Origin of the sequence: Allobosea sp. TAF32, from assembly GCF_052113585.1 — a bacterium.
Lineage (GTDB): Bacteria > Pseudomonadota > Alphaproteobacteria > Rhizobiales > Beijerinckiaceae > Allobosea.
This window is the reverse complement of record NZ_JBFRDM010000008.1, coordinates 1-445,860: the sequence shown is the minus strand read 5'-3', so window position 1 is coordinate 445,860 and position 445,860 is coordinate 1. Positions and strand designations below refer to the sequence as shown.

Sequence of the window (445,860 nt, the reverse complement as noted above, 5' to 3'; positions counted from 1 at the left end):
GGCCCGTAGACATCGGCCAGGAACATGTTGAGCGCGGTGACGCGCTGGCGCAGGCCCGCTTCCAGCTTGGTCCATTCCGGCTTGGTCAGGACGCGCGGGATGATATCGAAGGGGATCAGCCGTTCGGTGGATTCTGCGTCGCCGTAGACGGCGAAGGTAATGCCGATACGCCGGAAGAACAGCTCGGCCTGGCTGCGCCGCAGAGCCAGCGTTTCCGGCGGAGCCTCCTTCAGCCAACGGTCGAGAGCTCCGTAGGCAGGCCGCAGCTCCGTGCCCAAGCCGGTCATTTCATCGAATGCGACCATGCAGCCTCTTCCCCTTTTCGGTCAGCCTATGCGCATTCGCTGGCGTTCGGGAAGAGGGGGAAGAGGCGGCCAATTGATCGGCCTGCCTAATTCATGGGCAATAGTGAGGAGCGAAGTCCTCACGCAGCTGAGCGGCAACACCCGGCGGTCCAGCTGAGGCGGCAGCGACCGCTTCTATTCAAGGCTCCGTAACGGAAGCGCTTCTAGCCGGTTTTCGTCGAGCTGCGCCGTTGCTGCAGCCAGATCCTCAGGGCCTCGGCGTTGTTGTGATGCTCGTCTTTGGCGGCGTAGAGCAAGGCCACAGGACCTTCCTTGAGCTTCTCGTCCAGCGTGCAAAGTGCAGCCTGCGCCGGGGCGGTGCCGAGTTCTGCCGCATAGGCTGCGCAAAACTCATCCCAGCGATCGGGATGGCCGTGGAATTCATGCCGCAAGGCATCGCTGGGCGCGATGTCCTTGAGCCAGAGATCGATTCTGTCCTTCGAGACGCCGCGCGGCCACAGCCGGTCGACCAGAATCCGCATGCCGTCGCCGGGCGCCGGCGGATCATAGACCCGTTTCACTGTCAGCTGCGACATGCGCTCTGCCTCCCGTAGCGCGGGCTTGCGGCTCAGATCAGGCCGAGGCTGCGGAAGCTCGCATGGCCGTCTCGGCCGACGATGATGTGGTCGTGAATGGCGATGCCGAGCGGCTTGGCGATGTCGACGAGCTCGCGGGTCATCCGCATGTCGGCCCCGGAGGGCGTCGGGTCGCCCGAGGGGTGGTTGTGGACGAGGATGATCGCCGAAGCCGAAAGTTCCAGCGCCCTGCGCATGACCTCGCGCGGATAGACCGGCGTGTGATCGACCGTGCCGGTCTGCTGCACTTCATCGGCGATGAGCGCGTTCTTCTTGTCGAGGAAGAGGATGCGGAACTGCTCGCGCTCGGCGAAGGCCATCGCCATCCGGCAATAGTCGAGTACCGAGGACCAGGAGGAGACTACGGTGCGCTTGGCGACGGCGCCCTTGGCCATGCGCTTCAGCGCGGCTTCGACGATCTTGAGATCGAGCGCCACGCCCTCGCCGACGCCCTTGGCCTCGGTCAACCGCGAGGCGGGAGCCGCCAGGACCTCGGCGAAGGAGCCGAAGCGCTGGATCAGCTCCTTGGCGAGCGGCTTGACGTCGCGCTGTGGGATCGAGCGGAAGAGCAGCAGCTCCAGCAGTTCGTAGTCGGGCAGCGCATCGGCGCCTGCCTCCTGAAAGCGGGCGCGCAGGCGATCGCGATGGCCGTGGTAGTGCGGCCGCCGGGGCCTGGGCCGTGGAGACCGCCGGGACAGCGGATTCTGCGAACAGTCCCGCGGGCGAGGGCGCTTTGCGCGATCCCTTGCCCTGGCGCTCGCTCATTTCGCCGCGAGCGGATTGTCGAGGCCGCCTGGCGAGAGCGTGAAGATCTCGCAGCCTGTCTCGGTGACGCCGATCTGATGTTCGAACTGGGCCGAGAGCGAACGGTCGCGCGTCACCGCGGTCCAACCGTCGGAGAGCACCTTCACCCCCGACTTGCCGAGATTGATCATCGGCTCGATGGTGAAGACCATGCCGGGCTTCAGCTCGATGCCCTCGCCGGGGCTGCCATAGTGCAGGATGTTCGGCGCGTCGTGGAAGAGCTGACCGATGCCGTGGCCGCAGAAGTCGCGCACCACCGAGCAGCGCTCGGCCTCGGCATAGCGCTGAATCGCGAAGCCGATATCTCCGGTCGTGGCGCCGGCGCGCACCGCCTTGATGCCACGCAGCAGGCTCTCATAGGTGATCTCGACCAGGCGCTCGGCTTTCCGCGAGATGTCGCCGACGCCGTACATGCGGCTGGAATCGCCGTGCCAGCCATCGACGATCAGCGTGTAGTCGATGTTGAGGACATCACCCTCGCGCAGCGGCTTGTCGTCGGGAATGCCGTGGCAGACGACATGGTTGATCGAGGTGCAGATCGACTTGGTGTAGCCGCGATAGAACAAGGTCGCCGGGTAGGCGCCGTTGTCCATGGCGAACTGGAAGGCGAGATCATCGAGACGCTGGGTGGTGACGCCCGGCTTGACATAGGAGCCGAGCATGTCCAGCCCCGCCGCCGTCAGCCGGCCGGCCTTATGCATGGCCGCGAAGGCCTCGGGGCCATGAATCTTGATGGCAGGCTCGCGCGGACGCGAGCGGCCGATGGTGTCTTCGAATGTCATCGCGCGCGGAAAACTCCTCCCCCCTTATCTATTGCGTTTGGTGGGGCGCGCAAGCCGGTTGAGCGCGGGAGGCATGCGCAAGCCACGCGGCGGCGGCGGCAATGCCGTAAGGTTCGTTGCGAGCGAATGATTATTGCCCGGAAATTCGTGGAATTGTAACTTTTTTGAGGCAATTCGTTGCCTCGCCGTCGATCCGACCGGCTCGCTTACCTTTGGACATATGCAAGCGACTGTCTCCAGCCTGGCCGCCGATACTCCCGATCCGACGCTGAGCGCGCTCGATGCGCTGGTGCTCGATCTTGCGATGGCCCGCGGGCTCGACGAGGTCATGGCGGTGGTGCGCCGGAATGCGCGGGGACTGACCGGCGCAGACGGCATCAGCTTCGTCCTGCGCGAGAATGGCCGTTGCTACTATGCCGACGAGGACGCCATCACCCCGCTCTGGAAAGGCCAGCGCTTCCCGATGGAAGCCTGCATTTCAGGCTGGGCCATGCAGCATGGCGAGGTCGTGGTCATCGAGGACATCTACGCAGACGATCGCATTCCCCATGCGGCCTATCGGCCGACCTTCGTGCGCAGCCTCGTGATGGTGCCGGTGAGGCAGGATGATCCGGTCGCCGCGATCGGTGCCTATTGGGCGCGCCGTCATCGTCCCCAGCCGGACGTGATCCGGGCCCTGCGGCGGATCGCCAACAGCGCGTCCGTCGCCATGACGAACATCGCGCTGGTGAACTCGCTTTCGGCCGCATTGGAGGAAGCCGAGCGGGCGAAGGATGCCATCATTCTGGCCATGGCGTCGCTGGCGGAGACGCGCGACAACGAGACGGCCAACCATGTCCGCCGCACGCAGTATTATTTGCGGGCACTCGCGGAGGGCGCCCGGGAGCGTGGGCTCTTCTCCGAGGAGCTGAACGACGCGACCCTGGAGCTGCTGTTCAAGTCCGCCCCGCTGCACGACATCGGCAAGGTCGGCATTCCCGACAGCATTCTGCTGAAACCCGGCAAGCTCGACGAGGAAGAGCGCGCGGTGATGCAGACGCATGCCGAGCTCGGACGCCTCGCCATCGCCAATGCCGAGCGCCATCTGGGCGCATCGAGCTCGTTTCTCCGGCTCGCCAAGGAAATCGCCTACACGCATCATGAGCGCTGGGACGGGGCCGGCTACCCGCAAGGTCTCGCCGGGCTGGCCATTCCGCTGGCGGGGCGGCTGATGGCGATTGCCGACGTCTATGACGCACTCGTCACGGAGCGAGTCTACAAGCCGGCGATGACGCATGATGAAGCGGTCGCAGTGGTCCTGAGTGAGCGCGGTCGGCAGTTCGATCCGCGGCTCGTCGACGTCTTCATCGCGATCGCGCCCCTGTTCGGCGAGATTCATTCGCGTTTCGCCGACGCGCGGTGACGCCTGGCGATTGTGTGTCCTGACGACTGGCGTCCCGGCGCCGCGAGGTGTATCAGGCTGGCCCGATGGCCATCATGATCGATCAATCCGCTGGCGAAGAGCGGCCTTACGGCGCCTTTGCCCCGAAAGCCTTTATCGGGCGTATCATCGCCTGGACGCGTGCTACCTCCGACAGCTTCCTGGGGCGCAAGCTCGCCCTTGCGCTGCGCAGCATCGCCCTGCGCGCGCTCGACGGCACTCCTGTCGACATCGAGGCGCTGGGCGCCAGGATGCGGCTCCATCCGAACGGCAATATCTGCGAGAAGCGCGTTCTGTTCACGCCGCAGAGCTTCGACGTGTCGGAGCGCGAGATGCTGGCGGCCCGGCTGCGCGAAGGCTTCACCTTCATCGATGTCGGCGCGAATGTCGGCGCCTATTCCTTGTTCGTGGCCTCGCAGGCGGGGCGCGGCGCGCGCATCCTCGCGGTCGAGCCGCAGCCGGATATCTTCGCACGGCTCGCTTTCAACATCGCGCAGAACCCGTTCGGCACGATCAAGGCGGTGGCCTGCGCCCTGGCCGACAAGCCGGGCGAACTCACCCTGTTCATCGACCAGGCCAATCGCGGCGAGTCGAGCGTCCGCATCATCAATTCGAGCGCGGGAACCGCGCTGAAGGTGCCGGCCATGACGCTACTCGCCCTGGTCCAGGGCGAGGGCTATGAGCGGATCGATGCGATCAAGCTCGATGTCGAGGGCGCGGAGGACATCATTCTCGAGCCCTTCCTGCGCGATGCGCCGGAGACGCTCTGGCCGGGCTTCATCATCATCGAGGATTCGCGCCAGCGCTGGCAGAGCGATCTCGTCGGCCTGCTGACGCGCAGCGGTTACGAACTCGTTTCGCAGACGCGGCTCAATCTCGCCTTCGAGCGCAAGCGCGCCTGAACCGAGGCCTTCGCGGTGCCGCCACAGCGCCGCGTCAATGTGCCTTCGATCGCCGCCCGCCCCACTGGGCCCTGGGGCGGCGATCTATCTCATTTTCTGAGCATTGGATGCGTCCGAAAGTGGGTACCGCTTTTCGGTCCTATGCCCTAGCTCTTGTGCTGAAAGCTAGGAGCGCCGCCATGACCGCCAGTGAAGCCAGTTCCTCCGCCGTCATGGTCACGGCCGCGATTCTCGTGATCGGCGACGAGATCCTCTCGGGGCGCACGAAGGACAAGAACATCGGCTATATCGCCGAGTACCTCACCAATATCGGCATCGAGCTGCGCGAGGTCCGGGTGGTGCCGGATGTGAAGGAGGAGATCGTCGCGGCGCTCAACGCCCTGCGGGGGCGCTACAGCTATGTCTTCACCACCGGCGGCATCGGGCCGACCCATGACGACATCACGGCGGATTCCGTCGCGGCCGCTTTCGGCGTCGCCATCGACTACGATCCGCGCGCGGTCGCCATGCTGTCGGAGCGCTTCTCGCCGGCCGAACTCAACGAGGCGCGCATGCGGATGGCCCGGATCCCGGCCGGCGCCGAGCTGATCGCCAACGCGATCTCGAAGGCGCCGGGCTTCAATATCGGGAATGTCTATGTGATGGCCGGCGTTCCGGCGATCATGCAGGCGATGCTGGACGTTGTGGCGCCGACTTTGCGGACAGGGACGAAGATCCTCTCCGATACGGTCCGCGCCGGCTTGCGCGAGGGCGATATCGGCGGCCCGCTGGCGGAGATCGCCAAGGCTCATCCGGCGGTCTCTATCGGTTCCTATCCGTTCTGGTCGGAGATCGGGCCCGACACGAACATCGTCGTGCGGTCGCGCGAAGCAGGCAAACTCGAGGCCGCTATGGCCGACGTGAAGGCTATGATTGATGTTGAAAAATTAAAATATAAAGAAGCATAAATAGCTGATGCGACCTTTGCGGTTATAATACAATTCATCTCTTTTTTCTTGCCGGAGAACGGTGCGGAAGCGCCTTGTGTCGTCCTGCTTATTGCTTTGATGTAATATCTTTTCGGGCGAATATTTCTTTGTTTCGTGATTTGTGAGGTGATGAGCCGGGTATGCATCATTCATAAACCGGTAGCTGTCATGATTCTGCAGTAGTCGAAAAGAATTCGGCTCATGTCGCTGCGTTTTCGCGTGGCGGGCGTTCGATAGCGGCTTTCATGACGGCGCTGGCCCGAGACGAAGCCTGATGCGCTGGGCCGCGCCAAAAGGGGGATATCGATGTCGCTCTTTTCCGGCCTATTCTCGAACAAGCACACGGCGGCCCAGCTCGCGGCGATCAACCGATCGCAAGCCGTCATCGAATTCGACATCGACGGGAAGATACTCGGCGCGAATGAGAATTTCCTGACCACGATGGGCTATGCGCTGGCGGAGATCGAAGGTCAGCATCACAGCATGTTCGTGACGCCGGAAGAAAAGACCAGCGCGAGATACAGGCAGTTCTGGGCCGATCTCGGACGAGGTGAGTTTTCGCGTGGCCAATACCTTCGTGTCGGCAAGGGCGGCAAAGAAATCTGGATTCAGGCGAGCTACAACCCGATCATGGGCGCGGGCGGCAAGCTGGTCGGGGTGATCAAATACGCTTTCGATATCACCGAACAGAAGAACCGCCTGGCCGATCTCGAAGGGCAGCGTGCCGCGATCGACAAGGCGCAGGCCGTCATCGAGTTCGACCTCACCGGCAAGATCCTGCATGCGAACGAGAATTTCCTGAATGTTCTCGGCTATGAGCTCGCGCAGATCGTCGGACAGCACCACCGCATGTTCGTCGATCCCGCCGAGCGGGAGTCGCCAGCCTATCGCAACTTCTGGGAGCGCCTGAGCAGGGGCGAGTACGATGCCGGGCAGTATCGGCGCATCGGCAAGGGTGGCAGAGAGGTCTGGATCCAGGCGAGCTACAACCCGATCCTCGATGCGCAGGGGCGGCCCTACAAGGTCGTGAAGTTCGCCACTGACATCACGGCCACCTTCAAGGGCAAGCAGCTCGAGGCCGCCGTGAAGGAGACGAGTGAGGTCATCGCGCGCGCCAAGAACAAGGACCTGACCGGCCGCGTGCCGCTGGAAGGCAAGAACGGGGAGGTCGCGACGCTCTGCAACGGCGTCAACGATCTGCTCGACACGCTGGCTGAGGTGGTCGGCTCGGTGCGCGAGATTTCGGCGCGTATCGATGGGGCCTCGCTGAAGATCACGTCCGACAGCCAGCAATTGGCGGAGCGCACGGAGGCCAATGCTTCGAGCCTGCAGCAGACGGCGGCGACGACTGAGGAGCTCGCGGCTTCGGTCAAGCACAGTGCAGGCAATTCGAAGATGGCGGTGCAGCTTGGCAATGAGGCGAGCGAGGTCGCCGCGCGGGGCGGAGCCATCGTCACCGAGGCGGTGGAGGCGATGGGCAGGATCGAGCAGGCGTCGTCCGGCATCTCCGAGATCATCTCGATGATCGACGAAATCGCCTTCCAGACGAACCTGCTGGCGCTCAATGCGGCCGTAGAAGCGGCCCGCGCCGGCGATGCCGGACGCGGCTTCGCGGTGGTCGCGACCGAGGTGCGCGCGCTCGCCGCCCGCTGCAGCGAGTCGGCCAATGGCGTCAAGGCGTTGATCGCGAACTCCGCGCAACAGATTCAAGCCGGCGTCGGTCTCGTCAAGGATGCCGGCTCGACGCTGCGCGAGATCGTCGATGCGGCCTCGAAGGTCGCCTCCACCGTCAGCGAGATCTCGCAGGCGACGACCGAGCAGGCGAACGGCATCGACGAGATGGCGCGCACCGTCGCGCATATGGACGAGATCACGCAGCAGAATTCGCTGCTCGCAGAGCAGAGCGCCCGTGTTGCCCGCGATCTCCAGCAGGAGACCGAGCAACTGAGCACGATGGCTTCGTCCTTCCGGCTCGGAAGCGAGCACGCGCGCCCGGCGCTGCAACCCGTCCGCGCTGCGGCGCCGGCGCTGCGCGCCGTGCCGTCGGTGGCGCCGATCCCGCGCGGCCGAAAGGTGGCATCCGGCGGCGGAGCGGATGGCTGGGCCGAGTTTTGAGGCGGATTCGCCGGCCCCGGCTGGGGATGTTCGGTACGTCCCTCTTGTCAGGCGCGCGCTGATAGGGTTTTCCGACAGGAAACGGCGCCGCGGGCGCCGCCACCTGTCCGGAGTGCAGCGCCATGGCCGAACCGTCCTCGAACAAGGCTTTCCCGGTTTCCTGGGATCAGTTCCACCGCGATGCCCGCGCGCTCGCCTGGCGCCTCGCGGAGAAGGGGCCCTTCGAGGCCATGGTCTGCATCACCCGCGGCGGGCTGGTGCCGGCGGCAATCATCTGCCGCGAGCTCGGCCTTCGCATGATCGAGACGGTGTGCGTCGCCAGCTATCACGACTACAGGAACCAGTCCGAGCTCAGGGTGCTCAAGGACATCGCGCCGAACATCAAGGCGATCGGCGACGGCAAGGGCAAGGGCGTGCTGGTGGTCGACGATCTGACCGACACGGGCAAGACGGCGCGCGTCGTGCGCGAGATGCTCCCGAACGCGCATTTCGCCACGGTCTATGCCAAGCCGGCCGGCGTTCCGACGGTCGACACCTTCGTCACCGAGGTCAGCCAGGATACCTGGATCTACTTCCCCTGGGATATGGCTCTCACCTATGTCGAGCCGATCGCCAAGGGGCATCAGGGCTGAGATGCCGTCCCGTCGCTCAGCCGACTGACGGCGAGCGGAAGGCGACCAGCATCCCCGTCACAACCACGGCCATGCCGACGAGCTCTGTCGGCGTGGGCGTTTCCGCCAGCAGCAGGGCGCTGGAACTCGCGGTCACGACCGGCACCAGCGGCAGGAACAGCGTCGCTCTCGCCGCCCCGAGCATCGCCACCGTGCGGGCGTAGAGATAGAGTGCGACCACGCCGACGAGCACGCCCTGATATAGCGCTTGCAACAGCAGCTCGGCGAGGGGTGCCCGCGCCATGTGGATGGGCAGCGCCAGCGCGACGACCACGAGCAGTGGCACCGAGAGCAGGCACGAGGCTGCGGTGACCTCGATCGAGCTTGCGCCCCAGCGCCTGGCCAGCAGCCCGAAGATCGACCACAGGCAGGCGATCAGCACGAAGAGCAGATCGCCGATCCAGGCGTCTGGCCGCGACGGCGTCGCGGCCAGCGCGTCGCGCGAGAAGATGCCGATACCGAGCACGATGATGCCGAGCCCGGCGAGACGCATCCGCCCGGCGCTCTCGCCGGTGACGAGGAAGACGAGCAGGGCGGTGAAGACCGGGATCAGGCCGGGCGAGATAATCGAGGAGTGCAGGGCCGGCGCGAAATGGGCGCCGCCGACCAGAAGCAGGCTATAGAGCGGGCCGATCAGCAACGCCATGATCCAGGCGCGCGGCCAGCCCAGCGAGCCGACGGGGAAGGGGCGCATATGCTTCAGCGCCCAGGGCAGCAATACGGCTCCGGCCGAGACGAAGCGAAGGATCGTCACGTCGGCCGGCGTCAGGTCGATCAGCATGGCGTGCCGGGAGACGACTGATTGCACACCCCATATCAGTGAGGTCAGCAGCCCGCAGATGATGCCGAGCCATTGCGCGCGGGTGGTCATGTCGGGGCGGCCTTGCGAATTCGGGGGCGGGGCGCGGTGCGCGCAGTGCCGCCGCTATGCCGTTGGGCAGAGGGCCCCGCAATGGCGCCAGGCGCAGCCCGCCCCGGCGTCCCGCCTATGCCGCGCGCATGTCGCCGGCCAACGGCGGCATCTGGACCAGTGGCAACAGGCGGGAATCCTCGATGGCGGCGAGACGGTGCCCATAGCCGGAGAGGTAGCCTTCATGGCTGGCGAAGGCGAGAAAGTTCTGCACGGAGGACTGCCGGACCAGCATGGCGCGATCCCAGCGCTCGCCTTCCGGGCCGATGAAGAACGGACCGCCTTCGCCGATGAAGAGCAGCTTACCGCCGCTGGCCTCCAGATAGGGCTGGGAATGCGCGATGTAACGCTCGAAGGCCTGCGCGCCGCTGATCGGTTCGTCCGGCGCGAGCTGCGGCGTGGCGGCATAGTCCGCGATCTCCCGAAGGCGCAGGAGATTGAGCATCACGACCTCGCCGGCAATGCTGCGCCGGAAGAGGTCGCGGCCGGATTCCCAGCTCGGGGCGAGATAGGCGGTCATCGCTGCGCCTCCGGATCGGCCGGGCCTGCCCGCAGCTTCTCCGCATAGGCGCGGATATCGGCGGGCCATGTCCGGCTGTGCGTGGCGAAGCCTTCGTCATTGCCGGCGAAGAGGGCGCGCGTGGCTTCCTCGAAGCCCTCGCGGTTGCCCGCCATGGCAGAGATGAAGGCGTAGGCCGCGGCCTGCGCCGCGCGGGCCTGGCCGCGCCCGCCATCGTTCTTGCGGGCTTCGTCGACAAGGCGCCGCAGGACCTGGGAAGCGCCACCGGGTTGGAGGGCCAGCCAGTCCCAATGCCGTGGCAGCAACGTGACCTCGCGCGCGACTACGCCGAGCTTGGGCCTGCCCCGGCCGCGCGGCGCCTCGGTGCCCTCTGCTTCCGGCGCAGTCTGTGAGGCCGTGCCGGGCTCGGGCGCAAGCCGTCCGACGATCTCGGCATCGCTGCCGCGCAGATCGAGATCGACGACCTTTCCGGTCGCGTCGTCGAAGACGAGGATCGCGGCCTCCGGGTGGGATGCCAGTGCCGCCTTCACGGCCAGCGCGACGGCAGGCAGCCGGCCACTGGCGATGCAGGTGGTGTCCTGGAAGGCGGTGCAGGGGGGCGAACTGGCGGACATCGGGGCTCCTCGATCGAAAAGTCTATTACCCGGGTAATTTTACTGAAGCAATATAATCCGGGTAAAATTTATCTGACGCGGCCATTCGCTTCCGGCTTGCGGCTGCGATCGTCCGATGCTGCAATGCAGCACGACCCGGCTATGCTCATGAAGCCGGGCGGGACGTGGGAGGGGCGGTCATGGCCATGACGATCGCGAAGGAAAGCCATTCAGCTCCCGCTATCGAGGCGCTCTCGCAGGAGTTGCTGGGCCGGATCGAGGAGGCACGGCGCGATTCCCGCGACGACCCCTTCGGCAACCCGGTGCTGCGGGTCACGCTCTGGCTGACCCGGCTGATGGACCGCAACGAACTGACCGTGGAAGGCGCAGGCGAACTGGTTCGCCAGCTCGGGCGGCAGGCTCTGCGGCAGCGGGCCGTGCGCGTCGCCCGCTATGTCGGGCTCGACAAGGATGAAGCGGCTGTGTTCTCCGGGCTTGCGGAGGGAGCGGCCGGTGCGGCGGCGTCCTTTGACGATTTCCGGCAGGCCGTGGAGCGGGCGCGCTTTGCCGCCGTCTTCACCGCGCATCCGACCTTCGGCATGGCGCGCCGGCTCTGCCATGCGCTCGCCGATCTCGCCTCCGGCGGTACTGCGGGGGAGGCGGTTGTCGGAGAGGCCGATCTGAGCTTCCGCCCCGATGGCCGAATCACGCTGCAGGACGAGTTCGAGCAGGCGCGCTATGCCGTGCGCCATGCGCGCGATGCCCTCGACCGGCTAAACGCGGCGTACTTTGCCGTCGCCCGCGAGCGCTGGCCGGAACGCTGGACCGAACTCGCGCCGAAGCCGATCACGCTCGCGTCCTGGGTCGGTTGCGACACGGACGGGCGCACCGATATCGGCTGGTGGGACACGCTGCGATACCGGCTCGAATCGAAGAGCGGGCAGTTCGCGCGCATCCTCGAAAAGCTGCCGCGCGTGCCGGCCGCAGAAGTCGTCCGTGCCCTGGTGAGCGCGGCGCTGGCGGCAGTGGAGCGCCAGCTCGCGCTGGCGCCGCCGATCGGCACGCAGCCTTCGCTGCAGGCCCTGCAGGCCTTTGCGCTGTCGCTGGTGCATGAACGCGAGACCGCACTGCCGGAAGCCTCCCGGTTGATCGAGGCGCTCGACGGAGCCCTTACCGACGCTGCGGACGACGAGACAAGGCTCGCACTTGCGCAGATCCGGGCCGGCTGCCTCGCCCATGGCGTCTCGATCGCGCTGCCGCATTTCCGGCTCAACGCCTCGCAGCTTCACAATGCGTTGCGCTCGGTCATTTCGCTGGAGGAGGAGCCGGGCGAGCCGGCGCAGCGGCGCGCCTTCCTCGCAGCCGCCAACACCGAACTCGGCAAGGTCGAGCCGGTTGCCGTCGATTTCGGGGCGCTGGCGGCCGAGCGCGCCTCTGCCGCGCGGATGATGATGACGATCGCGCAGATCGTGAAGCATGTCGACGGCACCAGGCCGGTGCGCTTCCTGATCGCGGAAACCGAGACCGGTTATACGCTGCTCTGCGCGCTCTGGCTCGCCAGCCGTTTCGGCATCGCCGACAGGGTCGAGATTTCGCCGCTGTTCGAGACCTCCGACGCACTGGAGCAGGGGCCGCGCATCATCGACGAGGCGTTGCGCAGCCCGCATTTCCGCGACTATCTCAAGCGCCACGGGCGGCTGTGCATCCAGTTCGGCTATTCCGATTCCGGCCGCTATATCGGGCAGGTCGCCTCGACCTTCTGGGTGGAGCGTTTGCGCATCCGCATCGCCGAGCTACTCGCGCGCTACGGGCTCGCGGATGTCGAGCTCGTCATCTTCGACACCCATGGCGAATCGGTCGGCCGCGGCGCCCATCCGGACAGCCTGTCGGATCGGCTGGCCTATCTCGATCCCGCCTATGCGCGGCGGGCCTTCGCGCAAGCCGGCATCAGGACGGTGCGCGAGACCAGCTTCCAGGGCAGCGATGGGTATCTGTTGTTCGGCACAGCGCAACTCGCAGGGGCAACCGTCGGCCGGATCGCCGAGGCGGTCTTCGCGCCGGCCCAGGCGGTGGACGATCCGATCTACGACGAACCGGATTTCGCCAGCGAGTTCTTCCAAACCGTGCGCGAGGAGATGAACGCGCTGGTCGACGACCCCGGCTATGCGGCGCTGATCGGCACATTCGGCCCCTCGCTGCTCGACAAGACCGGCTCGCGCCCGGCCGCGCGGCAATCGGAAGGGGCGGGGCCGACGCACATCCGCCATCCGCGCGAACTGCGCGCCATCCCCAACAACGCCATCCTCCAACAGCTCGGCTGGATGGCGAACAGCATGCATGGCGTCGGCCACGCCGCCTCGCGCTCGCCGGATCTTTTCCGCGCCATGCGCGAGCGCTCGGAGCGTTTCGACCGCGCCTATCGCCTCGCCGCCTATGCGATCGGCCATAGCGACCTTGACGTGCTCAGAGCCTATCTCGACTCGCTCGATCCCGGCAGCTGGTTCGACCGGGCGCGCCGGACGGTGCGGGAAGGGCGGCGCGAAGAATTGCTGGCGGTGGCGGAGGCAATGTCGCGGCTGGAGCTCGCACCGGCGCTGCGCCGCCTGTTCTGGCGGCTGTCGGCGGATGCGCTGAAACTCAAGGTGGCGGCGGAAGACGCCCCGCAGATGCCGGCTCGGCTCGCGGCGCTGCACGCTCTCAGGCTCGCGGCGATGCATCGGATCTGGCTCGCCTGCGCCCATATCCCGGATTTCCGGCCGCATGCGGGGCTGACGCGCGAGGCGCTGATCGAGCGGCTGCTGCGCCTCGACGTGCCGGCTTGTCTGGCCTTGCTGGCCGAAATCTTCCCGCGCGATCCCGACCCGACCATCGGCCTCGATTTCGGCGAGCCGCCGGGCCCGCGCGAGGGCGGCACCTATGAAGCCCTGCATCGCGACGTGTTCGCGCCGATGCTGGCACTGTTCGAGCTGATCCGCGAGATATCCGGCGCGATCCAGCACGAGATCGGGGCGTTCGGGTAGGGCTGCGGCCCCGTCATTCCCGGGCGGGGCGGAGCGCGACCCGAGAATCTCATGGACACTAGTTTATGTCATGCTCGGGGCAAGCCCGAGCATGACGTCTGTTCCGGACGTTGAAACCGGCGCCGATGTCACTAGGTTGGCAGCCAGAGGAAACGCCGACCGGGAGACGCGCCAGACATGGCCGCCGCCAACTTCGACGCCGCGGCTGCGCGGATCACGATCTTTCGCGCTCTGCTGCAGACCATCGCCAGGCATGGCAAGGGCCGTATCGCGCTGGAGGACCCCGAGCGCCAGCCGATTACCTATGGGCGGCTCGTGCTCGGCGCGCTGGTATTGGGCCGCAAGCTTGCGGCGCTCACCTCCGAGCGCGAGCATGTCGGCGTTCTCCTGCCGAACATGCAGGGCATGGCGGTGACGCTGTTCGCTCTCTTCGCCTATGGCCGCGTGCCGGCGCTGCTCAATTTCACCGCCGGCGTCCGCAATCTGCGGGCAGCGGCGGAGGTCGCACAGCTCAAGACCATCGTCACCTCCCGGCGTTTCGTCGATCAGGGCAAGCTTGACGAGGAAGTTGCGGCCTTGAGCGAAGGGCGGCGCATCGTCTACCTCGAAGACGTCCGTAAGGAGATCACCAGCTTCGACAAGGCGCTTGGCGCATTGCAGAGCCTGCTGCCGGGCTTCGTCCATCGCGCCTATGAGGCCAAGCCGGACGAGACTGCTGTCATCCTCTTCACGTCGGGGACGGAGGGCAAGCCGAAGGGCGTAGCGCTGAGCCATGCCAATATCGTCTCGAACGCACGGCAGGTCTTCGCTCATGCCGCCGGCGCGATCTCCGAGCGGGACGTCTTCATGAACCCGCTGCCGGCCTTCCACTCCTTCGGGCTGACTGCCGGGGTGATGGTGCCGCTGCTGCACGGCATGAAGGTCGTGCTCTATCCGAGCCCGCTGCACTACAAGCAGGTGCCGAAGTTGATCGGCGACATGAAGGCGACCTTCCTGCTCGCCACAGACACCTTCCTTCAAGGATACGCCCGCGCTGCGGAAGCGAACGACCTTGGCAGCGTGCGCTACGTCGTCGCGGGGGCGGAGCGGGTCAAGGCCGAGACGAAGCGGATGTGGGAGCCCTACGGCACCACCATCCTCGAAGGCTATGGCTGCACCGAATGCTCGCCGGTGCTCGCCGTCAACACGCCGGCGGCCATGCGCGAAGGTACGGTCGGCCAGCTCCTGCCCGGCATCGAGGCGAAGCTGGAGCCTGTTGAGGGCATCCATGAGGGCGGGCGGCTCACCGTGCGCGGGCCGAACGTCATGGCCGGATATCTCGACCCGGCGCAGCCGGGCCGGGTCGTCCCGCCGGAAGGCGGCTGGCACGATACCGGCGACATCGTCGTGATCGAGGATGGCTTCGTCGCGATTCGAGGCCGGGCCAAGCGCTTCGCCAAGCTCGGCGGCGAAATGGTTTCGCTCGCGGCGGTCGAAACCATGATCGCCAAGCTTTGGCCGGACCAGAACCATGTCGTCGTCGGACTGCCCGATCCCCGCAAGGGCGAGCAGCTCATCCTCGTCACCGAAAAGCCCGACGCAGACCGTGCGACACTGCAGGAAGCGGCCAAGGCACAGGGCTTCCCGGAGTTGTGGGTGCCGCGCGCCATCCTGGTGACGCCGTTGATCCCGGTGCTCGGCAACGGGAAGATCGACTATGGCGCGACCCGAGAGCTGGCCGCCTCGCGGCGCGCGCTGCTGTAAAGCCATAATTGCAATGTTGTTTCACCGCATGATGATTCCGGCCTCGATCCTCGCCACGCTGCGCGTCGCCGCGCTTGCGCCTGCCCTCACGCTCGCGAGCCCGGCCGAGCTGTCGGCGCAGAGCCCCGGAAATACCTATGTTCGGCGCGACGAATGCATCGCCGGCGGGCTGCTCAGCGCTGAGCAATGCGAGTTCGCCTATCGCAACGCCCGCGCCGAATTCGAGCAGCGGGCGCCGCGCTACGTCACGCGCTCTGCCTGCGAGCGCGCCCACAAGCGCTGCGGCGCGCAGGTCGTCTCAGCCGGCGGTTGGGAATCCTTCGGCAAGGGCGGCGCGACCTATGTGCCGCGTTTCGTCGGCGTCCGGGTGACAGGCGAGGGCGCGGCGAGGCGGGCGCTGCCCGTGGTCGAAGGCAGCGCCAAGGTCGCCTTCGTCGCGCGCTCGGTGACGGAGCTGCAGGACAAGGTCGCAGGCCGGCAGGGGGTGATCGGGCTGGCCAGCAGCGTCGGCCGCGGCGCCCATGGCCATGCCGCGCAACCCGCCGGGACCTCTGTCAAACGCGGCGACCGCGACGACACGATGCGCGTTCCGATGGAGGAGAAGAGCATCGGCTCGAACGTTCCGCCCGGTCTCTATGTCGATCCCGACGGGGTCGAGTGGTACAAGCCGGCACGCCCGCACTGAGGACCGGCTGCAAGCGCCCTGTGCGGAAACGGGCCGGAGGCTTGCGCGCACGGTGCCCGCCCGCGACATCGCCGTGCGTCCTTTCGGACGCAAAGCGGCGATGTAGCTCTTTGTTTAAGCACCGGATTTCTCCAAGAAGCGGGTTCCACTTTTCGGTCCGATGCTCTATCGCTGTGACGCCCGCGGACGTGGCGAAACTGGTAGACGCACGAGACTTAAAATCTTGCGCCTTCAAAGGCTTGCGGGTTCGAGTCCCGCCGTCCGCACCAAGCCGGCTCCGAGACGCTGCACTGGCGGCCCGGCTTAGGCGTTGGGCGGCGGCACCAGCCACTCGCGATATTTGGTGGCGAAATTCAGCGCGAGGCGATCGATCGGATCGGCCATGAAGGCCGCATCGAGCATCGTTCCGCCGATTCCCTGGCCGGCCAGCGCCATCGAGTGGAATTCGGGATAGCTCACGAGAACAGCGCCGGTTTTGGCGTCGGTCACCGTGACATCGGCGACCAACTCATGGCCGCCGCCCACAACCACGCGCTGGATGGCCGAGGCAACGTAGAGCCGGCGCAGGTTGACGTCGATTTTCACGGGGCGCGGGCCGGTCAGGACCGGCTTCAACTGCTGCTCGAGCGCGGCGCTGATCTTCGCGGAAGCCAGCTTGGCGATGAAGGCGCGGGCTTCGGGCGTCTTGGAGAGTTCTTCGGATTCAGCGTCCGACCGCCCTTTGTATCTCGCATAGGCGCGGTCCCCGTCGCCCCACCACAGGGTCGCGGCGGAATCGGTCGCCACATGGATGCTGGCAAGTCTGAAGGTTTCGACGTCCCGCTGCGAGAGCGGATTTTGCATGGTGACGCAGCCGGCAAGAGCAAACGCCAAAAGGCCTAGGCATAGGATACGCTTAATCATGATCGCCCCCTTGGATCAGGAGCGGGCGTAGTGCGGCGATCGGGCGATTCGCCAGCCCGACCAATGGAGGAGGCGGACGTTTCGCGATGTCGGCTTTGGCCGCCGCTCGCGGCGTTTTCGGCGGCGGCCTCTTTCAGCCAGCTCGAAAGATCACGCTCAGATTGTTGGCCGGCATTTCAACGATTTGCGGCGCGTTGAAGCCGTTGGCAGCCGCGAGCCCCTCCACCGCATCGAGATCGCGCAAGCCCCATTCCGGATCGCGGCTGCGCAGGCTTTCGTCGAAGGCTGCGTTGCTCGGTTCGAGCGGCAGGCCGGGACGGCGATAAGGGCCGTAGAGATAGAGCGGATGGCCGCTCCGCAGCAGACGGCCCGCCTGGCGAAACAGGCCCTCGGTCGCTCTCCAGGGCGAGATATGGATCATGTTGATGCAGAGGATCGCATCGGCTGCCTCGATCGGCCATTCCGACGCGCCGGCGTCGAGCATCAGCGGCGGCAGGATGTTGGAGAGGCCGGACTCCTGCGTCCAGGCCGCGATGCTCGCCAGCGCATCGGGAGTGGGATCGCTCGGCTGGAACGTCAGGGCGGGCAAGGCCTTCGCGAAGTGGACGGCGTGTTCTCCCGAGCCGCTCGCGACCTCCAGCACGAGCCCGGAAGGGGGCAGCACCTGCCGCAGAATGTCGAGAATCGCGTCGCGGTTGCGCTGGGCCGACGGCGCCTGCAAGCGGCGGTCGGTGCCGGCCTGTTCGCCTTGTGTCGGCTGCCAGAAGCTTGGTCTCGTCATCATTCGCTCACGATTCTTTCGTCGGGCTTATCGCGTTCATGCAATGATCCGCTATAAGGGGCATAGAAGCGGGCTGCCAAATGTCGCAGCGCCGCAGCAAACGGATTGGTTTTGTTAACCGAAATCCTGATCGTCCTGGCGCTGACGATCGTGAATGGACTTCTCGCCATGTCCGAGCTCGCCGTCGTCTCGTCGCGGCCGGCTCGCCTCAAGGTCCTCAGCGACCAGGGCAACAAGGGCGCCGCGACCGCGATACGCCTGGCCGAAGACCCCGGCCGATTCCTCTCCACTGTCCAGATCGGCATCACGCTCGTCGGCGTGCTCTCTGGCGCCTTCTCCGGCGCCACGCTGGGCGCGCGCCTGTCGGAATGGCTGGGCACCCAGGGTTTTTCGCAATCGGTGTCGGATACGCTCGGCGTCGGCATCGTGGTCGTCGCGATCACCTATTTGTCGCTGATCCTCGGCGAATTGGTGCCGAAGCAGGTCGCGCTGCGGGACCCCGAGCGCATAGCGGCGCGCGTCGCTCCTGCGATGGCGTTGATGTCGAAGGTCGGCGCCCCGCTCGTCTTCCTGCTCGATGTTTCCGGCAAGTCGGTGCTCGCGCTGCTCGGCCAGAAGGGTGAGTCGGAAGAGAAGGTCACCGAAGAGGAGGTGCGCACCATCATTGCCGAGGCGGAGACCGCCGGCGTGCTGGAGCGCGACGAGCGCGAGATGATCGCGGGCGTCATGCGTCTTGCCGACCGCTCGGCGCGCGCGCTGATGACGCCGCGCCGCGAGGTTGAGGTCATCGACCTGTCGGATAGCGCCGAGGAACTCCGCCTGCAGCTGAAGGACACCCGCCGCTCGCGCCTGCCGGTTCAGGATGGCGAGTCGGATTCGATCATCGGCGTCGTGCTGATGAAGGATCTGATCGATTTCCTCGCTACCGGGGACATCGAGGAACTGCGTAGGCATGTCCAAGACGCGCCGGTGGTGATGGACACCGCCGATTCCCTGCATGTGCTGCGCGAGATCCGCTCCAGCCGCGTGCATATGGCCGTGGTCTTCGACGAGTACGGCCATTTCGAGGGCATCATCACGCCTGGCGACGTGCTCGAGGCGATCATCGGCGCCTTCCAGGAAGAGGAAGAGGACGAGCCGGCCATCGTGACGCGCGCGGACGGCTCCTATCTCGTGGCCGGCTGGATGCAGGTCGACGAATTCTCGCATGAGCTCGGCATCCCGATCCCGCGCGACGCCGACTTCCAGACGGTCGCCGGCTTCATCCTGGCCGAAATGAACCACCTGCCCAATGTCGGCGAAAGCTTCGACAAGGGTCATTGGCGCTTCGAGGTCGTCGACCTCGACGGCCGCCGCATCGACAAGATCCTGGTCAGCCGGATCGAGTGAGCCGCAACGGCTTTCGCTCGACAGAGAAGACGCCTTCGCCGGTCAGCTTGCGCAGCAAACTGACCGGCAGGCGCTAGCGGCGCGGCTCGTCCGGCTCGATGATGCGATATTCCGCATCGATCACCTCGATCCGCTCGGCTCTCTGGGGCCCGCCCGCGAAGGGATCGGCACGGTCGAAACCGGCAGCCTTCATCTTGGCCTTGAGCCGCCAGACCGCGATCGCGCCGGCTACGGCGACGATCGGAATCAAGATCAGGGCGAGGCTCGCTGCGACCAGAAACAGGGCTATGCCGACGACGAAGCTCGCCGCCATGGCAAGCCATGCGGCCCAGCGCGGCATGGCGCGGGCGCGACCATTGAGTTGCTCGTAAAGATTGACGCGGATCATCTCTCTTTCATCCCTCTCCGAACCAACAGATAGGGATGGAATGCGGCGATGGCGAGGTCAGTCAAATCGCCGCGCGTCCGATCGGATGCGGCAGCAATGATCTATCTATTTGTTATCGCATCCGATTTTCCCGAAAAGCGGATTCCGCTTTTTCGGTCCGATGCTATATGTCGCGCCAGTCGTAGAGCCAGCCATAGCGGTTGCGCAGCCCATCCGGGCCCAGCCGTTTCAGCGCGAAATCCCGGGCGATGCTGAGCGGCCAGCCGAGATGATAGTTGCGGCCATTGCTGCGGCTTTCCTCCTGCACGCGGGCGGCGCGCCGGGCGCGGGCCTTTGCGTAAGCGGCGAAGGCGACCGGCACCCCGGCCGCGCCATCGCGCCCGAGCGTCTCGGCGAGGAGGCGCGCCAGCACAGCGGCGTCTTCGATGGCGAGCGAAGCGCCTTGTGCGAGGAAGGGCAGGACGGGGTGCGCGGCGTCGCCCATCAAGGCTATCCGGCCCCTGGCCATGGCCGCGGGCTTGCGGTCGAACAGCGACCAGACCTGCCAGCCCTGCGCCTCGCCGGTGAGCTCGCGTAGCGCCGACGCGGCGCCGGAGAGGTGCTCGGTGACGATGCTGGCGTCGCCGTCGCGCGACCAGCCCTCACGGGCTTCCTTGGCTTGGCGGACGACGACGAGGTTGATCTCCTTGCCGCCGGCGACGGGGTAATGCACGGCATGCCGGCCGGGGCCGAGATGGAGCGTCACGCGCGGCTTGTCGACGGCGCGGGTCGGCACGACAGCGCGCCAGGCTTCATAGCCGGTGAAGACCGGCGGCGAGGCATCGCCGGTGAGGTCCCGCACGCGTGACCACAGCCCGTCGGCGCCGATCAGCCCGAGCGCGGAAATCGTCTCGCTGCTGCCGTTCTGCCCGCCGAGCCTGATCGCGACGCCGTTCTCGTCCTGGCTGACCTCTTGCACCCCGCGCCCGACCATCAGGCGGATGTTGGGCATGGCGCGCGCGGCGTCGAGCAGGATGGTGTGCAGGTCGTTGCGCCTGAGCATGCGGAACGGTGTCGGCATGCGCTCCGGGCTGGAGGGCATCTCCAGCAGTTGCGAGCCGTCGCGCCAGCGCCGGATGGTCAGCCCGTGTGAGGAGACGCTGACGCGCTTCAGCGGCAGGGCGAGGTCGAGCGCATCGAGCACGCGGCCGGAATTGGAGGTGATCTGGAGGCCGGCGCCCAGCTCGCCGAAACCGGTGCGCTTCTCGACGACGGTGGCGGCGATGCCGCGGCGGGCGAGCGACAGCGCCATGGTCAGCCCGCCGATGCCGGCGCCGGCGATGACGAAGTGAGGAGCAGACACAGGCGATGCCCTTGATCGATGGCGCCGGGGAGGGCGCGGGTGCCCCTCAGAACCCGCGCTTCAGCAGAACGGGCTTCAGGCCGCCTTGGCGGTGTCGTGCCAGGCGCATTCCGGCGGGGTGCATTCGGCGTTCTTCAGGGACGGCTCGTATTTGAACAGCGTCGAGCAGTACGGGCAGATGATCTCGTTGTCCGAGCCCATGTCGAGGAAGACGTGCGGATGGTCGAAGGGCGGCTTGGCGCCGATGCACATGAACTCGTGCGCGCCGACATGGACGACGGCGACGCCGGGGTCGTTGTGGAAATGCGGAATGCCGGTCGCGGCCATGGTCGTCGCTCTTCAGAAGCTGGATTTCGGGCGCAACCTATCCCGTCAGCCGGCGGGACGCCAGTGCGCGATTTGCATCAGCGCTCGCGCAGGCAGGCCTGGGCGAACTCACCAAGGCGTGCGCCTTCCTCCGGCGTGAGCAGATCGTCGAGCGCCTTCTGCCAGAGCTGTTCGCGCTTGAGCTTGTCGATGGTGCAGGCGCAGACCGCACGGCAGAGCTGTTCCGGCACGTCGGGCCCGCAGCTGCGCTGACATTCGGCCCGGAAAGCGCGCTCGGCCGGTGGAGGGGGCGGAGCAACGAAGGTCACCAGCGTCAGGACGGCGATGAAGACCGGCTGATGGACGAGATAGACCAGCAGGCTGTGGCGGCCGCCCCAGGCGACGATGCGCGCCGGGAGCAAGCGAGGTTGCCAAGCGGCGAGTCGCGTACCGGACAGGCGTGGCAGCAGCAGGCGCGCCAGCACGATGCCGGTGAGCACGCAGCCGAACCAGGGGAAGACCGGCACGAAATCAGCCGTCTGGAGCTGCGCGCGCGAGAAGCCGAGCCAGGACAGCCAGGGCGCGTCGAGCAGCGGATGGGCGACGAAGCGCGGCAGCGCGAAGGCGAGCACCGCCGATAGCGCGACGGCGGCGACCGGCAGCCGCAGGAAGGGCAGGGCCAGCACGCTCGCGAGCGCAATGTGGTGGAGGATGCCGAAGAAGATGAAGTTGCCGGGGATCGCGAACCAGGTGCCGAGCGAAACCAGCTCGGCGGCCCCGGCGACCATGGCGAGGCGCTTCAGATAGGCAGGGCGGTTCAGGCCCTTGCGCGTCGCCAGAACCAGGCTGAAGCCGACGACGATCAGGAAGGAGCCGGCGATGCAGCGCGCGAAGATCCGCCAGCCTGGCTCGTCGACGACGTCGGTCTCGATCAACCCGAAGAAGGAGAGATCATAGGCGAAGTGGTAGACGAACATCGCCAGTAGCGCGACGCCGCGAGCGATGTCGACGAAAGCGAAACGCGGCGATTCCGTTGCCGCGGAGGCGGTTGGCGCGCTGGTGGCGGTCTGGCTCATGGCGATAGTTCATAAGCAAACCGCGCCGCGGCGGCTACCCAAAGCCGGGCCTGCATGGCAGGGATGGCAACAACCTGTTTCGTCATACCGCCTCGTTCCGAGATCCGCATGCAGAGCTTTTCCTCCGACGGCGTGAAGATCGCTTTCATCGATCTGGCTCCCACCGGCGACACGCCGCAGCACCGGACCGTGGTGCTCGTCCACGGTTTCGCATCGTCCTACATGACCAACTGGGTCAACACGCAGTGGACGAAGACGCTGACCCATGCCGGCTACCGCGTCGTCGCGCTGGACGATCGCGGTCACGGCCAGAGCGAGAAGCTCTATGATCCCGCTGCCTATTCCTCCGATATCATGGCGGAGGATGTGCGCCGCCTGATGGACCATCTCGACATCCCGCGGGCGGCGGTGATGGGCTATTCGATGGGGGCGCGCATCTCGGCGCATCTGGCGCTGGCGCATCCGCGCCGGCTCGATGCGCTGCTGCTTGGCGGGCTCGGCATCCATCTCGTCGAGGGGGTGGGGCTGCCGCTCGGCATCGCCGATGCGATGGAAGCGCCCTCGCTTGAGGTGCTGACCGATCCGATGCAGCGCATGTTCCGCGCCTTCGCCGAGCAGACCAAGAGCGACCTCAGGGCGCTCGCCGCCTGCATCCGCGGCTCGCGCCAGACCTTGACCGCCGAGCAGGTCGGGCAGATCGCGATGCCGACTTTGATCAGCGTCGGCACGAAGGACGACGTCTCCGGCTCCGGGCCGGAACTCGCGAAGCTCATCCCAGATGCGGAATCGTTCGACATCGTCGGGCGAGACCACAATCTCGCGGTCGGCGACAAGAGCCACAAGCAGGCCGTTCTCGACTTTCTCGCGCGTTTGTGAGAACGTCCCGGGCGAATAGAGGCAATCTGGAAAAGCGGGCGACGTCAATGTGTTGTCGACGTTCCCTGAAAAACTGAATCCGCTGCCTCGCTTTTTGATTCAATCTTGGTCGGCTTGAGCCTTTGGTGCGGACGCCAGCTTGTGGCTAGGCTGTCCTCCTGCTGACGACCCTTTCCGGAGAATGATCATGCCGTCGGGGCGCTCCGCCGTGGAAGCACGCGATCTCACAACCGGCCTCAACCGGCTCGACCCTGTCTGGTCCCGCCTGCGTGGCGAGGCCGAGGCAGCCGTTGCCGCCGAGCCGGCGCTGGGCACGCTCGTCGTCGCCTCGATTCTCAACCAGCCCTCGTTCGAATGCGCGGTCGCCCATCGCGTTGCGGCCCGGCTCGGCCATCCGGCCGTGACGGCCGATTTGATCGAGCAGGGCTTCGCCGAGGCGATGGCGGATGACGAGACGATCGGCGCCGGCATGCGCGCCGATGTGATGGCGGTGCTCGACCGAGACCCGGCCTGCTACCGGGTGCTGGAACCGGTGCTGTTCTTCAAGGGCTTCCATGCGCTGCAGTGCCACCGCCTGGCGCATTGGCTCTGGCAGCGCGAGCGGCGCGACTTCGCGCTCTATCTGCAGGCGCGCTCTTCGGAAGTCTTCCAGACCGACATCAACCCGGCCGCCAAGATGGGCAAGGGCGTGTTCCTCGACCATGCCACCGGCCTCGTCGTCGGCGAGACGGCGGTCATCGAGGACGATGTCTCGCTGCTGCACGGCGTCACGCTGGGCGGCACCGGCAAGCAGGGTGGTGACCGTCATCCCAAGATCCGCAAGGGCGTGCTGATCGGCGCGGGCGCCAAGATCCTCGGCAATATCGAGGTCGGCCGGTGCAGCCGCGTCGCGGCGGGCTCTGTCGTGCTGGCGGCCGTGCCGCGAAACAAGACCGTGGCGGGCGTGCCGGCCAAGGTTGTCGGCGAAGCCGGCTGCGCCGAGCCTTCGCGCTCGATGGACCAGACCCTTGAAGGCGATTGCGGGTCCTATATCTGATCTGGTTTCTGCGCCGAGCCCGCGAGCCAATCCATGATCTCGAGCCGGCGCGCATGGGCACCGGGACCGATGGCCGGTGTCAGCGTAAGCCTGTCCATGGCCGGCATCGCCCGCGGGAAGGGCGCCGCGAGGCGTCCGCTCGCCAGATGGGGGGCGACGAGGCTCACCCGGCCCATAAGCACGCCCGAACCCGACAGACAGGCATCCAGCGCCAGGCTGTAGAGCGAGAAGGCCGGGCCGCGCCCCGGATCGATCAGGGCCTCCGGAAGGGCGAAGGCGAGCCAGCGCGCCCAGTCGCCGCGCCACACGGTGTCGTGCAGCAATGTCTGCCGGGCCAGATCGGCCGCGGATTTGATCCGGGCGGCCAGCGCCGGGGCGCAGACGGGCAGGATTGCGTCATCGCCCAACTGGAGCGCGCCCGGCTCCGTCGACTCACAGTAGAACAATGCGAGGTCGTAAGGCTCGCGCCGCGGATCGGGCGGCTCCTCCATCGCCGACAGCGAGATCTGCAGATCGGGGAAGGCCTGCTGCAGCGCCGGCAGCCGCGGCGAGAGCCAGAGCTGGGCGAGACAGGGCAGGGCTGCGATAGCCAGCGGGCGGTGCGGCTCGGCTTCGCGCAGCGTTTGCACGGCCTGGCCGAGCATGTCGAAGCCGCGCGTCAGCCGCGGCAGCGCCTCGCGCGCCGCGTCCGTGAGGGCGACGCCCTGTGCCAGCCGGCGGAAGACCGGGAAACCGAGCGTCGCTTCGAGCTGCCGGATCTGCTGGGTCACGGCACCGGCGGTGACGGCGAGTTCGTCCGCCGCCCTGGTGAAGCTCTCGAGCCGAGCCGCCGCCTCGAAGGCGCGCAAGGCGTTGAGCGAGGGCAGGCGCGGGCGAGGCGGCTTGACGGGCACGGCGGATATCCGGTTCGAGGTTGAGATTTTCTCATCCTGCCAGCGAGAAATACTCGTTTGCGCGCGGCGCGGCAAACCGCTGTTGTGCCGGGAACCAGCGAGGACGGAGGGACCGGCATGACGGCACTGGGCAGACGCGATTGGGTGCCCCAAGTGAGCGAGGATTATGTGCTGAGGATCGCAGGCGAGACGGCAAGCCAGCCGCTCGATGCGATCGCGGCGCGGATCGATGCGCTCGCGACGGAGAACCGCGCGATCCATGAGCGCGACTGCGTCAACCTGAACCCCGCCACCAACGTCATGAATCCGAAGGCCGAGGCGCTGCTGTCGGCCGGGATCGGCGCGCGGCCCTCGCTCGGCTATCCCGGCGACAAATACGAGATGGGGCTGGAGGCGATCGAGCAGATCGAGATCATAGCGGCCGAGCTCGCAGCCGAGGTCTTCGGCGCCAAATATGCGGAAATCCGGGTGCCTTCGGGTGCCATCGCCAATCTCTACGCCTTCATGGTCGCGGCAAAGGCGGGCGACTGCATCATCGCGCCGCCCGGCGAGATCGGCGGCCATGTCACGCATCACGGTGCGGGCGCGGCCGGGCTCTACGGCATCGTCACGCATCCGGCGCCGATCGACCCGGTCAACTACACCGTCGATGTCGAGAAGCTGCGGGCCGACGCACTCAGGCTCCGTCCGAAGCTGATCTCGATCGGCGGCAGCCTCAACCTCTTCCCGCATCCGATCCGCGAGATCCGCGCCATCGCCGACGAGGTCGGCGCGCTCGTCCTGTTCGATGCGGCCCATATGTCCGGCATGATCGCCGGCCATGGCTGGCAGCAGCCTCTGGAGGAAGGTGCCCATCTGATGACGATGAGCACTTATAAGAGCCTCGGCGGACCGCCTTCCGGGCTGATCCTCACCAATGATGCGGAGATCGCCAAACGGCTCGACGCCATTGCCTATCCCGGCCTCTCCGCCAATTTCGATGCGGCGAAATCGGCATCGCTCGCGGTTTCCCTGCTCGACTGGAAGGCGCATGGCCGCGCCTATGCGCAGGAAATGGCCAAGACGGCCAAAGCGCTGGCCGAGGCGCTCTCGGAGCGCCAGGTGCCGGTCTTCGCGCGCGACAGGGGCATGACGACCTCGCATCAGTTCGCGATCGAGGCGGCGCCTTATGGCGGCGGCCAGGCGGCGGCGAAGCAGCTGCGCGCGGTCAACATCCTGTCCTGCGGCATCGGCCTGCCGCTGCCGGCGGTGGAGGGGGACGTCAACGGACTCAGGCTCGGCACGCCGGAGATCGTGCGCTTCGGCATGACCGCGGCGGATATGCCGGAGCTGGCGGGCTATATCGCCGAAGGGCTCAACGGTTCGCGTTCGGCAGCTGCGGTGGCCAGGGACGTGACCGCGTTCCGCGGGCGATTCCGGGAACTGCATTTCATGCGCTAGATCGCCGTGCGTCCTTTCGGACGCAAAGTGGCGACTATCTCTTTGCCGTAGCATCGGATCGGACCGAAAAGTGGAATCCACTTTTGGGGCCAATGCTCTAAGATGGGCTCCGGAGGCGGGAGCTCATGCGCATCGACATCAGGCTCGAGCGGCCGGGCGACGAGGCCGAGATCGCGGAGGTCACCACGGCAGCCTTTGCCACGGCGCCGCACAGCAGCGGCACGGAGGCGGCAATCGTCTCCGGCCTGCGCGGGGCCGGGGCGCTGAGCCTGTCGCTCGTCGCTATCGAGGGCGGCGGCGTCATCGGCCATGTCGCGTTCTCGCCGATCGAGATCGCGGAAGCCATGGGCGCCTGGCACGGGCTCGGGCCGGTTTCGGTCTCGCCCCTCCGGCAGCGTCACGGGATCGGCGGAGCGCTGATCGAGGAAGGGCTTGCCCAGTTGCGCGCGAGCGGCGCGGCCGGCGTCGTGGTGCTCGGCGATCCGGCGTTCTACTCCCGTTTCGGTTTTGCGAGCGATGGCGGGCTGCGGTTCGGCGATGTCCCGCCATCCCAGCTGCAATGGCTGTCCTTCAAGGCGGTGACGCCACGCGGCGAGGTGCGATACCACCCAGCCTTCGGCTGAGGGCTGGATCGCCTCGCTCACCATTTATCGCATCGGATTTCTCCGAACGGGGTGCCGCCTTTCGGTCCGATGCCGTGACCGTCAGGAATCGCCGGCCGGCGCGAAGAAGCAGAGCAACTCGCCCGCATCGTTGATGCAGAGATGCCAATGCCCGTCCGGCGAGGGCGTCGCCTTGTCATAGGGGATTTCGAGCCTCAGGGTGGTGCGGCGCTCCTTCGGCCACATCGGATGCTCCCCCGGCCGCACAATCACGACGAAGCCGCCATGGACTTCTCGCACGGCTTCAGGCTCGAGCGGCGCGCAGTCGGCGCCGGAGCAGCAGTAGAACGGGTAGTCCCAGCGGCTTGGCGCCTGATGAGAGTGAGCGCACGTCGCTCCCACGGCAAGCAAAGCCGCCACGGCGAATGAAGCGATCACACGCATCGGCCGGCCCTCGCAATTAAAATGCGGCGCAAAGGCGGCGAATGCGTGGCGGGTGGCGCGGCGAAGTGCTTTATCGCCGAGGCGTGGCTGCCCCCGTCCGCGGGACGCACGCCGGGAGGGGTGGGGGCGCTGTCAGGCGCCGCCGGCTGCTCCATAGCGCGCCAGCATCTCGTCGCGCATCTCCTCCTCGCGGACGAGGCGGCCGCCGCCGAGGCGCACGGATACCACCGCGCCCGTTTCATTACGCTGCAGTTCCGCCGTTTCGCCGGGGCTGCTGAAGCCGGAGGCGTGGGTGATGCGCCCAAGGTCGGGCCCTTCCAGCGTGATCTCGGCGGCGTCGAGGAAGGGCGTGAGAAGGGCCGGTGCGGCCACCAGCACCTGCTTGGCGACCGGAACAAGGTCATTCGCGCCCCAGATCGTCCACCAGCGGCCGGTCCAATCCCGCATTTCCGGCGATGGTGCGCCGCTCTCGGCGAAGGTCCTGAGGATATGGACGACGCCATCGAGCCAGGGATGCGCCAGCCCGTCGATGGCATTGGTCAGGACTGCGACGGTGAGGTCCTGCTCCGGGAAGACGCAGGTGCGCGTGATGAAGCCCTGGAATCCGCCGGAATGGCCGAACCAGCGCCAGCTACCTTCGCCGCCGGAGATGGTGCCGAGGCCGTAATGGCGGCCCAGGCTGGCTTCGTCATCCTGCCAGAGCCGCCGCGTCATCTCGCGGCGGCTGAGGGCCGAGAGTATGCTGGTCTCGGCCTTCGGCGAAAGCTGCGCGAAATAGCGCGCGACATCCGCGGCCGTGGCGACGAAACCCGCGGCCGAGGTCATGGCGTGGCCGGGATTGTCCGCGGGGATGACGACCCGCTGGTCGAGTGGCTGCTTGCCGCTATGGCCCCTTGCCATCGGGCGGTGCCCCCAGAGATCGATATCGGCCTTGGTTTCGAGCAGCCCGGCCTTGGCGACGACCTCGTCGGTGATCCATTCGCTGTAGCTGAGGCCGGTCACAGCCTCGATGACGAGGCCGAGCAGTGCGAAGCCGTGATTGGAGTATTTGAAGCGCTGTGAGCCGGGATAGACCGGAGCCACGGCAAGGTCCGCGAGCAGTTCCGCCTTGCTGCAATAGGGCTTGCGATCGAGGAACTGGCCGTTGTCCGGCCCGTCGCGGGTCAGGCCGGCGCTGTTGGAGAGCACCTGTTCGACGGTGACGTCGGCGATCGCGGGATGGAGGCCGTCGACGAAGCGGCCGACCTTGTCGTCGAGCCGTAGCCGGCCTTCCTCGACCAGGCGCAGGATGCCGGCCGAGGTGAAGCTCTTGGAGTGGGAGGCGATGCGGAAGCCGTGCCGCGACGTCAGCACCTCGCCGGTTGCGAGGTCCGCGCTGCCGAAGGCGGCTTCGAGCACGATATCGGTGCCATTCGCGATCGCGAAGGCGCAGCCGGGCTGGTCATGGTAGCGGCGCTGGAATTCGAGCCAGCTCGCGACATAGGCGAGGGCGGGGGCAAGCCATGGCTTCATCGATTGGCATCCGTCACCAGTGCAACAGATCGCCAGCATCGCACGATTCCGCTGGCGGCCGGCAAGCCGTGGAGATGTGGGACGGCCATGTGCGCGGCGGCTGCTTTCGCTTGCCCTTCACGGCCTGTCGTGGCATCGCTCCCGGCCAATCGAAAGGACCCGATCGTGGACAAGACAGAACTCGCCAAACTCGAGGCTTATCTGCGCCGCACCTTCAACAACCACGCGATCAGCGTGCGCGCCCGCATGAAGAAGACCGACTCGGCCGAGGTCTATCTGGGCGAGGAGTTCATCGGCATCATCCATGTCGATGACGAGGACGGCGACCGCTCCTTCAACTTCACCATGGCGATCCTCGACGTCGACCTGGAAGACTGAGAGCGCGTCGCGCTATCTGATCAGGCCGTCGAGCGTCCGCCGCACACCGCCGAGCATCACCGCCCAGTCGGCGATGATGCTGCGCGGGAAGCGGATGTTCACATCCATGCCGCGATGCTGGAAGGTGATGCGGCAGGGTTCGTCGAGATGGGCGGCGGTCTCGATCGGACAGCGGGCGGCGAAGCCTTTCCCGTCGGGAACCGAGACATAGAACTCGTCGCCCTCATAGGGCGAGCCCTTGCGGAAGCTGCGCACCACGAGCCCGCCGGGATTCGACCAGACGGTCGGCGTCAGGAAGCGGGCATAGGTCGCGAGCTGGCGCGCCGGCTCATTGACCTTGTCGGGCGGGCTCAGCGTGACCAGCAAGCGTCTTCTGTTCTGCGGCTGCGCCGGGCCGAGATTCGGCCAGTCGAGCCGCAGCCGGACCATGCCGACGAGACGGCTGGTGTCGTCGTCCTCGTCGAGACCGGTCAGATCCTTCGGAATCAGCAGGGCCACATTGCCGACGCGGGCCGGTTGGAGCGCGGCGGGCTCCTCGGGGCGGCGATGGGTCAGATAGAGCCCCAGCCCCGTCGCCATCGCGCCCGCGAGCATGATCAGCAGCGCGGCCTTGAGCAGGGCACTGTCCGCTCGCGGCAAGAGCACGGGCGGCCGCTGCAGGCGGGTGCGCACCATCGAGGTCAGATTGGCGGTCTGCTGGCCGGGCCGATGATGGGACAGGGACGCGGTCATTCCGGATACTCTTCGCCCGATCTCCTGGATCGGCTCGGCATCACTGAATCACCGCCGGCTTAACGGCGCGTAAACCATAACCGGGGCGCTATCGTTAACCATTGGTAAAGACTTGTCTTCACAGTCCGTAAACCATGCGGCAGGCTCTCGCGCGTCGTTCCGGGGAAGAGCCGCGCTCGTGACCATCCAGCCTTCCGCGCTCGAAGCGCTCCAGTCGCTTTTGATCGGCTTCGCGTTCGCGGGGCTGCTGGCCAGTGCGTTCGAGCTGTTCACCGCGCAGCGTGCCGATTTCAAACTGCTCGAGATGGGAGGGCTCGCCGCCGTCGCCAGCGTGCCGGTCGTGGTCTTCAGCGCGCCCTTCCTGATCCTGCGCAATACCGTGCGCGGCCGGCAGATCGAGGGGCGGCCCTTCATGTTCGTGATGCTGGCCAGCATGACGGCGGCCGTCTGGGGCATGGCGTCCGGCCGCGTGGTGCTCGATCTCCTGCACATGCTCGGCGCTTGACGGCGAGGGGGCGCCTGCAAAACGCGGGTGGCCGGTCGCATCGGACCCAAGGGCGGAATGCGCTTTTCGAAAAATCCGATGTAATAACCATTGCACAGATCGTCGTTGCCGCGTCCGCCAGGCCGCGCCGCGATCCGAGAGGATATCGCTCATGCCGCTCTACGCGCTTGATGGAACAAGACCCGACGTGCCGGGCGAGGGTGCCTGGTGGCTGGCGCCCGATGCTCACGTGATCGGACGCGTAAGGCTGGCCGGCGACGTCGGGATTTGGTTCGGCGCCGTGCTGCGCGGCGACAATGAATGGATCACGATCGGCCAGGGCAGCAACATCCAGGAAGGCTGCGTACTGCACACCGATATGGGCTTTCCGCTGACCGTGGGAGCCAATTGCACGATCGGCCATCGCGCCATCCTGCATGGCTGCACGATCGGCGAGAACAGCCTCGTGGGCATGGGCGCGACCGTGCTGAACGGGGCGAAGATCGGCCGCAATTGCCTGGTCGGCGCCAATGCGCTGGTGACCGAGGGTAAGGAATTTCCCGATAATTCGCTGATCGTCGGCGCGCCGGCGCGGGCGGTGCGGACGCTGGACGACAAGGCGGCGGCCGGGATCACCGCTTCGGCGCAGGCTTACGTGCGGCGCTGGCAGCAATTCGCAGCAGGGCTCGAAAGGCTGGATTGACGCACGCCGGGCGCTCGTCACGACGTCACGGCTCGTCCTCGAAAAGAAGCGGGCCGGCCTTCCGGGGAGGAAAGCCGGCCCTGGCGAAACCCGATCCTTGGGGACGGGTGGGTGGGGACGTGACCGAGCCTCGCCGTCCTCTTACCGCGACATCATCCTGGTCGCGGGAATCTTCATCAACGCTGCACCGAAGCGACCGTCGGAGTCTGAGCGCCGCCGAGCGAGGTCCAGCCCGTGCGGTACTGCGACTCGCGCTTGACGTAGACGTAGCCGGTCTGGCTCCAGGGCAGGATCGCGTTGCGCTTGTTGTCGAGCACGAAGTCGCCGCGGTCGGTGCGGATCATCAGCACGGCGTGGCCGGCATTCTCCTCGTCGATCACGACGGTCATGAGCATGGCGCGGCGCGGCAGCCCGGCCTCGGCAAGGCGCTTGCGCTTCAGCAGCGCGTAGTCCTCGCAATCGCCCTTGCCATCGGTGGGGATATCCCAGCGGTCGACGACGCCCCAATGTTCGTCGTCGGTGACGGCCTCGATCTCTCGATTGACGCTGTTGTTGGTGGCGACGATCGTCTTCCACAGCTTGGCGTTCAGCTCGATGCGCTCCGGCTCGCGGGTGTCGGTGCGGCATTCGGACGGGGTGCGCTTGCAGAAATCCGTCCAGGCATAGGGCGCGCGGGCATCGCCGGAGGCTTCGGCCGGAAGGCTCGCGACCGGGATGCCGACCGAGCCCTGAGCATTCGCTGCGGTTGCTCCACCGAGCGTGACCAGAGCGGCCAGTGCGGTACCAATCAGATTGTGATGAATTGAGAGCATGTCGTCCCCTTTCTGTCCCGGGGCTGACGATGCGTGCTGGCAAATGGATCCTGGCTGAAATGGAAACGTACAAATTTATGTATTCGGCCGAGCGGCGAGCGAAGAATAGATCAGCATCAATCTTGGTCGAACGAGGAAGTAACGATTCGTATCAATCGCACAACGAGATTTTAACCATTAATTCTTCGTTGTTCGGTAGTGCGCCGTTAACTTACGCATCCCTTAATCGCGGCAAGCGCCGTCGGACCGGCGCTCCGGTGCGCGAGTGGCGTGCGTTTGGCCGCGAGGTTGCTGCGGCATTGGCGATTCACTTGAGGTCGGAGCGCGGCGCGACGCAGCCGTGCGGGGATGCCGATTCAGGGGCTCAGGCAGTTTGCCCGACGTGGCCGGCCGGGCCGGCTTTCAGAGCTCGAGGTTTTCGTCGAGCAGATCGGCGGAGAGCGGGAAGCGGAATTCCGCCGCGTAGCCGCCGTCGAATCGGCGCACGATCCGCGCCGGGGTCGAGCCGATCCGCACCGGCGTATTGATCGGCAGATCGAGATCGCTCGAAAAGGCGGCGCCGGAGAGCGAGATGTCGACGATGCGGACGACGAATTCCAGACCGTCCTCCATCATCAGAATGGAGCGCGGGTTGCGCGGCACGACACGCTCATGCCGGCGATCTTCCGGAAGGCCGAGTTCCTCGCGGTTGGCGAGCCAGGTGAGCTGGGCCGTGAACTTCTCGCGCTTGCGGCTTGTCGCGGTGACGGTCATCGCGAAGCCTTCCATCGTCGTCCGGACGCAGGTGCCCTCGATCCGTCCGAGATGTTCGAGATAGGCGATCACGCGGTCGCCGGGCTTGGCCTTGGCGGGAGCGGCGAGGTGGACGCCGCCCGGCGAGATATCGATCGTCTGGCAGGGATATTCCATGCGGTTGGGCAGCATGTAGCGGCCCAGCAGCACGACCTTCATACGGTGATGCCGCCTGCGTTCAGCAGGAATGGCAGCCGTTCGGGGCGTGTGGAGCGCGCTCAGCATCAATGACCGACCTGGATTCGGGCGGATCGTAGGCGCGGTCTGGTTAACGGATCGTTCCGATCACGCCCGCCCGCCGGGCAGGACGACCAGACGCGGCGGTTCCGCCCGGCGCGGCGTTGCGGCCGGACGCGAGGTGGCGGCGGGCCAGAGCATCCGCAGCGAGATCATGCGCATCGACTCGACGGTATCGAGGCCGAGCCAGTCCGGCGAGACCGCCGGCGAAAGGGCTCCGAGGATGCGGGCATGGGTGCGGCCGCGATAGCGCAGCGGCAGCAGCAGCAACTCCAGATAGATCGGCGCGCCGGACCTGGTCTCCCCGGACAGGCCGGCGACGGCGCCGGCGCTTTCGTCCATCACCGTCTGGACGAGGCGGCGCATGTCGCCTTGCGATTCGACATCCGGCCAGAGTGCCGTGAAAGCCCGTCCGCGCAGCTCGTGGCCGATCAACGCGCACAGGCGCGTTCCCGCCAGCCGGAAGACAGGGCCGATGGGCTCGTTCTCCAGCACGAAGGTATCGGCCAGCGCATGACGCAACGCTCCGGGCTCGATCTCGCCGCGCTCCGGCGCGGCCCGTTCGCCACGCAGCGCGTCCCAATACTCGAAAACCAGACGTGTGCTTGTGTTTTTCATCCTGCGCCCATGCTGCCGGCTGCGTCCCCCCGGGACGGTGCGGCGACCGAGATTGGCGCAGAACCGTTCGAAAGAGGGACGAATCGCTTCCCCTGAGAACCGAGGACGCATTCGTCATGCCGTCTTGCCACTGTCGTTTGAGTCGGGGGAGGCGGGCGGGGACGTTAGGGTTAACCAAATCTTGCCTTTGTGGAAGATCGCTAGAATGCGTATAAAATGCCACGGAATTCGCGGGCATTCAGTGTGTCCGCAACGCGAGGTGGAGGGGGCGTGACCTTGCCGGCCGGTGCAACCGGGCGGCGTCACAGCCGGCGGAAAAGGGGAGGGCGCGAGCCGCTCCCCTTTTTCGTTGCATCATGCGCAGCCGGTGCTTGCGCGACATGGACGCTTCGGCAAGTGTGACGCCGCATGGCTTTTCAAGATCCTCCCCGGCCGGCGCGTGAGCCGGCGTTCAACCTGCCCCCGGCCGTCGTCTGGCTGCTCGCCGCTCTGACGCTGATCCAGGCGGGGCGTTCGCTGCTGTCCGACTATGACGATTACATCCTGATGTCGTGGCTGGCCTTCGTGCCGGCGCGGCTGACGTTGTGGCTGTCGCCGGGGCGGCTGGAGGACGTGGTCGGCGCGATGGCGCAATCCACCGCGGGGCAGGATGTGGTCGAGCGGCTGCAGCTGGTGCGGCTGCTGCTCGCCGATGGCGGCGTCAGGCTCTGGACTTTGCTGACCTACGGGTTTCTGCATGGTTCCTGGCTGCACCTGATATCGAATGCGGTCTGGCTTGCGGCGTTCGGCAGCCCGGTGGCGCGGCGGCTCGGCACGAACCGCTTTCTCAATCTGATGGCGCTTTCGACGATCGGTGGGGCGCTGTTTCACTGGTGGTCGCGCGATCTCGACGTCCTGCCGCTGGTCGGCGCGTCGGCCGGCGTTTCCGGAGCCACCGCCGCAGCAATCCGCTTCGTCTTCGCTCCGGGCCTGCGCTTCGGCGAATTGGGCAATGACGAGGTGGTGCGTGCGATCCCTGCCGAACCGCTCGGCGAGCTCTGGCGCAATTCCCGTGCGCTGCTGTTCATCGCCATCTGGTTCGCGACGAATATCCTGTTCGGGGCCGGGCTGGTGCCGATCCTCGGCGAGGAGACGAGCATCGCCTGGGAGGCCCATATCGGCGGTTTCGTCGTCGGGCTGCTGCTGTTTCCACTGCTCGACCGCGGCACGCTGAGGCGCTGAGCGGCGGCTTTCGATCGGGGAGGGAAGGCGGTCGGCGAAGGCCTGGCGAGCCTTGCTTGCGCCGGGCTCTTCCCGCACACTCGTATCATTGCGAAGCACTCTTCGAGCCGATCCGGCATCGCGAGGTTGGCGGCGGCTCGAGGGGTTCCAGCGGAACTGCGCGCCGGCGATGGCGCGCCTGCGAGGAGGGACTTCCATGAATGTCGAGAAGCTGCTGAGCGACAAGGGGCGCGAGGTCATTTCGGTGCAGCCGCACCGCACGCTGGCCGAGGCGATCCGCACGCTGAGCGAAAAGCGCATCGGTGCCGTGGTCGTCATGGGGTCGGACGGAGCGCTTGTCGGAATCCTGTCCGAGCGCGACATCATCCGCGCATTGGGCGAGCATGGTGCCACGGCATTGGAGAGCGCGGTCTCGCGGTCGATGACCTCAAAGGTCGTGACCTGCCGGCCGCAGACCAGCGTCGACGAACTGATGGAGATCATGACGATGGGCCGCTTCCGCCATGTTCCGGTCGTCGAGAACGGGCGAGTGACCGGCATCGTTTCGATCGGCGACGTGGTGAAGCATCGCGTCGCAGCGATCGAGGCCGAAAGCCAGGCGATGCGCGACTATATTGCGATGGCCTGACGGGTATCGCATCGAACCGAAAAGCGGATGCCGCCTTTCGGGAAAACCCGATGCCAAACCGGGAGGATAGATCGCCACTTTGCGCCCGGTTGGACACGTGGCGACCCAGCGCGCCCGGCTCGGTTTTAGGGCGCGATATGGTTGGCGGCCACGAGGGCGGCGATATCGTCGAGCACGCGCTGCGCCGCCTGCCGCCCCAACTCGATCGTTTCTTCGGCCCGGTGGAAATCGAACAGGCCGATGCGGCCGAGCTTGGGGCCGATCATGACGTCCGGCGGATCGCCGGCGAGACGCGAGCGCGAGATGCGATCCTGCGTGATGTTGAAGGCATCGATCATCACGCCGGCCAGGCCGGGACGGTTCTCGGCCGGGCGGCCGACGATGTTGCGGACGCGCTTGGCCGCGCCGCTGATGCCGTCAAACCAGCGTGGCTCGGGGCGGATCTCCAACTCCGGGACGAGCGGATCGGGGTCCGAGCCGTGGTTCTGGATGATCGTGCCGCGGCCTGAAAGGTCGTTGTTGAGGTTGACGCAGATCACGATGTCGGCGCCGAGCGCCCGGGCCGCCGTGACCGGCACCGGATTGACCAGCGCGCCGTCCATCAACCAGCGGCCGCCGAGCTTCACCGGGTCGAACACGCCAGGCAGGGCATAGGAGGCGCTCAGCGCCTCGACCAGTGGACCGTGCCTCAGCCAGATCTCGTGGCCGGATCCGAGTTCGGTCGCGATAGCGACGAAGCGATTCGACAATTCCTCGATGCGGATGCCGTCGAGATGCTGGTCGAGCAGGCGTTTCAGCCGTCCGCCAGCGATCAGGCCGGCGCCGCCGATATGGAAATCCATCAGGCCGACGATACGGCGCTTGGTCAGGCTGGTGACGAATTCCGTCAGCTCCGGCAGTTTTCCGGCGGCGAAACAGCCGCCTACCACCGCTCCAATCGAGGTGCCGGCGATCACATCGGGGGCGAAGCCCGCTTCGATCAGGACTTCGAGGGCTCCGATATGGGCCCAGCCCCGCGCCGCGCCGCCGCCGAGCGCCAGCCCGATCTTCGGCCTGAGGGCCGAGGGCTGGTCTTCGATCGAACGCATTTCGTTCATTGCGGCACCACCTCCGCCGAGACCAAAGGCCCGCCGCGCGGCATCGTCCCAGAACATGGACCCATCCCTCCATATGGACTTAGGGTCTCAGAAGCCGATGAGCGAATGGTGAACGGCATGACAGCCGCCATTATCGTCTGCATTTGACGAAACCGTGAAGGTGCCCCGGCGGCATTGCCGATGCGCATGAGCGTCAAGTTCGCCTCAATCGCAGATGAGGAGCGGTTTCTGGGCTCCCTCGCGCAGCGGCTGGAGCCGGTAGAAGCAGGAACAGCGGCCGGTGTGGCAGCAGCCGCCATCGCCGCCGACCTTGACCTTGAGCCAGATCGCATCCTGGTCGCAGTCGACCCGCATCTCGACGATGGTCTGGATCTGGCCGGAGGTGGCGCCCTTGTGCCAGAGCTCCTGGCGCGAGCGGGACCAATACCAGGCCTCGCCGGTCTCGATCGAGCGCTTGAGCGCCTCGGCATTCATATGCGCGACCATCAGCACCGCGCCACTGTCGGCTTCGGTGGCAACGACCGTCACGAGGCCGTTGCCGTCGAAGCGGGGGCTCAGCACCGTGCCCTCCTCGAGGGCATGCCTGTCGGCCGCGGCGGGGAAGAGGCTCATCTCGGCTCCATCGTGGAAAAGGCGCGTCATCCGACGCGCCTTGTAGGAAACTGGCCGCGTGGCGCCAACCGCCGGGCTACAGCCCAGGCGACTTCACCATCGTGAAGAAGCGGACCTGCTCGGCCGGATCATCGCGGAAGACGCCGCGATACTGCGTCGTCATGGTCGAGGAGCCCTGCTTCTGCACGCCGCGCATCGACATGCACATATGCTCGGCCTCGACGAGGACGGCGATGCCGCGCGGCTCCAGCGCCTCTTCGATCACATCCGCGATCTGGGCGGTCATCGTCTCCTGCGTCTGCAGGCGCCGGGCATAGACGTCGACGATGCGGGCAAGCTTGGAGAGCCCGACCACGCCCTTCGACGGGTAGTAGCCGATATGCGCCTTGCCGACGAAGGGCACCATGTGATGTTCGCAATGCGAATAGAACGGGATGTCGCGCACCAGAATCATATCCTGGTAGCCGTCGACCTCCTCGAAGACGCGGTCGAGGATGTCATGAGGATCCTCTGCGTAGCCGCTGTAGAGTTCTCTATAAGCCTTGGCGACGCGCTGCGGCGTCTCGACGAGGCCCTCCCGCGACGGATCGTCGCCGGCCCAGAGAATGAGGGTGCGGACCGCGGCTTCGGCCTCTTCCCGCGTTGGCTTGCGAACCAGAAACTTGTCAGCGGAGGGGCCGACGGCCCCCTCGACGGACAAGGACTTAACCACAGGGATCATGTGGTGCCTCCCGTTGGGACGATGGAGGCCACGCGCCCGGCGGCCAAGCGACCGCGACCGCGAGGCCGTTGCGACAAGTTTCACGCCCACTGGCGGAAGAGGTGTCCATGCCCTCCCGTTTTACGGCGATCAACCCTATATTGGATCTCCAGGCCGGTCATTCCAGATCGGCGAGAGATCAAGCCATGCTGGACGACGTCTACAACAAGCGCATCCTCTCGCTAGCCGCCAACATCCCCCTGCTGCAACGCTTGCCGTCTCCGGACGCCACGGCGCGGGCTCATTCGAAGCTATGCGGCTCGACCGTGACAGTCGATGTCACCATGGAGGGCGATGTCGTCACCGGCTTCGGCCATGACGTAAAGGCCTGCGCGCTCGGACAGGCCTCCTCCTCGATCATGGCACGGCATGTCGTCGGTTCGACGGCGGAGGAGCTGCGCCGGGTGCGCGAGCAGGCCCGCGCCATCCTGAAGGAGAATGCGGAGCCGCCGGAGGGCAAATGGGCCGATCTTGCCGTGCTCGTGCCGGTGCGTGACTTCAAGGCGCGCCATGCCTCGACGATGTTGACCTTCGATGCGGTGGTCGATGCGATCGACCAGATCGAGGCGCGCCGGCGCGAGGCCGCCGCCTGATCACTTCACGCCGAAGGCGACCTTGATCTCCGGAATCGTCTCGTCGAAGCGGGCTTTGAAGGCGCGTTCAGCCAAGAGGGCCTTGGCGACGGCGCGCCCGACCTTGTCGCCCGCGACGAGATCGCTTGGGAAATGGAAGCCGCAGATCAGGCGGCTCTCGTCATAGCTCTTCACGCGCTCCTCGAGCTTGTCGGCCATCGAGGGGACCGCCGCCTTGAGCAGTTCCGCATAGAGCGCAGCCGTCGCCGCGTGGGCGGAAGGGAAGGAGGTACCCTCCGGGCGCGCGCCGGGGCAGGGCTTGACGCGCACCTTGGACCAGAGCTGGAAGGGGCGCGTGCGGCTCGTCAGGCGGTGGACGCTCTTCAGCAGGATGCCGAGCTCGACCTGTGCCTCGCGGAACAGCAGGCGCACCTCGCGGTGGGTGTTGTCGACATAGTTCGTTTCCATGCCGTTCAGGAAGTTGACCAGCCCCTGGCGCTGGTCGGCGATCGCCTGCTTCTCGCGCTCGGGCGTGCGATTGAGCGTCAACTGCTGCACCTGCTCGAACTCGGTCTTGGCTTCCGGGCTGTTCTGCGCCGGCGGCAGGCCGATGATATGCGCGATGTCGAGCTTGGAGCCATCGAGCCAGAGCAGGTATGGCCGCTGCTGGGCCGAGGCAGGCGCGGCGAGGCCGAGGCTCAACGCCAGTGCGACACCCGCAAGAGCCTTGCGCAGGTGGACCGGGCGAAGGAGGGCATGGCGAAATCGAGCGGCGCGCATCATGTTTCCGGTGTCGGGCAATCGAAAAAACGGGAATGGAAAGCGGGTTCTGGTGGCGGCTGAACAAAACGAAGCAGACGATCTATTCCAGCGTCTCTTTGTTAAGCAAAGATTTTCGCGCTTGCGAAGGCTTACGCTTTTGCCGCGCCGTTCTGCACATTTCGCAATACGCGGCTATCAGCTCAGTCTTTCCATGCTGGTCGGGCGCCATTGCCGGCATTGGCCGAGCTGCTCCGCCTATACCGACGAGGCGATCCAGCGCTTCGGCTTGTGGCGCGGCGGCTGGGTAGGCGTTGCGCGGATTTGTCGCTGCAACCCGTGGGGAACGAGCGGCGTCGATATCGTCTGCGAGCAGCTACCCGCGGATGCAAACTGGTATCGACCGTGGCGGTACGGGCGCTGGCGCGGCACCTATGTGCCTGAAACGGAGAGGCTCGCCTCGCCGGGCCCTACGACTTCCCCTGGCGCTGGGCCTGGCCAGCCTTGAGCGCGTCCTTGCAGCCATCCGAGAAAGAAGCCTCCTTCCCGCGCATGCAGGCGAGCAGGCGGCCGCCGCCGGGCCTGATGCCGGGGCAGTTCTTTTCGAAATCCGCCTGGCAGGCAGCGCGCACCGCAGCCTGACCCTGAGCGAGGGCCGGGACCGAAACGGCAAGCAGGAGAGCGGCGAGCGCGATGCGGATCATGGGCGGTTCTTTCCGGATGGGGTTCAGGAGCCTCGAGCCTGATTGCAGCATGTTTGCGGGCGGCTGACCATCGCATGACAAATCGGCGAGCTCGCGGTCTCCGTGATTGCGCGCTGTCGCCCCGTCGTATAGGCGAGGGCCTCTCGCGCGCGCCGAACCGGCTGCGGGCTCGCGCGCTATTCCGACAGGCAGCCGGCCTTGACTTACGGGGTTCGTATCCCCGAGTGAGCAGGAGCGCGATCGATGACGATCTCCCTGACATTTCCCGACGGCGCCAAGCGCGAGTTTCCCTCCGGCATCACCGGGGTTGATATCGCCAAGGGCATTTCCCCCTCTCTCCTGAAGCGCACCGTCGCGATGACGCTCGACGGCACGGTCGTCGATCTCGCCGACCCGATCGAGCGCGACGCGAAGATCGAGTTCCTGAACCGGGAAGACCCGCGTTCGCTCGAGCTGATCCGGCACGACACCGCGCACGTGCTCGCCGAAGCCGTGCAGGAGCTTTTCCCCGGCACGCAGGTGACGATCGGCCCCGTCATCGAGAACGGCTTCTTCTACGATTTCGCCCGCAACGAGCCCTTCACCCCGGAGGACTTCCCGGCGATCGAGAAGAAGATGCGCGAGATCATCGCGCGCGACAAACCCTTCACCAAGGAAGTCTGGAGCCGCGACAAGGCCAAGGATTTCTTCGCCCAGAAGGGGGAGGCCTACAAGGTCGAACTGGTCGATGCCATTCCGGCGGACCAGACCCTGAAGATGTATGCGCAGGGCGACTGGATCGACCTGTGCCGCGGCCCGCACATGACCTCGGTCGGCAAGGTCGGCAACGCGTTCAAGCTGATGAAGACGGCCGGAGCCTATTGGCGCGGCGACAGCAACAACGCGATGCTGACCCGTATCTACGGCACCGCCTTCGCCAAGCAGGAAGAACTCGACGCCTATCTCAAGCAGCTTGAGGAGGCCGAGAAGCGCGACCACCGCAAGCTCGGCCGGGAGATGGACCTGTTCCACTTCCAGGAGGAGGGGCCGGGCGTCGTGTTCTGGCACTCCAAGGGCTGGCGGCTCTTCCAGGAGATCATCGCCTATATGCGCCGGCGTCTCGCCGCCGACTATGAGGAGGTGAACGCGCCGCAGATCCTCGACAAGTCGCTCTGGGAGACCTCCGGCCACTGGGGCTGGTACCAGGACAACATGTTCGCGGTGAAATCGGCTGCGGCCTTCGAGAACCCGGCCGATGCCGAGCGCGACCACCGCGTCTTCGCACTGAAGCCGATGAACTGCCCCGGCCACGTCCAGATCTTCAAACACGGGCTGAAGAGCTACCGCGACCTGCCGATCCGGCTTGCCGAATTCGGCAATGTCCATCGCTACGAGCCATCAGGCGCGCTGCATGGGCTGATGCGCGTGCGCGGCTTCACGCAGGACGACGCGCATATCTTCTGCACCGAGGAGCAGCTTGCGGCCGAGTGCATGAAGATCAACGACCTGATCCTCTCGGTCTACGAAGATTTCGGCTTCACTGACGACCTCGTCATCAAGCTCTCGACCCGGCCGGAGAAGCGCGTCGGCTCCGACGCGGTTTGGGACCATGCCGAGGAGGTGATGGGCAGGGTGCTGGAGCAGATCGCAAAGCAATCCGGCAACCGGATCAAGACCGAGATCAGTCCGGGCGAGGGCGCCTTCTACGGGCCGAAGTTCGAATATGTGCTGCGCGATGCCATCGGCCGCGACTGGCAGTGCGGCACGACGCAGGTCGACTTCAACCTGCCAGAGCGTTTCGGCGCCTTCTATATCGGTGCCGACGGCGAGAAGAAGCAGCCGGTCATGGTCCATCGCGCGATCTGCGGCTCGCTGGAACGCTTCACCGGCATCCTGATCGAGCACCATGCCGGGCATTTCCCGCTGTGGCTGGCGCCGGAGCAGGTCATCGTCGCGCCGATCACATCGGATGCCGACGGCTATGCCGAGGAGGTTACGATGGCTCTGATGGGCGCGGGGCTGCGCGCCCGCGCCGATCTGCGCAACGAGAAGATCTCGTACAAGGTGCGCGAGCATTCGCTGGCGAAGGTCCCGGTCATCATCGCCGTCGGCAGGCGCGAGGCCGAGGAGAAGACCGTGACGGTCCGCCGCCTCGGCAGCCAGGCGCAGACGGTGATGCCGCTGTCGGAAGCGCTCGCCGCGCTGGTGCAGGAGGCGTCGGCGCCGGACCTCGCGCGGAGGAAGTCAGCTAAGGCGGCGTGACCTGTCCCCCCGTCATGCCCGGGCTTGACCTCGGGCATCTCGGGCAAGAGAGGCTCGCACCCTCTGAGCGATTCTCGGGCCGAAGCCTTGCTTCGCCCGAGAATGACGGTCGTTGGAGCGCACCCCTAGCAAAAGCCGCTGCGTCCATGCCAGATTGCCGGCGATGCTGACGGGTTCCTATCGCAAGCGGCTCGAGGCCGATCTCATCCGCTGGGTCGATGGCGGGCTGCTCAGTGCGGAGAGCGCCGGTGCGATCCGTCGCTCCGTTGCCCGAGAGCATGGCGGCTTCGGCCTGCCGGCACTGCTCGGCTTGCTTGGCGGGTTGCTGATCGCGTCGAGCGTCGCCGCCTTCATCGCGGCAAACTGGGAGGCGATTCCGCGCCTCACCAAGCTCGGCATGATCCTCGCGAGCATCGCGGTCTGCTTCGCGCTGGCCTTCCGGCTGGAGCGCGGCGGCTCGGCCCGCGGGAGCGATGCGGCCGTGACCTGCGGCGTGCTGATCTTCGGCGCCGGGGTCGCGCTCGTCGGGCAGATGTACCATCTGCCTGCGGATTGGGCCGGTGGGGCCGTTCTGGTCGCGCTCGGGGCGCTGGCGGCCGCCTTCCTGATGCGGTCGAGCGGAGCTCTCGCCATCGCTTTCGTCGCCATCTGTGCCTGGAGCTTCGGGCGCTGGGAGGAGGCGCGCGGCGGCGCCCATTTCGAATTCTTCATCCTCTATCTGCCGGCGCTCTGGCTGGCGCTGTCGCGCAACAATCGGCTGATCCAGCATCTTGCCGTGCTCGCCGGTGCGTTCTGGATCGGCATGGCGCCCGGCTACTGGCTGTTCTTGCGGTTCGATTATGGATTGCTGGCCTATGGCCTGGCCGTCTCGGCCGCTTACGTCGCGCTGGGCGCGATTGCGCTCGACCGGGGCGGTCCAGGCCTGCTGACGGCCTGCCTGCCATGGGGCCTGTTCGGACTCGTGGTCGTTCTCAACGCCGAGCTGATCCGCATCCTCGACAATGACGAGGCCCGCGCCGGCCATGCCTTCCTCTTCGTGTTCTATGCCTATGCCGTTGCCGTCCCGCTCGCGCTCCTGGCCGGTGTGACGGCCCGCGACCGGCGCTTCACCTGGCCACTGGCGGCTGCGCTGGCGCTGGCGCTGCTGGTCCCGGCGGTGTTCTGGAGCGGCATTGCGACCGGCATGCCCGGCAAGATCGTGGTGGCGAGCCTCATCCTTCTGGCGGCGACGGCCCTCATGGTCGCCGGAGCCGCGGGCGGCATTCGTCGGCTCGTGATGGCGGGCTCCATCCTGTTCGGCATCACGATCCTGATCCTGCTCTGGCAGACGATCGGCACGCTGCTGGACCAGTCGCTGTTCTTTCTCGTCGCGGGGGCGGCGCTGCTGGCGGTTGCTTCCGGTGCCCGCCGCCTGTTCGCGCGGCTGAACCCGCCTGCCGAGGCGGAGGCCGCATGATGCGCCCGTTCTCGGCCGATGCGATCGCCGCGAAAGTGCCGCTGCTCTGGCGGGCCGTCGCCGCCGCGCTGCTGCTCGGGCTCGCCCTGCTGGCGCTGGTGGAACAGCGGGCGCGCATCCTCCGCAACGGGGCGGAGATCCGGCTGAAAACGGTGCCTGTCGATCCGCGCGATCTCTTCCGCGGCGATTATGTCGTGCTCGCCTATCCGATCAGCATGGTCGAGACGGGGCCGGAGGGCGCGCGGCCCTATCAGCGCGGGGAAAGCGTGTTCGTCACGCTCGGCCGCGACGAGCAAGGCTTCGCGCGTGCGCTCGGCGTTTCGCGCGAATGGCCGAAAGGCAGCGGCGAAGCGGTGGTGATCGCCGGGCGCGTGACGTCGATCGGAGGCTGCGCGATCAATGCCAATGGCGAGACCGATTGCAGCCGAAACGGCAGCCGCCTGCGCATCGCCTATGGGCTAGAGAGCTACTTCGTGCCGCAGGGCGAGGGCAAGGCGATCGAGACCACCGAAAAGGCTCGCATCGAGGTCGTCGCGGCCGTGTCGCCGTCGGGCGAGGCGGCGATCAAGCGCCTGCTGATCGACGGCAAGCAGGTCTATCAGGAGCCGCCCTACTGACGGGCGTGCGGACCGCCAATCAGCGGTTGTGGCCGATTCAAGTGACGGTCTGAAAGAGCCGGCGAACGAGCGGATCACGTTGCCGTGTCGTCGGACGCTTGTATGCCACGCGTCTCACCTCCGCCGCAAAGCGGCAGAATGGTCGCCACACGCGCTTGTGACAACGCGCCGCGTGACGCGACTCCTCTTCAGTTATATGAACGCCAGATGAACAGACTCGACAGGGAATGTTCATGTGAAGGCCCGCCCGCGGGGAACCGCGACCAGTTACCCGCGTTCCGCCCGAGCCTCTCCTCGCTGCTGAAGGACAGCCCCGTGTCGTCCATCCCCTCCTTCAGTCGCTTCCTGCTTCTCGGCCAGCCGGCTGACGGCATGGCGCGCCCTGCCGGCGGGAGGGATGCGCGGATCGACGTGGTGCGCGGACTGGCGCTGCTGATCATCTTCATCAACCACATGCCGGGAAACGTGGTGTCGGCCTATATGCCGCACAGCTACGGCTTCTCCGACGCCGCCGACATCTTCGTCCTGCTGGCCGGCGTCTCGGCGGCCCTGGCCTATGGCGGGGTGATCGAGAAGCGCGGCCTCTCCCTCGCAGCGCTCAAGCTCGGCGGGCGAATCTGGACGCTCTACATCGCGCATATCGCGGTGTTCGTGCTCGTCTGCGGGGTCGTCGCCACCGCGGTCACGCAGACGCAGAACCCGCTCTATATCGAGACGATCAATATCCAGCCCTTCTTCCGCGATACGGGCGAGGCGCTGATCGGCGCGCTGACCTTGACCTATCAGCCTTCCTATCTCGACATCCTGCCGCTCTACATCGTGCTGCTCGCCCTGTTCCCGGCGATCTACTATGCGGTGCGGATCAGCCCGCTGCTGACGCTCGCCATCTCGCTGGCGATCTGGCAGGCCGCGGTCGCCTTAGAACTCAACCTGCCGAACGGCGGTGCCGGCGTCTGGTTCTTCAACCCCTTCGCCTGGCAGGTCGTCTTCACGGTGGGGATCATCATCGGCCGGGCGGCGCAGCTCGGCGTCGCCGCGCCGCGGTTGCTGTGGCTCGACGTGGCCGCCGTCGCGTTTCTCGTCTTCGCCTGGGCGGTGAAGATATCGACCGGCAACCCGACGGGCATCGGCGCGTTGAATGACTGGTTCGATTCCGTCCAGCTTGGCTCCGACAAGACCAATCTGGCCTGGACGCGGCTGATGCATATCGGGGCGCTCGCCTGGCTGGCGATCCGCTGGCTGCCTTCCGGTGCGGCGATGGCGAAGCCTGCGCTCGGCCGCGCGCTGGCTTCGGCGGGGCAGAATTCGCTGCATGTGTTCTGCGTCGGGATCGTGCTCTCGATCATCGGCCAGATCGTTCTGGCGGAAACATCCTTCGCACTCAGCGTTCAGTTGCTGATTTGCACTGCGGGCATTAGTATTTTGACAGGGTTAGGGATTTTCCTGTCGTGGTACCACTCGGTCACGAAACGCGGCGCAAGCGCCGAACCTGTCCCGGCCCGTGGCGCGCAGGCGCCGCGGCCCTCCTTGTCTTCGCCCTGAATTCGTCCTCCTTTGCGGCGCCGATGCCGGTGCCAGCCGACACGCGTTGCCGTGCGGATGCGACCAAGGCTGCCTTCCAGCCGACTCTGCCAGCCGCGCGCAAGGCCCTGCAGGAAACCGGCAAGCTGACGATCGTGGCGCTCGGTTCGTCCGCTACGGCCGGTTCCGGAGCCAGCGCCGAGGACAAGAGCTATCCGTCGGTGCTCCAGACCGAGCTCAGACGCCGCCTGCCCGGTGCCGAGGTCAACGTCGTCAATAAGGGCGTCGGCGGCCAGTCGGCCTATGACATGCTGCTGCGCATGCAGGCGGATGTCATCGACGAGAAGCCTGCGATCGTGATCTGGCAGACCGTCATCAACGATGCGATACGCGATATCGGCGAGGAGAAGCTCGCCAAGATCCTGAACAAGGGCATCGGCAAGGCGCGCGCCGCCGGGATCGACATGGTGCTGATGGATCTGCCCTGGCTGCCGCGCGAGGGGCGCTATCCGCATTACGACGATTATCGCGCCGTCCTGATGAGGACGGCCCAGGAGCAGGGCATCTCGCTCTTCCCGCGCTACGCGTTGATGAAGGGCTGGTCGAATTCGCGCCAATTCACGCCGGAGGAGCTGGTCGGCATGGACGGGTTGCATCTGGTCGATGCCGGCTATCGCTGCCTGGGCCTGCGCCTCGCCGACGGGATCGTCTCCGGCATCGGCAATGTCCGGATCGAGACGGCAGGCCGCGAGACGAAGCCGGTGAACTGAGCGCCGTTGGGGGGCGACTATTTCGCGAGAACCTCGATATCGCGGTCGGAGCCCGACTCGACCTTGAAGTCGCGCGAGTAGACCTGCCCCTCCTGCCGGGCGATCAGGACATAGTCGCCCTCGGCCAGGATAACCTGCGGGAAGGCGCCGATCGCCTCGCGGATGACGTCGCCGCCCGGCGTCAGCACGCTGAAGGCGGTGCCGGCGAAGGCCTCGCCTCCGGCACTGGCGACGAGCTTCAGGGTGACCTTGGCGGCACGGTGATGCAGCGTCGCTTCGGTGACCTTGCCGGTCTCGACCTTCACGTCGGCGCGCTGGATGGCGTTGGAATCGCCGTAGGTGGAGACGACGTGATAGGTGCCCTCGGGCAGGCGGATGATCTCGCCGGCCTTGGCGCCGCTGGTGATGAGCCGCCCTTCCGAGTTTCCCTGCAAGGGTACGAACACCGAGAAGGTGAGCTGCCCGGCCGGGATCGGCGCATCGCCGATCGAGCCCGCCAGCGAGAGCGCGCCGGCGCTGATCTGCACCTGATCGCGCAGCCCCTGCGCACCCAGGCTGACGCGCTTTGTGCCGCTGGCGAAGCCATAGGCGGCGTGGATGATGTAGTTGCCCGGCGGCAGCGAGAAGCTGGGCTCGGACTCGGAGGAGCGCGCGATGATTTTCGGGGCCGACCCGTCCACGGTTTCGCCGAGGATGCGCCAGTTCAACCCGGACTTGATCGGCCTGCGATCGTTCGCGAACTGCGCGGAGACGCTGAGCCTGGCCTGCGCGCTGAGAGCGCCGGGGGCCGCGGGAGCCTGGGCGTCCGCACCAGGGCCGGTGTCGGGCGTCGTGGCCTGGGCCGAGGCCGAAGCCGGCGAGAGGAGGACGGCCACGGCGAAGACGACGCCGGCGAGGCGGCGGCCAGCTTCAAAACCATCCAATTCAAACATGATTTCCGTCCTTGGCGCCCCTGCGGCCATGTATGAGCAGGCGCGCTTGTCCTCATCATGGCGAAGGAATAGGTCAATTCCATCGCCACCATCCGGATGTTTCATGACCGATACGCTCTCTCTGCTCAAGCTGCGTCGCTCTGTGCCGCCGCAGTTCCTCTCCGCTCCGGGGCCGCAGGGCGCCGAGCTCGACGAATTGCTCGCGATCGCTGCGCGCGTGCCGGACCACGGCAAGCTGACGCCCTGGCGCTTCATCATCTTCGCCGGCGCGGCGCGCGAGGAGGCGGCCGAGCAGGTCGCGCGGATCTATCGCGAGAAGAATCCGCAGGCGAGCGACGATCAAGTCGCGTTCGAGCGCAAGCGGCTGCTGCATGCACCCGTCATCGTGGCGGTGGTCTCGCGGGCGCGGGCGCACGTCAAGATCCCGCTCTGGGAGCAGGAGCTTTCGGCAGGCGCCGTCTGCATGAACATGCTCGTGGCCGCCTACGCCATGGGCTATGGCGGCTCCTGGCTGACGAACTGGTTCTCCTTCGACCGCGAGGTGATGACCGCGTTCGGGCTCGCCGAAGACGAGCGGATGGCCGGCTTCATCCATCTCGGCACGCCGACCGCACCGATCACCGATCGAGACCGCCCGGTGATGGCTGACATCGTCAGCTATTACGGAGCCTGACGTGACTTATTATTCCGCGACGAAGGACGATCTCGGCCTCGCTTACGACCCGTTCAAGGCGATCGTGGCGCCGAGGCCGATCGGCTGGATCACGGCGCTGAGCGCGAAGGGCGAGGTCAATCTCTCGCCCTACAGTTTCTTCAACGCCATCTCGTCGCGGCCCAACATCGTGATGTTCTCTTCGGAGGCCAAAAAGGATGCGGTCTCCTTCATCGAGGAGACCGGTGAGTTCACCTGCTCACTGGTGACGAAGGCCTTGGCCCACCCGATGAACCTGACCTCGGCGCCGCTGCCGCGCGGCGAAAGCGAGTATGTTCATGCCGGGCTCGAGATGGCGCCGTCGCGCTTCGTCAAGCCGCCGCGCGTGGCAGGCACGCCGGCTGCGCTCGAATGCAAGCTGCTGTCGATCCAGCAGCTTCATGATCTCGACGGCAACGCCGTGCCGCGCTGGATGGTGCTGGGGCAGGTCGTCGGCACCTTCATCGACGATGCCTTCGTCAAGAACGGGCGCTTCGACACGGCCGGCGCCAATCCGATCGCGCGCTGCGGTTATGCCGATTATGCCGAGGTGACGAGCCTGTTCTCGATCCAGCGGCCGGCGGGCGGATGAGCGAAGCCTCAGCCCTCGGCCAGCGGCCCCTGGGCGCGATAGTCGCCGAGTTGGGCGAGGGCGCGATTGATCGCCTCGGCGTCGAGGGTGACGCCATCCGGCAAGGTCAGTTGAGGCGGGTCGAGCGTCACTTTCGCGCCTGGAGCGAGAGCCGTGGCCGCCTGCTGGACGCGCGAGGCGCAGCCGCCGCAATGCATGCCCGAAATCGCAAAAACCTGAGTCATCCGAATCACCTCCGGTCGATCATTCAGCCAGTTTCTGAGCGCGTGCGAGAAGCCGTTGCGCCCTGACCAGATGGGGACGATCGAGCATTTCGCCATCGAGGCCGATGACGCCGGCACCGGGATTGGCCGCGAATAGCGCGACGATCTGCTCCGCTTTGGCGAGAGCGGCCGGCGAGGGTGAAAAGATCTCGTTGATCGGCGCGACCTGCGCGGGATGGATCGCCATCTTGCCGGTGAAGCCGTCGCGCCGCGCCGCGAGGCATTCGGCGCGGAAGGCGACTTCGTCGCGGAAATTGGTAAAGACGGTGTCGATCGCCTCGACCTGCGCAGCCGTCGCCCCGAACAGGGTGAGCGAGCGGGCAAGGCGATACGGATCGGTGTAAGAGCCATCCTCCAGCCGATTGGTCTCCGCGCCGAGATCGGCCGACAGGTCCTCGGCTCCCCAGGTCAGCGCCATCAGCCGGTGCGAGGAGCGGCTATAGCTGCCGAGCCCGAAGATGCCCTTGGCGTTCTCGGTGGCGATGGGCACAATCCGCGTGGTGCCGTCGGGCAGGTCCGACTCCGCCTCGCGCACGGCGATCTTGGCGGCGAGGTGGCCGACATCGGCGCCGCCTTCGGATTTCGGCAGCATGATCGCGTCCGGCGCACCGGGCATGACGGTGTCGAGATCGGCATCGCTCATGCCCGTCGTAAGACCGTTGATGCGCACGATTAGCAGCGGGCGCGCCGGCAACGGGCGGGTGGCATCCAGGAAGGCGCGGGTGATCTCGCGCGCCTGCGGCTTGGCATCGAGTGCGACGGAGTCTTCCAGGTCGAGGATCAGCGCGTCGGCGCCGCTATCCAGGCCCTTCTGCTGCTTCTTCGGGCTGTCGCCCGGCACGAACAGGAGCGAGCGCATGCCGTCAGACCGCGATCGTGGCCGGGGCGGGGCGCTTGCGCATGAAGGCCTGGCGCCGGCACTGGGCGACGAGCGTGCCGTCCTGCTTGTACGCCTTGTGCAGGAAGTCGACGATTCCGGCATCGGGCCGCGAGCGCGACTCGCGCTTGGCGACGATTTCGGTGGTGCAGTTCACGGTGTCGCCCTCGAAGAGCGGGGCGGGGAAGACGACGTCGGTCATGCCGAGATTGCCGATGGTGGTGCCGACGGTGGTGTCGTTGACGGAAATGCCGATCATTAGCCCGAGCGTGAAGAGCGAGTTCATCAGCGGCTTGCCCCATTCCGTCTCGGTCGCGCAGAAATGTGCATCGATATGAAGCGGTTGCGGGTTGAGCGTCATGTTGGAGAACAACATGTTGTCCATCTGCGTGACGGTTCGGGTCAAGCCGTGCTCGATCACTGCACCGACCTGAAAATCCTCGAAATAGATACCGCCGCGCTTGTGACGCACCACATCCGTCATCGACGCCTCCGCCTTCGCATCGCCCGCCGGCCAGATTGCCAGGCGTCCTATCGGGCGCGGGGGCAATCTATCTCCTTGTTTGGCATCGGATCGAAAACTGGAGCCCAGTTTTCGATCCGGTGCCATAGCCGGCACGAGAAGTCGTAGAATGCCATCCGCCGGGAGGGAAGCGGAAAGCGCGGCGTTAAGCTTCGGGGAGGGGCCTTAACGGTTCGCTTACCATAATGGAGCATTGTTTTGATTGCGCTTTCCGCAGTGCGTGGAAGCCGCATGCCGAAGGCTCGAGATGTTCCTGTTCACCACGCCGCAGACCCGCGACGCGCAGCCAGCCAATCCGGTCGTCAGCGCCATCCGTCAAGGCGCGGAGCGGACAGGTGCGGGCTTCGACTACCTGCTCAAGACGGCGCAGCGCGAATCTTCGCTGGAGCCGGACGCCAAGGCCAAGACGTCGAGCGCGACCGGGCTTTTCCAGTTCATCGAGCAGACCTGGCTGTCCATGGTGAAGCAGGAGGGGCCGAAGCAGGGCCTCTCGCAATATGCCGATGCGATCTCCGAGAGCGGCGGGCGCCTGACGGTCGCCGACCCTTCCGCGCGCGAGAAGATCCTGCAATTGCGCAATGATCCGCAGGTTGCCGCGCTGATGGCCGGCGCGCTGACGCAGAAGAATCGCGACCAGCTTGCCGGCGCCCTCGGGAGGCAGCCGCAGGCCGGCGAGCTCTATATGGCGCATGTGCTCGGTGCGCGCGGCGCTTCCGACCTGATCAAGGCGGCGGCCAGCGATCCCAACCGTGTCGCGGCGCGCGACTTTCCGGAGGCCGCAGCGGCCAACCGGTCGATCTTCTACGACAAGGCGGGCCAGGCCCGCAGCGTCCAGGAGGTCTATGGCGTGCTGGCGGCGAGCCATGCCAGCACCCAGGTCGCGGCCAATGTCACGCAGAACGCGCAGGCAGGGCAGGGCGATATTCCGCAGGCCGAGATCGCCGTCGGCTTGCGCGAGGGCCGCGCGAAGGGGCTCGTCGGCCTGTTCTCCACCAATGGTTCGCGCGATCCTGTCTCGAAGGCCGTCGCAAATCTCTGGACGACGCCGAGCCGAGGCGGCACGCGCTTGGCTTCGCTCGATGGCGGGGAGCGCTATTTCCCACGCCCCGGTGCGACGTCGGCGTCGGATGCGAGCGCCTCGACCGGTAGCGCTGCGGCTGTCGATCCCGGCAAGATGGTCAACGCGCCGTTGCCGCCGTCGCGGCCGAGCGACCTGTCCCCGACCACGGCTGCAGTGTCGCAGACGGTGGGGAAAGCGCGTCGTGGCCCGCTCGACCTGTCGTCCTTCATGATCCAGCGGGGGGGAGCATGATTGTTCGCCGTTTCCTGCTCTGGGCCCGGACCGCACCGGCCGAAGCGCGTGCCTCGGGCGCCGCCGCGCTTGCGGGCGCCTATCTCCGTTCCGGCATGTCGGATGAGGACCGCCGCGAGGCTGAAACGGCGTTGATCGCGCTGATCGACGACCCGTCGCCGCTGGTTCGACGGGCGATCGCCGAGGAAATGGCGCCCTCGATGCGTACGCCGCGCAACCTCGCGCTCGGCCTGATCGCGGATCAGAGCGATGTGGCGGCGCTGGTCCTGGCGCATTCGCCGGTGCTGACTGAGGCCGATCTGGTCGATGCGGCAGCGGTCGGCGACACGCTGGCACAGCGCGCCATTGCGGGGCGTCGCTGCCTGCCGGTCAGCGTCTGCGCGGCATTGGCGGAGGTCGGTTGCGAAGAGGCGCTGATCACGCTTGCGGGCAATCGCACCGCGGAAATTCCCGACTTCTCGTTCGAACGCATGGTCCAGCGCTGCGGCGACAGCGGTGCGCTGCGCGAGGCGCTCCTGGAGCGGGGGGACCTGCCCGCTGGACTACGTCAGGTCATCGCTGCACGGGTGTCGGATACGCTTGCAAGCTTCGTCACCGGTTGCGGTTGGCTGACGGCCGAGCGCAGCGCCCGCCTCGCCCGCGAGGCCACCGAGCGCGTCGCCGTGGCGCTGGCGGCGGGAGGCGAGGCGACGGATGCACCGGCAATCGTCGAGGTCTTGCGCGCGACCGGGCGGCTGACGCCGGGCCTGATGCTGCGTTCCCTTCTGAGCGGCGAGCCGGCGTTGGCGGAGGCCGCCTTCGTGTCGCTTTCCGATTTGCCGGCTGCGCGGGTCGCGGCCTTGCTGCGGGACAGGCGTGGTGCCGGGCTCAAGGCGCTGTGCCGCAAGGCCGGACTGCCGGCCGCGCTGGAACCGGCCTTCACGGCCGCAATCCTGGCGCTCAATGCCCGCGGCTTCGACGTTGGCGGTGCGCGGCACGGCATCGACCGCGACCTGTTGCGCGACGTCCTGATCGTCTGCGAGGCGATGGAAGGTTCGGAAGCCGACGCGCTCATGGCGCTGCTGCGACGCATGGATGCCGAAGCCGCCCGCGACGAGGCGAAGGCTCTGGCGGATTCGTTCGCGGACGATGCGGCGCTTGCCCTGCTGATCGAAGCCGATCCGGCCTTCCTGGTCGAGCTCGAAGCGGCCGATCTCCGCGACGCGGCCTGAGGCCGGGCGCGGGCTAGTACCCGAACTGCTCGCGCAGGATGCGTTCGTCCAGGCTGTGGCCGGGATCATGCATCATGACGAGATCGACCGTGCGGTCGATCTCGATCGAAACGGAGCTGACCTCGTCGATCTGGGTGTGATCGGCGACGGCGCTGACCGGGCGCTTATCCGCTTCCAGAACTTCTATGAAAACTTTGGCATGGTCCGGCAGCAGCGCGCCGCGCCAGCGACGGGGACGAAAGGCCGAGATCGGCGTCAGCGCCAGGAGCGGCGCATCGAGCGGCAGGATCGGCCCGTTGGCCGAGAGATTATATGCCGTGGAGCCGGCAGGCGTCGCGAGCAGCAGCCCGTCGGCGATCAACTCCGACAGCCGCACCTGCCCATCGACCGAAATCCTAAGCTTCGCGGCCTGGTAGGAGCGGCGCAGCAGCGAAACCTCGTTGATGGCCTTGGCCTGCACCGTCGCTCCGTTGCGGTCGATGGCCTGCATCGAGAGCGGGTGCACGATGCTGCGCTGGGCGGCCTCCAGCCGCTTTCGCAGGCCGCGTTCCTTGAACTCGTTCATCAGAAAGCCGACCGAGCCGCGATTCATCCCGTAGATCGGTTTGCCGGTCCCGAGAAAGCGGTGGAGCGTCTGCAGCATCAGCCCGTCGCCGCCGAGCGCGACCACGACATCCGCTTCCGCCGGATTGGCGTCGCCATAGCGCTCGACCAGCTTCTCCAGCGCCGCCTGCGCTTCAGGCGTATCATTGGCGACGAAGGAGATCGCCCCGAATCGGTCGTTCATTGCGTGTCCTGAAGGGGCAGGCCCTGCGGCATCGGCGCAGGCTTAACACGACCGGGGGGCAAGTCGCGAGGCGGGCGCGACAACAAAGTCGCCGTCATGAAAAGGCCGGGCTGCGCGCCCGGCCTCGAAGAGAAGCGGCGAAACGGGGCTCAGATCGCCGGGGTCCACTGGACCGGGACCATCTCGAAGCCATTGCCGTCCTTCGCGATGTGTCCGACGGCCGGAAACGGTGCGTGATAGAAGGCGACCTGCATCCGATCGGCCGAGACCATGTCGAGCAGCTTGCGTCGCGTAGCGGCAGCCTGTGGGCCATCCATGTCGAAGACGGCCGACCAATCGGGGTTGCGCACGAAGAGCGCCGGATGATTGGTCGTGTCCGACATGATCATCAGCTTGCCGTTGCCCGAAGTGAGGGCGAAGACGGTGTGGCCGGGGGTGTGGCCGGGGGCAGCGATCGGGGTCAGCCCCGGCAGGATCTCCTTGCCCGGCTCGAACTGCTTCACGTCCTTGGCTACCGGGCCGAAGACGCGTCGGACGCCGGCAAAGGCGCCCTTCATGGCCTCGGGTGCCGCGCTCATCTTGGCGTCGTCCATCCAAAAGGCCCATTCGGCGGCTGGCACCATGACTTCCGCATTCGGGAAGACGGCCGTGCCGTCCTTGAGCCGGAAACCGTTGATGTGATCGCCATGGAAATGGCTGAACACCACGGTCGAGACGTCCTTCGCATCGAAGCCCGCTGCCTTGAAATTCTTCATCCAGGTCCCGGAAGTCGGGGCGCCGGAATTGCCGTTGCCGGTGTCGATCAGCGTGAGCTTGCCGCCACTCTGGATGGCGAGCGTGGTGAAGGTGATGTTCAGCGCGTCCTGCGGCAGGAAGGCCTGCTCCATCGCTTTCTTGACGTCGCCGAGCTCCGCATTGCGAACGAACCCTTCCAGCGGGCGCTGGGCGAAGCCGTCGTTGATCGCGGTCAGCGTGATGTCGCCGACCTTGTAGCGATAGAAACCGGGGGCTTGATTCACGGGAGCTCCTTGCGCTTGGGCCAGACCGAGCCCTGGAAGGTCCAGGGTTGCAGCTGCGACGAGAGCACCTGCACCCGCCATCGCGGTCCGGCGCGAAAATCTTATATCCTGCATGCTGTTCTCCCCTCAGATCGCAGGCAGACTAGCGAGGGGAGGTTACCGTTCAACCGCGACGATGTGCCGATAGGTCAAGTTTCCGTGAGGCGGTTGGTGGGCGCGGTTGCGCAGGCGGCAGCTTCCGCGGCCCCGGTATCCTCTCCGTCCGCAGAATCGCGTCGCGCGAGGGCGCGCAGCATCGCGGCGCAAAGAGCAAGCGACCCCATCATGCCCTGGCCCGAGCAGTCGGCGACGAGGGCCTGGAACGCCGTGGCTTCGTCGCCGACCAGGCATTGCAGGCTCCAGCTCCACCCGGGCGCCTTCTGCCGCAGGAGCGAGACGGCGACGTCGATGTCGGCGCTGACCGCCCCGAGCGTCTTCCAGAAGGAGCCGTGCTGATAGATCCCGCCGGCCGGCGTGCGGCGCGTGGCGAGCCGCGTCGGCTTGCGCCGAACGGTGTATCCGAGCGCCTCATAGATATCGGCATCGAGTTCCCGGTCGGGCTTGCCGGAGGCCTCGCAGCGTGCTGCCAGTGTCAGAAGATGAGTCCGGTCGTCCATTCCGGGTTCGCACAAGCGTCGTTGGTGGGAGACGCCGCCTGAAGGCGGCGGCGCGACCGAACATCTATCCCATGAAGGCGCGTGTCGGCCAACCATCTGTGCATGGGCCGGTCGATCCGAGCTGCCATCGCCGCGCGGTCAGTAGCCGACGACGGTGCCACGGGCGTGACCGCCGGGCACGCGGCATGAACAGCCTGTGCCCAGCGGGGCGGGTGCATAGAGCGTGCAGATCCTCACCGGCGTACTGCATTGGCCGCCGTCCGCGGCAGGTACGATCTCATAGGCCGGGTAGGCGGGGTAGGCAGGGTAACCGTAGGGCGGGTAGGCATAGGCCGGATAGGCCGCCACGGCGCCGAGGGTCGCGGCTGCGGCAAGGCCGGAAGCAACGCCCCAATAGGGATAGCCGCCCCAGCCCCCATAGCGCCGATAGGGATAGTAGCCGCCCCGGAAATAGCGCGGGTAGAAGCCGCCGCCATGCCAGCCCCAGCCGCCACGCCAGGCGCCGCCATAAGGCCTCATGCCGATACCGTAGCCGTGAAACCCGCCCGCGCGGAAGCCGCCGCCTCCGAAACGATATTGAGCGGTCGCTGCGAAACCGGAGGCCAGCAGCAACGGCACAACAGGTACGGCGAGAAGCAGAGAGCGACGCATGCGAACCTCCCCAGAGAACAGCACTCACCCCGAACTCTGAACGTTGCCCCGCGGCGCAGGTTCCATCGAGATCACCGCGTATGCCAGGGGCGGGCCGCGATCAGTCGAACCAGCGCGACTGCGATTTGCAGCGGTAGCCGACAAAGCAGGCTTCCTGGTCACGACTGGGCACCCAGGCCGGATCGAGCGATTCGTCGAACTGGCAGAAGCTGCGGTCCCGGACGAAGCGGTCATAGGTGAAGCCGCCTGTGCCCAGCACGATCGCGCCATGCACCTGGACATCCCTCTGGCTGGCCGCACAAGGGCGCGTCACGGTGGAGGGGCGCGCCTGAGCCAGCGCAGCGCCTGCATTCAGCACGAGAACGAGCGTGAGAGCGACGGCCTTCATCGGAGCCTCCCGATCTGTCGAGCCGGACTGACCCGCTTCGTCAGCACGTTCCCGGAGCGGGGCGGATGTCAATCCCGAAGCGGACTTCCTGCGAGCCGGCCGAGGCTGCGATGCCATCGCGACGGCTTGCCTGGATGTATCGCGATCGTATCCGTCTGGCTTGCGGCTGTACCGGCACAAGGAAGCGCCGGGGCGCTTACGAGGCTGCAGCGAGCACCAGCAGGGTACCCATGATGTTGATCGCCGTCAGCAACCAGTGAGGCACGACCGCGGCGACGATTACCGGAACTTCGCCGTTCTCGAACATCGCCCCCTCGCGCCACGTTCCAACCCGCCGATTTTAAGAGATTTGTGGAAGGTTCGCAGCTCCCAAACGGGGGCATCTCGACGCGGTTCCGAGCGCGCCCCGGGGGACGTCAGAGCGAGGCGCCGGATCGTATCCGGCGCCTCGCATCAACATCTTGAAATTATTCCGGAATTCATTGGTGCCGGTGGAGAGGATCGAACTCCCGACCTTCGGTTTACAAAACCGCTGCACTACCGCTGTGCTACACCGGCGCTCCTGACTGCGCGGCCAGGATAGCCGCCGACGGGATTTTCGCGTCGGCGGTGCCGTAGCGGTTACCAGCCGATGGCAGCAAGAGCAAGCATCTCCGATGCTACTGTTGCCGATCCGCCGCGCGGCATGCATTCGCAATGACGTGCGGGCCCCTTTCACGAGCGCTTTCCTGGCCTCATCGTCTGGCCGACAGGCCCGCGCATCGGACCAGGAAGCCCAATCCGCCTTTCGGAGAAAACCGATGCGCCAACAAGGCGTTAGAGCGCTGCGTAGCGCCGGAAAGGACGCATGAGGATCTAGCTTACCGAGCGGATGATTTCGCGATAGGCGGCCTCGGGAAAGGCCTTGAGGGTCTGGGTGCGGACATTGCCGAGCATGCCCAGTTGCAAGCAGAAGCGGGCCTGGACCGCATCGTCCGGCGCCTCGCAGACGATCACCATGTCGTATTTTCCCATGGTCATGAAAAAGGCCTTGAACTCGCCGCCCATCTCCTTGAGCGCCTTTTTAGCGGCGTCGAGACGACTCGGCGAGGCGTTGACGTGGCGCGCGCCCTGATCGGTCCAATTGGCCAGCATGATGTAGGTCGTCATCGCGCTACTCCCTGAAACGGCCCGGCCTGTTCATCGGAAGTATCGGGCGGCGACCCGATCGTCGCCGCTGGTTGGGATGGCTCATGCCATCTGCCGGACCCTGACGTTAGGATAGCACGGAGAGCGGCGGAACAGCACGGCAAAGCCGCTTTGGGGCAGCGAGAGGAGTCCCGGGCGCGAGCACAAAGAAAAGGCCCCGCCCTTGCGGGCGGAGCCGAGAAGATCGCTTGAAGTGGCGGTTACTTCAGGATGTCGCGGTCCTTGGTTTCCGGCAGGAAGAGCAAGCCGATCACGAAGGTGCCGAGCGCCACGATGATCGGATACCAGAGGCCGGAGAAGATGTTGCCGCTGGCGGCCACGATCGCGAAGGCGGTCGGAGGCAGGAAGCCGCCGAACCAGCCGTTGCCGATGTGATAGGGCAGCGACATGCCGGAGTAGCGGATGCGGGTCGGGAAGAGTTCGACCAGCAGCGCCGCGATCGGGCCGTAGACCATCGTCACGAAGAGGACGAGCACGAACAGGATGCCGACAGCCTTCATAGCGCGGCCGTCGGTCAGCACCTGGCCGATCGAGGGCGTCTTCAGGATGGTCGCGTCACCCACCTTCGGATAGCCGGCGGCCTGGGCGGCGGTGATGAGATCCGCAGCTCCGCTCGGCGCATCCTTGCCGTTGATCGTTGCCTTGAGCGGCGAGCCAGCCGGGCCGGGCACGAGATCGTAGTGGATCGAGTTGGTGGCCAGCGTGCGGCGGACGACGTCGCAGGGCTTGGTGAAGGTGCGCACGCCAACCGGGTCGAACAGTGTACCGCACTCGGCCGGATCGGCAGTGAGGACGAGCTTAACGTTGTCGGTGGCCGCGATCAGCTTCGGATTGGCCGTGCTGGCGAGCATCGTGAACAGCGGGAAGTAGGTCAGCGCCGCGATCAGGCAGCCGGCGAGCAGGATGGGCTTGCGGCCGATCTTGTCAGAGAGCCAGCCGAACAGGATGAAGAACGGCGTGCCGGCGAGCAGCGAGAGCGCGATCAGCAGGTTGGCGGTGGTGCCGTCGATCTTCAACGTCTGCGTCAGGAAGAAGAGCGCGTAGAACTGGCCGGTGTACCAGACCACCGCCTGGCCGGCGGTGCCGCCGAGCAGCGCGATGATGCCGATCTTGGCATTCGCCCAGGTGCCGAAGGCTTCGGAGAGCGGGGCCTTCGAATGGGTGCCTTCTTCCTTCATCTTCACGAAGGCAGGCGATTCGGAGAGCTGGAGGCGGATCCAGATCGAGAAGCCGAGCAGGATGATCGAGAGCAGGAACGGAACGCGCCAGCCCCAGGCGGCGAAGGCTTCCGGCGTCATGCTGAGGCGCAGCCCGAGAATCACGATCAGCGACAGGAACAGGCCGACAGTCGCGGTGGTCTGGATCCACGAGGTATAGAAGCCGCGCCGGCCCATCGGGGCATGCTCGGCGACATAGGTCGCGGCGCCGCCATACTCGCCGCCGAGCGCGAGGCCCTGCAGCAGGCGGCAGGCGATGAAGATCGCGGGGGCGGCGTAACCGATGGTCTGGAAGCCGGGCAACAGGCCGACGAGGAAGGTCGAAATGCCCATCACGGTCATCGTGACGAGGAAGGTGTATTTGCGGCCGATCATGTCGCCGAGGCGGCCGAAGAACAGCGCTCCGAAGGGACGGACCGCGAAGCCGGCCGCGAAACCGAACAGCACGAAGATGAACTTCGCCGTGTCGTTGTCGCCGGGCACGAAGGTCTGGGCGATGTTGGCGGCGAGCGAGCCCGCCAGATAGAAGTCATACCACTCGAAGACCGTGCCGGCCGACGAGGCAATGATGACTTTCCGCTCTTCCTTGGTCATCGGCCGAGGGGCTGCCCTCGAATCCGATGTTTGCGATGCCATGCTCATGGCGGTTGTCTCCCCTGGTAAAGCCCGGAAGCCGGGATGTCCCGGCCGGTTCCTTCCGCGCGGCTCGCGCTTCTGATGTGGCGATGACCGCGATGCCGGGTGGCGGACAAATCCCGCCACGCCAGGCTGGATCAGAGATTTGCGCGCGTATTGTCGCAGGGGCAATCGAGCACTTGGTCTTGCACCATTCGTCTTAAGACTATCGACGAGGCGGGCGGGCGACCAACGGCTGTGGAAAAGCTGTGGCTTTCCAGCAGACAAGGCGGCATTATAATCCTCTTGGGGAGGCCTGACGAGATGCGGTGGAGGAAGCGCGCGATGTCGCGGCTTGCGATCGCCTTGTCATGTGGTTTCTGCGTCGCTGCGTCGCTGTCGACGGGCACCTGGGCTGCCGGGCGCGGCGGCGGACACGGGATACCTGTCTCGATAGGCCACGGGCGGGCCATTGTCGGGCATCCCATCCAAGCCGCTCGGGCTTGGCGCGGCGCCGGCCGTGGTGCGCGGGGCTGGGATCATCGCCGCTTTGGCGGGAATTCGCTGGGTTATGACTGGCCCTGGTACGATGTCGGCGGGCTGACAGGCGGTGTCAGCGTCATCGAACAGCAAGCCGAGGCGCCGCAGACGATCGATCCCGACGCTTTCGAGAACCTGCCGGTGCGGGCCGGGATCCAGCGCTCGCCCACGCCAGAGCCGACCATCTACCGGCTGGAGGGGCCACGCTCGCGTCCGGTCGCTCGCATCATCCGGATTGGCGGTGCCGACGATGCCCGCGGCGGCGCCCGCAGCCGGTACGCCCATGCCGAGACGGGCGCGTTGCTGCTGACGGTGCCGCGCCGCTGATCGGAATTCTCCCCCCGGCAAGCCTCGGCTGAGCCGGGGCTTCGGTTTCGTCTCTAGCGGCGGCTCGCGACGTAGAGCGCTATCGCGGTGGCGTTGGAGACGTTGAGGCTGGTGATCGCGCCGGGGACTTCGAGCCGTGCGACGTGATCGCAGAGTTCGCGGGTGCGCTGGCGCAGGCCCTTGCCTTCCGCTCCCATCACCATGATGAGCGGCCGCTTCAGCGCCACGTCGTCGAGCGCGACGTCGCCATCCGAATCGAAGCCGATGCGCTGGAAGCCGCGCTTGCCGAGCGTCTCCAACGCATCGCCGAGATTGCGGACGGAGATCAAAGGCACGTGCTCCAGCGCGCCGGAGGCTGATTTTGCCAGCACGCCGGTGGCCGCCGGTGAATGGCGGATGGTGACGATGACCGCCGCCGCGCCGAAGGCGGCCGCAGAGCGCAGGATGGCGCCGACATTGTGAGGGTCGGTGATCTGGTCGAGCGCCAGCACGACAGCGTCGTCCGGCAGACTGTCGAGTTCGGGCGAGGGCAGGGGATCGCAGACCAGATAAAGGCCTTGATGCACCGAATCAGGCGTGAGGAGCCGATCGATCTCGGAGGGGCGCACGATCTCGGGTTCCAGCGGCAACGTGCCCACCACCTCCTGCAATCGCCTCAGCCCGTTCTCGGTGGCGAGCAGGCGCCGGTGGCGGCGCTGCGGGTTGCGCAGGGCTTCGACCACGGGATGCACGCCGTAGAGCACGGCCTCGTCGATATCGCCGGGCCGATGCGGCGGCGGACCACCGGCGCCGCGGGCGCTGCCGGGTCTGCCGCCTGCGGACCTGGCTTGTTTCGGACGGAATGGCGGGGCCATCGCATTCTCCAGATTGACCGGAATGCCGTGCCATGGCGCGAGGCGCTTGGCCAGAGCCAAGCGCGCGGCGTGGACGGATCGCTGAGGAAAGGAGCGACCATGACAGAAGGCAGAGACCGGCTGATCGTCCTCACCGGAGGGCCCGGCTCAGGCAAGACGACCCTGATCGAGGCGCTGGCGAAGCGCGGCCATGCCGTGCAGCCCGAGGCCGGCAGGGCTGTTATCCGCGACCAGCAGGCGAAGGGTGGCGAGGGATTGCCGTGGAAGAATCGAGCGCTCTTCGCAGAGCTGATGCTCGCGGCCGATCTGCGCGGCTACGATGAGGCGCGCGGACAAGGCAAGCTTGTCTTCTTCGACCGCGGCCTGCCCGACATCGCCGGCTATCTCACGCTCTGTGGATTGCAGGTGCCACCGCATGTCGAGGCGGCGGTGGAACGATTCCGCTATCGCGGGACCGTATTCATTGCGCCGCCATGGCCTGCGATCTTCGGGCAGGATGCCGAACGCAAGCAGGACTTCGCAGAGGCCGTGCGGACCTATGAGGCGATGGCCCGGACCTATCCGCACTACGGCTACGATCTCGTCGAATTGCCGCGGGAAAGCGTCGAAATCCGTGTCGGTTTTATCCTGGAGCGTCTCGGCGCTGCGAGCTGAGCGATTTAGGGCCGGGTTGGCTTCACAGGGAATTCGCATCTCCGGTCTTTTTGCCGTTGACAGGGCGCGGCCCGGTCACCATAAGTCCGGCCGCGCCTGCCGGTCGTCGCGAAAGTGACATATCGGTGGCCCTCGGCCCCACAGGCCGATCATGGGCGCAGGCGGGGGAATGTCCCGAGCGGCAAAGGGGGCGGACTGTAAATCCGCTGGCTATGCCTTCGCAGGTTCGAGTCCTGCTTCCCCCACCACCCATCTCCTTCAAATTCGAAATGGCTCGGCTTCTGCCGCTGATGCCATGTCGAGAGCGGGCCTGAACCCGCTCCCGACGAAAGCAGCCGCTATGGTCTACCGCAGCGGCGGAGCGTAGAGCACACCGCCCATGCTCCAGAGTTGGTTGAGGCCGCGCGGAATACCGAGCTTCGAGCCGGTCCCGAGATTGCGCTCGTAGATCTCGGCGTAGTTCCCGGTCGCCTTGACCGCCCGGATCGCCCAGTCCGCATCGAGTCCCATGGCCTTGCCGAAGCCGCCTTCCGCGCCGGTGAAGCGGCGTGCGTCCGGCTTCTGCGATTTCAGGGCCTCGTCGACATTGGCGGTGGAAATGCCGAGCTCCTCGGCGTTGACCAGCGCGAAGTTCACCCACTTCACCACGTTGAACCAGGGGAAGTCGTCGCTGCGCACCACCGGCCCGAGCGGCTCCTTCGAGATCACGTCCGGCAGCACGATCGCATCCGCGGGCTTCGCCAGCCTGAGTCGCTCGCCGTGCAGCGCCGACTGGTCGCGGCTCAGCACATCGCATTGTCCGCCCTCGAAGGCGGCGAAGGCTTCCGCCGCGCTCGGATAGACCTTCTCCTCATAGGTCATGGAATTGGCCTTGAAGAAGTCGGCGAGGTTGAGCTGCGTGGTGGTGCCGCCCTCGACGCAGATCTTCGCCTTGTCGAGGGAGAGCGCGCTGTCGACCTTGAGCGAACGCTTCGCCAGGAAGCCCTGCCCGTCGTGATAGGTTATGCCGGCGAAGGCGAGGCCCAGTTCCGCTTCGCGGCCGAGAGTCCAGGTCGAGTTGCGTGCCAGCAGATCGACCTTGCCGCCCTTCAGCGCGTCGAAGCGCTCGCTCGCGGAGAGCGGGGTGAAGGCGACCTTGTTCGCGTCGCCGAGGATGGCGGCCGCGACGGCGCGGCAGAAATCGACGTCGAAGCCGTTCCATTTGCCTTCGGCGTCCTTGGCCGAGAAGCCGAGGACGCCTTCGCTGACGCCGCATTGGAGCGTGCCGCGCTGCTTTACCGTCTCAAGCGTGCCTGCCCCTGCCGGGGCCGCCAGTGTGGCGGCGAGCGCGGCGCCGGCGGCGAGGCCGGGCAGGCGAAACCATGAGGCCTTTGACATGGCTCTCTTCTCCCTTCGGATTCGGTTGCGCACCGCGCCGGTCAGAGCGTGGCGTTGTGGCGGATGATGACCTTGGTCCCGACCGGGACGCGCTCGTAGAGGTCGATGATGTCGCCATTGGCGAGCCGGAAACAGCCGGAGGAGATCGCCTGGCCGATCGTCTCCGGCTGGTTGGTGCCATGGACGCGGAACACGGTCGAGCCGAGATAGAGGGCACGCGCGCCCATCGGGTTGCCGGGGCCGCCGGCCATGAAACGCGGCAGATAGGGCTGGCGCTGCAGCATCTCCGGCGGCGGGCGCCAATCCGGCCATTCGGACTTGCGGCTGACCTGGACCTGGCCGGACCAGGTGAAGCCCTCGCGGCCCACACCGATGCCGTAGCGCAGCGCGCGGCCATTGCCCTGCACCACGTAGAGGAAGCGCTCGCCGGAATGGATCACGACCGTGCCGGGCGCCTCGTTGGAGCGGAACAGCACCATCTGGCGGGCATAGGGGCCGTCGGTGATGGTCACTTCCTCGGTCGAGATGCGGCCGGGCTCGTCGCCGATATCCATCGTCTCCTTCATCGCCGCCGGCGCGCGCGGCTGCGCCAGGGAGGCGCCGGAGAGGGCGAGCAGCGGCAGGCAGGCGAAGCCGGCAGCGAGGCCGATGCCGGCGAGGGTCTTTGAGAGGTTCATGTCCCGTCAGCTCCAGATCAGCAGCGGCTGTAGACGAAGGTGCCGTAGCGCCGGTTTGCGTCCGGATCGACGAAGCGCATCACCAGCTCCTTCTGCGAAACCGAGAGCAGCTCGCGATCTTGCGGATCGCCGGCCGGCGCCTCGAAGCCGACATAGCTCTTGCCGCCCGGGCCGGCCTTCAACCGGAGCTCATAGGGCTTGGGGTCGTCGGCGACATGCATCATCACGCCGTCGCCGGGGCCCTTCGTGATCGTATACGGTTGCTTGCATTGTGCCCGCGCTTCGGCCTCGGTGCGCTTGCGGTCCTTTTCGGTGTGGAAGGAGGCGATGCCCCAGCGGCCCACTAGCGCATCACGCGTGACATTGGTCGGGGCCGGGGCGGTGTCCGCGACGCTCGCCACCGGCGACAGCGTCTCGCCGCCGCCACAGCCTGAGAGCAACAGCGCCAGAAGCAGGCTTCCACTCAACGTACCGATTCCGGCACCGGAACCTCCGGCCCTAAACCCTAGCTGTCTCATCGGTCCTCCATCGCGATTGGTCAGAGTCGAAGCGATGCATCATGGTGAAAGGCAAAGGGGTGGCCGATGCTAGGACAGCATGGCCCTTGTCAGTGATCCTGGAGCTGGTGATCGCGTGGCGTCCATCGGCTTCCCGGAGGGCCCCCTGGCCAGAGATGCAGCAGCACAGCCGCAAACGCGATCGGGATCAAGCCCCTTTGCCGTTCTTTCATCGCCGGAGCTATCCGCCCCGGTTGTCGTATGGGTCGTTGGCAGGGCGATCGGCGCCTGCCGGAGCCCGCGCCCGCGCGGCCAGATCCCGCTTCAGGGCCGCGAGTTCCTCCGCCGACCAGCGGCCGGTGCCGAGGACGGCCGTCCATGCCTCGACATAGTGTTCGGGCGCGTAGACATGGCCGTAGCCGATGGGGGTGCTGGTTGCCACGGCCATGTCGAGCGCCAGCTGCAGCATCGTGACGATCGGATACCAGCGCAGCTCGGACGACACGTCCGGCCCGCGCGGAGACTGCATCCAGGCCGGCTGCCGGTAAGCGTCGCGATAGTCGAAGAAGACGATGGGGTCGCTCGCATATTGCAGATAGACCAGCCGCATCGGCCCCCAGGGCCGGTCGGGCGGGACCGTAGGGCCGTTCTGGTTCATGAAGCGCACGATGCGCCCATCCCCGAATTCGGGGAGCCATTGCGGCGTTCCCGGATTGCGGGCCTCGGTGATCGAGCGCCAGCCGCGGGTTTCGAAGGGCGGGCCGCTCCAGAGCGCGCCGTCGATCGGATCGCCGATCATTTCGAACAGCTCTGCGGATTTCTCCGAGTTCATGGCCCCAAGGCTGAGGCCGTGCAGATAGAGCTTCGGGCGCGTGTCGTGGGGCAGGGCGGTCCAGTATCGATAGATTTCGCGGAAGAGCGCGCGGGCCGTCTCGGCTCCGTATTCCGGCTGGGTCAGAAGAGAGAGGGGGCTGCTCAGATAGGAGTATTGCACCGCGACGCTGGCGACGTCGCCATCGCGAAGATGCTCGAGCGCATCCATCGCGGAGGGATCGACCCAGCCTGTGCCCGTCGGCGTGACGACGATGAGCGTCGAGCGGGAGAAGCCGCCGACGCGCTTGAGTTCCTCCAGGGCGAGCCTGGCCCTTGCTTCCGGCGTTTCGGCGCCGCGCAGGCCGACATAGACCCGGATTGGCTCCTGGGCAGGGCGTCCGGTCTGTTTGCCGATGCTCTCGGCAGTCGGGCCGGCGGCGATGAATTCGCGGCCGGCGCGGCCGAGCTCCCGCCAGTTGACGAGCGAGGCCGGGCTGCCGGTCTTGTTCGGAGCGGTCGGCTGGGCGCGCTCCGGCTCGAGCAGGGCATCGAGCTCGCGATAGGATGAATCCAGCACGCGGAAGGCCGCGCTCGCCAGAACGTTGCTCGCCAGCGACCAGAACAAGAGCGCGGCGAGGCCGATCCCGATGATGTTGGCGAGCCGAGGGGGGATGTATCGCCGGATAATTCCGACCAGCCAGGCGGCCAGCCGCTTGAACAGGCGCGCGATGACCAGGACCAGCACGAAGGTCGCGAGCGCGACGAGGCAGAGCTTGGCCGGGTGTGAGCTCGGTAGCAGTGGCAGGCTGAAGACGGCACGGACCGAGTTCTGCCAATCCGCCGCCTTCCAGAGAAACCACAGCGCGATCAGCACCGACAGGGCAAGGATCACGGCATTCGCCGGGCGCCGCAACCGCGCCGAAGGCTCCGACAGTTCGAGATAGCGCCAGAGCTGCCGGGACGAAACGCCGAGGCCATAGCCGATCGCAAAGCAAATGCCGGCCAGAGCTCCTTGCGTCAGATAGCTGCGGGGCACGAGGGTGGGCGTCAGGGCGGCTGCGAACAGCAGGGTTCCCAGCGCCAATCCCACACCTGACAGCGACGCCAACTGCCCGCGAATCCAACGCCCCAGCACGCTACTCCCCCCGCACGGCACGCTCGGGCTGATCCCCGACTGCGCTCCCGCCGGGCGAAGGTAGCCGCGGCCGATCGCGCCTGGCAATGCGCGCCATGCAGGGGGGACGTACCGCGCGACCATGGCCCCCGCGCTTGGCATGGCTGTATCAGGATATTATATAGATGCTTATGACAAGCATGCCTACAAAGCCGCCGCCGACCGTGGGTTTCCTTCTGCACGATGTCGCGCGCTTGCTGCGCAAACGCTTCGAGCAGAACGCCCGCGACACCGGGCTGACGCGCTCGCAATGGCAGGTGCTCGCCTATCTCGACCGGAATGCCGGAATTCAGCAGGGGATGCTCGCCGAGTTGATCGACGTCGAGCCGATCACCGTCGGCCGGATCGTCGACAAGCTGGAGAGCTGCGGGCTCGTCGAGCGCAGGCCGCATCCGACGGACCGGCGCAGCTGGCAGCTCTACCTGACGGAGAAGGCCGGGCCGACGCTCGATACAATGCGCGGGCTCGGCGAAGTCACGCGGGCCGAGGCGTTCGGTGCGATTCCGGAAACGGAGCGCGCGCGGCTGCTCGGCCTGCTCGAAACCATGAAAGAGAATCTCGTGGCTGCCTGCCAATCGCCGGCCGCCGAAGGACAGGCCCGCCATGGATGACGTTGCCAGAAGAGCCGATGCCGGCACGACAAGCGCTTCCGACCCGGAGATGCGCGGCAACGTGACCGAGATCAAGCGCGCCGGAGAGGCGAAGGCGCCCGCTGCGCCCGCCGACAAGGCGCCCGAGGCAGCGCCCATCGCGACTTCCGGGGTTCCGGCAGCGCGTCCTGCCCGCAATCGCAAGCGCCAGCTGCTCTTCGCGCTGCTGCCGATCGCCCTGGCCGCGGGCGGCTACTACTACGTCACCGGTGGTCAGGTGATGTCGACCGACAATGCCTATGTGCAGGCCGATATCGTCGGCATCTCGACGGATGTCGCCGGCATCGTCAGCGAGGTCGATGTCCGCGACAACCAGCCGGTGAAGGCTGGCGAAGTGCTCTTCCGGCTCGACGACAAGCCGTTCCGTTTCGCGCTGGAGCGGGCCGACGCGCAGATCGGCGTGGTCAGCAACGATCTCGAGGCGCTGAAGGCGACCTACAAGGGCATGCAAAGCCAGATCGCCCAGGCCGAGAGCGATATCGCGTTCTTCCAGACCACGTTCAAGCGCCAGCAGGATCTCGCCACCAAATCCGTCGCGTCGCAGGTGACCTACGACCAGGCCAAGCACGATCTCGACGGCGCGCAGCAGAAACTGGTGCAGTTGCAGACCCAGCTCGCCGGCATCGCCGCCGGCCTGAACGGCAACCCGGATGCTCCTGTCGAGGAGCATCCGCGCTATCGCGATGCCGTCGCCGCTCGCGCCGAGGCTGCCCGACAGCTCGACCATACTGTGGTGCGTGCGCCCATGGACGGCGTCGTCACCAACGTGCCTTCGCTGCAGAAGGGGCAGTATCTGGCGGAGGCAACCAACGCCTTCAGCCTGGTATCTACAGGTCATGTCTGGATCCAGGCTAACCCCAAGGAGACCGAGTTGACCTGGGTTCGGCCCGGACAGAAGGCCGAGGTCTATGTCGACACCTATCCGGGGGAGAGCTGGAGCGGAACGGTCGACAGCATCAGCCCGGCCTCGGCGGCGAGCTTCTCGCTGCTGCCGGCGCAGAACACCAGCGGCAACTGGGTCAAGGTCGTCCAGCGCATTGCCATGCGGGTGAAGATCGAGACGCCGCCCGAACGGCCGCAGTTGCGCGCTGGCATGAGCGTGACGCTCGACGTCGATACCGGCCATGCGCGCGGCCTGCCGGACTTCGTCGGCTCGGCCATGGGCATGAGCAAGACCCCGGGCATGAGCAAGAACCCGGGCATGAGCAAGAACCCGGGCACGAGCAAGAAGACAGAGAACAACCATGGCTAGCGCCATCGCCGCGGCAGCGACCCCGGTCGCCAACCGCGGCGCCATCACTGCCTGCGTCATCCTCGCGGTGATCATGCAGGCGCTGGACACCACGATCGCCAATGTCGCGTTGCCCTATATTCAGGGCAGCGTCTCGGCTAGCGCCGACCAGATCAACTGGGTCCTGACCTCCTACATCGTCGCTGCCGCGATCATGACGCCGCCCTCCGGTTTCCTGGCCGCGCGCTTCGGGCGCAAGCGGGTGCTGTCGGTGGCGATCATCGGCTTTGTCGTCGCCTCGATCCTGTGCGGCGCGGCGCAGTCGCTGCCCCAGATCGTCGGCTTTCGTTTGATGCAGGGTTTCTTCGGCGCGGCGCTGGTGCCGCTGTCGCAGAGCATCCTGCTCGATATCTACACCCCCGAGGAGCGGGGATCGGCGATGGCGCTGTTCGGCGTCTCGGTGATGGTCGGGCCGGTGCTGGGGCCGGTGATCGGCGGCTGGCTGACCGAGAACATCTCCTGGCGCTGGGTCTTCTACATCAACCTGCCGCTCGGCATCCTGGCTTTGGTCGGCGTCTCGATCTTCGTCAGCGAGACCAGGTCCAGCGTTGCCGCCAAGCTGGACTGGATCGGCTTCGGCGCCCTCAGCATCGCGATCGGGGCGCTGCAGCTCTTCCTCGATCGCGGCGCGCAGCTCGACTGGTTCGACTCCTTCGAGATCATCGTCGAGGCGACCGTCTGCGTCGCGGCGCTCTACATCCTCGTGGTGCACACTTTCACGGCCGAGAATTCCTTCATCAAGCCGCGGCTCTTCCTCGACCGCAATTTCTGCGTCGGGCTGATCTTCATCTTCATCGTGGGCATCTGCTATCTGGCGTCGCTGGCGCTGATGACGCCCTATCTGCAGACGCTGATGGGCTATCCGGTGGTGACTGCCGGCGTCGTCATGGGACCGCGCGGCCTCGGCACCATGGTCTGCATGTTCGTGGTCGGGAAGCTGATCGGCAAGGTCGACACGCGCATCCTGCTCGGCTCGGGCCTCTTGGTCAGCGCCTGGGCGATGTACGACATGGCCGGCTGGACGCCCGACGTGTCGCAACAGACCATCATGCTGACCGGCTTCCTGCAGGGGGCTGGGCTCGGGCTTTTGTTCGTCCCTCTGACGACGATCACCTTCGCGACCTTGCCGGCGGAGTATCGCGGAGACGGCACCGGCCTCTACAACCTCTCGCGTAATATCGGCTCGAGCGTCGGCATCTCGCTGGTCGCCTATCTGCTCACCCGCAACGTGCAGGTGAACCATGCCGAGATCGCGAATTACGTCACACCGTTCAACCGCATCTTCGATACGCCGGCGATCAAGGAGGCCTGGGATCCGCTGAAGCTCGCAGGGCGCGCCGCGCTCGACGAGGTCGTGACGCGTCAAGCCACGATCATTTCCTATGTCGACGACTTCAAGCTGCTGATGATCCTCTGCCTTGCCGCGCTGCCTTTCCTGGCGCTGCTGCGCACGCCTCGAAAGGAGGGCGCCGCCCCGGCCGACGACCATGCGATGGTGATGGAATAGCATCTCGCGTGAGCTGGCGGCCGGGTGGAGCTGACCTTAGGTTAACCTTGTTCGGCCAAACTCGGCGGAATGTTCACCTTGGGCTTTTGCGCAGATCGATTTCAGTCGATTATCATCGCGTCGGATTAACGCAATTTTAACGCTATGAGCCCGTGCCATGCGACCAGAGCGCGTGCATCGAATTCCCACTCCGTTCCGCATCTCCAGCCCGGCTCGCGTGCCGCGGGCGGCGAACGACAATGTTCCCGAAAACCGGGCGAGCTTGGCGAGCTTTTTTGCCGGGCGGTCCGTGATCTTCGGGACGCTGGTGTTGGCGCTGGCGATCATGTTCGGCTGCGCCGTCTGGCTCGGGCGGGGCATCTGGCACCTGTTCTCATAAGAGGTGCGAGCCGGCCATCCTTGCCGGCCGCTCTTGCCGGCGCGAAGCCGCGCAATGCGCGGACAATGGCGCGCCGACCCGGCCTGGTCGCAACAAGGCCTGACAATGCTTCATATAATCAATAGGTTATAGGCGGTTCCCGAAAGGTTGATTCAAGTCACCTGGCCCGCGTCTAACGCGCGTTGGTGAAAGCCTTGCGGCTGAAGACGGTTCTGAGCAGGATCGCGACATCAAGCCAGAACGACCAGTTGTCGATGTACCAGTGATCATAGGCGACGCGCTTGGCCATCTTCTCGTCGGAATCGGTCTCGCCCCGAAAGCCGTTCACCTGAGCCCAGCCGGTGATGCCCGGCATGACGTTGTGACGGCGCGCATAGTTGGCGATCCTGCGCTGGAACTCGACATCATGGGCAAGCGCATGCGGCCGCGGTCCTACCAGGGACATGTCACCGGCAATGACGTTCAGAAGCTGGGGCAGTTCGTCGAGATTGTAGCGGCGGAGAAACCGCCCGACTCTGGTGATACGGGGATCGTTGCGCTTGGCCTGGATGACGACCTGCCCGTCATCGGTCGTGGTCATGGTCCGGAACTTGAAGATGCGGAACGCCTGCTGGTTGAAGCCATAGCGACGCTGCCGGAACAGGATCGGGCCGGGCGAGTCGAGCCTGATCAGGGCGGCGATCATGATGAGGAGCGGCAGGGTCAGCACCAAACCCGCGACTGCCGCGACCATGTCGAAAGCGCGCTTGGCTGCGATCTCTGCCCCAGATAGCGGCTGCCGGGTCAGGCGCAGGCTGGAAAACGAGCCGGAGCGTACGAAATGCGGCGTCTCAAAACGCTCCATGATTGGCTCGGGCGCGAGATGGATCGCGACCGGAAGATTGGTGAAGGCGCTGACGCAGGCCTCGATCGTCTGCTGTTCCGACCAGGGCAGGGCGATGAGGACGGCATCGGGCCGCCCGGCCCGGCAGTTTGCCACGGCGGCGGCCAGATTGGCAGCGAGTTCCGACCGATTGCCATTCCGGCCGGGTTTAAGGAACGCAACGTCGGTGATCGCGAAACCGACATGCCAGGGTTTGTGCCGGGCGACGAAGGACATCACGTTGTCTTCCTGCCCGATCAGGAAGACGCGCTCGGCCGTGATCCGGCCTGCCTTGCTGCCGGCTGCAACCCACCGGGCAAGAAGAGAGCGCGAGAGCGCGATCACCGGTATTCCGGCGAAATAGGTCGTGAAAATGACAATTCGCGAGTAGTGCCCGGTGATCTTGGCGACGAAGATCAACGCCAGGAACGCGACCATCGTGATGTTCCAGACCGAGAAAGCCGATGCGATCTGTCCCTGGGGCGAGAGGTAGTTTTTGAGCTGATAGCGCCCTTGCATCAGATTGATGAAGACGAAGATCGTCATCAACATCGCTGCCAGCTCGGGGGCGGCGCGATCCATGCCGATTTCATGCTGGGTTACCAGATAATAGGCGGCCGACGCCCCCGCAACGAGAGAGCCGACGATGAACGCGTCGCTCGCTGCGGTCAGCGGCCCGAGCCAGTGCCGCCAGAGGCGCCGCCGGCTCGCGGACGTCGTCAGCAGCGTGCTGTCCAGATCGTTGACGCTCATGTCACCCCGCCCCAGATCCGAGCTGCAGCGACGCCCTGTCCCAATGCGGGACGCGGGCGCGCAGCGGATCGTCTTGAAGGCTGAGGTGGCAATGCCTGTGCCGCGGGCCGCTGGACCAGATCGGAACACCGGATCGAGCAGGCCCGACGTTCAGAAGGCGTTGCGGAAGCGCCGGAGCATGTACTCGAAGGAGCTTGCCATGGCGGAGCCGATAACCGCACCCATGATCTTGACCAGCGCGTCATGAGGCAGCCCGTGACGGGTCATCTCCAGCGTCTGCAGCCATTCCAAACCGGCGGCCAGAGCGACCAGGCCAGGCAGCACGAGCCAGCGTTGGCGCGGGTAAGCGAAGGTCAGCAACGCGCCAGCGGCGAGATAGGCAAGGAAGCGTTCGACGTCCGGCCCCAGATTCAGAAGGTGTGGCCGGGCATCGATCGGCGACAACGTCGACACGATGATCACGAGGAGGGCGGTCCAGCCGATCAGCACGGCGGCGCGGCGCAACTTGTCGAGGGAGGCGTTCAAACCGGGACTCCGAATGCTGGCGGGACGCGCAGCAAGATTTAGGCCAGCACTGTCAGAATCGTTTCGCACCGATGCGCAGCTATGCCTTTATGGCAAGGTAAAAACGGCGAAGCAATGGCATAGGTCAAAACTGTGTCATGTCTTCGCGCCGGCTATGCTGTCGCAAGGGCGCGGGGACAGCGTGTCGGCGATGAATGGGAGAGATTTCATGCTGAAGAGTTCTGCCGCATCGTCCGGGGCGCGGATCGCGCGCGGCGCAAAGGCGATCTATGCATCTCCTCGCTGATCAACTGGTCCATGCCGGCCTGGGGCCGTGCCGCATCGGCTGAGCCGGCCGACTTATCCCCGGCGCCGGCAACCGCTCGATAATCCCCCTCGCGACAGCCCGGCGCTGCATCCCCTTCGCGAGGCCTCATGACCGATACCCCCCGACTTTCCCTGCCCCTGCTCGCAGCCGGGCAGGCGCAGAAGCATGTGACCCATAACGACGCCCTGATGCGGCTCGACGCCCTGATCCATCTGGTCGTCGACAGCCGCACGCAGGCCGCGCCGTCGGCTTCGCCGACTGAGCTTTCCGCCTATATCGTGCCGCCGGGCGGCGCGGGCGTCTTCGCCGGCCGAACCAATCAACTGGCGCTGTTCGAGGATGGCGGATGGACGTTCCTGACGCCGCGCGTGGGCTGGCAGGCCTGGATCGCGGATGAGGCGGAGCATAATCTCTGGACCGGAACGGAATGGCGGCGCGCCAGCCCTCTCAGCAGCCTCGGGGCCGAACGCTGGGGGATTAACGCGACGGCCGACGCAACCAATCGTCTCGCCGTGTCGTCCGAGGCCAGCCTGTTCAACCATGCCGGCGGCGACCATCGCCTCAAGATCAACAAGGGCGCCGCCGGCAACACTGCGAGCGTCCTGTTTCAGAGCAACTGGTCGGGGCGCGCCGAATTCGGACTGTCCGGAGACGACGATTTTCGGGTCAAGGTCAGCGCGGATGGCTCGTCCTGGCACGATGCAATCGCGATCGATCGCGGGACGGGCGGCGTGGAGCTCCCCGGCTCGGTCTGGGCGGCCGGGGAGAACCTGCTGATCAATGGCGACATGCAGATCAACCAACGGGGCTTTGGGGGCGGTGCGCTCGCGGCGGGAAGCTACGGCGTCGACCGCTGGAAGGCGGCGAGCGGGGGCGCTAATCTTTCGCGCAGCGGCTTCGCGATCACGCTGAATTCCGGCGGAATCGTGCAGGTCGTCGAGCCGGCGCTGTGGGGCGTTGCCTCTTTTGCCGGTCTGTCGCTGACGCTTTCCGTCGAAGGGCTGAGCGGCGGCAATCTCTCGGTCGCCATCGGCAGCCAGTCCGGCACGATCACGGCAGGCGCAGGCCACCGCTCGGTGACGCTGACGCCGGCTGTGGGGGACACGGGCGCCTTGACGGTGCGGTTGTCCCCGAGCGCCGGGACGGTCAACTTCGCCCGCATCAAGCTGGAGCAGGGGAGTATCGCTACCGCTTGGCGCGCGCGCCCGCTCGCGATCGAGCAGATGCTGTGCCGACGCTACCATTGGCGACCGGACGGGCAGATCCTGCTCGACGCCTACCAGGCCGCGGCGGCGGGGGCACGCCAGAGCATCGGGATGCCCGTGCCGATGCGGGCGACGCCGGCCGTCAGCTTCTCGGTCTCGCAGGAAATCAACGTGCAGGGCAGCGACCGCGGTGTCGTCGCCCAGTCGCCCGAACGCGCCTATGCCCATGTCACCGCGCAAGCGCTGGGGCGGGTGCGGGCGGCGTTCGACGGCGTCGCCTTCGATGCGGAGCTGTAAAGCAGCGCGTCATGCTCGGACTTGATCCGAGCATCGCGGGAAGATCGGTTCTGGAGCCTCGTTCGGCAGGCGATTCTCAGGCCCGCGCAGGGGGGCGGCCTGAGACCGGCGCTACCCGCTTGCCTCAATGGATTTCCGGCTCCGCCACCTTGGCGGTGCCTTCGAGATAGTCAAAGTCGCAGCCCTTGTCGGCCTGCCGGATATGGGCCGCGGACATCTTGCCCCAGCCGCGCGGATAGTCGCGGTCCGGCGGCGTCCAGACTGCGAGGCGGGCTGTGATCTCGGCTTCGGTGAGGTTCACGGATATGCTGCGGGCCTCGACGTCGACGCTGATGATGTCGCCGGTCTGCAACGCGGCGAACGGGCCCTTGATGTAGGCTTCCGGCGCGACATGCAGGATGCAGGCGCCGTAGCTGGTGCCGGACATGCGGGCATCCGAGATGCGCAGCATGTCGCGCACGCCCTGCTTCAGGAGCTTTTTCGGGATCGGCAGCATGCCCCATTCCGGCATGCCGGGGCCGCCGACCGGGCCGCAATTCTTCAGCACCATGATGTGATCGGCGGTGACGTCGAGGTTTTCGTCGTTCACCGCACGCATCATCGCGTCGTAGTCCTCGAAGACGAGGGCCGGGCCGGAGTGCTTCAGCAGGCGCGGCTCGGCGGCCGAGGGCTTGATGACGCAACCATCCGGCGCGAGGTTGCCCTTGAGCACGGCGAGCCCATTGGCGGTCGAGACCGGGCGGTCGAGCGGGCGGATGACGTTGTCGTCATAGACATTGGCGAGTGCGATGGTTTCCGAGATCGGCTTGCCCGTCACGGTCATCGCATCGGTGTGGAGCTTGCTCTCGAGCTGCTTCAGTAGGGCCGGCAGGCCGCCGGCATAGAAGAAATCCTCCATCAGGAAATCGCCGGAGGGGCGCAAATTCGCGATGACCGGGACCGTGCGCGAGAAGGCGTCGAAATCATCAGGCGTCAGCGGCACGCCGGCGCGACCGGCCATGGCGACGAGATGGATGATCGCATTGGTCGAGCCGGCGACGGCCATATGCACCGTCAGCGCATTCTCGAAGCTCTTGCGGGTCAGGATCTGGTCCGGAGTCAGGTCTTCCCAGACCATCTCGACGATGCGTTTTCCCGCGGCGGCGGCCATGCGCGGATGGGCGGCATCGGCGGCGGGGATAGCGGAGGCCCCGGGCAAGGTGAGGCCGAGTACCTCGGCATGGCTCATCATCGTCGCGGCCGTGCCCATCACCATGCAGGTGCCGTAGGAACGGGCGATGCCGCTCTCCATGTCCTTCCACTCACCGTCGGTGATGTTGCCGGCTTCCTTCTCGGCCCAGTATTTCCAGACATCTGCGCCCGAGCCCAGCACCTTGCCGGCCCAGTTGCCGCGCAGCATCGGCCCGGCCGGGACGAAGATGAAGGGAAGCCCCGCGCTGCAGGCGCCCATGATCAGCGCCGGCGTGGACTTGTCGCAGCCGCCGAGCAGCACGGCGCCGTCGAGTGGATGGGAGCGGATCGATTCCTCCGTCTCCATCGCCAGGAAGTTGCGATAGAGCATCGTCGTCGGCTTCTGGTACTGCTCCGAGACCGACATCACCGGGATCTCGATCGGGAAACCGCCGGCCGCCCAGACCGCGCGCTTCACCGCTTCGGCGCGGTCGCGCAGATGGGTGTGGCAAGGGTTGATCTCGGACCAGGTATTGATGATGCCGATCACCGGCTTTCCCATGAACTCCTCATGAGCAAAGCCCATCTGCAAAGCCCGCGAGCGATGACCGAAGGAGCGCAGGTCGCTCGCCCCGAACCAGCGCCAGCTGCGCAGGGTCTCGGGCGTCTTGCGGGGGCGGGCGGACATGGGCGGTTCCTCGAATATTCTTTGTTGGTTCAACGACCTGTCATTCCGGGGCGGCCCGCAGGGGCGAACCCGGAACCCACGACTGGGTGAGAGATTCGCCGGGTGCCTGCCGGCGGCTCCACCCAGTCGTGGGTTCCGGGTTCATCGCTGCGCGATGCCCCGGAATGACAGAGGTTATTCTGCCACGGCCTTCGCTGCACCCCAGCTCGACACGATGCCGCGCAGCTCCGCCCGCTCGGCCTCGTTCAATTCCGGCAGGCCGGGCAGGCGGACCGGGCCGACATCGGTGCCGAGCAACCCGAGCGCCTCCTTCACCACTGTGACATTGGCGCCGTTGCCGTATTTCGTACGCAGCTTCTCGAAGCCCGCGATAGCGTCGACCTCGCGGCGCGCCGTGGCGTAGTCGCCGGCTTCCAGCGCACGCCAGACGGCGAGCGAGCGTTCCGGCGCGACGTTGATCAGTCCCGAAGTGAAGCCGCGGGCGCCGAGCACATAGAAGGCCGCGGCCCAGCCCTCGGCGAGGCCGCAGATCCAGTTAGCGGAGGAGCCCTCCGTCTCACGCACGCAATCGGCGAGCAGCATCATGTTGCTGGAGGCGAATTTCACGCCGACGACGTTCGGATGGGTCGCGACGCGGATCAGGTCCTTCACGCCGATCGCGTCCGAGCGAATATAGGCGACGAGCGGGATCGGCAGCGCCTCGGCGATGGCGAGGATGTAGTCGGCCTGGGATTGCGGCGCGGCGAAAGGGTCGAGCGGGTGATGCACCATCGCGGCCTCGCAGCCGGCCTTCGCCGCCAGCTTTCCTGTCGCGATGGCTTCGCGCAGGGACCTACCGATGCCGGCGGTGACAAGAGCCTTGCCGGCGGCCGCCTCCGCCGCGACGGCGTGCGAGCGCTCCACCTCGGCTGTTGTCATCGGGTAGAATTCGCCGGTGTTGCCGGCCGAGACGATGTTGTGGATGCCGGCCTCGGCGATGCGCCGGACGATTTTGACCGTCAGGGCCCAGTCGGCTTCGCCATCCGCCTTCCAGGCGGTGACGTGGACGCCGGAAATTCCGCGCAGCGCACTGCGCACCTTGTCATTCGTCATAGTCCAGTCCTTCCGCATCCGCGCCGAAGACCAGCTGCACATGGGCCTTCGCCGAGCGGACGATGTGGCGGCGCATCCTGAGTTCGGCGAGTGCGGGATCGCGCGCCAGGAGCGCCTCGTAGATGCCGCGGTGCTCCTCGAAGCCGCGGCGGCGTTCGGCCAGCTCCGAATGCAGCGAAATGCGCTGGGCGTGATCGTACATGCGCTGGCCGTCGAGCCGGCGCTCCAGATAGGTGCAGCCCGAAACGCGATGGATCGCGCGGTGATAGGTCTCGTTGAGCGCGACCAGATCCTCGAGGTCGCCATGCTCGGTCGCCTGCTCCATCTCGGCGATCAGCCGGGCGAGCTCTCTTTCGTCGCTCCCGGTCAGGTGGTTCGCCGCGATATGGGCCATGACGCTTTCGAGCGCGGCCCGGCCGAGCGCCATTTCCAGCGCCTGCCTGGGCGAGAACTCGACGAAGACGCCGCGGCGCGCCTCGGTGCGGACCAGGCCCTCGCTTTCGAGCTTGCGGATCGCGTCCTTCACCGGCGTCGTGCTGACGCCGAGCATCTCGGCGAGCTGGCGTTCGTTCAGCCGCTCGCCGTTGCGGAAGCGCCCGGCGACGATGGCGCGGCGCAGGCGCTCATGGACATGCTCGCGCAGCGAGCGCAGCAGATCGGGCGCAACGGGTTCTACGGCAGGCTGCAACATGGTTCTTCCGAGGTGCCGTGTCGGGCCGCTGCATCGCGGCTGCGAGACCGGGCGCCATGGCCCATCAAACAGCACAAAGCGTTACGCGCGGCAATCTGAAATTTCAGATTTCAAATCTGCGATCCTGTGTTATCGATCGAGCAAGCGCCCGTCATGAGGCGCAGGCGGAATTGTCCGCCACGGGGAGACGAACCGATGAGCATGACGCGCAGAACCATCATCGCCGCCGCCTGCCTTTCTGGGGCGTGTCTTGCCGCAGCGGGCCCCGCCTTCGCGCAAGGCGACTATCCCGGCGGCAAGGTGGTCACCATCGTCGTGCCCTTCGCGGCGGGCGGCACGACCGATCTGCTCGGCCGTATCCTGGCCGACCGTCTCGGCGCACGTCTCGGCGGCAAGTTCATCGTCGAGAACCGGGCGGGCGCCGGCGGCAACACTGGTGTTGCTGCCGTCGCGCGTGCGCCGGCCGACGGCTACACGCTGACCATGGGCACGGTCTCGACCCATGCGATCAACCCGGCCGTCTACGCCAAGCTGCCCTTCGACCACGTCAAGGATTTCGCGCCGATCTCGCAGGTGGCGAGCGTGCCGAACATCCTGATGGTCAATATCGACCTACCGGCCAAGACGGTTCCCGAGCTGATCGAACTGCTCAAGAAGAACCCGGGTAAATATTCCTTTGGCTCGTCGGGGGCGGGCACCTCGACCCATATGGCGGCAGAGCTGTTCAAGGTCTCGACCGGCACCGATATGGCGCATGTGCCCTATCGTTCGAGCGGGCAGGTGACGCAGGATCTGCTCTCCGGCCAGATCCAGATCACCTTCGACAACATCACCATCGCCTGGCCGCATGTGCAGGACGGCAAGATACGCGCTCTGGCGACGGCAACGCCGCAGCGGCTGGAGGTCGCCAAGGACATGCCGGCGCTGGCCGAGTTCATTCCCGGCTATGACGCCAGCTCCTGGCATGGCTTCTTCGCGCCGTCCGGCGTGCCGAAGGAGATCGTCGCCAGGCTCTCGACCGAGACGCAGGCGATCATGCGCGAGCAGGCGGTGATCGATCAACTCAAGAAGCTCGGCGTCGATCCGGTCGGCTCTTCGCAGGAGCAGTTCACAGCCCATATCGCCTCGGAGACGAAGCGCTGGGCCGAGGTGGCGCAGAAGGCGAATGTGAAGATCGAGTGATCGCATCTGGCGCTTTCCGGCGCGCCGAAGCAGTCTCCGGCGGACGGCCCACGACCTCGTCGATGCGTCGCGCCGAACCGGAGACTGCCGAGCCATGACCACCCCCGTCCTGACCGAAGAGATTGCGCTTCGCTTCGCCCGGATCGCGCTCGGCCATGTCCGCCGGGAATATCCGAACAAGCCGGATCATACGCTCGCCGGGCCGCAGGATGCGCGCACGCCCAGCGATCTGCATCCGGTGTTCTATGGCAGTTATGACTGGCATTCCTGCGTGCATAGCTACTGGATGCTCGCACGCCTGCTCCGGCGCTACCCCGGGATGGAAGCCGCCGCCGATATCGTCGCGCTGTTCGACGCGCAGCTCGTCCCGGAGAAGATTGCGGTCGAGTGTGGCTATCTCGCCAGGCCGGCGGCGCGCGGCTTCAAGCGACCCTATGGCTGGGGCTGGCTCCTGAAGCTCGCGGCCGAGCTGAAGGGGCTCGATGACGGGCGCTGGGGCAGGGCGCTGGCACCGCTGGCAGAGGCCTTCGCGCAGCGCTTCCGCGATTTCCTGCCGATCGCGACCTATCCGGTCCGTGTGGGCACGCATTTCAACACCGCCTTCGGCCTTCGGATGGCGGCCGACTATGCGGCTGCGACCGAGGACGGGGCATTCCTGACGCTGCTGCGCGAGACGGCGTTGCGCTGGTACGGCGCCGATGTCGATTGCCCGGCCTGGGGCGAGCCGAGCGGAGACGATTTCCAATCCCCGACACTGATCGAGGCGGAATGCATGCGCCGCCTGCTGCCGGCGGAACGCTTCCTGCCCTGGTTCGAGCGCTTCCTGCCGCATGTCGCGCAGAGCGAGCCGGCTATTCTGTTCAAGCCGGCCATTGTGAGCGACCGGACCGACGGCAAGATCGCCCATCTCGACGGGTTGAATCTCAGCCGGGCCTGGTGCTGGAGCGCGCTCGCCGCGGGGTTGCCGGCGGGCGATGCACGGCGGCCGATCATCGCGGATGCCGGGCGGCGGCATCTCGAAGCCGGGCTGCCGCATATCGCCGGCGACTATATGGGCGAGCATTGGCTCGCGACCTTTGCGGTGCTCGCCATCGAAGAGCGCTAGCCGCCGAAGCAATGAAGGTTGCTTCGACCGGGCGTGGCCCGAGAGGCCGGGGTTGCGAAGCTGCAACCCCGGGACCGGAGATACCCGGACAGACCTGCACAAGAACGCCCCGTTTGACGCCGAGCGCATCGTCATGACCGCAGCTCGGGCCCTCGCCGTTGCCCCCGCGCAATTGCAGCCGTCCCGCACAGCCCGAGCGGAAAGCTCTCCAGGACAAAGGGAGCGGACGTCTTGGAGACCACAGCTACGTAGCCTCGCCAGCACTAAGGCCGCGCTTCATGACGGGTTTGACGTCGGGGCAGGAGAAGGCGCGCGATGACCACGCGGGCCAATTCGGCCCATGTCGGACCGCCGGATCCATGCGTGGCCAGCTCAGGCGCAGATTACGGTAGGGGTTGGAGCGGGCAACGGGAATCGAACCCGGGTATTCAGCTTGGAAGGCGGTAATGCGGCCTGCCCATGTTCAAGTGCCTATCTCAACGCCAATAGATGGCAAGGTCATCATCGCCACTGAAGGCGATATCCTCGTGGCACCGGCTAACGCTCCCCACCGTTTCGAGAACATGGGGCCTGGGCACTTAGAGATGATTGACATTCACGCCAATCCGACCTTCGTCGCGGTATGGCTTTAGGCCGTGTACCCATAAACTTGGTTGCATGACGCGACGATTGCCATGCCTGCTTTGCTCACAAAGCGAATGAGGTCGTGCGGCACTGCAATATGCCGCGAAAGGCCAATAGCGGAAGTGGCGAGTTATTCGATTAGCTCGTCGGTTTAGCCATAAGCAACTCCCGGATTGCTTTGCCCAACTTCTATAATATAGCCATCAGGATCGCGAATGTAGCAGCGCGTCTCGCCGTACTTTGGCTTTGGCTCCGTGATGAAATCGGCTCCTCGACTTCGCCAAAGGTCGTAACACGCTTGAATATCTGCAACGCGGATATTCATAAAGCTGCTGACCAAATCGGGATTGGCGGGGACACTGAGCGTTACCGATGGTTTGTCGGGTGTCGGACCGCCCCCGGGGTTAACGAGGAGCCACGTGTTCGCGATCTGGATGTACCCCGGCGCGCCGCTGCTGTCGCCTCTGCTCAGAATGCGACCTCCGAAGACCGTTTCGTAAAATCGTAGCGATCGCTCGACGTCGGCGACGGTAAGAAAGTGCGCGACGGTAAACCCATCCTGCGGCGGCATCTGATAGGTTTTCTTCTCGACTTGTACCTGGCTCATAGACGACCTCCAATTCGGATTTGGTATTTCTCCGTTCGCCAGAGGCAGTGTGCAGGACCTGGTCCCGCGCTCGCTCTTGAGATACGCCCGTATAAATGGGCTGCATTTGCCCCGCCGCAAGCCAGGCAAGCCACGCGTCGATGACCGGCGGGTGATCAGCGGCATCCTTCACATCCTGACGACGGGTGGACGCTGGCGCGACGTGCCGCCCGCGTCAGTATGGCCAGGTCCCACCCTTCTGCGACCTTCGGAACGTCTGCTCAGGGGCGAGATCCCGCCTACCTTCCAGGAGCCGGTCGATGTGGGGCGAGGCGGGCACGCGTCACCGAACTTCTCGGGCGCACTGAGGAGGCGAAAACCCTTCCAAGTCAGATGCTTAAAGAGGCCTCGGCGGTCTTTGCTACCAAATGCCGGTGTGAAGCCCGCCAATAGTTGGGCTCATCCAGGGACACGACCGAGAATCACTCGAACGCTCGCGGCGTGCCATGTTGCCGCGATTCATAAATAGTTGGTCGAATCCTCAAGCTGCCGAACCATCGGAGGGGCAGTCTGAAGCCAAGCTTGATCCGGTGGTTGGCACGAAGTCGGGCCGGCTACGGCGCTATTGATGGCGCGCAGGCCCGCCATCGCACGAGCCACCTTACCGTCCAGACAAGTGATGAGATTGCCAGAGAGTGATGGAGCGGGCGGAGGGAATCGAACCCTCATAGCTAGCTTGGAAGGCTAGTGCTTTACCACTAAGCTACGCCCGCGCGTCTCAGACGCCTTATCAAACCCCCGACAGCGCTGCTAGCCCAAATCTGGCCACCTCGTCAGCCTGAACGTTTTTGGAGGTGGCGCATCAAGGCTGCTGCTCTACCATTGAGCTACACCCGCATCGGCCGCCAAATTCCCCATCGCACCGGCAGGTGTCAAGGGCCGCTGCGCCGTTTCAGAGCTGGAACATCCGTCTGTCAGAGTTTCGGCCAGGTATCGGACAGGCGATAGCCGGCGGGCCAGGGGTCGCCGGGGTCGAGCATGAGCTGGGAGGTGCCGGTCACCCATGCGCTGCCGGTGATTCGCGGGATGATCGCCGGTGTATCGCCGATGCGCGTCAGGCTCTCGATTGCGCAGTCGAAGCGGGAGCCGATGATCGACAAACCGGCGAAGGGCTCGCCGACGCCCAATTGTCCGCGCGCATGGAGCACGGCCATCCGCGCCGAGCAGCCTGTGCCAGTCGGCGAGCGGTCGATCTTGCCGGGGCGGATCGCCACCGCATTGCGGCCGGTCAGGAGGCCATCGATGCGTTCGACCGGGGCGGCGAACTGGCAGAAGGAAATGTGAGCCCACGCCGTATCGCCCGGATGGGTAAAGCCGAGCTGCTCGTTGGCTGCGCGGGTGATCTTCATGCCGGTCTCGGCGATCTCGCGGGCTTCGTCGGGAGCGAGCGCGAAGCCGAGGCGCGCTGCGTCGACGATGACGAAGCTGTCCCCGCCATAGGCGATGTCCACGGTGAGCGTGCCGAGGCCGGCGACCTCGATCGTCGCGTCGAGTCGGGCCGCGAAGGAGGGGACGTTGCGCAGGCTGATCGCCTCGGCCTTGCCATTGCGGCAGGTGGCGCGGATCTCGATCAGCCCGGCCGGCGCCTCCAGCACGATGTCGGTGTGCGGCTCCCGCATCGGCAGGATGCCGGTGTCGAGCAGCACGGTCGCGACGCAGATCGCGTTGGAGCCCGACATCGGCGGCGTGTCGGCCGGCTCCATGATGATCCAGCCCATCTGGGCGCGCGGGTCTTTGGGCGGAACGAGCAGATTCACATGACGGAAGACGCCGCCGCGCGGCTCGTTGAGCATGAAGTTCCGCAAGGTTTCGTCGGACGCGATGAAGCGCGACTGTTCCCAGATCGTGTCGCCCGGCGGAGGCCGCACGCCGCCGACGATGACATCGCCGACCTCGCCCGCGGCGTGGCAACCGACGACATGGATGATCTTCTGGCAGCGCATCGACGGACCCGGCAGGGATGGCGTGTGCCGACAGCCTAGTCAGTCCGGTCGCTTTGCAGAAGCCGAAGTTGAAGCCGCCCTTGCGATGCCGCCCCATGGCCGGCCAAACTCAAATCGGCATGGTCTGCCTTGGCTTGCGCCGATGTTCTGAGGCTTCGATTCAGTTTCGTGCCAGTCCTCGGGGTCGAATTGGCTTCTTGGCTGCCGTGCCGCGCCGCAGGCCCGCCGCCGATGGCTTGGCCGCTCCTTCAAATGGATGAGGCATCCGAAAGGCGGCTGGGCTGGAATGGGCGGAATGCAGCCGGGCGAGCGGCCATGACGAGCGCTTCAGCGATCAACCCCTATGATGCGGTGGCCTATCCCGGCCATTCATTCTCGCAGACCCATCCGGCCAGGCTGGCGACCATCGCGCATTTCCACGGCATGAGTCCGGGATTGCCATCGGAGATGCGCGTGCTGGAACTGGGCTGCGGGCGGGGCGGCAACCTGATCCCGATGGCGGCGCAATATCCGCGCAGCCGATTCCTCGGCATCGACCTCAGCGGGGATTCGATCCGGCAGGCGAACGCCAATGCAGACGAGCTCGGCCTGTCGAATGTCACATTCCGGCAGGAGGACATCCTCGAACTGACAGCCGACCTAGGGCGCTTCGATTACATCATCGTCCATGGCGTCTATTCCTGGGTGCCCGACCCGGTGCGGGAGCGGATCGTCGCGCTGTTCGGCGAGCTGCTGTCGCCGCAGGGCGTCGCCTATGTCAGCTACAACGCGCTGCCGGGCTGCCGCCTGCGCGATCTGGCGCGGGACGTCATGTTCTATGCGGTCCGCAATATCGACGAACCGCGCGAGCGGGTGCGGGTGGCGCGCGCGGCGCTCAAGGACGTCGCCGAAGCCAGCGATCCCGACAGCTATCACGGCGCGGCGCTGCGCCAGCGCCTGAAGCAGATCGACGAGCTGCCGGACAATGTCTTCTATCATGACGACCTGAACGCCGGGGCGCGGGCTTTTGCGCTGCACGAGGTCCTTTCCGCCGCCGGGCGGCATGGGCTGCAATTTCTGGCGGAAGCGTCGTTCCCGAACCTCTATGGAGCGGCCAAGGGGCCTGCCCAGCAGCTCCTGGCGCAAATCCCGATCGAGGAGGCCGCGCGGCGCGAGCAGATGCTCGACCTGCTGATCGGCCGCGCCTTCCGCGAGACGCTGCTCTGCCGCACCGAGCTGCCCTTGCGGCGTGGCATCCGCGCCGATGCGCTGCGGTCTTACTACCTCGCGGCCAATGCGCGGGTGGCCCAGCAGGCGACGGAGGAGGCAAGGCCGGGCGTCGAGCGTTTCGAGTTCGACGAGGGCGTGCGGCTTTCGGTCGATCTGCCGCTTTGCAAGGCGGCGCTCGGCGTCATGAGCGCGATCTGGCCGGCCAGCATCGCCTGGGAGGAGCTGGTCGCGCGCTCCTGCCGCGAGGCGGCCGGCGAACTCGGTCCCGATCTCGATCACGAGGTGGAGCGGCTGGACGAGGCGCTGATCGCGATCTTCAAGGCGGGGCTGCTCGACATCCGGCTGGAACCGCCGGCGCTGACGACGGAGATCAGCGAGAAGCCCGCCGCCAGCGCCATCGCGCGCTGGCAGGCGTCGAGCGCCCTGGAGGTCACGGATCTGCGCCACCGCACCGTGCAGCTCGACAGCCTCGTCGTCAGAAAGTTCGTCAGTCTGCTCGACGGCTCGCGTGACCAGCGCATGCTGCTCGACGACATCAACGCCTTCCTGGCCGAGACCAGGGCTGCCGGCATCGCGGTCACCAACCTGCCGGAGCGGGCGACGGCGGCGGAGGTGGCAATGCATTTGAAGGATGTCGCCCGCCTCGCATTGCTGCGCGCTTGAGGATTGTTGCCCCGTGATACGGGGCGTAACCTTGCGTCACGGACGATGAGGCGCGGACCATCGGGATGAGCGAGCGCTTCCGGCAATTCCAGGCGCTGTTTCCGGAGGAGGCCTGCCTCGCCGAGCTGATGCGCCTGCGCCATGGCGGGACGATCATGGCCTGCCCGGCCTGTGGGCGCGGTGCCTCGTTCGAGATGCGACTGAGGCTGCGGGGCTTCGCCTGCAACCACTGCCATTACATGATCCACCCCGCCGCCGGCACGCCGATGGAGAGGCGGCGCACGCCGCTTCAGCTCTGGTTCTTCGCCTTGAAGACCGTGGCCGAGCAGCCCGGGACCGGCGCGGTTGCGGCGATCGCGCGGGAGGCCACCGTCCCACAAATGACGGCGCAGCGGCTCGTCGAGGAGCTTTCGGCGCTCGGCGAACGCAGCAATGCGGCCTGGTTCGCAGATCTGCGCCGCTCGGTCAGCAACGGCACGGGCTCGCCAATGGGTGAGCTGGTTCGCGCCCAGCCAGCAGCACCGCCGGTCATCGCACCGCTTGGGAAGGCGGGCTCTGCCAAGCCCGCCGGACCGGCCGCAAAGGCGCAGTCATCGGTTTCAGCGCCTGCTTCGGCTGTCGGTTCGCCAGCGGTGAAGAAGCCCGCTTCGCCTGAAGGAGGATCCGTCCAGGCTCCAGTGCAGAGGAAGGGTCTTTCTCGAGGCCCGGCGATCGCTGCCGTGGGAGGCGGCATCGCCTGTATCGCGGCAGTGGTGCTCGGCCTCGCATATGCACGTCTGCAGCAGCCGGAGCGGCCGGAGGCCGCGACGGAGGATGTCGCGGCGACGGATGCTCCCGCCCTTAAGGATGGCCCGGCCCGGCCTTCGCTCATCCTGTCCTCGGTCGAGCAGGATTTGGAGGGCGCCCGGCAGGCGGCTCAGTTTGCGCTCGACAACGATCCGTCGCTGGCCGCGATCAAGCCGCAGGACGATCAGCCGACGCAGCAGGTGCCGGTCAATCAGCTGCAGCTGCCGTCGAACATTCTGCTGGTGCCGCCGAAGATGCAGGGCGCGCCGACGGGGCCGGTCACGCCCGGCGGCGCCCCGCAACCGCCACCACAGATCTCCAGCGGCGATCCCGACCAGATCCTGACCTTCGGGCCGATCAGGATCCGCCGGCATCTGGTCGACACGATCGTGCGCGCGAGCAAGATCGTCGGTGCCGATCCGACATTGCTGATGGCGGTGGCCGACAAGGAATCCTCCTTCTCGACGGCCGTGAAGGCTCAGACCTCCTCGGCGACCGGGCTCTATCAGTTCATCGAGCAGACCTGGCTCGGCGTGATCTCCGAATTCGGGGCCAAGCACGGGCTCGTTTCGGAGGCGAAGCTGATCGGGCGCTCCGGGCGGCAGTTCTTCGTCTCCGACGGGGCGCAGCGCCAACGCATCCTCGATATGCGGCGCGAGCCCTATATCTCGGCGCTGCTGGCCGCGGAAATGCTCAAGCGTGACACGTTGCGGCTCGAGCGGGCCATGGGACGTCATCTCACCGGCGGCGAGATCTACCTCATTCACTTCCTCGGCCCGGACGCGGCGCAGACCTTCATCGAGACGATGGAGGAGACGCCGGGCGTCAAGGCGGCGGAACTGCTGCCCAAACCCGCCCAAGCCAATCGGCCGATCTTCTATGCCGATGCCGGCGGCGAGACCAAGACGCTCTCGGTCTCCGAGGTCCACAAGAAGTTCAACGATATGATCAAGGTCAGGCTCGATCGTTACAGCGCGGTCAGGCCGAGCATGGGGCCGGGGCTGGCGCGCCCGCAGCCGAAGAAATGACGTGTTTCGCCGCGCGCGATCCCGCCTGCGGCCATTCCCTCCCGCCTCGGGAGGCCTCGAAAGGAGAAAGCTCATGCCGGCGAACCGTTTCGAGCAGGTCGACGCGCCGCAGGCCGATGCCATCACGCTCAGCCTGAGCGAGCGCGGCGGCGAGGCCTTCGGCCGCGTGCTCTGCCCGGCCGAGTTGGCCGCCGGGCATCTGGTCAATGATTTCGTCAGTGACGAATTGTCGGCGAAAGACGCCTTCCGCACGGCGATCCGCCTCGCCAACGAACTGCGGGCGCCGATCGTCGTCGCGGATGCCGACGGCGTCTGGCAGGACGAGTGGGGCGTGCTCTGTCGGGAGGAGTGACGGAGAGGTCCGCCGGACAGGCTCCGCCATGCTCGGGCTCGACCCGAGCATCTCCTGCAAGAGATTCTCGGGTCTGCGCTTCGCTCCGCCCGAGAATGACGCTCCGCCCGGAACCTACTCGATTCGGAAATACTTGATGGCGAGGCCGAGCTTGCCGGTCTGCCGGGCGAGATCGAGCTTGAGATTGGCGAAGAATTCGTTGGCCGGCGCCGGGTTGGGGCCGGAAAGCGCCGGCAGGGGCTCCTGGCTGACGAGCGCGAGCACGGTCTGCGGACGCGCCGCCCCGCCGGTCGATTCGAGCTTGAGGTTGAAGGTGACCTTGCCGCCTTCGCGCTTCATGAAGCTCTCCAGATTATAGACCAGCCCGTCATCGCCGATCAGCACGACATCGAGGTTCTGGCCGCCACCGGCATCGACCGAGCCGTTGAGGACATCGCCGCTCTTCATGTTGAAGGCGCCGATCTGTAGGCGGGGGCTGCGATCGATCCCGATGCCGGGCTGGCGCAGGAAATCGACCATCGGGCATTGAGCGCTGGTGACCGGGCGCAGGTTGATCTGGGCCTCGAAGCCCTGTGCGGCCTTGAAGGCGTTGTCGAAAGCGATGAAGGGTGCCGCGGCGCTGCCGAAGCCTTCCAGCGTCGCCCTGCGGTCGTCGATCTCCTGCGGCCAGAGGAAGAAGCAGGGGCCGCCGTCATAATCGCGAACGTAGCGCTCGACGCGTTCGGCGGGCGTGCGCGGCTCGGGCTCCCGGGCCATAGCTGGCTGGGCTTGCGAAGCCGGCGGATTCGCGGGCGGGACGGAAGGCGGGGGCGGCATGACCGTGGCCTGGGGCTTCTCGGCGGGCTTCGCCTCGGGCAACGGCGGCTTGACGGCAGGCTCGGCAGCGGGCGGGCGCGAAGGCTGCGCCGGTTCGACGTTGGTTGCGGTCTGTGGCTTTCCAGTATTCTGCGGGGCCGCTGCGGCAGGCGGTGGCGTCGCAGGCGGCGCAAGGGCCGGTGCGGCAGGGGGCTGGGCAGTGGTGCTCGGGGCGGTTGCGGATTGCGGCGGCGGCACCGCCGGAGCTTCCGCCAGAGGTGGCACGCCATTGCTGGCGGCGGTGCCGTCGGCGGTCGAAGACGGCCGCTCGGAGAGGGAAGGCGGGGCGGCCTGCTGCAGCCGCGCCGTCTGGGCCGCCTGGTCGGCCTGCAGCGTGCTCCAGGCATAGAAGCCGCCGCCAGCCAGCAATGCCAGCACCCCGACGCCCGCGACGAGCGCCAACGGCGAGCGCTCCTTCCCGGTTGTGCCCGATGAGGCTGCTGCCCTTTTTCCTGCTGCAGGAGATTGCCAGGCCGCGACCTCTGCCATGTCGGCCGGGCGGTCCTTCGGATCGGGCGCCAGCATGCGCGCGAGCAGCGGACGCAGGCGTGCATCGGCGCCTGAGAGATCGGGCAGGCGGCGGCGTTTGTCGAGGATGTCGACCTGCGAGCCGCCCATGTCGATGGCGCTGCCGGTCACGGCCTGCGCCAGCACCAGCGCGAAGGAATACATGTCCGAACGACCGGTGATCTCGCCGCCGTAAAGGCCGAGCTGTTCGGGCGAGACATAGTTGTATTTGCCGGCGAAGCCGGAGCCGATGACCGTGCCTTCGCCGAGGATGCTCGAACGGGCGATGCCGAAATCGATGATCTTGGCGCGGGAGGGGTCGCCACCGGGCAGGATGATGTTGTCCGGTGAGATATCGCGGTGGATGATGCCGAGCCGATGGGCGGCATGCAGGCCGGGCGCGACGCGCTGGCGCAGGATGTCGGCTTCCTCGATCGAGAGCGGCCGCTCCTTGATGCGCTCGGAGAGTGGCTGGCCGTCGACGAACTCCATCGCCAGATAGGGCGTCTCCGTCACCGGATCGATGGCGAAGACGTAATAGCGGACGATGGCTTCGTTATAGAGGTTGTGCAGGGCTGCGGCCTCGCGCCGGAACAGCGCGATCACGGCCTCGTCGCGGGCCATGTCGGGGCGGATCATCTTGATCGCGACCGCGTCGCCGGTCTGGATGGCGCGGCCGCGGTAGACCTCGCCCATGCCGCCGACCGCGATCAGGCTCTCGATCTCGTAGATGCCATTGAGCCGCGTGCCGATGCGGGCATTCGCGCGCGGCGCGAAGACGGTGCGCTCGGAGTCGTCGCTCATGGCGTGGTGCTCCCTGGCGTGCTGGCGCCCTGCACGCGCCGGTTTGGCATCCAGAGGGTCTTCTCTGGCGTGCCCTGCCGATAGCGGACGATGACGATCGTGACGTTGTCGTGCGCGCCACGTTCGAGCGTCAGCGCGAGCAGGGCGTCGCAGGCGGCCTGCGCCCCGCCGGCCTTTACGGCCTGCAGGATCTCGCCGTCGGCGACATGCTCGGTCAGCCCGTCCGAGCAGAGGACGAAGGCGTCGCCATCGGCGATCTCGCCGTTTTCCAGATCGAGCTCCGGGCGCTCATGGACGCCGATCGCATGGGTGATGACATGGCGGCGCGGCGAGCGCCTGGCTTCGTCGGGTGTCAGCAGGCCACGGTCGACCATGTCCTGCACCTCGGTGTGATCCCGCGAGACCTGCGCGATATGTCCGCCGCGGACGAGGTAGATCCGGCTGTCGCCCGACCAGAGGCAGGCGAAGTGGCTGTGGTGGATGAGCAGCGCGACAAGGGTCGCGCCCATTGTCGCTCCGCGCCGATGGGTCTGTTCGCGCAGGGTCTGGTTGGCCTTGAGCACGCTGCCTTCCAGCATGGCGAGCAGATCGGGCGCCGAGCTGGCCGTTCCGACCGCTTCCAGCGCCCCGACCACGGTCGCGCTGGCGAGCGCGCCGTTTTCGTGGCCGCCCATGCCGTCAGCCACGGCCCAGAGGCCGATTTCGGGGCGGAGGATGAAGTTGTCTTCGTTGGCCTTGCGCACCTTGCCGGTGTGGCTGATGCAGCCGGTCTCGAAATCGGAGGCCTCGCGCGGGGTGTCGATCATGGCGCAACCCTCATGAGCCGATGCGCTCGGGTTGGAGATGGGCATCGAAGCGGCCGGTCAGCAAGCCTGAAAACAGATAGGGGTCGGGCAGGGACTGTCCCGTCAGCGCCAGCGGCTCGAAATTCGGCCCGCCCACCGTCCAGAGATAGCAGGCATGGGCATAGGCCCGGGCATGATCTTCGACGCGCAGAGCCGCCAGCCGTTCCGGAAAGCCGGAGGTGATCGCGGCGCTGACGATGGTGCCGTCCGAGAGGCGCACCATATCCTGCGGCGGGGCGGCGAGGAGGTGGTCATGTGGGACGGGCAGGGCGGTCAGCCGCTGCGCCACGGCTTCGTAGCTGGCACCTGGATCGAGCGCCTGCAACAGGAAATCCTCGATGGCCTCGAACCATTGGTCCTGCGGGTCGAGCTCCGGGGGCGGGATGGCGGCGCCGGGGCCGGCGGCGGCGAGGACGGTCAGCGGGAAGTAGCGGCCGACGCCGTCGACCGAGGGCATGAAGGCGCCCGCGACCGTCTGCCCGCCGGCTTGGGCGCCGCCGAGCCAGAAGCGCCAGATCGGCGCGTTGAGATAGGCGTCCTGCCAGCGATTGCCGAGTTCGAGCCGGCTCGCCGTCAGCCCGCCTTGCAGCCATTTCTCGTAAAGCGCGAGGAAGCCGGGGGGAGCATTCAGCGCGATGAAGTCGCGCTTGGCGGGAAGCTTGCCGAAAAGGCCGCAGGCCACCCTGTCAGATCCCCGAAGGGCAGCGGATTTCCCGCAGCGCCGGCAGGATCAGGGGGTTCTTGAGCGAGCCGACGCCGAAGGAGTAGCCGACCTGCCGGCCGCCGGCAGCGAGCGTGAAGCCGACATTATCGCCCTGCTTCAGCACCGAGCCGGCATCGAGCAGGCGGAAGAAGGACCAAGTGCCGTCCTTCTCGAAGAGCTTGGCCTCGCCCTGAGGTCCCTGCGAGCCCGAGGAGAAGAAGCCGCCGCCGAACATGCCGCCGGAATTGTTGCTGCCGCCGCCGAGCGTCAGCGTCACGGCCGTCTTGCCGACGCCGCCGCCCGGCCACATCACCGGCGCCGGGGTGTTGACGCCCTGCTGGCTGGTCACTGTGAAGCCGTTGATTTCGAGCTTGGCGGCAGAGGCGTCGGCCGAGAGCGCTGTCGGCGTCACCACCATCTGGAAGGAGGGCAGGTTGCCGCCGGTCGGGAAGAAGGCCTCCTTGATCTCGCTGGCGCGCTGGAACTCGCGCAGCGTCGTGGGAGACAGGGCGCGGGCGACGCGGCTGTCGACCCGCCAGCTCCATTGCGGCTTGGAGGTGTCAACGAAGGGCTCCAGCCGCTCCTTATAGAACTTGTCCATGATCTGGCCGGGCGCAAAGAGCCGGGCGAAATCGGCGAGCGGCACGTCGCGGGTGCTCGCCTTGGTGAAGGGATAGCGGTTGGTGACGATCTCGTTGCAGACGCCGGTGACCTGCTCGGCCAAAGCCTGCCTGAGCAGCGCGACGGTGGCGCCGGTGGCATCGCCCTCGAAATCGTTGACCGCCTGGATGATCATGCCGTCGAAGGGGGCGGGGTAGCGCGAGGAATTGGCGCGCAGGGTCGCGATCAGCGGGACGAGCGACGCATTGGCCGCCGCCGACTGCGCCGGGTTGGTCGCGGCGATGGCGAGGTTTTGGCTGATCTCCGAGAAGGTTTGGAGGAGCTGGTCCACCGGCCGGCGCCCGAGATCGCCGTCGACCACGACGTGATAGGGCTTGAACTGGCTCTCGATATCGGCGCCGAGCGAGACGTCATTGCCACCGGCGAGCACGCGATCGACGCCGGCCGAGGCCATCGGCAGGTTGGTGCCGAGCCGACCCAGCGCCTGGCTGGCGCGCTCGTCGAGGGACTGCGCCACGTTTTTCGCGGCCGTCTGCGCCACGGCCTTCTTCGCGTTCGGGCGCTCCTTGGTGAGCTGGGTCTCGTCGCGCAGCGATTCGAGGAGCTGCTTGAAGGGCGAGGTCGCGGCCGAGATGGCGCTGAGCGCGACATAGCGCGGCTTGTCGGCGTTGAGCGGTCGCAGCTTCAACCGCCGCAGCGTCTTCTGCCAGGTCGCGACATAGTCGCGGCTGTAGAGCTTCATCAGGTCCTGGAACAGCGTGGCATATTGGGCGGTGATCGCCTGCTGGTCGACATTCTCGCCCAGCACCCAGCGCTCCTTCTCGATGCGGTAGCCGATATCGCCGAGCCGGCCGATGAAGGCGTTCTGGAAGCCCTCATAGGTATAGAAATAGGGCACGCGGATCTGGTCGAGATCCTCGCCGCTGACGCCTTCGAAGACCAAGCGGACGTCGGAGCCGCCGCGCTGCGAGACGACCCAGTCTTTCGCGCTGTCGCTGCGGGCCTGCGTGCGCAGCAGTTCATAGGCGCGTTCGGCTATGCTGAGGCGGCGCAGCGTGCGCTGGCTTTGCTCGATCAGCGACTGGTTGAGCTTGACCATCGGCTCGGTATCGCCCTCGTCGAGGTCGAGCATGGCAGTCAGGTGCTCCTCCAGAGCCTCACGGCCCTTGGCGTTTGCGGGACCGGGGAAGAGGTTCTCGGCCCAGTCGAGCCGCATCCAGGAGATGACGAGATCGCGGTCCAGCTTCGCCTGGCCGCCGATCATCATGTAGACCTTGAGCGCCTCGTAGACGAAGCCGGGATTGTTGGCCTGCTGCTCGAGCTGCTCCTCCAGGCGGAAGATGATGCGCGGTCGCAGCATCCGCTCCAGCGCCTGCTGATAGGTGATCTCGGCCGCGTTCTGCAGGCGCTCGCGCTGGCTGAGCCCGAAGGTGGCGAGCGTCGGCGTCGGCTCGTCCTGCGTCGCATAGCCGGCCGGCATGTTCCTCAGCTTGTGCAGCAGCGGCAGGACGCGGCTGAAATTGCGGTCGGAGATCGTGGTTTCCTGCAGCACAGGCGCGGCGGCGCTGCGATAATCCGAGAGGCCGTAATTGGTCGCGGTGATCAAGTCGCTGTTGCGGGAGAAGCTGGCCCACCAGAGGCCGAGCGCGGCGAGCGAGAGAAGCGCGACCGTCGCGAAGCCGGCGATGCGCAGCGCGGTCGAGCGGCGGGCGGCGCCGAGATCGGTCGAGACCCAGCCGGATTCGCCGATCACCACCTTCTGGATCAGCTCGGTCAGGAAATAGCTCTTGCCCTTGCCCGAGAAGGCGGCCGAGCCTGCATGGTCCGAGCCGAAATTGCGCGAGAGCGCGCCGATCAACTGGTCGATCGGCGTTCCCTCCTGCGTGCCCGAGGTGAAGTAGAAGCCGCGCAAGGTCGCGTTGGCGTGGTAGCGCGTCGGCTCGAAGACGCGGGTAAGGAAGTCGACGATCGAGCGTTTCAGCGTCGCCATCTGGCTCGGGAAGCCGAAGATCTGGGCGCGCGAGGTCGGGTTGTGCTCGTCCTGCAAACGGTCGGGCAGGCGCTCGTTCAATCGCTCGATCAGCGCGTCGTATTCCGGCGGCACATCACCGATCATGTTGCGGGTCTTGTCGGCGGTCTGGAAGGTGTGGCCCCAGACCATGCGCCGCTGTGGCTCGGTCAACTGGCCGAAGAACTCGTTGAAGCCGGCGATCAGGTCGGCCTTGGTGAAGACGGCATAGACCGGGAAATCGACCTTCAGCCGCTCGTGCAGTTCGAGCAGGCGAGAACGGATCGCGTCGGCATGGGCGCCGATCTCTTCCGGCGATGAGGTCAGCAGGTCCTCGACGCTGATCGCCACAAGCACGCCGTTGATTGGCTGGCGCGGGCGGTTGGTCTTGAGCAGGTCGAGGAAGGCGAACCAGCTCGTCTTCTCGGCCTTGGTGTCGGTGTCCTGCGTGGTGTAGCGGCCCGCGGTGTCGATCAGCACCGCGTCCTCGGCGAACCACCAGTCGCAATAGCGCGTGCCGCCTGAGCCGGCGACGGCCGACGGCGTCGCGCCCCGCGCCAGCGGGAATTTCAGACCGGAATTGACCAGCGCGGTCGTCTTGCCGGCGCCGGGCGGCCCGATGATGACGTACCATGGCAGGTCGTAGAGGTAGTCGCCGCCCTTGCCGCGCGCGCTCTTCAGCGTCGCGAGCGCATCCTTCATGGCGTTTGAGAGAGCGGCGCCGTCCCCAGTGGGCTCCGCCTTCTCCAGCGCCTCGGTCAGCGCGGCGGTGGCTCTCAGGCGGCGGATGACGATAACGGCGATCCAAGCGAGCGCGCCGACGAGCAGCAGCACGGCGATTGGCATCCGCACCCAGAAGGATTCGAAGGGCCTGACGTCGCCGAAGGCGAGGAAGGGGCCGCCGAACCAGATCAAAGCCGCGAGCGCGAGCGCGCCGATCGGGATAGCGAGGATGCGGAGCCAGGTGGCGAGATTCATGCGCGCCTCCTCAGCCCTGGCGCTGGATCAGGATTTCGACGCGCCGGTTCTGGGCGCGACCGGCGGGAGTGGCATTGGGGGCGATCGGCGCGTCCGCACCCTTACCCTCGAAGCCGATGCGGTCGGGCTTGCTGAGCTTGGTTTTCAGCGTGTCGCCGACCGCCTTGGCGCGCGCCTGCGAGAGCTCGACATTGGAGGGGAAGCGGGCGGTGCGGATCGGCACGTTGTCGGTGTGGCCGACGACCTTCACCGCGCCGCCCTCCTGCTCCAGCACGGCGGCGATGCGCTCGATCAGGGGCTGGAACTCGGCGCGCACGGCCGCTTGCCCGGGTTCGAACAGGGTGATGCCGGTCAGGCGGACGATGACGACGTTCGGGGTCACCAGGCAGACGATCGGCGGCTGCACCGCGGCGCAGACTTTGGGTGGCTGCGGCGGGGGAGGCGGTGGTGGCGGCGGGGCCGAGAAGACCTTGCGCATGATGCCGACCTCGCCCTGGGGATGGACCGAGAGCAGGGCGGTCGATGCCGCTTCGGCATTGCCTGAGAGCAGCGCGCGGAAGACGAAATAGACGCCGAGCAGGGCGACGGCCGCGATCGCCGCCACCGACCAGACCGGGATCTTGAAGCCTGCCACGGTCGCCGCGATCGCCTGCCCGCGCCAGCGCGGCGACAGTTCGGGATCGGGCTGCTTCACCCGGCGCAGTGTCTCAAACAGGTTGCGCTGGATGATCTGCAGGTTGTTGGCGCCCCCGGACGAGGTTCGGTGGATGCCCTGGAAACCCAGCGCCAGGCAGGCATGCATCAGTTCCAGCAGATCGTAATTGACCGACGGATCGGCCTTGGCCTTGTCGAGCATCTCGAAGAAGCGCACGCCGCCGATACGCTCGCCGAAGAAACGCGAGAGCATGCTGTACTGCGTCCAGACATGGCGATCGTCGCCGGGGATGTTCTGGACGATGTCGTCGGCGGTTGCAGCCAGCACATATTTTGCGGTCTGCGCCGTCTCGGCCGATACGCCGGCGGCCCGAACCTCATGCTCGAAGGCTTCGATGGACTCACCGACCTGGCCGAGTAGCTGAGCGAAGGGGGCGTTGGAGAGGTTCGCGCGCATCCGGCCGAGCAGAAGCAGGAGCGGGCCTGCGGCGCGCAGCAGGGGATTGGCGTTCGGCGTCAGTAACTGCTCCCGGCGCGGCAGGGACTGTCCGCCGCCGGGAGGCTGCGGCGCCTGCGGACGCTGCGGGATCGGCGCCGGCTGCGACATCCACTCGTCCCCGCCGCCGGGCACGGCGGGCGAGGGGACCTGCGGCGGCTGGTAGGGCTGGGGTGCCGGCGGCGGGCCCGGCGTGGGCGCGGCGGGAGCGGGCGGCAGGGGCGTGCGGCGCCCGCCGGGGTTCGGCCGGATGATGGTTCGCTCGGAACGGCCGAACGGGTCGGACGAACCGTCGTCGCTCATCGCCTGCCCTCCAGAACGGCCCAGAGCTCGAGCTCGAGATCGGGCCAGTCACCGGAAAAATGCATGCCGATCGAACTCGCCGTACTGAACTCCGGCCAGAGCGGCGAGGTGCGGTCGAGGTAGAAGTATACATGATCCGTGAGCGCGCGGATCTGTGGCGGCGGCGTCGGCAGATGGACGAGATTGATGCCCGGCAGATGGGCATGGACGATCTCGTTCATCTTGGTGTTGGGGCCGACCTTGAAGAGCTGCGGGAACTGCGCCTGGATCTCGGTTAGCGGCCGGCGCGCCGCCACTTCCAGCACGAGCGTCGCGTTGCGCACGAGGCTGCGGTCACGGATCGTCGACATGAAGGCGTTCTGCGCGCGTTCGACGATCTCCAGCCGGATGGCGCGGCGGCCGAGATTGGCGGAGAGGAAGTCCTGGATGTCGCGCACCACCGGGGCAAAGCAGTTCTCCAGATCGTCATGGTCATAGGCCGGGTAGTCGCGGGCGCGGCGCTCGGCCGTGGTGAAGGTCGCGAGCTCGCCGGCAAGCGCGAGGAAGGTCGTGAACAGCCGCTCGGGATGGATGAAGCGCGAGCGGCGCATATGCCTGAGCACCGGGATATTGCGATTGAGAAGCTGGAGCACGAAGTAGTCGGCGCTCTGCAGGCCGCCGCCGGCGGTCGGGTCGGCGGCGTAGCGGGCGAGTTCCTCCAGCTTGTTGTCGATCCAGCCGATGACACGGTCGAGCCAGCCCTCGATCACCGGATAGGCCGAGCAGATCAGCACCGGCGGGGCGAATTTCTCATCGAAGAGCACGGCGCGGTCGCGCACTTCCAAGATGCGGCCGAGCGCCAGGCCGACATAACCGGCCTTGGACGTCTTGCGCAGCTCCAGCGTCAGGCGCGGATGGGCGACGTCGATCTCCTCCTCGGTCCGCAGCGAGGCGGTGGAATCGATCAGCATCTCGTTCGCCGGGACATAGCGGCTGGCCGAGCTGTTCAAGGCATCCTCGACCTCGCGTGTATTGGCGGCGGCGAGCGGCAGCGAGAGCCAGACGAGCTGGCCGGCGGCGTTCTCCGGCACCTCGATCGCGGCCGGAAGCGGGCTGTTGTCAGGCAACGCGAAGGGCGTGCCGTCCGGCATTACGCCGACGGCGCGGCGCAGGCCGATGCGGCTCTGCTGGGCGAGGTCGCGGTCGATCTCGAGCGCCGAGAACCCCCATGGATAGGGCGTGAGGGTCCTGACGCGGCTTTCCAGCAAATTCTCGAGGTAACGATCGCTCTGCTGGAAGTGATGCGGCCTGAGGAACAGCCCCTCCGACCAGACGACCTTGCTGTACCACGACATTCCGGTCTCGCTCACTCGAAGGCAGGCATGGCGAGTTTATCCGGGCGATAACCCAGCGTCACCAAGGGAATGCTAGCGCGCCCGCGCGCCGGCCGCCGTCATTGACTTGAAGGATGCGGCGTCGGGAAATTCGGCGCAGTGCTGTCGCTGCCGAACCCGTTCCGGCCAGGGAGCGATCACCGAGGGAGCGATCATGCCGAAAGGGCCTGCGGCTCGCACCACCGACTCCGTGATCCACCCCCTGCCGGGTATTCTCCAGCCCGGCCCAGGCAGCCCGAACGTGCTGATCGGCAGTCTGCCGGCCTGGCGCGGCGCCCCGGCCGCTGCGGCCGCGGCGATCCAGTCGGCGAAGGCATCCGCCGACGCGACCGTCCAGGCGGCCGAAGCCGCGACGCTCGCCGCTGCCGGCACGCCCGGCGCGCCGGCTGCCCTGGCGGCCGAGATCGCGACGAAGAACGCGGTCTCCGCCAGCATGGGCGCGCTGATCACCGGCGCCTCCGGCGGCGCCGACATTCATAACTGCCTGACGCCCGTGCCACCTCCCGTGCCGCACGGTCTCGGCGTCGTCGTCGATGGATCGCGGACCGTGCTGATCAACAATCTGCCGGCCTGCCGGATGGGCGATACGATCGTCGAGGCGCTGGGGCCGCCGAACAAGATCATCATGGGCTTGCCGACGGTCGTCATCGGCGGATGATCCCGGATCGATTCAGGATATTGGCGCAAGCCGTTGATCGCGAAGCGCTTCCTTTGCTGGTGACGCGATGGGCAAGATCAAGCGGACGGTTCCGGACAGGGACGAGGCGAAGAGCGAGCGCTTCCGCCACAAGATCGTCCAGCGGCTTTCTTCCGACCAGCGCCGTGCGCTGAACCACGGCATGGCCCGCAATGGCCGCGTGGCTGAGGCGCTCTGCTTCATGGCGCTGATCCGGGATCCGGCCCGGCGCAAGCGGCCCCTGCCGCCGGTGCCCAATGTGAGCTGCACGGCGGCGATCCGCCAGTTCTTCCGGGCCGACGACGGAGAGCAGGCGGCGCATCTCCTGCCCGGCCAAATTTCGATCGACGGAGCCTTTCCCTGGCTGTTTTTGTCGGGGCCGGCGGCGCGGCAGCTCGAAAACCTCTTCGCCTATGTCGAGCCGCTCGGCGCCGACTACAACAAGGCCGATTCAGCCGCCGAGGCGAATGGTCTGACCGACGCCTTCGCCGACGCCTGTCGGCAGATCCTGGCGGCCAGAGGCGATCCGGTCGGCGACATCACGGCGGCCTACAATCAGATCTGGCAGCCGGAGGCGCTCGCCGCCTTCGCGGCGGCTGAGGCGCAAAAGCGCAGCAGGCCGGCGCCGCCGCCGATCGTCCATGGCGAGCCCGGCGGCCTCGAATACGGCATGATCATGAACTTGGACGAGCGCGCCGCGGCTTTCGCCGACGAGTCGATCTGGGCGACCTATGAGCAGCTCAGCATCCTCGGCTACTACAAGGCGGCGATGGACGAGCTTCCGCGGCAGCTCCAACCGCGCGCGATCCGCGATATCCTGGCGCTGCCGTCGGCTTGACCTGCTGTGGCGGGCGGGCGAAGCCGGCGGCTTCATCCAACCCGCCGACAGGATCGCCATCATGACCATCGAACGCATCGGGCTGACCGCACGCTGGTGCGACGCCGCCATCTTCAACGGCATCGTCTTCCTCGCCGGGCATGTGCCGGAACAGACCGAAGGGCGCTCCCTGACCGAGCAAACCGAGGAGGTGCTGGCGCTGCTGGAGGACACGCTGGCGCAGGCGGGCAGCAGCAAGGAGCGCATCCTCAGCGTTCAGATCTTCCTGACCGACATCGCCAAGATCGGCGAGATGAATGCGGTCTGGGACAAATGGGTGGCGCCTGGCCATGCTCCGGCCCGCGCAACCGTCGAGGCGAAACTGGCCTCGCCGGGCTATGGCATCGAGATCACGGCCGTGGCGGCGAAGCGCTGAGCAGCACGTCATTCTCGGGCGGGGCGAAGCTCCGACCAGGGAATCTCCTGCCGAAGACGGTTCTGGTTTCCGAGATGCTCGGGTCAAGCCCGAGCATGACGGCGTCGCTATTTCCCGCCGCGGTCGTAGCATTCGGCGAAATAGATCATGAAAGCGTCGACGAGGCCGTTCTCGTAAGGCGCGGTCTTGGCCTCCCAGCGCGCGACATAGGCGTCCCACATCTTCGCCTTGCGCGAGCCGAGCAGGCCGCCGATGCCGCCATCCTGCGCCGTGCCCTCCGCGATGGCCTGCGGATCGAGGTCCTCGACCAGCATCTTCAGCGCGTGCTGCATGGCCGAATAGGTCTTGATCTGGTGGGCCTTCAGGTCGCGGAAGCTCTCGTCGAAGGCGCGCTTGGCATCGAGATAGCCGCTGCGCGGCTCGCCGAAGATCAGTTGCAGGGCATCGTCCACCGTCGGCGAGAATTTCAGCGGGTTGTTGTCCTGCGCCTGGATCATCGTCTGGCTGGTGCTGCGGGCGATGCGCTTGCTCTCGGCGCGGGCGGCGAGCAGGGCCTTCAGCTCCTCCGCGATCAGCCGCATCAGCCCGCCGAGCTGCTCGGCGAAGGCGCCGGGGTCCTGCGTCGCCAGGGATTGCGGCGAGACGCCCGCGCCTCTGGCGAAGCGCTGCATGAACTCGCCCATCGAGATCGGCGAGGGGCCATTCGGAATCGAAGGGGCGGGCGGGAAGGCCGGGGCAGGCCCGACGATCGGCGCCGTGGGCCCGGCTGACGCTTCCGTCGTTGCAGGACTGGGGGTGGGCTCGTCCCAAGGATGCGCCGAAGCAGGGCTTGCCGGAGGGCGGCGCGGCGTCGGGATGGGTGCGACCGGTTCGGCCGGCGGCGCGGGCGCCGGCTGGAGGGGCGCCCAGGCGAAATCGTCGCTCTGCGATGCGGGCGATGGCCAGCCGGGAGCAGGTTGTGGGGCCGGGGTGGCATCGGGAGCGGGAATGTCGGCAGCCCAGTCGATGAAGCTCGCATGCACGGGCCTGGCGTGGCTCGGCGGCATCAGGTCGCGGCGGGCAATGGGCGGGGCCGCCTCCTCGCTTCCCTCCCATAATGCTTCGGGCCGAACCGCATTAGGCGGCGGCGAAGAGGATTCCGGCTGGGCCTGCCCGGCTTCGTCTTGGATGGTCACGGCGATGATGTAGTGGCCGATCTCCAGCCGGTCGCCGTTCTGGAGCCGGTAGGGCGACTGGACGCGATGCTCGCCGCCGTTGACATAGGTGCCGTTGGTCGAGATGTCGCGCAGCCACCAGGCGCCGTCGCGGAAGCGGATCTCGCAATGCCGGCCGGAAACCGCGCGGCTCGGGTCCGGAAGCGCCCAATCGAGATGCTGGTCACGGCCGATATCGAGGCCGCGCCCGCCGCTGGCAGTCACGCTCAGCGGCCCGCCATCCGGCAGGGACGTCTGGTTCTCGATCGTCAGTGTTAGCGCCATCGCGGACGTCCCGTTGCGATCTGCGGGTCAGCGCTTGCCGGCATCGTCTTCCGCCAAACGAATGCACGCCTCGATGCAGCGATGCAAGGCGCCCTCGCGGTCGCGTGAGGGCAGGCGGTTGAGGGCGTTGAGCACGGCGATGCGCATCATCTTGGCGGTGAGATCGGGCGGGCAGGGCACGCCGTGGCTCTCGACCATGCTGCCGCCGGAGTAGCCGGCCGCCCAGGCGACCCAGGTGCCGGGCCGGGCGCGGTCCCCGGCCTGGGCGAACTTGAGCGCCTCGAAGCGCGTGCGATCTCCGGGCTCGCGTACCCAGGCTTCGGCGGCGGCAAGGCAGGAGTCCTGCGTGCCGGGCGGCTGCATCGCGCGCACGGCCTGCAGCCCCCACCAGACGGCTTCGCGCCGCGGCAACAGGAAGGCGCAGAAGCCGATCGCCTCCGTCGGCGCGGGACCCTTGGCAAGCCGGGCCAGGAAAGCAAGCGGCGGCTCGACCGTCGGCGGCATGGTGACGGCCTCATGTGCCGAGGGAAAGGTCTCGAACACCTCGCGGGCGGTGCTGAAGCGCAGGCGTGACATGGCGATTCCGGCCGTTTTCAGTTGATCGTCACCATAGGAGCCTTGATCACGACGGTGCCGTCGCTGCCGACCTCCGTGATGCCGACGCTCTTGATCTTGATGCTGGGCGAAGTGATTTCGATGCTGCCCGGCGTCATCTTGATCTTGCTCTCGCCGACCTTGAGGTTGATCTCGGTCAGCGCCTCGACATCGAGCTTGCCGTTCTGGACGTCGAGCTTGTCGTCGCCCTGCAGGAGCGTCGTCTTGCGCGAATAGCCGCCGCTCTGGAAGTTCTCGCCGATCTCGCGCGTCTCGATGTTGTTGACCACGACCTTATGGTCCTTCTCGGCGTGCATCTCGAAGACTTCCTGGCCCTTGCGGTCCTCAAACTTGATCTCGTTGTAGCAATCGGGAAAGCCGACGCCGTCGGTCGATTCCGATTTGAGGCCGGACTGGGTCTTGTTCGCCGGCAAATCATAGGGCGGCTTGTGCTGGTCGTTGACGACGGCGCCGACGATGATCGGCAGGTCGGGATTGCCCTCGATATACTCGACGATCACCTCCTGGCCGATGCGCGGGATGATCTGGCCGCCCCAGTTCTTGCCGGCCCACATCTGCGCGACGCGCGTGCGGCAGGAGGTGGAGTCGTCCTCGCGGTCCCAATGGAAGCGCAGCCAGACCCGGCCGTACTCGTCGACGTCGATATCGCCTTCCTCGCCCTGGTTGCGCTCGCCCACGACCTTGGCCGTATGCGGTCCGTAGACGGTGGGGCGTGGCGTCACGAGCGGGGCGCGGAAACGGCGGTCGCTTTTCTGCAACTCGTAGGAGCCGTGATAGAGCGCCTCATCCTGCCGGCCGGAGGAGCGATAGCTCTGGATGCCGTAGGCATGGCTGGCGCGGACGACGAGGTATTCGGCATTCTCGGCACCGGCCTGATGGTCGGAGAGCTTCATCAGCGCGCCCGGATAAAGGCTGGCTGCGTCCCCGCCGGCATAGCGCCGGTCGTCCTTGGCCTGTTCGGCCTGCGCCATCACGCGGGCAAAATGCTCGCCGCGGTCGCGCTTGGTGTAGGCGGCGGGATAGTCATAGGCCTCGTAGGATCTCGCCTTCGGGAAGCCTTCCTCGGCCCTGGCCGTCAGGTCGGATTCCGACTTCTCGAAATCATAGTCCTTGAGCCCGAACTTGCCGGTTCGCAGGCGGCGCATCGTCGACCAATGGGTGAGATGCTCGACCTGCGAGCGGGGGAAGCGCTTGCCCTGCGGCACGAAGGCATAGGCCGAAGCCGCGCCGTCGAAACTCGGCTCCGCCGCCGCCGTGACCTCGTCATGGCCGGAGCGGGAGTCGCAGAGCACCAGCTTGTGGTCGCCGTCGCTGTGCTTGAAGTAGTAGTAGACCCCGTACTGCTCCATCAGCCGCAGCACGAAATCGAGATCGGTCTCGCGATACTGCACGCAGTAGTCGATCGGCTGGAGAGTCTCGCTCGTTCTGTCCTCGAAGCTCGCGGAGCCTTCCTTGCCGAAGATCTCCTTGACGATGTCCAGCGCCGTCTTGTTCTTGAAAATCCGGCAGTCCGCCCGCTGCGAGAGCAGCCAGAGCCAGGGCCTCAGCGTGAAGCGGTAGATGTGAAGATCATCCTGCTGGCCGAGCCATTGCGCGTCGACCAGGGTGCCGTTCAGAACCCGCTCGCTCTTGTTCTTCAGCGTGAACTTGATCGAGCATTTTTCGCTCATGATGCTTTGCAGGTCGGCGTTCTCCGTTTTGCTTGCCGCCTCGATGTTGTATGTAAACAATTCGCTCAAAGCTTCGTCGGCTTCGAATTTTATAAGTGTAAACTCATCTTGGCCAGACGGCGTCGTGAATGACGCGGTTCTTTGACCTTGCCCTAGATTGGCAGACATCAACGAAATCCCTCGCCGATTGAACCTAAATTCGCCTTGACGCAACAAACAGCGGGAGTCATCGTCGGCTCCTCAAGTCTTCGTTCGCCGAATGGCGCAACTTATCGGGAGGGTTCCCATGCGCGAGCAGTCCGGCTTCATGGCCTTTGTCGCACTGACTGGCGCTGCGGTTCTCACTGTGGCCGCACCGGCGGTGGCGCAGACCTACAAGGCCGATGATATAGTCAAGCATTTCGGGCCGACGGTGGCGCCCAAGCCGGCCGTCACGCGCGGCCTGTGCGTCGGCACCGAGGCCGAGTGTGCCAAGGCCGGCCATGTGGTCGAGGTGGCGAAGCCGCCGAGCGCCTTCGATCTCATGGTGAAATTCAAATACAATTCGGACGTGCTGGAGCCGGAGGCGAAGGTCAATCTCGACGAGTTCGCCAAGGCGCTGAAGACGCCGCAGCTCGCCACGCAGACCTTCATGGTCGAGGGGCATACCGACGCCGCCGGCACGCCCGGCTATAATCTCAACCTGTCGCAGCGGCGGGCGCAGGCGGTGGTCCGCTATCTCGGCCAGCAGGGCGTGAGTCCGGCCAAGCTCGTCGCCAAGGGTTACGGCCAGGAGCGGCTGCTCGTCGCTGATCCGCTCTCCGGCGATAATCGCCGGGTGGAGACACGCCTGCGCACCGAATGAGGCGCCGGATCCGAAAACCCGGGCGGTGCGGGCTCCGCCCTCGTTGCCCAGCCTGCGAGCGGGGAGAGCGATGGCGGGTTTGAATTTCGCCGAGTTGACGAAGTCCGTTTCGGCCGAAGAGCCCTGCGGACCGGACCTTGAGGACGACAACGACTTCATGAACGTCACGGCGCGGATCGAGGTCGCGCTGCCGGCCTCGTATTTCCGCCGCGACGACGAGGGCCGCCAGGTCGCCTTCGACCGCACCAGCATCGAGTTTCCGGCCGCGTTCTCCGATCTCGGCAAGTTGCTTGAACGCACGCGCGATCTGCGTCTGCTCGTGCTCGCGGCCAAGCTGGCGATCCTCAACCGGGACGTTGCCGGTTTTGCGGGCAGCCTCTCAACCATGGCCGAACTCCTCGGCGGCCATTGGCAGGAGGTTCACCCGCGGGCCACGGACGGTGACTTCGTCATGCGCGAAGTCGCGCTGCAGGGGCTCGACGAATTGCCGACGGTGGTGCTGCCGCTGCAGCATGCGCCGCTCTTCGTCAGCCGTCGCCTCGGCCCTTTCATCTTCCGCAGCCAGCTCGTCGCCAGCGGTGAGACGCGCCTGGTCGAGGGCGAGCAGCATCCCGATGCGGGGGCGATCAACGCCGCGCTGGCGGAGGTCGACGCAGAGGAACTCACCGCCAGCCTCGGCCATATCAGTGCGGCGCGCGACGCGCTCGTTCGCCTGCGGACGATCTGGCTCGAGAAGGTCGGTGTCGATCATCCGCTCGGCTTTCCGCGCCTGGCGGCGCTTCTCGACCAGATCGCAGCCTTTCTCGACGCAGCGGTCGCGCGGCGCGTTCCGGGCCATCAACCGGCCGGGGCGGCGCCAGGGGCGAACGACGCGCCAGTGCCAGCGGCGAGCTCTGCAAGCTTCGGTCCCGGCAGCCTTTCGAACATCCTTCAAGTGAAGGATACGCTGGCCGCATGCCTCGGCTACTTTCGCAAAACCGAGCCTTCCAGCCCGGCCGTCCTGCTGATCGGACAAGCGCAGCAGCTGATCGGAAAGTCACTGATCGAGGTCATCCAGATCATGTTTCCCGAGCATGTCGACAAGGCGGTGATCGAGATCGGCGAGCTGCGCCGATTCCGGCTGCCGCTCGAGCGGCTGCCGGCGCCGGATGGCTACGGGGCAGAGAACGAGGCTGAGGCTGGCTATGCCGAGGCTTCCGAGGAACCCGATGAGAGCGGTCATGCGGAGGAAGATGCGGTCGCCGACGAGCCGGTCGGGGAGGATGCCGGCGATATCGCCGAGGCGACGGCAGTCACGGCTGCTGGGCCTGCAAATCATGCGTCGCCGGCGATCCTGATCGGCAGTCGCGCGGATGCGGTCAGCGCGATGAGAGCGATTTCCGCCTTCTATCGCCAGGTCGAGCCATCGCATCCGACGCCGCTGCTGATGGACAAGGCCTGCGGGCTGGCACAGCAGGACTTCATGTCGCTTCTCGGCAATATCCTGCCGGATGTCGCACAGATTCCGGAGAGCGACAGCTAGGTCAGTCTTTTGTCTTTGCTTTGAACCTTCCGTCTCGGTGGCGCGACTATATCGATGACGGGTGAAACCGGATAGGATGTCACGTTACGTCGGCGTGGCACGGATGCAGAGGGCGCGTAACATGGCCGGAGATTCAGGACAGAAGTTCATCCGCCGTAACAGACCACCTCGGGTCCATATCACCTATGAGGACCCGTATAACGCCGAGCAGAAGATCGAGTTGCCCTTTGTCATGGGCGTTCTCGCCGACCTTTCCGGCAATGCGTCGGCGATCGAGAAACCCGAGATCTCGCAGCGCAAGTTCCTCGACTTCGACATGGACAATTTCGATCAGCGCATGGCCGCGATCGAGCCCGCGGTGTCGTTCAACGTGGCCAACAAGCTGGGCGAGGACAGCGACGAGAAGCTCTCGGTCGCGCTGACGTTCAAAAAGTTCGAGGACTTCAATCCGGCGGCGATCGCCCGCCAGATTCCGGCGACGGCGAAGCTTCTGGAAGCGCGCGAGCAACTCGCCAACCTGCTGCGCTACATGGACGGCAAGATGGCAGCGAGCGACCAGATCAAGGCGCTGCTCGCCGATCCGCATTTGATGGCGGCGCTCAAGGACAGGCTCGGCAAGAGCGAGCCCTCAGCAGACAAGACAGCGAACTGAAGACAGGGGCACGGACCCGCCGTGTGAGCATCGCGCGAAAACGCGGGAACCGGTTTTCGCAGAAGCGATGCTCTCGGGTGATCGAGGGTCCGTCAGGCGGTTAAGCGAGCGAGGCGGCAATGGCAGCGGAAGCACAAACCCAGCAGCCCGGTGGCGCGGCTGTAGAGACCCGCGAGATCGATGATTTCTCGGCGATCCTCAAGCAGAGTTTCAAACCCAAGACCGAACGGGCGGCGACCGAGGTCGAGAATGCGGTCGCGACCCTGGTCAACCAGGCTCTGGCGGATTCGACCCTGATCAAGGGCGATGTCATCGACACGGTCGAGGAGATGATCGCGAGGCTCGACGCCAAGCTGACCGAGCAGATGAACGAGGTGCTGCACGCACCCGAATACCAGAAGATCGAGAGCGCCTGGCGCGGACTCAACTACCTCGTCTTCAACTCCGAGACCGATGCTCAGTTGAAGATCAAGGTGATGAACGTCTCGAAGAACGAGCTCGCCCGCAATCTTAAGACCTATCCCGGTGCGCGCTGGGACCAGAGCCCGCTGTTCAAGCAGGTCTATGAGCAGGAGTTCGGCCAGCTCGGCGGCCAGCCCTTCGGCTGCCTGGTCGGCGATTATCACTTCAGCCATGTCCCGACCGATGTGCAGCTCCTGCGCGATCTGTCGAAGGTCGCGGCGGCGGCGCATGCGCCCTTCTTCGCGGGCGCCGAACCGACCCTGATGGGCATGGATAGCTGGACGGAGCTGTCGAACCCGCGCGATCTCGGCAAGGTCTTCGATACGCCGGACTACGCCGCCTGGAAGGGGCTGCGGGATGCGGCCGACTCGCGCTATGTCGGCCTGTGCCTGCCGCGGGTGCTTTCCCGCGTGCCCTACGGCGCCAAGTCCGAGCCGGTCGAGGAGTTCGCCTTCGAGGAGGACACCGACGGCCATCGTGGCGAGAAATACGCCTGGATGAACGCGGCCTATGCGATGGCGGTGAACGTCAACCGCGCCTTCAAGGAATATGGCTGGTGCACCCGCATCCGCGGCGTCCAGTCGGGCGGGGAGGTGCTGAACCTGCCGACGCATACCTTCCCGACGGATGATGGCGGCATCGACCTGAAATGCCCGACCGAGATCGCGATCAGCGACCGGCGTGAGGCGGAGCTGGCCAAGTCCGGCCTGATCCCGCTGATCCATCGCAAGAACACCGACAAGGCCGCTTTCATCGGCGCCCAGTCGCTCTACAAGCCCAAGGCCTTCTCGGGGCCGGACGGCGTGGCGGCGACCGCCTCCGACAACCTGTCCGCGCGGCTGCCCTACATGTTCGCGGTCTCGCGCTTCGCGCACTACCTGAAATGCATGGTTCGCGACAAGGTCGGCTCCTACAAGGAGAAAGAGCCTCTGCGCCGCTGGCTGCAGGAGTGGATCACCGAATATGTCGACGGCGATCCGGTCAATTCCAGCGAAGAGACGAAGGCGCGGCGCCCGCTCTCCGACGCGCGCATCGACGTCTTCGAGGACGAGGAGAACCCTGGCTACTACTCGGCCAAGTTCTATCTGCGGCCGCACTTCCAGCTCGAAGGCATGGATATCGGCCTGAGCCTGGTCTCGCGACTGCCAGCTCCCAAGCAGTGACCGCCACCTGATCGTCAGGTGACGGCGGCAACGAGAATCTTCGGCGCGTCGGCCCGCCCGGGCGGCGCGACAGGAGAGGTGCGTCCACCGGTCCGCTCACGGAAGTGAGCATCCCACCATTCACACTCTGGAGGTAAACATGGCTACCGACTTCCTGCTCGAGATCGACGGCATCAAGGGCGAAAGCAAGGACAAGACCCACAAGGACACGATCGAGGTGGATTCCTTCTCCTGGGGCGTCTCGAACGCCGGTTCGCATGCCGCGAATGCCGGCGGCGGCGCCGGCAAGGCGAGCTTCCAGGACGTCCATTTCACCTCGCAGGTCGGCAAGGCCTCGACCAATCTTGCGCAGGCCTGCGCCAGCGGCAAGCATATCAAGAAGGCGGTGCTCTATGTCCGCAAGCAGGGCGAGCAGCAGAAGGACTATTATGTCGTGACGCTGGAGGACCTGCTGGTGTCGAGCTATCAGTCCGGCGATGCAGTCGGCGGCAACAGCATCCCGACCGACCAGTTCTCGCTGAACTACGCCAAGATCAAATTCGAGTACAAGCCGCAGAAGGCCGATGGCGATCTCGATGCGGCGATGACGATGACCTGGGACATCAAGGCCAACGCGAAGTAGTGCAGGCGCCGGTTCCGCCGGCATCGGACCGAAAAGTGGAACGCGCCTTTCGGACCCATCCGATGCCTCGGCAAAGGGCTGGATCGCCATTCCGCGTCCGTGAGGACGCCGGGCGATCCGGCCGGAACCGGCACCTTGCCAGCCGGGCGGAGTAAGATGACTGATCCGATCGCGAAGAAGCGACTGCGGCCGCCTCTGATGTTCGCCTTTCGGGAAGCGCATCTGGAAAAGGATGCGAAGACTGCGCTCGACCTGAGGGACGAGGGCGGCGAGCGCGTGATTGCGAACCGGCGTGCGGCGCCGCGCGCCGCCATCACCGAACAGAAGCTCAGGCGCGAGATCGCGCTCGACCTCGAGGCTTTGGTGAACACTATCAACCTCGCCTCCGCGCTCGATCTCGGGGGGCTGGAGCATGTGCGCCGCTCCATCCTCAACCACGGCTTTCCGGATCTGACGCGGCTGTCGATCGACGAGCATCGTGTCGATACGATCCGAGAGGATCTGGCTGGTGTCCTGATGGGCTACGAGCCGCGGCTGATCCGCAAGTCGATTGCCGTCGAGCGGGACCACGCGCTGGATCCGGCCGAACTCAAGGTGCGTTTCCTCGTGCGCGCCGATCTCAACTGCGAGCCGCTCAACGTGCCCGTGGAGTTCGTCGCGGATCTCGAACTCGATACCGGCAAGATCGCGATCAAGGGGCGCTGACGCGATGAACCAGGAGTTTCTCGACCTCTACAATCAGGAACTCCGGCTCTTCATGGAGCACAGCAAGGAGTTCGCCGAGGAATACCCCGGCATCGCCGAGCGGCTGGGAGGGCTTGTCGGCGAGCGCATGGACCCGATGGTCGGTGGGCTGCTGGAAGGCGCCGCCTTCCTTGCTGCGCGCGTGCAGCTGAAGCTGAAGCATGAATTCCCCGAGTTCACCAACAACCTCCTCGAACAGCTTCTGCCGAACTACCTCGCGCCGACACCCTCGGCGCTGCTCGCCGGCATCACCCCGCCTTATTCAGATCCAGGCCTGCGCGAGGGCGTCCGGATTCCGCGTGGTTCTTACGTCGACGCGACCTATCTCGAACGCGAGCGGCGCGTCGCCTGCCGTTACCGCCTCGGCGCGGACGTCATGCTCTGGCCCTTCGAGATCACGGCGGCGGAATATGTCCCCGCGCCGGGGCCGCTGCAGGCGCTCGGCCTCAAGGCCGGGCCGCGCGCGCTGGCGGGGCTGCGCCTGACGCTTACGCATCGCGTCATGGCCGATCCAGTGCAGGAGCCTTCGGCGGCCGACGCGCTCAAGAACCCGGCGAGTTGGTTCGCCGGATGCCGCGCCCGGGAGCTGAATTTCCATCTGCTCGGCGGCGAGGGCGATGCGGTCGCGCTCTACGAGCAGCTTTTCGCGAACTGCATCAGCATCCATTTCCGCCATCTCGACCCGTTCGGCGATCCGGTGGTGACGCCGGGCGAGGGCTGCCGGCTGGAGCAGATCGGCTTTGACGAGGACGAGGGGCTGCTGCCGGCCGATGCCCGCATCTTCCGCGGCTTCGAATTGCTGCGCGAATTGTTCTGGTTCCCGCGCAAGTTTCTCGGCTTTCGGCTGGATGGGCTGGACGCGATCATGCCGAAGCTCACCGCCAAGACGGTCGAGATCATCTTCGTCTTCGACGAGGTCAATACGCGGCTGCCGGGCGCCGTGCGCAAGGAGATGTTCGCGCTCTACGCGGCGCCTGCGGTCAACCTCTTCGAGAAGACGGCCGACCGCATCCCGGTGAAGAGCAATCAGCACGAATTCCATGTCGTGCCGGACCGGAGCCGCGCGCTCGACTACGAGCCGCACAGCATCCTGTCAGTCCACGCGCATTATGCCGGCGGGCGCGAGAAGCAGCCGGTGCACCCGCTCTATTCCTCGCCCGAGGGCGCGTCACCGCTGCAGGGGCTGCACTACACGCAAAGGCGCCTGCCGCGGCGACGCTCCTCGGCCGAGCGGCGGCAGGGGCGCGCCTCCGACTATACGGGCACGGAGATGTTCATCTCGCTGGTCGAGCCGGCGAAGATCGCCGACAGCACTTCGGTGGCCGAGCTCAGCGTGCGGGCGCTCTGCTCCAACCGGCACCTGACCGAGCATCTGCCGACGGGCGTCGGCGGCGCCGATTTCCGGCTGATCGACAATGTCTCGCTCGATGTCGTGTGCCTCGCCGGACCAACGCCGCCGTGCGAGCCCATCGTCTCGCAGCTGCGCTTGCGGGCGGAGACCGCGAGCACCGGCGTCGTGACCTGGCGATTGATCAACCTGCTCAGCCTCAACCAGCTCGGCCTCGTCCAGCGCGGAGCAGGGCAGAACGGCGAGGCGCTGCGCGAACTGCTCTCGCTGTTCGCTGACCTTGCCGACAGTGCGACGGAGCGGCGCATCCGCGGCATCAAGGATGTCGACAGCCGCCCCGTCGTGCGCCGCTTCCCGCAGCGGGCCGGAACGGGGGCAGGGCGCGGTCTCGAGATCACCGTTCTGCTCGATGAGAAGGCCTTCGAGGGCTCGGGCGTCTTTCTGCTCGGGGCGGTGCTCGACCGCTTCTTCGCCGAATACGCGGCGATGAACCATTTCACCCAGACAGTGATCCGCACGGTCGAGCGCGGCGAAGTCATGCGCTTTCCGCCGCGTGCCGGCTCGAGGCGCATCCTGTGACGGAAAAGGCCGCCACCCCGCTGGAAAGGGCGCCGGATTATCAGGCGCAGCTCGAAGCCGAGCCCTGGCGTTTCGACTTCTATGCGGTGATGCGCCGGCTGGAGCGCAGCTTCCCCGAGAAGCCGCGCATCGGCGATGTCGCCTCGCGGCGCGAGGAATATGTCGCGCTGGGAGAGCAGGCCTTCCTTGATTTTCCGGCCTCGACCATCGCGGAGGCGGATCGCGATGCGCAGGGCAGGCTCCGGCTCTTCGTCAAGTTCCTCGGCTTGCTCGGTCCGCAAGGCGCGCTGCCGCTGGCGACGACCGAGGAGAGCTATCACTGGCAGATCGCGCGGGACGATGCCTTCCCGCGCTTCCTCGACATCCTCAACCATCGCTTCCTGCAGCTGTTCTACAGGGCCTGGGCGGATTCGCGGCCGATCGCGCAGCATGACCGGCCCGATCTCGACCGCTTCGCCGCCTATATCGGCAGCATGATCGGCGTGGGCTCGAAGCCCTATCGGGATCGCGACAGCGTGCCCGATGCCGAGAAGCTCACCCATGCCGGGTTGATCGGCGCGCAGGCGAAATCCGCCTCGCGGCTGCAGCGCTTCCTTGCCGGACTGTTCAAGGCGGATGTCGAGATCGAGCAGTTCGTCGGCATGCGCCTCGTCTTCGATCCCGCCGACCGGACGCGCCTTGGGCAGGCGCATTGCGCGCTGGGCGGCGACGCGCTGCTCGGCGCCAGCGTCTACAGCGTCGAGGACAAGTTCCGCGTGAAGATCGTGGCTGGTGATCTCGGGGAGTTCGAGCGCTTCCTGCCGAATGGCGACCGCTGCGCGCCGCTGGCGGATGCGGTCTTCCTGCATCTCGGCGAGCAGTTCGAGTGGGAGGTCGAGCTTGCGCTGCCGGTGGGCGAGGCGAAACCCGTCAGGCTCGGCCAGTCCGGCCATCTCGGCTGGACGAGCTGGATGGCGCCGAACTGGGCCGTCGAGGAAGGCGCGCTGCGCCGCGACGCCCGTTTCCATCCTGCCGAGCGAATGCGCCTGAAACGCAGCGGCGCCGCCTAACCGATACTCCAAGGGGACGACCATGGCCGATATCAGCCTCGAAGCCGTCACGGGCAAACTCAACCGTATCGGCTACGATACCTTCCTTCAGGCGCTGCGGCAGGCGAAGGGCGCCGGCAACCGCAATGTCGAGCTGGCGCATTGGCTCCTGCAGATCCTGCAGGGCAGCGCCAACGACCTGACCCTCACCGCGGATCATTACAAGCTCGACCGGGCCAAGCTGCTGATGGACCTCGGCGGTGTCGTCGAGGGCTTCCGCCGCAACGAGACGGAGATGCCCGGCATCGCCAACCACATCGTCGATATCCTCGACCGTGGCTGGCACTATGCCACGCTGTTCTTCGGCGAGACGCAGATCAGGACCGGCCATCTGCTGGTCGCGGCGCTGAAGTCGAACGATCTGCGCCGGGCGCTGTCCGGACTGTCCAAGGAGTTCGCCAAGGTTCCCATTGACGAGTTGGCGGCGGGCTACGGCAAGATCTGGGCAGGCTCGCAGGAAGAGAACCTGCGGCCGATGGACGGCTCCGGCCTGCGCGCTGCCGGGACGCCGGGCGCCGAGGCCGCCGAAGGACCGAAGGGCACGACCGCGCTCGACCGCTTCTCGCAGGATCTGACCGCCAAGGCGCGTTCCGGCGGCATGGACCCGATCCTCGGGCGCGACGACGAGATCAGGCAGGTCATCGACGTGCTGATGCGCCGGCGCCAGAACAACCCGATCCTCACCGGCGAGGCCGGCGTCGGCAAGACCGCGATCGCGGAAGGCTTCGCCCAGCGTGTGGCCTCGGGCGATGTGCCGCCACCACTCAGGGGCGTGAAGGTCTGCGCGCTCGATATCGGCTTGATGCAGGCCGGCGCCTCTATGAAGGGCGAGTTCGAGCAGCGTTTGCGCTCGGTGATCGACGAAGTCCAGTCTTCGCCGACGCCGGTGATCCTGTTCATCGACGAGGCGCATACGTTGATCGGCGCGGGCGGGCAGGCCGGCACGGGCGATGCCGCCAATTTGCTCAAGCCCGCGCTGGCGCGCGGCACGCTGCGGACGATCGCGGCGACGACATGGGCGGAATACCGGCAGTATTTCGAGAAGGACCCGGCGCTGACGCGGCGCTTCCAGCCGGTGCAGGTCGATGAACCCGATGTCCTGCGCTGCTGCACCATGCTGCGCGGATTGATCGGGCCGATGGAGAAGCACCACAAGGTCCGCATTTCCGATGCCGCTATCGTCGCAGCGGTGACGCTCTCCTCGCGCTACATTCCGGCCCGCCAGCTTCCCGACAAGGCGGTAAGCTTGCTCGACACCGCCTGTGCCCGCGTCGCCATCAGCCAGAGTGCGACCCCGGCCGCGATCGAGGATGCGCGCGTCGCGATCTCCTCGCTGGAGCAGGAGAAGGCGGCGCTGACGTCGGACGCCGATCTCGGCACCGACAGCGCCAAGCGGCTGGGCGAGATCGAAGCGGAGATCGCGGCGAAGCAGGAGAAGCTCGCCGCGCTCGAAGCCGCCTGGGCGAGCGAGCTTGCCATCGTCGAGGAGATCAAGGCGCTGCGGGCCAAGCTTGGCGAGAAGGCGCCCGGTGCTGGTCCGAAGGCGGCCGTTGCGCAGCGGGAGGCCGGTGCCGATGCCGGGACACCGGCACCGGAGGCGGACGGTCCCGCTGTCGAGCCTGCCGCTGCCGATCCGGAGGAGGCCCGTGCGGCGCTCAACGCGAAATTCGCGGCGCTGGGCGAGATCGATCCGGCCAACCGTATGATCTACGCCCATGTCGACGAGCAATCCGTCGCCTCGGTCGTCTCGGACTGGACCGGCATCCCGGTCGGCCGGATGGTCAAGGATGAGATCGAAACGGTGCTCAACCTCGCCGAGACGCTGAACAAGCGTGTCGTCGGGCAGGGGCATGGCATCGGCATGATCGCCAAGCGCATCGAGACCAACCGAGCCAAGCTCGACAACCCGAACAAGCCGATCGGCGTCTTCATGCTCTGCGGCCCCTCCGGCGTCGGCAAGACCGAGACGGCGCTGGCGCTGGCGGAGGCGCTCTATGGCGGAGAGCAGAACGTCGTCACGATCAATATGAGCGAGTTCCAGGAGGCACACACCGTTTCGACGCTGAAGGGCGCGCCTCCCGGCTATGTCGGCTATGGCGAGGGCGGGCGGTTGACGGAGGCGGTCCGGCGCAAGCCCTATTCGGTGGTGCTGCTCGACGAGGTCGAGAAGGCCCATCCCGACGTGCACGAGCTGTTCTTCCAGGTCTTCGACAAGGGCCAGATGGAGGACGGCACCGGCCGGCGCATCGACTTCAAGAACACGCTGATCATCCTGACCTCGAATGTCGGCACCGACGAGATCATGAGCATGTCCGCCAATGGCGCCGCCAAGCCCGATCCCGAGGCGATGGCGGTGAGCCTAAGGCCCGCGCTGCTCAAGGTCTTTCCGCCGGCGCTGATCGGGCGGCTCGTCACCATTCCCTATTATCCGCTCTCCTCGGACATGCTGGCCGGCATCGTTCGGCTGCAGCTCGGGCGCATCGGCAAGCGGCTCAGCGAGAACCACAAGGCGACGTTCACCTATGACGACGCGGTGGTCGAGCACATCGTCGGCCAGTGCAACGACCCGGATTCGGGCGGGCGCATGATCGACAACATCATCACCAACTCGATGCTGCCGGCGCTCTCGCGCGCCATCCTCAACCTGCAGCTCGAGAAGAAGCCGCTGACCGAGGCGAAGGTCTCGGTCGAAGATGGCGCCTTCGCCTATCAGGTGGCATGAACCGCCGCCCTCCGCTCCGCGACTAATGGCGGCTGGGGGGCCGCGCGGTCGTTTTGTACGCGGCTTGGCGCTCCGGCTTGTCGATGGAGCATCGGTGATCTCGGATAAGCGGTTCGCGCTTCCCGGCCCCGTGCTCCGGATCTCAAGGAGGCGAGCGTGGCACTGTCCGAATATGCCGACTGGTGGGACAAGCAGAAGCGGGAAACCGAAAAAATATTGGGTGAATGGGTCGAGGACAACCCGCAATGGTGGGCGGTTGCGGTCGCCACCACCGTGCAGACCTCAATGGACCTCGGAGCCGGCACTGTCGATGTGCTGCGCTTCGGTCAGGGCATGGCACAGGGCGGCCTGGCGGGGTTCGGCAAGGACGGCCTGCGCCTGCTCGGCTTGCTCGGCCCGATGGGGAAGGCGGGCGGGATGTTCTCGCGGCTGGTCCATATGCAGCGGATCCGGTTTGCGGTGCAGGTCCAGGGTGTGACCGGACCCTGCACCTTCCAGGCGGTGAACAACGCCATGTCGATCGCGCGGGGGAAGAGCTATTTCGTCACGCTGAAGGAGATGGCGAAGGCCGTCGGCAGGCCGCTGAAGTCGATCACGAAGGACCGGTTCGGCGATCATGAACTCGGCGCGCATGTGAAGCAGGCGCTGGATTTCATGATCTCTCAGGGCGTCAGGGTCAGGCAGCTTCAGGCGAGGTCGATCCAGGGCGTCACCCAGCTCGCCAAGTCGCAGAATGGCGTCACGGTCTTCGCAATCCGCTGCGTGACCACCCGAGGGGAGCCGATCCAACACTCCGTCATCGCGGTGCGCGATGCGCTGGGGCGGGTCCGTTTCGCCGATTATGGCGGCCGGTATCATGCCACGCTCGAGAGCCTCGTCGAAAGCCTGAACGCCGGGGCGGTCAACAAGGCGGGCATCAATCTCATGGAGGGGCAGGCGATCGGCGCGGTCAAAACCCTGGGTGTCACCGGGTTTATGGAGCAAGGGATCACGCTGTTGAAAGGCGTCGTCTTCGTCATCGAAGGCATGACCGCGATCGAGACGCTTGAGGGGGTCGACTTCGCCGCGCCAGTCGTCGTGGCGGCCACCTCCGCGCCCGCGAAATCCGACCCGGCGTCGCCGGAGGTCGTCAAAGCGAGCTTCGATGCCTTCAAGCAACGCAAGCAGGGCAAGACCATCATCCGGCTGCCCGAGATGGTGATCAGGGCGGGCGAAAAGGCGGCGCCGAAGGCCACGTTGCTGACCGGGGTCCAGTTCCGACTGAATGCGCTGGGCTTTGGTGCAGGACCCATCGACGGCATCAAGGGGCCGAAGACGGCGAAAGCCGTGAAGGCCTTCCAGCAGACCTACCCGCCGCTCAAGGTCGACGGCATTCCCGGGCAGAAGACGCAAGACAGGCTCGTGGAGGTCTGCGGCTTCTGACGCGGTGCCGGAATTCAAGGGAACGCGCGGTCATCTCGCGCGACCGGAGGGAGACCCGGGATCCGTGCCGGAGCGCAGCCAATCGAGGCTCAGGCCTGGATCCCGGCTCTACGCTTCGCTTCGGCCGGGATGATACGCCCTTCCTCGAACATGTCGCGCGCTCTCCAATCGCAATCTGCCAAACTGATTCCGAAATGGCGCGCAACTGATTGTTCCATCAAAGAAAATGGATCATGCCGCCGCTGCGATTTCCTGCTGCATGAAGACGTCGAGCGCATCGCTCTCCTGCTGCGTGAGCCGCAGGCCGAGCTTGCTGCGCCGCCAAAGCACATCCTGCGCCCGGCGCGCCCATTCCGCCTGCATGAGATAGCGAACCTCGCGCTCGTAGAGATCGGCGCCGAAATGGCGGCCGAGATCGGCGGGAGTCTTTGTGCCGGCCAGGATGTCGCGGGCGCGGGTGCCATAGCAACGGGCGAGCCGCGTCACGGTCTTGCGCTCAAGCCAAGCGTTCGCGCCGGCGATCTCGCTGACGAGCTTGTCGAAGCCGCCGACCTGGAAGTCGCCGCCGGGCAGGGCGCCGGTCATTGTCCAGTTGGCACGCGCTGCCCAAGGCGCATGCGGCGCCAGCTTGGCGATCGCGGCTTCCGCCAAGCGGCGATAGGTCGTGATCTTGCCGCCGAAAACGGAGAGCAGCGGGGCCTCGGCCTGCGGAGCGTCGAGCGTCAGGACGTAGTCGCGGGTCGCTTCCTGCGCTTTCGAGGCCCCGTCGTCATAGAGCGGGCGCACGCCCGAATAGGTCCAGACCACGGATTCGGGTGTGACCGGCTGGCGGAAATACTCGCTCGCTGCGGCGCAGAGATAGGCAATCTCCTCCGGCGTCGCGGCGACATCGGCCGGGTCGCCCTTGAAGTCGCGGTCGGTGGTGCCGATCAGGGTGAAGTCCTGCTCGTAGGGGATGGCGAAGACGATGCGGCCGTCCGCATTTTGGAAGATGTAGCAGCGGTCGTGGTCGTAGAGCTTGGGCACGACGATATGGCTGCCCTGGACCATGCGGACGCCGGCCTTGGCGTTGGTGTGGATCACGCCGTTCAGCACTTCGCCGACCCAGGGGCCGGCGGCGTTGACGAGCGCTTTCGCCCAGACCGTTCGCTTGCCTTCAGGGCCCTCGGTCTCGAGCTGCCAGAGGCCGTTCTGACGATGCGCCGATAAGACCCGCGTGCGGGTATGGATCGCGGTGCCGCGCACGGCGGCGTCCATCGCGTTCAGCACGACGAGCCGCGCATCCTCGACCCAGCAGTCGGAGTATTCGAAGGCCTTCGCCTGATTGTCCTTGAGCGGCTTGCCGGCGACATCATGCGCGAGATCGAGCGTGCGCGTGGCGGGCAGGAGCTTGCGGCCGCCGATATGGTCGTAGAGGAACAGGCCCAGGCGCAGCAGCCAGGCCGGGCGCAGGCCCTTGTGATGCGGCAGCACGAAACGCAGCGGGCGGATGATGTGCGGCGCGATGGCCCAGAGCCGCTCGCGCTCCATCAGCGCCTCGCGCACCAGCCGGAACTCGTAATATTCGAGATAGCGCAAGCCGCCATGGATCAGCTTGGTCGAGCGCGAGGAGGTGGCGCTGGCGAGGTCGTCCTTCTCGAACAGCACGACCGAGGCGCCGCGTCCGGCCGCATCACGGGCGATGCCGCAACCATTGATGCCGCCGCCGATGACCGCGAGATCATAGGGGGCGCCGGGGTCCGTGCCGAAGCCGGCGGCGGGCGAGGTGATTTCGGAAGCCATAGCTCGTCTTCTGGCAGACCTGGATGCCGATCGGCAATGGCGCCATCCGGGCCCGGCCGCATCGATGCGATGAACCCGCTCCTGTCGCCAAATCATGGGCGATGTCAATTCGGATCGCTTGACGCGGGGCGCCAGAGGCCGGAACTGGGCCGCGGGGCAGGGCATAGCGCAGGATGATCGAAGCAGAGCGATACCGCGACGGGAGAGTGGCGGCACGGGCGGAAGCGGCCTTGCGCCATCTGCTGGAACTGGCCGGCGCGGCCATCCTCGCCATGCTGTTCGCGGTGGTCATGGCGGCGGTGCTGCGGCGCTATCTGTTCGGCGGCGGCTTCGTCTGGTCGGACGAGCTTGCGATCTGGCTGCATCTGGCGCTGATCGCTGTCGGCGCTCCGCTCGCGGTGACCGGGACGCTGGCGATGCGGCTCGATGTGCTGGTCCGGCTGCTGCCGGAAGGGCTCCGCAAGGTCGCGGCGGTTATCGCGGATGCGATTGCGTTCCATGGAGCGCTTGTGCTGGCGGGTGGCGGCGTCAACGTCGCCTTGCTGGTTGGCGGCCAGTCCACCGTGCTCGGCCTGCCGGAGGCGCTGCGCTTCGCCGTATTCGCCTGCGGCGGCGGCTTGACTGTTCTCGCGCTCCTCCTTCGTGGCCGGCTGGAACGAGGTTGGGCGGCCGCGGTTGCTTCGCTGCTGCTGGGCTTGGGCCTCTACGGGCTCGCGCAGCTCTCCTTCGACCTTTTCCCGACGCCGAGCCTCGTGGCCGCGCTCTTCGCCGGGGCCGGGCTGCTGCTCGGCGCGCCGCTGCCTTTCGCCTTGCTGGCTGGCGTCTCGCTGACCGGGCCATTCGGTGGATTGCTGCCGGAGCCGGCGATCGTGCAGACCATGGTCGGCGGCGTCGGCAAGTTCCTGCTGCTGGCCATTCCCTTCTTCCTGCTCGCTGGCGAATTGCTGACGGAAGGCGGGCTCGCCGAACGGCTGATCCGCTTCGCGGCGACGCTTGTGGGCCATTGGCGGGCGGGGCTGGCGCAGACCGCGCTGGTCGCCAGCGTGCTGTTCTCGGGCGCGTCCGGCTCCTCGGTGGCGAATGCCGCCTTCGGGGCGAAGGTGATGGCGCCGACGCTGGTGGCGCGGGGCTATCCGCCTGCGAATGCCGCGGCGATCGTCGCCGGCGTCTCGATGCTGGACAACATCATCCCGCCCTCGATCGCCTTCCTCATCCTGGCGAGCGCGACGAATCTCTCGGTCGGCTCGCTCCTGCTCGGTGGCTTCGTCGCCGGCGGGGTGCTGGCGCTGTCGCTTGCCATCGGCATCGATCTCAGCGTGCGCGACGTGGTCGATGCCGCACCGAAGGCGAGCGCGGCCGAGCGGGGCAGGGCCTTGATCGGGGCCATTCCCGCGATAGGGCTCGGCGTCGTCATCGTGGTCGGCATCCGCTTCGGCGTGGTGACGGTGACGGAGGCCTCGGCGCTCGCCGTCGCCTATGCGGCGATCGCGTGTCTCGTGCTGCGCAGTCTGAATTGGCGCGGCGTGCTGGCGGCGCTGCGCAAGTCCGCGGCCGAGGCGGCGGCGATCGGCCTTTTGATCGGAGCCTCGGCGCCTTTCGCTTTTCTGCTCGCCGTCGATCGCATCTCCGAACAGATGGCAGGCCTCGTCACGATGTTCGGGGCGGGCCCATACGCGGTCATGCTGCTCGCCAATCTCGTATTGCTGGTGGCCGGGCTCTTTCTCGACATTGGCGCGGCGATCCTGCTGCTGGCGCCGCTACTCCTGCCGGTCGCGGTGGCGGCGGGGCTCGATCCCGTTCAGTTCGGCGTGGTGCTCGTCGTCAACCTGATGATCCACGGGCTGACGCCACCGCTCGGCATCCTCGTCTATGTCGTCAGCGGCATCATGCGCGTGCCGGCGGCGGCGGTGTTCCGAGCCGTACTGCCGCTGCTCGGCGTGCTCCTGGCGGCACTCATGGCTCTGTCGCTGGGCATGGCTGCGTGGCCCGCGCTTGCGCCGACGCTTAAGGCGCTGTTTTGATGCGCGCTTCTTCGCCCGGCGTCCGCGCCGTATCGTCGCCTTCGCCGTGAGCCTGCCCCGGACCTGATGCCGTCATGATCTTCACCGACATCGCGACGCGGACCTATAACCATGGCTGGCGGCTTGACCCGATCATTCGCAGCCTGCTCGACACCGATTTCTACAAGCTCCTGATGCTGCAGATGATCCGGGCCTTCCACCCGGACGTGCAGGTCACCTTCTCGCTGATCAACCGCTCGAAGCACATCCGCCTCGCCGATATCGTCGACGAGGGCGAGCTCCGAGCCCAGCTCGACCACGCCCGTTCGCTGCGCTTCACCAAGAACGAGCTGATCTGGCTGGCAGGCAACAGCTTCTACGGCAAGACGCAGATGTTCTCGCCGGACTTCATGGGCTGGCTAGCCGATTTCCAGCTTCCCGAATACGACCTGCGTCGAGTCGACGGGCAGTACGAGCTGCATTTCGAGGGACCCTGGACCCACACGACGATGTGGGAGGTGCCGGCGCTTGCCATCATCAACGAGTTGCGCGCCCGGCGCGTGATGCTCGGCCAGAAGCGCTTCTCGCTCGATGTGCTCTATGCCCGCGCCAAGGCCAAGATGTGGGACAAGGTCGAGCGGCTGCAGAAGCTGCCGAACCTCAAGCTCTCCGATTTCGGTACGCGCCGGCGCCACGGCCATCTCTGGCAACGCTGGTGCGTCGAGGCGCTGAAGGAGGGGTTGGGGCCGGCCTTCACCGGCACGTCCAACGTGCTGCTCGCCATGGACGCGGACCTCGAGGCCATCGGCACCAATGCGCATGAGCTGCCGATGGTGCTGGCCGCGCTCGCCGATTCGGACAAGGAGCTGCTGCGTGCGCCCTATCGCGTGCTCGACGAATGGCGCCAGGTCTATGGCGGCAACCTGCTGATCGCATTGCCGGACGCGTTCGGGACCCAGAGTTTCCTGCGCCATGCCCCGGGTTGGGTGGCGGACTGGACAGGGTTCCGCCCGGACAGCGCTCCGCCGATTCCAGCGGGTGAAGCGATCATGACCTGGTGGCGCGAGCACGGGCGGGATCCGCGCGAGAAGATGCTGGTCTTCTCCGACGGCCTCGACGTCGACGCGATCGAGCGTGTCTACCACCATTTCGACGGCAAGGTCCGCATGGCCTTCGGCTGGGGCACGGATCTTACCAATGATCTCGTGGGCTGTTCGCCGGACGGTTCGCGCGCGCTCGATCCGATGTCGCTGGTCTGCAAGGTGACGAAGGCAAACGGGCGGCCGGCAGTGAAGCTCTCCGATAACCCGGAGAAGGTTTCCGGCGATTCCAAGGCGATCGAGCGCTACCGGCGGGTGTTTGGAGTTTAATGACGTAGGGTAAGCAAAATATGTTGCCATTATGTTCTCGGCGCGCGATATTGCTCGCGGGTTGGGGAGCTCGGCATGATGCGCTTACTGGTTGTGTTGTTCGCGGCGCTCGCCGTGGTTGCCGCTACGGCGGCTTCATTTGCCGAAACGATAGGACGTGAACGGCTGAACGAAGCTCGGCCTCTCAGCGAGGCCGAGCTGGCGGGGCTGCTCACGACCATGATCAAGGGTCGCGCGGGCGTCAGCGCTGTGCGCGTCGAAGCCGGCGATGTGGTTTTCAGGGCAGCCGGTCACGATGTCCGGATGGGGTTGGCTCCGCTCAGCGCGCAATTCAATGCTTTACCAGACGCGAAGAGTCGGCAGGGCGCTTTCGACAAGCTGACGCAACGTGTCACCGAGGCGGTCGCGGGCCAGTCGGCCCCCAAGACCGAAGCGGAGCGTGCACGCTTCATCGCGGCTCTGATCCCTGTCATGAAGAACCGATCCTATGTCGAGCAGTTCGCCGCTATGGCTCGCAAGAAGGGTGATCCCAACGCGCGATTGCTACATGTTCCGCTGGAGGGCGACATCATCGTCGCAGCGGCACTCGATCTTCCGAAGATCACGCGCTTCGTCTCCGTTGGGGAGGGCGGCCAGTACGGGATGAGCGACAAGGACGTGCTGCGCGCGGTTCTGGACAACTGGGTCCGGCGCGTCGACCGGTTCGAGATCCATGATTTCGGAAAGCTGCGGAGATTCCATTTCGGCGAGGGCGACTACAACGCCTCGATCCTGCTGCTGGAGAATCCCTGGAAGGACGTTCCGAATCTGCCACGCAATGTCGCCATCGCCGTGCCCTCACGCAACATCCTCGCCTTCGGAGACGCCGACGACACCGAGGCAGTCGCCGCGCTGTGGTCGCTGACGAAAGCCCCCGATGGCGGCTTTCCTGTCAGCAAGCAGCTCTACAGGTTAGGTCCGGAGGGTTTCCGCGTCATGCCCTAGTCGCACGGGGTGCTTTTGGAAGCCTGCGGCGGCCGGCAGCAACGCGCCGCGGTACGCAGGAAAGCTTATCGGGGGTCTTCGGAATGGCCCCAACGGCCTGCCGGAGGGACGATTAGGATGCAGACCTTAGTCGTAATGGCTTGGCTGAAAGCAGCGCGCTAGTCCCGACTCCGAAGATGCCGGGGGCGCTCCAATATGATTCGTTTGTGTCTTGCGGTCGCGGTTGCTGCCGCCCTGGCTGGCTGCGTGGTGCCGGAGCGACGTCTGTCGATTACCGATGTCCGAGAGCTGAAGATCGCCGACGTGCTGGTCGAGTTTCCGATGCAGCCCCCGGGCCAGCCGGATAAGATTATCTGGCCGAAGGCGGCTCTCGCTTACGCTCAGCTCAAGATGCCGGCGGCCACGAGGCCGGGGCAAAGCGGTCGCGATCCGACAGGGACCTCCTTGCCGAGCAGCCCAGAGCAGGCAGAGTGGGATGCCAAGTTTACCGCTTTGATGCAGAGCCCGGCAGCAGCGGCACAGACGCGCGGCACACTGGCGGAGCTTGTACGCAACAGCTTCAAGAAGCGGTTCGTCGACCAGCCGGCCGGACGCCGGGCGGTGAAGCTCAAAGTCATCGTGAAAGGGCTTCAGGCTCCCGGAGGGCAGGCCAATTTCTCTGCCGATGTCATCGTCCTCGACGGCGTTACCGGTCGGCCTCTGAGCGAATATCCGGATCTGGTCGGAATTCGCGCAGCGTCACAGGCAGTCGTGCCAGCCACTCCGATCGGCATCATCGTAGGCCTTGCGGCCTTGGCCGTCATAGACCAGATCCGTGCTGATCCGGCGCATGACGCGATCGACGACGCATCCTCGCGCTTCTCCGGATGGCTTCTTCGATGGCCAAAGAGAAATTCGCTCGTACGAAGCCGCACTGCAACATTGGCACGATTGGTCACGTCGACCATGGCAAGACGTCGTTGACGGCTGCGATCACGAAGGTCCTGGCCGAGTCCGGCGGCGCGTCGTTCACGGCGTATGACCAGATCGACAAGGCGCCGGAAGAGAAGGCCCGCGGCATCACGATCTCGACGGCGCACGTCGAGTACGAGACCCCGGCGCGTCACTACGCCCATGTCGACTGCCCCGGCCACGCCGACTACGTGAAGAACATGATCACGGGCGCGGCGCAGATGGACGGCGCGATCCTGGTGGTGTCGGCTGCCGACGGCCCGATGCCGCAGACCCGCGAGCACATCCTGCTGGCGCGCCAGGTCGGCGTTCCCGCGCTGGTGGTGTTCATGAACAAGGTCGATCTCGTCGACGACGCCGAGCTGCTCGAGCTGGTCGAGATGGAGATCCGCGAGCTTCTCTCGAAGTACGACTTCCCGGGCGACGACATCCCGATCACCAAGGGTTCGGCCAAGGCCGCCCTGGACAACGTCACGCCGGAAATCGGCCATGACGCGGTGATCGCGCTGATGAAGACGGTGGACGACTACATCCCGCAGCCGGAGCGTCCGATCGACCAGCCGTTCCTGATGCCGGTCGAGGACGTGTTCTCGATCTCGGGCCGCGGCACGGTGGTGACCGGCCGCGTCGAGCGCGGCATCGTCAAGGTTGGCGAGGAAATCGAGATCGTCGGCCTGAAGGACACCGTGCGCACGACGGACGTGACCGGCGTGGTGACCCTGCCGGAAGGCACGGAGATGGTGATGCCGGGCGACAACATCTCGATGGAGGTGACGCTGATCGCCCCGATCGCGATGGAAGAGAAGCTGCGCTTCGCCATCCGCGAAGGCGGCCGCACCGTCGGCGCCGGCGTCGTCGCTTCGATCATTGCGTAACGCGTTTTCGTGAGGGGCGCGGGCCCTTCGGGCCTTCGCCTCTACACGTCACGGAGAAAACAAGACCATGAACGGTCAGAACATTCGGATCCGCCTCAAGGCGTTCGACCACCGCATCCTCGACGCTTCGACGCGCGAGATCGTGTCGACCGCGAAGCGGACGGGCGCTCAGGTCCGCGGACCGATTCCGCTGCCCACGCTCATCGAGAAGTTCACCGTCAACCGCTCGCCGCACATCGACAAGAAGTCGCGCGAGCAGTTTGAGATGCGGACCCACAAGCGGGTCCTCGACATTGTCGATCCGACTCCCCAGACGGTCGACGCCCTCATGAAGCTTGATCTCGCCGCCGGCGTCGACGTCGAAATCAAGCTCTGATCCGATTGAACGGGTCCTCTGTTTCCGGCGACCCCGGATGGACATGACCCCAGAAGAAGGTGTGCACCGATGCGTTCCGGTGTGATTGCACAGAAAGTCGGGATGACCCGCGTCTTCACGGATGCTGGCGAACATATCCCGGTCACCGTGCTGAAGCTCGACAGCTGCCAGGTTGTCGCGCATCGCACGAAAGAGAAGAACGGCTATGTGGCCGTGCAGCTGGGCTCCGGCACGGCGAAGGTGAAGAATGTCTCGAAGGCTGAGCGCGGTCACTTCGCGGTCGCCACGGTCGAGCCGAAGCGCAAGGTGGTCGAGTTCCGCGTCAGCGATGACGCGCTGATCCCGGTCGGCGCCGAGCTGACCGCGGACCACTTCGTCGTCGGCCAGTTCGTCGACGTCTCCGGCACCACCACCGGCAAGGGCTTCGCCGGCGGTATGAAGCGCTGGAACTTCGGCGGTCTGCGCGCCACCCACGGCGTCTCGGTCTCGCACCGTTCGATCGGTTCGACCGGCGGCCGTCAGGACCCGGGCAAGACCTTCAAGAACAAGAAGATGCCGGGCCATCTTGGCGCCGAGCGCGTCACCACGCAGAACCTGCGCGTCGTCCAGACGGATGCCGAGCGTGGCCTGATCCTCGTCGAGGGCGCCGTTCCCGGCGTTGCTGGCGGCTGGATCCATGTCCGCGACGCCGTCAAGCGCGCCCTGCCGAAGGATGCGCCGCTGCCGGGCAAGTTCAAGGTTGCCGGCGAGAGCAAGGCGGAAGAGGCTCCTGCGGCCCAGGCTGAGGAGAACGCGTGATGAAATTCGATATCGTCACTCTTGAAGGCGGCAACGCCGGCTCCCTCGAGCTGTCGGATGCGGTGTTCGGCCTCGAGCCGCGCGCTGACCTCCTCGCCCGCATGGTTCGCTATCAGCTCGCCAAGCGTCGCGCCGGGACTCACAAGTCCAAGGGCCGCTCGGAAGTCGATCGCACCCGCAAGAAGATCTACAAGCAGAAGGGCACCGGCGGCGCTCGCCACGGCGCGGCTTCGGCTCCGCAGTTCCGCGGCGGCGGCAAAGCCTTCGGTCCGGTGCTGCGCGACCACGCTCACGACCTTCCCAAGAAGGTCCGCGCGCTCGCTCTGCGCCATGCGCTCTCGGCCAAGGCGAAGGATGCCGGCATCATCGTGATCGACGATGCCACGCTCTCCGAGCCGAAGACCAAGGTGCTGCTCGGCCACTTCGGCAAGCTCGACCTGTCGAGCGCGCTGATCATCGGTGGCGCCGAGATCGATACGAACTTCGGCCTGGCCGCTCGCTCGATCCCGAATGTCGACGTTCTGCCGGTCCAGGGCATCAACGTCTATGACATCCTGCGTCGCGACAAGCTTGTCCTGACGCGTGCGGCTGTCGATGCGCTGGAGGCGCGCTTCAAATGAGCCAGTCCGCCAAGAACCTCGACCCGCGCCACTACGATGTGATCGTGGCGCCGGTCATCACCGAGAAGGCGACGATGCTCTCTGAGCACAACAAGGTCGTCTTCAAGGTTGCCCGCACCGCGACCAAGCCGCAGATCAAGGCGGCGATCGAGAAGCTCTTCGACGTTAAGGTCAAGAGCGTCAACACGATCGTCACCGAAGGCAAGGTCAAGGTCTTCCGTGGCCGCCTCGGCCAGCGCTCGGACGTCAAGAAGGCCGTTGTGACCCTCGAAGAGGGCCACTCGATCGACGTGACCACGGGCCTCTGAGGGAAGGATCGCCATCATGGCTTTGAAACACTTCAAGCCGATCACGCCGAGCCTTCGCCAGCTCGTGATCGTCGACCGCAGCGAGCTCTACAAGGGCAAGCCGGTCAAGACCCTGACCGAGGGCAAGAGCTCCTCGGGCGGCCGCAACAACCTCGGCCGTATCACCGTCCGCTTCCGCGGCGGTGGCCACAAGCGTACGCTGCGCCTCGTCGACTTCAAGCGTCGCGGCAAGGCCGGCATCCCGGCGACCGTCGAGCGGCTCGAGTACGATCCGAACCGGACGGCATTCATCGCCCTGATCAAGTATCAGGACGGCGAGCAGGCCTACATCCTGGCGCCGCAGCGCCTGGCAGTCGGCGACACCGTCGTCGCGGGTGACAATGTCGACGTGAAGCCCGGCAACGCGGCGCCCATGGGCACGCTGCCGATCGGCACGATCGTCCACAATGTCGAGCTCAAGATCGGCAAGGGCGGCGCTCTGGCCCGCTCCGCCGGCAACTACGCCCAGATCGTCGGTCGCGACCAGGGTTACGTCATCGTCCGCCTGAACTCGGGCGAACAGCGCCTGATCTCGGGCCTGTGCTACGCCACCGTCGGCGCCGTCTCGAACCCGGATCACATGAACCGGAACGACGGCAAGGCTGGTCGCTCGCGCTGGCTCGGCCGCCGTCCGCATAACCGCGGCGTCTCGATGAACCCGGTCGACCATCCGCATGGCGGTGGTGAGGGCCGGACCTCGGGTGGCCGTCATCCGGTCACGCCCTGGGGTCTGCCGACCAAGGGCAAGAAGACCCGCTCGAACAAGCGGACCGATACGTTCATCGTGTCGAGCCGTCACGCCCGCAAGAAGAAGAACTGAGGTCCGTCATGGCGCGTTCGCTTTGGAAAGGTCCGTTTGTCGACGGATACCTCCTGAAGAAGGCAGAGGTCGCCCGGACCTCGGCCCGAAATGAAGTCATCAAGATCTGGAGCCGTCGCTCCACGATCCTGCCGCAGTTCGTCGGTCTGACGTTCGGCGTGTACAACGGACAGAAGCATGTGCCGGTGTCCGTGTCCGAGGAAATGGTGGGTCACAAGTTCGGCGAGTTCTCGCCGACCCGCACCTTCCACGGCCACGCTGCCGACAAGAAGGCGAAGAGGAAGTAAGCCATGGGTAAAGCATCCGCCCCCCGTGCGCTGCCCGAGAACGAAGCGCTTGCGGTCGCCCGCAACCTGCGCGTCTCGCCGCAGAAGCTGAACCTCGTCGCTCAGCTGATCCGCGGCAAGAAGGTCTCGACGGCGCTCGCCGATCTCGAGTTCTCCCGCAAGCGCATCGCGAACGATGTTCGCAAGTGCCTGCAGAGCGCGATCGCCAACGCCGAGAACAATCACGACCTCGACGTCGACGATCTCGTCGTCGCCCAGGCCTTTGTCGGCAAGGCACTCGTCATGAAGCGCTTCCACGCCCGCGCCCGCGGCCGTGGCGCCCGGATCATGAAGCCGTTCTCGAACATCACGATCGTGGTGCGCGAGCAGGCAGCGCAGGCCTGAGGAGAGAACGATGGGTCAGAAAATCAATCCGATCGGCCTGCGCCTCGGCATCAACCGTACCTGGGACTCGCGTTGGTTCGCCAACAAGGGCGAGTACGGCAAGCTGCTGCATGAGGACATGGCGATCCGCGCCGCCCTGATGAAGCTGCTGAAGCAGGCTGCTGTCTCGAAGATCATCATCGAGCGTCCGCACAAGAAGTGCCGCGTCACCATCCACTCGGCTCGTCCGGGCGTGGTGATCGGCAAGAAGGGTGCCGACATCGAGAAGCTCCGCAAGGTGGTCTCGAACCTCACCAAGGCCGATGTGACGATCAACATCGTCGAGGTGCGCAAGCCCGAGATCGACGCGACGCTCGTCGCCGACTCGATCGCGCAGCAGCTCGAGCGCCGTGTCGCCTTCCGTCGTGCGATGAAGCGCGCCGTGCAGTCGGCCATGCGTCTGGGCGCCGAGGGCATCCGCATCAACTGCTCGGGCCGTCTCGGCGGCGCCGAGATCGCCCGCCTCGAATGGTACCGTGAGGGCCGCGTGCCGCTGCATACGCTGCGCGCCGACGTCGATTACGGCGTCGCCACCGCCTTCACGACCTACGGGACGTGCGGCATCAAGGTCTGGATCTTCAAGGGCGAGATCCTGGAACACGACCCGATGGCCCAGGACAAGCGCCTCTCCGACGAGGGCGGCCGTTCCGGCGGCCGCGACCGTGATCACCGCGATCGCGATCGTCGCGAGCAGGCTGCGTAAGGCTGATCGAGAAGAGCCATGCTGCAACCAAAACGCACCAAGTTCCGTAAGCAGTTCAAGGGACGCATCTCCGGCGTCGCCAAGGGCGGCACGGACCTCAACTTCGGCCAGTTCGGCCTGAAGGCACAAGAGCCCGAGCGCGTTACCGCTCGTCAGATCGAAGCGGCCCGCCGCGCGATCACCCGCGCGATGAAGCGCGTCGGCCGCGTCTGGATCCGCGTGTTCCCCGACGTGCCGGTTTCGAAGAAACCGACCGAAGTCCGCATGGGTAAGGGCAAGGGTTCGCCCGAATTCTGGGCGGCCAAGGTCAAGCCGGGCCGGATCATGTTCGAGCTCGACGGCGTGTCCGAGGAGATCGCCCGCGAGGCGCTCCGTCTCGGCGCCGCCAAGCTGCCGATCAAGACCCGCTTCATCCAGCGCATCGCCGAGTAAGGGAGGGCGACATGAAAAGCACACAGCGTCTTTCCGACCTGAAGTCGATGAGCACGGACCAGCTCCAGGATGAGTTGCTCAAGCTGAAGAAGGAGCAGTTCAACCTGCGCTTCCAGCGGGCAACGGGCCAGCTCGAGAACACCGCGCGCGTCACCGAACTGCGCAAGGATATCGCCCGCATCAAGACGCTGCAGCGGTCGAAGGCCGTTGCGGCCAGCGCGTGAGGAGAAGATAATGCCTAAGCGCGTGCTCCAGGGCGTCGTCGTCAGCGACAAGCAGAACAAAACTGTTGTGGTTAAGGTCGAGCGGCGTTATACGCACCCGCTCCTCAAGAAGACGGTTCGCCGTACGAAGAACTATCACGCCCATAACGAGGCGGGTTCGTTCAAGATTGGCGATACGGTGTGGATCGAGGAGTCCAAGCCGATTTCCAAGCTGAAAAGCTGGGTTGTGCTCGACGGCGCCCCTAAGGCGTGAGGCGAGACGGCTTTGCCCGGCCCCGAATCAGGGGCGGGCAGGGCGCCTGAAGGAAGCCGGACATGTCTCTCCGCAAAGGTGGAAACCACTTTTGCGGATCGTGTTTTGTTTTGAGGCCAAGGGGGCGATCGACCCCCGTCAGTCGTAGTCCCGAGCAGCGCTGAGGCCGCTCCGGAAACCGCCTGATACACAGATTGGAAGGATCAAGGCCATGATCCAGGTGCAGACGAATCTCGACGTCGCCGACAATTCGGGCGCGCGTCGCGTGATGTGCATCAAGGTTCTCGGCGGGTCGAAGCGCAAGTACGCCGGTGTCGGCGACATTATCGTCGTTTCGATCAAGGAAGCCATTCCGCGCGGTCGCGTGAAGAAGGGCGACGTCATGAAGGCGGTCGTCGTTCGCACCGCCAAGGACGTCAAGCGCGCCGATGGTTCGGTGATCCGGTTCGACCGCAATGCGGCCGTGCTGATCAACAACCAGAAGGAGCCTGTCGGCACGCGTATCTTCGGACCGGTTCCGCGCGAGCTGCGCGCCAAGAACCACATGAAGATCATCTCGCTGGCGCCGGAGGTGCTGTGATGGCTGCGAAAATCAAGAAGGGCGACAAGGTCGTCGTGCTTGCTGGCCGCGACAAGGGTAAGTCGGGCGAAGTGCTGCAGGTTTTGCCGAAGGATGCCCGCGCCGTCGTGCGTGGTGTCAACCTCGTCAAGAAGCACACCAAGCAGTCGCAGACGTCCGAGGGTGGCATCATCTCGAAGGAGGCCACCATCGACCTGTCGAACATCGCCGTGGCCGATCCGAAGGACGGCAAGCCGACCCGCGTTGGTTTCAAGGTGCTCGATGACGGCCGCAAGGTCCGTTTCGCCAAGCGTTCGGGGGATCTGATCGATGGCTGAGGCTCAGCAGGCGGCTCTCTCGCCGCGCATGAAGAAGCATTACGAGGACGTCGTCCGTCCCGCGATGATTGCCGAATTCGGCTACAAGAACGTCATGGAAGTGCCGACGATCGAGAAGATCGTCATCAACATGGGCGTTGGCGAAGCGACGGCCGACCGCAAGAAGGTCGACAACGCCGCCGGCGATCTCGCCATGATCGCCGGTCAGAAGCCGGTCATCACCAAGTCCCGCCTCGCGATCGCCGGCTTCAAGCTGCGCGAGAACATGGCGGTTGGCTGCAAGGTCACGCTGCGCAAGACCAAGATGTTCGAGTTCGTCGACCGGCTCGTCACCATCGCCTTGCCGCGCGTGCGCGACTTCCGGGGTCTCAACCCCAAGTCGTTCGACGGGCGCGGTAACTTCGCGCTCGGGATCAAGGAGCACATCGTGTTCCCCGAGATCAACTACGACAAGGTCGACCAGGTCTGGGGCATGGACGTGATCGTCTGCACGACTGCGAAGTCGGATGACGAGGCGCGCGCTCTGCTCAAGCACTTCAACTTCCCGTTCCGGCAGTGAACCTAAGCGTTCATACGCGGAAACCAGGAGAGATCGATGGCTAAGAAAAGCTCCGTCGAGAACAACGAGCGCCGCAGGAAGCTGGTGAAGAAATTCGCCGGCCGCCGGGCCCGTTTGCTCGCAATTGCCAATGATGACAACCAGCCCATGGACGAGCGTTTCCTCGCTCGCCTCAAGCTGGCCGAACTGCCGCGCAACTCGGCCAAGATCCGCATCCGCAATCGCTGCGAGGTGACGGGCCGTCCGCGTGCGTTCTATCGCAAGCTGAAGATGTCGCGTGTCGCGCTGCGTGAGCTCGGCAACAAGGGGCTGGTTCCCGGCCTCGTGAAGTCGAGCTGGTAAGGAGGACTGGACAATGGCGATCATTGATCCGCTCGGCGATATGCTGACCCGCATCCGGAATGCGCAGCTGCGCCGCAAGTCGCGCGTTTCCACCCCTGGTTCGAAGCTGCGCGCCCGCGTGCTCGACGTTCTGCAGTCCGAGGGTTATATCCGCGGCTACAGCCAGACCGAGTTCGGCAATGGCCGGACGGAGTTCGACATCGAGCTGAAGTATCACGAGGGCCAGCCGGTCATCCGGTCGATCTCGCGTGTTTCGAAGCCCGGCCGCCGCGTCTACTCGTCGGTCGAGACCATGCCGCGCGTGGCCGACGGCCTTGGCGTGACGATCGTCTCGACGCCGCGTGGCGTGATGGCTGATCATGTGGCCCGCGAGCAGAACGTGGGCGGCGAAGTGCTCTGCAAGGTCTTCTGACCTTACAGGCGCCGCTCATCTTCAGGAGAGATCCAATGTCTCGTATCGGTAAGAAGCCGGTTTCGGTTCCCGCGGGCGTCACCGCCACGGTCACCGGCCAGCTCGTCAAGATCAAGGGCTCGAAGGGCGAGCTCTCCTTCGAGGTGCCCGAGGACGTCTCGGTTGCCATGGAGGACGGCGCGATCGCGGTTCAGCCGCGTTCGCAGTCGAAGCGCGCCCGCGCGCTCTGGGGCACCTCGCGCGCCCGCATCAACAACCTCGTCGTCGGCACCACCGCCGGCTTCGAGAAGCGCCTCGAAATCAACGGCGTCGGCTACAAGGCCGCCGTCAACGGCAAGGTGCTGAAGCTGTCGCTCGGCTTCAGCCATGATATCGACTACGAAATTCCGGCCGGTGTCGCGATCGTGACGCCGAAGCCGACGGAGATCGTCGTCACCGGTATCGACAAGCAGATCGTCGGCCAGACCGCCGCGGAAATCCGCGACTATCGTGGCCCCGAGCCCTACAAGGGCAAGGGCGTCAAGTACGCCGGCGAGTTCATCTTCCGCAAGGAAGGCAAGAAGAAGTAAGGACGCCAGCCATGAGCAAGCAGAACGATGTGACTGCGCGCCGCAAGGCTCGCGTCCGCCGCGCGATCAAGGCGGTTGCCAACGGTCGCCCGCGCCTCTCGGTGCATCGCACCGGCAAGCAGATCTACGCCCAGGTCATCGACGACGTGAACGGGGTCACCCTCGCTTCGGCCTCGTCGCTCGACAAGGACGTGCGCGCCCAGATCAAGTCGGGCGCCAATGTCGAGGCGGCCGGCCAGATCGGCAAGATCGTCGCCGAGCGCGCGGTCAAGGCCGGCGTGACGGACGTTGTCTTCGATCGCGGTCCCTATATGTACCACGGCCGCGTCAAGGCGCTGGCCGATGCAGCCCGCGAGGGCGGCCTCAAGTTCTGAGGTTATCGGGTTTCGCCCGGTTCGGCGCTTGCGCCGGCCGGGCGGCATCCGTTTTCAGCTTCCCCCGCGCAATGAGGCACGGGGTTAGGCTCGAGCGAGCGGCGTGAGGCTCAGACCTTCGTCCGCGCAAGTAAGAGGAAAGACATGGCTAGAGAGCCGCGTGAGCGCCGGGATAGCGAGGATCGCGATTCCGAATTCGTGGATAAGCTCGTCCACATCAACCGCGTCGCCAAGGTGGTGAAGGGTGGTCGTCGCTTCGGCTTCGCTGCGCTCGTCGTCGTCGGCGACCAGAAGGGCCGCGTCGGCTTCGGCCACGGCAAGGCCCGTGAAGTTCCCGAGGCGATCCGCAAGGCGACGGAAGCCGCCAAGCGTGGCCTCGTCCGCATCCCGCTGCGCGAGGGCCGCACCCTCCATCACGACGTGCAGGGCCGCCACGGCGCCGGCAAGGTGGTGCTGCGCGCTGCTCCGGCTGGTACCGGCATCATCGCCGGCGGTCCGATGCGCGCCGTCTTCGAGGCGGTCGGCATGCAGGACGTCGTGTCGAAGTCGCTCGGCTCCTCCAACCCGTACAACCTCGTGCGCGCCACTTTCGACGCGCTGAAGAACGAGGACAGCCCGCGCTCGGTCGCGGCTCGTCGCTCGCTCAAGGTTTCGGCCCTGCAGACCCGTCGCCGCGATGCCGGCACGGATGCGGCCGCGGAAGCGTGAGGAGGGATTCATGGCAAAGGCTGAGAAGACCTTCACCGTCGAGCAGATCGGCTCCCCGATCCGCCGCGACGCCACCCAGCGCCAGACCCTCATCGGTCTCGGCCTGAATAAGATCCGCCGCCGCTCGACCCTCCAGGACACCCCCGCGGTGCGTGGCATGGTCGAGAAGGTCAAGCACCTCGTGCGCGTCGTCGACGCGAACTGAGGAGGGCGACACATGAAACTCAACGAGATTCGTGACAACGAAGGCGCTCTCAAGGAGCGCATCCGCGTCGGCCGTGGTATCGGCTCGGGCAAGGGCAAGACCGGCGGCCGTGGCGTGAAGGGTCAGACCTCGCGCGCCGGCGTCGCCATCAAGGGCTTCGAAGGCGGCCAGATGCCGCTCTATCGCCGCCTGCCGAAGCGCGGCTTCAACAACCTGTTTGCCAAGGATCTGAACGAGGTCAATCTCGGTCGCATCCAGCAGGCCGTGGAAGCCGGGAAGCTCGATGCCAAGGGCGCCGTGACCATCGAGGCGCTTGTCGCCGCCGGTGTCATCACCCGCCAGGCCAAGGACGGCGTCAAGATCCTCGGCGTCGGCGAGCTCAAGACCAAGCTCGCTTTCGAGGTGGCTGGCGCGTCGAAGTCGGCCGTCGCTGCGATCGAGAAGGCTGGCGGCACGGTCAAGATTCTGGCTGCTGCTTCGCAGGCGTGATCCGCGAGCAGGATGCGAAAAAGTGGGAACCGGTTTTTCGCATGAATCCTGCTCTCGTTTTTTGATAAGAGACGGATTCAGCTTCCAGATGGAAACGCTTTGCGCTTCCATCTGGAACCATCCGGCTCTAGCGCCTACATGACGTTTGCGAACGGCGGCCGGGCCAACGCCCAGGCCGCCGTTCGACTGTTTGACGCAAAGCGCACGACCCGAAAACGCACCGCGAGCGCGGCAGGGGATGTGCTTCACTGACTGACTTGAGACCCAAGGACCGGACGCATGGCATCGGCGGCTGAACAGCTTGCGGCAAACCTCAATTTCGGGGCCTTCGCCAAGGCGGACGAACTGAAGAAGCGAATCTGGTTCACGCTGGGCGCGCTCGTCGTCTACCGGCTGGGCACCTACATCCCGCTGCCAGGCATGAACCCGGACGCGGTCGCCGATCTCTTCCGCCAGTCGCAGAGCGGCGTGCTCGGCATGTTCAACATGTTCTCGGGCGGTGCCGTCGGCCGCCTCGCCATTTTCGCGCTGGCGATCATGCCGTACATCTCGGCCTCGATCATCGTGCAGCTGCTGTCCAGCGTCATCCCGAGCTTCGAGGCGCTGAAGAAGGAAGGCGAGCAGGGCCGTAAGACGCTCAACCAGTACACCCGCTACCTGACGCTGGTGCTGGCGGTGTTCCAGGCCTATGCGATCGGCGTCGGCCTGCAGGGTTCGGGCAACCTCGTCCTCGAGCCCGGGCCGTTCTTCCTGCTCTCGACCACGCTTACGCTCGTCGGCGGCACCATGTTCCTGCTGTGGCTGGGCGAGCAGATCACCAGCCGTGGCATCGGCAACGGCACCTCGATGATCATCTTCGGGGGCATCATCGCCGAATTCCCGTCGCAGCTCGCCCAGACCCTCGAACTCGGCCGCCAGGGCGCGATCTCGACCGGGCTGCTGCTCGGCATCCTGGTGATGGCGGTTTGCGTCATCGCGTTCTGCGTGTTCATGGAGCGCGCGCAGCGCCGGCTGCTGATCAACTATCCGAAGCGCCAGGTCGGCAACCGCATGTATGAGGGCCAGACCTCGTTCCTGCCGCTGAAGCTGAACACCTCGGGCGTCATTCCGCCGATCTTCGCCTCGTCGCTGCTGCTGCTGCCGACGACGGTCGCCAGCTTCTCGCAGGCCTCGGGCGGCACGGGCTTCCTGTCGATCATCGCGACCTATCTCGCCCATGGCCGGCCGCTGTTCATGGTCCTCTACGCAGCGCTGATCATCTTCTTCTGCTTCTTCTACACCGCGATCGTGTTCAACCCGGTCGAGACGGCGGATAACCTCAAGAAGCACGGCGGCTTCATGCCGGGCATCCGCCCGGGCGAGCGCACCGCCGAGCATATCGACCGCATCCTCAGCCGCATCACCGTTCTCGGCGCCGGGTATCTGACCATCGTCTGCCTTATCCCCGAGTTCATGATCACCTATGCTCAGATCCCGATCATCCTGCTGGGCGGCACTTCGCTGCTCATCGTGGTGACGACGACGATGGACACCGTGGCTCAAGTTCACGGACATCTGCTGGCCCATCAATATGAGGGGCTGGTCAAGAAGGCTAAGTTGCGAGGAGCGAGGCGCTAAATGCGGTTGATTTTCCTGGGGCCGCCGGGGGCGGGGAAGGGCACTCAGGCGGCGCGCATCGTCGCGAAGCACGGCATTCCTCAACTGTCGACCGGCGACATGCTGCGCGCAGCAGTCGCCGCGGGCACGCCGATCGGCCAGAAGGCCAAGGCGGTGATGGATGCGGGCGGGCTGGTTTCGGACGATATCGTCATCGGCATCGTCGCTGATCGCATCGAGGAGCCGGACGCGAAGAAGGGCTTCATCCTCGACGGCTTTCCGCGCACGCTCGCGCAGGCCGAAGCGCTCGACCGGATGCTCGAGGGCAAAGGGCTGAAGCTCGACGCGGTGCTCGAACTCACGGTCGACCAGAGCAAGCTCGTGGACCGCATCGTCCGTCGCGCCGAAGAGGCGAGGGCGGCTGGCCAGCCGGTCCGCAAGGACGATGATCCGGAGGTCTTCAAGACCCGGCTTGAGGCTTATAACCGCGACACGGCGATTGTCGCGCCTTACTACGAGAAGCGTGGCCAGCTGACGGCGATCGACGGAATGCAGCCGATCGACAGCGTCTCGGAAGCGATCGCGAACGCGTTGTCGGTGGCCGCTCAGGGTTGATCCGCAAGCAGCGAAGAGAAATTCGAACCCGGATGGGCGATGCCCGTCCGGGTTTTTTTCGATTCCGGTGCGTTTTTGCGCGCCTGCCTTTGCCTTTTCTCGCTTCGCCCGTGCGTTGACAGGTGCCGGGCCGCCGGATGTGCTGGACACAAGTCGTGAAAAGCGGCGTGGAGCACCTTCGACCGGGAGGCGAAGCGACCTTCCAGTCCGGTCCGGTGCAGGACAGGGAGCAGGCGCATGACGAGGTGGGGTGCATTGCTGTTCGCGAGTACGCTGGCGCTGATGCCGGCGGCGGCGCGGGCGCAGGATGCGGTCAAGATCGGCATCCTCAACGACCAGTCGGGCAACTATGCCGAATTCGGCGGTCTCGGCTCGGTCGAGGCTGCGAAGCTGGCGATCGAGGATTTCGGTGGCTCCGTGCTCGGCAAGCCGATCGAGATCGTCGCGGCCGATCATCAGAACAAGCCCGACATTGCGGCCGGCCTGGCAAGGCGCTGGTACGATGCCGACGGGGTCACCGCGATCGCGGATCTGACCAATTCGGCTGTAGCGCTCGCCGTCGCGGGCATCGCCAAGGAACGGCAGAAGGTCGCGCTCTATAACGGGCCGGCGACGACGAGGCTGTTCAACGAGGACTGCTCGCCGACCGGCTTCATGTGGACTTTCGACACCGCGACCTCGGCCAAGGGCACGGCGCTGTCCGTCCTGCGCGAGGGCGGCAACAGCTGGTACATCATTGCCGCCGACTACGCCTTCGGCCATCAGCTCACAGCCGATATCGAGGCGATCGTCGCGGCCAATGGCGGCAAGACGCTGGGCACGGTGCGCGCACCTCTCGGATCGCCGGACTTCTCCTCCTTCCTGCTGCAGGCGCAGGCCTCAAAGGCCAAGATCGTCGCCTTCGCCAATGCCGGCACGGACACGATCAATTCGATCAAGCAGGCCGGCGAGTTCGGCCTGGTCGATGGCGGCCAGAAGCTCGCCGCCATGGTCGTGGTGCTCAGCGACGTCCACGGCCTCGGGCTCGACAAGGCCAAGGGGTTGATCACGACGACCGCCTATTACCATGACGCGGACAAGCCGAGCCGCGCCTTCGCCGACCGCTACATGGCGCGGACCAGGAAGATGCCGGGCATGATCCAGGCGAGCGTCTATTCCTCGGTGCTGCACTATCTCAAGGCGGTGAAGGCGGCGGGCACGGCCGCAGGCGCCGCAGTCGCGGCCAAGATGAAGGAGCTGCCGGTCGACGACTTCTACGCGCCCGGCGCAAAGGTCCGCGAGGACGGCCGGCTGATGAACGACATGCTGCTGGTCGAGGTGAAGGCGCCGGCCGATTCGAAGGCGCCGTGGGACTACTTCAAGGTCGTCCGCAGGATCCCCGCGGCCGAGATCATCGCCCCGCTTTCGGAGAGCAAATGCAATCTGGTGAAGAAGTAAGGACGCACACCGGAAGCTGGGTCATTCTCGGGCGCAGCGAAGCGGAGACCCGAGAAACCCCTGGGAGAGGAGGTTGCGAATCTCCTTCGTCACGAGATGCTCGGGCCAAGCCCGAGCATGACGGCGAATATCCAGTCCGGCCTCGATGCCAACAGTCTTGGCATGTTTCTTGGTTGCACCGGTTGACTCGGGACGGGCAACCCGTTAACGAGCCGCAATCCGGTTTCATGCGAGCGATGCCGTTGCCTTTGTGAAAGGGGACGACGTCGCGTTATCGCGTGGAGCCGTTCAACGTCCTGCATGAGCCGGCCTCCACCGGACGCGGGATTTTTCCCACCGCCGGGGTGCCATCGGGTGCTTCGGCCGACATGGAGATGAGACCCATGGCTCGTATCGCGGGCGTTAACATTCCGACCGGCAAGCGCGTCGTCATCGGCCTTCAGTACATCCACGGCATTGGCGCGGCCAAGGCTCAAGAGATCGTCGAGAAGGTCGGCATCGCGCCCGAGCGCCGCGTCAACCAGCTGACCGACGCCGAAGTCCTGCAGATCCGCGAGACGATCGACCGCGACTATCTCGTCGAGGGCGATCTGCGCCGCGAGGTCTCGATGAACATCAAGCGCCTGATGGACCTCGGCTGCTATCGCGGCCTGCGTCATCGCCGCTCGCTGCCGGTCCGCGGTCAGCGCACGCACACCAACGCCCGTACCCGCAAGGGCAAGGCGAAGCCGATCGCCGGCAAGAAGAAGTGATTTCGGCGGGCCGCTTGTTCGGCCCGCTGTCTATACGCCGGCCGGTCCGCTCACGGGCCGCCGGCATCCCCAGCGCCTGGCATGACGGGCGCGCCTGAAGGATGGAAGAAGAGATATGGCCAAGGAAGCCCAGCGCGTCCGTCGTCGCGAACGCAAGAACATCGTCTCCGGCGTCGCGCATGTGAACGCCTCGTTCAATAACACCATGATCACCATCACCGACGCGCAGGGCAACACGATCTCGTGGTCGTCGGCCGGCACGATGGGCTTCAAGGGCTCGCGCAAGTCGACCCCCTATGCTGCTCAGGTCGCCGCCGAGGATGCCGCCCGCAAGGCTGCCGAGCATGGCATGCGCACCCTCGAGGTCGAGGTGACCGGTCCGGGTTCGGGCCGCGAGTCGGCGCTGCGCGCGCTGCAGGCCGCGGGCTTCACCGTGACCTCGATCCGCGACGTCACGCCGATCCCGCACAATGGCTGCCGTCCGCGCAAGCGCCGTCGCGTCTGACGTCTGACCATTGCAAGAGGCGCCCGCAGGGGCGGGCGCCTGTCCGGGGCGGCGTAAGCCGCCAGATGAATTCAGCACCAGGAGTGCGGTCGTGATCAGCAAGAACTGGCAGGATCTTTCCAAGCCGAACAAGCTCGAAGTCAAGGTCGGAGACGACCCGAAGCGTCTGGCCACCGTGATCGCGCGTCCGCTCGAGCGCGGCTTCGGCATGACGCTCGGCAATGCGCTGCGTCGCGTGCTCCTGTCGTCGCTCCAGGGCGCGGCCGTCACCGCCGTCCAGATCGACGGCGTGCTGCACGAGTTCTCCTCGATCCCGGGCGTTCGCGAGGACGTCACCGATATCGTCCTCAACATCAAGGCCATCGCGGTCAAGATGCAGGGCGAGGGCCCGAAGCGCATGACGCTGCGCAAGTCCGGCCCGGGCACCGTCACCGCCGGCGACATCAACACCATCGGCGACGTCTCGATCCTCAACCCCGACCTCGTGCTCTGCACGCTGGACGACGGGGCCGAGATCCGCATGGAGTTCACGGTCAACACCGGCAAGGGCTATGTCCCGGCCGAGCAGAACCGTCCCGAGGACGCGCCGATCGGCCTCATCCCGGTCGACAGCCTCTATTCGCCGGTCAAGAAGGTCTCCTACCGCGTCGAGAACACCCGCGAGGGCCAGAACCTCGACAAGGACGCGCTGACGCTGGCGATCGAGACCAATGGCTCGGTCTCGCCCGAGGACGCGCTGGCGCTCGCCGCCCGCATCCTGCAGGACCAGCTCGCCGTCTTCATCACCTTCGAGGAGCCGCGCAAGGAAGAGGCCGTCTCGACCGCGCCGCAGCTGCCCTTCAACCCGGCGCTGCTCAAGAAGGTCGACGAGCTCGAGCTCTCGGTCCGTTCGGCCAACTGCCTCAAGAACGACAACATCGTCTATATCGGCGACCTCATCCAGAAGTCCGAGGGCGAGATGCTGCGCACTCCGAACTTCGGCCGCAAGTCGCTGAACGAAATCAAGGAAGTGCTGGCGACCATGGGCCTGCATCTGGGCATGGACGTCCAGGGCTGGCCGCCGGAGAACATCGAAGAGCTGGCCAAGCGCTTCGAAGAGCACTACTGAGCCTCAACCGGCGCGGGAGGCATCCCGCGCCATCCCGCCCGGCTCATCCGAGCCGGAGCATAAGGAACGGCCGTTCCGTGGCACGGCGGCCGTAAGCAACGAAGGAGCCAAACAATGCGTCACGGTTTTCGCGGTCGTCGTTTCAACCGCTCGGCCGAGCATCGCCAGGCGATGTTCGCCAACATGGCTCAGGCCCTGATCAAGCACGAGCAGATCACCACCACCCTGCCGAAGGCCAAGGACCTGCGTCCGGTCGTCGAGAAGCTCATCACGCTCGGCAAGCGCGGCGACCTGCATGCCCGCCGCCAGGCGATCTCGCAGATCAAGGACGTCGAGCTCGTCGGCAAGCTCTTCGCGGTCCTCGGCCCGCGCTACAAGGAGCGCAACGGCGGCTATCTGCGCATCATGAAGGCCGGCTTCCGCTTCGGCGACAATGCCCCGATGGCGATCATCGAGTTCGTCGATCGCGACGTCGAGGCCAAGGGCAAGGATTCCGGCCCGGTCTTCACGGCGGAAGACGAGGCGGCCTGATCGGCCTCGCTCAAGCGAATCTCTGAAGAGGCGGCCTCCGGGCCGCCTCTTTTTTTGTCTGCCTTGGCGGCGAAGCCGTCTTCGCCGCAACACTGCCCCGATCCTGGCGCTTCTCGGGAAAGGCAGGTTTGGCTCTTGTCGCCGGCGCGCGATTGCACGACATGTCGGTACGGAACCGGAGCGTCGCCGCGCGGTATAGCTCCGGAAGAATGCAGCACAGATGCCCCGGTGATGCGGGCCGTCAGGACGAGGATGAGCATGACCCATCGCTTTGCAGGTAGGCCGGCTTTGGCGGCAGCTGCTCTCGCCAGCGTCCTGATGGCCGGCGCCGCGACGCTGCCGGCTGTCGCCCAGCAGCGGCAGGTGCCCGAATCGCGCGAGCAGGTGACCTTGTCCTTCGCGCCGCTGGTGAAGCGCACGCAGGCCGCCGTCGTGAACGTCTACGGCGCCCGCGTCGAGAAGCGGCCGCAGAACGCCCTCATGGACGATCCCTTCTTCCGCCGCTTCTTCGGCGATGGCGGCTTCGGGGTGCCGCGGGAGCGGGTGCAGCGCTCGCTCGGCTCGGGCGTGGTCGTCGATGCCGGCAATGGCCTCGTGGTGACCAACAACCACGTCATCGAGAATATGAGCGAGGTTAAGGTTGCCTTTGCCGACAAGCGCGAGGTCGAGGCGACGATCCTGCTGCGCGATCCGCGCACCGATCTCGCCGTTCTGAAGGTCGCCGACACCAAGAACCTGACCGCGATCGAACTCGCGGATACGGACGAACTTCAGGTCGGCGATATCGTGCTCGCCATGGGCAATCCCTTCGGTGTCGGCCAGACGGTGACGCAGGGCATCGTCTCGGCGCTCGCCCGCACGCAGATCGGCGTGGGCGATGCCCAGTCCTTCATCCAGACGGATGCGGCGATTAATCCCGGCAATTCCGGCGGGGCGCTGATCGACATGAAGGGCCGTGTCGTCGGCATCAATACGGCGATCTATTCCCGCTCCGGCGGCAGTGTCGGCATCGGATTCGCGATTCCGTCCGCGATGGTGCGCCTCGTCGTCGACAGCGCCAAGGCCGGCGCCAAGACCGTGCGCCGCCCCTGGCTCGGGGCGCGCCTGCAGAGCCTGACCGCCGACGTCGCCGATGGCCTGGGATTGGATCGCCCGGCGGGGTCGGTCGTGGCCAGCATCGTCGAGAAGGGGCCGGCCGACCAGGCGGGGCTGCGCCGCTCGGACGTGATTCTCATGGTCGACGGGCTCGCGGTCGACGATCCCGAAGCCTTCGGCTACCGCTTCGCGACGCGCCCGATCGGCGGGTCGACCGTCCTCATGTTGCTCCGCGGCGGAAAGAAGATCGAGATTCCCGTCAAGCTCGTCGCGGCGCCTGAGACGCGCCCACGCGATACTGTGAAGCTGACGAGCCGTTCCCCGCTTTCGGGGTTGACGGTCGCGAACCTTTCGCCGGCGCTGGCCGAGGAGTTGTCGATCGAGACGGGCAATGAGGGCGTCGTCGTCAGCGAGATCGAAGAAGGCAGCACCGCCGCCAACATCGGCTTCCAGAAGGGCGACATCATCATGGCGCTCAACGGCGAGCGCATGACCAATTCGCGTGAGATCGAGACGGCCCTCAAGGAGCGCAAGCGGGCCTGGGAGGTCACGATCACCCGCAACGGCCAGACGATCACCTCGGTCTTCCCGGGGTGAGCGACCTCTTCTCCGCCTCGGGGCTGGACAAGTCCGGCCCGCGCCCGCTCGCCGACCGCTTGCGGCCGACGACGCTTGCAGAGGTGGCCGGGCAGGAGCATCTGACCGGACCGGACGGGGCGCTGACGCGGCTCGTCGCCTCCGGCACGGTCGGCAGCCTGATCTTCTGGGGCCCGCCCGGCACCGGCAAGACAACCGTGGCGCGGCTGCTCGCCGGCCTCGTCGATCTCGGCTTCGAGCAGATCAGCGCGATCTTTTCGGGCGTCGCTGACCTCAGGAAGGTGTTCGAGGCGGCGCGCGGGCGCCGGCTCGGCGGCCGGGGCACTCTGCTCTTCGTCGACGAGATCCACCGCTTTAACCGCGCCCAGCTCGACGCTTTCCTGCCCGTTATGGAAGACGGCACGATCACGCTGATCGGCGCGACGACCGAAAACCCGTCCTTCGCGCTGAATGCGGCGTTGCTGTCGCGGGCGCGGGTGCTGACCTTCAAATCGCTGGACGAGGGCTCACTGCTCTTCCTGCTCGGCCGGGCGGAGGTGCTGGAGGGCAGGGAGCTGCCGCTGACGCCGGAGGCGCGGCTCGCACTCGCGCGCTTCGCCGACGGCGACGGGCGCGCCGTGCTGACGCTGGCCGAGGAGATCTGGCGGGCGGCCAAGCCGGGCGAGATTCTTGACGAGCACGGCCTTTCGGAAGTGATCCAGCGCCGGGCGCCGATCTACGACAAGGCACAGGACGGCCACTACAATCTGATCTCGGCCTTGCATAAGACGATCAGGGGCTCCGATCCCGATGCCGCGCTGTATTATTTCGCTCGCATGCTCGATGCCGGCGAGGACCCGCGCTTCCTGGCGCGGCGGCTGGTGCGCATGGCGGTGGAGGATATCGGGCTCGCCGATCCGCAGGCGCTCCTCCATGCCCGGGCCGCGGCCGAGACCTATGAGCAGCTCGGCACGCCGGAAGGCGAACTCGCGCTCGCCAACTGCGTGATCTATCTGGCGACGGCGCCGAAATCGAACGCTGCCTATATGGCCTACAAGGCAGCGACGCGGGTGGCGAAGGACCGCGGTTCGCTGATGCCGCCGAAGACGATCCTCAACGCCCCGACGAAGCTGATGCGCGAGGAGGGCTACGGCGCCGACTACGCCTATGACCATGATCAGCCGGACGCGTTTTCAGGCCAGAACTACTGGCCCGACGCGCTCGGCCGCCAGCGCTTCTACGATCCGCCCGAGCGCGGCTTCGAGCGCGAGATCCGCAAGCGGCTGGAATACTGGGAGCGGCTGCGCCAGGAGCGCGGCGAGGACTGATCGTCGCCCGCAATGCGGAATGGGCTGGCGGATGACATCTCAGCTTCGGCAGTTGAACGGCAGGAAGGTGCCGGACATGCCGCTGTTCATCGCCATCAGCACCAGTTTGTTGGCAAGCTCGAGTTCCTCCTTGCTGCGGGCGCAGACCTCGGCGCGGCTCTGGCAGTTCGAGGCGAGGAAAGCATCGTGGCCGGCCAGGAAGTCCCGGCCCAGCCCTTGCTTGCCCTGGCGATTCAATGCCTGCTCGTAAGCCTTTTTGTATCGGTTGCATTTTTCCGTCGGCCAGTCCGAAGCCGGGCTTTGCTGCGCCGCCGCGAAAGTGCCCCCGATGCTGAAGAAGGCGAGCGCAGCCGCTGTCCGCAGCAGCGGCCGGTGCGCCGGTGCCGCAGCCGAATTCCGTCCATTCATCGCCATCGCCTCTGCCGCCTCGCGGCATCGAGGCGAGGCTTCCGCAGAAGCACAGTCAATTGCGGCGGATTTCGTTTGTGCACGGCGGCGGTGCACTCTATTTCACAGGAATGACTTCCACCGCACTCGTCTTTCTGGGCGCCGGCATCGGCGGCGTGCTGCGCCATGGCGTGAACCTTGTCTCGCCGCGCTGGTTCGGCATGGATTTTCCATACGGGACCATGGCGATCAACATTCTCGGCTCGGCCCTGATGGGCGTGGTCGTCGGCTGGTTCGCCTTCCGGGCGGGCGAGGGGACGCCTCACGGATTGCGCCTGTTCCTGGCGACCGGCGTGCTCGGTGGATTCACGACCTTCTCGGCCTTCTCTCTCGATGCGGTGCTGCTCTGGGACCGCGGTGAGGCGATGGCGGCGATGGTCTATGTTTTGGGATCCGTGATGGTGTCGCTGGCGGCGCTGGTCGGCGGGCTTGCGGTGATGCGGGGGCTGTCATGAGGACAGGTGGCAAGGGGCCGGGCACTGGCCCCGGACGTGGCGGCAGGCAGCCGCGCGCGGCGGAGGCGCCGGGCGGCAAAAGGCCGAGCCATGACGCAAGGCGCCGCGCCGCCGCCCGGCCGGCCGAGGGCGAGGAGCGGGCTCAGCGCCCGGCCCGCGCCGCCGCCAAGCCGACGCGTGCCGAAGTCAAGGCCGAGACGGCGCAGGTGCTCTCGACCGGCGTGCAGCAGCTCGTGGTGACGCCTGACGAAAACGAGATGCGGATCGACCGCTTCCTCGAGACGCGCTTCCCGCAGCTCTCCTTCAGCCATATCCAGCGCATCGTCCGGAAGGGCGAGCTGCGCGTCGACGGCAAGCGCGCCGACAGCAAGGACCGGCTCAGCGAAGGGCAGACGGTGCGCATCCCGCCGTTGAAGCTGGAGCCGCAGGCAGAGCGGCCGCGCTCGGCCAAGGCCGATGCCGATACGATCGGCTTCCTGCGCTCGATCACGCTCTATGAGGACGACGACGTCATGGTCCTCAACAAGCCGGCGGGCCTGGCCGTGCAGGGGGGCTCGGGCACGACCCGGCATGTCGACGGCATGCTCGCCGCCCTGACCGGCAAGGACGGGCAGAAGCCGCGCCTCGTCCACCGCCTCGATAAGGACACCGCCGGCTGCCTCGTCATCGCCAAGTCGCGCTTCGCCGCGGCGACGCTCGCCAAGACGTTCCGCTCGCGCTCGGCCCGCAAGGTCTACTGGGCGCTCGTCGCCGGCGTGCCGCGCGTTCGCCAGGGCCGGATCTCGACCTATCTCGCCCGCGAGGAGGCCTATGACGGCGATCAGCGCATGGCTGTCGCCAAGCATGGCGAGGACGGCGCAATGCACGCCGTGACCTATTACGCGGTAGTGGAGACGGCGGCGCAGAAGCTGGCCTGGCTCTCGCTGAAGCCGGTGACCGGACGCACGCACCAGCTGCGCGCCCATGCGGCCCATATCGGCCATCCGATCGTCGGCGACCCCAAATACTTCAACATCATGAACTGGGAGCTGCCCGGCGGCATCCAGAACAAGCTGCACCTGCTGGCGCGGCGGATCGTTCTGCCGCATCCGCGCGGCAAGGGCACGATCGACGTCAGCGCGCCGATACCGCCGCATATGCGCCAGAGCTGGAATCTGCTCGGCTTCGACGACGCGCCCTACGATCCGATCGTGGAAGCGCCGGACGAATAGGGCGCTCCGCGAGGTGACGAAACGTAAGAGAACAGTTGCGGAACAAACCGCATTCTGTTCTAATTATGTTCTCATCATCGGAAGGGGGTCCCATGCGTTCGCTTTTGATTGTTTCCGCGTTCCTTTTCGGTCTTGCCGGGGTCGCGCAAGCGCAGACGGCTGCGCCGACCAAGCCCGTGGCCCCGGCTGTCACGGCTGCTGCTGCCACTGACCAGCCTATCCCGCAGGCGGAGCGCGCCAAGGCGCGGCAGGATTGCCTCTCCGAGAATGTCGCGCTCTCGGGAGACGATCTGCGCGCTGCCATGCGCCTGTGCCTGCAGGCCAAGTTTCCGGGTGTGCGGCTCTACGCGCAGGACGGTCTCACCCGCGACGGCAAGCCGACGGCGGTCGCGGCGCGGGCCGCCTGCAAGGAGGAGGTCGACGGCCGCAATCTGCAGGGATCGGAGCGGGTCGCATCATTGACGGCCTGCTTCAACGCCAAGCGGCCCGATCTCGCCCAGCGCTCCGAATGCCGCAAGGAGGCGCGGGCAAAGGGGCTGGACGGAACCGATCTGCGCAAGGCCATGGATGCCTGCGCGCGGGAGGCAAAGGGCTGAGCCGGAAGTGAGGCCGCATAGCCGGTGGGACAATGCCATGACGGTGCTGCAATGGCTTGCGGCGCCCGGTTGCGCTAAAGCGCCGTCATGGATCTCATCATCTTCGATCTCGACGGCACCCTCATCAATTCCGAGGCGATCATCCTCGGGGCGCAGTACGAGGCGTTCAGGCGCTGCGGCCGGGTGCATCCGGGGCGCGAGGCCGGGCTCGGCATCGTCGGGCTGACGCTGGATATCGCGATGGCGCGCCTCGCCGGGCTCGACCAGCCCGACGATGTGCTCACCGAGACCTATCGCCAGGTCTTCGGTGCGATGCGCCTGCAGGCGCAGAGCGACCCTTCGCTGGACGAGCCGTTGTTTCCAGGCGTGGCGGAGACTCTTGCCGAGCTGAAGCGCCACACCGGGTTGAAGCTCGGCATCGCCACCGGCAAGTCGCGCAAGGGCGCCGAGTTCATCGTCGCCCGGCATGGCTGGGAGGGGCTGTTCGACACGGTGCAGTCGGCCGACGACGCGCCTTCGAAGCCGCATCCCGGGATGATCCAGCGTGCGATGGCGGAGACTGGCGCTATGTCCACGCGCACGGCGATGGTCGGTGACAGCTCCTTCGATATCGAGATGGCGGTGGCGGCCGGCGTGGTGCCCGTCGCAGTATCCTGGGGCTTTCAGCCGGTCGACCGGCTGGTCGCACTCGGCGCCCGGCATGTGCTGGGCGAGTTCCCCGAACTGCCGGGAGCGCTGGGATTGCCGAAGACCGTCTCGGCCTAAAGCATCGGGCCGAAAAGTGGAATCCACTTTTCGGAGAAATCCGATGCTCAAACAAAGAGATAGATCGCCCCTTTGCGCCCGATAGGACGCATGGCGATCTAGCATCCGGCCGGACGGCGGAAGCCGCTTTTCGGAGCGGCGCGGATACGCGACTGACATCCCGATGCGCCGGCCCCCCAAGAACCGGGCGTCCGTTCGCCGGGCGGCACACGCGCCGGGGCACCGGGTAACCCAGGAGAGAGCCAGGCGGGGCGCTTGAATCGGGCGGCGACGATATCGCCGGCTGAGGCCCTGCCGGAGCGGTTCGGCGCACGGCAGTAAGATCCTCGCAACCAAACCGACTCAGTTCTGTTTAACCTGAATAACCGTTCAGATTTGCGCGTTAACCACCTGATGCGGGAGGCGGGTGCATGGTGTTCCCACAACAGGGACGTACCGGCACACAACAACGCCGGACAGGGGTTCAAGCATGATGGATCATGAGTTTCGTGAATTCGTCGATCGCGTGATGGATCGTTGCGCGATCGACGATGAAGACGTCAAGATGCTTCAGCGTAACATCTTGAACGACGTCGTCGTGACGCGCGACATCATCGATGTCCTGGTGGCACTCGACCGGGCCGTGGCGCAAAGCTGCAAGGCCTATGCGGATTACCTCGTGGCTGTCGTCGTCGACTTCGCCGTCTGGGAGAACCGCCCGACCGGCGTGATCGACCGCGACAAGGCGCATTGGCTGGTGACGACCCTCTCGGCCGGCGAGGGACCGACGGTGACGGCCCAGCGTATCGCCTTCGAGATCGCTCGCGAAGCCGAGCATTGCGACGAGGCGCTGCTTGCCTTCGCCTTCGCCAAGGGCGCAGCGAAGGAGGTCGCGCGGGTCGCTGCCGGCAGCACGACGCGGGCTCTGCTCGCGAACTGAGCTGCGCATCCGCGCACAACGGTCTGGCCTATCGCTCACCACGCGCTCGTCCAGGCGTGCGGTGAGCTATCTGTTTGTCAAAGCATCGGGCCGAAACGAGGCTTCCACCTGTCGGACCGATGCGATTGCCGACTTTCGCATCGGTGGACGACGGTTGCGGCGTCCAATACACCCCGGCTATTGCAGTTTGGTCTGAAGCCGGGGGAATGCCGCGCATGTTCTCGAAGATCCTGATCGCGAACCGCGGCGAGATCGCCTGCCGTGTCATCAAGACGGCACGGCGCATGGGCATCAAGACGGTCGCCGTCTATTCGGATGCCGACCGCGACGCGCTGCATGTCGAGATGGCGGATGAAGCCGTGCATATCGGCGCGGCGCCCGCGGCGCAGTCCTATCTGCTGATCGACAGGATCATCGACGCCTGCAAGGCGACCGGCGCCGAGGCGGTGCATCCCGGCTACGGCTTCCTGTCCGAGCGCGAGGCCTTCGCTAGGGCGTTGAAGGACAACGGCATCGTCTTCATCGGCCCCAATCCCGGCGCCATCGCCGCGATGGGCGACAAGATCGAATCGAAGAAGGCGGCTGCTGCAGCCAAGGTTTCGACCGTTCCCGGCTTCCTCGGCATCATCGAGAACCCCGAGCACGCGGTGACCATCGCCGACGAGATCGGCTATCCCGTGATGATCAAGGCTTCGGCCGGCGGCGGCGGTAAGGGCATGCGCATCGCCCATTCCGCCGGCGAGGTCGCGGAAGGCTTTGCCCGCGCCAAGTCGGAGGCGGCATCCTCCTTCGGTGATGACCGCGTCTTCGTCGAGAAGTTCATCGTCGATCCCCGCCATATCGAGATCCAGGTTCTCGGCGACAAGCACGGCAACGTCATCTATCTCGGCGAGCGCGAATGCTCGATCCAGCGCCGCAACCAGAAGGTGCTGGAGGAGGCGCCGTCGCCGCTGCTCGACGAGGCCACCCGGCGCAAGATGGGCGAGCAGGCGGTCGCGCTGGCCAAGGCCGTGCACTACGATTCTGCTGGGACGGTCGAATTCGTCGCCGGCCAGGACAAGTCGTTCTATTTCCTCGAAATGAACACGCGCCTCCAGGTCGAGCATCCAGTGACGGAGATGGTCACCGGCATCGACCTCGTCGAGCAGATGATCCGTGTCGCGTATGGGGAAAAGCTGGCGATCAGCCAGGAGGATGTGAAGCTCGATGGCTGGGCGGTGGAGAGCCGCGTTTATGCCGAGGACCCGACCCGCAATTTCCTGCCTTCGACCGGCCGGCTCGTCACCTACCGGCCGCCGGCTGAGGGGCCGGACGGCGAGGCAACGGTGCGCAACGATACCGGCGTCTTCGAAGGCGGCGAGATCTCGATCTATTACGACCCGATGATCGCCAAGCTGGTTACGCATGCCCCGACCCGCGAGGCGGCGATCAAGGCGCAGGCGCGCGCGCTCGATGCCTTCGCCATCGACGGCATCCGCCACAACATCCCTTTCGTCGCGGCAGTGATGCAGCACCCGCGCTGGATCGCCGGCAATCTCTCGACCGGCTTCATCGCCGAGGAATTCCCGGAGGGCTTTTCACTCCCCGAGCCCAAGGGTGAGACAGCGCAGCGCATGGCCGCGATCGCGATCGCCTGCGACCACAAGCTGAACCAGCGCAAGCGCAATGTCTCGGCGCAGATGGAAGGCTGGCGCAAGGTCTCCTTCGAGCGGCAGCGCATCGTCCAGCTGGGCGCGGAGCGCTTCGAGGGCGAGGTCACGGAGCAGGGCGGAGCGGTGGTCATCGCTTTCCCGGACCGCAGCGTCAGCGTCGTCAGCGATTGGCGCCCGGGCGAGCCGGTCTGGCACGGCACGCTCGACGGGGTGAAGATCGCGGCGCAAGTCCGGCCGATCCTGAACGGCGTCTCGCTCGGCCATGCCGGCGCCTATGCCAACGCCCATGTCTATACGCAGCGCGAGGCCGAGCTCGCTGCGCTGATGCCGGAGAAGGTTGCGGCCGATACCGGCAAGTTCCTGCTGTGCCCGATGCCGGGCCTCGTCAAGGCGATTTCGGTCGTCGTCGGGCAGGAGGTCAAGGCGGGTGAGCCGCTCGCCATGGTCGAGGCAATGAAGATGGAAAACGTGCTGCGCGCCGAGAAGGACGTCACCATCGCCAAGATTCTGGCGAAGGAAGGCGACTCGCTCGCCGTCGATGCCGTCATCATGGAATTCGCCTGAGAGAGAGACGGGACATGCTGAAGATCTGGGGGCGGTTGAGCTCGATCAATGTCCAGAAGGTCGTCTGGGCGGCCGGCGAGGTGGGAAAGGCTTTCGAACGCATCGATGTGGGCGGGCCCTTCGGTGGGCTCGACACGCCGGAATATCGCGCGATGAACCCCAACCGCCAGATCCCCGTCCTGGAGGACGGCGACTTCCACCTGTGGGAGTCGAACAGCATCGTGCGCTATCTGGCGGCGCGCTACGGCGCCGCGGATATTTGGGAAGCGGACGTCGTGCGGCGGGCTGAGGCCGAGCGCTGGATGGACTGGATGCTGTCCGAGCTGCAGCCGGCGCTGGCGCCGGTGCTCTGGGGCGTGGTGCGGAAGGCACCGGGCTATACCGATCCCAAGGTCATCGCCGAGGGCATGAAGCGGGCCGAGGCGCTGATGACGATCCTCGAAGCGCAGCTGGCGGACAAGCCGTTCCTGTCAGGCGAGCGCTTCGGCGTTGCCGATATTACCGTCGGTTGTGGCGCGCATCGCTGGTTCAACATGCCGGTCGAGCGGGCCGAGCGGCCGGTGGTGCGTCGCTGGTACGAGGCGCTCTTTGCTCGGCCGGCAGCTCAGGCGGCGCTGCCATTGCCGATCACGTGAGGCGTTACCGCGGTGCTTGATCCGCGCCGCAGCCCTGTCATGATGCCCTGCATGAACGCTCTGCGCGCCGCTCTGCTGTTATGTTCGCTCGGCGCGGCCAGCGCGGCTGTGGCGCAGGACGCGCCGAGGCCGCGCGGCGACCTGTTGTCCCTGGCGGGCTGCCTGCGCGACAATGGAGCGTCGCCTTCGGCCTGTATCGGAACCGTAGCCATCGCCTGTGTCCGTGCGGCCAGCAGTAATCCCCGCGGAGCCGAAGCAGCCTGTGCCCGGCGCGAGGAAGCGGTCTGGCGCGAACGTCTGACGCTCGCGTTGCAGGTGAGCGGTCGCTCGCTCGATGCGGGCCAGCGCAGCCGGCTTGCTGCCGTGCAACTCGCCTGGGAAAGTTATGTCTCGCAGAAATGCGCGCTCTATGGCGCCAGCCAGCGCGAGGAACTGCAGGCCGGGCGGCAGGCGGGTTGCGAGCTGCGCGAGGTCGCCGAGCGCGCCATCGAGCTGGCCAAGGGGCTTCCGCAGGCGGGGCGCCAGCCGCAATCGCCGCCGCAGATCATCCGCTAGGCAGATCGCCCGTGGCCGTCGTGACCATCGGGCGGCGGATGGTGGCGATCCGAAAGCGCTGGAGTGCCGCGTCCGCCTGCGACTATAGGGTGGAGGGCGGTGGTTGTCCGCCATCCGCCTGAAGCCGCGAGCCAGCAATGTTCTTCGTCCTGTCCAAACTGGTCTGGTTCGTCTTCTCGCCGGTCAATTTCGTCATCCTGCTCGCGGGCGTTTCGGCGCTGCTCGCCTTCACCCGTTTTGCCCGTCCGGCGCGGTGGCTCGGGCTCCTGTCGCTTGTTGCGCTTGGGCTGATGGCTTTCAGCCCGCTGTCGCGGATCATCGTCCGGCCGCTGGAGGACCGCTTCCCGCAGCAGCAGGCGGCGAAGGGGCCGGTGACCGGCATCGTCGTCCTCGGCGGCGCAGTCGGTGTGGCGCGGGGCGATGCGGTGCTGAATTCAGCGGGTGCGCGCATGACCAAGGCGGTGGAACTCGCCAGGCTTCATCCCGAGGCCAAGGTGGTTTTCACGGGCGGCTCAGCCAACCTGCTATCGGAAGCGACAACGACGGAAGCGGACGGGGCCAAATTGCTGTTCGAGGGCCTCGGACTCGATCCAAAGCGGCTCATTCTCGAGGATAAGTCGCGCAATACCCGCGAAAATGCGTCTTTCACCCGCCGTCTCGTCGATCCGAAGCCGGGCGAGCGCTGGCTTCTGGTGACGTCAGCCTGGCATATGCCGCGCGCGATGGGCGTTTTCCGGAGCGCGAACTTTCCGGTCGAGGCCTTTCCGGTCGACTACTGGACCAAGGGCGAGCCCGACGACTTCATCCGGCCCTATAGCCGTGCGCACAGGGCTCTGGAGATTTCCGATAACGGCTTCAAGGAATGGGTCGGGCTCGTCGCCTATCGGCTGGCGGGCTATACCGACGCGCTCTTTCCGGCGCCGTGAACTCAGATGTCGTCGGCGGGGAGCGTCAGCCTGTAGACGCCACGGAAATCGTCGGGGTCGACCGGCCGCCCCTTGCGGGTGATGACGAGCTGGCCTTCCTTCATCAGCTTCACCGCGGCGCGCCGCACCGGCTGCATCAGCGGCCCCCAATCGTCGGGGTGATCGCTGCCGAGGGTGCGGGCCACGTCCATGGGGGAAACCGTCCGTCCCGGTCCCTGCTGCGTCAGCAGCGAAAGAATCGCCCGCTCGATCGCCTCTGCTTCGATGGTCATTGCTGGCTCGGATAGTTGAAGACGCGGGCGGCGTCGGAGGCGAACTGGCGGCGATACATCGCCACGAGCACGGCACCGGTGAAGGCGAGGAAGGTGACCGGCCCAAGGAACCAGCCGAGATAGGCGAGCGCGAAGAAGAAGGCGCGCTGGCCGCGGTTGAAGTGGCGACCGGCAGCGATGTTCATCTCGATCGCCTCATGCACGGCATGAGCCTTCGCGACCGCGTTGGGTTCGTCCTTTGGCGGCAGGGCGCCGAGCAGGATGACGCAGTAGTTGAACAGCCGGTAGCTCCAGGCGAATTTGAAGAAGGCGTAGCCGAAGACGCCGGCAAGCCCGATCACCTTCATCTCCCAGACCGCGCGCAGCGTGACCGGCACGAAGGGGAGATCGGAAAAGATTGCGACGACACGGTCGGTCGACTGCAGCAGGGCGAGCGTGCCGCCGATCGCGATCAGCGAAGTCGAGGCGAAGAAGGCCGTGCCGTTCTGCAGGCCGTTCATGACCTGGGTGTCGACAATGCGATTGTCGCGCGCCATCGATTCGTTGATCCAGCGGGCGCGGCGCAGGTTCATCCGCATATTCAGCGTCTTGCCCGCGTGCGGGCCGAGTTCGACGGCATAGTGATAGCCGACCCAGGAGGCGGCGAAGAACGCCAGGGCGATCACGTCCAGATTGCTGAAACCGAGCATGCCATCGCTCTGCCACTTCACTTGCCAAACAGGCAAGCAGCTTGTGCCGAGGCCGCGCCGACGACAAGAGACACGGCATTGACGCTGCGGCGGCAAGCCGCCACGGTGCGCGCGGAATCGGGAGGGCGCAGCGATGCCGCAGACCATCACGAAGGGCTACAAGGCCCTGGTCGCAGAAGCTGAGAGCAAGGTCGAGACGTTGTCGATCGAGGCGGCGCAGGCACTCCACGGCCGCGACGACGTGGTCTTCGTCGATCTGCGCGATCCACGCGAGCTGGAGCGGGAAGGGCGCATGCCCGGTGCCTTCCATTGCCCGCGCGGCATGCTCGAATTCTGGATCGACCCGGAAAGCCCCTATGCCAAGCCGGTCTTCCAGGAGGACAAGCGCTTCGTCTTCTTCTGCGGTGGCGGCTGGCGTTCGGCGCTGGCGGCAAAGACAGCGCAGGAGATGGGGCTGAAGCCGGTCGCCCATGTCGCCGGCGGTTTCTCGGCCTGGAAGAAGGCGGGTGCGCCGGTCGAGACCTCTGCCGCCGACCGGAAGGGCTGAGTCTCGAGCCTTGTCCCATATCGTCATCGTTCTGCTGGTTGCGGCTTTTATCTTCCGCAAGCCGCTCGGAAAGCTGCTCGCGCGACAATTCCCGAATCGCGGCAAGCGCCAGCAGGTGCTGGCGACGATCATCGCCGCTTTTCTTCTGGTGATCGCAGCCCGGCTCGTCGCGCTGTTCTGGTGATCGCCCGTCGCCCGTTTTGAAATGGGCGAGGGTGCCCCGTGCGGCCGGCGCATGGGAGGGCGGCTTGCGCCATGCCTACAGATCAGGCATCTTGGCTGCCTGGCTCCAAGTCAAGAAAGGGAGGGCTGAATGGTAATCGTCACCACCGCTGTCACTCCCATGCGACCACCTAAACACTAGGTCGGTCTTGCACGATGCCCGCCAACCGGCGGTCTCCTGAGCCTTTTCCAGACTATTTTCTTTCATTGCCGGAGTCGGCGCGCGTCGTCGTCTCCGCCTGATCCGGAGTCGGTGCCGCCTCGGTGCCGGATGACGCTATGTCTCTTGATACTCAAACCGGGCGGCGGGAGCCGTTCCGGGCCGTTCTCGGCTTCACTTTCCGTCATTGGGCGCGTCAGCCCGGGCAGGTCGCCTGGGTCGCGGGCGTCACCGTGGTCGCTACGCTCGCCGAGCTGTTAACGCCGGTCTATGCCGGCCGCCTCGTCGATGCGGTGGCGACAGGCGTCGACGCTGCCGATGCGGCGCTGTGGGCCTTGGCGGCGATGATGGTGCTCGCCGCGGTCACCGTGTTCGGGCGGCACTTCGCCTATATCGGCATCACCACCATGACGCTGCGCACGATGCGCGACGTGGCGCAGGAGGCGTTCGCGCGCCTGCAGCGCTTCTCGACCGACTGGCACGCCAATAATTTTGCCGGCTCAACTGTGCGCAAGATCACGCGCGGCATGTGGGCGCTCGACCTGCTCAGCGACACCGTCCTGATCGCGCTCCTGCCGTCGCTCGTCATCCTGCTCGGCATGACGGCGCTGCTGGCCTGGCACTGGCCGGTGATGGGACTTGTCGTGGCGCTGGGAGCGTTGGCCTATATCGGGTTGACGCTCGGGCTCTCGCTGCGCTTCGTGGCGCCGGCAGCGCGGCTGGGCAATGCCTGGGACACCCGCCTTGGCGGTGCGCTAGCGGACGCCATCACCTGCAACCCGGTGGTGAAGGCCTATGGGGCGGAGGCGCGCGAGGATTATCGCCTCGCCGCCGTGATGGCGAAATGGAGCCGCCGGACGGAGCGCGCCTGGGTGCGCGGCACCTGGTCCGGCACCGGGCAACTCATCGTGCTGCTGTTCCTGCGGGCAGCGGTGATCGGCCTCGTGATCTGGCTCTGGCTGAACGGGCAGGCGAGCGCGGGCGATGTAGCCTTCGTGCTGACGGCCTATGCGGTGGTGCATGGCTATTTGCGCGACGTCGGGCAGCACGTCCACAACCTGCAGCGTTCGGTCAACGACATGGAGGAGCTCGTCTGGATGCACGATCTTCCCTATGGCGTGCCGGACCGGAAAGGCGCGGTGGAGATGGGTGTGACGGCGGGTGAGATCGCCTTCGAGGACGTGACCTTCCACTATGGAGGCCATCACGATCCGCTCTACCGCGACTTCTCGCTGACCATCCGTGGCGGCGAGAAGGTCGGCCTCGTCGGGCGTTCCGGATCCGGCAAGACGACTTTCGTCAAGCTGGTGCAGCGGCTCTACGACGTCACCGCGGGCTGCATCGCGATCGACGGGCAGGACATCGCGGATGTCACGCAGGACAGCCTGCGCCGGCAAATCGCGATCGTGCAGCAGGAGCCGGTGCTGTTCCACCGCTCGCTGGCGGAGAACATCGCCTATGGACGGCCCGGCGCCAGCCAAGCCCAGATCGAGCAGGCGGCGCGGCTCGCCAACGCGCATGACTTCATCATGCGCCTGCCCAAGGGCTACGCCACGCTCGTCGGCGAGCGCGGCATCAAGCTCTCGGGCGGCGAGCGCCAGCGTGTCGCGCTGGCCCGCGCCTTCCTGGCCGATGCGCCGATCCTGATCCTGGACGAGGCGACCTCGAGCCTCGATTCGGAATCGGAGGCGCTGATCCAGCAGGCGATCGAGCGCCTGATGGAAGGCCGCACCACGATCGTGATCGCGCACCGTCTCTCGACTGTGCGGGCCATGGACCGCATCCTGGTCTTCGATCGCGGCCGGGTGGTCGAGGAGGGGCCGCACGAGGCTCTGCTGACCCGCGAAGACGGCGCCTATCGCGCGCTGTTCGAAAAGCAGGTCAGCGAATTGGCGAAGGGGCTGGCGGAGTAGCCGCCGCCGGTTCCCTTGCGTCAGGGCCAGGCTTGTCCCGACCATCCACGTCTTCGCTTGTGGAGTGTCGCGTTCAAGACGTGGAAACCAGTGTCAACCGAGCAGGGCACGAGCTCGGTTGACACTGCAGCGGCCGGGCCAGGCCGCTACCTGCCGCACGGTCAGTTCTCGAAGTAGCTGGTGTTGCGGCCACCGATCACGATGTCCCATCGGTACAGAGCCTCGCCATCGACGCCCTTCCCGGCGGCCTGTCCGAAATGTCGCGGTTGCGCCTCACCAAGCAGAATGAACATCGGGTCGCGGGCGAGGTGGGGGTCGCCTTCGAAATACATTTGCGCGATCAGGCGGGCCGAGCCGCCACGGACCGAGACATGGACATGCGACGGCCGCCAGCGGTCGATGTCAGGGCGCGCCAGATAGGAGCCGGGCCGAATCGTGCGGAAGCGGTAGCGTCCCTGATCGTCCGTCATCGTTCGGCCGAAGCCGAGGAAGTTCGGATCGAGGCGTTCTCGGACGGGATCCTTCACATGGGTGTAGCGGCCCCATCTGTTGGCGTTCCAGATCTCGACCAGCGTGTTGCGGACGGGGCGTCCAAACTCGTCGAAGACATGGCCTGAAATCTCGATGACCTCGCCTTCGGCCTGCGGGCGGCCGGGCGCGATGCGGCTCAGATCGTTCTCGCCGATCTTGAGGCCCGGCAGATCGGCGACCCACGGAACGAAGCTCCGGCGCGCCGCCTCGGGTATGAGATGCAGGCGTTCCAGCGGCACGCGCCGTTCCGCCGCCCCGTCGGTCGGTCCGGGCAGCAACAGGCGTCCTCGGTTCATGATCATGAGCGTGCTCCGCCGTTCGTCAGCTCGAAAGGTCGTCGAAGAATGGGGTCTCGTCCGCGCCGCGCATCACGATCGCGATCTCGTAGATCGCGGGACCGTCATTCGGGGTGGACGTCAGTCTGGCGACGAGTCGGTCGCGCCGCTCCGCCGGGAGGCTTTCCAGCAGGGGGTCGCGAGCGTTCGCTTCGGCCTCGTCGTCGAAGAAGACTTGTGTGACCAGCCGGGTGATCCCGTCGGAGAAGATCGTCAGCGTGATATGAGGTGCGCGTGCGCCCATGCCATTTCCTGCGACGATCGCGCCAGGCTTGATGGTCTTGAAGCTGAATGGTTCCAGGGTCGTCACCAGCCGGCCGTACCCGTCGAAATACGGGTCGAGCAGAGGGTGGTCCAGCACGTCGGGCATCCGCAGAATTCCGGCCGCGTTCGCCTGCCAGAATTCCAGCAGCGCGTCGTCGACCGGCTGTCCCTCGCAATCGAGAAGGCGTCCCCGCAGGATGATCGGCTTGCCCTGCGGTCCGACGCTGAGCCCGTGATGGAGCCGCGTCAGATCGCTCCGATCGTCGTCGACGAAGGAATAGGGATAGTAGGGGCCAACCGTGTCCTCTGCGAGAGGCGCCAGACGATTGGCGGAGAGAGACGGGCTAGTCATGTCGTTGTCTCCAATCTGGGCGAAAGCGGCCCTCCGCCTTCCGAGCGATGATCCACAGCCTCCAAGCCAGCCTGCTGCTGTTCGGGAGGACGGATTGACCGGCTGGCGTTTCCGCTCCTTGCATGGGCACTTCGTTACGCGTCGACCATTCTCGATCGCGTGCGCCTGAACGACGGAACGAGAATCATCACCAGCAATGCGGCAGTCGCCACAAGGAGACCAACGCAGATCGGGCTCGCGAAGATCTGAACCTCTCCCCCGGATATGAGCATCGCGCGCCGCAGGTTTTCCTCCATGGCGGGCCCCAGGATGAAGGCGAGCACCAGCGGCGCAAGGGGGCAATCCAGGAGGGTGAGCACGATGCCGGCCAAGCCGAAAGCGGCCAGCATGGCGACTTCGAAGGGGCTGCTGTTCACCGAGTAGATGCCGATACAGCAGAACAGCAGGATCGCCGGAAACATCAGGCGGTACGGCACCTGCAACAAGCGAACCCATAGGCCGATGAGCGGCAGGTTGATGACGAGCAGCATGAGGTTGCCGACCCACATCGACGCTATCAAGCCCCAGAACAACGCGGGTTGCGCTGAGGACAGATTCGGACTCGGTGCGATACCGTGAATCAGCATGGCACCGGCCATCATCGCCATGACCGAATTGCTGGGGATCCCGAGCGCGAGCATCGGGATGAACGAAGCCTGCGCGCCCGCATTATTGGCAGCCTCGGGGCCTGCCACGCCCTCGATCGCCCCCTGGCCGAATTGCGCGGGCGACGACGACAGTTTCTTCTCCGCCGAATAGGCCGCGAAGGATGCCAGCATCGCGCTGCCTCCGGGGAGGATGCCGAGCACCGCGCCGATACCCGTGCCCCGCAGGGCGGCAGGCCAGGCTCGGCGCCAATCCTCCGCGGTGAGGCGCAATGCGGAGACGGGCTGGGTACGCCCGCCTTCTTCCTGCGGCCGCGCCAGATTGAGCACGACCTCGGCAATGCCGAAGACACCCATGGACAGCGCCGCGATGCCGATGCCGTCCCGCAACTCGCCAACGCCGAAGGTGAAGCGGTCAAGGCCGGTGTTGACGTCGGCTCCGACCGATCCGAGCAGCAACCCGAGCAGGATCATCCCGATCGATTTCAGCAGCGACCCTTGCGCGAACACGATGGCTGCGATCAGGCCGAGAACCATCAGGCAGAAATATTCGGCCGGGCCGAAGCGCTGCGCAGCGGTCGTCAGGGCGGGGCCGAAGAAGGCGATCAGCAGCGTCGTGATCGTCCCCGCCAGGAAGGAAGAGAGCGCGGCGGTGGCCAGCGCCGTGCCCGCCCGGCCTCGGCGCGCCATCTCGTAGCCATCGAGGCAGGTGACCACGGACGACGATTCCCCCGGCAACCGCATCAGGATGGCCGTGGTCGAGCCGCCATATTGCGCTCCGTAATAGATGCCGGCCAGCATGATCAGAGCGCCGGTCGGCTCGAGATAATAGGTCAGCGGCAACAGCATCGCCATGGTGGCGATCGGCCCCAGGCCGGGCAGGACGCCGATCAAGGTTCCGATCAGCGCGCCGAGAAAGCAGTACCAGAGATTGATCGGGGTCGCCGCGACGGCCAGCCCGCCGGCGATGGAGGAAAGGATATCGCTCACAGCGGCCAGACCTGAACCGAGAGCCTGAGAACGTAACCGAAGAGCAAAGCGGCAACGCCTGCGAAGATCACCGCGACGACTGGCACCTCCCGCCAGCGCGCCTGCGGATCACCGAGTGCAGCCGCCAGGACGCAAGCGAGGCAGGCGACAAACAGGCCGGCGCGCTCCACCAGCAGCCCGAACAGAAGAATCGCCAGGCAGACACCGCTCGCAGCGCGCAACGGGAAGGCTGGCCATCCCCGCGGGCGCCATCCTGCTCCCTTGATAACGAGCAGGAGCCCTGTGACCAGCAAACCCGCGGCGATGGCCCGCGGAATATAGCCGGGGCCCATGTCGAGCGAGCTCCCGGCCGGATAGTCCCGACCGATGAAGAGCGCCGCGAGCCCCAACAGGCCCAACATCAGCCCAGCCGCGAGATCGCTCCCCGAGCTCGCCGCCTCCGGGCCGGCCTCTGCCAAGCTCTGCGGGGCGACTTCGTTCTGCTCTTGCATGACCTTTCGCTCCGGGAAAAGGCGCCTGCTCTCATTGTGCCTATAGACTAGTTTTATATACTATTGCTAGGCAGGCAAGCCACTCGATGGCATATGCGTCGTGCGGAACGTTCGGGAGGCCAGATGCCCATCCAGACAATCAGGACGGTCGCGATCGACCAGCGGCTGACGGACCCCGAATGGCGCTTCGCGCAGGGGCCGCTCGCGGGGATACGGGGCTTTGCCATCGTCATAACGGACGCGCGAGGCGTGGAGGGCCATGGCTACATCCGCGCGATGCCGCCATGGACGGAGCCCGTCGCCGTGGTGAAGGCGAGCTTCGATCATCTCTGCGAGGGCCTGGTCGGACAGGACGAGACCGCGATTGGTGCCATCATGGACGGGCTGGATCGACGGCTGCATGGCGCGCTGCCGGTAAAGGCCGGAATCGAGTGCGCTTTGCTCGACCTGCGTGCCCGTGCGCTCGGCGTGCCCTTGCACGACCTGTATGGCGGTAGGCGGCAGGAGCGCTTCGCCAATACGCGGATCATTCCCCTGAAATCGCCGCAGCGCATGGCCGAGGTTGCCGTGGAGTTGGTGGAGGCCGGCTTCAGGCACCTGAAGGTCAAGGTTTCCGGCGAGCCGGAACTCGATATCGCACGCGTCCGCGATGTGCGCTCGGCGGTCGGGCAGGATATCGCGCTGATGATCGACGCCAACGAGTCCTACCCACCCAAGCTGGCGGTGCGCACCATCAACGCCATGGCTCGCTTCGGCCTTGAACTGGTTGAGCAGCCCACCTCGGCCCGTGATTTCAGGAGCCTGATCGCGGTGGCCTCTGCGCTCGACATTCCCGTCGAGGCTGATGAGAGCGCCCAGGATCTGCAGTCGATCCTGAGGATCGTCGAGGCCGGCCATGTGGCGTCGATCAATCTGCGCATTCTCAACCATGGTGGCCCGAGCCGCACCGCACAGGCGATCGCGATCTGCCGCGCCGCGAATGTCGACTTCCGCTTCGGCGCGGTGTTCGGCTCGAGCATCGTTCATGCCCATACGCTGCATCTCGCGGCGAGCCTGCCGCCTCCGCGCTTTCCGCACGAATTCTCCGAGATGGCGTTGCTAGACAACGACCTTTTCTCGGGGCTGAAGCTGGAGGCGGGGATAGTCGCCGTGCCGGATGGTGTCGGGACGGGGCTCGTGTTCAACGAGTGAAGCGCCGACTCTTCAATCGAATTTGAGCCCCGCCTTGGCGATGATCTCGGCATAGATGTCGCGATCCTGCGCCACCGTCTTTCCGAAATCGGCAGCTGGCTGATAGGCCGGCTCGCCGCCGAGGCCGCGCAGCTTCTCCTGCGTCGCAGGGTCGGCCATGACCCGTGCCAGCGTCACGTTGAGCTTGTCCGCGACTGTTCCCGGCATGTGCGCAGGGCCGACGAGGCCAACCCAGGAATGAGCGACGAACTGCGGAAAGCCGCTCTCCTTCATCGTCGGGACATCCGGGAATTCCGGCGAGCGCTTCTCGTTGGTGGTGGCGAGGATGCGGATCTTTCCGGCCTTGGCGAGTTCCCCGAGTTCGCCGCCGATCATCAGCGGGATATGCCCAGCCACGATGTCGTTCAGTGCCGGGCCGCTGCCGCGATAGGGGACATGCTTGAGCGCAGCGCCCGATGCGATGCTGACGAGTTCGCCCGCCAGATGGCTGTAGGTTCCGACGCCGCTGGAGGCATAGCCGATGCTGTTCGGCTTTTGCTTCGCGAGCGCTACGAGTTCGGCCATCGACTTGGCCGGGAGGCCGGGATAGGCGCCGATGAAGGTAAAGCCTTCGATAAGCCGCGCCACGGGTGTGAAATCCTTGACGGGGTCGTAGGGCAGCTTCTTGTCGACATTGGGCAGGATCGACAACACGCCGGCCGAGCAGAGGAGCAGCACATGGCCGTCGGGCTGCGCCTTCGCGACGAAGTCCGCGCCCGTCGCACCTCCGGCACCGGGGCGGCTCTCGACCAGGAAGGGCTGGCCCAGATCCTTGCTGAGAGCATCCGCGATCAGGCGCGCAACGGCTTCGACGCGGCCGCCCGGCGCGAAAGGAACGATCATGCGGACAGGTTTCGTCGGATAGCTCTGGGCGGCGGCCTCCGTCGCTGCGGTGCCCAGCAAGGCGGCGATGATCGCCAGGAATTTCAAGCTCGACGCTCTCATCTTCACGTTTCCCCTCCTGTTTTCGTTCTTGGATCGGCTTGGCGTTCGACTTGGCGCGGGCGCCCCGTCGCACCAAGAGCGAAAGGGTGATCGCGCCCTGCCTTCGCAAGGCGTTTCAGGAAGCAGCGTGCTCTGTCAGCGAACCGGCGGGGCGTATTGCAGGCCGCCCTTCGACCAGAGGTTGTTGGCGCCGCGCGGAATGCCCAGCGGCGATGCCGGCCCAAGATATTTCTCGTAGCTCTCGCCGTAGTTTCCGACCTGCTTGACGATCCGGTAAGCCCAGTCCTTCGTCAGCCCGAGGCCCTCGCCGAGATTGCCCTCGACGCCGAGGAAGCGCTTGATCTCCGGATTGGCCGATTTGAGCTGATCGTCGACATTGCCCGAGGTCAGGCCAAGCTCCTCGGCATTGACCATCGCGTAATGCGTCCAGCGGACGATATTGGCCCAGGCTTCGTCGCCGCGACGGACGGCCGGTCCGAGCGGCTCCTTCGAGATGAGCTCCGGCAGGATCACGAAATCCTGTCCGTTGGCGATTTTCAGCCGGTAGGCGTAGAGCGCCGATGCATCGGTGGTGAAGACGTCGCAGCGGCCGGCCTCAAACGCCTTGATGGCCTCATCGCCCGAGGCGAAGCTCACTGGCTCGTACTTCAACCCGTTCTTCTGGAAGAAATCGGCGATGTTCAGTTCGGTCGTCGTGCCGCCCTGGACGCAGACGGTCGCGCCGCCCAAATCCTTCGCGGATTTGATGCCCAGCGACTTTTTGACCATCAGCGCCTGGCCGTCGAAATAGGTGATCGCCGAGAAGGACAGGCCGAGCGTCGTGTCGCGCGACAGCGACCAGGTGGTCTGGCGCGAGAGCACGTCGACCTCGCCGGATTGCACGACCGCGAAGCGATCCTTCGGGTTGAGCGAGATGTACTTGACCTTGCCGGCATCGTTCAGGACCGCCGCCGCGACGGCACGGCAGAGATCGACATCGAGCCCGCCCCATTGTCCTTGCGCATTCGGCAGCGAGAAGCCGGGAACGCCCGGGCTCGTTCCGCAGATCAGCTCCCCGCGCTCCTTGACCTTCTCGAGCGTCCCGGCCTGAGCAGCCGCAGCCGATACCAAGGCAGCCGCTACCCCAAGAACAACCTGAAGTGCCTTCATTCTCTCCTCCCGAGTATTTTAAAAAGGCCATAAGACTAGCCTATTGTCACCCTATCGCTCCGTCAACTGGGCGACCAATGCCGAATCCGAACGATACGCCCCCGGAGTGCGGTGGGTTCAGGAGGTATAAGTTTCGATTTTAGTGGGATTCTGTGGCTTTTCTGCCTTTGTGCGACACCGCCGCTGCGCTCGACAGGAAAGATCGTGGTTGATATAGGCCATAAAGCTGACTTAATAGATCGATGCCAATCGAGCCGAGAGCATGCAATGGGCGACATGACACTCCACTGGTCTCCTCGATCGCCGTTCGTACGAAAGGTGATGGTGGCCGCGCATGAGCTGGGCCTCACCGATCGACTGACGCTGCGACGCACGGTCGTCCAGATGACGAAGCCGAACCCGGATCTGCTGCCCGACAATCCGCTGAGCAAGATCCCGACGCTGGTCCTGGCCGATGGTTCGGTCCTGATCGATTCCGGCCTGATCTGCGAGTATCTCGATTCACTGGCCGGTGGCGGCGTCATCGTTCCCGCCAAGGGGCCGGAGCGCTGGAGCGAGCTCAGCCGGCATGCGCTCGCGACCGGGCTTCTCGACCTGCTCATCCTCTGGCGCAACGAGCGCAACAAGCCTGCCGAGCGGCAGACGGCGGAATGGCTGACGAGCTTCGCCACCAAGGCTGCGGCTACTCTTGCGCGTTTCGAGAGCGAAGCCGGGCCGATCGCGCCGGGACCGCTGCCGCTTTCGGGCATCGCGCTCGGCTGCTGCCTGTCCTATCTCGACTTTCGCTACGCGGATTTCGATTGGCGGGCGACGCATCCCAGGCTTGCGCAATGGCATGGCGCCTTCCGCCAGCGCCCGTCGGCCGTCGCCACCGAGGTCAGGGACGATGGCTGAAACCCGGCGCCAGGGCCCTCTCAGCCATGTCCGTGTCCTCGATCTCAGCCGGATCATGGCCGGGCCATGGGCGACCCAGATCCTGGCCGATCTCGGCGCCGACGTCATCAAGGTCGAGCGGCCGGAAGCCGGCGACGACACGCGCGCCTGGGGTCCGCCCTTCCTCAAGGACGATGCCGGCAACCCGACCAGCGAAGCCGGCTATTATCTTTCGGTCAACCGCGGAAAGCGCTCGATTACCGTCGATATCACCAGCCCGAAGGGGCAGGACGTCGTGCGCCGGCTGGCCGCCAAGAGCGACATCGTCGTCGAGAACTACAAGGTCGGGACGCTCAAGCGTTATGGCCTCGACTACGAAGCACTCAAGACGATCAATCCGCGGCTGATCTTTGCCTCGGTGACCGGCTTCGGGCAGAGCGGCCCGCGCAAATCCGCTGCGGCCTACGATTTCGCAATCCAGGCCATGGGCGGCCTGATGAGCGTCACCGGCGAACGCGACGGCATGCCCGGCGCCGGACCGCAGAAGGTCGGCGTTCCCATCGTCGACATCATGACCGGCATGTACACGGCCGTGGGCGTGCTCGCGGCGCTGGTCAGGCGCAACGAGACCGGCAAGGGTGACAATATCGATCTCGCCATGCTGGATGTTCAAACCGGCTTCCTTGCCAACCAGGCGATGAACTGGCTGATCTCGGGGCGTGCGCCGGTGCGCGGCGGCAATCGCCACCCCAATATCCAGCCCCAGGACGTCTTTCCCTGCGCCGATGGCTTCATCGTTCTGGCGGTCGGCAATGATGGGCAGTTCGCCAAGCTTTGTGAGGCATTGGGCGAGCCGCAATGGGCGCATGACGCGCGCTTCGCCAGCAATCCGGCCCGCGTGACCAACCATTCCCTGCTCGATCCGTTGCTGCGTGCGGCCTTTGGCCGTTTCGACCGCGACACGCTCATCGCCATGCTCGATGCTGCCGGGGTTCCTTGCGCGCCCATCAACACGGTGCCGGAAGTGTTCGACGACCCGCAAGTCAGGCATCGGGGGATGCTACGCCAATTGCCCCACGCGCTGGCAGGCAAGGTTCCGCAGGTCGTCAGCCCGCTGAACTTCGAGAACGAACCCCTCTCGTTCGATCGCCCCCCGCCCTTGCTGGGGGAGCATACCGACGAGATCCTTCGCGATATCGGCCTGGCCGAACAAGCTTGATGGAAGACAGAATGGGGCGCCTCCACCTCCCGGCCGTCGATGAGCTGACGACGGATCAGCGCAAGGTCTATGACGAGGTCGTATCCGGGCCGCGCGGGCGATTGATCGGGCCGCTGCGAGCGGTGATTCACAGCCCGGAACTCGCCACGCGCTGGTCCAGGCTCGGCGAGTTCCTGCGCTATTCGACGCTGTTGCCGGCCAAGCTCAACGAGCTCGCCATCATCGTCGTTGGCCGCCACTGGAACAGCCAGCTCGAATTCCACATCCATGCGGAAGCGGCGAAGATCGCGGGCCTGGGTGCGGACTGCATCGAGGCCATCCGGCTGGGCCAGGCGCCGGTCTTCGTCGCGGAAGAGGAGCGGGAGATCTATGAATATGCCCGCCTGCTCGTGCAGACCGGCACGGTTTCCGACGACGTGCATGAAGCGATCGTCCATCGGTGGGGACCGCGTGGTGCCGTCGAGCTCACGGGCGTGATCGGCTACTACACGATGGTGTCGATGACGCTGAATGCGCATGGAATCCCGCTGCCGGACGGGGCGGCTCCGCCTCTGCCCGAGCTGCAGGATGGACCGACACGCTTGCCTGCCTCCATACGCGTGGCCGAGGACGCCGGCCGTGACTGAAACAGTTGCTCCTAGATCGCATCGTGCCCCCGGTTGGAAACTTCCGGCCGGGGCCTGCGACTGCCATGCGCATGTCTTCGGGCCCTATGAGCGTTTCCCGGTATCGCACCAGATGCATTACGCGGCGCCCCTGGCTCCGGCGGCAGCGCATCGCGACACGCTGGAGCGCACCGGCCTGACCCATGGCGTCCTCGTCCAGCCCGGCGCCTATGGCGAAGACCCCTCCGCCATCCTCGATGCCTTGGCTGAAGGCGAGGGGAGTCTGCGCGGCATCGCCGCTGCAAGCGAGCGGGTTCCCCAGGTCGACCTCGACGCCTGGCACGCGGCGGGCATCCGCGGCCTGCGCTTCAACGACATGACCGTGCCTGGTGGGATCGGTCCCTTCCCGGGCTCGGTCGGCACCGAACATCTCGAGGCCATGGCTCCCGGTATGCGGCACAGGGGCTGGCATGCGGAAATCTGGGCCGGGATAGACCGGCACGTCGTGAACCTGCCGCTCTACCGCGCCAGCGGCATTCCTATCGTGCTGGACCATATGGCCGGCCTGCAGATCGCGCGCGGGCTGGGCGATCCGTCGTTCCAGGCGATCTTGGACGCACTTCAAGAGGGCTGGCTCTGGATCAAGCTCGTGCTGTGCCGCTGCTCGCAGGATTTTCCGGATTACGCCGATGTCCGGCCGTTCCATGACGCCCTCATCGCGGCAAACCTCGGACGCGTGGTCTGGGGCTCGGACTGGCCACATCTGCGCCTTGCCGAGCGGGCTCCCGATATCGGGCATCTGCTCGATCTCTTCGCGGAATGGGTTCCGGATGCCGAATTGCGGCGCCAGATTCTCGTCGACAATCCCCGCGCGCTCTACGGGTTCTGATGCCGGCCCCCGGCCTCGTTCGATACGGAGTTTCAGATGGCCAACGCCCTTGAATGCCTGACGGTCGAGGTCCGCGATTTCGTCGCGACGGTGACGATCGACCGGCCGCCGGTCAACGCGCAGAACCGCCAGTTCCGGGAGGAGATCGTCGCCGTCTTCGATGGCCTCAGCGACCGCGCCGACGTGCGGGCGATCGTGCTGACCGGTGCCGGCAAGACCTTCTCGGCAGGCGCCGACCTGAAGGAGCGGCCCGGTCTGGCGGAAGAGCCGGGCGCCTATCCGCGCCATAACCGCCTCGTGCGCGCGTCCTTCGACACGGTGATGGAGTGCTCCAAGCCCGTCATCGCTGCGGTCAACGGTGCCGCGATAGGCGCGGGCTGCGTGCTGGCCCTGTGCTGCGACATCATCCTCGTGGCGGAGGAAGGCTTCTTCGCGATGACCGAGGTCGATGTCGGGCTGGCCGGCGGCGTGAGCCATGTCCGCCGGTTCTTCCGAGAATCCGACGCTCGGATGCTGATCTACACGGCGCGGCGTGTGCGTGGCGCCGAGCTCTACCGGATGGGCGTCGCCTCGCATTGCGTGCCGGCGGAGCAGTTGCTCGGGCTGGCACAGGAGATTGCGCGCGAGATCGCATCGAAGAGCCCTTCGGCCGTCCAGGCTGCCAAGCGCTCCTTCAACGTCACCGAGGGTCTCGAACTGCGTGACGGCTATCGCTTCGAGCAGTCGCAGACCGTGGCGCTGGCTTCCTCCGAGGATACGAAGGAGGCGCAGCGCGCCTTCGCCGAAAAGCGCAAGCCGGTCTTCGGAGGCCGCTAGATGGGCACGCCCGAAATCGTAGCGGTCGAGCACGTTTCCGATGGCGTCGCGGTCGTCACGCTGCACCGCCCGGAGCGTCGCAACGCCCTGAACCTCGAGATCAAGACGCGCATTGCCGACGCCGTCCTGACGCTCGAGGCCGACAGTAATGTGCGCGTCATCGTGCTGACCGGCGCTGGCGGCTACTTCATCGCCGGCACGGATATCGCCGAGATGGAGTCGATGAGCCCGGCCCGGCATCAGGCGCTTGAAACAGACCGGATGTTCACGGTGCTGCGAAGATGCCCGAAGATCCTGATCGCGGCCGTCGAGGGCTATGCGCTGGGCGGCGGCTGCGAGACGGCCCTGTGCTGCGACATGATCGTCGCCGGCGAAGGCGCGCGTTTGGGCCAGCCGGAAATCCGTGTCGGCATCATGCCCGGCGCAGGCGGGACGCAGCGTCTTCTGCGGACCATCGGTAAATACCGCACCATGAGGCTGGCCTTGACGGGAGAGCCCCTAACCGCGCGAGAGGCTTTCGATGCAGGCTTGCTATCGGAGATCGTGCCCGACGGGAGCGCCTTCGAGCGGGCTCTGACCCTTGCCAGGACCGTAGCTGCGATGCCGCCGCTCTCCGTCCTGGCGATCAAGGAGGTCGTGCAGCTCGGGCAGGACGTACCCCTGGAGACGGCGCTCGCGCTGGAGCGCAAGGCCTTCGTCCAGCTTTTCGACACGCAGGACCAAAAAGAGGGAATGCGTGCCTTTCTGGAAAAACGCCCACCTCAATTCAAGGGAAGCTGAGCGCTAGCGCAGCTTCACATCGAATTTCACGACATCCCCGCGATAGATGCCCTTCGCATCGAGCACCAGCATGCCATCCTGGTCCAAGGCCTGCCGATGGACGAAGGCGACCGGCGAATCCAGGGAAATCCCGAGCGCCTCGCTGGTCTCGATATCGGCTGTGCCTATGGTCAGCGTTTGGCGCGCATCCATGATCTCGACCCCCTCGACTTCGGAGACCAGGCGCAGGGCCGTCTTCGATTCGAGATCACGCTGGGCCATGCGGTCGCGAAGCCGTTCATCGATATGGAGATCGGCCAGGAGGAAGGGCTGCCCATGCCGCCAATGACGGCGCCGGACATGTCGATAGGCCGGAGCGAGGGTCCCGATCTGCCCCTCGAAGCCATGGAGGATCGCATCGGGCTCGTCATGGAGAATCTCGATCGTCGCGTCGTAGTTCGGGCGCAGCAGCCCCGACCAGTCGGTGCCGACCTCACACCACAGGTTCTCCGCCGGACGCCGGCGCACGAACGTTCCCCGCGCCCGGTAGCGCTCGATCAGCTGCTCGTCTTCGAGCAGGTCAAGCGCCTGGCGGATCGTTGCCCGCGCCACCCCGCATTCGGTCGAAAGCTCGTCGACGGTCGGGATCTGCGCGCCGACCTGCCACTGCCCGGCCTCGATCCGGCGCCGAAACAGCGTGGCGAGCTGATGATAGCGGGAAATGCCCGTTCGTTTGAATTCCAACGGCTTCGAAGAAACGATGCGGACGATCATGCGGCTCCCAATGTGGCCTGAGATATTCGGCAGGGTATCGCAATACCCTGCAGTTGACGAGCCGGGGGCGCGATATTAATCCGATTAACTAGCTTATTGTCCTTTTGATGCTCGCCCCGGTGTGATGCTCGCACCCGGATGGCTGATCGTCGCTGACATGCAGGACGGACCATCATGCGGAATATCCTCGAGATCTCCGGCCGAAACCTGGATCCGGCAGGGATCGTCCAGGTCGCCCGGTTAGGGGCGCGGGTGGCTCTCGACAGCGAGGCGATGAAACGCATCGTCCGCGCCCGGGAGGTCGTCGACGAGGTTGTCGGCAAGGGCGAGAAAATCTACGGCGTCACCAGCAGCGTCGGAGCCAAGACCGGCACCGTGCTCGCCCTTGAGCGGATTCCCGAATTCAATCGCCGCCTGCTCCTGACCCACAATATGGGGCACGGCCCCCTTGCCGCGCACGAGACGGTGAGGGCGATGATGGTCGTGCTGCTCAACAGCATGGCGACCGGTTATCTCGGCGTCAGGCCGGTGATGGCCGAGATGCTGGTCGATGCGCTGAACACGGATCGCCGGATCGACGTCCACCTCTGGGGCTCGATGGGCCAGAGCGACATGTCGCCCATCGCCGATCTCGCGCTGGAAATTTACAAGGACCATGACTTCGCCGCCGGAGAAGCCCTTGCCTTGCTGAATTCCAGTGCGCTCTCGATCGGTACGGCGGCTCTCGCTTTCCACGATCTCGCACGCATGCTCGATTTTGCGACGCTGGCCGGCGCGTTCAGCATGGAGGGCTTTGCCGCCAATCCCTCGATCGTTTCGGAGGCTGCGCTGAATTCCCGCCCCTTCGACGGCGTGCTGCATCATGGCCGTGCGATCCGAAACTATCTGGCCGGCAGCTACCTGATGCAGCCCGGCGGGCCGCGTCATCTCCAGGATCCGCTGAGTTTCCGCTCGCTGCCGCTTCTCCACGGGAACGCTGCAGACAGCCTCGATTTTGCAGGCAGGCAACTCGCCATCGAACTGAGCGCGAGCCAGAACAATCCGATCGTGGCGATCGAGCAGCGCCAATTGGTCTCGGTCGCCAATTTCGACATGGTCGCGCTGGCGATGGCGCTGGATACCGCCCGGCTCGCCATGGTGCCGGTGGTAACCAGCTCGACCGAACGGCTGGCCAAGCAGGCGGACTCATTCTGGTCGGGCTTGAGCGTCGGCCTGATCGAGGAAGACGGCGTCGGCCTGCCGGGCTTCAACGGCCTCGCGCAGTTTCACAAGTCGATCACCTCGGAGGCACGGCTTCTCGGCGCTCCCGTGGTGAGCGAACTCGCGAGCTCCAGTCATTCCAACGGCAATCTCGATCGCGCCAGCATGGCTGGACTTGCAGCCCGCCGTACGGCGGACATGGCCACACTCTGCCGCTCCATCTTCGGCATGGAACTCATGGTGGCGGCGCAAGCCGTCGAGATGCGAAGGGCCAAGCCACTCGGCCTAGCAACTTCTGAGCTATTTGCGTTCGTCAGACGCGCCGTTCCGTATGCAGGCGCCGGGCAACGCGTGCCTCATGCTGGACAACTGATCGACTACCTCGTTGCAAACGATACTGAAATCGACCGCCTAATCGGAATGGCCTAACTATCGCAAGGGCATGTCCGCTTTCGGGAATTCAGCCAATATTCGGAAGTGGCGCATTTTGCATGGAAGTGAGGAGGGCAGTTGTGCCCTTTTCATACATTTGGGAAGTCCAGTTCCGGGCTCGAATGGACGATCTGCTCAAGGTACGACGCGGGGGTGAAACGGCTTCAAAGTTCGACATAGGCCAGGGCCCGCAGCGGCAAGGAATCCCGCCCCGAGCTGGACATGCCTAAGGGGAACTACGCGATGCGAGATAGTGATCGATGCTCGCGCGGGTTCCTGATTGCCAGATTCTCTGCAGTGTTCGGCCGAACGCTTCCCGGAAGCGTCGATCTTCCGGCAAGTTTCCATAGATGTCCGGCATCTGCAGCCAGGCTTCCGGTTCGAGGCGTGCTCGTCGTGCTTGGGCGTTGAGCCGCGCCCAACTGGGGTCATTCGGCGCGATGGCTTGTCCGCTTTCTGTTTCGCCAAAGCAGTAGCGGCACCACAGGGCACTCACCAGTGTGAGACCGTCAATTGGCCGCCCCGCCTGCAAGGCATCGCGCAGCGTCGGCAGGATAAATTTCGGCTGGCGGTTGGAGCCGTCGAGGCAGAGGCGACGGATGGTGTCGCCGATCTTCGGATTGGCGAAGCGCCGTTCGATCGTGCGCTTGTAATCGGCGAGATCGGTATCGGGGACAGGGGGGACGACGGGAATGACTTCGTCGTCGAGAAGTGCGGACAGGAAGCGGGCGATCTGGGCGTCTTGCATCGCATCGTGGACGAAATGGACGTCGAGCAGGCCGGCGGGATAGGCGATCGCTGCGTGGCCGCCGTTGAGGATGCGGATCTTCATCAGCTCGAACGGCGCGACATCGGCGACGAACTGCACGCCGACCTCTTCGAGGCGAGGGCGCCCGGCCGGGAAATTGTCCTCCAGCACCCATTGCCGGAAATCCTCGCAGAAGACCGGGCGGCTGTCGTCGATGCCGAAATCGTCGCGCAGCGCCTTGCGTTCGCGCTCCGACGTCGCCGGCGTTATGCGGTCGACCATACCATTCGGGAAGGCCACGTTCTCGCGGATCCAGCGCGCGTCGCCGGGGGTGACGAGATCGACGAGGCCGGCAACGGCGTCCACAGTGACGTGCCCGTTGCCAGGCAGGTTGTCGCAGGACATCACCGTGAAGGCCGGCAGGCCGGCCGCGCGCCGCCTTAGCAGTCCGGCGGCGATCAGGCCGAAAGCGGTCTTCGGCGAGGCCAGGCGATCCGCCGCATCGGCGACGATATCGGGATGGCCGGGATCGAAAGCCTGCGTCGCCGGGTCGATGTAGTAGCCGCCCTCGGTGACGGTCAGCGAGACGATGCGCGTGCGGGGATCGACCAGGCGCTCTATGATCGCGGCACTGTCGCCGGGGGGCACGAAATCGATCATCGCGCCGGTGACGCGCGCCTGCGAGTGCTGGGCTTCCTGCGTTACCACCGTGGTCAGGAAATCCTGCGCGGCGAGATCGCGGCCCATCTCGGCGTCGCTTTCGCGCACGCCGGTGCCGACGATCGCCCAGTCACGATCAAGTCCGCACTCGAACAATTCGTCGAGATAGGCGGCCTGATGGGCGCGGTGGAAATTGCCGACACCGATATGGACGAGGCCGGGGCTCAACTCGTCTGCATAGTAGCGGGGGACGCGTATGGACGGCCCGAGCTGTCCGAGCGTGGCGCGAGACAGGCGCACCGCCATCTCTCAGCCCTTCCTCGCAGCGCGCAATTGCAGGGCGAGATCGGGGCGGTCGCTGGTGATCTGCGAGATTGGCTGGCCGAGCCAGAAATCGAGTTCGCCCACGGTATTGGGCACCCAGGCGCCGAGCTTGTCGCGGCCGACGATGCCGACGGCGCGATCGACGCTCAGCCGCAGGAGCGACTGCTCGACCGCGACGATGCAGCCGAGATCGACGAAACGCTGCAAGATGCGATCGACGCCGCCGAAAGCCTCGCAGGAGCGGCGGTCCACCGAGGCGAGCCTGCGCATGCCGGGCGCCTTGGCCCTGATGTCCTCGATAACCTCCGGGACGAAGCAGGTCAGCACGACGCGCGACGCCATCTTGCGGGCTTCGACCAGCGCGATGACCTTGTCGACCAGGCCGGGATAGGGATTGCCGAAGGCATCCATCTTCATCTCGATTTCGAGCTCGATCCCAGTCGGACCGAAGATGTCGAGCACCTCCGACAGCGTCGGGATCGTCTCACCGAGCGTGTCGTCGAGCTTCACCTTGGCAATCGCCTCGCGCGAGAGATGCGCGACCGGTCCCTTGTGGTCGGTGGTGCGATCGAGCAGCGGGTCATGGATCACCATGATCTCGCCATCGCTGGAGAGGTGGACGTCGAGCTCGACCGCGTCGACGCTCAAGGCGCAGACATTGCGGAAGCCGCTCAGGCTGTTCTCCGCCCAGATGTTGCGCGCGCCGCGATGACCGATGATCCGCATGTCGATGAGCCCTGCTTGCCTATTGGTCGGTTACTTGCCGCTATCCACCAGCCCCTTCACGAACCAGCGCTGGAGGGCGAGGATGACGAGGGTCGGCGGCAGCATCGTTAGCAAGGCCGCATTCATGAGGAGATGCCACGTCGGCAGCGAGTCCCCCTGCGGCATCAGCTTCTTTAGCCCGATTACTGCATTGGCCATCGCGGGCTCGGTGGTGAGCAGCAGCGGCCAGAGATACTGGTTCCAACCCATCAGGAAGAGGATGATCGCAAGCGCCACGATGTTCGAGCGCGAGAGCGGCAGCAGGATCAGCCGGAAGAACTGCCAGGGCGTCGCGCCGTCGATGCGCGCGGCCTCGCAGAGCTCGTCGGGGATGGTGAGGAAGAACTGGCGGAACAGGAAGGTCGCGGTGGCCGAGGCGATCAGCGGCAGGATCAGGCCCGAATAGGTATTGACGAGGTTCCAGTCGAGATCGACCAGCGCCTGGATGCCGAGCCAGGAGCCGAGGATGTTGAGCGGCAGGGCGACATTCGCGGCAGATTCGTAGGTTGGCACGATGCGCACTTCGATCGGCAGCATCAGCGACATGAAGATCAGCCAGAAGGCGGTCATCCGGAAGGGGAAGCGGAAATAAGTGACGGCGAAGGCCGCGATGACCGAAACGGCAAGCTTTCCCACGGTGATGCCGGTGGCGATGATTAAGGAGTTGAGCAGCAGGCGGCCGAAATTGGCGCTGCTCAGCACGGTCTGCATGTTCGCGAAGAACTGGCTGCCAGGCAGCCAGGACATCGGCACACGCATGATCTCGGCCTGCGAGAGAGAACCGGTGACGAAGACAAAGTAGATCGGCAGGCAGACGAGCGCGGCCCCTGCGAGCAAGATGAGGTGGCAGATCGCGTCGATGACGGGTGTGCGCTCGTTCATCGCCGCCCTAGACGCTGTAGTTGACGCGGCGCTCCACGAAGTGGAACTGCGTGAAGGTCAGGAAGAGGGCTAGCGCCATCAGCACCACAGATTGCGCGGCGGAGGAGCCGAGATCGAGCGTGACGAAGCCGTCCTGATAGACCTTGTAAACAAGGATCGAGGTGGCGCCGGCCGGGCCGCCGCGCGTGGTCGCGTCGACGATGGCGAAGGTCTCGAACAGCCCGTAGACGAAGTTGATCACGATCAGGAAGAAGAGCGTCGGCGTGATCATCGGCAGCGAGATGCGCAGGAAGCGCTGGATGGGCCCCGCGCCGTCGAGATAGGCGGATTCGAGGATAGACTGGGGCACCGACATCAGCGCCGCGACCAGAAAGATATAATTGTAGCAAATGTGCTTCCAGGACGCCGCCATGACGATCAGGGCCAGAGCGTGCCAGGAGTTGCGGTTCGGGTCCCAGTCCAACCCCAGGCCCTGCAGCATGTGGGCGACGGGGCCGACGCGGGGGTTGAATAAGAAGGCCAGCATGATGCCGGCGATCGCGGGCGCAATCGCATAAGGCAGCAGCAGCACGGTGCGATAGGCGCCGCGGCCGCGCAGGATATGGTTGGAGGCGAAGGCGAGCAGCAGCGCGACCGACAGGGTCAGCGCGCTCTGCATGATTGTGAAGATCAGCGTGACCTGCGCCGACGACCAGTAGACGTTGCTGCGGAAGAGCCGCTCGAAATTCTGGAAGCCGACCCATTGGGTCGTGGCGCCGAACTCCGTCAGCTGGAAAGCCTGGATCAGCGCCCTGATCGAGGGGATGAAGAAGAACAGCAGCAGGATGAAGAGCTGCGGCGCGAGCAACCAGAAGGGCAGGCGCCATTCCTTGAAATGCGCGCGCTTCAGTCCGCTTTCGCCTTGCGCATCGCCGGCGCCCTGCAGGAAGAGGTGCCGCAGCGGCGACCGGAGGCGCAGGCCGCCCAAGCCTGCCGCCTTTGGAAGGCCAGGTGCCTTATTTCTTGCCAGCATTGAGCTGCTCGTAGCGGCGCAGCGACTCGTTACCGCGGGAGACCGCATCGTCGAGCGCCTGCTGCACGGGCTTCTTGCCGAGGAAAGCCGCCGAAACCTCTTCCATGATGGCGACATTGATCTGGTTGCTGTTGCCGATGCGGAAGCCGAGCGAATTGTCGCTGGGCGTGCCGCGCATCAGCTGCACCACGGCGATCTCGCGCGTCGGGTTCTTTTGGTAGTAGCCCTCAGCCTTTGCAGCTTCGTAAGCCGCGGTCGTGACCGGGACATAGCCCGTCGCCTGGTGCCACCAGACCTGCGTGTCGGTCCTGGCGAGGAAGTCATAGAAGGCGGCGATCGCCTTGTACTTCTCCGGCGTATGGCCCTTGAGGGTCCAGAGAGCGGCGCCGCCGATGACGCTGTTCTTCGGCGTGACGCCCTGCTCGTACGGCAGCTCGGCTGCGCTCCAGTCGAATTTCGCAGCCGCGACGACGGCGGCATGCGAGGCGGTAGAGGCGATGATGGTCGAGCACTCGCCGGAGGTGAAGAGCTGGATCGGGATGATGCCCTGGCCGGCGAGCTGCATGACGCCGGACGATACGAGGCGCTTCATGCGCTCGACGTGGCCGACGAGCTTGCCCTTGTTAAAGACAAAATTGGTGTCGAGGCCGTCCATGCCGTTGCGCTTGGTCGCATACGGGATGTCGTTCACGGCGCTGTAGTTCTCGAGGAAGCTCCACTCGTAGTCGCCGGGGAGCACCATCGCGCATTTTGACACGCCCTTGGCTTTGATTGCGTCGAGCTGCGGTTCCAGCTCCTGCCAGGTCGTGCCGGGCTTGTCGAAGCCGGCGGCTTTGAAGTGGTCACGGTTGTAGAAAAGGATCGGCGTGGAGGAGTTGAACGGCATCGCCTGCAGCTTGCCGTCGATCGCATAGTAGCTGACGACCGGCGTGATGAACTTCGAGGTATCGATCGGATGGCCTTGCTGCGCCATCAGTTCGCTGGTCGGGAGGATGGCGCCGGAATTGACCATGGTCAGGAAGGAGCGCTCGTTCGACTGCACGATCTCGGGCTGGCGCTTGGCGCGATAGGCCGCGATGGTGCCGTTCAGGACCTCGTCATAGGTGCCCTTGGCGATAGCCTTGACGACATAGTCTTTCTGCGAGTCGTTGAACTTCTTGACCAACTCGTCGACCCGTTCGCCAAGCGCGCCACTCATCGCGTGCCAGAACTCTATTTCAGTCGCTGCCTGCACCGAGCTGAGCCCTGCCAAGAGCAGAGCGCCCGCACCCGCCAACGCACCATAGAAAGGTCGCATGCAAAGCCTCCCTCATCAGTTTTTTGCGAGCATATGCTCTTTATTGAAGCATATGCTCGCACACTGGCTTCTCATGTCAACTCTTGGCGACAAGCGGACGGCGGTTGCGCGGTGACCGGCGCGCGAGCAGGGAACGGTCGGCCTGGGGAGTGGAGTTAGTCCGCGAGCAGGGCGCGGGCGGTACCCTCGTCGGTAACGAGGCCGTTGACGATCTTGCCGGTCAGGGCGGCCCGTAGCGGCGCGACCTTGGCCGGACCCTGGCCGATGCAGATGCGCAGGCGGGCGCTGCCCGGCTCCGGCGGCACGCTGGTGACGCGCAGGTTGGTGCCGCGGTCGAGAAAGCGGCCTTCGGCGTCGAACACCCACCCGGTCACTTCGCCAACGGCGCCGTGGCGAACCATTTCGAGCAATTCGCTGCGGGTCATGAAGCCGTCTCGATAGAGCACGGCATCCTCGCCGATCTGGCTGATGCCCATCAGCCAGAGATCCGCCTCGGCGGCGATGGTGCGGATACGCCGGATCGACTCGATCTCGACGAGCTGGGCGCGCTCCTCGGGACTCGACACATAAAGTGGCAGCGGCATCGGGAAATGCTGTGCCTTGGTGATCTCGGCGAGCTTGACCAACGTGTCGAAGGGACTGGCCGAGCCATCGGGGGAAATTGTGCCGACCAGCGAAACCAGCCGGTGGAGCGGGCACGACATCGGGGGGACGCGCTCGATGCTGGCGCGCATCGAGCGGCCGGTGCCGAGTGCCATGACCAGCGATTTGCGCGAGCGCAGCCAGCGCTCGATCAGCACGCCGCCTAGCGCGGCGATGCCTGCCGCGCCGGTTTCCGTCGAGCCGTCGGAGGGGGCGACGTCGCAATGCAGCAATTCGAAACGGTCGCGCAGCCTGGCGGCCAGATCCATGCAGGTGCTGATCGGATGATTCATACGGAAGCTGATCAGGCCCTCGCTGCGGCAGAGCGAGACGAGGCGCTGGGCCGCCGGGCGCGAAATGTTCAGCGTTTGCGCAATATCGTCCTGCGTGCGCCCTGCAATATAGTAGAGCCAGCCGGCCCGAGCTGCGTCGTCGAGGCGGGTGTTGTCGTTCTCGGCCATCGCGTTCTCAGTGAGGCGCCGGCGCGAGCGCGAGCTCCTGCCAGGATTCGAAAAGGCGATCGGCTCCAGCTGCCAGAAGTGCCTGGCGCTGATCCAGTACGGCGAAATGGCTGCCGGCAGCGAGGCCATAGGCGGTCATCCCCGCCGCTTTCGCCGCGGTCACGCCGCTGACGCTGTCCTCGATCACCAGGCAGCGCTCCGGCGCGACGCCGCGCTCGCTCGCGGCAAGAAGAAAGAGGTCCGGTGCCGGCTTGCCGCGCCGCACGCGCGTCGTGCTGAAGATCCGTCCCTCGAACAGGTCCCAGAGCCCGGTCTGGCGCAGGCAGATCTCGATGCGTTCCTCATCGCTCGACGAAGCCACGCAATAGTCGCCGCCGAAGGCTGCGACCGCGTCGCGGACGCCATCGACAGGCTGGAGATCGCTCCTGAAGGCTGCGAAAAGCTGCGCCCGCCAGTTCCGCGTGAAGTCAGCCGAGGCCGGGCGGCCGGTCATTCTCTCGTAATCCTCGACAACGGCGCTGGCCGGCCGCCCGAGATAGCGGCGCATGACCATCTCCAGATCATAGCGCGAGTCGAAGGGCGAGAGAATATCGACGAGGGTCCGGCAACTGATGGTTTCGCTGTCGACGAGTACGCCGTCGCAGTCGAGGATGACAAGGTCGAAGGGCGGGAGCGGAGGGGGCATCGGGCAACAGTCAGTTCGAACGAATGCTCACATGAAGAGCATTCGCCCGACCGCCTGTCAAACTCTGTCCCGTCAGCGCAGCGTGCGGTTGACCTCCACGGCGCGCCGCCAGACCGCGTAGCGCTCGGCATAGGCCGCAGCCCTCCTGGGGTGCGGCGTGAAGATAGCGGCTTCGCCAGACGGCCGCGTACAGATCGCTTCCGGGCTTTCGCCGGTGCAGGCCAGGCGGGCCAGGCGCGCAGCCCCGAAGACGGCGCCGCTCTCGGCCTTGTGATAGCGCTTGAGCGGCAGGTTCAGCACGTCAGACAGGATAGACAGCCAGGTATCCGAACGTGCCCCGCCGCCGATCACCATGGCTTCCTCGATTGGCGAGGCTTCAGCTTCCAGTGCCTCCTTGCCATCCTTGAAGGCAAAGGCGACGCCCTCCAGCACGGCCTGGGTCATCGCCGTGCGATCAGTCTCGTGGCCGAGGCCGATGAAGCTGCCGCGCATCCGCGGGTCGTTGTGCGGTGTGCGTTCTCCCGACAGATAGGGCGTGAAGAGCACCGGTACCGGGCGCTCCATCTGCGGGCCGAGTTCCTGCAGCAGCGCCACCTCGGTTCGCCCGGAGATCGACGCCCACCAGCTCAGGCTGGCGGCAGCCGAGAGATGGACTGACATCTGGTGCCAGCGCTCCGGCAAGGCATGGCAGAAGGCATGAACGGCGCTGCCGGTGCGGGGTTCGAAACCCGCCGTCGTGCGCCACAAGACGCCGGAGGTGCCAAGGGAAAGGAAGCAGCTGCCGGGTACCACGGCGCCCAGGCCGACAGCTCCGGCGGCGTTGTCACCGCCGCCCCCGGCGAAGCGGGGTGGCGCGTTGAAGCCCAGCTCTCGGCTGAGCTCTGCCCGCATGCGGCCCGCCGGCTGCGACCCTTCGACAAGCTCAGGCATGAAGCTGCAATCGAGCTCGGTCGCGGCCAGCATCCGGTCCGACCAGTCGCGGCGGCCGACATCGAGCCAGAACGTTCCGGACGCATCGGACATGTCCTCGATCGCTTCACCGGTCAGCGCGAGCCGCAGATAGGCCTTCGGCAAGAGAATCCGGCGGGTTCGCCGGAAGATGTCGGGCTCGTGCCTGCGCACCCATAGAAGCTTGGGCGCGGTGAAGCCGGGCATGGCGATATTGCCGGTGATGACGCGGGAATCAGGCTCCCTCGCTTCGAGCTCCGCGCATTCCGCCGCGGCGCGGCCATCGTTCCAAAGAATGCACGGGCGCAGTGGCTCATCATGCTTATCCAGCAGAACCGCGCCGTGCATCTGTCCGGAGAGGCCGATGCCGGCGCAGCGGCGAAAGGCTTCGGGAGCAGCGCCCTTCAGGCTGCGCAGCGCATCCAGCGTCGCGGCGATCCAGTCCGCGGGATTCTGCTCCGACCAGAGCGGGAAGGGGCGAGCGACGGCAAGCTCTCGCGTCGCCGTGGCGAGCACGTGCTGCCGGTCATCGACCAGCACTGCCTTGACGGATGACGTTCCGAGATCGATGCCGATGAAGGTCACAACAAGGCCTGCGGTTCAGCGATGTTCTTCAGGCAAGCGGCCCGGATAGATCATGCTCTTCACCATACCAGCCTCGTTGGCGGCGTGGCGGCGAAACGCGGTAGGCCCCTCGGCGAGGGGGAAGCGATGGCTGACAACGGCATCGACATCGACCTTGCCGAGCGCCACCAGTTCGATCGCCCGCGGATAGACATGGCCCATTCGGCGCGAGAATTTGATGTTGAGACCGCGCCTGCGCGCTTCTGCGGCGGGGATCACATAGCTGTCGCCGTCGGGGATGCCGACCAGGACGACGCGACCGCCGATGCGGGCGGCGCGGATCGCGTCGCGAAAGCCCTCGGGCGCATTGGTAGCCTCGATGACCAGCGGCAGGCCTTCCCCATTTGTCCATTCGGCGATGTCGGCGACGCTGGCGCCAGCCCTGCTCGCGCCGAGCTTGAGCGCCAGCTCGCGGCGGTGCGGCTGCGGATCACAGGCAAGGATCTCGCCGACCCCGGCCGTGCGCAGCACCTGCAGGATCAGGAGGCCGATCGGGCCGCAGCCGATCAGTGCCACGCGTTCCAGTAGGCGCGGCTTGGCAAGGTCCACCGCGTGGATCGCGACGCCGAGCGGCTCGAGCATCACCGCATCGCTCGGCGAGAAGGCCTCGGGAACCGCGACGATCTGCGATTTCGGCACCCAGATCCGTTCCGTCATCGCCCCGTCATGCGGCGGGGCCCCGATGAAGACGACGTCGGGACAGAGATTGGGATGCCCGCTCCGGCAATGCTCGCAATGGCCGCAGGCCTGGTTGGGATCGACGGCCACCAGGGCGCCGCGCGGCAGGCCGAGTTCCGGCAAATCCTCGGTCAGCCAGCCGCTGAATTCATGGCCGGGGACGAAGGGCGTCGCAATCACAGCCGAACCGATGCCGCCATCCTTGTAGTAGTGCAGGTCGCTGCCGCAGAGGCCAACCGCCGCCACGTCGAGCAGGGTTTCGCCCGGCGCTCCCTCGCGGAGGTTGAACGGGGCGACACGCGCATCGCCTGCGGCGTGAAGGAAGACGGCACGGGACATGGGTGGTCGCCACTCGCTATGCGGATAATCTTATGCAAATGTATTTTGTGATTTACATTGGTTTGCGTCAAGCGTGATACCGCCCGGGCCCTCAGCATTGTCGGCGCTTGCGAAAGCGATGTAAGCCAGCTTCGAAGACCTCGCCTACCATTGTCGACCGCTTCATAGGCGGCTCCCATCGCATCAGGACACCGCCATGCCGGAGGAACCGCAGACGCAAGTTCGAGCCGCGTGGCTCTATTACATGGAAGGGCTGACCCAGGCGGAAATCGCGGACCGACTGAAGATGACCCGCCTGCGCGTCAACCGGCTCCTGGTCGAGGCGCGCAGCAGCGGGCTCGTCAACATCACCATCAACTCCCGGCTGGAAAGCTGCGTCCGGCTTGAACGCGCGCTGATGGCGGAATTCGGCCTGACAGACGCGATCGTCGTGCCCAGCCCCGCCGATCCCGGCCAGATCGCAATGCAGATCGGCAAGGCCGCCGGAGAGTTCGTCTCGCGGGTCATCGAGGAGAAGCCCACCGGCATCTTCGGCGTCGGCTGGGGCGGAACCCTCAGGGAAACCATCCGGCATGTCCGTCCCGGGCAATATCGCGATCTCGCGGTGGCCTCGATGATGGGCGGGCTGACCTATGGCATCGAGATCAACACCTTCGAAATCGCCAGCCATTTCGCCCGGCTTTGGCAGGCGCAATGCCATTATCTGGCGGCGCCGATTTATGCTGGGGCCCCGCAATCGCGCGACATCATCTTGGCGCAGGATGTGTTCGAGGCGGCCTTCGCCCGAATCCGAGCGACCGATGTCGCGATCCTCAGCGCCGGCGATCTGAGCGCGCGATCGTTGCTGGTGCGCTACGGGCTACCGGGTGATGTCCGGGTCGCGGAACTGGCGGAAGCTGGCGCTGTCGGCGACATGCTCGGTCAGTTCATCGATCGCAGCGGCCAGGCTGTCGCGCATCCCATCAACCGCCGGGCCATCGCCTTGCCGCTCGAAGCCCTGCGCCGGATACCGACCGTGATCCTGGCCTCCGGCGGGGCCAACAAGGCGGAGGTCATTGCGGCCACACTGCGCGGGAAGCTCGCTTCTGTGCTGATCACGGACGAGGATGCGGCGGCCGCCGTGCTCGAGGCCCCGGCCACCGTGTGACCGCTAAGCCTCAGGCGCTACGGATTGCCTGCAGCAATTCGGCGTGAATCACGCCGTTGGTGACGATCTTCTCCAGATCTTCGTCGCGCGAATCCTGGTCCTCGACCGTCGTCACCCGGCCATCCGCCGCCCGCACGAGGGGCATCGCAGCGGCATGCGAGACGATGTCGGCCTTGAGGCCGATGAAGGCGTCAAGCCGGCCGGCCGCCACCAGCGACATCTCCAACCCGCCGGAAACGATGACCCGCACGCCGCGGCACAGGCCGGCGAGGCGGCGGATGACGTCGGCCGTCCGGCTCGCTTCCTCGGCAGTGTAGTGAGAGGTCAGGCAGATCGAGACGGTGGCGTCGCTGAGGCGCTTCGTGGTGGAAACGCGCGCCGGCCGGCCGTCGACCGTCGCGATGCCGCCCTCAGTGAAGCACGCGGAGAGCCCGGCGAGCGGCGCATGGGTCAGGCCGAGAACCGTGCGGCCCTGCTCCTGATAGGCCATGGTGACCGAAAACCAGGGCAAGCCGGACGCGTAGTTCACCGTGCCATCGAGCGGGTCGATGATCCAGCGCGGCGCCTGTTCCGAACCGGAGAAACCGGCCTCTTCGGAGAGGATCGCCGCCTCCGGCGTCAGCGCGCGCAGGCCGTCGATGACGAGGCGCTCGGAGGCGAGGTCGGCCGCCGTGACCACGTCATTCAATTCCTTGCGGGTGACGCCGAGCTCGGCGCCCTGCATCTGCACGAGCACCTCGCCGGCCCGGCGGGCGAGAGCATCGGCCTGGCCGAGTAGAGCGAGAAGGCGTGGCTCGGTCATGGGGCATGCACCGTTTGCGGCTTTCCGGGATAGGCGGGATCGAGCACGAAATCCCGGCGCGGTCCATAGTCGCCGATCGGCTGGAGATGGCTGATCAGGCCGAGGCCGGGCTTCCAGACATGGAGGGCCAGCGCCGGCGGCTCCATCACGAATTTGTTTTCCGTGCCGGGCCTGAGATCGAGCGCGACCTGATGGGCGGTGCCCGGCACGACATAGCCGATGGTGCCGGCGAAGCGCAGTTGGATCGGCCGGTGGTAATGGCCGCAGAGCACGCGCTCGATCTCGGGATGATCGGCGATCAGCTTGGCGAAGCCCGGCGAAACCTTGCACGGCATGATGTCCATGCCGTCGACGCCGACTGAGAAGGGCGGATGGTGCATGAAGATCACCGTCGGCTTGCCCTGTCCCTCTGCGAGCTGCTCGGCGAGCCAGGCCTCGCGCGCGGCGCAGATCTCGCCGCCGTCCTTGCCCGCGACGACGGTGTCGAGCCCGATCAGCCGCACGGGAAAATCGTCGATGACGTAATGCAGGAAGCCCGCTTGCGGGAGGTAAGAGTGATCGGGACGCAATTCCGCGGCGAAGGTGTCGCGGCGGTCATGATTGCCGGGGATGACGTAGACCGGCATCGGCAGGCGGCGGAGCGCCGCGCGGGCGATGCCGTATTCCTCGGGCAGGCCGCAATCGGAGAGATCCCCGGTGACCAGCACGCAGTCGGGCTGCGGCTCCAGCTTCAGGACCTGGTCCACAGCCCGTTCGATCGCCGGGTTGGTCTCGACAATGCCATAGGCGGGGTTGCCATGAGGGCGGGCATGGAAGTCGCTGAGCTGGGCAATTATCATCGGGAAACGTCCGGCGGTCGGGAAAAGGGAAACCGCCCGGTCATGACAGGACCGGGCGGCGAGGGGCGGGCGGCGCAGCGCGGCCGATTACTTCATCAGGGCTTCGGTCTCGGAGACGATGCGCTCGATGCCGGCCTTGGGCTGGATCTCGCCGCGCATCACGCCGGCGACGACTTCGCGCTGCTGGCGCCAGATGCGCACCGAGTTGCCGCCCGGATAGCCTTCCCACGGCGCGGCGCGGGAGACCTGGCCGTTGATCGTGCGGAAGTTGGCGTTCTCCTTGTAGAACGGGCCGAGGAAGGCATCCTCGCCAGCGCGCAGATTGGTGGGCATGTAGCCGGCAGTCTCGACGACGATCTTCTGGGCTTCCGGCCCGGTGACGAACTTGATGAACTCCCAGGCCGCCTTCTGCTTGGCGGCGTCCTTGGCGGTGATCAGCGCGGCGTTGCCGCCGGTCGGCAACTTGCCCTTGGCCTTGTCGTCGACCGGGAAGAGGGCGGTCTTCAGCGTGAAGCGGTCGCCGATCAGGTCGGTGACCTGGCGCAGGCGGGCGGGCGTGTCGAAGAAGATCCCGATCTTGCCGGCGATGAACTGCTGGCGCGACTGGTCCCAGTCGATCAGCGGCATGCCGCCTTCGGTGACGAAGCTGCGCAGCAGCGACAGCGTCTTCTCGCCAACCTCGCCGCCGAAGGCGACCTTCTTGCCGTCTGCCGACAGCATGGAATGGCCGCCCTGGAGGATCACGCCGCGCCAGAGCCAGTCATCCGGCCAGTCATGGATGTTGTAGGCCATGCCGGCGGTGTCGCCGTTGCGGATCTTCTTGGCGAGCGCGACGGTGTCGGCCCAGTTGTCCGGCATCTTGTCGGGGTCGCCGCCGGCCTTCTTCACCAGCTCGGCGTTGAAATACATCAGCGGCGTCGAGGCGTTGAAGGCAAGGCCCGCCTGCTTGCCGGCGACCTGACCGAGCGAGAGCAGGGCGTCGGAATAGTTGGCCTTGCGCCAGGCCTCCGGCTCGGCCTTCAGCAGCGGGCCGAGATCGACGAGCTGCTTGCGCTTGTCGAGGGTTTCGACGAGCTCGGTCAGCAGATGGAAGCCGGAATAGTAGACGTCCGGCAACTGGTTGGTGACGGACTGGCGCAGCATCGCCTGATGGCCTTCGTCATAGCTCGCTGCGGGCGCCCGGAAGTTGATCTTGATGTCCGGGTGCTTCTTCATGAATTCCGCGGCGATCGGCTCGTGAAACTTGGCGAAAGCGGGGAAAGCGTAGAGCACGTCGAGCGTGACTTGCTCGGCCCTGGCCGCCGTCGAGGCGAGAAGGGTCAATGCCGCCGCGGCAAGGACTTTGCCGAGAGGTTTCATGGGTGATCTCCTTGGCAGGACAGCGGGGGGCTGTCCGGGGTTGCGTTGCTTCAGGCCTGAACTCTTGGGGGGCGGGCGGCTCGGCAGCCGGCTACTTCACCCCGGTCATGGTGATGCCGTCGATGAACCGGCGCCTTGCGACGAGGAAGGCGATGACGAGCGGCGCCGTGAGGATCGTCGCGGCGGCCGTCAGCGCCCCATAGTTCGATCCGGTCTCGGCATCGGCGAAGAACATCATGCCCAGCGGTGGCGGCGCGAGCTTGGCGTCGGAGATGACGATCAGCGGCCAGTAAAGGTCGTTCCAGTGCGCTACCGCCGAGAAGACCGAGAAGGCGGCGATGGCCGGCCAGGCGCTCGGCGTGACGATGCGCCAGACGATCTCGAACTCGCTCATGCCGTCGAGCCGGGCGGCGTTGATGATGTCGTCGGGAAAGCTGCGGAAGAACTGGCGGAACAGAAAGATGGCGAAGACCGAGAGGAAGAACGGCACCATCATCGCGAAATAGGTGTTGAGCAGCCCGAGCTGGGCGAGCGCGATGTAGAGCGGCATCGCCGGCACCTGCACGGGGATGCACAGGCCGAGCAGAACCAGCACGAAGAGGGCGTTGCGGCCGGGGAAGTTCAGCTTCGCCAGCGCATAGGCGCAAGGGATGGCGACGAGGAGCTGGACGATCAGGATGCCGCCGCAGAGGATGACGCCGTTCAGCGCGAAGCGCAGCAACGGTGCCTTCTCCATGGCGAAGCCGTAATTCTGCAGGCCGTAGAACTGCTTCGGCCAGAGCGAGATCTCGGCGCTGAAGATCTCGGCCGGCGGCTTGATCGAGGTCACCAGCATCCAGGCGAAGGGTGCCAGCATGAAGATCGCACCGGCAATCAGCACGCCGTGGACCAGCGCCAGCGTCACGAAACGGCGCAGCACCGAATGGGCGGGCGTGACCGAGGCGGCGGGGAGCGCGAGATCGGTCATCAATAGTGCACCTTCTTGTCGAGGGCGAAGGTCTGCACGGCCGAGAAGACGAGGATGAAGGCGAGGAAGATGAAGGTCAGCGCCGCGGCATAGCCGGTGTGGAAGTACTGAAAACCCTCGAGATAGATGTTGTAGAGCAGCACTTCGGTCGAGCCGACAGGGCCGCCGCGCGTCATCACCGCCACCGTATCGAAGATCTTGAAGGCCGTGATCATCGTGGTGACCAGCACGAACATCGTCGTTGGCCCAAGCAGTGGCCAGGTGATGGTCAGGAAGCGGTCGATCCCGCTGGAGCAGCCGTCGATCTCGGCAGCTTCGTAGAGATCGCGCGGGATCGCGGTGAGCCCGGCGAGAAACAGGATCATGTTGAAGCCGATGAGCTGCCAGATGCCGATGACGGCGAGCGTCGCCAGCGCGGTCGAAGGCTCGCTGAGGAAGGCTATGGGGCCGATGCCCAGCCATTTCAGCAGGCCGTTGACCGGACCGAGCGAGGGATGGAGCAGGAACTGCCAGACCGTCGCCATGGCGATCAGCGTCGAGGTCACAGGCAGGAAATAGACCACTTCGTAGAAGGAACGCGTGCGACCACGCCGATGCACGAGCACCGCGATCAGCAGCGCGCCGAACACGCCGCCGGGCACGACGATCGCGACATAGAGCAGCGTGTTGACGAGCGAGCGCCGGATGATCGGATCGGCCAGCGCCTTCTGGAAATTGGCGAGGCCGACCCAGTCCATGTCGACGCCGCCGAACTCGTAGTTGGTCAGGCTGAGCCAGAGCAGGACGGCGAGCGGCAGCAGGATCGTCAGCAGGAGCAGGATGAAGGCCGGCAGGGCAAAACCGAGCCCGGTGACACGCTCGATCCAGAGCCGGCGGCGCGCGACGGGGGCAAAATCGGTTGGGGATGCGAGGGCGAGCGTCATGCTCAGGCCCTCAGCGGCACGACGGAGCCGGTGGCAGCGCCCGGGCCGCGCGGCTCGATACGCTCGCCATCGGCGGCGAAGACGTGGGCTGCGGCCTCGTCGAAGCCAAGCGTGACTTCGGCAGCCTCGTTGACGCCGGCCGCTGCGGCCGGTGTCGCGCGCATCGTCACGCCTGCGGCGTCGCGCCCGGCGAGGTCGAAATGCAGGATGTATTCGGAGCCGAGATTCTCCTTGCGCCGCAGGCGGGCCGAGAACCAGGCTCGTCCGCTGCCGCCCGGCTCGCCATGAACCAGCGAGAGCGCCTCGGAGCGGATGCCGAGCGTCGCGGCCTGCCCCTGCGCCAGCGGAACGGCGAGCGCCAAGGGCCGGCCGAAGAGCTCGAGGCGGCCGCCATGCGCGACCGTTGCCGGCAGCAGGTTGATCGCCGGGCTGCCAATGAACTGCGCGACCTTGAGCGAGGCCGGCTTCTCGTAGAGCTGCGAGGGCGTGCCGAGTTGCAGCACGGAGCCTGAATCCATCATCGCCACGCGGTCGGACATCGTCATCGCCTCGACCTGATCGTGCGTGACATAGATGAAGGTCGCGCCCAGGCGCTTGTGCAGCTCGGCCAGCTCCGTGCGCATATGGACGCGCAGCTTGGCGTCGAGATTCGAGAGCGGCTCGTCCATCAGGAAGACGTCGGGATTGCGCACCATGGCGCGCCCAAGCGCGACGCGCTGGCGCTGCCCGCCGGAAAGCTGGGCCGGCTTGCGGGCGAGCAGGTGTTCGAGCTGGAGCTGCGCGGCGACCGCGCCGACATCGGCCTCGATGCCGCGCATCACGCTGCGGCGCTGGGGGGAGAGCTGCCGCAGCAGCGGCAGGCGCTGCCAAAGCTTGAGCCGCGACATCGTCAGCGGCAGCGCGATGTTCGCGCCGACGCTCATATGCGGATAGAGCGCATAGGACTGGAACACCATGGCGACGCGCCGCTCATGCGGGCGCAGATGATCGACGCGACTGCCGCCGATCGCGACGCTGCCGCGGTCGTGATGTTCAAGCCCGGCGATGATCCGGATCAGCGTCGATTTCCCGCAGCCGGACGGGCCGACCAGAGTCAGGAATTCGCCATCGGCGATGTCGAGATCGACGCCGTCCAGAACCTTCGTCGGTCCGAAGGACTTGGCGATCGAGGAGAGTGCGACCTTGGCCATGGCGTTCGCCTTTCTGTGGCCCTCTGGGCTCGTCGTTGGGCGTGTCTTGGTTGGGCGTGTCTTGCCGTGCCGCCCGCGGGCGGCCGGGGAGGCGTCTCAGGCGGCGCGCGGCGGGTAGACCTCGTGGATCACATCGTCGATCCAGAGTGTCTTCAGCGCGGCGATCTCACGGATCTCGGCGGAGAAGTCCCGGCCGTCGAATGTGTAGGAGACGGCGCCGAGCGTGGTCGTGCCGGCCATGCCCGGCTGCAATTCGGGGCCGACGACGAAGCCGGAGGACGGCCCCCAGATGTAGCGCGTGCCGGCAACCGTGAAGTCATGGGCGCGGTGCAGATGGCCGCTGGCGACGAAGGCGACCTCATGCCGGCGCACGAGTTCGAGCAGATGGGCGCGCGGTTCGGGCGGCACGCTCCAATAGCCCTTGTCGCCCTCGTCCGGCGCCTCGATGAAAAGCGGGCGATGCAGGAACCAGCCGATGCGGCGGCCTTGCGCCTCGGCGATCTGCCGGTCGAGCCAGGCAAGCTGCCTTTGCTCTTCGGCCTCGTCGCTGCCGAACAGCATCGAATTAAGGCCGATTAGCCGCCAGCCTTCGAGGTCTCGGACCCAGAAATCCTCGCCGATATGGCTGCGCCAGCGCGCGAGACGTGCGTCATTGACCGGCTGATGAGGATGATGGGCCTCTCCCACGTCATGGTTGCCGGGGATGCTGAGCACCGGCACGCCCAGCGTATCGAGCAGGGCGCGGCAATGGCGCATGTCCTCGTCGACATCCGCACCATCGACGGTGATGTCGCCGGTATGGATGACGAGCTCCGGCGCATCGGCGGCCAGCCACGCCGTCAGCGGCGCCCAATTATCGGCGAAATGCCGCTTGGTCGGGCTCAGATGGGTGTCGGAAATCTGCACGATACGCTGCATGTCCCCTCCAGGATTCGCCACTTCATCGGGCGACCGTCTGTCTCCGGCGCGAGCGCCGGGCAGCGGCTTTGCCTTGGACCATACAAATGAATGTTTGATGACACAATTGTATTTTCGCTGTCGCTCGCCTCTTCGGCGATGATTGCGCGCGTGCCGCATGAACTCGCAGGGCGTGCGGGCTGCCCGCTTTATTCGACCATCTGCGCGACCTGCTTCATCGGTCCGGGCAATCACCCATCTTCGATCGGCATCTCCGATAACATCATCGGATCATTCCGTTTTCAAAACAGCCCGCGAAGCCGGAAAACGGCGGGCAAATCGAAAATGGAGACCGAGATGACCAAGCAGAGAACGAACCCGCGCCGCATCCTCATCGTCGGAGGTAGCTCCGGCATGGGCTTCGCCCTCGCGCGGCGGCTGTCAGCGGCCGGCGACCATGTGACGATTGTTGGCAGGGACGCTTCCCGGCTTCGGCGTGCGCAGGATGACCTCGGGGCCTCGGCAAAGCTCGAAATACGGGTAGCCGACATCACCTCGGAAGCAGCGATGCAGGCGCTGTTCGCGCATGGCGAGCCGTTCGACCACATCGTCTGCACGGCAGCGGATTTTACGGGCGCTTACGAAAGGCTTCCTGCGTTGGACCTGGATGCAGTCCGGCGCGCCATCGACAGCAAGATCATCGGCCCCATTCTTCTCGCCAAATACGGAAGTCCGAAGCTCTCTCCCGGAGGATCGCTGACCTTCACCTCCGGCATCGCAGCCTACCGGCCTATGGTAAGGGGAACGGTGGTCGCAACCATCAACGCGGCACTCGAAGGGCTCGTTCGGGCTTTGGCCGTCGAATTGGCTCCGATCCGTGTGAATGCGGTATCGCCGGGCTGGGTCGATACGCCGATATGGCAGACGGTGGCAGGCGAACGGAAGGCGGAGGTTCTCGCTGGAATGGCAGAACGCCTGCCGGTCGGTCGCGTCGGTCAGCCGGACGATATCGCCGACGCCATGGCCTTCCTCATCGGCAATGGCTTTACGACAGGCACGGTTCTTCACGTCGAAGGTGGTCATCGCCTCGTGTGAGAGAACGTCGCGTTCGCCCTGTCGAGGCCAGGAGAAACCTGAGGCCGGGCGGTTGAACGCGCCGGCGGCGCCATACCATGTCAAGCGTCGCCGAAAGCTCGAATCCGGGGGATGGGATCGCGGCGACGACACCGCGTTCCAGCGCTTCCCGGGTCGCGATCCGGGGTACAAGGGCATAGCCGCTGCCGGCCGCGACCAGCCGCACGATGGCCTCGATGCTGCCGACCTCGGCGACAGGCCTGGGCGGGGTGAAGCCGGCCCTGCACCAGGCCTGATCGAACAGATGCCGGTACACGCAGCCGGGATCGGTCGCAATGTATGGCTGGGCTGCGAGGGCATCCGGTGTCAACGGGCGCACGACGGCGCCCGGGGCTGCCGGCTGCCCGATCATGACCAGCGGCTCTTGCGCAAATTCCCGCCGAGCCAGACGTTCATCCAGAGCACCCTTGCGAAAGCAAAAGGCGATGTCGTTCGAGCCGTCGAGAAGGCGCTGCAGGAGATGATCACTGCCCGCCACCTCGACGCGCATTCGAAGTTCGGGCTGGTGTTGTCGCAGATCCGTGAGCAGTGAGGGCAAAACCTCCCTTGCCACGGTTTCGAGCGCTCCGATGCTAACCGATTGATCGCCGAAAAGGCTCGCGCTCTTAACTGCCGCTAGCGCGTCGTCCGTTGTGGCCAGAATGCCCTGGGCATAAGGGACCAGCGCCTCTCCGGCTGCCGTCAGCCGGAAACCCTGTCTGGAGCGCAGGAACAGGCGAACGCCCAGTTCATCCTCGAGGGCCTGGATTTGGTCGCTCACGCTGGACTGAGCGAGGTTGAGCTCCCCAGACGCTCGCGTCGCCGTCCTGCAGCGCGCGACGGCAAGGAAAGTCTGTAGCAGGCGCGGGGGCATGTTCGGTCAGCGTAGATCATGCAGCTTTCCGACGCGATCACGAATTTCAATCTGCCGGCACGGATTCGTATCCAGCTTGAGACAATCCATCACATCTGGTCTTCGATCCGCGCACCAGGTGCATCGTCAACTCGGACATGTGCCCAAATATTCCCGGCGTCGTCGTTGCTGCCTCCGGCGCTCTGATCAAGAGCCGCCCGGAGGTCGCGGAACGCTTCGTCGGGCTTTTCCATCGGGCGACCGAACGGGCTCGCAAGGAGCCGGCCAAGGTCGCCCCGCTGGTCCTCGCCGTGCTCGGTGGCGGCCTGATCGCCGAAGCGACGATCGCGAAGGCACTCGTTTCGCGATCGCCTGATACACGGCTGCAGCGGGGCTCAGGCTCGAATCTCCGTCGGCTTGTATGTCCGACCGAAAATCCCATAGTTTGCAGGCGGCAATTCGATATTCGAGCGTGTGTCCTCGGAGGAGGAACATCATGCGAGAGCTGAGTATCCTGGGTTCCTCGCCGGTTGCTTCGACCGCGGGCGCATCGTTCGAAAGGGCGGTCACGAGTACCCTCACAGCCGAAAGCGTCAGGACTCAGCTTCATCGCATCGTGAACAGCCCGGACTTCGATGCTACGGAACGGTCGCGGCGATTTCTCGGCTATGTCGTCGAGGAGGAAATCGCAGGCCGTGCCGACCGCATCAAGGCGTATGCGATCGCGACCGAGGTCTTCGGGCGGGATGCCTCATTCGACGCGCATTCCGACCCGGTCGTCCGCGTCGAGGCGGGGCATCTTCGGCGCGCACTCAATCTCTACTATGTCACCGCCGGCATTTCCGACGAGATCGTCATCTCGATCCCGAAAGGCAGCTACGTCCCCAAATTCGACATGCGGCCATCGCCGATGCGTCCCGTCCGGGTCGCCAGCCCGGCGCGCCGGTGGCGTGCGGTTCCTATCGCCGCCGCTTGCCTGTTGGCACTTGCCACACTGTCCTGGCCGACCGTGAATCGGATCAGAAGCGATCGTCAGCAGGCTCCGGCCCTGCCTCGGCTGCTGGTGAGACCTTTCGACGACCTGACCAATACGGGTAACTCGCAAGCGATCGCGCGCGGGCTGACGCAGGAGATCATCGGGCAGATCGCAAAGTTCAAAGACATCGTGACGGTGGCCGGTGATCCACGCGATGATCAAGGCGCCTCCGCTGCACGCTCTTCTGCCTCCGATCCGCGCTACGTTCTCGCGGGGGACATCAACGTCACCGACAACGAGTTCCGGCTTCGTGCCCGCGTCCTCAACCGTGTCGACAACACGGTGATCTGGGCGAACAGCTACACCGGCGATCTGCAGGCTTCGAAGCTCATCGAAACCGTGACCGACATCGCCCGGCAAGTCGTGACGCCGTTAGGGCAGCCCTATGGGGTGATCTATCGAGCCGACGCGTCGCAGCGACTTCAGAACGCTCCGGACGATTGGCAGGCCTACGCCTGCACGCTGTCCTACTACGCCTATCGCGTCAGCCTCGACGGCAAGAAGCATCCATCGGTCCGCAAATGCCTCGAGGACGCGGTGCGGCGCTTTCCGGACTATGCGACCGCTTGGGCGCTCCTCTCGCAAGCCTATGTCGACGAGATCCGCTTTCGCTATCCAATCGACCCGTCATCGTCGCCGGCTTCGATCGACAGGGCGCTCGAAGCCGCGCGCCGTGCGGTGGAACTCGACCCGGAAAACATTCGTGCACTTCAGGCCCAGATGTTTGCCTTGTATTTCCACGGCGAGGTCGAGACCGCTCTCAAGATCGGCGAGCGGGCCCTTGGGCTGAACCCCAACGATACCGAGCTTGTCGGCGAATATGGCTACCGCCTCGCCTTGGCCGGCCATTGGCCGCGCGGCTGCGATCTGATGAACGAGGCTCGCGAGCGCAATCCCGGGCCGCTCGCCTATTACGAATCCGGCCTGGCGCTCTGCAGCTACTTCAAGGGGGACCTGCGCGAGGCTGTGATGTGGATCACGAAGACGCCTGCGCCGGAGAACCCCAATTATCACTTGATCGCCGCAGCGGTCTACGGCGAGGCCGGTCAAACCATCGAGGCCGCGCTCGAGCGGGCCTGGCTCGAGGCCCATGCGCCTCAGCTCGTCGCCAATCTTCGATCCGAGGTGGCGCTGCGCGTCGTCCGCCCGGAGGACGTCGATCGGTTCCTGCAGTCCTTGCGCAAGGCCGGCATCGCGTCGCCGGGCGAGGGCAAGAGGAAATTGGACTGACTGCAGCGCTACGATTCCGCCGTACCCCGAACGACCGTCCTGAACAGCAGCGCTTTCATGTGCGCCGGACCGAGCGCGCGACTGAGATTCTGGAATGCGAAGTGCGGGATGAGGGCGAAGAACAGGATCACGGCGACGCACAGGACGCCGGATAGGCCGCCGCCGCCGATCGCTGGAACGCTGGTGGTTGCGGATTCGCCCTTGAACAGGCCGATCAGCATCTCTTCGAGAACGTGGAAGACGACGAACAGGATCGAGAACAGGAAGGCTTCGTACAGGATCGGATAGATCAGCGGCCGCCGATCGAGCCACCTGCTCAAATTGAGATCCTCCAGGACAAGCATGACCTTCGCGAGGATGAACGCGTTCAATACCGCGAAGCCTTGAGACGCAAAGCCGATGCCGTGTTCGCGAAGAATGATCCGCTCGTTCAGCACGAATAGCCCGAACAATATCCACAGATACAGAAACAGCACGGCGAACCGCCTTGCCTCGTCGAGGACGCGCGTCTGAAGGTTGCGCGCACCGTTCGTCGGCGCGGTCGCGTTGACTGTGATGTCGGCGACGCCTCGCTCCCCCGGGTCAGACTTCGTCATCGCCTGAAGTCTCCGCTTGAGCTCCCCGAGCGCTTCGCCAGTTCCTCGGCCAGTATCGGAATGGCGAGGTTGCAGGCCTGCACCCCCAGTGCGGTGCACAACTTCAGGACCTCCATGATGTCCGCGGCTGTCGCCCCCAGCGCCAAGGCGGCCTTGATGTGCCGACGCGTCCCTGGTGCGTACATGTGGGTGAAAGATGCATCGAATGCGATGCTGAGAAGCTCCATCTCCTTCGCACTGAAAATTCCGCTGCCGTAGATTCCGGCGCCCGTCGCCATGAACTGCTCGGTCCATTGCGGATCGAGCTCGAAGAAGGGATTCCACGCCTCATTCCACTGGCCGATGGCCTTCATCCTATCGCATGCGGGCGTCTCGACCGGAGCCCTCGCCGCCGAACGCTGTCCCGACGCCTTCATTTCATCGAGGAGGATCGGCGCACCAAGGCTGCAGGAATGAATGGACATCACGGTCGCCATCTTGATGACCGTCAGGAGTTCGGCCCGTGTCGCGCCCGCATCGAGGGCCGCGCCGACGTGGCGGCGCGTGCCTTCCTTGTCGAGATTGGTGCAGGCGGCAGTGATCCCAACGGCAATCAACTCGACGAAACGGCGCGGAAGGACTGCGCCGTCCCAGGGGTTGGTGCTCATCGCCCGGCAGGCAAGCGCCCAGCCTGGATCCCATGCCTCGAATTGAGCGAGGGCATCGCGCTCCCACGGCCCGAGCGAACGGCTGTCCTGGAGCTGTTGCATGTCTGGTCTCCGCTAGTCCGGTTCCGGCATCGGGAAGGCCGTGGCATCGGGCTGCCAGACCGCGAACATGTTCCCCGACGGATCGGCGAGAACGGCAACCCATGCTGTTCGCGGAACTGCCGTCTTGGGCCGCATGACTTTGGCCCCCATTCGCTCGGCGAGGATGATGGAATCGTCGATCGACTCGACATGCACGAATTGCAGCCAACCCTTCGGGTCGGCCTGCGGCCTGTAGGTCAGGCCGCCGCCGACCGTGTCTGCGTCGGTCGGGTCGAGGTGCATGCGCCAATAGTCCAGGCCTTCCACGCGCTCCATTCGCCAACCGAAAAGGGCGCTGTAGAATCTGGCGAGCTGCTCCGGCTCGTCGCCATAGATCTCGAAGTGGGTCAACTGGCCAGTCACGATCCCGCTCCCGAGCTCGTTTGGAAGGATCGGCCTGCGCCGGAGCGCAGGCCCCCATCAAAGCGCATGCAGCGCGATCGGTTATGCCGATGCGATCTTCAGCTTTGCCTGTGCGGCCAGGACGGGCGCCGGTGCGATCATGCACGCGGCGATCGGATGCGAGTCACCGCCCAGCACAGCCGGCTTGACCTTTCCATCGGTCGGCCAGGTCAGGAAGCCCGGATTGAAGTCAGTCGGACTGGGCGGCATGTCGTTCTTGCGCAGCGTCTCTTCAACGCTGTCGTACCAGGTCCCGACCTTCATGATCCGGCGCGCCTCTTCGGCGGTCGCAACCTTGCGGCCGAACTCCTTGCACAGACGCACCGCGCCTTGAATTTGCTCCACCGTGGTCTTGCGGGTGCGATCGGCGCCCCAGAGATTGTCTTCGTTGCCGACCCGCACATGCTGGCCGAGCACGATGGACATCGCCGAGATGGAGATCAGGCCACGCATGCTCGACCAGAAGGTATTGACCGACCCCTGCGGCAGGCGTTGCAGGAAGTGCATCAGATCGAACGGATTCCGGCCCAGCGTTCCGCCGCCATAGGCACAGAGCGCGATGTTCAACGGCCCCATATAGACGCCAGCCCGGATGACCCGCTCGATGAGTTCCCATTGGTGGACATGGGCGGGGACGAAGTAAGGCTGGATGCCGTTCTTCCGAAGGCGCTTGAGGTGTTCGACGTAGAATTCGGGGGTCGAATCCACCACCATGCCGGCCCAGGCCGCCAGCACCTTGGGGTCGTCCATATGCGTCCCCTTGATGTCTTCCTTGGAGAACATCGAAGCGATGTCCCAGAGCGTGGTGCCGGTCGCCACCGTCACGAACTCCGGCTTGGGATCCAGCTCGGTGAGCATGTGGCGGGTATCGTAGTCGAGCCATTTCGCCTTGGCGTCGGCCGTGTGCGGCGAGAACGAGATCGAGCCGCCGACCTGGATGATCATGTCGGGCACGGCTTCCTTCACCCGCTTCAGCAGGTAATTGTAATCGTCGAAGTTCGTCGACCCCATGCCGGTGGCCGGGTTCCGGACGTGGAAATGCAGCATCGTGGCGCCGGCCTCGTAGCAGTCGACTGCGATCTGGACTTGTTCGTCCCAGGTCAGGGCGATATCGCTCGCGTCGCCGGGTAGCCATGCCGGGCCATAGGGCGCCGCCGTGATGATGAGTGGCGCCATGTTCTCCGGCAATATCGAGTTGTCGGTGTAGTACATGTCTTTCCTCCCTCGCTTTGGCTCTCCGGGCTTCTCACGCGGCCCCTGACGGCAAGAGCGCCCGGCGCCGTGGAACTCTCATGCTCATGAGCGGCTCTTCGGCTGGTCGGCCCGGCCAATCGGGATGAGGTCGACGGTCCTCAGCGCCGCGCCGATTTCGGCGATGAGGCGGTCGATCACGGCTAACCATTCCGCCGTTCTTTCACCGCGAATCTCGGCGGGTAGTGCCTGGGCCAGGAGTAGCGCCCGCTCCGCCTCGGCGAGTTCCTCGCACATGTCACAAAAATCCTCGCTGCGTGCCGCGAGCTGCTCGATCGTCCGGCGCTCGGTCGGGAACCGTTGCATCACGGCGGAGACGCCTGGCTTCCTCTGTTTGTCGTCGGGCATCGACGCCGATCCCATCATCGCGTCGTTCTTGCTTCGAGGCGGACCATAGACGGATCGGTCGGAAATCTGCGTAACCTACGCAGAAGACACGGGGGGAGGGGGCACATCACGCCTGTCAGGATGCGCCATTCGGCGGTTGTCCGAGAGCGGACATTCAAAGGCTCGAACGCGGCGCCTGCCGTGCCTGAACCTCATGTCCGCAGGTCGCTGCTGGCGTGTGGTCGCCTTCAGAACCTGACGTCGAGCCGTCCCTTGAGGGCCTGGTCGCGGGTTCGCTCGCCGACGGCGGCCACATAGGAGATGCCGAAGGTGGTCGAGGCGTTTGCGCGCCAGTCGAGCCCGGCTTCGGCGACCAGTGCATTGCGATCGATGGCCGCGGCGTAGACCCCGGCCGACGTCGTGCCGGCGACGAAGGCCGTCACGGTCTTCGGCGTCAGATCGCCGAAGCCATAGCGCCAGCCGAGCAGACCCCGGGCGAAGAGCGGCATCGTACCGAGCTGCGCCTCGGCGCGCAGGCCCCATGTCGTGAAGCCGAGATTCTGGTCGCCGGAGAAGACGCGCAGCGCCGCAGCGCCGCCTTGCTCGACGTCGGAGCCGCTCGAGACCTGAAGCAAGGCAAGCTGGGCGAAGGGTTCGATGCCGAAGCGCTCATAGGTGAACGCATAGCCTAGCTCGGCGAAGGCCTGCGCCACCCGGCTGTCGCGGTCCGAGCGCAGCGTGTCGCCGAACCCGCGGATCAGGACCTGCCGGGTCAGGCTGGTATCGCCGAACGAATAGCCCAGGCCGCCGTCGAGCCGCCAGGCCCCGAAGCGCGCGCCGGCATAGAGCGCGGCATGGCCGCTCTCGAGCCGGCCGGAAGAAAGCCTGGCGCCGACATCGAAGTTCGACCGGGTATAGCCGCCGGCAGCGCCGACCCTGAGCGAGCTCGCGCCGGTATCGTAGAGCTTGATGTCGGCACCGAGGATGGCGCCGCCGGTCCGGCGCGACAGCCCCGCCGCATTGCCGTCACCATCGGTGTTCGCTTGCGCTCCCACCGCCTCGCCCCAGATAGCGAAGGGCTCCTCGAAGCGCGGCGCCGGCATCAGGACCGGGCCCTTGCGGCCCGGCAGGTCGGCCGAGAGACCGGCGGCGACCTGCCCGCCGCGCCTCGTCGGCCGTCGCCGAGACCAGCGTGTCGTAGACGGGATTGCCGAGGCCCAGCCGCTCCGCCGCGACCGCGATCCCGCTCTGGTTGCGCGTTCTGGCGATATAGGTCCCGCCACCGGCATCGCCACCGTCGCCGCCTGGCCCGAAGGAGGTGTCGTTGCGGGCCATCGTCAGGGTGACGTTCTGAGTGTCGTAGGCCAGCGACGGCGTCAGGAAGGCGAGATTCGAGGTGACGCTGGCGAACTGGCCGCTGACGCCGCCGGTCGCAGTCAGGATGGTGTAGTTCGTGCTCGCCGCGTAATGGCCGGTCGCGGCCAGCACCTGGACGGCGGCGCCCGACAGCGTCGCCATGCCGGAGGCATTGATCCTGTCGCCTAGTCCCGCCGCATTGACCTCGACCTGATAGGTCGAGCCGGCCCCAAAGGAGACATTGCCGTTGACCGTCAGCGTGCCGATCGAATTGCCGGGCGCGACCGTGGCACCATTGCCGACGGCGATGCCGCCGACCGTGCCGGAACCGCCGAGCGAACCACCGTTCACGGTCACCGCACTCGCGATCGAGCCGTTGACGACGAGCTTGCCTGCGTTGACCGTGGTCCCGCCCGTATAGGTGTTGGCGCCCGACAGCGTCAGCGTGCCCGTGCCGGTCTTGACGAGAGCACCGCCGCCGCTGATCGCGCCGCTCACCGTGGTCGTGTCGCCGTTGCCGCCGGTGGTGAGAGACCACATGCTGAGCGCATAGTCGCCTGCGCCGGCGATCGAGCCCACGGTATCGTGGGACTTGCCCTGGAAGAGCGTTGTGCCGCCGGCATTGGTGATCAGCCGCGCATTGCCGGCCGAGGCGTTCAGCCAGAAACGCAAGGTGCCGGAATTGTCGATGGTCGCATTGGCGGCCGTGCTGCTGGAGGCGAATTCGAGATACGCGCCCGCGTTGTTGCGGACGGTGGCATTGCCGCCAGAGCTGGTGTTGAAGAAATACACCGTGCCGGAATTGTCGATCGTCGCGTTTCCGGCCGTGGCGTCGACCGCGAACTGTAAACTGCCGCCGGGATTGTTGCGGATCGTGGCATATCCGGCCGTGCTGCTACCGATGAAGCCAAGGCTCGCGTTCCTGCCGTTGGTGATCGTTGCATTGCCGGCCGTGCTGCTGTCGTCGAAAACGACGCTGCCATCTGGATTGTTATGGATGGCCGCAGTACCGGCTGTGCTGGTATCTTGAAAGAAAACATAGGATCGGGGTGGTACGCCGCCATTGATTATCGTCGCGCCGGCTACGGCCGAATTCTGGAAATATATAACGTTCTGATTGTTCAGTATCTGGATCTGCCCGGAGTTGTTGATGATTCCGGTACCGCTAAAACGCAGCTCGGCGCGATTTGAGATGATGTAGCTGTTGGCTTGAGGATTGAACGTGAAGCCCCCTAGGGCCCGGTTGGAGTCGATGCTGACCGTCGTTCCGCCAGTGCTGCCGAAGAAGGCCGTGCCGGAAGGGGTGCCGGCCGGGGTCCAGTTGCCCGCATCGCCGAAGACGTTCGATGCCGCACCGGTCCAGGTCGCGTCCTGCGCTAAAGCGGGGCCCGCCGACAACGAGCCCAGTATCGTGCCGGTCAGAAGGACCAGCCGCAGACGCACGTGAGTGGAAACCAACATAGCCTTGCCCCCGGAATTGTTCGCGCTCGGCAGCCAGCAGCCTCAGCGCACATGCGACTTCGAGCCGTGAATCGACGTCACGGCTGACAGAACTCTTGAAGGTGATCCGCGTGGGCCGAGCCCGAGCGCGGAGATGGCCGAGGCCTCGGTTTCAGCGCGAGTTCGCGCCGGGCTTCGGCATTCGCCAACTGGCGGCCCGCGTCAGCCGGTCATGGCGCGCGTCCAGCGACGAGGAAGTGACGCCTGAGGCGTCCGGGGATTCTCATGGCCGCAGACACAGTTTCGGCCAGCCTGGGCCAGCCCCAATCGATGCCCTCGCCATAGGTCCTCACAGCCCCCGCGGTCCCTCTAGCGGTGACCCTCTGATCGAATCTAAAGGGAAACCGCTGCCGGGCACCATGACCGGAAATCCCAACTTGATGACCGTCCGTCCGAGATCGTCGGGAGTGTCTTCGGCGGTGCGAATCTGCCCCCGATAGCGATTGGGGCCGGCCGTTCGGCGCCGGATGACCTGTCTGAATCACTTCGAGCCCGGCGAAAGTCGCCGCTGCCGACCGCGCCGGCCATCTTCGCTCCCAGCTGGTCTTGACTTTACAGCGCTGCCAAAGTGCCCAAACTTGCCAATGCCAAATCAATGACCCAACTGGACTTTTGCAATTGAATCGGAACCGCAAAAACCAAGCAGGTCGTTTTACGAGCGAGCACGGGCGTTTGAATGCTTGAAGCCGAAGCAAGGCCTCAGTCACGTCCATCACGTGGACTTATCTGGCCATTTCCTGCAGGTCTGGAGAATTTCTTGGCCTGGAAAGCGGCGCTTTCCCGCCTGGTCGACTGTTCGATTCCGGCCGATTTCGACCCGGCGTCGTTCAATTTCTATGGCTGCACCTGGCAGCTCCCCGAAGCTTTTCTGCAGATCAATGGCGGCTCGGCGATGACCATGTCGCGGCCGCAGCGCGCCATCGATGACAGGCCAAATTCCCAGATGTCGCTTTATCTGGTCCTAAGCGGAGAGATCACGACCGATTATGACGGGCGGAAGCGGTCCCATTCCTCTGGCGACATCGTCGCTATCGACTATTCGCGGCCATACGAATGCCATACGTCAGGCTACGAAGGCATAACGATCACTTTCGACAGAGCCAGCGCGCCGTCCAAGCTTCAAGGGGATGTCCACGGCATGGTGCTGACCGCGGACAGCAGTGCCGGCGTCTATCTCGGAGGCCAGATCAGGTCCCTCGTGGATCATGTCGACGGCCTCAGCGTCGACCAGGCCCAATCAGCCGTCGACGGCATCTTGCGATTTGCCGAAACCACACTTCCGGCCGCCGCCCCGAGAAAGAAGTACGACGATTTCTCCGTCCTCGACCGCGCCCGTCGACTCGCCCGGGGGAAATTGTCGGATCCGGACTTCGGACCGGATGAACTGGCGAATGCACTGAGCATCTCTCGATCGAAACTGTTTCGTTCGTTCGAGGATCATGGCGGCGTCCAGCGCTGGCTGCTCGGGGAACGGCTGAAAGCCAGCTTACGGACGATCGTGCTGTCCGAGGGAAAGCTGAAGATATCTGCCGTCGCGCACCAGCACGGATTTCGCAGCGAAGCCCATTTCAGCCGTGCCTTCAAGAAGCGTTACGAAACCAGCCCGAGCTTCGTTCTGGACCTGGCGATGCACTCCAAAGGTTCTTCGATGTACCTGAGCTGGGTGAAGAACGATGCGAAGGAAGAGAGGGCGACAATCGAAGCGTGGCTCGCCTCCGCTCTTGGCAAAGAAAACAGCCCGTAAAGTGCAGAGTAGATTATTGCCGTAGTTCATCGCGTGGCGGCAGACGCGGGCGGTGGCTGCCCAGTTGGTTTCCTGCGCTTCGCTACTGCGGTGACGGGCTGATCTTCGGCGGCATCAATGATGCGCTGTCGAGCGCAAGGCGTCGAAACAGCGACGAGGTGCTGCTGGCGCGGGCGGCCAATCCGGATAGTGCGGAACGCGCTCGCGAAGCGGGCCAGGGGCGCGCCCATGAGAAGCATTTGACCGCATCGCGCTGACGTGCACCTTCGGGCCGGCGTCGCCAAGACCGGCTCTGCCGGAATGACGCATGGCCTAGGTCACATCGCGAGGTTATGGGCATGACAGCAAATGCTACGGCCGCAGCCCTATTGAATGCCTGCGAGGACCTGCTCGTCCAGGCAAGACATCCGTCCGAAGTCTCATCGCGTCGGATCGCCGATCGCGCCGGCACGAATCCGGCTGCGATCAACTATCATTTCGGCGGCCTCGAACAGTTGTTCATTGCGGTGGCGGAGCGCACCTACCGACGCCTCAACGCAGAGCGTCTGGCGCTTCTGCAAACGGCCGTTGATGCGGCCCACCCTGAGCCGGTGCCCGCCGACGCGTTGGTCCGCGCTATCATCGGCCCCTCGATCCGCTGGGCGCTCGATCCGGATTCCGCTTATCCGGTCCTTAGGCATGTAATCTCCAACTACCTGGGTTCGGAGAAGCCGGAGATGTACCGAGCGATGATCGACGAGATCGAGCCTCACCGCCTGTTCATCGCGCATTTCCTGAAGGTCGCGCCATGGCTCGACGAGGCGGAGATCGGCTTCAGGATCAGTTGCCTTCTCGGCATCCGATCGCAGCTCATCCGGCACCGGCAGCGGACAGAAGCCCTCACCATGGGCCGGATCGACATGTCGGATCCCGAGGCGCTGCTCGGCCATATCGTTTCTGTCGCCACGCCGATGTTCCGTCAGCACTGATTGTCAAACGGCGTTTGAATTCGTTCATTCCAGTGACATTTGGCAGACCTATCGGGCTCCGAACTCGCGGAGCCTCCGATGAAATCAAGCGTCACATTCGTCCATATTACCGACCTGCATGTCGGCGATCCCGCGGTCTCGGACGATCACCTGTTCAGCAATACGAGCGAGACGCTCACCTCGATCCTCGCGATGATCGGCCGCATCGAGCCGAAGCCCGCCTTCATCATCGCCAGTGGCGACCTGACCAACCGCGGGAGCACTGACGACTACAGGCATCTCGCCCGGCTCATGCAGGCGACGGACGTTCCGGTCCTGTACGCGCTCGGCAATCATGACACGCGCGAGGGCTTCTATCAGGGCATGCTCGATCGTGCCGACGAGCTTACGGCGTCCTACGACCATGACCACGTCATCGGCGGGCTGCACGTCATCGTCCTGGACACCAGCACGCCCGGCCAAATCGGCGGCACGATCGAACCCGAACAGTTCGACTGGCTTGAAGCCAGGCTCGACGCCCACCCGGAGCTGCCGAAGCTGCTCGTCGCCCATCACGCGCCCGCGCTCGGCGAGGCCCCGGACTGGGCCCATTGGCGCACTATCGAGTTCAACCAGTCGCAGCGCCTGGCCGAGATGCTTGTCGGGCGGAACATCCTCGCGATCCTGAGCGGCCATATCCATCACGACCGCTTTTCGGTCTGGCACGGCATCCCAGTCATCGTCGGTATGGGGATGCACGCGGCCACCGACATTCTGGAAAGCTCGGTCCTGCGCATGGTCCGCGGCGCTTCCTTCGGCATCGGCACGGTCCGCAAATCGGGCCTGACGATGGCGCTCGTCCCGCTGCCGTCCGATCGGGCCGAGCTCAACCGCTACGACCTCACAATGCTGCGCGAGCGGCAGGAAGCCGCCCTGGCCGAAGCCACGGCGGGTTGAACCCAGAGTCACCGCAAGGACGGGTCTACCCATGATGAAACGTTTGATGTTGCGGCTGCTGGCTGCGGGCGGGCTCGGCATTGTCTTGTCGAACCCGGCAGCGGCGGAGATGGCTGGCCCGCCGAGCAAGCCGGTCACGATCACCTTCTACAACTACAACCTCGCCACAGCCACGGCCGGCGCGCAGGCGACGCGCGAGCTCATCGCCGAGTTCGAGGCCGCCAATCCGTTGATCAAGGTGCAGCCGGTCCCAGTGCCGCCGAACGAGATCATAACGCGGCTGCAGGCGGACATGGCTGCCGGGCGCCAGCCCGACGTCGCGCAGCTCGTCTTCCGCGACCTGATCTATCTGGCTACGGATCTCGGCGCACAGCCGCTCGAGGACATGGCGGGCGCGAAGGGCTATGCCGAGCTCACCGCGGGGATGATCCCGAACGGCCTGGAGCTCGGCAAGGTCGACGGCAAGACCTACGGCCTTGCCTACACCTTCTCGACGCCGATCCTCTACTACAACGCAGACCTGTTCCGGAAGGCAGGGCTCGACCCTGACAAGCCGCCGCGGACCTGGGCAGAAGTGCGCACGGCCGCCGAGGCCGTCGCCAAGAAGACCGGCGCCGAGGGCTTCTTCCCCGGCGCCTATGGGCCGGCCGACGGCACCTTCGTCTACCAGGCGATCCTGATGTCGAATGGCGGCAAGGTCCGGGACGGCAACAGGCTGACCTATGCCAGCCGCGAAGGTATCGAGGCCGTGCAAATGCTGCGCGACATGGTCGCGGGCGGTGGGCATTCGCGCATGGACCCGGCCAGCCCGGCCGATGCCATGTCCGCAGGCAAGCTCGGCATGTTCCTCTATACGAGCGCGCTGCAAAACAGCATCTCCAATGCGGCCAGGGGCAAATGGGAGCTGCGCGTCGCGCCGATGCCGGCCTTCGGCACCAAGCCTACGGCGCCGACCAACTCCGGCTCTGCTCTTTTCGCGTTCTCGACCGATCCGGCCAAGCAGCGTGCCTCCTACGAGTTGCTCAAGTTCATGACCTCGAAGCGCGGCTATACGATCATCACCAGCAAGATCGGTTACCTGCCGCTCCGTCTCGATATCGTCGACGATCCCAATTACCTCGGCCCGTGGACCGCCGCGAACCCGCTGATCCGCCCGAATCTGGAGCAGCTCTCGCGGCTGACCCCGAACGTCGCCTTTCCCGGCCCCGATTACCGGCAGGTCGAAAGCCTTATGAAGGACGCCGTCATCGAAGCGGTCTTCGGCCGAGGCGACGTCGCCAGGATCCTGACCGAGGCGCAGACCCGCGGCCAGGCGATGATGCCCTGACCTTTGACGCTGGAGCGGGCGTCCCCGCCCGCTCCCTCCGCGTTTCCGTTCACCGACAGGTCACCCGATCGATGCCGCTTCACCCCTTGCGTCACTGGCAGCTGCCGAACGCCCATAATATCCGCGATCTCGGGGGCTATGCCGGCGCCGGTGGTGTCGCCACGGGCTGGGGGCGCCTGCTGCGCGGCGACGACCTCTGGCATCTGAGCGAGAGCAGCCGCGACGCGCTGGTGGACCGCGGATTGGCTCTGGTGATCGACCTGCGCGGGTTCCACGAGATTGCCCATCAGCCGAACCCGTTCGCTGCCCATGCGACGGTGCGCTACCGCAGCATAGCGCTTTTCGACCAGTTGGAGCCCATTGGAACGCTGTCAGCGCCGCTCAATATGGCAGCACGCTACTGCGAGGCATTGGATCGATGTGGCGCGCGGCTCGCGGATGTCCTGACCGCCATCGCCGAGGCGCCCGAAGGGGTCGTGCTCTTCCACTGCACGGCTGGCAAAGACCGCACCGGTATCGTCGCTGCGCTCCTGCTGCTGGTCGCCGGCGTCGCCGATGACGAGATCGCCGCCGACTACGTCCTGACCGCCGAACTCGGACAGGCGATGCTCGAAAGGCTGCGCGAGCGCGCGCTCGCGGGCGGCGCCGATCCGGCCCAGGTCTCGCTCATGCTGGCGAGCGATGAGATCACGATCCGCACGATGCTCGCGCATCTGCGGGAGCGGCATGGCGGCATCGCCACCTATCTCGCAGCCATCGGGCTCTCGCCCGCTCGGATCGAGCGGCTGCAGGCCCGGCTGAACGATTGAAGCGCGCGGCAGCCGGCACATGGCACATGCGATGAAACCCTTCGCCGAGCTCCCTGCGGCGGCCTCGAGGCGCAGGGCGAGATGGATCGTCTCTCCGTGGCTCTATCTGGCGCCCGCGATGATCAAGCTGATCCTGTGGATCTACTGGCCGCTGATCGACGCCGTCCGGCTCAGCTTCTTCCGCTGGAACATGCTGCCCAACGCGCCGCAGCGTTTCGTCGGATGGGACAACTATGTCCGGATATTCTCGCTGCCGAAATTCTGGGATGCAGTCGCCAATACCGGCGTCTACGTGCTCGGCCTGATCCCGCTCGCCGTGCTGCTGCCGCTCGCGATCGCGATCTACACGCACGACCTGCCGGCGCGCTCGCGCAACATCTATCGCGCGATCATCTTCGTCCCGATGATCATCGCCCCCGTCGTCGGCGCGGTGGTCTGGCGCTGGTTGCTCGATCCCGGCCACGGGCTGGTCAATGCCGGCATCACCCTGACCGGCGCTGCGCCTGTCCGCTTCCTGGGCGATCCCGCTTGGGCGATCTGGACCATCATCGTCATCACAGGCTGGAAGCTGATCGGCTTCTCGACGCTGATCCTTTCGGCCGCCAACGCCAACATCAATCCGGCACTGATCGAGGCCGCGCGAATGGACGGAGCCTCGCGCTGGGAGATCATCCGCGACGTGCGCCTGCCGCTGCTGCGCTCCACGGTGCTGTTCCTGCTGATGATGACCGCGCTGCTCGGCGCGCAATGGAGCTTCAGCTACATCCATGTCCTGACCGGCGGCGGCCCGCTCGGCTCGACAACGAACCTGTTCTACCTGCTTTGGGATTTCGGCTTCTCGACGATGTCCGTCGGCTGGAGCTCGGCCTCGGCCGTCATCCTCTTCCTCGGCTTCAGCGCGATCGCCTTCGTCCTCCTGCGGCTGATCGACAGGTATTCCATCCATGACAACTGACATTCGTCCGGGGCAGCGCAGCCGCGCCGTGGGCCATCTCGTCATGGTCCTGCTGTCGATCTTCTGCCTGTTCCCGGTCTACTGGATGATCGTCACCTCGCTGCGTCCCGAGAATGCGATCTTCGAGACCAGCCTCTGGCCCTCCGAGCTCTCGCTCGCGAATTATGCGGCGGCCTTGGACGCCATCCCGATCGTCCGGATGCTGGCCAATACGCTCGTCATTTCCGTCGCGGTGACGGTGATCCAGCTCTTCACCGGGCTGCTGGCGGCTTATGCTTTCGCGCGCTGGCGTTTCCCGGGCGATCGTCTCGTTTACGCTCTGATCGCGCTGACCTGGCTCGTGCCGTTCCAGGTCGTGATGATCCCGAACTACCTGCTGATCGCGCGGATGGGTCTGCTGGACAGCGTCGCCGCACAGATCCTGCCGAACTTCGCCTCCGCGCTGGCGATCCTGCTGCTGGCCCAGACCATGCGGAGCTTTCCGAAAGAGGTGTTGGAGGCGGCCCGAATGGATGGCGCCGGGCACTGGCGCGTGCTGTGGGAGGTGGTCATGCCCAGCCTGCGCGGGACGCTCGCCTCGCTCGCCATCCTGATCTTCATCTCGACATGGAACGAGTATTTCTGGCCGCTGCTGCTGAGCCGCACGCCCGAAAACAGCGTGATCCAGATCGGCATCCAAATGTTCATGACGGCCGAGGGCAATGCCTGGGGCCCTCTCATGGCGGCCTCGACGATGGCGAGCCTGCCGGTCCTGGCGATCTATCTCGTGCTGCAGCGTCAGGTCGTTCAATCCTTCATGAAATCGGGCATCCGCTGATGCCGAGAGGTCTCTGATGTCCGCTCTTTCGATCACGGCGCTCCGCAAGAGCTATGACGGCAAGCAGGTGCTGCATGGCATCGATGTCGCGATCCCCGACGGAGACTTTGCGGTCATCGTGGGCCCCTCGGGCTGTGGCAAGTCGACCTTGCTGCGGATGATCGCGGGGCTCGAGGACATCACCGACGGCACCATCGTGATCGGCGACAGGGTGGTGAATTTCGTCGATCCGGCAGAGCGCGGCTGCGCCATGGTTTTCCAGAACTACGCGCTCTATCCGCATATGACGGTGGCGCAGAACATCGCCTATCCGCTGAAGATCGCCCGCGTTCCGCAGGCCGAAAAGGAGCGCAAGGTGCGCGAGGCCGCCGCGCTTCTCGGGCTGAGCGACTATCTCGGTCGCAAGCCCGCGCAGCTTTCCGGCGGCCAGCGCCAGCGGGTGGCGATGGGCCGGGCGATCGTCCGCGAGCCGCAGATCTTCCTGTTCGACGAGCCGCTCTCGAATCTCGACGCCCTGCTGCGCGTGCAGATGCGGATCGAGATCAAGCGATTGCACAAGCGGCTGCGGACGACCTCCATCCTCGTGACGCATGACCAGATCGAGGCGATGACGCTCGCCGACACCCTGATCGTGATGAACAAGGGCCGGGTGGAGCAAATCGGAGCGCCGTCCGAGATCTATCGTCGTCCGGCGTCGCTTTTCGTGGCTGGTTTCCTCGGGGCTCCCGCCATGAACCTACTGCCGGCTTTCGTCCGCGACGACGGGGCCGTCGCGCTCGAGATCGAGCCGGAGCGGGCGATCGCTTTGCGCTCTGGCATGAGACCAGGCACGCAACTGGTCGCTGGGATCCGTCCGGAAGAGATCGTCATGAGCGAAGCGGCCGAGGGCTGCGACGCGGTCGTCGACATGGTCGAGGAGCTCGGAAATTCGCGCATCGCGTATTGCAGAATCCTCGACCGGGACCTGGCAGTCATCCTGCCGCCGGGAACGGAACAGATCGAAGGCAAGTCCGTCCGGCTTGGCTTCAACGGCTCGACTTGGCACTTCTTCGACGCAGCCGGGCTGCGGGTCGAGCTCCGCTACGCCCCTCCGGCGAGAGCTGTAGCGGCACTCGTCTAGTCCAACCTCGCAACGATCCGCCGACATCCGAGCGTTCCCGGCGTCGAAATAGCTCTCGCGTTGGCCCACGGGCATCAGAATTTGCGGAGTTTTTCCCGCAATCGCGGTAACACCATCCCTCGGTTCTCGGTCAGAAAACGATTCAGGTTGGCGATGTAAGCCTCTGGCAGGCTGAAGTGTTTTGCTCCAGCGATGACCGTCTCCATGTAACCGGGCTTCGGCTTTCCCGGCTCGGCTGAGCGACCGATATAGATCAACGTGCGCTTGGCGCCGCCCGGCACGATCACCGGTTGGCTGATCTTCACATAGAGGCCGCTCGCGATATCCTCGAACTTGTCGAGCACGCGGATGTCACTGAGCGAGCAATCCCAGAGCACGCCATGCACTTCGTCGCGCGTATCGCGGATCGCCGAAGCATAGCCGTCGCGGGTGATGATGAAGCGATGGCGCGGCAGGCGAGCGGGGCCGAGCGGGCGCGAATTCGGGCAGCGCTCGGCCATCCCGACCGGATCCATGTTGAGGCCGTAGGCGAAATAGAGGGGCATTGGGGCCTCGCGTCAGTCTCGGGCGGCGCGCAGCGCAGACCCGAGAATCTCGGGACGCATTGCCGCCCTGTTTGTTGAGGCATCTCGTCCTGAGATGCTCGGGTCAAGCCCGCGCATGACGGCGCCTTTGACCCTTACTTCGTCTTGTTGAACAGTTCCCGGCCGATCAGCATGCGGCGGATCTCGCTGGTGCCGGCGCCGATTTCGTAGAGCTTGGCGTCGCGCAGCAATCGCCCGGTCGGGTAGTCGTTGATGTAGCCGTTGCCGCCGAGCAACTGGATGGCATCGAGCGCGACCTGTGTCGCCTTCTCGGCCGCGATCAGGATGGCGCCGGCGGCGTCCTCGCGGGTCGTCTCGCCGCGGTCGCAGGCCTTGGCGACTGAATAGACATAGGCCCGGCAGGAGTTCATCGCGACATACATATCGGCGACTTTGCCCTGGACGAGTTGGAACTCGCCGATCGACTGGCCGAACTGCTTGCGTTCGTGGACATAGGGCATGACCACGTCGAGCGCGGCTTGCATGATGCCGAGCGGCCCGGCCGCCAGCACGACGCGCTCGTAGTCGAGACCCGACATCAGCACGTTGACGCCGCGCCCGACCTGGCCGAGCACGTTCTCCTCCGGCACCTCGCAATCCTGGAAGACGAGCTCGCAGGTGTCGGAGCCGCGCATGCCGAGCTTGTCGAGCTTCTGATGGGTCGAGAGCCCCTTCATGCCCTTCTCGATCAGGAAGGCGGTGATGCCGCGTGAGCCGGCCTCCGGATCGGTCTTGGCGTAGACGACCAGCGTTTCGGCGATCGGGCCGTTGGTGATCCACATCTTGTTGCCGTTGAGGACGTAGCGGTCGCCCTTCTTCTCGGCGCGGGTGCGCATCGAGACGACGTCGGAACCCGAGCCGGGCTCGGACATGGCGAGCGCGCCGACATGCTCGCCGGAGATCAGCCCAGGCAGATATTTGCGCTTCTGCGCTTCGTTGCCGTTGCGGCGGATCTGGTTGACGCAGAGATTCGAGTGGGCGCCGTAGGAGAGGCCGACCGAGGCCGAGGCTCTGCTGACCTCCTCCACGGCGATGCAATGCTCGAGATAGCCGAGCCCCGAGCCGCCATATTCCTCCTCGACCGTCATGCCGTGCAGGCCGAGCGCGCCCATTTCCGGCCAGAGATCGCGCGGGAACTGGTTGGTGCGGTCGATCTCTTCGGCCCGCGGGGCGATCTTCTCCTGCGCGAAGGCATGGACGGTGTCGCGGATGGCGTCGGCGGTCTCGCCGAGGTCGAAATTGAACGGGCGCGGCGCGTTGGCAAGCATGGCGGAACCTCCCGGCAGATCGTGGGGAGCGGGGCTCCCTTTGCCTTCGTTATAGCTGCCCCGGGGGCGGCGCGTCAGTGCGCAGCCGCGCCCGGCGCAGTTTGGCGTCGACGCCACGGTCAGGTCTCGCAGCCGGCATCGGCGGAGCAGCGTTCCAAACGGAATCCAAAGCATGTGCGTATCCTATCCAGGGGGATAGGATACGCACATGAGCCACGCGATGGATCCCGACATCATCAACCGCCTGCGCCGCGCGCAGGGGCACCTCGGCACCGTCGTCGGCATGGTCGAGGGGGGCAGGGCAGTGCCTGAGGTGGTGCAGCAACTCCAGGCGGTCGAGAAGGCGCTGGAAAAGGTCAAGTCGCTGCTCATTTTCGATCATATCGAGCATCATCTGTTCGACCACGCACAGGTCTCGACGCCCGAGGCGCGCAAGTCGATCGAGGAGCTCAAGGCCCTCACCAAATATCTCTGACCGCCGCGGAGTAAACCGATGTCGGACGCGAACAGCTTTCCCGCCCAGCATGAGCATATCTTTCTCGGCAGCGCGCATGACCGCCACGAGAGGCGCACCTGGCTCGTCGTCGGCCTGACGGCCGTCATGATGGTCGCCGAGATCGTGGCCGGTACGGTCTTCGGCTCGATGGCTCTCGTGGCCGATGGCTGGCATATGTCGACCCATGCGGCGGCGCTCGGCATCGCTGCCTTTGCCTATCGCTTCGCGCGCCAGCACGCGCATGACCGCCGCTTCAGTTTTGGAACGGGCAAGCTCGGCGATCTCGCTGCCTTCGCCAGCGCGTTGCTGCTGATGTTCATCGCACTGGCTGTCGCCTGGGAGTCGGCGCTGCGGCTCTACACGCCGATCGCGATCGACTTCACCCAGGCGACGGCGGTTGCCGTGCTCGGGCTTCTGGTCAATCTCGTAAGCGCCTGGCTGCTGAGCGACGGGCACGATCATCACCACGGCCACAACGATGGCGGCAGCGGGCATCACGGCCGCGGGCATGACGACCACCAACACGGCCATCACCACGCCCATGGCGGTCATGGCGGGGATACCAATCTGCGCGCCGCCTACATGCATGTGCTCGCGGATGCGTTCACCTCGATCCTGGCGATCACGGCGCTGCTCGGCGGCCGCTTCTACGGCTGGGTCTGGCTCGATCCGGTGATGGGCATCGTCGGCGCCTGCGTCATCGCCCATTGGTCGATCGGGCTGCTGCGCAGCTCGGGAGGCGTGCTGCTGGACACGGTGCCGGATGAGGAGCTGGCAAAGCGCATCGGAGAGCGGATCGCGGCCGAGGGCGCAGAGGTCGCCGACCTGCATCTCTGGCAGGTTGGGCCGGGCCATCGCAGCGCCATCGTCTCGGTCGTGACCGGCCAGCCCAAGCCGCCCGCGGCCTACAAGGCGCTGCTCGCCGATCTGCCGACGCTCTCGCATGTCACGGTCGAGGTGAACACGCGTTCCGCCGCGTAGGGGCGGGCTCAGTCGCCGATCACGCCGCGGCGGCGCAGCAGGATCAGCGTGAACAGCGCTGCGCAGATGCAGGACAGGGACACGAAGGCGGCGCCGAAATCCGACTCGACCCAGGGCAGCCCCTTCACATTGATGCCGAACAGGCCGGTGATGAAGGTCGCCGGCAGGAAGAGCGCCGTCAGCAGCGAGAGCACATAGAGCTGCCGGTTGGTGCGGCTGGCCGAGCGGGCGGCGATCTCATCCTGCAGCAGCCGGGCGCGGTCCTGTACGGACTGGACATCGTGGTGCAGGCCGTCGATGCGCTGGAGCAACCGCAGGGCTGCCGCCTTGACCGCATCCGGGGCGCTGCGGCCGGACGGCGTCTCGGCGAAGCGGCGGAACAGCACATGCAGGCCGCTGAGCTGCCGGTGCAGGCGGACGGCCGTGCGGCGCACTGCACCGACACGCTGCGGGCCATCATGCAGCCTATCGAGCAGGATGTGATCCTCGACGCTGTCGGTCTCGTCGACGAGGCGGATGACCGCGTCGGTGACGTCGTCGATGATGTATTCGATGATCTGCTCGAACAGCCCGGCCGGGCTCGCGGCCGGCTCGCCGCGATCGAGCGCCTCCGCCGTCATGCGGATCGAGTGCAGCGCCTCGCGGCGTCCGGTCAGCAGGAACCGGTCGCCGACGATCCAGCGCAGCGCGCCGACATCCTCGGATTTGTGGGCGATGTCGCGGATCAGATCGTGCGAGACGCCCCAGGCGAGGTTGGCCGAATGGTCGAGCCGCTGGTGCTGCTCGTGCGAGAGGAACGCTTCCTGGGTCGCGTCCGGCAGGGCCTGCTCGGCGATCCAGCTCTGGGCCCGCGTGTGGACGAGGTCGAGATGGAGCCAGACGAAGCCCTCGGCGGGATTTAGGTCCGGCAGGATGTCGCGCGGAACCCGGCTCGGCAACCCATCCTCATCGAAGCGGTAGGCCCAGATGATGCCGGATTGGGATTGCACGTCGCCGGGCATGGTCTGTTTCCGCTACCGCCGCAGTCTGGCCGGCGGCGCGCCTAAGGGCGCTGCGGATGTGACAGCGACGTGACAGTCGCTATCCCCGGCTAGTTGCGATTGGCGGCCGTGCGCGCAGGCGGGATACGCCCCGGCGGAGCGAATTGAAGCTGCGTTCCGCCCGCAGCCTTCGGCGCGCGGGCGCCGGCCGGTGTCGGCAGTGCCCTCTGTTCGGCAACCTTCGGCTCGCCACCGTGCCACTTGCGCGAACCGATGTCGAAGTGGCCCTTGCGCCAGGCCTCGAACTCGCGCTCGCTGCCGAAGAAGGCGTTGCGATCGACGTCTCCGGAGATGCCGGGCACGCGCCCGGTGGTGGTGAATTGCCAGAATTCCCAACGGTCCCGGGCATAGCGCTTGGCCAGCGGCGCGGCGGTCGAGCGCAGCCAGAAGGGGTGATCCTTGAGTTCGCCCTCCAGCACGTCCTCGTGGAAATTGATGTCGGTATAGATGATCGGCTTCTTGCCGGTGTGCTCGCGCAACCCCTTCAGCATCTCCTCGATCTTGGCGAGCGCCAGTTCGCGCGAGATCTTGCGGGTGCATTGCGAGTCGTTCTGCCATTCGACATCGAGGACGGGCGGCAAGGCATCCGGGTCGCGCGGGATATGCTTCTTGATCCAGCGCACCTGGTCCTTCGCGGAACGGCACCACCAGACGAAGTGATAGGCGCTGCGTGGAATGCCGTGCTTTTTCGCCTCGGCCCAGTTGCGCTTGAAGTTGGGGTCGAGATGGTCGCCGCCCTCGGTCGCCTTGATGAAGGCGAAGCGGGTGCCGGCGTCCTTGACCCTGCCCCAGTCGATCTCGCCCTGCCAGCGCGATACATCGATGCCCTGGATGACCTTGCGCCGCGCATCGCGGACGCCGTGATGCGGGGCGCTGTCGCCCTTCTTCGGATAGAGAGCCAGTGCCGGCTCGACAAAACAGGTCAGAAGCGCCGCTAGGGCAAGGGCTCCAAGCCCGGTCCGTCCGCTGGTCAGCTTGCCCGCTGGCATGTGTCTCTCCCGCATCACAGGTCCAGATGGCGGGAGCGTGGTTAAGCAGCGGTTAGAATTGCCGCGCGATCTAGCGAAGAGTTTCAGCCTTGGTTAACCGCCGGGCTGGCGGGCCCTCAATCGTCGAGGTCGGAGTCCTGAGCAGCCCTCGCAGCCATGCGGCTCGGCTGGAAGGCGGAGGCGACTGGAGGAGCGCTGCCCGGGATGCGCGCGACCGGCACGTCGCTCGGCACGTCCGGTGCCGGCAGCGGGGCCTGGCCGGGAAGGGGAGCCGGCGAGGGGGCTTGCTGAAGCGCAGGAGCCGCCGCGGGTTGCGGAGCGGCCTCCCGCTTGTCCCAACGCCGCATGCCGATGTCGTATTCGCCGCGCAGCCAGCCGGCGAACTGGCTCTCCGTGCCGAAGAATGCGTTGCGGTCGACGTCGCCCTTGATGCCGGGCACGCGGCCGGTGGTGGTGAACTGCCAGAAGCCCCAGGTGCGGTTGTTGTAGCGCACTTCCGGCAGGGCCGCGGTCGAGCGGATCCAGTAGGGGTACTCGTTGAACTGGCCTTCCAGCACCTCGCGGTGGAAGGTGATGTCCGTGTAGATCACAGGCTTCTTGCCCGTGAGCTGTTCCAGTTCCCTCAGCATCAGCTGGATCTTCTCGCGCGCCAGCTCGCGGTCGATCTTCTGGGGGCAGGTGCGGGAGTGCCCGTTCCATTCGACGTCGAGCACCGGCGGGAGCGCATCGGCATCGTTGGGAATCTGCTGCTTGAACCAGACCGCCTGCTCATGCGCCGGGCGGCACCAGTAGACGAAATGGTAGGCGCCGCGGGGGATGCCGGCGCGGCGCGCACCCTCCCAGTTGCGCTGGAAGGCCGGATCGACATGGTCTCCGCCCTCTGTCGCCTTCATGTAGACGAAACGGGTGCCGGCCGCCTTGACCGAGGCCCAATCGATATCGCCCTGCCAGCGCGAGATGTCGATGCCGTGGATCGGATAGCTATGTGCCGCGGCGACACCGGGATGAGGGCGCGCATCGCCCTTCGACGGATAGTTGTCGAGCGCCACGCAGCCACCAAGGGCCGCGACAGCGGCGGCAGCCAGAAAGGGCAGGATGCGGGAGAACTGCATGCGATGGGAGTTCATGTCGGGGAGAATTGCGGAGAATGCTTGACGGCCGGTTTACGTTACCAAAGTTCTGCCGTCTGTCAGCCCAATCCGCGGCAGCTCCGTGATCCGGCCGTTCGGCACCGTCGATTCGCTGTTGCCGCGGAAAGGAAGGTTCTTGCCGTAACGCCTTGCGATGGCCCGGAAACACGAAAGGCGACCCGAAGGTCGCCTTTCGCTGGACACTGTCCGAATTTGGTGCGGTCGAGAGGACTCGAACCTCCACGGGTCTCCCCGCTACCACCTCAAGGTAGTGCGTCTACCAATTCCGCCACGACCGCAGCTCGGTTCCGGTTGCGGGCGGTGCAACCAGGGAGCGGCGCCGATCTAGCAAATCGAATCCGCTGCCACAAGAGTGTCACTGTGGAAAAACGAGCGATATCGAATTTTCCCCAGAATGGGCCGCTTCAGGCGGCTTCGGCGACGCTCTGCAGGGTGTAGATCGTCGGGCGCTTCAGCATCTGGGTGATCTCGACGGAGATCCTCGCGCCGCTGACGACGACGATTCCCTTGGCGAAGGGGTGGTTGTTCGCGAGAATCTGGACTTCGTCGGTCTCGCTGGCGTTGAGCTCGATGATGGCGCCGCGGCCGAGTCGCAGCAGCTTGTAGATCGGCATCTGGGTCTGCCCCAGCACGACAGTGAGCTCGACGGGAACGAGATCGAGATCGGCCTTCAAGTCCTGCCTCCGGAACCTTACTTCAGAATTGGACCAGCAAAACTTGCCTGCCAGCCGGTTTTCGGCGCATCAGGCTTGCCGAGGTGGTGCCGGATGTCGTCGGCCCGGAAAGATTGAACGGAACATGGTTAAGCCATGGTGAAGATGCGTGAGGAGTTGGCCGTCTCTTTCCTGCCGGAAGCAGGCTCCGAGCCGGTCGAATGGGTCGTGGCGGAGGGACTGACCGGCTATGACGAGGCCGTCGCCGAGATGGAACTGCGTGCCGGCCTGATCGCCGACGGCAAGGCCCGCGAGCGCGTCTGGCTGGTCGAACATCCGCCGCTCTACACGGCCGGCACCTCGGCGCGCGACGAGGATCTGATCGCGCCGGAGCGTTTCCCGGTGTTTCGGTCGGGGCGGGGCGGGCAGTTCACCTATCACGGCCCCGGCCAGCGGGTGGCCTATGTCATGCTCGACCTGAAGCGGCGCCAGCCGGATCTGCGCCGCTTCGTCGCGGCGCTCGAAGGCTGGCTGATCGGCGCGCTCGGCGATTTCAACATCCGCGGAGAGCGGCGCGAGGACCGCGTCGGCGTCTGGGTGCGCCGGCCGGAGAAGGGCGCTGATATCGAGGACAAGATCGCCGCTATCGGCATCCGCGTGCGACGCTGGGTCTCGTTCCACGGCATCTCGCTCAATGTCGAGCCTGACCTTTCCCATTTCGACGGAATCGTGCCCTGCGGCGTCAGCCAGCATGGCGTGACCTCCCTCGTCGATCTCGGCCTGCCGGTGACGATGCCGGAGGCCGATTCGATGCTGCGCGAAGCCTTCGAGCGGGTGTTCGGGCCGACGGACTTGGTCTGATTTACCTGTCGTTAGCCATGCCAAACCCATCCTCGGTATGGGGACTGGGCCAAAAGCATGGGGACGACGATGCGTGTTTTCCTTTTCGCCGGTAGCTTCGCCGTGTTGCTGGCAGCCTGCAACACGACGGACCAGCGCATTGCCGGCGCTGCCGCTGGAGCGGGAGCCGGGGCGATCGTCGGCGGACCGATCGGCGCGGTCGCCGGAGGTGCGATCGGCGCTGTCGCGGCGCCTTCCGTAACCGGATCGATCAACAAGATGAGCGAGTGAACGCAAGCGCCCGGCGCGGATTTGCCCGGCCGCGTCCGGGTGTCCGTGCCGGTTGGCGTTTTCGATAGGGCGCGCCATAACCTCGGGCCAAGGATTGTCGTGAGGGAGCGCGCCCGTGCCTGTCATCGAGAGCAAGGTCGATCTGAATTCGGCTGAGACGCGCGCCAATGCCGAAGCCTGGGCCGGCCTGCGCGACGAGCTGCAGGAGCGGCGCGCGACGGCTGCGCTCGGCGGCAATGCCAAGTCCCGCGAGCGCCATACCTCCCGCGGAAAACTGCTTCCTCGGGAACGCGTGCTGCGCCTGACCGACCCCGGCTCTGCCTTCCTCGAGATCGGCTCGCTCGCTGCCTTCGGCATGTATGAGGGCGATGTCCATGCCGCCGGCATGATCGCCGGTATCGGGCGCGTCGCGGGGCGGGAATGCATGATCGTCTGCAACGATGCGACGATCAAAGGCGGCACCTACTACCCGATGACGGTGAAGAAGCATCTGCGGGCGCAGGAGATCGCGCGCGAGAATCGCTTGCCCTGCATCTACCTCGTCGATTCCGGCGGCGCGAACCTGCCGCACCAGACCGAGGTCTTTCCCGACCGCGAGCATTTCGGCCGCATCTTCTACAACCAGGCGACGCTCTCGGCCGAGGGCATCCCGCAGGTCGCGGTCGTGATGGGCTCCTGCACCGCGGGCGGCGCCTATGTGCCGGCAATGTCGGACGAGACGGTCATCGTTAGGAAGCAGGGCACGATCTTCCTGGGCGGCCCGCCGCTGGTGAAGGCTGCGACCGGTGAGGTCGTCTCGGCCGAGGATCTGGGCGGCGCCGATGTCCATGCGCGGCTGTCGGGAGTCGCCGACCATTATGCCGGCGACGATACCCATGCGCTTGCCATCGCCCGGCGCATCGCCGGCAATCTCAACAGCGTGAAGCGGCCGGACATCGACATCGCCGAGCCGGTCGAGCCGCTCTACGACCCCGCCGAGTTGGAAGCCGTCGTCCCGACCGACCTCAAGAAGCAGTATGATATCCGCGAGGTGATCGCGCGACTCGTCGACGGCTCGGAGTTCGACGAGTTCAAGAAGCTCTACGGCACGACGCTGGTAACGGGCTTCGCCCGCATCCACGGCATCCCGGTCGGTATCATCGCCAATAACGGCATCCTGTTCTCGGAGAGTGCGCTGAAGGGCGCGCATTTCATCGAGCTCTGCTGCCAGCGGCGGATCCCGCTGCTGTTCCTGCAGAACATCACCGGCTTCATGGTCGGCCGCGACGTTGAGACACGCGGCATCGCCAAGGACGGAGCCAAGCTCGTCACGGCGGTAGCCTCGGCGCGGGTGCCGAAGATCACGGTGCTGGTCGGCGGCTCCTTCGGCGCCGGCAATTACGGCATGTGCGGAAGGGCGTATTCGCCGCGTTTCCTGTTCACCTGGCCGAATTCGCGGATATCGGTGATGGGCGGCGAGCAGGCGGCGAGCGTGCTCGCGACGGTGCGCCGCGACAATATCGAGGCCGAGGGCAAGAGCTGGCCTGCGGCCGATGAGGAAGCGTTCAAGGCGCCGATCCGTAGCAGATACGAGGAGGAGGGCTCGCCCTATTTCGCGACAGCCCGGCTCTGGGACGACGGCATCATCCTGCCCTCGGAGACGCGCCGGGTGCTGGCGTTGGCTTTCTCCGCCACGCTCAATGCCGATGTGCCCGAGACGAAGTTCGGCGTTTTCCGGATGTGAGGGGCGCAGCCCGCCTCAGCGCAATTCGATCTTCGTGACCTCGAAGACGGCGCGCGCGCCGCGCTTGTCACCGGGGGCGACGAGGCGCCAGCCTCCGTCGAGCGGCCTGCCGTCCACGGCAGTGACAAGGATCAAGGGCAGGCCGCCGAAATCCGGGTGGATCTCGCCGATCGAGAAGGCGATCTGATAGCCGTCCTTGGCACTCACGAGGAACGTCTTCCTCAACTGGTCGGCGGGCTTCAGGCCGTCGAGTGCCTTGTTCGCCTGCAGCACATCCCAGAACAGCACGCCCTTGTAGCGATGCGTCGCCGGCCCCTTCGAGGTTTCGAACGTCACGTCGCGTTCCACGGCCGGCAGGCTGGCGAGGGATCCCGGCGAGAGCCGGATCGCAGCGGCTCCGATACCCGCGAGTTCGAGGGCGGGCTCCTGGGCGCGCGCGAGCGGAGCCGTCAGTATGGCGAGCAGGATCAGCAGGGTGCGGAGCAAGGCGGGTGGCCTCCTTGGAATATCGACAGCATGAGGGCATCGTTTGACACGCCTGTCGATAGCTGTCGCTTCCGGCGCTAAGGGCTGGCGCGAGCTGCACCAACGCTCGACGATGCTGATCATCGGCATCTGGATCATCTGATTTCCTGGAGGCGCGGCATGGACCGATTCACCGCTAGTTGCCGCTGCGGAGACGTTCGCATCGTGGCCTCGGGGCGCCCCTATCGGGTCGGCATTTGTCACTGCCTCGATTGCCGCAAACATCACGGAGCGCTGTTTCACGCTTCCGCGGTGTTCCCTCAGGAGGCGGTGACGATTGCCGGCGAGACCCGCGACTATGCCGGGCGGTTCTTCTGTCCCCGCTGCGGCTCGCCGGTTTTCGCCCGCAGCGGGGATGAGGTCGAGGTGAACCTGGGATCCCTCGATGCCCCCGACCAACTGGTGCCGACCTACGAGCTCTGGACCGTCCGCCGCGAATCCTGGCTGCCGCCTTTTCCATTCAAGCGACGATACGAGCGCGATCGGGATGCCACCGGCCGCTACGAGGAATAGCGAGCGCGCTGTGAGGCGACCGCGCGATGCGCGATCGGGAAGGCGCCGAATTCCGCGGTGCCGTCCGCGCGACGGCACTGATCATTGGTGGCGCCCCTCGGCGGTCGCTGCGTGATCGCGTCAGTTGGTCGCGAAGCAGTAGAAGCGGCCGGCGCCGCCCGTGCTTTTCAGAGCATCCTGGCTGCAGCCGCCGCGCGAGAGATGCGCCATGTTCCAGGATTTCGCGGGCGGCGATTGATCGAGCCCAGTGCGGTCATGGTGACCCATCATCACCGCCCCCTCCGTGCCGCTCCTGGTGTAGTTGCCGCAAGTACGGTCGTCGCCCGGACCGAATGCCGTGCCGTCAGCCTGCGAGCCCGTCAGCATATCGTGCTCATTGGGCCTGTCGCCGATGCCGTTTACGATTTCGCCTTTCTCAGTCAGCGCGGTCTGCTTGGTGAGATTCGCTGCAGCACCATGCAGATCAGCAACGCTGGTGGCGATGACCGCTCCCTTGGCATTACGCCAGGGACCGGCGCCGATGCGATCACGCGCATTGACGGCAGCCACACCAGCACTCGCCTGCGTCGACAAATAGGCTCGCCAAGTCTTGCCGCCGGCGCCAACCGCCTGGGCGAGGCGCTGGCAAATCGCATCTGCACCCTCGATGCCACCGAGATCAGCTCCCTTGCCGGACCCCGCACTGGTGACGAAAAAACTCATCTCTGCTGTCTGGGCTTTAGCCACACCGCCGGCCAGTGCCAGCAGCCCGACGGCCGCGGCAAGCGTAACGCATCTTGTGCCCATGGTTGGTCCTCCCATCGTCTTCCGTGCTGTTGGATACGTGGTCGTCCGGTTGCTCCTCCAAATCCGCGGCCGGTCCAAAATTACTTTAACACGACTGCATTCCGAGAGAGGAACCGCCGCCGAATTCTGCTTCGCCAACGACCCACGGTGCCGTTCGGGTCGGGTTCGCCTCGCTTCCGGGGCTTCAGCCCAGCGCGAAGGCTTCGTGCACGGCGCTCTGTACGCCGCCGCCCATGATCGGGCCGCCACCAGCGACGTGGATCGCATCGCCGACCACTGCCGCGCCGAGGCCATGGCGGGGCGTCAGCATCGGCGCGTACTGCTCCCAGCTGTCCGCCGCAGGATCATACGCTTCCATCTGGCCGAAGACGCGGTTGGTGCCCTCTCCGCCCATCACGAAGACCTTGCCGCGATAGAGCACGGCGCCGTGGCCGGAGCGGGCGGTCGGCAGGGGCGAGCGCATCGCCCATTTGTCCGTCGTCGGATCATAGGCGTGGTGCAGGTTCGAGTTGGTGTGGAAGGAATCGACGCGCCCGCCGATCACGTGGATCAGGTTGCCGATAGCGAGCGTGCCGGTGTGGTCGCGCGCCGTGGGCATGGGCGTGCGCCTATCCCACCGGTCGGTTTTCGGTTCGTAGGTCAGGTGCCAGTCGATCGACTTCTTGGTGTCGAAGGTGTCGCCGATGGCGCCGCCGATGACGTGGAGGCGGCCGTTCAGCCCGACGACGGCGGCCGAGCCGACCGCGGCCGGTAACGAGGCGATCTCGGCCCAGCGATCGATCTTAGGACCATAGACGAAGCAGCGCGGATGCGGCTTGCGGTTCTGCTCGAGGAAGCCGCCTATGGCGTAGAGCTTGCCGTCGAGGACGGCGACGCCGACATGGTTGGCGCCGAGTGGGAGTGGCGCGGCATCGCTCCAGCGATCGGACATCGCCTCATAGACATGGTGATAGGGCCGGTCGACGCGCTGCTCGGCGTAGCCGCCGACGATATGCATCTTGTCCTCGAAGGCCGTTGCCCAGGCCATCTCGGAGCGCGGCAGCGGCAGCGGCGCCTTCGGGCTCCAGCGGCCGGGCGAGGCGGCTTTTGGCGCCGGCGAGTCGAAGACGTTCTGCGTGGTGGCGAGCGCGGGCTTCTCGATCCGCCCGGGCTGGGTGAGCCGCTCATATTGCGGGCCGTGGTGCTCATGGCCCGGCTGCTGGGCGAGCGCCGGGCCGGCGAGCGCGGCGGCGCCAGCAGCCAGCAGATGGCGGCGGTTCAGGCTGGTCATCGCAACGTCCTCCCGACTACAACGATAAGGCAGAGCCGGCGGGCGGCAAGCGCATGCAACGCCAACGGCTGCGCAGTTCCCCCGAGCCGTCGCCGTCGCTATGGTCGTGCGCCATATCAAACGATTTAGGCCGCAGGAAACACGAGGAAACGCATGTCTGGGCATAACAAGGTCGCGATCATCACCGGAGCCGGCTCGGGCGTGGGGCGGTCGGTCGCCATCGCCTTCCTGAAGGACGGCTACCGCACCGTGCTGGCCGGGCGCCGGGTCGATGCGCTGGAGGAGACGATCGCGCTCTCCGGCGTCGACAAGGGCCGCGCACTGGCGGTCTCGACCGATGTGACCGACAAGGCCTCGGTCGAGAGCTTGTTCAAGAAGACGAAGGAGGCCTTCGGCCGGGTCGACGTTCTCTTCAACAATGCCGGCGTCAATGCGCCGGGCGGGGTCCTGCTGGAGGACCTCTCGCTGGAGGACTGGCGGAAGGTGGTGGATACCAACCTGACCGGCCCCTTCCTCTGCACCCAGGCCGCCTTCAATGCGATGAAGAGCCAGGAGCCACGTGGCGGGCGCATCATCAACAACGGCTCGATCTCGGCCCAGGTGCCGCGGCCAAACTCGGCCGCCTATACGGCGACGAAGCATGCGATCTCGGGCCTGACCAAGACCGCCTCGCTCGATGGGCGCAAATACGACATCGCGGTCGGCCAGGTCGATATCGGCAATGCGCTGACCGACATGGCCAAGAAGATGACGACCGGCGTGCCGCAGGCCGACGGCTCGGTGAAGGTCGAGCCGGTGATGGATGTCGACCACGTCGCCACGACGGTGCTGCATATGGCCGGACTGCCTCTCGACGCGAACATCCTCTTCGTCACGGTGATGGCGACCAAGGCGCCGCTCGTCGGGCGCGGGTGATCGGGCAGCTCCGTCATGCCCGGGCTTGACCCGGGCATCTCGTCCAGATGGATGATGAGATTCTCGGGGCTCCGCGGAGTTTATCCTTGGGCCGACCAAAGGTCGGACCCAGGCGCTGCGCCCGAGAGTGACGGGAGGCCGCATGGCGGCGATCGAGAATGCTCCTGATGCGATTATGGACTCGGTGACCGGTCCCACCGTGGCTCGCGCCTATACGCTGACCATCTGGGGCATCGCGCTCGGCATCCTGGTTCAGGCGGTGGCGACTGTCTGGGCGCTCGCCATCGGCAATGCCCAACTGTTCAAGGACGGCGTCGACTGGGTCTACGATGTCGCGCTTTACGGCATCGCCGCTCTGGTCTTCGGCCGGGACGCACGGGCCGAGCGACTGGCGGCCATCGCGATCGGCGCCGTCATGGCTGTCGCCGGGTTGCACACCCTCTACGATCTCTGGGACAAGATTGTCCGCCCGCGACCGATCGAGGTCTGGACGCTCGGCTTCGCGGCGGCGAGCGCCATCGTCATCGCGCTCATCGTCATTGCCGTGCTCTGGCGGTTCCGCCGCGAGGACAATCCGGTGATCAAGGCGACCTGGCTGTCGAGCCGCAACGATGCGATCTCGACGACCGGCTTCGCGCTGGTGGGGCTTGCGGCGCGCGTCGCGCCGGTGCGCTGGCCGGAATATCTGTTCGATCTCGTCGTCGCAGGGATCTGCTTCCAGGCGACATGGGCGATCTGGCGCTCGCTGCGGCGGCGCGCGGGGTCGGAAGCGGCCCAGCCCGGTTTGCACAACAAGGCGCAGACAGAAGCGGCGGGCGGGCTATAAAGGCGAAAAGCCAAGGATGCTGCCGAGGACGCTTCCATGACGATCGCCGCCAAGCTGCCCTCCATCCTGATCGCCAATCGCGGCGAGATCGCCTGCCGGGTGATCCGCACCGCGCAGCGGCTGGGCCTGCGCACCATCGCAGTCTACTCGGATGCCGATGCCGAGGCGCTGTTCGTGCAGATGGCTGATGAGGCCTACCATATCGGCCCGGCGCCAGCCGGCGAGAGCTATCTCGACGCGGCCAAGATTCTCGCGGTGGCGAAGGAGGCCGGCGCTGCCTGCATTCATCCCGGCTACGGCTTCCTCTCGGAGAATGCCGATTTCGCGGATGCCTGTGCCAAGGCCGGCATTGTCTTCGTCGGCCCGCCCGCCTCCGCAATCCGGGCGATGGGATTGAAGGACGCCGCCAAGGCGCTGGTCGAGAAGGCCGATGTGCCGGTCGTGCCGGGCTATCACGGCGCCGAGCAGGATGCCGGGTTTTTGGCGAAGGAGGCCGAGCGCATCGGCTATCCCGTTCTGATCAAGGCGGTCGCCGGCGGCGGCGGCAAGGGCATGAAGAAGGTCGAGCGGGCGGAGGACTTTGCGGACGCGCTGACAAGCGCCCAGCGCGAGGGCAAGAATGCCTTCGGCGATGCGCGCGTGCTGGTCGAGAAATATGTGCTCGCGCCGCGCCATGTCGAAATCCAGGTCTTCGGCGACAGCCACGGCAATGTCGTCCACCTCTATGAGCGCGACTGCTCGCTGCAGCGTCGCCACCAGAAGGTGATCGAGGAAGCACCGGCGCCCGGCATGACGGACGAGGTACGTGCCGCGATGGGCAAGGCGGCGACGGAGGCGGCGAGGGCGGTCGGCTACGTCGGAGCCGGAACCGTCGAGTTCATCGCCGATGGCCGGGACGGGCTCCGGGCCGACCGCTTCTATTTCATGGAGATGAACACGCGCCTGCAGGTCGAGCATCCCGTCACGGAGGCGATCACCGGGCTCGATCTGGTCGAGTTGCAGCTCAAGGTCGCGGCGGGCGAGCCGCTCGGCTTCACGCAGGACGACGTGAAGGCGACCGGCCATGCCGTCGAGGCGCGGCTCTATGCGGAGGACCCGGAAAAGGGCTTCCTGCCCTCGACGGGCAAGCTTTGGGCGCTGCAATTCCCGGAGGGCGAGGGCATCCGCATCGACACCGGCGTCGAGGCCGGCGATACGGTGACGCCGTTCTACGACCCGATGATCGCCAAGGTGATCGCCCATGGCGCGACCCGCGACGAGGCGCTCGACCGGCTCGGTGCGGCGCTGGGCGAGACGATCGTCGCCGGTCCGCGCACCAATCTCGCATTCCTGAAGAAACTGACCGAGGCGCAGGGCTTCCGGGCCGGGCCGTTCGATACCGGCTTCATCGACCGCAACATCAGCGCGCTCGGCGCCGAGCCGCAGCCGCTCGACGCGGCGGCGGTGGCGGCGGCTGCCCTGCAACTCGAGGAGGAGCGGCAGGAGGCTGGGATGATCGAGGCCGCCGGACGGGCGGAGGGCGAGTCACGCTCGCCCTGGCTCGACCCCGACGCCTTCTCGCTGATGCCGCGTCAGCCGCTCGGGCTGCCGCTGCTGGTTGATGGCGAGCGCATCGAAGCGCAGATCGAATGGCATGGCGAGGACGCTCGCGTCAGCCTGCCGGGCCACGAGATCGGGGAAGGCGAGCACGAGATCGCGCTGGCCGAAGGCGAGGGCGGCACGTGGTTTGCGCTGCATCGCGGCCGACAGACGGCGGTGTCGCTGTTCGATCCCTTCAAGGTCGATCTCGAGGCGGCCGCCGGTTCGGGCGGCGTGGTCAAGGCGCCGATGCATGGCAAGCTCGTTGCGCTCTTCGTGGCGCCGGGCGAGGCGGTGACCAAGGGCCAGCGCCTCGCCATCGTCGAGGCGATGAAGATGGAGCATGTGCTGACCGCCCCGCGCGACGGCACCGTCAGCGAGGTCGCGGGCGAGCCGGGCGCACAGGTGGCAGAAGGTGCGAAGGTGGTTGTGATCGGTGAATAGCCGAATCGGCGGAATCGCTTGCGGGCGATTGCTTCGATTCTGATTCAGGCGGTTCCCGTCGTGGTCGATGCCGTGCGGTGAAGACCTGGATGCTCGCCACAAGGGCGAGCACGACGGCCCTCAGCCGTCCAACGCCGCGATCGCTCGTTTCGCAACGGCGAGATTGACCTCCGCCAGCGGGTCGCCATCCGCCATGAACCAACTGGCCGACAGCCCGCACCAGGCGACGATCCAGCGCAGCAGGCGCTCGCGCTTCAGACCGGACTTCGCCAGCACGATCTCCAGCCGCCGCTCGAAGATGCCCGGCGCGACGGCGACCGGCGGCTCGGGATCGGCGAGGTCAGGGTCGCAGAACAGGATGGTGTATTCGAAAGCGCGGTCGCCGATCACCGATTTCGGGTCGATAGCGAGCCAGCCGCGGCCTTCGAAATCGAGGACGTTGTCGTGATGCAGATCGGCATGGAGCGGCAGGATTTCCCGCTGGGCAGGCAGGAGCGCGCTTGCCTCCGCAGCGGCCCGAGCAAGCAGGCCGCCATGCCGCGCCGCCGCCGGAAAGAGGTCCTTGAACCAGATGTCGAGCGGGATCAGCCCCGCGGGGGCCGGGCCGCGCGGTTTTTGCAAGGCGGCGATGGCGTCGCAGAGGATGGCGGTGGCCTCGTCGTCGCCCTTCGCGCCGCTGCGGGCCATGGCGGCGAGCGAGCGCCGGCCCGTGGCGCGCTCGATCAGCATCGCCTCGCCATTCTCGCTGCGGGCGAAGAGGCGGGCGGCGCCGTCACCGCTCCAAAATTCCAGCGGCAGGTAACCGCGCCGCTCGTCCTCGCACGCCGGCAGCTTCAGCATGACCGGCGCGCCGTCTTGCAGGACGGGCAGGAGGCTGCTGGCGCGCGTCGTGATCGGCGCGCCATCCGGGACAAGGTCCCAGCGTGTGAGCCAGGGCTCGAACGAGCTTGGAGAAATCGCGTTCATCCGCGGCCGATGATCGGGAACTGCTCGGCTTCGTAGATCTGGCCGGATACCGGCGCGCTGTCGTCCGATAGCCAGAAGGCGGTATGGGCGGCGATTTCCTCCGGCTGCATGATGCGGCCGGTCGGCGCGTCGCGCAGCGGCAGATGGTTCTGCCAGCCGGGCTTTCGTCCCTCGCGCTGCTGCGTCGCGTCCTCGTTGGCAGTCCAGGTCCAGCCGACATTGAGCTGGTTGGCGCGGATGCGCTCCGGGCCGAGCGTGTTGGCGAGATTGCGCGTCATCGTCATCAGCGCGCCCTTCGACATCGAATAGACGGTCAGATTCGACAGCCCGCAATAGGCGTTGATCGAGCCGACGGTGACGATGGCGCCCGGCGACTTCTGTGCCCGGAAGGCGTGGATCGCGGCCTCTGCGCAGAGCAGCGGCGCCCGCGTGTTGATCGCGAACATATGGTCGAAGAAGGCGGCGGTGGTCTCGCCGAGGATGCCGCGCGGATAGATGCCGGCATTGTTCACGAGCCCGTCGATGCGGCCGAAGGCGCCGACCGTGGCATCGACGATGGCCTGTGCCGTGGCGGGCTCGGCGAGGTCGCCGGTGATGCCGCTGGCGGCGGTGCCGAGCCGGCCGACCGCCGCATCGACTTCGTCCCGGTCTCGGCCATGGATCAGTACCTTCGCCCCCTCGGCAATGAGGCGCTCGGCCATTGCATAGCCGATGCCGGTGGAGGAACCGGTGATGAGGATGGCCTTGCCTGCAAGTCCGCGCATGTTGATCGTCCGTAGCCTGTCGAGGGAAAGAGCATGACGGTGAAGCGTATCGTGGCGAACATGCTAGCCGCCGAACCGGCGCTGGCAAAACCCTTCTACGGCAGCATTTTTGAGATGCACCCCGTCATGGACCACGGCTGGATACAGACCTATGCGGCAGGCGGCGACCCCGCCGGTCCGCAGCTCAGCTTCGCCAGCGAGGGCGGCTCGGGCGCGCCGGTCCCGGACCTGTCGATCGAGGTCGATGACCTCGACGAGGTTCTGCACAAGGTGGAGGCGGCCGGGCTAGCGATCGAATACGGGCCGGCCGAGGAGCCCTGGGGTGTCAGGCGGTTCTTCCTGCGTGACCCGTTCGGACGGCTCGTCAACGTGCTGGCGCATCGCGGCTGAGGCGATCTGTGGAGAAGGGCCGGGGAGACTGGTCGGCGGGCGCTTCGAGGCCTATTTTGCCGGCCATGTCCCTTCACCTGCTCAAGCTCTGCGTCGGCGCGGAATCGATCGGCGACCTCGAAGAGTGGATCGCCGAACGCCAGGCGCAGCGGCGTGCCCGTGGCGAGCCGGCCGAACAATTGCACACCACACGCATGGTGCCGAAGAAGGTCGAGGAAATCCTCGATGGCGGCTCGCTCTACTGGGTGATCAAGGGGCAGATCTCGGCGCGCCAGCGCCTGACCGATATCCGGCCCTTCACCGACGCCGAGGGTATCGGGCGCTGCCATCTCGTCATGGAGCCCGTGGTGGTTCCGGTCGAGCCACGCCCGTTCCGCCCGTTCCAGGGCTGGCGCTATCTCCAGCCCAAGGACGCGCCGCGCGATCTATCCGAGCATGGCGGCGATCTCGGCGAGATGCCGGAGGAATTGCGGCGGGAACTCGCGGGGCTCGGGTTGCTGTAGGCGACCGGCTCAGCCCTTCAGGCCGAGGAAGGCGAAGGGCTTGGCCGGGACGAAGCTCCCGGTCGCGTCCCCCGCATAGGTATGGTCCTGGTCCTTGCCGAGATCGAGCTTGCGGGTGCCGCCCGCAGTCGAGAAGTCGATCTTCTTGAGGTCCACCCAGAAGGTGTTCGGCGTCAGCGCGGACTCGAAGAAATACAGTTTGCGGGCATGGTCGAAGACCGTGCGCCAGCGCGTCGAGGAGATGTTCGGCTGGTCGGGCGTCGTCAGCCCATAGGGCACCGAGACGTTGCGGAGCACGCTGAAGACGCTGGCGACGGCGCGGTTCGGATCGGGGTCCTTCGGGATCGCGTTCGCGTAGAACGCGGCGCGGACGAAACGATCGGAGGCGCGGTTGGTGCCGGGCAGCATCACGGTACCGCCGATCTGCTTCCAGTATTCGGCGAGCGCGAGCTGCTTCTCGAAGATCGGCGAGTTGGTCATGACCTGATAGGCGCGGTCATGATGGATGACCTGCCTGCCGCCGACATATTCGATGATGGCGCTGTCACCGCTGGAGTCGGAGAGCGAGAGATGCACGGTGGCGAGACGATTCTCGCCCGGCATCATGTCGGTGACGAGGGTGAAAGGTTCCTCGCGCAGCGCGGTGACCGCCTCGCTCACCGTGGCGAAGTTGTCGAGCACGTATTGCGCCCAGAGCGAGATGCTCAGCCCCGGCTTCGAGGCGGCCTCGAACTTCGGATATTCGGATTCGACCAGCCAGAGCAGATTGGCCGAGAGCCCGGCCTCGTTGACGCCGTCGCTGCTGGAGATGTCGTAGGCGGAGGCGATCACGCTGCCATGTTTCGCCGTCCAGCGCACGGTGTTGGCGCCGGTCTCGCCGGTACGCTCGACGCCGCGCGGCAGGATCCAGAGATTGGTGGCGATGTCGCTCTTCCAGTCCATCGAGCGCGCTGTGACAACGCTGCCATTCGCCCCGAAATAAACGAAGCGCGTGCAGGCCTGGGTAGCCGTGTCGGCGAGCAGCGCGCAGGCGAGAAGTATTGCGGCGCCCCGGCGCAAGAACGCGTTTCGGCCGCGCGCTGCGCTACCCGATGCATGGATCATCCACCGCTCTCCTCTGGCGCAGGCGCTTTCAGCATGCCGACCGCTAACCAGACGGCTGCCCGGATACGGCCAGCGTAGCGTTTCCGTTTGGCGCCGCAATCACCGCGGCGGCGGCGTTCAGACCGGGATGTTGTCGATCAGGCGTGTGCCGCCGATGCGGGCGGCGAGCAGCAAGCGGATCGGCCCATCCGCCAGCCCGGTAATCGGGGCCAGCGTCTCGGCGTGGCGGGCTTCGAGATAGTCGAGTTCGAAGCCGGCGGTGATGATCTCGTTCTGCGCGTCGGCGACCGCCCGGAACAGCGGATCCTCGTTGCGGATGCGTGCGGCAAGGACCTGCATCACGCGGTGGAGGACCGGCGCCAACGCCCGATGCTCGGGCGAGAGGTAGCGGTTGCGCGAGGACATGGCGAGGCCGTCCGCCTCGCGGAATGTCGCGAGAGGAACGACGGTGATGCCGAGATCGAGATCACCAGCCATCCGGGTGACGACCTTGAGCTGCTGATAGTCCTTCTCGCCGAAGATCGCGAAATCGGCGCGTGACTGCGTGAACAGCTTGCAGCAGATTGTCGCGACGCCCTCGAAATGCGTCGGGCGGAAGCGGTCTTCGAGGCCGACGGCGGCCGGACCCAGCAACAGCACCCGCGTGGCGAAGCCCGCCGGATACATCTCTTCGACCGAAGGGAAGAAGACGGCATCGGCGCCGGCAGCGAGGAGCTTGGCGCAGTCGTCGTCGAAGGTGCGCGGGTACTTCTTGAAATCCTCGTGCGGAGCGAACTGGGTCGGGTTGACGAAGATCGAGACGATCACCCGCTTCGCGTGGCGTTGGCCTTCGGTGACCAGCGCGATGTGGCCCGCATGCAGCGCGCCCATGGTCGGCACCAGCGCGACCTTTTCGCCGGCCGCGTGCCAGCCGGCGACGGCTTCGCGCATCGCCGCGACCGTCTCGAAAACCGTGATCCCAGCCATGGACTTCTCTTTCTCGTCTGCGTCGATCTTCCCAGCCCTCATCCTGAGGAGCCGCGTAGCGGCCTCTCGAGGATGCCCCAGGAGGTTCTCGAACCGCCTGAAGCACCTTTCGAGACGCGGACTTCGTCCGCTCCTCAGGATGAAGCTTGAGAGGAACAGGCCGATCTCCGTCCGGGACGGGTAGCAAATCCGGTGTCGATGGCCAATATCAGAACCAACGAGAACGATTCCGTCGGATCGATGGGTTGATGAGCGACAAGAACGATCGCGCTGTCGGCAAGGCCGCCGCGACCACGCCGACAGGGCATTCGCAGCCAGGCGAAATCGACCGCTTCCTCGGAGCGGCGAAGCGGCTGGCGCCGCTGGCAACGGGGCAGGCCGGACGGCTGGTCTTCGCGCTCGATGCCACGATGAGCCGCCAGCCGAGCTGGGATCTCGCCTGTTCGCTGCAGGCGCGGATGTTCGAGGTCGCCGGGCAGAGCGGGGGGCTCGCGGTCCAGCTCGTCTATTTCCGGGGTATCGGCGAATGCCGCGCCTCGGGATGGGTCGGCGAGCCCGAACGGCTGACCGGGTTGATGCGCAGGATCGCCTGCGAGGGCGGGCAGACGCAGATTGCCCGCGTTCTGCGCCATGTCCGCGACGAGGCGGCAAAGGTGCCGTTGCGCGCTTTCGTCTTTGTCGGCGACGCAATGGAAGAGGATGTCGATGCGCTGGGGGCGCTGGCGGGCGAGCTCGGCCTGCGCGGCATCCGCGGCTTCGTTTTCCAGGAGGGGGGCGATCCCGCCGCGAGCGCGGCCTTCGCGACGATCGCGCGGCTGACCGGCGGCGCGCATGCGCGCTTCGACGTGACGGCGCCGGCCTCGCTGTTGGAACTGCTGCGCGGCGCGGCGGCTTACGCCGCCGGCGGGCGCGAGGCAATGCTGCGGCTCGCCGGATCGAGCCCGGCGGTCAAGGGCCTGCTCGCGGCCATGGACGGAGGGCGCAAGTGAGCCTGCTCTACGGCGTTGCCGTCCTGATCCTGGTCTGGTGGCTGGCGAAGCTGTTCGCCGGGACCAATCCTAAAATGCTTGCGCGGCTGATGAAGACTGTCGGCGGCGTCGCCTCGCTCGGCGTGGCCGGGCTGCTGATGGTGCGCGGACGCCTGGATATGGCGGTCTTTCTCGGCGGCATCGGCGCCTGGCTGCTCGGCTGGAGCGCGACAGGGCCGGGCGGCATCCGTTTTCCTTGGGCCGACCGGTCCGGGCCGAGCCCGGGCGCCAGCTCGAAGGTCGGCTCGGCGCTGCTGGAGATGGAGCTCGACCACGACAGCGGCGCGATGACCGGCAGCGTCAAGGCGGGCGCCTTTGCGGGCCGGCCGCTCGACAGCCTGGGGATGAGCGAGCTCAGCGCGCTGATGCGCGAATGCCTGGCGCGCGATCCCGATGGTGCGCGCCTGCTAGAGGCATATCTCGACCGCCGGTCGCCCGGCTGGCGTGAAGACGCTCAGCGTGATCGCGACGCGGGGCAGGGCGGCGCGCCGGGCACGGGCGCGATGACGCAGCAGGAGGCCTACGAGATCCTGGGGCTTCAGCCGGGGGCGAGCGAGGAGGCGGTCCGCGAAGCCCACCGGGCTTTGATGAAGCGCATCCACCCGGATGCCGGGGGCACCAGCGGCCTTGCCGCTCGCGTCAACCAGGCCAAGGACGTCCTTGTGAAGCAGCGATAGCGAAGGGTGCGGGGAGTGCGTCTGCGACATGGCGTGAACTCCTTTCCCTGGCCGGTCAGCCCGCCCTGCGTCCTGACGGACGCAGGTTCGGCGATCTGTCTTTGCGATTGCGCATCGGATTCTCCCGAAAGCCGGATTCCACTTGTCGGTCCGATGCTCAGCTGCGGGTGGCGAAGCAGGAGAAGCCGCCGCGCTTCAGCTGCGCGCAGGCGTTCTGCGCGTCCTTCGGATCTTCAAAGCCGGCGAAGCGGGCGCGGAAAAGGGTGGAGCCGCCCTTCTCGACCTTCTCGGTGAAGGGCGAGGCGCTGGCGAGCGAGCCGGAAGCCTTGGCGCGGGCACGGGCCAGGATCTCCTTGGCCTTACCCTCGTCATCGGTCGCACCGAGCTGGATCACCCATTTTCCGGAGGCCACGACCGCAGCCTGATGAGACATGGCGGGGGCGGGCTCGGGGGCCTGCGCCTTCGCCGGGGCGACTTCCGCCTTGCGGGCCATGCTGGCGGCCGGCGCCTCGGCCTTTGCCTCGGCGACCTTCACCGGCTCGGCGACGGGCTCGGGCGCCCTGGCGATCGAGGAGGTGACGTCGACATTCGCCGGCGGGCGCAGAACCTTGGCGTCGGCCGGCTGGGCGCCGATCGACCAGCGCATGGCGGATGGCGTCGTGGTCGCCGAGACCGGGCGCATGCCGGAGATCTGCAGCGGCTGGCCACCGGCGACGGCGACCGGGCGCGGCGGCGCGATCGGCGTGGTGGTCGGCATCGGGGCATAGGCGCGGGCGGCGGCCGGGAGCGGCTGTTGCTCTTCAGCCTGCGGCTGCTGGCGCGGGCGCGGAACCGGGATGGGCGCCGGCTCGGCAGCGGCCTGCTGGCTGGCGGCAGCGCGCGGGCGCTCCTCCGGCTCAGGTGCCTCGGCGACCATCACCGAGGAACGGCCACTGGTCGCGGCGCGCGGCAGATTGGCGAGCACGAGGTCGGTCATGATCTTGTCGCGCGAAGCGCCCGAACGGCCGCCGAGCACGACCGAGACGACGTGCCGGCCTTCCGACTTGGCCGAAGTCATCAGGTTGAAGCCGGAGGCGCGGGTGTAGCCGGTCTTGATGCCGTCGACGCCCTCGACCTTGCCGAGCAGGCGGTTGTGGCCGCGGATGGTGCGGCTGCCATACTGGAACGCCCGCGTCGAGAAGAGCGGGTAGTATTTCGGGAAGCGCTCCTGGATGGCGCGGGCGAGAATGGTGAGGTCGCGCGCGGTCGTCAGGTTCGGCGGCGAATGCGGCAGGCCGTGCGGGTTGTAGAACCGCGTCGAGCTCATGCCGAGCGACCGCGCCTTGCGCGTCATCTGCTCGGCGAAAGCCTCTTCGGAGCCGGCGATGTTCTCGGCGACGACGACAGAGGAGTCGTTGGCCGAGAGAGTGATCATGCTCTTAATCACGTCCTCGACCGCAATGGTCGAGCCGGGGCGCAGGCCGAGCTTGGTCGGCGGCTGCGAGGCGGCGTAGGACGAGACCTTCAGCTCGGAATCCATTGAGAAGCGGCCGCGCTCCATCTGCTCGAACAGCATGTAGAGCGTCATGACCTTGGTGAGCGAGGCCGGGATGCGCGCGGCATCCTCGTTGACCGCGTGCAACGTGCGGCCGGTCCTGGCATCGACCACCATCGCCGCGTAGGGCGGCGTGTAGCCGCCGCCTGCGGCATGATGCCGGCGCTTGCGCGCCTCGGCCGGGGAGGAGGCCATCGTGGCCGCGACTGCGGCGATGCCGATCAGCCCGACAACGGCCCGCAGACGCGGCCGCTGAAACACAACGCAACCCAGAACCATGAACTCGCCTCGAACTCACTGTCGTTCCCGTCCCGCGCTCATTTTCGTGGCACGCAGGACACAGTAGGGGGAGGTTAGGAGGATGCGGTTACGGAGCCGTTAAAACTTGAACGGTTGCGATCGGAACGATCTGCGTTTGGTGCAATGCAGCGTCCTGTTGACATTCATGTTGCAATGCACAATATGGCGCCAGTCCCGGTGGTGATCTCTTCATACGACCTTGGGGCGACGCGTAGGGCCGCTTTGGCCCATTCACTCTGAGGCGGCACCCAAGGTGCCAGGGAGAGACGACCCATGATCCAGCAGTTCGAGACCATCCAGAAGGCTTCCAAAGAGAACGTCGACGCCGCCCTGAAGGCTTTCGGCGTCACCTCCAAGAGCGTGCAGACGATCGCCGTCGAGGCGACCGACTACGCCAAGAAGTCCTTCGAGGCAGGCACCGCCACGCTCGAGAAGCTCGCCGGCGTGAAGACTTTCGACAAGGCCCTGGAGATCCAGGCCGACTACTTCAAGACTTCGTTCGAGGGCGCGGTCGCCCAGCTCACCAAGATGGGCGAGCTCTACACCGCTCTCGCCAAGGACGCCTACAAGCCGTTCGAAGGCATCGTCGCGAAGGCTGTCCCGACCGCTCCGAAGGCGTGATGCCGGCAGGCCGCCGAAAGGTGGCCTGACCTTGAGCGAGTTTCGGTTGCGTATGGAGCCCGGTCGCGAGACCGGGCTTTTCTGTTGGGGCCGACGGGCTCGGCGTTACGGTGTGAATATCGGGCGTTCGCCGCCAGGCCCGGCATCAAGCTTCGAAAATATGGCCGGCGCGCTCGAGCACGTTTTTGGATTTATCCCAATCGCCGCCGGGGACGAGGATATGCTCGCCGTCGAAGGTGCAAACCACGAAGACCCCGATGCCATTCGCGGAGAGGGGCTCAATTAGCGAGCGCACGATTCCGGTCGCGTTGAAGGGGATGGGGCCGATGCTGCGGAAGCAGCGCCAATTCAACTCGGCTTCGACTGTTTCCGGAATCCGCTCCTGCAGGCAGACAAGAGTGAGTTCGTCGCCGGCCCGTATCGCGGCGGAAAAGCCAGGGCCGTCGAACCAGTTTGGAAGAGGCGATGCGGCTCCAAGCCGCGCGACGCCGTAAACGCCGGAAACGCTGCGCAGCTTTACGGCAATCGACATCGTCGTCCCCTCCGTCGCGGTCTTCGCTTCCGCCCATCCGCCGCCCTGGGAGCGGGCGTTGACCCCTGAACCGGCGTTTTGATCCTTCGCCGCGACATCGGGGGCGAGGCCGATGCCCTTGTCACGGAACCGATTTTAATCCGCAAGGCCATCCCGGCACATCGTCGGTCTCGCAGTGGCGGCCAATTGCGCAGGGGTGCATGCCGCCCTTCTTTTTGAACCGATTGAAAACGCGACGCGTTGGGCGCATCTCTAGGGGGAAATGCGCCGCCGTCGCGGTGCCGGAGGTTTCGGTTCTCGCCATGCTCGACAAATCAGTGCCGCCCCGCACGCTCAAGCTCAACGCCGCCGACAACGTCGTCGTTGCGGTCGACCCGGTGGATGCCGGCGTGACGGCGGCGGGCGTCGAGGCGCTTAAGCGCATCCCGCGTGGGCACAAGATGGCGATCGCCCCGATCGCTAAGGACCAGCCGATCCGCAAGTTCGGGCAGATCATCGGCTTCGCGACGAACGACATCGTGCCGGGCGAATGGGTGCACGAGCACAATACCGGCTTCCATGCCTTCGATCGCGACTACGCCTTCAGCGCCGAGGCCAAGCCCGAATTCGTACTGCCGGTCGAGCAGCAAGCGACGTTCGAGGGCTTCCGCCGGGCCAATGGCAAGGCCGGCACGCGCAACTATGTCGGCATCCTCACTTCGGTGAACTGCTCGGCCTCCGCTGCGCGCTTCATGGCCGAGGAGGTGAAGCGTTCCGGCCTGCTCGACGATTATCCCAATGTCGACGGGGTGATCGCGCTCACCCACGGCACCGGCTGCGGCATCGACTACAATGGCGAGAGTTTCGAGGTGCTGAAGCGCACCACCTGGGGCTATGCCTGCAACCCGAACATGGCGGCGGTGCTGGTCGTCGGTCTCGGCTGCGAGGGCTTTCAGATTAGCCGCATGAAGGAGGCCTATGGCGTCACCGAGAGCGACGTCTTCCGCACGCTGACGATCCAGGAGACGGGCGGGACGAAGAAGGCCGTCGCCGCCGGCATCGAGGCGCTGAAGACCATGCTTCCGATCGCCAACAAGGCGGTGCGCGAGACAGTGCCGGCCTCCGAACTGATGCTTGCGCTGCAATGCGGCGGCTCGGATGGCTATTCGGGCATTACCGCCAACCCGGCGCTGGGGGCCGCCGTCGACATCCTCGTCGAGCATGGCGGCACGGCGATCCTCTCCGAGACGCCCGAGATCTACGGCGCCGAGCATCTGCTGACGCGCCGCGCCGCGACGCGCGAGGTCGGCGAAAAGCTCGTCGGCATCATCAAGTGGTGGGAGGATTATACCGAGCGCGCCCGGATGAGCATGAACAACAACCCTTCGCCGGGCAACAAGGCGGGCGGGCTCACCACCATCCTGGAGAAGTCGCTCGGCGCAGCCGCCAAGGGCGGCACCAAGACGCTCTCGGCCGTCTATCACTATGCCGAGCCGGTGACGGGGAAGGGCTTCGTCTACATGGACACGCCCGGCTACGACCCCGTCGCGGCGACCGGGCAGGTGGCCGGCGGCGCCAATATCCTCGCCTTCACCACCGGGCGCGGCTCCGCCTATGGCTGCAAGCCGACGCCCTCGATGAAGCTCGCGACCAATACGCCGATCTACGAGAAGATGATCGACGACATGGACATCAATTGCGGCGATGTACTCGACGGCGTCTCGCTGGAGCAGAAGGGCCGCGAGATCTTCGAAAAGCTGCTCAAGGTCGCCTCGGGCGAGAAGACCAAATCCGAGCAGCTCGGCTATGGCGACGCCGAATTCGTGCCTTGGCAGATCGGCGCGACGATGTGAGGGTGGCCGGGCAGGGCTTTCCTCAGCCCTGCAGCAGCCTGACGCGCGTGCCCCAGGGATCGAGGCTCTCGAACCCACCGGAGAGCGGCGTCGTCGCGACGCCGGCCGCAGTGAGGCGGTCGGCCTGAGCGGCCATCAGCTCCGGCTTTTCCGCCATCAGCGAGAACCAGGCGAGGCCGGTGCTGCCTTCGTCGCGCGGCCCGGCGCCGGCGCTGTTCCAGGTGTTCAGCGCCAGGTGATGATGGTAACCGCCCGAGGACAGAAAGCTCGCGGTGTCACGCCGGCTCGTCGACGCCAAGCCTAGCAGATCGCGATAGAAGCGGTCGCCCGCATCGACATCGCCGACGCGCAGGTGGATGTGCCCGATGCGCAACCCGTCCGGCGCCTTGGCGTAGTCGGTCGCGCGCGTATCGGTGAGCGCCAGGATGCCGTCGACGTCGAGCCGGTGGGTGCCCATCACGACGCGGCCGTTTTCCCAGCGCCAGCCTTCGGCGGGGCGGTCGGCATAGACCTCGATGCCGTTGCCTTCGGGATCGTTGAGATAGACGGCCTCGCTGACGCTGTGGTCGGCGAAGCCCGTCAACGGCGTGCGGTTGCGCGCGACATGGATCAGCCAGCGCGCCAGATCGTGCCGACTCGGCATCAGGAAAGCGATGTGGAAGAGCCCGGCGGCGGTCGGAGGCTCCAGCGCGGCATCCGGCCGCGGCTCCAGCGTGAGCAGGGCGCCTTCGCCGGTGCCGAGCGTGACGGAGGCGGCGCCGCGCGCCAGCACGGACAGGCCGATGACGTCGCGGTAATAGTTGGTCACACGCTCGACATCGCGCACCTTGAGCGCCGCGGCGCCCACCCTGATCGGCGTCCTGCTGGCGAAGCCCGGCCCCGCTGCCGGCGCTGCGACCGGTCCCCCCTCGGCGCGGGCGGCGAAGGATGCGGCCGCCGCGAGCGAGGAGGCTCCTGCGAGCTGAAGCAGGGTGCGGCGGGTGTGGACGCTGTTCATCGCTCGGAATGCTCGCGCATTGGAGAAAACGTGCCGCTTCAAGGCCATGAAATTCCGCCCGGCGCATCTCACAAGCGCGTGGGCGGATTGTCCGCCGATGATTTTCGGCAGGTCTCGCAGCAGGGCTGCGGCGATTTTTCGCGACGCCCTGAACCGGATCGGTTCAGGCTGCGACCAAGCAGCGGGCCGGCGCGACCGTCGAGGAGGGCCGGCTTATCTGCCATCGGTTGGGGACATCATGAAGACCGTGTTTCTCGTAACGATCCCGCGTATTCTGCTCGGGCTGCTTTTCCTCGTCAGCGCTATCGACGGCTTTTGGTGGCTGGCGACCGGGACCAATCTCATTCATCCGCCGACGAGCGAACGCGGGCTCGCCTTCGAGGCGGCCCTTCAGAACTCGGGCTTCATCTGGCCGATGGTCAAGGTGGTGAACCTGGTGGGGGGACTGAGCCTGCTGTTCAACATGGCGCCGGCCTTGGGCCTCGCGCTGCTCGCGCCGATCATGACGGTGATCGTGTTCTTCCACCTCGTGCTGAACCCGCAGGGCCTTCCCGTTGCGCTCATCATGACGGTGCTGGGATTGCTGCTGGTCTTCGCCTATCGCGACCGCTACCGGGGGCTGTTCCGGTAGAAGCGGTCTCCTGTACGGAAGCTCTGGCCCATTCTCGCGTCATGGTCGGGCTTGGCCCGACCATCCACGTCTTCGTTCACAATATGCGGTGCCCAAGACGTGGATGCTCGCCACAAGGGCGAGCATGACGGGGCAACTGCGCTCCCGGCAAATCTCTCAGATCGAGAAGCCCTTGAGCCGGTCGCCGAGCAGGCCGATCCGCTCGGCTGCGACATTGGCGATCGCGATGCGCAGATGGTTTTCCTGCCCAGGCCCGAAATAGGGGCCGGGCAGGGCGAGGACGCCGCGCTCCTCGACCAGGCGGCGCACGACCTCGGCTGCCGGCGTGCCTTCGAAGGGGTGGGCGACATAGGCGAAATAGGCGCCTGCCGACAGCACACGCCAGTCGTTCAGCGGCGCCATCGCCCCGCGGAACGATGCCGCGCGGTCGTTGATCTCGGCGCGGTTGCGCTCGCGCCAGTCGCGGATGCCGTCGATGCCCCAGGTGATGGCGGCCTGCCCGGCTCGAACCGGGCTGATCTGCACGCAGTCGAGCACCTTGCCGATCTGGGTTAGGACGGCCTCGCCTGCCGTAATGGCTCCGAGCCGCCAGCCGGGAACGGCATAGGCCTTCGAGAAGCTGTACAGACCGATCACTGAATCCTGCCAGCCGCTTGCGGCGAAGACCTCATGCGGCGTCGCGACGGTTGCGGGCAGGAAATCGCGATAGGTCTCGTCGAGCACCAGCCAGATGCCGCGCCGGGCACAGAGTGCGGCGAAGGCCGCGATGGTTTCCGGCGGGTAGACCGCGCCCGTCGGGTTGTTGGGCGTGACCAGCACGATCGCGCGGGTGCGATCGTCGATCAGCGCCTCTGCCGTCGCCGCGTCGGGGACGAACCCGGCCTGGGGTGCGCAGGGCAGCGGGCGCGGCTCGATGCCGAGCATCGTCAGCGTCATCTCGTGATTGAAGTACCAGGGCGTCGGCAGCAGCACGTTGTCGCCGGCTCGGGCGAGCGCCATCATGGTCACGGCATAGGCCTGGTTGCAGCCCGAGGTGACGGCCACTTCGCCGGGGGCGAAGGCGGCGCCATAGATCCGCGAAATCTCCGCCGCATAGGCTGCGCGCAGCGATGCGTCACCGGTGATGCTGCCATAGCGCGTGGCGGAGGCGTCCGCAGCCGCCTCGGCGAGCTTGTCGAGCAGCACCTGCGGCGGCGGCGAGCCGGGGACGGCCTGCGACAGGTCGACCAGCGGTCCGAAGCGCCCGTCATAGGCGCGCGCCCAGCCCTGGGCCTCGGGGATGGGCGGGGTGCCGGTGTCGATGAGATCGGGATTGAGCGGGGCGAGCAGGGGCGTCGGCATGATCCGACTGGTTTGCTGCCTGCGCCTCGTTGCGTCAATCGCCTTGGAAGCGTCGCAAGCGCGGCCCATATCTGGCGGGCTTCCAGTTCAACCGGGTGAGCGCAGCCATGCAGGACGAGACCGAGGACGCGATCGCCGAGCTTCATGCGATGCTCGACCGGGCCGACAGCATTCTCAGCTTCACAGGCGCCGGCATCTCGACGGAATCGGGCGTGCCGGATTTCCGTTCGCCCGGTTCGCCCTGGATGGTCAACAAGCCGATCCCGTTCGAGGCGTTCGTGCAGAGCCGCGAGGCGCGGATCGAGGCCTGGCGGCGCAAATTCACGATGGACGACCACTATCGCGAGGCCCGGCCCAATATCGGCCATCAGGCCCTGGCGAAGCTGGTCGCGGACGGGCGTTCCCCCGCCATCATCACCCAGAACATCGACGGGCTGCACCAGGCCTCCGGCGTGCCGGCCGATCAGGTGATCGAGCTGCACGGCAACGGCACATACGCGACCTGCCTCACATGCGGCTGGCGCCATGAGCTCGCGGCGATCCGCCCGGCCTTCGAGGCGAGCGGCGAGCCGCCGAGCTGCATCATGTGCACGGGCCCGGTGAAATCGGCGACGATCTCTTTCGGCCAGGCGATGCCGCAGGAGGCGATGATGCGGGCGCAGGCGCTTGCGCTGGACTGCGACCTCTTCCTCGTCGTCGGCTCGTCGCTGGTCGTCTACCCGGCGGCTACGCTGCCCGTGATCGCGAAGCGGCAAGGCGCGAAGCTCGTCATCCTCAATCGGGAGCCGACGGAGCTCGATCCGATCGCCGATCTCGTCATCCGCGCGGAAAGCGGAGCGGCCCTGGGGCGGCTCGCCCCCTGAGTCGATAGGCTCGATCGGAGCGATCCGAGGCCGGTCCCGCATCCGGACGGGCGCGAGCGGCAGTTTCCGCACCATCGGAGCCCGCGGAGATGTGGACGACGGCGTGGGGGCTGTATACCGCATCCTTAGCGATGCTATCGTGGCTACACGAATCAAGCGTTGTGCGTGGGGGCGAGCGGCACATGTCCGACGAATTCGGTGAGAGCGGGCGGCCACCGATGGGTCCCATCCAGTCACTCAACCGCGTCATGCGGCTCGATGGGCCAAGCGGTCACGCTTCCGAGGTTCCGGTCGAGATTGCCGGCTACGTCAAATGGTTCGACGTCTCGAAAGGCTACGGCTTCGTCGTTCCCGAAACGGGCGGCGCCGATATCCTCGTGCATGTCACCATTCTGAAGCGCGATGGTTTCAATACGATAGCGGAAGGCGCTCGCATCGTGCTCGAAGCCGTCGAGAAGAATCGCGGGCGCCAGGCCGTGAGGGTGCTCTCGATCGACACCTCCTCCGGGCGCCACCCCTCCGAGATGCCGATGGCGCGCACGAACGTCGCGGTTACGCCGACCAGCGGGCTCGAGCTCATGGTGGTGAAATGGTTCAACCGGCTGCGCGGCTTCGGCTTCGTCTCGAAGGGCGAGGGCGCGCCCGACATCTTCGTGCATATGGAGACGCTGCGGCGCTACGGCCTCGTCGAGCTGATCCCGGGACAGACCGTTCTGGTGCGCTATGGCCCCGGGCCGAAGGGGTTGATGGCCGCAGAGGTCCGGCTCGAGCAGGGCGGTGCTGCCGTCTCGCATTGACGAACCGCTAAGCATGACGCCGAAATCGGGTGCGTCGCCGAGCCGCTGTCGGCGACATTCCGGCCGATCGGCTTAAGCACGCAGTTCGCTTTTACGCTTCCTCAATCGACGCGCTTATGATGAGGCTTTCTCGGGAGGCCTCTCCATCCTCGTTCTCGTCAGCGATCACGACGGCCGGCGCCATTCGCTGCAGCGTGCGCTCTCGCTCTGGGGCGCCTGTTCGGCGTGCGGCCCGAGCGAGCTGGGCTCCGTAACGGCAAGCGGTCGGCTGCTCGTCGTCGATCTCGACCTGTCGAGCCGCGCCGCCATCGAGACGGCGCGTACCATCCTCGCACCCTATCGACTCGCCGGAGCGCCCTGCCTTTTCTTGCTGGGAGACATGTCGCCGCGTTCCCAGACGCAGGCTCACGCACTCGGTGCGCGCGAGGTGCTGTCCGTCGACGCGCCTCGCTCCGTTCTGCTGGACAGGGTCGGCCATCTGCTCGGCTCGGCCGCCCCGACGAGCACCGGCGCCGGGCTCCAGGGCCGTTTCATCGCAGCCTCGGCAGCCCTCGGCGATCTGCTCGATGCGGCTGCGACCGGGGGACATCTGCCGGCAGCGGCGATCAACGGCAGCGTCGAGGCGCTCAATCGCGCGGCGGAAGGCGGTGACCTCGACGCGTGGCTCGATCTCGTCTGGCAACATGACGACGCCACCTATCAGCATTGCCTGCTCGTCTCGGGGCTGGCGGCCGCTTTTGCGCACCGCCTCGGCTTCGGCGAGGCCGATCGGCGGCTCATCACCGGCGCGGCCGTGCTTCACGACATCGGCAAGGCGCGGATTCCGCTCGCGATTCTGCGCAAGCCCGGCGGACTGACGGCGGAGGAGCGCGAGACCATCTGGCAACATCCGAAGATTGGCCATGATATGCTGGTCGCGCAGGGTGGATACGCGCCGATGATTCTGGCTGTGGTGCTTTCACACCACGAATATCTCGACGGATCAGGTTATCCGCACGGGCTGAACGCTGGCCAGATTCCGGATCCGGTGCGGATGATCACGATCTGCGACATCTATGCGGCCCTGATCGAGCGGCGCCCCTACAAGCCGCCGATGCCCCCGGAGGAGGCCTATGCCGTGCTGGTCGGGATGGCGGGAAAGCTCGATCGCGATCTGGTGCGGGTTTTTGGCGAGGTGATCGTCGCCGCCTCGGCCGCCCGCCTCGGACGGCATATCGAGACGAGAGCAATGCCGACGCGGCTGTCCGGAACCGCGGGCTAGGCACCTAGACGGCGAAGGAGGTTCCGCAACCGCAGGAACTCGTCGCATTCGGGTTGGTGATGCGGAAGGACTGACCAATCAGGTCGTCGACGAAGTCGATGGTGCAACCCTCCAGCAGATCGAGCGAGGTCTCGTCGATCAGGACGGTCGCGCCGTCGCGCTCGATGACGAGATCGTCCGGCGCCCGCTCCCGGTCGACGTCGAAGATATATTGGAAGCCGGAGCAGCCGCCACCGGCGACGCTGACGCGCAGCATCGAGCCCGGCGGCTCCTGAGCCATCACCGAGAGAATTCGTTTCGCGGCATTTGCGGTGACCGCGATGCCGCGCGGGTTGACCGCAAGATCGGTCGACATGGGCAGATGCTCCTTGCACCCTGGTTGTCCTGAAAGGTAATGGCCCCGCAGCGCCTCTACAAGCACGGCGCCGCGACGGGGCTGCCATGCCGGATCCACAGAGCCCACCCTTCGGCTTTTCCTTCGCTGCCGGCATCGAGCCGGGAGAGCGCTGGCGCGCGCCTTATGCCTGCCGCTCCAGCATGAGCCGCGGGCGGCTCGTCGGCGAGCCGGCCTCCGCGACGCGCGGCGAATTCCAACGTGATCGCGACCGCATCATCCATTCGACCGCCTTCCGCCGGCTGAAGCACAAGACACAGGTCTTCGTGTCGCACGAAGGCGACCATTACCGGACCCGGCTGACCCACACGATCGAGGTCGCACAGATCGCCCGCGCCCTGGCGCGCGCGCTCGGCCTCGACGAGGACCTGGCCGAGGCGCTGGCGCTGGCGCACGACCTTGGCCATACGCCCTTCGGCCACACCGGCGAGGACGCGCTGGAAGAGTGCATGACCGGCTTCGGTGGTTTCGACCACAACGCCCAGACGCTCCGGATCGTGACGCGGCTGGAGCAGCGCTATGCCGATTTCGACGGACTTAATCTGAGTTGGGAGACACTGGAGGGCCTCGTCAAGCATAACGGCCCGTTGCTCGACCGAGAGGGCAGGCCGACGGCGCGTTATGCCAAGGCCGGCATCCCCATCGCGATCGTCGAGTATCAGCAGCGTCAGGATCTCTGGCTCGACAGCTATGCCTCGGCCGAAGCGCAGGCCGCGGCGCTGGCCGACGACATCGCCTACAACGCCCACGACATCGACGACGGACTGCGGGCCGGGCTGTTCGGCCATGCCGAACTCAGAGCCGTGCCGTTCCTGGCGGAACTGCTGGGCGAGATCGAGCGATTGCACCCGGGATTGGAGCGGCCGCGCCTGACCAATGAGCTCGTCCGCCGGGTGATCACCCGATTCGTCGAGGACGTGATCCGGGAGGCGCAGGCGCGGCTCGTGGCGCTGGCGCCGGCCGACGCCGATGCGATCCGGCGCGCGGACGCGCCTGTCGTCGCCTTCTCGCCAGCGATCGAGGCCGCCGACCGCGACATCAAGGGCTTCCTCTATCCCAACATGTACCGGCACCCGCGGATCGCGCCGATCCGGGAGCAGGCGGCGCAGGTGGTGCGCGAGCTGTTCGAGCGCTTCAGCGCCGATCCTGCTGCAATGCCGGAGGAATGGGCGGCGGGCTGCGACGGGCTCGACGATCACCGCCGGATGCGCCGCATCGCCGACTACATTGCCGGCATGACGGACTGGTATGCGCTCGACGAGCACCGTCGTCTGTTTGACGTTACCCCCTCGCTGCGATAGGGCCGGGCGGCTTTCCTCCGCATTCGTGGCCGCAATGAACCTGTTCGAGATCTATTCCGCCCGTCTTCACGCCGCGCTCTCGGCACTCGCCGAGCGAGGCTCGCTTCCGGCCGGCCTCAATCTCGCGCGCGTCGTGGTCGAGCCGACCAAGGATCCGGCCCATGGCGATCTCGCCACCAATGCCGCGATGGTGCTGGCCAAGGATGCCGGCACGAACCCACGGGCACTGGCAGCGCTGCTGGTCGAGGAACTGGCGAAGGACCCGGAGATCACCAAGGCGGAGATCGCCGGCCCCGGCTTCATCAACCTGACGCTGCAGCCGGCCGTGTTCACGGCGGTGCTGAAGGCGGCCATCGAGGCCGGGCTGGATTACGGGCGCGGCGCGCAGAAGCCGGAACCCAGGGTCAATGTCGAGTATGTCTCGGCCAACCCGACCGGGCCGATGCATGTCGGCCATGGCCGCGGCGCCGTGTTCGGCGACGCGTTGGCGAGCCTGCTGGCCTTCGCCGGACATGACGTCACGCGCGAATACTACATCAACGATGCCGGTGCGCAGGTCGACGTGCTCGCCCGCTCGGCGTTCCTGCGCTACCGCGAGGCGCTGGGGGAGGATATCGGCGCGATCCCCGAAGGGCTCTATCCCGGTGATTATCTGATCTCGGTCGGGCAGGCGCTGGCCGAACGATACGGGCCGGCGCTGCGCGACAAGGCCGAATGGGACTGGCTGCCGCTCGTGCGGCAGGCCGCGATCGACGGCATGATGGCGATGATCCGCGACGATCTCGCCGCGCTCGGCGTCGTCCACGAGCTCTTCTTCTCGGAGCGCTCGCTGCAGGGGCGGGACGGCGATGTCAACGCCGTGCACCAGACCATCGAGGATCTGCGCTCGCGCGATCTGGTCTATGAGGGCCGGCTGCCGCCGCCGAAGGGGCAAAAGGACGAGGACTGGGAGGATCGCGAGCAGACCCTGTTCCGGGCCACCCGGTTCGGCGACGATGTCGACCGGCCGCTGCTGAAGTCGGACGGCAGCTACACCTATTTCGCCAACGACATCGCCTATCACCGCTCGAAGTTCGTCCGCGGCTTCCCGGAGATGATCGACGTCTGGGGCGCCGACCATGGCGGCTATGTCAAGCGCATGCAGGCGGCGGTGAAGGCGGTGACGAACGGGCAGGGCTCGCTCGACGTCAAGCTCTGCCAGCTCGTGCGCCTGCTGCGCAATGGCGAGCAGGTGCGCATGTCCAAGCGCTCCGGGGATTTCGTCACCCTGCGGGAGGTCATCGATGAGGTCGGCCGCGACGCCGTGCGCTTCATGATGATTTTCCGCAAGAACGACGCGACGCTGGATTTCGACCTCGCCAAAGTGGTCGAGCAGTCGAAGGACAATCCGGTCTTCTATGTCCAGTACGCGCATGCGCGCTGTGCTTCGATCTTCCGTCAGGCGCGCGAGGTTTTCCCCGATCTCGATCTCTCGCCGGCGGCGCTGGCCGGGGCCGATCTCTCGATCCTGACCGACGAGGCCGAAGTCGGCATTCTCAAGACGATCGCGGCCTATCCGCGAATCATCGAGGGAGCGGCCGCGGCGCACGAGCCGCATCGCGTGGCATTTTTCGTCCACGAACTGGCGAGCGCTTTCCACTCATTGTGGAACAAGGGCAAAGACTCGCCGCAATTACGATTCGTTAATCAAACTGATCGAAAGTCGACCTTGGCGAGATTGGCGTTCGTGCACGCGGTGCGCAGCGTCCTTGCTTCCGGTCTGGCTGTCGCCGGAGTTGCGGCGCCGGAAGAGATGCGCTGACGGAGATTTCCGGCGGCGCGCACGAGGTCAAGTTGACCGCGCGGGATATCGCCTTTTCCATAGGGGGAGGCGGCTCGTGCTGCAATGGATCGTACCATGAGTGAGCCCGCTAGGAATCGTTTCGCGCTCGATCTTGAAGATCTCGAGCGCCAGCTTCGCGGGGCAGGGCAGGCGCCGCGCTCCGGCCATGCGCCCGATCCGCTGGCGGAGCTGACCCGCATCGTCGGGCAGGACGACCCGCTGAAGGATATCTTTGCCGATCGCCGTGCGCCGGCCCCGCGGCCGGTGCCGCGACAGGAGCCGAGCTTCGAGGTTGTACCGCCGGCTCCCGCGCCGGCCGTGCCCCTTCAGGCTGCGCCGCCGGCCGAGCTGCGCGGTGCCCTTGATGAATTCGAGGCGCTGCTGCGGCAGACCGAGCCGAGGCGGCAGGTGCAGGCGTCCGCCGCTCCGGCCGCGCCGCAGCAGGTTCATGCCGAACCTCAGTATGACGATTATGATCTGCCCGAGCCGCTGCCTTACACCCAGCCGGCACCGATGCGCGGCGGCGTGCAGGCCCGCGACCTCGATGAGCAAGGCGGCGTCCATGCGATGCAGGCCGCCTATGCCGAAGAGCCGGCGCAATATTCCTATGCGCAGGCCCAGCACTCCTACGCCCAGGCCCAGCACGGCGCTCAGGCTCAGGAATATGCCGAAGACGATCTGCCGGATCTGGAACCGCGTCGCTCGCGCAAGGGGCTCTGGGCGGCCGCGGCGGTCATCGCCGTCGGCCTCGTCGGCGTCGGCGCGACCTTCGCAATGCGCGGCGGTTCGGCAACCAAGGACGGCCAGCCGCCGATGATCGCGGCCGATCGCGGCCCGGTCAAGGTCGAGCCCGCCAATCCGGGCGGCGCCGAGATTCCGAACCAGAACAAGCAGATCTACGAGCGCAGCGCCGAGGCTCCGCAAGGCCAGAGCAAGCTGGTCAACAATGAGGAGCAGCCGGTCGACGTGCAGCAGGCCGCCCGCTCGATGCCGCCCCGCGTCGTCATGCCGGGGCCCGGTGCCGGATCGGCTCTGGCCGCCGCGCCGAGCGCGCCGGAGCGCAGCATCACGCCGGCCGAGCCCGGCCTGATCCCGATGCCTCCGGTGCCGGGACTGGGCGAGCCGCGCAAGGTCCGCACGGTCGCGATCCGTCCCGATGGAACGCCGGTTCCCGCCGGAATCGACCAGCCGATCGCGACGGGCTCGGCCCCGAGCCGCTCGCTCGGCACTGCCACGGCGAGTGCGCAGCGCTCCGCAGCCGCCGCGCCCGCTCCTGCCGCGCCCAAGGTTCAGGAGCGTGCGACGACACCGCCTGCCGCGACCACGCCAGCGGCTCCGACCCGTCTTGCCAGCGCTCCGGCGTCCGCTGCACCCGAGACTGCTCCGGCGACGGCCGCGGTACGGGCCGGGACCGGCGATTTCGTGGTGCAGCTCGGCGCGCCGGGCAGCGAGACCGAAGCCCGCGCCACCTTTGCCGCGCTGCAGCGCAAATATCCGCAGCAGCTCGGCGGCCAGTCGCCGATCGTCCGCAAGACGGAGCTGGCCGGCGGCAAGACCGTCTATCGCCTGCGCGTCGGACCCTATTCCCGCGAGGATGCGTCGACGATGTGCTCGGCGCTCCAGGCCGCAGGCGGGCAGTGCTTCATCGCGAAGAACTGAGCTCGCGCGGAACAGGTTGAGAATCGGGCGGCGGCATCCGGAAGGGTGCCGCCGTTCTGCTTTGAAACCGGCGCATGGCGGGGTGAGGGGCGTGCTTGTTTCACTGCCCCGACCGTGCGAGTAGCCTGCCAACAACAGAAGGCTGCCAAGGATATCACGGCAGCCGTTGCTAGCTGGAGGTTACCCCATGGATCGCCGTCATTTCGTCAAGGTCGCGGGCGCGGGCGCGGCCGGGAGCGCGGCCATCGCTGCGCCCGCCATCGCGCAGTCGCAGCCCAAGATCAACTGGCGGCTGACCTCGAGCTATCCGAAGAGCCTGGATACGCTCTACGGCATCTCGACCCATGTCGCGAAGCGCGTCGCAGAGGCGACCGACAACAACTTCCAGATTCAGGTCTTCGCGCCCGGCGAGATCGTGCCGGCCCTGCAGGCTCTCGACGCCGTCCAGAACGGCACCGTCGAGTGCAGCCACACGCTGGCGAGCTTTTATATCGGCAAGGACCCGGCCTTCGCCTTCGAGACCTCGTTGCCCTTCGGCTTCAACACCCGCCAGCAGAATGCCTGGCTCTATCAGGGCGGCGGCCTGGAGCTCTGCCGCGCCTTCATGAAGAACTACAACATCTACACCATCCCGTCCGGCAACACCGGTGCGCAGATGGGCGGCTGGTTCCGCAAGGAGATCAAGTCGCTGGAGGATCTGAAGGGCCTGAAGTTCCGCATCGCCGGCCTCGGCGGCCGGATCATGGCGCGTCTCGGTGTCGTGCCGCAGACCATCGGTGGCGCCGACATCTATCCGGCGCTGGAGCGCGGCACGCTCGATGCGGTCGAGTTCTCCGGCCCCTATGACGACGAGAAGCTCGGCTTCGTGAAGGTCGCCAAGTACTACTACTACCCAGGCTTCTGGGAGGGGAACGCCAATGTCAGCTTCCTTGCCAACCAGGACAAGTGGAACGAGCTGCCAGCCTCCTACAAGGCGATCGTCGAAGCGGCCTGCGCCGAGGCCAATGCGCTGTGCGTGGCCAAATACGACCACAACAATCCCGATGCGCTGATTCGCCTTGCCGGCACTGGCGCCGAGCTGCGGCCCTTCCCGCAGGAGGTGATGGCGGCTGCGTTCAAGGAGGCCTTCGCCATGTATGGCGAGCTTGCCGCGAGCAATCCCAACTTCAAGACTTTCTATGATTCCTTCCTTCCCTACTGGAAGAAGGAGCAGCTCTGGTTCCGCATCGCCGAGCTGCCGTTCGACGCGTTCAATGCGCAGAATTACCAGCAGGTGAAGTAACGCGATGGACGGGCGCGGATCATTCTTGACCGCGCCCGCGCCGCTTTCTAACCCGGTACGATGACATCGCGCGCCTTCATCGCCGGCTGCCTCGGCACGAGCCTCACTGCGGACGAGCGGGCCTTCTTCCGCGACGCACGGCCCTGGGGCTTCATCCTCTTCAAGCGCAACACGCAGACGCCCGAGCAGGTTGCGGCTCTAACGGCGGAGATGCGCGAGACCGTCGGCTGGCATGCGCCGATCCTGATCGATCAGGAGGGCGGGCGCGTCCAGCGGATGGGCCCGCCGAACTGGCCGAAATACCCGTCGGCGCGCGCTTTCCACGCCATCAACGACCCCGTCCGCCAGCGCGAGATCGTCCGGCTTTCGGCGCGGCTGATGGCGCATGACCTGAGGAGTGTCGGCATCGACGTGGACTGCCTGCCGGTGCTCGACGTTCCCGTGGCGGGCAGCCATGACGTGATCGGCGACCGCGCTTATGCCTATGATCCCGATCAGGTGGCGCGGCTCGGCCGGGCGGCGGCCGAAGGGTTGATCGCCGGCGGCGTGCTGCCGGTCGTCAAGCACATGCCCGGCCATGGCCGGGCGCGGGCCGACAGCCATCACGACCTGCCCGTCGTCGATGCTTCGCTCGACGAACTCAGGGCGCATGATTTCCGTCCGTTCCGGCACCTTGCCGACATGCCGCTGGCGATGACGGCGCATGTGGTGTTCACGGCGCTCGATCCGAAGCATCCGGCGACCGTCTCCCGCAAGATCGTGCGCGAGGTCATGCGCGGCGAGATTGGCTTCGACGGGCTGATCATGACCGATGATATTTCGATGAAGGCGCTGTCCGGTTCCTTCGAGGCCAAGGCGCGCGCCGCCATTCGCGCCGGCGTCGACGTGATCCTGCACTGCCACGGCATCATGGAGGAGATGGTCGCGATCGCCGGCGTGGTGCCGGAGATGACCGGAGCCCGCGCACGCCGCGCGGCGGCGGCACTCGGCCGCATCCGGCACGAGCCTGAGCCGATTGATCTTGAGGCTGCGCGCGCGGAATTGGCCGCCGCGCTTGCGTTGAGCGCCTGAACAGCCGAATTTGCTTCGGTGCCGACCCTAGATCTCAGCCCTCATCCTGAGGAGCCGCGAAGCGGCGTCTCGAAGGATGGTCCAGAGCGCACTGGATCCTCCTTCGAGACGCAGCCTGAATGCTGCTCCTCAGGATGAGGGCCGAGAGATCGAGAGGCTCGATCGCGGCAGAGGGCAGACCTGCATGACGGCCGAGTTGCCATTCGAGGAGGATGCCGCGCGCCGTGAAGGCGAGCCATCGCTCGTTGTCGATGTCGACGGCTATGAGGGGCCGCTCGACCTGTTGCTCGATCTCGCGCGCCGCCAGAAGGTCGATCTTCATCGCATCTCGATCCTGGCGCTGGCGGAGCAATATCTCACCTTCGTCGAGGAGGCGCGGGCGCTCAGGCTGGAGCTCGCGGCCGACTACCTCGTGATGGCGGCGTGGCTGGCCTATCTGAAGTCGCGGCTGCTGCTGCCCGAGCCGCCCAAGGGGGAGGAGCCGAGCGCGGCCGATCTCGCTACGGCGCTGGCGCTCCGCCTGCGCCGGCTGGAAGCGATCCGCGCCGCCGCACGCAAGCTCGCCTCGCGCGAGCGGCTGGGCCAGGACATCTTCGCGCGCGGCGCCCCCGAGGAGATCGTCGCAGGCGCCCGTCCGGTCTGGGAAGCCGAGCTCTACGACCTGCTCGCGGCCTATGCCCATCAACGCCAGAAGCGGGTGCAGGGGCATATCTCGGTCGGCCATCGCGTCGTCTGGTCGCTGGTGGAAGCCCGCGAGGCGTTGCAGCGACTGATCGGCGAGGCCGGGGACTGGACCGAACTGGACAGCTATCTGACGCAATACATGACCTCCCATGGCCTGCCGGCGCGGGAGATGCGGGCGACGGTCAGGGCCTCGGCCCTGTCGGCCATGCTCGAAATGGTCAGGGAAGGGGTTCTCGACCTGCGGCAGAACGAGGCTTTCGCGCCGATCGAGCTGCGCCGTCGTTCGGCACGGCCGCAGATTCTGCCCTTCGCCGGCAAGGATGCCTCATGACTGCCGCGACGGCCGAACCTCTGGACGCTGCGGATGGCGGCGGCGTCGAAGCTTTCGCCCAGGCACAGCGCATCGTCGAGGCGCTGCTTTTCGCGTCGGCGGTGCCCCTGTCGGCGGAGGCCTTGGGCCGGGCGATCCCGGCCGGCATCGTGGTCGAGCAGGTGCTGGCCCGGCTTGTGGAGAGCTATGCCATGCGCGGCGTCAACCTGCGCCAGGTTGCCGGCGGTTGGGCCTTCCGGACGGCGCCGGACCTTGGCTATCTGCTCGCCGCCGAGGCCGAGCCGCCGCGCAAATTGTCGCGCGCCGCGCTCGAGGTTCTGTCGATCATCGCCTACCACCAGCCGGTGACGCGGGCCGAGATCGAGGATATCCGCGGCGTCGCCACCGCCAAGGGCACGCTCGATATTCTGCTGGAGGCCGGCTGGGTGCGGCTGCGCGGACGGCGTCGCTCGCCGGGGCGCCCGGTGACCTACGGCACGACGCCCGGCTTCCTCGATCATTTCGGCCTCGACCGGATCGACGACCTGCCGGGCCTGGAGGAGTTGAAGGGAACCGGCTTCATCGAGGGCCGCCTGACGCGGGACTTGCAGGTGCCGGTTCCCGACGACGATCCGGGCTTGCGCGACGACGAGGACCCGCTCGGCGATCTGTTCAGCCCGCTTGACGACGGCGAGGGCGGGCCGCAACAGGGGTGAGGCGGACGGCGCCGTGTACCTCAGCCCTCATCCTGAGGAGCCGCGTAGCAACGTCTCGAAGGATGGTCCAGCGCGCTCCGGAGCATCCTTCGAGATGCAGCCTGACGGCTGCTCCTCAGGATGAGGGCTGAGAAACTGGGCCGCGCAGGGAGCAATCATTGGCACGCAGCGAGATCAAGGCGGGGTGGCTCGGCTGGGGCCGGCGCGGGACAGCCGGCGCGGCGATTCCGATGGCGCTCGGCTTCGAGGGCGTGACGCAGCGCTTCGGCGAGGTGACGGCGCTATCCGGCGTCTCACTTATGGTCGATCCGGGCGAAATCGTCGCGCTGCTCGGCCAGTCGGGCTGCGGCAAGACGACGCTGCTGAGGCTCGCTGCTGGCGTCGAGCGGCCGAGCGCGGGGCGGGTGCTGCTGGAAGGGCGCGATGTTTCGGCACCGGACCGGTTCGTCGAGCCGGAGCATCGCGGTGTCGGCTTCGTCTTTCAGGATTATGCGCTGTTCCCGCATCTGACCGTCGGCGAGAATGTCTGCTTCGGCCTGCGCGGGCAGAGCGCCGCGTCGACGGAGGCGACCGCGCTCAGGGCGCTCGCGCGCGTCGGCCTTGCCGATTTCTACGGGGCCTACCCGCATATGCTCTCCGGCGGCGAGCAGCAGCGCGTGGCACTGGCGCGTGCCATCGCGCCGCGCCCCGGCGTGCTCTTGATGGACGAGCCCTTCTCCAATCTCGACCGGCGCCTGCGCGACGTCGTCCGCGACGAAACCGCCGCGCTGCTGGAGGAAACCGGCGCCACTTCGATCATCGTGACGCATGATCCGGAGGATGCGATGCGCATCGCCGACCGCATCGTGCTGATGCGGGCGGGGCGCATCGTCCAGATCGGCACGGGGGAGGAGCTCTATCGCAGGCCCGCCAGCCTCTTTGCCGCCCGATTTTTCTGCGATTTTACCGAGGTCGAAGGTCGCGTCTCGGGAGGCGCGATCGATACGCCGCTCGGGCGCTTCGCGGCGCCGGGGGTGCCGGAGGGAAGTGAGGCGATCGCGTGCATCCGGCCGCATCGGGTGCGGATTGTGCCGAAGGGCTACTACCTGCCCGGGCGGCTCGTCGCGCGGCGCTTCCTCGGCGAGGTCGATCATCTGCTGATCGCCGTGGAGGGGTTCGACCGTGCGCTCTCGGTGCGGGCCGCGCTGTCGGACGAGATCGCGGTGGGCCATGAGGTCGGCGTCGAGATTCCGTCCGACGAAGTCCTTGTGTTTCCCGCGGCAGATCAATAGGTTCCGCCGCCGAGCGATCGACCGGGCAGGGATTGGGTTGGGGATTTCTCCCGGTCGAGGCATTTTCGGAGGAGTTTCGCCATGGGTGGCGTGAGCATTTGGCATTGGATCGTCGTCGGCGTCATCGTGATGCTGCTGTTCGGGCGCGGCAAGGTGTCCGAGCTGATGGGCGATGTCGCCAAGGGTATCAAATCGTTCAAGAAGGGCATGGCGGAGGACGATGAGCCGACGCCGAGCGCGACGAATGTCGATCCCAAGGTGATCGATCATACCCAGGCCAGCAACACAGCTGCGCAGGCTCAGGCCAAGGCCGAGCACAAGGGCTGATGCGGCTTGCGTCCGCTGGACGCGGTTTTGGTGATGCGCGCGTTCTGATCCCCTCGGCCTTGACGGCTGAGCGGAGGCGCGCCGAGAGGACGAGCCCTCGATGTTCGACATCGCCTGGAGCGAGATGGTGCTGATCGGCGCGGTGGCGCTGGTGGTGATCGGCCCCAAGGATCTGCCCAAAGCCCTGCGCACGGTCGGCCAGACGGTCGGCCGTATCCGGCGTATGGCAACCGAATTCCAGGGGCAGTTCAACGAGGCTATGCGCGAGGCCGAGCTCGCTGACCTCAAGAAACAGGTCGAGGATGTCGGCGGGTCGGTGTCGAGCGCGCTCAATACCGACTACAAGCCGATCGAGGAGCCGAAGGATTTTTCGGTGTCGAGCGCGGGTGAAGCCACCCAGCCCGATGACGCGGCGCTGAAGGAGGCCGAGGCAAAGCTTGCTGCGCTGCCGACGCCGGAGCTGCCGCCGATCGACATCGCCGCCGAGACGCCGACGCCCGCCGAGGAGCCAGTTCCCGCGGCCAAGCCGAAGCGGACGCGCAAGACGAAGGCTCAGGAAGAGCTGGTGGCCGAGAGCGCCCCGGTTACCGAATCTGCGCCCGCTACCGAGGCGGGCGAGACCGTCGAGAAGACGAAGCCGGCCCGCGCGCGGCGGGCCAAGGTCGTGGCGGACGCGCCGGAAGAGCCCGATACGCCCTTCCCGGAGGTCGCTTCGAGCGAGGCACCGCAGGACGCGCCGAAGCCCACCCGCAAGCGCAAGCCCAAGGCATCCGACGCCAAGGGTGAGGAGACTTCCGCATGAGCGTCGCCACTCCTCGCGAGGGCGAGGACGACATCGAGGCCTCGCGCGCGCCGCTCATCGAGCATCTGATCGAGCTGAGGGCGCGGCTGATCAAGTCGCTGATCGCCTTCCTCATCATGTTCTTCATCTGCTTCGGCTTCTCGACGCAGATCTACAACATCCTGGTGAAGCCCTATGTCTGGGCCGCAGGCAGCGCGGCCAATGCGCAGCTGATCTATACCGGCCCGCTTGAGCTGCTCTTCACCCATATCAAGGTCGCCGCCTTCGGCGCCGGCTTCTTCGCCTTTCCGGTGATCGCGACGCAGGTCTACAGATTCGTCGCGCCCGGCCTCTACAAGAACGAGAAGGCCGCCTTCGCGCCGTATCTGATCGCCACGCCGGTATTTTTCACGCTGGGCGCGCTGCTGGTCTTCTTCTTCGCCATGCCGGTGCTGATGAAGTTCTCGCTCGGCATGCAGCAGGCTGCGACCGAGACCCAGGCCGGCATCGCGCTGCTGCCCAAGGTCAGCGAATACCTGTCGCTGATCATGACGCTGATCTTCGCTTTCGGCATCGCCTTCCAGCTACCGGTGATCCTGACCCTGCTCGGGCAGGCCGGCATCATCGATTCGCAGTTCCTGAAGGACAAGCGCCGCTACGCCATCGTCTTCGTGTTCGTCGTGGCGGCAGTGCTGACCCCGCCGGACGTGATCTCGCAGCTCATGCTCGCGATCCCGATGCTGCTGCTCTATGAGCTGTCGATCTTCTCGGTGCGGCGTGTCGAGAAGAAGAGCGCTGCGGCGAAGGCTGCTGAGGACGCGGCGGAGTAGGCGTTTCCGTCATGCTCGCACTTGCGGCGAGCATCCACGTCTTGAAACTCGCTCTCGAAGAACGAAGACGTGGATGGTCGGGACAAGCCCGACCATGACGTGGTCGTGGCGCCGAATGCTGATCTCGGTGGTTCCCTCCCGCGTCGTCCCGGTCTAGAGCATCCTGCGCTGCATTCCGCAGCGATGCATGGCCGGACGACGATGTACGACATCAGATGGATTCGCGAGAACGCCGCGGCGTTCGATGGAGGCTTGACGCGACGGGGCCTGGAGCCGCTGTCGTCGTCGCTGCTCGCGCTCGACGATGTCCGCCGTTCCGCCATCGCCAAGGCTCAGGGCGTGCAGGAGCGCCGCAACGCGCTTTCCAAGGAAATCGGCAAGGCGATGGGCGCGAAGGATGTCGCGCTCGCCGAGAAGCTGAAGGCCGAGGTCGCGGCGCTCAAGGAAGAGCAGCCGGCGCTCGAGGCCGAGGAGAAGGCCGCGAAGGAGGCGCTCGACGAGAAGCTCGCCGCGATCCCGAACGTGCCGTTCGACGATGTGCCGGATGGTGCGGACGAGCATGACAATGTCGTGCTGCATATGCATGGCGTGAAGCCGGAGGAGCGCGGGCTGCTGAGGGGTATCAACGACCCCAAGCAGCATTTCGAGCTGGGCGAAGCGCTCGGCCAGATGGATTTCGAGAAGGCGGCCAAGCTCTCGGGCTCGCGCTTCGTCGTGCTGCAAGCCCAAGTCGCGCGGCTGTCGCGGGCGATCGGGCAGTTCATGCTCGACACTCACACCGAGGAGCATGGGTATACGGAGGTCAACCCGCCGCTGCTGGTGCGCGACGATGCGATGTTCGGCACGGCGCAACTGCCGAAATTCGCCGGCGACCAGTTCCGCGCCGTCGCCTTCGAAATGCCCGAGCATCTGAAGAACCACGGTGCGGCGGCCGAGGTCTGGGAATCGCTGGCGGAGAGCTGGGCGTCCGAAGAGGGCAAGCTCGAGCAGGCGACGTTCAACTCGGTGATGCAGGCGCTTCACGACGGCAAGGTTGCGCCGGACGAGCGCGACCAGATCACCGCCTTCGTCGAGGGGCTGCGCCGCGATCTCGCCGTCGCGCGCCACGGCCAGGCCCGCGCCGAGCAGTGGGGCGAGGCCTTCGGCGGGGGGCATTGGCTGATCCCGACCGCCGAGGTTCCGCTGACCAATCTGGCAAGGGAATCAATCCTTTCCGAGGAGGAGCTGCCGCTTCGATTCAGCGCTCTGACGCCTTGCTTCCGAGCCGAGGCCGGCTCGGCCGGCCGCGACACCCGCGGCATGCTGCGCCAGCACCAGTTCGAGAAGGTCGAGCTCGTCTCGATCACGGCGCCGGAGAAGTCGCGCGAGGAGCATGAGCGCATGCTCGCCTGCGCCGAGAACGTGCTGAAGAAGCTCGACCTGCATTATCGCGTGATGACGCTGTGCACCGGCGACATGGGCTTCGCCTCGCAGAAGACCTGGGACATCGAGGCCTGGCTGCCCGGCCAGAAGACCTATCGCGAGATCTCGTCCTGCTCGGTCTGCGGCGATTTCCAGGCGCGGCGCATGAATGCGCGCTACAAGACCAGGGACGGCAAGGGGCCGTTCTTCGTCCACACCCTCAACGGGTCGGGCACGGCGGTCGGCCGGGCGCTGATCGCGGTGATGGAGAACTACCAGAATTCCGACGGCTCGATCACCGTGCCGGAGGTTCTGGTGCCCTATATGCGCGGCGTGACCAAGATCGAGAAGGCGGCCTGAGATGCGTATTCTCGTCACCAATGATGACGGCATCCATGCCGAGGGGCTGGAAGTGCTGGAGCGCATCGCGCGCCAGCTCTCCGACGATGTCTGGGTCGTGGCGCCGGAGAGCGACCAGTCCGGCGTGGCGCATTCGCTGTCGCTGTCGAATCCATTGAGACTCCGCCAGATCAGCGAGAGGCGTTTCGCCGTGGCGGGCACGCCGACCGACTGCGTCATCATGGCGGTGCGCTCGGTGATGGCCGAGGCGCGGCCCGACCTCGTGCTCTCTGGCGTCAACCGCGGCTCCAACGTCGCGGAGGACGTGACCTATTCCGGCACTATCGCGGCTGCGATGGAAGGCACGCTGCTCGGCATCCCGTCGATCGCAGTCAGCCAGGCCTATACGCCCGGCGACCGCAGCAATATCCGCTGGGACTGCGCCGAGCATCATGCGCCCGGCATCATCCGCCGGCTGCTGGCGGAGGGCATTCCCGAGGGCGTGCTCTTCAACCTCAACTTCCCCAATGCGGGGCCGAGCGAGGTGCAGGGCGTTTCCGTCACGGTGCAGGGCCGGCGCGACCAGGAGCTGGTCAAGCTCGAGCCTCGCAAGGACGGGCGCGGCAATCCCTATTTCTGGATAGCCTTCCAGCGCAGCCGCAAGGAGCCGGCGAACGGCACCGATCTGCGCGCCATGGCCGAGAACCGCATCTCGGTCACGCCGCTGGAACTCGACCTGACCCATGAGCCGACGCTGACCCGCTTCGCGCAAGTCTTCGCCTGAGAGGCGGCGGGGAGGGGGCATGAGCGAAGAGGCGCCGGCCAGCGAGGGCGAACGTACCGTCGCCTTCCTGCTGTCGCTGAGGGCGCGGGGGGTGCGCGACCTCACGCTGCTGCGCGCTATGGAGCGGGTGCCGCGCGATCGTTTCGCGCCGGCCCGCTTTGCCGATCTCGCGCGCGAGGACGTCTCGGTGCCGCTGCCCTGCGGCCAGACGATGACCGCGCCGCATACCGTCGCCAATTTGCTCGGCGCGCTCGACATGCAGATGGGCGCGCGCGTGCTCGAAGTGGGCACCGGTTCCGGCTATGTCTCGGCGCTGCTGGCGGCGCTGGGCGGCGAGGTGGTATCGCTGGAGCGCTATCGTTCGCTGGCGCTTGCCGCGCATGAGCGGGTCAGCGGCAGCGGTTTCGGCCAGCTGATCGATCTGCGCCATGCCGATGGCTTCCAGCCCGATCGCACGCTCGGCCGCTTCGACCGCATCCTCGTCAACGGTGTCACACAGACGGTGCCCGAGGCGCTGCTGATGCGGCTGTCGAATGGCGGACGACTGGTCGGCGCCCTGCGAATCGAGGGGGTGGCGCGGCGGGTGGTGGTCACGCGCGTCGGCGACGACCAGTTCGACCACGCGACCGGGCCGGTGCTGCGCCTGCCGCCGCTGGTGCCGGGTATTTCGCGCGCGCTCTGACGCCTGACCGCACCAACCGGCGGCGGTTGCAACGACACCGCATGGAGCCGCTGCCCTCCCGGCGAAAATCCAAAAAAGTGAAGACGGCTTCGCCAGCGAAACGCTTTCGTAACCTCAACGGGACTTTAATGACCGTCATCGAGTTGCGTCGTTCGCGAGTACTCTGTTCATGCGTAGCCAAGCCGGATCGATCAATCATCGCGCTCTCCGTCGTCTCTCGACGGTGTGCCTGCTTGCCGTCGGTGTCAGCGCCTGCTCCTCGGACGCGTTGCGCTTCACCGAGACCCCTTTCGACAATCCCTTCAGGACTGCACAGGCCCCGGCGCCTGCTCGCGACCCGGCTACCACCGGCTCGATCGGACGCTCTGCCAGCGCGCCGCTGCAGCCGGTTCCGTCGGCGCCCGTCGTGCGGGCGCAGCCTCTGCCGCCGCCGCAATCGGCCGTTGCGCTGAACTCCGCGCCGCCGCAGGCCGTTTCCGGCAGCGCTGCCGGCTGGTCGGCGCAGGGCGGCACGCCGGTCGTGATCGCGCAAGGCGAGAACCTCGACATGATCTCGTCGCGCTATGGCGTGCCGCGCGCCGCTCTGATGTCCGCGAACGGGCTGAGCAGCGCCAATGTGCCGCCGGGCACACGGATCACGGTACCGGTGTATAATGCGAGCGGCGCCTCCGCTCCGGTTGCGGCCGCCGCGCCGGCCCCTCAGGCGGCCCCCGCTCCGGCCCCATCGCAGCGTTTCGTCGCCGGTCCGGCTCCTGCCCGTCAACCCGCTCCGGTCGTCGATGCGAAGGCGCATGCCAAGGCCGCGGCCGATGCCAAGGCCGCCGCTGCCGCGGAAGCCAAGACCAAGGCCGCCGCAGACGCCCAGGCCATGCGCGAATCCCGTGCCCGTTTCGCTGCCGAAGCCAAGGCCAAGGCAGATGCCCGCAAGACAGGCGCTGCCGTGCCGGCCGTGCCTGCGGCGAAGCCCGTAGCCGAGGCGAGGCCCGCGCCCGTTCCGCAGCCGGTGAAGACCGCCGCTCCCGCTCAGCAGCAGGCGAAGCCGGTCGTGGTGGCGAGCGCACCCGCCGCCGAGCCGAAGCCGACCGCGATCCCGAAGGCGGAGCCCGCCGCCGAGCCGAAGACCACTGCCAGCCTGCCGAAGCAGGAGGAACAGGCGTCTTCGGGCGACAAGGCCGATTTCCGCTGGCCGGCTCGCGGCCGTGTGATCACCGGCTACAGCAAGGGCGGCAATGAGGGCATCAACATCGCGGTTCCCGAGGGCACGCCCGTCAAGGCGGCCGAGGGCGGCACCGTCGCCTATGCCGGCAGCGAGCTGAAGGGCTACGGCAACCTCGTCCTGATCCGTCACCCGAACGGATATGTCTCGGCCTATGCCCATAATGGCGAGCTCAAGGTGAAGCGCGGCGACGCCGTCAAGCGCGGCCAGGTCGTCGCCAGTTCGGGCCAGAGCGGCAACGTCTCCTCGCCTCAGCTCCACTTCGAGCTGCGCAAGGGCTCGACCCCGGTCGATCCGACTCCCTACCTCAACAACTGAGCCGCGTTCGACGCGAAAAGTTGCAAGCCTTCGATCGGTTCGCGAGACCCTCCCGATCGAAAAAAGGACGGGGCGGCCCCAGGAAGGGCCGCCCCGTTTTCGTTTGTTTTGCGATCGCCCGTCATGCTCGCCCTTGTTGCGAGCATCCACGTCTTGAACACCGCACTGCATCGATGAAGGCGTAGATGGTCGGGACAAGTTCGGCCATGACGCGACGGCGCTTCACCCCTCCAGGCGCTTGCCCAGCCGGCCGGCGAGGTCCTGGATGTACTGCCAGGCGGTGCGTCCGGAGCGGGAGCCGCGCGTCGTCGCCCATTCCAGCGCGTCGCGGCGCAACTCCTCCGGGTCGATCGCCAGCCCGAAATGGCCGGCATAGCCGTTGATCATCTCCAGATACTCGTCCTGGCTGCATTTGTGGAAGCCGAGCCAGAGGCCGAACCGATCCGAGAGCGAGACCTTCTCCTCGATTGCCTCGCCCGGATTGATCGAGGTCGAGCGCTCATTGTCCATCATGTCGCGCGGCAGCAGGTGGCGGCGATTCGAGGTGGCGTAGAACACGACATTGTCGGGGCGCCCCTCGACGCCGCCGTCCAGCACCGCCTTCAGCGACTTATAAGAGGTGTCGTCGCTGTCGAAGGACAGATCGTCGCAGAAGACGATGGCGCGGTGCGGATCGCTGCGCAGCTGGCTCATCAGGGCAGGGAGGCTCTCGATGTCCTCGCGATGGATCTCGATCAGCTTCAGCGGCAGCGCGCCCTTCGGCAGATGCTGGTTGGTGTCGGCATGCACCGCCTTGACCAGCGAGGACTTGCCCATGCCACGTGCACCCCAGAGCAGCACGTTGTTGGCGGGCAGGCCCTTGGCGAACCGCTCGGTATTCTCGGCCAGCGTGTCGCGGACACGGTCGACGCCGCGCAGGAGCGAAAGTGCGACGCGGTTGACCTTCGGCACCGGCACAAGCTCCGAGCCCGTCGTCTGCCAGACGAAGGCGTCGGCGACTTTGAGGTCGGCCGACTTGCGCCGCGGTGGCGCGATCCGCTCAAGCGCATCCGCAATCCGCAGTAGCGTCGCGAGAGTCTGGTCGGGGGCGGTCTCGGTCGTGGTCATGGCTCTGCGCCTTCGTTTCATCCTGCCGAACCGTACCGTACCGTCCGGTACGGTTGCTGTGGTTAGCTAAACCGCGTCGTGGATCGAGCGCAAGGGGCATTGCGCGAATGGCAGCAAGCCCATAGGTGAGGAGCGCGCATGGGCAACCGGGCGTGTCCGATTGATTTCACGGCATTGCTGGCTATAGTCCGCGCGATTTTTAGGCCGGGCGATGCTTTTGCCGTGTCCTGCGGCCGGCGGCCTGCTGCGCCGTCGTTAGAGAGGAGTTCTTCAGTGATCACCCCCGCTTTCGCCCAGGCGACAGGAGCCGGTGGCGGCACCGACATGCTGATCCAGCTCGTGCCGTTCCTGCTGATCTTCGTTATCATGTGGTTCCTGATCATCCGGCCGCAGCAGCGGCGGGCGAAGACGCATCAGGAGATGATCAAGAACGTGCGCCGCGGCGACACGATCGTGACCTCGGGCGGGCTGATCGCGAAGGTGTCGAAGGTCATCGATGACGCCGAGCTGGAAGCCGAGATCGCCGACGGCGTGCGCGTGCGCATCGTGCGCGGCATGGTCCAGGACGTCCGCTCGAAGAGCGAGCCGGTCAAGAGCTGACTTTGACAATCGATCGCGTTTTCGCATTCGGACGGCGTCGTCCGGATGCGGCGTGATCTAAGGCACGACAACAAGGCTGTTCACGCAGATGCTTCGTCTCCAGGCCCGCAAGGTCATTCTCGTCCTGCTCGTGCTGATCGTCGGCTGCGGGCTCGCCGTGCCGAACCTGTTCTCGCCGGAGACGCGCAAGGCCATCGCCGACAACGCGCCGTCCTGGATTCCGCGCATCTTCCTGCCGATCCATGCGGTCGTGCTCGGCCTCGACCTGCAGGGCGGCTCGCACGTCCTGCTCGAGATCGACCGGGCGGAGCTGGTGCGCAGCCAGGTGACACAGCTGCGCGACGATGTTCGCCGCGTCCTGCGCGAAGAGCGCATCAGCATTCAGGGCGGCATCCAGACCACGACGCGCGGTGTGCAAGTGCGCGTCCCGGACGCGGCCGAGCGTGCACGTGTGCTGCCGAAGCTGCGGGAGCTCGCTCAGCCGATCGGCACGCTCGGCGCGTTCGGCCCCTCGGGCAACCAGTCCATCGCCATTGCCGAGCAGCCTGACGGGCTGATCCAGCTGACCGTGACGGAAGCCGGCTCGAACGAGCGCATCCGCCGCGCCGTCGAGCAGGCGATGGAGGTTCTGCGTCGCCGCGTCGACGCGCTCGGCACCACCGAGCCGAACATCCAGCGCCAGGGCCTCGACCGCATTCTGGTGCAGGTGCCGGGCCTTCAGGATCCGCAGCGCCTGAAGCAGATCCTCGGCGACACCGCCAAGCTCGAATTCCGCCTCGTCGGCGACGCCAACAGCAGCGATGTCGACATGCTGCCCTCGCAGGATGCCGGCGGCCAGACCGTCCCGGTCCTGCGCCAGCCCTCCGTCGACGGCGCCGACCTGATCGACGCGCAGCCGGCCTTCGATTCGCGCAGCGGCCAGCCGATCGTGAACTTCCGCTTCAATATCCGGGGCGCGCAGCGCTTCGGCCAGATCACCACCGAGAATCTCGGCCGCCCTCTGGCGATCGTGCTCGACAACAAGGTGATCTCCTCGCCGGTGATCCAGTCGCCCATCACGGGCGGCTCGGGCCAGATCTCCGGCAACTTCACGGTCGAGCAGGTCAACAACCTCTCGATCCTGCTGCGCGCCGGCGCGCTGCCCGCCAAGATGACGATCGTCGAGGAGCGTACCGTCGGCCCCGGCCTCGGCGCCGACTCGATCCGCGCCGGCAAGATGGCGACCCTGATCGCGACCGTGATGGTGGTGATCTACATGCTGGCGACCTATGGCATCTTCGGCCTGATCGCGAGTATCGCGCTCGTCGTCCATGTCGGCCTGATCTTCGGCCTGATGTCCTTCCTCGGCGCGACGATGACGCTGCCCGGCATCGCCGGCATCGTGCTCACCATCGGCACGGCGGTCGACTCCAACGTGCTGATCTACGAGCGCATGCGCGAGGAGGAGCATCAGGGGCGGAGCCTGGTCTCGGCGCTCGAGGCAGGCTTCCAGCGCGCCTTCGCGACGATCATCGACTCCAACGTCACCATGCTCATCGCGGCGGTGGCGCTGTTCTCGCTCGGCTCCGGCCCGGTGCGCGGCTTTGCGGTCGTGTTCATCCTGGGCATCCTCACCACCGTCATCACGGCGGTGACGCTGACCCGGATGCTGATCGCGCTCTGGTATCGCTGGGCCAAGCCCAAGCACCTCCCGTTCTGACGCTGCCAACCCCTTAGGAGATTGGCCATGCGCATGCGCCTGCTTCGTATCGTTCCCGACAACACCCGCTTCAAATTCGTCTGGTTTCGCCGCGTCAGCTATCCGCTGTCGGCTGCCTATTCGGTCCTGGTGCTGGCGCTGTTCCTGACGGTCGGCCTGAACTTCGGCATCGACTTCAAGGGCGGCACGCTGATCGAGATGCAGTCGAAGGCCGGTGCGGTCGACATCGCCCAGATCCGCCATACCGCGAACGGGCTCGGCTTCGGCGATGCCGAGGTGCAGGAATTCGGCTCGGGCGGCGAGGTCTCGATGCGCTTCGGCATGCAGCCGGGCGGCGAGACGGCTCAGCAGACGGTCGTCGTGAAGGCGCGGGACGCTTTCGCCTCGCAGTACGAGTTCCGCCGTGTCGAGACGGTCGGGCCGCGCGTCTCGGGCGAATTGGTGCAGGCCGGTACGCTCGGCGTCGTGCTCGCGATCGTCGGCGTGCTGATCTATCTCTGGTTCCGCTTCGAGATGCCGCTGGCGATCGGCGCGATCCTCGGCACGCTGCACGACATCGTGCTGACCATCGGCTTCTTCCTGATCACGCAGCTCGAATTCAACCTGACCTCGATCGCGGCGATCCTGACCATCGTCGGCTATTCGCTGAACGAGACCGTGGTCGTGTTCGACCGCACCCGCGAATTGCTGCGCCGCTACAAGACCATGCCGGTTGCCGAGCTCCTCGACCTCTCGGTGAACTCGACGCTGTCGCGCACGGCGATGACGGCGACGACGACTTTCCTGTCGTTGCTCGCGCTGGTGCTGTTCGGCGGCACCGCGATCGAGGGCTTCGCGCTCGTCATGCTGTTCGGCGTGGTGATCTGCACCTATTCGGCGATGTTCATCTCGACGCCGGTGCTGCTCTACATGGATGTCCGCTCGGCGGGCGCGCGTGAGGAAGCGCAGGAGACGGCGCGCGCCAAGGCTTCGGCCGCCAAGGCCAAGGCCTGAGCGGCTTCATGCCGCGCTTCGAGGGCTTCGTTCCCGGCCGCTTCCCGCTCGACGCGATCGGGGCGGGCGGCTTCCGCTTCGCCGAGATGAGCCATCAGGGCTCGATCATCGCGACGCCGGCCGGCATCCGGATCTGGCCGGTGACGCGCTTTTCCGAAGTGACGATCGAGAGCCTGCAGCCCGTGCTGGACGAAGCCGAGAGCATCGACTTCCTGTTGATCGGGACAGGGGCCGATATTGCCTTCATTCCGCCCGCTCTGCGTGATCCGCTAAGGCAGGCCGGGATCACCGTCGAGGGCATGGCGACCGGTGCGGCTGCCCGCACCTATAACGTGCTCGTCGGCGAGGATCGACGCGTCGCAGCGGCGCTGATCGCGATCGAGTAAGGCGCTTTGCAATCCGGGATGTCGATCATACCGGCGATGCGTAGCGGGGGCGGGGCGCTTGCCTTACATTAGAAGCGGCCGAGGTCGGCCGAGGCGGAACAATGCCGCACACTGAAACCGACGATCGCAGAGACATCGCGCCGGCGCGCCTGCCGGACGCCTATGCCCATTGCGCGACGCTCGTGCGCGAGCAGGATCAGGATCGCTATATCGCCGGCCTCTACGCCCCCGACGATCGCCGGGCGGCGCTCTACGCGCTCTATGCCTTCAGCCATGAGATCGCGCGGGTCAGGGCGCTGGTCAGCGAGCCCCTGCCGGGCGAGGTCAGGCTGCAATGGTGGCGCGACGTGCTGGAAGGCCAGTCGGGCAGCGAGACACAGGCACATCCCGTGGCCGCGGCCCTGCTCGACACGGTCCGGCGCTACCGCCTGCCGATCGCGCCGCTGACGGCGCTGATCGATGCCCGCATCTTCGATCTCTACGACGATCCGATGCCCTCTCTGCGCGATCTGGAGGGCTATGCCGGCGAAACCGCGAGCGCGGTGATCCGGCTGGCCTGCCTGATCCTGGCAGGCGGACGCGATCCGGGCGGGGCGACGGCCTGCGGCCATGCCGGCGTCGCCTACGCGCTGACCGGGCTGATGCGCGCTTTCCCGTGGCACGCGGCCGAGGGGCAGGTCTACCTGCCGGCCGACATTCTCTCCCGGAACGGCGTGACGCGCGATGACATCGTGCGCGGGCGTGGCGGACCGGGCGTGCTCTATACGCTCAAGGAACTGCGCGAGATCGCTCGCAACCACCTGAAGAAGCTTGCGAGCCTGAGCGAGACGATTCCGCCGACGCTGAGGCCGGCCTTCCTGCCGGTGGCGCTGGTCGAGCCCTATCTCCGGCGGATGGAGGCGAGGGGGTACGATCCCTACCGGAGCATCATCACCCTGCCGTCCTGGCGGCGGCAGTGGATCCTGTGGCGGGCGGCGCGGAAGGCGTGAGCGTTTATGCTCGGGACTGATCCGGGTATCTCCCAACGCACAGGTTCCGGCACTTCATCCTGTCAGGGATTCTCGGGCCTGCGCTTCGCTCCGCCCGAGAATGACGGGGCCAGCTTATTCCGCCGCCACGAGGCCGCTCGCCCAGGCGTCCATCTCGACCTTCGCCCGCGCCGTCAGCGCCTGCTTGCGGGCCACGCTCTTGGCTGGCCCCTTCAAGCGCTTGCCGTCGGGGCCGGTGGTTGCCACGCCCTCGATCAGCGGGAACAGCCCGAAATTGATGTTCATCGGCTGGAAGGAGCGCGGCCCCTCGTCGATGGTGACGATGTGGCCGCCGGTGATGTGGTTGACCAGCGCGCCCAGCGCCGTCGTAGCAGGGGGGAGCGGCAGGTCCCGGCCCAGACGCTCGGCCGCGGCCATGCGTCCTGCCAGAAGCCCGGTGGCGGCGCTCTCGACATAGCCCTCACAGCCGGTGATCTGGCCGGCGAAGCGCAGGCGCGTATCGGCCTTCAGCCGCAGATGCTCGTCCAGCAGCTTCGGCGAGTTGAGATAGGTGTTGCGGTGGATGCCGCCGAGCCGGGCGAACTCGGCGTTCTGCAAGCCCGGGATCATGCGGAAGATCGCGGCCTGCTCGCCATATTTCAGCTTGGTCTGGAATCCCGTCATGTTGAACAGGGTGCCGAGCGCATTGTCCTGCCGGAGCTGGACCACGGCATAGGCCTTCACGGTCGGGTTGTGCTTGTTGGTGAGCCCTACCGGCTTCATCGGCCCCCAGCGCAACGTTTCACGGCCGCGCTCGGCCATCACCTCGATCGGCAGGCAGCCGTCGAAATAGGGCGTGCCTTCCCATTCCTTGAACTCGGTCTTTTCGGCGGCGAGCAGCGCGTCGATGAAGGCCTCGTACTGGTCGCGGTCGAGCGGGCAGTTGATGTAGTCGGCGCCGGTACCGCCGGGGCCGGCCTTGTCGTAGCGCGACTGGAACCAGGCCTGGTCCATGTCGACCGAATCGAAATGGACGATCGGCGCGATGGCGTCGAAGAAGGCGAGCGAATCCTCTGATGTGAGCGACTGCAGGCCTTGCGCCAAGGCAGGGGAGGTCAGCGGGCCAGTCGCGATGATGACATTGTCCCATTCGGCCGGCGGAAGGCCGGCGATCTCGCCTCGGTCGATGGTGACGAGTGGGTGGCTCTCCAGCGCGGCGGTGACGGCCTGCGAGAAACCGTCGCGGTCGACCGCGAGCGCGCCGCCGGCCGGCACCTGATGGGCATCGCCCTTGGCCATGATCAGCGAGCCGAGGCGGCGCATCTCCCAATGCAGCTGGCCGACGGCATTGCTCGAGGAATCGTCGGAGCGGAAGGAGTTCGAGCAGACGAGCTCGGCAAGCCCTTCGGTCTTGTGGGCGTCGGTGCCGCGCACGGGGCGCATCTCGTGGATGACGACCGGGACGCCGGCCTGAGCGATCTGCCAGGCGGCTTCGGAGCCGGCGAGACCGCCGCCGATGATGTGTACTGGTTCCATGGCTGCGATGTGTCCGCAGCCGGCTTTGAGGTCAAGCCTTTTGACTTTCCGCGCATTCCTATCGTTCGGATGGCGCTGATCCAACCAAGGTGTGCGGGACCCGAAATGCAAAATGCCCGCCGTGAGGCGGGCATTCGCTCTTCGACCAAGTTCGGGGGGAGGGGAAACCCGAACCCGGGAGAAACTACACTGAACGCGCGGCGCCCTATGCGCGGCGGTTCGAAGTCAGGATCTTCAGGCCGACGCGTGCGAGCGGGCGATGAAGGTGATCTCCGAGCGCGACAGGCCGAGATCATCGAGCTCGCGGTCGGTGAGGCGGGAGAGCTCGCGAACCGTCTCGCGATAGCGGAAGTAGGCTCGAATTTTGGCAGCGATCATCGTGACGAACATGGTGGTTTTCCTTGCGTATTCCGGAGCGGGGCGGTGCCCACAGCGATAATTTCGTTGTGCAGTGCATATAAGTCAGGCGGCCTGCCTCTAACAGTGGCTGTCGCTCAGCTCTGTTATGCTTTTTGTGCATGGCCAATTAAGTTTCCGGTCATTTTTGTGAGATCGATCTGCGCTGAGGTAAGGGATGTGTCCGAAATGTGGTTGATTCTCTGCCTATGAATTGATCGGAGGCGCCATTTTGGGACAGGCTCTGCGCGAGCTGCCTATTTGGTAGTCATATTGCACTTGCTCAGTCGAGCGCCGTTCGCTTGCGGCAATTTTGCATTGCGAAATAGGGCGCGGTTGGGCTCGAGCAAGCGGCCGAGATGGATCGACAGCGGTTCGTCGAATCCGTGAGGATGGGGCGCTGTCTGCCGGGCAGAAATTGCCCGATCCGCCCGGCGCGGCAAGCGTCTCCTATTGCGGACTATCATCTAACATATTGAAATAGATGATAAATACCCGATTCTTGGCAGCGGCCTGGAGATTGCAGGTCCGTAGTCCAGCAGAAAGGAGCGCGCGATGTCCGTCTCGTTCTCGACCTCGAACTGGCCGATCAATCTACCGACCACCTATGCGACCAAGCCGACGGCGGAAGGCGAATCGCAACAGGATTCCGCCGCGTCCACGGCCGCTTCCTCGTCGTCGCCCTCGTCCTCGACCGAGGCCGAGTTTCTGAAGATCGCCCGGATGACGCCCGAAGAGCGGGTCCAGAAGGCGATCCTCGACAAGCTGGGCATGACCGAGGAGCAGTTCAACAAGCTCGACTCGAAGGCCAAGGCCGACGTGATGGCCAAGGTCCGTGACGAGATGCTCAGGCAGATGGAGGCGAAGAACGAGCGCCGGACCGGAGCCTTCGCCGATATCAGCGTCTGAGTGCGCCGAGCCGGGCTGATGCGCTGAAGCCGGGCTTGCGCCCGGCCTCGTTCGTCAAGGTCCGATCCGCGTCGGCCTTCAGCTCGCCTTGCCGGCGTCGAAGCGCAGCAGCCGCAGCGCGTTTGCTGTGACGATGACGGTCGCGCCGGTGTCGGCGAGGATCGCGACCCAGAGCCCGGTGTAGCCGAGCACGCTGGTGACCAGGAACACGGCCTTCAGCCCGAGCGCGATCGTGATGTTGGCGCGGATATTGGCCATCGCCGCCCGCGCCAGCCGGATCAACGCCGCGACGTCGCGGACGCGGCTCTTCAGCACCGCGCCATCGGCCGTCTCCAGCGCGACATCCGTCCCTGAGCCCATGGCGACGCCGATGCTGGCCGCTGCAAGCGCCGGCGCGTCGTTGATGCCATCACCGACCATCATCACCGGGGCTTCGGCAGCTAAGGCCTTGATCGCCGCGACCTTGTCGTCGGGCATCAATTCGGCCTTGTGCTCCATGCCGAGGCCGGCGGCGATGGCGGCGCCGGTGCGGGCATTGTCGCCGGTCAGCATGGCCGAGCGGATGCCCATTGCCTTGAGTTCGGCGATTGCGGCGGCGGCGTCCTCGCGCGGCTCGTCACGCAGGGCGATGAGGCCGGCGAGCGCGCCGTCGACGACAACCGCGGCGACGGTCTTGCCGGCTGCCTCCAGTTCTTCGGCGGCGAGGCGTGCCCTTTTGTCGAAGGCAGCGCGCTTCTCCGCGTGCCGCGGCGCGCCGACGAAGATCGCGCGGCCGCCGACGCTGCCGGTAACGCCCTGGCCGGCGAGCGCCGCTGCCTCGGCTGCCGGCGCATAGGCGATGCCGTCGGCGCGGGTGCGTTCGAGCACGGCTTCGGCGAGCGGGTGGGCAGAGCCGTGCTCGACGGCGGCGGCCAGCGCCAGGACCTCCGATTCGCTGGCGGCGAGGGCGACGATGTCGGTGACGCGCGGCTTGCCCTGTGTCAGCGTTCCGGTTTTGTCGAAGGCGACGAGGCCGGTCTTGGCGGCGGTCTCGATGACGACGCCGCCCTTCATCAGCAGGCCTTGGCGGGCGCCGGCCGAAAGAGCGGCGGCGATCGCGGCCGGCACCGAGATGACCAGCGCGCAGGGGCAGCCGATCAGCAGCAGCGCCAGAGCGCGGTAGATCCAGGTCGACCATTCGGCGCCGAGCAGGAGCGGTGGCACCAGCGCGACCAGCAGGGCGAGCCCGACGATCGCCGGCATGTACCAGCGCGAGAAACGGTCGATGAAGCGCTCGGTCGGGGCGCGGGCCTCCTGCGCCTCCTCGACGAGGCGGATGATGCGGGCAATGGTGTTGTCCTCGGCCGCCTTGTCGACTCGTACGCGCAGCGCCGCCTCGCGGTTGACCGAGCCGGCGAAGACGGGCTCGCCGATGCCCTTGGTCTTCGGCACGGATTCGCCCGTGACCGGGCTCTCGTCTATGCCGGAGATGCCGTTGGTGATCTCGCCGTCGGCCGGGATGCGGTCGCCCGGGCGGACGAGCACGATCTGGCCGATTTTCAGGCTGGCGGCATCGACCTGCCGGGTCGCGCCGTTCTCCTCGACGAGGGCGGTCTTGGGAACGAGATCGCCCAGTGCCCGGATCGAGGCGCGGGCGCGGTCGGCTGCGACGCCTTCGAGAACCTCGCCCACGGCGAAGAGGAAGACGACCAGCGCCGCTTCCTCGGCCGCGCCGATGAAGAGCGCGCCGACGGCGGCGATCGTCATCAGCATCTCGATGGTGAAGGGAATGCCGGCGCGGGCGGCCGCGAAGGCGCGCTTGGCGACCGGGAATACGCCGATGACGCAGGCCAGGATGAAGGCCCAGTGGCCGACATCGGCGGCAAGCAGGCGGATGGCGTATGCGGCGCCGAGAAGCAGGCCGGTGCCGAGGACGAGGCGTCCCTTGCCGGTCTGATACCAGCGTGCGCCGTCGGGCGTCACTTCATGGACATGGCCGGGAAGGCCGTGGCCATGGTCGCTCGCCGGCGCTGCCTTGGCGGGTTTCGGGTCATGGTCGTGTCCATCGTGGCAGTGAGCATGGTCCGAGCGGCAGGCTTCGCCATGCTCATGGCCGGCATGGCCATGCCCGTGCCTGCCGTGATTCTGCCCGCCATGATCATGCTCATGATGGTCGTGGCCGCAGCAACTGCCCTTCGCGGCAGGCTTCTCAGCCGGGGCCCTCGCCAGCGCCGCGGCGGTGTAGCCGAGCCCGTTGACGCGCTTCTCGATCGCCTCAGGCGTGGTCTGGCCCGCATCCAACGAGAGCGTCAGCGTCTCAGACATCACCGAAAGCTTGACGTCGCTGACGCCGGGGAGGCGCTCGACCGCGCCGCGAATCTTCGTCGCGCAGCTCGCGCAATCCATGCCGCCGACCTTCCAGGAGAGGGTCTTGGTTTCGGCTGGGGATGGGGCGGCCATATCTTCAGTCTCCGTCTGGCTTCGCTACGGGACTTCTTCTCTACAAGCTGTAGCCACTTCAGCTTCAAGGGAAAAATTCGGGTTCAGCGTGCCCGGCGCCATAAGACTGCAAGCAGAAGCCGGAGCGCGGAAAATCAGGCGTTTCCCGTTATGTGCCCAGTGCCTGCATGCAGTATGCGCAAGGCGATTGACGGGCCCGGGAAGACAACCGGATAGTTCGCTCCAGGGAGGAGCGAACGAAAAATGGCGCAGCCGAGACCATCTACAGCCCTTGCGGGGCTCCGCGTGCTGGATCTGACACGGGTGCGGGCGGGGCCGACCTGCGTGCGTGTCTTCGCCGATTTCGGCGCCGACGTGATCAAGGTGGAAAGCCCGCCGGGGCTCGATCCCAACGAGAACATGAGCGGCCCGCGCCTGGGCTACGACATGCAGAATCTGCATCGCAACAAGCGCTCGCTGGCGCTCAATCTGAAGACGCCGGAGGGCAAGGCGATTCTGATGAAGCTCGTCGACGATGCCGATCTGCTCGTCGAGAACTTCAGGCCCGATGTGAAGGAACGGCTCGGGCTCGATTTCGAGACACTGCACGCCCGCAATCCGCGGCTGATTCTGGTCTCGATCTCCGGCTTCGGCCAGTCCGGCCCATATCGGACGCGCGCGGGTTTCGACCAGATCGCACAGGGCATGGGCGGGATGATGTCAGTGACCGGCCTGCCGGGGCAGGGGCCGGTCCGGGCCGGCATCGCGCTCGCCGATTCCTCTGCCGGGCTCTACGGCGCTGTCGGCGCGCTGGTGGCGCTGCAGGAGCGCGCCACCTCAGGCAAGGGGCAGTGGGTGCAGACCTCGCTGCTCGAAGCCCAGATCGCGATGATGGACTTCCAGGCGGCGCGCTATCTCGTCGAGGGCTCCGTTCCGCCGCAGGCTGGCAACGACCACCCCTATCAGACGCCGATGGGCGTCTACCGCACGCGCGACGGCGCGATCAATCTCGGTGTCGGCGGCGAGGAGCAGTGGCGTTCGTTCTGTCGCGCGATCGGGCGGCCGGAATGGGGGGCGGATGCCCGTTACGACAGCACGGAGAAGCGCTTCGAGCGTCGTCCGGAACTGCGGGAGGCGATCGAGGAGCGGCTTGCCGAGGCTGACAGCGCCGCGTGGCTGGAGATCATGGAGCGTCACAGCGTGCCGGCCGGCCCGATCTACGCGGTCGACCAGATGTTCGAGGACCCGCAGGTGCGCCATCTTGGCATCGCCAGGCCGGTGAGCCACCCCGCGCTCGGCGATATCCGCCTTGTCGGCCAGCCGGTGACGCTCTCGCGCACGCCGGCTGATGTCGCGACGCCGACACCGACGGCCGGGCAGCATAATGACGAGATCCTCGCTGGGCTCGGCTATGACGAGGCAGGGCTCGCAAGACTGCGGGCCGAAGGCGTGATCTGATGGAGGCCGGCGTGAACGACGAAATCCTGTATGCAGTCGAGAATGGGGTGGGCACGATCACGCTCAACCGGCCACAGGCGCGCAACGCGCTGACCTTCGCCATGTATGAGCGCATCGCCGAGATCTGCCGTGATCCGGCTGATCATGGCGATCCGCGCGTGATCATCATGACCGGGGCCGGCGACAAGGCCTTCGCGGCCGGCACCGATATCGCCCAGTTCCGTGCCTTCAAGAGCGCCGAAGACGCGCTCGCCTATGAGGAGCGGATCGAGACCGTGATCGGCACGATCGAGCGCTGTGCGGTGCCTACACTCGCTGCGATTTCCGGTGCGGTGACGGGGGGCGGCGCGGCGATCGCGCTCGCCTGCGATCTCAGGATCGCGAGCATGACGGCGCGCTTCGGTTTCCCGATCGCGCGCACGCTCGGCAATTGCCTGTCGATGGAGAATTATGCGCGGCTTTACGCCATCCTCGGCCCGGCAAGGGTCAAGGACATCGTCTTCACCTCGCGGCTGGTCGAGGCGGAGGAGGGGCAGCGCATCGGTCTCTACAGCGAGTTACTGCCGGACCATGCTGCGTTGATGGCTCGCGCGGGCGAGCTTGCGCAGACCATTGCTGGCCATGCGCCGCTGACCATGCGCGCGACCAAGGAAGCGATGCGCCGCCTGACGGCCGCGACCGCCGAAGGGCTCGACGGCAGCGACCTCGTGACGCTCTGCTACACCAGCGCCGATTTCCGCGAGGGCATGGAAGCCTTCCTCGGCAAGCGCCCGCCGAACTGGACGGGGCGCTGATTCGAGCTGTGCCGCTATTCCGGGGCAGGCCGCGGGCCTGAGGCCGCACCCGTGGACTCCGCAATCGTCATGCTCGGGCTTGACCCGAGCATCTCGTGCCAAGCGTGCTTCGAGCGCCCCATCTTCGCGAGATTCTCAGGTCTCCCTTCGGTCGCCCGAGAATGACGGTGGTGAGCGGCCCCGCTCAGCCGTAGCTGCGCTCCAGCCTGCGGTCGATTGCCAGCGCCGCCAGCGTGCAGAGCGCGCCGGAGAGCAGATAGACGCCGACCCAGGCGAGGCCGAAGGTGCTCGATACGGTGAGCGCCACCAGCGGCGCGAAACCGGCGCCGATCAGCCAGGCGAAGTCGGAGGTCAGTGCCGCGCCGGTGTAGCGGTACTGCGTGCCGAAGCTCGAGGCGACCGCGCCTGCGGTCTGGCCGTAGGAGAGACCGAGCAGGCCGAAGCCGATGATGACGTAGATCGTCTGGCCCGCCTGGCTGTCGCCGAAGAGCAGCGGCGCGACGATGCTCGACAGGCTGAACAGGGCGATCATGGCGCCGGACAAGAGCAGAGTGTTGCGGCGGCCGATCTGGTCGGCGATCAGGCCGGAGGTGACGATCGCGCCCGCTCCGACGACGCCGCCAGCGCCCTGGACCAGCAGGAATTCCGAGACCGAGCGGTCGGTGAAGAGGTTGATCCAGCTCACCGGGAAGATGGTGACGAGGTGGAAGAGCGCGAAGCTTGCCAACGGCACGAAGGCGCCGAGGACGAGCGTGCGGCCATGAACCCGGATGAGTTCGGACACCGGCACCGGCATCAGCTCGCGCGTTTCCATCAGCTCGGCGAATTCATGGGTCGCGACCATGCGCAGCCGGGCGAAGAGCGCCACGACGTTGATTGTCAGGGCGACGAAGAAGGGGTAGCGCCAGCCCCAGCCGAGAAAATCCGCCTTCGAGAGCGCACCCTCGAAATAGGCGAACAGCCCGGCAGCGAGGATGAAGCCGAAGGGGGCACCGAGCTGCGGCAGCATGGCATACCAGCCGCGCCGATTGGGCGGCGCGTTGAGGGCGAGCAGCGAGGACAGGCCATCCCAGGCGCCGCCGAGCGCGATGCCCTGCAGCAGGCGGAAGCCGGCGAGGATGACGACGGACCAGATGCCGATCGTCTCGTAGCCCGGCAGGAAGGCGATGGCGGCCGTCGCGCCGCCGAGGAGAAACAGCGCCGCGGTGAGCTTGGTCGCCCGGCCGTAGCGCCGGTCGATCGCGAAGAACAGCACCGAGCCGAAGGGGCGCGTCACGAAAGCCAGCGCGAATATGCCGAAGGCGTAGAGCGTGCCGGTGAGCCGGTCGACGAAGGGGAAGACCAGTTCGGGGAAGACCAGCACGCAGCCGAGGCCGAAGACGAAGAAGTCGAAATATTCCGACGTCCGGCCGATAATGACGCCGAGCGCGATATCGGCGGGCGTCACATGGTCCCGCCCGTGCTCGTCCGTCAGATGCCCCGTTGAATGGCTCGCCGCGTCAGCGCTCATGACCGCGAATTCCTCGCTGGGGGGCTCACCGGAACAACCGGACTTGCCCGCACCTCATACAAATGGATACGGTGGATAGAAGCCACCCGTCAAACCGCCGCAATGGGACAGATTGTCCGATGTGCGGTGCGAAAGAATGGGAATAGAGAACGTCGGTTCCCGGAAGAGGGAGGTCTCGAGTCTCTTGCGCATCTTTCGTTTTTTAGCGGCTTTGCCGGTTTTTGCGCTGCTTGGCGGATGCCAGTGGGTCCTGCTGTCGCCGTCGGGCGATGTTGCGATGCAGCAGAGAAACCTCATGCTCGCCTCCACGGCGCTGATGTTGCTCATCATCATTCCGGTGATGGCGCTGACGATTTTCTTCGCCTGGCGCTACCGGGCCTCGGCCAATGCCAGCTATCATCCGGATTGGAACCATTCGCTGCCGCTTGAGGTGGTGATCTGGTCGGTGCCGCTGCTGATCATCATAGTGATCGGCGCGATGACCTGGATGGGCACGCATCTGCTCGATCCCTATCGGCCGCTCGACCGCATCAGCGCTTCCAAGCCGACCGTCGAGGCGAGAGCGGGTGGCAACGGGCCGACAAAGCAGCCGCTGGTGATCCAGGTCGTGGCGCTCGACTGGAAATGGCTGTTCCTCTACCCGGCGCAGGGCATCGCCTCGCTGAACGAGGTGGTGGCGCCTGTCGATCGGCCGATCGAGTTCCGCATCACCTCCTCCTCGGTGATGAACTCGCTCTTCATTCCCGCGCTCGCCGGCCAGATCTACGCAATGCCGGGCATGCAGACGAAGCTCAACGCCGTGATCAACCATCCCGGCGACTTCGAGGGCTTCTCGGCCAATTACAGCGGCGCCGGCTTCTCAGACATGCGCTTCCGCTTCCACGGCGTCGACGAGAAGAGTTTCGGCGAGTGGGTGCAGGGCGCGATCCGCAACGGCAACCCGCTCGGGCGCGAGGAGTATCTCGTGCTGGAGAAGCCGAGCGAGCGCGAGCCGGCGCGCCTGTTCCGCGACGTGCCCTCCGATCTCTTCGGTGCCATCCTGAATATGTGCGTCGACCGCGCGAAGATGTGCATGCGCGACATGATGGCGATGGACGCCAAGGGCGGCGGCGGCAAGGAGGGCATCCATATTGTCGCGCAGCTGGAATACGACAAGAGCGTACGCCGGGGTGGGCAGCCGATGCCGCCGCGCCCCTTCGTGACGGCGATCTGCACGCCGACCGATGTCTACGGCACCGCGGGCGTCACCGCCCGCGTCGCCAACTGAAGCGCTTTCGCTAGCGAGCCGAGTGAACAATGACCTCCTATCCCGACTGGTGGAAGCTGCTGTTCGGACGCTTCACCCTCGAGGCGATCCCCTATCACGAGCCGATCCTGATCGGGACGTTCGCCGCGGTCGCGCTCGGCGGCCTCGCGCTCATCGCGCTGATCACCCGCTTCAAGCTCTGGGGCTATCTCTGGCACGAGTGGTTCACCAGCGTGGACCACAAGAAGATCGGGATCATGTACATGATCCTGGGCGTCATCATGCTGCTGCGCGGCTTCGCCGACGCGCTGATGATGCGCGGCCAGCAGGCGATCGCCTTCGCCGGCAACGAGGGCTACCTGCCGCCGCACCATTACGACCAGATCTTCACTGCCCACGGCGTGATCATGATCTTCTTCGTGGCGATGCCCTTCGTCACGGGCCTGATGAACTATGTCATGCCGCTGCAGATCGGCGCGCGCGACGTCGCCTTCCCCTTCCTGAATAATTTCAGCTTCTGGATGACGGTGGGCGGCGCCGTGCTGGTGATGATGTCGCTCTTCGTCGGTGAATTCGCCAAGGTCGGCTGGCTCGCCTATCCGCCGCTCTCGGGGGCTGCCTACTCGCCCGGGGTCGGCATGGATTACTACCTGTGGGCGCTGCAGATTGCGGGCGTCGGCACGACCTTGTCGGGCGTCAACCTGATCGCGACCATCGTGAAGATGCGCGCTCCCGGCATGGACTTGATGAAGATGCCGGTCTTCAGCTGGACGGCGCTGTGCACCAACGTGCTGATCGTCGCGACCTTCCCGATCCTGGCGGCGACGCTCGCGCTGCTGACGCTCGACCGCTATGTCGGCACCAACTTCTTCACGAACGATCTCGGCGGCAATCCGATGATGTACGTGAACCTGATCTGGATCTGGGGCCACCCGGAAGTCTACATCCTGATCCTGCCGATTTTCGGCGTCTATTCGGAGGTGGCCTCGACCTTCTGCGGCAAGCGCCTCTTCGGCTATGCCTCGATGGTCTATGCGACGGTGGTCATCACCATCCTGTCCTATCTCGTCTGGCTGCATCACTTCTTCACGATGGGCTCGGGCGCCAGCGTGAACTCCTTCTTCGGCATCACGACGATGATCATCTCGATCCCGACGGGGGCGAAGATCTTCAACTGGCTGTTCACGATGTATCGCGGCCGCATCCGCTTCGAATTGCCGATGATGTGGCTCCTGGCGTTCATGCTGACCTTCGTCATCGGCGGCATGACCGGCGTCATGCTCGCGGTGCCGCCGGCCGACTTCGTGCTGCACAACAGCCTGTTCCTGATCGCCCATTTTCACAATGTCATCATCGGCGGCGTGGTCTTCGGCGTCTTCGCCGGCATCGCCTACTGGTTCCCCAAGGCCTTCGGCTTCAAGCTCGACCGGTTCTGGGGCCTGCTCTCCTTCTGGTTCTGGGTGATCGGCTTCTACGTCGCCTTCATGCCGCTCTATGTGCTCGGCCTGATGGGCGTGACGCGGCGCCTCAGCCGGTTTGAGGATCCCTCGCTGCAAATCTGGTTCGTGGTCGCGGCTGTGGGAGCGGTGCTGATCGCCCTGGGGATCCTCTGCTTCCTGATCCAGATCGGTGTCAGCATTATGCGCCGCGAGGAGTTGCGCGATACGACCGGCGACCCCTGGGACGGGCGCACGCTCGAATGGTCGACCTCGTCGCCGCCGCCGGCCTACAACTTCGCCTTCACGCCGATTGTCCACGACCTCGACGCCTGGGCCGATATGAAGAAGCGCGGCTACAAGCGTCCGCTCGGCGGCTTCCGGCCGATCCACATGCCGCGGAACACCAGTGCTGGTCTGATCATCGCCGGGCTCGCGACGATCTGCGGCTTCGCTTTGATCTGGTACATCTGGTGGCTGGCGGCGCTCAGCTTCGTCGGCGTCCTGGCGACGGCGATCGGGCATACCTTCAACTATAACCGCGACTTCCACATTCCGGCCGAAGCCGTTCTGCGCGAAGAGGATTCGCGCACCGAACTGCTCGGCCGGGCCTGAGGGGCGATGATGGCTAAGGCGATAGCGGAAGCGCAGGCTGCGAACGGCGTTCCGGCGTTCTACGTGACGGAGGACGAGCACGAGCACTCCGGCGGCTCGACCATGCTCGGCTTCTGGCTCTACATCATGAGCGACTGCCTGGTTTTTGCGGTCCTCTTCGCGACCTTCGGCGTGCTCGGGCGCAACTATGCGGCCGGGCCATCAGGCGCCGATCTGTTCGACCTCAGGCTGGTCGCGATCAACACGGCGATGCTGCTGTTCTCCTCGATCACCTATGGCTTTGCCATGCTGGCGATGGACAAGGGCCGGCAGGCGGCGATGCAGGGCTGGCTCGTCGTCACCGGCCTCTTCGGCCTCGCCTTCCTCGCGATCGAACTCTACGAATTCGCGCATCTCATCCACGAGGGCGCGACGCCGATGCGCAGCGCCTTCCTGTCCTCCTTCTTCACGCTGGTCGGCACGCACGGGCTGCACGTCACCTTCGGCCTGATCTGGCTGACAGTGCTGATGGTCCAGGTCAGGCGGCGCGGGCTGATCGAGGCCAACCGGCGCCGGCTGATGTGCCTGAGCATGTTCTGGCACTTCCTCGACGTCGTCTGGATCGGCGTCTTCACATTCGTTTATCTGATGGGCGTGCTGAAATGAGCGCTAGCCAGAACCACGCCGAACATCACGACGAGCATGGCGGCGACGGTCAGCCGCATGGCAGTCTGCGCGGCTATGTCACCGGCTTCCTGCTTTCGGTCGTCCTGACCGCGATCCCGTTCTGGCTGGTCATGAACGACGTGCTCAGCAATTCGATGCTGACCGCAATCGTGATCATGGGCTTTGCCGCCGTGCAGATCGTCGTCCACATGGTCTATTTCCTGCACATGAACAGCCGCTCCGAGAGCGGCTGGACGATGATGGCGCTGATCTTCACGATCGTCATCGTGGCGATTGCGCTCTCCGGCTCGTTGTGGGTGATGTACCACCTCAACACCAACATGATGCCGACCGAGCTGCACAAGATGTGAGGCGGCTCGTGCTCGCGGGCGCGACGGCCAAGCGGCGCGCAGGCGCCGGACGCCTCATCTTTGCTGCGGCGCTGACCCTCGTCACGCTGGTTTCCGCCGGCCTCTGCATCTGGCAGGTGCAGCGGCGGAGCTGGAAGCTCGACCTGATCGCCCGGGTCGAGGCGCGGGTTCACGCCGCGCCCGTGACTGCACCGGGCCCGCTGGAATGGCGGGCCATCGCGGCTGATACTGCCGAGTATCGCCGCGTCGCCCTGCAGGGCCGTTATCTTGAGACGCCTGAAACACTGACGATGGCGGTGACCGAACGCGGCCCGGGCTTCTGGGTGATCGCGCCATTCCGTGCCGATTCGGGTTTCACGGTCCTCGTCAACCGCGGTTTCGTGCCGGAGGATCGGCGCGGGGTTGAAGAGCGGCGCAAGGTGGCCGGCGAACAGGCGAGGGTGGTCGGGCTGTTGCGGCTCACCGAGCCGGGCGGCGGCTTCCTGCGCGCCAACGATCCCGCCGCGGGCCGCTGGTATTCTCGCGACGTTGCCGCGATCGCCTCGGCGCGAGGGCTTGGCGAGGTCGCGCCCTATTTCGTCGATGCCGACGCGGCGAGCGAGCCAGGGCCGTTGCCGCAGGGCGGCATGACCCAGGTCAGCTTCCGCAACACGCATCTGATCTATGCGCTGACCTGGTTCTGCCTTGCCCTGTTGAGCGCCGGAGGCCTCATCTTCGTGCTGAGAGGCAAGGCCGGCGAGGAAACGCCGGCCTCATAGTTCCAGCCGGCTCAGCCCTCGTCCTGCAACTGCCCGAGCTCGTGCAGCAGCGCCGCGCCCGTCCTGATGCCGCTCTGGAAACAATCCAGCGTCATATTCTCGTTCGGGGCGTGGTTGGCTTCGTCATGGTTGGCATAGGGCGTGACATAGGCGGGGATGCCGAGGATCTTGGTGAAGACGTAGTTCGGCAGGCTGCCGAAACCGGCCGGGATCAGCAGCGGCTCCTCGCCATGGGCGGCGACGAAGGCGCGGCGTAGCGGCACCGTATAGCGCGAGGCGATCTGCGTCTTCGAGGGCTGCATGCCGGTTTCCTCGACGATGAACTCGACCTCCGGCGCATGCTTGGCGACATGGGCCGCGACCTTGCGCAGGATGTCCTCCGGGTCCTGCGCCTCGACGAGGCGGATATCGCATTTCACCAATGCCTCGTTCGGCAGCACGGTCTTGGTGCCCGGCCCGCCGTAGCCGCCGTGGAAGCCGTTGATCGTCAGCGTCGGCTGGAAGCACAGGCGATCATAGAACGGCCGGTCGAGCGGCGCGTCGAGGCGCTTGAGGTCGAGCCCTTGCTTGAATGCGTCCAGATCGAGCGGCAGGCGCTCGATCGCCTCCAGATCCTCGGAGGTCGGCGGCAGGACGTCATCGTGCAGGCCCTCGATGGTAATCTCGCCATTGGCGTTCTTCATGGTGGCGAGCAGGTGGACCAGCGTCCAGATCGGGTTCGGCACGACACCGCCGAAATTGCCGGAATGGACGTCGCGGCTGGCATGGCGGCAGCGTAAATCGAAGGAGACGACGCCGCGCGAGCCGAACTTGATGGTCGGGGCGCCGCTGGCATGGCGCGGGCCGTCGGCGGTGACGGCGAGATCGGCCTTCAGCTTGTTCTGGTTGGCGCGCACGAAGCCGGCGATGCGCGGGCTACCGATCTCCTCCTCGCCCTCCAGCAGCAGGATGACATTGCAGGGCAGTTCGCCATGGACCCTGAGATGGGATTCGATCGCGAGGATCTGGGCGAAGTGCTGGCCCTTATTGTCGCCGACGCCGCGCGCATAGAGCCGGCCGTCTCGAATCGTGGGCTCGAAGGGCGGGGAAACCCATTTGTCGAGCGGGTCCGGTGGCTGCACGTCGTAATGGCCGTAGAGCAGTACAGTCGGCTTGCCCGGTGCCTTCTCCCAGCGGGCAAGGACCATGGGATGCCCTTCGGTCTGCACGAGGCTGGTCTCGAGCCCGATCTCCGTCAGTATCTCGACCAGCAGCGCCCCGACCTCGGCGATGCCGATATTCTCGGCGCTGATGCTGGGGTGGCGCAGATAGGCGATCAGCCGGTCGAGGAAGGCGCTGCGGTTGGCTTCGATATGATCGAAGACCGGAGCAAGGGCGTCAGAGGAAGCCATTTCGTTATAGGCCTTTGCAGAAGAACGTTGCGATTGTGAATCAAGGGCGGCCCCCCGCAGGTCGGGCCAGCTCCCGAGCGCGGCGCGGTCAGCCTAGAAGTTGATCCTGCACCTCTCAACCGGTGGGCCTCGCCATTCCTGCCACAGCAGCCATGCGGCAAGGACAGGCCGCGAAGTGGGCCGCCATACGCCCTGCGCCTGCGACGTCATGCTGATTTTCGAAAGCCGTCGTGGCGGCGACGCCGGTTTACGTTCGCGATCCGACGCGGCAGAACGGGCGGCAGCGGACCGTTTCAACACCTCGCGGCCGCTTCTGGGGATCATCAATGTTTAGAACGCCGGACTTCGACGAGCTGATCGACCGCCGCGGAACCCATTCCGCCAAATGGGATACGATGGAGAAGAATTATGGCGTGTCGGCTTCCGACGGTATCGCCATGTGGGTGGCGGACATGGATTTCCGGCCACCGGCCTGCGTCCAGCAAGCGGTCGAGCGCATGGCGAGCCATGGCGTCTACGGCTATTTCGGCGATGACCGCACGAACAACGACGCCATCCGCTGGTGGATGAAGGCCCGGCACGGCTGGGATGTCGCGCCGGAGGCGATCTTCACCACCCACGGCCTGGTCAATGGCACGGCGCTCTGCGTCGATGCCTTCACCGCGCCGGGCGACGGCGTCGTGCTGATGACGCCGGTCTACCACGCCTTTGCCCGCATCATCCGCTCCGCCGGGCGGCATGTCGTGGAGTGCCGGCTGGCGACAGAGGACGGGCGCTACGTCCTCGATATCGCTGGCTGGGATGCGCAGATGACCGGCCGTGAGCGGATGCTGATCCTGTGCTCGCCGCATAATCCCGGTGGGCGCGTCTGGACCGGCGACGAACTCCGCGAGATCGCCGCCTTCTGCAAGCGCCACGACCTGATCCTCGTTGCCGACGAGATCCACCACGATCTGGTCATGCCGGGATCCCGGCACACCGTCATGCCGCTGGCCGCTCCCGACATCCTCGATCGGCTCGTGATGATGACGGCGACCACCAAGACCTTCAACATCGCCGGCGCCCATATCGGCAATGTCATCATCCCCGACGAGGCTCTGCGCGAGCGGTTCCGCGCGCGGATTAACGCGCATGGCATCTCGCCCAACTCCTTCGGCATGGCGATGGCGACGGCCGCCTACAGCCCCGAAGGGGCGGCCTGGGTCGATCGGCTCGTGGCCTATATCGACGGCAATCGGAAGCTGTTCGACGACGGGGTGAATGCCATTCCCGGTCTGCGCTCGATGCCGCTTGAGTCGACCTATCTCGCCTGGGTAGATCTCGCGGGAACCGGCATGGAGCGGGCGGAGTTCACCGCCCGTGTCGAGAAGCAGGCGAAGATCGCAGTGAATCACGGACCGAGCTTCGGGGCCGGTGGCGACAGTTTCCTGCGCTTCAATCTTGCGACGCCGCGCGCCACCGTGATCGAGGTCGTCGAGCGGCTGCAGCAAGCGTTCCGCGATTTGCAGTAGCGCTGCTGGACGGGCGGCTACGCCCGGCCGGCAGAACGCGCATTGCGCCCGGTGCGGGACAGCGACCGCGTCCCGCATCCATCTCTCCGCTTTCCGTCGAGCCCGCTCCGGCTTATTGATGGGGCGGGAGACCTCATGAGACGCATCTCCGGATACCGTCGCCGCCGCCTCGCTGACATCGGATAGCCGATGACGGCCGACGCTCCCCACCACGTCGTCATCGTCGGGGCCGGCTTCGGCGGGCTGGAAGCGGCGCGCAACCTTGCCGCCGCGCCGGTCAGGATCACGGTGGTCGACCGGCGCAACCACCACCTCTTTCAACCGCTGCTCTATCAGGTCGCGACAGCGTCTTTGCCGACCTCGGAGATCGCGTGGCCGGCGCGCTCCCTGCTGCGGCGCTATCCGAACGTCACGACGTTGCTGGGCAGCGTCGTCGGCGTCGGTGCGGACGCAAAGACTGTGCTGATCGATGGCGAGCCAGCGCTCGCTTTCGATAGCTTGATCCTCGCGACCGGAGCGCGCCACGCCTATTTCGGCCATGACGAATGGGAGCCCTACGCGCCCGGCCTGAAGACGCTGGAAGACGCGACGAAGATCAGGCGCCGCATATTGTCCGCCTTCGAACAGGCGGAGTGGGAGACCGACGAGACCCGGCGTTCCGAGCTGTTGACCTTCGTCATCATTGGCGCGGGGCCGACCGGCGTCGAGCTCGCCGGGACGATCGCCGAGCTGGCGCATGACACGCTGCGCGCCGATTTTCGCAATTTCGATACGCGCAGCGCGCGGGTGGTTCTGGTCGAGGCGGGCCCGCGCATCCTGGCGGGCTTCACTGAAGACCTTTCGGCTTATGCCGAGCGGGCGCTGATCGGCCTCGGCGTCGAGGTCCGGACCGGGCACGCCGTGTCGCGCTGCACCGAGGACGGTATCGAGCTTGGCGATGCCTTCCTGCCGGCGAAGACGATTTTGTGGGCGGCGGGCGTTGCGGCCTCGCCGGCGGCTGAATGGCTGGGAGCGCCGGCCGACCGGGCAGGGCGGGTGATGGTCGAGCCCGATCTCTCCGTACCCGGCCACGCCGAGATCTTCGTGGTCGGGGATACGGCCCATGTCGTCTCGGCCGACGGCAAGCCCGTGCCAGGCGTCGCGCCCGCCGCGAAGCAGGAAGGGCGATACGTCGCCGGGGTGATCAAGGCCCGGCTGAAGGGCGCAGCCGCGCCGCCGCCCTTCGCCTACAGCAATGCCGGCAATCTCGCGACCATCGGCAAGCGCGCTGCCATCGTCGATTTCGGGTGGATCAAGCTGAAGGGGCGCATCGCCTGGTGGACCTGGGGCATCGCGCACATCTTCTTCCTGATCGGCCTGCGCAACCGCCTCGCGGTGGCGCTGAACTGGCTGTGGATCTATGTCAGCGGGCACCGCAGCGCCCGCCTGATCACGCAGGGACCTACGAAAGGCAGCGAAACCGGCGCTTCTCGCTGACGGGCTGCCTCGCACTCGTCAGGAGGGGAAATCCTCCGGCCTGAAGAAGGGCGTATCCTTCAATTCGGGCTCGTCGAAGGCTTCGAGATCGCGGCGGATCTCGGCGATGTCCTGCCGGAAGAATGCCGCGACGATAGCCTGCGCGACGCGCTCACCGGCGATAGCGACACCGGGGATGTCGCTCGCGATCGCGCCATGGCTGACGAGGGCGCCGTGGTTGACGAGGTGGATACGCGAGAGCTCGGCCGGCGCGCCGGCGTCACGCGGCTGCAATTCAAACCCCGGGCCGAGATAGGGCGCCCGCGCCAGTGCCGGGCGCGCAAGCGCGGCGGGCGGCACGTAGCGATCGCTCCAGCGTGCGATATGCGGGGTCAACTCTGCCAGTTCCGGGATGTTGGCCGCATCGACCTGGAAGCCCGTCGCGACGATGAGGAAGTCGTGCCGGCGTTCGAGCCAGCCTTCCGGCGTGTCGAGGTCGAGCACGACCTGCGCGCCCTTGCGCCGGACGGTCGCGACGCTGTGGCGGAAGCGAATATCGAGCCCGTCCGATTTCAGAGCACGCAGCACCGTTTCGTGTGGCGGCGGCGCCAGCATGTCATCGAGATAGGCTGAGAGCGCCCAGCGATCGGCATCGGGCAGGGCGCCCCAGCCATGGAAGTAGCCGGGATTGGCCGAGCCGCGGCCCTTGTTGATCTGCGGCAGATGTGGCCGGCGCAGATACATCTCGACGCGCGCTGCGCCTTGCTCCAGCGCCGTCGCGGCATTGTCCCAGGCCGAGGCGCTGCCGCCGATGACGCCGACCGATTTGCCGCGCAGCCCTGCGAAATCGATTGGGTCGTTGCCGTGGGCGGCGACGGTCGGCCTCAGCTCATGCGGCACGACATCCGGCCAGACATCGCCGCCCGCACCGCCACGCCCGGTGGCGAGGACGACATGGCGCGCGAAGACGGTCTTCGCTCCCTCGGCTGTCTGGATATCGAGGGCGAGCAGGCCGTCCTGCGGCCGCAGGTTCGTCAGCGCGCTGCGATGCTGCACCGGCAAGGCCAGCACCCGCCGGAGCCAGCTGAGATAGTCGACCCAGGCAGCGTTGGGGATCTTGTAGAGCGCGTCCCAAGCCGCTTCGCCGAAGCTCGCCATGTACCAGGCGGCGAAGGTCAGCGAGGGGACGCCGAGGGCTGGCCCGGTCAGGGTCTTGGGCGAGCGCAGCGTGTCCATGCGCGCATAGCGGTTCCACGGGCCTTCGCGGCCCGGCTCGTTGGCATCGAACAGGCGGATGTTGGCGATGCCCTTGGCGAGCAGAGCCGAGGCTGCGGCGATGCCGTTCATGCCGGCGCCGATGATGGCGACGTCGAGGACCGGTGCACCTGCTTCCGTTGTCCGCGGATGGAGCCAGGGCTTTGCCGGGAAGCCGAGCAAGGCGAGGTCGCGCCTCACCTGCGCTTCATGCCGGGCAAGGCCGTCGGCGATCGGGACCGGTGTGGCGATGCGCTTCATCATGGAACCTCTGCCGCTTCGCGGACGGCCCCCGCCGTGCCGAAGCTCTGGCCGGGGATCGAGGCGAGCAGGGCCTGCGTATAGGGGTGCTTGCGCTGGCCGAAGACCTCGGCCACCGTTCCGGCCTCCACGACTTCGCCGTTCTTCATCACCGCGACGAGATCGCAGACCTGTGCCGCCACGCGCAAATCGTGGGTGATGAAGACGATGGACAGCCCGAGCCGTTCGCGCAGACCGGCGAGAAGCTTCAGCACCTGCGCCTGCACGGAGACGTCGAGGGCCGAGACCGGTTCGTCGGCGACGAGAACGTCGGGTTCGAGCGCCAGCGCGCGCGCCAGCCCGATGCGCTGGCGCTGGCCGCCGGAGAACTCGTGCGGATAGCGGTCCGCCGCCGCCGGATCGAGACCGACGAGGCCGAACAGCTCGCGGGCGCGCTCCAGCGCCTGCTTGCGTGGCATGCCGTTGACGACGAGGCCCTGCGCGACGAGGTCCCCGACCTTGCGGCGCGGGTTGAGCGAGGCGAAGGGATCCTGGAACACCATCTGGATGAGGCGGCTGCGCGCCCGCATCTCGGCGCGGGAGAGTTTGGTCAGATCCTCGCCGTTCAGACGGATCGCGCCCGTGTCGGGATCGATCAGCCGGATGATGCAGCGCGCCAGTGTCGATTTGCCGGAGCCGGATTCACCGACGATGCCGAGCGTCGCGCCCTTCGGCAGGGTCAGCGATACGTCCTTCACGGCATGGGTGACGCGCTGGCCGCGGCCGAGGAAGCCGCCGGTGCGATAGGTCTTCGAGACGTTCTCTATCGTCAGGATCGCCTCGTCCGAAAGCGGGCGCGGCGGCGGCGGTTCGAGCGCCGGCACGGCCGCGATGAGCTGGCGGGTATAGGGGTGGCTGGGGCGCTTCAGGACGGCTTCGGGCTCGCCCTGTTCGACGACGAGACCGTGCTGCTTCACTACGACGCGGTCCGCGATCTCGGCGACGGCGCCGAAATCATGGGTGATGAAGAGCACGGCGGTGCCCTTGCGCGCCTGCAATTCGCGGATGAGCTTCAGGATCTGCGCCTGGGTGGTGACGTCGAGCGCCGTCGTCGGCTCGTCGGCGATCAGCACCTTCGGGTCGAGCGCCAGTGCCATCGCGATCATGGCGCGCTGGCGCTGCCCGCCCGAGAGCTCGTGCGGATAGGCCTTGGCCGCGCGCTCCGGCTCTGGGATCTGGACTTCCGTCAACAGGTCTTGGACACGGGCCGCGATCGCGCGTTTGCCGAGGTCGGTGTGGATGCTGAGCATCTCGCCGATCTGGTCGCCGATGCTGCGCAGCGGATTCAGCGCCGTCATCGGCTCCTGGAAGATCATGGCGATGCCGGCGCCGCGAATCCGGCGCATCTCGGCTTCGCCCAGCGCGGCGATGTCGCGGCCCTCGAAGAGGACGCGTCCGCGCTCGATCGCGACGCCGGTGGGAAGGAGGCGCATGATCGCATTGGCCGTCATCGACTTGCCGGAACCGGATTCGCCGACGACGCAGACGATCTCGCCCGCTTTCAGCTCCAGCGAGACGTCCTGCATCGCGTGAGCGCGATCGGCTCCCTCCGGCAGGGCGACGGTCAGTCCGTCGAGAGTGAGGATCGCGCTCATCGTCCCTTGAGCCTCGGGTTGAGAGCGTCGTTCAGCCCCTGGCCGACGAGCGAGACGCCGAGCACGGTCAGCACGATCGCGAAGCCGGGAATCGCCGAGACGTACCACTGCACGCGCAGCACGTCGCGGCCGAGCCCGATGAGGTTGCCCCAGGAGGCGACATTGGGATCGGAGAGCTTGAGGAAGGCGAGCGAGCTTTCGAGCAGGATCGCGACCGCCATGACGACGCTGGCGTAGACGATCACCGGCGGCAGGGCGTTCGGCAGGATCTCGCCGAAGATCAGCTTGAGGTCGGAGAGGCCGATGGTGCGTCCGGCCTGCACGAACTCGCGGTTGCGCAGCGAGAGGAACTCGGCGCGGGTGAGACGGGCCGGTGCCGGCCAGGAGACGATGCCGATCGCGACCATCACCGTCGGCAGCGTCGAGCCGAAGACGACGACGAGGACCAGCAGCAGCAGGAAGTTCGGCAGGGTCTGGAAGGCTTCGGTGATGCGCATCAGCACAGTGTCGACCTTGCCGCCGTAGAAGCCGGCGAGCGCGCCGATGACGATGCCGATCGCGACCGCGATGACCGTGGCGACGATGCCGATCAGCAATGAGATGCGCGCGCCGTAGAAGATCTGCGCGGCGATGTCGCGGCCGGAATTGTCGGTGCCGAGCAGGAAGCGCGGGTTGGCGAGGGGCCATTGCAGAGGCCGGCCGGCGAGCGCCAGCGGATCGCGCGGGAAGAGCCAGCCGGCGCTCGCCGCCATGGCGAGGACGAGCAGCAGAAGGAACAGGCCGATTACGGCTGGCGGGCTGCGGAAATAGCGCTTGAGGGCGTCCATCGCTCAACCCTCCGGTGCGATGCGCGGGTCGAGCCGCGCGTAGAGGAGATCGACGATAAAGTTCACGACGATGACCAGCAGCGCCGAGACGAAGACGATGCCGAGCAGCGTGTTGAGATCGCGCTGGATCACCGATTCATAGGCGAGGCGGCCGAGGCCCGGCAGCGAGAAGACACTCTCGACGACGACCGAGCCGCCGAGCATCGTGCCGGCCTGCAGGCCGATCAGCGTCACCATCGGCAGCAGCGCGTTGCGCAGGACGTGGCGGGTGATGACGCGGGTCTCGTCCAGGCCCTTCGAGCGGGCGGTACGGACGAAATCGAGGTTCAGCACCTCCAGCATCGCGCCGCGCATCAGCCTGAGATAGATGGCGAGGTAGATCAGACCCAGCGTCAATGTCGGCAAGATGAGATGGCGCGCGATGTCGAGCGTGCGGGCGAAGCCTGTCAGCCCGGCGCCGATATCCTCGAAATCGCCGGCCGGCAGCCATTGCAGATGCACGGAGAAGACGACGATCGCCATCAGCCCGAACCAGAAGGAGGGCGTGGCGTAGAAGATCAGGCCGAGCGTCGAGATCAGCGTGTCCTGCCAGCGATTGACGTCGCGCGCGGCGAGAACGCCGAACACGATCCCCGCGAAGAAGGCGAAGGAGAGCGCGGATGTCATCAGCAGCAGCGTTGCCGGCAGGCGCTCGACGATGACGCTGGCGACCGGCTTGCCGTAGATGGCGGAGTGGCCGAGGTCGAAGCGGACCAGCCGCCAGAGATACTGGCCGAGCCGCTCGGCGGTGGAGAGATCGAGCCCGTAGAAGCGGCGCAGCTCTTCGGCGAGTTTCGCGTCACCGCCGCCCATCTGCGCCATCATGGCATCGACGGTGTCGCCGGGTGCGAACTGCAACAGCAGGAAGATGCCGATCAGGATCAGCAACAGCGTGGGGATCGAGGCGACGAGCCGCCGCCCCGCAAGGGTGAGGATACGCATGGTCTACGCGCCGTGTTGCTGCGGGCCGGACGGGAAGGGCGGCCCGCTCTCCTGTTCTTACTCGGCCAACCAAAGGTCGTGCCAGCTCGACGAGCCCCAGCGCGGGGTGTTCGAGTGGTTGCGGGCCTTGGCGCTGATCGTGGTGACGAAGATCTGCTCGATCGGCATCCAGATCGGCAGCTCGGTGTTCACCTTGCGGACGAAATCGCCGTAGAGCGCCTTGCGCTTGGCGGGATCGACCTCGGTCGCGGCGTCGTCGATGATCTTGTCGACGGCATCGTCCTTCCAATCCCACTGGTTGGTCCAAGGTGCGCCCTTGGGTTGGCCGGAGCGGTACCAGACCGTCGTCGAGACGGCTGGGTCGTTGCGGTACTGGTGCCAGCCGGTGGCGAGGTCGAAGTCCCAATCGTTGTAAACGCTCTTCAGGAAGCCGCCGCCATCGACGCGCACGATATCGACCTTGATGCCGATTTGCGCCAGCGACTGCTGGATGAAGGTGGAGAACAGCGAGATGTCCTCGCCCCAGGGGGCGGGGGTGAGGCGCAGCGAGAAGCGCGTGCCGCCGGCGCCGGGCTTGTAGCCGGCCTCGTCGAGCAGCTTGATCGCCAGCGCCTTGTCGAACGGATACTGCGGGCCGTTGTCGGCCGGGTGGAAGTCGGTCGAGACCGAGGGGATCGGACCGGTGCCGCGCTTGGCGAAGTCGCCGAGGAAGTTCTCGATGAAGAAGGGGATGTCGAGCGCATGCGCGATGGCGCGGCGCACGCGGATGTCGGCGAGTTCCTTGCGGCGGAAGTTGAACTCGATCGTGTTGGTGCGGGCGTTGCCCTCATTGCCCTTGGTCGAGACGATGAAGCGCTTGTCCTGCGACAAGCGGGCCATGTCGGAGATCGTCAGGCCCGAGAACGGGCTGTAATGCAGCTGGCCGGCCTCGAGCTGTGCCGCGGCGGCCGAACGGTCGGTGATCACGCGCCAGATGATACGGTCGAGGTAGGGCGCGTTCTCGCGCCAGTAGTTCGGATTGCGATCGGCGATGATGTGCTGGCCGCGCTCATAGGTGACGAATTTGAACGGGCCGGTGCCGATCGGTGCGAGGTTGACCGGGTTGTTCCGGATGTCGCCCTTGCCCTCATAGAGATGGCGGGCCGAGACGTAGCCGAGGTCGGGCAGGGCGCGCAGCAGGAGGTTCAGCGGCATCGGCCGCTCGTAGCGGAAGATCGCTGTGTAAGGATCGGGCGTGTCGACGGCCGTGAGGAAGAGCTGCAGCGTCGTCCCGTAGTTCAGAATCTTCTTCCACATCTCCATCGCGGTGAACTGGACGTCCGCCGAGGTGAAGGGCTGGCCGTCATGCCAGGTCACACCCTTGCGCAGCTTGAAGGTGATGGTCTTGCCGTCGGGCGCCGCCTCCCAGCTTTCGGCGAGCACGCCGACCGGGTTGCCGTTTGCGTCGAGATCGACCAGCGCCTCCTGGATCTTGCCGCCGATGATGTAGACGCCGGTCGAGGCCTGGAGGCTCGGATTGAGCTGGCGCTGCTCGGCGCCGTAATGCACGCCGAAGACGCCGCCCTTGCGCGGCGTCTCCTGCGCGAAGGCCTTGAACGGGTTGACGACATTGGCCGCGATGGCGGCGGAGGTCATCAGGATTGAACGACGGGTGAAGTCCATGGAGGTCCTCGACGATCTGAGCTCGGAGGCTGAAAGGCGGAATGCAGGAGCCGTGCCGGTCAGGCCGGCACGAAGCTGAGCACGGAGCCGGAGGCGCGAGCGGCGGGGACGCTGGCTGCATCGCCGTGGCGGATCGCTCCGGAGGCCTTGGCGGCGGCGTCGAGATCGCGCGTCGCCAGCACCAGCGCAGCGACGCCCTTCGTCGCCGCGCCTTCCCGCACGGCGTCGGGATAGCGCTCGGCAAAGGTCTCGGCGGCATAGAACAGGATGTCGGCGCGCGAACGGCCGGAAGCGACGCGCCAGACCGTGCCTTCCTGCCGAACCGGCTCGTCGATCAGCCGCGAAAGATGTTCGGCGGCCGCCTGCGGATCGGCCGACAGGATCTCGATACGCCGGATGGCGACAGCGCCGTTGGCGTGCTTCTGCAGCACCGGCACCCAGACGTTCTCCCGCGTCAGATGCTGGCAGGCGAAGATGCGGATGCCGCCGGGCTGCTCCTCGAGCGGCCAGCGGAAGACATTGAACTTGGCGTCGGCCTCGCCGCCGCCGGGGAGTGGCACCGGCCGGCCGAAATGCACCGGGCCGGTCGCAGGAAAGCCTCGTGCGGTGATTTCGGCCGCGCCGGCCGCGGCGTCGTCGGTGGTGAAGGCGATGCGCTCAATGCCCTCGTGCTTCGCCAGGAAGTCGCGGGTGGGCTTGTTCTGGTCGGTCTCGGAGACGATCCCGAGCAGCTCGAGATAATCCTCCTGCAGCATGATCGTGTGATTGGCCGAGCCCATATGCGGCGAATGCAGGCCGAGAGGCGAAATCGTGAAGCCTAGCTCCTCCCAGGCCTTCGCCGAGAGAGCGAGATCGCGAACGGCGACGACGACATGGTCGACGCCGAGAACATGATTGAGAGACATCAAGCCGGTCCGATATGGTGCCGCTCGCGGCGGCTAGGGTGAAGAATTTCCTTCTTCGGACGGCAATCTAGTCGGGCGGTATGGGGAATGTCCTTATCGTTGTTTTCCGATTTTAGAGATGAATGATCTCCTTTTTGCCGTCGGCGCCATGGGGGCCGGCTGCGCTGGATACGCTGCGGCGCGGTGGTCGAATCGCGCTTGATTTTGCATCAAAGCGGGCATATACCCGCAACTATGTCCATCGCCTGTTACTGCACACGCCTCAAGACCGTGACCCGCAAGATTGCGGGGCTGTATGACGTCGCTTTGGCGCCGGTGGGGATCAACATTGCCCAGTTCGCGATCCTCAGGAACGTCCGGAGGCATCAGCCAGTCAGCCTGACGGAACTGGGCCGGCTTCTGGAACTCGATCGATCGACCATGGGGCGCAATATCCGCGTGGTCGAGAAGATGGGTCTGGTACAACTTGGGCGCGGCGAAGATCAACGGGAGCTGGTCGTGTCGCTGAGCGCGCAGGGGGAGGCGATTCTGGAAGAGGCATCTCCGCTCTGGGAGACGTGCCAGCAGGATATCACCGGGCGTCTTGGCGCAGAGCGTCTCAAGGCTCTCAACGAGCTGAGCGATCTTCTCTGATCGTTTAATCTTAAGCGGGTATATACCCATAAGTTGGATGCTCTCATGTCGCAGATAGCCATCTCCGCCGAGAACTCGGCATTACCCCGCTTCTTCGCCCGCCGGGGCATCCACTACGGCTGGGTGGTCGCGGCGGTCACCTTCCTGACCATGCTGGTGACGGCCGGGGCGGTCGGTGCGCCCGGTGTTCTGATCGGCCCGCTGCATCAGGAGTTCGGCTGGTCGACCGCGGAGATCTCGTCCGCCTTCGCGATCCGCCTGGTGCTGTTCGGGCTGATCGGGCCGTTCGCCGCCGCCTTCATGAACCGCTTCGGTGTCCGGCGCGTCGCGGCCGTCGCGCTGACGCTGATCGCCGCGGGTGTGCTGGGCTCCTTCGCCATGACGACGCTCTGGCAGCTCATGCTGTTCCTGGGCGTCGTGGTCGGCTTCGGCACGGGGCTGACCGCCATGGTGCTGGGGGCCACAGTCGCGACGCGCTGGTTCTCGGCCCGGCGCGGTCTCGTGATCGGCCTGCTCACAGCCAGCACGGCGACCGGCCAGCTCGTCTTCCTGCCCCTGCTCGCCTCGCTTACGGAAACGCTTGGCTGGCGCAGTGCGCTCGCCTTCGTGCTGGGCATGCTGCTGCTGGCCGCCGTCGCGGTGCTGGTGCTGATGCGTGACCGGCCCTCCGACCTCGGACTTGCGCCTTATGGCGCGACGCTGCCGGTGGCTGCGCCACCTGCGGCACCGGCGACGCTGGGCGCAATGCTGGCCTCGCCGCTCGTCGCGCTGAAGGACGCCTCTCGTTCTGGCATCTTCTGGGCGCTGTTCGGCACTTTCTTCGTCTGTGGCGCCAGCACGAACGGCCTGGTGCAGACCCATTTCGTCTCGCTATGCGGCGATTTCGGCATGGCGCCGGTCGCCGCGGCGGGCATGCTCGCGGTCATCGGCATCTTCGACTTCGCCGGCACGGTCGGCTCGGGCTGGCTGTCCGACCGCTTCGACAGCCGTAAGCTCTTGTTCTGGTATTATGGCCTGCGCGGGCTCTCGCTGATCTACCTGCCCTTCACCAGCTTCAGCTTCTACGAACTCTCGATCTTCGCGGTGTTCTACGGTCTCGACTGGGTGGCGACCGTGCCGCCGACGGTGAAGCTCGCGGCCGACCGCTTCGGCGAACGCGCCAACCTCGTCTTCGGCTGGATCTTCGCCGGCCACCAGCTCGGCGCCGCAACCGCCGCCTGGGGCGCGGGCTTCAGCCGCACGGTCTATGCGAGCTATCTGCCGGCCTTCTTCATCGCCGGTGTGCTCTGCCTGATCGCCGCGCTCGCCATCGTGTCGGTGCGCGAGCCGCGCGAACGGGAGCTCGTCCCGGCCGCCGCATGAAGGTTGACGTTGCCATGCCGGCTGGCGCGCATATCTACGGATGATGATCGCGATTCCGTTCGACAACTCCTATGCGCGCCTGCCGGAGCGGTTCTATGCCGCGGTGAACCCGACCGCGGTGGCCGCGCCTCGTCTGATCAAGCTCAACGAGGCCCTGGCCCGGCAGCTCGGCCTCGATCCGGACTGGCTGAAGGGGCCGGACGGCGTCGTGATGCTGGCCGGCAACAGCCTGATCGAAGGGGCGCTCCCGATCGCGACGGCCTATGCCGGGCATCAATTCGGCGGCTTCAGCCCGCAGCTCGGCGACGGCCGGGCGATCCTGCTTGGCGAAGTGGTGGACCGTGACGGCCGGCGCCGCGACATCCAGCTCAAGGGAGCCGGCCCGACGCCGTTCTCGCGGCGTGGCGACGGCCGGGCCGCGCTGGGGCCGGTGCTGCGCGAGTACGTCCTCAGCGAAGCCATGGCGGCGCTCGGCGTGCCGACGACGCGGGCACTCGCCGCGGTGCTGACGGGTGAAACCGTCCGGCGCGAGACGCTGCTGCCCGGCGCCATCCTGACCCGCATCGCCGCCAGCCATATCCGGATCGGAACATTTCAGTTCTTCGCCGCCCGGCGTGATGTCGAGGCGCTGCGCCTCCTCGCCGACCATGTCATCGCCCGGCACTACCCGCAGGTGGCGGATGGCAACGCACCTTATCTGGCTCTGCTTGAAGCGGTGGTTGCCGCGCAGGCCGACCTCGTCGCGCGCTGGATGCTGATCGGCTTCATCCATGGCGTGATGAACACCGACAACATGTCTATCGCCGGCGAGACGATCGACTACGGTCCCTGCGCCTTCATGGACAGCTACGACCCCGCCACGGTCTTCAGCTCGATCGACGAGCACGGCCGCTATGCCTATGGCAACCAGCCGCCGATCGCGCTGTGGAACCTGACGCGCTTGGCCGAGGCGCTGCTGCCGCTGCTGGCGGAGGACCAGGAGAATGCGGTCGCCGTCGCGCAGGAGGCGGTCAATCGTTTCAACGAGCTGTTCCAGGCCAGTTTGATCGCGGGCTTTCGCCAGAAACTCGGCCTTTTCACCGAAGCGCCGGATGACGTCCTGCTCATCAAGGCATTGCTCGAAACGATGCAGCGCGGCCATGCCGACTTCACTCTGACCTTCAGGCGGCTCAGCAATGACGCCGTTGGCAACGGGCAAAGCTGCCGCGAGCTCTTCACCAATCCCGCCGAGTTCGACGATTGGCATGGTCGCTGGCAACAGCGGCTGCAGCAGGAGAGCCTCTCCGCGGAAGAGCGGCAGCGCGCGATGCACAGCATCAATCCGCTGTTCATTCCGCGGAATCACCGCGTCGAGGCCGTGATCGAGGCGGCAACCGAGCGGGGCGATCTGGCGCCATTCGAGGAACTGCTCGCCGTCTTGGCGAAGCCCTATGACGAGCAGCCGGGCCGGGAGGAGTACGCTCGGCCGCCCGCCGTACATGAGCGCGTGTTGGCAACCTTCTGCGGTACCTAGCGTTTTTGCGCTTGCCGCTGGGGGGCCGGATCTGTGGGCCGCTGCCGGTTGGGCAGCGGCCGCGTCGTCAGTGCTGGCCGAGATAAAGTTCGGCCGCCTTGGGATCGTCGAGCAGGCTTTGGGCGAGGCCGGCGAGGGCGACCTTGCCGCCGTCGAGGATGCAGCCATTGTCGGAGATCGCGAGCGATTGGCGCGCGCGCTGCTCCACGACCAGAACCGAGACGCCGAGCGCGGGCAGGCGTTTGATCAGGGCGAAGGCTTCGGCAACCTTGGCGGGGGCCAGGGCCGCCGTCGGCTCGTCGAGGATCATCAGCCGCGGGCGCGTCATCAGCGCGCGGGCGAAGGCGAGTTGCTGGCGCTCGCCGCCGGAGAGCGACCCGGCGCGGGCACGCTTGCGCTCGCCCAGCAGCGGAAACGCCTCGAAGAGCTCGCGGATGCGCTGTGCCTGATCGCGCACGCCGACGACGACCTGCAGGTTCTCCAGGATGCTCATCGAGCCGAAGACGTTAGCGACCTGCGGGACGTAGCCGATGCCGGCGGCGATGCGATCCTCGGTCGTCAGGGGCAGCAGGTCGCGCCCCTCGAACTGGATTCCGCCGGAGACGCGTGGCAGCAGGCCGACGATCGCCTTCGCCAGCGTCGACTTGCCGGCGCCGTTGGTGCCGGCGACGGTCAGGATCTCGCCCTTCTGCAGCGACAGCGAGATGCCGTTGAGGATGTCGACCTCGCCGTAGCCGCCGCGGACATCCTTGATTTCAAGCAGCGTCACGACACGCCTCCGAGATAGGCTTCGCGCACGACGGGATCCTCGAGCACGGCGGCGGGCGCCCCCTCGGCCAGAACCTTGCCGCGATCCATGACTGCGAGCCGCGGCACGAGGCGCGTCAGCGCCTCCAGATCGTGCTCGATGATGACGAAGCCGATGCCACGTGCATTCAGCTCCTCGATTCGCTCCATGATCTCGCCGATCAGCACGGGATTGACGCCGGCGAAGGGCTCGTCGAGCAGGATGAGCTTCGGCTCGACCATCAGGGCGCGGCCGAGTTCGAGCAGCTTCTTCTGGCCGCCGGAGAGCTTGCCCGATGGCACGTCGGCGACCTTGCCGAGCTTGAGGAAGGCGATGGTGCGCTCCACCTTCTCGGCGATCGCGGCCTCCTCCTTGCGGACCTGACCGGGGCGGAAGAACAGGCCGAGCAGGCTCTCGCCGGTCTGATCCGGGGCGGAGGCCATCAGGTTTTCGCGGACGGTCAGATGCGAGAACTCGCGCGGAACCTGGAAGGTGCGGACCATGCCGGCGCGAGCGCGCTGCGGCGGGGAGAGGGCGTCGATCGGGTCGCCGTTGAGCCGGATCTCGCCCGCATCGGCCGGGACGAAGCCGGAGATGACAGAGAACAGCGTCGACTTGCCGGCGCCGTTCGGCCCGATGATGCCGAACAGGGCGTCGGTCTCGATCGTGAGGCGCACGCCGTCAAGGGCCTGGAAGCCGCCGAAGGACTTGGTGATGTCGCGGATTTCGAGGGTCATCGCTTGGTGTAGTCCCCCATGAGCCCCTGCGGCCGATAGATGATGAACAGGATCAGCAGCAGGCCGACGAGGCCGATCCGGACGGAGGCCATGTCGACCTCGGAGATGCCCGGCACGATATCGCGGATGAAGCGCGAGCCTTCGAGGAAGGCCATCAGGATCACCGAGCCGATCACCGCGCCGGAAACGCGGCCGACGCCGCCCATGATGATCGCCATCCAGACATAGAAGGTGACGAGCGGGATGTACTGCTCGGGCACGATATAGGTGATGTAGTGGGCGTAGAAGGCGCCGGCGATGCCCGCGAGCGCGGCGCCGACAACCAGCACCTGGATCTTGAAGCGCGGCGGGTCCTTGCCCAGCGCCTGCACGGCTTCCTCGTTGTCGCGGATGGCTTCGATGATGCGGCCGAAGGGCGAGCGCGCGATCCGGCGGATCATCCAGGCGGCGGCGATCGTGACGGCAAGGATGGTGGCGAAGGTGGCGATCTGGCCGGCCGCGCCGCCGAGGCCGGAGTAGAGCCGCGGAATGCCGGGAATGCCCTGCACGCCTTGGGTCAGCCAGCGCTCGCTGGTCAGGACGATGCGCACAACCTCCGAGAAGCCGAGCGTGACGATGGCGAAGTAATCGTCACGCAGGCGCAGCGAGACCAGCCCGATCGGCCAGGCCGCCACTGCCGCAAACAGGGCCGCGCCCGCGAAGCCCACGATGAACGGCGCGCCGTTGAGCACGAGCAGTGCGCTGGCATAGGCGCCGATCGCGAAGAAGCCGACATGGCCGAAATTGATCAGGCCCGTGAGCCCGTATTGCAGCGTCAGCCCGAGGCTGAGCAGGACATAGATCAGCGCGATGATGCCGATCGCGACGAGATAGGCTTCCATCAGCGGACTCCCTCGACGCGGCCGAACAATCCGCGCGGCCTGACCAGCAGGACAGCGAGCATGATCAGGAACGCGATCGCGATCTTGTAGGTGAAGCCGACGAAGGGGGTCGAAACCTCCTGCATCGCGCCGAGGATGAGCCCGGCGACGACGGCGCCGACCGGCGAGCCGATGCCGCCGAGGATCGCGGCGGTGAAGGCGGGCAGCAGCATCTCCCAGCCGAATTCGGGGGTCACGATCGTCTTCATGCCGAGCATCATGCCCGCGATGCCGGCGACGGCGCCGGCGAGCAGCCAGAGCGCGATCATCACGCGGCCCGGGCGGATGCCGGAGACACGGGCGAGATCGCGGTTGTCGGCGACGGCGCGCATCTGCCGCCCGATCGCCGTGAGATAGAGCAGGGCGAAGACCGCAATCAGCGTGACGAGCGCGACCAGCGCCATCTGCAGGTCGAGCGGCAGGATGCGCAGCCCGCCGAAGACGTAGGGGCGCGAGAGCGGCACCTGGAAGACCTGCTGGCCATGGCCGAAGGCGACGCCGAGCGCGGCCCGCAGCACGAAGGCGACGCCGATCGAGGCGACGAGAAGCGCGACGACGGAGCGGTTGGCGAGTTTCCGGAACACGCTCCAATAGGCGAGCAGCAGCACGATGCCGGTCGCGCCGGCCGCGCCGAGCCCGGCGAGGATGAAGGAGCCGCTGGCCTTGTGGGCCGCCAGCGCCGCATAGGCGCCGAGCGTCATGGAGTCACCGGTCGCGGCATTGGGGAAGCGCGCGATCCCGAAGACGAGCGTGATCGAGAGTGCCGCCAGGCCGATGACGAGGCCCTGGAATAGCCCGTTTATGAAAAGCTGAGCGTAGAACATGGAGCAACCTGGTCGGGCATCGCCGCGGCCGGAGCCTGCGGCCCCTGCAGGCGATGGCCTGCAGGGGCGATGCGTCAGATGTTGACGACGTAGCGCCGGTTGAGCTTGCCGCCTTCGATGAAGAAGACGCCGAAGGATGGGGAGACATCGCCATACTGGTCGAAATCCAGCACGGAGGACGCGCCCTCATAGTTGATCTTGCCCTTCTTCAGCGCTTCCTTGCCCTCGGCATAGCTGTAGACCTTCGTGCCACCGGGGTTCGAGACCTCGCGGATCTTGGCGTTGATCGCCGCCGTCTCGGTGGAGCCGGCCGCTTCGATCGCCAGGGCGAGCGCATTGACCATGTCCCAGGTCATGGCGCTGAAGATGTTCGACTGGCCGGACTGCCCCGTCGTCTTCTCGTAGACCTCGGCATAGGCCTTGAAGGACGGCGCCGTCTCGTTCGAGATCGAATCGACCGAGATCACGCCTTCGACGACCTCCGGGCCGGTCGCCTTGACCAGATCGGGGTTGGCGGCCCAGCCGGGGATGATCCACTTGACCGGCTGCCCGGTCTGGAACCACTCGCGCATGATAATCGTGGTGTCCGACAGATAGGAGCCGGTGACGATCACGTCCGGGTTGGCAGCGAGGATCTTCTGCAGCTCGGAGCGGTAGGACGCCTGGTTCGGCTCGTAGACGACGCTCTCGACGACCTTGTTGCCCTTCGCCTCCCAGGCCTTGCGGAAGCCCTCGGTGTTGCCGATGCCGGAGGCATTGTTGAAGGCCATGGTGGCCGGGCGCTTGAAGCCCTCCTTCACGCAGATCTCCGCGAAGGCCCGTCCGAAGCGGTCGTTCGTCGCCTGGAAGCGATAGGACAGGCCCTTGGCATTGGCCGGCGGAACCGAGAGCGCCGGCGCGCCGGAGGTGTTCATCAGGATGATGTTGGCGTCGTTCGTCAGCGGCACGACGGCGAGGGAAACGCCAGAGGACCAGGTGCCGAGGATGGCCTGGACCTTGTTGACGTCGATCAGCTTCTTGGCGGCGAGGACGCCGGCCTGCGGGCTGGTCTGCGTGTCTTCCGAGACGACCTCGATCTTGCGGCCGGCCGCGCCGCCGGCGGCGTTCACGATCTCGGCGGCGGCGATGATCATCTTCTGCATGCCGGAGCCGTAGGGCGCGCCGGCACCCGTCACCGGGCAGAGCGCGCCGATGCGGAAGAGGCCCTGCGACTGGGCGCGCAGGACGGAAGGCGCAGCGATCAGCGCCGAAGCGGCGCCGAGCGTGCCGATGAACTGACGACGGTTGGTGGTCATGGCCTGTTCCCTTTTTGGTTAGTTCAGTTCGTTCTTGATGAAGTCGCCGTTCTTCATGATGACCGGCATGTTGCGCCCCTGTCCCGTCAGGAGCGAAAGATCGGCCAGCGGATCGCCGTCGACCACGATGAAGTCGGCATAGGCATCGGGCTTGATGGTGCCGATCTTGCCGGGCATCCCGATCAACTCGGCCGCGTTGACGGTCGCCGAGCGGATGACCTCGATGGCAGGCAGAACGCGTCCGCGGATAACGAATTCCTCCGACTGGTGCCGGTGCATGGCGCCGAGCAGATCGGTGCCATAGGCCATGGTCACGCCGGCCTCGCGCATGATCTCGAGCGATTCTAGACCGCGCAAGCGGACATCGTCGATCTTGGCGACGGAGGAGGGGGGCAGGCCGTAGGAGGCGCCTTCGTTGTTCAGCGCCTCATAGGTGACGAGCGTCGGGCAGGCGATCGCGCCCCGCTCGCGCATCAGGCGGGCGGTCGCGGCCTGGACGAGGTTGGCGTGCTCGATCGAGCGTACGCCAAGCTTCACGGCGCGGGCGATGCCCTCGTCGGTGTAGAGATGCGCAGCGACATAGGTCTGGGCGTTGTGGGCTTCCTCGACGATCGCGGCGATCTCCGCGTCGCTGAAGCCGAGGAAGGCGATGGGATCGGTCGGCGAGGCGATACCGCCATTGGCCATGATCTTCACGAACTGGGCGCCCTGGCGGATCTCGTCGCGGGCCGCGGCGCGGCAGGCGTCGACACCGTCGCAGATGCGGCCGAGCGAACCGAGCTGGTGGGTCTGGTAATCCGGCCGGCGGTTGTCGTAGCGGCCGCGGAAATCGGCATGGCCGCCGGTCTGCGACAGGGCCTTGCCGCAGATGACGAGGCGCGGGCCGACATAGAGGCCCTGTTCCTGCGCCTCGACGAGGGCGTAGGTCGCCCCGCCGACGTCGCGAACGGTGGTGAAGCCGCGGTGCAGCATCTCGCCCATCAGCTTCGCGGCCTGCAGCGCGACGAGCGCATCCGGGAGAAGCGCGTTCTGGCCGAAATTCGCGGAGTTGGCGATGACGTGGACGTGGCAGTCGATCAGGCCGGGCATCAAGGTCCGGCCCTTGAGATCGATGCGACGCGCGCCGGCATCGACGATCGGGCGGTCGGAAACCTCGCGGATCAACCCGCCCTCGACGCGCACGAAGCGATCGTGCTCGCCTTCCGCGCTGGTGCCGTCGAGCAGCCTTGCGTTCTCGAAAATGATCGCCTGTGTCATTGGTGTACGCCTTGTTCTGTCAGATCGGAAAGGGCGCCTGCGCCTGCGCGGCCCTGCTGCGAATGCTCGGCAAGAACCGTCTTCCAGAAGCCGAGAAGGCGCGCATAGTAGGCGGCGTCGTCGCGCAGGATGGTCTGCAGGCTCATGCCGCGCATCAGGCAGAGCGTGGCATTGAAGACCGCCTCCACCTCGGGCTTCTGCAGGCCGGTTCCGTCGAAGAAATCCTGCCAGGTGCCGTCGAGCGCCGTATGAAACTCCCGCGTCACCGAGACCAGCTGCTCACGCAGATAGCGATTGTGCCGTGCGGCGGTCACATGCTCGAGCGTGACCAGGAACAGCTTGCCGGAGAACAGCTCCCACATCCGATCGACAAAGTCGGAGAGGGACAGGCTGCCGGCTTTGACCAGTTCGGCGACCTGCCGGATCTCGCCGATCCAGCTATGGAGCAGATGGCTCACGGACTGGACGATCAGATCGTCCTTGCCGGAAAAATGGTGGTTCAGCGCGCCGCGGGTGACACCGGCCCGCCCCGCAATCTCCGACGTCGTCGCGAGCGCGTAGCCTCGCTCGACCAGCAGATCGAGCGTCGCGTCGATCAGGCGCGCCCGCGTTTCCGTCGAGCGTTCCTCTTGCGTCCGGCGCTGTTTGTCGGCTGATGGCGGCATGCCCGAACTCTAGCAGTTGGAAACAAACAGACAAGCATGCATGTTTGTTTTTTCCGATGTTGCGCACAGCGGCATTGGGAGGACACAAAGATGCGGTCAGCGAACGGAGCCAAGACGATGCGGATTACAATCGGCCATGAGGAATTCGAGGTTCGCATCGACGGGGCCGACTCGGCGCCCGCGTTGCTGCTGTCCAATTCGCTCAGCTCGGACATGTCGATGTGGGACGACCAGATTCCGCTTTGGTCGCGGCATTTCCGGGTGATCCGCTACGATCAGCGCGGCCATGGCCGCAGCATCGTTTCGCCGGCTCCCTATACGATGGAGCAGTTGGGCCGGGACGCGCTCGGCGTGCTCGATGCGCTCGATATCGAACGCGCGCATTTCTGCGGGCTCTCGATGGGCGGCATGGTCGGCATGTGGCTGCTGACGCATGCGCCGGAGCGGATCCACCGGGCCGTCCTCGCCAACACCGCAGCCTATATGGGCCCGGCCGATCTCTGGAACGGACGGGTCGCGGCGGCGGAAGGCGGGGGCATGGAGGCGCTCGTCGATGCGACGATCGCGCGCTGGTTCCCGGAGCCCTTCCGCGCCGCCGCGCCCGCGACCATCGAGCGGATGCGGGCCATGATCCTGAGGACGCCGGTCGCGGGCTACCAGGGATCGTGCCTGGCGATTCGCGACATGGATCAGCGGGAGTCGATCAAGGCGATCCGCAATCCGGTGCTCGTCATCATCGGGTCGAAGGATCCGGCGACCAAGCCCGCCGATGGCGAGACCATCGTCGCAGCGATCCCGGGCGCGCGCAAATGCCTGCTCGATGCGGCGCATATCTCGAACATCGAGCAGGCCGAGCAATTCGCCGCGGAGGTCGATGCGTTTCTCCGCTGATGGGAGGCGGGCTGCCGCGTCCCCTGCCGGCCAAGGTGGAGATCCCGTCAGCCGCCATCTGGCCGCATAGGCTCGTCACGGGATTTGCGCGATCATATGTGAAAAGCTGTCGATGACGCTTGGCCGCAGCGGCCAGGATCGCTTCTGATGGCAGCATCGCAAACGGACATGGCCGACCGATGACGCTCGCCCTGATCAAGCGCCTGCTCGAGCCGGCCTCGACCACCGTGATCGCCGGCGTCGGCGAAACGGATGAGCTGGCGAAACAAATCCAGGCGGGCGCCTATCGGGGCAAGCTGGTCGTGCTCTCCGGGGAGGACGATCTGCCGTCCATGCCGCCTTCCGATCTCGTCATCGCCCCCAGCGCGGCTGCGGAACGGGCGCTGGCTGCAGCCAAGGACCGCGGCTGCGGCGGCGTGCTGGTGCCGGATGGGGACGCTGCCGACCGCGACCGACTGGGTGCGGCAGCCCGTGCCGCCGGGGTGAGATTGATCGGGCCGTCGTCTCTCGGGATCGCTGCCCCCCGCCTCGGCCTCAACGCGACCGCGGTGCCCGTGCAGCTTTCAGTCGGCACGCTGGCGCTGGCCGCGCAGTCCAACTCGGTGGCTGCCGGCATCCTGGCCTGGGCGGGGCGTCGCGAGATCGGTCTGTCGGGGGCCGTGGTGGTCGGCGAGGGGGCGGATGTCGACATCGCCGATTGCCTCGATCATTTCGCCGCCGATCCGCATACGAGGACCATTCTGCTGGCCATCGACGAGGTCACGGATGCCGCGCGCTTCCTCTCTTCGGCACGCGCCGCTGCACGGATCAAGCCCGTGCTGGTTCTGAAGCCGCCACGTCTCGACGACAGCCTGTCGGCCTTGACACATGCGGGGCTGATCGTGACCAGCGATGCTGCGCATGACGCGGGATTTCATCGCGCCGGATTGCTGCGCGTAAACGATCTCGACGAGCTCTTCGCCGCCGCCGAGACTCTCGGCCGGGCCCGGGCGGCCGATGCGGGCCGGCTCGCCATCGTCAGCAACGGGGAGGGGCTGGCCGCCTTGGCCGCCGGCCGGTTCCGACAGGCGGCAGGCTCCCAGCTACGGCGCCGGGAGCCAGAGATCGTCCGCAGCCCGCAGGATTATCGCGAAGCGGTCTCGCGCCTGCTGGCGGAGGAAACGGTCGATGCGGTGCTGGCGCTCAACGCGCCGGTTGCGCCATCCGATCCGTTGGATTGCGCCCGTGCGGTCGTCGACGCCCACCGCGACGCGCGGGCCAAGCCGGTTCTCGCAGCCTGGGTCGGAGCGGGAGAGAGCGCAGCGGCGATCTTCGCCGCCGCCGGGATTCCCTCTTTCGCTACGGAGCAAGAGGCGGTCCTAGGGTTCCAGCACCTCACCCGTCATGCCCGGCTGATCAAGGAGCTGATGGCGACGCCGCCATCGGTCGATGACGACGACCCGCCCGACGTCGCCGCCGCCGAGACAATCATCGAGCGGGCGCTCGGAGAGGGGCGCAGCTGGCTCGAGCCGGATGAGGTGACGCGTCTGCTCGCCTTGTTCCGGATCCCGACGCTCGATCTCGTCATCGCCCCCGATGCCGAGGCGGCGGTTGCGGCAGCCAGGGCGCAGTTCGAGGCAGGACGAACTGTCGCGCTCAAGATCGTCTCCCCCGACGTTCCGCATAAATCGGATGTCGGCGGCGTCGAGCTCGACCTTGGCAATGAAGGCGCTGTCCGCGCGGCCGCGGAGCAGATGGCGGAGCGCCTACGCCGGCAGCGTCCGCAGGCCCGTCTGACCGGCTTCATGGTGCAGCCGATGGCGCACCGTGCCAAGGCGCGGGAGCTGATCGCCGGATTCGCCACCGATTCCTGTTTCGGCCCGGTGATCGTGTTCGGCCGGGGTGGAATCGCGGCGGAGCTGATCGCCGATACGCATGTCGCGTTGCCGCCGCTCGATCTTGCTTCGGCGGAGAACCTGATCTCGCGAACCCGCGTCTCGCGTATCCTGGCGGCCTATCGCGATGTCCCGGCGGCGGACCGGCGTGCGATCGCCACGCTGCTGGTCGCGTTGGGCAAGATGGCGTCCGAGCTGCCGCAGATCCGCGAACTCGATCTCAATCCGATCCTCGCAGATTCGCGCGGTGCCGTGGTGGTAGATGCGCGCATCGCGCTGGAACCCGACCCCGCCCGCCGCCGGCGTCCGGCGATCCGCCCCTATCCCGGGGCCTGGACGAGGCGCCTGGAGCTGGGCGAGCGGCGCTTTTCGGTCCGCCCGATCAAGCCGGAGGACGAACTCCTGATCGGCGCGATGCTGAACAGGGTGACCCCGGAGGATTTGAGGTTGCGCTTCTTCGCGCCGCTCAAATCCTTCAGCCACAACTTCCTCGCGCGCCTTACCCAGCTCGACTACGCGCGGGAGATGGCCTTCATCGCGACCGAGGATGGGAGCGGCGACGCCGCCGGCGCGGTCCGGCTGCATGCCGACCCCGGACATGTCGAGGCCGAATACGCGATCCTGCTTCGCTCGGACCTGAAAGGCATGGGACTGGGCCGCGCTTTGATGGTCCTGATGATCGACTGGGCCAGGGCAGAGGGCATCCGCCGCGTCCATAGCCAGGTGCTGGCGGAGAACGGGCCTATGCTCGCTCTCTGTCACAGTCTCGGCTTCGCAATCGTTCTCGATCCCGACGATGTTTCGGTCAAGCGGGTCACGCTGCGCTTGGATGGGCCAGGCCTTTCGGAGGCGGCGGAGAGGCCCTGAACGCGGTTGAAGGGAATGAGCGGCCGCGTTTGCGGACGCTCAAACCTAGGGAGACGGACGAAGCGCCGCTCTCTACCAGGGGCGTCGCGGCCCGGTGTCGATGTGGATCAGCCCGTTCCAGTAGACATGGTGCCCGCCAACCTCCGGCAGGCTGCGCACCCATTCCAGGACGATGCGCGGGCGCACGCCCGGGACACGGAAGTCCATCGCCTGGCAGCCCTTGTGATAGGAGCCGCGCCGCGCGCGCCAAGGCGGCCGCCAGGTCGAGGTCACCTTCACCGCACCATAGCGATCGGCAATCTTGCCGAGGGTCTGCTTCAACTGGTCGGGCAGGCAGGTGATCGAGGTGCCGGGGTCGGTCGAGATGCCCGGACGCTCGGGCTTCTCGTTCGGGTCGAAGTCGGGCTCGGCGCCGGCCTTCTGGCCCGGCGTCAGCTTCGGCCACTCCACGCCTTCGTCGTCGTCCGGTTCGCCGGGGGCGGGCGGGGTGCCTTCGGCGGGCGGTGTCATGGAGGCCGGGGTATTCTCAGGCGTTTCGGGCGCGGGAGCCGCGGGAGGTGTGTCCTGCGCGGTGCTGCGGATTGACGGCGCCGTCACGGGTGCCGCTGGGGGCACGACGATATCGGGCAGTTTCGGCGTGCCCTCCAGATCGAGATCGAACGGCCGCTGCGGTGGCAAGGGCGCGCGGACGCGCTCGCCCTCCTGGGCCATGGCAGACGTCGCGGAAAGCAGAAGAACAAGCGCCGGGACGACTCCGGCGCGCAGGCAAGCGGGCTTCATCGCGCCGCACGAACCACTGCCGGATTCGACTCAAAGGCAGGCTGAAACGGCTTGGGCATCGAAGGCCTTTCGGGCGTGGCAGGCTTGCCGGCCGGGAACGATTCGGCACGGCGAACGGGCTTGTGCCCGTCACAGCGGCTGAAAATACGCGTTTCCGACGGAATTCCGCCCGGAATGGCGGAGAGAGTGTGCGGACGCAGACGAATTCTGCCCCATCCTGCGCTGCATTCAACCCGCTCGCGCGATTGTGCGGCGCGGCGGAGTCTTGCTTCATTCTAATCGAGGGTCTAAGCGACTGGGCAGCGAGCCGTTACGCGGCCGTCCGAAGTGAGTTCGACCATGCAAGCTCTCCCGGTTCAGTCTCTTCTGACCGACTATCTCCCGCTGGTGCTGTTCATCGGCGTCTCGGCGGTCATCGGCCTGGCCCTGCTGATCGCCCCCTTCGCGATCGCCTATTCGAAGCCGGATGCGGAAAAGCTTTCGGCCTACGAATGCGGCTTCAACGCCTTCGACGATGCCCGCATGAAGTTCGACGTCCGGTTCTACCTGGTCTCGATTCTCTTCATCATCTTCGATCTCGAGGTCGCGTTCCTGTTCCCCTGGGCCGTCGCCTTCGGCAAGCTCGGCTGGTATGGCTTCTGGTCGATGATGATCTTCCTCGGCGTGCTGACCGTGGGGTTCGTCTACGAGTGGCGCAAGGGCGCGCTGGAGTGGGACTGACTGCCGGATAGCGGGGCGGACTTCCGCTTCATATCTGGCAGGCAAAGGTTCACGAGGATTAGGTCATGGCAATCACAGCGATCGATCGCGGCGACCCGCTCGTCGCGCCGGCACCGCGGGGGCTTCTCGGCCCGGACGGCAAGCCGGTAGGCACGCGTGATCCGTTCTTCGTCGAGATCAACAACGAGCTGGCCGACAAGGGCTTTCTCGTCACCGCCACCGACGATCTGATCAACTGGGCCCGCACGGGCTCGCTGATGTGGATGACCTTCGGTCTGGCCTGCTGCGCCGTCGAGATGATGCAGCTCTCGATGCCGCGCTACGATGTCGAGCGCTTCGGCTTCGCGCCGCGCGCCTCACCGCGCCAGTCCGACGTCATGATCGTCGCGGGCACGCTGACCAACAAGATGGCTCCGGCCCTGCGCAAGGTCTACGACCAGATGCCGGAGCCGCGCTACGTCATCTCGATGGGGTCCTGCGCCAATGGCGGCGGGTACTACCACTACAGCTATTCGGTTGTGCGCGGCTGCGACCGCATCGTCCCGATCGACATCTACGTCCCGGGGTGCCCGCCGACGGCCGAGGCGCTGCTTTACGGCGTGCTGCTGCTGCAGAAGAAGATCCGGCGCACCGGCACGATCGAGCGCTGAGCGCTCCGTCGGTCGATGCTGCAGGCGATGAAGGTGAGACGATGAGCGAAGCGCTCGTAAAACTCGGCGAAGAGATCAAGGCCGCGCTGCCCGGCGCGGTGACGGAGGCGGTCGTCGCTTTCGAGGAGCTGACGGTTCATGCTGAGGCGGCTTCGATCGTCGAGGTGCTGCGGGTGCTCTATAGCGAGCCGCGCTTCCGCTTCGTCAATTTCACCGACCTCGCCGGGGCCGACTATCCCGGCCGCGAGAAGCGCTTCGACGTCGTCTATCATCTGCTCGCGCCGCATCATAACCGGCGCATCCGCGTGAAGGTGCAGACCGACGAGGCGACGCCCGTTCCCTCTGTCGTCGACGTCTTCCCGGCGGCAAACTGGTTCGAGCGCGAAGCCTACGATTTCTACGGCATCCTGTTTTCCGGCCACCCGGATTTGCGCCGCATCCTCACTGATTACGGCTTTGAGGGTTATCCGCTGCGCAAGGACTTCCCGCTAACCGGCTTCGTCGAGGTGCGCTACGACGACGAGCAGAAGCGTGTCGTCTACGAGCCGGTGAAGCTCAACCAGGAATTCCGCAATTTCGATTTCCTCTCGCCCTGGGAAGGCACGGATTACGTGCTGCCGGGCGACGAAAAGGCGAAGGGGGCGTGATGGCGGCCGGCGCGGAAAAACTGTCCGGCGGCTGCCTGTGCGGCGCGGTGCGGTTCAGCGCCGTGCCGACGAAGCGCGAGATGGACGTCTGCCATTGCGGCATGTGCCGGCGCTGGAGCGGCGGGGTCTTCATGGCCGTGCCCTGCGGCGAAGTGGCAATCGAGGACGAGAGCCAAGTCGGCAGCTATGTCTCTTCCGACTGGGCCATGCGCCAGTTCTGTCGCAATTGCGGTTCGAGCCTGTTCTGGCGGCTGCGCGAGGGCGGGGACCATGTCGCTGTGGCCTTCCAGAGCTTCGACGACACCAGCTCTTTCGCGTTTCTCGAAGAGATCTTCATCGACGAGAAGCCGGCGCTCTATGACTTCGCCGGCGAGCGCCCGCGGCTGACGGGCGCAGACGTGATGGCGCGCTTCCAGGCGCAGCAGGAAGGCCGGCAATGAGCGGGCGCAACCTCAGCAACCTGACCGTGGCGGCCTGTGCCCTGGTCGGTGTCGGCTTGTCGGCTTGCCAGCCTGCCAGCAGGATCGGGCCCAACCGCGATGCTTCGACCAGCGTCGGCCAGATCACGCTGCATGACGGCAGCAAGGCTCGCTTCACTCTGGGTGAGATTGGTGTCGAGGTTCCGGCTGCGCGCATTTGGGCCGCCGCCTGCCCGAAGGAACTGCGGCTGAGCTTCTTCCTCCAGTCGTCCTCGTTCCGCGATCTCGCCCTGGAAGGGCAGGAGGCCGCCGGCCCCGAGGCCGTCAAGAAGGCGGAAGCGGAAGCCGAGCGTTTGTCCAAGCGGCCCGGGGGCTGCGCCACGATGCGGCAGCGGATTGTCGCGGACCCTGCCGCCAACAAATTTCTCGACCCGAGACGGGGCTAAGAGATGTCCGAGCATAATATCCGCAACTTCTCGATCAACTTCGGTCCGCAGCACCCGGCGGCGCATGGCGTGCTGCGACTCGTGCTGGAACTCGACGGCGAGGTGGTCGAGCGCGTCGATCCGCATATCGGCCTGCTGCATCGCGGCACCGAGAAGCTGATCGAGGCCAAGACCTATCTGCAGGCGCTGCCCTATTTCGACCGGCTCGACTATGTCGCGCCGATGAATCAGGAGCATGCCTATTCGCTCGCGGTCGAGCGTCTCGCCGGCGTGACCGTGCCGCGCCGCGGCCAGCTCATCCGCGTGCTTTATTCCGAGATCGGCCGCATCCTCTCGCATCTGCTGAACGTCACCACGCAGGCGATGGACGTCGGCGCCCTCACGCCCCCGCTCTGGGGCTTCGAGGAGCGCGAGAAGCTGATGATCTTCTACGAGCGGGCCTGCGGCGCGCGTATGCACGCGGCCTATGTCCGCCCCGGCGGCGTGCACCAGGACATCCCGGTCTCGCTGATCCACGACATCGCCGAATGGTGCGATCCGTTCCTCAAGGTCTGCGATGACCTCGAAGGACTGCTCAGCGACAACCGCATCTTCAAGCAGCGCAACGTCGATATCGGCGTGGTCGATCTTGAGACCTGCTGGAAATGGGGCTTCTCTGGCGTGATGGTGCGCGGCTCCGGCGCGCCATGGGATCTGCGCAAGTCGCAGCCCTATGAGTGCTACGAGGAGATGGAATTCGAGGTTCCCGTCGGCAAGAACGGCGACTGCTACGACCGCTACCACATCCGCATGGAAGAGATGCGCCAGTCGGTGCGCATCATGAAGCAGTGCTGCGAGAAGCTGCTGGCAGCCGATGGCGGCGGCCCGGTCTCTTCGCTCGACGGCAAGATGGTGCCGCCCAAGCGCGGCGAGATGAAGCGTTCGATGGAAGCGCTGATCCACCACTTCAAGCTCTACACCGAGGGCTACAAGGTGCCGGCCGGCGAGGTCTATGCCGCCGTCGAGGCGCCGAAGGGCGAATTCGGCGTCTATCTGGTCTCGGACGGCACCAACAAGCCCTATCGCTGCAAGATCAAGGCCCCGGGCTTCGCCCATCTCCAGGCCATGGATTTCATGTGCCGCAAGCACATGCTCGCCGACGTCTCCGCGATCCTCGGCTCCCTTGATATCGTCTTTGGTGAGGTGGACCGCTAATGTCCGTCCGTCGTCTCGCGCCTGATCCTGTCCAACCGGCCTCCTTCGCCTTCACCGCGGCGAACGAGAACTGGATCGACCAGCAGATCGCCAAGTATCCGGCCGGCCGCCAGGCTTCCGCCGTCATCCCGCTTTTGTGGAAGGCACAGGAGCAGGAGGGCTGGGTCTCGCGCGCCGTGATCGAGACCGTCGCCAAGCGCTTGGGCATGGCGCCGATGCGGGTGCTGGAGGTCGCGACCTTCTACACCATGTTCAACCTGCAGCCGGTGGGCGAGTATTTCGTCCAGCTCTGCGGTACGACGCCTTGCGCGCTGCGCGGCGCCGAGGCGCTGAAGAAGGTTTGCGAGGACGTCATCGGCCCGCAATCGACGGTGACTGCCGACGGCAAGCTCTCCTGGCTCGAGGTCGAGTGCTTGGGCGCCTGCTGTAACGCGCCGATGGCGCAGATCAATATCGACTACTACGAGGACCTGACGCCGGCGAATTTCCGCCAGCTCCTCGACGATCTCCGCAATGGCCGCCCGACCAAGCCCGGCCCGCAGAATGGCCGCACCGGCTCCGAGCCGGAAGGTGGCCCGCAGACTCTGACCGACAAGGCCCTCTATGACGGCTCGATGATCGGCGCCGGCGACTGGCAGAAGCGCATTGGCGAGCAGCGCAAGGCTGCTGCCGAAGCCGCTGCCGCCAAGGCTGCCGCCGAGGCGGAAGCGAAGAAGGCTGCAGAAGCCGAGGCGAAGAAGGCCGAGGCCACGCCGGCCGCGGTTGCCGAAAAGCCCGCCAGCGAGACGGCCGCCGCAGCCCGGCCGAAGCCGTCCGAGCCGACCCAGCCTTCCAGCGCCGCCAACGACACGCCGGCCGCCAAGGGCAAGGTCGAGAAGAAGGATGTTGCCGAGGCTGCCAAGCCTGCCGTTGCGGCAAAGGCCGAGTCCGCCGTCGAGGAGAGCAAGCCCGAGCTGCTGACCGCTGCGCGCGGCGGCGAGGGCGACGATCTCGAACTGATCTGGGGCGTCGGGCCGAAGCTGGCCAAGATGCTCAACGAGATGGGGATCTGGCACTATGACCAGATCGCCAAATGGACACCGGCGGAGCTCGCCTGGGTCGATGCACGCCTGACCGGCTTCAAGGGCAGGGCGGTGCGCGACGACTGGATTGCTCAGTCGAAGAAGCTCGCGACGGGCTGGCGCCCGGAGTCGAAGCTTGGCGACAAGCCGGCAGAGTGAGGCACTAGGACATGCTCGCAGATCGCGATCGCATCTTCACCAATCTCTACGGCCTGCACGACCGTACCCTGAAGGGTGCGATCCAGCGCGGCGCCTGGGATGGCACCAAGTTCCTGCTGGAGCAGGGCCGGGACTGGATCATCGACGAGATGAAGAAGTCCGGCCTGCGCGGCCGCGGCGGCGCCGGCTTCCCGACCGGACTGAAATGGTCGTTCATGCCGAAGCAGAGCGACGGGCGCCCGCACTATCTCGTCGTCAACGCCGACGAGTCGGAGCCCGGCACCTGCAAGGACCGCGAGATCATGCGCAACGACCCGCATACGCTGGTCGAGGGCTGCCTGATCGCCTCCTTCGCCATGGGCGCGCATGCGGCCTACATCTATATCCGCGGCGAATATATCCGCGAGCGCGAGGCGCTGCAGCGCGCCGTCGACGAGGCCTATGAGGCCAAGCTCATCGGCAAGGACAACGTCCACGGCTATCCCTTTGATCTCTATGTGCATCATGGCGCCGGCGCCTATATCTGCGGCGAAGAGACGGCGCTGCTGGAGAGCCTCGAGGGCAAGAAGGGCATGCCGCGGCTGAAGCCGCCATTCCCCGCCAATATGGGCCTCTATGGCTGCCCGACCACGGTGAACAACGTCGAGTCGATCGCGGTCGCTCCGACCATCCTGCGCCGCGGCGCGAGCTGGTTCTCGTCGATCGGCACGCCGAACAATGTCGGCACCAAGCTCTTCTGCGTCTCCGGCCATGTGAACAAGCCCTGCAACGTCGAAGAGGCGATGGGCATTCCCTTCCGCGAGTTGATCGAAAAGCATTGCGGCGGCATCCGCGGCGGCTGGGACAATCTGAAGGCGGTCATCCCCGGCGGTTCCTCGGTGCGCATGGTGCCGGCCGAGCAGATCATCGACACGCCGATGGATTTCGACTCGCTTTCGAAGCTGCGCTCCGGCCTCGGCACGGCGGCGGTGATCGTGATGGACAAGTCGACCGACATCGTCCGCGCCATCGCCCGCATCAGCCATTTCTACAAGCATGAGAGCTGCGGCCAGTGCACGCCTTGCCGCGAAGGCACGGGCTGGATGTGGCGCGTCATGGAGCGCATGGCGGAAGGCCGCGCCCAGAAGCGCGAGATCGACATGCTGCTCGACGTCACCAAGCAGATCGAGGGCCACACGATCTGCGCGCTCGGCGATGCCGCGGCTTGGCCGATCCAGGGCCTGATCGCGCATTTCCGTCACGAAATCGAGCAGCGCATCGACGACTATGCCGCCAACCCGCACAGCGAGCCTGTGCGCCTGATGGCGGCGGAGTGAGACCATGACGAAACTCCTCATCGACGGCATCGAGGTCGACGTACCCGCCGAGTACACGGTGCTCCAGGCCTGCGAGGCGGCGGGCGTCGAGGTGCCGCGCTTCTGCTTCCACGAGCGGCTCTCGATCGCCGGCAACTGCCGCATGTGCCTCGTCGAGGTGAAGGGTGGCCCGCCGAAGCCGCAGGCCTCCTGCGCCATCGGCGTGCGCGATCTGCGCCCCGGCCCGAACGGCGAGCCGCCGGTCGTCTCGACCAAGTCGCCGATGGTCAAGAAGGCCCGCGAAGGGGTGATGGAGTTCCTGCTCATCAACCACCCGCTGGATTGCCCGATCTGCGACCAGGGCGGCGAGTGCGACCTGCAGGACCAGGCCATGGCCTATGGCGCGGATACCTCGCGCTTCGCCGAGAACAAGCGCGCGGTCGAGGACAAGTATATCGGCCCGCTGGTCAAGACGACGATGACGCGCTGCATCCAGTGCACGCGCTGCGTCCGCTTCACCACCGAGGTCGCCGGCGCCTCCGATCTCGGCGCCATCGGCCGCGGCGAGGACATGGAGATCACCACCTATCTCGAGCACGCGATGTCGTCGGAGTTGCAGAGCAACATCGTCGATCTCTGCCCGGTCGGCGCGCTGACATCCAAGCCCTACCAGAACAAGGCCCGGCCCTGGGAGCTCTCGAAGACCGAGAGCATCGATGTGATGGACGCCGTCGGCTCGGCGATCCGCGTCGACTCGCGCGGCAAGGAAGTGATGCGCATCCTGCCCCGCCTCAACGAGGCGGTGAACGAGGAGTGGATCTCCGACAAGACCCGCCATGTCGCCGACGGCCTCAAGACCCAGCGCCTCGACCGGCCTTATATCCGCGAGAACGGCCGTTTGCGTCCGGCAAGCTGGAACGAGGCCTTCGCCGCCATCGCCAGCAAGGTGAAGGCCGCGAGCCCTGAGAGGATCGGCGCCATCGCCGGCGACCTCGCCGCGGTCGAGGAGATGTTCGCGCTGAAGGCGCTGATCGCCTCGCTCGGCTCAGCCAATCTCGACGCGCGCCAGGACGGCACGAAGCTTCATCCGAAGTTCGGCCGCGCATCCTACGTCCTCAACGCCGGCATCGCCGGCATCGAAGATGCGACCTCGCTGCTGATCATCGGCTCGAACCCGCGCCGCGAGGCGCCGATCCTGAATGCCCGCATCCGCAAGCGCTGGCTGCGCGGCGACTTCAAGATCGGTGTCATCGGCGAAAAGGCTGACCTGACCTATTCCTACGACTATCTCGGCGCCGGCCCGGAGACGCTGGCTGATATCGTCAAGTCGGCCGCCGCCGGCGGCGGCAAGCCGATGGTGCTGATCGGGCAGGGGGCTCTTGTCCGCGCCGATGGCGAGGCCGTGCTCTCGCTCGCCGCCAAGGCGGCGCAGTCGCTGGGCGCGATGACCGAGGACTGGAACGGCTTCGGCGTGATCCACACCGCTGCCGCCCGCGCCGGTGCGCTCGATCTCGGCTTTGTGCCGGGCGAGGGGGGGGTGGATGCGGCCGCCATGGCCCAGCCGGGCGCGCTCGACGTGCTCTTCCTGCTCGGCGCCGACGAGATCGAGGTGCCGGAAGGCGCTTTCGTGGTCTACCAGGGTACCCATGGCGACAAGGGCGCTCACCGCGCCGACGTCATCCTGCCGGGCGCGGCCTATACCGAAAAGTCCGGCACCTATGTGAACACCGAAGGCCGGGTGCAGATGGCGGATCGTGCCACGTTCCCGCCGGGCGACGCCCGCGAGGACTGGGCGATCCTGCGTGCGCTCTCCGCGGCGCTCGGCAAGACGCTGCCCTTCGACTCCCTGTCGGGCCTGCGCAAGGCGCTCTACGAGGCGCACCCGCATTTCGCGGCGCTCGACGGCCTCCCGGCCAACGACGCGGCCGAGATCGGCAAGCTCGCCGGCCTCGGCGGCAAGACCGACAAGGCGGGCTTCACCCCGGCCGTCAGCGACTTCTATCAGACCAACCCGATCGCACGTGCCTCTGCCGTGATGGCGGAATGCTCGGCGCTGGCTTCGGGCCGGCACCAGCAGGCGGCGGAGTAACCGGCCATGAACTGGGACCTCGTCCTCGATATCGCGATCATCCTCGGCAAGAGCCTGCTGCTGCTGGTCTGCCTGCTGGTCTTCATCGCCTATATCCTGCTCGCCGACCGCAAGGTCTGGGCGGCGGTGCAGCTGCGCCGCGGCCCGAACGTGGTCGGTCCCTGGGGCCTGTTCCAGAGCTTCGCGGACCTGATCAAGTTCGCGCTCAAGGAGCCGATTATCCCGGCCGGCGCGAACAAGGGTCTCTTCCTGCTGGCACCATTCATCTCTTGCCTCTTGGCGCTCGGCGCCTGGGCGGTGATCCCGGTGGCAGAGGGTTGGGCGATCGCCGACATCAATGTCGGCGTGCTCTACATCCTCGCGATCTCCTCGCTCGGCGTCTACGGCATCATCATGGCCGGCTGGGCCTCGAACTCGAAATATCCGTTCATGAGCGCGCTGCGCTCGGCGGCGCAGATGGTGTCCTATGAGGTCTCGATCGGCTTCGTCATCATCACCGTGCTGCTCTGCGTCGGCTCGCTGAACCTCTCGGCCATCGTCGAAGCCCAGCAGAACCGCGGGCTCGCCCATGCGCTCGGCGTTCCCTGGCTCAGCATCCTGAACTGGTACTTCCTGCCGCTCTTCCCGATGTTCGTCGTCTTCTTCGTCTCGGCGTTGGCCGAGACGAACCGGCCGCCCTTCGATCTGGCCGAGGCGGAATCGGAGCTCGTGGCGGGCTTCATGGTCGAGTATTCCTCGACGCCGTACCTGCTGTTCATGCTCGGCGAATACGTGGCGATCATGACCATGTGCTCGCTGACGACGATCCTGTTCCTCGGTGGCTGGGCGCCGCCGGTCGCGCTGCCGCCCTTCACCTGGCTGCCCGGCGTGTTCTGGTTCGCGCTCAAGATCTGCCTGGTCTTCTTCATGTTCGCGCTGGTGAAGGCCTTCGTGCCGCGCTACCGCTACGATCAACTGATGCGCCTGGGCTGGAAGGTCTTCCTGCCGCTCTCGATCGCGAGCGTCGTTCTGGTGGCGCTGGTGCTGCAACTGACTGGCTGGGGGCCGGTCGGCGGATGAGTTTGGCTGCGATCTCCGGAATTGCATTCGGCATGATCGCAGCACTGGTTCTTTACGGCTCCGCGTGCTGGTGGGCGCGGCGAAGCCGGATCTTCGACGCGCTGGACGTGGCGCTCGGAGGGGCGGTGGCCGCCGCGGTCTTCGGTGGCTTCGGCGGATACAAGGCCGTTCAGTGGCTCGGGCTGCTGACGGCATGAATATGGCGGGTTGGCTCGGTGCCTTGATCGGCTTCGGGCTGGGTCTGCTAGAATACCGGCTGATGACGGCCGTGGTGATCGGGGCGCTCAGGCGCGCGGATCACTCCACGACCGAGGCCGAGAAGAATGATTATGAGCGCCGCATCCGCATCCTGCGGTGGGCGCTGATGGCAATCACGATCGGCTTCACGCCGATCCTGGGTTTCGTGATCGGCCGGACTTTGTTCGGCTGAGGATGGAAGGACGAAGGCGATGTCACTCGCGCAAGCCGCAAGGGGCCTGCTGCTGAAGGAGTTCGTCGGGGCGATCGGCCTGTCGATGCGCTACTTCTTCAAGCCGAAGGCGACGCTGAACTACCCGTTCGAGAAGGGCCAGCTCTCGCCACGTTTCCGTGGCGAGCACGCGCTGCGCCGCTATCCGAACGGCGAGGAGCGCTGCATCGCGTGCAAGCTCTGCGAGGCGATCTGCCCGGCGCAGGCCATCACCATCGAGGCCGGCCCGCGCCGCAACGACGGCACGCGCCGCACCACCCGTTACGACATCGACATGACGAAGTGCATCTATTGCGGCTTCTGCCAGGAGGCCTGCCCGGTCGATGCCATCGTCGAGGGGCCGAATTTCGAGTTCGCGACCGAGACCCGCGAGGAGCTGTTCTACGACAAGGACAAGCTGCTCGCGAACGGCGCGCGCTGGGAACGCGAGATTGCGCGCAACATCGCGATGGATGCGCCGTATCGGTAGCTGCCGTCATGCTCGGGCTTGACCCGAGCATCTCGTGCAGGAAGAGGCTCCGACGCCTCGTTCTGCCAGAGATTCTCGGGTCTGCGCTTCGCTTCGCCCGAGAATGACGTCCTAGAACGAGACCAGACCCGCCGCGCGGTTGTCGCGCCCGGCGGGCCTGATTATAGACGCTCCAAATTGCTCCGGGACCCCGAGTCCCGGCGCACGAACCAAACGAGGACCGCACCGAAAAGGGGCGGGAAGGGCTGGCCGAGATGAATGCCGCAGCGGCTTTCTTCTATCTCTTTGCAGGCGTTACCGTGGCATCTGCCTTCATGGTGGTAGCCTCGCGCAATCCCGTGCACTCGGTGCTGTTCCTGATCCTGGCCTTCGTCAACGCGGCCGGGCTGTTCATGCTGCTCGGCGCCGAGTTCCTCGCGATGCTGCTGGTCGTCGTCTATGTCGGCGCGGTCGCGGTGCTCTTCCTCTTCGTCGTGATGATGCTCGACGTCGATTTCGCCGAGTTCCGCCAGGGGTTCCTGAACTATCTACCGGTGGGGGCGCTGATCGGCTTCATCTTCGCCGTCGAACTGCTGCTGGTCGTCGGCGCCTGGGTGATCGACCCGCAGATCGTCAAGGCGCCGGTCGCCGCGATCCCCGCCGGCATGACCAATACCGAGGCGCTCGGCCGCGTGCTCTACACCCAGTATGTCTACTACTTCCAGGCGGCGGGTCTCGTGCTGCTGGTCGCCATGATCGGCGCGATCGTGCTGACGCTGCGCGAGCGCCACGGTATCAAGCGCCAGCACGTCCCGACCCAGAACGCCCGTACCAAGGACGCGGCGATGGAGGTCAAGCAGGTGCCCTCGCGCGCCGGCGTTCCCGAGGAGATGGCATGATGACGATCGGACTGGGCCATTATCTCGCCGTCAGCGCCATCCTGTTCACGCTCGGCGTGCTCGGCATCTTCATCAACCGCAAGAACGTCATCGTCATCCTGATGTCGGTCGAGCTCATCCTGCTCTCGGTCAACCTGAACTTCGTCGCCTTCTCGAGCTTCCTGAACGACATCGTCGGACAGGTCTTCGCGCTGCTGGTGCTCACGGTGGCGGCGGCTGAGGCCGCGATCGGCCTCGCCATTCTCGTCGTCTACTTCCGCAACCGCGGCACGATCGCGGTGGAAGACATCAACATGATGAAAGGCTGAGCGCTGCCTGGCGCCTGGACCTCACGACCATGTATCACCTGATCGTCTTCCTCCCCCTGATCGGCTTCCTGATCGCCGGCCTCTTCGGCCGGCTGATCGGCGCGCGCGGCTCCGAGATCGTCACGACCTCGCTGCTCATCGTCTCGGCAATCCTGTCCTGGGTTGCCCTCGTCCAGGTCGGCTTCGGCTCCGGCACGACGCGCATCCAGGTTGCGAGCTGGATTTCCTCCGGCAGCCTGCAGGTCGACTGGGCCTTCCGCGTGGACACGCTGACCGCCGTGATGCTGGTCGTCGTCAACACCGTGTCGTCGCTCGTGCACCTCTACTCGATCGGCTACATGCACGAGGATCCGCACCGGCCGCGCTTCTTCGCCTATCTCTCGCTGTTCACCTTCGCGATGCTGATGCTGGTGACGGCGGATAATCTCGTCCAGATGTTCTTCGGCTGGGAGGGCGTCGGTCTCGCCTCCTATCTGCTGATCGGCTTCTGGTACCAGAAGCCTTCGGCCAATGCCGCGGCGATGAAGGCCTTCATCGTCAACCGCGTCGGCGACTTCGGCTTCTCGCTGGGCATGTTCCTGGTCTTCGTGCTGTTCGGCTCGGTCGCCTTCGACGCGATCTTCCCGCGCGCCGGCGAGTTCGTGAACCAGGGCTTCCGCTTTCTCGGCTATGACTGGAACGCGCTGACCCTGACCTGCCTGCTGCTGTTCGTCGGCGCGATGGGCAAGTCGGCCCAGTTCCTGCTCCACACCTGGCTGCCGGACGCGATGGAAGGCCCGACCCCGGTCTCGGCCCTCATCCATGCCGCGACCATGGTCACTGCCGGTGTCTTCATGGTGGCGCGCCTGTCACCGCTCTTCGAGTATGCTCCCGTCGCGCTCACCGTCGTCGTCGTCATCGGCGCGACCACGGCCTTCTTCGCCGCGACGGTCGGCCTCGTGCAGAACGACATCAAGCGCGTCATCGCGTATTCGACCTGCTCGCAGCTCGGCTACATGTTCGTCGCGCTCGGCGTCGGCAATTACGGCGCCGGCATCTTCCACCTCTTCACCCACGCCTTCTTCAAGGCCTTGCTCTTCTTGGGCGCCGGCTCGGTCATCCACGCGATGCACCACGAGCAGGACATGCGCCGCATGGGCGGCCTGCGTAAGCACATCCCGCTGACCGCGGCGGCGATGACGATCGGCACCCTGGCGCTGACCGGCGTCGGTATCCCCGGGACGGTTTTCGGCTTCGCCGGCTTCTTCTCGAAGGATGCGATCATCGAGAGCGCCTATGCCTCGGTCGAGCATGGTGGCTTCGCCAGCTCCTATGCCTTCATCCTGCTGGTCGTCGCCGCCTGCATGACGTCCTTCTATTCCTGGCGGCTCTATTTCATGACCTTCGAGGGCGCACCGCGCTGGGGCCATGGCCATGACTCGCATGGTCACGATGACCATGCCCATGCCGCGCACGACCATGCGCACGGCCATGACGCTCACGGCCACGGCCATGATCACACGCCGCATGAGAGCCCTTGGGTGATGCTGCTGCCGCTCGCGCTGCTTTCGGTCGGCGCGATCTTCGCTGGCGTCGCCTTCAAGGAGTACTTCGTCGGGCACGACTTCGAGCATTTCTGGAAGTCGTCCCTGTTCATGGGCAAGGACAACCACATCCTGCATACCATGCACGAGGTGCCCAAGTGGGTCGTGGCATCGCCGTTCGTGGCGATGGTGATCGGCTTCGTGCTCGCCTACTGGATGTATGTCCGCCGGCCGGACATTCCGGGCAAGCTCGCGGCTGCGAACCCGGCGCTGTACCAGTTCCTGCTGAACAAGTGGTACTTCGACGAGCTCTACGACTTCCTGTTCGTGCGCCCGGCGAAATGGCTCGGCCGCTTCCTCTGGAAGAAGGGCGATGGCCTGGTCATCGACGGCCTCGGACCGGACGGCATCTCGGCACGCGTGGTCGATGTGACCAACCGGGTGGTCCGGCTGCAGACCGGCTATCTCTATCACTATGCCTTCGCGATGCTGATCGGCGTCGCCGGGCTGGTGACTTGGTATCTTGTGACCCGCGGGTGAGATGATGTCCTTCGGTTTCGGTATCCTCACCGGTCTTCTGGTCCTGCCGCTGGTCGGCGCTGCCTTCATCCTGGCGCAGCGCGGCGATCAGGCCTCGGTCGACTCCAACGCCCGCTGGGCGGCGCTGATCACGACGGTGCTGACCTTCGTGCTCGCCTGCGTCGCCTGGAGCCGCTTCGACACGGCCAACCCCGGCTTCCAGATGGTCGAGACCCATGGCTGGGTCTCCGACGCCATCAAGTTCAAGCTTGGCGTCGACGGCTTTTCCTTCCCCTTCATCGTGCTGACGGCCTTCCTGATGCCGTTCTGCATCCTCGCCTCCTGGACCTCGGTCGAGAAGCGGGTGGCAGAGTACATGGTCGCCTTCCTGATCCTGGAGACGCTGATGATCGGCGTCTTCGCGGCGCTCGACCTCGTGCTGTTCTACCTGTTCTTCGAAGCCGGCCTGATCCCGATGTTCCTGATCATCGGCATCTGGGGTGGCAAGCGGCGCGTCTACGCCTCCTACAAGTTCTTCCTCTACACGCTGCTCGGCTCGGTGCTGATGCTGCTGGCGGTGATGGCGATGTACTGGAACGCCGGTACGACCGACATTCCGGCGCTGCTCGCCCACAAATTCCCTGCCGGCATGCAGACATGGCTGTGGCTCGCCTTCTTCGCCTCCTTCGCGGTGAAGATGCCGATGTGGCCGGTCCATACTTGGCTGCCCGACGCGCACGTCGAGGCGCCGACGGCCGGTTCCGTCATCCTGGCGGCGATTCTGCTGAAGATGGGCGGCTACGGCTTCATCCGCTTCTCGATCCCGATGTTCCCGGAGGCGTCGCATTATTTCGCGCCGCTGGTCTTCGCGCTCTCCGTCATCGCCATCGTCTACACGTCGCTCGTGGCGCTGATGCAGGAGGATATCAAGAAGCTGATCGCCTACTCCTCGGTGGCGCATATGGGCTTCGTCACCATGGGGCTGTTCACCCTGACGCCGCAGGGCATCCAGGGCGCGATGTTCCAGATGATGAGCCATGGCCTCGTCTCCGGCGCGCTCTTCCTCTGCGTCGGCGTGATCTACGACCGCATGCACACCCGCGAGATCGCGGCCTATGGCGGGCTGGTGAACCGCATGCCGCTCTACGCGGTGGTGTTCATGGTCTTCACCATGGCCAATGTCGGCCTGCCGGGCACCGCCGGTTTCGTCGGCGAGTTTCTGACGCTGGTCGGCGCCTTCCGCGCCAATCCCTGGGTTGCCTTCTTCGCGACCTCAGGCGTCATTCTCTCGGCCGCCTATGCGCTCTGGCTCTACCGCCGGGTCGTCTTCGGCGAACTCGTCAAGCCGGAGCTCAAGGACATCAAGGACCTGAACGGCCGCGAGATCGCGATCCTGGTCCCGCTCGTCCTGCTGACGATCTGGTACGGCGTGCAACCGCACACGATCCTCGACGCCTTCGCGGCGCCGACTGAAGCGCTCATCAAGAACTATCAGGCTGCCCTCACTGTCGCGAAGACGGCAGTGGCGGCCGTGCAGTAAGGTCTCGTCATGGCTCTGCCCGCTCTCGGCCCGGCCCTGCCGGAAATCATCCTCGCCGTCGGCGCCATCGCGATGGTGCTGGTCGGCGCGATCCAGGGTGAGCGCGCGACGCGCCTGCTCGAAGGCCTCGCCCTCGTGCTGCTCGCGGTCGCCTTGGTGCTGGTCGTCTCGGCCGGCGGCAAGCTCCTGACCTTCAACAACGGCTTCATCGCCGACGGCTTCTCCCGCTTCATGAAGGTGCTGACGCTCATCGGCGCCGGCGCCACGATCCTTCTCTCCGCCGATACGCTGCGGCGCGAGGGGGCGATGCGCTTCGAATTCCCCATTCTCGTCGTGCTCGCGACCATCGGCATGATGATGATGATCTCGGCCAACGATCTCATCAGCCTCTATGTCGGACTCGAGCTGCAGTCGCTGGCGCTCTATGTCGTCGCGGCGTTCGACCGCGACAATGCGAAGTCGACCGAGGCGGGCCTGAAGTATTTCGTGCTCGGCGCGCTCTCCTCCGGCATGCTGCTCTATGGCGCCTCGCTGGTCTACGGCTTCACCGGCACCGTCACCTTCACCGGCATTGCCGCGGCGACGCAGGGCGGCCATGCCGGCATCGGCCTGATCTTCGGCATCGTCTTCATCGCCGCCGGCGTCGCCTTCAAGATCTCGGCCGTGCCGTTCCATATGTGGACGCCGGACGTCTATGAGGGCGCTCCGACCCCCGTCGCCGCCTTCTTCGCCTCGGCTCCCAAGATGGCCGCCATGGCGATGGTGGTCCGCATCTTCGTCGGCGCCTTCCCGGGCGCGATCCAGGACTGGCGCCAGATCATCGTCTTCATCTCGATCGCCTCGATGGCGCTCGGCGCCTTCGCCGCGATCGGCCAGCGCAATATCAAGCGCCTGCTCGCCTATTCTTCCATCGCGAACATGGGTTACGCGCTGGTCGGTCTCGCCGCCGGCACCCCTGGCGGCGTGCAGGGCGTGATGACCTATATGGCGATCTATCTCGCCACGACGCTCGCCGCCTTCGCCTGCGTGCTGATGATGCGCCGTGACGGAAAACTGGTCGAGGACATCTCGGAGCTTGCCGGCCTGTCCCGTACCAATCGCTGGATGGCGTTCGCGATGTCGATGATGATGTTCTCGCTCGCCGGCATCCCGCCGCTCGCCGGCTTCTGGGCGAAGTGGTACGTCTTCCTCGCCGCGATCGAGGCCAAGCTCTACGTTCTCGCCGTCGTCGGCGTAATCACCAGCGTCGTCGGCGCCTATTATTATCTGCGCCTCGTCAAGGTGATGTATTTCGACGATCCGAAGCCGGCCTTCGAGACCGCGGATTACGGCGTGCGCACCGTGCTGTTGTTCTCGACCATCTTCGTGCTGGTGCTTTCGTTGCTGCCGGCGCCGCTCTTCAATGCGGCCGAGGCGGCGGCGAAGTCGCTCTTCTGAGCCGACGGCGCGTGCTCGGCGAAGCCGCCCGCGCAGCGGGCTACCGGCTGATCATCCGCGACGAGGTCGCCTCGACCATGGAGGAGGCCCGCCGCGCGCTCGATCAGGGCGAGCCGGGCAAGCTCTGGATCGTCGCCCGCAGCCAGAATGCCGGCAGAGGCCGGCATGGCCGGCAATGGGGCTCGCCGCGCGGCAATCTCTATGCGAGCCTGCTGCTGACCGACCCGTGCGAGCCGGCGCTGGCACCGCAGCTCGGCTTCGTGGTGGGCCTTGCCCTGCACGATGCCGCGGCGAAGCTGCTCGGCCCGGCCGCGTCCGGGCTGAAGCTGAAATGGCCGAACGATCTGCTGCTCGATCGCGCCAAGACCTCGGGCCTGCTGCTCGAAGGCGAGAGCCGGGCAGGGCGGCTCAACGTCATCGTCGGCTGCGGCGTGAACATCGCTTCCTGCCCCTCCGACACACCTTACCCCGCGACCTTCCTCAAGGCGGCAGCGCCGCAGGCCAATGTCGAGACGATGCTGACGGGGCTGAGCGACGCCTTCGCCCAGCGCTTCGCCATCTGGTCCCAGCCCGGTGGCTTCGGGCCGATCCGTGCCGCCTGGCTCGAGCGCGCCGCCTTTCTCGGCGAGACCATCACCATCCGCCTGCCTGACGGTCCGCTGGCGGGGCGATTTGTCGGTCTCGACCCGACGGGGCGTCTCGAACTCGAAACGGAAGCCGGCCGGCGCGTCATCGATGCGGGCGATCTCTTCTTTGGAGCGGCCTGAGATGCGCGGGCGGCCATGCTGGCCTGCCGCGTCACGACCATGCTAGAGGAATTCGTCGGTTCCACGCGGTCATCCCGGGCGGCCGAAGGACGACCCGGGATCCATGCCGGAACGCGAGCCGGAATCGCGCCGGCATGCATCCCGGATCTCCGCTTCGCTTCGTCCGGGATGCACCGCGTATCCCGCAAGATCTCCCGGCAAGTCGGCATCGGCGCGCAATGATGCGCTGTTGGCGACTGCCATGCCTTCAGGATTGCCAGTGACCCGCTCCAGCGACCAGCTCGTTTTCGTTCCCCTCGGCGGCCTCGGCGAGATCGGCATGAACGCCGCCCTCTACGGCTTCGGGCCCGAGGGGAGACGCAAATGGATCCTGGTCGATTGCGGCCTGTCCTTCGCCGGCCCGGAAGCGCCGGGCGTCGATATCGTCCTGCCCGATCTGCGCTACATCATCGAGGAGCGGGCGAACCTCCTCGGCATCGTCATCACCCATGCCCATGAGGACCATATCGGCGCGCTCGCCGCGCTCTGGCCTTCGCTGCGGGCGCCGGTCTACTGCACGCGCTTCGCCGCAGGCCTCCTCGCGACGCGCCGGCTCTCCGAGCCCGGCGCGCCCAATGTCGAGATCAACGTCGTGGCGCAGGGCGGGCGCATCACGCTCGGGCCGTTCGACATCGAATATGTGCCGGTTGCGCATTCCATCCCCGAGTCGAATGCGCTCGCCATCCGCACCCCGGCCGGCCTCGTCGTCCACACCGGCGATTGGAAGATCGACCCGACGCCGCGCGTCGGCCTGCCCACCGACGAAAAGCGCCTGCGCGAACTCGGTGAGGAGGGCGTGCTGGCCCTGGTCTGCGACTCGACCAATGTCATGCGCGACGGCATCAGCCCGAGCGAGGCCGACGTCGCCGCCAAGCTGAAGGAGCTGGTGGCCTCCGCGCCCGGTCGTGTCGCCGTCACCACCTTCGCATCCAACGTGGCGCGGCTGCGTGCGGTAGCCGAGGCCGCCATGGCGAATGAGCGCGAGGTGGTGGTGGTCGGCCGCGCGATGGATCGCGTCATCGATGTGGCCCGCGAATGCGGCTATCTCGACGGCATCCCTGCCTTCCGTCCCGTCGATGCCTATGGCTACCTGCCGCGCGACAAGGTGGTGGCGCTGTTGACCGGTAGCCAGGGCGAGCCGCGCGCCGCGCTCTCGCGCATCGCCGCGGATGACCATCCCGAGATTGCGCTTTCCGCCGGAGACCGCGTGATCTTCTCGTCGCGCACCATTCCCGGCAACGAGAAATCGGTCGGCAACATCCTGAATGCGCTGGCCCGCGACAATATCGAGATCATCACCGACCGCACCCATCTCGTGCATGTCTCCGGCCATCCGCGTCGCGAGGAGATGGCGAGGCTCTATGGCTGGCTGAAGCCGCAGATCGCCATCCCAGCCCATGGCGAGGATCTGCATCTCGCCGAGCACGAGACCTTCGCCCGCAGTCTTGGCGTGAAGCATGTGATGCGCGCCGGCAATGGCGACGTCGTCGCGATTTCGGGTGAGGGCGCGAGGAAGGTCGACGAGGCCCCGCATGGCCGGCTCTACCAGGACGGCTCCTTGCTGGTGAACGCCCTTGAGAAGACGCTGCAGGAGCGACGGCGGCTCTCCTTCGCCGGCATCGTCTCAATCGCGGTTGCCGTCGACGAGAAGGGCGGCATCGCGGGCGAGCCGGAAATCGCGGTGCTCGGCCTGCCGCCACGCACCCGCGATGGTACGGATTTCGACGAGTACGTCGCCGATACCGTCAGTGAACTGCTCGACGGCATCCCCAAGGCCCGCCGCCGTGACCCCGAGGCCCTTCGCAACGCGCTGGAGCGCGGCGTGCGCAGCGCTGTCAACGAGGAGTGGGGCAAGAAGCCACTGGTGCATGCGCTGGTGGTCGAGGTGTAGAACAGGCGCAGCGCCGCCGGGCTGGAGAAGACGAAGATGATCGGACGCCTCAACCATGTCGCCATCGCGGTGAAGGATCTCGCGGCCTCGACGGCGCTCTATCGCGACACGCTGGGTGCGCGCGTCTCGCAGCCGCTGCCGCAGCCGGAACATGGCGTCACCGTGGTCTTCGTCGAGCTGCCCAATACCAAGGTGGAACTGCTGGAGCCGCTTGGCGCCGACTCGCCGATCGCGAAGTTCCTCGAGCGCAATGCCGATGGCGGCGTCCATCACATCTGCTACGAGGTCGACGATATCCTCGCCGCTCGCGACCGGCTGAAGGCGCAGGGCGCGCGGGTCCTCGGCTCCGGCGAGCCACGCATCGGCGCCCATGGCAAGCCCGTGCTCTTCTTGCATCCCAAGGATTTCCTCGGCACGCTGGTCGAACTGGAACAGGCCTGACAGTCATGACCGAGATCGCTTTCCTCGGCCAGCCGGAGCCCGGCTCGCCACGCCCCTTCAGCGCGGCGACCGTCGCTGGTGGGATGGTCTTCGTTTCCGGCCAGTCGGCGCCGCACGATCCCGCTCTCGGTATCTTCCGGGGCGACACGGCCGCGGAGCAAGTACGCAATGCCTTGCTTCGCATCGGGGAGATCCTGGAGGAGGCCGGCAGCTCGCTCGATCGCGTCGTGCAGATGACCATGCTGATCACCGATCCCGCCGACTACGCTGCCTGCAACGCGGAGTATGTCAGGCATTTTCCCAACGGCTTGCCGGCGCGCCATACCGCACGCTTCGGCGTGCCGACCGAGGCCCGGGTCGCTTTCGCCTGCATCGCCCTCGCGGGGAGCGGCGCATGAACATCGTTGGCGGGCTCGCGCTCTATTTCGTGATCTGGTGGATCACGCTCTTCGCCGTGCTGCCCTTCGGCATCCGCAGCCAGCACGAGACGGGTGACGTCGTCGAGGGAACCGAGCCGGGTGCGCCGATCCTGCCGGGGCTGCTCAAGAAAGCCGCGATCACCTCGGTCGTCGCCGCGGTGATTTTCGCCGGCGTCTGGTACGTCTGGGTGACCTACGACATCTGAAATGGCGCACTCGCAGGGCTCTGCCGGCAGGATAGGGATCGGAAGGCGCTGCCGTGTCCGGCAGACGCGCGCCATGCTAGGGCAGGACGCTTCCGATCGCTGTGGGATGAGGAAAAGCTTCGGCAGGTAGAGCGGCGGGGCAGCCGGCAAAGAAAAAGGCAAGGCCGATGCCTTGCCTTGGATAGTCTTTTTTTACCGCAGTATCGGCGCGCGTCTGGTTGCGTGCGACTCGGATACTAGGCGGGCGTTTGTCCTCCCGAGACCTGGTCCGCAGCGCCATGGCTAGCAAGGCGCTCCCAGCGGGAGATGACTTAGCTGATTGTGACGGCTCTGTCATCAGTTTAGACAAATGCAGCCTTAAATTTTTGCAAGTTTGATCTCCATTGCACTTGTGCAGTGCAGCAATGGTATTTTCTGCCGGTACCCGTGGCGGCGGCCGTTAGGGCAGGTGCCTTGTTCCGGTCAAAGGATATCGCTACCTACGGCCATCCGCCGGACTTGCCGGTGGCCATGGAGATTTTCATGCTGCGCAGCTCGCTCGCCGCCCTTGCCGTCGTCGCCTCGCTCGGTTTCGCCCAAGCCCAGAGCCCCAAGCCCGATCCCGAGAACACGGTCATTCTCGAGACCAAGGACGGCCCGGTGACGATCCGCCTGCGGCCGGACCTTGCGCCGAAGCATGTCGCCCAGATCAAGGCGCTGGTGAAGCGCGGCTTCTATGACGGCGTCGTGTTCCACCGCGTCATCGACGGCTTCATGGCCCAGACCGGCGACCCGACCGGCACCGGCACCGGCGGCTCGGACCTGCCGAACATTCCCGCCGAGTTCAGCCAGACGCCCTACAAGGTCGGCTCCGTCGGCATGGCGCGCTCCCAGTCGCCGAACTCCGCCAATTCGCAGTTCTTCATCTGCTATGAAGGCTGCGGCTCGCTGACCGGCAGCTACACGCTCTTCGGCGAGGTGGTCTCCGGCATGGATGCCGTGCGCAAGATCAAGAAGGGCGCCCAGGGCAGCGGTCAGGTCACCAATCCGGACAAGATCGTTCGCATGCGGATGGCTTCCGACGCCAAGTGAGATGAAGCCGGGGAGGGGCGGGACCATGTTGCGGACGATCCTCACCGGCACTCTCGCGGTGCTTTTGCTCGGCGGCGTGGCGCTCGCGCAGGATACGCGCGATCTCGGCCTGCCGCCTGCCTCCGGCTCGCAAAACCCTGTTCTGCCTCCGCCATCCGGCTCGCAGAACCCGATCCTGCCGCCGCAGAGCGGCCAGCGCTACAACCCCGGTATCGGCGGCCCCTTCGGCGGTGACAACGATATTCCTGGCATGCAGCAGCGCCGCATCGGCTCGCAGAGCCTGCTGCGCCGCAATGGCGAGATCGGCCTGATCGGTTCGGTTTCGCCGGAGACGCGGCCGGAGGAAGGGGAGACCGTCGCCACTCTGGCCGATATTGCGCCGGCGCTGCGGCGTTGCTGGACGCCTCCGCCGCTGCCGGGCGACCTGACCGGCGCGATGGTCTCGCTTCGCTTCAGCCTGCGCCGCGACGGCAGCCTCTTCGGGCAGCCGCGCGTGACTTGGGAGACGCGACGCGGCGATCCCGCGTTTCAGCGGCGCTTCAGCGATTCCGCTGTTGCCGCCATCCATTCCTGCACGCCGATGAGGTTGTCGAAGGGCCTCGGAGCGAGTATCGCGGGGCGACCCTTCATCATCCGTTTCCACGGCCGTGTGCCGCCTAACGAAAGGCAGAGCTAATGTCGCTCGATCCCGAAAACACCATCGTGATGGAAACCACCAAGGGCCGCGTGGTCATCAAGCTGCGCCCCGACCTCGCTCCCGGCCATGTCGAACGCATCAAGCTGCTCGCCCGCGAGGGCTTTTATGATGGCATCGTCTTCCATCGCGTCATCGACGGCTTCATGGCGCAGGTCGGCTGCCCGCACGGCACCGGCACCGGCGGCTCGAGCTACCCCGACCTGAAGCAGGAGTTCAATGCCGAGCCGCATGTGCGCGGCGTCTGCTCGATGGCCCGCGCCCAGAACCCGAACTCGGCCAACAGCCAGTTCTTCATCGTGTTCGACGACGCGCGCTTCCTGGACAAGCAGTACACCGTCTGGGGCGAGGTCGTGGAAGGCATGGACAATGTCGACAAGATCAAGCGCGGTGAGCCGGTGCGCGATCCCGACTCGATCGTCTCGCTGAAGGTGATGGCCGACGCGGCCTGAGGTTTTGAAGTAGGGCGAGCCCTCGTCCTGAGGAGCCGCGCCTGCGCGGCGTCTCGATGGGCGGTTCCAGCGGGCGCTGGAACATCCTTCGAGACACGAGCTTCGCTCGTTCCTCAGGATGAGGGCTCGCTGTTTTTGGACGAAACTCGCTCGCCATGGATGTCGGCCTCTTCGATTTCGAGCTGCCGGAAGACCGGATCGCGCTGAGGCCCGTCAGCCCGCGCGACGCCGCGCGGCTGCTCGTGGTGCGCCCCGACGCGCCCGAGCCGCTGGAGGATCGCGGCATCCGCGATCTCGTCTCGCTGCTCCGACCGGGCGACGCGCTCGTCCTCAACGACACGCGCGTCATTCCCTCCCGCCTGCGCGGGCGGCGCTATCGCGGCGCGGATTCAGCCCGCATCGAGATCATGCTGCACAAGCGCGAGAGCGACGATCGCTGGCTCGCCTTCGCCCGGCCGGCCAAGAAGCTGGCGCTGGGCGAGACCGTGGTCTTCGATTCCGAGGGGGCCAGCAATGCCTGCGAGCTCGGCCGCCTGCAGGCCGAGGTTGTTGGCAAAAGCGAGGGCGGCGAGGTCGAGCTGCGGTTCAGCCTGACCAGCGCCTATCTCGACGAGGCGATCGCGCGGCTCGGAGAATTGCCGCTGCCGCCCTACATCGCCGGCAAGCGCCCGACCGACAGCGCCGACACCACCGACTACCAGACCAATTTCGCCCGCAACGACGGCGCCGTGGCGGCGCCGACCGCGGGCCTGCATTTCACGCCGGAGCTCCTGGCCGAGCTGGAGGCACTCGGCGTCTCCCGCCATTTCGTGACGCTGCATGTCGGCGCCGGGACCTTCCTGCCGGTGAAGGCGGAGGATACCGACGAGCATCGCATGCATGCCGAATGGGGCACGGTCTCGGCTGAGACTGCGGCTGCCCTCAACGCCGTCAAGGCGAAGGGCGGGCGGATCGTCTGCGTCGGCACCACCTCGCTGCGCCTGATCGAGAGCGCGGCTGATGAGGACGGCACCATCCGCCCCTTCTCGGGCGACACCGCGATCTTCATCGCGCCGGGCTATCGCTTCCGGGCGGTCGACCTGCTGATGACGAATTTCCACCTGCCGCGCTCGACGCTGTTCATGCTCGTCTCCGCCTTCTGCGGGCTCGACATGATGAAACGAGCTTATGCCCATGCGATCGCGGCGAATTATCGCTTCTATTCCTACGGCGACGGCAGCCTGCTCTTCCGGGCGGGTCGATCGTAGAGCAAAGCACGCTGTCATTCCGGGGCGTGCCATAGGCGCGAACCCGGAACCCACAACCGGGCGAGCCCTTGCCCGATCGGATTGCCTAAACGTCGTGCCCGATTGTGGTTTCCGGGTTCTTCGGTTCGCGAAGCCTCGGAATGACAAGTTGGCCAACGCGCCTTTGTCATGGGCATGACGATCCATTCGCTGAACCGGCTCGCCTTCCCGGTCTGAAAATGCTACCGGGCTCCCAACAGGGATTTTGACAGTCAAATGGCCGATATTTTTCGCGAGATCGATGAGGAAGTCCGGCGCGATAAGGCGGCGGAGCTTTGGAAGAAATATGGCTGGCTCGTCACCGGCCTCGCGGTGCTGGCCGTCGTTGCGGTAGCGGGCTGGCAATTCTGGCAGCATCGCGAGATCCAGGCCTCGCAGGCCGTGGGCGCGCGCCTCGAAGCGGCCCTGAAATCCTCCCGCGACGGTGACAGCACACAGGCCGAGGCAATCCTGAAGGAGCTCGCCAGCAGCGCGCCCGCAGGCTATCGCCTCATCGCGCGTTTCCGCCTCGCCGCCGAAACCGCCAAGGGCGATGCTGCTGCCGGCATCGCCGCCTTCGATGCGCTCGCCAACGATGCTACGCTGGACGCGACCTACCGCGACCTCGCCAAGCTGCGTGCCGGCATCCTGCGCGTCGATCTTTCGCCCTATGCGGAGGTCAAGACGGCGCTGGAGCCGCTGGCGAGCCCGCAGGGTGTCTGGCGTCATTCGGCCCGCGAATTCCTAGGCATCTCCGCGCTGAAGGCCAATCAGTTCGACGAGGCCGGCCGCTGGTTCGATGCCGCGATCACCGATCCGCAGGCGCCGCAGGCCCTGCGCCAGCGCGTGGAACTGTATCTCGCCCTTGTCCGCGGCGGGCCCGTCACGGTGAAGAACTGAACCGGAGCCTGGCTCCCAACGCTTCCGTCACCCCGTTCCGGCCTTGCGGCCGGGCCGGAGTGACGATGGAATGTAAAGTCTGATGACAGCCATCGTCGCCCTCATCGGCCGGCCCAATGTCGGCAAGTCGACGCTGTTCAACCGGCTCGTCGGCAAGAAGCTCGCTCTGGTCGACGACCGGCCGGGCGTCACGCGCGATCGCCGCGAGGGCGACGCCACGCTTGGCCATCTGCGCTTCAAGGTGATCGACACCGCCGGTCTGGAAGAAGCGGACAAGGAATCGCTCGCCGGCCGCATGCGCGCCCAGACCGAGACGGCGATCGCTCAGGCGGATGTCGTGGTGTTCATGATTGATGCGCGCCTCGGCCTGACGCCGATGGACCAGCCCTTCGCCGATCTGGTGCGCCGCTCCGGTAAGCCCGTCATCCTGCTCGCCAACAAGGCGGAGGGAAAGAAGGGCACGGAGGGCATCATCGATTCCTATTCGCTCGGCCTTGGCGACCCCGTGCCGTTCTCGGCCGAGCATGGCGAGGGCACAGCCGATCTGCTTGAAGCGCTGGTGCCCTTCATCCCGGACGAGCCCGAGGAAGATGAGGACGACGCTTGGGAGGATGTTCCGGCGGCTGAGGCGGACGAGGACGACAATCCCGACCGGCCGCTGCGTGTCACCATCATCGGCCGTCCGAACGCCGGCAAGTCGACGCTGGTCAACCGCATCATCGGCGAGGAGCGTCTGCTGACCGGCCCCGAGGCCGGCATTACCCGCGACACCATCTCGGTCGATTGGGAATGGCGCGGCCGTAAGGTCAAGCTCTTCGACACGGCCGGCATGCGCAAGCGTGCCCGCATCGAGGAGAAGCTGGAGAAGCTCTCCGTCGCGGATTCGCTGCGTGCCATCCGCTTCGCCGAGGTCGTGGTCGTGCTGCTCGACGCCACCATCCCCTTCGAGAAGCAGGACCTGACGCTGGTCGACCTGACCGAACGCGAGGGACGGGCCGTGGTGATCGGCCTCAACAAATGGGACCTCGTCGCCGACAAGCAGGGCCTGCTTGCGGAGCTCAAGGAGAAAGCCAACCATCTGCTGGCGCAGGTGCGCGGCGTGCCGATCGTGCCGCTGTCCGGTCTCGCCGGTGAGGGCATCGACCGGCTGATGCAGGCGGTGTTCTCGGCCTATGAGGTCTGGAACCGCCGCGTCTCGACAGCGCGGATCAATCGCTGGCTGGAAGGCGTGCTCTCGGCTCATCCGCCGCCGGCCGTGGCTGGGCGGCGCATCAAGATCCGCTACATGACGCAGGCCAAGGCGCGCCCGCCGACCTTCGCGCTGTTCGGCAACCAGCTCGAGCATCTGCCGATCTCCTATGTCCGCTATCTCGTGAACAACCTGCGGGAAGGCTTCGATCTGCCGGGCACGCCGATCCGGCTGCACCGGCGCGGCGGCCAGAATCCCTATGACAAGGAGCGCAAGGGCTGATGCGGATCGCGGTCGTCGGCGCCGGAATCGCCGGGCTTTCCACCGCCTGGTCGCTTAACAAGCGCGGGCATGACGTCACGCTCTTCGAGCAGGCGCCGCAGATCCCCAACCCCTACGCTGCCTCCGGCGATCAGCATCGCATCATCCGCCGTGCCTATGCCGGCGCAGACGGCTATGCCCGCACCATCAGCGAGGCGTTCGAGGCGTGGGAGGAGCTTTGGGCCGATCTGGGCACGAGCCATTACGCACCCTGCGGCACGCTTGGCGTCTCGCAGACGCCGGATGACGAAGGCGACGCCTATCTGCAGGGGTTCGACCGAGTCGGCTCACCCTACGAGCTCTATGAGCCGGCTGAAGCATCCCGGCGCTACCCCTTCCTCGACGCCGCTGCGATCCGCTACGCCTACATCAACCGGGAGGGCGGCGCGCTGTTTCCGGCCCGCATCGCGGCCGGGCTGGTGCGCCTGCTGCGCGAGCGCGGAGTTGCGATTCGTGAGGGCGTGGAGGTTGCCGCCATCGACCCGGAGGCCGGCAGGCTCACCCTGGCCGATGGCGAGCAGGCGAGCTTCGACCGCGTCGTGGTGTCGGCCGGGGCCTGGGTACTGAAACTTCTGCCCGACCTCGCCCAGACCCTGACCACCTATCGCACCGCGGTGGTCTATCTCGATCCGCCGGAGGATCTCAAGGCAGCCTGGCAGGCGGCGCCGGTCATCGTCGATGTCGGCGGCACGATCGACGGCTACGTCCTGCCGCCGGTCGATGGCACCGGTCTCAAGTTCGGCGCCGGCATCCACAAGCGCCCGCGCCAGCCGGCCGAGGAGCGCGAGCCGCGCCTGGGCGAGGGCGAGATGCTGCGCGACTATTTCTCTCCGCCCTTCGCGCGCATCGCCGAGTACCGGGTCGATCGCGTCGTGACCTGCGCCTATACCTTCACCACGGACCGCAAGTTCCTCTCGCGGCAGATCGGCCGGGTGACGGCCGTCTCGGCCTGCTCCGGCCATGGCTACAAATTCGGAGCCTCAGTGGGCCGGCGCGTCGCGGCGGCGGTCGAGAGCGGCGATCAGGCCGGGCTGCTGCGCTGGCTCAGGGCCGAGTGAGCACAGCGGGGCGCGCATGCTCGAAACCGTGAGCGCGCTCTTCGTCGACCGGGACCGGAAGGTGCTGCTTGGGCTGCGCGCCGTCTGGAAGCAGGCCTGGCCCGGCCATTGGGATGCGATCGGCGGGCGCGTGGAGCCCGGAGAGGCGCTGGAGCGCGCTTTGATCCGCGAGTGTCGCGAGGAGGTCGGGCTGACGCCGACCCGCTATGAACTCGTGCTGTCGGAAGCGGAGCGCTTTCCCGCGCGCAACGGCGCGGCGCTGCACCACATTTACGTCGTCAGCGCCTGGGAGGGCGGCGAGGCTGCCAATCTCGTCGACGAGCATGACGAGATCCGCTGGTTCAGCCTGGAGGAAATGGCGGCTCTCCCGAACCTGACCATTCCCGACCTGATCACGCTCGCGCGGGCCTCGGAGGGCTGACGCAGCCGGCTCAGGCCGGCAGCTGCGGGCTCAGCACCTTGCCCTGCGGGAAGTCGAAGATCTTGCCGCTCTCGGTCCAGTCCGGCGAAGCGAGCCGGACCAGATGCGGCGCCAGATCCTCCGGCGTCCTCAGCGTCATCGGGTCCTCGCCCGGCATCGCCTCGGCGCGCATGCGGGTGCGCAGCGGCCCCGGATTGACCAGCATGACCTTGACCGGCGTCGTCGCCGTTTCGGCTGCGTAGGTGCGCCCCAGCGCCTCCACGGCGGCCTTGGAGATCGAGTACGGCCCCCAATAGGCGGTGCATTTATGGGCGGCGCCGGAGGACATCAGCAGGGCGCGGCCCGCATCCGAAGCGCGGAGCGCGGGATCGAGCGATTTGATCAGCCGCCAATTGGCGGTGACGTTGATGTCCAGCACCTTCGCCCACTCCTTCTCGGTCTCATGGCTGAGCGGCGTGAGGGAGCCGAGGATGCCGGCATTTGCCAGCAGGATGTCGAGCTTGCCCCAGCGCTCCAGCACGGCCGGGCCGAGCTTTTCGATGCCGCCGGCATCGCTGAGGTCGAGCGGCACCAGTGTCGCATTGCCGCCGATCGCGCGGATCTCGTCGTCGAGCTCCTCCAGCGCGCCGGCGGTGCGGGCCAGCGCCACCACATGGGCGCCGGCGCGGGCGAAGGCGAGCGCGGCGGCGCGGCCAATGCCGCGCGAGGCGCCGGTGACGAGGGCAAGGCGCCCCTCGAGAGGCTTGGTCATTGTTGCTTCCGGTTGCTCAGCCGGCTTCGGCCAGCAGGGAGATCCGCTGTTTGGCGCTCTCGCCGATCACGTCGGTCAGCGAGGTCGGGTAGTCGCCGGTGAAGCAGTGGTCGGTGAATTGCGGCCGGGCGGGATCGCGCCCTTCATGGCCCATGGCCCGGTAGAGCCCGTCCACCGAGATGAACGCCAGCGAGTCGGCGCCGACGAACTGCCGCATCTCCTCCAGCGAATGCGTGGCGGCGAGCAGCTTCTCGCGGTCGGGCGTGTCGATGCCGTAATAGTCCGGATGAGTGATCGGCGGCGAGGAGATGCGGAAATGCACCTCCCGGGCGCCGGCTTCGCGCATCATCTTCACGATCTTGAAGGAGGTGGTGCCGCGCACAATCGAATCGTCGACCAGCACGACGCGCTTGCCCTCGACTACCGAGCGGTTGGCCGAATGCTTCAGCTTGACGCCGAGCTCGCGCACCTTCTGCGTCGGCTCGATGAAGGTGCGGCCGACATAATGGTTGCGGATGATGCCGAGTTCGAAGGGGATGCCGCTTGCCTGCGCGTAGCCGAGCGCGGCCGGCACGCCGGAATCCGGCACGGGCACGACGACGTCGGCATCGGCCGGCGATTCCTGCGCCAGAACCGCGCCCATGGCCTTGCGGCGCTCATAGATGCTGCGGCCCTTCACGATGGAATCGGGGCGGGCGAAGTAGATGTACTCGAAGATGCAGGGCCGCTCGGGCACCGGCGGGAAGGGCTTGTGGCTCTCGATGCCGCTCTCGGAGACGATCACGACCTCGCCGTTCTCGACCTCGCGGATGAACTTGGCGCCGATGATGTCGAGCGCGCAGGTCTCCGAGGTCAGGATCGGGCAGCCGTCGAGCTCGCCCAGCACGAGCGGGCGGATGCCGAGTGGATCGCGCGCGCCGATCAGCTTCTTGTTGGTGATGCCGACGAAGGCATAGGCACCCTCGATCTGGCGGATCGCCTCGATGAAGCGGTCGACGAATTGCTGCTTGCGGCTGCGGGCGACGAGATGGAGCAGGACCTCGGTGTCGGAGGTCGACTGATAGATCGCGCCGTCGCGGACGAGATTACGCCGCAGCGTCAGGCCGTTGGTGAGGTTGCCGTTATGCGCCACCGCGAAACCGCCGCCATGCAGCTCGGAGAAGAGCGGCTGCACGTTGCGCAGGATGGTCTCGCCCGTCGTCGAGTAGCGGACGTGGCCGATGGCCTGCTTGCCCTTCAGCTTGTCGATGACACTCGCTTCCGAGAAGGCGTCGCCGACGAGGCCGAGGCGCCGCTCCGAATGGAAGCGGTTGCCGTCGAAGGAGACGATGCCCGCCGCCTCCTGGCCGCGATGCTGGAGTGCGTGCAGGCCAAGCGCCGTCAGCGCCGCCGCGTCGGCGTGGCCGTAAATGCCGAAGACGCCGCATTCCTCCCGCAGCCGGTCGGCATTGGGGTCGAAGGCGGTCTCAGTCTCGGTCTGCGAGATCATGGCGAGCTCCACGCGTGGGGAGGTGACTCTACGCGTCAATTAGGGACGGGTTGGGGCGGGCGCAACCGGTGCCGGCGTCGCCGGGCTACGCGGTTCCTCCGCCGGGGCCTCGGTGGCTTCCTCCGGCTTCTGCTTTTTCAGCAGATTCTTGATGAAATCGGCATTCACATCCTGCGGCAGCATCGCGAGCAGCGAGCGCCCGGTCTCCTCCAGCACAGGCTTGGCCTTGGCGTCCTTGGCCCAGGTCGGCATCTTCTCGTTGCCGACCAGACCGGTGAAGAACAGGTAGCCGATCACCGCCAGCAGCAGGCCGCGCGCGGCGCCGAAGACGAAACCGAGCGTGCGGTCGAGCGCGCCGATGCGCGAGTCGAGCACGAAGTCGGAAATCTTGGCCGTCACGATCGAGACCACGATCAGTGTGGCGAGAAACAGCGCGGCGATCGAGGCGACGAGGGCGATCGTGTCCTGCGCCGAGCTTGCCGGGATGTATTGCTTGACGAAGGGCAAGAGCTGCGGGTGGAACACCCAGGCGACCGCGGCGGCGGCGACCCAGGAGGCGATCGCAAGCACTTCGCGCGTAAAGCCGCGGACGGCAGCGAGCAAAGCCGAGATCAGAACCACGCCGATGACGACGAGATCGAGAATGGTTACAGGCATGGGAGGGCCGCTTTGCTGTGGTCTGGTGCCGGCCGGCCGCAAATAGGGTGACCGTTTCGGCTTTGCTATACGCGTTCCCGCCGTCTGCGTCACCCTTTCGGGGAAGTCATTTCACATCTCTGCGAGGCGCGCGCGCGGCAATATCGGCAACGAGTTCCGTGACATGGCCGAAACGGCGCAGATTGAGTCCGCCGCCATCGCCGTGATCCGCTCCGCCGGCAGGCATCAGCGCGGCCTCGAAACCGAGCTTGGCGGCCTCCCGCAGGCGGGCCGGCGTCACCGAAACCGGCCGAATCGCGCCTGAGAGCGCGATCTCGCCGAAGTACACGCCGTGCGGCGGCAAGGTCGCGCCGCTGAGCGAGGACACCAGCGCGGCCGCGACCGCGACATCGGCCGCCGGCTCGTTGACGCGCAGGCCACCAGCGACATTGAGATAGACGTCGTGCTGCCCGAGTCGCAGGCCGCCATGCGTTTCGAGCACGGCGAGCACCATGGCAAGACGGCTGTTCTCCCAGCCGACCACGGCGCGGCGCGGCGTGCCGAGCGCCGTCGGCGCGACCAGCGCCTGGATCTCGACCAGGACCGGCCGAGTGCCTTCGATGCCAGCGAAGACCGCCGCGCCCGGCGCCGGCTGGTCACGTCCCGCGAGGAAGAGCGCCGAGGGATTGGTGACCTCCGACAGCCCCTTGCCGGTCATCTCGAAGACGCCGATCTCGTCGGTGGCGCCGAAGCGGTTCTTCTGGCCGCGCAGGATGCGGAAGGCATGGGCCCCTTCGCCCTCGAAGGAGAGCACCGCATCGACCATGTGCTCGACCACGCGCGGGCCGGCGATCTGTCCGTCCTTGGTGACGTGGCCGACGAGGATCAGGCAGACGCCGCTGGTCTTGGCATAGCGGATCAGCGCCTGCGCCGAGCCGCGCACCTGCGTCACCGTGCCCGGCGCGCTCTCGACCTCGCCCGACCACATGGTCTGGATCGAGTCGATGACGACGAGGGCAGGGCGCGCGCCCTGGCCGAGCGTCGCGATGATGTCCTCGACATTGGTCTCGGCCGCAAGATCGACCGGCGCCTCCGCCAGCCCCATGCGCTCGGCGCGCAGCCTGACCTGCCCGGTGGATTCCTCGCCCGAGACATAGACGACGCGCCGGCCGGAATTGGCGAGCGCGGCGCAGGCCTGCATCAGCAGCGTCGACTTGCCAATGCCGGGATCGCCGCCGATCAGCAGCACCGAACCCGGCACGAAGCCGCCGCCGGTGACGCGGTCGAGCTCGCCGATGCCTGAGACGATGCGCGGGGCATCCTGCGTCTCGCCCTTCAGCGTCTCCAGCGCGAAGACGCGGCCGCGCGCCCGCCCGTTCGAGGACGGCCTGCCCCCGCCCGGGACGGGCGCAACCTGCGCGTCCTCGACCAGAGAGGACCATGTCCCGCAGGCGTCGCACTTGCCCTGCCAGCGGTGATAGACCGCGCCGCAGGCCTGGCAGCGATAGGTTGGGCCCCGCTTTGCCATCAGCCGCCGATATAGCGGCGCTCGTAGCGCCGTCCGAGGCTGGTCAGGACCTCGTAGCCGATCGTCTTGGCGCCGGCGCCGACCGCTTCGAGGTCGAGCCGATCGCCGATCAGCGTCACGCTTGCCCCGCGCTGGGCGGCGTCTGCCGGAGCATCGGTCACGTCGATGATGATCAGGTCCATCGAGACGGTGCCAACGAAGGGGCAGAGGACGCCGTCCAGCAGGGCCGAGCCGCCGGTCGTGGCATCGGTCCAGCTGCCGTTGCGCGGATAGCCATCGGCATAGCCCAGGTTGATCGTCGCGAGCTTGCGCTTGCCCTTGGCGGTCCAGCGGCCGTTATAGCCGACCTGAGTGCCGCCCTCGACGTCACGGACCTGGATGATCCGCGCTTCCAGCCCGATGACGGGCTGCATCGGATTCGGCCTGCCAGGCGTCGGGTTGCCGCCATAGAGCGCATAGCCCGGCCGGGTGAGCTGGTAGGACGGGCAATCCTCAAGAAAATGGCCCGAAGAGTTCTTCAGCGACGCCGGAAGACCGGGGAGAGCCGCCACGATCTCGGCGAAGGCCGCGATCTGGCGGGCATTGGCCGGATCGGTCTTGTCCTCCGACGACGCGAAATGGCTCATCACCAGACCGATATCGGCCGCTGCGATCACGCCGGATTTCTCGCGGGCGAGATTGAGCCCTTCGCCGGGCCAGAGCCCGAGCCGGTTCATCGCGGTGTCGACATGCAATGCGGCAGGGCGCGTCCTGGCGCCGCTCTGCCGGAACGAGGCCCATTCCAGCAATTCCTCATGCGAGCCGAGGACGGGCGAGAGCGCATGCTCGGCATAGGCGCCGCAGGTGCCGGGCAAGAGCCCGTTCAGCACATAGATCGCCGCTCCGGGCGCGGCCTTGCGAGCGCGAATGCCCTCCGAGACATGCGCGACGAAGAAGCTCTTGCAGCCGGCCTTCGCCAGCGCCGTCACGACCGGCTCGATGCCCAGCCCATAGGCATCGGCCTTGACGACGGCGCCTGCCTCGGCACCGGCCCGCTTGCCGAGAAGGCGCCAGTTCGCCACCAGCGCGTCGAGGTCGATCGTCAGCGTCGCGCCAAAGGCGCCGGTATCAAGTTGTCCTGCAGACATCATTCACGGTCCGGGAGGCGGAGGTCGTCGGCGCGGTCGGAGAAGCGCGTCACATCGGCGTCGAACTGCAAGGCCACGGCCCCGGTCGGGCCATGGCGCTGCTTGCCGATGATCAGCTCGGCGACGCCGTGCATGGCCTCCATCTCGATCTGCCACTTGTTGTGTTCTTCGGTGCCGGGGCGCGGCTCCTTGCCCTTGAGGTAATATTCCTCGCGGTAGACGAACATCACAACGTCGGCGTCCTGCTCGATAGAGCCGGATTCGCGCAGGTCCGAGAGCTGCGGGCGCTTGTCGTCGCGGCTCTCGACCTGACGCGAGAGCTGGGAAAGGGCGATGATCGGGACGTTCAGTTCCTTTGCCAGCGCCTTCAGGCTCGTCGTGATCTCGGTCAGCTCCTGCACGCGGTTCTGTCCCGCCTTGGACGAGCCGGAGAGAAGCTGGAGATAGTCGATGAAGAGGACGTCGAGCCCCTTCTGGCGCTTGAGGCGGCGGGCTCGCGCCATCAACTGTGCGATCGAAATGCCGCCGGTCTGGTCGATATAGAGGGGCAGTTTCTCGATTTGCGCGGCGACGTCGGTCAGCCGGGCGAAATCGCCCTCGGTGATGCGGCCCTGCCTGATCTTGTAGGAGGAGATGCTGGATTGCTCGGCGACGATACGGGTCGCGAGCTGATCCGCCGACATTTCGAGCGAGAAGAAGCCGACGATGCCACCGTCGACGCTCTTGATCGTGCCGTCTTCCTGCCGCTCGCCGCGCCAGGCCTTGGCGATGTTGAAGGCGATGTTGGTGGCAAGCGAGGTCTTGCCCATGGCGGGGCGGCCGGCAAGCACGAGCAGGTCGGAGCGCTGCAGCCCGCCCATGCGCTGGTCGACGTCGCGCAGGCCGGTGGAGATGCCGGAGAGGCCGCCGGCGCGCTGATAGGCGCTTGCCGCCATATCGATGGCGAGGCGAAGCGCCCCGTCGAATTTCTGGAAGCCGCCTTCGTAGCGGCCCTTTTCCGCCAATTCGTAGAGCTTGCGCTCGGCTTCCTCGATCTGCTCGCGCGGCGGCATCTCGACGGGCGCGTCATAGGCGACGTTGACGAGATCCTCGCCGACGCCGATGAGCTGCCGGCGCACTGCCAGGTCATAGATCGTGCGGCCATAGTCGCCGGCATTGATGACGGTCGTCGCCTCGGCGGCGAGGCGGGCGAGATACTGGCTCGGCGTGATCTCGCCGAGATCGAGATCGTTGACGAAGGTCTTGAGCGTGATAGGCGTCGCGATCTTGCCGGCCCGGATCAGGCTCGCCACCAGCTCGAAGACGCGCTGGTGGATCGGCTCGAAGAAGTGGTCCGGCAGCAGGAAGTCGGAGACGCGATAGAAGGCGTCGTTGTTGACCAGGATCGCGCCCAGCAGCGCCTGCTCGGCCTCGATGTTGTGAGGCTGGACGCGATAGTCCGGCTCACGGTTTTCGAGGCGGGTGACGAGGGCTGTCGCGGAGGCCATGGCTGCCTTGATAGGTAGGGGCGGGCTTACGTCTCAAGCCGACATTCGGCCGCGGTACACGGAACGCAAGGCGGCTGCTGAGTCGGAAGACATCTAGCTTAGCATCCCGACAACACCTGCCAGTAGGACGGCGCGCGATCCACGCCTTTGCACAGGCGACAGAACGAAAAAGGCGCCGTGTTGCCACGGCGCCCTTGACTCGTTTGGGGAGCTGTAAGGCTCAGCGATCGTCGTCGCCGGCCTCGGCCAGCGCCGCGCCGACCTCGAGGCCGAGATCGTCGAGATCGAACTTCTCCTGGGCCGTGACGTTCTCGCCGGCAGCCTGACGGTCGGCTTCCTGGGCCGAGCGGGCGATGTTGACGGTGATCGTGACCGAGACTTCCGGATGCAGCACGACCGGGACGGTGTGCAGGCCGAGGGTCTTGATCGGGGTGTTCAGCGTCACCTGGCCGCGCGAGACGTGGAAGCCGTCCTTGGTCAGCGCCTCGGCGATGTCACGGGTCGAGACCGAACCGTACAGCACGCCGGACTCGCCGGACTGGCGCAGGATGGTGACGCTCTGGCCGTTCAGGCGCTCGGCGACCGAATCGGCCTCCGACTTAAGCTCGAGGTTGCGGGTCTCTAGCTCGAGCTTCTGGCTCTCGAAGCGCTTCTTGTTGTCCTCGGTGGCGCGCAGCGCCTTGCCGCGAGCGAGCAGGTAGTTGCGGCCGAAGCCGTCGCGGACGCGGACGATGTCGCCCATCTGGCCAAGCTTGGCGACGCGCTCGAGCAGGATCACTTCCATGGGTCTTCTCCTTGATGTCTTAGGTCTGGGTTTCAGGAATGGGTAGGCGGAGGCGGCAGCGCGACCCGCTTGCGCAGGCCGAAAAGCGTATCGGCGAGGCCGGCGAGCGCCAGCAGCGGCGTCAGCACGGCCTGCATCACGATGAGCGCGACATAGACCGAGACCAGCATCGGCAGCCGCCAGGAGCGGCCGCGCGAGATGTCGTGCAACAGGCAGAGCCCGCTGAACATGAAGGCGGCGAACAGCGCGCCGACCATGGCGGTCGCGGCGACGCCGATGAAGCCGCCCATCGCCGCAACCACGGCAGCGGCGGCGAGGAGCAGCAGCGCCTGGCGCGGCAGGGAGGCCGACGGAATGAAGGGCCAGGGCCGCGGCAGGCGGTCGGACATCTTCACGGTCCGCGCCGCGAGCCAGAGATTGGCGGTGATGGTGGTGACGAAGGAGGCGCCGATGCCGAGCGGCACGGCCGGCGCGAGGCTCTGCGCGAGCTCCTTCACCTGGACGTCGGCAGGCAGCGCGACCAGCTTGCCGCGCACCATCTCGTTCAGCAGGTTCTCGATCATGCGCGCAATCACCGAACGATAGGTCTCGTAGTCGGTGGTCATCACCAGCGCGCTGCCGACGGTGGCGATCGCGGCAGTGGCGGCGATCCAGAGCAGAAGATTGCCGAGCGGATACCACTCGATTCCGCCCTGGGCGTTGCCGCGGGCGAGCAAGGCGAGATAGGCGATCCACCAGGCCGGCAGGCCGATGATCAGGGCGAAGGCGATGCCGCCTGTCGGGGCCAGCGCCACCGCAACGGCGAGCGCGCCGGCAGCCGTGGCGAACAGCCCGGAACGGTGGTTCCAGCCGAGCGAGGCAATGAAGATCGGGAGGGGAGCGGCAGAATACAGCAAAGCTGCCAGCGGCGATCCGGTGATCACCACTGAGAAGAGCAGGGCCGAAACGAGGCCCGCGCCGATGCCGACTATCGGAATCATACGTCCGTCCTGCTGTCCCGCTGCTCGCAAGCCTTCCGGCTCGGCAGGGTGAGAGGCGCTTGGGCCTCAACGAACCCGGTGGAGTTTCACCGCCAGGCGACTGGTTGATCTTGAAAGCGAGAACCGGAGGCGCGGGAGGCGCCTCCGGGCATTATCGATATCCGGAACCGATCGAACGGATCAGCGGATGACGTAGGGCAGCAGGCCGAGGAAGCGGGCGCGCTTGATCGCCTGGGCGAGCTCGCGCTGCTTCTTGGCGGAGACCGCCGTGATGCGGGACGGAACGATCTTGCCGCGCTCGGAGATGTAGCGCGAGAGCAGACGCACGTCCTTGTAGTCGATCTTCGGGGCGCCTTCGCCCGAGAAGGGGCAGGATTTGCGGCGGCGGAAGAAGGGGCGGCGGGCGCCAGCGGATGCAGTCGACATGGATCAGGCCTCCGCTTCGGCGGTTTCGGTCGCTTCGTCTTCACGACGCGGACGATCACGGCGCGGGCCGCGCTCGAAACGGTCGCCGCCGCGCTCCGGACGGTCGTCGCGGTCACGCTTCTGGAGCATGGCCGACGGAGCTTCCTCCAGTTCCTCGACGCGGACGGTCAGGAAGCGCAGGATGTCTTCGTTGATGCGCATCTGGCGCTCCATCTCCAGCACGGCGGCGGAGGGAGCCTCGATGTTCAGCAGCGTGTAGTGAGCCTTGCGGTTCTTCTTGATGCGGTAGCCGAGGGACTTGACGCCCCAGTACTCGACCTTGCGGATGGCGCCGCCATTCGCTTCGATCACGCCCTTGAACTGCTCGACAAGAGCTTCGACCTGCTGCGCGCTGACATCCTGCCGCGCGAGCAGCACATGCTCGTATAATGCCATATGTGGCCTTCCTTGTTTCACCCTGCTTCGCCCGGCGCGGAGCCCTCCGAGCCCTGGATAAGGCCCGACAGGATTTCTTCGAAGGCGGAGACACGGGATGACGACTCCATCGGAGCCTGCGCTGAACCCTTGCGGGCGTGCGCCATCCGTTCAGCCTCCGGCCGAACAAGCAGGAGGCGGTCGTTACAGCGTTCGCGGCATCATGGCAATCGGAATCTCGCCCAAACGGCCTGGCATATGCGGAAAACTTGGCCTCCGCGCTTGACTTGGCGGCAGAACCGATGTGACAGCCGCGTCATATAAGACGAATGGTGAAGACCGGGGCGTTTCACAGCATGACGACAGCGTTCATCTTTCCGGGCCAGGGCTCGCAGGCGGTCGGCATGGGCAAGAGCCTGGCCGAGAACTTTCCCGTCGCGAAGTCGGTCTTCGACGAGGTCGATGCGGCGCTGTCGCAGAAGCTCTCTGCGGTGATGTGGGAAGGCCCCTCGGAGGAGCTGACCCTTACCGCCAACGCCCAGCCGGCGCTGATGGCGGTCAGCCTCGCGGTGGTGCGCGTGCTCGAGGCCGAAGCCGGACTCGATCTGAAGCGCGACGCTGCTTTCGTCGCCGGCCATTCGCTCGGCGAGTATTCGGCGCTTGCCGCTGCCGGCACCTTCTCCATCGCGGACGCCGCCCGGCTGCTGCGCATCCGCGGCGACGCCATGCAGAAGGCGGTTCCAGCCGGGCAGGGCGCGATGGCGGCCCTTCTCGGGGCCGAGCTGGACCAGGCCCGTGCGATCGCCGCCGATGCGGCGCAGGGCGAGGTCTGCGAGGCTGCGAACGACAATGGCGGCGGCCAGGTGGTCCTGTCCGGTGCGAAGGCGGCGGTCGAGCGGGCGATCGCGCTCGCGGGCGAGCGCGGCGTTAAGCGCGCCATGCTGCTGCCGGTCTCCGCTCCGTTCCATTGCGCCCTGATGCAGCCGGCTGCCGATGCGATGCGCGAGGCGCTGGCGAAGGTTACGATGCAGGCCCCGGTCGTGCCGGTGATGGCCAATGTCGGCGCCGCGCCCCTCAGCGCTCCGGAGGCGATCCGGGGTTCGCTCGTGGCACAGGTCACCGGTACCGTGCGCTGGCGCGAATGCGTCCAGGCGATGGCGGCCGCCGGCGTCACCGATTTCGTCGAACTCGGCAGCGGCAAGGTGCTCGCCGGCCTGGTCAAGCGTATCGTCGCCGGTTCGTCGCCGGTGTCGATCGGCACGGCAGAGGATATCGCCGCCTACAAGGCCCGCGGCGCCTGACGGCGCGGGCCCGGAGCGGGCAAGAACGGCAGAACGCCGAAAAGGGAGCGAACATGTTTGATCTGACCGGCCGCAAGGCCCTGGTCACCGGCGCGACCGGCGGCCTTGGCGGAGCCATCGCACGGACCCTGCATGCGCAGGGCGCGAGTGTCGCGATCTCCGGCACGCGGGCCGAGGCGCTGGAGGCGCTCGCGGCCGAACTCGGCGAGCGCGTCGTCGTGGCGCCCTGCAACCTGTCGGACAAGGAATCGGTCGAGGCGCTGGTGCCGGCGGCCGAGGACAAGCTCGGTGGACTCGACATCCTCGTGAACAATGCCGGCATCACCCGCGACAACCTGTTCATTCGCCTGAAGGACGAGGATTGGGACAACGTTCTCGCCGTCAACCTGACGGCCGCCTTCCGCCTCTCGCGCGCGGCCGTGAAGTCGATGATGCGCAAGCGTTACGGTCGAATCGTCTCGATCGGCTCCGTCGTCGGCACGATGGGCAATCCGGGGCAGGGCAACTACGCCGCCGCCAAGGCCGGCCTGATCGGCATGTCGAAGGCGCTCGCCGCCGAGGTCGCCAGCCGGAATATCACGGTCAATGTGGTCGCTCCCGGATTCATCGAGTCGCCGATGACGCAAGCCCTGAACGAGAAGCAGCGCGAGAGCATTCTCTCCGATGTGCCGATGGGCCGGCTGGGTGCGGGCGCCGACATTGCCGCCGCCGTCGCCTTTCTCGCTAGCGCCGAGGCGGGTTATGTCACCGGCCAGACGCTGCACGTGAACGGCGGAATGGCAATGATCTAAGGGCGTTAGCGCCATTTCCAGTTTGGTTTTGATAACGTCGCGGCGCTCTCGCCAGCCTTGAAAGGTTATGTTAACTAGCGCCGTCGCGCTGCTGGCGAGCGAGCCGAGGGGACTTGACGAAACCTCGGTTGTTGCGTTTTTGCAGGCTTCGAGCTTTCCGGATCGCGGACATCGTCACGATGGCGCGGCGGCTCGGAATGAAAGTCCATAACGCGCGTCGCGCTCTGCGATGCGTTTTCAGTTTCTAAGGAAGAGACTCATGAGCGATGTCGCCGAGCGCGTGAAGAAGATCGTGGTCGAGCACCTCGGCGTCGAGCCCGAGAAGGTTGTCGATGGCGCCAACTTCATCGAAGACCTGGGTGCGGACAGCCTCGACACCGTCGAGCTCGTGATGGCCTTCGAGGAAGAGTTCGGCGTCGAGATCCCGGACGATGCGGCCGAGACGATCGTGACGGTCGGCGACGCCGTGAAGTTCCTCTCGGCGAAGAGCGCGTGATCGGCCTTTCAGGCTGATCGACACAGAAAACATCATGGCTTCTCGCAGTTTTCCGATGCGGCGCGTTGTCGTGACCGGGCTCGGCATGGTGACGCCGCTCGCTTGCGGCGTCGAGCCGACCTGGGCGCGTCTTCTGGCCGGAGCCAGCGGCGCCGGCCCCATCACCAGCTTCGATGCCAGCGACCTGCCGGCGCAGATCGCCTGCAACATCCCGCGGGGTGACGGCAGCGACGGGACATATAATCCCGATGACTGGATGGAGCCGAAGGAACAGCGCAAGGTCGACGAATTCATCGTCTTTGCGATGGCCGCGGCCACCCAGGCGCTGAAGGACGCCGGCTGGAAGCCGGAAAGCTATGAGGACCAGATCCGGACCGGTGTCGCCATCGGGTCCGGCATCGGCGGGCTGGGAGGCATCTACGAAGCCTCCCTCCTGCTCAAGGAGCGGGGGCCGCGCCGGCTCTCGCCCTTCTTCATTCCCGGGCGCCTCATCAATCTGGCTTCCGGCTATGTCTCGATCGAGCATGGACTCAAGGGCCCGAACCACGCGGCTGTGACGGCCTGCTCGACCGGTGCGCATGCCATCGGCGACGCCTCGCGCATGATCGCGCTGGGCGATGCGGACGTCATGGTTGCGGGCGGCGCCGAATCTGCCGTCAACCGCATCGGTATTGCCGGCTTCTGCGCCTGCCGGGCGCTGTCTACCGGTTTCAACGATACGCCGGAGAAAGCGTCGCGTCCTTACGACAAGGACCGTGACGGCTTCGTCATGGGCGAGGGCGCCGGGGTCGTCGTGCTCGAGGAACTCGAGCACGCGCTGGCCCGTGGCGCGCACATCTATGCCGAGATCCTCGGCTACGGCATGTCCGGCGACGCCTATCACATTACCTCGCCGGCCGAGGATGGCGATGGCGCCTATCGCTGCATGCAGGCCGCGCTCGGACGGGCCGGTATCGCGGCGGCGGATCTCGACTACATCAACGCGCACGGCACCTCGACGCCTCTCGGCGACGAGATCGAGCTGCGCGCCGTCGAGCGCCTGCTCGCCAACGCTCCGAAGCGACCCTCGATGTCCTCGACCAAATCGGCGACCGGCCATCTGCTGGGCGCAGCCGGAGCGATCGAGGCGATCTTCACGGTGCTGGCGATCCGCGATCAGATCGCTCCGCCGACCATCAATCTCGACAACCCCTCCGTCGAGACTGATATCGATCTCGTCCCGCATGTCGCGCGCAAGCGCGAGATCGACTACGCCCTGTCCAACTCCTTCGGCTTCGGCGGCACCAACGCTTCGCTGGTCCTGCGGCGCTATCACCCCGGCAATTGATCCGGAAGGGTCAGCGCCGTTTTGCCATAATGTTGGGTAGAGTTTGGCGCCAGCGTTGGCGAATGCATGATTCCGCGTTCACAGCCATAGGGAAACCGGCTCTAATGGGGCGATTTCAAATTTGATGCGCCTCAGGCCGGAAGCGCCCCGGCGCCCGGCCGTACCGAGACATTCTATTTTATGCTGCGAGCGTCTTGATCGTGAATGATACGCCCCGCGTCGCCCCGAAGAGTCCGAGCGAGGCCCTCAAGCCCGTAGCGCCCCCGGCGCCGCCGCCGAAGGCGCGTCGCCGTCGCCGCAGTCCCTTCCTGTCGATGCTGAGCGGTCTTTTCACGATCGCGCTCGTCGGCGCCGGCGTCGTCGGCGCGGGAATCGCCGTGGTCTCCAGCCAGAGCAAGTCGCCGGGCCCGCTTGCGAGTGACCGCGTCCTGATCATTCCGAAGGAAAGCGGGCTGACAGAGATCGCGGAGCTGCTGCAGCGCGAGGGGCTGGTCGAGCATCCGCTGAGCTTCCGCATCGCGGCGATCGTCGGCGGCGACTGGCACAAGCTTCAGGCCGGCGAATACCTGTTCAAGGCGCGCGTCAGCCCGAAGGAGATTCTCGACATCATTTCCAGCGGCAAGGTGGTCGAGCATTCGATCACCGTACCGGAAGGGCTGACGAGCGAGCAGATCGTCGAGCGGCTGCGCAACAACGAGCTTTTGACCGGCGAGATCGCCCAGGCGCCAAAGGAAGGCTCGATCCTGCCGGACACCTATCGGTTCCCGCGTGGCTTCTCGCGGCAGGCGATCATCGATCGCATGGCGCGCGATCAGCGCGTGATTCTTGCGCGGATCTGGGAGCGTCGTCCTGCCGACCTGCCGGTCAAGACGCCGCAGGAACTCGTGATCCTCGCCTCGATCGTGGAGAAGGAGACCGGCCGCGCGGATGAGCGCCCGCGCGTCGCCGGCGTCTTCATCAACCGCCTGAACCAGAAGATGAAGCTGCAGTCCGACCCGACGATCGTCTACGGCCTCGTCGGCGGCAAGGGCACGCTCGGCCGCCCGATCCAGCGCAACGAGATCACGCAGGCGACGCCCTACAACACCTATGTCATCACCGGCCTGCCCCCGGGGCCGATCGCCAACCCCGGCCGCGCCGCGATGGAGGCCGTGGTCAATCATTCGCGGACGAAGGAACTCTACTTCGTCGCCGATGGCAGCGGCGGTCATGCCTTCGCCGAGACGCTCGATCAGCACAACCGCAATGTCGGCCGTTGGCGCCAGATCGAGACGACGCGCAGCCAGCAGCAGGGCGGAAAGCCCTCAGGCGACGTGGTTGACAAGATCGAGCCTCCGGCAGGCCCAGACAACCGGACCGAAGCTCCGGCCACCGACAACAACGGCGTGCCCGTGGCCCAGCCGGCCGGCACTGTGGCGGGCACCCGCGCCCGCGCATTCGATGCCTCGGAAGGGACAGCGCGCGATCCGCTGCTCAACAAGACCTTCGATCTGAACTCGCCCAAGCAGGTTCCGCAGCTCAAGCCCTGAGCGGCTGCCCATCGCCGCGCGGGTCATCCCCATTTTCCGCTGTTGCGGCGCTTGCCGCGGCCGGAGCGCGCCACTACGGTCCCGCCGCATCACTAGATCGCCGCGCGTCCTTTCGGATGCGAAGTGGCGATCTAGCTGTTTGTTTCAGCATCGGATTGGTCCGAAAAGTGGATTCCACTTTTCGGTCCGATGCTTCAGAGGAGCGGCAGGGCCATGGCCATCGAAAGCATGACGGGCTTTGCCCGCGCCGCGGGAACCGCCGGCATCCATGGCTGGGCGTGGGAGATTCGCAGCGTCAACGGACGCGGGCTCGATCTGCGCGTCCGGGTGCCCCCCGGCTTCGAGGCGCTCGCCGAAGCCGCGCGCAAGCATCTGGCCGGGGCCTTCGCCCGCGGCACACTGCACGTCAATCTGGCCGTCACTAGTGACGCCGGCCCGCCGCGTCCGCGCATCAACGAGGCCGTTCTTGTTGCCTTGCTGCAGGCGGTCGAGCGGCTGCCCCCAGCGGCAGGGATCAACCCGCCATCCTATGATGGCTTGCTCGGCATTCGCGGCGTCGTCGAATTCGCTGACGAAGCGCAGGACATCCTGGGCGCTGTGGAGGCTCCGGCGCTCGCTGGCCTGGAGGCAGCGGCTCTCGCTCTCAAGGAGGCCCGTTCCGCCGAGGGGCGCGCTTTGGCGGCGATCCTTCTCGGCCACCTTGAAACCATTGCGCGGCTCGCCGGCGAAGCTGAGCAGCATCCGGCGCGCAGCAGCGAGGCCATCCGGGCGCGCATTGCCGCGCAGGTCGAGACCCTGCTCGGCGCCAATAACGGTTTCGATCCGCAGCGCCTGCATCAGGAGGCGGCGCTGCTTGCGGTGCGTGCCGATATCCGCGAGGAGATCGACCGGCTGCAGGCCCATGTCGGCGCGCTGCGCGAGCTCCTGGCCAAAGGTGGGCCGATCGGCCGCAAGCTCGATTTTCTGGCGCAGGAGTTCGGGCGCGAGGCCTCGACGCTCTGCGCCAAGGCCAATGATCCCGGCCTGTCGCGCATCGGACTGGAACTTCGCACTGTCGTCGACCAGTTGCGCGAGCAAGTTCAGAACGTGGAGTGAGCCTTGATGGCCGAAACGACCCGTCCGGCCCGGCGCGGCCTGATGCTGATCCTGTCTTCGCCGTCAGGTGCCGGCAAATCGACGCTGACGCGCAATCTCTGCCAGCGCGAAACCAATATCGACCTGTCCGTCTCGGTCACCACCCGGGAGCGGCGGGCCTCGGAGATCGACGGCGTCCATTACCGCTTCATCGATCGCGACACCTTCGAGGCGCTGCGCGATCATGACGATTTGCTCGAATGGGCCGAAGTTCATGGCAATTGCTATGGCACGCCGCGCAAGCCGGTCGAGGCGGCGCTGGCGCGTGGGCGCGACGTGCTGTTCGACATCGACTGGCAGGGCACGATGCAGATCGTCGAGAAGGCGCGCGAGGATGTCGTGACGATCTTCATCCTGCCGCCCTCGATGGCGGAGCTGCGCTCGCGGCTGGTGCGCCGCGCCGAGGACGCGCAGGAGGTCATCGCCAAGCGACTCGCAAACGCTCGTTCCGAGATCGCACGCTGGGAAAAATACGATTACGTCATCGTCAATGACGATCTGAACGACGCTTATGACTCGATCAAGGCCATCCTCACCGCCGAGCGGCTCAAGCGCAGCCGTGCGATCGGCCTCGCCGATTTCGTCGAGACTCTGCTCGACGAGCCGACGCCCTGAACGCGGCGCAGTCGGCCTGGCGGCCGGCTGACCCAGATCGCTCTACCGCCTGGCGCCGAGCGCGTTGGCCAGCGCGACGAAGCCGGAAACCGAGATTTCTTCGGCTCGTGCCGTCTCGAGAAGGCCGGCATCGGCGATGATCGGCGCAGGGTCCGACAGCACCGCCTTCAGGCTCTGCCGCAGCATCTTGCGCCGCTGTCCGAAGGCCGCGAGCGTCACCCGTTCGAGCAGGCGTCGATCGCAGGGTTCCGGCTGCTCGCGCGGGACGAGCTGGACGACCGAGGAGGTGATCTTCGGCGGCGGCACAAACGCGCTGCGCGGCACGTCGAACAAGATCCGCGTCTCGCAGCGCCAGTTCGACAGCACGGCGAGCCGGCCGTAATCCGCGCGTTGTTCCGGCGTCGCGACGATCCGCTCGGCCACCTCGCGCTGGAACATCAGTGTTAGTGAGCTCCACCAGGACGGCCAGGGTTCGAGGCTGAGCCAGCCGACCAGCAGCGGCGTGCCGATATTGTACGGCAGGTTGGCGACGATCTTCGCACGCTCGCCCTTGAGATGGGGGGACAAATCCACGGCGAGCGCATCGCCGTCGATGATTTCCAATCGCCCGGGATAATGTGCCGCGATCTCAGCCAGCGCGGGCAGGCAGCGCCGGTCGCGCTCGATCGCAATCACCCTCCCGGCACCGTTGGCGAGCAGGGCCCGCGTCAATCCGCCGGGGCCCGGACCAATTTCCACGATTGTCTCGCCTTCGAGAGGGCCGGCGGCTCTCGCGATGCGGCTGGTCAGGTTGAGGTCGAACAGGAAATTCTGGCCGAGCGCTTTCTGTGCCATCAGGCCATGGCGTTCGACCACCTCGCGCAGCGGCGGCAGATCGTCGATCTGACTCATAATGCGGCCACCTGCATCGGACCCTCGGCCATGCGTGCCGCAAGCTTCAGCGCGGCGCAGAGGCTATCGGGCCGCGCGATGCCCTTGCCGGCGATGTCGAAGGCCGTGCCATGGTCCGGAGAAGTCCGAATGAAGGGCAGGCCGAGCGTAACGTTGACGCCTTCGTCGAAGGCGATGGTTTTGATCGGGATCAGCGCCTGATCATGATACATCGCCAGCGCCACGTCGTATCCAGCCCGCGCCCGGGCGTGGAACATCGTGTCCGCCGGATAGGGACCGCGCGCATCGATGCCTTCCGACTGCAGCGCGGCGATCGCGGGGGCAATGACCGCCATCTCCTCGCCGCCCATTGCGCCACTTTCGCCGGCATGGGGATTGAGGCCGCTGAAGGCGAGGCGCGGCGCGGCGATGCCGAAGCGGGCTTTCAGCTCGGCTGCGACGATGCGCGCGGTGTCCACGATGAGATCGGTCGTCAACAGCTCCGGCACCCGGCGCAGCGGCTCATGGATCGTGATCGGCACGACCGCGAGCTCGTCGCACCATAGCATCATCACCGGTCGCGGCGCGTTCCCGCCGGCCGCGGAGAGATGGGCAAGGTACTCGGTGTGGCCGGGATGCCGGAAGCCGGACTGGTAGAGCACCGATTTCGCGATCGGGTTGGTCACGACGGCGGCTGCCCTGCCAGCCATGACGGCGGCCACCGCCGTGTCGATCGCAGCGATTGTCGAGGGCGCAGTGGCCGGGTTGGGCCGGCCGGGTTCGGCTTTGGCGGCAGCTGCGAGGGCGATGCAGGGCAAGGCTTCCGGAAATGCATTCTCGACCTCGCCCCAGTCGCAGATGCGTAGCGGGACGTGCCATCCCAATCGGTTCGCCAACCCGGCAAGATCGCCGGGGCTCGCGATGCAGGCGAAGGCCGGCAGATCGCGCTCCCGGCGCTCGAGCCAAGCGCGCAAAGCGAGCTCGGGGCCGATACCAGCCGGATCGCCCTGTGTCAGCGCAAGCGGCAATAGCGGCAAGGCAGAACTCCGCGTCGAAAAGGAAACGGGCCGCCTCGGCGGCCCGGATATCGTCACTGACTGACGCCGTCAGCCGATGAGCCGCTGCCGCCAAGATTCTGCGAATAGGCAAGTTCGCCCAACGTGCGCAGTTCGAGACGGAACATGACCGTGCGGGTATCCTTGGTCGCGCCCGACTGGCGGTCGGCATTGCTTTGCGAATAGCTGATGTCGAAAATCGTGCACTCGTCGGTATAGTTGACGCCGAACGAGGTCGAGGCGGTCTGGAACGGACCCGTGTTGGGATAGACGGGGACCGCCGTGACCGCAGGTGCCGCGAGATAGGCGGCATAAGCGTTGCGATAGAGCTCGCGGTCGTACTTGTATTTGTCGAGATCGAACAGCACGCCGGCCCGCAGGCGCCAGTTGTCGGCAACGCGCAGCGAACCGTTGAGCGACAGGCCTTCTCGCCGGCGCGAGATGCCGAGTTCGGGCTGCGGCTCGTAGCGACCGTAGCCGACCGAGGCCGTGATAACGCTGTTCGCATAGGTCGCGGCCGCGTCGATCCGCTGCGCTTCGAAGGTCGTCGAGTTCAGACGCGCGGCCCCGGTCAGGAAGAAACCCTTGAACGGCGAAAGCTGCGCACGGGTGACGATGTCCGAGCTGTTCGTGTCGAGGCCGGAGTTGAGGCCGGTATTGACAAGGTCGCCGGTGGCAAAGGAGTTGCGCCCGCCGAGCTGGAAGGACTGGCCGACGAGGAGATTGGCGAAAGCCTCCTTGCCGAACCGGCCGGTATAGAGCGCGCCGACATTGGCGCGGGTGCCGCCCTCGACGCGGTCATAGCCTGAGAACTTGCCGCTCCATTCGAACAGGTTCGTGGCGTCGAAGACGAGGCTCTGGGCGTCCTCGTTGGCGAGACGCACGCTGTGCGTCTCGTTCGGCCGCGCCACGATCTGCGCAACCGGCTCGATGATATGGGTGCCCCAGTCGGTCTTCGCGACGAAGGGGTAGCGATACATGAGGCCGATGGCCGGCATCACCCGGCCGAAGACCTCGTCGGAGGTGTCCGCGATCGTCGAGACGCGCGAGTTGATGACGCTGCTAGTGTCGGGGTTGACCGAGAAGACGTCCGCGCGAACCGAAGCGTAGGGCGTCCACATCTGTCCGAGCGGATCGATGAAGTTGCGCCGCCAGGAAACCTCGGCCGTCGCGCGCGAGACATTGCCGGCGAGGCCGCGCACCAGGCAGGTGCTCTTCTGGTAGACCGCGCAGCCATCATAGAGGGAGTAGGTCGGGCTCGTGATCAGGAAGGTCTTCTGCTGCGGCAATTCCGTGAATGCGGCGGTGTCGCGATGCAGGCTGGTGACGTTGACGGTGAATTCTAGCTCACCACCGAGGAAGGACGGCTTGTGGACGCGCTTGTCGTAATCCAGCACAGGCAGCACCATCGGCTGCTGCTTCTGCCAGTCCTGGTAGTTCAGCGGCTGGAAATAATAGCCGCGCAGATCGAACCAGGCGGTCGCGCTCTGGCCGTTCAGATAGGCTGTCGAGATCGATTCCTGCAGATAGGTCGTGGTGCTGAAGGCCTCGTTCTTGATGCGGTAGTTCTTGTAGAACCAGCGGTCCGTCGACATCGAGGCGTTCCAGCCGAACGACCAGTTCTGATTGATGTAGAACTTGCCGTTTGTCTCGACCGAGCCGCGGAACTCCTTGTCACGCGGGCCGAGCGGGCTCGCGAGGAAGGCCTCCTGGTCTTGCTGAAAGATGCCCGACGCGCGGATGGTGTAGGAGCCGTTGACCAGTCGATGACGCCACTCGGCCTGCCCGAGCACGCCCTGACGGGTGAGGAAGGTCGGGGTTAGCGTCAGGTCGTAATTCGGCGCCAGATTGAGGAAATACGGCAGGCCGACACCGAAACCCAGCGCCGAGGTGTTGATGAATCGCGGCGAGAGGAAACCGGATTTCCGCTTCACCGTCGAATCCGGGCCCGACATGTACGGCAGGTAGGCCATCGGGATGCCGGCGAATTCCAGCCGGGCGTCCTCGTAGTAGATCGTTTGCTCGGATTTCTTGTGGATGATCCGGGCCGCGCGAACCTGCCAGAGCGGCGGCTTCTCGGGGTTGTCCTTGCAGGGCTCGCAGGCGGTGTAGATGCCCTTGTCGAAAATGAACGTTTCGCCGTCGGTCCGCTCTGCGCGCGGGGCGGAGAAACGCGTGCGGTCCGGGTTCACGACGCGCAGGGAATCGATGAAGCCGTCGCGGAAATCATCGGTAAGGTTGAACCTGTCGCCGGTGATGACCGTGCCGTTGGTTTCTGTGATGCGGGCGTTGCCGATGGCGGTGACCCGCTTGTTGGCCTGGTCGTAGATGACGCGATCGGCCTCGATCGTCCGACCCTGATAGAGAATCTGGACGTCACCGACGGCCGCGACCGTCTTCTTGTCGTTGTCGTAAACGAGTTCGCGCGCATCGACGACCATCCGCTCCTGCGGCTTGGCGGCGGCAGCGGCGGGCGCAGGCTTAGAGCCGGCCGCCCGATTCTGGGCATAGGCCGGCCCGGCCAGCAGGTAGGCCAAGCTGGAGGCGAGAGCGGTCGCCGCAGCAAAGCGAGCCGCGCGAGTCACGCCCGAAACCATCCGTTAAACCCAAAATTAACCATAGGCACAGTACGATTCACCCGTCTTCCTGATGGAGAAGGGCAAGGGTGCCCAGCATCGTCCCCAATGCTGCGGGCAACCACGCCGCGACGATCGGATTGACGATTCCCGACGATCCGAGTTCCTCCGACAGCTGCGTCGCAACATAGAGCACGAACCCGGCCGCGACGCCACCTATCACCAACTTAGTCACACCACCAAAGCGGAAAAATCTTAAGGAAACCGATGCTGCTACCAGCACCATGGCGATGAGCAGCAGCGGCCGCGCCATAAGTGCTTGATATCGCAGCTCATAAGGTGTCGTATCGAGGCCGGCACGCTGCGTCCGATCGATGACTGTGGGCATGGACCAGAACCCCACCGCATCAGGCGGGGTGAAGCTCTGTCGCATCTGTTCCGGCTCCAGGGTCGTCGCGACCATGTAGCTTGCGAAACTCTGTGGCTCTTGCGTGGCGGAGGTGATGCGCGCCTCGGCGAGCTCCCAGTTTCCCGGGAGCAGCACAGCCTGCTTCGCATCGACGCGTTCCTTGAAGGATCCGTCGTGGTTGAACATGAAGAACGTCACCTGAGACAGGCCATCCTCGTCCGGCAGGGCGCCGGCGGCGCGGATGATCGCCTGACCATCGACGCTGCGCTGCCTCAACCAGATATCTTGCGCGGCTCCCGTCTTGCCGCTCGCGCGGACGAACAGCCGGGTTTCGAGCGCGGTGGCCTTGCGTTTCAGATCAGCCGCGAGCGGGTTGTAGACCATGATCGAGATCAGGCCGATGACGCCTGCGACGGCTGCTGCGGGCTGAAGGAACTGCCAGGCGGAAACGCCGACCGAGCGCGCGACCACCAGCTCCAGCTTTCGACTTAGCGTCAGCAGCGCGAACATGCCGCCGAAGAGTGCGGCGAAGGGGAAGATCTGTTCGGCCACGGCCGGTGCCCGGAAGAGCGCGAGCTGCACGATCCGCGGGGTCGTCGCGATCGGGGAATCGCCGGCCCGGCGCATCAGCTCGACGAAATCGAGCGTGCCGATGAGGAAGAAGAAGGTGCTGAAGACGCTGAGGATCGCGCGGGCGAAGCGCTTGGTCAGATAGCGCCCGAAGGTCGAGAACAGGAGCATCAGGCGCGCCGGAAACGGGCCGCAAGATTGGCGAGCGGCATGGTCAGAGGGGCAGTGAACCGCGCCACGACGGGGCGCAGGCGCTCACCGTAGAAGATGAGGGCGAGCGCCAGCGTTATGGCCGTGATCGGCAGGATATAGAGCAGGGCGGCGGCGAAGGGCGAGCGGACGCTCGCCGTCCAGGCCGCATAGGCGGCGATGCGGGTTGCGCCGACGATCATGATTGCGGCCTGAATTGCCAGAGCCCGGCCCTGGCGGGTGGTTCGGGCTTCGCCGATCGCCGCGAAGGCGATCAGCATGAAGGCGAAGGGGTAGAGCGGCGCCGACAGCCGGTTGTGCAGCTCGGCGCGGAAGCGGCCTTCCTGAATCTTGTAGTAGCTCTCGTTCGGGTCCTGGTTGATGAGCTGCCAGGTCGAACGTTCGCGCGGCTTGTAGACCACCTTGTCGCCGTCGCCTTCGCCGGGGCCGCCGCTCGAATCGCCGGTCAGTGCGGAGAGATTGAGCGCGTACCGCTCGAACGAGATGATCGAGGTCGTGGTGGTGTTTTTGGCCTCGCGCTGGATGGTGCCCTTCTCGAGCATCAGGAAGCTCTGGCCTTCCGCTTCTACCGTTCGCCCGCGCTCGGCAAGATAGATCGATGGCTGCGCCGGGTCGCGGCGATCCTGCATGAAGATGCCGACCAGCGAATCGCCGGCCTTCTCGCGGTAGTGGAAGGTCACGCCGGAATCTAGCGAGACGAACTGCCCCTCCTTCACGACGTTGGCAACGAAATCGGCGCGGATCAGCGTGATGAGATCGCGCAGCATGCGGAAGCTCGCGGGCATCACCGAGATCGTCATCCACGCCACAACGACCGCGGTGATGGCGGTCAGGGCGAAGAAGGGCCGGACGATCCGGTGCGGCGCCACGCCGGCCGCGTTCATCACGATCAGCTCGGAATCGCCGTTGAGCTTGTTGAGGGTGTAGAGTGTCGACATGAACAGCGCGACCGGCGCGATGCCCGCGATCAGCGCCGGCAGCGACAGCAACGTGACGGTCAGGAAGATCAGGACCGTCTGGCCCTTGCCGGTGATGAGATCGACCTCGCGCAGGGCCTGCGTGACCCAGATGACCCCCGTAAGCCCCAACAGCAGCACGATCGCCGCACCCGCCGCGATCTTCAGGATGTATCGGTCGAGGCGGTTGAACAGCACGCAGCGCTTCCGGCAGTCGAGAACCGAAGATTCCCGAGGTGGTTCGTCGGACACCCCATATGGTATAGGCGCGTTCGCGGCGCAAACGGGAATCGTTTTTCGCCGGCCAACCCTGTGTCCTTCCCCGGCACTTGTCGCAAGATTGTGAGCGGATCATGTCCCAGCGCCTGAAGCTCGAGGTCAAAGCCCTGAATGCCGCGGAAGGGCAGGATCTCGTGATCCTGGTTTCGGACCGGCTCGCATTGCCGTCTGCAGCCGAGAATGCGGCGGGGCGCTCTGCGCAGGCGCTGCTGGCGCGAGCCGCCGCTGCCGAGCGCTACAAGGGCAAGGCCTATGCCGGGCTGACCTTGCCCGCTCCCGAGGCGGCCTCGTACGAGCGTCTGATCGTCGTCGGGATCGGGGATGCGGACAAGATTGACGAGCTTGATTTCGTCAAGCTCGGTGGCGCCATCGCCGGCCGGCTCGGTGCGGGGCGCACTGCGGACATCATCCTGGCGCTGCCGACGGGACCGATCGCGGCCGAGCATGGCGCCGAACTGGCGCTGGGCCTGAAGCTGCGCAGCTATGCCTTCGATCGCTACAAGACGAAGAGCAAGGACAAGGATGAGGCCGGACCGATCGCGGTGACGTTGCGCTCGGACGATCCTGCCGGCCTGAAGAAGGCACTGAAAGCGGCCGATGCCGTCGCCGCCGGCGTCGTGCTGGCGCGCGACCTCGTCAACGAGCCGCCGAACGTTCTTTATCCGGAGGAATTCGCCGATCGGGCCGCCAAGCTGAAGAAGCTCGACGTCGAGATCGAGATCCTCGACGAGAAGGATCTGAAGAAGATCGGCATGCGCGCGTTGCTCGGCGTGGGCCAGGGCTCGCGGCGCGAGAGCCGCGTCGCCATCATGCGCTGGAACGGCGCCGGCAAGGACGAGCAGCCCGTCGCCTTCGTCGGCAAGGGCGTGACCTTCGATACCGGCGGCATCTCGCTGAAGCCGGGCGCCGGCATGGAGGATATGAAGGGCGACATGGCCGGCGCCGCCTGCGTCGTCGGCCTGATGCATGCGCTTGCCGCCCGCAAGGCCAAGGTCAATGCGATCGGCGTCATCGGGCTGGTCGAGAACATGCCGGATGGGAACGCCCAGCGCCCCGGCGACATCGTCACCTCGCTGTCGGGCCAGACCATCGAGATCATCAACACGGACGCCGAAGGGCGGCTCGTTCTCGCCGATGTGCTCTGGTACACGCAGGAGCGCTTCAAGCCGCGCTTCATGATCAATCTTGCGACCTTGACCGGCGCGATCCTGGTGGCACTGGCTCAGGAGAATGCCGGCCTCTTCACCAACAGCGACGAGCTGGCGCATCGACTGACGGCTGCCGGCCTCGCGACCGGCGAGACGGTCTGGCGCATGCCGCTCGGCAAGGCCTATGACAAGATGATCGATTCGAAGTTCGCCGACATGAAGAACTCGGCCGGGCGCTATGCCGGCTCGATCACCGCCGCGCAGTTCCTGCAGCGTCATGTCAACGACACGCCCTGGGCGCATCTCGACATTGCCGGCACCGGCATGGGCGCCAAGGACAGCGAGATCAACCGCTCCTGGGGCCCCGGCTGGGGCGTGCGCCTGCTCGACCGGCTGGTGGCCGATCATTACGAGAGCTAAAGCGATCTCTGCAGAACGAACGGCAATGGTTTAGGAGAAAAGGGTTTCGATGGCCGAGATCCTGTTCTTCCATCTGCAGTCCCGCCCGCTGGAGCAGGTCCTGCCGACGATTCTCGACCGGGCGCTGTCGCGCGGCCAGAAGGTCGTCGTCGAGGTCTCGAGCCAGGAGCGCCTGAGCGTGATCGACGATCACCTGTGGGCCTATGCGGATGAGAGCTTCCTGCCGCATGTCACGGCGATGGAGGCGGACGCCGCGCAGAACCCGGTGGTCATCACGACCGAGGGCCACAATCCGAACGCCGCTCAGGTCCGGATCTGCGCCGACGGGGTTCGCATTCCCGACGCAATGCAGGACTACGAGCGCGTCGTCCTGATATTCGATGGAGACGATCCCGAGGCACTTGCCGCCGCCCGCGAGGATTGGAAGAAGGCCAGGGCCTCGGGCCATGCCGCCAGCTACTGGCAGCAGGACGATGCCGGCCGTTGGGAGAAGAAAGCGTGAGACTGCCTGTTCTGTTGCTCTGCACCGCGGCCCTTGCCGGCTGTTCGGTCGATATGGGCGGCTTCGCCTTCCAGTCCGAAACCAAGGGCGGCGTCACCACGACGCGGACGAGCAGTGCCAGCGCCGGAGTCTCGACGCAGGAGCCAGTGCTCACGCCTGAGGGCGATTGCAGCGTTGGCGCGTCGCTCGATCCCTCGACGCGCCCGCTGCCGAGCGAGATCGCTCCCGGCATCACCGAGTGCGAGCTGGTCAAGCTCAAGGGCGCGCGGCCGACCGATGTGCTGATCGGCGAGAGCGGCAAGGGCCAACGCGAGGTGCAGGTGCTCTACGCAGAGCCCGGCGGGCGCGAGATCTACATGTTCACCGACAACCGCCTGAGCCGGATCATCAAGCCGGGGCAGGGGTGAACGGCACATATCCGCATGTTCGGCCGGAGCTTCGGGCTTCGCCGTCTTTTTGACGCATGCTGTCGCGCCGCGAGCCGCAAAGAACATCCAGTGGCCCCGCCGTTGCGTTGGACTAAGATTTTCTCGGACGTCCAAAGCTGATGTCGCGTGGCGGAATCAGAAGGCCGATTCGAGGTTCAGGCCGATGTCTGGCTGCTCTCTCGATGTGCGGCGTGCTCAGGTAGCCAGGTCGCCAATGCGCTGCGACCTGTCTCGGTCAGCGCGTAGACGCCGCGGGCGGAGCGTTCGAACCAGCCATAGACGTTCCGGCGCAGGATCTTCTGGGCATCGGGGAGCGATGGCTTGAGATCGCGCGGGCGTTGCGGTGCCGATGCCATCGCTGCGGCACAGGCGAGCGCCTGCTGGCGATAGGCTGTCATGATGGGCTTGCGCGTGCCTCCGCCGGCGACGGGGTCACCCCGGCGCCGCTTGTGCTCCTCCACCAATCTCGAGCGCCGGCGGGGATCCCTCCGCGGCGTAGGCGCGGTCGGAGAGACCAGGATATCGACATGGCCGGATTTGGAGACGCCGAGCAGACCGAATCCGAGGCGCCGGCAGAGATTGCGATATCTCGGATCGCTTTCGCGGCCCTTGCCCTTGGCTGAGAGCTGGGCCGCCAGCCAGATTTCATCGCCGAGGCTCATTCGCTCCACGCCCTGCAGAATGAGCTCCAGATTGAACGTCAGCTTCAGCTCGCCGATCACCACGACAGCCGGATCATCATCCCGAAGCCCGACGAGATCGCAATGTCCGATCTCCCCTTTGACGGAATAGCCCAAGCCCTCGAGGAAGCGCTTGACGGGCAGATAAAGAGAGGTTTCCACACCGCATCTCCGGACAACGCGTCGAGCATGCCCTCACAGTCGTTTCAGAGAGGCAAACGCCGTCCTGAGCAGGGCGCGGCGCCTCCACCGGCAGAGCCCGCGGGCGCGCCGGCAGACGGGCTCGATCCCTGATCCGGATAGCGCTTGGGCCGTGCCCTACGCGCTCTCCAACTCCTCGCCGAGCAGCAGCCATTCCTCCTCGGCGGCGGTCAGCGCCTCCGCCAGCTCGGCGCGCTGGCGCGAGATCTGCAGCGCCTTCTCGGGCTCGCGGGAGAAGGCGCCGTTGGCGAGAGCCGCGTCGACCTTCTCGATCAGCCCGGTCAGCTTGGCGATGCGCGCTTCCGCAAGGTTGAGCTTTTGCCTGAGCGGCCCCTGCGCCGCCCGCTTCGTGGCGGCCTCCTTGCGCTCGTCCGTCTTCGGCTTGGCGGCTCCCGCTTCAGCGGCGGGCTTGCCGCGCCGTTCGGCCTTGGCGCTGTCGAGCACGAAGGCACGGTAGTCCTCCATGTCGCCGTCGAAGTTCTTCACCGTGCCGTTCGCCACCAGCCAGAGCCGGTCGGCGCAGGCCTCGATCAGGAAGCGGTCGTGGCTGACGAGAATGACGGCGCCGGGATAGTCGTTGATTGCCGTCATCAGCGCGGTGCGGCTGTCGATGTCGAGATGGTTCGTCGGCTCGTCGAGGATCAGCAGATGCGGGCCGTGGAAGGTGGCGAGACCCAGCATCAATCGGGCCTTCTCGCCACCCGAGAGCAGCTTGACCGGCGTATCCGCCTTGCTGGCGGGAAAGCCGATCTGCGCCGCCTTGGAGCGGACCTTGGCCTCCGGTGCATCCGGCATCAGGTCGCGCAGATGGCCGACCGGCGTATCCTCCAGCCGCAGCTCGTCAAGCTGGTGCTGGGCGAAATAAGCGGTTTCGAGCTTGCTCGACTTCTTCATCTCGCCTGAGAGCGGGGCGAGCCTTCCGCCGATCAGCTTGCAGAAGGTCGATTTGCCGTTGCCGTTGGAGCCGAGCAGGGCGATCCGGTCGTCCGGGGCGAGGTTGAGCTTGAGCCGCGACAGAACCTTGCGCTCGCCATAGCCGGCGCTGGCGTCGTCCAGAACGATCATCGGCGGCGAGAGCGGTTTCTCCGGCCCGGGGAAAACGAAAGGCTGGACGTCGCGGTCGACGATCGCGGCGATGGTCTCCATCTTCTCCAGCCGCTTCACGCGCGACTGCGCCTGGCGCGCCTTCGTGGCCTTGGCCTTGAAGCGATCCACGAAGGCCTGGAGATGCTTGCGCTCGGCGTCCTGCTTCTCCTTCGCGCGGGCGAGCTGCATCTGCTTCTCGGCGCGCTGCTTCTCGAAGGAGGAATAGCCGCCGCGATAGAGCGAGAGCTTGCCCTGGTCGAGATGCAGGATGTGGTCGACGCTGGTATCGAGCAATTCGCGATCGTGGCTGATGACCAGAACGGTGTGCGGATAGCGCTCCAGATAATCGTAGAGCCAGAGCGTGCCTTCAAGATCGAGATAGTTGGTCGGCTCGTCGAGCAGCAGCAGGTCGGGTTCCGAGAACAGCACGGCCGCGAGCGCGACGCGCATGCGCCAGCCGCCCGAGAAATCGGAGCAGGGGCGCTGCTGCGCCTCCTCGTTGAAGCCGAGGCCGTGCAGCACCATCGCGGCGCGCGCCGGCGCGGAATGGGCGCCGATATCGGCGAGCCGTGTTCCGATCTCGGCGATGCGGTGCGGGTCGGTCGCGGTCTCGGCTTCCTGCATCAACGCAGTGCGTTCGGTGTCGGCGGCGAGCACGACCTCGATCAGTGATTCCGGGCCGCCGGGCGCTTCTTGCGCCACGCCGCCGATGCGCCGGCCCTTCGGCAGGCTGATATTGCCGCTCTCGGTGCCGAGATCGCCGGTGATGATCTTGAACAGGGTGGTCTTGCCGGTGCCGTTGCGGCCGACGAAGCCGACACGTGCGCCGTCCGGGATCGCGGCGCCGGTATGGTCGAGCAGCAGGCGCTCGCCGAGGCGATAGGTAATGTCGTTGATCGTCAGCATGGCCGCCGGTTTAGGCGGTTTGCGCATGAAAACGCAATGCACGGCCGGAATATCAGGCCTGACGTCACTGTTTCGTCACAATCTTGCCACGGGACGGCCCGCACTCGCCTTCACCCAACGGAACCGGAAGTCGTTTCCGATTCGCGAGGCTGTCTTCGATGCATGCCTACCCGTTCGATGTCGCGTCCCGCCACGTTTCCTCACTGGCGTCCCTGATGATCTGCCTGTCCATCATCCTCTGCAGCGCCGCCGCGCTCACAGCGATCGTCCCGTTTTCCTGACGTTGCGTCGGCTTGCCTTGGGGCAGGGCGAGCCTGGCCGGGGGTCGGGGATGCGGCTTGTCGCGCCGCGGGTGAGCCGCTAACGCTGGCATCATGGCACGCATCGCTTTCTACACCGGCTCCTTCGACCCCGTGACCAACGGCCATGCCGACGTGATCGCCGCGGCGGCCGGGCTCTGCGACAAGCTGGTCGTCGCCATCGGCGTCCATCCCGGCAAGACGCCGCTTCTCTCCGTCGAGCAGCGCGCCGAACTGGTGCGTATTGTCGCGACGCCGCTGCTGGCGGCGAAGGGGGCTGTGCTCGATGTCGTGACCTTCGACGATCTCGCCGTCGATGCGGCACGCCGCGCGGGGGCCTCGCTCATCATCCGCGGGCTGCGCGACGGCAGCGATCTCGACTACGAGATGCAGATGGCGGGCATGAACGGGACGATGGCGCCCGAAGTGCAGACGGTGTTCCTGCCGGCCTCGCCCGGTGTGCGCTACATCACTGCGACACTGGTGCGCCAGATCGCGGCGATGGGCGGGGATGTCTCGCCCTTCGTGCCCGCGCCGGTACTTTCCGCGTTGAAGGCGCGCTTCGCCAAAAACTGAAGCAGCACTCTTGGCCGGCGGCCAAATAGATCGAGGCGAAGGGCACACAACTTCGCCACGTTCCGTGGCTTTCTGCTGATTTTGGTTTGCATTTTGCCGAGAGCGATGGTGTCTCTCAGATGAAGCGACTCGTCGTGCAAGTTCTTGCGCGACGCCCTCCGACAGGTTTTCCGATGCGTCTCTCCCGCTATTTCCTGCCCCTCCTGCGCGATACGCCCAAGGAGGCGGAGATCGTCTCGCACCGGCTGATGCTGCGTGCCGGCATGATCCGCCAACAGTCGGCCGGCATCTACTCCTGGTTGCCGCTGGGCCTGCGGGTGCTCAACAAGATCAATGCGGTGATCCGCGAGGAGCAGAATCGCTCGGGCGCCATCGAGATCCTGATGCCGACCATCCAATCGGCCGATCTCTGGCGCGAGAGCGGGCGCTACGACGCCTATGGCAAGGAGATGCTGCGCATCAAGGACCGCCATGACCGCGAGATGCTCTACGGCCCGACCAATGAGGAAATGGTCACCGACATCTTCCGGAGTTACGTCAAGTCCTACAAGGACTTGCCGCTCAATCTCTATCACATCCAGTGGAAGTTCCGCGATGAGGTGCGCCCGCGCTTCGGCGTGATGCGCGGCCGCGAATTCCTGATGAAGGACGCTTATTCCTTCGACATCGACAAGGACGCTGCCCGCCACGCCTATAACCGCATGTTCACGGCCTATCTGCGCACCTTCGCGCGGCTCGGCCTCAAGGCGATCCCGATGCGCGCCGATACCGGCCCGATCGGTGGCGATCTCTCGCACGAGTTCATCGTGCTCGCCTCGACCGGCGAGAGCGAGGTCTTCTGCCATAGCGACTACCTGACATTCGATACGCCGGCGGCCGACACCGATTTCGACAGCGTTTCCGGACTGCAGGGCGTCGTCGACAAGTGGACGAGCCTCTATGCCGCCACCGAGGAGATGCACGACAAGCCGGCCTTCGAGGCGATCCCCGAGGGCAAGCGCCTTTCGGCGCGCGGCATCGAGGTCGGCCACATCTTCTATTTCGGCACCAAATATTCCGATCCGATGGGCGCGACCGTGACCGGTCCGGACGGCCAGCCGGTGCCGGTCCATATGGGCTCCTACGGCATCGGCCCGAGCCGCCTCGTCGCGGCGCTGATCGAAGCCGGCCATGACGATGGCGGCATCGTCTGGCCCGACGAGATCGCGCCCTTCGATGTTTCCGTCATCAACCTCAAGGTCGGCGACGCGGCGACCGACGGCGCGGCCGAGCAGATCTACAAGCACCTGCTCGCCAAGGGCTACGATGCTGCGCTGGACGATACTGACGACCGGCCGGGCGCCAAATTCGCCACTGCCGACCTTATCGGTGTGCCCTGGCAGATCATCGTCGGGCCGAAGGGCCTGGCCGAGGGCAAGGTCGAGCTGAAGCGCCGTGCGGGCGGCGAGCGCGAGCTCGTCTCGCTCGAAGCCGCGCTCGACCGCTTCAAGGGCCGGACGGCGTGACGGAGCGCCGCGCCAAAGGTCCTCGCATGGTCAGAGCCGCTTCATGAGCGCTGTCGCCGAGAATGCCGCCATTCCGACTGGAACGAAGCCCTTCGCCGGCTTCGAATGGCTGCTGGCCGGGCGCTATCTGCGCACGCGCCGGCGCGAGGGCTTCGTCTCGGTCATCGCCGGATTCTCGTTCCTCGGCATCCTGCTCGGCGTCGCCACGCTGATCATCGTGATGTCGGTGATGAACGGCTTCCGCAAGGAACTGCTGGAGAAGATCGTCGGCGTGAACGGGCATATCTTCGCCACGCCGATCGACCGGCCGCTCGACGATTACGACAGCGTCGCGCTGAAGCTCTCCAAGATCCCCGGCGTCAAGCTTGCGATCCCGCTGGTCGAAGGCCAGGCACTGGCCTCCTCGCAGACCGGCAATAACGGCGTACTGGTCCGCGGCGTACGCGAGGTCGACATCAAGGCGATCCCCTTCATCGGCGGCAATATCAAGTCGGGCACGCTCGACGGCTTCGACAGCGGGACGCCGGGCGTCGCGATCGGCCGGCGCCTCGCCAATGCGCTGGGCATCCAGGTCGGCGATACGATGACGCTGGTCTCGCCGCAGGGGGCCTCGACGCCTTTCGGCACGGCGCCGCGCATCAAGGCTTATCCGGTCAAGGCGATCTTCGAGATCGGCATGACCGAGTTCGACAGCACCTTCGTCTACATGCCGCTGGTCGAGAGCCAAGCCTATTTCAACCGCGACGGCGACGTGAACGTCATCGAGATATTCGTCGACAATCCCGACCGGACCCAGTCCGTCCGCGATGCGATCGAGGCCGATGCGCCGCGCCCGCTCGTGCTTTCGGACTGGCGTCAGAGGAATCGCAGCTTCTTCAACGCGCTCGAAGTCGAGCGGAACGTGATGTTCATCATCCTGACGCTGATCGTGCTGGTGGCGGCGCTGAACATCGTCTCCGGCCTGATCATGCTGGTGAAGGACAAGACCGCCGACATCGCGATCATGCGGACGATGGGGGCGACGCGCGGTACGGTGCTGCGCGTCTTCCTGATCACCGGCGCGGCGATCGGCGTCATCGGCACGGTCGCCGGCCTCATCCTCGGCGTGCTCTTCGCCAACAACATCAAGTCGATCATGGCGGCGCTGAACTGGATCACCGGCGCCAATCTCTGGGACCCGACGGTGCGCTTCCTCAGCGACATCCCCTCGGTCATCGACTGGCGGGAGGTGGTGAGCGTCGTGCTGATGGCGCTGACGCTGTCGCTGCTGGCGACGCTCTATCCGGCCTGGAAGGCGGCGCGCCTCGATCCGGTCGAAGCGCTGAGGATGGGCTGATGGCGCAGGAGATGCCCGCGCTCTTCCTCTCGCAGGTCGAACGCTTCTATCCGCAGAGCGACGCGCCGCTCGAAGTGCTGCGCCGGGCCGATTTCGCGCTCTGGCCGGGCGAGGTCGTCGCGCTGGTCGCGCCGAGCGGCACCGGAAAGTCGACGCTGCTGCATGTCGCCGGCCTGCTGGAGAAGCCCGATGCCGGCGAGGTCTTCGTCGGCGGGCTCGCCACGACCAAGCTCGACGATGCCGGGCGCACGCGCCTGCGCCGCACCGAGATCGGCTTCGTCTATCAGTTCCACCATCTCCTGCCGGAGTTTACCGCGCTGGAGAACGTCGTTCTGCCGCAGCGCATCCGCGGCCTGCCGCGCGATGAGGCGGAGGAGCGGGCATCGGAGCTTCTGACCTTCCTGGGTCTGGGCGAGCGGCTGGATCATCTGCCGGGTGAGCTCTCGGGAGGCGAGCAGCAGCGCGTCGCCATCGGCCGCGCCGTCGCCAACGGGCCGCGTCTGCTGCTGGCTGACGAGCCGACCGGCAATCTCGATCCGCATACCTCGCAGCATGTGTTCGGCACGCTGATGGCGCTGGCCCGGGCTTCGGGGCTCGCGGCGCTGATCGCGACGCATAATCTGCAGCTGGCGAGCCAGATGGACCGGCAGGTCACGATCCGCGACGGGCTCGTCGTACCGCTGGATTGAAGGCGCTGCCGTCTTCCTGGGAGATGGCAGGCTCGCGCGTCCAACGAAGGAGACGATGCGGAAGCGCATCGTCGTTCCCCGGCTTGGCCCGAAATCCATCGCTGAGCGCGGAACCTTACGATGGATGTCGGATCGGCGCTGCCGGAGGTGGCTTGTCCGGAATGACGGCGCGGTTGCCGCGCTCTCCCGATCTTAACGCGCCCACCCAGATCTTAACGGGCCCACATTGCCGTTAGGCAGCCGTTAACCGCCCCGGCGGCGAGCGTGTCCCACGCCGGCAGCTTCGATTGACGAGAACAAAACATGAACTAAAATGAACTTATCAAGAACAACGGAGGTTCTCATGACTGCAGCGCGTAAATTCGCCGCCGGCCTTGCCGAGATCGCCTCGCTCGGCGTCTTCCTCGGCATGATCTGGCTCTGGGCCGCGATCTTCTCCGGCCCGCATGTCTGATCGCGGCAGGAGCCATCCACAGCACCGCGAAGGAATCCTCGACGCCGGCTGCGCCGAGGTTTCATAAGGGGAACGGACAAGACGAGTCGCGCGGCGGCGACGATGGGAGAAGGACATGGGTCGGGAAGCTGGCGAGGCGCGCATCCTCTCGGACATCGGCTTCGTCCATCTTCATGTCCATTCGAGCTATTCGCTGCTCGAAGGCGCGATGACCGTCACGACGCTCTCGAAGCTCGCGGCCGCCGATGGACAGCCGGCGCTGGCTCTCACCGACAGCGACAATCTCTTCGGCGCGCTCGAATTCTCGGAGAAGCTGGCGGGCGCCGGCTTGCAGCCTATCGTCGGCGTGCAGCTTTCGGTCGATTTTGCCGATGACGGCGACGGGAGCCGCAAGCCGGTTCAGCCGCAGCGCCTGCCGCATATCGTTCTGCTTGCCATGAACGAGGCCGGCTATGGCAACCTGATGAAGCTCGTCAGCGAGGCCGCTCTGGCAACCGGCGGGGCAGGTCAGCCGGTCACGACGGTCGCACGGCTCTCCGCCTTCAATACCGGACTCATCGCCCTCACCGGCGGCCATGGCGGGCCGATCGATACGGCGCTGCGCAGCGGCCAGCTCCCGCAGGCGACGGCCCGTCTCGCCACGCTCGCCGAGATCTATGGCGACCGGCTCTATGTCGAGATCCAGCGCCATGGCGGCGACGCGGAGGCGGGGCTGGAGGCTCATCTCCTGCGCCTTGCCTATGACGCCGATCTGCCGATCGTCGCGACCAACGAGCCCTTCTTCGCCAAGCCTGCCGATTTCGACGCGCATGATGCGCTGCTGGCGGTGGCGGAAGGGCGGCTCGTTTCGGACGGCACGCGCCGGCGCGTCTCGCCCGAGCATTATTTCGCTTCGCGCGCCGAGATGCAGAAGCGTTTCGCCGATCTGCCGGAGGCGCTGGCGAGCACAGTCGAGATCGCGATGCGCTGCCACTGGCGTGTCACGACCCGCAAGCCGATTCTGCCGCGCTTCGGCGAGGAAGGGCGGGACGAGGCGGAGGAGCTGCAGGAACAGGCCCGTGCCGGCCTTGCCGCGCGGCTGGCCAAGCACGGCCCGGCCGAGGGCTTCAGCGTCGAGGATTACGATAAGCGGCTCGATTTCGAGCTCTCGATCATCACCCGGATGAAGTTCCCGGGCTACTTCCTGATCGTCTCGGACTTCATCAAATGGGCCAAGAACCAGGACATCCCGGTCGGGCCCGGCCGCGGTTCGGGCGCGGGCTCGCTCGTCGCCTATGCGCTGACCATCACCGACGTCGATCCGCTGCGCTTCGGCCTGCTGTTCGAGCGCTTCCTCAACCCGGATCGCGTCTCGATGCCGGACTTCGACATCGACTTCTGCCAGAACCGGCGTGAAGAGGTGATCGAATACGTCAAGCACCATTACGGGCAGGAGCGCGTCGCGCAGATCATCACCTTCGGCACGCTGCTGGCGCGCGGCGTGCTGCGCGATGTCGGCCGCGTGCTGGAGATGCCCTACGGCCAGGTCGACAAGCTGACCAAGCTGGTGCCGCAGAATCCGGCCAAGCCGATCTCGCTGAAGGATGCGATCGAGGGCGAGCCGAAGCTGCAGCAGGCGGCAGAGGAGGAGCCGATCGTCGCGCGGCTGCTCGAAATTGGCCAGAAGCTGGAAGGCCTTCACCGCCATGCTTCGACCCACGCCGCAGGCGTGGTGATCGGCGACCGGCCGCTGGAGCAGCTCGTCGCGCTCTCCGTCGATCCGCGCACTGGCATGCGCGTCACCCAGTTCAACATGAAATGGGTCGAGCAGGCCGGGCTGGTGAAGTTCGACTTCCTCGGCCTGAAGACGCTGACGACACTGACCACGGCGGTGAAGCTCATCGCCCAGCGCGATATCCATATCGATCTGGCGCAGTTGCCCTTCGACGATCCGACGACCTACGCCATGCTCGCCCGCGGCGAGACGGTCGGCGTGTTCCAGGTGGAATCGGTCGGCATGCGCAAGGCGCTGGTCGAAATGAAGGCCGACCGCATCGAGGACCTGATCGCGCTGGTGGCGCTCTACCGGCCGGGCCCGATGGACAACATCCCGACCTATTGCCGCCGCAAGCTCGGGCTGGAGGATCCGACCTATCTCCATCCCGGCATGGAGCCGTATCTGCGCGAGACCCACGGCATCATCGTCTACCAGGAACAGGTGATGCAGGTCGCGCAGGCGCTCTCGGGCTATTCGCTCGGCGAAGCCGACCTGCTGCGCCGCGCCATGGGCAAGAAGATCAAGGCCGAGATGGACGCCCAGCGCGACCGTTTCGTGAAGGGCGCCATCGAGGGCGGCATCAAGAAGGATACCGCTTCCGAGATCTTCGATCTGCTCGCCAAATTCGCCGACTATGGCTTCAACAAGAGCCACGCGGCGGCCTATGCGGTGGTCGCCTTCCAGACCGCTTTTCTCAAGGCGAATTACCCGGTCGAATTCCTCGCCGCGTCGATGACGCTCGACATGGGCAACACCGACAAGCTCTCGGAATTCCGGCGCGATGCGGAGCGTCTGGGAATCAAGGTCGAGCGTCCCGCGATCAACCACTCAGGCGTCGAGTTCGACGTGGCCGAGGGCAAGATCTTCTACGCGCTCGGCGCCATCAAAGGCGTCGGACGGTCGGCGGTGGAATCGGTGGTGACGGCGCGGGCAGCAGGTGGTCCCTTCCGCGATCTCGCCGATCTCGCGCGCCGCATCGACACGAAGCTTGTCAACCGCCGTACGCTCGAAGCGCTGATCGCGGCCGGCGCGCTCGACGAGCTCGAAGAGGATCGCGCCCGCGCCATGGCGGCGATCGACGGCATGCTGGCGCTTTCGAACCGCATTCGTGACGAGGCGGCTGCCGGCCAGTTCGATCTCCTGGGCGGCGGGGTGGTCCAGGAAGCCTTCCGGATTCCGCAGGTCGAACCCTGGGCGCCAGCCGAGAAACTCAAGCGCGAGCACGAGGCCGTCGGCTTCTTCCTCTCCGGCCACCCGCTCGACGACTACGAGCATGTGCTGAAGCGGCTGCGCGTGCAGCGCTACACCGATTTCGCCCAGACGGTGCGCGCCAACGGCACGGGCGTCGGCAAGGTCGCAGTCTCGGTCATCGACAAGTCGGAACGCCGCACCAAATCGGGCTCGAAGATGGGCATCGTCAACCTGTCCGACCCGAGCGGGCAGTTCGAGGCGGTGCTGTTTTCGGAAGGGCTGATGCGTTTCCGTGACCTGCTCGAGCCGGGCAGGGCGCTGGTGCTGCGTCTCTCCGCCGTGCTCGACGGCGAGGAGGTGCGCCCGCGCATCGAGGATGTCGAGGTGCTTGATGACCTCGCCTCGCGGCAGAAGCAGGATTTGCTGATCTATCTGCGCGACGAGAAAGCAGTCGCTTCCATCGCCGAGCGCATCCACCCGCGCGAAGCCGTGCGGGCTGAAGGCAAGGTCTCAATTGTCATGATCCTCGACGAAGGCGCGCAGGAGGTCGAGATAGAGCTGCCCGGCAAATTCCCGATCAACCAGCAGATCGCCAATGCGGTGCGCGCCGCGCCGGGCGTCGTCAGCGTCGAACTGCGTTAGGCGTTCATCGCGGGCACGGTTGCCGCCTTGCCGCGGGCGTGCCGCTGGCGCAGGTTAATGTCGGTGGGAGGCGGGCCATGACGGATCGGGGCGGGATCGACAGGCGCGGGTTGATCGCGGGAGCGACGATCCTGACCGCGGCGGCGGCGGCGCGCGCCAGCAAGGCACAGGAGCAACCCGTGATCGACGAGCGGACCGTCCTCATCGTCGTCGACGTCCAGAACGATTTCTGCCCCGGCGGCAGCCTCGCCGTCGCCAGGGGTGATGAAGTCGTCCCGGTCATCAACGCGCTGGCAAAGCGCTTCTCCAACATCGTGTTGACGCAGGATTGGCATCCGCCCGGCCATTCGTCTTTCGCGTCGAGCCATACGGGGAAGAAGCCGTTCGATACGGTCCAGATGTCCTATGGCCCGCAGGTGCTCTGGCCGGATCACTGCGTACAGGGCACGAAGGGGGCCGAATTCCGCGCCGAACTCGATCTGACGCGGGCTCAGACCATCATCCGCAAGGGCTTTCGCCGCGAGATCGACAGCTATTCGGGTTTCGTCGAGGCGGATCGCCGGACGCCGACGGGCCTGACCGGCTATCTTCGGGAGCGCGGCATCCTGCGGGCCGTCGTGGCGGGCCTGGCGACCGATTTCTGCGTGAGTTGGACGGCGCAAGATGCGGCCCGAGCCGGCTTCGACACCTATGTCGTCGAAGATGCCTGCCGCGCCATCGATCTCGAAGGCTCGCTCGCCAAAGCTTGGGCAGAGATGGCAGAGCTCGACGTGACGCGGATCAAGGCCAGCGATCTACCGGGCTGAGGTTCAGGCCGATGTCGCGCGCGCAGCGCCTGCTCGACCTAGTCCAGGTGCTGCGCCGACACCGCCGCCCGGTTTCGGGGCGCAAACTTGCCGCCGAGCTCGGTGTCAGCATCCGCACGCTCTATCGCGACATCGTCACCTTGCAGGGGCAGGGGGCGCCGATCGAAGGCGAACCCGGGCTCGGCTATGTGCTGAAGCCGGGCTTCATGCTGCCTCCGCTGATGTTCAGCGAAGAGGAGATCGAAGCGCTGGTGCTCGGCTCGCGCTGGGTGGCGGACCGCGCGGACGGCGCGCTGGCGCTGGCGGCGCGCGACGCCATGGCCAAGATCGTCGCCGTTCTGCCGGTCGATATGGCCGGTCGCGTCGAGGAGGCGGCGTTGATCCTTGGCCCTGGGCGAAAGGCCGTCGATGCGCCCGAGATCGATCTCGCTGCGATCCGTCAGGCCATCCGCGCCGGGCGCAAGGCCGCGATTGGCTATAGCGACGAGAAGGGCCGTGTCAGCGAGCGCGTGGTCTGGCCAATCGCACTCTCTTTCTTCGATCATGTCCGCGTGCTCGTCGCCTGGTGCGAGCTGAGGCAGGATTTCCGGCATTTTCGAACGGACAGGCTCACGCGGTTCGAGACGCAGGAGAACCGCTATCCGCATCGCCGGCAGGCGCTGCTCAAGATCTGGCGCGAGAAGGAGGGAATTGCCGCATCGGTGTGATCGACGCTGCCGGAAATTGGCAGCATCCGATTCTAGTCTTCCGCTATCTCGAGACCTTGGGAGGCCATCATGTTCGACGCCCACTTCATCCTGCTTCATGTCGATAGCCCTGCAGCGAGCGCCCGCTTCTATGCGGAATTGCTCGGCAGCGAGCCGCTCGAACAGTCGCCGACCTTCGCGATGTTCGCGCTTCCCTCGGGAACGAAACTCGGCCTGTGGTCGCGCCATACGGTCGAGCCGGCAACGACCGGATCCGGCGGAGCGGCCGAGATCGCCATGGTGGTCCCGAGTCCCGAGGCTGTCGATGCAGCCTGTTCGGATTGGCGCGAACGCGGCATCGCCATCCTGCAGGAGCCGACGGATCTCGATTTCGGCCGCACCTTCACCGCGCAGGACCCGGACGGCCACCGGTTGCGGGTGTTCCATCCCTTTCGAGATTCCGAGCAGGGGTGAGACCGCCGCGTTCGGGCGCTCAGGCCTCAAGCGGCCTGAGCTGCGCCTGAACGCGATCGCGGCCGAGGCGCTTGGCCCGGTAGAGCGCTTCGTCGGCCTCCGCCAGCAACTGATCAAGGCCCCGGGAGCGCAGATCGCTTTCGGCGACGCCGATGCTGAGCGTCGGCGGGCCCGCCAGATCATGGAATTCGGCGAGCGCATCCTTGAAGACACCGCGAATGCGCTCGGCCACGCGGACGGCCTCGCGCACACCGACGCCGGGGAGCACGACCGCGAACTCGTCGCCGCCCTGCCGGGCAAGGATGTCGCCGCCGCGCAACTGCCCCTGTACGGCATGCGCGAAGACCCGCAGGATCTCGTCGCCAGCCGCGTGACCGCGCGTGTCGTTCAGGGTCTTGAAGTGGTCGATGTCCACGAGAAGGATAGAGACGCGCATTTCTCCCCGTTGCCCGCCCCGGACCTGCTGGTCGAGCCATTGCTCGAGCCCGGAGCGGTTCATCGCGCCGGTCAGCGGGTCGCGCCGGGCGAGTGTCGCCAGCATGCGGTTTGAGCGTTCGGCGGCGAGCAGGAGCAAGGCCTGCCCGCGCAGGATGATGAAGGCGACGCCGGTCGCCGCGAGCCAGGCATTCGCTCCGGCATCACGCGGGAGAAGCGTCGTGCCGACGCGATCGAACGCCGCGAGCCCCATGCGGCCAACATAGATCACGACTGTCGGGGCAAACAGCGCCGCGAGCAGCCATGCCGAGCGCAGCCGCTCCTCCAATCCGAGGCGAATGGCTTCCCTCACGATCGCGGCGTCGCAGAGGGCCATCACGACCGCAACGATCATGACCCGCGTCGCATAGCCCTGCTCACCCGGCGAGAGCGAGAGCAGGATCCAGACTGCAAGCAGGACGACTCCGAGGCCGAACCAGTGCAATTCGCGCCCGCCGAAGTGGCGGATCCCGAACAGCAGCAGCAGGCAGCCGGCCAGCATCGCCGTATTCGCGAATTCGATCGAGATCAGGTCCGGAATAACGTCGCGGAACGCTGCGGCGAGGAGGCCCGCCCCGATGCACAGGCTGCTCGTTCCCCACCATATCGGGCTGCGGGTGAAGCGCCCCGTCGCGAAGGTCATCAACTGCATCAGGCCAATGATGAAGCAGGTCAGCGCGCCGGTGACGAAGATCGTCCTGAGGTCGAGAATCATGCTCGCGCCGGCCCGTCTCGCCGCGGCGGAGCGGGCGCGACAGGCGTCTTTGCGCGCCGGGAACGACCGCCGTCCACGTCCTGCCCGGCCTGCATCGTCCTGGGTTGAGGAGCGGGCATGCAAGGGCTAGTCAGAATGCGGATGGGGGCGAGCATGGTTGCATGCTTGGGATCATGATAGCCCGAGGATATCCAGCATGAACTTTTATAAGTCGTTGATCGCCGCGTCAGCCGTCGCTGTTCTGGCCTCCACCGTTCCGTCCTTTGCCCAGACGCAGGCAGACCAGTTGAAGGTCGCCTATCAGGCCGCTCGCAACCAGCTCGGCATTCTCGGCTATTGCGCCGAAAAGGGCCATACCGATGCTTCCGCCGTGGATGCGCAGAAGAAGCTGATCGCGCTCATTCCCGCGCCGGCCGATGCCAGCGGCGGCGACGCGGCGGAGGCCGCCGGCCGCAAGGGCTCGATCTCGGCCATGGGCATGGAGCAAAATCTCGAGGTGATCGCCAAGGCGCAGGGCGGCACGCCCGCCGCCTATTGCAAGCAGATCGGCGATCTCGTGAAGCAGGTGGGCGCCAAGCTGCCGTAGCGGCGAAGGGCGGTTTCCCGCCCGCATCGGAGTGATCGACGAAGCGTCCCGCGCGTGTTGTCGGGCGGGGTTGCCACGAGCCGAGCCGGATTTTCTTGGTCGCTCCAGCTTGCAATGCGGCGCCATCCCTAGTAAGGCGCAAGCCATCCCACATGGAGCGTATCGCCTCTTTACCTACGAGGCGTTCCGGTGACGCGGCAGCTCATGCCTTGTTCATTCGCGCTCCAGAGGCTCAACCGGAAGGACTAGAACACCATGGCTCTGCCTGATTTCTCCATGCGCCAGCTCCTCGAGGCCGGTGCCCATTTCGGCCACCAGTCGCACCGCTGGAACCCCAAGATGTCCCCGTACATCTTCGGCGTCCGCAACAACATCCACATCCTCGACCTGTCGCAGTCGGTGCCGATGCTGCATCGTGCCCTGCAGGCTGTCTCGGACACCGTCGCGCGCGGCGGCCGCGTCCTCTTCGTCGGCACCAAGCGCCAGGCGCAGGACGCCATCGCCGATGCGGCCAAGCGTTCGGCCCAGTATTACGTCAACTCCCGCTGGCTCGGCGGCATGCTGACGAACTGGAAGACCATCTCGGCTTCGATCCAGCGCCTGCGCAAGGTCGACGAGCTGCTCAACGGCGGCGGCTCCGGCCTGACCAAGAAGGAGCGCCTGATGCTGTCGCGTGAGCGCGACAAGCTCGAGAAGGCTCTGGGCGGCATCAAGGACATGGGCGGCACGCCGGACATGATCTTCGTGATCGACACCAACAAGGAAGCGCTCGCGATCAAGGAGGCCCAGCGCCTCGGCATCCCGGTTGCCGCTATCGTCGACTCGAACTCGGACCCGGACGGCATCACCTTCCCGGTTCCGGCCAATGACGACGCCGGCCGCGCCATCCAGTTCTATTGCGACCTGATCGCCCGTTCGGCGATCGACGGCATCGGCCGCGCCTCGGGCGACCAGGGCATCGATGTCGGCGCCGCCGAGGCGCCGGTCGTCGAGGAGGTTCTGGAGCCGGTGGCTGCCGAAGGCCAGGTCTTCGAGACGCTGACCACCCCGCGCGGCGCTCCGGACGATCTGACCAAGCTCTCGGGCATGGGCCCCGACGCGGTCCAGAAGCTGAACGACGGCGGCATCTACCACTTCTGGCAGATTGCGGCGATGTCGCCGGCCGACGTGACCAAGGTCGACCACGACCTGAAGCTCGGCGGCAAGATCGAGCGCGAGGGCTGGGTCGCCCAGGCTCGCGAACTCGCAGACGCCTGATACAGACTGCATGATGGCGGCGCGTCATCGGCGCGTCGCAATCAGGCTTTCGATTTGACGCCGGCTTTTAGAAGTTGAGAGGACGCGCCGACGGCCGGAAACGGAGCGTCGGCGTTTCCCCATGCAGGCGTCCGCTTAAATCCGATCCGCGGCCGGTCCTTGGGGCCTGCGCCGCACCGACAGCAAGGACAAGACAGATGGCAGCGATCACCGCCGCGATGGTGAAGGAACTCCGCGACAAGACCGGCGCGGGCATGATGGACTGCAAGACCGCCCTTTCGGCGACCGACGGCAACATGGAAGCCGCCGTCGACTGGCTGCGTGCCAAGGGCCTGTCGAAGGCCGCCAAGAAGGCCGGCCGCGTCGCCGCCGAGGGCCTCGTCGCCGTCGCGGTGCAGGGCAACGAGGGCGTCGTCGTCGAGGTCAACTCCGAGACCGACTTCGTCGCGCGCAATCCTGAATTCCAGGCGCTCGCCAAGACCATCGCCGATGTCGCGCTGGAGCGTGGCGGCGATGTCGAGGCGCTGCTCGGCCATCACTATCCGGGCGGCGGCTCGGTCCAGGACGCCATCGCCAACGCCATCGCCACCATCGGCGAGAACATGACCTTGCGCCGCGTTTCCTCGCTCAAGGTCTCCTCGGGCGTGATCGGCTCCTATGTCCATGGCGCGATCGCCGACGGCCTCGGCAAGATCGGCGTCATCGTCGCGCTCGAGTCGACCGGCAAGGCCGATGAGCTCGCTGCGCTCGGCCGCCAGCTCGCCATGCACGTCGCTGCGACCAACCCCGTCGCGCTCGACCTTGCTTCGGTCGCCCCGGACGTCCTGGAGCGCGAGAAGGCGATCCTGGCCGAGAAGAACGCGGGCAAGCCCGAGCATGTCCTTGCCAAGATCACCGAGAGCGGCCTGAAGAGCTACGCCAAGGAATACTGCCTGCTGGAGCAGGCCTATATCCATGACGGCTCGAAGTCGGTCTCGCAGATCCTCAAGGAGATCGAGGGCAAGGTCGGCGCTCCGGTCAAGCTCACCGGCTTCGCGCGCTTCGCGCTCGGCGAGGGCATCGAGAAGGAAGAGCAGGATTTTGCGGCCGAGGTCGCTGCCGCCGGCGGCACCACGGGCTGACAATTCCGCGGATGAATGACAGAAAGGCCGCGCATCGCGCGGCCTTTTTTGTAGGAAGACAGGCCCGCTCCGATTCGAGGCGGGCCGCAACACGGACGGAGAGACATCGATGAGACCCCAACGCGTTCTCGTGAAGCTCTCCGGCGAAGCTCTTGCGGGGCCTGTCGGAAACGGGCTCGACGGCGGCACCCTGACCGCGCTGGCCGCCGATATCGCCCATGCCTCGCGCGAAGGCGTCGAGATCGGCATCGTCGTCGGCGGCGGCAATTTCTTCCGCGGCGTGCAGGGCCTCAACAAGGGGCTCGACCGGACGACCGCCGATTCGATCGGCATGCTCGGCACTGTCATGAACGCGCTGGCTCTGGAACACGCCATCGAAGCCGCGGGCGCGCCGGCCCGTGCGATGTCGGCAGTGCCGATGCCGTCGCTCTGCGAGAGCTACGCCCGCAAGCGCGCCCTCGACCATCTCAGCAACGGCAAGGTCGTCATTCTCGGCGGCGGTACCGGCAATCCCTACTTTACTACCGATACCGGAGCGGCGCTCCGCGCGGCCGAACTCGGCTGCAGCCATCTGCTCAAGGCGACGCAGGTCGACGGCGTCTACAGCGCCGATCCGAAGGAGGATCCGACTGCCACCCGCTACGACACGCTCACGCATGAGGATGCGATCAAGCGGGATCTCAAGGTGATGGATACCGCGGCCTTCGCGCTTGCCCGCGATGCGAGCCTGACCATCGTGGTCTTCTCGATCGCCGAGCCCGGCATGCTCGCCGCCGTCCTGCGGGGCGAGGGCAGGGCGACCTATGTGACGCCCTGAGGGGACTTCAGTAGGTCCGCCAGAGGCCGGGCGTGACCAGTTCGAGCATGTGCCCATCCGGGTCGCGGAAATAGAGGCTCTTGCTCCCGCGATCCCACTGCATGCGGCCCTCGACGGGGATGCCAAGCTGATCCAGCTTGGCCTCCCAGGCCGCCAGATCAGCCGCATCGACGGCAAAGGCGATGTGCAGCGAGCCGCTGCCGTCATGCGGCGGAATGCTTCCATGGTCGAAACGCTGGGTCTGCAACGATGCGCCGCGCAGGAACAGCAGCAGCACGCTCGCGCCACCGACGTCATAGGCGAAAAGGGTCTTGGTCTTGAGCAGGGGTGCGAGGCCGAGCTTCGCTTCGTAGAAGTCGCGGGCGCGGTCGAGATCGTCGACATAGAGGGCAGTCTCGACGATGCGGTTCAGGCGGGGCACGTTTTTCTCCGTGTTTCTTTGCCGGCGGTGCTGGCTTGCCGGGTTGCAAGCCTCTAGACTGATCTATGCATCCCGAGGCGGCGGACCAACCTGTCTGCCACGTCGTGGAGATTCAGCTCGATCCGCCGCTTCCCCCTTGCCCGGCCTGGGGGAACATGCTGTTCGAGCATGTAATTCTTGACCCTGGGCGGCCTCGCCGCCATGGTCGCGCCGATTTTGGATTATCTGCAAGGTCCTGATTGAAATGGCCCAGACGACGTTCGACCTCGCCGACCTCAAGCGCCGCATGGCCGGCGCGGTGCAGTCCTTCAAGGGCGACCTCGCCTCGCTGCGCTCCGGCCGCGCCTCGGCCAACATGCTGGACCCGATCCAGGTCGAGGCCTATGGCGCCCGCACGCCGCTCAGCCAGCTTGCTACCGTGAGCGTGCCGGAGCCGCGCCTGCTCAGCGTCCAGGTCTGGGATCGCAGCATGGTCAACGCCGTCGACAAGGCGATCCGCGAATCCGATCTCGGCCTCAATCCCCAGACCGAGGGTCAGGTGCTGCGCATCCGCATCCCCGAGCTGAACGAGCAGCGCCGCAAGGAGATGGTCAAGGTCGCGCATAAATATGCCGAGGAGGCCAAGGTCTCGGTGCGCCATGTCCGTCGCGACGGCATCGACGTCGTCAAGAAGCTCGAAAAGGACGGCGACATGACCAAGGACGATGCCGCGCGCAATTCCGATCTGGTTCAGAAGGCGACCGACCAGCACATCGCGGAGATCGACCAGGCGCTCGCGGCGAAGGAAAAGGAAATCCTGCACGTCTGATCCCAGCGCGGGATCGGTCCTGCGCCCTTCCGGTCGAGCGAGGCTCATCCGCATGTCATCCGGTCAGAGCGAGGCAGATGTGCCCAACCCGGCCCATGTCGCCATCATCATGGACGGCAACGGCCGCTGGGCGCAGATGCGCGGCCTGCCCCGGCAGGAAGGTCATCGCCGTGGGCTGGAGGCCTTGCGCCGCACCGTTCGCAATGCCAGCGATCTCGGGCTTTCGGTTCTGACCCTCTACAGCTTCTCGACAGAGAACTGGCGCCGCCCCTATGCGGAAGTCACCTTCCTCATGGGGCTGCTCAAGCATTTCGTCGAAAAGGATCTGGCCGAGCTATCGGCGGCCAATGTCAGGGTCCGCATCATCGGCAATCGCGAGAACCTTGCCGCCGATCTGCGCCGCCTCGTCGAACATGCCGAGGCCAGCACCCGCGCCAATACCGGCCTCGTGCTGGTGATTGCCTTCAACTACGGCTCGCGGGACGAGATCGTGCGCGCGGCGCAGCGCCTTGCCGCCGATGCGGTGGCGGGGCGCATCGACCCGGCCGCCATCGACGAAGCTGCGATCGCCGGCCGTCTCGATACCCACGACCTGCCTGATCCCGAGCTGGTGATCCGCACCTCCGGCGAGACGCGCATCTCCAATTTCCTGCTGTGGCAAGCCGCCTATGCCGAGTTCGTCTTCGTGCCGGTGATGTGGCCGGATTTCGATCGCGCCGTCTTCGAAGATGCTCTGGCGCAATATCGGCAGCGCGAGCGCCGCTTCGGCGGCGTGTCCACTTCCGCTGACCGCAGCGTGGGCGTCGCGTGAATGAACCCGTCCCAACTGCGCCGCGACCGGGCCCGGGCGAGCTGAAGCTCCGGGTCGTCTCGGCGCTCGTCCTCGCCGCGCTGATCCTGCTCGCGACGATCTGGGGTGGCTGGCCCTTCCGCCTGATCTGGATTCTGGTGGCCGGCATCGTGGCCTATGAATGGCTCGCCATCGTCAGCCGGGCCAACGCGATTCCGGCCGGCATCGGGGTGGTCGTCGCAGGCGTGGCCCTGACCTTCTCCCCGGCGAGCCCGGCCGCGCTGGCCGGCACGGCGGCCGCGGCGGCGCTGCTGGGCGCGCTGGCCACCCCTTTCGTGCGCTCTCGCCTCGCGCTTGAACTCTGTGGCGTCGGCTACGCACTCGCCTTTGCGCTGGTCACGCCGGCCATGCGCGATCTGCCGGGCATCGGGCTGATTCTCATCCTCTGGAGCTTTGCGGTGGTCTGGTTCACGGACATCGCCGCTTATTTCACGGGTCGCAGCCTCGGCGGCCCCAAGCTGATGCCGAGCGTCAGCCCGAAGAAGACGTGGTCCGGCGCGATCGGCGGCGCCGTGGCCGGGACGGTTGGCGGCTATCTGGTCTGGCGGCTGTCGCCGGCGTTCGAAGGGCTGACCGCGGCCGGCCCGGTCATTGCCGCGTCGCTGGCCGGATCGATTGTCAGCCAGGCAGGCGATCTGTTCGAATCCGCGCTGAAGCGCCGCTTCGACACCAAGGATTCAAGCAAGCTGATCCCGGGGCATGGCGGCTTTCTGGACCGGCTCGATGGCTACTGGGCCGTTCTCGTCCTGGCCGGGCTTGCGCTTTTCGCGATCCATCTCAACATCTGAGCCGATGCCGCTTCGTATTGTGACCCTTCTCGGAGCCACCGGCTCCGTCGGACGTTCGGTCCGCGACATCGTCGCGGAAAACCCGGAACGGATGGCGATCCGAACGGTTGTCGGCGGACAGGATGCGGCGGCGCTCGCGCAAGTCGCGATCGAAACGGGGGCTTCCTTCGCCGCCTTGGCGAACGAGGCCGGCGGTCCGGCGTTGCGGGAGGCGCTGGCGGGTACCGGCATCGCGAGCGGGGCAGGGCGGACGGCCGTGCTGGAGGCAGTGGCACGCCCCGCCGATATCGTCGTCAGCGCGATTTCAGGCGCTGCGGGGCTGGAGGCGACTTTCGCCGCGCTCCTGCCCGGCCGAACGATCGCCCTCGCCAACAAGGAGAGTCTGGTTTGTGCCGGCGAGGCGGTCATGACCCGGGCCGCGCGGGTCGGTTCGCGGCTGCTGCCGCTCGATTCCGAGCATAACGCGCTGTTCCAGGTTCTGGGCGCGGAGCCACTCTGCGCCATCCGCAGCATGACACTGACTGCGTCCGGCGGTCCTTTCCGGACCTGGAGCGCGGAGCGTATCGCCGCGGCCGGACCGGAGGAGGCGCTCAAGCATCCGAACTATGCGATGGGTGCCAAGATCACCGTCGATTCGGCGAGCATGATGAACAAGGGGCTCGAGCTAATCGAGGCCCGCTTCCTGTTCGGGCTGGAAGCGGATCAGCTCGACGTGCTCGTTCATCCCCAGCAGATCGTCCACGGGCTGGTCACTTTCCGGGATGGTTCGGTGAGTGCGGGCATGGCCCTGCCGGACATGCGGGTTGCTGCGGCCCATTGTCTCGGCATCGATGGCCGCCTCGATGCGCCGCCGACGCGGTTCCTCGATTTGGCGGCTGCGGCGCCGCTTAGTTTCGAGAGACCGGATCTCGACCGGTTTCCTGCGCTCGGCCTTGCGATAGCCGCGTTGCGCGAAGGGGGCGCCATGCCCGCCGTGCTCAACGCCGCAAATGAAGTGGCCGTTGCGGCGTTTCTGGCCGGGCGGCTGCGCTTTGCGGGAATTCCGGCGCTTGTCGAGGCGGTCTGCGCTGCCATGCCTGCGGCTGGAGAAGCGCCACTCGATGTCGCGGCCGCGCTGGCCGTTGACCAAGATTCCAGACGCCGCGCCGCCTCGCTCTTGTCGCAAGCGCCGTTCACTGCCACCTAAGGACGAGGAACGGGAGAGTTCGATGGAATTTGCGGCGTCACTCTGGAATGCCGGGCATTTTGCGCTCGGCTATCTGCTGCCGTTCCTGTTCGTTCTCACGCTTGTCGTCTTCGTTCACGAACTCGGGCATTTTCTGGTCGGCCGCTGGTGCGGCGTCGACGTGCAGACTTTCTCGATCGGCTTCGGCCGGGAGCTGTTCGGTTTTAATGACCGACATGGCACGCGCTGGCGCTTCGCGCTCATCCCACTTGGCGGATATGTGAAATTCTCGGGCGATGCGGATGCGGCGAGCGCCCCCGATGACGCGGCTGTCCGGCGAATGACGCCGGAGGAGCGCGCCCGTTCGCTTCCGGCGCAGTCGATAGCCGAACGCGCGGCCATCGTCGCCGCCGGCCCGATCGCCAATTTCCTGCTGGCGATTCTGATCTTCGCGGGCACGACCTTCTTGTTCGGCAAGCAGGTGCTGATTCCGCGCGTTGATGCCGTCGTGGCCGGGAGCGCTGCGGAAACCGCCGGGCTCAAGGCTGGCGACATCGTCATTGCGATCGACGGGCACAAGATCGACAGCTTCTCCGAGATGCAGCGCATCATCTCGACCAGGCCGGAGGAGCGCCTGACCGTCACCGTGGATCGCAGCGGCCGCGCGCTGGATCTGCCGGTCACGCCGGCGCTCTCGGAGCAGAAGACGCCGGTCGGGACGCAGCGCATCGGCGTCATCGGCGTCAGGGCTTCGCCGAAGCCCGAGGACTGGACGACCCAGCGCTTCGGCGCGATCGATTCACTGCGGATGGGCGTCACCGAGACCTGGTTCGTCGTCACCCGCACCTATGACTATATCGCGAAGCTGGTGAGCGGGCGCGAATCCACCGACCAACTCTCCGGGCCGATTCGGATCGCCCAGGTTTCCGGCCTCGTTGCTTCCAGTGGCGGCTTGCTCGGGCTGATCAATCTCGCGGCAATCCTGTCCGTTTCGATCGGGCTGATGAATCTCCTCCCGGTGCCGATGCTCGATGGCGGCCACCTCATGTTTTACCTCTATGAGGCGCTGCGCGGCCGTCCGCTGAGCCCGCGGGCGCAGGAAATCGGCTTCCGGCTGGGGCTTGCCCTTGTGCTCATGCTGATGCTGTTCGTGACCTGGAACGACATCGTCCACGTGCGTGGAATGCTCTGAAATCCGGCTGGCGCGGCACTTTGGGGCAAAATCGCGGCAGGCCGCGTGGCCTGTCCGCAACGAGGTCGTTAAAAATCTTTTGTTAACGATGATCCCGGTTTGCACCCTGCTGGAAACTTTGTAGAAGCGATTGAACCGCAATGTCCCCGTGCTGCCGTCGTCTGACGGCGGTCCCCGCTTGGGGGTGGTGACCAGAGATATGGAATAGGCGACCCGATGACGTCGACCCAACAGAGCCGGCCGACCAAACTGCGGCTCTCTCGATCGATCGGACTTTCGGCTTTGATGCTGGCCGTGAGTGGTGGTGTGGCGTTCGCGCAGGCTGTTGTCGTTCACGGCAACCGGCGCGTCGATGCGGAGACCATCCGCTCCTATGCGGCCGGGCGCGAGAACCCTCAGGAGATTCGCGAGAGCCTTCTCGCCACGGGCCTGTTCAGCAATGTCCAGGTCACGCGCCGCGGCTCGCAGACCGTCGTGACGGTCCAGGAGCAGAACGGCACGGTAAACCGCGTCGCTTTCGAGGGTAACCGTCGCCTGAAGAGCGATCAGCTCGCGCCGTTGGTGCAGTCGCGCGCCGGTGGTCCGCTCAGCCAGGCGCTCATCGATTCCGACATCCAGCGCCTGCGCGAGGCCTATCGCCGCGCCGGCTATGGCCTCTCCTCGGTCACCGGCCGCATCGCGCCGTTGCCGAATGGCCGCCAGGACGTGGTCTTCACGATCAACGAGAGCGGCAAGACCGGCATCAAGTCGATCAATTTCACTGGCAACGAGGCTTACTCGGCGAGCCGGCTGCGCGGCTTGATGAGCTCGACCGAGTCGAACTTCCTGAGCTGGATCAAGACCTCCGACGTTTACGATCCGGACCGGATCAGCTCCGACCTCGACCTCATCCGGCGTTTCTACCTGAAGAACGGCTTTGCCGATTTCCAGGTCGTCAATAACACCGCTCGCTTCGACGACGCGGCCGGCGGTTGGGTCGTCGACATCCAGATCGAGGAAGGTCCGCAATACAAGGTCGGCAACGTCGCCGTCGATTCCGCGTTGCGCGATGTCGATCAGGCGGCGCTTCAGCGCTATGTCGCGACGTCGGCGGGCGATACCTACAACGCCGAAGCGGTGGAGAAGTCGCTGGTTGCGCTGACGACCGAGGTTGCGCGTCGCGGCCATGCCTTCGCCCAGGTTCGTCCGCGCGGCGATCGCGATGCGTCCGGCCGTACGATCGGCATCACCTATGTCGTCGACGAAGGTCCGCGGGTCTATGTCGAGCGCATCAATGTGCGCGGCAACACCCGTACCCGCGACTATGTGGTTCGCCGCGAGCTCGATCTCGGCGAGGGTGATGCCTACAACAAGGTGATGATCGACCGCGCCGAGCGCCGTCTCAACAATCTCGGCTTCTTCAACAAGGTCCGGATCACCAACGAGCCCGGCTCGGCACCGGATCGCGTCATTCTCAATATCGACGTCGAGGACAAGGCGACCGGTTCGTTCTCCATCGCCGGTGGCTATTCGACCTCGGACGGTGTCATCGGCGAAGTCTCGCTGTCGGAGTCGAACTTCCTCGGTCGCGGTCAGTTCGTCCGCATCGCGGGCACGCTCGGCCAACGCACGCAGGGCATCGATTTCTCGTTCACCGAGCCCTATTTCCTGGGCTATCGCGTGGCGGCCGGTATCGACCTGTTCTCGAAGTACAACGACAACTACAACACCGGCCGTTTCGAGAGCCGTGTGAATGGCGGTCAGCTGCGCTTCACCTTCCCGATCACGGAAGAGTTCTCGATCACGCCGCGCTACTCGCTCTACCAGACCAACATCACCATTCCGAACGACGTCAATCGTCCCTATAACGATTGTACCTTTCCGATCCCCGGCATTACGCCGACGGGCGGCCCCACCGATATCTACAACTGTGTGACCAACGGCGAAGCGACGGTGGCGGTCAAGGAAGCGCAGGGCGACACCCTGACTTCACTCGTCGGCCTGAACTTCAACTACAATTCGCTCGATAGCGTGCAGAGCCCGCGCAACGGCTTCATCGCGGAGCTGAAGCCGGAATTCGCCGGCCTCGGTGGCGACTCCAAGTTCCTCCGTGTCGCGGCCGACGCGCGCTACTACCGCGAGATCTTCGACGACGTCGTCGGCTTCGTCCGCGTACAGGGCGGCCACGTTCAGGCGACCAGCGGCAACCTGCGCATGGTCGACCACTACTTCCTCGGACCGACACTGGTTCGCGGTTTCGCGCCGTCCGGCATCGGGCCGCGCGACGTGCTGAACGACCCGACCGCGAACGCCGTGGGTGGCACCACCTATTTCGGCGGCACCGTCGAGGTGCAGTTCCCGATCTGGGGCCTGCCGCGGGATATCGGTCTGCGGGGCGCAGTCTTCGCCGACGCCGGCACGCTGTTCAATTACGACGGCGGTTCGAAGTCGGTCATCTTCAACTGCCCGGCTGGTTCGGAGGCGCGTCAGTTCAACGTCGTCACCGGCGGCGCGCAGAGCAACGTCGCTTGTATTCGCGACAAGAACATCCTGCGTTCGTCGGTCGGCGTCAGCTTGCTCTGGCAGTCGCCGCTCGGTCCGATCCGGTTCGATTACGCCTATGCTCTGACCAAGGACGACGGTCAGTACGGCGTCAACCCGACCACCGGTCTGGCCGGAAAATACGGCGGCGACCGTCTCCAGGCCTTCCGCTTCTCGGGCGGCACCCGCTTCTGACGCGGCGGGGCCACGCGCCCCGCTCCGGACCCAGTCATGGCAGATCCCATTTTCTTTCCTTTCGCGACCTCGCTCGATTTCGGCGAGGTCGCAAGCATTTCGGGCTCGCAATTGCCCGCAGGCGCCGACGCGGCGCGTCGCGTCGAAGGGGCGGCGGCCCTGGAAATGGCCGGCCCGTCCGACGTCGCCTATATGGACAATCCCAAATACACCGAGGCGCTGGCGGCGACGAAAGCGGGCCTGTGCCTGGTTTCGCCGCGCTTCGCCGACCGCGTTCCTGCGGGCACGGTCGCGCTGGTCTCGCCTGCGCCGTATCACGCCTTCGCCAAGGTTCTGGCGCGATGCTTTCCCTCGGCGCTGCGGCCTGAATCCGTGTTCGCTTCCCAAGGCGTGGCGCCTGGCGCCATCGTTCATGCCACTGCGGTTATCGAGCCCGGCGTGACGGTCGACCCGGGGGCCGTCATCGGCCCCGGCGCGGAAGTCGGGGCAGGCACCGTTGTTGCATCGCATGCGGTGATCGGTCCGCAGGTTCGGATTGGGCGCAATTGCTCGATCGGGGCAGGGAGCACGATCCAATCCGCACTGATCGGCAACCGCGTCATCATCCATCCGGGCGCCCGCATCGGGCAGGATGGCTTTGGTTTCGCGATGAGCCCGAAAGGGCACATGAAGGTGCCGCAGGTCGGTCGCGTCATCATCCAGGATGACGTCGAGATCGGCGCAAACAGCTGTATCGACCGTGGCGCCAGCCGCGACACGGTGATCGGCGAGGGTACGAAGATCGATAACCTCGTCCAGATCGGCCACAACTGCGTCATCGGCCGCCACTGCGTGATCTGTGCTCAGACCGGCCTCGCCGGCTCCTCGACCCTCGAGGATTTCGTCGTGCTCGGTGGGCAGGTCGGCCTGGCAGGGCATCTCACGATCGGGGCCGGTGCCCAGATCGCCGCTCAGAGCGGGGTCGCCGGCGACGTTCCGCGTGGCTCGCGATATGGCGGCTATCCGGCCCAGCCGGCGCTGGCATGGGCGCGGGAGAGCGCCTTGCTCAAGACGCTGGTTGCGAAGCGCGGCCGGAAATCAGACTCGTCCGCGGACTGAAGCGGGCCTGCCGGAAAGTGAGAACACGCTGCCGGACCTTTCTGTCGCAGTGCCGACAGATTTAGGTTGCCGAAGCTGCCCTGTTTCCGGCAAACGGGCGGAACGCTTTGGAATTGCTGCCGATTGCGGAAGCGGTTTTCGCAGTCGCCCATGTTGAAGAGAATGCGAGCCGCCGCTCAGGGACGGGGCCCAGGAGAAGACAGACGATGAGCGAGGCGACGACGACGCTGGGTGTGATCGACATCCAGAAGATCATGGCCAGCATCCCCCACCGCTATCCATTCCTGCTGGTCGACCGCGTTGTCGAGATCAACGGCGACGAATCCGGCGTGGGGATCAAGAACGTCACCGTCAACGAACCGCAGTTCACCGGCCATTTCCCAGAGCGCCCGGTTTTTCCGGGCGTGCTGATGATCGAGGCGATGGCGCAGACCGCCGGCGTGCTGGTTGTCAACGCACGGGCTGCGGGTGAGCAGGAGGTCAAGACGGTTCTGTTCACGACGATCGACAAGGCCAAATTCCGCAAGCCGGTCATCCCGGGCGATACGCTGCGCTTCCATCTCACGAAGCTCGCCCGCAAGCGCAACATCTGGTTCTATCGCGGCGAGGCGCGGGTGGAAGGGGTGCTCGTGGCCGAGGCCGAAATTTCGGCGATGGTCGTTTGAGGCCACGGTGTTGCGAGATCAGGACCAGCTCCCGATGAGCCCCTCCATCCATCCGATGTCGGTGATCGATCCCAAGGCGCAGCTCGGCGCGGGGGTCACGATCGGCCCATTCTGCGCCGTCGGTCCCGATGTCGTGCTGGGAGAGGGCGTCGAGCTCGTCAGCCATGTGGTCGTCGCCGGTCGGACCACGATCGGCCCGCGCACCAAGATCTATCCCTTCGCCTCGATCGGCCACCCGCCGCAGGATGTGAAGTACCGGGGTGAACCCTCGACGCTCACCATCGGCGCGGATTGCCAGATCCGCGAGGGTGTTACGATGAATCCGGGCACGGAAGGCGGGGGCATGGTGACGTCCGTCGGCGACCGCTGCTTCTTTCTCGCCAACTCCCATGTCGGCCATGACAGCCGTCTCGGCAGCAACGTCATCTTCTCGAACAACGTGATGTGCGCCGGTCATGTCACGATCGGCAACTTCGTCATCGTCGGCGGCGGCGCCGGCTTGCAGCAATTCATCCGTATCGGCGACCACGCCTTCATCGGCGGCGGCGCCGGGGTTTTGAGCGATGTCATTCCCTTCGGCACCATCCGCGACAACCCCGCCCACCTCGTCGGGTTGAACCTCATCGGCCTCAAGCGCCGCGGCTTCACGCGCGAGCAGATCCACGAGCTGCGCCGCGCCTACCGCCTGCTCTTCGCCGACGAAGGGACGTTGACCGAGCGGGTCGAGGATGTCGCGGCCGAGTTCGCTTCGCATCCGCTGGTCCACGAGATCCTGGATTTCATCAGGGAAGGTGGCGACAAGGCGCTCTGCATGCCGCACGACGTCGCTCCGACGGAGCGGTGAGCTCCGCGGGAATCGCGCGCGGCCCGCTCGTGCTGATCGCGGGAGCAGGCGAGTACCCGCTCCGATTGGCTCGAAATCTCGCCGACCATGGCGAGCGCCCCTTCGTCGCGGCACTGGAGGGCGCAGCCGACCCTGCTGCTTTCGGCGATGCCGATGTGCAGAGTTACCGTCTCGGGCAGCTCGGCAGCCTGCTCGGCGAGCTGCGCCGACGCAGCATCGTCGATATCGTCATGCTGGGCAGCCTGCCGCGGCCCAGCTTCGGGGCGCTGCGGCCCGAAGCCTCGACCTTGAAATATCTGCCTTACTTCGCTCGCGCCTTCCAGGGCGGCGACGACCATCTCTTGCGTGGTGTCGTCCGCTTCTTCGAGGAGCAGGGCTTCCGCGTCCACGGCCCGGCAGATATCGCGCCGGAGCTGACCGCGCCTCAGGGGCCGCTCGGCCGCAAGCAGGCGGGGGCAGGACAGAAAGCCGTGCTTGAGCGCGGGTTTTCGCTGCTGGCGGCGCTGTCGCCATTCGATGTCGGTCAGGCGGCTGTCATCGCCGATCACAGGGTCATCGCGATCGAAGCTGCCGAGGGTACCGACGCCATGATCAGGCGCGTGGCGGATCTCGTCGCGCGGGGGCGCCTCAAGATCGGCAAGGGCGATGGCGTTCTCGTGAAGGCCCCTAAGATGGGGCAGGATCTGCGCGTCGACATGCCGGCCATCGGCCCGGACACCCTGCGCAATATCGCCGAGGCTGGCCTGTCGGGCATCGGCCTCAAGGCGGGCCAGGTGCTGGTCGGCGACCGCGCGGCGCTTGGACGGCAGGCGGACCAACTTGGCTTGTTCATCGAAGGCGTCGCCTGATGCGACCCTTCAAGCTCGCCATCATCGCGGGCGAGGCCTCTGGCGACGCGCTCGCCCTGCGCTTTCTTGCAGCCCTGCGCGAGCGATTGGGTGATCGCCCCATAGAGCTGCGCGGTGTCGGCGATCACGGACTGCCGCAAGCGGGGCTGCTCCCGTTCTTTCCGCAAGCCGATATCGCGGTGATGGGCTTCGGCCCGGTGATCGCGCGCCTGCCGCTTCTGCTGCGACGGATGGAGGATGCGGCACGCGGGATTGCCGATTTTCAGCCCGATCTGCTGCTGACCATCGACAGCCCGGATTTTTGCCTGCGGGTGGCGAAGAAGGTGCGGGCGCGAGCGCCCCATATCCCGATCGTGCACTGGGTTTGCCCAAGCGTCTGGGCCTGGCGCTCCGGCCGGGCACGCCGCATGGCGCCGCATGTCGACCGCATTCTGGCGCTGCTGCCTTTCGAACCAGCTGCTCTCGCGCGGCTGCGCGGTCCTGAGACGATCTATGTCGGCCATCCGTTGATGGAACGCCTCGGCGAGTTCAGGCCGGGCCCGGCCGAGCAAGCTGTCCGGGACGATGCGGCGCGGCCGCTGGTGCTGGTTTTGCCCGGCAGCCGGCGCTCCGAAATCCATCATTTGATGCCGGTTTTTGGCGAGGCGGTCGCACGGGTGGCGGCGGCTGTTCCGGGCGCGCGCTTTGTTCTACCGGCCGTCGCCCGGCTCCAGCCGATGATCGCCGAGGCCGCGGCGCGTTGGTCGGTCACGCCGGAGATCGTCGGCGGCGAGGCGGCCAAGCTCGCCGCCTTCCGCGGGGCCCGCGCGGCCCTGGCCGCCTCCGGCACCGTGACGCTCGAATTGGCCTTGTCGGGCGTGCCGACGGTTGCCGCCTATCGCGGGGCAGACTGGGAGGCAGTGCTGGCCCGGCGGCTCATCAAGCTGCCGAGCGTGATCCTGCCGAACCTGATTCTGGGCCGGAACGTCGTCCCGGAGTTCATCCAGGACGATGCGACGGCGGAGGCCCTGGGCCGGCATTTGCTGGCGGCGCTCGCCGAGGGGCCTGATCGGCAGGCGCAGCTCGACGGCTTCGCCGAGGTCGAGACCATTATGCGCTCGGGGGGGCCCAGTCCGGCCGCCAACGCCGTCGAAGCGGCGTTGGCGTTGGTCACCTCGCGGGCTCGCCGCGAGGCTTGAGTTTGTAAGCCGGCTTATTCGACGACCGCGCCGGACGCCTTGGCGATCGGCGCCCATTTGGCGAGTTCGGTCCTGACGTGCTCGCCGAGCTGCTCGGGCGTCGAGCCGACGATGTCGGCGCTGACGTCGTTGAGTTTTTTCTTCACGCCCTCGTCCTTGAGCGCTTGGTTGGCGGCCTGATTGATCTTCTCGACGACAGGGCGGGGCATGTTGGCCGGGCCGAACAGCGCGTTCCACGTATAGGTCTCATAGCCCGGCAGGCCTCTCTCGGCGATGGTCGGCACATCCGGGAAGGACGCGACGCGCTCCTTCGCGGATGAAGCCGGCCGAGGGGAGGTTGTCGAACATGATCGGCACCGCGCTAGAGACGACGTCGTTCAGCGCCGGGCCGGCGCCGCGATAGGGCGCATGGTTCATCTGGACGCCGCCGAGCGATTTGAACAGCTCGCCGGAGAGATGCAGCGGCGCGCCGACACCGGAGGAGGCATAAGAATACTTGCCCGGGTCCTTCAGCACCTTCCCCGACGCGCTCGCGGATCATCCATATGGCTTTGATCAATCTTCCGAAACAATAAGGGCGCGGTGGAGACCACCGCGCCCTTGCTGGCGTTCGTGCTGCGCTGGGATCAGCGGCGGCMGATCGGCGTATAGTCGCGCTGCGGCGAGCCGGTGTAGAGCTGGCGCGGGCGGCCGATCTTCTGGGAGGGATCCTCGATCATCTCCTTCCACTGCGCGATCCAGCCGACCGTGCGGGCGACGGCGAAGAGCACGGTGAACATCGACGTCGGGAAGCCCATCGCCTTCAGCGTGATGCCCGAATAGAAGTCGATATTCGGGTAGAGCTTCTTCTCGATGAAGTACTCGTCGTGCAGCGCGATGCGCTCCAGCTCGACAGCGACGTCCAGCAGCGGGTCGTCCTTGATGCCGAGCTCGTTCAGCACTTCATGCGTGGTCTTCTGCATGATCTTGGCGCGCGGGTCGTAGTTCTTGTAGACCCGGTGGCCGAAGCCCATCAGGCGGAACGGATCGTTCTTGTCCTTGGCCTTGGCGATGTATTTCGGGATGTTGTCGACGGTCCCGATCTCCTCAAGCATCTTGAGCGCCGCCTCGTTGGCGCCGCCATGGGCGGGCCCCCACAGGCAGGCCGTGCCGGCCGCGATGCAGGCGAAGGGGTTGGCGCCCGACGAGCCGGCCAGGCGCACGGTCGAGGTCGAGGCGTTCTGCTCGTGGTCGGCATGCAGGATGAAGATGCGGTCGAGCGCGCGCGACAGCACCGGGTTGACCTTGTACTCCTCGGCCGGGACCGCGAAGCACATGCGCAGGAAGTTCGAGGTGTAGTCCAGCGAGTTCAGCGGATAAACGAAGGGCTGGCCGACGGTGTATTTGAACGCCATCGCCGCCAGGGTCGGCACCTTCGCGATCATGCGCATCGAGGCGATCATGCGCTGATGCGGGTCCGAGATGTCGGTGGAGTCGTGATAGAAGGCGGACATCGCGCCGATCGAGCCGACCATGACGGCCATCGGGTGCGCGTCGCGGCGGAAGCCCTGGAAGAAGCGGGCCATCTGCTCATGCACCATGGTGTGGCGCGTGACGCGATAGTCGAAATCCGCTTTCTGCGCGGCGGTCGGCAGCTCGCCGTACAGCAGGAGATAGCAGGTCTCGAGGAAGTCGCCATGTTCGGCGAGCTGCTCGATCGGGTAGCCGCGATAGAGCAGCACGCCCTGGTCGCCGTCGATATAGGTGATCTGCGACTCGCAGCTCGCGGTCGAGGTGAAGCCGGGGTCGTAGGTGAACATGCCCGTCTGGGCATAGAGCTTGCCGATGTCGATGACGGCAGGGCCGACCGACCCTTGCTTGATCGCCATGTCGACGGTCTTGTCGCCGACCTGGAGCTGGCTCGTGTTTCCGCTCATCGATACCGATCCTTTCAAGGCTCGCTGCTGTTCAGCCCCTGTTTCGCCTGTCCGCCGGCACTTCCGCGCCAGCCTTTTCCCATCCGCGGCCCGCGATGTGACGGGCTGATGCCGGGAGGGGAGGTGGAAGGAGACCCATGTGACTGATTTACAAGCAATATTCGTGCCCCGCCACGGGGTGGCCGCGCAACGCACTTGCGCGTCACTAGACCATTTGCCCAGTGCATTCAACCGAGCCTAAAGGCGATTGGAACCGCGTCCGGATCATATCTGCGCGAGCAGCGGCAACGCCGCCATCGCGAGGCGGCATGCGCGAGCATGAAAGCTGAAAGTGGGGCACCGCTCGGCAGCGGCGATGCCCCATGACGACAGCTCAGGCCTGGTCGGCGAGCCGCGCCAGCGTCTCGTCGCGGCCGAGCACGGCCATCACGTCGAACAGGCCGGGCGACATGGCGCGGCCGGTCAGCGCGGCGCGCAGCGGCTGCGCCGCCTGGCCGAGCTTGATGCCGGTCTCCTCGACATAGGCCCGCACGGCTGCTTCGAGCGGAGCCGGCGACCAGTCGCTGACCGCGGCGAGCTTCTCCGCGATCTGCGGCAGGCGCTGGCGCGCGGCTTCGTCGAGCAGGCTCTTGGCCTTGTCGTCAAGCTGCAGCGGGCGTGGGGCATAGAGATAGAAGGCGCTGTCGAGCAGCTCGACCAGCGTCTTGGCGCGCTCCTTGAGGCCGGGCATCGCTGCGAGGAAACGCGCTTCGAGCGCGGGCGACAGCGTTGGGCCGAGCCCGCGGGCAGGGCCGATCTCCGGCAGGATGACCTTCAGCGCGTCGAGCAGTTCCTGGTCGCTCGACTGGCGCATGTAGAGCCCGTTGAGGTTCTCGAGCTTGGCATAGTCGAAGCGGGCCGGCGAACGGCCGATCGAGGAGAGATTGAAGGCGTCAATCATCTCCTGCGTGGAGAAGACCTCCTGGTCGCCATGGCTCCAGCCCAGCCGCACGAGATAGTTGCGCAGTGCCGCCGGCAGATAGCCCATCGAGCGATAGGCATCGATGCCGAGCGCGCCGTGGCGCTTCGAGAGCTTGGCGCCGTCGGGACCGTGGATCAGCGGGATATGCGACATGCTCGGCACGTCCCAGCCGAGCGCATCGTAGATCTGCGTCTGGCGGGCGGCATTGGTGAGATGGTCGTCGCCGCGGATGACATGGGTCACGCCCATGTCGTGGTCGTCGACCACGACGGCGAGCATATAGGTCGGCGTGCCGTCCGAGCGCAGCAGCACGAGGTCATCGAGATTCTCGTTCTGCCAGACGACGCGGCCCTGGACCTCGTCATTGACTACGGTCTCGCCGGTCTGCGGCGCCTTGAGGCGGATCACCGGCTTCACGCCTTCCGGCGCGGTCGACGGATCGCGATCACGCCAGCGCCCGTCATAGCGCAGCGGCTTGCCCTCGGCGCGCGCCTTCTCGCGCATCTCCTCGAGCTCGGCCGGGCTGGCATAGCAGTAATAGGCCCTGCCGGCGGCGAGCATCTGCTCGGCGACCTCCCGGTGGCGCGCCGCGCGCTGGAACTGATAGACGGTCTGGCCGTCCCAATCGAGGCCGAGCCATTCCAGCCCGTCGAGAATCGCGGCGATGGCTGCGTCGGTCGAGCGTTCGCGGTCGGTGTCCTCGATGCGCAGCAGCATCTTGCCGCCTTGCCGGCGGGCATAGAGCCAGTTGAACAGCGCCGTGCGGGCTCCGCCGATATGCAGGAAACCGGTGGGCGAGGGCGCAAAGCGCGTGACGACGGCATTGCTCATGGAAGGCAACTCCGGCCGGGCGGCACGAGCCGCCCGGGGCAAGACAGGGAAATGGCGCAGGTCATGACATGACAACCGGCGCGCGCCCTGTAACATGGCTTGGCCGGAAAGGTTAAGCGGTCAAATTGCTGCGCCGGCGGGGGAGGGGCGGAGAATGCAGCCGGGGCCGCCGGGGCAGGACATGCCGCGCGGCGCGCGAGCCGAGGCCTTGCCTTTGCGCCTGCTCGCGCCCTGGCTGATCTCCGTTCGCTTCAAAGCCTGGTTCAACCACTGGCAGGCCCGGTTCGGTCAGGCGCTCGAATTGGAGGCGGAGCGTCGCCGCCCGTTCCTATGGCTGCCTGTGGCGACGGGCGTCGGCATCCTACTTTATTTCGCGGCAGATCGTGAGCCGGCTTTGTGGGCGCCTCTGACCGGCTTCGCGCTCAGCGCGATCTTCGCGTTCGCGCTGCGAACCCGTCGGTTCGCCTCGATGGCCTGTCTGGCGGTGGCCGCCGCCTTCGCGGGTTTTGCCGCCGGCGTCTGGCGGACGGCCGATATCGCCGCGCCGATGCTGGAACGGCCGCGAATCGGCAAGGTGACGGGTTTCGTCGAGAGCGTGGAGGCACGCGACAACGGCGCCCGCATTGTCCTGCTGTTAACGGAATTCGCCGGAATGCCGGCCGCGGAGCGTCCAAGGCGCGTGCGCGTCAATATCCGCGCCGGCTCGGTCGCTCCGGGGGATCATATCGCGGCGACGGCGCGGCTCCTGCCTCCACCGGGGCCAGCTCGGGCGGGCGGTTACGATTTCGGGCGCGATGCCTTCTTCCGCGGCATCGGCGCAGTCGGCAGTATCGCAGGCAAGATCGCGTCGGCGCCCGCGCCGCATCCAATGCCGACGCGCCTTGCCGTCGATGTCACGATCGACCGGGCCCGCAACGCGTTGACCCGGCGCATCGCCGAAGTGGGCGGCGGGCAGGGCGGGGCGGTCGCTGCAGCCCTTGTCACGGGGAAGCGCGGCCTGATCACCGAGGCGACGAACAATGACCTGCGCGCGGCCGGGATCTACCACATCGTCTCGATCTCAGGCCTGCACATGGTTCTCGCGGCCGGGACGATTTTCTGGCTGGTGCGCGCCCTGCTGGCGCTCTCCCAGACTGCCGCGCTGCGCTGGCCGATCAAGAAGATCGCGGCCGTCGCGGCGATGCTCGGCGCGACCGCCTACTGCATCTTTTCAGGCAGTGACGTCGCGACCGAACGCTCGCTGATCATGACGCTGGTGATGCTCGGCGCGATCCTCGTCGATCGTGCTGCACTGAGCATGCGCAATCTCTCTCTCGCCGCCATGATCGTGCTGCTGCGCGAGCCGGAGGCGCTGCTCGGACCGAGCTTCCAGATGTCATTCGGCGCGGTTGCGGCCCTGATCGCCTTTGCCGAACGCTGGGAGAGCCGAAAATGCACGGAGCCGCCCCCGAGCCTGCCATGGCCGCTCGGGCCGGTCTGGGCAGCGGCGCTCGGCATCATCGTCACCACCTTGCTGGCGACGGCCGCAACAGCGCCTTTCGGGGCCTATCACTTCCAGACCTTCAATCCTTTCGGCCTGCTCGGCAACGCGATGGCGCTGCCCTTCGTCTCGCTCTTCGTCATGCCGGCGGCGGTGTTCGGCGTGCTGGCCTATCCCTTCGGGCTGGACTGGCCCGCCTGGGCGCTGATGGGGCTGGCGTCCGACGTCGTGCTCAAGGTGGCGCACTGGGTGGCAAGCATCGACCATTCCACCGTGATGATCGCCGCCTTCAGCCCGGTCGTGCTGACCTGCTTCGTGCTGGCGTTGCTTTGGCTGACGCTTTGGACCACGGCCTGGCGCTGGCTGGCGGCGGTCCCCATCGTGCTCGGCGTCGCCATCGCCGGAAAGCCGGAGCGGCCGGAAATCCTGATCGAACGCGACGGCTCGGGGCTTGCTGTGCGGGCCCCCGATGGACGCCTTGCGGTCGCCGGCAAGCCCAGCCGCTTCGTGCTGCAGCAATGGCTGGGTGCCGATGGCGACAGCCGCTCGCCGGACGATCCGACGCTGCGCGCCGGCATCGCTTGCGATCAGCTGGGTTGTGTTGCGCAAACGGCTGACAAGCGCACGGTTTCCTACACGCGCGACCGGTTGGCGATCATCGAGGACTGCCTGCGGGCCGACCTCGTCGTCACCGCCATTCCCTGGAGCGGCGCCTGCAAGGCGCGGCTGATCGAGCGAATGGGACTGTCACGCGACGGCGCGACCTCGCTCTACCGCACGGCGTCGGGATGGAGCAGCCGCATCTCAGAGCCCAGCGCAGCCGATCGGCCGTGGAGCCGCCGACGCGAACCGCGTCTGGCGGCGCCCGCTGCAACGAGCATCAGCATTCCGCCAGCATCCGCCGATGGCGAAGCCGAGGTCGAGCGGCTTCAGTAACGCCGCATCAGATTGACGAGGCGGCCCTGAATCTTGACCCGGTCCGGCCCAAGCACACGCGTCTCATAGGCGGGATTGGCGGCTTCGAGCGCGATCGAGGAGCCGCGTTTGCGCAGCCGCTTGAGTGTCGCCTCCTCGTCGTCGATCAGTGCCACGACGATATCGCCGGTATTGGCCGAGTCCTGCTTGCGGATGATGACGGTGTCGCCGTCGAGGATGCCGGCTTCGACCATCGAGTCACCGCGCACTTCGAGCGCGTAATGCTCGCCGGAGCCGAGCATGTCGGGCGGCAACGAGACGGTGTGGCTGCGGTTCTGAATGGCCGAAATCGGTGTGCCGGCGGCGATGCGGCCCATGACCGGGATCGCGATGGAGGAACGGCTGTCCTCATCGGCGGTGGGGCGGGGTTTGCCGAGATTGGGCTGCGTGCCGAGCCCGCCCTGGACGACCGCAGGGCTGAAACGCGGCCGCTGCTGCGGCGTACCGAGTCCATCGGGCATCTTGATGACTTCGAGCGCACGCGCCCGGTTGGGCAGGCGGCGGATGAAGCCGCGCTCCTCCAGCGCCATGATCAGCCGGTGGATGCCGGATTTCGAGCGCAGATCGAGCGCGTCCTTCATCTCGTCGAAGGAGGGCGGCACCCCGCTCTCACGCAAGCGTTCCTGGATGAAGCGCAGGAGTTCGTGTTGCTTGCGTGTCAGCATGATCCCGCCGGCCCCGGAAAAGCGTAGATTCGAAACAAATCACGAACACCATAACTGTTCGCCTTGTGTTCCGCAACCCGTTCGCGCGAGGGCGCCTGTCTACAGCAGCGGCAGGATACGGCAGAGGTCGCCTATCCTGGCCGGCGCAGCATGGGCCGGGCGGATCGTCAGCGCCTGCGCCCGCGCCAATGTGCCGAGCATGGAGGAATCCTGCCGGTCGAAAGGCGTTGCAACCCAACCATCGGGCGTCAGCGCCAGCTCCGAGCGCAGATAATCCTCACGCTCGTCATTGCCCGGCAGGTCGCGGCCGAGGCGGGCGGGGATGCTGCGATCGCGATCCGCATCGGCCAGGCCGAGCAGGGCTTCGATCAGCGGCAGCACGAAGAGGTGGCCGCAGACGATCGAGGAGACCGGGTTTCCGGGAAGCCCGACCACGACCATCCGGCCGAGCCGGCCGGTCATCATCGGCTTGCCCGGTCGCATCGCGATCTTCCAGAAGCCAAGCGACATCCCGGCCCGCGTCAGCGCTTCCTGTACGAGATCGTGGGCACCCACCGAGGCGCCGCCGAGCGTGATCAGCACGTTGGCGTCGGCGTCGCGCGCCTGAGCGATCTTGGCCGCGAGGTCGGCATGGTCGTCGCGGGCGATGCCGAGATCGAGCACTGCGCCGCCGGCCTTCTCGACCAGCGCGGCAAGGGCGAAGGAGTTCGAGGCGACGATCTGGTCGCGCCCGACCGGATCGCCCGGCGCCACCAGTTCGTCGCCGGTGGCGAGAATCGCGACCAACGGCTTGCGCCGGACTGGCAGCGTCGGATGTCCCATCGCGGCGGCTAGCCCGAGCGCTGCGCTGTCGAGCACGCGCCCGGCCTTCAGCAGGACGTCGCCTTCGTGGAAATCGAGGCCCGCTGCGCGCAGGAATTTGCCCTTGGCCGGCGACACCCGCACGCGGATCTCCGGGCTACCGACGCCGTCTGCGTCTTCCTGCATTAGGATCGTGTCGGCGCCCTCCGGCATCGGCGCGCCGGTGAAGATGCGCACGGCCTGTCCCGGTCCAACCGTGCCCTCATAGGCCCGGCCGGCGGCGGATTCGCCGATCACGGCAAGCGTCGCACCTTCGGCCATGTCGTCGGCACGCACGGCATAGCCATCCATGGCGGAGTTGGCGAAGGGCGGCTGAGTTCTGAGCGCCTTCAGATCGGCTGCGAGCACCCGCCAGGCGCATTGCGCGAGCGGCAGGGTTTCCGCCCCGATCGGCCCCGGAACGCTGTCGAGCAGCGCCTTGCGCGCGACGGGGACCGGGGTGAGCGCCATCAGCGGGCTTTCGCCTCGTAGTCGCCGGACTGGCCGCCGGATTTGTGAAGCAACCGGATATTCTCGATCCGCATCGCCCGGTCGACCGCCTTGACCATGTCGTAGACTGTGAGACAGGCGACGGAGACGGCGGTGAGCGCCTCCATCTCGACGCCGGTCTGGCCCTTCATCTTCACCTCGGCGCGCACGCGCACGCCCGGCAAGGCCTCGTCCAGTTCGAGATCGACGGCGATCTTGCTGAGCAGCAGTGGGTGGCAGAGCGGAATCAGCTCATGCGTGCGCTTGGCGGCCATGATGCCGGCGAGGCGCGCCGTGCCGAGCACGTCGCCCTTCTTGGCGTTGCCGTCGCGCACGATCGCGATCGTCTCCGGCGCCATCACGACGCTGCCCTCGGCTATTGCCGTGCGGGTCGTCTCGGCCTTGTCGCCGACATCGACCATATGCGCCTGGCCTTGGGCGTCGAGATGGCTGAGCCGGCTCACGCCGCGTTCTCTTGAGCCTGGCCGGTCAGCAGGGTCCGCGTCGCCGCTGTGACGTCCGCCTGCCGCATCAGGCTCTCGCCGACGAGGAAGCTGTTGACGCCGGCCTTGTTGAGACGGGCGATGTCGGCATGGGCAAAGATGCCGCTCTCGCCGATGATGATGCGGTCGGCCGGGACGCGCGGCGCCAGCCGCTCGGTCACGGCGAGGTCGACGTGGAAGCTGCGGAGGTCGCGGTTGTTGATGCCGAGCAGCCGGCTTTCGAGCTTGAGCGCGCGGTCGAGCTCGGCGTCGTCATGCACTTCGACGAGCACGTCCATGCCGAGATCGCGAGCGGTTTCGTTCAGCGCCCGGGCGGTGTCGTCGTCTACGCCGGCCATGATGATCAGGACGCAGTCGGCGCCCCAACTGCGGGCTTCGTAGACCTGATAGGGCTCGTAGAGGAAATCCTTGCGCAGCGCCGGCAGGCCGGAGGCCTCGCGCGCCTGTGTCAGGAATTCCGGCTGGCCCTGGAAGGAGGGCGCGTCGGTGAGTACCGAAAGACAGGCGGCGCCGCCGGCGGCATAGGCGCGGGCGAGCGAAGGCGGGTCGAAATCGGCGCGGATCAGCCCCTTGGACGGGCTGGCCTTCTTGATCTCGGCGATCAGGGCCGGCTTGCCGTCCGCGAGCTTGGCGGCGAGCGCATCGGCGAAGCCGCGCGGTTTGGCGGCCGCGCGGGCACGGCGTTCGATCTCGGCCTGCGGCACCGCGGCCTTGGCGGCCGCGATCTCCTGGCGCTTATAGGCTTCGATCTTGGCGAGGATGTCGGTCATGCCGCCCTCACGCGTTCGAGGCTTTGATCAGGGCGTCGAGCGTCGCCTTGGCCTTGCCGGAATCGAGGGCCGCCGTCGCCTGGGCGAAGCCGTCCTTCAGGTTCGCGGCCTTGCCGGCGACCAGTAGCGCCGCCGCCGCATTGAAGGCAGCGATGTCGCGGAAGCCGGTTCTCTCGCCGGCCAGCACGGCGTTCAGCGCAGCCGCGTTCTGCTCGGGCGTGCCGCCGCGCAGCACCTCCGGCCTGGCCGGCTCAAGGCCGACATCGGCGGGGCTGATCGTGAAGCTCTCGATCCTGCCGCTATCGAGCGAGACGACGCGGGTCGGGCCGGTGGTGGTGATCTCGTCGAGCCCGTCGGAGCCGTGCACGGCCCAGACGCGGGTCGAGCCGAGCGAGGCCAGCACCTTGACCATCGGCTCGAGCCAGGTCTCGGAGAAGGCGCCGATCAACTGGCGCTTGACGCCGGCCGGGTTGGAGAGCGGGCCGAGCAGGTTGAAGATCGTGCGCGTGCCGAGTTCGGTGCGCACGGGCGCGACATGGCGCATCGAGGCGTGATGCGTCGGCGCGAACATGAAGCCGACCCCGGCCTCGGCAATGCAGCGCTCCGTGCCGGCCGAATCCAGCCCCACCCTGACGCCGAGCGCGGTCAGCACGTCCGCGGCACCCGAGCGCGAGGAGGCCGCGCGGTTGCCATGCTTGGCGACGGGCACGCCGCAGGCGGCGGTGATGATCGAGGCCAGCGTCGAGACATTGTAGGAGCCGGAGGAATCGCCACCGGTGCCGACGATGTCGATCGCCTCGGCCGGCGCCTTCACCGGCAGCATCTTGCCGCGCATTGCGCCGACCGCGCCGGCGATCTCCTCAATCGTCTCGCCGCGCACGCGCAGCGCCATCAGGAAGGCGGCGGACTGCGCATTGGTGACCTCGCCCGAGAGGATCGTGTCGAAGGCGTCCCGCGCCTCCTCGCGCGAGAGCGTCGCTCCGGTCGCGACCTTGGCGATGAAGGGTTTGAAGTCGTCCATGGAATCTCTGCGGAATTCAGGCTGATGGGGTCAGGGCGGCGGCTTCGTGCTCGCTGCGCCATCGCTGGGCGAGATCGAGGAAATTCCGCAGGATCGTCGCGCCATGCTCGGAGGCGATGCTCTCCGGGTGGAACTGGACGCCGTGGACCGGCAGCTCCCGGTGCGAGAGCGCCATGATCAGGCCGTCATCGGTCTCGGCCTCGATGTCGAAGACGGTTGGGCAGGAATCGCGGTCGACCACGAGGGAGTGGTAGCGCGTCGCCTGCAGCGGCCCGTTGATGCCGCGGAACAGGCCGCGTGATTTGTGCCGGATCGGCGAAACCTTGCCGTGCATCGGCACGGGCGCCCGCACGACGTCACCGCCGAAGGCCTGCCCCATCGCCTGCAGGCCGAGGCAGACGCCGAAGATCGGCTTGCGGCCGGCACCCTGCCGGACCACGTCGAGGCAGATTCCGGCCTCGTTGGGTGTGCAGGGACCGGGCGAGAGCACGATCGCATCATGCTCGCTGCCCAGCGCTTCCTCGACCGACAGCGCGTCGTTGCGCCAGACATCGACCTCGGCCCCCAGGCCACCGATGAGGTGGACCAGGTTCCAGGTGAAGCTGTCGTAGTTGTCGATCAACAGAACGCGCATGGCCGGACCTGTGAATACGGCTTGAGGTCATGCACGTTCGGAGGCGGGGTGGTCAAGTTTTGCGCGGGCCGCGCTCGACTTTAGACCGCCGGTGGATTGAGGCGAGCGAAGGCCTCCTGCCGCCGATAGGGGAAATAGGGGTAGGGCGCCGTGCGGACGCTCGCGGCATCGAGCCGCGCGACCTGCTCGGTCGTCAGGTTCCAGCCGACGGCGCCGAGATTGTCGCGCAATTGCTGTTCGTCGCGGGCGCCGATGATGACGGAGGAGACCGTCGGGCGCTGCAGCAGCCAGTTGATCGCGACCTGCGGCACGCTCTTGCCGGTCTCCTGTGCGATGGCATCGAGCACGTCGACGATAGCGTAGAGCTGCTCGTCCTCGACCGGTGGGCCGAATTCGGCGGTTTCATGCAGGCGGCTGCCGGCGGGCAGCGGCTGGCCGCGCCTGATCTTGCCGGTGAGGCGGCCCCAGCCGAGCGGGCTCCAGACCAACGCGCCGACCCCCTGATCGAGGCCGAGCGGCATCAGCTCCCATTCGTAATCGCGCCCGACGAGCGAGTAATAGACCTGATGCGCGACATAGCGCGGCCAGCCATGGCGCTCGGCGGCAGCCAGCGACTTCATCAGCTGCCAGCCCGAAAAGTTGGAGACGCCGACATGGCGAAGCTTCCCGGCCCTGACGAGCGCGTCGAGGGTCGAGAGAACCTCTTCGACCGGCGTGCCGGCATCGAAGGCATGCAGCTGCAGCAGGTCGATATAGTCGGTGCCGAGCCGGCGCAGCGCGTCCTCGGTCGCCTTGATCAGGCGGCTGCGCGACGAGCCGGCATCGTTCGGGCCGTCGCCCATAGGCAAGGTGGTTTTGGTCGAGATCAGCACCTTGTCGCGCCGTCCCTTGATCGCCTCGCCGAGGACCTCCTCGGAGGCGCCGCTCGAATAGACGTCCGCCGTGTCGAAGAGGTTCAACCCTGCTTCAAGGCAGATGTCGACGAGGCGGCGCGCCTCCCGAGCGTCGGTATTGCCCCAGGCACTGAAGAGCGGCCCCTGTCCGCCGAAGGTGCCCGCGCCGAAACTCAGGGCGGGAACCTTGAGCCCCGAATGGCCTAAACGCCGGTATTCCATGATCCAGATCTCCTGTGGTGGCGGGAACATGGCGGCTCGAAGCGAATGCGATTAGTGCGCCGAGCGGAACAGCATTCGTGAGTTGAAGTCATCGTGCCGAAAGGCGGGGCGCCGAAGCTAGTGAACTTCAGAAGAAGGAGCGTGTCATCCCGGACGCGGCGAAGCGGAGGTCCAGGGTCCATGCCTCAAGCTGCGCCGGACGCGCTCCGGCATCGATCCCGGGTCAAGCCCGGGATGACGGCGCGGTTCGGGAGATAGACGAGATACGTTTAGCCGCGGGCGCTGCGCGGCATCCCGGCCGTCCGCGGCTGCGCCTGACCCGGTGCGGTCTCGACGCCCAGCGCGGGGAGGGCGAGCGTTCGCAGGCCGCGGAAATCGACATGGCAGACGATCAGGCCGCGCTCTTCGATGTAGCCGAGCAGGCGCCGCGCCCGGCTGGGCGAATGGCTGCCATAGACTTCGGCGAGCTCGGCATCGCTGGGGCAGGGCCTGCCTTCGATCGCGGTGCGGGCGATGTAGAGGAAGAGCCCCTGCAGGTCCTCGGGCAGCGTGCCCGAGGCAGCCACTGCCGCCTGCCAGCCCTCGCTGGTCGCGACGCTGTCGCTGACACCGGCCCGCGCTACGGCGAGCCTGCGGCGGAACTCTTCGAGGCTCAGATTCGTCCGACCCAGCCGGCGCATGCGGCAGCGCACGGTGAAATCCTGATAGAGCACCGCGACCTGTCGCGAGCGGGCCTCCGGGTCGGCCATCAGTTCGCGCAGGATCTCGACCATGGTCGCCTCGCGCTCTTCCGGCTCGAGCTCGATCTCCGGCTCGGGTTCCGGCTGGGGGGCCGGGCGGTAGGTCTCGATCCGGCGCAGCACCTCGTTCGGGTCCGGGCGCGGGCGCGGTGCTGGGCGCACCGGCCTTGCCATCGGCGGCGGCTCGTCCGCGCCGGGCGTGAAGATCAGCTTGCCGGCCTCTTCCGGCGCCTGCTCGGGCAGCGGCATCAGCCCCGGTGCGCCTCCGCGATCGACAGAAGACACCGCGCCGATCCTGAGCGGCAGCGGGCGCTTCGACAGGGCGGGGCCCAGCGCCACGAATTGCCCGCGCTCCAGGTCGCGGAACATCTCGGCCTGGCGGCGGTCCATGCCGAGCAAATCGGCGGCGCGGGCCATGTCGATATCGAGGAAGGTGCGACCCATCAGGAAGTTGGAGGCTTCCGCGGCGACGTTCTTGGCGAGCTTGGCGAGGCGCTGCGTCGCGATGACGCCCGCGAGACCGCGCTTGCGGCCCCGGCACATCAGATTGGTCATGGCGCCGAGCGACAGCCTACGCGCTTCGTCCGAAGCCTCGCCTGCCATCACGGGGGCGAAGAGCTGGGCTTCGTCGACGACGATCAGCATCGGGAACCAGAGCGAGCGGTCGACGTCGAAGAGCCCACCGAGGAAGGCGGCGGTGGCGCGCAGCTGCTCGTCGGCCTCGAGATTTTCGAGGTTGAGCACCACCGAGACGCGGTGCTGGCGCACGCGCAGCGCGACGCGCTGCAATTCTGCCTCGCCGCATTCGGCATCGACCACCACATGGCCGAACTGGTCGGCCAGCGAGACGAAATCGCCTTCGGGATCGATGATTGCCTGCTGGACGAGCGGCGCGCTCTGCTCCAGCAGGCGGCGCAGCAGATGCGACTTGCCCGAGCCGGAATTGCCCTGGACGAGCAGGCGCGTCGCCAGCAATTCGGCGAGATCGATCAGACCGGGCTCGCCGGTCCTTGTCGTTCCCATCTCGATCGCTGTCGTCATACCGGTCTTGAATCGCCTTGTTTGGTCGGGCGCAGGCGCGCGACCGGGGCTTCTAGCATGGCCTCGCTCGCGCTGGACGCAGGGCAGCCCTGCCTTCCACAGACAATCGCTGTCAGCGACCTTTGAGTCAGCGCGGGCAGCGTAACGACCGCTCCTGCCGAACGATGTCGGCAATCAAGCGGCGGTCATTGGCCGAGAGCGGCACGTCCTCGATCGCGTCGTACTGGCAGCCGGCATTGCCGAAGGCCGCGGTCGCACGCTGGGTGCGGAAGCAGTAGCCTTGCGCCTTGTAGATCTCGTTGCGGGCGGTCCAGAGATTCGCGCAGGTCTCGGGGTTGGCAAAGGCCGGTGCTGTTGCTCCGGCTGCCAGCATGAGGATTACGGAAAGCGGGAGATAAAGGCCGCGCATATTGGTCTTCCCCGGAATGAGCGCGCGAGCTTTGCGGAAGTGGCGGCTGCAAGGCAAGCCGGCATGCGACATGAAGCTGTCGCAACAGCTGGCTTCGGTGGGAGCGATCAAGGGGCGGATCGATGCAGTTCGGCTATTGCGAAAGACTCGATGCGAGCTTTTGGGCCGAGCCCGTCAACGCCGTGACAAATGGCGCCTTTCTTCTGGCGGCGCTGATGGCTTTCCGGCTCTGGCGCCGGCAGGGCCGTCGCGACGGTATCGTGCTCGCATTCATCCTTCTCGTCTTCGCGATCGGGATCGGCTCTTTCCTGTTTCACACCATGCCGAACCGCTGGACGGTGCTGGCCGATGTCTTGCCGATCCAACTGTTCGCCTTCGGTTATTTCGCCTTCGCTCTTGCACGGTTCCTCGGAGCGCCCGGGTGGGTAACGGCCATCGGCACGCTGGCCTTCTTCGGCCTCGCCCTCGGTCTCTCTTGGGCGGGGCGGGCAATTCTGCCAGCGACGGTGGCAGGCTCTGCCGGTTATGCGGCGTTTCTGCTGGGGCTCGTCGGCGTCGCTTCGGCCATGCCGCGTGTTGCTGCGCTCTCGCGACAGCGGAGCCCATTGGCGATCGCCGGCGCGGCTTTCGCAGCCTCGTTGGCGTTGCGCAGCATGGACGGCCCGCTGTGCGGCGCCCTGCCGCTCGGAACGCATTGGCTTTGGCACTTGCTCAATGCGTCGGTGCTCTACCTGTTGCTGCGCGCCGCGATGCTCCCCGGCGGCACGTCTATTTCTTCGTCAGTTCCAGGCAGGTGATGAGCTGGACATAGCTCGGCGGGCCGCCAAGGCTCGCGCCCTCGGTGCAGGTTGTCCGGGCTCGGGCCGGGTATTCCGACCAGCGGGCTTCCAGTGCGTTGCGGGCCTTTTCCTCATCGTCGCGGCAGGCACTGGCGGGGCGGCCGATACCCGTGGCCGATTTGTCGGCGCTGCCGCAGGAGGCGTTGATGTCAAAGCGCGGCACCGAGTCGGCGACGGGAAGAGTCGGGCTCGCCGAGAGAGAGAGCAGAACAAGACCGACGGAAAACATGGTGAACACTCCCCAGAATTCGCCCCGTCATCGTCCCGGCGCGTTCTAACTCCTGGGCGTCTGGCGCCTCGCGACGGTGATGTCCGAAGCACTATGCGCCGCGATATCGACGATGGCGAGATCGGGGCGATCAATTGCCGGATAGGCGAGCCCGCCGCCGGTCCGCTGCACGAAAACGAGGCTGGCGAGCGCCGGGTGCCCCGCCAGGCGCGAATGGGCGAGCGCCGGCTCCATATTGCCCGGCAGCACGAGATGAACGGAGCGGCCGCCTTCGATGCAGGCCTGTAGATCGCCGAGGTGGAAGAGGCCGAGGGGCAGCAATTCGACGCCGGTGAGCATCGCCATGCCCGGGCCGCTTGCGAGCGCCGCGAGATCACCGCCGACAAGTGTGCTGACGATCCGCGAGGAGGTCATCGGCTTCAGTGCCCGCGAGATCTCGAGCGCCTTTCCGAGAATCTCCCGCTCCGAGATACGCTGCGGACCCTGGAGCGAGATGGCATCGGCAACCTGCAGCCAGGGCCGCTCGACCGGACCGGGCAGGGGATGCAGGCTCGCATTGGCCAGGAGCGCGTCGAGCGGCGCGACGCCATCTGGCACGTCCGGGCCAAAGCCGCCGACGAAGCGGGTGCTGAAGGCGCGCATCGCGAGATTGCGCAGCGTCAACAGCGGTCGCAAGGGTCCAACGCGGCTGACGCCGAGAGCCATGACCGCGCCTGAAGATTCAATGAGGCGCAGTAGCTCAAGCTCGTTGCCGTGCAGCGGCAGCATCAGCGGGGAGAGGCCGGCACGCAGGCAGGCGAGCAAGGAAACGACCGCTTCGGGTCCCAGCGGAGCCAGGATCGCCACGCTCGCGCCCGGCTGTCCCTTGTTGGCGGCAAGAAGCCTTGCAAGCTGGTCGATCCGTTGATCGAGTTGCAGGAAATTGATCGAGGCCGGGCTTACGTCGCTCCAGCCGCGCCGCCCCGGCGGATCGCGCAGGGCTGCCTCGTAGCCGCGCCTGCGCGTCAGGGCCTTGAGCAGCGTGTCGATATCGAGCCCATCGAGCAGGGCGGAAGCCTCGTCCTGTTCTGCTCGCATCGACGGCCCTTCAATTCGCCGGAGCCGGCGTGGCCGGGAGGCGCGCCAGCGTTTCAGTGGAGAGAAAATAGGCCGGCTGGCGCCCTGCCATCACTACGTCGCGCGCAAGGGCGAGCCAGGTGTCGGGCAGGTAGTAGAGCGGCACGACGTAGAAGCCCGAGAGCAGCAGCCGGTCGAGCGCGCGCACGGCGGCGACGAAATCCTCGCGTTCGCGGGCGCCGAGCAGGGCCTGCAGCACCGCATCGATGGCGGGCGATCGCACCCCGGCGTAGTTGAGAGAGCCCCTGCGCTCGGCATTCGCCGCGCCCCAGCGCCCGATCTGCTCGTTGCCGGGCGAAGCGGAGGCCGGCCAGGTCCACTGGACCATGTCGAAATCGAAGGCCGAAAGCCGGCGCCAATACTGGACGTCGTCGATCAGCCGGACATTTGCGGCGATGCCGAGGCGGCCGAGCGACTGCGCAAAGTTCAGCGCCAGCCGCTCCTGCGGACGGCTGGTCACGGTGATCTCGAAGGCGAAGGGTTCGCTCTTGCCGTTGCGCAATACGCCGTCCTGCAGCGCATAGCCGGCGGCCTGGAGCAGGTCGAGCGCCCTGCGCGCCTGCTCGCGGTCGCGGCCAGAGCCATCGGTTTCGGAGGGTTTCCAAGTGCCTGAAAGGATATCCTCGCGCACCGCATCAGGAAAGGCGGCGAGCAATGCCTTCTCGCGCGTGTCGGCGGCGACGCCGAGGGCGGACAGAGGGGAATCGGAAAAGAAGCTGCCGGCGCGTCGATAGACGCCGTGGAACAGGTTGCGGTTGACCCATTCGAAATCGAACAACAGGCCGAGCGCCTCGCGCACCCGGACGGCGGAGAACACCGGCCGGCGCGTGTTGAAGACGAGCCCCGTCATGCCCTTGGGCGTGTCGAAATGCAGGGTCTGTCTGATGATGCGCCCGTCACGCACCGCGGGGATGTCGTAGCCGGTCATCCAGCGCGTCGGATCACCCTCGAGCCGGACGTCGTAGAGCCCCGCCTTGAACGCCTCGAACAAGGCGTTGGAATCCCGGTAGAAATCGTAGCGAATCTCGTCGGCATTGAAGAGCCCGCGGGTCAGTGGATGGTCCTCTGCCCAGAAATCCTTCCGCCGCTTCAGCGTCAGCGATTCGCCGGGCCGGACCTCGCTGACCGCATAGGGGCCCGAGCCGAGCGCCGGCTTGAAGCTCGTATCGCCGAAGGTCTCGGCATTGGTCGCGTGCCTGGCGAAGATCGGCAGCGCGCCGATCACCAACGGCAATTCGCGGTTGGAGCCGTCGCCGAGCTCGAACTCGACGCGCCTCGGTGAGGGCGCCGATGCCTTGGTGATGCGGGCGAGGCTCGAACGGTGGAAGGGCTTGCCCTTCGTCTTCAGCATCTCGACGGTGAAGAGCACGTCCGCCGCGGTGACGGGCGCGCCGTCCGCGAAGGTTGCGCGAGGGTCGATCTCGAAGGCGAGCTTTCTGCGATCGGCGTCGAGTTCCACCTGCGAAGCCAGCAGGCCATAGCTGGTGAAAGGCTCGTCGGCCGAGCGGAAGAGCAGGCTCTGCTGCACATATCTCGGCACGGCGTCCGGCGCGACGCCGAGAACGACCAGCGGATTCAAGCTGTCGAAGGTGCCCTGGACGCCGAAGACGATGCGCCCGCCGCGCGGAGCCTTGGGGTCGGCATAGGGCAGATGGGCGAAACCGGGGGGTAGGGCAGGCTGGCCGTGCATCGCGATGGCGTGCTGCACGGAGGCCGAATCAGCCAAGGCCGAGCCGCCGCGCGCCAACAGGGCGAGCGGGCTCAAGGCGAGCATCGTGTTGACCCTGCGGCGGCTCATCGCCAAGGGCGATCGACTAAAATCCATCGTAAGACCTGATTCCCTACGTAAGAATAGCATGGGCTGACGGCCGTCACGCAGCTATTCGGGCTGGAATCCCGCGCGCGAAGTCGCTAAAGCCGAGTCCGGGTGTCATTCAAACGCCTCAATCACCCTTGATGTGCACGGCTTGCTATGGCCGGCGCCGTCATGCGATTGGGCCGTCGGTGGTGACGCGCGGCTTGCGAAGTCGTGATCCCCGAATTCGCCTGATAAGGAAAGACAGAGAATGTCCGCTTCGTTTCGCCTGTCATCGTCTGCTCTAGGGCTGGTTCTCAGCGCGGCGGTCGGCTTCGCGCCCGTCGCGGCTTTCGCGCAGGCCCAGCGCCCCGCCGCTCCGGCCCAGCGTCCCGCGGCCCCTGCCCAGCAGCCGGCCCCGGCGCAGCAGCCCGGCGCCGCTCCGGCCGGCCCGACTGTCGTCCAGGTCAAGCCCGAGCCGTCCCAGACGAGCTGGACCAAGGTCTGCGGCAAGGACCAGGCCGCCAACAAGGAAATCTGCTACACCACCCGCGACTTCGTCTCGGATCAGGGCCAGCCGGTGCTGGCGGCTGCCGTCTATGACGTGAAGGGCGATCCGAACAAGATCGTCCGCTTCCTCATGCCGCTCGGCCTGATGCTGCAGCCGGGCATCCGCTTCGGCGTCGACAACGCCCAGCCGACCGGCGGCCGCTACGCGATCTGCTTCCCCAATGGCTGCTTCGCCGAGGCGCAGGTCAAGGAGGACTTCATCAACGCGATGAAGAAGGGCACGACGCTCAACATCAGCGTCCAGAACCAGGGCGCCCGCGAGGTGACCTTCGCCATTCCGCTCGCTGATTTCGCCAAGGGCTTCGACGGCGCGCCGATCGATCCGAAGGTGCTCGAGGACCAGCAGAAGCAGCTTCAGGACGAGCTGGCCAAGCGCCAGGAAGAGCTGCGTCAGCGCCTTGGCGCAGGCGGCGCCAATGCGGCTCCGGGTGCCGCGCCGGCTCCGGGCGCTGCTCCGGCGACCCCGCCCAAGCCCTGATCGGCTGAACGCGAACCAAATGAAAAAGGGCCGGCTCAATGGAGCCGGCCCTTTTCATTGATCGTTGTTACGGCCGGCGCGTCCGGGCGCAGGCCCTCGCAGCCTCAGTGCAGGTCGGTATGGTCGATCCGGTAGCGCCCCTTCCGGTCGCGCCGGAAGAATTCCTTGGCGCGAGGATGGCGGATGGGCGCGCCGGAATCGTCGCTGACGAGGTTCTGCTCCGAAACATAGGCGACGTATTCCGTCTCCTCGTTCTCGGCGAAGAGATGATAGAACGGCTGATCCTTCGACGGGCGCATGTTCTCCGGGATCGCCTCCCACCATTCCTCGGTGTTGGAGAAGACCGGGTCGACGTCGAAGATCACGCCGCGGAACGGGTAGATGCGGTGCTTGACCACTTGCCCGATCCGGAATTTGGCCGAACGCGCTTCCATGACTCATCCATACTGAGCCGGCTGATCCGCCGCCAGCTTACGTTCTCGCCGCCCTTGCGAGAGGAATGCGTCGTAAATGCGTCGAAATCAATCGACCTCGCCGTATTGTCCCATCACATTCCGTAGCGCTCTGCGAGATCGGGGTCGCGGGCCGCGACCTGGCGGGCGAGATCGACGATCACCTTGGCCTGCTTCCAGGTGGCATCGTCCTGCATCTTGCCGTCGATCATCACGGCGCCGGAGCCGTCCGGCATCGCATCCAGAATGCGATTGGCGAAGGCCACTTCGGCCGGGTCAGGGCTGAAGACGCGCTTGGCGATGTCGATCTGCGAGGGATGCAGCGTCCAGGCGCCGGCGCAGCCGAGCAGGAAGGCGTTGCGGAATTGCGCCTCGCAGGCAGCACCATCGGCGAAATCGCCGAAGGGGCCGTAGAACGGCTTGATCCCGGCCGCGGCGCAGGCGTCGACCATCTTGGCGAGCGTGTAGTGCCAGAGATCCTGCTGCGCGACGGCACGCGGCCCGCCATCGGGGGAGGGGTCCGCGATCACCTTGTATTCCGGGTGCCCGCCGCCGACTCGCGTGGTCTTCATGGCGCGCGAGGCGGCAAGGTCGGCCGGGCCGAGGCTCATGCCGTGCATGCGCGGCGAGGCAGTCGCGATCGCATCGACATTTTTCACGCCCTCAGCCGTTTCCAGGATCGCGTGGATCAGGATCGGCTTGCGCAGGGCATGGCGCGCCTCGAACTGCGCGAGGAGCTGATCGACATAGTGGATGTCCCAGGGGCCTTCGACCTTCGGCACCATCAGCACGTCGAGCTTGCCGCCGATCTCGGCCATGATCGCTGTGATATCGTCGAGGAACCAGGGCGAGTTCAGCGCATTGACCCGGGCCCACAGGCCGGTCTTGCCGAAGTCGACCGCCTTGCCCATGGCGATGAAGCCGTCGCGGGCGGCCTGCTTGGCGTCGACCGGGATCGCGTCCTCCAGATTGCCGAGCACGATGTCGACCTGGCCCGCCAGCTCGCCGATCTTGGCGCGGACCTTTTCCAGATGCGGCGGCACGAAATGGATCATGCGCTCGAGCCTGAGCGGAAGCTCCCGATAGGGTTCCGGCGCGCCGATCGCGAGCGGACGAAAGAACTGGCGCGGCGTTTTTGTCGTCATCGGGCGCTCCATGCTGCGATGCAGCGAATGTGGAGGAGCATGAAGGCAGCGTCCATGGCTCTTTCGATGAAATTCGTCGATTATGGGTATATTTTCTTATATTGATTTATAGGTATTAATGCCTAGGCTCAAAATCCTCCCATTGCATCTGGGGAAGATCGCCTCGGTTCGAATGACCTTGCCCGCCCTGCATCATGCGCTAGATGCAGATGTCAACGTCTCGGTTCCGGGGCGAGTGCCCCTGGATCGAATGCGCCGATGGCCGACCTTCTCAATATCTTCAATCTGGTCGCGCCGTTCTTCGGGCTGATCCTGCTCGGTTTCGCCATCGGCCGCTACAAGCAGTTGCCGGAGGCGGGGCTCGCCTGGCTGCAGTTCTTCCTGATCTATGTCGCGCTGCCGCCGCTGTTCTACCGGCTCATCGCGGACAAGCCGCTGAGCGAGCTGGCCAACTGGAAATTCATCGCCGGCACGACCACGGCGACCTTCTGCGCATTCTGCCTGTCCTTCGCGCTTGGGCTGAAGCACAACAAGGGCGACATGCCGCAGGCGGTGATGCAGGGCGTTGCCGGGGCCTATTCCAATATCGGCTATATGGGCCCGCCGCTGATCCTGGCGGCGCTCGGCCCCAGCGCGAGCGCCCCGGTCGTCCTGATCTTCGTCTTCGACAACATCCTGCTGTTCTCGCTGGTGCCCTTCCTGATGGCGCTGGCGGGCGTGGAGAAGAAGAGCGTGCTCGCCACCACGCGCGAGGTGATCTGGCGGGTGCTGACGCATCCTTTCAACATCGCGACTTTGGCCGGCGTGGCGGCGAGCTATTTCAAGCTGGAACTGCCCGTCGCGGTCGACCGGATGGTGCTGTGGCTCTCCCAGGCGGCCGCGCCCTGTGCGCTCTTCCTGCTCGGCGTCACGGTGGCGCTCAGGCCGATGAAGACGATGCCCGCCGAGGTTTCGGGACTGGTCGTGATCAAGCTCCTGTTGCACCCGCTCCTGGTCTGGGTGCTGCTGTCGGCGCTCGGCGGGATCCCGACGCATTGGATCTACGCCGCGATCATCATGGCGGCGCTGCCGCCGGCTCTGAACATCTTCGTGATCTCGACCCAGTATCGTGTCGGCGTCGAGCGGGCCTCGGCCTGCATCCTCGTCGGCACCATCGTCTCGATGATCACGCTGCCGGGCTTCCTGTGGCTGGTGAAGACGGGCAGGATAACGGCCGACCTGTTCCATTGAGGGTGCCGGATGCTGCCGCTGGACGATCTGCTGGTCCTCGATTTCTCAACGCTGCTGCCCGGCCCGCTGGCGAGCCTCTTCCTGTCCGAGGCCGGGGCGCGCGTGATCAAGATCGAGCGGCCGGGCGGTGAGGATATGCGCGGCTTCCCGCCACGCTTCGGCGAGACGGCGGCGCCCTTCGCGGTACTCAACCGCGGCAAGGAAAGCGTCGAGATCGACATGAAGGCGCCCGAGGCGCTCGCGCGGCTCACGCCGCTGATCGCGAAGGCCGACATTCTGATCGAGCAGTTCCGACCGGGCGTGATGGAACGGCTCGGCTTCGGCTATGAAGCGCTGAAGGCCCATAATCCGCGGCTGATCTACTGCTCGATCAGCGGTTATGGCCAGCACGGCCCGCGCGCCCAGGAAGCCGGGCACGACATCAACTACCAGGCGCTCGGCGGCCTGCTCGGCCAGTCGCTGAAGCGCGGCGAGGCGCCGCCCCTGCCGCCGCCGCTCGTCGCCGATATCGCAGGCGGCACCATGCCGGCGGTGCTCAACATCCTGCTGGCGCTCAGGCAGCGTGAGCGCAGCGGCGAGGGCTGCCATCTCGACATCGCCATGGCCGATGCCATGCCGACTTTCGCCTGGTACGGGCTGGCCCAGGGGCAGGTGACCGGCTCGTTTCCGGATGGCGGCGAGGGTCTCCTGACCGGGGCGAGCCCGCGCTACGGGCTCTACGCCACTGCCGATGGCTGGTTCCTCGCGGTCGGGGCGCTTGAGCCCAAATTCTGGCAGAGTTTCTGCGAGGGCATCGGTCTCGATGAGCGGCTGCGCGACGACCGCCGCGATCCGGAGGCGACCCGCGCCGCGATTGCAGAGATCATCGCGCGGGAAAGCGCCGACTACTGGCGTGCTGTGGTAGAGCCGTTGGATTGCTGCTGCACCGTGGTGCGCACACTGGAAGAGGCGGTGTCCGATCCGCAGATGACGGTCCGCGGTCTGCTCGATGCGCAGGTCGAGGAGCCGGGCGGCCGGCGTATCGTCGCGACGCCGTTGCCGCTGGCGCCGGTGTTCCGGGAACAGGCGGCGGTGTTGCGCAAGGTCGCGGCGAGCGGTGCCGATACGCAGAAAATCATCGGCTGAGGAATAACACGCCCCGTCATTCCGGGGCTTCGCGTCAGCGAAGAGCCCGGAACCCATGAACACTGTACCGATGAGGGAGGCTGCCTCGTTGCAACTCCCTTTGGGGTTCTGTGTTCATGGGTTCCGGGCTCAGGCCTGCGGCCTGCCCCGGAATGACGGCGTGGGTTAGGAGGCGGTTGCGCCGCCCGCTAACCCCTGCCGCATCACGAAGCGCCGCAGAGGCCCGATCCGCGACAGTGCCAGCAGCCCCGCGCCGCGCATCAGGTCGGCCGGCAGCAGGTCGGTCAGCAGCGTGCGGTTGAGCACGTCGACCGCGCCGGTCCGCAGCCGGACATCGGTCTGCCGGGCGGCGTCATAGGCCGCGATCACCGCATCGCTGCCGGGATCCGAGGCGCCTTCGAGCGCATCGCGCAGCGCAGCGACGTCGCGCAGCCCGAGATTGAGCCCCTGCGCGCCGATCGGCGGGAAGACATGCGCGGCTTCGCCGATCAGCGCCATGCGGTCGGCGCCGAAGCGATCGACCGAAAGCCCGCCCATCGGCACCTTGCCGCGCGGGCCTTTCACCGTCATGGCGCCGAGCAGCGACTGCACCTGCTTTTCGACCCGCATGGCGAAGGCCGCATCGTCGAGCGCGGCGATGCTGTCGGCTTCCTCGGGATCGACGAGCCAGACCAGCGAGGAGCGGCGCCCGGGCAGGGGCACGAGCGTGCAGGGCCCCTGGCGCGTGTGGAATTCGGTCGAGACCTCGCGATGGTCGCGGCGGTGCTCGAAGATCGCCGTCAGCGCCACCTGCGGATAGCGCCAGTCCCGGCTTTCGATGCCCGCTGCGACGCGCACCTGCGAGTTGCGCCCGTCAGCGCCGATCACGAGCCGGGCCTGCAGGGCAAAATCATCACCCGAGAGGCGGATTCCGCCGGCCTCCGGTTCGATGGCGCGGACGAAGCCGGGGATCATCCGCAGACCGGGGAGGTCGTTGGCCTTCTCGGCCAGGATCGTGGTCAGGTCGGCATTCTCGATGTTCCAGCCGAAGGCTTCGAGCCCGATCTCTGAGGCGCGGAACTCGACCGGCGGCTGGCGGAACAGGCTGCCGCTGTCGTCGACGAGGCGCATCACCGTGAGCGGAGCGGCCTTGGCGACCAGGGCATCCCGCACGCCGAGTTCGGCCAGCAGGCGCCAGGAGCCGTCGAGCAGGGCGACGGTGCGTCCGTCGCGCGGCGTCGCGACCGGGCCGAGCAGGGCTACGCTGCGTCCCTCCTGGCTCAGCGCCAAAGCGGCCGCGAGGCCGACGGCGCCGGCGCCCACGACGGCGATATCGACCGGATCGGCAGTGTGCGTGCTCATGGCTCTTCGCTATCCGATGAGCGGCGGTTTGGCCACGGTCCGCAAAGTCGCAAGGTGCGTTCTGCGTTCGGCAAGGATGCTGCTTTCCCGCGTGATGAACTATGGTCGGCCATCCATCCGAGGGAGATGAATTTCATGGTCAAAGCCATCCGCGCACACAAGACCGGCGGTCCGGAAGTCCTTCAGTTCGAAGAGATCACCTTGCCGCAGCCGGGCCCCGGCGAAATCCTGATCCGGAACCGGGCGATCGGCCTCAACTTCATCGACACCTATTTCCGCTCGGGCCTCTATCCCGCGCCGCAACTGCCCTTCGTGCTCGGCAATGAAAGTGCTGGCGACGTGCTCGCCGTCGGCCCGAACGTCGCCGAGTTCAAGGTTGGGGATCGTGTCGCGGTCGTATCGGCGCTCGGCGCCTATGCCGAGGAGCGCATCGTGCCGGCGGCTTCCGTCGTCGCGCTGCCGGAGGGCATCTCCTATGAGGCGGCCGCCAGCATGATGCTGAAGGGCCTGACCGCCGAGTATCTGCTGCACCGGACCTATAAGGTGAAGCCGGGCGATACGATCCTGGTCCATGCCGCGGCGGGCGCGACCGGCCTCATCCTCTGCCAATGGGGCAAGGCGCTCGGCGCGACCGTGATCGGCACCGTCGGTTCGAAGGAGAAGGCGGAGCTCGCAAAGGCCCACGGCGCCGACCACGTCATCAACTATCGTGAGGAGGATTTCGCGGCGCGGGTGAAGGAGATCACCGGCGGCAAGCTTTGCGACGTGGTCTATGACGGCGTCGGCAAGGACACCTTCATGAAGTCGCTGGACACGCTGAAGCCCTTCGGCCTGCTGGCGAGCTTCGGCAACGCATCGGGCGCGGTGGAGGCCTTCAATCTCGGCATCCTCGCCGCCAAGGGCTCGCTTTACGTCACCCGCCCGACGCTCAACACCCACACCGCGAAGCGCGAAACCATGATCGCGATGGCGCAGAATCTGTTCGAGGCGGTGACGAGCGGCAAGGTCAAGGTGCCGGTCAACGCGACCTTCCCGCTGAAGGATGCGGCCGACGCTCACCGCCTGCTGGAATCGCGCGGCACCACGGGCTCGACGGTGCTGATCCCCTGATCCAGAAGGAATCGGCGTCGTCTCGCGTCATTCCCGGGCTTGCCCCGGGAATCTCGTGACCAGAGAGAACTGGTTTCCCAGATGTCCGGGTCAAGCCCGGGCATGACGGCAAAAAAACAACGTGCGCCCAGGGCCTCCGGGCGCATTTTTTGACCGAGCGTGAACCCACGCCTGAAGTGCCGCGACGAATGGGGGCCAGCGCATGCTGGCGACCATTCAGGACCCGGCGTTCATGTCGTCCAAGTTTCGGACCACCGTTTTCCTCTTCGGCATTCTGGCCCTTTCGGGCGTCGCGCTGGCGCAGCAGGCCCGAGGAACCGGCGGGCAATCCGCAAAGCACACCGACGCGATGCTGCAGGGCGCGGACCAGGGACGCGTCCGCATTCCCGGCGCAGCCCGCCAGCGCTATGCCGAGACAACCGGCTGCGCGAGCGGCATCTGCTCCGAGCCGCCGAAGTCCGGGCAGGTTGATGCGGCCCCGGTCGGAGACGCCTGCAGCAGCCTCGGCACGGCGCGCGACCGCACCGGCCGCACCATCCGCCGCCTCTGCGCGTTCAACTGAGAGCGCTATGTCTCAGACCGCGATGCCGTGCAGGTCGTAGGCGTCGGCGCGCTCGATCTTCACCGTGACGATGTCGCCGGGCCTGAGCGGCCGGCGGCTGGCGACATAGACATTGCCGTCGATCTCGGGCGCATCCCATTTCGAGCGGCCCTTGGCGACGGTCGGCCCGGCCTCGTCGATGATGACCGGGATGCGCTTGCCGACGCGTCCCTTGACGATGCGGGCGGAAATCTCCGCCTGCGCCTTCATGAAGCGGTGCCAGCGGGCTTCCTTCACCTCCTCCGGCACCAGGGCAAGGCCGAGATCGTTGGCGGGCGCGCCCTTCACGGGCTCGTATTTGAAGCAGCCGACGCGCTCCAGCTTCGCTTCCTTGAGCCAGTCGACGAGGATGTCCATGTCTTCCTCGGTCTCGCCGGGGAAGCCGACGATGAAGGTCGAGCGAATGGCGAGGTCCGGGCAGATGTCGCGCCATTTCCGGATGCGGTCGAGCGTGCGGTCTTGATGGGCCGGTCGCTTCATCGCCTTCAGGACATTCGGCGAGGCGTGCTGGAAGGGGATGTCGAGATAGGGCAGGACGAGCCCTTCCTGCATCAGCGGGATGACCTCGTCGACATGCGGATAGGGATAGACGTAGTGCAGGCGCACCCACATCCCCATTTGCCCGAGCTCGCGGGCTAGCTCGAAGAAGCGCGTGCGGATCTCGCGGTCCTTCCACATCGACGGCGCATACTTGATGTCGAGGCCATAGGCACTGGTGTCCTGCGAGATCACCAGCAGTTCCTTGACGCCGGCCTTGGCCAGCTTCTCGGCCTCGCGCAGCACGTCGCCGATCGGCCGCGAAACGAGGTCGCCGCGCAGCTTCGGGATGATGCAGAAGGTGCAGCGATTGTTGCAACCCTCTGAGATCTTGAGATAGGCGTAGTGTCGCGGCGTCAGCTTGATGCCCTGGTCGGGCACGAGATCGACGAAGGGGTCGTGCTTCGGCGGCACCGCCTGATGGACGGCCGAGACGACGCTCTCATAGGCTTGCGGGCCGGTGATCGCGAGCACGTTTGGGAAGACGTCGCGGATCTGCTCGGGCTCGGCGCCCATACAGCCGGTGACGATGACCTTGCCGTTCTCGGCCATGGCCGAACCGATCGCCTCGAGCGATTCCGCCTTGGCGGAATCGAGGAAGCCGCAGGTGTTGACGATGACGAGGTCGGCCCCGGCATGGCTCTTGGAGAGCTCGTAGCCCTCCGAGCGCAGCGAGGTGATGATCCGCTCGGAATCGACGAGCGCCTTGGGGCAGCCCAGCGAAACGAAGGAGATTTTCGGCGCGACGGCGTTCATCGGCTGATGGCTCGGTCCAATATGTCAGGAAGCGCCGCGCCTAGGCGCGATCGGCGCTTCCTTTGAACCTTTTCAGCCTGATTTGCAATCGAAAGCGGTTCAGGCCGCCTTGCCGGTCGCGACCGGGCGCTCCGGGTCCTGCGTCCAGTCGGTCATCGAGCCGTCGTAGAGCGCCACCTCGTCGCGGCCGAGAAGCTCCGACAGCACGAACCAGTTCGCGGCGGCGGAATGGCCGGTGTTGCAGTAGGAGACGACTGGCCCCTGCGGCACGGCGGAGAACAGCTTCTCCAACTCGGTCGGCGCCTTGAGCTTGCCGCTGCCGGGCTCGAAGGCGCCGGCATAGTCGCGTTGGATCGCGCCGGGGATATGGCCGGCGCGCGTCGCTTCGGCCGACTTCTCACGCCCTTCGAAGAAGCTCGGCCCGCGTGCATCGACGAGACTCGCCTGCTTGCTGCGCGAGGCGACGAGGGTGGCGTCGGTCGTGCTGCGCAGGCGCTGCTGCGCCACGACTGGATAAGCGCCTGCACTCTTGGGCGCGGAAGGGCCGCGCTCGACCGGCCGCTCTGGATCGGCGGTCCAGCCCTTGAAGCCGCCATCGAGGATCGCCTGCTGGCCGTGGCCGATGAACTTCAGCGTCCAGTAGACCCGGGCCGCCGCGGCGAAGTCGGTCGCGGCTGTGCCGGCCGGGACGATGACGACGTCGTCGTGCGGCTCGATGCCGAGCCGCCCCGCGAGCGTCGCGAGATGGTCGAGCGAGGGCAGCATGCCCGGCGCATTGCCGATCTTCGCCCGCCAGCCATCGGCCGCGTAGTCGGAATGGACCGCTCCCGGGATATGCCCGGCCTCGAAGGCGTCCCTGCCGCCATCGGCGGCGGTGCGGATGTCGATGACGACCAGCTTCTCGTGGCCGAGCCGCGCGGCCAGCGCTTCCGGCGAGATCAGCCCAGCGAATTCAGCCCGGCTCATTCAGCGGCCTCCTTGTGCAGCTCGTCGATCACCTCGAGGCTGTAGGTCATCTCGGCCGTCGCCCCGAGCATGATCGAAGCCGAACAGTATTTTTCCTTCGACAATGTGACGGCGCGCTCCGCCTTGGCGTGGGACAGGCCCTTGCCGGTGATGCGGTAGGCGAGGTGGATCTTGGTGAAGACCTTCGGATCGGTGGTCGCACGCTCCGCCTCTACCTCGACCTCGCAGCCGGTGACGGCCTCGCGGCCCTTCTTGAGGATGCTGACGACGTCGAAGCCGGTGCAACCGGCAAGCCCGATCAGCAGCATCTCCATCGGCCGGATGCCGATATTGCGGCCGCCATATTCAGGCGCGCCATCCATCATCACGGCGTGGCCGCTGCCGGCCTCGCCCATGAAGGCCATGCCTTCCACCCATTTCGCGCGTGCTTTCATCGCGATCTCCTGTCCGGATCGAGGACCGTCGGCGAAGCGCCGGCGGGATTCGTCGGGGAGGCTATGGCATCGGGTCGAAAAATGGAAACCGGTTTTCGGCACCGTCCGATGTCGACAAATGCCTGGTCAGGCGGCGGCGAACAGGTTGCCGTGCGTGATGCGCAGGCGGACCCGCTCGCCGATCGCCGGCGCGACCTGGCTGGCGAGGTCGACATCGAGGCGCTTCTTCAGCCCCTCGATCGCCACCTCAGCCCGGCGCAGCGGCCCGTTGCGGCGCAGATGCTCGACCACGCCGGGCAGCGCCAGCGGCGTCTCGTCGACGATACGCAGATGCTGCGGCCGGACATAGAGCGAGGCGGGGCCACCCTGGTTCTGCGTCAGCCCACCCAGCACCGGCCGGTCGCCGAAGAAGGCCTGGCTGCCGACGACCTTGACCGGCAGCTTGTTCACCTCGCCGAGGAATTCGCAGATGAAGGGCGTCGCCGGGTGGTCGTAGACGTCGTCGGCCGAGCCGACCTGCTCGATGCGCCCGTCATTGAGGATGGCGACCCGGTCGGCGAGCTCCAGCGCTTCCTCCTGATCATGCGTCACGAAGACGGTGGTGTGGCCGGTGCGGCCATGCAGCTCCCGCAGCCAGGCGCGCAGGTCCTTGCGTACCTTGGCGTCGAGAGCGCCGAAGGGTTCGTCGAGCAGCAGCACCCGCGGCTCGATGGCGAGCGCACGCGCCAGCGCCACGCGCTGGCGCTGGCCGCCGGAAAGCTGGCTCGGATAGCGCTTTTCCAGGCCCGGTAACTGAACGAGTTCCAGCAAGACACTGACCCGCCTGCGAATTTCATCGTTGCTCGGGCGCTCGTGGCGCGGCCGGGACTTCAACCCGAAGGCGATGTTCTCGGCGACGTTCATCGTCTTGAACAGCGCATATTGCTGGAAGACGAAGCCGATGCGGCGGTCGCGCAGGGACAGATCGCGCGTATCCGTCTCGCCGAAGAGGACGCGGCCGCGATCGGCCTGCTCCAGCCCGGCGATCAGGCGCAGCAGCGTGGTCTTGCCCGATCCGGACGGGCCGAGCAGCGCGACGAGCTCTCCCGGCTGGATATCGAGCGAGACGCCGCGTAGCGCCGGGAAGTTCTCGAAGCGCTTCTCGATGGTCTCGATGGTGACGGCGACCGACATGGCCCAGCTCCTTCGTTCGCGGGGTCAGTGGCGGCGGCTGGCGGCGATCGCATCGCCGTAGCGCCATTCCAGCAGGGTCTTGAGCACGAGGGTGACGAGGGCCAGCCCCGCCAGCAGCGAGGCCACCGCAAAGGCGGCGGCTCCCATATACTCATTGTAGAGGATTTCGATGTGCAGCGGCATGGTATTGGTCATGCCCCGGATCTTGCCCGAGACGACGGCGACCGCGCCGAATTCGCCCATCGCACGGGCGTTGCAGAGCAGGACGCCGTAGAACAGGCTCCACTTCACGTTCGGCAGCGTCACCGCGAAGAACACGCGCCACGGGGAGGCGCCGAGCGTCAACGCCGCCTCCTCATCGGCCGAACCGAGCGATTGCATATGCGGGATCAGCTCGCGCGCCACGAAGGGGAAGGTGACGAAGACCGTCGCCAGGATCAGGCCGGGCAGCGCGAAGACGATCTTGATGTCGTGGGCCTGCAGCCACGGCCCGAAATAGCCCTGCGCGCCGAACAGCAGCACGAAGACGAGGCCGGAGATCACGGGCGAGACCGAGAAGGGCAGGTCGATCAGGCTGATCAGCAGATTCTTGCCGCGGAACTCGAATTTGGCGATGGCCCAGGCCGCCGCGATGCCGACCACGACGTTGAACGGCACAGCTATCGCCGCAACAAGCAGGGTCAGCCGGATCGCCGAAAGCGCATCGGGCTCGGTGATCGCGGCGCGATAGGCTTCCCAGCCCTTGGCGCCGGCCTCGATGAAGACGGTGACGAGCGGCAGCAGCAGGAAGAGCAGCAGGAAGGCGAGCGAGATCGCGATCAGTGCGATCTGCACGCCGAGGCTCTCGCCGCGCGCGCGGCCGGGGCTGCGCGGCGCCTGCGCCGCGACGGCCGGGGTCAGGGTGGCGTCAGACATCGCCGAACCTCCTGCGGGCGCGGGCCTGGATCAGGTTGCCTATGAGGATCAAGGCGAAGGAGATCAGCAGCATCGTCGTCGCCACCACTGCCGCGCCGGCGTAGTCGAACTGCTCGAGCCGGATCACGATCAGGAGCGGCGCGATTTCAGAGACCATCGGCACGTTGCCGGCGATGAAGATCACCGAGCCGTATTCGCCGACGGCCCGGGCGAAGGAGAGCACGAAGCCGGTCAGCAGCGCCGGCGCGACCTGCGGCAGGATCACCCGGAAGATCGTCAGGAAGCGGCTGGCGCCGAGCAGCGCCGCGGCCTCCTCGACATCGCTCTGCAGCTCTTCCAGCACCGGTTGCACGGTGCGCACCACGAAGGGCAGGCCGATGAAGATCAGCGCCACCATCACGCCGAGCGGCGTATAGGCGACCTTGCCATCGAAGCCGAAGGAGAGATCGGTGAAGGGGATGGCGACCCGGAAGGCCAGCGGCGCCAGCAGCGACCCGACCCAGCCGTTCGGCGCATAGATGGCCGCCAGCGAGATGCCGGCCACCGCGGTCGGCAGGGCGAAGGGCAGGTCGACCGCGGCATCGATCAGGCGCCGGCCCGGAAATTCGTAGCGCACCAGCACCCAGGCGAGGATCAGGCCGAACACGGCGTTGACCAGCGCCGCGAACAGCGCCGCCGTGAAGGAGAGCTTGAGCGCCGCCAGGGTCCGCGGGGAGGTCGCGACCGCCCAGATGTCGGCGGGGCCGGCGCTGGCGGCCTTCAGGAAGAGCGCCGCCAGCGGGATCAGCACGATCAGCGACAACGCCGTGACGGTGACGCCGAGCGCCAGCCCGAAGCCGGGCAGGATGCTGGGCTCGCGCCAGCGGAAGGTCGTCGTCGCCGCGGCCATGGCGTCAGCGTGCCGGCTTGTAGAGCTGGTCGAAGGTGCCGCCATCGCCGAAATGGGTCGGCTGCGCCTTTTTCCATCCGCCGAAGGCGCCATCGATGGTCACCAGCTCGATTTTCGGGAAATTGGCGACGTCCTTGCCGTCGGCGGCCTCCGGATTGCGCGGGCGATAGAAGTTCCTGGCGATGATCGCCTGCGCCTTCGGCGTGTAGAGGAATTCGAGATAGGCCTGCGCCTGCGCGCGGGTCTTCTTGGCGTCGACATTGGCGTCGACCAGCGCGACCGGCGGCTCCGCGAGGATCGAGAGGCTCGGCACCACGATGTCGAACTTGTCGGCACCGAACTCCTTGAGGGCGAGGAAAGCTTCGTTCTCCCAGGACAGGAAGACGTCGCCGATGCCGCGCTGGGTGAAGGTCGTGGTCGCGCCGCGCGCGCCGGTGTCGAGCACCGGGACATTGGCGAGGAGCTTGGCGATATAGTCGCGCACCTTCGCCTCGTCCTTGTTGAAGGCCTTCTCCGCATAGGCCCAGGCGGCGAGATAGTTCCAGCGCGCCCCGCCCGAGGTCTTCGGGTTCGGCGTGATGATCTGCACGCCCGGCTTCACCAGATCGCCCCAGTCCTTGATCGCCTTCGGATTGCCCTTGCGGACGAGGAAGACGATCGTCGAGGTGTAGGGCGAGGAGTTGTGCGGCAGGCGCGTCTGCCAGTCGAGCGGCAGCTTCTTGGAGCGCTCGGCGATGGCGTCGATGTCGCCGGCGAGCGCCAGCGTCACGACATCGGCATCGAGCCCGTCGATGACGGTGCGGGCCTGTGCGCCGGAGCCGCCATGCGACTGGCGGATCGTGCTGATCTTCTTGTCGGGGTTCTTCGCGTTCCACTCGGCGATGAAGGCCGCGTTGATGTCGCGATACAGCTCGCGGGTGGGGTCGTAGGAAACGTTCAGGAGCTCGGTCTGGGCGCGGGCTCCGGCAACGACGCCGAAGCAGAGCGTGAAAGCTCCCAGAACGAGCCCGGCCCGGAAAAGGCGGCGAAACACGGGTCGCGTCATGTCAGGGCTCCGTTGCATTCACGGCGAGGCTCGGTTCAAACCTCGGTCCGTTCTAAAAAACAAACGAAACGTACTGAATTGCCGGTCTTTTCTCAATGGCCTGGCGCAATCGGCGCTTTCCAAACTTGGCCGCCGGAGGAGAAAACGCTTCTCTGGCGGTGGCGTTCCGCCTTGGCGGCGAGGCCGGGCCGCCGTCAGGCACGGCGGCGGTCCTGCGCCGGATTCGCGTCTGCCAGAGCCGGGCCGAAGGCGTGGCCGAGCAAGACGAGGACCGGCCCGCTTGCCGGCAGTTCGCCTAGCCGTTCCGGCAGGGTCGCAATGGTGGCGGCGACGCGGATTTCGTCGGGGCGCGTGGCGGAGAGCACGGCGACGGCCGGCGTTTCCGGATTGAGGCCGGCAGCGATGGCATGCTCGCGGAAACCGGGCAGGGTGGCGCGCGCCATGTAGATCACGGTCGAGGCCGCCGGGTCGGCCATCGCGCGCCAGTCGAGATCATCAGGCAACTCGCCCTTGCGCGAATGGCCGGTGACGAATTGCAGGCGTCGCGCATGGTCGCGATGGGTCAGCGAGACACCAAGCGACGCGGCCGCGCCTTGCGCGGCCGAGATGCCGGGTACGATCGCGACGGGAATGCCGGCGGTCTGGCAAGCCTCGATCTCCTCGCCGGCGCGGCCGAAGATGCCGGGGTCGCCGCCCTTCAGCCGCACGACATGCTTTCCCTGCGACGCCAGCGAGACGATCAGCGCGTTGATGTCGCCCTGCTTGACCGAGGGGCCGTAGCCGGTCTTGCCGACGAGCATGCGCTTGGCCTCGCGGCGCGCCAACTCGAGCACGCCCGGGGAGACGAGATCGTCATAGAGGATGATGTCGGCGCTCTGCAGGGCGCGGATCGCCTTCAAGGTAAGCAGCTCCGGGTCACCCGGGCCGGCGCCGACCAGCGTCACACGGCCCTTGCCGTCATGCGCGGCCTCGATCTGGACGAGACGCGCGAAGAGCTCCGCCTTGTCCTGCGGGCCGGGAGCGCGCTCGGGCTCGGCCATCGCCCTGCTGGCGAAGAGTTCCCAGAAGGCGCGCCGCAGCGCGAAGGGCAGATCGCGGGACTGGACCGACGGGCGCCAATCGGCCGCGGCCTGCGCCCAATTCTTCAGCCCGGCCGGCAGCAGCGCCTCGATCTTTGTGCGGATCGCCTGGCCGAAGACCGGCGCTGCGCCATCCGTGGACACGGCGACGATCAACGGCGAACGGTTGACCAACGCGCCGAAGGCGAAATCGCAGTATTCCGGCTTGTCGACGATGTTGACCGGGGCGCCTGCCTGCCGGGCGGCGGCGACGAAGGCATGGACCTCCTCGGCATCGTCGAGGTCGGCCACGGCGATGGACGCGTCAGTGAGGTCGCCGGCCTGCCAGCCCCGATCGTGGACATGCATGCGACCGCCGGATTCGCCTTGCGAAAGTCCCGCGAACAGCCCAGCCTCGCCGTCGGCGAAGACATGAAGCTCCGCCCCGGTGGCCGCCAGCAGCTCTGCCTTCCACAGCGCGGCCTCGGAGCCGCCGGCGAGCACAACCTTGCGTCCGTCCAGCTTGTGGAAGAGCGGCAGCGTCGCCAGCGGCTCGATGCGCGCTGCGGTCGTTTCGGGCTGTCTCTCGGTCATTGCGTGGTCGCTACGGCCTTCTCATCTGCCGCACTGTGCTCGCCGCCCGCCGGTGGAGTCAGCAGCCACAACGCGGCCAGTGCCAGGATGATAAGGCGAAAGCAAAGATCGAACCAGCGCCCGCGTGCCTCGCTCGCGGGCTCGCGCGGAAGCATGGCCTCGAACTCGGCGTTCAGGCTGTCTTCGCCGCCATCTCTGACGGCGCCGGGGCCCTCGACGTGGCTGTGCATGGCTGTCGAGATCGTCATGCTCACTCCGCTGCGGTGGGGGCCGTGCCTCTCGCCGCCCGGCGCCGGTCGAGGATGTTGCGCGCGCTCTCGCCATAGCCGCGCTGATAGGTGGTGCTGAACGATTCCCGCGCATGCAGCCATTGCGGGGCCGGCTGGCGGGCGGCGCTCGCCTCCGGCAGCTCGATCGTGTCGAAGCCGCAGGAGAGGGCGTAGGCGAACTGGTCGGCGATCAGCGGGCCGGTGGCGCGGATCTCACGGTAGAAGCCGGAGCGCCGGATCTGGCGCGCGAGGCTGAAGCCGCGCCCGTCCGAATAGGAGGGGAAGGCGATAGCGACGAGCGCGAGCCGCGGCAGGAACGGCGCGAGTGAGGCGAAAGGCACGGAGTTGGGCAGAATCACGCCGATCTGCTGATCGGGAGCCTGCGCCTCAAGCGCCTCCGCCAGAGCCTCCCACGGCACCAGCGCGGCGGGGATATTGCCGATCGCGGCGCCCTCGCTGCGGGTCCAGCGCTCCTCGGCGTCTCCGTCCTGGTCAAGCAGCGGCACGGGCGGTCTCCTGAAACGCGGCCTTGAATGGCCCAAGGCCGATACGGCGGACATTGTCGATGAAGCTTTCGCCCTCGCTCCGCTCGGCCAGATAGACGGCGACGATCCGCTCGATCGCATCCGGGACCTCCTCGGCGGCAAGGCCGGGACCGAGGATCTCGCCGATCGCGGCATTCTCGGTGGCGTCGCCGCCGAGCGTGATCTGGTAGGATTCGATGCCCCGCTTCTCCAAGCCGAGAATGCCGATATGGCCGACATGGTGGTGGCCGCAGGCGTTGATGCAGCCGGAGATCTTGATGCCGAGCGGCCCGATCTCGCGCTGGCGCGCTTCATCGGCGAAACGCTGCTGGATCGCTTGGGCGATCGGGATCGAGCGTGCCGTCGCCAATGCGCAGTAATCGAGGCCGGGGCAGGAGATGATATCGGTGACGAGGCCGATATTGGCCTCGGCCAGCCCCGCTTCTCCGAGTCGCTGCCAAATTGCGGGAAGGTCACGCTGGCGCACATGCGGCAGCACGAGGTTCTGCGCATGGGTGACGCGCAGCTCGTCGAAGGAATAGTGCTCGGCCAGATCGGCGACGAGGCGCATCTGGTCGCTGCTCGCATCGCCTGGGGCCTGGCCGAGCGGCTTCAGCGAGATCGTCAACGCGGTGTATCCGGGCGCCTTGTGCTCGTGGGTGTTGACCTCGACCCAGCGGGCGAAGGCCGGGTTCGCGGCCTTAGCCGCCTCCAGCGTGTTGTTGACGGCCGGCAGCACCTCATAGCGCGGCGGTGCGAAATAGGCGGCGATGCGCGCGACCTCTTCCGCGTCGGCATTGATCGAGGGGCCGTCGAGCAGAGCAAATTCGGCCTCGACGCGGCGAGTGAATTCCTCGGCGCCGATCTCGTGGACGAGGATCTTGACGCGCGCCTTGTACTTGTTGTCGCGCCGGCCCTCGAGATTATAGACCCGCATGATCGCCTCGAGATAGGCTAGCAGGTCCTTCTTCGGCAGGTAGTCGCGCACGACCTTGCCGATCATCGGCGTGCGGCCGAGCCCGCCGCCGACGCTGATCTCGTAGCAGGTCTCATGCGTGTCGGGGTGGCGGCGCAGGCGCAGCCCGATATCGTGAGCCTTGATCACGGCACGATCGTGCTCGGCGCCTGTCACCGCGATCTTGAACTTGCGCGGCAGGTAGCTGAACTCGGGATGGGCCGAGGACCATTGCCGGATCAGCTCGGCCGTCGGGCGCGGATCCTCGATCTCGTCCTGCGCGACGCCGGCGAAGTGGTCGGCGGTGACGTTGCGGATGCAGTTGCCGGAGGTCTGGATGCAATGCATCTCGACATCGGCGAGCAGGCCGAGGATGGCGGGGATATCGCGCAGTTTCGGCCAGTTGAACTGCAGGTTCTGGCGTGTGGTGAAATGGCCATAGCCGCGGTCGTAGCGCTCGCCGATCAGGGCGAGCTGGCGAAGCTGCCGGGAATTCAGCGTGCCATAGGGCACGGCGATCCGCAGCATATAGGCGTGGAGCTGGAGATAGACGCCGTTCTTGAGCCGCAGCGGCTTGAACTCATCCTCGGTGAGGGAGCCGTCGAGCCGGCGCGCGACCTGATCGGTGAACTGCGCCACCCTCTCCCGGACGAAACGCTCGTCGAATTCGTCGTAGCGATACATGGATCAGCCCTTCGGCGCGGAGGCGATGCCTTCACCGGCCTGCTTGCCGAGATCGGGACGGTTGCTGGGGCCGAGCGTCTTGAAGCGCTCGCGGAAATGGCGCGGAACCGGGCCGCCAGCCTCGATGGTCACATCGACGAGATAGGCGTCGACGACCTTGTTGCCACGCAGCTCGGTGGTGGCGAAGGCTTCGAGCCGCTCGGCGGCCGCGTCATCATTGGCGACAAGGGCGGGCGCCGGATCGCGCGTCCAGGCGAGGGTGCCGGCATCATTGGCGGTCGCGAAGACGACATCGCCGTCGAGCAGGTCGTTGGCGAGCAGGATCGCGGGCAGGGGGACGCGTTTCGAGGCAGTGGCCATCACGCGGCCTTCCGCTTGTCGCTGAGGCCCCGCCGATCGATGACGTTCAAAATCGCCACAGCAATACCCATTCCTGTTCGGTCTTTCGAACAGCGATTTTACGCTACGAGCGGGCGATAGCTCAATTCACATCCGATAGGGTGTTTTTCTGTATTCTCAGGGGTAGGGAGTAAAATCATCTCGCAAGGCGCATTTCGGGCCCTCTCAGCGCAAATTTGTGCCAGTTGTGGCGGCGCCCGGTTGAGCCCGGGGGCGCCGCCACGGCCAGATGGATGCGTCAGGCGCTCTTCAGGATCGTTTCGACGATTTCCTGCACATCGAACGCTTCGCGCAGCGTAGCAAGGTGGTGCGACTCGCCCCGCGTCAGCTTCGCCACGCCCTCGAGCTGGCGGCGCAGTGCCAGCGGACGCGCCTCGTTCTGGGAGAGTGCCTCCGGGTCGCGCTCCCAGCTGCCATCTGGACGGCGGCGCTCGGCATGCGACCAGTCGCAGAGCCGCACCGCGCCCTTATCGCCCTCGAACGTCCAGACGTTGTGGTCGTCCTTGGCGGTGGTGCCGACGCTGCCGGTCAGGGTGACGGGCAGGGCGCCCGCCGTCAGCGTCGCCTCGATACTGCGCTCGCTCTTGCCGGCTTCGGGGAAGCTGGCCTTGGCGGCGAGGCCGGTGAAGGGGCCGGCGATACGGCGGGTCAGGAACAGGAAATGCGAGACGACCTCGCGTGTGAAGCCGCCCTGCGCCGGCCCGTCCAGCCAGCCGGCCGCATCGACCTGCCAGGAGCGCGGCCAGGTCGCGAAGGCGACCTCGATCGAGACGCGCTGGGGCGTGCCGACCGCGCCGGAGCCTATCCAGTCCCGCAGCCGTGCCACGGCGGGCGAGGAGGCGAAGGGAAAGTTCACGGCGCCGCGATCGCCGGCTTCGGTGACGAAGGCGCGCGCATCGGCGAGGTCGACCGCCAGCGGCTTCTCGCAGAACACCGCCTTGCCGGCGGCGAGCGCTGCGCGGGCATGGGCGAGATGGGAGGAGGGCGGCGAGGCGATGTAGACGCAGTCGCTTGCGGCGATAAGGGCGGCGGCGTCCGGCTGGCGTGGCACTGCGGGCAGCGCCGTACCAATGCGCTCCATGGCTTCGGCCGAAGGATCCCAGATGCCGGAGACGCTGAGCGCCGTCGCCGGCTGGTCGAGCGCCGCGCGCAGCATGCGCTCGCCCATGATGCCGGCGCCGATCAGGCCGAAGGAGATAGGAGTCTGGGACATGGTGGAATCTCGGGCAGGCAGTGAAGGGCAGAAACGCTGCTCCCTGCATCGCATGCCGGGACGGTCGGGCGGAAGCCGTTTCAGCGCGGTCCCGGCCGGCGTCGAGACGGCTCGTATCCGCGCCGTGAGCGAGAGTCTCATGAGGCCAGCGCGAACCGGACCCAAGGGGGGGCAGCACGGTTGAGGATGAAGGTTTCGCGACCGTCAGTGCGCCGAGCTTTGCGCGACGGCGGCGTTCCGCTTCTGCCGCACGTTCATTATGGAGGCTCTAGCAACAAGGGCTCCTTCAGGAGCCCTTGCGCAGTCTCTTGCTTCTCCTGGGGAGATGCCCGCTCAGACGAAGCGGAAATCGTCGGCGCGCAGCGAACCGAGCTGCGCGTCCGCCAGGGTGAGCGAAGTGTCGGCGTCGACCGTGAACACCACGTCCGAGCCCACCTGTGCGGCGTGGGCCATGGCAGCATCAAAATCGGCGAAGAGGGCGCTCGCAAACGCGACGACGTCCTCATGCCCGCCAGCGAAATCGGTGACGGTGTCACGACCGAAGCCGGGCGTGAACACGAAGACGTCGTTGCCCGACCCGCCGGTCAGGGTGTCGTCGCCGGCGCCGCCTTCGAGACGATCGTCGCCTGAACCGCCGCTCAGCGCATCGTTGCCGAGGCCGCCAAGCAGGATGTCGTCGCCCGAGCCGCCGGAGAGGTTGTCGTCACCCGTGCCGCCGTCGAGAAGGTCGTCCCCGGAGCCGCCCTTCAGTGCGTCATTGCCGAGGCCGCCGAGCAGGTTGTCGTCGCCCGCGCCGCCGTTGAGCGTGTCGTTGCCCGCGCCGCCGTCGAAGCTGTCGTCGCCATTGCCGCCGGTGACGACATTGTCGCCGTCACCGAAGGACAGGTTCTCGATGTTGACGAAGGACTGGGCGCCGATGCCGGCGCCGGCGATGCGACCGGAGGCCATGTCGACATAGAGCGCGCCACTCGCGGCCGAGAGGTCGAGCGTATCGTAGCCGTCGCCGCCGTCGATGGTGTCGTTGCCGGGGCCGGCCTTAATCACGTCATCGCCCGTGCCGGCGTCGATGATGTCGTCACCGGCGCCGCCGTTGATGATGTCGTTGCCCGCGCCGCCATGGATCGTGTCGTTGCCGGCCTCGCCGTAGAGCGCGTCATCGCCCTCGCCGCCATCGATGAAATCATTGCCGCCGCCGGCATAGATGACGTCGTTGCCGATGCCGCCATGGACGCTGTCGTTGCCGTCGCCAAGATAGACCTGGTCGTCGCCTTCCTCGCCGTCGATGTCGAAGTCGCTCCAGGAGGTGGCGGTGACGAGGTCATTGCCTTCGCCGAGCAGGATCTTGCCGATGACCGAGGCGCCGACAAAGAGATTCAGGTGGTCGTCGCCCGCACCCATGTCGATCGCCGAGCCTCCGGTCGCCTGGATCAGGCCGGAATTGCCGAGCTTGTCGTTGCCGCCGCCCATCGAGACGCCGCCGATGATGCGGCCGGTGCTGGTGTTGATGATCTCGTCGGCATAGTTGCCGACCAGATTGATCGCCTCGTTGCCGCGCAGATCGAAGCGGGCGGCGTCTGCCGGCGCGACGTTCTCCGGCCCGTGGCCATCGCCCTGGATCAGGCCGCGATTGACGACGAGCGTGGCGCCGAGCGCATTCTGGTTGCTGGAGTTGTCGACCTGGATGGCCCGGCCATAGCCGTAGATCTTGCCGGTGCTGTCGTTGATGATGGTGCCGCCGCCGATGGCGATGCCTTCGGAAACGTTCGGCTCGCCATCATGATATCCGTTGGCGCCGAGGCCCTCGACCGTACCGGTGTTGTTGAGGAAGAGCAGGCCGTCGACGTCGATCGCGTCGCCGTCGCTGTCGGCGAGGCCGGCCGACCGGCCCTGCATGGTACCGCGGTTGGTGATGCTGACGAGGTCGGCTTCCGAGCCGTTGCTGTCGATGTTAACCGCCGAGCCGTTGCGGCCGATGATGGTGCCGTCATTCACGACGGCGACGCCGCGGTCGCCGGTGATCGCGTGCTTGGCGCCCTCGAGCAGGCCGCCGGCGTAGTTGTTGACCTTGCCGCCCGCATCGCTCTGGAAATCGATCAGGTCGCCGTCGGCAGCGAAGCCCTGGCCGGTGATGATCGTGCCCCAGTTGTTGACCGTGCCGTTCTGGCCGGGGCGGATTACATCGGTGTTGGTGCCGTACTGGCGGATGGTGCCGCCGGCGAGGTTGTTGATCGTGGCGCTGGCGCCGTTGTTGTCGAAGCTGCGGAAGTCGAGCACGCGGCCATCGGCCTCGACCAGACCGGCATTGTTGATAACGATGCGGGCTGTCGCCGCACCGGCCTGGCTCGGGTTGAGCGCGCCGCGCAGGACGCCCATCGCCTGGTTGTCGATAGTGAGCGAACCGGTCGCGCCGGCGGTGGTCTGGAGCAGACGGCTGGTCGCTCCGACTTCGATCAGGCCTGCATTGGTGAGCACGGCATTGCCGCCGCCGGCCCAGGTCACCGCATTGCTCGAAACCGTGAGCTTGCCGCCCGCATCGATGTCGACCTTGTCGTCCTTGTCGATAACGAGGCCGGAGGTGACGGTGCCTCCGTTGCGGATGGCGATCTCGTCGTAGCCGGCGCTACCGGCGACCGACCAGCCACCGCTCTGGACCTCCAGACGCTCGACGCCCGTGGGGGCGGCTAGGGAGCCAGTGCCCGTTCCGAGCAGCTTTACGGTGTCGCGGCCCGTGCCGCCGTCGATGCTGGCGGCTGCGCCTGCACCGGCCTTGACCTCGATGACGTCGTCACCGGCGCCGCCGAGCACCGTGTCGCCTGCACCGGCGACGATGCGGTCATTGCCGGCGCCGCCGTCGAGGATATTGGCCAGGTCGTTGCCGATCAGAACGTCGTTGCCGGCGCCCCCGATGACATTCTCGATGCCGGTCAGCGTGTCGCGGCCGATGCCTTCGCCATTGGCCTTGCCCGCGGCGAGATCGACGGTGACGCCGGTGGTGTCGGCCGCATAGTCGGCGGTGTCGATGCCGTCGCCGCCGTCAAGCAGATCATTGCCTTCGCCGCCGATGAGCCTGTCGTCGCCAGCACCGCCGAACAGAAAGTCATCGCCCGCTCCGCCGATCAGGCGATCGTTGCCATCGCCACCCTGGAGAACGTCGTCGCCCGCGCCGCCGTCGAGCTGATCGTCGCCCGCGCCGCCGCGGATGAGATCGTCGCCCGCGCCCGCCAGCACGATGTCGTCACCCGCCCCGGCATCGACGACAAGATCGTCCTCAAGGTCGCTCGCCGTCAGCTTGTCGTTCCCGGCGCCGAGACGGATTTCGCCGTAGAGCTTCGAACCCGCGAGGAGCCTGACTTCGTCGTTGCCATCGCCCATATCGACGACAATGCCGTCCTGGCTGATGATGGTGCCGGAATTGACCAGGGTGTCATCGCCGCCGAGCATCGAGACGCCGTTGAACAGCACGTCGTCATTTGTCAGGGTGTCATTGCCGTCGCTGAATGCGGACGCGGCGACGGCCGGGGCCTCGGCATTGCCCGACGCTGCCGCAGCCGGAACGTCCTGCTGCGTGGCAAGGGGCAGGCTCGATGTCGTGAACTTGCGCGCTCCTTGCCCGCCGCCGGACGGGGCCGTATCGACCGGACCGGCCGAGCGTGTCGGCGCCGTGCCGCCGGCTGCGACATCGAGGTCGATCGAGGGGCTGATGAAACCGGCTGGCGTGACGGATGATCCCAATAGGCTCGGATCCGTCGAGCTGCCCTGGGCGATGCGGGCACCCTTGATGCTGCCGGTGACATCGACATCCGTTTCCGTCCCGAGCTGAACCGAAACCGCCTCGGAGCCGAGACCGCTGATCGTGACCGTCGCCCCGACCGGAAGGTCGCGATCGACCGTCCAGTTCCAGCTCGCGCCCTTTTCGGCGCCCGACATATCGGAAATGTCATAGGGAATGGCGATCACGCTGCCCGCGAGGACGGGTTCGATGACCTTGAAGACAATGCCGTTTCCGGCGTCGGGGCTATAGCCGACGAAGCTGATCGAACCGACGGGGCGCGTCATGGTTTGCAAATCCTTTAGCCAATGCATCGTGAGCCCCGTCCGCCGCCAGCAGGGGACAGCCCGCATCCGGCGAGCTGAGGCGCGTTAATGAATTGGTAAGGATGACGATTGTTTAACAATCCGATCAATAGTGAAATAATTTTTGATATTTTGCCGACTAAAGCAATTTAATAAAGTGCTATTTCGGCTTATTCTGGCGCCGCACACACGAAGTGAATTTCGTCGATCTCAGCAATGTCCGAGTTTCAGACGTAGATCATCGGAATCTTTATTCTGGAGATTGAAATATCGGTCTTCGAAAACGATCGAAGACATCCAGAATCGGCTCTCCGTGTGGCGGAGAACAAGGGGCATCGATAACCGATCGCCGTTCATGATGGGCCGCGAAGCCCATGTCCGGATCTCAGGCTAAGGCAGGGCGGGGGGGCGCGCGAATCCAATTCCTCGATAGGGGGTATGGGCATTTTCGATGGCCTGCCGCCCCGGTGGTTTCACCGAGCTGTCATCTCGTCCTCCTATCGCTGCGGCCGATCGTCGAGCGCAGGCTCGGTTGGTGGGCAGGCGGGCTCGCCGACATACGGTTTCGGGGGCTGCGGCGGATTCTGCCCGCAAGCGGCTCTTCCGGTTGCTTTGCGTCAGGGAAACTCGCCGTTGCTCCCAAAATCATCCAAGAATGCTGCCAGCGAGGCTTTGGCCTCGTGCCGTTCCGCTTTCCTCGCGGTGGCGTTGTTTTCCGCCCTCGTCAACGTGCTGATGCTGACGGGCTCGCTCTACATGTTGCAGGTCTATGACCGGGTGCTGCCTTCGCGCAGCGTGCCGACGCTTGTTGCCCTCTCACTGATCGTCGCTGCGCTCTACATCCTGCTCGGTGTGTTCGACTGGCTGCGCCAGCGCATTCTGAGCCGTGTCGGTGTCGAGCTAGACCGTCAGCTCGGCGGACCGGTGCTCGGCGCCATCCTTGGCGGACAGCTGCGGGGCGCTCCGGGCGGCAGCCAGCTGTCGCGCGATCTCGACAGCGTCCGTGGCTTTCTGTCCGGGCTGGGGCCGACCACGCTGTTCGATCTGCCCTGGATCCCGCTCTACGGCGCGCTGTGCTTCGTGCTGCATGCCTATCTCGGCTGGACGCTGGTGGCCGGCGCGGCGATCCTGGTCGTGCTCGCGCTTCTGACCGAAGTGCTGTCGCGGCGGCCGAGCGCCGACGTCGCCCGCTCGTCCGGGGAGCGCGCCGCCCTGATCGAGGCCGCGCGCCGCAATGCGGAGGCAGTGACGGCGCTGGGGATGAACGGGCGGATCGGCCGGCTGTTCGAGCGGACCAATGACCGGCACGTCGCGGCCAGCCTCAGGGCTTCCGATATCACGAGTGGGCTCGGCGGCATCTCGAAGGTCATTCGCTACATGCTGCAATCCGCCATGCTCGGCGTCGGCGCCTGGCTGGTGATGCACGATCAGGCCTCGTCCGGCGTGATGATCGCCTCCTCGGTGCTGAGCAGCCGTGCGCTGGCGCCGATCGAGCTCGCGATCGGCAGCTGGCGACCCTTCATCGGTGCGCGCCAGGCCTGGCGTCGGCTTCATTCGGCGCTCGGCGAGGCGCCTGTGGCGCTCACGGTCTCGCCCGAGCGTCCGACGCAGCGGGTCACGCTGGAGCAGGTCTTTGTAGCGCCTCCCGGCAGCCCGACACCGACCGTCAAGGAGATCGGTCTCACGCTGCAGGCGGGACAGGGGTTGGCCGTGATCGGCCCGTCCGCCTCCGGAAAGTCCACGCTCGCGCGGGCGCTGGTCGGCGTCTGGCCGGTGCTGCGCGGATCCTTGCGCCTCGACGGCGCGACGCTCGACCAGTGGCCGGAGGAGGAGCGCGGCGCGATCATCGGCTATGTGCCGCAGGATGTGCAGCTCTTCGCGGGGACCATTGCGGAGAATATCGCCCGCTTCGACCCGGCGATGACGGAAGAGGCCGTCCGCAGCGCGGCCAGGGCCGCCGGCGCCTATGACCTCATCCTCGGACTACCGAAAGGTTTCGAGACACCGATCGGCGAGGCCGGCGGCGTCCTGTCCGGCGGTCAGCGGCAACGCATCGCGCTTGCTCGCGCGCTGTATCGCGATCCCTTCCTCGTCGTGCTCGACGAGCCCAATGCCAGCCTCGATGCGGATGGCGATGCCGCCCTCACGGCCGCGATCGCCGGCGTGCGCGCCCGCGGAGGCATCGTGGTCGTCATAGCTCATCGCCCCTCGGCGCTGGCGGGCATCGACCTCGTCCTGATCCTGGCAGACGGCCAGGTGCAGGCCTTCGGGCCGAAGGAGGAGGTGCTGCGCAAGAGCCTTGCGGCGAAACCGGGCTCGGCCGGGCCGAACCCGCCCCATCCCCGAATTGCAGTGGCGGCCGATGCGCGCGGTTAACGAGAACAGGTCCGGCGGGCAGCCGTCTTCGAGCATGGCCGGCGCCGAGGGGCGCCGTGCCGATCCTCGCCGCGACATCCGGCGTGCGACGTTGTTCGGGGTCGCGACCATCGCCGTGCTGCTGGGCACTGTCGGGCTGTGGGCGGCGACCGCGCCGCTTTCGGGCGCAGTGATCGCCTCGGGCAAGGTCGTCGTCGAGAGCAATGTCCGGCGCGTGCAGCACCCATCCGGAGGCGTCGTCGCGGAGATCCGGGTCAAGGATGGCGACCGCGTCAAGGCCGGCGACGTGCTGGTGCGGCTGGACGAAACCAATGCCAGGGCGAGCCTCGCGCTGATCGAGATCGAACTCATCCGTTTCCAGGCGCGCAAGGCGCGGCTGGAGGCCGAGCGCGAGGGCCACTCCGATTTGGTGCTGGTTCAGGAGTTGCGTGACAGGGCGGGCGATCCGGGCGTGATCCGGGCGGTCGCTGGCGAGCTGAGGCTTTTCCGCACCCGCCGCGCCGCGGCCGATGTCCAGCGCTCCCAGCTGCGCGAGCGGATCGCGCAGTCGCATGAGGAAATCAAGGGCTTGTCGTCCCAGATCGAAGCCCGGCGGGCGCAGGCCATGCTGATCGAGCAGGAACTCGAGGGCGTGCAGAAGCTGTACGACCAGAACCTCGTCGCGCTCTCGCGCCTGACCTCGCTTCAGCGTGAAGCCTCGCGCCTCATCGGCGAGCGGGGCAGCCTCACCTCCGACACGGCACGGGTCAAAGGCCGCATTGCCGAGATCGAATTGCAGATCGTCCAGATCGACGAGGATCTGCGCCGCGAGGTCACGACCGAACTGCGCGATGTCGACGGCAAGATCGCCGATCTGTCGGAGCGCCGGGTCGCCGCGCGCGATCAGCTCGAGCGGATCGAGATGCGCGCGCCGCAAGATGGTGTCGTCCATCAGCAGACCGTGCACACGATCGGCGGCGTCATCGGCCCAGCCGAACAGGTCATGCTGATCGTGCCGGAGGCCGACGGCCTGATCGTCGAGGCGCGGGTCGAGCCGGCATTGATCGATCGGCTGCGGATAGGGCAGGCGGCGATGCTGCGCTTTCCGGCCTTCGACAGCGCCACCACGCCGGACCTCAAGGGGCGGCTGATCCATGTCTCGGCCGATGCGAGCACGGACCAGCAATCCGGCGTGTCGTTCTATACGGCGCGCGTCGCGCTCGATCGCCCGGAGATCGACCGCCTCGGCGGCAAGAGCCTGCTGCCCGGCATGCCGGTGGAGACCTTTATTCAGACCGGTTCGCGCACTGCGCTCGCCTATATCGTCAAGCCGATCGAGGATCAGCTCGCGCGGGCCTTCCGCTACGATTGAGGTCCGCGGAGACGCACCGCGCCCGCGTTGGCGCGGTCGTCAGGCGGCCTCGGGACTCAACCGTCCTGATGGCTGTTCGAACGCGTCGCCAGCGCAGCGGAAGAACTCGGCGATCATCGGAGCGCGCCGGCGCTCTTCGAGGCAGACGACGTATTCGTTGATCGCGATGCACGGGTCGCGCAGCGGCAGGAAATGCAGCCGCGTGTCGAAGCCGAATTCGAGATCGGCGATCGCGCCCATGCCGAAGCCGGCGGCGACCGTTTCGCGCACGCCGTCTCGCGTCGACACCTCGATGAGGTCGCCGAGCGTGACGCCGCAGGCAACCAGATTCTGCTCGAAGACCTCGCGCGTACGCGAGCCACGCTCCCGCAGCACGAAGGGGAGACCCTGCAGATCCCTGATGGAAACCGATTCCCGCTGAGCCCAGGAATGGCTCTTCGGCAGGAACACTCCGAGCTTCATCGTGGCCAGCGGCCGAACATGGAAGCGGCTATCCGTCGGCATCTGCCCGGTGACGCCGACATCGGCGCGGTATTGCGTGATCTGCTCGATCACGCCGTCGGAGTTGTGAAGCTGAATCGAGAAGACGAGCTTGGGCCGGCGCCGACGTAGCGCACCCAGGATCGGCAGCAAGTGGACGGTGCCGTCCGAGGCCAGACGCAGGCGTCCGCCGTCGGCCTTGCGGCTCTTGAGCATTCGCCCGGCCTCCGTGAAGGCCGAAAACAGGCGAGACGTGACTTCATAGAGCGCCTCGCCATCGGCCGTCAGCGTGGCGCCGCGCGGCCCGCGCTCGAACAATACGACGCCGGAGATCGCCTCCAGCTGCCGCACCTGACCGGACAAGGTGGATTGGCTGACCGCCATTTCCCGCGCGGCCTGCGAATAGCCGCCCGCCGTCGCGACGAAGTGGAATGCGCGAAGCTGAGTGACCGATGCCATGGCTTTCAACGTGCCGGAAGGGGCCCGGGGGCTCCAGGCGCGCGATCGCGGCTTCCGGAAACAAAAGCGATGCGCGCGGACGTCCTATCGGCGCGATGCTGCACGAATGTGACGCATATTCCAGAAATCTAAAGAATAAAATGGAATAATCGATGAGCCGAAATATAGTGTGCTGGCAAATCTAAAGTAGGTTGCCGGTTCGTGGTATCGTTATTTTCGCGCCGGCGCTGCCATTATCGGCTGTGTTCGTACGACACATGCATCGCGGAGAGCGCCAGCAGCAGCGGCGTGACCTGAGGTGTCGGCCGCACCTTGGTCATGGCTGTCGGCTTCAGGAGGGGCATCGGCATCCTCGCGTCCGGTTCAAGCGCCGATGCGCGGGTGCTTTCGGCCGGCGTTATCCGCGTTGCGCGGCGGGGAGGAGCGCGGCCAGCGGATCAGCGCCGACGCTGTTCTCAGTTCGACGCCGGCAACATGCGCTATCTCTACGGCACCGAGCCCGCGAGCCTCTCCCGGGCACGATCTCCGGTTCGTCTGAGTGAGAAACACGCACCAGGGAGGACACCCGCGGGCGCCGCCTTTCGCTATTGCGCCCCCAATTGACGTTTCTTTCTGGTCATCGTACTGGTCTTACCAGAAAGAAGAAGAATGGTTTCAGGGATGGATGCTCAAGATGCCGACAGCGCGTCGGGGTTCGAGCGCGTCTTCGCCTATCTGCGGGAGCGGCTGCTCGACGGCACGCTGAAGCAGGGCGAACGGCTCATGGCCGAACGCGAACTGGCCACGCAGCTCGGCGTGAGCCGGCCGATCGTGCGCGAGGCGCTGCGAGCGCTGCACATGCTCGGCATCGTCGAGATCCGCGAGCGCGTCGGTACCATCGTGAAGCGGCCGGATGCCTCGATGCTGAAGGACTTCTTCACGCTGGCCCTAGCCCAGCAGGCCGACCTCATCGACGACGTGATGGAGGCGCGCATCGCGATCGAGTGCCAGGCCGTGCGGCTGGCCTGCGAGCGCGCCACGATCGCCGATTTCGAGCGGCTGCAGCGCGCGCTGGTCCGGATCGGCGAGACGATCGACGATGCCGATGCGGGCGGCGCTGCCGATTTCGAGTTCCATCGCGCCATCGTGCTGGCGTCGCGGTCGCCGACGCTCGCTGTGCTCCATGAATCCATGTCGACGCTGCTCGCGCGCTCGCATCGCAGCCGCCGCGAGCTCGTCCAGCGCTTTAGCTCGATGAAGAGTTACCTGATCGACGACCACAAGCGCGTCTTCGACACCATCGTCGGGCGCGATCCCGACCGCGCCGAGGTGACGCTGCGGCGCCATTTCGCAATCGGCGACGAATACCGGCGCCGCGCCGTTACCGGCGAGGGCGACAGGCCGGAGACGCTAAGCGCGCAGGGAGCCTGAAGGCTCCGCATTCACCAGAGAAGATGCCGAGAGAACAGAGCATGGCAGGGAACGAAAAAGGCAGCGTCGGCTTCATCGGCCTCGGCACAATGGGGCGCGAGATGGCGCGCAACCTCATGAAGGCGGGGCACCCGGTGACCGTTTTCGACATCATCGGCGATGCGGTCGCCATGTTAGTGGCGGAGGGCGCGAAGCCGGCGAAGAGCCCGGCCGATGCGGCAGCCGCCGCCGATATCGCGATTACCATGCTTCCCGACACGCCCCAGGTCGAGGACGTCATCTATGGCGAAGGGGGGCTCCTGGCTTCGCCGCCGCGCGGGCGCCTGATCGTTGATATGAGCACAATATCGCCGGTGGCTGTCCGCCGAATGCATGCTGATCTCAAGGCTGCCGGCGCCGATTTCATCGACGCGCCGGTTTCGGGCGGTCCACTCGGCGCCAAGAACGCGTCGCTCACCATCATGGCCGGCGGCGAGGCTGAGGCCTTCACCAGGGCCGAGCCGTTCTTCCGGGCCATGGGCACGACCATCACCCATGTCGGCGCGCCCGGCGCCGGCCAGGCGGTCAAGCTCTGCAACCAGTTGATCTGCGGCATCAACATCCAGGCGGTCTGCGAGGCGATCGCGCTCGGCCGTGCCTCCGGCGTCGATCTGGAGCAGATGCGCACCGTGCTGCTCGGCGGCTCGGCCGCGTCCTGGATGCTCGACAAGCTCGGCCCCGCGATGATCGCGGGCGATGCCGGGGCGGGCTTCCGCATCGACCTGATGCTGAAGGATCTGCGCCTCGTGCAGGAGCAGGCGCAGGCGCTCAGCGTGCCGCTGCCTGGCACCGCGCTGGTCACCAGCCAGTACATCGAGGCGCGCGCCCATGGCGAGGGCGGCAACGGCAACCAGGCGTTGTTCAAGGTCTATGACCGCATGACGAACCGGGCCTGACGGCGGCGATGGCTCTCAACCTCGACTTCTCCGTCGTTCTGGAGCGCTGGCCGCTCTTCCTCGACGGCGCGGCGATGACGCTGAAGCTCGCCTTCATCGCGATCCTGACCGGCGGCGCGATCGGCACGTTCTGCGCCATCGGCCGCGGCAGCAGCAACCGCTTCATCGCCGGGCTCTGCGCCGGTTATGTCGAGACGATCCGCAACACGCCGCTGCTGGTCCAGATCTTCCTGGTCTATTTCGGCCTCGCCAGCATCGGCTTCAAATTCTCGGCCTTCTCCGTCGCGGCGGCGGCGCTCGCCATCAATGTCGGCGCCTATACGGCCGAGATCATGCGGGCCGGCTTCGAGGCGATCCCGCCCGGCCAGATCGAGGCTGCCGAAGGGCTCGCGCTGTCACGCTTCCAGATCTACTGGCACGTCATCCTGCTGCCGGCGATCGAGAAGGTCTATCCGTCGCTGACCAGCCAGTTCGTGCTGCTGATGCTGGCTTCCTCGGTCACCTCGCAGATTTCGGCCGAGGAACTGACGGCCGTCGCCAACTACGTCCAGTCCGACACCTATCGCGCCTTCGAGACCTATATCCTCGTGGCGCTGGGCTACATCGCGCTCTCGCTTGTCCTGCGCGCCGCCTTCTGGGCGCTGGGGCTCGTGCTCTTCCCGCGCCGCCGGCGCCTCGGCACGTCGCTCTAGAGGTCGATGATGGGCGGCTCCCTCAACGCGAACCACCTCCTCTTCCTCGGCCAGGGCGCGCTCTGGACGATCGGGCTGTCGGCGATCGCGTTGGTCGGCGGCGGCCTCGTCGGCTTCCTGATCGCGCTCGCCCGGGTCTCGCCGAGCAAGGCCGTCCGTCTGTTCAGCGGCGCCTATGTCCAGCTCATCCAGGGCACGCCGCTGCTGGTGATCATGTTCCTCGGTTATTTCGGGCTTTCGGCGCTCGGCTTCCGGATCACGCCGCTCTGGGCCGCCGGCGCCTCGCTGACCATCTATGTCGGCGCCTATTTCGGCGAGATCTGGCGCGGCTGTATCCAGGCGGTGCCGCGCCCGCAATGGGAGGCGGCCGAGGGGTTGGGCCTGAGCCGCACCCAGCGGATGCTCAAGGTCATTCTGCCCCAGGCCATGCGGATCGCGACGCCGCCGACCGTCGGCTTCATGGTGCAGATCATCAAGAACACCTCGCTGGCCTCGGTCGTCGGCTTCGTCGAGCTCGCCCGCTCCGGCCAGATCATCAACAACTCGCTGTTCGAACCCTTCCTGATCTACGCGATCATCGCCCTGATCTATTTCGCGCTCTGCTTCCCGATCTCGCTCCTCAGCCGGCGTCTCGAACGCCGCATGGGCGTCGGCCGCGCGAAGCTGATGCCGGCCTGACGAGATTTGAAAGCCATGAGCCAGGAACGACTTCTCATCGCCGAACGCATCATCGTCGATCGCCCCATCGTCGCCCTCGACAAGGTCCATAAGAGCTTCGGCGCGCTCAAGGTACTGGACGGGGTTAGCTTCACCGTCGAACGGGGCGAAGTGCTGGTTCTGATCGGCCGCTCCGGCTCCGGCAAGAGCACGGCGCTGCGCTGCATCGACCGCTTCGAGAAGATCGATTCAGGCGAGATCCGCGTCTGCGACCACCGCGTCGACGCGGCCGATATCGACCTCAGGGCGCTGAGGCAGGATGTCGGCATCGTCTTCCAGAGCTACAACCTCTTTCCGCATCTCACCATCGAGCAGAACATCACGCTCGCGCCGGTTTCGGTGAAGGGTATGAGGAAGGCCGAGGCCCGCGAGCTCGCCAAAGCGATGCTGGCGAAGGTGGGCTTGTCCGAGAAGCTCGACGCCTATCCCGAGCAGCTTTCCGGCGGACAACAGCAGCGCGCGGCGATCGCGCGCTCGCTCGCCATGCAGCCCAAGGTGATGCTGTTCGACGAGGTCACCTCCGCGCTCGATCCGGAGCTGACCGGCGAGGTGCTCAAGGTCATCGAACAGCTCGCCGCGGATGGCATGACCATGGTCATGGTCACCCATGAGATGGGGTTCGCACGGGGCATCGCCGATCAGGTGGTGTTCATGCATGCCGGAAGGGTTCACGAGGCCGGAAGCGCCTCGATCCTTTCCGGACCGGCCACGCCGGAACTCGCCCAGTTCGTCGGAACCGGGCTCTAACGACCAAAAGGGAAGGAAAACCGAGGATGAAACGCTTTCTCACGATTGCCTTGCTCTGCACGACGGCGCTCGCCTGTGCCGGCCAGGCCGCGCGCGCCGACATGCTCGACGACGTCATGAAGGCAGGCAAGATCCGCATCGCGACTGACCTCGCGATCCCGCCATCCGGCATGATCGACGGCGCCATGAAGCCGACGGGCTCGGATGTCGAGACCGCCGAGCTGCTCGCCAAGGATTGGGGCCTGCAGCTCGAATTCGTGCAGACGACCGGTGCGACCCGCATCCCCAACGTCCAGACCAACAAGGCCGACATCATCATCTCGACGCTGTCTGTGACGCCCGAGCGAGCCAAGGTCATCGACTTCTCCAAACCCTATGCGGCCTTGCAGTCGGTGGTGGGCTGCCTGAAGTCGCTCGAGGTGAAGAGCTGGGACGATCTGAAGGGCAAGACGATCGCTGTCTCGCGCGGCACGACGCAGGACACGACGCTGACCAACATGAAGGAGCGCGACCTCAAGCTCGCCCGCTTCGAGGACGATGCGACGATGGTCACAGCCGCCATCTCCGGCCAGGCCGACTGTGTCGCCACCTCGGCGACGATCGTCTCGCAGATCGGCGTCAAGGCGCCGGCGCGGCCCTTCGAGCCCAAGGTCTCGATCACCAATTTCGATCTCGCCATCGGCGTGAAGAAGGGCGAGCCGAAGCTTCTGGAGAAGCTCGACGCCTGGGTCGAGCAGAACCTCAAGAACGGCAAGCTCAACGCGATCTACAAGAAGTTCCACGGCACCGAACTGCCCGCGAACATGCGCGGCTGATCCATTCCTCGCCGGCGTCCGAGAAGGGCGCCGGCGCTTCGCTCCAACCAACAGGACATCTCATGCGTCTCGTCATCGGCTCCGACCATGCCGGCTGGTCCCTCAAGCAGCACGTCATCGACCACATCAAATCGCTGGGCCACGAGGTCGTCGATGTCGGCTCCCATGACGACAAGCCGGTCGATTTCCCCGATATCGCCCGCGAGGTCGCCCGCAAGGTCACGTCCGGCGAGGCGCAGCGCGGCATCATGGTCTGCGGCACCGGCGTCGGCGCCTCGATCGCCGCCAACAAGATGAAGGGCATTCGGGCCGCCGTCTGCCACGACATCCACTCGGCCCATCAGAGCGTCGAGCATGACGACGTCAACGTCATGTGCATCGGCGCCAAGATCGTAGGCCCCTGGCTCGCCAGCGACCTGATTTCGTCCTATCTGTCCGCCGAGTTCTCGACCGACGAGGATTTCCGCCGTCGGGTCGAGAAGCTGCACCAGATGGACGCCGAAGGCTGAAACGAGGGTAAGACCCGATGATCCTGGTCTTCGGATCGATCAATGTCGATTTGGTCGCGCGGGTCGCGACCATTCCGGGACCGGGCAAGACGGTGCTCGCGCCATCCTATGAACGCCATTTCGGCGGCAAGGGCGCCAATCAGGCCGTGGCCGCCGCGCGCCTCGCGGCGCACGGCCGTGTCGCCATGGCGGCCTGCGTCGGTGATGACGGCTTTGGCCGGGAATCGATCGACAACCTCGCTGCCAGCGGCGTCGCCGTCGATCTGGTCCGCACCGGTGCGAAGCCGACGGGCTGCGCCTTCATCACGGTCGATGCGCGCGCGGAAAACGCGATCACCGTTGCCAGCGGCGCCAATCTCGAACCGGGTGCGGACGATGTGCCGGAGGCGCTGCTGGGCGCCGATACGCTGCTCGTGCTCCAGATGGAGGTGCCCTTCGCGCAGTCGCTGGTGCTTGCGCGGCGCGTCCGGGCGTCCGGCGGCCGGGTCGTCTGGAATTGCGCGCCGGTGCCGGACGGTTTCCCGGCGGCGGATGCGGCGGCGTTGCTCGCGGCCAGCGATGTCCTGATCGTCAACGAGCACGAGGCCGCCGATATCGCCGCCGCCCTCGGACATCCGGGCGGCGAGATCGCGGGCCTGATCGCGGGCACCGCGACGCGCTGCATCGTCACGGCCGGTGCCGAAGGAGCCTATGGCTATACGCCGGAAGGCGAGAGGCTGCATGCAGCCGCCCCGCGCATCGAGCCGGTCGACACGACCGGCGCCGGCGATACCTTCGTCGGCGCGGTCGCGGCTGCTCTCGACGAAGGCCTGGATCTGCAGCAGGCGCTCGACATTGGCTGCAGCGCCGCGGCCCTCTCCTGTCTTGCACGGGGAGCGCAAGCGGGCATGCCCTTGCGCAGCGCGCTCCGATGGGCTTGCCCGGACCGCGGTCAATGAATCGTCCAGCCGCTGCAACTGGGGCTGGTCGCGGAAGAGTCGGATTTGCGCTTGAGCCTCGCCCCGACGACCGGACGTATTCCTGGCATTCCCCGGATGCCGTCCGGCGGGTCCTCGGTCGCGTCAGCGGGCAATATCGCGATCAGGCGAAACCGTGCAACATTCCGTAGAGCAGCCCCGCAAGCGAACACGCGGCGATGACCTTGATCATCCCCACCTTGAAGCGGAACACCGCGATCACGGCCGCCAGCGTCAGCACCAGCGAGGCGAGGTTGACCGTGCTCAGCACGGGCACGTCGAGCTGCATGCCATAGATGCGGATTTGGCGGACCTCGGCGAACAGGACATGCAACGAGAACCAGATCGACAGGTTCAGGATCACGCCGACGATGGCGGCCGTGATCGCCCCGAGAGCGGCGGAAAGAGCCCTGTTGTTGCGCATCGTTTCCATGAACGGAGCGCCCAGGAAGATCCAGAGGAAGCAGGGAACGAAGGTCACCCAGGTCGTCAGCAAGCCGCCGAGCGTGCCGGCCAGCAGCGGGGTCAGCGATCCCGGCGCGCGATAGGCGCCCATGAAGCCGACGAATTGCGTGACCATGATCAGCGGACCGGGCGTGGTCTCGGCCATGCCGAGGCCGTCCAGCATTTCGCCCGGCTTCAGCCAGCCATAGTGCTCGACCGCCTGCTGGGCGACATAGGACAGGACCGAATAGGCGCCGCCGAAGGTCACCATCGCCATCTTCGAAAAGAAGATGGAAATCTCGGTGAACACGTCGCCTCGGCCGAGCGTCGCCAGCAAGGCGATGACCGGAGCGAACCAGAGGAAGAAGCCGATGGCGGCGACCTTCAGCGACCAGCTCAGCGGCGGCCTGGCATGCGCGGGAATGCCTTCGCCAAGCGCTGAGA

General features: G+C 66.3%; 436 protein-coding genes, 5 tRNA genes and 5 pseudogenes (1 of these 446 only partly in view). 260 read left to right on the top strand and 186 right to left on the bottom strand.

Translation table 11 applies throughout. The annotated features are described in order from the left end of the window. From AB4Z16_RS19325 to map, 4 genes are all read right to left on the bottom strand, one after another. Positions 1–305, bottom strand: partial view of a circularly permuted type 2 ATP-grasp protein gene (locus AB4Z16_RS19325; RefSeq protein WP_441512961.1) — the start only. 1,111 nt of this gene lie to the left of the window's left edge; the window shows 305 of its 1,416 coding nt (coding positions 1–305); its start codon is at positions 303–305; its stop codon lies beyond the left edge, outside the window. A 203-nt stretch (positions 306–508) separates the two neighbouring features. Beyond that, on the bottom strand, positions 509–880 hold the full coding sequence (locus AB4Z16_RS19320) for a DUF488 domain-containing protein (protein ID WP_441512960.1): 372 nt from the start codon (positions 878–880) through the stop codon (positions 509–511). Between the two features lie 32 nt (positions 881–912). After that, a complete protein-coding gene (radC, locus tag AB4Z16_RS19315; RefSeq protein WP_441513085.1) occupies positions 913–1,617 on the bottom strand; it encodes a RadC family protein in 705 nt (234 codons plus the stop codon). 63 nt (positions 1,618–1,680) lie between these two features. Next, positions 1,681–2,505, bottom strand: a complete 825-nt coding sequence (gene map / locus AB4Z16_RS19310) for a type I methionyl aminopeptidase (protein WP_441512959.1) — start codon at positions 2,503–2,505, stop codon at positions 1,681–1,683. A 220-nt stretch (positions 2,506–2,725) separates the two neighbouring features. On the opposite strand from map, the gene AB4Z16_RS19305 reads away from it, so the two are divergent. The 5 genes from AB4Z16_RS19305 to gpt all read left to right on the top strand — a co-directional run bounded on the left by AB4Z16_RS19305 (position 2,726) and on the right by gpt (position 8,542). Continuing rightward, entirely contained in the window at positions 2,726–3,907 is a 1,182-nt protein-coding gene (locus tag AB4Z16_RS19305) for an HD-GYP domain-containing protein (RefSeq protein WP_441512958.1), read from the top strand. A gap of 74 nt (positions 3,908–3,981) precedes the next feature. Then, positions 3,982–4,827, top strand: a complete 846-nt coding sequence (locus AB4Z16_RS19300; protein ID WP_441512957.1) for an FkbM family methyltransferase — start codon at positions 3,982–3,984, stop codon at positions 4,825–4,827. Between the two features lie 179 nt (positions 4,828–5,006). Continuing rightward, on the top strand, positions 5,007–5,774 hold the full coding sequence (locus AB4Z16_RS19295; protein WP_441512956.1) for a competence/damage-inducible protein A: 768 nt from the start codon (positions 5,007–5,009) through the stop codon (positions 5,772–5,774). Positions 5,775–6,101: 327 nt separating this feature from the next. Beyond that, a complete protein-coding gene (locus tag AB4Z16_RS19290; RefSeq protein ID WP_441512955.1) occupies positions 6,102–7,910 on the top strand; it encodes a methyl-accepting chemotaxis protein in 1,809 nt (602 codons plus the stop codon). Between the two features lie 122 nt (positions 7,911–8,032). Further along, positions 8,033–8,542, top strand: a complete 510-nt coding sequence (gene gpt, locus AB4Z16_RS19285; protein WP_441471690.1) for a xanthine phosphoribosyltransferase — start codon at positions 8,033–8,035, stop codon at positions 8,540–8,542. A 16-nt stretch (positions 8,543–8,558) separates the two neighbouring features. Here gpt and AB4Z16_RS19280 read toward each other — a convergent pair whose 3' ends face one another. The 3 genes from AB4Z16_RS19280 to AB4Z16_RS19270 form a co-directional block, all read right to left on the bottom strand. Beyond that, on the bottom strand, positions 8,559–9,452 hold the full coding sequence (locus AB4Z16_RS19280) for a DMT family transporter (RefSeq protein WP_441512954.1): 894 nt from the start codon (positions 9,450–9,452) through the stop codon (positions 8,559–8,561). Positions 9,453–9,567: 115 nt separating this feature from the next. Further along, positions 9,568–10,011: a DUF1330 domain-containing protein gene (locus AB4Z16_RS19275; RefSeq protein ID WP_441512953.1), complete on the bottom strand. Its 444-nt coding sequence runs from the start codon at positions 10,009–10,011 to the stop codon at positions 9,568–9,570. Continuing rightward, complete coding sequence (locus AB4Z16_RS19270; protein WP_441512952.1) at positions 10,008–10,625, bottom strand: DUF2239 family protein; 618 nt, start codon at positions 10,623–10,625, stop codon at positions 10,008–10,010. The genes AB4Z16_RS19275 and AB4Z16_RS19270 overlap by 4 nt, the downstream gene beginning before the upstream one ends. A 179-nt stretch (positions 10,626–10,804) precedes the next feature. Here AB4Z16_RS19270 and AB4Z16_RS19265 point away from each other — a divergent pair, with 179 nt between their 5' ends. The 4 genes from AB4Z16_RS19265 to AB4Z16_RS19250 all read left to right on the top strand — a co-directional run bounded on the left by AB4Z16_RS19265 (position 10,805) and on the right by AB4Z16_RS19250 (position 16,321). Then, the gene (locus tag AB4Z16_RS19265; RefSeq protein WP_441512951.1) at positions 10,805–13,624 is read left to right on the top strand and encodes a phosphoenolpyruvate carboxylase; all 2,820 of its coding nucleotides are present in this window, start codon (positions 10,805–10,807) and stop codon (positions 13,622–13,624) included. Between the two features lie 177 nt (positions 13,625–13,801). Continuing rightward, positions 13,802–15,367 (top strand): AMP-binding protein, encoded by a 1,566-nt coding sequence (locus AB4Z16_RS19260; RefSeq protein WP_441512950.1) that lies wholly within the window; start codon positions 13,802–13,804, stop codon positions 15,365–15,367. A gap of 28 nt (positions 15,368–15,395) precedes the next feature. Beyond that, positions 15,396–16,052 carry a DUF1190 domain-containing protein gene (locus tag AB4Z16_RS19255; protein WP_441512949.1) on the top strand — a complete coding sequence of 219 codons (657 nt, stop codon included), beginning with the start codon at positions 15,396–15,398 and terminating at the stop codon, positions 16,050–16,052. Positions 16,053–16,234: 182 nt separating this feature from the next. Further along, a tRNA-Leu gene (locus AB4Z16_RS19250) sits at positions 16,235–16,321 on the top strand. 34 nt (positions 16,322–16,355) lie between these two features. Here AB4Z16_RS19250 and AB4Z16_RS19245 read toward each other — a convergent pair. Together AB4Z16_RS19245 and AB4Z16_RS19240 are read right to left on the bottom strand one after the other, a co-directional pair. Further along, on the bottom strand, positions 16,356–16,895 hold the full coding sequence (locus tag AB4Z16_RS19245) for a DUF6778 family protein (protein WP_441512948.1): 540 nt from the start codon (positions 16,893–16,895) through the stop codon (positions 16,356–16,358). Between the two features lie 193 nt (positions 16,896–17,088). Continuing rightward, positions 17,089–17,736, bottom strand: coding sequence for a DUF938 domain-containing protein (locus tag AB4Z16_RS19240; RefSeq protein ID WP_441512947.1), 648 nt, complete (start codon positions 17,734–17,736; stop codon positions 17,089–17,091). A 126-nt stretch (positions 17,737–17,862) separates the two neighbouring features. Between AB4Z16_RS19240 and AB4Z16_RS19235 the strand changes: the two genes are divergently transcribed. Next, positions 17,863–19,125, top strand: coding sequence for a hemolysin family protein (locus AB4Z16_RS19235; protein ID WP_441513084.1), 1,263 nt, complete (start codon positions 17,863–17,865; stop codon positions 19,123–19,125). Positions 19,126–19,198: 73 nt separating this feature from the next. Here AB4Z16_RS19235 and AB4Z16_RS19230 read toward each other — a convergent pair whose 3' ends face one another. The 4 genes from AB4Z16_RS19230 to AB4Z16_RS19215 all read right to left on the bottom strand — a co-directional run bounded on the left by AB4Z16_RS19230 (position 19,199) and on the right by AB4Z16_RS19215 (position 22,237). Next, a complete protein-coding gene (locus AB4Z16_RS19230) occupies positions 19,199–19,513 on the bottom strand; it encodes a hypothetical protein (RefSeq protein ID WP_441512946.1) in 315 nt (104 codons plus the stop codon). Between the two features lie 163 nt (positions 19,514–19,676). After that, entirely contained in the window at positions 19,677–20,855 is a 1,179-nt protein-coding gene (locus AB4Z16_RS19225; protein ID WP_441512945.1) for an FAD-dependent monooxygenase, read from the bottom strand. Positions 20,856–20,930: 75 nt separating this feature from the next. Next, positions 20,931–21,182 (bottom strand): zinc-finger domain-containing protein, encoded by a 252-nt coding sequence (locus AB4Z16_RS19220; protein ID WP_441512944.1) that lies wholly within the window; start codon positions 21,180–21,182, stop codon positions 20,931–20,933. 77 nt (positions 21,183–21,259) lie between these two features. Continuing rightward, positions 21,260–22,237 carry a heparan-alpha-glucosaminide N-acetyltransferase gene (locus tag AB4Z16_RS19215; RefSeq protein WP_441512943.1) on the bottom strand — a complete coding sequence of 326 codons (978 nt, stop codon included), beginning with the start codon at positions 22,235–22,237 and terminating at the stop codon, positions 21,260–21,262. A 108-nt stretch (positions 22,238–22,345) separates the two neighbouring features. Here AB4Z16_RS19215 and AB4Z16_RS19210 point away from each other — a divergent pair, with 108 nt between their 5' ends. Continuing rightward, a complete protein-coding gene (locus AB4Z16_RS19210) occupies positions 22,346–23,113 on the top strand; it encodes an alpha/beta fold hydrolase (RefSeq protein ID WP_441512942.1) in 768 nt (255 codons plus the stop codon). A 187-nt stretch (positions 23,114–23,300) separates the two neighbouring features. Continuing rightward, entirely contained in the window at positions 23,301–24,149 is an 849-nt protein-coding gene (gene cysE / locus AB4Z16_RS19205) for a serine O-acetyltransferase (RefSeq protein ID WP_441512941.1), read from the top strand. Here cysE and AB4Z16_RS19200 read toward each other — a convergent pair. Then, entirely contained in the window at positions 24,140–25,042 is a 903-nt protein-coding gene (locus tag AB4Z16_RS19200; protein ID WP_441512940.1) for a LysR substrate-binding domain-containing protein, read from the bottom strand. The two genes, cysE and AB4Z16_RS19200, sit on opposite strands and share 10 nt — an antisense overlap. Before the next feature lie 117 nt (positions 25,043–25,159). Here AB4Z16_RS19200 and AB4Z16_RS19195 point away from each other — a divergent pair, with 117 nt between their 5' ends. Continuing rightward, entirely contained in the window at positions 25,160–26,482 is a 1,323-nt protein-coding gene (locus AB4Z16_RS19195) for a serine hydroxymethyltransferase (RefSeq protein ID WP_441512939.1), read from the top strand. 125 nt (positions 26,483–26,607) lie between these two features. Next, the gene (locus AB4Z16_RS19190) at positions 26,608–27,105 is read left to right on the top strand and encodes a GNAT family N-acetyltransferase (RefSeq protein WP_441512938.1); all 498 of its coding nucleotides are present in this window, start codon (positions 26,608–26,610) and stop codon (positions 27,103–27,105) included. Between the two features lie 81 nt (positions 27,106–27,186). Here AB4Z16_RS19190 and AB4Z16_RS19185 read toward each other — a convergent pair whose 3' ends face one another. Both AB4Z16_RS19185 and AB4Z16_RS19180 read right to left on the bottom strand, forming a co-directional pair. Further along, a complete protein-coding gene (locus tag AB4Z16_RS19185) occupies positions 27,187–27,528 on the bottom strand; it encodes a hypothetical protein (protein WP_441512937.1) in 342 nt (113 codons plus the stop codon). Positions 27,529–27,660: 132 nt separating this feature from the next. Continuing rightward, a complete protein-coding gene (locus AB4Z16_RS19180) occupies positions 27,661–29,040 on the bottom strand; it encodes a serine hydrolase domain-containing protein (RefSeq protein WP_441512936.1) in 1,380 nt (459 codons plus the stop codon). A gap of 165 nt (positions 29,041–29,205) precedes the next feature. Between AB4Z16_RS19180 and AB4Z16_RS19175 the strand changes: the two genes are divergently transcribed. Further along, a complete protein-coding gene (locus tag AB4Z16_RS19175) occupies positions 29,206–29,418 on the top strand; it encodes a DUF3126 family protein (protein ID WP_441512935.1) in 213 nt (70 codons plus the stop codon). A 12-nt stretch (positions 29,419–29,430) separates the two neighbouring features. On the opposite strand, the gene AB4Z16_RS19170 is transcribed toward AB4Z16_RS19175, so the two are convergent. Beyond that, entirely contained in the window at positions 29,431–30,150 is a 720-nt protein-coding gene (locus AB4Z16_RS19170; RefSeq protein WP_441512934.1) for a hypothetical protein, read from the bottom strand. A gap of 178 nt (positions 30,151–30,328) precedes the next feature. Here AB4Z16_RS19170 and AB4Z16_RS19165 point away from each other — a divergent pair, with 178 nt between their 5' ends. Both AB4Z16_RS19165 and AB4Z16_RS19160 read left to right on the top strand, forming a co-directional pair. Beyond that, positions 30,329–30,655 carry a DUF6949 family protein gene (locus tag AB4Z16_RS19165; RefSeq protein ID WP_441512933.1) on the top strand — a complete coding sequence of 109 codons (327 nt, stop codon included), beginning with the start codon at positions 30,329–30,331 and terminating at the stop codon, positions 30,653–30,655. Between the two features lie 151 nt (positions 30,656–30,806). Continuing rightward, entirely contained in the window at positions 30,807–31,337 is a 531-nt protein-coding gene (locus tag AB4Z16_RS19160; protein WP_441512932.1) for a gamma carbonic anhydrase family protein, read from the top strand. Between the two features lie 176 nt (positions 31,338–31,513). On the opposite strand, the gene AB4Z16_RS19155 is transcribed toward AB4Z16_RS19160, so the two are convergent. The 3 genes from AB4Z16_RS19155 to AB4Z16_RS19145 form a co-directional block, all read right to left on the bottom strand. Beyond that, on the bottom strand, positions 31,514–32,149 hold the full coding sequence (locus tag AB4Z16_RS19155) for a transglutaminase-like cysteine peptidase (protein ID WP_441512931.1): 636 nt from the start codon (positions 32,147–32,149) through the stop codon (positions 31,514–31,516). Between the two features lie 402 nt (positions 32,150–32,551). Continuing rightward, positions 32,552–33,166: a PilZ domain-containing protein gene (locus tag AB4Z16_RS19150; RefSeq protein WP_441512930.1), complete on the bottom strand. Its 615-nt coding sequence runs from the start codon at positions 33,164–33,166 to the stop codon at positions 32,552–32,554. 60 nt (positions 33,167–33,226) lie between these two features. Beyond that, positions 33,227–33,796 carry a PAS domain-containing protein gene (locus AB4Z16_RS19145; RefSeq protein WP_441512929.1) on the bottom strand — a complete coding sequence of 190 codons (570 nt, stop codon included), beginning with the start codon at positions 33,794–33,796 and terminating at the stop codon, positions 33,227–33,229. A gap of 408 nt (positions 33,797–34,204) precedes the next feature. On the opposite strand from AB4Z16_RS19145, the gene AB4Z16_RS19140 reads away from it, so the two are divergent. Both AB4Z16_RS19140 and AB4Z16_RS19135 read left to right on the top strand, forming a co-directional pair. Further along, complete coding sequence (locus tag AB4Z16_RS19140; protein ID WP_441512928.1) at positions 34,205–35,017, top strand: rhomboid family intramembrane serine protease; 813 nt, start codon at positions 34,205–34,207, stop codon at positions 35,015–35,017. A gap of 196 nt (positions 35,018–35,213) precedes the next feature. Next, on the top strand, positions 35,214–35,645 hold the full coding sequence (locus AB4Z16_RS19135; RefSeq protein ID WP_441512927.1) for a CBS domain-containing protein: 432 nt from the start codon (positions 35,214–35,216) through the stop codon (positions 35,643–35,645). Positions 35,646–35,770: 125 nt separating this feature from the next. Here AB4Z16_RS19135 and AB4Z16_RS19130 read toward each other — a convergent pair whose 3' ends face one another. From AB4Z16_RS19130 to folE, 3 genes are all read right to left on the bottom strand, one after another. Then, positions 35,771–36,742 (bottom strand): patatin-like phospholipase family protein, encoded by a 972-nt coding sequence (locus AB4Z16_RS19130; protein ID WP_441512926.1) that lies wholly within the window; start codon positions 36,740–36,742, stop codon positions 35,771–35,773. A gap of 204 nt (positions 36,743–36,946) precedes the next feature. Further along, positions 36,947–37,354 carry a phosphoribosyl-AMP cyclohydrolase gene (gene hisI / locus AB4Z16_RS19125; RefSeq protein ID WP_441512925.1) on the bottom strand — a complete coding sequence of 136 codons (408 nt, stop codon included), beginning with the start codon at positions 37,352–37,354 and terminating at the stop codon, positions 36,947–36,949. 76 nt (positions 37,355–37,430) lie between these two features. Beyond that, entirely contained in the window at positions 37,431–38,075 is a 645-nt protein-coding gene (gene folE / locus AB4Z16_RS19120; RefSeq protein ID WP_441512924.1) for a GTP cyclohydrolase I FolE, read from the bottom strand. A gap of 185 nt (positions 38,076–38,260) precedes the next feature. On the opposite strand from folE, the gene AB4Z16_RS19115 reads away from it, so the two are divergent. Continuing rightward, positions 38,261–38,707 carry an iron-sulfur cluster assembly scaffold protein gene (locus tag AB4Z16_RS19115; protein ID WP_441512923.1) on the top strand — a complete coding sequence of 149 codons (447 nt, stop codon included), beginning with the start codon at positions 38,261–38,263 and terminating at the stop codon, positions 38,705–38,707. Here the strand turns inward: AB4Z16_RS19115 and AB4Z16_RS19110 are convergent, their stop codons facing one another. Beyond that, positions 38,708–39,469 carry a phosphatase PAP2 family protein gene (locus AB4Z16_RS19110; RefSeq protein WP_441512922.1) on the bottom strand — a complete coding sequence of 254 codons (762 nt, stop codon included), beginning with the start codon at positions 39,467–39,469 and terminating at the stop codon, positions 38,708–38,710. Positions 39,470–39,605: 136 nt separating this feature from the next. Between AB4Z16_RS19110 and yidD the strand changes: the two genes are divergently transcribed. Beyond that, complete coding sequence (gene yidD, locus AB4Z16_RS19105) at positions 39,606–39,953, top strand: membrane protein insertion efficiency factor YidD (RefSeq protein WP_441513083.1); 348 nt, start codon at positions 39,606–39,608, stop codon at positions 39,951–39,953. Here the strand turns inward: yidD and AB4Z16_RS19100 are convergent. After that, complete coding sequence (locus AB4Z16_RS19100) at positions 39,916–40,149, bottom strand: hypothetical protein (RefSeq protein WP_441512921.1); 234 nt, start codon at positions 40,147–40,149, stop codon at positions 39,916–39,918. The two genes, yidD and AB4Z16_RS19100, sit on opposite strands and share 38 nt — an antisense overlap. 243 nt (positions 40,150–40,392) lie before the next feature. Here AB4Z16_RS19100 and thrS point away from each other — a divergent pair, with 243 nt between their 5' ends. The 5 genes from thrS (at position 40,393) to AB4Z16_RS19075 (ending at position 46,754) form a co-directional block, all read left to right on the top strand. Further along, positions 40,393–42,390 carry a threonine--tRNA ligase gene (thrS, locus tag AB4Z16_RS19095; protein ID WP_441512920.1) on the top strand — a complete coding sequence of 666 codons (1,998 nt, stop codon included), beginning with the start codon at positions 40,393–40,395 and terminating at the stop codon, positions 42,388–42,390. 163 nt (positions 42,391–42,553) lie between these two features. Continuing rightward, positions 42,554–43,846, top strand: coding sequence for a DUF2157 domain-containing protein (locus AB4Z16_RS19090; RefSeq protein ID WP_441512919.1), 1,293 nt, complete (start codon positions 42,554–42,556; stop codon positions 43,844–43,846). Continuing rightward, positions 43,843–44,463 carry a GDYXXLXY domain-containing protein gene (locus AB4Z16_RS19085; protein WP_441512918.1) on the top strand — a complete coding sequence of 207 codons (621 nt, stop codon included), beginning with the start codon at positions 43,843–43,845 and terminating at the stop codon, positions 44,461–44,463. Before AB4Z16_RS19090 ends, AB4Z16_RS19085 begins: the two co-directional genes overlap by 4 nt. A 315-nt stretch (positions 44,464–44,778) precedes the next feature. Beyond that, positions 44,779–46,005 (top strand): OpgC family protein, encoded by a 1,227-nt coding sequence (locus tag AB4Z16_RS19080; protein ID WP_441512917.1) that lies wholly within the window; start codon positions 44,779–44,781, stop codon positions 46,003–46,005. Between the two features lie 23 nt (positions 46,006–46,028). Then, on the top strand, positions 46,029–46,754 hold the full coding sequence (locus tag AB4Z16_RS19075; protein ID WP_441512916.1) for an SGNH/GDSL hydrolase family protein: 726 nt from the start codon (positions 46,029–46,031) through the stop codon (positions 46,752–46,754). A 17-nt stretch (positions 46,755–46,771) separates the two neighbouring features. Here the strand turns inward: AB4Z16_RS19075 and AB4Z16_RS19070 are convergent, their stop codons facing one another. Beyond that, positions 46,772–47,686, bottom strand: coding sequence for a hypothetical protein (locus tag AB4Z16_RS19070; RefSeq protein ID WP_441512915.1), 915 nt, complete (start codon positions 47,684–47,686; stop codon positions 46,772–46,774). A gap of 103 nt (positions 47,687–47,789) precedes the next feature. Here AB4Z16_RS19070 and AB4Z16_RS19065 point away from each other — a divergent pair, with 103 nt between their 5' ends. Together AB4Z16_RS19065 and AB4Z16_RS19060 are read left to right on the top strand one after the other, a co-directional pair. Next, positions 47,790–48,359, top strand: coding sequence for a nitroreductase family protein (locus AB4Z16_RS19065; protein ID WP_441512914.1), 570 nt, complete (start codon positions 47,790–47,792; stop codon positions 48,357–48,359). Position 48,360: 1 nt separating this feature from the next. Further along, entirely contained in the window at positions 48,361–48,969 is a 609-nt protein-coding gene (locus AB4Z16_RS19060; RefSeq protein ID WP_441512913.1) for a flavin reductase family protein, read from the top strand. An 8-nt stretch (positions 48,970–48,977) separates the two neighbouring features. Here AB4Z16_RS19060 and AB4Z16_RS19055 read toward each other — a convergent pair whose 3' ends face one another. Genes AB4Z16_RS19055 through AB4Z16_RS19045 form a run of 3 tightly spaced genes read right to left on the bottom strand, consistent with a single transcriptional unit; the run spans position 48,978 to position 50,719 of the window. Further along, on the bottom strand, positions 48,978–49,193 hold the full coding sequence (locus AB4Z16_RS19055; protein WP_441512912.1) for a heavy-metal-associated domain-containing protein: 216 nt from the start codon (positions 49,191–49,193) through the stop codon (positions 48,978–48,980). Between the two features lie 19 nt (positions 49,194–49,212). After that, positions 49,213–50,091 (bottom strand): HpcH/HpaI aldolase/citrate lyase family protein, encoded by an 879-nt coding sequence (locus AB4Z16_RS19050; protein ID WP_441512911.1) that lies wholly within the window; start codon positions 50,089–50,091, stop codon positions 49,213–49,215. 4 nt (positions 50,092–50,095) lie between these two features. After that, complete coding sequence (locus AB4Z16_RS19045; protein ID WP_441512910.1) at positions 50,096–50,719, bottom strand: MaoC family dehydratase; 624 nt, start codon at positions 50,717–50,719, stop codon at positions 50,096–50,098. Positions 50,720–50,879: 160 nt separating this feature from the next. Between AB4Z16_RS19045 and AB4Z16_RS19040 the strand changes: the two genes are divergently transcribed. Further along, positions 50,880–51,944, top strand: a complete 1,065-nt coding sequence (locus AB4Z16_RS19040; RefSeq protein WP_441512909.1) for a lytic transglycosylase domain-containing protein — start codon at positions 50,880–50,882, stop codon at positions 51,942–51,944. Beyond that, positions 51,941–53,155, top strand: coding sequence for a DUF2336 domain-containing protein (locus AB4Z16_RS19035; protein ID WP_441512908.1), 1,215 nt, complete (start codon positions 51,941–51,943; stop codon positions 53,153–53,155). Before AB4Z16_RS19040 ends, AB4Z16_RS19035 begins: the two co-directional genes overlap by 4 nt. 13 nt (positions 53,156–53,168) lie before the next feature. Here AB4Z16_RS19035 and AB4Z16_RS19030 read toward each other — a convergent pair whose 3' ends face one another. The 8 genes from AB4Z16_RS19030 to AB4Z16_RS18995 all read right to left on the bottom strand — a co-directional run bounded on the left by AB4Z16_RS19030 (position 53,169) and on the right by AB4Z16_RS18995 (position 59,655). Next, positions 53,169–53,942, bottom strand: coding sequence for an NAD kinase (locus tag AB4Z16_RS19030; protein ID WP_441512907.1), 774 nt, complete (start codon positions 53,940–53,942; stop codon positions 53,169–53,171). A gap of 149 nt (positions 53,943–54,091) precedes the next feature. Further along, complete coding sequence (locus tag AB4Z16_RS19025; protein ID WP_441512906.1) at positions 54,092–54,961, bottom strand: MBL fold metallo-hydrolase; 870 nt, start codon at positions 54,959–54,961, stop codon at positions 54,092–54,094. 188 nt (positions 54,962–55,149) lie between these two features. Further along, positions 55,150–55,617 carry a hypothetical protein gene (locus AB4Z16_RS19020; protein ID WP_441512905.1) on the bottom strand — a complete coding sequence of 156 codons (468 nt, stop codon included), beginning with the start codon at positions 55,615–55,617 and terminating at the stop codon, positions 55,150–55,152. Between the two features lie 138 nt (positions 55,618–55,755). After that, positions 55,756–56,268, bottom strand: a complete 513-nt coding sequence (locus tag AB4Z16_RS19015; protein WP_441512904.1) for a hypothetical protein — start codon at positions 56,266–56,268, stop codon at positions 55,756–55,758. A gap of 100 nt (positions 56,269–56,368) precedes the next feature. Further along, positions 56,369–56,656, bottom strand: a complete 288-nt coding sequence (locus tag AB4Z16_RS19010; RefSeq protein ID WP_441512903.1) for a hypothetical protein — start codon at positions 56,654–56,656, stop codon at positions 56,369–56,371. Between the two features lie 483 nt (positions 56,657–57,139). Then, positions 57,140–57,214 (bottom strand) — tRNA-Thr (locus tag AB4Z16_RS19005). A 297-nt stretch (positions 57,215–57,511) separates the two neighbouring features. Then, positions 57,512–57,805 carry a GYD domain-containing protein gene (locus AB4Z16_RS19000; protein ID WP_441512902.1) on the bottom strand — a complete coding sequence of 98 codons (294 nt, stop codon included), beginning with the start codon at positions 57,803–57,805 and terminating at the stop codon, positions 57,512–57,514. Positions 57,806–58,044: 239 nt separating this feature from the next. Then, positions 58,045–59,655, bottom strand: coding sequence for an MFS transporter (locus AB4Z16_RS18995; RefSeq protein WP_441512901.1), 1,611 nt, complete (start codon positions 59,653–59,655; stop codon positions 58,045–58,047). Positions 59,656–60,021: 366 nt separating this feature from the next. Between AB4Z16_RS18995 and AB4Z16_RS18990 the strand changes: the two genes are divergently transcribed. Further along, entirely contained in the window at positions 60,022–60,543 is a 522-nt protein-coding gene (locus AB4Z16_RS18990; RefSeq protein ID WP_441512900.1) for a hypothetical protein, read from the top strand. 53 nt (positions 60,544–60,596) lie between these two features. Here AB4Z16_RS18990 and rlmB read toward each other — a convergent pair whose 3' ends face one another. Then, positions 60,597–61,397 carry a 23S rRNA (guanosine(2251)-2'-O)-methyltransferase RlmB gene (gene rlmB / locus AB4Z16_RS18985; protein ID WP_441512899.1) on the bottom strand — a complete coding sequence of 267 codons (801 nt, stop codon included), beginning with the start codon at positions 61,395–61,397 and terminating at the stop codon, positions 60,597–60,599. Between the two features lie 99 nt (positions 61,398–61,496). On the opposite strand from rlmB, the gene AB4Z16_RS18980 reads away from it, so the two are divergent. Both AB4Z16_RS18980 and AB4Z16_RS18975 read left to right on the top strand, forming a co-directional pair. Beyond that, positions 61,497–62,051 carry an AAA family ATPase gene (locus tag AB4Z16_RS18980; protein ID WP_441512898.1) on the top strand — a complete coding sequence of 185 codons (555 nt, stop codon included), beginning with the start codon at positions 61,497–61,499 and terminating at the stop codon, positions 62,049–62,051. 163 nt (positions 62,052–62,214) lie between these two features. Beyond that, positions 62,215–62,299 (top strand) — tRNA-Tyr (locus AB4Z16_RS18975). 97 nt (positions 62,300–62,396) lie between these two features. Here the strand turns inward: AB4Z16_RS18975 and AB4Z16_RS18970 are convergent. The 4 genes from AB4Z16_RS18970 to AB4Z16_RS18955 form a co-directional block, all read right to left on the bottom strand. Then, complete coding sequence (locus tag AB4Z16_RS18970; RefSeq protein WP_441512897.1) at positions 62,397–63,428, bottom strand: amino acid ABC transporter substrate-binding protein; 1,032 nt, start codon at positions 63,426–63,428, stop codon at positions 62,397–62,399. A gap of 41 nt (positions 63,429–63,469) precedes the next feature. Next, a complete protein-coding gene (locus tag AB4Z16_RS18965; protein ID WP_441512896.1) occupies positions 63,470–64,105 on the bottom strand; it encodes a L,D-transpeptidase in 636 nt (211 codons plus the stop codon). A gap of 17 nt (positions 64,106–64,122) precedes the next feature. After that, positions 64,123–64,572: a hypothetical protein gene (locus AB4Z16_RS18960; protein WP_441512895.1), complete on the bottom strand. Its 450-nt coding sequence runs from the start codon at positions 64,570–64,572 to the stop codon at positions 64,123–64,125. Between the two features lie 271 nt (positions 64,573–64,843). Further along, the gene (locus AB4Z16_RS18955; protein ID WP_441512894.1) at positions 64,844–66,523 is read right to left on the bottom strand and encodes an alpha/beta hydrolase; all 1,680 of its coding nucleotides are present in this window, start codon (positions 66,521–66,523) and stop codon (positions 64,844–64,846) included. Between the two features lie 191 nt (positions 66,524–66,714). On the opposite strand from AB4Z16_RS18955, the gene AB4Z16_RS18950 reads away from it, so the two are divergent. The 4 genes from AB4Z16_RS18950 (at position 66,715) to AB4Z16_RS18935 (ending at position 70,416) form a co-directional block, all read left to right on the top strand. Continuing rightward, the gene (locus AB4Z16_RS18950; RefSeq protein WP_441512893.1) at positions 66,715–67,200 is read left to right on the top strand and encodes a MarR family winged helix-turn-helix transcriptional regulator; all 486 of its coding nucleotides are present in this window, start codon (positions 66,715–66,717) and stop codon (positions 67,198–67,200) included. Next, positions 67,193–68,491, top strand: a complete 1,299-nt coding sequence (locus tag AB4Z16_RS18945; RefSeq protein WP_441512892.1) for an HlyD family secretion protein — start codon at positions 67,193–67,195, stop codon at positions 68,489–68,491. Before AB4Z16_RS18950 ends, AB4Z16_RS18945 begins: the two co-directional genes overlap by 8 nt. Then, on the top strand, positions 68,484–70,037 hold the full coding sequence (locus AB4Z16_RS18940; RefSeq protein ID WP_441512891.1) for a DHA2 family efflux MFS transporter permease subunit: 1,554 nt from the start codon (positions 68,484–68,486) through the stop codon (positions 70,035–70,037). The genes AB4Z16_RS18945 and AB4Z16_RS18940 overlap by 8 nt, the downstream gene beginning before the upstream one ends. Before the next feature lie 157 nt (positions 70,038–70,194). Then, positions 70,195–70,416, top strand: a complete 222-nt coding sequence (locus tag AB4Z16_RS18935) for a hypothetical protein (protein ID WP_441512890.1) — start codon at positions 70,195–70,197, stop codon at positions 70,414–70,416. 172 nt (positions 70,417–70,588) lie between these two features. Here the strand turns inward: AB4Z16_RS18935 and AB4Z16_RS18930 are convergent, their stop codons facing one another. Together AB4Z16_RS18930 and AB4Z16_RS18925 are read right to left on the bottom strand one after the other, a co-directional pair. Continuing rightward, the gene (locus tag AB4Z16_RS18930) at positions 70,589–72,031 is read right to left on the bottom strand and encodes an undecaprenyl-phosphate glucose phosphotransferase (protein ID WP_441512889.1); all 1,443 of its coding nucleotides are present in this window, start codon (positions 72,029–72,031) and stop codon (positions 70,589–70,591) included. Between the two features lie 150 nt (positions 72,032–72,181). Further along, complete coding sequence (locus tag AB4Z16_RS18925) at positions 72,182–72,556, bottom strand: VanZ family protein (RefSeq protein ID WP_441512888.1); 375 nt, start codon at positions 72,554–72,556, stop codon at positions 72,182–72,184. A 495-nt stretch (positions 72,557–73,051) separates the two neighbouring features. Between AB4Z16_RS18925 and AB4Z16_RS18920 the strand changes: the two genes are divergently transcribed. Beyond that, a complete protein-coding gene (locus AB4Z16_RS18920) occupies positions 73,052–74,365 on the top strand; it encodes a DUF2793 domain-containing protein (RefSeq protein ID WP_441512887.1) in 1,314 nt (437 codons plus the stop codon). Between the two features lie 124 nt (positions 74,366–74,489). Here AB4Z16_RS18920 and araD read toward each other — a convergent pair whose 3' ends face one another. The 3 genes from araD to AB4Z16_RS18905 all read right to left on the bottom strand — a co-directional run bounded on the left by araD (position 74,490) and on the right by AB4Z16_RS18905 (position 78,006). Then, positions 74,490–76,223 carry an L-arabinonate dehydratase gene (araD, locus tag AB4Z16_RS18915; protein WP_441512886.1) on the bottom strand — a complete coding sequence of 578 codons (1,734 nt, stop codon included), beginning with the start codon at positions 76,221–76,223 and terminating at the stop codon, positions 74,490–74,492. 174 nt (positions 76,224–76,397) lie between these two features. After that, positions 76,398–77,315, bottom strand: a complete 918-nt coding sequence (locus tag AB4Z16_RS18910; RefSeq protein ID WP_441512885.1) for a dihydrodipicolinate synthase family protein — start codon at positions 77,313–77,315, stop codon at positions 76,398–76,400. Continuing rightward, positions 77,305–78,006, bottom strand: coding sequence for a GntR family transcriptional regulator (locus AB4Z16_RS18905; protein WP_441512884.1), 702 nt, complete (start codon positions 78,004–78,006; stop codon positions 77,305–77,307). The genes AB4Z16_RS18910 and AB4Z16_RS18905 overlap by 11 nt, the downstream gene beginning before the upstream one ends. Positions 78,007–78,207: 201 nt before the next feature. Here AB4Z16_RS18905 and AB4Z16_RS18900 point away from each other — a divergent pair, with 201 nt between their 5' ends. The 3 genes from AB4Z16_RS18900 to AB4Z16_RS18890 all read left to right on the top strand — a co-directional run bounded on the left by AB4Z16_RS18900 (position 78,208) and on the right by AB4Z16_RS18890 (position 80,925). After that, entirely contained in the window at positions 78,208–79,188 is a 981-nt protein-coding gene (locus tag AB4Z16_RS18900; protein WP_441512883.1) for a Bug family tripartite tricarboxylate transporter substrate binding protein, read from the top strand. Between the two features lie 94 nt (positions 79,189–79,282). Next, positions 79,283–80,293 (top strand): DUF2891 domain-containing protein, encoded by a 1,011-nt coding sequence (locus AB4Z16_RS18895; RefSeq protein WP_441512882.1) that lies wholly within the window; start codon positions 79,283–79,285, stop codon positions 80,291–80,293. A gap of 446 nt (positions 80,294–80,739) precedes the next feature. Then, on the top strand, positions 80,740–80,925 hold the full coding sequence (locus tag AB4Z16_RS18890) for a cupin domain-containing protein (RefSeq protein WP_441512881.1): 186 nt from the start codon (positions 80,740–80,742) through the stop codon (positions 80,923–80,925). Positions 80,926–81,068: 143 nt separating this feature from the next. Here the strand turns inward: AB4Z16_RS18890 and AB4Z16_RS18885 are convergent, their stop codons facing one another. Continuing rightward, positions 81,069–81,524: a VOC family protein gene (locus AB4Z16_RS18885; RefSeq protein ID WP_441512880.1), complete on the bottom strand. Its 456-nt coding sequence runs from the start codon at positions 81,522–81,524 to the stop codon at positions 81,069–81,071. A 76-nt stretch (positions 81,525–81,600) separates the two neighbouring features. On the opposite strand from AB4Z16_RS18885, the pseudogene AB4Z16_RS18880 reads away from it, so the two are divergent. After that, positions 81,601–81,762 (top strand): annotated as a pseudogene (locus AB4Z16_RS18880) (transposase); the annotation flags it as partial. A 440-nt stretch (positions 81,763–82,202) separates the two neighbouring features. Here AB4Z16_RS18880 and AB4Z16_RS18875 read toward each other — a convergent pair. Next, positions 82,203–82,276 (bottom strand) — tRNA-Gly (locus AB4Z16_RS18875). A gap of 201 nt (positions 82,277–82,477) precedes the next feature. Beyond that, complete coding sequence (locus tag AB4Z16_RS18870) at positions 82,478–83,506, bottom strand: trans-3-hydroxy-L-proline dehydratase (protein ID WP_441512879.1); 1,029 nt, start codon at positions 83,504–83,506, stop codon at positions 82,478–82,480. A 315-nt stretch (positions 83,507–83,821) separates the two neighbouring features. Between AB4Z16_RS18870 and AB4Z16_RS18865 the strand changes: the two genes are divergently transcribed. From AB4Z16_RS18865 to AB4Z16_RS18855, 3 genes are all read left to right on the top strand, one after another. Beyond that, positions 83,822–85,378, top strand: coding sequence for a methyltransferase domain-containing protein (locus tag AB4Z16_RS18865; protein ID WP_441512878.1), 1,557 nt, complete (start codon positions 83,822–83,824; stop codon positions 85,376–85,378). Between the two features lie 65 nt (positions 85,379–85,443). Then, positions 85,444–87,192 carry a transglycosylase SLT domain-containing protein gene (locus AB4Z16_RS18860; RefSeq protein ID WP_441512877.1) on the top strand — a complete coding sequence of 583 codons (1,749 nt, stop codon included), beginning with the start codon at positions 85,444–85,446 and terminating at the stop codon, positions 87,190–87,192. A 73-nt stretch (positions 87,193–87,265) separates the two neighbouring features. Beyond that, a complete protein-coding gene (locus tag AB4Z16_RS18855; protein WP_441512876.1) occupies positions 87,266–87,544 on the top strand; it encodes a hypothetical protein in 279 nt (92 codons plus the stop codon). 114 nt (positions 87,545–87,658) lie between these two features. Here AB4Z16_RS18855 and AB4Z16_RS18850 read toward each other — a convergent pair whose 3' ends face one another. Genes AB4Z16_RS18850 through tssK form a run of 6 tightly spaced genes read right to left on the bottom strand, consistent with a single transcriptional unit; the run spans position 87,659 to position 97,652 of the window. After that, on the bottom strand, positions 87,659–89,710 hold the full coding sequence (locus AB4Z16_RS18850) for a serine/threonine-protein kinase (RefSeq protein WP_441512875.1): 2,052 nt from the start codon (positions 89,708–89,710) through the stop codon (positions 87,659–87,661). Then, positions 89,707–90,516 carry a PP2C family protein-serine/threonine phosphatase gene (locus tag AB4Z16_RS18845; RefSeq protein ID WP_441512874.1) on the bottom strand — a complete coding sequence of 270 codons (810 nt, stop codon included), beginning with the start codon at positions 90,514–90,516 and terminating at the stop codon, positions 89,707–89,709. The genes AB4Z16_RS18850 and AB4Z16_RS18845 overlap by 4 nt, the downstream gene beginning before the upstream one ends. A gap of 10 nt (positions 90,517–90,526) precedes the next feature. Further along, positions 90,527–91,237 (bottom strand): type VI secretion system-associated protein TagF, encoded by a 711-nt coding sequence (gene tagF / locus AB4Z16_RS18840; protein ID WP_441512873.1) that lies wholly within the window; start codon positions 91,235–91,237, stop codon positions 90,527–90,529. Positions 91,238–91,241: 4 nt separating this feature from the next. Then, entirely contained in the window at positions 91,242–94,865 is a 3,624-nt protein-coding gene (gene tssM / locus AB4Z16_RS18835) for a type VI secretion system membrane subunit TssM (protein WP_441512872.1), read from the bottom strand. A 10-nt stretch (positions 94,866–94,875) separates the two neighbouring features. Next, the gene (gene tssL / locus AB4Z16_RS18830) at positions 94,876–96,318 is read right to left on the bottom strand and encodes a type VI secretion system protein TssL, long form (protein WP_441512871.1); all 1,443 of its coding nucleotides are present in this window, start codon (positions 96,316–96,318) and stop codon (positions 94,876–94,878) included. Further along, the gene (gene tssK / locus AB4Z16_RS18825; protein WP_441512870.1) at positions 96,315–97,652 is read right to left on the bottom strand and encodes a type VI secretion system baseplate subunit TssK; all 1,338 of its coding nucleotides are present in this window, start codon (positions 97,650–97,652) and stop codon (positions 96,315–96,317) included. The genes tssL and tssK overlap by 4 nt, the downstream gene beginning before the upstream one ends. Before the next feature lie 193 nt (positions 97,653–97,845). On the opposite strand from tssK, the gene AB4Z16_RS18820 reads away from it, so the two are divergent. From AB4Z16_RS18820 to AB4Z16_RS18810, 3 genes are all read left to right on the top strand, one after another. Then, positions 97,846–98,349, top strand: a complete 504-nt coding sequence (locus AB4Z16_RS18820) for a PAAR domain-containing protein (protein ID WP_441512869.1) — start codon at positions 97,846–97,848, stop codon at positions 98,347–98,349. A 67-nt stretch (positions 98,350–98,416) separates the two neighbouring features. After that, the gene (locus tag AB4Z16_RS18815) at positions 98,417–99,205 is read left to right on the top strand and encodes a hypothetical protein (RefSeq protein ID WP_441512868.1); all 789 of its coding nucleotides are present in this window, start codon (positions 98,417–98,419) and stop codon (positions 99,203–99,205) included. A 61-nt stretch (positions 99,206–99,266) separates the two neighbouring features. After that, the gene (locus tag AB4Z16_RS18810; protein ID WP_441512867.1) at positions 99,267–99,620 is read left to right on the top strand and encodes a RidA family protein; all 354 of its coding nucleotides are present in this window, start codon (positions 99,267–99,269) and stop codon (positions 99,618–99,620) included. A gap of 107 nt (positions 99,621–99,727) precedes the next feature. Here the strand turns inward: AB4Z16_RS18810 and tagH are convergent, their stop codons facing one another. From tagH to AB4Z16_RS18795, 3 genes are read right to left on the bottom strand one after another with little or no spacing between them, the layout of a single operon-like run. Further along, positions 99,728–101,098, bottom strand: a complete 1,371-nt coding sequence (gene tagH, locus AB4Z16_RS18805; protein WP_441512866.1) for a type VI secretion system-associated FHA domain protein TagH — start codon at positions 101,096–101,098, stop codon at positions 99,728–99,730. Between the two features lie 27 nt (positions 101,099–101,125). Beyond that, positions 101,126–101,674 carry a DUF6931 family protein gene (locus AB4Z16_RS18800; RefSeq protein WP_441512865.1) on the bottom strand — a complete coding sequence of 183 codons (549 nt, stop codon included), beginning with the start codon at positions 101,672–101,674 and terminating at the stop codon, positions 101,126–101,128. A 17-nt stretch (positions 101,675–101,691) separates the two neighbouring features. Beyond that, on the bottom strand, positions 101,692–103,551 hold the full coding sequence (locus AB4Z16_RS18795; RefSeq protein WP_441512864.1) for a type VI secretion system Vgr family protein: 1,860 nt from the start codon (positions 103,549–103,551) through the stop codon (positions 101,692–101,694). A 118-nt stretch (positions 103,552–103,669) separates the two neighbouring features. Here AB4Z16_RS18795 and AB4Z16_RS18790 point away from each other — a divergent pair, with 118 nt between their 5' ends. The 10 genes from AB4Z16_RS18790 (at position 103,670) to AB4Z16_RS18745 (ending at position 116,551) form a co-directional block, all read left to right on the top strand. Next, positions 103,670–104,227 (top strand): OmpA family protein, encoded by a 558-nt coding sequence (locus AB4Z16_RS18790; RefSeq protein WP_441512863.1) that lies wholly within the window; start codon positions 103,670–103,672, stop codon positions 104,225–104,227. Between the two features lie 70 nt (positions 104,228–104,297). Next, positions 104,298–105,749, top strand: coding sequence for a type VI secretion system protein TssA (locus AB4Z16_RS18785; RefSeq protein WP_441512862.1), 1,452 nt, complete (start codon positions 104,298–104,300; stop codon positions 105,747–105,749). Positions 105,750–105,870: 121 nt separating this feature from the next. Continuing rightward, positions 105,871–106,401 (top strand): type VI secretion system contractile sheath small subunit, encoded by a 531-nt coding sequence (gene tssB, locus AB4Z16_RS18780; RefSeq protein ID WP_441512861.1) that lies wholly within the window; start codon positions 105,871–105,873, stop codon positions 106,399–106,401. A 119-nt stretch (positions 106,402–106,520) separates the two neighbouring features. After that, on the top strand, positions 106,521–108,026 hold the full coding sequence (tssC, locus tag AB4Z16_RS18775; protein ID WP_441512860.1) for a type VI secretion system contractile sheath large subunit: 1,506 nt from the start codon (positions 106,521–106,523) through the stop codon (positions 108,024–108,026). Positions 108,027–108,165: 139 nt separating this feature from the next. Then, entirely contained in the window at positions 108,166–108,648 is a 483-nt protein-coding gene (locus AB4Z16_RS18770; RefSeq protein ID WP_441512859.1) for an Hcp family type VI secretion system effector, read from the top strand. Positions 108,649–108,804: 156 nt separating this feature from the next. Beyond that, a complete protein-coding gene (locus tag AB4Z16_RS18765) occupies positions 108,805–109,353 on the top strand; it encodes a type VI secretion system baseplate subunit TssE (RefSeq protein ID WP_441512858.1) in 549 nt (182 codons plus the stop codon). A gap of 4 nt (positions 109,354–109,357) precedes the next feature. Continuing rightward, positions 109,358–111,319 (top strand): type VI secretion system baseplate subunit TssF, encoded by a 1,962-nt coding sequence (tssF, locus tag AB4Z16_RS18760; protein ID WP_441512857.1) that lies wholly within the window; start codon positions 109,358–109,360, stop codon positions 111,317–111,319. Beyond that, positions 111,316–112,368, top strand: coding sequence for a type VI secretion system baseplate subunit TssG (tssG, locus tag AB4Z16_RS18755; protein WP_441512856.1), 1,053 nt, complete (start codon positions 111,316–111,318; stop codon positions 112,366–112,368). Before tssF ends, tssG begins: the two co-directional genes overlap by 4 nt. Positions 112,369–112,390: 22 nt before the next feature. Continuing rightward, positions 112,391–115,129, top strand: a complete 2,739-nt coding sequence (tssH, locus tag AB4Z16_RS18750; protein ID WP_441512855.1) for a type VI secretion system ATPase TssH — start codon at positions 112,391–112,393, stop codon at positions 115,127–115,129. 156 nt (positions 115,130–115,285) lie between these two features. After that, entirely contained in the window at positions 115,286–116,551 is a 1,266-nt protein-coding gene (locus AB4Z16_RS18745) for a peptidoglycan-binding domain-containing protein (RefSeq protein WP_441512854.1), read from the top strand. A gap of 231 nt (positions 116,552–116,782) precedes the next feature. On the opposite strand, the gene glpD is transcribed toward AB4Z16_RS18745, so the two are convergent. After that, complete coding sequence (gene glpD, locus AB4Z16_RS18740) at positions 116,783–118,333, bottom strand: glycerol-3-phosphate dehydrogenase (RefSeq protein ID WP_441512853.1); 1,551 nt, start codon at positions 118,331–118,333, stop codon at positions 116,783–116,785. A gap of 173 nt (positions 118,334–118,506) precedes the next feature. Between glpD and AB4Z16_RS18735 the strand changes: the two genes are divergently transcribed. From AB4Z16_RS18735 to AB4Z16_RS18565, 35 genes are all read left to right on the top strand, one after another. Continuing rightward, positions 118,507–120,354, top strand: coding sequence for a TRAP transporter large permease (locus tag AB4Z16_RS18735; protein WP_441512852.1), 1,848 nt, complete (start codon positions 118,507–118,509; stop codon positions 120,352–120,354). Positions 120,355–120,428: 74 nt separating this feature from the next. Further along, positions 120,429–121,703 carry a nicotinate phosphoribosyltransferase gene (gene pncB, locus AB4Z16_RS18730; protein ID WP_441512851.1) on the top strand — a complete coding sequence of 425 codons (1,275 nt, stop codon included), beginning with the start codon at positions 120,429–120,431 and terminating at the stop codon, positions 121,701–121,703. Between the two features lie 75 nt (positions 121,704–121,778). Next, entirely contained in the window at positions 121,779–122,687 is a 909-nt protein-coding gene (locus tag AB4Z16_RS18725; RefSeq protein ID WP_441512850.1) for a hypothetical protein, read from the top strand. A 195-nt stretch (positions 122,688–122,882) separates the two neighbouring features. After that, on the top strand, positions 122,883–123,650 hold the full coding sequence (locus AB4Z16_RS18720) for a hypothetical protein (protein WP_441512849.1): 768 nt from the start codon (positions 122,883–122,885) through the stop codon (positions 123,648–123,650). Then, complete coding sequence (locus AB4Z16_RS18715; protein ID WP_441512848.1) at positions 123,566–124,513, top strand: elongation factor Tu; 948 nt, start codon at positions 123,566–123,568, stop codon at positions 124,511–124,513. Before AB4Z16_RS18720 ends, AB4Z16_RS18715 begins: the two co-directional genes overlap by 85 nt. 67 nt (positions 124,514–124,580) lie before the next feature. Next, positions 124,581–124,889: a 30S ribosomal protein S10 gene (gene rpsJ / locus AB4Z16_RS18710; protein WP_043237115.1), complete on the top strand. Its 309-nt coding sequence runs from the start codon at positions 124,581–124,583 to the stop codon at positions 124,887–124,889. A gap of 69 nt (positions 124,890–124,958) precedes the next feature. Further along, a complete protein-coding gene (gene rplC, locus AB4Z16_RS18705; RefSeq protein ID WP_441512847.1) occupies positions 124,959–125,687 on the top strand; it encodes a 50S ribosomal protein L3 in 729 nt (242 codons plus the stop codon). Beyond that, positions 125,687–126,307: a 50S ribosomal protein L4 gene (rplD, locus tag AB4Z16_RS18700; protein ID WP_441512846.1), complete on the top strand. Its 621-nt coding sequence runs from the start codon at positions 125,687–125,689 to the stop codon at positions 126,305–126,307. Before rplC ends, rplD begins: the two co-directional genes overlap by 1 nt. Beyond that, complete coding sequence (locus AB4Z16_RS18695) at positions 126,304–126,615, top strand: 50S ribosomal protein L23 (protein WP_149128651.1); 312 nt, start codon at positions 126,304–126,306, stop codon at positions 126,613–126,615. The genes rplD and AB4Z16_RS18695 overlap by 4 nt, the downstream gene beginning before the upstream one ends. Before the next feature lie 16 nt (positions 126,616–126,631). After that, positions 126,632–127,474, top strand: a complete 843-nt coding sequence (gene rplB, locus AB4Z16_RS18690; RefSeq protein WP_441512845.1) for a 50S ribosomal protein L2 — start codon at positions 126,632–126,634, stop codon at positions 127,472–127,474. An 8-nt stretch (positions 127,475–127,482) separates the two neighbouring features. After that, the gene (rpsS, locus tag AB4Z16_RS18685; RefSeq protein WP_441470739.1) at positions 127,483–127,761 is read left to right on the top strand and encodes a 30S ribosomal protein S19; all 279 of its coding nucleotides are present in this window, start codon (positions 127,483–127,485) and stop codon (positions 127,759–127,761) included. Between the two features lie 3 nt (positions 127,762–127,764). Beyond that, complete coding sequence (gene rplV / locus AB4Z16_RS18680; protein ID WP_441512844.1) at positions 127,765–128,145, top strand: 50S ribosomal protein L22; 381 nt, start codon at positions 127,765–127,767, stop codon at positions 128,143–128,145. A gap of 10 nt (positions 128,146–128,155) precedes the next feature. Further along, positions 128,156–128,887, top strand: a complete 732-nt coding sequence (rpsC, locus tag AB4Z16_RS18675; protein ID WP_441512843.1) for a 30S ribosomal protein S3 — start codon at positions 128,156–128,158, stop codon at positions 128,885–128,887. 18 nt (positions 128,888–128,905) lie between these two features. Next, positions 128,906–129,319 (top strand): 50S ribosomal protein L16, encoded by a 414-nt coding sequence (gene rplP / locus AB4Z16_RS18670; protein ID WP_112581124.1) that lies wholly within the window; start codon positions 128,906–128,908, stop codon positions 129,317–129,319. 11 nt (positions 129,320–129,330) lie between these two features. After that, positions 129,331–129,543, top strand: a complete 213-nt coding sequence (gene rpmC / locus AB4Z16_RS18665; protein WP_400506013.1) for a 50S ribosomal protein L29 — start codon at positions 129,331–129,333, stop codon at positions 129,541–129,543. 10 nt (positions 129,544–129,553) lie between these two features. Continuing rightward, positions 129,554–129,796: a 30S ribosomal protein S17 gene (gene rpsQ / locus AB4Z16_RS18660; RefSeq protein WP_441512842.1), complete on the top strand. Its 243-nt coding sequence runs from the start codon at positions 129,554–129,556 to the stop codon at positions 129,794–129,796. A gap of 211 nt (positions 129,797–130,007) precedes the next feature. Next, positions 130,008–130,376: a 50S ribosomal protein L14 gene (gene rplN / locus AB4Z16_RS18655; protein ID WP_055730187.1), complete on the top strand. Its 369-nt coding sequence runs from the start codon at positions 130,008–130,010 to the stop codon at positions 130,374–130,376. Further along, positions 130,376–130,693, top strand: coding sequence for a 50S ribosomal protein L24 (rplX, locus tag AB4Z16_RS18650; RefSeq protein WP_377838317.1), 318 nt, complete (start codon positions 130,376–130,378; stop codon positions 130,691–130,693). Before rplN ends, rplX begins: the two co-directional genes overlap by 1 nt. Then, positions 130,686–131,252: a 50S ribosomal protein L5 gene (rplE, locus tag AB4Z16_RS18645; protein WP_199085555.1), complete on the top strand. Its 567-nt coding sequence runs from the start codon at positions 130,686–130,688 to the stop codon at positions 131,250–131,252. The genes rplX and rplE overlap by 8 nt, the downstream gene beginning before the upstream one ends. A gap of 36 nt (positions 131,253–131,288) precedes the next feature. Continuing rightward, the gene (gene rpsN, locus AB4Z16_RS18640) at positions 131,289–131,594 is read left to right on the top strand and encodes a 30S ribosomal protein S14 (protein WP_199085556.1); all 306 of its coding nucleotides are present in this window, start codon (positions 131,289–131,291) and stop codon (positions 131,592–131,594) included. Positions 131,595–131,607: 13 nt separating this feature from the next. Beyond that, positions 131,608–132,006 carry a 30S ribosomal protein S8 gene (rpsH, locus tag AB4Z16_RS18635; RefSeq protein WP_400506018.1) on the top strand — a complete coding sequence of 133 codons (399 nt, stop codon included), beginning with the start codon at positions 131,608–131,610 and terminating at the stop codon, positions 132,004–132,006. A 35-nt stretch (positions 132,007–132,041) separates the two neighbouring features. Further along, the gene (gene rplF, locus AB4Z16_RS18630; RefSeq protein ID WP_441512841.1) at positions 132,042–132,575 is read left to right on the top strand and encodes a 50S ribosomal protein L6; all 534 of its coding nucleotides are present in this window, start codon (positions 132,042–132,044) and stop codon (positions 132,573–132,575) included. A gap of 11 nt (positions 132,576–132,586) precedes the next feature. Next, positions 132,587–132,949: a 50S ribosomal protein L18 gene (rplR, locus tag AB4Z16_RS18625; protein WP_441512840.1), complete on the top strand. Its 363-nt coding sequence runs from the start codon at positions 132,587–132,589 to the stop codon at positions 132,947–132,949. A gap of 144 nt (positions 132,950–133,093) precedes the next feature. Continuing rightward, positions 133,094–133,657, top strand: a complete 564-nt coding sequence (gene rpsE / locus AB4Z16_RS18620; protein ID WP_262333094.1) for a 30S ribosomal protein S5 — start codon at positions 133,094–133,096, stop codon at positions 133,655–133,657. 10 nt (positions 133,658–133,667) lie between these two features. After that, on the top strand, positions 133,668–133,862 hold the full coding sequence (gene rpmD / locus AB4Z16_RS18615; protein ID WP_441512839.1) for a 50S ribosomal protein L30: 195 nt from the start codon (positions 133,668–133,670) through the stop codon (positions 133,860–133,862). Between the two features lie 12 nt (positions 133,863–133,874). Further along, on the top strand, positions 133,875–134,351 hold the full coding sequence (rplO, locus tag AB4Z16_RS18610) for a 50S ribosomal protein L15 (RefSeq protein ID WP_441512838.1): 477 nt from the start codon (positions 133,875–133,877) through the stop codon (positions 134,349–134,351). 279 nt (positions 134,352–134,630) lie between these two features. Beyond that, positions 134,631–135,968 (top strand): preprotein translocase subunit SecY, encoded by a 1,338-nt coding sequence (gene secY / locus AB4Z16_RS18605; protein ID WP_441512837.1) that lies wholly within the window; start codon positions 134,631–134,633, stop codon positions 135,966–135,968. Further along, positions 135,969–136,562 carry an adenylate kinase gene (locus AB4Z16_RS18600; protein ID WP_441470732.1) on the top strand — a complete coding sequence of 198 codons (594 nt, stop codon included), beginning with the start codon at positions 135,969–135,971 and terminating at the stop codon, positions 136,560–136,562. Between the two features lie 237 nt (positions 136,563–136,799). After that, positions 136,800–137,999 (top strand): ABC transporter substrate-binding protein, encoded by a 1,200-nt coding sequence (locus AB4Z16_RS18595; RefSeq protein ID WP_441512836.1) that lies wholly within the window; start codon positions 136,800–136,802, stop codon positions 137,997–137,999. 383 nt (positions 138,000–138,382) lie between these two features. Next, positions 138,383–138,751, top strand: coding sequence for a 30S ribosomal protein S13 (gene rpsM, locus AB4Z16_RS18590; RefSeq protein WP_112581136.1), 369 nt, complete (start codon positions 138,383–138,385; stop codon positions 138,749–138,751). 115 nt (positions 138,752–138,866) lie between these two features. Further along, entirely contained in the window at positions 138,867–139,256 is a 390-nt protein-coding gene (gene rpsK, locus AB4Z16_RS18585; protein WP_043237079.1) for a 30S ribosomal protein S11, read from the top strand. Positions 139,257–139,347: 91 nt separating this feature from the next. Beyond that, complete coding sequence (locus AB4Z16_RS18580; protein ID WP_441512835.1) at positions 139,348–140,364, top strand: DNA-directed RNA polymerase subunit alpha; 1,017 nt, start codon at positions 139,348–139,350, stop codon at positions 140,362–140,364. A 114-nt stretch (positions 140,365–140,478) separates the two neighbouring features. After that, a complete protein-coding gene (rplQ, locus tag AB4Z16_RS18575; RefSeq protein ID WP_441512834.1) occupies positions 140,479–140,895 on the top strand; it encodes a 50S ribosomal protein L17 in 417 nt (138 codons plus the stop codon). A 252-nt stretch (positions 140,896–141,147) separates the two neighbouring features. Continuing rightward, entirely contained in the window at positions 141,148–142,587 is a 1,440-nt protein-coding gene (locus AB4Z16_RS18570; RefSeq protein ID WP_441512833.1) for a DegQ family serine endoprotease, read from the top strand. Then, positions 142,584–143,894: a replication-associated recombination protein A gene (locus AB4Z16_RS18565; protein WP_441512832.1), complete on the top strand. Its 1,311-nt coding sequence runs from the start codon at positions 142,584–142,586 to the stop codon at positions 143,892–143,894. The genes AB4Z16_RS18570 and AB4Z16_RS18565 overlap by 4 nt, the downstream gene beginning before the upstream one ends. Positions 143,895–143,933: 39 nt before the next feature. Here AB4Z16_RS18565 and AB4Z16_RS18560 read toward each other — a convergent pair whose 3' ends face one another. Beyond that, positions 143,934–144,302, bottom strand: coding sequence for a hypothetical protein (locus AB4Z16_RS18560; protein ID WP_441512831.1), 369 nt, complete (start codon positions 144,300–144,302; stop codon positions 143,934–143,936). A gap of 110 nt (positions 144,303–144,412) precedes the next feature. Between AB4Z16_RS18560 and crcB the strand changes: the two genes are divergently transcribed. The 9 genes from crcB (at position 144,413) to AB4Z16_RS18515 (ending at position 152,619) form a co-directional block, all read left to right on the top strand. After that, the gene (gene crcB, locus AB4Z16_RS18555) at positions 144,413–144,796 is read left to right on the top strand and encodes a fluoride efflux transporter CrcB (protein WP_441512830.1); all 384 of its coding nucleotides are present in this window, start codon (positions 144,413–144,415) and stop codon (positions 144,794–144,796) included. Continuing rightward, entirely contained in the window at positions 144,733–146,007 is a 1,275-nt protein-coding gene (locus tag AB4Z16_RS18550; RefSeq protein ID WP_441513082.1) for an RluA family pseudouridine synthase, read from the top strand. The genes crcB and AB4Z16_RS18550 overlap by 64 nt, the downstream gene beginning before the upstream one ends. Before the next feature lie 92 nt (positions 146,008–146,099). Beyond that, positions 146,100–146,603 carry a hypothetical protein gene (locus tag AB4Z16_RS18545; RefSeq protein WP_441512829.1) on the top strand — a complete coding sequence of 168 codons (504 nt, stop codon included), beginning with the start codon at positions 146,100–146,102 and terminating at the stop codon, positions 146,601–146,603. Between the two features lie 87 nt (positions 146,604–146,690). Continuing rightward, on the top strand, positions 146,691–147,368 hold the full coding sequence (locus AB4Z16_RS18540) for an HAD-IA family hydrolase (RefSeq protein ID WP_441512828.1): 678 nt from the start codon (positions 146,691–146,693) through the stop codon (positions 147,366–147,368). A 469-nt stretch (positions 147,369–147,837) separates the two neighbouring features. Then, entirely contained in the window at positions 147,838–148,287 is a 450-nt protein-coding gene (locus AB4Z16_RS18535) for a hypothetical protein (RefSeq protein ID WP_441512827.1), read from the top strand. Positions 148,288–148,502: 215 nt separating this feature from the next. Further along, the gene (locus AB4Z16_RS18530) at positions 148,503–150,503 is read left to right on the top strand and encodes an acetyl-CoA carboxylase biotin carboxylase subunit (protein ID WP_441512826.1); all 2,001 of its coding nucleotides are present in this window, start codon (positions 148,503–148,505) and stop codon (positions 150,501–150,503) included. A 14-nt stretch (positions 150,504–150,517) separates the two neighbouring features. Further along, positions 150,518–151,138, top strand: a complete 621-nt coding sequence (locus AB4Z16_RS18525) for a glutathione S-transferase family protein (RefSeq protein WP_441512825.1) — start codon at positions 150,518–150,520, stop codon at positions 151,136–151,138. A 51-nt stretch (positions 151,139–151,189) separates the two neighbouring features. Then, on the top strand, positions 151,190–151,693 hold the full coding sequence (locus AB4Z16_RS18520) for a lysozyme inhibitor LprI family protein (protein WP_441512824.1): 504 nt from the start codon (positions 151,190–151,192) through the stop codon (positions 151,691–151,693). 137 nt (positions 151,694–151,830) lie between these two features. After that, a complete protein-coding gene (locus AB4Z16_RS18515) occupies positions 151,831–152,619 on the top strand; it encodes a YdcF family protein (RefSeq protein ID WP_441512823.1) in 789 nt (262 codons plus the stop codon). Between the two features lie 2 nt (positions 152,620–152,621). Here AB4Z16_RS18515 and AB4Z16_RS18510 read toward each other — a convergent pair whose 3' ends face one another. Continuing rightward, positions 152,622–152,891: a DUF3253 domain-containing protein gene (locus tag AB4Z16_RS18510; protein ID WP_441512822.1), complete on the bottom strand. Its 270-nt coding sequence runs from the start codon at positions 152,889–152,891 to the stop codon at positions 152,622–152,624. Next, positions 152,888–153,580, bottom strand: coding sequence for a DUF599 domain-containing protein (locus AB4Z16_RS18505; RefSeq protein ID WP_441512821.1), 693 nt, complete (start codon positions 153,578–153,580; stop codon positions 152,888–152,890). The genes AB4Z16_RS18510 and AB4Z16_RS18505 overlap by 4 nt, the downstream gene beginning before the upstream one ends. 133 nt (positions 153,581–153,713) lie before the next feature. Here AB4Z16_RS18505 and AB4Z16_RS18500 point away from each other — a divergent pair, with 133 nt between their 5' ends. From AB4Z16_RS18500 to AB4Z16_RS18490, 3 genes are all read left to right on the top strand, one after another. Continuing rightward, complete coding sequence (locus tag AB4Z16_RS18500) at positions 153,714–154,127, top strand: rhodanese-like domain-containing protein (RefSeq protein ID WP_441512820.1); 414 nt, start codon at positions 153,714–153,716, stop codon at positions 154,125–154,127. Between the two features lie 10 nt (positions 154,128–154,137). Beyond that, positions 154,138–154,311 (top strand): hypothetical protein, encoded by a 174-nt coding sequence (locus AB4Z16_RS18495; RefSeq protein ID WP_441512819.1) that lies wholly within the window; start codon positions 154,138–154,140, stop codon positions 154,309–154,311. 317 nt (positions 154,312–154,628) lie between these two features. Continuing rightward, complete coding sequence (locus AB4Z16_RS18490) at positions 154,629–156,422, top strand: ABC transporter ATP-binding protein (RefSeq protein WP_441512818.1); 1,794 nt, start codon at positions 154,629–154,631, stop codon at positions 156,420–156,422. A gap of 161 nt (positions 156,423–156,583) precedes the next feature. Here the strand turns inward: AB4Z16_RS18490 and AB4Z16_RS18485 are convergent, their stop codons facing one another. The 4 genes from AB4Z16_RS18485 to AB4Z16_RS18470 all read right to left on the bottom strand — a co-directional run bounded on the left by AB4Z16_RS18485 (position 156,584) and on the right by AB4Z16_RS18470 (position 160,029). Continuing rightward, positions 156,584–157,255, bottom strand: coding sequence for a dioxygenase family protein (locus AB4Z16_RS18485; protein WP_441512817.1), 672 nt, complete (start codon positions 157,253–157,255; stop codon positions 156,584–156,586). A 19-nt stretch (positions 157,256–157,274) separates the two neighbouring features. After that, positions 157,275–157,904, bottom strand: a complete 630-nt coding sequence (gene pcaG, locus AB4Z16_RS18480) for a protocatechuate 3,4-dioxygenase subunit alpha (RefSeq protein WP_441512816.1) — start codon at positions 157,902–157,904, stop codon at positions 157,275–157,277. Between the two features lie 134 nt (positions 157,905–158,038). Further along, a complete protein-coding gene (locus AB4Z16_RS18475; RefSeq protein WP_441512815.1) occupies positions 158,039–159,538 on the bottom strand; it encodes a tripartite tricarboxylate transporter permease in 1,500 nt (499 codons plus the stop codon). Further along, positions 159,535–160,029 (bottom strand): tripartite tricarboxylate transporter TctB family protein, encoded by a 495-nt coding sequence (locus AB4Z16_RS18470; protein WP_441512814.1) that lies wholly within the window; start codon positions 160,027–160,029, stop codon positions 159,535–159,537. The genes AB4Z16_RS18475 and AB4Z16_RS18470 overlap by 4 nt, the downstream gene beginning before the upstream one ends. A 123-nt stretch (positions 160,030–160,152) precedes the next feature. Here AB4Z16_RS18470 and AB4Z16_RS18465 point away from each other — a divergent pair, with 123 nt between their 5' ends. Beyond that, a complete protein-coding gene (locus AB4Z16_RS18465; RefSeq protein WP_441512813.1) occupies positions 160,153–161,220 on the top strand; it encodes a mandelate racemase/muconate lactonizing enzyme family protein in 1,068 nt (355 codons plus the stop codon). Between the two features lie 12 nt (positions 161,221–161,232). Here AB4Z16_RS18465 and AB4Z16_RS18460 read toward each other — a convergent pair whose 3' ends face one another. Continuing rightward, on the bottom strand, positions 161,233–162,204 hold the full coding sequence (locus AB4Z16_RS18460; RefSeq protein WP_441513081.1) for a Bug family tripartite tricarboxylate transporter substrate binding protein: 972 nt from the start codon (positions 162,202–162,204) through the stop codon (positions 161,233–161,235). A 135-nt stretch (positions 162,205–162,339) separates the two neighbouring features. After that, positions 162,340–163,353, bottom strand: coding sequence for an amino acid ABC transporter substrate-binding protein (locus AB4Z16_RS18455; protein WP_441512812.1), 1,014 nt, complete (start codon positions 163,351–163,353; stop codon positions 162,340–162,342). A gap of 267 nt (positions 163,354–163,620) precedes the next feature. Between AB4Z16_RS18455 and AB4Z16_RS18450 the strand changes: the two genes are divergently transcribed. The 6 genes from AB4Z16_RS18450 to AB4Z16_RS18425 are packed head-to-tail and all read left to right on the top strand — an operon-like array spanning position 163,621 to position 168,535. Next, entirely contained in the window at positions 163,621–164,247 is a 627-nt protein-coding gene (locus AB4Z16_RS18450; RefSeq protein ID WP_441512811.1) for a glutathione S-transferase family protein, read from the top strand. After that, positions 164,240–165,445 carry a CaiB/BaiF CoA transferase family protein gene (locus AB4Z16_RS18445; protein WP_441512810.1) on the top strand — a complete coding sequence of 402 codons (1,206 nt, stop codon included), beginning with the start codon at positions 164,240–164,242 and terminating at the stop codon, positions 165,443–165,445. Before AB4Z16_RS18450 ends, AB4Z16_RS18445 begins: the two co-directional genes overlap by 8 nt. 11 nt (positions 165,446–165,456) lie before the next feature. Then, positions 165,457–166,071: a carboxymuconolactone decarboxylase family protein gene (locus tag AB4Z16_RS18440; protein WP_441512809.1), complete on the top strand. Its 615-nt coding sequence runs from the start codon at positions 165,457–165,459 to the stop codon at positions 166,069–166,071. After that, complete coding sequence (locus tag AB4Z16_RS18435) at positions 166,064–166,939, top strand: amidohydrolase family protein (RefSeq protein WP_441512808.1); 876 nt, start codon at positions 166,064–166,066, stop codon at positions 166,937–166,939. The genes AB4Z16_RS18440 and AB4Z16_RS18435 overlap by 8 nt, the downstream gene beginning before the upstream one ends. 36 nt (positions 166,940–166,975) lie before the next feature. Next, complete coding sequence (locus AB4Z16_RS18430) at positions 166,976–167,755, top strand: enoyl-CoA hydratase/isomerase family protein (protein WP_441512807.1); 780 nt, start codon at positions 166,976–166,978, stop codon at positions 167,753–167,755. Beyond that, a complete protein-coding gene (locus tag AB4Z16_RS18425; RefSeq protein WP_441512806.1) occupies positions 167,756–168,535 on the top strand; it encodes an enoyl-CoA hydratase-related protein in 780 nt (259 codons plus the stop codon). A gap of 3 nt (positions 168,536–168,538) precedes the next feature. On the opposite strand, the gene AB4Z16_RS18420 is transcribed toward AB4Z16_RS18425, so the two are convergent. Next, positions 168,539–169,288: a GntR family transcriptional regulator gene (locus AB4Z16_RS18420; protein ID WP_441512805.1), complete on the bottom strand. Its 750-nt coding sequence runs from the start codon at positions 169,286–169,288 to the stop codon at positions 168,539–168,541. A gap of 174 nt (positions 169,289–169,462) precedes the next feature. Between AB4Z16_RS18420 and AB4Z16_RS18415 the strand changes: the two genes are divergently transcribed. Continuing rightward, the gene (locus tag AB4Z16_RS18415) at positions 169,463–170,917 is read left to right on the top strand and encodes an aromatic amino acid lyase (RefSeq protein ID WP_441512804.1); all 1,455 of its coding nucleotides are present in this window, start codon (positions 169,463–169,465) and stop codon (positions 170,915–170,917) included. 229 nt (positions 170,918–171,146) lie between these two features. Here AB4Z16_RS18415 and AB4Z16_RS18410 read toward each other — a convergent pair whose 3' ends face one another. From AB4Z16_RS18410 to AB4Z16_RS18370, 9 genes are all read right to left on the bottom strand, one after another. Next, positions 171,147–172,634 (bottom strand): mannitol dehydrogenase family protein, encoded by a 1,488-nt coding sequence (locus tag AB4Z16_RS18410; RefSeq protein ID WP_441512803.1) that lies wholly within the window; start codon positions 172,632–172,634, stop codon positions 171,147–171,149. Between the two features lie 3 nt (positions 172,635–172,637). Continuing rightward, a complete protein-coding gene (locus AB4Z16_RS18405) occupies positions 172,638–173,378 on the bottom strand; it encodes a glycerophosphodiester phosphodiesterase family protein (protein ID WP_441512802.1) in 741 nt (246 codons plus the stop codon). Between the two features lie 30 nt (positions 173,379–173,408). Next, positions 173,409–174,299, bottom strand: coding sequence for an ABC transporter permease subunit (locus tag AB4Z16_RS18400; protein WP_441512801.1), 891 nt, complete (start codon positions 174,297–174,299; stop codon positions 173,409–173,411). Between the two features lie 7 nt (positions 174,300–174,306). After that, entirely contained in the window at positions 174,307–175,311 is a 1,005-nt protein-coding gene (locus AB4Z16_RS18395; RefSeq protein WP_441512800.1) for an ABC transporter permease subunit, read from the bottom strand. After that, positions 175,295–176,608 carry an extracellular solute-binding protein gene (locus AB4Z16_RS18390; protein ID WP_441512799.1) on the bottom strand — a complete coding sequence of 438 codons (1,314 nt, stop codon included), beginning with the start codon at positions 176,606–176,608 and terminating at the stop codon, positions 175,295–175,297. Before AB4Z16_RS18390 ends, AB4Z16_RS18395 begins: the two co-directional genes overlap by 17 nt. A 155-nt stretch (positions 176,609–176,763) precedes the next feature. Further along, on the bottom strand, positions 176,764–177,711 hold the full coding sequence (locus AB4Z16_RS18385) for a sugar-binding transcriptional regulator (protein WP_441512798.1): 948 nt from the start codon (positions 177,709–177,711) through the stop codon (positions 176,764–176,766). 7 nt (positions 177,712–177,718) lie between these two features. Then, complete coding sequence (locus AB4Z16_RS18380) at positions 177,719–178,396, bottom strand: HAD family hydrolase (protein ID WP_441512797.1); 678 nt, start codon at positions 178,394–178,396, stop codon at positions 177,719–177,721. 72 nt (positions 178,397–178,468) lie between these two features. Continuing rightward, positions 178,469–179,929 carry a xylulokinase gene (gene xylB, locus AB4Z16_RS18375; RefSeq protein WP_441512796.1) on the bottom strand — a complete coding sequence of 487 codons (1,461 nt, stop codon included), beginning with the start codon at positions 179,927–179,929 and terminating at the stop codon, positions 178,469–178,471. Positions 179,930–179,944: 15 nt separating this feature from the next. After that, entirely contained in the window at positions 179,945–180,985 is a 1,041-nt protein-coding gene (locus tag AB4Z16_RS18370; RefSeq protein WP_441512795.1) for a zinc-dependent alcohol dehydrogenase, read from the bottom strand. Positions 180,986–181,181: 196 nt separating this feature from the next. Between AB4Z16_RS18370 and AB4Z16_RS18365 the strand changes: the two genes are divergently transcribed. Beyond that, positions 181,182–182,132: a sugar-binding transcriptional regulator gene (locus tag AB4Z16_RS18365; RefSeq protein WP_441512794.1), complete on the top strand. Its 951-nt coding sequence runs from the start codon at positions 181,182–181,184 to the stop codon at positions 182,130–182,132. A gap of 10 nt (positions 182,133–182,142) precedes the next feature. Here the strand turns inward: AB4Z16_RS18365 and AB4Z16_RS18360 are convergent, their stop codons facing one another. The 7 genes from AB4Z16_RS18360 to AB4Z16_RS18330 all read right to left on the bottom strand — a co-directional run bounded on the left by AB4Z16_RS18360 (position 182,143) and on the right by AB4Z16_RS18330 (position 189,130). Further along, complete coding sequence (locus AB4Z16_RS18360; protein ID WP_441512793.1) at positions 182,143–182,934, bottom strand: inositol monophosphatase family protein; 792 nt, start codon at positions 182,932–182,934, stop codon at positions 182,143–182,145. Further along, complete coding sequence (locus tag AB4Z16_RS18355; RefSeq protein ID WP_441512792.1) at positions 182,931–183,773, bottom strand: phosphodiesterase; 843 nt, start codon at positions 183,771–183,773, stop codon at positions 182,931–182,933. The genes AB4Z16_RS18360 and AB4Z16_RS18355 overlap by 4 nt, the downstream gene beginning before the upstream one ends. Positions 183,774–183,860: 87 nt before the next feature. After that, on the bottom strand, positions 183,861–185,132 hold the full coding sequence (locus tag AB4Z16_RS18350; protein ID WP_441512791.1) for an extracellular solute-binding protein: 1,272 nt from the start codon (positions 185,130–185,132) through the stop codon (positions 183,861–183,863). 91 nt (positions 185,133–185,223) lie between these two features. Next, complete coding sequence (locus tag AB4Z16_RS18345; protein WP_441513080.1) at positions 185,224–185,988, bottom strand: carbohydrate ABC transporter permease; 765 nt, start codon at positions 185,986–185,988, stop codon at positions 185,224–185,226. Between the two features lie 110 nt (positions 185,989–186,098). Continuing rightward, positions 186,099–187,022, bottom strand: coding sequence for a carbohydrate ABC transporter permease (locus AB4Z16_RS18340; protein ID WP_441512790.1), 924 nt, complete (start codon positions 187,020–187,022; stop codon positions 186,099–186,101). 2 nt (positions 187,023–187,024) lie between these two features. Next, positions 187,025–188,212 (bottom strand): ABC transporter ATP-binding protein, encoded by a 1,188-nt coding sequence (locus AB4Z16_RS18335; protein ID WP_441512789.1) that lies wholly within the window; start codon positions 188,210–188,212, stop codon positions 187,025–187,027. A 96-nt stretch (positions 188,213–188,308) separates the two neighbouring features. Then, the gene (locus AB4Z16_RS18330) at positions 188,309–189,130 is read right to left on the bottom strand and encodes a metallophosphoesterase family protein (RefSeq protein WP_441512788.1); all 822 of its coding nucleotides are present in this window, start codon (positions 189,128–189,130) and stop codon (positions 188,309–188,311) included. A gap of 336 nt (positions 189,131–189,466) precedes the next feature. Here AB4Z16_RS18330 and AB4Z16_RS18325 point away from each other — a divergent pair, with 336 nt between their 5' ends. Beyond that, the gene (locus AB4Z16_RS18325) at positions 189,467–190,204 is read left to right on the top strand and encodes an SDR family oxidoreductase (RefSeq protein ID WP_441513079.1); all 738 of its coding nucleotides are present in this window, start codon (positions 189,467–189,469) and stop codon (positions 190,202–190,204) included. Here the strand turns inward: AB4Z16_RS18325 and AB4Z16_RS18320 are convergent. Continuing rightward, positions 190,155–191,096, bottom strand: a complete 942-nt coding sequence (locus AB4Z16_RS18320; RefSeq protein WP_441512787.1) for a LysR family transcriptional regulator — start codon at positions 191,094–191,096, stop codon at positions 190,155–190,157. The genes AB4Z16_RS18325 and AB4Z16_RS18320 overlap by 50 nt on opposite strands. A gap of 475 nt (positions 191,097–191,571) precedes the next feature. Between AB4Z16_RS18320 and AB4Z16_RS18315 the strand changes: the two genes are divergently transcribed. Beyond that, the gene (locus AB4Z16_RS18315) at positions 191,572–193,341 is read left to right on the top strand and encodes a hypothetical protein (RefSeq protein WP_441512786.1); all 1,770 of its coding nucleotides are present in this window, start codon (positions 191,572–191,574) and stop codon (positions 193,339–193,341) included. An 8-nt stretch (positions 193,342–193,349) separates the two neighbouring features. Here AB4Z16_RS18315 and AB4Z16_RS18310 read toward each other — a convergent pair whose 3' ends face one another. The 7 genes from AB4Z16_RS18310 to AB4Z16_RS18280 form a co-directional block, all read right to left on the bottom strand. Beyond that, positions 193,350–193,937, bottom strand: coding sequence for a hypothetical protein (locus tag AB4Z16_RS18310; RefSeq protein WP_441512785.1), 588 nt, complete (start codon positions 193,935–193,937; stop codon positions 193,350–193,352). Then, the gene (locus AB4Z16_RS18305) at positions 193,934–194,686 is read right to left on the bottom strand and encodes a carboxymuconolactone decarboxylase family protein (RefSeq protein ID WP_441512784.1); all 753 of its coding nucleotides are present in this window, start codon (positions 194,684–194,686) and stop codon (positions 193,934–193,936) included. Before AB4Z16_RS18305 ends, AB4Z16_RS18310 begins: the two co-directional genes overlap by 4 nt. A gap of 12 nt (positions 194,687–194,698) precedes the next feature. Continuing rightward, entirely contained in the window at positions 194,699–195,088 is a 390-nt protein-coding gene (locus AB4Z16_RS18300; RefSeq protein ID WP_441512783.1) for a VOC family protein, read from the bottom strand. Between the two features lie 81 nt (positions 195,089–195,169). Next, positions 195,170–196,339 carry a beta-keto acid cleavage family enzyme gene (locus tag AB4Z16_RS18295; protein WP_441512782.1) on the bottom strand — a complete coding sequence of 390 codons (1,170 nt, stop codon included), beginning with the start codon at positions 196,337–196,339 and terminating at the stop codon, positions 195,170–195,172. 84 nt (positions 196,340–196,423) lie between these two features. Continuing rightward, positions 196,424–196,726 (bottom strand): hypothetical protein, encoded by a 303-nt coding sequence (locus AB4Z16_RS18290; RefSeq protein ID WP_441512781.1) that lies wholly within the window; start codon positions 196,724–196,726, stop codon positions 196,424–196,426. A gap of 227 nt (positions 196,727–196,953) precedes the next feature. Further along, entirely contained in the window at positions 196,954–197,808 is an 855-nt protein-coding gene (locus tag AB4Z16_RS18285; protein ID WP_441512780.1) for an autotransporter outer membrane beta-barrel domain-containing protein, read from the bottom strand. After that, positions 197,732–199,522, bottom strand: a complete 1,791-nt coding sequence (locus AB4Z16_RS18280; RefSeq protein ID WP_441512779.1) for an autotransporter-associated beta strand repeat-containing protein — start codon at positions 199,520–199,522, stop codon at positions 197,732–197,734. The genes AB4Z16_RS18285 and AB4Z16_RS18280 overlap by 77 nt, the downstream gene beginning before the upstream one ends. 796 nt (positions 199,523–200,318) lie before the next feature. Here AB4Z16_RS18280 and AB4Z16_RS18275 point away from each other — a divergent pair. The 9 genes and pseudogenes from AB4Z16_RS18275 to AB4Z16_RS18235 all read left to right on the top strand — a co-directional run bounded on the left by AB4Z16_RS18275 (position 200,319) and on the right by AB4Z16_RS18235 (position 208,237). Beyond that, entirely contained in the window at positions 200,319–201,305 is a 987-nt protein-coding gene (locus AB4Z16_RS18275; protein ID WP_441512778.1) for an AraC family transcriptional regulator, read from the top strand. 332 nt (positions 201,306–201,637) lie between these two features. Further along, a pseudogene (locus AB4Z16_RS18270) lies at positions 201,638–201,802 on the top strand (TetR family transcriptional regulator); the annotation flags it as partial. Between the two features lie 9 nt (positions 201,803–201,811). Continuing rightward, positions 201,812–202,273, top strand: coding sequence for a TetR family transcriptional regulator (locus AB4Z16_RS18265; protein WP_441513078.1), 462 nt, complete (start codon positions 201,812–201,814; stop codon positions 202,271–202,273). 78 nt (positions 202,274–202,351) lie between these two features. Next, positions 202,352–203,209, top strand: coding sequence for a metallophosphoesterase (locus tag AB4Z16_RS18260; protein WP_441512777.1), 858 nt, complete (start codon positions 202,352–202,354; stop codon positions 203,207–203,209). A gap of 31 nt (positions 203,210–203,240) precedes the next feature. Continuing rightward, entirely contained in the window at positions 203,241–204,536 is a 1,296-nt protein-coding gene (locus tag AB4Z16_RS18255; RefSeq protein ID WP_441512776.1) for an ABC transporter substrate-binding protein, read from the top strand. 71 nt (positions 204,537–204,607) lie between these two features. Further along, the gene (locus AB4Z16_RS18250; protein ID WP_441512775.1) at positions 204,608–205,345 is read left to right on the top strand and encodes a tyrosine-protein phosphatase; all 738 of its coding nucleotides are present in this window, start codon (positions 204,608–204,610) and stop codon (positions 205,343–205,345) included. 118 nt (positions 205,346–205,463) lie between these two features. Beyond that, positions 205,464–206,300, top strand: coding sequence for a carbohydrate ABC transporter permease (locus AB4Z16_RS18245; RefSeq protein ID WP_441512774.1), 837 nt, complete (start codon positions 205,464–205,466; stop codon positions 206,298–206,300). Further along, the gene (locus AB4Z16_RS18240; RefSeq protein ID WP_441512773.1) at positions 206,290–207,117 is read left to right on the top strand and encodes a carbohydrate ABC transporter permease; all 828 of its coding nucleotides are present in this window, start codon (positions 206,290–206,292) and stop codon (positions 207,115–207,117) included. The genes AB4Z16_RS18245 and AB4Z16_RS18240 overlap by 11 nt, the downstream gene beginning before the upstream one ends. A gap of 16 nt (positions 207,118–207,133) precedes the next feature. After that, on the top strand, positions 207,134–208,237 hold the full coding sequence (locus AB4Z16_RS18235; protein ID WP_441512772.1) for an ABC transporter ATP-binding protein: 1,104 nt from the start codon (positions 207,134–207,136) through the stop codon (positions 208,235–208,237). Positions 208,238–208,311: 74 nt separating this feature from the next. Here the strand turns inward: AB4Z16_RS18235 and AB4Z16_RS18230 are convergent, their stop codons facing one another. Beyond that, entirely contained in the window at positions 208,312–208,782 is a 471-nt protein-coding gene (locus AB4Z16_RS18230; protein WP_441512771.1) for a gamma-glutamylcyclotransferase family protein, read from the bottom strand. A 134-nt stretch (positions 208,783–208,916) separates the two neighbouring features. Next, complete coding sequence (locus AB4Z16_RS18225; RefSeq protein WP_441512770.1) at positions 208,917–210,089, bottom strand: isovaleryl-CoA dehydrogenase; 1,173 nt, start codon at positions 210,087–210,089, stop codon at positions 208,917–208,919. 208 nt (positions 210,090–210,297) lie between these two features. On the opposite strand from AB4Z16_RS18225, the gene AB4Z16_RS18220 reads away from it, so the two are divergent. Both AB4Z16_RS18220 and dmeF read left to right on the top strand, forming a co-directional pair. Then, positions 210,298–210,564 (top strand): metal-sensing transcriptional repressor, encoded by a 267-nt coding sequence (locus AB4Z16_RS18220; RefSeq protein ID WP_441512769.1) that lies wholly within the window; start codon positions 210,298–210,300, stop codon positions 210,562–210,564. 18 nt (positions 210,565–210,582) lie between these two features. Further along, positions 210,583–211,566 (top strand): CDF family Co(II)/Ni(II) efflux transporter DmeF, encoded by a 984-nt coding sequence (gene dmeF, locus AB4Z16_RS18215; RefSeq protein ID WP_441512768.1) that lies wholly within the window; start codon positions 210,583–210,585, stop codon positions 211,564–211,566. 8 nt (positions 211,567–211,574) lie between these two features. Here dmeF and AB4Z16_RS18210 read toward each other — a convergent pair whose 3' ends face one another. The 5 genes and pseudogenes from AB4Z16_RS18210 to AB4Z16_RS18190 all read right to left on the bottom strand — a co-directional run bounded on the left by AB4Z16_RS18210 (position 211,575) and on the right by AB4Z16_RS18190 (position 215,420). Further along, a complete protein-coding gene (locus tag AB4Z16_RS18210) occupies positions 211,575–212,567 on the bottom strand; it encodes a CorA family divalent cation transporter (RefSeq protein WP_441512767.1) in 993 nt (330 codons plus the stop codon). Between the two features lie 89 nt (positions 212,568–212,656). Beyond that, positions 212,657–213,595, bottom strand: coding sequence for a glycoside hydrolase family 25 protein (locus AB4Z16_RS18205; protein ID WP_441512766.1), 939 nt, complete (start codon positions 213,593–213,595; stop codon positions 212,657–212,659). A gap of 353 nt (positions 213,596–213,948) precedes the next feature. Next, positions 213,949–214,722: pseudogene (locus tag AB4Z16_RS18200) on the bottom strand (glycoside hydrolase family 25 protein); the annotation flags it as partial. Positions 214,723–214,939: 217 nt separating this feature from the next. Continuing rightward, positions 214,940–215,024 (bottom strand) — tRNA-Leu (locus AB4Z16_RS18195). Positions 215,025–215,150: 126 nt separating this feature from the next. Beyond that, positions 215,151–215,420: a FliM/FliN family flagellar motor switch protein gene (locus AB4Z16_RS18190; protein ID WP_149128694.1), complete on the bottom strand. Its 270-nt coding sequence runs from the start codon at positions 215,418–215,420 to the stop codon at positions 215,151–215,153. Between the two features lie 135 nt (positions 215,421–215,555). Between AB4Z16_RS18190 and lipB the strand changes: the two genes are divergently transcribed. The 3 genes from lipB to AB4Z16_RS18175 all read left to right on the top strand — a co-directional run bounded on the left by lipB (position 215,556) and on the right by AB4Z16_RS18175 (position 218,253). Continuing rightward, on the top strand, positions 215,556–216,260 hold the full coding sequence (lipB, locus tag AB4Z16_RS18185) for a lipoyl(octanoyl) transferase LipB (protein ID WP_441512765.1): 705 nt from the start codon (positions 215,556–215,558) through the stop codon (positions 216,258–216,260). 69 nt (positions 216,261–216,329) lie between these two features. Beyond that, positions 216,330–216,530 carry a hypothetical protein gene (locus tag AB4Z16_RS18180; protein WP_441512764.1) on the top strand — a complete coding sequence of 67 codons (201 nt, stop codon included), beginning with the start codon at positions 216,330–216,332 and terminating at the stop codon, positions 216,528–216,530. 115 nt (positions 216,531–216,645) lie between these two features. Beyond that, positions 216,646–218,253, top strand: coding sequence for a carboxyl transferase domain-containing protein (locus tag AB4Z16_RS18175; protein WP_441512763.1), 1,608 nt, complete (start codon positions 216,646–216,648; stop codon positions 218,251–218,253). A 15-nt stretch (positions 218,254–218,268) separates the two neighbouring features. Here the strand turns inward: AB4Z16_RS18175 and AB4Z16_RS18170 are convergent, their stop codons facing one another. After that, positions 218,269–218,739, bottom strand: a complete 471-nt coding sequence (locus AB4Z16_RS18170) for a hypothetical protein (protein ID WP_441512762.1) — start codon at positions 218,737–218,739, stop codon at positions 218,269–218,271. A gap of 159 nt (positions 218,740–218,898) precedes the next feature. Here AB4Z16_RS18170 and AB4Z16_RS18165 point away from each other — a divergent pair, with 159 nt between their 5' ends. Continuing rightward, entirely contained in the window at positions 218,899–219,291 is a 393-nt protein-coding gene (locus AB4Z16_RS18165; RefSeq protein ID WP_441512761.1) for a GFA family protein, read from the top strand. Positions 219,292–219,411: 120 nt separating this feature from the next. On the opposite strand, the gene AB4Z16_RS18160 is transcribed toward AB4Z16_RS18165, so the two are convergent. After that, on the bottom strand, positions 219,412–220,077 hold the full coding sequence (locus tag AB4Z16_RS18160; RefSeq protein WP_441512760.1) for a hypothetical protein: 666 nt from the start codon (positions 220,075–220,077) through the stop codon (positions 219,412–219,414). A 184-nt stretch (positions 220,078–220,261) separates the two neighbouring features. Further along, positions 220,262–221,347: a Kelch repeat-containing protein gene (locus tag AB4Z16_RS18155; RefSeq protein WP_441512759.1), complete on the bottom strand. Its 1,086-nt coding sequence runs from the start codon at positions 221,345–221,347 to the stop codon at positions 220,262–220,264. 153 nt (positions 221,348–221,500) lie between these two features. On the opposite strand from AB4Z16_RS18155, the gene AB4Z16_RS18150 reads away from it, so the two are divergent. The 3 genes from AB4Z16_RS18150 to AB4Z16_RS18140 all read left to right on the top strand — a co-directional run bounded on the left by AB4Z16_RS18150 (position 221,501) and on the right by AB4Z16_RS18140 (position 225,110). Then, complete coding sequence (locus AB4Z16_RS18150) at positions 221,501–222,262, top strand: SDR family oxidoreductase (protein WP_441512758.1); 762 nt, start codon at positions 221,501–221,503, stop codon at positions 222,260–222,262. A gap of 142 nt (positions 222,263–222,404) precedes the next feature. Then, on the top strand, positions 222,405–223,088 hold the full coding sequence (locus AB4Z16_RS18145) for a cation efflux transmembrane domain-containing protein (RefSeq protein WP_441512757.1): 684 nt from the start codon (positions 222,405–222,407) through the stop codon (positions 223,086–223,088). Between the two features lie 36 nt (positions 223,089–223,124). Next, positions 223,125–225,110: an acetyl/propionyl/methylcrotonyl-CoA carboxylase subunit alpha gene (locus AB4Z16_RS18140; RefSeq protein WP_441512756.1), complete on the top strand. Its 1,986-nt coding sequence runs from the start codon at positions 223,125–223,127 to the stop codon at positions 225,108–225,110. Between the two features lie 120 nt (positions 225,111–225,230). Here the strand turns inward: AB4Z16_RS18140 and AB4Z16_RS18135 are convergent, their stop codons facing one another. Together AB4Z16_RS18135 and AB4Z16_RS18130 are read right to left on the bottom strand one after the other, a co-directional pair. Then, positions 225,231–226,076, bottom strand: coding sequence for an aminoglycoside phosphotransferase family protein (locus AB4Z16_RS18135; RefSeq protein ID WP_441512755.1), 846 nt, complete (start codon positions 226,074–226,076; stop codon positions 225,231–225,233). Next, on the bottom strand, positions 226,073–226,840 hold the full coding sequence (locus tag AB4Z16_RS18130) for an SDR family NAD(P)-dependent oxidoreductase (protein ID WP_441512754.1): 768 nt from the start codon (positions 226,838–226,840) through the stop codon (positions 226,073–226,075). Before AB4Z16_RS18130 ends, AB4Z16_RS18135 begins: the two co-directional genes overlap by 4 nt. Positions 226,841–226,873: 33 nt before the next feature. Between AB4Z16_RS18130 and AB4Z16_RS18125 the strand changes: the two genes are divergently transcribed. Both AB4Z16_RS18125 and AB4Z16_RS18120 read left to right on the top strand, forming a co-directional pair. Further along, positions 226,874–227,230, top strand: a complete 357-nt coding sequence (locus AB4Z16_RS18125; protein WP_441512753.1) for a VOC family protein — start codon at positions 226,874–226,876, stop codon at positions 227,228–227,230. Between the two features lie 65 nt (positions 227,231–227,295). Further along, the gene (locus AB4Z16_RS18120; RefSeq protein ID WP_441512752.1) at positions 227,296–227,733 is read left to right on the top strand and encodes a DUF1489 family protein; all 438 of its coding nucleotides are present in this window, start codon (positions 227,296–227,298) and stop codon (positions 227,731–227,733) included. Between the two features lie 9 nt (positions 227,734–227,742). Here the strand turns inward: AB4Z16_RS18120 and AB4Z16_RS18115 are convergent, their stop codons facing one another. Together AB4Z16_RS18115 and panC are read right to left on the bottom strand one after the other, a co-directional pair. Beyond that, positions 227,743–228,837: a linear amide C-N hydrolase gene (locus AB4Z16_RS18115; protein ID WP_441512751.1), complete on the bottom strand. Its 1,095-nt coding sequence runs from the start codon at positions 228,835–228,837 to the stop codon at positions 227,743–227,745. Positions 228,838–228,954: 117 nt separating this feature from the next. After that, positions 228,955–229,803 carry a pantoate--beta-alanine ligase gene (gene panC / locus AB4Z16_RS18110; RefSeq protein WP_441512750.1) on the bottom strand — a complete coding sequence of 283 codons (849 nt, stop codon included), beginning with the start codon at positions 229,801–229,803 and terminating at the stop codon, positions 228,955–228,957. Between the two features lie 248 nt (positions 229,804–230,051). On the opposite strand from panC, the gene AB4Z16_RS18105 reads away from it, so the two are divergent. After that, positions 230,052–230,792, top strand: coding sequence for a VWA domain-containing protein (locus tag AB4Z16_RS18105; protein ID WP_441512749.1), 741 nt, complete (start codon positions 230,052–230,054; stop codon positions 230,790–230,792). After that, the gene (locus AB4Z16_RS18100; RefSeq protein WP_441512748.1) at positions 230,789–231,508 is read left to right on the top strand and encodes a DnaJ domain-containing protein; all 720 of its coding nucleotides are present in this window, start codon (positions 230,789–230,791) and stop codon (positions 231,506–231,508) included. Before AB4Z16_RS18105 ends, AB4Z16_RS18100 begins: the two co-directional genes overlap by 4 nt. Positions 231,509–231,665: 157 nt before the next feature. Here the strand turns inward: AB4Z16_RS18100 and AB4Z16_RS18095 are convergent, their stop codons facing one another. Continuing rightward, positions 231,666–233,321: an SPOR domain-containing protein gene (locus AB4Z16_RS18095; protein WP_441512747.1), complete on the bottom strand. Its 1,656-nt coding sequence runs from the start codon at positions 233,319–233,321 to the stop codon at positions 231,666–231,668. 294 nt (positions 233,322–233,615) lie between these two features. Between AB4Z16_RS18095 and AB4Z16_RS18090 the strand changes: the two genes are divergently transcribed. After that, complete coding sequence (locus AB4Z16_RS18090) at positions 233,616–233,963, top strand: phasin family protein (protein ID WP_441512746.1); 348 nt, start codon at positions 233,616–233,618, stop codon at positions 233,961–233,963. Between the two features lie 145 nt (positions 233,964–234,108). Here AB4Z16_RS18090 and AB4Z16_RS18085 read toward each other — a convergent pair whose 3' ends face one another. Next, positions 234,109–234,495, bottom strand: a complete 387-nt coding sequence (locus AB4Z16_RS18085; protein ID WP_441512745.1) for an ACT domain-containing protein — start codon at positions 234,493–234,495, stop codon at positions 234,109–234,111. 302 nt (positions 234,496–234,797) lie between these two features. On the opposite strand from AB4Z16_RS18085, the gene AB4Z16_RS18080 reads away from it, so the two are divergent. Beyond that, complete coding sequence (locus AB4Z16_RS18080; protein WP_441512744.1) at positions 234,798–236,327, top strand: UxaA family hydrolase; 1,530 nt, start codon at positions 234,798–234,800, stop codon at positions 236,325–236,327. A 22-nt stretch (positions 236,328–236,349) separates the two neighbouring features. On the opposite strand, the gene AB4Z16_RS18075 is transcribed toward AB4Z16_RS18080, so the two are convergent. After that, on the bottom strand, positions 236,350–237,324 hold the full coding sequence (locus AB4Z16_RS18075; RefSeq protein ID WP_441512743.1) for a VOC family protein: 975 nt from the start codon (positions 237,322–237,324) through the stop codon (positions 236,350–236,352). A gap of 238 nt (positions 237,325–237,562) precedes the next feature. Between AB4Z16_RS18075 and AB4Z16_RS18070 the strand changes: the two genes are divergently transcribed. After that, entirely contained in the window at positions 237,563–237,955 is a 393-nt protein-coding gene (locus AB4Z16_RS18070; RefSeq protein ID WP_441512742.1) for a hypothetical protein, read from the top strand. A 156-nt stretch (positions 237,956–238,111) separates the two neighbouring features. Here the strand turns inward: AB4Z16_RS18070 and AB4Z16_RS18065 are convergent, their stop codons facing one another. Beyond that, on the bottom strand, positions 238,112–239,296 hold the full coding sequence (locus AB4Z16_RS18065; RefSeq protein ID WP_441512741.1) for an aminotransferase: 1,185 nt from the start codon (positions 239,294–239,296) through the stop codon (positions 238,112–238,114). 107 nt (positions 239,297–239,403) lie between these two features. On the opposite strand from AB4Z16_RS18065, the gene AB4Z16_RS18060 reads away from it, so the two are divergent. From AB4Z16_RS18060 to AB4Z16_RS18050, 3 genes are all read left to right on the top strand, one after another. After that, a complete protein-coding gene (locus tag AB4Z16_RS18060) occupies positions 239,404–240,159 on the top strand; it encodes an SIR2 family NAD-dependent protein deacylase (RefSeq protein WP_441512740.1) in 756 nt (251 codons plus the stop codon). Between the two features lie 182 nt (positions 240,160–240,341). Then, the gene (locus tag AB4Z16_RS18055) at positions 240,342–240,956 is read left to right on the top strand and encodes a cold-shock protein (protein WP_441512739.1); all 615 of its coding nucleotides are present in this window, start codon (positions 240,342–240,344) and stop codon (positions 240,954–240,956) included. 379 nt (positions 240,957–241,335) lie between these two features. After that, entirely contained in the window at positions 241,336–242,217 is an 882-nt protein-coding gene (locus AB4Z16_RS18050) for an HD-GYP domain-containing protein (protein WP_441512738.1), read from the top strand. Positions 242,218–242,221: 4 nt separating this feature from the next. On the opposite strand, the gene AB4Z16_RS18045 is transcribed toward AB4Z16_RS18050, so the two are convergent. Next, positions 242,222–242,572 carry a HesB/IscA family protein gene (locus tag AB4Z16_RS18045; protein ID WP_441512737.1) on the bottom strand — a complete coding sequence of 117 codons (351 nt, stop codon included), beginning with the start codon at positions 242,570–242,572 and terminating at the stop codon, positions 242,222–242,224. 86 nt (positions 242,573–242,658) lie between these two features. Here AB4Z16_RS18045 and AB4Z16_RS18040 point away from each other — a divergent pair, with 86 nt between their 5' ends. The 15 genes from AB4Z16_RS18040 (at position 242,659) to AB4Z16_RS17970 (ending at position 259,405) form a co-directional block, all read left to right on the top strand. Next, entirely contained in the window at positions 242,659–243,912 is a 1,254-nt protein-coding gene (locus AB4Z16_RS18040) for a deoxyguanosinetriphosphate triphosphohydrolase (protein WP_441512736.1), read from the top strand. A 34-nt stretch (positions 243,913–243,946) separates the two neighbouring features. After that, complete coding sequence (gene argS, locus AB4Z16_RS18035; protein ID WP_441512735.1) at positions 243,947–245,713, top strand: arginine--tRNA ligase; 1,767 nt, start codon at positions 243,947–243,949, stop codon at positions 245,711–245,713. Positions 245,714–245,809: 96 nt separating this feature from the next. Next, positions 245,810–247,393, top strand: a complete 1,584-nt coding sequence (locus tag AB4Z16_RS18030) for an SPOR domain-containing protein (protein WP_441512734.1) — start codon at positions 245,810–245,812, stop codon at positions 247,391–247,393. 187 nt (positions 247,394–247,580) lie between these two features. Continuing rightward, complete coding sequence (locus AB4Z16_RS18025; protein WP_441470675.1) at positions 247,581–248,675, top strand: TRAP transporter substrate-binding protein; 1,095 nt, start codon at positions 247,581–247,583, stop codon at positions 248,673–248,675. A 60-nt stretch (positions 248,676–248,735) separates the two neighbouring features. Then, positions 248,736–249,746, top strand: a complete 1,011-nt coding sequence (nagZ, locus tag AB4Z16_RS18020) for a beta-N-acetylhexosaminidase (RefSeq protein WP_441512733.1) — start codon at positions 248,736–248,738, stop codon at positions 249,744–249,746. Positions 249,747–249,930: 184 nt separating this feature from the next. Further along, positions 249,931–250,761, top strand: coding sequence for a segregation and condensation protein A (locus AB4Z16_RS18015; RefSeq protein ID WP_441512732.1), 831 nt, complete (start codon positions 249,931–249,933; stop codon positions 250,759–250,761). Then, positions 250,758–251,456 carry an SMC-Scp complex subunit ScpB gene (gene scpB / locus AB4Z16_RS18010; protein WP_441512731.1) on the top strand — a complete coding sequence of 233 codons (699 nt, stop codon included), beginning with the start codon at positions 250,758–250,760 and terminating at the stop codon, positions 251,454–251,456. The genes AB4Z16_RS18015 and scpB overlap by 4 nt, the downstream gene beginning before the upstream one ends. Before the next feature lie 230 nt (positions 251,457–251,686). Continuing rightward, a complete protein-coding gene (locus tag AB4Z16_RS18005) occupies positions 251,687–252,727 on the top strand; it encodes an ABC transporter ATP-binding protein (protein WP_441513077.1) in 1,041 nt (346 codons plus the stop codon). 81 nt (positions 252,728–252,808) lie between these two features. Continuing rightward, positions 252,809–253,054 (top strand): twin-arginine translocase TatA/TatE family subunit, encoded by a 246-nt coding sequence (locus AB4Z16_RS18000; protein ID WP_441470671.1) that lies wholly within the window; start codon positions 252,809–252,811, stop codon positions 253,052–253,054. Positions 253,055–253,154: 100 nt separating this feature from the next. Further along, on the top strand, positions 253,155–253,856 hold the full coding sequence (gene tatB / locus AB4Z16_RS17995) for a Sec-independent protein translocase protein TatB (RefSeq protein ID WP_441512730.1): 702 nt from the start codon (positions 253,155–253,157) through the stop codon (positions 253,854–253,856). Then, entirely contained in the window at positions 253,853–254,665 is an 813-nt protein-coding gene (tatC, locus tag AB4Z16_RS17990) for a twin-arginine translocase subunit TatC (protein ID WP_441512729.1), read from the top strand. Before tatB ends, tatC begins: the two co-directional genes overlap by 4 nt. Positions 254,666–254,866: 201 nt before the next feature. After that, positions 254,867–256,426 carry a serine--tRNA ligase gene (gene serS / locus AB4Z16_RS17985; RefSeq protein WP_441513076.1) on the top strand — a complete coding sequence of 520 codons (1,560 nt, stop codon included), beginning with the start codon at positions 254,867–254,869 and terminating at the stop codon, positions 256,424–256,426. A gap of 1 nt (position 256,427) precedes the next feature. After that, on the top strand, positions 256,428–257,189 hold the full coding sequence (gene surE, locus AB4Z16_RS17980; protein WP_441512728.1) for a 5'/3'-nucleotidase SurE: 762 nt from the start codon (positions 256,428–256,430) through the stop codon (positions 257,187–257,189). Positions 257,190–257,208: 19 nt separating this feature from the next. Then, positions 257,209–257,871, top strand: coding sequence for a protein-L-isoaspartate O-methyltransferase family protein (locus AB4Z16_RS17975; protein WP_441512727.1), 663 nt, complete (start codon positions 257,209–257,211; stop codon positions 257,869–257,871). Between the two features lie 169 nt (positions 257,872–258,040). Beyond that, entirely contained in the window at positions 258,041–259,405 is a 1,365-nt protein-coding gene (locus AB4Z16_RS17970) for a peptidoglycan DD-metalloendopeptidase family protein (protein ID WP_441512726.1), read from the top strand. Between the two features lie 222 nt (positions 259,406–259,627). On the opposite strand, the gene AB4Z16_RS17965 is transcribed toward AB4Z16_RS17970, so the two are convergent. After that, complete coding sequence (locus AB4Z16_RS17965; protein WP_441512725.1) at positions 259,628–260,512, bottom strand: ATP-binding protein; 885 nt, start codon at positions 260,510–260,512, stop codon at positions 259,628–259,630. 273 nt (positions 260,513–260,785) lie between these two features. Here AB4Z16_RS17965 and yajC point away from each other — a divergent pair, with 273 nt between their 5' ends. The 5 genes from yajC (at position 260,786) to AB4Z16_RS17940 (ending at position 265,179) form a co-directional block, all read left to right on the top strand. Next, a complete protein-coding gene (yajC, locus tag AB4Z16_RS17960) occupies positions 260,786–261,112 on the top strand; it encodes a preprotein translocase subunit YajC (RefSeq protein WP_441512724.1) in 327 nt (108 codons plus the stop codon). 88 nt (positions 261,113–261,200) lie between these two features. After that, positions 261,201–262,811 carry a protein translocase subunit SecD gene (secD, locus tag AB4Z16_RS17955; protein WP_441512723.1) on the top strand — a complete coding sequence of 537 codons (1,611 nt, stop codon included), beginning with the start codon at positions 261,201–261,203 and terminating at the stop codon, positions 262,809–262,811. Positions 262,812–262,844: 33 nt separating this feature from the next. Beyond that, positions 262,845–263,804: a protein translocase subunit SecF gene (gene secF, locus AB4Z16_RS17950; RefSeq protein WP_441513075.1), complete on the top strand. Its 960-nt coding sequence runs from the start codon at positions 262,845–262,847 to the stop codon at positions 263,802–263,804. An 8-nt stretch (positions 263,805–263,812) separates the two neighbouring features. Next, positions 263,813–264,190, top strand: coding sequence for an Mth938-like domain-containing protein (locus AB4Z16_RS17945; protein WP_441512722.1), 378 nt, complete (start codon positions 263,813–263,815; stop codon positions 264,188–264,190). A 101-nt stretch (positions 264,191–264,291) separates the two neighbouring features. Beyond that, a complete protein-coding gene (locus tag AB4Z16_RS17940; protein WP_441512721.1) occupies positions 264,292–265,179 on the top strand; it encodes a phytoene/squalene synthase family protein in 888 nt (295 codons plus the stop codon). Between the two features lie 114 nt (positions 265,180–265,293). Here the strand turns inward: AB4Z16_RS17940 and trmFO are convergent, their stop codons facing one another. Both trmFO and AB4Z16_RS17930 read right to left on the bottom strand, forming a co-directional pair. Continuing rightward, complete coding sequence (trmFO, locus tag AB4Z16_RS17935; RefSeq protein ID WP_441512720.1) at positions 265,294–266,694, bottom strand: methylenetetrahydrofolate--tRNA-(uracil(54)-C(5))-methyltransferase (FADH(2)-oxidizing) TrmFO; 1,401 nt, start codon at positions 266,692–266,694, stop codon at positions 265,294–265,296. Positions 266,695–266,928: 234 nt separating this feature from the next. Beyond that, positions 266,929–267,084, bottom strand: a complete 156-nt coding sequence (locus AB4Z16_RS17930; protein WP_441512719.1) for a DUF1127 domain-containing protein — start codon at positions 267,082–267,084, stop codon at positions 266,929–266,931. 561 nt (positions 267,085–267,645) lie between these two features. On the opposite strand from AB4Z16_RS17930, the gene AB4Z16_RS17925 reads away from it, so the two are divergent. Then, positions 267,646–267,999 carry a hypothetical protein gene (locus AB4Z16_RS17925; RefSeq protein WP_441512718.1) on the top strand — a complete coding sequence of 118 codons (354 nt, stop codon included), beginning with the start codon at positions 267,646–267,648 and terminating at the stop codon, positions 267,997–267,999. A 78-nt stretch (positions 268,000–268,077) separates the two neighbouring features. Here AB4Z16_RS17925 and AB4Z16_RS17920 read toward each other — a convergent pair whose 3' ends face one another. Further along, on the bottom strand, positions 268,078–270,438 hold the full coding sequence (locus tag AB4Z16_RS17920) for a heavy metal translocating P-type ATPase (protein ID WP_441512717.1): 2,361 nt from the start codon (positions 270,436–270,438) through the stop codon (positions 268,078–268,080). Positions 270,439–270,681: 243 nt separating this feature from the next. On the opposite strand from AB4Z16_RS17920, the gene AB4Z16_RS17915 reads away from it, so the two are divergent. Together AB4Z16_RS17915 and AB4Z16_RS17910 are read left to right on the top strand one after the other, a co-directional pair. Then, on the top strand, positions 270,682–271,875 hold the full coding sequence (locus AB4Z16_RS17915) for a CaiB/BaiF CoA transferase family protein (RefSeq protein ID WP_441512716.1): 1,194 nt from the start codon (positions 270,682–270,684) through the stop codon (positions 271,873–271,875). Further along, a complete protein-coding gene (locus AB4Z16_RS17910; RefSeq protein WP_441512715.1) occupies positions 271,875–272,669 on the top strand; it encodes an enoyl-CoA hydratase/isomerase family protein in 795 nt (264 codons plus the stop codon). The genes AB4Z16_RS17915 and AB4Z16_RS17910 overlap by 1 nt, the downstream gene beginning before the upstream one ends. Before the next feature lie 184 nt (positions 272,670–272,853). On the opposite strand, the gene AB4Z16_RS17905 is transcribed toward AB4Z16_RS17910, so the two are convergent. Beyond that, positions 272,854–274,179, bottom strand: a complete 1,326-nt coding sequence (locus tag AB4Z16_RS17905) for an MFS transporter (protein WP_441512714.1) — start codon at positions 274,177–274,179, stop codon at positions 272,854–272,856. Between the two features lie 136 nt (positions 274,180–274,315). Between AB4Z16_RS17905 and cyoA the strand changes: the two genes are divergently transcribed. From cyoA to AB4Z16_RS17880, 5 genes are read left to right on the top strand one after another with little or no spacing between them, the layout of a single operon-like run. After that, on the top strand, positions 274,316–275,446 hold the full coding sequence (cyoA, locus tag AB4Z16_RS17900; RefSeq protein ID WP_441512713.1) for a ubiquinol oxidase subunit II: 1,131 nt from the start codon (positions 274,316–274,318) through the stop codon (positions 275,444–275,446). A gap of 29 nt (positions 275,447–275,475) precedes the next feature. Further along, the gene (gene cyoB, locus AB4Z16_RS17895) at positions 275,476–277,476 is read left to right on the top strand and encodes a cytochrome o ubiquinol oxidase subunit I (RefSeq protein ID WP_441512712.1); all 2,001 of its coding nucleotides are present in this window, start codon (positions 275,476–275,478) and stop codon (positions 277,474–277,476) included. 9 nt (positions 277,477–277,485) lie between these two features. After that, positions 277,486–278,121, top strand: a complete 636-nt coding sequence (cyoC, locus tag AB4Z16_RS17890) for a cytochrome o ubiquinol oxidase subunit III (RefSeq protein ID WP_441512711.1) — start codon at positions 277,486–277,488, stop codon at positions 278,119–278,121. Next, positions 278,118–278,492, top strand: a complete 375-nt coding sequence (cyoD, locus tag AB4Z16_RS17885; RefSeq protein WP_441512710.1) for a cytochrome o ubiquinol oxidase subunit IV — start codon at positions 278,118–278,120, stop codon at positions 278,490–278,492. Before cyoC ends, cyoD begins: the two co-directional genes overlap by 4 nt. Before the next feature lie 8 nt (positions 278,493–278,500). Then, the gene (locus AB4Z16_RS17880; protein ID WP_441512709.1) at positions 278,501–279,250 is read left to right on the top strand and encodes an SURF1 family protein; all 750 of its coding nucleotides are present in this window, start codon (positions 278,501–278,503) and stop codon (positions 279,248–279,250) included. 11 nt (positions 279,251–279,261) lie between these two features. Here AB4Z16_RS17880 and AB4Z16_RS17875 read toward each other — a convergent pair whose 3' ends face one another. Continuing rightward, on the bottom strand, positions 279,262–280,641 hold the full coding sequence (locus AB4Z16_RS17875) for a M20/M25/M40 family metallo-hydrolase (protein ID WP_441512708.1): 1,380 nt from the start codon (positions 280,639–280,641) through the stop codon (positions 279,262–279,264). A 326-nt stretch (positions 280,642–280,967) separates the two neighbouring features. Here AB4Z16_RS17875 and AB4Z16_RS17870 point away from each other — a divergent pair, with 326 nt between their 5' ends. Together AB4Z16_RS17870 and AB4Z16_RS17865 are read left to right on the top strand one after the other, a co-directional pair. Then, positions 280,968–282,152, top strand: a complete 1,185-nt coding sequence (locus AB4Z16_RS17870) for a MalY/PatB family protein (protein ID WP_441512707.1) — start codon at positions 280,968–280,970, stop codon at positions 282,150–282,152. Positions 282,153–282,341: 189 nt separating this feature from the next. Next, positions 282,342–283,628 carry an NAD(P)/FAD-dependent oxidoreductase gene (locus AB4Z16_RS17865; RefSeq protein WP_441512706.1) on the top strand — a complete coding sequence of 429 codons (1,287 nt, stop codon included), beginning with the start codon at positions 282,342–282,344 and terminating at the stop codon, positions 283,626–283,628. Between the two features lie 420 nt (positions 283,629–284,048). On the opposite strand, the pseudogene AB4Z16_RS17860 reads toward AB4Z16_RS17865, so the two are convergent. From AB4Z16_RS17860 to AB4Z16_RS17835, 6 genes and pseudogenes are all read right to left on the bottom strand, one after another. Beyond that, positions 284,049–285,122: pseudogene (locus AB4Z16_RS17860) on the bottom strand (FAD/NAD(P)-binding protein); the annotation flags it as partial. Beyond that, positions 285,122–286,756: an ABC transporter ATP-binding protein gene (locus tag AB4Z16_RS17855; RefSeq protein ID WP_441512705.1), complete on the bottom strand. Its 1,635-nt coding sequence runs from the start codon at positions 286,754–286,756 to the stop codon at positions 285,122–285,124. The gene AB4Z16_RS17855 and the pseudogene AB4Z16_RS17860, both read right to left, overlap by 1 nt. Next, positions 286,753–287,583 (bottom strand): ABC transporter permease, encoded by an 831-nt coding sequence (locus AB4Z16_RS17850; protein WP_441512704.1) that lies wholly within the window; start codon positions 287,581–287,583, stop codon positions 286,753–286,755. Before AB4Z16_RS17850 ends, AB4Z16_RS17855 begins: the two co-directional genes overlap by 4 nt. Before the next feature lie 3 nt (positions 287,584–287,586). Further along, a complete protein-coding gene (locus tag AB4Z16_RS17845) occupies positions 287,587–288,564 on the bottom strand; it encodes an ABC transporter permease (RefSeq protein ID WP_441512703.1) in 978 nt (325 codons plus the stop codon). Positions 288,565–288,621: 57 nt separating this feature from the next. Next, positions 288,622–290,226 carry an ABC transporter substrate-binding protein gene (locus AB4Z16_RS17840; RefSeq protein WP_441512702.1) on the bottom strand — a complete coding sequence of 535 codons (1,605 nt, stop codon included), beginning with the start codon at positions 290,224–290,226 and terminating at the stop codon, positions 288,622–288,624. A 59-nt stretch (positions 290,227–290,285) separates the two neighbouring features. Further along, a complete protein-coding gene (locus AB4Z16_RS17835) occupies positions 290,286–291,131 on the bottom strand; it encodes a VOC family protein (protein WP_441512701.1) in 846 nt (281 codons plus the stop codon). Positions 291,132–291,401: 270 nt separating this feature from the next. Here AB4Z16_RS17835 and AB4Z16_RS17830 point away from each other — a divergent pair, with 270 nt between their 5' ends. The 3 genes from AB4Z16_RS17830 to AB4Z16_RS17820 are packed head-to-tail and all read left to right on the top strand — an operon-like array spanning position 291,402 to position 294,639. Then, positions 291,402–291,764: a MarR family winged helix-turn-helix transcriptional regulator gene (locus AB4Z16_RS17830; protein WP_441512700.1), complete on the top strand. Its 363-nt coding sequence runs from the start codon at positions 291,402–291,404 to the stop codon at positions 291,762–291,764. A gap of 45 nt (positions 291,765–291,809) precedes the next feature. Beyond that, positions 291,810–293,126, top strand: a complete 1,317-nt coding sequence (locus tag AB4Z16_RS17825) for an MFS transporter (protein ID WP_441512699.1) — start codon at positions 291,810–291,812, stop codon at positions 293,124–293,126. 40 nt (positions 293,127–293,166) lie between these two features. Beyond that, positions 293,167–294,639 (top strand): protein adenylyltransferase SelO, encoded by a 1,473-nt coding sequence (locus AB4Z16_RS17820; RefSeq protein WP_441512698.1) that lies wholly within the window; start codon positions 293,167–293,169, stop codon positions 294,637–294,639. Between the two features lie 67 nt (positions 294,640–294,706). On the opposite strand, the gene AB4Z16_RS17815 is transcribed toward AB4Z16_RS17820, so the two are convergent. The 7 genes from AB4Z16_RS17815 to AB4Z16_RS17785 form a co-directional block, all read right to left on the bottom strand. Continuing rightward, entirely contained in the window at positions 294,707–295,408 is a 702-nt protein-coding gene (locus AB4Z16_RS17815) for an ABC transporter ATP-binding protein (RefSeq protein ID WP_441512697.1), read from the bottom strand. Next, a complete protein-coding gene (locus AB4Z16_RS17810; RefSeq protein ID WP_441512696.1) occupies positions 295,405–296,163 on the bottom strand; it encodes an ABC transporter ATP-binding protein in 759 nt (252 codons plus the stop codon). Before AB4Z16_RS17810 ends, AB4Z16_RS17815 begins: the two co-directional genes overlap by 4 nt. After that, entirely contained in the window at positions 296,160–297,044 is an 885-nt protein-coding gene (locus AB4Z16_RS17805) for a branched-chain amino acid ABC transporter permease (RefSeq protein ID WP_441512695.1), read from the bottom strand. The genes AB4Z16_RS17810 and AB4Z16_RS17805 overlap by 4 nt, the downstream gene beginning before the upstream one ends. Next, positions 297,044–297,907, bottom strand: a complete 864-nt coding sequence (locus AB4Z16_RS17800; RefSeq protein ID WP_441512694.1) for a branched-chain amino acid ABC transporter permease — start codon at positions 297,905–297,907, stop codon at positions 297,044–297,046. The genes AB4Z16_RS17805 and AB4Z16_RS17800 overlap by 1 nt, the downstream gene beginning before the upstream one ends. Before the next feature lie 74 nt (positions 297,908–297,981). Continuing rightward, positions 297,982–299,202: an ABC transporter substrate-binding protein gene (locus AB4Z16_RS17795; RefSeq protein ID WP_441512693.1), complete on the bottom strand. Its 1,221-nt coding sequence runs from the start codon at positions 299,200–299,202 to the stop codon at positions 297,982–297,984. A gap of 18 nt (positions 299,203–299,220) precedes the next feature. Then, positions 299,221–300,459: a metal-dependent hydrolase family protein gene (locus AB4Z16_RS17790; protein WP_441512692.1), complete on the bottom strand. Its 1,239-nt coding sequence runs from the start codon at positions 300,457–300,459 to the stop codon at positions 299,221–299,223. Beyond that, positions 300,456–301,124, bottom strand: coding sequence for a TetR/AcrR family transcriptional regulator (locus AB4Z16_RS17785; RefSeq protein WP_441512691.1), 669 nt, complete (start codon positions 301,122–301,124; stop codon positions 300,456–300,458). The genes AB4Z16_RS17790 and AB4Z16_RS17785 overlap by 4 nt, the downstream gene beginning before the upstream one ends. A gap of 117 nt (positions 301,125–301,241) precedes the next feature. Here AB4Z16_RS17785 and pcaD point away from each other — a divergent pair, with 117 nt between their 5' ends. Both pcaD and AB4Z16_RS17775 read left to right on the top strand, forming a co-directional pair. Beyond that, positions 301,242–302,015 carry a 3-oxoadipate enol-lactonase gene (gene pcaD, locus AB4Z16_RS17780; protein WP_441512690.1) on the top strand — a complete coding sequence of 258 codons (774 nt, stop codon included), beginning with the start codon at positions 301,242–301,244 and terminating at the stop codon, positions 302,013–302,015. Positions 302,016–302,194: 179 nt separating this feature from the next. Further along, positions 302,195–304,756, top strand: a complete 2,562-nt coding sequence (locus tag AB4Z16_RS17775) for a bifunctional acetate--CoA ligase family protein/GNAT family N-acetyltransferase (RefSeq protein ID WP_441512689.1) — start codon at positions 302,195–302,197, stop codon at positions 304,754–304,756. A gap of 72 nt (positions 304,757–304,828) precedes the next feature. On the opposite strand, the gene AB4Z16_RS17770 is transcribed toward AB4Z16_RS17775, so the two are convergent. Next, positions 304,829–305,467, bottom strand: coding sequence for a YcbK family protein (locus AB4Z16_RS17770; protein ID WP_441512688.1), 639 nt, complete (start codon positions 305,465–305,467; stop codon positions 304,829–304,831). Positions 305,468–305,875: 408 nt separating this feature from the next. Here AB4Z16_RS17770 and AB4Z16_RS17765 point away from each other — a divergent pair, with 408 nt between their 5' ends. From AB4Z16_RS17765 to AB4Z16_RS17615, 31 genes are all read left to right on the top strand, one after another. Continuing rightward, complete coding sequence (locus AB4Z16_RS17765) at positions 305,876–306,256, top strand: NADH-quinone oxidoreductase subunit A (RefSeq protein WP_441512687.1); 381 nt, start codon at positions 305,876–305,878, stop codon at positions 306,254–306,256. Between the two features lie 65 nt (positions 306,257–306,321). After that, positions 306,322–306,906, top strand: a complete 585-nt coding sequence (locus AB4Z16_RS17760) for a NuoB/complex I 20 kDa subunit family protein (protein WP_149128770.1) — start codon at positions 306,322–306,324, stop codon at positions 306,904–306,906. Positions 306,907–306,947: 41 nt separating this feature from the next. Then, positions 306,948–307,553 carry an NADH-quinone oxidoreductase subunit C gene (locus tag AB4Z16_RS17755; protein WP_441512686.1) on the top strand — a complete coding sequence of 202 codons (606 nt, stop codon included), beginning with the start codon at positions 306,948–306,950 and terminating at the stop codon, positions 307,551–307,553. Further along, positions 307,553–307,993 (top strand): GFA family protein, encoded by a 441-nt coding sequence (locus AB4Z16_RS17750; RefSeq protein WP_441512685.1) that lies wholly within the window; start codon positions 307,553–307,555, stop codon positions 307,991–307,993. Before AB4Z16_RS17755 ends, AB4Z16_RS17750 begins: the two co-directional genes overlap by 1 nt. Next, positions 307,990–308,418 carry a hypothetical protein gene (locus AB4Z16_RS17745; RefSeq protein WP_441512684.1) on the top strand — a complete coding sequence of 143 codons (429 nt, stop codon included), beginning with the start codon at positions 307,990–307,992 and terminating at the stop codon, positions 308,416–308,418. Before AB4Z16_RS17750 ends, AB4Z16_RS17745 begins: the two co-directional genes overlap by 4 nt. 3 nt (positions 308,419–308,421) lie before the next feature. Next, positions 308,422–309,612 carry an NADH-quinone oxidoreductase subunit D gene (locus AB4Z16_RS17740; protein ID WP_441512683.1) on the top strand — a complete coding sequence of 397 codons (1,191 nt, stop codon included), beginning with the start codon at positions 308,422–308,424 and terminating at the stop codon, positions 309,610–309,612. Next, positions 309,612–310,832 carry an NADH-quinone oxidoreductase subunit NuoE gene (gene nuoE / locus AB4Z16_RS17735; protein ID WP_441512682.1) on the top strand — a complete coding sequence of 407 codons (1,221 nt, stop codon included), beginning with the start codon at positions 309,612–309,614 and terminating at the stop codon, positions 310,830–310,832. Before AB4Z16_RS17740 ends, nuoE begins: the two co-directional genes overlap by 1 nt. A gap of 11 nt (positions 310,833–310,843) precedes the next feature. Next, positions 310,844–312,148, top strand: coding sequence for an NADH-quinone oxidoreductase subunit NuoF (gene nuoF, locus AB4Z16_RS17730; RefSeq protein WP_441512681.1), 1,305 nt, complete (start codon positions 310,844–310,846; stop codon positions 312,146–312,148). 4 nt (positions 312,149–312,152) lie between these two features. Continuing rightward, positions 312,153–314,216, top strand: a complete 2,064-nt coding sequence (nuoG, locus tag AB4Z16_RS17725; RefSeq protein WP_441512680.1) for an NADH-quinone oxidoreductase subunit NuoG — start codon at positions 312,153–312,155, stop codon at positions 314,214–314,216. Between the two features lie 6 nt (positions 314,217–314,222). After that, positions 314,223–315,275, top strand: a complete 1,053-nt coding sequence (nuoH, locus tag AB4Z16_RS17720; RefSeq protein ID WP_441512679.1) for an NADH-quinone oxidoreductase subunit NuoH — start codon at positions 314,223–314,225, stop codon at positions 315,273–315,275. 32 nt (positions 315,276–315,307) lie between these two features. Next, positions 315,308–315,472 (top strand): hypothetical protein, encoded by a 165-nt coding sequence (locus tag AB4Z16_RS17715; protein ID WP_441512678.1) that lies wholly within the window; start codon positions 315,308–315,310, stop codon positions 315,470–315,472. After that, entirely contained in the window at positions 315,469–315,705 is a 237-nt protein-coding gene (locus AB4Z16_RS17710; protein ID WP_441512677.1) for a hypothetical protein, read from the top strand. The genes AB4Z16_RS17715 and AB4Z16_RS17710 overlap by 4 nt, the downstream gene beginning before the upstream one ends. Positions 315,706–315,724: 19 nt before the next feature. Beyond that, positions 315,725–316,213, top strand: coding sequence for an NADH-quinone oxidoreductase subunit NuoI (gene nuoI / locus AB4Z16_RS17705; protein WP_038367698.1), 489 nt, complete (start codon positions 315,725–315,727; stop codon positions 316,211–316,213). A gap of 254 nt (positions 316,214–316,467) precedes the next feature. Next, complete coding sequence (locus AB4Z16_RS17700; protein WP_441512676.1) at positions 316,468–317,091, top strand: NADH-quinone oxidoreductase subunit J; 624 nt, start codon at positions 316,468–316,470, stop codon at positions 317,089–317,091. Further along, the gene (nuoK, locus tag AB4Z16_RS17695) at positions 317,091–317,399 is read left to right on the top strand and encodes an NADH-quinone oxidoreductase subunit NuoK (protein WP_061968159.1); all 309 of its coding nucleotides are present in this window, start codon (positions 317,091–317,093) and stop codon (positions 317,397–317,399) included. Before AB4Z16_RS17700 ends, nuoK begins: the two co-directional genes overlap by 1 nt. Positions 317,400–317,428: 29 nt before the next feature. After that, positions 317,429–319,462, top strand: coding sequence for an NADH-quinone oxidoreductase subunit L (nuoL, locus tag AB4Z16_RS17690; RefSeq protein ID WP_441512675.1), 2,034 nt, complete (start codon positions 317,429–317,431; stop codon positions 319,460–319,462). A 4-nt stretch (positions 319,463–319,466) separates the two neighbouring features. After that, positions 319,467–320,981 (top strand): NADH-quinone oxidoreductase subunit M, encoded by a 1,515-nt coding sequence (locus AB4Z16_RS17685; protein WP_441470614.1) that lies wholly within the window; start codon positions 319,467–319,469, stop codon positions 320,979–320,981. Positions 320,982–320,990: 9 nt separating this feature from the next. After that, positions 320,991–322,418: an NADH-quinone oxidoreductase subunit NuoN gene (nuoN, locus tag AB4Z16_RS17680; protein WP_441512674.1), complete on the top strand. Its 1,428-nt coding sequence runs from the start codon at positions 320,991–320,993 to the stop codon at positions 322,416–322,418. An 11-nt stretch (positions 322,419–322,429) separates the two neighbouring features. Then, positions 322,430–323,185, top strand: coding sequence for a biotin--[acetyl-CoA-carboxylase] ligase (locus AB4Z16_RS17675; RefSeq protein ID WP_441512673.1), 756 nt, complete (start codon positions 322,430–322,432; stop codon positions 323,183–323,185). A 259-nt stretch (positions 323,186–323,444) separates the two neighbouring features. Further along, a complete protein-coding gene (locus tag AB4Z16_RS17670; RefSeq protein ID WP_441512672.1) occupies positions 323,445–325,115 on the top strand; it encodes a ribonuclease J in 1,671 nt (556 codons plus the stop codon). A 36-nt stretch (positions 325,116–325,151) separates the two neighbouring features. Continuing rightward, positions 325,152–325,556 (top strand): methylmalonyl-CoA epimerase, encoded by a 405-nt coding sequence (gene mce / locus AB4Z16_RS17665; RefSeq protein WP_441512671.1) that lies wholly within the window; start codon positions 325,152–325,154, stop codon positions 325,554–325,556. A 5-nt stretch (positions 325,557–325,561) separates the two neighbouring features. Then, positions 325,562–325,954, top strand: coding sequence for a RidA family protein (locus AB4Z16_RS17660; protein WP_441512670.1), 393 nt, complete (start codon positions 325,562–325,564; stop codon positions 325,952–325,954). Further along, entirely contained in the window at positions 325,951–326,181 is a 231-nt protein-coding gene (locus AB4Z16_RS17655) for a DUF1467 family protein (RefSeq protein WP_441512669.1), read from the top strand. Before AB4Z16_RS17660 ends, AB4Z16_RS17655 begins: the two co-directional genes overlap by 4 nt. Before the next feature lie 522 nt (positions 326,182–326,703). Beyond that, positions 326,704–327,252, top strand: coding sequence for a peptidylprolyl isomerase (locus AB4Z16_RS17650; protein ID WP_441512668.1), 549 nt, complete (start codon positions 326,704–326,706; stop codon positions 327,250–327,252). A 25-nt stretch (positions 327,253–327,277) separates the two neighbouring features. Next, entirely contained in the window at positions 327,278–327,928 is a 651-nt protein-coding gene (locus AB4Z16_RS17645; protein WP_441512667.1) for a hypothetical protein, read from the top strand. Continuing rightward, positions 327,928–328,398 (top strand): peptidylprolyl isomerase, encoded by a 471-nt coding sequence (locus AB4Z16_RS17640; RefSeq protein ID WP_441512666.1) that lies wholly within the window; start codon positions 327,928–327,930, stop codon positions 328,396–328,398. Before AB4Z16_RS17645 ends, AB4Z16_RS17640 begins: the two co-directional genes overlap by 1 nt. Before the next feature lie 155 nt (positions 328,399–328,553). Beyond that, complete coding sequence (queA, locus tag AB4Z16_RS17635; protein WP_441512665.1) at positions 328,554–329,645, top strand: tRNA preQ1(34) S-adenosylmethionine ribosyltransferase-isomerase QueA; 1,092 nt, start codon at positions 328,554–328,556, stop codon at positions 329,643–329,645. A 255-nt stretch (positions 329,646–329,900) separates the two neighbouring features. After that, the gene (locus AB4Z16_RS17630) at positions 329,901–330,563 is read left to right on the top strand and encodes a tetratricopeptide repeat protein (RefSeq protein WP_441512664.1); all 663 of its coding nucleotides are present in this window, start codon (positions 329,901–329,903) and stop codon (positions 330,561–330,563) included. Between the two features lie 82 nt (positions 330,564–330,645). Further along, positions 330,646–332,034, top strand: coding sequence for a ribosome biogenesis GTPase Der (der, locus tag AB4Z16_RS17625; RefSeq protein WP_441512663.1), 1,389 nt, complete (start codon positions 330,646–330,648; stop codon positions 332,032–332,034). Next, positions 332,034–333,131 carry an NAD(P)/FAD-dependent oxidoreductase gene (locus tag AB4Z16_RS17620; protein WP_441512662.1) on the top strand — a complete coding sequence of 366 codons (1,098 nt, stop codon included), beginning with the start codon at positions 332,034–332,036 and terminating at the stop codon, positions 333,129–333,131. The genes der and AB4Z16_RS17620 overlap by 1 nt, the downstream gene beginning before the upstream one ends. 16 nt (positions 333,132–333,147) lie before the next feature. After that, positions 333,148–333,552, top strand: coding sequence for an NUDIX hydrolase (locus tag AB4Z16_RS17615; protein WP_441512661.1), 405 nt, complete (start codon positions 333,148–333,150; stop codon positions 333,550–333,552). A 10-nt stretch (positions 333,553–333,562) separates the two neighbouring features. Here the strand turns inward: AB4Z16_RS17615 and AB4Z16_RS17610 are convergent, their stop codons facing one another. The 10 genes from AB4Z16_RS17610 to rpsF all read right to left on the bottom strand — a co-directional run bounded on the left by AB4Z16_RS17610 (position 333,563) and on the right by rpsF (position 343,195). Next, on the bottom strand, positions 333,563–334,303 hold the full coding sequence (locus AB4Z16_RS17610) for an SDR family NAD(P)-dependent oxidoreductase (RefSeq protein ID WP_441512660.1): 741 nt from the start codon (positions 334,301–334,303) through the stop codon (positions 333,563–333,565). A gap of 16 nt (positions 334,304–334,319) precedes the next feature. After that, complete coding sequence (gene purF, locus AB4Z16_RS17605) at positions 334,320–335,792, bottom strand: amidophosphoribosyltransferase (protein WP_441512659.1); 1,473 nt, start codon at positions 335,790–335,792, stop codon at positions 334,320–334,322. A gap of 39 nt (positions 335,793–335,831) precedes the next feature. Further along, complete coding sequence (locus AB4Z16_RS17600) at positions 335,832–336,449, bottom strand: CvpA family protein (RefSeq protein ID WP_441512658.1); 618 nt, start codon at positions 336,447–336,449, stop codon at positions 335,832–335,834. A 106-nt stretch (positions 336,450–336,555) separates the two neighbouring features. Beyond that, on the bottom strand, positions 336,556–337,956 hold the full coding sequence (gene radA, locus AB4Z16_RS17595) for a DNA repair protein RadA (protein ID WP_441512657.1): 1,401 nt from the start codon (positions 337,954–337,956) through the stop codon (positions 336,556–336,558). Then, positions 337,956–339,083: an alanine racemase gene (gene alr, locus AB4Z16_RS17590; RefSeq protein WP_441513074.1), complete on the bottom strand. Its 1,128-nt coding sequence runs from the start codon at positions 339,081–339,083 to the stop codon at positions 337,956–337,958. Before alr ends, radA begins: the two co-directional genes overlap by 1 nt. Beyond that, positions 339,083–340,570, bottom strand: coding sequence for a replicative DNA helicase (locus tag AB4Z16_RS17585; protein ID WP_441512656.1), 1,488 nt, complete (start codon positions 340,568–340,570; stop codon positions 339,083–339,085). Before AB4Z16_RS17585 ends, alr begins: the two co-directional genes overlap by 1 nt. A gap of 220 nt (positions 340,571–340,790) precedes the next feature. Then, positions 340,791–341,354 (bottom strand): 50S ribosomal protein L9, encoded by a 564-nt coding sequence (gene rplI / locus AB4Z16_RS17580; protein WP_441512655.1) that lies wholly within the window; start codon positions 341,352–341,354, stop codon positions 340,791–340,793. 32 nt (positions 341,355–341,386) lie between these two features. Next, positions 341,387–342,334 carry a DUF2232 domain-containing protein gene (locus AB4Z16_RS17575; RefSeq protein ID WP_441512654.1) on the bottom strand — a complete coding sequence of 316 codons (948 nt, stop codon included), beginning with the start codon at positions 342,332–342,334 and terminating at the stop codon, positions 341,387–341,389. Between the two features lie 180 nt (positions 342,335–342,514). After that, positions 342,515–342,760, bottom strand: a complete 246-nt coding sequence (gene rpsR / locus AB4Z16_RS17570) for a 30S ribosomal protein S18 (RefSeq protein ID WP_038367644.1) — start codon at positions 342,758–342,760, stop codon at positions 342,515–342,517. A gap of 3 nt (positions 342,761–342,763) precedes the next feature. Continuing rightward, positions 342,764–343,195: a 30S ribosomal protein S6 gene (gene rpsF / locus AB4Z16_RS17565; RefSeq protein ID WP_441512653.1), complete on the bottom strand. Its 432-nt coding sequence runs from the start codon at positions 343,193–343,195 to the stop codon at positions 342,764–342,766. A 335-nt stretch (positions 343,196–343,530) separates the two neighbouring features. Here rpsF and fabD point away from each other — a divergent pair, with 335 nt between their 5' ends. The 7 genes from fabD (at position 343,531) to gmk (ending at position 350,367) form a co-directional block, all read left to right on the top strand. Beyond that, entirely contained in the window at positions 343,531–344,475 is a 945-nt protein-coding gene (gene fabD, locus AB4Z16_RS17560; RefSeq protein ID WP_441512652.1) for an ACP S-malonyltransferase, read from the top strand. 53 nt (positions 344,476–344,528) lie between these two features. After that, a complete protein-coding gene (gene fabG / locus AB4Z16_RS17555; RefSeq protein WP_441512651.1) occupies positions 344,529–345,266 on the top strand; it encodes a 3-oxoacyl-[acyl-carrier-protein] reductase in 738 nt (245 codons plus the stop codon). Positions 345,267–345,525: 259 nt separating this feature from the next. Continuing rightward, positions 345,526–345,762, top strand: a complete 237-nt coding sequence (locus AB4Z16_RS17550; protein ID WP_149128804.1) for an acyl carrier protein — start codon at positions 345,526–345,528, stop codon at positions 345,760–345,762. A gap of 55 nt (positions 345,763–345,817) precedes the next feature. Beyond that, positions 345,818–347,089: a beta-ketoacyl-ACP synthase II gene (fabF, locus tag AB4Z16_RS17545; RefSeq protein ID WP_441513073.1), complete on the top strand. Its 1,272-nt coding sequence runs from the start codon at positions 345,818–345,820 to the stop codon at positions 347,087–347,089. A 200-nt stretch (positions 347,090–347,289) separates the two neighbouring features. Next, entirely contained in the window at positions 347,290–348,618 is a 1,329-nt protein-coding gene (gene mltG, locus AB4Z16_RS17540; RefSeq protein ID WP_441512650.1) for an endolytic transglycosylase MltG, read from the top strand. 213 nt (positions 348,619–348,831) lie between these two features. After that, a complete protein-coding gene (locus AB4Z16_RS17535; protein WP_441512649.1) occupies positions 348,832–349,713 on the top strand; it encodes a YicC/YloC family endoribonuclease in 882 nt (293 codons plus the stop codon). Between the two features lie 6 nt (positions 349,714–349,719). After that, positions 349,720–350,367, top strand: a complete 648-nt coding sequence (gmk, locus tag AB4Z16_RS17530) for a guanylate kinase (protein WP_441512648.1) — start codon at positions 349,720–349,722, stop codon at positions 350,365–350,367. A gap of 42 nt (positions 350,368–350,409) precedes the next feature. Here the strand turns inward: gmk and rsmA are convergent, their stop codons facing one another. From rsmA to lptF, 5 genes are read right to left on the bottom strand one after another with little or no spacing between them, the layout of a single operon-like run. Then, a complete protein-coding gene (gene rsmA / locus AB4Z16_RS17525) occupies positions 350,410–351,258 on the bottom strand; it encodes a 16S rRNA (adenine(1518)-N(6)/adenine(1519)-N(6))-dimethyltransferase RsmA (protein WP_441512647.1) in 849 nt (282 codons plus the stop codon). Beyond that, positions 351,255–352,274, bottom strand: coding sequence for a 4-hydroxythreonine-4-phosphate dehydrogenase PdxA (gene pdxA / locus AB4Z16_RS17520; RefSeq protein ID WP_441512646.1), 1,020 nt, complete (start codon positions 352,272–352,274; stop codon positions 351,255–351,257). The genes rsmA and pdxA overlap by 4 nt, the downstream gene beginning before the upstream one ends. A gap of 53 nt (positions 352,275–352,327) precedes the next feature. Then, on the bottom strand, positions 352,328–354,877 hold the full coding sequence (locus AB4Z16_RS17515; protein ID WP_441512645.1) for an LPS-assembly protein LptD: 2,550 nt from the start codon (positions 354,875–354,877) through the stop codon (positions 352,328–352,330). Positions 354,878–354,926: 49 nt separating this feature from the next. Continuing rightward, a complete protein-coding gene (gene lptG, locus AB4Z16_RS17510; protein ID WP_441512644.1) occupies positions 354,927–356,018 on the bottom strand; it encodes an LPS export ABC transporter permease LptG in 1,092 nt (363 codons plus the stop codon). Beyond that, complete coding sequence (lptF, locus tag AB4Z16_RS17505) at positions 356,018–357,211, bottom strand: LPS export ABC transporter permease LptF (protein WP_441512643.1); 1,194 nt, start codon at positions 357,209–357,211, stop codon at positions 356,018–356,020. Before lptF ends, lptG begins: the two co-directional genes overlap by 1 nt. Positions 357,212–357,366: 155 nt before the next feature. On the opposite strand from lptF, the gene AB4Z16_RS17500 reads away from it, so the two are divergent. From AB4Z16_RS17500 to AB4Z16_RS17490, 3 genes are read left to right on the top strand one after another with little or no spacing between them, the layout of a single operon-like run. Further along, positions 357,367–358,860, top strand: coding sequence for a leucyl aminopeptidase (locus tag AB4Z16_RS17500; protein ID WP_441512642.1), 1,494 nt, complete (start codon positions 357,367–357,369; stop codon positions 358,858–358,860). Positions 358,861–358,909: 49 nt separating this feature from the next. Then, complete coding sequence (locus AB4Z16_RS17495) at positions 358,910–359,362, top strand: DNA polymerase III subunit chi (RefSeq protein ID WP_441512641.1); 453 nt, start codon at positions 358,910–358,912, stop codon at positions 359,360–359,362. Further along, positions 359,359–359,769, top strand: coding sequence for a hypothetical protein (locus tag AB4Z16_RS17490; RefSeq protein WP_441512640.1), 411 nt, complete (start codon positions 359,359–359,361; stop codon positions 359,767–359,769). The genes AB4Z16_RS17495 and AB4Z16_RS17490 overlap by 4 nt, the downstream gene beginning before the upstream one ends. 176 nt (positions 359,770–359,945) lie before the next feature. Here AB4Z16_RS17490 and AB4Z16_RS17485 read toward each other — a convergent pair whose 3' ends face one another. After that, positions 359,946–360,632: a DUF2161 domain-containing phosphodiesterase gene (locus tag AB4Z16_RS17485; RefSeq protein WP_441512639.1), complete on the bottom strand. Its 687-nt coding sequence runs from the start codon at positions 360,630–360,632 to the stop codon at positions 359,946–359,948. A gap of 156 nt (positions 360,633–360,788) precedes the next feature. Further along, positions 360,789–362,663, bottom strand: coding sequence for an ABC-F family ATP-binding cassette domain-containing protein (locus tag AB4Z16_RS17480; protein WP_441513072.1), 1,875 nt, complete (start codon positions 362,661–362,663; stop codon positions 360,789–360,791). Positions 362,664–363,037: 374 nt separating this feature from the next. Here AB4Z16_RS17480 and coaD point away from each other — a divergent pair, with 374 nt between their 5' ends. The 8 genes from coaD to AB4Z16_RS17440 all read left to right on the top strand — a co-directional run bounded on the left by coaD (position 363,038) and on the right by AB4Z16_RS17440 (position 373,077). After that, entirely contained in the window at positions 363,038–363,538 is a 501-nt protein-coding gene (coaD, locus tag AB4Z16_RS17475) for a pantetheine-phosphate adenylyltransferase (RefSeq protein ID WP_441512638.1), read from the top strand. A gap of 173 nt (positions 363,539–363,711) precedes the next feature. Then, positions 363,712–365,043 (top strand): proline--tRNA ligase, encoded by a 1,332-nt coding sequence (gene proS / locus AB4Z16_RS17470; RefSeq protein ID WP_441512637.1) that lies wholly within the window; start codon positions 363,712–363,714, stop codon positions 365,041–365,043. A gap of 43 nt (positions 365,044–365,086) precedes the next feature. Continuing rightward, positions 365,087–366,379, top strand: coding sequence for a lipoprotein-releasing ABC transporter permease subunit (locus tag AB4Z16_RS17465; protein ID WP_441512636.1), 1,293 nt, complete (start codon positions 365,087–365,089; stop codon positions 366,377–366,379). Then, the gene (locus AB4Z16_RS17460; RefSeq protein ID WP_441512635.1) at positions 366,379–367,068 is read left to right on the top strand and encodes an ABC transporter ATP-binding protein; all 690 of its coding nucleotides are present in this window, start codon (positions 366,379–366,381) and stop codon (positions 367,066–367,068) included. Before AB4Z16_RS17465 ends, AB4Z16_RS17460 begins: the two co-directional genes overlap by 1 nt. 569 nt (positions 367,069–367,637) lie before the next feature. After that, positions 367,638–371,111 (top strand): DNA polymerase III subunit alpha, encoded by a 3,474-nt coding sequence (dnaE, locus tag AB4Z16_RS17455; RefSeq protein WP_441512634.1) that lies wholly within the window; start codon positions 367,638–367,640, stop codon positions 371,109–371,111. Positions 371,112–371,188: 77 nt separating this feature from the next. Beyond that, positions 371,189–371,917: a bifunctional nicotinamidase/pyrazinamidase gene (pncA, locus tag AB4Z16_RS17450; protein ID WP_441512633.1), complete on the top strand. Its 729-nt coding sequence runs from the start codon at positions 371,189–371,191 to the stop codon at positions 371,915–371,917. An 11-nt stretch (positions 371,918–371,928) separates the two neighbouring features. Beyond that, positions 371,929–372,624: a helix-turn-helix transcriptional regulator gene (locus AB4Z16_RS17445; RefSeq protein WP_441512632.1), complete on the top strand. Its 696-nt coding sequence runs from the start codon at positions 371,929–371,931 to the stop codon at positions 372,622–372,624. A 69-nt stretch (positions 372,625–372,693) separates the two neighbouring features. Further along, positions 372,694–373,077: a VOC family protein gene (locus tag AB4Z16_RS17440; RefSeq protein ID WP_441512631.1), complete on the top strand. Its 384-nt coding sequence runs from the start codon at positions 372,694–372,696 to the stop codon at positions 373,075–373,077. 19 nt (positions 373,078–373,096) lie between these two features. Here AB4Z16_RS17440 and AB4Z16_RS17435 read toward each other — a convergent pair whose 3' ends face one another. After that, entirely contained in the window at positions 373,097–374,266 is a 1,170-nt protein-coding gene (locus tag AB4Z16_RS17435; RefSeq protein WP_441512630.1) for a GGDEF domain-containing protein, read from the bottom strand. Between the two features lie 196 nt (positions 374,267–374,462). On the opposite strand from AB4Z16_RS17435, the gene AB4Z16_RS17430 reads away from it, so the two are divergent. The 4 genes from AB4Z16_RS17430 (at position 374,463) to pyrH (ending at position 378,047) form a co-directional block, all read left to right on the top strand. After that, the gene (locus AB4Z16_RS17430) at positions 374,463–374,852 is read left to right on the top strand and encodes a pore-forming ESAT-6 family protein (RefSeq protein WP_441512629.1); all 390 of its coding nucleotides are present in this window, start codon (positions 374,463–374,465) and stop codon (positions 374,850–374,852) included. 255 nt (positions 374,853–375,107) lie between these two features. After that, on the top strand, positions 375,108–376,109 hold the full coding sequence (locus AB4Z16_RS17425; RefSeq protein ID WP_441512628.1) for a 30S ribosomal protein S2: 1,002 nt from the start codon (positions 375,108–375,110) through the stop codon (positions 376,107–376,109). A 197-nt stretch (positions 376,110–376,306) separates the two neighbouring features. Then, on the top strand, positions 376,307–377,230 hold the full coding sequence (gene tsf / locus AB4Z16_RS17420) for a translation elongation factor Ts (RefSeq protein ID WP_441512627.1): 924 nt from the start codon (positions 376,307–376,309) through the stop codon (positions 377,228–377,230). A gap of 109 nt (positions 377,231–377,339) precedes the next feature. Further along, positions 377,340–378,047: a UMP kinase gene (pyrH, locus tag AB4Z16_RS17415; RefSeq protein ID WP_441512626.1), complete on the top strand. Its 708-nt coding sequence runs from the start codon at positions 377,340–377,342 to the stop codon at positions 378,045–378,047. A 7-nt stretch (positions 378,048–378,054) separates the two neighbouring features. Here the strand turns inward: pyrH and AB4Z16_RS17410 are convergent, their stop codons facing one another. Beyond that, entirely contained in the window at positions 378,055–378,468 is a 414-nt protein-coding gene (locus AB4Z16_RS17410; protein ID WP_441512625.1) for a VOC family protein, read from the bottom strand. Between the two features lie 244 nt (positions 378,469–378,712). Here AB4Z16_RS17410 and frr point away from each other — a divergent pair, with 244 nt between their 5' ends. From frr to lpxB, 11 genes are all read left to right on the top strand, one after another. Further along, positions 378,713–379,276, top strand: coding sequence for a ribosome recycling factor (gene frr / locus AB4Z16_RS17405; protein ID WP_441512624.1), 564 nt, complete (start codon positions 378,713–378,715; stop codon positions 379,274–379,276). A gap of 52 nt (positions 379,277–379,328) precedes the next feature. After that, the gene (locus AB4Z16_RS17400) at positions 379,329–380,087 is read left to right on the top strand and encodes an isoprenyl transferase (protein WP_441512623.1); all 759 of its coding nucleotides are present in this window, start codon (positions 379,329–379,331) and stop codon (positions 380,085–380,087) included. Further along, complete coding sequence (locus AB4Z16_RS17395) at positions 380,084–380,914, top strand: phosphatidate cytidylyltransferase (RefSeq protein WP_441512622.1); 831 nt, start codon at positions 380,084–380,086, stop codon at positions 380,912–380,914. The genes AB4Z16_RS17400 and AB4Z16_RS17395 overlap by 4 nt, the downstream gene beginning before the upstream one ends. A gap of 4 nt (positions 380,915–380,918) precedes the next feature. After that, positions 380,919–382,100 carry a 1-deoxy-D-xylulose-5-phosphate reductoisomerase gene (dxr, locus tag AB4Z16_RS17390; protein WP_441512621.1) on the top strand — a complete coding sequence of 394 codons (1,182 nt, stop codon included), beginning with the start codon at positions 380,919–380,921 and terminating at the stop codon, positions 382,098–382,100. A 22-nt stretch (positions 382,101–382,122) separates the two neighbouring features. Next, positions 382,123–383,271, top strand: coding sequence for an RIP metalloprotease RseP (gene rseP / locus AB4Z16_RS17385; RefSeq protein ID WP_441512620.1), 1,149 nt, complete (start codon positions 382,123–382,125; stop codon positions 383,269–383,271). A gap of 216 nt (positions 383,272–383,487) precedes the next feature. Further along, positions 383,488–385,986: an outer membrane protein assembly factor BamA gene (bamA, locus tag AB4Z16_RS17380; protein ID WP_441512619.1), complete on the top strand. Its 2,499-nt coding sequence runs from the start codon at positions 383,488–383,490 to the stop codon at positions 385,984–385,986. Between the two features lie 36 nt (positions 385,987–386,022). Continuing rightward, complete coding sequence (gene lpxD, locus AB4Z16_RS17375; protein ID WP_441512618.1) at positions 386,023–387,084, top strand: UDP-3-O-(3-hydroxymyristoyl)glucosamine N-acyltransferase; 1,062 nt, start codon at positions 386,023–386,025, stop codon at positions 387,082–387,084. A 206-nt stretch (positions 387,085–387,290) separates the two neighbouring features. Beyond that, positions 387,291–387,749: a 3-hydroxyacyl-ACP dehydratase FabZ gene (gene fabZ, locus AB4Z16_RS17370; protein WP_441512617.1), complete on the top strand. Its 459-nt coding sequence runs from the start codon at positions 387,291–387,293 to the stop codon at positions 387,747–387,749. 34 nt (positions 387,750–387,783) lie between these two features. Continuing rightward, the gene (lpxA, locus tag AB4Z16_RS17365; RefSeq protein WP_441512616.1) at positions 387,784–388,593 is read left to right on the top strand and encodes an acyl-ACP--UDP-N-acetylglucosamine O-acyltransferase; all 810 of its coding nucleotides are present in this window, start codon (positions 387,784–387,786) and stop codon (positions 388,591–388,593) included. Then, on the top strand, positions 388,590–389,441 hold the full coding sequence (locus AB4Z16_RS17360) for an LpxI family protein (RefSeq protein WP_441512615.1): 852 nt from the start codon (positions 388,590–388,592) through the stop codon (positions 389,439–389,441). The genes lpxA and AB4Z16_RS17360 overlap by 4 nt, the downstream gene beginning before the upstream one ends. Further along, entirely contained in the window at positions 389,441–390,619 is a 1,179-nt protein-coding gene (lpxB, locus tag AB4Z16_RS17355) for a lipid-A-disaccharide synthase (RefSeq protein WP_441512614.1), read from the top strand. The genes AB4Z16_RS17360 and lpxB overlap by 1 nt, the downstream gene beginning before the upstream one ends. 14 nt (positions 390,620–390,633) lie before the next feature. Here the strand turns inward: lpxB and AB4Z16_RS17350 are convergent. From AB4Z16_RS17350 to gltX, 3 genes and pseudogenes are all read right to left on the bottom strand, one after another. Further along, positions 390,634–391,126, bottom strand: a pseudogene (locus tag AB4Z16_RS17350) (tripartite tricarboxylate transporter substrate-binding protein); the annotation flags it as partial. Between the two features lie 119 nt (positions 391,127–391,245). Then, positions 391,246–392,535: a citrate synthase gene (gene gltA / locus AB4Z16_RS17345; protein ID WP_441512613.1), complete on the bottom strand. Its 1,290-nt coding sequence runs from the start codon at positions 392,533–392,535 to the stop codon at positions 391,246–391,248. Positions 392,536–392,908: 373 nt separating this feature from the next. Beyond that, positions 392,909–394,327, bottom strand: coding sequence for a glutamate--tRNA ligase (gene gltX / locus AB4Z16_RS17340; protein WP_441512612.1), 1,419 nt, complete (start codon positions 394,325–394,327; stop codon positions 392,909–392,911). Positions 394,328–394,481: 154 nt separating this feature from the next. On the opposite strand from gltX, the gene AB4Z16_RS17335 reads away from it, so the two are divergent. After that, the gene (locus AB4Z16_RS17335) at positions 394,482–396,743 is read left to right on the top strand and encodes a ComEC/Rec2 family competence protein (RefSeq protein ID WP_441512611.1); all 2,262 of its coding nucleotides are present in this window, start codon (positions 394,482–394,484) and stop codon (positions 396,741–396,743) included. Here AB4Z16_RS17335 and lexA read toward each other — a convergent pair. The 9 genes from lexA to AB4Z16_RS17290 form a co-directional block, all read right to left on the bottom strand. After that, positions 396,737–397,447: a transcriptional repressor LexA gene (gene lexA, locus AB4Z16_RS17330; RefSeq protein WP_441512610.1), complete on the bottom strand. Its 711-nt coding sequence runs from the start codon at positions 397,445–397,447 to the stop codon at positions 396,737–396,739. The genes AB4Z16_RS17335 and lexA overlap by 7 nt on opposite strands. Before the next feature lie 99 nt (positions 397,448–397,546). Beyond that, complete coding sequence (locus AB4Z16_RS17325) at positions 397,547–398,758, bottom strand: molybdopterin molybdotransferase MoeA (protein ID WP_441512609.1); 1,212 nt, start codon at positions 398,756–398,758, stop codon at positions 397,547–397,549. Beyond that, on the bottom strand, positions 398,758–399,240 hold the full coding sequence (moaC, locus tag AB4Z16_RS17320; protein ID WP_441512608.1) for a cyclic pyranopterin monophosphate synthase MoaC: 483 nt from the start codon (positions 399,238–399,240) through the stop codon (positions 398,758–398,760). The genes AB4Z16_RS17325 and moaC overlap by 1 nt, the downstream gene beginning before the upstream one ends. After that, positions 399,237–400,049, bottom strand: coding sequence for an indole-3-glycerol phosphate synthase TrpC (trpC, locus tag AB4Z16_RS17315; RefSeq protein ID WP_441512607.1), 813 nt, complete (start codon positions 400,047–400,049; stop codon positions 399,237–399,239). The genes moaC and trpC overlap by 4 nt, the downstream gene beginning before the upstream one ends. Before the next feature lie 7 nt (positions 400,050–400,056). Further along, complete coding sequence (gene trpD, locus AB4Z16_RS17310; protein ID WP_441512606.1) at positions 400,057–401,070, bottom strand: anthranilate phosphoribosyltransferase; 1,014 nt, start codon at positions 401,068–401,070, stop codon at positions 400,057–400,059. A gap of 16 nt (positions 401,071–401,086) precedes the next feature. Then, positions 401,087–401,704: an anthranilate synthase component II gene (locus tag AB4Z16_RS17305; RefSeq protein ID WP_441512605.1), complete on the bottom strand. Its 618-nt coding sequence runs from the start codon at positions 401,702–401,704 to the stop codon at positions 401,087–401,089. 80 nt (positions 401,705–401,784) lie between these two features. Further along, entirely contained in the window at positions 401,785–402,819 is a 1,035-nt protein-coding gene (locus AB4Z16_RS17300) for an aldo/keto reductase (protein WP_441513071.1), read from the bottom strand. 269 nt (positions 402,820–403,088) lie between these two features. After that, positions 403,089–404,600, bottom strand: a complete 1,512-nt coding sequence (locus AB4Z16_RS17295; protein ID WP_441512604.1) for a helicase HerA domain-containing protein — start codon at positions 404,598–404,600, stop codon at positions 403,089–403,091. A 127-nt stretch (positions 404,601–404,727) separates the two neighbouring features. Then, complete coding sequence (locus AB4Z16_RS17290; RefSeq protein ID WP_441512603.1) at positions 404,728–405,009, bottom strand: YARHG domain-containing protein; 282 nt, start codon at positions 405,007–405,009, stop codon at positions 404,728–404,730. Between the two features lie 122 nt (positions 405,010–405,131). Here AB4Z16_RS17290 and AB4Z16_RS17285 point away from each other — a divergent pair, with 122 nt between their 5' ends. Continuing rightward, the gene (locus tag AB4Z16_RS17285) at positions 405,132–405,806 is read left to right on the top strand and encodes a ceramidase domain-containing protein (RefSeq protein ID WP_441512602.1); all 675 of its coding nucleotides are present in this window, start codon (positions 405,132–405,134) and stop codon (positions 405,804–405,806) included. On the opposite strand, the gene AB4Z16_RS17280 is transcribed toward AB4Z16_RS17285, so the two are convergent. The 3 genes from AB4Z16_RS17280 to AB4Z16_RS17270 are packed head-to-tail and all read right to left on the bottom strand — an operon-like array spanning position 405,778 to position 408,991. Then, positions 405,778–406,077: a hypothetical protein gene (locus AB4Z16_RS17280; RefSeq protein WP_441512601.1), complete on the bottom strand. Its 300-nt coding sequence runs from the start codon at positions 406,075–406,077 to the stop codon at positions 405,778–405,780. The two genes, AB4Z16_RS17285 and AB4Z16_RS17280, sit on opposite strands and share 29 nt — an antisense overlap. Before the next feature lie 45 nt (positions 406,078–406,122). Then, on the bottom strand, positions 406,123–407,154 hold the full coding sequence (locus AB4Z16_RS17275; RefSeq protein ID WP_441512600.1) for an AMP-binding protein: 1,032 nt from the start codon (positions 407,152–407,154) through the stop codon (positions 406,123–406,125). A 10-nt stretch (positions 407,155–407,164) separates the two neighbouring features. Then, the gene (locus tag AB4Z16_RS17270; protein ID WP_441512599.1) at positions 407,165–408,991 is read right to left on the bottom strand and encodes an extracellular solute-binding protein; all 1,827 of its coding nucleotides are present in this window, start codon (positions 408,989–408,991) and stop codon (positions 407,165–407,167) included. Positions 408,992–409,259: 268 nt separating this feature from the next. Between AB4Z16_RS17270 and AB4Z16_RS17265 the strand changes: the two genes are divergently transcribed. Next, entirely contained in the window at positions 409,260–410,036 is a 777-nt protein-coding gene (locus AB4Z16_RS17265) for an invasion associated locus B family protein (RefSeq protein ID WP_441512598.1), read from the top strand. Between the two features lie 104 nt (positions 410,037–410,140). Here AB4Z16_RS17265 and hspQ read toward each other — a convergent pair whose 3' ends face one another. Together hspQ and AB4Z16_RS17255 are read right to left on the bottom strand one after the other, a co-directional pair. Beyond that, positions 410,141–410,470, bottom strand: coding sequence for a heat shock protein HspQ (hspQ, locus tag AB4Z16_RS17260; RefSeq protein ID WP_441512597.1), 330 nt, complete (start codon positions 410,468–410,470; stop codon positions 410,141–410,143). Positions 410,471–410,583: 113 nt separating this feature from the next. Beyond that, on the bottom strand, positions 410,584–411,633 hold the full coding sequence (locus AB4Z16_RS17255) for an HpcH/HpaI aldolase/citrate lyase family protein (RefSeq protein WP_441512596.1): 1,050 nt from the start codon (positions 411,631–411,633) through the stop codon (positions 410,584–410,586). Positions 411,634–411,891: 258 nt separating this feature from the next. On the opposite strand from AB4Z16_RS17255, the gene AB4Z16_RS17250 reads away from it, so the two are divergent. Beyond that, positions 411,892–412,863, top strand: a complete 972-nt coding sequence (locus tag AB4Z16_RS17250; protein ID WP_441512595.1) for an AEC family transporter — start codon at positions 411,892–411,894, stop codon at positions 412,861–412,863. A gap of 9 nt (positions 412,864–412,872) precedes the next feature. After that, the gene (locus AB4Z16_RS17245) at positions 412,873–413,988 is read left to right on the top strand and encodes a CaiB/BaiF CoA transferase family protein (protein WP_441512594.1); all 1,116 of its coding nucleotides are present in this window, start codon (positions 412,873–412,875) and stop codon (positions 413,986–413,988) included. Positions 413,989–414,153: 165 nt separating this feature from the next. Here the strand turns inward: AB4Z16_RS17245 and AB4Z16_RS17240 are convergent, their stop codons facing one another. Then, entirely contained in the window at positions 414,154–415,329 is a 1,176-nt protein-coding gene (locus tag AB4Z16_RS17240) for a UbiH/UbiF family hydroxylase (RefSeq protein ID WP_441512593.1), read from the bottom strand. A gap of 135 nt (positions 415,330–415,464) precedes the next feature. Here AB4Z16_RS17240 and AB4Z16_RS17235 point away from each other — a divergent pair, with 135 nt between their 5' ends. Further along, entirely contained in the window at positions 415,465–416,439 is a 975-nt protein-coding gene (locus tag AB4Z16_RS17235; RefSeq protein ID WP_441512592.1) for a quinone oxidoreductase family protein, read from the top strand. Between the two features lie 202 nt (positions 416,440–416,641). Next, positions 416,642–417,001, top strand: a complete 360-nt coding sequence (locus AB4Z16_RS17230; RefSeq protein WP_441512591.1) for a hypothetical protein — start codon at positions 416,642–416,644, stop codon at positions 416,999–417,001. A gap of 12 nt (positions 417,002–417,013) precedes the next feature. Here AB4Z16_RS17230 and rimO read toward each other — a convergent pair whose 3' ends face one another. From rimO to AB4Z16_RS17160, 14 genes are all read right to left on the bottom strand, one after another. Further along, positions 417,014–418,333: a 30S ribosomal protein S12 methylthiotransferase RimO gene (rimO, locus tag AB4Z16_RS17225; RefSeq protein WP_441512590.1), complete on the bottom strand. Its 1,320-nt coding sequence runs from the start codon at positions 418,331–418,333 to the stop codon at positions 417,014–417,016. Positions 418,334–418,432: 99 nt separating this feature from the next. After that, the gene (locus tag AB4Z16_RS17220; RefSeq protein WP_441512589.1) at positions 418,433–419,299 is read right to left on the bottom strand and encodes a sulfurtransferase; all 867 of its coding nucleotides are present in this window, start codon (positions 419,297–419,299) and stop codon (positions 418,433–418,435) included. Continuing rightward, positions 419,296–419,733 (bottom strand): OsmC family protein, encoded by a 438-nt coding sequence (locus tag AB4Z16_RS17215; RefSeq protein WP_441512588.1) that lies wholly within the window; start codon positions 419,731–419,733, stop codon positions 419,296–419,298. Before AB4Z16_RS17215 ends, AB4Z16_RS17220 begins: the two co-directional genes overlap by 4 nt. A 126-nt stretch (positions 419,734–419,859) precedes the next feature. Next, on the bottom strand, positions 419,860–420,906 hold the full coding sequence (locus AB4Z16_RS17210; RefSeq protein WP_441512587.1) for a sulfate/molybdate ABC transporter ATP-binding protein: 1,047 nt from the start codon (positions 420,904–420,906) through the stop codon (positions 419,860–419,862). Between the two features lie 24 nt (positions 420,907–420,930). Beyond that, positions 420,931–421,821 (bottom strand): sulfate ABC transporter permease subunit CysW, encoded by an 891-nt coding sequence (gene cysW, locus AB4Z16_RS17205; RefSeq protein ID WP_441512586.1) that lies wholly within the window; start codon positions 421,819–421,821, stop codon positions 420,931–420,933. Beyond that, the gene (gene cysT / locus AB4Z16_RS17200; RefSeq protein WP_441512585.1) at positions 421,814–422,710 is read right to left on the bottom strand and encodes a sulfate ABC transporter permease subunit CysT; all 897 of its coding nucleotides are present in this window, start codon (positions 422,708–422,710) and stop codon (positions 421,814–421,816) included. The genes cysW and cysT overlap by 8 nt, the downstream gene beginning before the upstream one ends. A 4-nt stretch (positions 422,711–422,714) precedes the next feature. Continuing rightward, a complete protein-coding gene (locus AB4Z16_RS17195) occupies positions 422,715–423,755 on the bottom strand; it encodes a sulfate ABC transporter substrate-binding protein (protein ID WP_441512584.1) in 1,041 nt (346 codons plus the stop codon). Positions 423,756–423,949: 194 nt separating this feature from the next. Beyond that, entirely contained in the window at positions 423,950–425,407 is a 1,458-nt protein-coding gene (gene cysG / locus AB4Z16_RS17190) for a siroheme synthase CysG (protein WP_441512583.1), read from the bottom strand. After that, positions 425,404–425,655 carry a hypothetical protein gene (locus AB4Z16_RS17185; RefSeq protein ID WP_441512582.1) on the bottom strand — a complete coding sequence of 84 codons (252 nt, stop codon included), beginning with the start codon at positions 425,653–425,655 and terminating at the stop codon, positions 425,404–425,406. The genes cysG and AB4Z16_RS17185 overlap by 4 nt, the downstream gene beginning before the upstream one ends. Positions 425,656–425,657: 2 nt before the next feature. Further along, entirely contained in the window at positions 425,658–426,182 is a 525-nt protein-coding gene (locus AB4Z16_RS17180; RefSeq protein ID WP_441512581.1) for a DUF934 domain-containing protein, read from the bottom strand. Then, complete coding sequence (locus tag AB4Z16_RS17175) at positions 426,169–427,839, bottom strand: nitrite/sulfite reductase (protein ID WP_441512580.1); 1,671 nt, start codon at positions 427,837–427,839, stop codon at positions 426,169–426,171. The genes AB4Z16_RS17180 and AB4Z16_RS17175 overlap by 14 nt, the downstream gene beginning before the upstream one ends. A 3-nt stretch (positions 427,840–427,842) precedes the next feature. Further along, positions 427,843–428,199 (bottom strand): DUF2849 domain-containing protein, encoded by a 357-nt coding sequence (locus AB4Z16_RS17170; protein WP_441513070.1) that lies wholly within the window; start codon positions 428,197–428,199, stop codon positions 427,843–427,845. Positions 428,200–428,476: 277 nt separating this feature from the next. Continuing rightward, positions 428,477–429,451 (bottom strand): Gfo/Idh/MocA family protein, encoded by a 975-nt coding sequence (locus AB4Z16_RS17165; protein ID WP_441512579.1) that lies wholly within the window; start codon positions 429,449–429,451, stop codon positions 428,477–428,479. A 333-nt stretch (positions 429,452–429,784) separates the two neighbouring features. Then, positions 429,785–433,507 (bottom strand): hypothetical protein, encoded by a 3,723-nt coding sequence (locus AB4Z16_RS17160; protein ID WP_441512578.1) that lies wholly within the window; start codon positions 433,505–433,507, stop codon positions 429,785–429,787. A 630-nt stretch (positions 433,508–434,137) separates the two neighbouring features. Between AB4Z16_RS17160 and AB4Z16_RS17155 the strand changes: the two genes are divergently transcribed. Further along, positions 434,138–435,901, top strand: a complete 1,764-nt coding sequence (locus tag AB4Z16_RS17155; protein WP_441512577.1) for a type I secretion system permease/ATPase — start codon at positions 434,138–434,140, stop codon at positions 435,899–435,901. After that, on the top strand, positions 435,888–437,252 hold the full coding sequence (locus tag AB4Z16_RS17150; RefSeq protein ID WP_441512576.1) for an HlyD family type I secretion periplasmic adaptor subunit: 1,365 nt from the start codon (positions 435,888–435,890) through the stop codon (positions 437,250–437,252). The genes AB4Z16_RS17155 and AB4Z16_RS17150 overlap by 14 nt, the downstream gene beginning before the upstream one ends. Positions 437,253–437,291: 39 nt before the next feature. On the opposite strand, the gene AB4Z16_RS17145 is transcribed toward AB4Z16_RS17150, so the two are convergent. Next, positions 437,292–438,191 carry a LysR family transcriptional regulator gene (locus AB4Z16_RS17145; RefSeq protein WP_441512575.1) on the bottom strand — a complete coding sequence of 300 codons (900 nt, stop codon included), beginning with the start codon at positions 438,189–438,191 and terminating at the stop codon, positions 437,292–437,294. A 660-nt stretch (positions 438,192–438,851) separates the two neighbouring features. On the opposite strand from AB4Z16_RS17145, the gene AB4Z16_RS17140 reads away from it, so the two are divergent. The 8 genes from AB4Z16_RS17140 (at position 438,852) to AB4Z16_RS17105 (ending at position 444,954) form a co-directional block, all read left to right on the top strand. Then, complete coding sequence (locus AB4Z16_RS17140) at positions 438,852–439,601, top strand: FadR/GntR family transcriptional regulator (protein WP_441512574.1); 750 nt, start codon at positions 438,852–438,854, stop codon at positions 439,599–439,601. Positions 439,602–439,642: 41 nt separating this feature from the next. Beyond that, positions 439,643–440,536: an NAD(P)-dependent oxidoreductase gene (locus tag AB4Z16_RS17135; RefSeq protein ID WP_441512573.1), complete on the top strand. Its 894-nt coding sequence runs from the start codon at positions 439,643–439,645 to the stop codon at positions 440,534–440,536. Between the two features lie 8 nt (positions 440,537–440,544). Further along, the gene (locus AB4Z16_RS17130; RefSeq protein ID WP_441512572.1) at positions 440,545–441,228 is read left to right on the top strand and encodes an amino acid ABC transporter permease; all 684 of its coding nucleotides are present in this window, start codon (positions 440,545–440,547) and stop codon (positions 441,226–441,228) included. A gap of 9 nt (positions 441,229–441,237) precedes the next feature. Continuing rightward, positions 441,238–441,906, top strand: a complete 669-nt coding sequence (locus AB4Z16_RS17125) for an amino acid ABC transporter permease (RefSeq protein ID WP_441513069.1) — start codon at positions 441,238–441,240, stop codon at positions 441,904–441,906. 15 nt (positions 441,907–441,921) lie between these two features. After that, positions 441,922–442,692: an amino acid ABC transporter ATP-binding protein gene (locus tag AB4Z16_RS17120; protein WP_441512571.1), complete on the top strand. Its 771-nt coding sequence runs from the start codon at positions 441,922–441,924 to the stop codon at positions 442,690–442,692. Positions 442,693–442,718: 26 nt separating this feature from the next. Beyond that, a complete protein-coding gene (locus AB4Z16_RS17115) occupies positions 442,719–443,507 on the top strand; it encodes a transporter substrate-binding domain-containing protein (RefSeq protein WP_441512570.1) in 789 nt (262 codons plus the stop codon). Between the two features lie 62 nt (positions 443,508–443,569). Further along, positions 443,570–444,016, top strand: a complete 447-nt coding sequence (gene rpiB, locus AB4Z16_RS17110; protein ID WP_441512569.1) for a ribose 5-phosphate isomerase B — start codon at positions 443,570–443,572, stop codon at positions 444,014–444,016. Between the two features lie 17 nt (positions 444,017–444,033). Next, on the top strand, positions 444,034–444,954 hold the full coding sequence (locus AB4Z16_RS17105) for a ribokinase (RefSeq protein ID WP_441512568.1): 921 nt from the start codon (positions 444,034–444,036) through the stop codon (positions 444,952–444,954). Between the two features lie 142 nt (positions 444,955–445,096). Here AB4Z16_RS17105 and AB4Z16_RS17100 read toward each other — a convergent pair. After that, positions 445,097–445,860: chromate transporter (locus tag AB4Z16_RS17100; RefSeq protein ID WP_441512567.1), on the bottom strand; the 764-nt coding region annotated here is incomplete at its 5' end.

Coding starts and splice junctions, on each gene's coding strand:
- AB4Z16_RS18770 (WP_441512859.1), top strand. CDS start 108,166: ATGGCTACCGACTTCCTGCTCGAGATCGACGGCATCAAGGGCGAAAGC.
- AB4Z16_RS18080 (WP_441512744.1), top strand. CDS start 234,798: ATGCTCGACAAATCAGTGCCGCCCCGCACGCTCAAGCTCAACGCCGCC.
- AB4Z16_RS18370 (WP_441512795.1), bottom strand. CDS start 180,985: ATGTCCCGTGCCGTCTTCCTTCACGCCGCAGGCGATGCGCGTGTCGCC.
- AB4Z16_RS18390 (WP_441512799.1), bottom strand. CDS start 176,608: ATGCGACCTTTCTATGGTGCGTTGGCGGGTGCGGGCGCTCTGCTCTTG.
- AB4Z16_RS18380 (WP_441512797.1), bottom strand. CDS start 178,396: ATGCCCCCTCCGCTCCCGCCCTTCGACCTTGTCATCCTCGACTGCGAC.
- AB4Z16_RS17765 (WP_441512687.1), top strand. CDS start 305,876: ATGCAAGCTCTCCCGGTTCAGTCTCTTCTGACCGACTATCTCCCGCTG.
- AB4Z16_RS19300 (WP_441512957.1), top strand. CDS start 3,982: ATGATCGATCAATCCGCTGGCGAAGAGCGGCCTTACGGCGCCTTTGCC.
- AB4Z16_RS18205 (WP_441512766.1), bottom strand. CDS start 213,595: ATGCCAGCGGGCAAGCTGACCAGCGGACGGACCGGGCTTGGAGCCCTT.
- AB4Z16_RS18905 (WP_441512884.1), bottom strand. CDS start 78,006: ATGTTGCAGCCTGCCGTAGAACCCGTTGCGCCCGATCTGCTGCGCTCG.
- AB4Z16_RS17800 (WP_441512694.1), bottom strand. CDS start 297,907: ATGTTCTACGCTCAGCTTTTCATAAACGGGCTATTCCAGGGCCTCGTC.
- AB4Z16_RS18970 (WP_441512897.1), bottom strand. CDS start 63,428: ATGTCAAAGGCCTCATGGTTTCGCCTGCCCGGCCTCGCCGCCGGCGCC.
- rplB (WP_441512845.1), top strand. CDS start 126,632: ATGGCTTTGAAACACTTCAAGCCGATCACGCCGAGCCTTCGCCAGCTC.
- rpsS (WP_441470739.1), top strand. CDS start 127,483: ATGGCGCGTTCGCTTTGGAAAGGTCCGTTTGTCGACGGATACCTCCTG.
- AB4Z16_RS18455 (WP_441512812.1), bottom strand. CDS start 163,353: ATGAAGGCACTTCAGGTTGTTCTTGGGGTAGCGGCTGCCTTGGTATCG.
- AB4Z16_RS17910 (WP_441512715.1), top strand. CDS start 271,875: ATGGAGGCCGGCGTGAACGACGAAATCCTGTATGCAGTCGAGAATGGG.
- AB4Z16_RS17425 (WP_441512628.1), top strand. CDS start 375,108: ATGGCTCTGCCTGATTTCTCCATGCGCCAGCTCCTCGAGGCCGGTGCC.
- AB4Z16_RS17855 (WP_441512705.1), bottom strand. CDS start 286,756: ATGAGCGCGATCCTCACTCTCGACGGACTGACCGTCGCCCTGCCGGAG.
- AB4Z16_RS18430 (WP_441512807.1), top strand. CDS start 166,976: ATGGCCAACGCCCTTGAATGCCTGACGGTCGAGGTCCGCGATTTCGTC.
- AB4Z16_RS18155 (WP_441512759.1), bottom strand. CDS start 221,347: ATGACCAGCCTGAACCGCCGCCATCTGCTGGCTGCTGGCGCCGCCGCG.
- rplF (WP_441512841.1), top strand. CDS start 132,042: ATGTCTCGTATCGGTAAGAAGCCGGTTTCGGTTCCCGCGGGCGTCACC.
- AB4Z16_RS17840 (WP_441512702.1), bottom strand. CDS start 290,226: ATGGACTTCACCCGTCGTTCAATCCTGATGACCTCCGCCGCCATCGCG.
- AB4Z16_RS17575 (WP_441512654.1), bottom strand. CDS start 342,334: ATGATTCCGATAGTCGGCATCGGCGCGGGCCTCGTTTCGGCCCTGCTC.
- fabG (WP_441512651.1), top strand. CDS start 344,529: ATGTTTGATCTGACCGGCCGCAAGGCCCTGGTCACCGGCGCGACCGGC.
- AB4Z16_RS17755 (WP_441512686.1), top strand. CDS start 306,948: ATGAGCGAAGCGCTCGTAAAACTCGGCGAAGAGATCAAGGCCGCGCTG.
- AB4Z16_RS19155 (WP_441512931.1), bottom strand. CDS start 32,149: ATGCTCTCAATTCATCACAATCTGATTGGTACCGCACTGGCCGCTCTG.
- rpsK (WP_043237079.1), top strand. CDS start 138,867: ATGGCCAAGGAAGCCCAGCGCGTCCGTCGTCGCGAACGCAAGAACATC.
- rseP (WP_441512620.1), top strand. CDS start 382,123: ATGGAATTTGCGGCGTCACTCTGGAATGCCGGGCATTTTGCGCTCGGC.
- AB4Z16_RS18310 (WP_441512785.1), bottom strand. CDS start 193,937: ATGACGAAGTCTGACCCGGGGGAGCGAGGCGTCGCCGACATCACAGTC.
- rplC (WP_441512847.1), top strand. CDS start 124,959: ATGCGTTCCGGTGTGATTGCACAGAAAGTCGGGATGACCCGCGTCTTC.
- AB4Z16_RS17585 (WP_441512656.1), bottom strand. CDS start 340,570: ATGGCCTCCGCGACAGCCCTCGTCACCCGCCTCGAAAACCGTGAGCCG.
- AB4Z16_RS19290 (WP_441512955.1), top strand. CDS start 6,102: ATGTCGCTCTTTTCCGGCCTATTCTCGAACAAGCACACGGCGGCCCAG.
- AB4Z16_RS17820 (WP_441512698.1), top strand. CDS start 293,167: ATGATGATCGCGATTCCGTTCGACAACTCCTATGCGCGCCTGCCGGAG.
- AB4Z16_RS18870 (WP_441512879.1), bottom strand. CDS start 83,506: ATGCGCTGCCAGAAGATCATCCATGTCGTCGGTTGCCACGCCGCGGGC.
- AB4Z16_RS18600 (WP_441470732.1), top strand. CDS start 135,969: ATGCGGTTGATTTTCCTGGGGCCGCCGGGGGCGGGGAAGGGCACTCAG.
- pyrH (WP_441512626.1), top strand. CDS start 377,340: ATGAGACCCCAACGCGTTCTCGTGAAGCTCTCCGGCGAAGCTCTTGCG.
- pncB (WP_441512851.1), top strand. CDS start 120,429: ATGATCTTCACCGACATCGCGACGCGGACCTATAACCATGGCTGGCGG.
- tssF (WP_441512857.1), top strand. CDS start 109,358: ATGAACCAGGAGTTTCTCGACCTCTACAATCAGGAACTCCGGCTCTTC.
- AB4Z16_RS17795 (WP_441512693.1), bottom strand. CDS start 299,202: ATGACCACCAACCGTCGTCAGTTCATCGGCACGCTCGGCGCCGCTTCG.
- AB4Z16_RS18095 (WP_441512747.1), bottom strand. CDS start 233,321: ATGGTTCTGGGTTGCGTTGTGTTTCAGCGGCCGCGTCTGCGGGCCGTT.
- AB4Z16_RS18505 (WP_441512821.1), bottom strand. CDS start 153,580: ATGCTCGGTTTCAGCAATCTGGACGTGATCGCCCTGGCGTTCTTCGCC.
- AB4Z16_RS17145 (WP_441512575.1), bottom strand. CDS start 438,191: ATGGCATCGGTCACTCAGCTTCGCGCATTCCACTTCGTCGCGACGGCG.
- AB4Z16_RS17750 (WP_441512685.1), top strand. CDS start 307,553: ATGGCGGCCGGCGCGGAAAAACTGTCCGGCGGCTGCCTGTGCGGCGCG.
- AB4Z16_RS18810 (WP_441512867.1), top strand. CDS start 99,267: ATGACCATCGAACGCATCGGGCTGACCGCACGCTGGTGCGACGCCGCC.
- rlmB (WP_441512899.1), bottom strand. CDS start 61,397: ATGGCCCCGCCATTCCGTCCGAAACAAGCCAGGTCCGCAGGCGGCAGA.
- AB4Z16_RS17845 (WP_441512703.1), bottom strand. CDS start 288,564: ATGCGTATCCTCACCCTTGCGGGGCGGCGGCTCGTCGCCTCGATCCCC.
- AB4Z16_RS17115 (WP_441512570.1), top strand. CDS start 442,719: ATGAAACGCTTTCTCACGATTGCCTTGCTCTGCACGACGGCGCTCGCC.
- AB4Z16_RS17965 (WP_441512725.1), bottom strand. CDS start 260,512: ATGACCACGACCGAGACCGCCCCCGACCAGACTCTCGCGACGCTACTG.
- lptG (WP_441512644.1), bottom strand. CDS start 356,018: ATGCTCCTGTTCTCGACCTTCGGGCGCTATCTGACCAAGCGCTTCGCC.
- AB4Z16_RS17875 (WP_441512708.1), bottom strand. CDS start 280,641: ATGGCTTCCTCTGACGCCCTTGCTCCGGTCTTCGATCATATCGAAGCC.
- AB4Z16_RS17275 (WP_441512600.1), bottom strand. CDS start 407,154: ATGCGAGCAGAACAGGACGAGGCTTCCGCCCTGCTCGATGGGCTCGAT.
- AB4Z16_RS17790 (WP_441512692.1), bottom strand. CDS start 300,459: ATGACACAGGCGATCATTTTCGAGAACGCAAGGCTGCTCGACGGCACC.
- AB4Z16_RS17240 (WP_441512593.1), bottom strand. CDS start 415,329: ATGAGCACGCACACTGCCGATCCGGTCGATATCGCCGTCGTGGGCGCC.
- AB4Z16_RS18130 (WP_441512754.1), bottom strand. CDS start 226,840: ATGCGCGGACTTGCAGGCAAGGCCATCCTCATCACCGGTTCCTCCACC.
- AB4Z16_RS17160 (WP_441512578.1), bottom strand. CDS start 433,507: ATGACGCGCCCCGTCGGTTCGATCAGCTTCGTCGGCTATAGCCCCGAC.
- AB4Z16_RS18765 (WP_441512858.1), top strand. CDS start 108,805: ATGACTGATCCGATCGCGAAGAAGCGACTGCGGCCGCCTCTGATGTTC.
- AB4Z16_RS18890 (WP_441512881.1), top strand. CDS start 80,740: ATGCGGCCTGCCCATGTTCAAGTGCCTATCTCAACGCCAATAGATGGC.
- lpxB (WP_441512614.1), top strand. CDS start 389,441: ATGCGACCCTTCAAGCTCGCCATCATCGCGGGCGAGGCCTCTGGCGAC.
- AB4Z16_RS17245 (WP_441512594.1), top strand. CDS start 412,873: ATGCTGCCGCTGGACGATCTGCTGGTCCTCGATTTCTCAACGCTGCTG.
- AB4Z16_RS18530 (WP_441512826.1), top strand. CDS start 148,503: ATGTTCTCGAAGATCCTGATCGCGAACCGCGGCGAGATCGCCTGCCGT.
- AB4Z16_RS18305 (WP_441512784.1), bottom strand. CDS start 194,686: ATGCAACAGCTCCAGGACAGCCGTTCGCTCGGGCCGTGGGAGCGCGAT.
- dxr (WP_441512621.1), top strand. CDS start 380,919: ATGCCGCTTCGTATTGTGACCCTTCTCGGAGCCACCGGCTCCGTCGGA.
- rpsQ (WP_441512842.1), top strand. CDS start 129,554: ATGCCTAAGCGCGTGCTCCAGGGCGTCGTCGTCAGCGACAAGCAGAAC.
- AB4Z16_RS19275 (WP_441512953.1), bottom strand. CDS start 10,011: ATGACCGCCTATCTCGCCCCGAGCTGGGAATCCGGCCGCGACCTCTTC.
- nuoI (WP_038367698.1), top strand. CDS start 315,725: ATGTCACTCGCGCAAGCCGCAAGGGGCCTGCTGCTGAAGGAGTTCGTC.
- AB4Z16_RS17250 (WP_441512595.1), top strand. CDS start 411,892: ATGGCCGACCTTCTCAATATCTTCAATCTGGTCGCGCCGTTCTTCGGG.
- AB4Z16_RS18345 (WP_441513080.1), bottom strand. CDS start 185,988: ATGCTGGCACCCTTCGCCTGGATGCTGGTGACCTCGATCAAGCCGCCG.
- AB4Z16_RS18815 (WP_441512868.1), top strand. CDS start 98,417: ATGGGCAAGATCAAGCGGACGGTTCCGGACAGGGACGAGGCGAAGAGC.
- AB4Z16_RS17655 (WP_441512669.1), top strand. CDS start 325,951: ATGAACATCGTTGGCGGGCTCGCGCTCTATTTCGTGATCTGGTGGATC.
- araD (WP_441512886.1), bottom strand. CDS start 76,223: ATGTCCGCCCGCCCCCGCAAGACGCCCGAGACCCTGCGCAGCTGGCGC.
- AB4Z16_RS19015 (WP_441512904.1), bottom strand. CDS start 56,268: ATGCGTCGCTCTCTGCTTCTCGCCGTACCTGTTGTGCCGTTGCTGCTG.
- nuoL (WP_441512675.1), top strand. CDS start 317,429: ATGTATCACCTGATCGTCTTCCTCCCCCTGATCGGCTTCCTGATCGCC.
- AB4Z16_RS18945 (WP_441512892.1), top strand. CDS start 67,193: ATGGATGACGTTGCCAGAAGAGCCGATGCCGGCACGACAAGCGCTTCC.
- AB4Z16_RS17215 (WP_441512588.1), bottom strand. CDS start 419,733: ATGAAAGCACGCGCGAAATGGGTGGAAGGCATGGCCTTCATGGGCGAG.
- AB4Z16_RS17460 (WP_441512635.1), top strand. CDS start 366,379: ATGGCGCAGGAGATGCCCGCGCTCTTCCTCTCGCAGGTCGAACGCTTC.
- queA (WP_441512665.1), top strand. CDS start 328,554: ATGGATGTCGGCCTCTTCGATTTCGAGCTGCCGGAAGACCGGATCGCG.
- AB4Z16_RS19065 (WP_441512914.1), top strand. CDS start 47,790: ATGACCGATACGCTCTCTCTGCTCAAGCTGCGTCGCTCTGTGCCGCCG.
- AB4Z16_RS17480 (WP_441513072.1), bottom strand. CDS start 362,663: ATGCTGACGATCAACGACATTACCTATCGCCTCGGCGAGCGCCTGCTG.
- AB4Z16_RS18145 (WP_441512757.1), top strand. CDS start 222,405: ATGGCGGCGATCGAGAATGCTCCTGATGCGATTATGGACTCGGTGACC.
- pcaG (WP_441512816.1), bottom strand. CDS start 157,904: ATGACTAGCCCGTCTCTCTCCGCCAATCGTCTGGCGCCTCTCGCAGAG.
- lpxA (WP_441512616.1), top strand. CDS start 387,784: ATGAGCCCCTCCATCCATCCGATGTCGGTGATCGATCCCAAGGCGCAG.
- AB4Z16_RS17870 (WP_441512707.1), top strand. CDS start 280,968: ATGTTTAGAACGCCGGACTTCGACGAGCTGATCGACCGCCGCGGAACC.
- rplI (WP_441512655.1), bottom strand. CDS start 341,354: ATGGAAGTGATCCTGCTCGAGCGCGTCGCCAAGCTTGGCCAGATGGGC.
- pncA (WP_441512633.1), top strand. CDS start 371,189: ATGACGGATCGGGGCGGGATCGACAGGCGCGGGTTGATCGCGGGAGCG.
- rpsH (WP_400506018.1), top strand. CDS start 131,608: ATGGCGATCATTGATCCGCTCGGCGATATGCTGACCCGCATCCGGAAT.
- AB4Z16_RS18125 (WP_441512753.1), top strand. CDS start 226,874: ATGACGGTGAAGCGTATCGTGGCGAACATGCTAGCCGCCGAACCGGCG.
- AB4Z16_RS17265 (WP_441512598.1), top strand. CDS start 409,260: ATGTCCGCTTCGTTTCGCCTGTCATCGTCTGCTCTAGGGCTGGTTCTC.
- tsf (WP_441512627.1), top strand. CDS start 376,307: ATGGCAGCGATCACCGCCGCGATGGTGAAGGAACTCCGCGACAAGACC.
- AB4Z16_RS19140 (WP_441512928.1), top strand. CDS start 34,205: ATGGCTTTTCAAGATCCTCCCCGGCCGGCGCGTGAGCCGGCGTTCAAC.
- cysT (WP_441512585.1), bottom strand. CDS start 422,710: ATGGCCGCGGCGACGACGACCTTCCGCTGGCGCGAGCCCAGCATCCTG.
- AB4Z16_RS17195 (WP_441512584.1), bottom strand. CDS start 423,755: ATGACGCGACCCGTGTTTCGCCGCCTTTTCCGGGCCGGGCTCGTTCTG.
- rplO (WP_441512838.1), top strand. CDS start 133,875: ATGAAACTCAACGAGATTCGTGACAACGAAGGCGCTCTCAAGGAGCGC.
- AB4Z16_RS17700 (WP_441512676.1), top strand. CDS start 316,468: ATGAATGCCGCAGCGGCTTTCTTCTATCTCTTTGCAGGCGTTACCGTG.
- AB4Z16_RS17295 (WP_441512604.1), bottom strand. CDS start 404,600: ATGACGACAGCGATCGAGATGGGAACGACAAGGACCGGCGAGCCCGGT.
- AB4Z16_RS17630 (WP_441512664.1), top strand. CDS start 329,901: ATGGCCGATATTTTTCGCGAGATCGATGAGGAAGTCCGGCGCGATAAG.
- rpsM (WP_112581136.1), top strand. CDS start 138,383: ATGGCTCGTATCGCGGGCGTTAACATTCCGACCGGCAAGCGCGTCGTC.
- rplP (WP_112581124.1), top strand. CDS start 128,906: ATGCTGCAACCAAAACGCACCAAGTTCCGTAAGCAGTTCAAGGGACGC.
- AB4Z16_RS18795 (WP_441512864.1), bottom strand. CDS start 103,551: ATGTCTGCCAATCTAGGGCAAGGTCAAAGAACCGCGTCATTCACGACG.
- AB4Z16_RS19230 (WP_441512946.1), bottom strand. CDS start 19,513: ATGATCCGCGTCAATCTTTACGAGCAACTCAATGGTCGCGCCCGCGCC.
- AB4Z16_RS18490 (WP_441512818.1), top strand. CDS start 154,629: ATGTCTCTTGATACTCAAACCGGGCGGCGGGAGCCGTTCCGGGCCGTT.
- gmk (WP_441512648.1), top strand. CDS start 349,720: ATGGCCGAAACGACCCGTCCGGCCCGGCGCGGCCTGATGCTGATCCTG.
- AB4Z16_RS17970 (WP_441512726.1), top strand. CDS start 258,041: ATGCGTAGCCAAGCCGGATCGATCAATCATCGCGCTCTCCGTCGTCTC.
- AB4Z16_RS19145 (WP_441512929.1), bottom strand. CDS start 33,796: ATGAAAAACACAAGCACACGTCTGGTTTTCGAGTATTGGGACGCGCTG.
- AB4Z16_RS17235 (WP_441512592.1), top strand. CDS start 415,465: ATGGTCAAAGCCATCCGCGCACACAAGACCGGCGGTCCGGAAGTCCTT.
- AB4Z16_RS18935 (WP_441512890.1), top strand. CDS start 70,195: ATGCGACCAGAGCGCGTGCATCGAATTCCCACTCCGTTCCGCATCTCC.
- AB4Z16_RS17165 (WP_441512579.1), bottom strand. CDS start 429,451: ATGTCCCAGACTCCTATCTCCTTCGGCCTGATCGGCGCCGGCATCATG.
- AB4Z16_RS19320 (WP_441512960.1), bottom strand. CDS start 880: ATGTCGCAGCTGACAGTGAAACGGGTCTATGATCCGCCGGCGCCCGGC.
- AB4Z16_RS18250 (WP_441512775.1), top strand. CDS start 204,608: ATGCCGCTTCACCCCTTGCGTCACTGGCAGCTGCCGAACGCCCATAAT.
- AB4Z16_RS18355 (WP_441512792.1), bottom strand. CDS start 183,773: ATGATAATTGCCCAGCTCAGCGACTTCCATGCCCGCCCTCATGGCAAC.
- AB4Z16_RS18440 (WP_441512809.1), top strand. CDS start 165,457: ATGGGGCGCCTCCACCTCCCGGCCGTCGATGAGCTGACGACGGATCAG.
- AB4Z16_RS18030 (WP_441512734.1), top strand. CDS start 245,810: ATGAGTGAGCCCGCTAGGAATCGTTTCGCGCTCGATCTTGAAGATCTC.
- AB4Z16_RS19280 (WP_441512954.1), bottom strand. CDS start 9,452: ATGACCACCCGCGCGCAATGGCTCGGCATCATCTGCGGGCTGCTGACC.
- AB4Z16_RS17775 (WP_441512689.1), top strand. CDS start 302,195: ATGACGCTCGCCCTGATCAAGCGCCTGCTCGAGCCGGCCTCGACCACC.
- nuoF (WP_441512681.1), top strand. CDS start 310,844: ATGCTCGCAGATCGCGATCGCATCTTCACCAATCTCTACGGCCTGCAC.
- AB4Z16_RS18920 (WP_441512887.1), top strand. CDS start 73,052: ATGCGGCTCGACGCCCTGATCCATCTGGTCGTCGACAGCCGCACGCAG.
- AB4Z16_RS18135 (WP_441512755.1), bottom strand. CDS start 226,076: ATGAACGCGATTTCTCCAAGCTCGTTCGAGCCCTGGCTCACACGCTGG.
- AB4Z16_RS17760 (WP_149128770.1), top strand. CDS start 306,322: ATGGCAATCACAGCGATCGATCGCGGCGACCCGCTCGTCGCGCCGGCA.
- pcaD (WP_441512690.1), top strand. CDS start 301,242: ATGCGGATTACAATCGGCCATGAGGAATTCGAGGTTCGCATCGACGGG.
- AB4Z16_RS19260 (WP_441512950.1), top strand. CDS start 13,802: ATGGCCGCCGCCAACTTCGACGCCGCGGCTGCGCGGATCACGATCTTT.
- fabZ (WP_441512617.1), top strand. CDS start 387,291: ATGAGCGAGGCGACGACGACGCTGGGTGTGATCGACATCCAGAAGATC.
- AB4Z16_RS19130 (WP_441512926.1), bottom strand. CDS start 36,742: ATGAACGAAATGCGTTCGATCGAAGACCAGCCCTCGGCCCTCAGGCCG.
- AB4Z16_RS19010 (WP_441512903.1), bottom strand. CDS start 56,656: ATGAAGGCCGTCGCTCTCACGCTCGTTCTCGTGCTGAATGCAGGCGCT.
- AB4Z16_RS19045 (WP_441512910.1), bottom strand. CDS start 50,719: ATGGCACCGGATCGAAAACTGGGCTCCAGTTTTCGATCCGATGCCAAA.
- lexA (WP_441512610.1), bottom strand. CDS start 397,447: ATGCTGACACGCAAGCAACACGAACTCCTGCGCTTCATCCAGGAACGC.
- AB4Z16_RS18000 (WP_441470671.1), top strand. CDS start 252,809: ATGGGTGGCGTGAGCATTTGGCATTGGATCGTCGTCGGCGTCATCGTG.
- AB4Z16_RS17170 (WP_441513070.1), bottom strand. CDS start 428,199: ATGGCCACTGCCTCGAAACGCGTCCCCCTGCCCGCGATCCTGCTCGCC.
- AB4Z16_RS19195 (WP_441512939.1), top strand. CDS start 25,160: ATGACGGCACTGGGCAGACGCGATTGGGTGCCCCAAGTGAGCGAGGAT.
- AB4Z16_RS18995 (WP_441512901.1), bottom strand. CDS start 59,655: ATGACCAAGGAAGAGCGGAAAGTCATCATTGCCTCGTCGGCCGGCACG.
- AB4Z16_RS18425 (WP_441512806.1), top strand. CDS start 167,756: ATGGGCACGCCCGAAATCGTAGCGGTCGAGCACGTTTCCGATGGCGTC.
- AB4Z16_RS19035 (WP_441512908.1), top strand. CDS start 51,941: ATGATTGTTCGCCGTTTCCTGCTCTGGGCCCGGACCGCACCGGCCGAA.
- dnaE (WP_441512634.1), top strand. CDS start 367,638: ATGGGTCGGGAAGCTGGCGAGGCGCGCATCCTCTCGGACATCGGCTTC.
- AB4Z16_RS17930 (WP_441512719.1), bottom strand. CDS start 267,084: ATGTTCGTCACGATGATCGCTGCCAAAATTCGAGCCTACTTCCGCTAT.
- cysW (WP_441512586.1), bottom strand. CDS start 421,821: ATGTCTGACGCCACCCTGACCCCGGCCGTCGCGGCGCAGGCGCCGCGC.
- rpsN (WP_199085556.1), top strand. CDS start 131,289: ATGGCTAAGAAAAGCTCCGTCGAGAACAACGAGCGCCGCAGGAAGCTG.
- AB4Z16_RS17975 (WP_441512727.1), top strand. CDS start 257,209: ATGAGCGAAGAGGCGCCGGCCAGCGAGGGCGAACGTACCGTCGCCTTC.
- AB4Z16_RS17850 (WP_441512704.1), bottom strand. CDS start 287,583: ATGGACGCCCTCAAGCGCTATTTCCGCAGCCCGCCAGCCGTAATCGGC.
- AB4Z16_RS17435 (WP_441512630.1), bottom strand. CDS start 374,266: ATGATTCTCGACCTCAGGACGATCTTCGTCACCGGCGCGCTGACCTGC.
- AB4Z16_RS18595 (WP_441512836.1), top strand. CDS start 136,800: ATGACGAGGTGGGGTGCATTGCTGTTCGCGAGTACGCTGGCGCTGATG.
- AB4Z16_RS18860 (WP_441512877.1), top strand. CDS start 85,444: ATGAGCGAGCGCTTCCGGCAATTCCAGGCGCTGTTTCCGGAGGAGGCC.
- AB4Z16_RS18885 (WP_441512880.1), bottom strand. CDS start 81,524: ATGAGCCAGGTACAAGTCGAGAAGAAAACCTATCAGATGCCGCCGCAG.
- AB4Z16_RS17945 (WP_441512722.1), top strand. CDS start 263,813: ATGCCGCGCTTCGAGGGCTTCGTTCCCGGCCGCTTCCCGCTCGACGCG.
- tssK (WP_441512870.1), bottom strand. CDS start 97,652: ATGTCGTGGTACAGCAAGGTCGTCTGGTCGGAGGGGCTGTTCCTCAGG.
- rpsF (WP_441512653.1), bottom strand. CDS start 343,195: ATGGCATTATACGAGCATGTGCTGCTCGCGCGGCAGGATGTCAGCGCG.
- AB4Z16_RS18320 (WP_441512787.1), bottom strand. CDS start 191,096: ATGCCCCCGCGCCTGCTACAGACTTTCCTTGCCGTCGCGCGCTGCAGG.
- bamA (WP_441512619.1), top strand. CDS start 383,488: ATGACGTCGACCCAACAGAGCCGGCCGACCAAACTGCGGCTCTCTCGA.
- AB4Z16_RS18240 (WP_441512773.1), top strand. CDS start 206,290: ATGACAACTGACATTCGTCCGGGGCAGCGCAGCCGCGCCGTGGGCCAT.
- AB4Z16_RS18050 (WP_441512738.1), top strand. CDS start 241,336: ATGTCGCCGCGTTCCCAGACGCAGGCTCACGCACTCGGTGCGCGCGAG.
- AB4Z16_RS18060 (WP_441512740.1), top strand. CDS start 239,404: ATGCAGGACGAGACCGAGGACGCGATCGCCGAGCTTCATGCGATGCTC.
- crcB (WP_441512830.1), top strand. CDS start 144,413: ATGACTTCCACCGCACTCGTCTTTCTGGGCGCCGGCATCGGCGGCGTG.
- AB4Z16_RS18895 (WP_441512882.1), top strand. CDS start 79,283: ATGACCACCCCCGTCCTGACCGAAGAGATTGCGCTTCGCTTCGCCCGG.
- AB4Z16_RS18325 (WP_441513079.1), top strand. CDS start 189,467: ATGACCAAGCAGAGAACGAACCCGCGCCGCATCCTCATCGTCGGAGGT.
- AB4Z16_RS17940 (WP_441512721.1), top strand. CDS start 264,292: ATGCCGCACACTGAAACCGACGATCGCAGAGACATCGCGCCGGCGCGC.
- rpmD (WP_441512839.1), top strand. CDS start 133,668: ATGGCAAAGGCTGAGAAGACCTTCACCGTCGAGCAGATCGGCTCCCCG.
- AB4Z16_RS18445 (WP_441512810.1), top strand. CDS start 164,240: ATGGCTGAAACCCGGCGCCAGGGCCCTCTCAGCCATGTCCGTGTCCTC.
- AB4Z16_RS19055 (WP_441512912.1), bottom strand. CDS start 49,193: ATGACTCAGGTTTTTGCGATTTCGGGCATGCATTGCGGCGGCTGCGCC.
- AB4Z16_RS18850 (WP_441512875.1), bottom strand. CDS start 89,710: ATGAGCGACGACTCCGAGCGCACCGTCTTCGCGCCGCGCGCGAATGCC.
- AB4Z16_RS18005 (WP_441513077.1), top strand. CDS start 251,687: ATGGCGCTCGGCTTCGAGGGCGTGACGCAGCGCTTCGGCGAGGTGACG.
- AB4Z16_RS18350 (WP_441512791.1), bottom strand. CDS start 185,132: ATGAAACCTCTCGGCAAAGTCCTTGCCGCGGCGGCATTGACCCTTCTC.
- AB4Z16_RS18545 (WP_441512829.1), top strand. CDS start 146,100: ATGCGTTCGCTTTTGATTGTTTCCGCGTTCCTTTTCGGTCTTGCCGGG.
- AB4Z16_RS18160 (WP_441512760.1), bottom strand. CDS start 220,077: ATGGGCACAAGATGCGTTACGCTTGCCGCGGCCGTCGGGCTGCTGGCA.
- AB4Z16_RS19050 (WP_441512911.1), bottom strand. CDS start 50,091: ATGCGCTCGCTCCTGTTCGTGCCGGGCGACAGCCCGAAGAAGCAGCAG.
- AB4Z16_RS19220 (WP_441512944.1), bottom strand. CDS start 21,182: ATGGCCGCGACCGGCATTCCGCATTTCCACAACGACCCCGGCGTCGCC.
- AB4Z16_RS17660 (WP_441512670.1), top strand. CDS start 325,562: ATGACCGAGATCGCTTTCCTCGGCCAGCCGGAGCCCGGCTCGCCACGC.
- rimO (WP_441512590.1), bottom strand. CDS start 418,333: ATGAACGCCGTCGCGCCGAAAATCTCCTTCGTTTCGCTGGGCTGCCCC.
- AB4Z16_RS18990 (WP_441512900.1), top strand. CDS start 60,022: ATGTCGCGGCTTGCGATCGCCTTGTCATGTGGTTTCTGCGTCGCTGCG.
- AB4Z16_RS19090 (WP_441512919.1), top strand. CDS start 42,554: ATGCTGACGGGTTCCTATCGCAAGCGGCTCGAGGCCGATCTCATCCGC.
- AB4Z16_RS18560 (WP_441512831.1), bottom strand. CDS start 144,302: ATGAATGGACGGAATTCGGCTGCGGCACCGGCGCACCGGCCGCTGCTG.
- AB4Z16_RS19160 (WP_441512932.1), top strand. CDS start 30,807: ATGCCGCTCTACGCGCTTGATGGAACAAGACCCGACGTGCCGGGCGAG.
- mce (WP_441512671.1), top strand. CDS start 325,152: ATGATCGGACGCCTCAACCATGTCGCCATCGCGGTGAAGGATCTCGCG.
- AB4Z16_RS18465 (WP_441512813.1), top strand. CDS start 160,153: ATGCCCATCCAGACAATCAGGACGGTCGCGATCGACCAGCGGCTGACG.
- AB4Z16_RS19185 (WP_441512937.1), bottom strand. CDS start 27,528: ATGCGTGTGATCGCTTCATTCGCCGTGGCGGCTTTGCTTGCCGTGGGA.
- AB4Z16_RS17175 (WP_441512580.1), bottom strand. CDS start 427,839: ATGTATCGCTACGACGAATTCGACGAGCGTTTCGTCCGGGAGAGGGTG.
- AB4Z16_RS18820 (WP_441512869.1), top strand. CDS start 97,846: ATGCCGAAAGGGCCTGCGGCTCGCACCACCGACTCCGTGATCCACCCC.
- AB4Z16_RS19295 (WP_441512956.1), top strand. CDS start 5,007: ATGACCGCCAGTGAAGCCAGTTCCTCCGCCGTCATGGTCACGGCCGCG.
- AB4Z16_RS18965 (WP_441512896.1), bottom strand. CDS start 64,105: ATGAACCTCTCAAAGACCCTCGCCGGCATCGGCCTCGCTGCCGGCTTC.
- AB4Z16_RS18315 (WP_441512786.1), top strand. CDS start 191,572: ATGCGAGAGCTGAGTATCCTGGGTTCCTCGCCGGTTGCTTCGACCGCG.
- AB4Z16_RS18290 (WP_441512781.1), bottom strand. CDS start 196,726: ATGCCCGACGACAAACAGAGGAAGCCAGGCGTCTCCGCCGTGATGCAA.
- AB4Z16_RS18520 (WP_441512824.1), top strand. CDS start 151,190: ATGAACGCTCTGCGCGCCGCTCTGCTGTTATGTTCGCTCGGCGCGGCC.
- AB4Z16_RS17715 (WP_441512678.1), top strand. CDS start 315,308: ATGATCGCAGCACTGGTTCTTTACGGCTCCGCGTGCTGGTGGGCGCGG.
- tssC (WP_441512860.1), top strand. CDS start 106,521: ATGGCAGCGGAAGCACAAACCCAGCAGCCCGGTGGCGCGGCTGTAGAG.
- AB4Z16_RS18980 (WP_441512898.1), top strand. CDS start 61,497: ATGACAGAAGGCAGAGACCGGCTGATCGTCCTCACCGGAGGGCCCGGC.
- AB4Z16_RS18235 (WP_441512772.1), top strand. CDS start 207,134: ATGTCCGCTCTTTCGATCACGGCGCTCCGCAAGAGCTATGACGGCAAG.
- AB4Z16_RS17105 (WP_441512568.1), top strand. CDS start 444,034: ATGATCCTGGTCTTCGGATCGATCAATGTCGATTTGGTCGCGCGGGTC.
- map (WP_441512959.1), bottom strand. CDS start 2,505: ATGACATTCGAAGACACCATCGGCCGCTCGCGTCCGCGCGAGCCTGCC.
- AB4Z16_RS19030 (WP_441512907.1), bottom strand. CDS start 53,942: ATGAACGACCGATTCGGGGCGATCTCCTTCGTCGCCAATGATACGCCT.
- AB4Z16_RS18105 (WP_441512749.1), top strand. CDS start 230,052: ATGAGCGACAAGAACGATCGCGCTGTCGGCAAGGCCGCCGCGACCACG.
- AB4Z16_RS18940 (WP_441512891.1), top strand. CDS start 68,484: ATGGCTAGCGCCATCGCCGCGGCAGCGACCCCGGTCGCCAACCGCGGC.
- radA (WP_441512657.1), bottom strand. CDS start 337,956: ATGGCAAAGCGGGGCCCAACCTATCGCTGCCAGGCCTGCGGCGCGGTC.
- AB4Z16_RS18055 (WP_441512739.1), top strand. CDS start 240,342: ATGTCCGACGAATTCGGTGAGAGCGGGCGGCCACCGATGGGTCCCATC.
- lpxD (WP_441512618.1), top strand. CDS start 386,023: ATGGCAGATCCCATTTTCTTTCCTTTCGCGACCTCGCTCGATTTCGGC.
- rpsR (WP_038367644.1), bottom strand. CDS start 342,760: ATGTCGACTGCATCCGCTGGCGCCCGCCGCCCCTTCTTCCGCCGCCGC.
- AB4Z16_RS18785 (WP_441512862.1), top strand. CDS start 104,298: ATGGCGGGTTTGAATTTCGCCGAGTTGACGAAGTCCGTTTCGGCCGAA.
- fabD (WP_441512652.1), top strand. CDS start 343,531: ATGACGACAGCGTTCATCTTTCCGGGCCAGGGCTCGCAGGCGGTCGGC.
- AB4Z16_RS17500 (WP_441512642.1), top strand. CDS start 357,367: ATGTCCCAGCGCCTGAAGCTCGAGGTCAAAGCCCTGAATGCCGCGGAA.
- AB4Z16_RS18025 (WP_441470675.1), top strand. CDS start 247,581: ATGGATCGCCGTCATTTCGTCAAGGTCGCGGGCGCGGGCGCGGCCGGG.
- AB4Z16_RS19110 (WP_441512922.1), bottom strand. CDS start 39,469: ATGATGCGCGCCGCTCGATTTCGCCATGCCCTCCTTCGCCCGGTCCAC.
- AB4Z16_RS18040 (WP_441512736.1), top strand. CDS start 242,659: ATGCCGGATCCACAGAGCCCACCCTTCGGCTTTTCCTTCGCTGCCGGC.
- tssB (WP_441512861.1), top strand. CDS start 105,871: ATGGCCGGAGATTCAGGACAGAAGTTCATCCGCCGTAACAGACCACCT.
- AB4Z16_RS18400 (WP_441512801.1), bottom strand. CDS start 174,299: ATGAACGAGCGCACACCCGTCATCGACGCGATCTGCCACCTCATCTTG.
- AB4Z16_RS17925 (WP_441512718.1), top strand. CDS start 267,646: ATGTCCGTCTCGTTCTCGACCTCGAACTGGCCGATCAATCTACCGACC.
- cysG (WP_441512583.1), bottom strand. CDS start 425,407: ATGACCGAGAGACAGCCCGAAACGACCGCAGCGCGCATCGAGCCGCTG.
- cysE (WP_441512941.1), top strand. CDS start 23,301: ATGCCGTCGGGGCGCTCCGCCGTGGAAGCACGCGATCTCACAACCGGC.
- nuoK (WP_061968159.1), top strand. CDS start 317,091: ATGACGATCGGACTGGGCCATTATCTCGCCGTCAGCGCCATCCTGTTC.
- AB4Z16_RS19150 (WP_441512930.1), bottom strand. CDS start 33,166: ATGCTGAGCGCGCTCCACACGCCCCGAACGGCTGCCATTCCTGCTGAA.
- AB4Z16_RS18065 (WP_441512741.1), bottom strand. CDS start 239,296: ATGCCGACGCCCCTGCTCGCCCCGCTCAATCCCGATCTCATCGACACC.
- fabF (WP_441513073.1), top strand. CDS start 345,818: ATGCGGCGCGTTGTCGTGACCGGGCTCGGCATGGTGACGCCGCTCGCT.
- AB4Z16_RS19075 (WP_441512916.1), top strand. CDS start 46,029: ATGCCGGTGCCAGCCGACACGCGTTGCCGTGCGGATGCGACCAAGGCT.
- rpsJ (WP_043237115.1), top strand. CDS start 124,581: ATGAACGGTCAGAACATTCGGATCCGCCTCAAGGCGTTCGACCACCGC.
- AB4Z16_RS17290 (WP_441512603.1), bottom strand. CDS start 405,009: ATGCGCGGCCTTTATCTCCCGCTTTCCGTAATCCTCATGCTGGCAGCC.
- AB4Z16_RS18950 (WP_441512893.1), top strand. CDS start 66,715: ATGCTTATGACAAGCATGCCTACAAAGCCGCCGCCGACCGTGGGTTTC.
- rpmC (WP_400506013.1), top strand. CDS start 129,331: ATGAAAAGCACACAGCGTCTTTCCGACCTGAAGTCGATGAGCACGGAC.
- nuoG (WP_441512680.1), top strand. CDS start 312,153: ATGACGAAACTCCTCATCGACGGCATCGAGGTCGACGTACCCGCCGAG.
- AB4Z16_RS18570 (WP_441512833.1), top strand. CDS start 141,148: ATGAGCATGACCCATCGCTTTGCAGGTAGGCCGGCTTTGGCGGCAGCT.
- AB4Z16_RS18540 (WP_441512828.1), top strand. CDS start 146,691: ATGGATCTCATCATCTTCGATCTCGACGGCACCCTCATCAATTCCGAG.
- nuoE (WP_441512682.1), top strand. CDS start 309,612: ATGTCCGTCCGTCGTCTCGCGCCTGATCCTGTCCAACCGGCCTCCTTC.
- AB4Z16_RS17430 (WP_441512629.1), top strand. CDS start 374,463: ATGAACTTTTATAAGTCGTTGATCGCCGCGTCAGCCGTCGCTGTTCTG.
- secY (WP_441512837.1), top strand. CDS start 134,631: ATGGCATCGGCGGCTGAACAGCTTGCGGCAAACCTCAATTTCGGGGCC.
- AB4Z16_RS19180 (WP_441512936.1), bottom strand. CDS start 29,040: ATGAAGCCATGGCTTGCCCCCGCCCTCGCCTATGTCGCGAGCTGGCTC.
- AB4Z16_RS17255 (WP_441512596.1), bottom strand. CDS start 411,633: ATGACGACAAAAACGCCGCGCCAGTTCTTTCGTCCGCTCGCGATCGGC.
- AB4Z16_RS17130 (WP_441512572.1), top strand. CDS start 440,545: ATGGCTCTCAACCTCGACTTCTCCGTCGTTCTGGAGCGCTGGCCGCTC.
- AB4Z16_RS19135 (WP_441512927.1), top strand. CDS start 35,214: ATGAATGTCGAGAAGCTGCTGAGCGACAAGGGGCGCGAGGTCATTTCG.
- AB4Z16_RS17650 (WP_441512668.1), top strand. CDS start 326,704: ATGCTGCGCAGCTCGCTCGCCGCCCTTGCCGTCGTCGCCTCGCTCGGT.
- AB4Z16_RS18735 (WP_441512852.1), top strand. CDS start 118,507: ATGATCGAAGCAGAGCGATACCGCGACGGGAGAGTGGCGGCACGGGCG.
- proS (WP_441512637.1), top strand. CDS start 363,712: ATGCGTCTCTCCCGCTATTTCCTGCCCCTCCTGCGCGATACGCCCAAG.
- der (WP_441512663.1), top strand. CDS start 330,646: ATGACAGCCATCGTCGCCCTCATCGGCCGGCCCAATGTCGGCAAGTCG.
- rpsC (WP_441512843.1), top strand. CDS start 128,156: ATGGGTCAGAAAATCAATCCGATCGGCCTGCGCCTCGGCATCAACCGT.
- AB4Z16_RS17610 (WP_441512660.1), bottom strand. CDS start 334,303: ATGACCAAGCCTCTCGAGGGGCGCCTTGCCCTCGTCACCGGCGCCTCG.
- AB4Z16_RS17135 (WP_441512573.1), top strand. CDS start 439,643: ATGGCAGGGAACGAAAAAGGCAGCGTCGGCTTCATCGGCCTCGGCACA.
- AB4Z16_RS18510 (WP_441512822.1), bottom strand. CDS start 152,891: ATGACCATCGAAGCAGAGGCGATCGAGCGGGCGATTCTTTCGCTGCTG.
- AB4Z16_RS17150 (WP_441512576.1), top strand. CDS start 435,888: ATGCGCGCGGTTAACGAGAACAGGTCCGGCGGGCAGCCGTCTTCGAGC.
- AB4Z16_RS18365 (WP_441512794.1), top strand. CDS start 181,182: ATGCCGGAGGAACCGCAGACGCAAGTTCGAGCCGCGTGGCTCTATTAC.
- AB4Z16_RS17535 (WP_441512649.1), top strand. CDS start 348,832: ATGGCCATCGAAAGCATGACGGGCTTTGCCCGCGCCGCGGGAACCGCC.
- panC (WP_441512750.1), bottom strand. CDS start 229,803: ATGGCTGGGATCACGGTTTTCGAGACGGTCGCGGCGATGCGCGAAGCC.
- AB4Z16_RS18405 (WP_441512802.1), bottom strand. CDS start 173,378: ATGCGGATCATCGGTCATCGCGGCGCGCGCAACATCTGGGCGGAGAAC.
- cyoB (WP_441512712.1), top strand. CDS start 275,476: ATGACCTCCTATCCCGACTGGTGGAAGCTGCTGTTCGGACGCTTCACC.
- AB4Z16_RS18090 (WP_441512746.1), top strand. CDS start 233,616: ATGATCCAGCAGTTCGAGACCATCCAGAAGGCTTCCAAAGAGAACGTC.
- AB4Z16_RS19040 (WP_441512909.1), top strand. CDS start 50,880: ATGTTCCTGTTCACCACGCCGCAGACCCGCGACGCGCAGCCAGCCAAT.
- nuoN (WP_441512674.1), top strand. CDS start 320,991: ATGGCTCTGCCCGCTCTCGGCCCGGCCCTGCCGGAAATCATCCTCGCC.
- AB4Z16_RS17465 (WP_441512636.1), top strand. CDS start 365,087: ATGAGCGCTGTCGCCGAGAATGCCGCCATTCCGACTGGAACGAAGCCC.
- AB4Z16_RS19305 (WP_441512958.1), top strand. CDS start 2,726: ATGCAAGCGACTGTCTCCAGCCTGGCCGCCGATACTCCCGATCCGACG.
- AB4Z16_RS19190 (WP_441512938.1), top strand. CDS start 26,608: ATGCGCATCGACATCAGGCTCGAGCGGCCGGGCGACGAGGCCGAGATC.
- AB4Z16_RS17220 (WP_441512589.1), bottom strand. CDS start 419,299: ATGAGCCGGGCTGAATTCGCTGGGCTGATCTCGCCGGAAGCGCTGGCC.
- AB4Z16_RS19270 (WP_441512952.1), bottom strand. CDS start 10,625: ATGTCCGCCAGTTCGCCCCCCTGCACCGCCTTCCAGGACACCACCTGC.
- AB4Z16_RS18420 (WP_441512805.1), bottom strand. CDS start 169,288: ATGATCGTCCGCATCGTTTCTTCGAAGCCGTTGGAATTCAAACGAACG.
- AB4Z16_RS18415 (WP_441512804.1), top strand. CDS start 169,463: ATGCGGAATATCCTCGAGATCTCCGGCCGAAACCTGGATCCGGCAGGG.
- lipB (WP_441512765.1), top strand. CDS start 215,556: ATGGTGAAGATGCGTGAGGAGTTGGCCGTCTCTTTCCTGCCGGAAGCA.
- AB4Z16_RS18180 (WP_441512764.1), top strand. CDS start 216,330: ATGCGTGTTTTCCTTTTCGCCGGTAGCTTCGCCGTGTTGCTGGCAGCC.
- cyoA (WP_441512713.1), top strand. CDS start 274,316: ATGGGAATAGAGAACGTCGGTTCCCGGAAGAGGGAGGTCTCGAGTCTC.
- AB4Z16_RS17825 (WP_441512699.1), top strand. CDS start 291,810: ATGTCGCAGATAGCCATCTCCGCCGAGAACTCGGCATTACCCCGCTTC.
- AB4Z16_RS18075 (WP_441512743.1), bottom strand. CDS start 237,324: ATGAACAGCGTCCACACCCGCCGCACCCTGCTTCAGCTCGCAGGAGCC.
- coaD (WP_441512638.1), top strand. CDS start 363,038: ATGGCACGCATCGCTTTCTACACCGGCTCCTTCGACCCCGTGACCAAC.
- AB4Z16_RS18410 (WP_441512803.1), bottom strand. CDS start 172,634: ATGGCGGTGCGCCTGTCTCGCGCCACGCTCGGACAGCTCGGGCCGTCC.
- AB4Z16_RS18485 (WP_441512817.1), bottom strand. CDS start 157,255: ATGATCATGAACCGAGGACGCCTGTTGCTGCCCGGACCGACCGACGGG.
- secF (WP_441513075.1), top strand. CDS start 262,845: ATGCGCCTGCTTCGTATCGTTCCCGACAACACCCGCTTCAAATTCGTC.
- tssM (WP_441512872.1), bottom strand. CDS start 94,865: ATGAATCTCGCCACCTGGCTCCGCATCCTCGCTATCCCGATCGGCGCG.
- AB4Z16_RS17920 (WP_441512717.1), bottom strand. CDS start 270,438: ATGGCCGCCCCATCCCCAGCCGAAACCAAGACCCTCTCCTGGAAGGTC.
- AB4Z16_RS17280 (WP_441512601.1), bottom strand. CDS start 406,077: ATGTTTTCCGTCGGTCTTGTTCTGCTCTCTCTCTCGGCGAGCCCGACT.
- gltX (WP_441512612.1), bottom strand. CDS start 394,327: ATGAGCAATGCCGTCGTCACGCGCTTTGCGCCCTCGCCCACCGGTTTC.
- AB4Z16_RS17440 (WP_441512631.1), top strand. CDS start 372,694: ATGTTCGACGCCCACTTCATCCTGCTTCATGTCGATAGCCCTGCAGCG.
- AB4Z16_RS18845 (WP_441512874.1), bottom strand. CDS start 90,516: ATGATCGACACCCCGCGCGAGGCCTCCGATTTCGAGACCGGCTGCATC.
- AB4Z16_RS17125 (WP_441513069.1), top strand. CDS start 441,238: ATGGGCGGCTCCCTCAACGCGAACCACCTCCTCTTCCTCGGCCAGGGC.
- rpiB (WP_441512569.1), top strand. CDS start 443,570: ATGCGTCTCGTCATCGGCTCCGACCATGCCGGCTGGTCCCTCAAGCAG.
- AB4Z16_RS18900 (WP_441512883.1), top strand. CDS start 78,208: ATGACGCGCAGAACCATCATCGCCGCCGCCTGCCTTTCTGGGGCGTGT.
- AB4Z16_RS18910 (WP_441512885.1), bottom strand. CDS start 77,315: ATGACGAATGACAAGGTGCGCAGTGCGCTGCGCGGAATTTCCGGCGTC.
- AB4Z16_RS18800 (WP_441512865.1), bottom strand. CDS start 101,674: ATGTCACGCCTGCGCTTCAGCACCGCCCGCGAGGTGTTCGAGACCTTT.
- AB4Z16_RS18295 (WP_441512782.1), bottom strand. CDS start 196,339: ATGTACTACACCGACAACTCGATATTGCCGGAGAACATGGCGCCACTC.
- AB4Z16_RS18015 (WP_441512732.1), top strand. CDS start 249,931: ATGACGGCCGAGTTGCCATTCGAGGAGGATGCCGCGCGCCGTGAAGGC.
- AB4Z16_RS17685 (WP_441470614.1), top strand. CDS start 319,467: ATGTCCTTCGGTTTCGGTATCCTCACCGGTCTTCTGGTCCTGCCGCTG.
- AB4Z16_RS18865 (WP_441512878.1), top strand. CDS start 83,822: ATGACGAGCGCTTCAGCGATCAACCCCTATGATGCGGTGGCCTATCCC.
- AB4Z16_RS17230 (WP_441512591.1), top strand. CDS start 416,642: ATGCTGGCGACCATTCAGGACCCGGCGTTCATGTCGTCCAAGTTTCGG.
- AB4Z16_RS17710 (WP_441512677.1), top strand. CDS start 315,469: ATGAATATGGCGGGTTGGCTCGGTGCCTTGATCGGCTTCGGGCTGGGT.
- AB4Z16_RS18720 (WP_441512849.1), top strand. CDS start 122,883: ATGATTCGTTTGTGTCTTGCGGTCGCGGTTGCTGCCGCCCTGGCTGGC.
- AB4Z16_RS17140 (WP_441512574.1), top strand. CDS start 438,852: ATGGATGCTCAAGATGCCGACAGCGCGTCGGGGTTCGAGCGCGTCTTC.
- AB4Z16_RS19210 (WP_441512942.1), top strand. CDS start 22,346: ATGCAGAGCTTTTCCTCCGACGGCGTGAAGATCGCTTTCATCGATCTG.
- AB4Z16_RS18460 (WP_441513081.1), bottom strand. CDS start 162,204: ATGAGAGCGTCGAGCTTGAAATTCCTGGCGATCATCGCCGCCTTGCTG.
- AB4Z16_RS18255 (WP_441512776.1), top strand. CDS start 203,241: ATGATGAAACGTTTGATGTTGCGGCTGCTGGCTGCGGGCGGGCTCGGC.
- trmFO (WP_441512720.1), bottom strand. CDS start 266,694: ATGGAACCAGTACACATCATCGGCGGCGGTCTCGCCGGCTCCGAAGCC.
- AB4Z16_RS17300 (WP_441513071.1), bottom strand. CDS start 402,819: ATGGAATACCGGCGTTTAGGCCATTCGGGGCTCAAGGTTCCCGCCCTG.
- scpB (WP_441512731.1), top strand. CDS start 250,758: ATGACTGCCGCGACGGCCGAACCTCTGGACGCTGCGGATGGCGGCGGC.
- AB4Z16_RS18085 (WP_441512745.1), bottom strand. CDS start 234,495: ATGTCGATTGCCGTAAAGCTGCGCAGCGTTTCCGGCGTTTACGGCGTC.
- AB4Z16_RS18395 (WP_441512800.1), bottom strand. CDS start 175,311: ATGCTGGCAAGAAATAAGGCACCTGGCCTTCCAAAGGCGGCAGGCTTG.
- AB4Z16_RS18070 (WP_441512742.1), top strand. CDS start 237,563: ATGAAGACCGTGTTTCTCGTAACGATCCCGCGTATTCTGCTCGGGCTG.
- purF (WP_441512659.1), bottom strand. CDS start 335,792: ATGATCTCGCAGACCGAGACTGAGACCGCCTTCGACCCCAATGCCGAC.
- argS (WP_441512735.1), top strand. CDS start 243,947: ATGAACCTGTTCGAGATCTATTCCGCCCGTCTTCACGCCGCGCTCTCG.
- AB4Z16_RS17210 (WP_441512587.1), bottom strand. CDS start 420,906: ATGTCGGTCGCCGTCACCATCGAGACCATCGAGAAGCGCTTCGAGAAC.
- AB4Z16_RS17915 (WP_441512716.1), top strand. CDS start 270,682: ATGGCGCAGCCGAGACCATCTACAGCCCTTGCGGGGCTCCGCGTGCTG.
- AB4Z16_RS17905 (WP_441512714.1), bottom strand. CDS start 274,179: ATGAGCGCTGACGCGGCGAGCCATTCAACGGGGCATCTGACGGACGAG.
- AB4Z16_RS17745 (WP_441512684.1), top strand. CDS start 307,990: ATGAGCGGGCGCAACCTCAGCAACCTGACCGTGGCGGCCTGTGCCCTG.
- AB4Z16_RS18045 (WP_441512737.1), bottom strand. CDS start 242,572: ATGTCGACCGATCTTGCGGTCAACCCGCGCGGCATCGCGGTCACCGCA.
- AB4Z16_RS18525 (WP_441512825.1), top strand. CDS start 150,518: ATGCTGAAGATCTGGGGGCGGTTGAGCTCGATCAATGTCCAGAAGGTC.
- nuoH (WP_441512679.1), top strand. CDS start 314,223: ATGAACTGGGACCTCGTCCTCGATATCGCGATCATCCTCGGCAAGAGC.
- AB4Z16_RS18150 (WP_441512758.1), top strand. CDS start 221,501: ATGTCTGGGCATAACAAGGTCGCGATCATCACCGGAGCCGGCTCGGGC.
- rplE (WP_199085555.1), top strand. CDS start 130,686: ATGGCTGAGGCTCAGCAGGCGGCTCTCTCGCCGCGCATGAAGAAGCAT.
- frr (WP_441512624.1), top strand. CDS start 378,713: ATGGCCCAGACGACGTTCGACCTCGCCGACCTCAAGCGCCGCATGGCC.
- AB4Z16_RS19240 (WP_441512947.1), bottom strand. CDS start 17,736: ATGACGAGACCAAGCTTCTGGCAGCCGACACAAGGCGAACAGGCCGGC.
- rplV (WP_441512844.1), top strand. CDS start 127,765: ATGGGTAAAGCATCCGCCCCCCGTGCGCTGCCCGAGAACGAAGCGCTT.
- AB4Z16_RS19070 (WP_441512915.1), bottom strand. CDS start 47,686: ATGTTTGAATTGGATGGTTTTGAAGCTGGCCGCCGCCTCGCCGGCGTC.
- rplR (WP_441512840.1), top strand. CDS start 132,587: ATGAGCAAGCAGAACGATGTGACTGCGCGCCGCAAGGCTCGCGTCCGC.
- AB4Z16_RS18470 (WP_441512814.1), bottom strand. CDS start 160,029: ATGCAAGAGCAGAACGAAGTCGCCCCGCAGAGCTTGGCAGAGGCCGGC.
- alr (WP_441513074.1), bottom strand. CDS start 339,083: ATGTCTGCAGGACAACTTGATACCGGCGCCTTTGGCGCGACGCTGACG.
- hspQ (WP_441512597.1), bottom strand. CDS start 410,470: ATGGAAGCGCGTTCGGCCAAATTCCGGATCGGGCAAGTGGTCAAGCAC.
- hisI (WP_441512925.1), bottom strand. CDS start 37,354: ATGAGCCTCTTCCCCGCCGCGGCCGACAGGCATGCCCTCGAGGAGGGC.
- trpC (WP_441512607.1), bottom strand. CDS start 400,049: ATGACCGACATCCTCGCCAAGATCGAAGCCTATAAGCGCCAGGAGATC.
- cyoC (WP_441512711.1), top strand. CDS start 277,486: ATGGCTAAGGCGATAGCGGAAGCGCAGGCTGCGAACGGCGTTCCGGCG.
- AB4Z16_RS18120 (WP_441512752.1), top strand. CDS start 227,296: ATGTCCCTTCACCTGCTCAAGCTCTGCGTCGGCGCGGAATCGATCGGC.
- AB4Z16_RS18280 (WP_441512779.1), bottom strand. CDS start 199,522: ATGTTGGTTTCCACTCACGTGCGTCTGCGGCTGGTCCTTCTGACCGGC.
- AB4Z16_RS18385 (WP_441512798.1), bottom strand. CDS start 177,711: ATGGCCGAGAACGACAACACCCGCCTCGACGACGCAGCTCGGGCCGGC.
- surE (WP_441512728.1), top strand. CDS start 256,428: ATGCGTATTCTCGTCACCAATGATGACGGCATCCATGCCGAGGGGCTG.
- AB4Z16_RS17620 (WP_441512662.1), top strand. CDS start 332,034: ATGCGGATCGCGGTCGTCGGCGCCGGAATCGCCGGGCTTTCCACCGCC.
- AB4Z16_RS19170 (WP_441512934.1), bottom strand. CDS start 30,150: ATGACCGCGTCCCTGTCCCATCATCGGCCCGGCCAGCAGACCGCCAAT.
- AB4Z16_RS18165 (WP_441512761.1), top strand. CDS start 218,899: ATGGACCGATTCACCGCTAGTTGCCGCTGCGGAGACGTTCGCATCGTG.
- AB4Z16_RS19115 (WP_441512923.1), top strand. CDS start 38,261: ATGCTGGACGACGTCTACAACAAGCGCATCCTCTCGCTAGCCGCCAAC.
- AB4Z16_RS17550 (WP_149128804.1), top strand. CDS start 345,526: ATGAGCGATGTCGCCGAGCGCGTGAAGAAGATCGTGGTCGAGCACCTC.
- AB4Z16_RS17615 (WP_441512661.1), top strand. CDS start 333,148: ATGCTCGAAACCGTGAGCGCGCTCTTCGTCGACCGGGACCGGAAGGTG.
- tatC (WP_441512729.1), top strand. CDS start 253,853: ATGAGCGTCGCCACTCCTCGCGAGGGCGAGGACGACATCGAGGCCTCG.
- AB4Z16_RS18220 (WP_441512769.1), top strand. CDS start 210,298: ATGAGCCACGCGATGGATCCCGACATCATCAACCGCCTGCGCCGCGCG.
- cyoD (WP_441512710.1), top strand. CDS start 278,118: ATGAGCGCTAGCCAGAACCACGCCGAACATCACGACGAGCATGGCGGC.
- AB4Z16_RS19100 (WP_441512921.1), bottom strand. CDS start 40,149: ATGATCCGCATCGCGCTCGCCGCTCTCCTGCTTGCCGTTTCGGTCCCG.
- AB4Z16_RS19255 (WP_441512949.1), top strand. CDS start 15,396: ATGATGATTCCGGCCTCGATCCTCGCCACGCTGCGCGTCGCCGCGCTT.
- AB4Z16_RS17445 (WP_441512632.1), top strand. CDS start 371,929: ATGTCGCGCGCGCAGCGCCTGCTCGACCTAGTCCAGGTGCTGCGCCGA.
- AB4Z16_RS19085 (WP_441512918.1), top strand. CDS start 43,843: ATGATGCGCCCGTTCTCGGCCGATGCGATCGCCGCGAAAGTGCCGCTG.
- thrS (WP_441512920.1), top strand. CDS start 40,393: ATGACGATCTCCCTGACATTTCCCGACGGCGCCAAGCGCGAGTTTCCC.
- AB4Z16_RS17600 (WP_441512658.1), bottom strand. CDS start 336,449: ATGCCTGTAACCATTCTCGATCTCGTCGTCATCGGCGTGGTTCTGATC.
- AB4Z16_RS17770 (WP_441512688.1), bottom strand. CDS start 305,467: ATGGCCCAGGAGGGCGAGCGCGTCCGCGCGCCCTTGCCACCGCAGCGG.
- AB4Z16_RS17495 (WP_441512641.1), top strand. CDS start 358,910: ATGGCCGAGATCCTGTTCTTCCATCTGCAGTCCCGCCCGCTGGAGCAG.
- AB4Z16_RS17185 (WP_441512582.1), bottom strand. CDS start 425,655: ATGACGATCTCGACAGCCATGCACAGCCACGTCGAGGGCCCCGGCGCC.
- AB4Z16_RS17645 (WP_441512667.1), top strand. CDS start 327,278: ATGTTGCGGACGATCCTCACCGGCACTCTCGCGGTGCTTTTGCTCGGC.
- trpD (WP_441512606.1), bottom strand. CDS start 401,070: ATGGACGACTTCAAACCCTTCATCGCCAAGGTCGCGACCGGAGCGACG.
- AB4Z16_RS18930 (WP_441512889.1), bottom strand. CDS start 72,031: ATGAGCGTCAACGATCTGGACAGCACGCTGCTGACGACGTCCGCGAGC.
- AB4Z16_RS17305 (WP_441512605.1), bottom strand. CDS start 401,704: ATGCGCGTTCTGTTGATCGACAACTACGACAGCTTCACCTGGAACCTG.
- AB4Z16_RS18500 (WP_441512820.1), top strand. CDS start 153,714: ATGCCGCAGACCATCACGAAGGGCTACAAGGCCCTGGTCGCAGAAGCT.
- AB4Z16_RS18225 (WP_441512770.1), bottom strand. CDS start 210,089: ATGCTTGCCAACGCGCCGCGCCCGTTCAATTTCGACCTCGGCGAGACC.
- AB4Z16_RS18725 (WP_441512850.1), top strand. CDS start 121,779: ATGATGCGCTTACTGGTTGTGTTGTTCGCGGCGCTCGCCGTGGTTGCC.
- AB4Z16_RS18535 (WP_441512827.1), top strand. CDS start 147,838: ATGATGGATCATGAGTTTCGTGAATTCGTCGATCGCGTGATGGATCGT.
- AB4Z16_RS18450 (WP_441512811.1), top strand. CDS start 163,621: ATGGGCGACATGACACTCCACTGGTCTCCTCGATCGCCGTTCGTACGA.
- AB4Z16_RS17835 (WP_441512701.1), bottom strand. CDS start 291,131: ATGTCTCTCAATCATGTTCTCGGCGTCGACCATGTCGTCGTCGCCGTT.
- AB4Z16_RS17335 (WP_441512611.1), top strand. CDS start 394,482: ATGCAGCCGGGGCCGCCGGGGCAGGACATGCCGCGCGGCGCGCGAGCC.
- AB4Z16_RS18855 (WP_441512876.1), top strand. CDS start 87,266: ATGCCGGCGAACCGTTTCGAGCAGGTCGACGCGCCGCAGGCCGATGCC.
- rplQ (WP_441512834.1), top strand. CDS start 140,479: ATGCGTCACGGTTTTCGCGGTCGTCGTTTCAACCGCTCGGCCGAGCAT.
- tatB (WP_441512730.1), top strand. CDS start 253,155: ATGTTCGACATCGCCTGGAGCGAGATGGTGCTGATCGGCGCGGTGGCG.
- AB4Z16_RS18715 (WP_441512848.1), top strand. CDS start 123,566: ATGGCCAAAGAGAAATTCGCTCGTACGAAGCCGCACTGCAACATTGGC.
- secD (WP_441512723.1), top strand. CDS start 261,201: ATGCTTCGTCTCCAGGCCCGCAAGGTCATTCTCGTCCTGCTCGTGCTG.
- rpsE (WP_262333094.1), top strand. CDS start 133,094: ATGGCTAGAGAGCCGCGTGAGCGCCGGGATAGCGAGGATCGCGATTCC.
- AB4Z16_RS17325 (WP_441512609.1), bottom strand. CDS start 398,758: ATGGCGCTCACCCCGGTCCCCGTCGCGCGCAAGGCGCTGCTCGACAGC.
- gpt (WP_441471690.1), top strand. CDS start 8,033: ATGGCCGAACCGTCCTCGAACAAGGCTTTCCCGGTTTCCTGGGATCAG.
- AB4Z16_RS18260 (WP_441512777.1), top strand. CDS start 202,352: ATGAAATCAAGCGTCACATTCGTCCATATTACCGACCTGCATGTCGGC.
- AB4Z16_RS17785 (WP_441512691.1), bottom strand. CDS start 301,124: ATGCCGCCATCAGCCGACAAACAGCGCCGGACGCAAGAGGAACGCTCG.
- serS (WP_441513076.1), top strand. CDS start 254,867: ATGTACGACATCAGATGGATTCGCGAGAACGCCGCGGCGTTCGATGGA.
- rsmA (WP_441512647.1), bottom strand. CDS start 351,258: ATGAGTCAGATCGACGATCTGCCGCCGCTGCGCGAGGTGGTCGAACGC.
- AB4Z16_RS18245 (WP_441512774.1), top strand. CDS start 205,464: ATGATCAAGCTGATCCTGTGGATCTACTGGCCGCTGATCGACGCCGTC.
- tssH (WP_441512855.1), top strand. CDS start 112,391: ATGGCCGATATCAGCCTCGAAGCCGTCACGGGCAAACTCAACCGTATC.
- AB4Z16_RS17640 (WP_441512666.1), top strand. CDS start 327,928: ATGTCGCTCGATCCCGAAAACACCATCGTGATGGAAACCACCAAGGGC.
- AB4Z16_RS19265 (WP_441512951.1), top strand. CDS start 10,805: ATGGCCATGACGATCGCGAAGGAAAGCCATTCAGCTCCCGCTATCGAG.
- AB4Z16_RS18285 (WP_441512780.1), bottom strand. CDS start 197,808: ATGCCGGCGCCGCGCTTCGAGGAGCCCTTCGCTATCTGGGGCGAGGCG.
- rplN (WP_055730187.1), top strand. CDS start 130,008: ATGATCCAGGTGCAGACGAATCTCGACGTCGCCGACAATTCGGGCGCG.
- AB4Z16_RS17270 (WP_441512599.1), bottom strand. CDS start 408,991: ATGAGCCGCCGCAGGGTCAACACGATGCTCGCCTTGAGCCCGCTCGCC.
- AB4Z16_RS17740 (WP_441512683.1), top strand. CDS start 308,422: ATGTCCGAGCATAATATCCGCAACTTCTCGATCAACTTCGGTCCGCAG.
- AB4Z16_RS18515 (WP_441512823.1), top strand. CDS start 151,831: ATGTTCTTCGTCCTGTCCAAACTGGTCTGGTTCGTCTTCTCGCCGGTC.
- AB4Z16_RS19215 (WP_441512943.1), bottom strand. CDS start 22,237: ATGAGCCAGACCGCCACCAGCGCGCCAACCGCCTCCGCGGCAACGGAA.
- nagZ (WP_441512733.1), top strand. CDS start 248,736: ATGACATCGCGCGCCTTCATCGCCGGCTGCCTCGGCACGAGCCTCACT.
- AB4Z16_RS18360 (WP_441512793.1), bottom strand. CDS start 182,934: ATGACCGAGCCACGCCTTCTCGCTCTACTCGGCCAGGCCGATGCTCTC.
- AB4Z16_RS18210 (WP_441512767.1), bottom strand. CDS start 212,567: ATGCCCGGCGACGTGCAATCCCAATCCGGCATCATCTGGGCCTACCGC.
- folE (WP_441512924.1), bottom strand. CDS start 38,075: ATGATCCCTGTGGTTAAGTCCTTGTCCGTCGAGGGGGCCGTCGGCCCC.
- rplX (WP_377838317.1), top strand. CDS start 130,376: ATGGCTGCGAAAATCAAGAAGGGCGACAAGGTCGTCGTGCTTGCTGGC.
- AB4Z16_RS18695 (WP_149128651.1), top strand. CDS start 126,304: ATGAGCCAGTCCGCCAAGAACCTCGACCCGCGCCACTACGATGTGATC.
- tssL (WP_441512871.1), bottom strand. CDS start 96,318: ATGAGCGACGACGGTTCGTCCGACCCGTTCGGCCGTTCCGAGCGAACC.
- AB4Z16_RS17120 (WP_441512571.1), top strand. CDS start 441,922: ATGAGCCAGGAACGACTTCTCATCGCCGAACGCATCATCGTCGATCGC.
- AB4Z16_RS17805 (WP_441512695.1), bottom strand. CDS start 297,044: ATGGAAGCCTATCTCGTCGCGATCGGCATCATCGCGCTGATCTATGTC.
- AB4Z16_RS18140 (WP_441512756.1), top strand. CDS start 223,125: ATGACGATCGCCGCCAAGCTGCCCTCCATCCTGATCGCCAATCGCGGC.
- AB4Z16_RS19020 (WP_441512905.1), bottom strand. CDS start 55,617: ATGGACGACCGGACTCATCTTCTGACACTGGCAGCACGCTGCGAGGCC.
- AB4Z16_RS18230 (WP_441512771.1), bottom strand. CDS start 208,782: ATGCCCCTCTATTTCGCCTACGGCCTCAACATGGATCCGGTCGGGATG.
- tagH (WP_441512866.1), bottom strand. CDS start 101,098: ATGGCGCTAACACTGACGATCGAGAACCAGACGTCCCTGCCGGATGGC.
- AB4Z16_RS19245 (WP_441512948.1), bottom strand. CDS start 16,895: ATGCAAAATCCGCTCTCGCAGCGGGACGTCGAAACCTTCAGACTTGCC.
- AB4Z16_RS18790 (WP_441512863.1), top strand. CDS start 103,670: ATGCGCGAGCAGTCCGGCTTCATGGCCTTTGTCGCACTGACTGGCGCT.
- AB4Z16_RS18335 (WP_441512789.1), bottom strand. CDS start 188,212: ATGGCCAAGGTCGCACTCTCCTCGATCGCCAAGTCCTTCGGACCGACG.
- AB4Z16_RS18330 (WP_441512788.1), bottom strand. CDS start 189,130: ATGCAGCGTATCGTGCAGATTTCCGACACCCATCTGAGCCCGACCAAG.
- AB4Z16_RS19000 (WP_441512902.1), bottom strand. CDS start 57,805: ATGACGACCTACATCATGCTGGCCAATTGGACCGATCAGGGCGCGCGC.
- AB4Z16_RS18115 (WP_441512751.1), bottom strand. CDS start 228,837: ATGATCCATGCATCGGGTAGCGCAGCGCGCGGCCGAAACGCGTTCTTG.
- glpD (WP_441512853.1), bottom strand. CDS start 118,333: ATGGCTTCCGAAATCACCTCGCCCGCCGCCGGCTTCGGCACGGACCCC.
- AB4Z16_RS17285 (WP_441512602.1), top strand. CDS start 405,132: ATGCAGTTCGGCTATTGCGAAAGACTCGATGCGAGCTTTTGGGCCGAG.
- AB4Z16_RS17400 (WP_441512623.1), top strand. CDS start 379,329: ATGTCATCCGGTCAGAGCGAGGCAGATGTGCCCAACCCGGCCCATGTC.
- rplD (WP_441512846.1), top strand. CDS start 125,687: ATGAAATTCGATATCGTCACTCTTGAAGGCGGCAACGCCGGCTCCCTC.
- AB4Z16_RS17865 (WP_441512706.1), top strand. CDS start 282,342: ATGACGGCCGACGCTCCCCACCACGTCGTCATCGTCGGGGCCGGCTTC.
- AB4Z16_RS18340 (WP_441512790.1), bottom strand. CDS start 187,022: ATGACGCTCGCCCTCGCATCCCCAACCGATTTTGCCCCCGTCGCGCGC.
- dmeF (WP_441512768.1), top strand. CDS start 210,583: ATGTCGGACGCGAACAGCTTTCCCGCCCAGCATGAGCATATCTTTCTC.
- AB4Z16_RS17810 (WP_441512696.1), bottom strand. CDS start 296,163: ATGACCCTCGAAATCCGCGACATCACCAAGTCCTTCGGCGGCTTCCAG.